420 protein-coding genes, 2 tRNA genes and 3 pseudogenes (2 of these 425 running past the window's edge) are annotated in these 450,428 nt (G+C 60.6%); 244 read left to right on the forward strand and 181 right to left on the reverse strand.

From position 1 onward, the window contains the following. Positions 1 to 771, forward strand: partial view of a hypothetical protein gene (locus tag C4J91_RS05450; RefSeq protein WP_124361401.1) — the 3' end only. 1,209 nt of this gene lie to the left of the window's left edge; the window shows 771 of its 1,980 coding nt (coding positions 1,210-1,980); its start codon lies beyond the left edge, outside the window; its stop codon occupies positions 769 to 771. A gap of 98 nt (positions 772 to 869) precedes the next feature. Beyond that, positions 870 to 5,744: an RHS repeat domain-containing protein gene (locus C4J91_RS05455; protein WP_124361402.1), complete on the forward strand. Its 4,875-nt coding sequence runs from the start codon at positions 870 to 872 to the stop codon at positions 5,742 to 5,744. Positions 5,745 to 5,860: 116 nt separating this feature from the next. On the opposite strand, the gene rhlB is transcribed toward C4J91_RS05455, so the two are convergent. Both rhlB and C4J91_RS05465 read right to left on the reverse strand, forming a co-directional pair. Then, positions 5,861 to 7,327, reverse strand: coding sequence for an ATP-dependent RNA helicase RhlB (rhlB, locus tag C4J91_RS05460; RefSeq protein WP_124361403.1), 1,467 nt, complete (start codon positions 7,325 to 7,327; stop codon positions 5,861 to 5,863). Between the two features lie 95 nt (positions 7,328 to 7,422). Next, positions 7,423 to 8,079 (reverse strand): alpha/beta hydrolase, encoded by a 657-nt coding sequence (locus C4J91_RS05465; protein WP_124361404.1) that lies wholly within the window; start codon positions 8,077 to 8,079, stop codon positions 7,423 to 7,425. Between the two features lie 345 nt (positions 8,080 to 8,424). Here C4J91_RS05465 and C4J91_RS05470 point away from each other — a divergent pair, with 345 nt between their 5' ends. The 4 genes from C4J91_RS05470 (at position 8,425) to C4J91_RS05485 (ending at position 12,594) form a co-directional block, all read left to right on the forward strand. Further along, the gene (locus C4J91_RS05470) at positions 8,425 to 9,456 is read left to right on the forward strand and encodes an amino acid ABC transporter substrate-binding protein (protein WP_048723770.1); all 1,032 of its coding nucleotides are present in this window, start codon (positions 8,425 to 8,427) and stop codon (positions 9,454 to 9,456) included. A 72-nt stretch (positions 9,457 to 9,528) separates the two neighbouring features. Then, positions 9,529 to 10,710 carry an amino acid ABC transporter permease gene (locus C4J91_RS05475; protein WP_124361405.1) on the forward strand — a complete coding sequence of 394 codons (1,182 nt, stop codon included), beginning with the start codon at positions 9,529 to 9,531 and terminating at the stop codon, positions 10,708 to 10,710. A 10-nt stretch (positions 10,711 to 10,720) separates the two neighbouring features. Next, complete coding sequence (locus tag C4J91_RS05480) at positions 10,721 to 11,818, forward strand: amino acid ABC transporter permease (RefSeq protein WP_124361406.1); 1,098 nt, start codon at positions 10,721 to 10,723, stop codon at positions 11,816 to 11,818. An 11-nt stretch (positions 11,819 to 11,829) separates the two neighbouring features. Beyond that, on the forward strand, positions 11,830 to 12,594 hold the full coding sequence (locus C4J91_RS05485; RefSeq protein WP_003171943.1) for an amino acid ABC transporter ATP-binding protein: 765 nt from the start codon (positions 11,830 to 11,832) through the stop codon (positions 12,592 to 12,594). A 60-nt stretch (positions 12,595 to 12,654) separates the two neighbouring features. Here the strand turns inward: C4J91_RS05485 and C4J91_RS05490 are convergent, their stop codons facing one another. Beyond that, positions 12,655 to 13,143, reverse strand: coding sequence for a type II toxin-antitoxin system MqsA family antitoxin (locus C4J91_RS05490; protein ID WP_124361407.1), 489 nt, complete (start codon positions 13,141 to 13,143; stop codon positions 12,655 to 12,657). Between the two features lie 244 nt (positions 13,144 to 13,387). Here C4J91_RS05490 and C4J91_RS05495 point away from each other — a divergent pair, with 244 nt between their 5' ends. From C4J91_RS05495 to dacB, 8 genes are all read left to right on the forward strand, one after another. After that, entirely contained in the window at positions 13,388 to 14,047 is a 660-nt protein-coding gene (locus tag C4J91_RS05495) for a FadR/GntR family transcriptional regulator (RefSeq protein WP_124361408.1), read from the forward strand. After that, a complete protein-coding gene (locus C4J91_RS05500) occupies positions 14,037 to 15,311 on the forward strand; it encodes a CynX/NimT family MFS transporter (RefSeq protein ID WP_124361409.1) in 1,275 nt (424 codons plus the stop codon). Before C4J91_RS05495 ends, C4J91_RS05500 begins: the two co-directional genes overlap by 11 nt. A gap of 308 nt (positions 15,312 to 15,619) precedes the next feature. Beyond that, positions 15,620 to 16,354 (forward strand): response regulator, encoded by a 735-nt coding sequence (locus tag C4J91_RS05505; RefSeq protein ID WP_256681664.1) that lies wholly within the window; start codon positions 15,620 to 15,622, stop codon positions 16,352 to 16,354. A gap of 197 nt (positions 16,355 to 16,551) precedes the next feature. Further along, a complete protein-coding gene (locus C4J91_RS05510; RefSeq protein ID WP_124361411.1) occupies positions 16,552 to 17,187 on the forward strand; it encodes a response regulator transcription factor in 636 nt (211 codons plus the stop codon). Between the two features lie 69 nt (positions 17,188 to 17,256). Continuing rightward, entirely contained in the window at positions 17,257 to 17,727 is a 471-nt protein-coding gene (locus C4J91_RS05515) for a nuclear transport factor 2 family protein (protein WP_124361412.1), read from the forward strand. A 36-nt stretch (positions 17,728 to 17,763) separates the two neighbouring features. Next, positions 17,764 to 18,036 (forward strand): GIY-YIG nuclease family protein, encoded by a 273-nt coding sequence (locus C4J91_RS05520; RefSeq protein WP_124361413.1) that lies wholly within the window; start codon positions 17,764 to 17,766, stop codon positions 18,034 to 18,036. Positions 18,037 to 18,168: 132 nt separating this feature from the next. Continuing rightward, positions 18,169 to 20,583, forward strand: coding sequence for a TonB-dependent receptor (locus C4J91_RS05525; protein WP_124361414.1), 2,415 nt, complete (start codon positions 18,169 to 18,171; stop codon positions 20,581 to 20,583). Positions 20,584 to 20,685: 102 nt separating this feature from the next. Then, on the forward strand, positions 20,686 to 22,143 hold the full coding sequence (gene dacB, locus C4J91_RS05530; RefSeq protein ID WP_124361415.1) for a D-alanyl-D-alanine carboxypeptidase/D-alanyl-D-alanine-endopeptidase: 1,458 nt from the start codon (positions 20,686 to 20,688) through the stop codon (positions 22,141 to 22,143). Between the two features lies 1 nt (position 22,144). Here the strand turns inward: dacB and C4J91_RS05535 are convergent, their stop codons facing one another. Beyond that, positions 22,145 to 22,924: an IclR family transcriptional regulator gene (locus C4J91_RS05535; protein ID WP_124361416.1), complete on the reverse strand. Its 780-nt coding sequence runs from the start codon at positions 22,922 to 22,924 to the stop codon at positions 22,145 to 22,147. 120 nt (positions 22,925 to 23,044) lie between these two features. Here C4J91_RS05535 and hmgA point away from each other — a divergent pair, with 120 nt between their 5' ends. The 4 genes from hmgA (at position 23,045) to C4J91_RS05555 (ending at position 27,774) form a co-directional block, all read left to right on the forward strand. Next, the gene (gene hmgA / locus C4J91_RS05540; protein WP_124361417.1) at positions 23,045 to 24,328 is read left to right on the forward strand and encodes a homogentisate 1,2-dioxygenase; all 1,284 of its coding nucleotides are present in this window, start codon (positions 23,045 to 23,047) and stop codon (positions 24,326 to 24,328) included. A gap of 3 nt (positions 24,329 to 24,331) precedes the next feature. After that, on the forward strand, positions 24,332 to 25,618 hold the full coding sequence (fahA, locus tag C4J91_RS05545; RefSeq protein ID WP_124361418.1) for a fumarylacetoacetase: 1,287 nt from the start codon (positions 24,332 to 24,334) through the stop codon (positions 25,616 to 25,618). A gap of 11 nt (positions 25,619 to 25,629) precedes the next feature. Then, positions 25,630 to 26,262, forward strand: a complete 633-nt coding sequence (maiA, locus tag C4J91_RS05550; protein ID WP_124361419.1) for a maleylacetoacetate isomerase — start codon at positions 25,630 to 25,632, stop codon at positions 26,260 to 26,262. Positions 26,263 to 26,412: 150 nt separating this feature from the next. Continuing rightward, a complete protein-coding gene (locus C4J91_RS05555) occupies positions 26,413 to 27,774 on the forward strand; it encodes an aromatic acid/H+ symport family MFS transporter (protein WP_124361420.1) in 1,362 nt (453 codons plus the stop codon). Here C4J91_RS05555 and C4J91_RS05560 read toward each other — a convergent pair. Next, positions 27,771 to 28,574, reverse strand: coding sequence for a SirB1 family protein (locus C4J91_RS05560; protein ID WP_124361421.1), 804 nt, complete (start codon positions 28,572 to 28,574; stop codon positions 27,771 to 27,773). The genes C4J91_RS05555 and C4J91_RS05560 overlap by 4 nt on opposite strands. A gap of 188 nt (positions 28,575 to 28,762) precedes the next feature. On the opposite strand from C4J91_RS05560, the gene C4J91_RS05565 reads away from it, so the two are divergent. Further along, complete coding sequence (locus tag C4J91_RS05565; protein WP_124361422.1) at positions 28,763 to 29,782, forward strand: Glu/Leu/Phe/Val dehydrogenase dimerization domain-containing protein; 1,020 nt, start codon at positions 28,763 to 28,765, stop codon at positions 29,780 to 29,782. A 54-nt stretch (positions 29,783 to 29,836) separates the two neighbouring features. Here the strand turns inward: C4J91_RS05565 and C4J91_RS05570 are convergent, their stop codons facing one another. Then, a complete protein-coding gene (locus C4J91_RS05570) occupies positions 29,837 to 30,097 on the reverse strand; it encodes a YebG family protein (RefSeq protein WP_124361423.1) in 261 nt (86 codons plus the stop codon). Positions 30,098 to 30,417: 320 nt separating this feature from the next. Between C4J91_RS05570 and C4J91_RS05575 the strand changes: the two genes are divergently transcribed. After that, a complete protein-coding gene (locus C4J91_RS05575) occupies positions 30,418 to 30,906 on the forward strand; it encodes a phosphate-starvation-inducible protein PsiE (RefSeq protein WP_122682378.1) in 489 nt (162 codons plus the stop codon). Here C4J91_RS05575 and C4J91_RS05580 read toward each other — a convergent pair. Continuing rightward, positions 30,903 to 31,220 (reverse strand): DUF3509 domain-containing protein, encoded by a 318-nt coding sequence (locus C4J91_RS05580; RefSeq protein WP_124361424.1) that lies wholly within the window; start codon positions 31,218 to 31,220, stop codon positions 30,903 to 30,905. The two genes, C4J91_RS05575 and C4J91_RS05580, sit on opposite strands and share 4 nt — an antisense overlap. A 325-nt stretch (positions 31,221 to 31,545) precedes the next feature. After that, positions 31,546 to 32,922, reverse strand: a complete 1,377-nt coding sequence (locus C4J91_RS05585) for an L-serine ammonia-lyase (RefSeq protein ID WP_124361425.1) — start codon at positions 32,920 to 32,922, stop codon at positions 31,546 to 31,548. 137 nt (positions 32,923 to 33,059) lie between these two features. Between C4J91_RS05585 and C4J91_RS05590 the strand changes: the two genes are divergently transcribed. Together C4J91_RS05590 and C4J91_RS05595 are read left to right on the forward strand one after the other, a co-directional pair. Beyond that, positions 33,060 to 34,007 (forward strand): LysR substrate-binding domain-containing protein, encoded by a 948-nt coding sequence (locus C4J91_RS05590; RefSeq protein ID WP_124361426.1) that lies wholly within the window; start codon positions 33,060 to 33,062, stop codon positions 34,005 to 34,007. A 213-nt stretch (positions 34,008 to 34,220) separates the two neighbouring features. Continuing rightward, positions 34,221 to 34,631: an HPF/RaiA family ribosome-associated protein gene (locus C4J91_RS05595; protein WP_016978251.1), complete on the forward strand. Its 411-nt coding sequence runs from the start codon at positions 34,221 to 34,223 to the stop codon at positions 34,629 to 34,631. Positions 34,632 to 34,687: 56 nt separating this feature from the next. Here the strand turns inward: C4J91_RS05595 and C4J91_RS05600 are convergent, their stop codons facing one another. Further along, positions 34,688 to 36,199, reverse strand: coding sequence for an MFS transporter (locus tag C4J91_RS05600; RefSeq protein ID WP_124361427.1), 1,512 nt, complete (start codon positions 36,197 to 36,199; stop codon positions 34,688 to 34,690). Between the two features lie 104 nt (positions 36,200 to 36,303). On the opposite strand from C4J91_RS05600, the gene C4J91_RS05605 reads away from it, so the two are divergent. Next, the gene (locus tag C4J91_RS05605) at positions 36,304 to 37,176 is read left to right on the forward strand and encodes a LysR family transcriptional regulator (RefSeq protein ID WP_124361428.1); all 873 of its coding nucleotides are present in this window, start codon (positions 36,304 to 36,306) and stop codon (positions 37,174 to 37,176) included. A gap of 337 nt (positions 37,177 to 37,513) precedes the next feature. Here the strand turns inward: C4J91_RS05605 and fecA are convergent, their stop codons facing one another. The 3 genes from fecA to C4J91_RS05620 all read right to left on the reverse strand — a co-directional run bounded on the left by fecA (position 37,514) and on the right by C4J91_RS05620 (position 41,368). Beyond that, entirely contained in the window at positions 37,514 to 39,850 is a 2,337-nt protein-coding gene (fecA, locus tag C4J91_RS05610) for a TonB-dependent Fe(3+) dicitrate receptor FecA (protein ID WP_124361429.1), read from the reverse strand. Between the two features lie 91 nt (positions 39,851 to 39,941). Further along, the gene (locus C4J91_RS05615; protein WP_124361430.1) at positions 39,942 to 40,883 is read right to left on the reverse strand and encodes a FecR domain-containing protein; all 942 of its coding nucleotides are present in this window, start codon (positions 40,881 to 40,883) and stop codon (positions 39,942 to 39,944) included. Further along, entirely contained in the window at positions 40,880 to 41,368 is a 489-nt protein-coding gene (locus C4J91_RS05620; protein WP_124361431.1) for a sigma-70 family RNA polymerase sigma factor, read from the reverse strand. The genes C4J91_RS05615 and C4J91_RS05620 overlap by 4 nt, the downstream gene beginning before the upstream one ends. A gap of 169 nt (positions 41,369 to 41,537) precedes the next feature. Here C4J91_RS05620 and C4J91_RS05625 point away from each other — a divergent pair, with 169 nt between their 5' ends. Genes C4J91_RS05625 through C4J91_RS05645 form a run of 5 tightly spaced genes read left to right on the forward strand, consistent with a single transcriptional unit; the run spans position 41,538 to position 45,298 of the window. Further along, positions 41,538 to 41,840: a DUF3649 domain-containing protein gene (locus C4J91_RS05625; RefSeq protein ID WP_124361432.1), complete on the forward strand. Its 303-nt coding sequence runs from the start codon at positions 41,538 to 41,540 to the stop codon at positions 41,838 to 41,840. Continuing rightward, positions 41,837 to 43,411, forward strand: coding sequence for a PepSY domain-containing protein (locus C4J91_RS05630; RefSeq protein ID WP_124361433.1), 1,575 nt, complete (start codon positions 41,837 to 41,839; stop codon positions 43,409 to 43,411). Before C4J91_RS05625 ends, C4J91_RS05630 begins: the two co-directional genes overlap by 4 nt. Further along, positions 43,412 to 43,738 (forward strand): DUF3325 domain-containing protein, encoded by a 327-nt coding sequence (locus C4J91_RS05635; protein WP_124361434.1) that lies wholly within the window; start codon positions 43,412 to 43,414, stop codon positions 43,736 to 43,738. Positions 43,739 to 43,745: 7 nt separating this feature from the next. Beyond that, positions 43,746 to 44,324: an RNA polymerase sigma factor gene (locus C4J91_RS05640; RefSeq protein WP_124361435.1), complete on the forward strand. Its 579-nt coding sequence runs from the start codon at positions 43,746 to 43,748 to the stop codon at positions 44,322 to 44,324. Beyond that, on the forward strand, positions 44,321 to 45,298 hold the full coding sequence (locus tag C4J91_RS05645; protein WP_124361436.1) for a FecR family protein: 978 nt from the start codon (positions 44,321 to 44,323) through the stop codon (positions 45,296 to 45,298). Before C4J91_RS05640 ends, C4J91_RS05645 begins: the two co-directional genes overlap by 4 nt. A 122-nt stretch (positions 45,299 to 45,420) precedes the next feature. Here the strand turns inward: C4J91_RS05645 and C4J91_RS05650 are convergent, their stop codons facing one another. Together C4J91_RS05650 and yejK are read right to left on the reverse strand one after the other, a co-directional pair. Then, on the reverse strand, positions 45,421 to 45,771 hold the full coding sequence (locus C4J91_RS05650) for a glutaredoxin family protein (protein ID WP_124361437.1): 351 nt from the start codon (positions 45,769 to 45,771) through the stop codon (positions 45,421 to 45,423). Next, positions 45,771 to 46,775, reverse strand: a complete 1,005-nt coding sequence (gene yejK, locus C4J91_RS05655; protein ID WP_124361438.1) for a nucleoid-associated protein YejK — start codon at positions 46,773 to 46,775, stop codon at positions 45,771 to 45,773. The genes C4J91_RS05650 and yejK overlap by 1 nt, the downstream gene beginning before the upstream one ends. A gap of 395 nt (positions 46,776 to 47,170) precedes the next feature. On the opposite strand from yejK, the gene C4J91_RS05660 reads away from it, so the two are divergent. Continuing rightward, the gene (locus C4J91_RS05660) at positions 47,171 to 47,452 is read left to right on the forward strand and encodes an HU family DNA-binding protein (protein WP_003188840.1); all 282 of its coding nucleotides are present in this window, start codon (positions 47,171 to 47,173) and stop codon (positions 47,450 to 47,452) included. A gap of 169 nt (positions 47,453 to 47,621) precedes the next feature. Here C4J91_RS05660 and rlmF read toward each other — a convergent pair whose 3' ends face one another. The 6 genes from rlmF to C4J91_RS05690 form a co-directional block, all read right to left on the reverse strand. Further along, positions 47,622 to 48,638: a 23S rRNA (adenine(1618)-N(6))-methyltransferase RlmF gene (gene rlmF / locus C4J91_RS05665; protein WP_124361439.1), complete on the reverse strand. Its 1,017-nt coding sequence runs from the start codon at positions 48,636 to 48,638 to the stop codon at positions 47,622 to 47,624. Between the two features lie 213 nt (positions 48,639 to 48,851). Beyond that, on the reverse strand, positions 48,852 to 51,698 hold the full coding sequence (locus tag C4J91_RS05670; protein ID WP_124361440.1) for a valine--tRNA ligase: 2,847 nt from the start codon (positions 51,696 to 51,698) through the stop codon (positions 48,852 to 48,854). 205 nt (positions 51,699 to 51,903) lie between these two features. Further along, positions 51,904 to 53,052 carry a DDE-type integrase/transposase/recombinase gene (locus tag C4J91_RS05675; RefSeq protein ID WP_124361143.1) on the reverse strand — a complete coding sequence of 383 codons (1,149 nt, stop codon included), beginning with the start codon at positions 53,050 to 53,052 and terminating at the stop codon, positions 51,904 to 51,906. A gap of 120 nt (positions 53,053 to 53,172) precedes the next feature. Then, positions 53,173 to 53,547: a DNA polymerase III subunit chi gene (locus tag C4J91_RS05680; protein WP_124361441.1), complete on the reverse strand. Its 375-nt coding sequence runs from the start codon at positions 53,545 to 53,547 to the stop codon at positions 53,173 to 53,175. A 7-nt stretch (positions 53,548 to 53,554) separates the two neighbouring features. Then, positions 53,555 to 53,983, reverse strand: coding sequence for a DNA polymerase III subunit chi (locus C4J91_RS05685; RefSeq protein WP_124365107.1), 429 nt, complete (start codon positions 53,981 to 53,983; stop codon positions 53,555 to 53,557). A gap of 156 nt (positions 53,984 to 54,139) precedes the next feature. Further along, complete coding sequence (locus C4J91_RS05690) at positions 54,140 to 55,630, reverse strand: leucyl aminopeptidase (protein WP_124361442.1); 1,491 nt, start codon at positions 55,628 to 55,630, stop codon at positions 54,140 to 54,142. A 282-nt stretch (positions 55,631 to 55,912) separates the two neighbouring features. On the opposite strand from C4J91_RS05690, the gene lptF reads away from it, so the two are divergent. From lptF to tadA, 10 genes are all read left to right on the forward strand, one after another. Then, positions 55,913 to 57,031, forward strand: coding sequence for an LPS export ABC transporter permease LptF (gene lptF / locus C4J91_RS05695; RefSeq protein ID WP_124361443.1), 1,119 nt, complete (start codon positions 55,913 to 55,915; stop codon positions 57,029 to 57,031). After that, complete coding sequence (gene lptG, locus C4J91_RS05700) at positions 57,024 to 58,103, forward strand: LPS export ABC transporter permease LptG (protein WP_124361444.1); 1,080 nt, start codon at positions 57,024 to 57,026, stop codon at positions 58,101 to 58,103. Before lptF ends, lptG begins: the two co-directional genes overlap by 8 nt. Before the next feature lie 151 nt (positions 58,104 to 58,254). Next, positions 58,255 to 60,054, forward strand: coding sequence for a translation elongation factor 4 (gene lepA / locus C4J91_RS05705; protein WP_003210439.1), 1,800 nt, complete (start codon positions 58,255 to 58,257; stop codon positions 60,052 to 60,054). A 5-nt stretch (positions 60,055 to 60,059) separates the two neighbouring features. Beyond that, complete coding sequence (gene lepB / locus C4J91_RS05710) at positions 60,060 to 60,914, forward strand: signal peptidase I (protein WP_124361445.1); 855 nt, start codon at positions 60,060 to 60,062, stop codon at positions 60,912 to 60,914. 147 nt (positions 60,915 to 61,061) lie between these two features. Next, positions 61,062 to 61,751, forward strand: a complete 690-nt coding sequence (gene rnc / locus C4J91_RS05715; RefSeq protein WP_003188856.1) for a ribonuclease III — start codon at positions 61,062 to 61,064, stop codon at positions 61,749 to 61,751. Beyond that, positions 61,744 to 62,646: a GTPase Era gene (era, locus tag C4J91_RS05720; RefSeq protein ID WP_029297473.1), complete on the forward strand. Its 903-nt coding sequence runs from the start codon at positions 61,744 to 61,746 to the stop codon at positions 62,644 to 62,646. Before rnc ends, era begins: the two co-directional genes overlap by 8 nt. A gap of 143 nt (positions 62,647 to 62,789) precedes the next feature. Further along, positions 62,790 to 63,479: a DNA repair protein RecO gene (gene recO, locus C4J91_RS05725; protein ID WP_124361446.1), complete on the forward strand. Its 690-nt coding sequence runs from the start codon at positions 62,790 to 62,792 to the stop codon at positions 63,477 to 63,479. 51 nt (positions 63,480 to 63,530) lie between these two features. Further along, positions 63,531 to 64,274 carry a pyridoxine 5'-phosphate synthase gene (pdxJ, locus tag C4J91_RS05730; protein ID WP_124361447.1) on the forward strand — a complete coding sequence of 248 codons (744 nt, stop codon included), beginning with the start codon at positions 63,531 to 63,533 and terminating at the stop codon, positions 64,272 to 64,274. A gap of 250 nt (positions 64,275 to 64,524) precedes the next feature. Beyond that, entirely contained in the window at positions 64,525 to 65,907 is a 1,383-nt protein-coding gene (locus C4J91_RS05735; RefSeq protein ID WP_124361448.1) for a multicopper oxidase family protein, read from the forward strand. Further along, positions 65,907 to 66,401: a tRNA adenosine(34) deaminase TadA gene (gene tadA / locus C4J91_RS05740; protein WP_124361449.1), complete on the forward strand. Its 495-nt coding sequence runs from the start codon at positions 65,907 to 65,909 to the stop codon at positions 66,399 to 66,401. Before C4J91_RS05735 ends, tadA begins: the two co-directional genes overlap by 1 nt. A gap of 140 nt (positions 66,402 to 66,541) precedes the next feature. Here tadA and cmoB read toward each other — a convergent pair whose 3' ends face one another. The 6 genes from cmoB to C4J91_RS05770 all read right to left on the reverse strand — a co-directional run bounded on the left by cmoB (position 66,542) and on the right by C4J91_RS05770 (position 73,165). Then, positions 66,542 to 67,498 carry a tRNA 5-methoxyuridine(34)/uridine 5-oxyacetic acid(34) synthase CmoB gene (gene cmoB, locus C4J91_RS05745; RefSeq protein WP_124361450.1) on the reverse strand — a complete coding sequence of 319 codons (957 nt, stop codon included), beginning with the start codon at positions 67,496 to 67,498 and terminating at the stop codon, positions 66,542 to 66,544. Beyond that, positions 67,495 to 68,238: a carboxy-S-adenosyl-L-methionine synthase CmoA gene (gene cmoA, locus C4J91_RS05750; protein ID WP_124361451.1), complete on the reverse strand. Its 744-nt coding sequence runs from the start codon at positions 68,236 to 68,238 to the stop codon at positions 67,495 to 67,497. The genes cmoB and cmoA overlap by 4 nt, the downstream gene beginning before the upstream one ends. Before the next feature lie 160 nt (positions 68,239 to 68,398). Further along, positions 68,399 to 68,809 carry a hypothetical protein gene (locus C4J91_RS05755; RefSeq protein WP_124361452.1) on the reverse strand — a complete coding sequence of 137 codons (411 nt, stop codon included), beginning with the start codon at positions 68,807 to 68,809 and terminating at the stop codon, positions 68,399 to 68,401. 260 nt (positions 68,810 to 69,069) lie between these two features. Continuing rightward, positions 69,070 to 69,459, reverse strand: a complete 390-nt coding sequence (locus tag C4J91_RS05760; protein WP_124361453.1) for a protease inhibitor I42 family protein — start codon at positions 69,457 to 69,459, stop codon at positions 69,070 to 69,072. Positions 69,460 to 69,648: 189 nt separating this feature from the next. Then, entirely contained in the window at positions 69,649 to 72,066 is a 2,418-nt protein-coding gene (gene lon, locus C4J91_RS05765) for an endopeptidase La (RefSeq protein WP_124361454.1), read from the reverse strand. A 109-nt stretch (positions 72,067 to 72,175) separates the two neighbouring features. Then, positions 72,176 to 73,165: a GntR family transcriptional regulator gene (locus C4J91_RS05770; protein WP_124361455.1), complete on the reverse strand. Its 990-nt coding sequence runs from the start codon at positions 73,163 to 73,165 to the stop codon at positions 72,176 to 72,178. Between the two features lie 344 nt (positions 73,166 to 73,509). Here C4J91_RS05770 and C4J91_RS05775 point away from each other — a divergent pair, with 344 nt between their 5' ends. From C4J91_RS05775 to C4J91_RS05810, 8 genes are all read left to right on the forward strand, one after another. Continuing rightward, positions 73,510 to 74,859 carry an amidase gene (locus C4J91_RS05775; protein WP_124361456.1) on the forward strand — a complete coding sequence of 450 codons (1,350 nt, stop codon included), beginning with the start codon at positions 73,510 to 73,512 and terminating at the stop codon, positions 74,857 to 74,859. Continuing rightward, positions 74,852 to 75,730, forward strand: coding sequence for a polysaccharide deacetylase (locus C4J91_RS05780; protein ID WP_003234086.1), 879 nt, complete (start codon positions 74,852 to 74,854; stop codon positions 75,728 to 75,730). The genes C4J91_RS05775 and C4J91_RS05780 overlap by 8 nt, the downstream gene beginning before the upstream one ends. A 162-nt stretch (positions 75,731 to 75,892) precedes the next feature. Beyond that, positions 75,893 to 77,233, forward strand: a complete 1,341-nt coding sequence (locus C4J91_RS05785; RefSeq protein WP_124361457.1) for an MFS transporter — start codon at positions 75,893 to 75,895, stop codon at positions 77,231 to 77,233. 10 nt (positions 77,234 to 77,243) lie between these two features. Beyond that, positions 77,244 to 78,005, forward strand: coding sequence for an SDR family NAD(P)-dependent oxidoreductase (locus tag C4J91_RS05790; protein WP_124361458.1), 762 nt, complete (start codon positions 77,244 to 77,246; stop codon positions 78,003 to 78,005). A gap of 127 nt (positions 78,006 to 78,132) precedes the next feature. Continuing rightward, on the forward strand, positions 78,133 to 78,882 hold the full coding sequence (locus C4J91_RS05795; protein ID WP_124361459.1) for an SDR family NAD(P)-dependent oxidoreductase: 750 nt from the start codon (positions 78,133 to 78,135) through the stop codon (positions 78,880 to 78,882). A gap of 13 nt (positions 78,883 to 78,895) precedes the next feature. Further along, a complete protein-coding gene (locus C4J91_RS05800; RefSeq protein WP_124361460.1) occupies positions 78,896 to 79,198 on the forward strand; it encodes a hypothetical protein in 303 nt (100 codons plus the stop codon). A gap of 111 nt (positions 79,199 to 79,309) precedes the next feature. Continuing rightward, positions 79,310 to 80,284 (forward strand): GTP-binding protein, encoded by a 975-nt coding sequence (locus tag C4J91_RS05805; protein WP_124361461.1) that lies wholly within the window; start codon positions 79,310 to 79,312, stop codon positions 80,282 to 80,284. Beyond that, positions 80,281 to 81,456 (forward strand): PotD/PotF family extracellular solute-binding protein, encoded by a 1,176-nt coding sequence (locus C4J91_RS05810; protein WP_124361462.1) that lies wholly within the window; start codon positions 80,281 to 80,283, stop codon positions 81,454 to 81,456. The genes C4J91_RS05805 and C4J91_RS05810 overlap by 4 nt, the downstream gene beginning before the upstream one ends. 80 nt (positions 81,457 to 81,536) lie before the next feature. Here C4J91_RS05810 and C4J91_RS05815 read toward each other — a convergent pair whose 3' ends face one another. Together C4J91_RS05815 and C4J91_RS05820 are read right to left on the reverse strand one after the other, a co-directional pair. Then, complete coding sequence (locus tag C4J91_RS05815) at positions 81,537 to 83,954, reverse strand: glucose/quinate/shikimate family membrane-bound PQQ-dependent dehydrogenase (RefSeq protein ID WP_124361463.1); 2,418 nt, start codon at positions 83,952 to 83,954, stop codon at positions 81,537 to 81,539. Between the two features lie 478 nt (positions 83,955 to 84,432). Continuing rightward, a complete protein-coding gene (locus C4J91_RS05820) occupies positions 84,433 to 86,451 on the reverse strand; it encodes a TonB-dependent receptor (RefSeq protein ID WP_124361464.1) in 2,019 nt (672 codons plus the stop codon). 169 nt (positions 86,452 to 86,620) lie between these two features. Between C4J91_RS05820 and C4J91_RS05825 the strand changes: the two genes are divergently transcribed. Continuing rightward, positions 86,621 to 86,854 carry a VF530 family DNA-binding protein gene (locus C4J91_RS05825; RefSeq protein ID WP_124361465.1) on the forward strand — a complete coding sequence of 78 codons (234 nt, stop codon included), beginning with the start codon at positions 86,621 to 86,623 and terminating at the stop codon, positions 86,852 to 86,854. Between the two features lie 4 nt (positions 86,855 to 86,858). Continuing rightward, the gene (locus C4J91_RS05830) at positions 86,859 to 87,476 is read left to right on the forward strand and encodes a Pr6Pr family membrane protein (protein ID WP_124361466.1); all 618 of its coding nucleotides are present in this window, start codon (positions 86,859 to 86,861) and stop codon (positions 87,474 to 87,476) included. A 135-nt stretch (positions 87,477 to 87,611) separates the two neighbouring features. On the opposite strand, the gene C4J91_RS05835 is transcribed toward C4J91_RS05830, so the two are convergent. Continuing rightward, complete coding sequence (locus C4J91_RS05835; protein ID WP_124361467.1) at positions 87,612 to 88,379, reverse strand: siderophore-interacting protein; 768 nt, start codon at positions 88,377 to 88,379, stop codon at positions 87,612 to 87,614. Continuing rightward, positions 88,376 to 88,924, reverse strand: coding sequence for a PadR family transcriptional regulator (locus tag C4J91_RS05840; RefSeq protein WP_124361468.1), 549 nt, complete (start codon positions 88,922 to 88,924; stop codon positions 88,376 to 88,378). The genes C4J91_RS05835 and C4J91_RS05840 overlap by 4 nt, the downstream gene beginning before the upstream one ends. Positions 88,925 to 89,440: 516 nt before the next feature. On the opposite strand from C4J91_RS05840, the gene C4J91_RS05845 reads away from it, so the two are divergent. The 7 genes from C4J91_RS05845 (at position 89,441) to C4J91_RS05875 (ending at position 97,112) form a co-directional block, all read left to right on the forward strand. Next, entirely contained in the window at positions 89,441 to 89,932 is a 492-nt protein-coding gene (locus C4J91_RS05845; protein WP_124361469.1) for a CS1 type fimbrial major subunit, read from the forward strand. A gap of 121 nt (positions 89,933 to 90,053) precedes the next feature. Further along, a complete protein-coding gene (locus tag C4J91_RS05850; RefSeq protein WP_124361470.1) occupies positions 90,054 to 92,579 on the forward strand; it encodes a CS1-pili formation C-terminal domain-containing protein in 2,526 nt (841 codons plus the stop codon). Positions 92,580 to 92,605: 26 nt separating this feature from the next. Further along, positions 92,606 to 93,811, forward strand: coding sequence for a hypothetical protein (locus tag C4J91_RS05855; protein WP_256681665.1), 1,206 nt, complete (start codon positions 92,606 to 92,608; stop codon positions 93,809 to 93,811). Positions 93,812 to 94,458: 647 nt separating this feature from the next. Then, the gene (locus C4J91_RS27965) at positions 94,459 to 95,103 is read left to right on the forward strand and encodes a hypothetical protein (RefSeq protein WP_305955267.1); all 645 of its coding nucleotides are present in this window, start codon (positions 94,459 to 94,461) and stop codon (positions 95,101 to 95,103) included. A gap of 8 nt (positions 95,104 to 95,111) precedes the next feature. After that, positions 95,112 to 95,849 (forward strand): molecular chaperone, encoded by a 738-nt coding sequence (locus tag C4J91_RS05865; RefSeq protein ID WP_124365110.1) that lies wholly within the window; start codon positions 95,112 to 95,114, stop codon positions 95,847 to 95,849. Next, a complete protein-coding gene (locus C4J91_RS05870; protein ID WP_256658917.1) occupies positions 95,849 to 96,361 on the forward strand; it encodes a CS1 type fimbrial major subunit in 513 nt (170 codons plus the stop codon). Before C4J91_RS05865 ends, C4J91_RS05870 begins: the two co-directional genes overlap by 1 nt. Positions 96,362 to 96,386: 25 nt before the next feature. After that, positions 96,387 to 97,112 (forward strand): molecular chaperone, encoded by a 726-nt coding sequence (locus C4J91_RS05875; protein WP_124361471.1) that lies wholly within the window; start codon positions 96,387 to 96,389, stop codon positions 97,110 to 97,112. A gap of 44 nt (positions 97,113 to 97,156) precedes the next feature. Here C4J91_RS05875 and C4J91_RS05880 read toward each other — a convergent pair whose 3' ends face one another. Together C4J91_RS05880 and C4J91_RS05885 are read right to left on the reverse strand one after the other, a co-directional pair. Continuing rightward, entirely contained in the window at positions 97,157 to 102,250 is a 5,094-nt protein-coding gene (locus C4J91_RS05880) for an NEL-type E3 ubiquitin ligase domain-containing protein (protein WP_124361472.1), read from the reverse strand. 150 nt (positions 102,251 to 102,400) lie between these two features. Then, positions 102,401 to 105,523, reverse strand: coding sequence for a transglycosylase domain-containing protein (locus tag C4J91_RS05885; RefSeq protein WP_124361473.1), 3,123 nt, complete (start codon positions 105,521 to 105,523; stop codon positions 102,401 to 102,403). A 377-nt stretch (positions 105,524 to 105,900) separates the two neighbouring features. Between C4J91_RS05885 and C4J91_RS05890 the strand changes: the two genes are divergently transcribed. Then, a complete protein-coding gene (locus C4J91_RS05890; RefSeq protein ID WP_124361474.1) occupies positions 105,901 to 107,313 on the forward strand; it encodes an amino acid permease in 1,413 nt (470 codons plus the stop codon). Positions 107,314 to 107,812: 499 nt separating this feature from the next. Here C4J91_RS05890 and C4J91_RS05900 read toward each other — a convergent pair whose 3' ends face one another. Beyond that, positions 107,813 to 108,937 (reverse strand): OpgC family protein, encoded by a 1,125-nt coding sequence (locus C4J91_RS05900; protein WP_124361476.1) that lies wholly within the window; start codon positions 108,935 to 108,937, stop codon positions 107,813 to 107,815. A 174-nt stretch (positions 108,938 to 109,111) separates the two neighbouring features. Next, entirely contained in the window at positions 109,112 to 110,731 is a 1,620-nt protein-coding gene (locus C4J91_RS05905) for an FMN-binding glutamate synthase family protein (protein WP_124361477.1), read from the reverse strand. A gap of 142 nt (positions 110,732 to 110,873) precedes the next feature. Here C4J91_RS05905 and C4J91_RS05910 point away from each other — a divergent pair, with 142 nt between their 5' ends. Further along, a complete protein-coding gene (locus C4J91_RS05910; RefSeq protein ID WP_124361478.1) occupies positions 110,874 to 111,389 on the forward strand; it encodes a hypothetical protein in 516 nt (171 codons plus the stop codon). A gap of 30 nt (positions 111,390 to 111,419) precedes the next feature. Here the strand turns inward: C4J91_RS05910 and C4J91_RS05915 are convergent, their stop codons facing one another. The 4 genes from C4J91_RS05915 to C4J91_RS05930 are packed head-to-tail and all read right to left on the reverse strand — an operon-like array spanning position 111,420 to position 117,486. Further along, positions 111,420 to 112,799: an ATP-binding protein gene (locus C4J91_RS05915; RefSeq protein WP_124361479.1), complete on the reverse strand. Its 1,380-nt coding sequence runs from the start codon at positions 112,797 to 112,799 to the stop codon at positions 111,420 to 111,422. Then, a complete protein-coding gene (locus tag C4J91_RS05920; RefSeq protein WP_124361480.1) occupies positions 112,796 to 114,622 on the reverse strand; it encodes a DAHL domain-containing protein in 1,827 nt (608 codons plus the stop codon). The genes C4J91_RS05915 and C4J91_RS05920 overlap by 4 nt, the downstream gene beginning before the upstream one ends. After that, on the reverse strand, positions 114,619 to 115,587 hold the full coding sequence (locus tag C4J91_RS05925) for a cytochrome-c peroxidase (RefSeq protein ID WP_124361481.1): 969 nt from the start codon (positions 115,585 to 115,587) through the stop codon (positions 114,619 to 114,621). Before C4J91_RS05925 ends, C4J91_RS05920 begins: the two co-directional genes overlap by 4 nt. 24 nt (positions 115,588 to 115,611) lie before the next feature. Further along, on the reverse strand, positions 115,612 to 117,486 hold the full coding sequence (locus C4J91_RS05930; protein ID WP_124361482.1) for a bifunctional diguanylate cyclase/phosphodiesterase: 1,875 nt from the start codon (positions 117,484 to 117,486) through the stop codon (positions 115,612 to 115,614). A 221-nt stretch (positions 117,487 to 117,707) separates the two neighbouring features. Between C4J91_RS05930 and C4J91_RS05935 the strand changes: the two genes are divergently transcribed. The 3 genes from C4J91_RS05935 to C4J91_RS05945 are packed head-to-tail and all read left to right on the forward strand — an operon-like array spanning position 117,708 to position 119,937. Then, a complete protein-coding gene (locus C4J91_RS05935) occupies positions 117,708 to 119,021 on the forward strand; it encodes an HD domain-containing phosphohydrolase (RefSeq protein WP_124361483.1) in 1,314 nt (437 codons plus the stop codon). Continuing rightward, the gene (locus C4J91_RS05940) at positions 119,018 to 119,431 is read left to right on the forward strand and encodes an NUDIX domain-containing protein (protein ID WP_124361484.1); all 414 of its coding nucleotides are present in this window, start codon (positions 119,018 to 119,020) and stop codon (positions 119,429 to 119,431) included. Before C4J91_RS05935 ends, C4J91_RS05940 begins: the two co-directional genes overlap by 4 nt. Beyond that, positions 119,428 to 119,937: a GNAT family N-acetyltransferase gene (locus C4J91_RS05945; protein WP_124361485.1), complete on the forward strand. Its 510-nt coding sequence runs from the start codon at positions 119,428 to 119,430 to the stop codon at positions 119,935 to 119,937. The genes C4J91_RS05940 and C4J91_RS05945 overlap by 4 nt, the downstream gene beginning before the upstream one ends. Before the next feature lie 7 nt (positions 119,938 to 119,944). Here the strand turns inward: C4J91_RS05945 and C4J91_RS05950 are convergent, their stop codons facing one another. Beyond that, positions 119,945 to 124,126 (reverse strand): dermonecrotic toxin domain-containing protein, encoded by a 4,182-nt coding sequence (locus C4J91_RS05950; RefSeq protein ID WP_124361486.1) that lies wholly within the window; start codon positions 124,124 to 124,126, stop codon positions 119,945 to 119,947. A 656-nt stretch (positions 124,127 to 124,782) separates the two neighbouring features. Then, positions 124,783 to 125,700, reverse strand: a complete 918-nt coding sequence (gene metR, locus C4J91_RS05955; protein ID WP_124361487.1) for a transcriptional regulator MetR — start codon at positions 125,698 to 125,700, stop codon at positions 124,783 to 124,785. A 182-nt stretch (positions 125,701 to 125,882) separates the two neighbouring features. Between metR and C4J91_RS05960 the strand changes: the two genes are divergently transcribed. The 5 genes from C4J91_RS05960 (at position 125,883) to C4J91_RS05980 (ending at position 129,526) form a co-directional block, all read left to right on the forward strand. Further along, positions 125,883 to 126,902: an alpha/beta fold hydrolase gene (locus C4J91_RS05960; protein WP_124361488.1), complete on the forward strand. Its 1,020-nt coding sequence runs from the start codon at positions 125,883 to 125,885 to the stop codon at positions 126,900 to 126,902. A gap of 56 nt (positions 126,903 to 126,958) precedes the next feature. Continuing rightward, the gene (locus C4J91_RS05965; protein ID WP_124361489.1) at positions 126,959 to 127,612 is read left to right on the forward strand and encodes a DsbA family oxidoreductase; all 654 of its coding nucleotides are present in this window, start codon (positions 126,959 to 126,961) and stop codon (positions 127,610 to 127,612) included. A gap of 215 nt (positions 127,613 to 127,827) precedes the next feature. Further along, the gene (locus C4J91_RS05970; RefSeq protein WP_124361490.1) at positions 127,828 to 128,748 is read left to right on the forward strand and encodes an arginase; all 921 of its coding nucleotides are present in this window, start codon (positions 127,828 to 127,830) and stop codon (positions 128,746 to 128,748) included. After that, positions 128,745 to 129,125 carry an EamA family transporter gene (locus tag C4J91_RS05975; protein ID WP_124361491.1) on the forward strand — a complete coding sequence of 127 codons (381 nt, stop codon included), beginning with the start codon at positions 128,745 to 128,747 and terminating at the stop codon, positions 129,123 to 129,125. The genes C4J91_RS05970 and C4J91_RS05975 overlap by 4 nt, the downstream gene beginning before the upstream one ends. Then, positions 129,122 to 129,526: an EamA family transporter gene (locus C4J91_RS05980; protein ID WP_124361492.1), complete on the forward strand. Its 405-nt coding sequence runs from the start codon at positions 129,122 to 129,124 to the stop codon at positions 129,524 to 129,526. Before C4J91_RS05975 ends, C4J91_RS05980 begins: the two co-directional genes overlap by 4 nt. A 117-nt stretch (positions 129,527 to 129,643) precedes the next feature. Here the strand turns inward: C4J91_RS05980 and C4J91_RS05985 are convergent, their stop codons facing one another. Beyond that, on the reverse strand, positions 129,644 to 130,399 hold the full coding sequence (locus C4J91_RS05985) for a MipA/OmpV family protein (protein ID WP_124361493.1): 756 nt from the start codon (positions 130,397 to 130,399) through the stop codon (positions 129,644 to 129,646). Between the two features lie 232 nt (positions 130,400 to 130,631). Between C4J91_RS05985 and C4J91_RS05990 the strand changes: the two genes are divergently transcribed. The 6 genes from C4J91_RS05990 to C4J91_RS06015 all read left to right on the forward strand — a co-directional run bounded on the left by C4J91_RS05990 (position 130,632) and on the right by C4J91_RS06015 (position 137,989). Beyond that, entirely contained in the window at positions 130,632 to 131,330 is a 699-nt protein-coding gene (locus C4J91_RS05990; RefSeq protein WP_124361494.1) for an MtnX-like HAD-IB family phosphatase, read from the forward strand. Next, a complete protein-coding gene (locus C4J91_RS05995; protein WP_124361495.1) occupies positions 131,323 to 132,717 on the forward strand; it encodes an aspartate aminotransferase family protein in 1,395 nt (464 codons plus the stop codon). Before C4J91_RS05990 ends, C4J91_RS05995 begins: the two co-directional genes overlap by 8 nt. Further along, the gene (locus tag C4J91_RS06000; RefSeq protein ID WP_124361496.1) at positions 132,714 to 133,562 is read left to right on the forward strand and encodes a carboxylesterase; all 849 of its coding nucleotides are present in this window, start codon (positions 132,714 to 132,716) and stop codon (positions 133,560 to 133,562) included. Before C4J91_RS05995 ends, C4J91_RS06000 begins: the two co-directional genes overlap by 4 nt. 137 nt (positions 133,563 to 133,699) lie before the next feature. After that, a complete protein-coding gene (locus C4J91_RS06005; protein ID WP_124361497.1) occupies positions 133,700 to 134,824 on the forward strand; it encodes a GNAT family N-acetyltransferase in 1,125 nt (374 codons plus the stop codon). Then, positions 134,824 to 136,602: a HAMP domain-containing sensor histidine kinase gene (locus C4J91_RS06010; RefSeq protein WP_124361498.1), complete on the forward strand. Its 1,779-nt coding sequence runs from the start codon at positions 134,824 to 134,826 to the stop codon at positions 136,600 to 136,602. Before C4J91_RS06005 ends, C4J91_RS06010 begins: the two co-directional genes overlap by 1 nt. Further along, entirely contained in the window at positions 136,592 to 137,989 is a 1,398-nt protein-coding gene (locus tag C4J91_RS06015; protein WP_124361499.1) for a sigma-54 dependent transcriptional regulator, read from the forward strand. The genes C4J91_RS06010 and C4J91_RS06015 overlap by 11 nt, the downstream gene beginning before the upstream one ends. A gap of 122 nt (positions 137,990 to 138,111) precedes the next feature. Here the strand turns inward: C4J91_RS06015 and C4J91_RS06020 are convergent, their stop codons facing one another. The 11 genes from C4J91_RS06020 to C4J91_RS06075 form a co-directional block, all read right to left on the reverse strand. Continuing rightward, positions 138,112 to 138,450 carry a GlpM family protein gene (locus tag C4J91_RS06020; RefSeq protein ID WP_124361500.1) on the reverse strand — a complete coding sequence of 113 codons (339 nt, stop codon included), beginning with the start codon at positions 138,448 to 138,450 and terminating at the stop codon, positions 138,112 to 138,114. Next, on the reverse strand, positions 138,450 to 139,730 hold the full coding sequence (locus C4J91_RS06025; protein ID WP_256681685.1) for a sigma-54 dependent transcriptional regulator: 1,281 nt from the start codon (positions 139,728 to 139,730) through the stop codon (positions 138,450 to 138,452). Before C4J91_RS06025 ends, C4J91_RS06020 begins: the two co-directional genes overlap by 1 nt. 53 nt (positions 139,731 to 139,783) lie before the next feature. Continuing rightward, positions 139,784 to 141,685, reverse strand: coding sequence for a sensor histidine kinase (locus C4J91_RS06030; RefSeq protein ID WP_124361502.1), 1,902 nt, complete (start codon positions 141,683 to 141,685; stop codon positions 139,784 to 139,786). 169 nt (positions 141,686 to 141,854) lie between these two features. Further along, complete coding sequence (locus C4J91_RS06035; protein WP_124361503.1) at positions 141,855 to 142,589, reverse strand: amino acid ABC transporter ATP-binding protein; 735 nt, start codon at positions 142,587 to 142,589, stop codon at positions 141,855 to 141,857. Next, entirely contained in the window at positions 142,586 to 143,257 is a 672-nt protein-coding gene (locus C4J91_RS06040; RefSeq protein ID WP_046071144.1) for an amino acid ABC transporter permease, read from the reverse strand. The genes C4J91_RS06035 and C4J91_RS06040 overlap by 4 nt, the downstream gene beginning before the upstream one ends. Next, on the reverse strand, positions 143,257 to 144,003 hold the full coding sequence (locus tag C4J91_RS06045; RefSeq protein WP_024073702.1) for an amino acid ABC transporter permease: 747 nt from the start codon (positions 144,001 to 144,003) through the stop codon (positions 143,257 to 143,259). The genes C4J91_RS06040 and C4J91_RS06045 overlap by 1 nt, the downstream gene beginning before the upstream one ends. 192 nt (positions 144,004 to 144,195) lie before the next feature. Further along, a complete protein-coding gene (locus C4J91_RS06050) occupies positions 144,196 to 145,122 on the reverse strand; it encodes a glutamate/aspartate ABC transporter substrate-binding protein (RefSeq protein ID WP_124361504.1) in 927 nt (308 codons plus the stop codon). Positions 145,123 to 145,500: 378 nt separating this feature from the next. After that, complete coding sequence (glpD, locus tag C4J91_RS06060; protein WP_124365112.1) at positions 145,501 to 147,039, reverse strand: glycerol-3-phosphate dehydrogenase; 1,539 nt, start codon at positions 147,037 to 147,039, stop codon at positions 145,501 to 145,503. Between the two features lie 249 nt (positions 147,040 to 147,288). After that, entirely contained in the window at positions 147,289 to 148,044 is a 756-nt protein-coding gene (locus C4J91_RS06065) for a DeoR/GlpR family transcriptional regulator (RefSeq protein ID WP_124361506.1), read from the reverse strand. 94 nt (positions 148,045 to 148,138) lie between these two features. After that, positions 148,139 to 149,644: a glycerol kinase GlpK gene (gene glpK / locus C4J91_RS06070; RefSeq protein ID WP_124361507.1), complete on the reverse strand. Its 1,506-nt coding sequence runs from the start codon at positions 149,642 to 149,644 to the stop codon at positions 148,139 to 148,141. A 76-nt stretch (positions 149,645 to 149,720) separates the two neighbouring features. After that, complete coding sequence (locus tag C4J91_RS06075; RefSeq protein WP_124361508.1) at positions 149,721 to 150,575, reverse strand: MIP/aquaporin family protein; 855 nt, start codon at positions 150,573 to 150,575, stop codon at positions 149,721 to 149,723. A 325-nt stretch (positions 150,576 to 150,900) separates the two neighbouring features. Between C4J91_RS06075 and ybaK the strand changes: the two genes are divergently transcribed. Beyond that, complete coding sequence (gene ybaK / locus C4J91_RS06080) at positions 150,901 to 151,371, forward strand: Cys-tRNA(Pro) deacylase (RefSeq protein ID WP_124361509.1); 471 nt, start codon at positions 150,901 to 150,903, stop codon at positions 151,369 to 151,371. 140 nt (positions 151,372 to 151,511) lie between these two features. On the opposite strand, the gene C4J91_RS06085 is transcribed toward ybaK, so the two are convergent. Further along, positions 151,512 to 152,555 (reverse strand): ABC transporter ATP-binding protein, encoded by a 1,044-nt coding sequence (locus C4J91_RS06085; RefSeq protein ID WP_124361510.1) that lies wholly within the window; start codon positions 152,553 to 152,555, stop codon positions 151,512 to 151,514. Continuing rightward, the gene (gene argF / locus C4J91_RS06090) at positions 152,552 to 153,472 is read right to left on the reverse strand and encodes an ornithine carbamoyltransferase (RefSeq protein WP_124361511.1); all 921 of its coding nucleotides are present in this window, start codon (positions 153,470 to 153,472) and stop codon (positions 152,552 to 152,554) included. Before argF ends, C4J91_RS06085 begins: the two co-directional genes overlap by 4 nt. 433 nt (positions 153,473 to 153,905) lie before the next feature. On the opposite strand from argF, the gene C4J91_RS06100 reads away from it, so the two are divergent. After that, a complete protein-coding gene (locus C4J91_RS06100; protein ID WP_124361512.1) occupies positions 153,906 to 156,014 on the forward strand; it encodes a molybdopterin oxidoreductase family protein in 2,109 nt (702 codons plus the stop codon). A gap of 99 nt (positions 156,015 to 156,113) precedes the next feature. Next, the gene (grxD, locus tag C4J91_RS06105; protein WP_110624405.1) at positions 156,114 to 156,452 is read left to right on the forward strand and encodes a Grx4 family monothiol glutaredoxin; all 339 of its coding nucleotides are present in this window, start codon (positions 156,114 to 156,116) and stop codon (positions 156,450 to 156,452) included. A 191-nt stretch (positions 156,453 to 156,643) separates the two neighbouring features. Here the strand turns inward: grxD and bfr are convergent, their stop codons facing one another. Next, positions 156,644 to 157,114 (reverse strand): bacterioferritin, encoded by a 471-nt coding sequence (gene bfr / locus C4J91_RS06110; protein ID WP_124361513.1) that lies wholly within the window; start codon positions 157,112 to 157,114, stop codon positions 156,644 to 156,646. Positions 157,115 to 157,314: 200 nt separating this feature from the next. Continuing rightward, entirely contained in the window at positions 157,315 to 157,533 is a 219-nt protein-coding gene (locus C4J91_RS06115) for a bacterioferritin-associated ferredoxin (RefSeq protein WP_124365113.1), read from the reverse strand. 245 nt (positions 157,534 to 157,778) lie between these two features. Between C4J91_RS06115 and C4J91_RS06120 the strand changes: the two genes are divergently transcribed. Then, positions 157,779 to 158,381, forward strand: a complete 603-nt coding sequence (locus C4J91_RS06120; RefSeq protein WP_124361514.1) for a peroxiredoxin — start codon at positions 157,779 to 157,781, stop codon at positions 158,379 to 158,381. 64 nt (positions 158,382 to 158,445) lie between these two features. On the opposite strand, the gene rnt is transcribed toward C4J91_RS06120, so the two are convergent. Together rnt and pyrC are read right to left on the reverse strand one after the other, a co-directional pair. Next, positions 158,446 to 159,120 carry a ribonuclease T gene (gene rnt / locus C4J91_RS06125; protein WP_124361515.1) on the reverse strand — a complete coding sequence of 225 codons (675 nt, stop codon included), beginning with the start codon at positions 159,118 to 159,120 and terminating at the stop codon, positions 158,446 to 158,448. After that, positions 159,117 to 160,163 (reverse strand): dihydroorotase, encoded by a 1,047-nt coding sequence (gene pyrC, locus C4J91_RS06130; protein ID WP_124361516.1) that lies wholly within the window; start codon positions 160,161 to 160,163, stop codon positions 159,117 to 159,119. The genes rnt and pyrC overlap by 4 nt, the downstream gene beginning before the upstream one ends. 156 nt (positions 160,164 to 160,319) lie before the next feature. On the opposite strand from pyrC, the gene C4J91_RS06135 reads away from it, so the two are divergent. The 3 genes from C4J91_RS06135 (at position 160,320) to C4J91_RS06145 (ending at position 163,836) form a co-directional block, all read left to right on the forward strand. Further along, complete coding sequence (locus tag C4J91_RS06135; RefSeq protein WP_124361517.1) at positions 160,320 to 161,228, forward strand: OmpA family protein; 909 nt, start codon at positions 160,320 to 160,322, stop codon at positions 161,226 to 161,228. Positions 161,229 to 161,357: 129 nt separating this feature from the next. Continuing rightward, on the forward strand, positions 161,358 to 162,575 hold the full coding sequence (locus tag C4J91_RS06140; protein WP_065886002.1) for an argininosuccinate synthase: 1,218 nt from the start codon (positions 161,358 to 161,360) through the stop codon (positions 162,573 to 162,575). A gap of 628 nt (positions 162,576 to 163,203) precedes the next feature. Then, positions 163,204 to 163,836 carry a response regulator transcription factor gene (locus C4J91_RS06145; RefSeq protein WP_124361518.1) on the forward strand — a complete coding sequence of 211 codons (633 nt, stop codon included), beginning with the start codon at positions 163,204 to 163,206 and terminating at the stop codon, positions 163,834 to 163,836. An 87-nt stretch (positions 163,837 to 163,923) separates the two neighbouring features. Here the strand turns inward: C4J91_RS06145 and C4J91_RS06150 are convergent, their stop codons facing one another. The 4 genes from C4J91_RS06150 to metG all read right to left on the reverse strand — a co-directional run bounded on the left by C4J91_RS06150 (position 163,924) and on the right by metG (position 168,034). Next, positions 163,924 to 164,106: a PA3496 family putative envelope integrity protein gene (locus C4J91_RS06150; protein WP_124361519.1), complete on the reverse strand. Its 183-nt coding sequence runs from the start codon at positions 164,104 to 164,106 to the stop codon at positions 163,924 to 163,926. A 106-nt stretch (positions 164,107 to 164,212) separates the two neighbouring features. Continuing rightward, complete coding sequence (nth, locus tag C4J91_RS06155; protein WP_124361520.1) at positions 164,213 to 164,851, reverse strand: endonuclease III; 639 nt, start codon at positions 164,849 to 164,851, stop codon at positions 164,213 to 164,215. Positions 164,852 to 164,920: 69 nt separating this feature from the next. Then, positions 164,921 to 165,895, reverse strand: a complete 975-nt coding sequence (gene rsxB / locus C4J91_RS06160) for an electron transport complex subunit RsxB (RefSeq protein WP_124361521.1) — start codon at positions 165,893 to 165,895, stop codon at positions 164,921 to 164,923. Between the two features lie 87 nt (positions 165,896 to 165,982). Then, positions 165,983 to 168,034: a methionine--tRNA ligase gene (gene metG, locus C4J91_RS06165; RefSeq protein WP_124361522.1), complete on the reverse strand. Its 2,052-nt coding sequence runs from the start codon at positions 168,032 to 168,034 to the stop codon at positions 165,983 to 165,985. Positions 168,035 to 168,206: 172 nt separating this feature from the next. Between metG and apbC the strand changes: the two genes are divergently transcribed. Further along, positions 168,207 to 169,301 (forward strand): iron-sulfur cluster carrier protein ApbC, encoded by a 1,095-nt coding sequence (gene apbC, locus C4J91_RS06170; protein ID WP_124361523.1) that lies wholly within the window; start codon positions 168,207 to 168,209, stop codon positions 169,299 to 169,301. Between the two features lie 455 nt (positions 169,302 to 169,756). Here the strand turns inward: apbC and fdxA are convergent, their stop codons facing one another. The 4 genes from fdxA to C4J91_RS06190 all read right to left on the reverse strand — a co-directional run bounded on the left by fdxA (position 169,757) and on the right by C4J91_RS06190 (position 173,849). Further along, on the reverse strand, positions 169,757 to 170,080 hold the full coding sequence (fdxA, locus tag C4J91_RS06175) for a ferredoxin FdxA (protein ID WP_124361524.1): 324 nt from the start codon (positions 170,078 to 170,080) through the stop codon (positions 169,757 to 169,759). A 142-nt stretch (positions 170,081 to 170,222) separates the two neighbouring features. Beyond that, positions 170,223 to 172,814: a DNA mismatch repair protein MutS gene (gene mutS / locus C4J91_RS06180; protein ID WP_124361525.1), complete on the reverse strand. Its 2,592-nt coding sequence runs from the start codon at positions 172,812 to 172,814 to the stop codon at positions 170,223 to 170,225. Positions 172,815 to 172,996: 182 nt separating this feature from the next. Then, positions 172,997 to 173,368 carry a hypothetical protein gene (locus C4J91_RS06185; protein WP_124361526.1) on the reverse strand — a complete coding sequence of 124 codons (372 nt, stop codon included), beginning with the start codon at positions 173,366 to 173,368 and terminating at the stop codon, positions 172,997 to 172,999. Then, on the reverse strand, positions 173,361 to 173,849 hold the full coding sequence (locus tag C4J91_RS06190) for a Panacea domain-containing protein (protein ID WP_124361527.1): 489 nt from the start codon (positions 173,847 to 173,849) through the stop codon (positions 173,361 to 173,363). Before C4J91_RS06190 ends, C4J91_RS06185 begins: the two co-directional genes overlap by 8 nt. Positions 173,850 to 174,112: 263 nt before the next feature. Between C4J91_RS06190 and C4J91_RS06195 the strand changes: the two genes are divergently transcribed. Continuing rightward, positions 174,113 to 174,847 (forward strand): XRE family transcriptional regulator, encoded by a 735-nt coding sequence (locus C4J91_RS06195; protein ID WP_124361528.1) that lies wholly within the window; start codon positions 174,113 to 174,115, stop codon positions 174,845 to 174,847. Between the two features lie 43 nt (positions 174,848 to 174,890). On the opposite strand, the gene C4J91_RS06200 is transcribed toward C4J91_RS06195, so the two are convergent. Continuing rightward, positions 174,891 to 176,222, reverse strand: coding sequence for an IS4 family transposase (locus tag C4J91_RS06200; RefSeq protein ID WP_372238302.1), 1,332 nt, complete (start codon positions 176,220 to 176,222; stop codon positions 174,891 to 174,893). Positions 176,223 to 176,871: 649 nt separating this feature from the next. Between C4J91_RS06200 and C4J91_RS06205 the strand changes: the two genes are divergently transcribed. From C4J91_RS06205 to recX, 22 genes are all read left to right on the forward strand, one after another. After that, entirely contained in the window at positions 176,872 to 177,210 is a 339-nt protein-coding gene (locus tag C4J91_RS06205; protein ID WP_124357270.1) for a phage holin family protein, read from the forward strand. 19 nt (positions 177,211 to 177,229) lie between these two features. Next, positions 177,230 to 177,745, forward strand: coding sequence for a hypothetical protein (locus tag C4J91_RS06210; RefSeq protein WP_124361529.1), 516 nt, complete (start codon positions 177,230 to 177,232; stop codon positions 177,743 to 177,745). A 3-nt stretch (positions 177,746 to 177,748) separates the two neighbouring features. Further along, positions 177,749 to 178,357, forward strand: a complete 609-nt coding sequence (locus C4J91_RS06215; protein WP_124361530.1) for a phage baseplate assembly protein V — start codon at positions 177,749 to 177,751, stop codon at positions 178,355 to 178,357. A gap of 12 nt (positions 178,358 to 178,369) precedes the next feature. Further along, positions 178,370 to 178,702, forward strand: a complete 333-nt coding sequence (locus C4J91_RS06220) for a phage baseplate protein (protein WP_124361531.1) — start codon at positions 178,370 to 178,372, stop codon at positions 178,700 to 178,702. Continuing rightward, positions 178,699 to 179,694: a baseplate J/gp47 family protein gene (locus C4J91_RS06225; RefSeq protein WP_124361532.1), complete on the forward strand. Its 996-nt coding sequence runs from the start codon at positions 178,699 to 178,701 to the stop codon at positions 179,692 to 179,694. The genes C4J91_RS06220 and C4J91_RS06225 overlap by 4 nt, the downstream gene beginning before the upstream one ends. Further along, positions 179,691 to 180,329 (forward strand): phage tail protein I, encoded by a 639-nt coding sequence (locus C4J91_RS06230; protein WP_124361533.1) that lies wholly within the window; start codon positions 179,691 to 179,693, stop codon positions 180,327 to 180,329. Before C4J91_RS06225 ends, C4J91_RS06230 begins: the two co-directional genes overlap by 4 nt. Then, positions 180,326 to 180,856, forward strand: coding sequence for a hypothetical protein (locus tag C4J91_RS06235; protein ID WP_124361534.1), 531 nt, complete (start codon positions 180,326 to 180,328; stop codon positions 180,854 to 180,856). The genes C4J91_RS06230 and C4J91_RS06235 overlap by 4 nt, the downstream gene beginning before the upstream one ends. 53 nt (positions 180,857 to 180,909) lie before the next feature. Beyond that, positions 180,910 to 181,662: a hypothetical protein gene (locus tag C4J91_RS06240; protein ID WP_124361535.1), complete on the forward strand. Its 753-nt coding sequence runs from the start codon at positions 180,910 to 180,912 to the stop codon at positions 181,660 to 181,662. Positions 181,663 to 181,671: 9 nt separating this feature from the next. Next, the gene (locus C4J91_RS06245) at positions 181,672 to 181,908 is read left to right on the forward strand and encodes a tail fiber assembly protein (RefSeq protein WP_124361536.1); all 237 of its coding nucleotides are present in this window, start codon (positions 181,672 to 181,674) and stop codon (positions 181,906 to 181,908) included. 88 nt (positions 181,909 to 181,996) lie between these two features. Further along, positions 181,997 to 182,170: a hypothetical protein gene (locus C4J91_RS27495; RefSeq protein ID WP_164484513.1), complete on the forward strand. Its 174-nt coding sequence runs from the start codon at positions 181,997 to 181,999 to the stop codon at positions 182,168 to 182,170. Between the two features lie 2 nt (positions 182,171 to 182,172). Further along, entirely contained in the window at positions 182,173 to 183,339 is a 1,167-nt protein-coding gene (locus C4J91_RS06250) for a phage tail protein (protein ID WP_124361537.1), read from the forward strand. Continuing rightward, a complete protein-coding gene (locus C4J91_RS06255; RefSeq protein WP_124361538.1) occupies positions 183,339 to 183,845 on the forward strand; it encodes a phage major tail tube protein in 507 nt (168 codons plus the stop codon). Before C4J91_RS06250 ends, C4J91_RS06255 begins: the two co-directional genes overlap by 1 nt. 52 nt (positions 183,846 to 183,897) lie before the next feature. Beyond that, positions 183,898 to 184,479 (forward strand): phage tail assembly protein, encoded by a 582-nt coding sequence (locus C4J91_RS06260; RefSeq protein WP_124361539.1) that lies wholly within the window; start codon positions 183,898 to 183,900, stop codon positions 184,477 to 184,479. Positions 184,480 to 184,607: 128 nt separating this feature from the next. Then, positions 184,608 to 186,827, forward strand: a complete 2,220-nt coding sequence (locus C4J91_RS06265) for a phage tail tape measure protein (protein WP_124361540.1) — start codon at positions 184,608 to 184,610, stop codon at positions 186,825 to 186,827. Continuing rightward, positions 186,827 to 187,210, forward strand: coding sequence for a phage tail protein (locus C4J91_RS06270; protein WP_124361541.1), 384 nt, complete (start codon positions 186,827 to 186,829; stop codon positions 187,208 to 187,210). The genes C4J91_RS06265 and C4J91_RS06270 overlap by 1 nt, the downstream gene beginning before the upstream one ends. Further along, the gene (locus C4J91_RS06275) at positions 187,203 to 187,415 is read left to right on the forward strand and encodes a tail protein X (RefSeq protein WP_124361542.1); all 213 of its coding nucleotides are present in this window, start codon (positions 187,203 to 187,205) and stop codon (positions 187,413 to 187,415) included. Before C4J91_RS06270 ends, C4J91_RS06275 begins: the two co-directional genes overlap by 8 nt. A gap of 9 nt (positions 187,416 to 187,424) precedes the next feature. Further along, positions 187,425 to 188,426 carry a contractile injection system protein, VgrG/Pvc8 family gene (locus tag C4J91_RS06280; RefSeq protein ID WP_124361543.1) on the forward strand — a complete coding sequence of 334 codons (1,002 nt, stop codon included), beginning with the start codon at positions 187,425 to 187,427 and terminating at the stop codon, positions 188,424 to 188,426. 22 nt (positions 188,427 to 188,448) lie between these two features. Next, a complete protein-coding gene (locus C4J91_RS06285) occupies positions 188,449 to 189,006 on the forward strand; it encodes a glycoside hydrolase family 19 protein (protein ID WP_124361544.1) in 558 nt (185 codons plus the stop codon). Next, positions 188,994 to 189,494 (forward strand): lysis system i-spanin subunit Rz, encoded by a 501-nt coding sequence (locus C4J91_RS06290; RefSeq protein WP_124361545.1) that lies wholly within the window; start codon positions 188,994 to 188,996, stop codon positions 189,492 to 189,494. The genes C4J91_RS06285 and C4J91_RS06290 overlap by 13 nt, the downstream gene beginning before the upstream one ends. 81 nt (positions 189,495 to 189,575) lie before the next feature. Beyond that, positions 189,576 to 190,076 carry a CinA family protein gene (locus tag C4J91_RS06295; protein WP_124361546.1) on the forward strand — a complete coding sequence of 167 codons (501 nt, stop codon included), beginning with the start codon at positions 189,576 to 189,578 and terminating at the stop codon, positions 190,074 to 190,076. Between the two features lie 83 nt (positions 190,077 to 190,159). After that, positions 190,160 to 191,218 carry a recombinase RecA gene (gene recA / locus C4J91_RS06300; protein ID WP_005785454.1) on the forward strand — a complete coding sequence of 353 codons (1,059 nt, stop codon included), beginning with the start codon at positions 190,160 to 190,162 and terminating at the stop codon, positions 191,216 to 191,218. Between the two features lie 8 nt (positions 191,219 to 191,226). Further along, complete coding sequence (gene recX, locus C4J91_RS06305) at positions 191,227 to 191,694, forward strand: recombination regulator RecX (protein ID WP_124361547.1); 468 nt, start codon at positions 191,227 to 191,229, stop codon at positions 191,692 to 191,694. Between the two features lie 61 nt (positions 191,695 to 191,755). Here recX and C4J91_RS06310 read toward each other — a convergent pair whose 3' ends face one another. Then, positions 191,756 to 192,868, reverse strand: coding sequence for a TIGR00730 family Rossman fold protein (locus C4J91_RS06310; protein ID WP_124361548.1), 1,113 nt, complete (start codon positions 192,866 to 192,868; stop codon positions 191,756 to 191,758). Between the two features lie 283 nt (positions 192,869 to 193,151). Then, a complete protein-coding gene (locus C4J91_RS06315) occupies positions 193,152 to 193,586 on the reverse strand; it encodes a PA3611 family quorum-sensing-regulated virulence factor (RefSeq protein ID WP_124361549.1) in 435 nt (144 codons plus the stop codon). 178 nt (positions 193,587 to 193,764) lie between these two features. On the opposite strand from C4J91_RS06315, the gene C4J91_RS06320 reads away from it, so the two are divergent. The 3 genes from C4J91_RS06320 (at position 193,765) to C4J91_RS06330 (ending at position 195,825) form a co-directional block, all read left to right on the forward strand. Continuing rightward, positions 193,765 to 194,484: a tRNA-uridine aminocarboxypropyltransferase gene (locus C4J91_RS06320; protein ID WP_124361550.1), complete on the forward strand. Its 720-nt coding sequence runs from the start codon at positions 193,765 to 193,767 to the stop codon at positions 194,482 to 194,484. 252 nt (positions 194,485 to 194,736) lie between these two features. Further along, on the forward strand, positions 194,737 to 195,387 hold the full coding sequence (erdR, locus tag C4J91_RS06325; RefSeq protein ID WP_124361551.1) for a response regulator transcription factor ErdR: 651 nt from the start codon (positions 194,737 to 194,739) through the stop codon (positions 195,385 to 195,387). Positions 195,388 to 195,462: 75 nt separating this feature from the next. Continuing rightward, entirely contained in the window at positions 195,463 to 195,825 is a 363-nt protein-coding gene (locus C4J91_RS06330) for a diacylglycerol kinase (RefSeq protein WP_124361552.1), read from the forward strand. Positions 195,826 to 195,828: 3 nt separating this feature from the next. Here C4J91_RS06330 and C4J91_RS06335 read toward each other — a convergent pair whose 3' ends face one another. Further along, entirely contained in the window at positions 195,829 to 196,755 is a 927-nt protein-coding gene (locus C4J91_RS06335; protein WP_093512263.1) for a LysR family transcriptional regulator, read from the reverse strand. Between the two features lie 124 nt (positions 196,756 to 196,879). Here C4J91_RS06335 and fpr point away from each other — a divergent pair, with 124 nt between their 5' ends. Continuing rightward, entirely contained in the window at positions 196,880 to 197,659 is a 780-nt protein-coding gene (gene fpr, locus C4J91_RS06340; RefSeq protein WP_003189055.1) for a ferredoxin-NADP reductase, read from the forward strand. Between the two features lie 116 nt (positions 197,660 to 197,775). Here the strand turns inward: fpr and tsaA are convergent, their stop codons facing one another. The 5 genes from tsaA to rimO all read right to left on the reverse strand — a co-directional run bounded on the left by tsaA (position 197,776) and on the right by rimO (position 201,739). Then, positions 197,776 to 198,471 carry a tRNA (N6-threonylcarbamoyladenosine(37)-N6)-methyltransferase TrmO gene (gene tsaA / locus C4J91_RS06345; protein ID WP_124361553.1) on the reverse strand — a complete coding sequence of 232 codons (696 nt, stop codon included), beginning with the start codon at positions 198,469 to 198,471 and terminating at the stop codon, positions 197,776 to 197,778. 3 nt (positions 198,472 to 198,474) lie between these two features. Further along, positions 198,475 to 198,936, reverse strand: coding sequence for a DUF1456 family protein (locus C4J91_RS06350; protein WP_124361554.1), 462 nt, complete (start codon positions 198,934 to 198,936; stop codon positions 198,475 to 198,477). A gap of 70 nt (positions 198,937 to 199,006) precedes the next feature. Further along, positions 199,007 to 199,717, reverse strand: coding sequence for an rRNA pseudouridine synthase (locus tag C4J91_RS06355; RefSeq protein ID WP_124361555.1), 711 nt, complete (start codon positions 199,715 to 199,717; stop codon positions 199,007 to 199,009). Between the two features lie 110 nt (positions 199,718 to 199,827). Next, a complete protein-coding gene (locus tag C4J91_RS06360; RefSeq protein WP_124361556.1) occupies positions 199,828 to 200,298 on the reverse strand; it encodes a GNAT family N-acetyltransferase in 471 nt (156 codons plus the stop codon). Positions 200,299 to 200,398: 100 nt separating this feature from the next. Beyond that, positions 200,399 to 201,739 carry a 30S ribosomal protein S12 methylthiotransferase RimO gene (gene rimO / locus C4J91_RS06365; RefSeq protein ID WP_124361557.1) on the reverse strand — a complete coding sequence of 447 codons (1,341 nt, stop codon included), beginning with the start codon at positions 201,737 to 201,739 and terminating at the stop codon, positions 200,399 to 200,401. A 152-nt stretch (positions 201,740 to 201,891) separates the two neighbouring features. On the opposite strand from rimO, the gene C4J91_RS27500 reads away from it, so the two are divergent. Further along, positions 201,892 to 202,047: a hypothetical protein gene (locus C4J91_RS27500; protein ID WP_164484502.1), complete on the forward strand. Its 156-nt coding sequence runs from the start codon at positions 201,892 to 201,894 to the stop codon at positions 202,045 to 202,047. Positions 202,048 to 202,189: 142 nt separating this feature from the next. On the opposite strand, the gene C4J91_RS06375 is transcribed toward C4J91_RS27500, so the two are convergent. Together C4J91_RS06375 and C4J91_RS06380 are read right to left on the reverse strand one after the other, a co-directional pair. Further along, positions 202,190 to 202,699 carry a GNAT family N-acetyltransferase gene (locus C4J91_RS06375; RefSeq protein ID WP_124361559.1) on the reverse strand — a complete coding sequence of 170 codons (510 nt, stop codon included), beginning with the start codon at positions 202,697 to 202,699 and terminating at the stop codon, positions 202,190 to 202,192. A gap of 9 nt (positions 202,700 to 202,708) precedes the next feature. Beyond that, positions 202,709 to 203,116 (reverse strand): hypothetical protein, encoded by a 408-nt coding sequence (locus tag C4J91_RS06380; protein ID WP_124361560.1) that lies wholly within the window; start codon positions 203,114 to 203,116, stop codon positions 202,709 to 202,711. Between the two features lie 403 nt (positions 203,117 to 203,519). Here C4J91_RS06380 and C4J91_RS06385 point away from each other — a divergent pair, with 403 nt between their 5' ends. The 3 genes from C4J91_RS06385 to C4J91_RS06395 all read left to right on the forward strand — a co-directional run bounded on the left by C4J91_RS06385 (position 203,520) and on the right by C4J91_RS06395 (position 207,102). Then, the gene (locus tag C4J91_RS06385; protein ID WP_124361561.1) at positions 203,520 to 205,421 is read left to right on the forward strand and encodes a potassium transporter Kup; all 1,902 of its coding nucleotides are present in this window, start codon (positions 203,520 to 203,522) and stop codon (positions 205,419 to 205,421) included. A 166-nt stretch (positions 205,422 to 205,587) separates the two neighbouring features. Beyond that, positions 205,588 to 206,694, forward strand: coding sequence for an NADH:flavin oxidoreductase/NADH oxidase (locus C4J91_RS06390; protein WP_124361562.1), 1,107 nt, complete (start codon positions 205,588 to 205,590; stop codon positions 206,692 to 206,694). Positions 206,695 to 206,916: 222 nt separating this feature from the next. Beyond that, positions 206,917 to 207,102 (forward strand): hypothetical protein, encoded by a 186-nt coding sequence (locus C4J91_RS06395; RefSeq protein WP_124361563.1) that lies wholly within the window; start codon positions 206,917 to 206,919, stop codon positions 207,100 to 207,102. A gap of 50 nt (positions 207,103 to 207,152) precedes the next feature. Here C4J91_RS06395 and C4J91_RS28055 read toward each other — a convergent pair. Together C4J91_RS28055 and C4J91_RS06400 are read right to left on the reverse strand one after the other, a co-directional pair. After that, positions 207,153 to 207,248 (reverse strand): annotated as a pseudogene (locus C4J91_RS28055) (N-acetyltransferase); the annotation flags it as partial. 5 nt (positions 207,249 to 207,253) lie between these two features. Further along, positions 207,254 to 208,879: a glucan biosynthesis protein D gene (locus C4J91_RS06400; protein WP_124361564.1), complete on the reverse strand. Its 1,626-nt coding sequence runs from the start codon at positions 208,877 to 208,879 to the stop codon at positions 207,254 to 207,256. A 302-nt stretch (positions 208,880 to 209,181) separates the two neighbouring features. Here C4J91_RS06400 and C4J91_RS06405 point away from each other — a divergent pair, with 302 nt between their 5' ends. The 8 genes from C4J91_RS06405 (at position 209,182) to C4J91_RS06440 (ending at position 218,494) form a co-directional block, all read left to right on the forward strand. Next, positions 209,182 to 209,889 (forward strand): tellurite resistance TerB family protein, encoded by a 708-nt coding sequence (locus C4J91_RS06405; RefSeq protein WP_124361565.1) that lies wholly within the window; start codon positions 209,182 to 209,184, stop codon positions 209,887 to 209,889. Between the two features lie 191 nt (positions 209,890 to 210,080). Continuing rightward, positions 210,081 to 211,703 (forward strand): methyl-accepting chemotaxis protein, encoded by a 1,623-nt coding sequence (locus C4J91_RS06410; RefSeq protein ID WP_124361566.1) that lies wholly within the window; start codon positions 210,081 to 210,083, stop codon positions 211,701 to 211,703. After that, positions 211,703 to 212,215 (forward strand): chemotaxis protein CheW, encoded by a 513-nt coding sequence (locus C4J91_RS06415; RefSeq protein ID WP_124361567.1) that lies wholly within the window; start codon positions 211,703 to 211,705, stop codon positions 212,213 to 212,215. The genes C4J91_RS06410 and C4J91_RS06415 overlap by 1 nt, the downstream gene beginning before the upstream one ends. Then, entirely contained in the window at positions 212,212 to 213,471 is a 1,260-nt protein-coding gene (locus C4J91_RS06420) for a protein-glutamate O-methyltransferase CheR (RefSeq protein WP_124361568.1), read from the forward strand. Before C4J91_RS06415 ends, C4J91_RS06420 begins: the two co-directional genes overlap by 4 nt. Continuing rightward, entirely contained in the window at positions 213,468 to 214,169 is a 702-nt protein-coding gene (locus C4J91_RS06425; protein ID WP_124361569.1) for a chemotaxis protein CheW, read from the forward strand. Before C4J91_RS06420 ends, C4J91_RS06425 begins: the two co-directional genes overlap by 4 nt. After that, entirely contained in the window at positions 214,166 to 216,433 is a 2,268-nt protein-coding gene (locus C4J91_RS06430; protein WP_124361570.1) for a hybrid sensor histidine kinase/response regulator, read from the forward strand. Before C4J91_RS06425 ends, C4J91_RS06430 begins: the two co-directional genes overlap by 4 nt. Then, on the forward strand, positions 216,430 to 217,440 hold the full coding sequence (locus C4J91_RS06435) for a chemotaxis response regulator protein-glutamate methylesterase (RefSeq protein WP_124361571.1): 1,011 nt from the start codon (positions 216,430 to 216,432) through the stop codon (positions 217,438 to 217,440). Before C4J91_RS06430 ends, C4J91_RS06435 begins: the two co-directional genes overlap by 4 nt. 52 nt (positions 217,441 to 217,492) lie before the next feature. Next, positions 217,493 to 218,494 (forward strand): PleD family two-component system response regulator, encoded by a 1,002-nt coding sequence (locus tag C4J91_RS06440; protein WP_124361572.1) that lies wholly within the window; start codon positions 217,493 to 217,495, stop codon positions 218,492 to 218,494. Positions 218,495 to 218,885: 391 nt separating this feature from the next. Here C4J91_RS06440 and C4J91_RS06445 read toward each other — a convergent pair whose 3' ends face one another. After that, positions 218,886 to 220,187 (reverse strand): IS4 family transposase, encoded by a 1,302-nt coding sequence (locus C4J91_RS06445; RefSeq protein WP_124365115.1) that lies wholly within the window; start codon positions 220,185 to 220,187, stop codon positions 218,886 to 218,888. Between the two features lie 352 nt (positions 220,188 to 220,539). Between C4J91_RS06445 and prfB the strand changes: the two genes are divergently transcribed. The 8 genes from prfB to C4J91_RS06485 all read left to right on the forward strand — a co-directional run bounded on the left by prfB (position 220,540) and on the right by C4J91_RS06485 (position 227,525). After that, positions 220,540 to 221,635, forward strand: a protein-coding gene (gene prfB / locus C4J91_RS06450) for a peptide chain release factor 2 (RefSeq protein WP_100226016.1) whose coding sequence is annotated in 2 segments (ribosomal slippage) — positions 220,540 to 220,611 and positions 220,613 to 221,635 — 1,095 coding nt in all. Because the reading frame shifts where the segments join, the coding sequence is not laid out codon by codon here. A gap of 96 nt (positions 221,636 to 221,731) precedes the next feature. After that, positions 221,732 to 223,234, forward strand: a complete 1,503-nt coding sequence (lysS, locus tag C4J91_RS06455) for a lysine--tRNA ligase (protein WP_124361573.1) — start codon at positions 221,732 to 221,734, stop codon at positions 223,232 to 223,234. 106 nt (positions 223,235 to 223,340) lie between these two features. Beyond that, positions 223,341 to 224,057, forward strand: a complete 717-nt coding sequence (locus C4J91_RS06460) for a TetR/AcrR family transcriptional regulator (protein WP_124361574.1) — start codon at positions 223,341 to 223,343, stop codon at positions 224,055 to 224,057. A 35-nt stretch (positions 224,058 to 224,092) separates the two neighbouring features. After that, positions 224,093 to 225,370, forward strand: a complete 1,278-nt coding sequence (locus C4J91_RS06465) for a flavohemoglobin expression-modulating QEGLA motif protein (RefSeq protein ID WP_124361575.1) — start codon at positions 224,093 to 224,095, stop codon at positions 225,368 to 225,370. Positions 225,371 to 225,411: 41 nt separating this feature from the next. Further along, on the forward strand, positions 225,412 to 226,317 hold the full coding sequence (locus C4J91_RS06470; protein ID WP_124361576.1) for an alpha/beta hydrolase: 906 nt from the start codon (positions 225,412 to 225,414) through the stop codon (positions 226,315 to 226,317). Then, positions 226,314 to 226,640 (forward strand): hypothetical protein, encoded by a 327-nt coding sequence (locus C4J91_RS06475; RefSeq protein ID WP_124361577.1) that lies wholly within the window; start codon positions 226,314 to 226,316, stop codon positions 226,638 to 226,640. The genes C4J91_RS06470 and C4J91_RS06475 overlap by 4 nt, the downstream gene beginning before the upstream one ends. Before the next feature lie 168 nt (positions 226,641 to 226,808). After that, on the forward strand, positions 226,809 to 227,174 hold the full coding sequence (locus tag C4J91_RS06480; RefSeq protein ID WP_177412821.1) for a hypothetical protein: 366 nt from the start codon (positions 226,809 to 226,811) through the stop codon (positions 227,172 to 227,174). Positions 227,175 to 227,318: 144 nt separating this feature from the next. Continuing rightward, positions 227,319 to 227,525 carry a hypothetical protein gene (locus C4J91_RS06485; protein WP_124361578.1) on the forward strand — a complete coding sequence of 69 codons (207 nt, stop codon included), beginning with the start codon at positions 227,319 to 227,321 and terminating at the stop codon, positions 227,523 to 227,525. A 29-nt stretch (positions 227,526 to 227,554) separates the two neighbouring features. Here C4J91_RS06485 and C4J91_RS06490 read toward each other — a convergent pair whose 3' ends face one another. The 3 genes from C4J91_RS06490 to C4J91_RS06500 all read right to left on the reverse strand — a co-directional run bounded on the left by C4J91_RS06490 (position 227,555) and on the right by C4J91_RS06500 (position 229,439). Beyond that, positions 227,555 to 228,340, reverse strand: coding sequence for an OmpA family protein (locus C4J91_RS06490; RefSeq protein WP_104501912.1), 786 nt, complete (start codon positions 228,338 to 228,340; stop codon positions 227,555 to 227,557). 56 nt (positions 228,341 to 228,396) lie between these two features. Beyond that, positions 228,397 to 228,822 carry a DUF4398 domain-containing protein gene (locus tag C4J91_RS06495; RefSeq protein ID WP_124361579.1) on the reverse strand — a complete coding sequence of 142 codons (426 nt, stop codon included), beginning with the start codon at positions 228,820 to 228,822 and terminating at the stop codon, positions 228,397 to 228,399. 272 nt (positions 228,823 to 229,094) lie between these two features. Then, entirely contained in the window at positions 229,095 to 229,439 is a 345-nt protein-coding gene (locus tag C4J91_RS06500; protein WP_124361580.1) for a pilin assembly protein, read from the reverse strand. 163 nt (positions 229,440 to 229,602) lie between these two features. Here C4J91_RS06500 and ppc point away from each other — a divergent pair, with 163 nt between their 5' ends. The 7 genes from ppc (at position 229,603) to C4J91_RS06535 (ending at position 236,790) form a co-directional block, all read left to right on the forward strand. After that, the gene (gene ppc / locus C4J91_RS06505; RefSeq protein ID WP_124361581.1) at positions 229,603 to 232,230 is read left to right on the forward strand and encodes a phosphoenolpyruvate carboxylase; all 2,628 of its coding nucleotides are present in this window, start codon (positions 229,603 to 229,605) and stop codon (positions 232,228 to 232,230) included. A 269-nt stretch (positions 232,231 to 232,499) separates the two neighbouring features. Continuing rightward, entirely contained in the window at positions 232,500 to 233,147 is a 648-nt protein-coding gene (gene adk, locus C4J91_RS06510) for an adenylate kinase (RefSeq protein WP_124361582.1), read from the forward strand. A gap of 90 nt (positions 233,148 to 233,237) precedes the next feature. Further along, positions 233,238 to 233,924 carry a tRNA (adenosine(37)-N6)-threonylcarbamoyltransferase complex dimerization subunit type 1 TsaB gene (tsaB, locus tag C4J91_RS06515; RefSeq protein ID WP_124361583.1) on the forward strand — a complete coding sequence of 229 codons (687 nt, stop codon included), beginning with the start codon at positions 233,238 to 233,240 and terminating at the stop codon, positions 233,922 to 233,924. A 159-nt stretch (positions 233,925 to 234,083) separates the two neighbouring features. After that, the gene (locus C4J91_RS06520) at positions 234,084 to 234,374 is read left to right on the forward strand and encodes a hypothetical protein (protein ID WP_124361584.1); all 291 of its coding nucleotides are present in this window, start codon (positions 234,084 to 234,086) and stop codon (positions 234,372 to 234,374) included. Next, positions 234,374 to 235,234 (forward strand): DUF72 domain-containing protein, encoded by an 861-nt coding sequence (locus C4J91_RS06525; RefSeq protein WP_124361585.1) that lies wholly within the window; start codon positions 234,374 to 234,376, stop codon positions 235,232 to 235,234. The genes C4J91_RS06520 and C4J91_RS06525 overlap by 1 nt, the downstream gene beginning before the upstream one ends. Positions 235,235 to 235,260: 26 nt before the next feature. Further along, on the forward strand, positions 235,261 to 236,088 hold the full coding sequence (locus tag C4J91_RS06530; RefSeq protein WP_124361586.1) for an oxaloacetate decarboxylase: 828 nt from the start codon (positions 235,261 to 235,263) through the stop codon (positions 236,086 to 236,088). 21 nt (positions 236,089 to 236,109) lie between these two features. Then, positions 236,110 to 236,790 (forward strand): extensin family protein, encoded by a 681-nt coding sequence (locus C4J91_RS06535; protein ID WP_124365117.1) that lies wholly within the window; start codon positions 236,110 to 236,112, stop codon positions 236,788 to 236,790. A 3-nt stretch (positions 236,791 to 236,793) separates the two neighbouring features. On the opposite strand, the gene C4J91_RS06540 is transcribed toward C4J91_RS06535, so the two are convergent. Continuing rightward, complete coding sequence (locus tag C4J91_RS06540; protein WP_124361587.1) at positions 236,794 to 237,414, reverse strand: energy transducer TonB; 621 nt, start codon at positions 237,412 to 237,414, stop codon at positions 236,794 to 236,796. 96 nt (positions 237,415 to 237,510) lie between these two features. Between C4J91_RS06540 and C4J91_RS06545 the strand changes: the two genes are divergently transcribed. After that, complete coding sequence (locus C4J91_RS06545; RefSeq protein WP_124361588.1) at positions 237,511 to 238,293, forward strand: class I SAM-dependent methyltransferase; 783 nt, start codon at positions 237,511 to 237,513, stop codon at positions 238,291 to 238,293. Between the two features lie 65 nt (positions 238,294 to 238,358). Here C4J91_RS06545 and C4J91_RS06550 read toward each other — a convergent pair whose 3' ends face one another. After that, positions 238,359 to 239,012 (reverse strand): TetR/AcrR family transcriptional regulator, encoded by a 654-nt coding sequence (locus C4J91_RS06550; RefSeq protein ID WP_124361589.1) that lies wholly within the window; start codon positions 239,010 to 239,012, stop codon positions 238,359 to 238,361. A gap of 93 nt (positions 239,013 to 239,105) precedes the next feature. On the opposite strand from C4J91_RS06550, the gene C4J91_RS06555 reads away from it, so the two are divergent. From C4J91_RS06555 to C4J91_RS06565, 3 genes are all read left to right on the forward strand, one after another. Beyond that, complete coding sequence (locus C4J91_RS06555; RefSeq protein WP_124361590.1) at positions 239,106 to 240,206, forward strand: efflux RND transporter periplasmic adaptor subunit; 1,101 nt, start codon at positions 239,106 to 239,108, stop codon at positions 240,204 to 240,206. A gap of 6 nt (positions 240,207 to 240,212) precedes the next feature. Next, complete coding sequence (locus C4J91_RS06560; RefSeq protein ID WP_124361591.1) at positions 240,213 to 243,272, forward strand: efflux RND transporter permease subunit; 3,060 nt, start codon at positions 240,213 to 240,215, stop codon at positions 243,270 to 243,272. 128 nt (positions 243,273 to 243,400) lie between these two features. Beyond that, positions 243,401 to 243,622, forward strand: coding sequence for a hypothetical protein (locus C4J91_RS06565; protein WP_124361592.1), 222 nt, complete (start codon positions 243,401 to 243,403; stop codon positions 243,620 to 243,622). A gap of 61 nt (positions 243,623 to 243,683) precedes the next feature. Here the strand turns inward: C4J91_RS06565 and C4J91_RS06570 are convergent, their stop codons facing one another. Genes C4J91_RS06570 through plsB form a run of 3 tightly spaced genes read right to left on the reverse strand, consistent with a single transcriptional unit; the run spans position 243,684 to position 247,354 of the window. Further along, on the reverse strand, positions 243,684 to 244,373 hold the full coding sequence (locus tag C4J91_RS06570) for a DUF4197 domain-containing protein (RefSeq protein WP_124361593.1): 690 nt from the start codon (positions 244,371 to 244,373) through the stop codon (positions 243,684 to 243,686). 22 nt (positions 244,374 to 244,395) lie between these two features. Further along, on the reverse strand, positions 244,396 to 244,797 hold the full coding sequence (locus tag C4J91_RS06575; protein ID WP_124361594.1) for a YbaY family lipoprotein: 402 nt from the start codon (positions 244,795 to 244,797) through the stop codon (positions 244,396 to 244,398). A 46-nt stretch (positions 244,798 to 244,843) separates the two neighbouring features. Continuing rightward, a complete protein-coding gene (plsB, locus tag C4J91_RS06580) occupies positions 244,844 to 247,354 on the reverse strand; it encodes a glycerol-3-phosphate 1-O-acyltransferase PlsB (protein ID WP_124361595.1) in 2,511 nt (836 codons plus the stop codon). Between the two features lie 179 nt (positions 247,355 to 247,533). On the opposite strand from plsB, the gene C4J91_RS06585 reads away from it, so the two are divergent. After that, entirely contained in the window at positions 247,534 to 247,743 is a 210-nt protein-coding gene (locus C4J91_RS06585) for a cold-shock protein (protein WP_057723216.1), read from the forward strand. 132 nt (positions 247,744 to 247,875) lie between these two features. On the opposite strand, the gene C4J91_RS06590 is transcribed toward C4J91_RS06585, so the two are convergent. The 4 genes from C4J91_RS06590 to C4J91_RS06605 form a co-directional block, all read right to left on the reverse strand. Continuing rightward, entirely contained in the window at positions 247,876 to 248,253 is a 378-nt protein-coding gene (locus C4J91_RS06590) for a hypothetical protein (protein ID WP_065932867.1), read from the reverse strand. Between the two features lie 54 nt (positions 248,254 to 248,307). Continuing rightward, a complete protein-coding gene (locus C4J91_RS06595) occupies positions 248,308 to 249,117 on the reverse strand; it encodes a putative RNA methyltransferase (protein WP_124361596.1) in 810 nt (269 codons plus the stop codon). Beyond that, positions 249,117 to 250,268, reverse strand: coding sequence for a succinyl-diaminopimelate desuccinylase (gene dapE / locus C4J91_RS06600; protein WP_124361597.1), 1,152 nt, complete (start codon positions 250,266 to 250,268; stop codon positions 249,117 to 249,119). Before dapE ends, C4J91_RS06595 begins: the two co-directional genes overlap by 1 nt. Positions 250,269 to 250,490: 222 nt before the next feature. Next, the gene (locus tag C4J91_RS06605; protein ID WP_124361598.1) at positions 250,491 to 253,082 is read right to left on the reverse strand and encodes a glycosyltransferase; all 2,592 of its coding nucleotides are present in this window, start codon (positions 253,080 to 253,082) and stop codon (positions 250,491 to 250,493) included. A 217-nt stretch (positions 253,083 to 253,299) separates the two neighbouring features. On the opposite strand from C4J91_RS06605, the gene tcdA reads away from it, so the two are divergent. Continuing rightward, positions 253,300 to 254,109 carry a tRNA cyclic N6-threonylcarbamoyladenosine(37) synthase TcdA gene (gene tcdA, locus C4J91_RS06610; RefSeq protein ID WP_372237484.1) on the forward strand — a complete coding sequence of 270 codons (810 nt, stop codon included), beginning with the start codon at positions 253,300 to 253,302 and terminating at the stop codon, positions 254,107 to 254,109. 100 nt (positions 254,110 to 254,209) lie between these two features. Here tcdA and C4J91_RS06615 read toward each other — a convergent pair whose 3' ends face one another. The 4 genes from C4J91_RS06615 to C4J91_RS06630 form a co-directional block, all read right to left on the reverse strand. Further along, positions 254,210 to 254,617 carry a SufE family protein gene (locus tag C4J91_RS06615; protein WP_124361600.1) on the reverse strand — a complete coding sequence of 136 codons (408 nt, stop codon included), beginning with the start codon at positions 254,615 to 254,617 and terminating at the stop codon, positions 254,210 to 254,212. Continuing rightward, positions 254,614 to 255,819, reverse strand: coding sequence for an aminotransferase class V-fold PLP-dependent enzyme (locus tag C4J91_RS06620; RefSeq protein ID WP_124361601.1), 1,206 nt, complete (start codon positions 255,817 to 255,819; stop codon positions 254,614 to 254,616). The genes C4J91_RS06615 and C4J91_RS06620 overlap by 4 nt, the downstream gene beginning before the upstream one ends. A 68-nt stretch (positions 255,820 to 255,887) precedes the next feature. Further along, positions 255,888 to 256,922, reverse strand: coding sequence for a 2,3,4,5-tetrahydropyridine-2,6-dicarboxylate N-succinyltransferase (dapD, locus tag C4J91_RS06625; RefSeq protein WP_124361602.1), 1,035 nt, complete (start codon positions 256,920 to 256,922; stop codon positions 255,888 to 255,890). Positions 256,923 to 256,953: 31 nt separating this feature from the next. Continuing rightward, positions 256,954 to 257,262, reverse strand: a complete 309-nt coding sequence (locus C4J91_RS06630; RefSeq protein WP_238785995.1) for an arsenate reductase — start codon at positions 257,260 to 257,262, stop codon at positions 256,954 to 256,956. Positions 257,263 to 257,527: 265 nt separating this feature from the next. Between C4J91_RS06630 and C4J91_RS06635 the strand changes: the two genes are divergently transcribed. Further along, positions 257,528 to 259,171 (forward strand): Na+/H+ antiporter, encoded by a 1,644-nt coding sequence (locus tag C4J91_RS06635; RefSeq protein ID WP_124361603.1) that lies wholly within the window; start codon positions 257,528 to 257,530, stop codon positions 259,169 to 259,171. On the opposite strand, the gene C4J91_RS06640 is transcribed toward C4J91_RS06635, so the two are convergent. The 4 genes from C4J91_RS06640 to map form a co-directional block, all read right to left on the reverse strand. Beyond that, the gene (locus C4J91_RS06640) at positions 259,164 to 259,904 is read right to left on the reverse strand and encodes a M12 family metallopeptidase (protein ID WP_124361604.1); all 741 of its coding nucleotides are present in this window, start codon (positions 259,902 to 259,904) and stop codon (positions 259,164 to 259,166) included. The two genes, C4J91_RS06635 and C4J91_RS06640, sit on opposite strands and share 8 nt — an antisense overlap. A gap of 115 nt (positions 259,905 to 260,019) precedes the next feature. Further along, positions 260,020 to 261,219 carry a succinyldiaminopimelate transaminase gene (dapC, locus tag C4J91_RS06645; RefSeq protein ID WP_124361605.1) on the reverse strand — a complete coding sequence of 400 codons (1,200 nt, stop codon included), beginning with the start codon at positions 261,217 to 261,219 and terminating at the stop codon, positions 260,020 to 260,022. A gap of 156 nt (positions 261,220 to 261,375) precedes the next feature. After that, positions 261,376 to 264,078, reverse strand: a complete 2,703-nt coding sequence (locus tag C4J91_RS06650) for a [protein-PII] uridylyltransferase (protein WP_124361606.1) — start codon at positions 264,076 to 264,078, stop codon at positions 261,376 to 261,378. A 64-nt stretch (positions 264,079 to 264,142) separates the two neighbouring features. Next, positions 264,143 to 264,937 (reverse strand): type I methionyl aminopeptidase, encoded by a 795-nt coding sequence (gene map, locus C4J91_RS06655; RefSeq protein ID WP_124361607.1) that lies wholly within the window; start codon positions 264,935 to 264,937, stop codon positions 264,143 to 264,145. 376 nt (positions 264,938 to 265,313) lie between these two features. Between map and rpsB the strand changes: the two genes are divergently transcribed. The 23 genes from rpsB (at position 265,314) to ispD (ending at position 291,494) form a co-directional block, all read left to right on the forward strand. Beyond that, positions 265,314 to 266,051, forward strand: coding sequence for a 30S ribosomal protein S2 (gene rpsB / locus C4J91_RS06660; RefSeq protein ID WP_048719953.1), 738 nt, complete (start codon positions 265,314 to 265,316; stop codon positions 266,049 to 266,051). 203 nt (positions 266,052 to 266,254) lie between these two features. Then, positions 266,255 to 267,118 (forward strand): translation elongation factor Ts, encoded by an 864-nt coding sequence (gene tsf, locus C4J91_RS06665; RefSeq protein WP_124361608.1) that lies wholly within the window; start codon positions 266,255 to 266,257, stop codon positions 267,116 to 267,118. Positions 267,119 to 267,329: 211 nt separating this feature from the next. Further along, complete coding sequence (gene pyrH, locus C4J91_RS06670) at positions 267,330 to 268,073, forward strand: UMP kinase (RefSeq protein WP_003172271.1); 744 nt, start codon at positions 267,330 to 267,332, stop codon at positions 268,071 to 268,073. Continuing rightward, entirely contained in the window at positions 268,070 to 268,627 is a 558-nt protein-coding gene (gene frr / locus C4J91_RS06675; RefSeq protein WP_124361609.1) for a ribosome recycling factor, read from the forward strand. Before pyrH ends, frr begins: the two co-directional genes overlap by 4 nt. Positions 268,628 to 268,644: 17 nt before the next feature. Next, a complete protein-coding gene (gene uppS / locus C4J91_RS06680; protein ID WP_057723202.1) occupies positions 268,645 to 269,400 on the forward strand; it encodes a polyprenyl diphosphate synthase in 756 nt (251 codons plus the stop codon). After that, positions 269,401 to 270,207 carry a phosphatidate cytidylyltransferase gene (locus C4J91_RS06685; protein ID WP_124361610.1) on the forward strand — a complete coding sequence of 269 codons (807 nt, stop codon included), beginning with the start codon at positions 269,401 to 269,403 and terminating at the stop codon, positions 270,205 to 270,207. Further along, entirely contained in the window at positions 270,204 to 271,409 is a 1,206-nt protein-coding gene (gene ispC, locus C4J91_RS06690) for a 1-deoxy-D-xylulose-5-phosphate reductoisomerase (protein ID WP_124361611.1), read from the forward strand. Before C4J91_RS06685 ends, ispC begins: the two co-directional genes overlap by 4 nt. Positions 271,410 to 271,447: 38 nt before the next feature. Then, positions 271,448 to 272,800 carry a sigma E protease regulator RseP gene (gene rseP, locus C4J91_RS06695; RefSeq protein ID WP_124361612.1) on the forward strand — a complete coding sequence of 451 codons (1,353 nt, stop codon included), beginning with the start codon at positions 271,448 to 271,450 and terminating at the stop codon, positions 272,798 to 272,800. Positions 272,801 to 272,874: 74 nt separating this feature from the next. Next, a complete protein-coding gene (bamA, locus tag C4J91_RS06700; protein ID WP_124361613.1) occupies positions 272,875 to 275,262 on the forward strand; it encodes an outer membrane protein assembly factor BamA in 2,388 nt (795 codons plus the stop codon). A gap of 45 nt (positions 275,263 to 275,307) precedes the next feature. After that, entirely contained in the window at positions 275,308 to 275,811 is a 504-nt protein-coding gene (locus C4J91_RS06705) for an OmpH family outer membrane protein (RefSeq protein ID WP_003172279.1), read from the forward strand. A gap of 3 nt (positions 275,812 to 275,814) precedes the next feature. Continuing rightward, entirely contained in the window at positions 275,815 to 276,870 is a 1,056-nt protein-coding gene (gene lpxD, locus C4J91_RS06710) for a UDP-3-O-(3-hydroxymyristoyl)glucosamine N-acyltransferase (protein ID WP_124361614.1), read from the forward strand. Between the two features lie 111 nt (positions 276,871 to 276,981). Then, complete coding sequence (gene fabZ / locus C4J91_RS06715) at positions 276,982 to 277,422, forward strand: 3-hydroxyacyl-ACP dehydratase FabZ (RefSeq protein WP_003172281.1); 441 nt, start codon at positions 276,982 to 276,984, stop codon at positions 277,420 to 277,422. Next, on the forward strand, positions 277,419 to 278,195 hold the full coding sequence (gene lpxA / locus C4J91_RS06720; protein WP_124361615.1) for an acyl-ACP--UDP-N-acetylglucosamine O-acyltransferase: 777 nt from the start codon (positions 277,419 to 277,421) through the stop codon (positions 278,193 to 278,195). Before fabZ ends, lpxA begins: the two co-directional genes overlap by 4 nt. A gap of 2 nt (positions 278,196 to 278,197) precedes the next feature. Next, entirely contained in the window at positions 278,198 to 279,337 is a 1,140-nt protein-coding gene (gene lpxB / locus C4J91_RS06725; RefSeq protein ID WP_124361616.1) for a lipid-A-disaccharide synthase, read from the forward strand. Then, a complete protein-coding gene (gene rnhB, locus C4J91_RS06730) occupies positions 279,334 to 279,966 on the forward strand; it encodes a ribonuclease HII (protein WP_124361617.1) in 633 nt (210 codons plus the stop codon). Before lpxB ends, rnhB begins: the two co-directional genes overlap by 4 nt. Positions 279,967 to 280,043: 77 nt before the next feature. Continuing rightward, a complete protein-coding gene (gene dnaE, locus C4J91_RS06735) occupies positions 280,044 to 283,565 on the forward strand; it encodes a DNA polymerase III subunit alpha (protein ID WP_124361618.1) in 3,522 nt (1,173 codons plus the stop codon). Positions 283,566 to 283,717: 152 nt separating this feature from the next. Next, positions 283,718 to 284,665, forward strand: coding sequence for an acetyl-CoA carboxylase carboxyltransferase subunit alpha (locus tag C4J91_RS06740; protein ID WP_016976871.1), 948 nt, complete (start codon positions 283,718 to 283,720; stop codon positions 284,663 to 284,665). Positions 284,666 to 284,827: 162 nt separating this feature from the next. Beyond that, positions 284,828 to 286,138 carry a tRNA lysidine(34) synthetase TilS gene (tilS, locus tag C4J91_RS06745; protein WP_124361619.1) on the forward strand — a complete coding sequence of 437 codons (1,311 nt, stop codon included), beginning with the start codon at positions 284,828 to 284,830 and terminating at the stop codon, positions 286,136 to 286,138. A 273-nt stretch (positions 286,139 to 286,411) separates the two neighbouring features. Beyond that, complete coding sequence (locus C4J91_RS06750) at positions 286,412 to 288,043, forward strand: CTP synthase (RefSeq protein WP_124361620.1); 1,632 nt, start codon at positions 286,412 to 286,414, stop codon at positions 288,041 to 288,043. A 5-nt stretch (positions 288,044 to 288,048) separates the two neighbouring features. After that, entirely contained in the window at positions 288,049 to 288,894 is an 846-nt protein-coding gene (gene kdsA, locus C4J91_RS06755; protein WP_124361621.1) for a 3-deoxy-8-phosphooctulonate synthase, read from the forward strand. 156 nt (positions 288,895 to 289,050) lie between these two features. After that, positions 289,051 to 290,340 (forward strand): phosphopyruvate hydratase, encoded by a 1,290-nt coding sequence (eno, locus tag C4J91_RS06760; protein WP_017844757.1) that lies wholly within the window; start codon positions 289,051 to 289,053, stop codon positions 290,338 to 290,340. Between the two features lie 171 nt (positions 290,341 to 290,511). Next, the gene (gene ftsB / locus C4J91_RS06765; protein ID WP_057723188.1) at positions 290,512 to 290,790 is read left to right on the forward strand and encodes a cell division protein FtsB; all 279 of its coding nucleotides are present in this window, start codon (positions 290,512 to 290,514) and stop codon (positions 290,788 to 290,790) included. After that, positions 290,787 to 291,494 (forward strand): 2-C-methyl-D-erythritol 4-phosphate cytidylyltransferase, encoded by a 708-nt coding sequence (gene ispD, locus C4J91_RS06770; RefSeq protein ID WP_124361622.1) that lies wholly within the window; start codon positions 290,787 to 290,789, stop codon positions 291,492 to 291,494. Before ftsB ends, ispD begins: the two co-directional genes overlap by 4 nt. Before the next feature lie 125 nt (positions 291,495 to 291,619). Here ispD and C4J91_RS06775 read toward each other — a convergent pair whose 3' ends face one another. Then, the gene (locus tag C4J91_RS06775) at positions 291,620 to 292,516 is read right to left on the reverse strand and encodes a LysR substrate-binding domain-containing protein (RefSeq protein ID WP_124361623.1); all 897 of its coding nucleotides are present in this window, start codon (positions 292,514 to 292,516) and stop codon (positions 291,620 to 291,622) included. A 110-nt stretch (positions 292,517 to 292,626) separates the two neighbouring features. Between C4J91_RS06775 and C4J91_RS06780 the strand changes: the two genes are divergently transcribed. The 8 genes from C4J91_RS06780 to rpoS all read left to right on the forward strand — a co-directional run bounded on the left by C4J91_RS06780 (position 292,627) and on the right by rpoS (position 299,831). Beyond that, a complete protein-coding gene (locus tag C4J91_RS06780; protein WP_065880066.1) occupies positions 292,627 to 293,739 on the forward strand; it encodes an S-(hydroxymethyl)glutathione dehydrogenase/class III alcohol dehydrogenase in 1,113 nt (370 codons plus the stop codon). A gap of 90 nt (positions 293,740 to 293,829) precedes the next feature. After that, positions 293,830 to 294,675: an S-formylglutathione hydrolase gene (fghA, locus tag C4J91_RS06785; RefSeq protein WP_124361624.1), complete on the forward strand. Its 846-nt coding sequence runs from the start codon at positions 293,830 to 293,832 to the stop codon at positions 294,673 to 294,675. 54 nt (positions 294,676 to 294,729) lie between these two features. Then, positions 294,730 to 295,203, forward strand: coding sequence for a 2-C-methyl-D-erythritol 2,4-cyclodiphosphate synthase (gene ispF, locus C4J91_RS06790; protein ID WP_012722614.1), 474 nt, complete (start codon positions 294,730 to 294,732; stop codon positions 295,201 to 295,203). After that, positions 295,200 to 296,258 (forward strand): tRNA pseudouridine(13) synthase TruD, encoded by a 1,059-nt coding sequence (gene truD / locus C4J91_RS06795; protein ID WP_124361625.1) that lies wholly within the window; start codon positions 295,200 to 295,202, stop codon positions 296,256 to 296,258. The genes ispF and truD overlap by 4 nt, the downstream gene beginning before the upstream one ends. After that, positions 296,246 to 296,995, forward strand: a complete 750-nt coding sequence (gene surE, locus C4J91_RS06800) for a 5'/3'-nucleotidase SurE (protein WP_124361626.1) — start codon at positions 296,246 to 296,248, stop codon at positions 296,993 to 296,995. The genes truD and surE overlap by 13 nt, the downstream gene beginning before the upstream one ends. A gap of 41 nt (positions 296,996 to 297,036) precedes the next feature. After that, the gene (locus C4J91_RS06805; protein ID WP_170827533.1) at positions 297,037 to 297,672 is read left to right on the forward strand and encodes a protein-L-isoaspartate(D-aspartate) O-methyltransferase; all 636 of its coding nucleotides are present in this window, start codon (positions 297,037 to 297,039) and stop codon (positions 297,670 to 297,672) included. 209 nt (positions 297,673 to 297,881) lie between these two features. Then, a complete protein-coding gene (locus C4J91_RS06810) occupies positions 297,882 to 298,718 on the forward strand; it encodes a peptidoglycan DD-metalloendopeptidase family protein (RefSeq protein ID WP_124361627.1) in 837 nt (278 codons plus the stop codon). 105 nt (positions 298,719 to 298,823) lie between these two features. Beyond that, positions 298,824 to 299,831 carry an RNA polymerase sigma factor RpoS gene (gene rpoS / locus C4J91_RS06815; RefSeq protein ID WP_124361628.1) on the forward strand — a complete coding sequence of 336 codons (1,008 nt, stop codon included), beginning with the start codon at positions 298,824 to 298,826 and terminating at the stop codon, positions 299,829 to 299,831. A gap of 238 nt (positions 299,832 to 300,069) precedes the next feature. On the opposite strand, the gene C4J91_RS06820 is transcribed toward rpoS, so the two are convergent. Next, a complete protein-coding gene (locus C4J91_RS06820) occupies positions 300,070 to 300,279 on the reverse strand; it encodes a cold-shock protein (protein ID WP_002554837.1) in 210 nt (69 codons plus the stop codon). Positions 300,280 to 300,666: 387 nt separating this feature from the next. On the opposite strand from C4J91_RS06820, the gene dcd reads away from it, so the two are divergent. Continuing rightward, positions 300,667 to 301,233, forward strand: coding sequence for a dCTP deaminase (gene dcd / locus C4J91_RS06825; RefSeq protein WP_048719838.1), 567 nt, complete (start codon positions 300,667 to 300,669; stop codon positions 301,231 to 301,233). A gap of 108 nt (positions 301,234 to 301,341) precedes the next feature. After that, a complete protein-coding gene (locus C4J91_RS06830) occupies positions 301,342 to 301,539 on the forward strand; it encodes a hypothetical protein (protein ID WP_065886112.1) in 198 nt (65 codons plus the stop codon). A gap of 21 nt (positions 301,540 to 301,560) precedes the next feature. Here C4J91_RS06830 and pdeM read toward each other — a convergent pair whose 3' ends face one another. The 14 genes from pdeM to C4J91_RS06900 all read right to left on the reverse strand — a co-directional run bounded on the left by pdeM (position 301,561) and on the right by C4J91_RS06900 (position 316,517). After that, positions 301,561 to 302,211, reverse strand: a complete 651-nt coding sequence (gene pdeM, locus C4J91_RS06835) for a ligase-associated DNA damage response endonuclease PdeM (RefSeq protein WP_124361629.1) — start codon at positions 302,209 to 302,211, stop codon at positions 301,561 to 301,563. Further along, positions 302,211 to 304,691 carry a ligase-associated DNA damage response DEXH box helicase gene (locus C4J91_RS06840; protein WP_124361630.1) on the reverse strand — a complete coding sequence of 827 codons (2,481 nt, stop codon included), beginning with the start codon at positions 304,689 to 304,691 and terminating at the stop codon, positions 302,211 to 302,213. Before C4J91_RS06840 ends, pdeM begins: the two co-directional genes overlap by 1 nt. 57 nt (positions 304,692 to 304,748) lie before the next feature. Continuing rightward, a complete protein-coding gene (locus C4J91_RS06845) occupies positions 304,749 to 305,513 on the reverse strand; it encodes an ABC transporter ATP-binding protein (protein ID WP_065951958.1) in 765 nt (254 codons plus the stop codon). A gap of 13 nt (positions 305,514 to 305,526) precedes the next feature. Then, a complete protein-coding gene (locus tag C4J91_RS06850; RefSeq protein WP_124361631.1) occupies positions 305,527 to 306,645 on the reverse strand; it encodes a succinylglutamate desuccinylase/aspartoacylase family protein in 1,119 nt (372 codons plus the stop codon). Positions 306,646 to 306,654: 9 nt separating this feature from the next. Beyond that, a complete protein-coding gene (locus tag C4J91_RS06855) occupies positions 306,655 to 307,365 on the reverse strand; it encodes an ABC transporter permease (protein ID WP_124361632.1) in 711 nt (236 codons plus the stop codon). Further along, entirely contained in the window at positions 307,362 to 308,090 is a 729-nt protein-coding gene (locus C4J91_RS06860; protein ID WP_124361633.1) for an ABC transporter permease, read from the reverse strand. Before C4J91_RS06860 ends, C4J91_RS06855 begins: the two co-directional genes overlap by 4 nt. A gap of 57 nt (positions 308,091 to 308,147) precedes the next feature. Continuing rightward, positions 308,148 to 308,927 (reverse strand): transporter substrate-binding domain-containing protein, encoded by a 780-nt coding sequence (locus tag C4J91_RS06865; RefSeq protein WP_122683522.1) that lies wholly within the window; start codon positions 308,925 to 308,927, stop codon positions 308,148 to 308,150. Between the two features lie 310 nt (positions 308,928 to 309,237). Continuing rightward, a complete protein-coding gene (locus C4J91_RS06870) occupies positions 309,238 to 310,872 on the reverse strand; it encodes an ATP-dependent DNA ligase (protein ID WP_124361634.1) in 1,635 nt (544 codons plus the stop codon). Then, the gene (locus C4J91_RS06875) at positions 310,869 to 311,873 is read right to left on the reverse strand and encodes a ligase-associated DNA damage response exonuclease (RefSeq protein ID WP_124361635.1); all 1,005 of its coding nucleotides are present in this window, start codon (positions 311,871 to 311,873) and stop codon (positions 310,869 to 310,871) included. Before C4J91_RS06875 ends, C4J91_RS06870 begins: the two co-directional genes overlap by 4 nt. Before the next feature lie 299 nt (positions 311,874 to 312,172). After that, on the reverse strand, positions 312,173 to 314,614 hold the full coding sequence (locus C4J91_RS06880) for a penicillin acylase family protein (RefSeq protein WP_124361636.1): 2,442 nt from the start codon (positions 314,612 to 314,614) through the stop codon (positions 312,173 to 312,175). 222 nt (positions 314,615 to 314,836) lie between these two features. Continuing rightward, complete coding sequence (locus tag C4J91_RS06885; protein WP_124361637.1) at positions 314,837 to 315,043, reverse strand: SEC-C metal-binding domain-containing protein; 207 nt, start codon at positions 315,041 to 315,043, stop codon at positions 314,837 to 314,839. Then, on the reverse strand, positions 315,040 to 315,522 hold the full coding sequence (locus C4J91_RS06890; protein WP_124361638.1) for an LEA type 2 family protein: 483 nt from the start codon (positions 315,520 to 315,522) through the stop codon (positions 315,040 to 315,042). Before C4J91_RS06890 ends, C4J91_RS06885 begins: the two co-directional genes overlap by 4 nt. A 22-nt stretch (positions 315,523 to 315,544) precedes the next feature. Further along, a complete protein-coding gene (locus tag C4J91_RS06895) occupies positions 315,545 to 316,015 on the reverse strand; it encodes a YchJ family protein (RefSeq protein WP_124361639.1) in 471 nt (156 codons plus the stop codon). A gap of 4 nt (positions 316,016 to 316,019) precedes the next feature. Next, on the reverse strand, positions 316,020 to 316,517 hold the full coding sequence (locus tag C4J91_RS06900; protein WP_124361640.1) for a DUF6231 family protein: 498 nt from the start codon (positions 316,515 to 316,517) through the stop codon (positions 316,020 to 316,022). Between the two features lie 174 nt (positions 316,518 to 316,691). Here C4J91_RS06900 and C4J91_RS06905 point away from each other — a divergent pair, with 174 nt between their 5' ends. After that, positions 316,692 to 317,450, forward strand: coding sequence for a collagen-like protein (locus tag C4J91_RS06905; RefSeq protein ID WP_124361641.1), 759 nt, complete (start codon positions 316,692 to 316,694; stop codon positions 317,448 to 317,450). 86 nt (positions 317,451 to 317,536) lie between these two features. Here the strand turns inward: C4J91_RS06905 and C4J91_RS06910 are convergent, their stop codons facing one another. Beyond that, a complete protein-coding gene (locus tag C4J91_RS06910; protein WP_124361642.1) occupies positions 317,537 to 318,001 on the reverse strand; it encodes a CopD family protein in 465 nt (154 codons plus the stop codon). Between the two features lie 98 nt (positions 318,002 to 318,099). On the opposite strand from C4J91_RS06910, the gene dinG reads away from it, so the two are divergent. The 6 genes from dinG to C4J91_RS06940 all read left to right on the forward strand — a co-directional run bounded on the left by dinG (position 318,100) and on the right by C4J91_RS06940 (position 326,566). Continuing rightward, positions 318,100 to 320,244 (forward strand): ATP-dependent DNA helicase DinG, encoded by a 2,145-nt coding sequence (gene dinG / locus C4J91_RS06915; RefSeq protein WP_124361643.1) that lies wholly within the window; start codon positions 318,100 to 318,102, stop codon positions 320,242 to 320,244. 89 nt (positions 320,245 to 320,333) lie between these two features. Then, positions 320,334 to 322,643, forward strand: coding sequence for a beta-galactosidase (locus C4J91_RS06920; RefSeq protein ID WP_124361644.1), 2,310 nt, complete (start codon positions 320,334 to 320,336; stop codon positions 322,641 to 322,643). A gap of 82 nt (positions 322,644 to 322,725) precedes the next feature. After that, positions 322,726 to 323,871, forward strand: coding sequence for a serine hydrolase domain-containing protein (locus C4J91_RS06925; protein ID WP_124365118.1), 1,146 nt, complete (start codon positions 322,726 to 322,728; stop codon positions 323,869 to 323,871). A gap of 144 nt (positions 323,872 to 324,015) precedes the next feature. Next, on the forward strand, positions 324,016 to 325,170 hold the full coding sequence (locus tag C4J91_RS06930; protein WP_124361645.1) for an OmpA family protein: 1,155 nt from the start codon (positions 324,016 to 324,018) through the stop codon (positions 325,168 to 325,170). Positions 325,171 to 325,197: 27 nt separating this feature from the next. Further along, positions 325,198 to 325,845, forward strand: a complete 648-nt coding sequence (gene pdxH / locus C4J91_RS06935) for a pyridoxamine 5'-phosphate oxidase (RefSeq protein ID WP_124361646.1) — start codon at positions 325,198 to 325,200, stop codon at positions 325,843 to 325,845. A 256-nt stretch (positions 325,846 to 326,101) separates the two neighbouring features. After that, on the forward strand, positions 326,102 to 326,566 hold the full coding sequence (locus tag C4J91_RS06940; RefSeq protein WP_065886131.1) for a glycine zipper 2TM domain-containing protein: 465 nt from the start codon (positions 326,102 to 326,104) through the stop codon (positions 326,564 to 326,566). A gap of 712 nt (positions 326,567 to 327,278) precedes the next feature. On the opposite strand, the gene nhaA is transcribed toward C4J91_RS06940, so the two are convergent. After that, complete coding sequence (gene nhaA, locus C4J91_RS06945; RefSeq protein ID WP_124361647.1) at positions 327,279 to 328,463, reverse strand: Na+/H+ antiporter NhaA; 1,185 nt, start codon at positions 328,461 to 328,463, stop codon at positions 327,279 to 327,281. A 217-nt stretch (positions 328,464 to 328,680) separates the two neighbouring features. On the opposite strand from nhaA, the gene C4J91_RS06950 reads away from it, so the two are divergent. Next, positions 328,681 to 329,775 carry a PLP-dependent cysteine synthase family protein gene (locus C4J91_RS06950; RefSeq protein ID WP_124361648.1) on the forward strand — a complete coding sequence of 365 codons (1,095 nt, stop codon included), beginning with the start codon at positions 328,681 to 328,683 and terminating at the stop codon, positions 329,773 to 329,775. Between the two features lie 620 nt (positions 329,776 to 330,395). On the opposite strand, the gene C4J91_RS06960 is transcribed toward C4J91_RS06950, so the two are convergent. The 3 genes from C4J91_RS06960 to C4J91_RS06970 form a co-directional block, all read right to left on the reverse strand. After that, entirely contained in the window at positions 330,396 to 332,009 is a 1,614-nt protein-coding gene (locus C4J91_RS06960) for an NAD(P)/FAD-dependent oxidoreductase (protein ID WP_124361649.1), read from the reverse strand. A gap of 108 nt (positions 332,010 to 332,117) precedes the next feature. Beyond that, positions 332,118 to 332,789, reverse strand: a complete 672-nt coding sequence (locus C4J91_RS06965; protein ID WP_124361650.1) for a COG3650 family protein — start codon at positions 332,787 to 332,789, stop codon at positions 332,118 to 332,120. A 95-nt stretch (positions 332,790 to 332,884) separates the two neighbouring features. After that, positions 332,885 to 333,484, reverse strand: coding sequence for a short chain dehydrogenase (locus C4J91_RS06970; RefSeq protein ID WP_124361651.1), 600 nt, complete (start codon positions 333,482 to 333,484; stop codon positions 332,885 to 332,887). Between the two features lie 104 nt (positions 333,485 to 333,588). Between C4J91_RS06970 and C4J91_RS06975 the strand changes: the two genes are divergently transcribed. Continuing rightward, a complete protein-coding gene (locus tag C4J91_RS06975) occupies positions 333,589 to 334,506 on the forward strand; it encodes a LysR family transcriptional regulator (protein WP_124361652.1) in 918 nt (305 codons plus the stop codon). Here C4J91_RS06975 and C4J91_RS06980 read toward each other — a convergent pair. From C4J91_RS06980 to C4J91_RS07020, 9 genes are all read right to left on the reverse strand, one after another. Further along, the gene (locus tag C4J91_RS06980) at positions 334,494 to 334,979 is read right to left on the reverse strand and encodes a DoxX family protein (RefSeq protein WP_124361653.1); all 486 of its coding nucleotides are present in this window, start codon (positions 334,977 to 334,979) and stop codon (positions 334,494 to 334,496) included. The two genes, C4J91_RS06975 and C4J91_RS06980, sit on opposite strands and share 13 nt — an antisense overlap. After that, positions 334,976 to 335,752 (reverse strand): DNA-binding domain-containing protein, encoded by a 777-nt coding sequence (locus C4J91_RS06985; RefSeq protein ID WP_124361654.1) that lies wholly within the window; start codon positions 335,750 to 335,752, stop codon positions 334,976 to 334,978. The genes C4J91_RS06980 and C4J91_RS06985 overlap by 4 nt, the downstream gene beginning before the upstream one ends. Continuing rightward, a complete protein-coding gene (locus tag C4J91_RS06990; protein ID WP_124361655.1) occupies positions 335,749 to 336,627 on the reverse strand; it encodes a DUF692 domain-containing protein in 879 nt (292 codons plus the stop codon). The genes C4J91_RS06985 and C4J91_RS06990 overlap by 4 nt, the downstream gene beginning before the upstream one ends. A gap of 23 nt (positions 336,628 to 336,650) precedes the next feature. Then, positions 336,651 to 336,947 (reverse strand): DUF2282 domain-containing protein, encoded by a 297-nt coding sequence (locus tag C4J91_RS06995; protein WP_124361656.1) that lies wholly within the window; start codon positions 336,945 to 336,947, stop codon positions 336,651 to 336,653. A 254-nt stretch (positions 336,948 to 337,201) separates the two neighbouring features. After that, complete coding sequence (locus C4J91_RS07000; protein ID WP_065932826.1) at positions 337,202 to 337,903, reverse strand: ABC transporter ATP-binding protein; 702 nt, start codon at positions 337,901 to 337,903, stop codon at positions 337,202 to 337,204. Between the two features lies 1 nt (position 337,904). Beyond that, on the reverse strand, positions 337,905 to 338,672 hold the full coding sequence (livG, locus tag C4J91_RS07005; protein WP_027604424.1) for a high-affinity branched-chain amino acid ABC transporter ATP-binding protein LivG: 768 nt from the start codon (positions 338,670 to 338,672) through the stop codon (positions 337,905 to 337,907). Next, positions 338,669 to 339,922, reverse strand: coding sequence for a high-affinity branched-chain amino acid ABC transporter permease LivM (locus tag C4J91_RS07010; protein ID WP_124361657.1), 1,254 nt, complete (start codon positions 339,920 to 339,922; stop codon positions 338,669 to 338,671). Before C4J91_RS07010 ends, livG begins: the two co-directional genes overlap by 4 nt. After that, a complete protein-coding gene (gene livH / locus C4J91_RS07015) occupies positions 339,919 to 340,842 on the reverse strand; it encodes a high-affinity branched-chain amino acid ABC transporter permease LivH (protein ID WP_003231100.1) in 924 nt (307 codons plus the stop codon). Before livH ends, C4J91_RS07010 begins: the two co-directional genes overlap by 4 nt. Positions 340,843 to 341,071: 229 nt before the next feature. Next, positions 341,072 to 342,199: a branched-chain amino acid ABC transporter substrate-binding protein gene (locus C4J91_RS07020; protein WP_124361658.1), complete on the reverse strand. Its 1,128-nt coding sequence runs from the start codon at positions 342,197 to 342,199 to the stop codon at positions 341,072 to 341,074. A gap of 340 nt (positions 342,200 to 342,539) precedes the next feature. Here C4J91_RS07020 and C4J91_RS07030 point away from each other — a divergent pair, with 340 nt between their 5' ends. Further along, the gene (locus tag C4J91_RS07030; protein ID WP_124361659.1) at positions 342,540 to 342,842 is read left to right on the forward strand and encodes a DUF2288 domain-containing protein; all 303 of its coding nucleotides are present in this window, start codon (positions 342,540 to 342,542) and stop codon (positions 342,840 to 342,842) included. Positions 342,843 to 343,046: 204 nt separating this feature from the next. Here the strand turns inward: C4J91_RS07030 and C4J91_RS07035 are convergent, their stop codons facing one another. Together C4J91_RS07035 and C4J91_RS07040 are read right to left on the reverse strand one after the other, a co-directional pair. Then, positions 343,047 to 345,311 carry a bifunctional diguanylate cyclase/phosphodiesterase gene (locus C4J91_RS07035; protein ID WP_124361660.1) on the reverse strand — a complete coding sequence of 755 codons (2,265 nt, stop codon included), beginning with the start codon at positions 345,309 to 345,311 and terminating at the stop codon, positions 343,047 to 343,049. A 137-nt stretch (positions 345,312 to 345,448) separates the two neighbouring features. Next, entirely contained in the window at positions 345,449 to 345,817 is a 369-nt protein-coding gene (locus C4J91_RS07040) for a YkgJ family cysteine cluster protein (RefSeq protein ID WP_124361661.1), read from the reverse strand. Between the two features lie 252 nt (positions 345,818 to 346,069). On the opposite strand from C4J91_RS07040, the gene C4J91_RS07045 reads away from it, so the two are divergent. Beyond that, positions 346,070 to 347,413 (forward strand): MFS transporter, encoded by a 1,344-nt coding sequence (locus tag C4J91_RS07045; protein WP_124361662.1) that lies wholly within the window; start codon positions 346,070 to 346,072, stop codon positions 347,411 to 347,413. 165 nt (positions 347,414 to 347,578) lie between these two features. Here C4J91_RS07045 and rapA read toward each other — a convergent pair whose 3' ends face one another. Then, positions 347,579 to 350,425 carry an RNA polymerase-associated protein RapA gene (rapA, locus tag C4J91_RS07050; protein ID WP_124361663.1) on the reverse strand — a complete coding sequence of 949 codons (2,847 nt, stop codon included), beginning with the start codon at positions 350,423 to 350,425 and terminating at the stop codon, positions 347,579 to 347,581. 249 nt (positions 350,426 to 350,674) lie between these two features. Between rapA and C4J91_RS07055 the strand changes: the two genes are divergently transcribed. The 3 genes from C4J91_RS07055 to ccoM all read left to right on the forward strand — a co-directional run bounded on the left by C4J91_RS07055 (position 350,675) and on the right by ccoM (position 351,511). After that, positions 350,675 to 351,016: an aspartate-semialdehyde dehydrogenase gene (locus C4J91_RS07055; protein ID WP_124361664.1), complete on the forward strand. Its 342-nt coding sequence runs from the start codon at positions 350,675 to 350,677 to the stop codon at positions 351,014 to 351,016. A gap of 73 nt (positions 351,017 to 351,089) precedes the next feature. Further along, on the forward strand, positions 351,090 to 351,251 hold the full coding sequence (locus C4J91_RS27505; protein ID WP_090408332.1) for a hypothetical protein: 162 nt from the start codon (positions 351,090 to 351,092) through the stop codon (positions 351,249 to 351,251). A gap of 143 nt (positions 351,252 to 351,394) precedes the next feature. After that, positions 351,395 to 351,511 (forward strand): cytochrome c oxidase subunit CcoM, encoded by a 117-nt coding sequence (ccoM, locus tag C4J91_RS27970; protein ID WP_034096309.1) that lies wholly within the window; start codon positions 351,395 to 351,397, stop codon positions 351,509 to 351,511. Positions 351,512 to 351,758: 247 nt separating this feature from the next. Here the strand turns inward: ccoM and C4J91_RS07065 are convergent, their stop codons facing one another. Together C4J91_RS07065 and C4J91_RS07070 are read right to left on the reverse strand one after the other, a co-directional pair. Beyond that, a complete protein-coding gene (locus C4J91_RS07065; protein ID WP_124361665.1) occupies positions 351,759 to 353,234 on the reverse strand; it encodes an inorganic phosphate transporter in 1,476 nt (491 codons plus the stop codon). 333 nt (positions 353,235 to 353,567) lie between these two features. Continuing rightward, complete coding sequence (locus C4J91_RS07070; protein WP_003189295.1) at positions 353,568 to 353,768, reverse strand: hypothetical protein; 201 nt, start codon at positions 353,766 to 353,768, stop codon at positions 353,568 to 353,570. 514 nt (positions 353,769 to 354,282) lie between these two features. Here C4J91_RS07070 and pcaR point away from each other — a divergent pair. From pcaR to pcaC, 11 genes are all read left to right on the forward strand, one after another. Further along, positions 354,283 to 355,125 carry a pca regulon transcriptional regulator PcaR gene (gene pcaR, locus C4J91_RS07075; RefSeq protein WP_124361666.1) on the forward strand — a complete coding sequence of 281 codons (843 nt, stop codon included), beginning with the start codon at positions 354,283 to 354,285 and terminating at the stop codon, positions 355,123 to 355,125. A 142-nt stretch (positions 355,126 to 355,267) separates the two neighbouring features. Then, positions 355,268 to 356,608 (forward strand): MFS transporter, encoded by a 1,341-nt coding sequence (locus C4J91_RS07080; RefSeq protein WP_124361667.1) that lies wholly within the window; start codon positions 355,268 to 355,270, stop codon positions 356,606 to 356,608. Between the two features lie 267 nt (positions 356,609 to 356,875). After that, positions 356,876 to 357,733: a CoA transferase subunit A gene (locus C4J91_RS07085; protein WP_124361668.1), complete on the forward strand. Its 858-nt coding sequence runs from the start codon at positions 356,876 to 356,878 to the stop codon at positions 357,731 to 357,733. Beyond that, on the forward strand, positions 357,730 to 358,512 hold the full coding sequence (locus C4J91_RS07090) for a CoA-transferase subunit beta (RefSeq protein WP_177412742.1): 783 nt from the start codon (positions 357,730 to 357,732) through the stop codon (positions 358,510 to 358,512). The genes C4J91_RS07085 and C4J91_RS07090 overlap by 4 nt, the downstream gene beginning before the upstream one ends. Further along, positions 358,509 to 359,711 (forward strand): 3-oxoadipyl-CoA thiolase, encoded by a 1,203-nt coding sequence (gene pcaF / locus C4J91_RS07095; protein ID WP_177412847.1) that lies wholly within the window; start codon positions 358,509 to 358,511, stop codon positions 359,709 to 359,711. The genes C4J91_RS07090 and pcaF overlap by 4 nt, the downstream gene beginning before the upstream one ends. 17 nt (positions 359,712 to 359,728) lie before the next feature. Further along, the gene (pcaH, locus tag C4J91_RS07100) at positions 359,729 to 360,433 is read left to right on the forward strand and encodes a protocatechuate 3,4-dioxygenase subunit beta (protein ID WP_124361671.1); all 705 of its coding nucleotides are present in this window, start codon (positions 359,729 to 359,731) and stop codon (positions 360,431 to 360,433) included. A 1-nt stretch (position 360,434) separates the two neighbouring features. After that, positions 360,435 to 361,001: a protocatechuate 3,4-dioxygenase subunit alpha gene (gene pcaG, locus C4J91_RS07105; protein WP_124361672.1), complete on the forward strand. Its 567-nt coding sequence runs from the start codon at positions 360,435 to 360,437 to the stop codon at positions 360,999 to 361,001. Positions 361,002 to 361,186: 185 nt separating this feature from the next. After that, a complete protein-coding gene (locus C4J91_RS07110; RefSeq protein WP_065886164.1) occupies positions 361,187 to 362,482 on the forward strand; it encodes an MFS family transporter in 1,296 nt (431 codons plus the stop codon). A gap of 10 nt (positions 362,483 to 362,492) precedes the next feature. Further along, positions 362,493 to 363,857: a 3-carboxy-cis,cis-muconate cycloisomerase gene (locus tag C4J91_RS07115; protein WP_124361673.1), complete on the forward strand. Its 1,365-nt coding sequence runs from the start codon at positions 362,493 to 362,495 to the stop codon at positions 363,855 to 363,857. 10 nt (positions 363,858 to 363,867) lie between these two features. Then, entirely contained in the window at positions 363,868 to 364,659 is a 792-nt protein-coding gene (pcaD, locus tag C4J91_RS07120; protein ID WP_124361674.1) for a 3-oxoadipate enol-lactonase, read from the forward strand. 10 nt (positions 364,660 to 364,669) lie between these two features. Then, positions 364,670 to 365,065 (forward strand): 4-carboxymuconolactone decarboxylase, encoded by a 396-nt coding sequence (pcaC, locus tag C4J91_RS07125; protein WP_124361675.1) that lies wholly within the window; start codon positions 364,670 to 364,672, stop codon positions 365,063 to 365,065. Between the two features lie 115 nt (positions 365,066 to 365,180). On the opposite strand, the gene C4J91_RS07130 is transcribed toward pcaC, so the two are convergent. From C4J91_RS07130 to C4J91_RS07160, 7 genes are all read right to left on the reverse strand, one after another. Beyond that, positions 365,181 to 366,080 carry a polysaccharide deacetylase family protein gene (locus tag C4J91_RS07130; RefSeq protein ID WP_124361676.1) on the reverse strand — a complete coding sequence of 300 codons (900 nt, stop codon included), beginning with the start codon at positions 366,078 to 366,080 and terminating at the stop codon, positions 365,181 to 365,183. An 84-nt stretch (positions 366,081 to 366,164) separates the two neighbouring features. After that, on the reverse strand, positions 366,165 to 367,415 hold the full coding sequence (locus C4J91_RS07135; protein WP_124361677.1) for an OprD family porin: 1,251 nt from the start codon (positions 367,413 to 367,415) through the stop codon (positions 366,165 to 366,167). Between the two features lie 152 nt (positions 367,416 to 367,567). Then, positions 367,568 to 369,184 (reverse strand): J domain-containing protein, encoded by a 1,617-nt coding sequence (locus C4J91_RS07140; protein ID WP_124361678.1) that lies wholly within the window; start codon positions 369,182 to 369,184, stop codon positions 367,568 to 367,570. An 11-nt stretch (positions 369,185 to 369,195) separates the two neighbouring features. After that, positions 369,196 to 370,893 carry a molecular chaperone HscC gene (locus C4J91_RS07145; RefSeq protein WP_124361679.1) on the reverse strand — a complete coding sequence of 566 codons (1,698 nt, stop codon included), beginning with the start codon at positions 370,891 to 370,893 and terminating at the stop codon, positions 369,196 to 369,198. Positions 370,894 to 371,052: 159 nt separating this feature from the next. Further along, positions 371,053 to 372,510, reverse strand: coding sequence for an AdeC/AdeK/OprM family multidrug efflux complex outer membrane factor (gene adeC / locus C4J91_RS07150; RefSeq protein ID WP_124361680.1), 1,458 nt, complete (start codon positions 372,508 to 372,510; stop codon positions 371,053 to 371,055). Then, positions 372,507 to 375,668, reverse strand: a complete 3,162-nt coding sequence (locus tag C4J91_RS07155; RefSeq protein WP_124361681.1) for an efflux RND transporter permease subunit — start codon at positions 375,666 to 375,668, stop codon at positions 372,507 to 372,509. The genes adeC and C4J91_RS07155 overlap by 4 nt, the downstream gene beginning before the upstream one ends. 3 nt (positions 375,669 to 375,671) lie before the next feature. Continuing rightward, complete coding sequence (locus tag C4J91_RS07160; protein WP_124361682.1) at positions 375,672 to 376,820, reverse strand: efflux RND transporter periplasmic adaptor subunit; 1,149 nt, start codon at positions 376,818 to 376,820, stop codon at positions 375,672 to 375,674. A gap of 286 nt (positions 376,821 to 377,106) precedes the next feature. Here C4J91_RS07160 and C4J91_RS07165 point away from each other — a divergent pair, with 286 nt between their 5' ends. Then, on the forward strand, positions 377,107 to 377,739 hold the full coding sequence (locus C4J91_RS07165; protein ID WP_124361683.1) for a TetR family transcriptional regulator: 633 nt from the start codon (positions 377,107 to 377,109) through the stop codon (positions 377,737 to 377,739). A gap of 318 nt (positions 377,740 to 378,057) precedes the next feature. Here the strand turns inward: C4J91_RS07165 and C4J91_RS07170 are convergent, their stop codons facing one another. Both C4J91_RS07170 and C4J91_RS07175 read right to left on the reverse strand, forming a co-directional pair. Then, positions 378,058 to 379,113, reverse strand: a complete 1,056-nt coding sequence (locus C4J91_RS07170) for an alkene reductase (protein WP_124361684.1) — start codon at positions 379,111 to 379,113, stop codon at positions 378,058 to 378,060. A 26-nt stretch (positions 379,114 to 379,139) separates the two neighbouring features. Continuing rightward, positions 379,140 to 379,481, reverse strand: a complete 342-nt coding sequence (locus C4J91_RS07175) for a helix-turn-helix transcriptional regulator (protein ID WP_124361685.1) — start codon at positions 379,479 to 379,481, stop codon at positions 379,140 to 379,142. Between the two features lie 154 nt (positions 379,482 to 379,635). Here C4J91_RS07175 and C4J91_RS07180 point away from each other — a divergent pair, with 154 nt between their 5' ends. Next, positions 379,636 to 380,220: an ACP phosphodiesterase gene (locus C4J91_RS07180; RefSeq protein ID WP_124361686.1), complete on the forward strand. Its 585-nt coding sequence runs from the start codon at positions 379,636 to 379,638 to the stop codon at positions 380,218 to 380,220. A gap of 107 nt (positions 380,221 to 380,327) precedes the next feature. Here C4J91_RS07180 and C4J91_RS07185 read toward each other — a convergent pair whose 3' ends face one another. Beyond that, positions 380,328 to 381,119 carry a 1-acyl-sn-glycerol-3-phosphate acyltransferase gene (locus C4J91_RS07185; RefSeq protein WP_124361687.1) on the reverse strand — a complete coding sequence of 264 codons (792 nt, stop codon included), beginning with the start codon at positions 381,117 to 381,119 and terminating at the stop codon, positions 380,328 to 380,330. Continuing rightward, the gene (olsB, locus tag C4J91_RS07190) at positions 381,119 to 381,874 is read right to left on the reverse strand and encodes an L-ornithine N(alpha)-acyltransferase (RefSeq protein WP_124361688.1); all 756 of its coding nucleotides are present in this window, start codon (positions 381,872 to 381,874) and stop codon (positions 381,119 to 381,121) included. Before olsB ends, C4J91_RS07185 begins: the two co-directional genes overlap by 1 nt. A gap of 185 nt (positions 381,875 to 382,059) precedes the next feature. On the opposite strand from olsB, the gene C4J91_RS07195 reads away from it, so the two are divergent. From C4J91_RS07195 to C4J91_RS07210, 4 genes are all read left to right on the forward strand, one after another. Further along, on the forward strand, positions 382,060 to 383,133 hold the full coding sequence (locus C4J91_RS07195; RefSeq protein WP_124365119.1) for a serine hydrolase: 1,074 nt from the start codon (positions 382,060 to 382,062) through the stop codon (positions 383,131 to 383,133). Further along, the gene (locus C4J91_RS07200) at positions 383,130 to 383,444 is read left to right on the forward strand and encodes an amidase (RefSeq protein WP_124361689.1); all 315 of its coding nucleotides are present in this window, start codon (positions 383,130 to 383,132) and stop codon (positions 383,442 to 383,444) included. Before C4J91_RS07195 ends, C4J91_RS07200 begins: the two co-directional genes overlap by 4 nt. A gap of 90 nt (positions 383,445 to 383,534) precedes the next feature. Next, on the forward strand, positions 383,535 to 384,116 hold the full coding sequence (locus tag C4J91_RS07205) for a YceI family protein (protein WP_124361690.1): 582 nt from the start codon (positions 383,535 to 383,537) through the stop codon (positions 384,114 to 384,116). 1 nt (position 384,117) lies between these two features. After that, positions 384,118 to 385,275 carry a phosphatidylserine/phosphatidylglycerophosphate/cardiolipin synthase family protein gene (locus C4J91_RS07210; protein ID WP_124361691.1) on the forward strand — a complete coding sequence of 386 codons (1,158 nt, stop codon included), beginning with the start codon at positions 384,118 to 384,120 and terminating at the stop codon, positions 385,273 to 385,275. A 110-nt stretch (positions 385,276 to 385,385) separates the two neighbouring features. Here C4J91_RS07210 and bglX read toward each other — a convergent pair whose 3' ends face one another. Next, complete coding sequence (bglX, locus tag C4J91_RS07220; protein ID WP_124361692.1) at positions 385,386 to 387,677, reverse strand: beta-glucosidase BglX; 2,292 nt, start codon at positions 387,675 to 387,677, stop codon at positions 385,386 to 385,388. 237 nt (positions 387,678 to 387,914) lie between these two features. On the opposite strand from bglX, the gene C4J91_RS07225 reads away from it, so the two are divergent. From C4J91_RS07225 to C4J91_RS07240, 4 genes are all read left to right on the forward strand, one after another. Beyond that, positions 387,915 to 388,526 (forward strand): LemA family protein, encoded by a 612-nt coding sequence (locus tag C4J91_RS07225; RefSeq protein ID WP_124361693.1) that lies wholly within the window; start codon positions 387,915 to 387,917, stop codon positions 388,524 to 388,526. 18 nt (positions 388,527 to 388,544) lie between these two features. Beyond that, a complete protein-coding gene (locus tag C4J91_RS07230; protein WP_124361694.1) occupies positions 388,545 to 389,306 on the forward strand; it encodes a YgcG family protein in 762 nt (253 codons plus the stop codon). A gap of 31 nt (positions 389,307 to 389,337) precedes the next feature. After that, positions 389,338 to 389,955: a TPM domain-containing protein gene (locus C4J91_RS07235; RefSeq protein WP_124361695.1), complete on the forward strand. Its 618-nt coding sequence runs from the start codon at positions 389,338 to 389,340 to the stop codon at positions 389,953 to 389,955. Between the two features lie 220 nt (positions 389,956 to 390,175). After that, complete coding sequence (locus C4J91_RS07240; protein ID WP_124361696.1) at positions 390,176 to 391,393, forward strand: SAM-dependent methyltransferase; 1,218 nt, start codon at positions 390,176 to 390,178, stop codon at positions 391,391 to 391,393. Positions 391,394 to 391,518: 125 nt separating this feature from the next. Here the strand turns inward: C4J91_RS07240 and C4J91_RS07250 are convergent, their stop codons facing one another. Further along, entirely contained in the window at positions 391,519 to 392,535 is a 1,017-nt protein-coding gene (locus C4J91_RS07250; RefSeq protein ID WP_124361698.1) for a DUF4917 family protein, read from the reverse strand. A gap of 123 nt (positions 392,536 to 392,658) precedes the next feature. On the opposite strand from C4J91_RS07250, the gene yiaY reads away from it, so the two are divergent. The 6 genes from yiaY to C4J91_RS07280 all read left to right on the forward strand — a co-directional run bounded on the left by yiaY (position 392,659) and on the right by C4J91_RS07280 (position 399,126). Further along, positions 392,659 to 393,807: an L-threonine dehydrogenase gene (gene yiaY, locus C4J91_RS07255; protein WP_124361699.1), complete on the forward strand. Its 1,149-nt coding sequence runs from the start codon at positions 392,659 to 392,661 to the stop codon at positions 393,805 to 393,807. Positions 393,808 to 393,898: 91 nt separating this feature from the next. Beyond that, positions 393,899 to 394,573: an NAD-dependent epimerase/dehydratase family protein gene (locus C4J91_RS07260; protein WP_124361700.1), complete on the forward strand. Its 675-nt coding sequence runs from the start codon at positions 393,899 to 393,901 to the stop codon at positions 394,571 to 394,573. Continuing rightward, positions 394,573 to 395,493 (forward strand): LysR family transcriptional regulator, encoded by a 921-nt coding sequence (locus C4J91_RS07265; RefSeq protein ID WP_124361701.1) that lies wholly within the window; start codon positions 394,573 to 394,575, stop codon positions 395,491 to 395,493. Before C4J91_RS07260 ends, C4J91_RS07265 begins: the two co-directional genes overlap by 1 nt. Before the next feature lie 111 nt (positions 395,494 to 395,604). Next, positions 395,605 to 396,798: a CaiB/BaiF CoA-transferase family protein gene (locus C4J91_RS07270; RefSeq protein ID WP_124361702.1), complete on the forward strand. Its 1,194-nt coding sequence runs from the start codon at positions 395,605 to 395,607 to the stop codon at positions 396,796 to 396,798. Further along, positions 396,795 to 397,736, forward strand: coding sequence for a hydroxymethylglutaryl-CoA lyase (locus C4J91_RS07275; protein ID WP_124361703.1), 942 nt, complete (start codon positions 396,795 to 396,797; stop codon positions 397,734 to 397,736). The genes C4J91_RS07270 and C4J91_RS07275 overlap by 4 nt, the downstream gene beginning before the upstream one ends. Before the next feature lie 58 nt (positions 397,737 to 397,794). After that, the gene (locus C4J91_RS07280) at positions 397,795 to 399,126 is read left to right on the forward strand and encodes an MFS transporter (RefSeq protein WP_124361704.1); all 1,332 of its coding nucleotides are present in this window, start codon (positions 397,795 to 397,797) and stop codon (positions 399,124 to 399,126) included. Here C4J91_RS07280 and C4J91_RS07285 read toward each other — a convergent pair whose 3' ends face one another. Beyond that, positions 399,127 to 399,615 (reverse strand): DMT family transporter, encoded by a 489-nt coding sequence (locus C4J91_RS07285; protein WP_124361705.1) that lies wholly within the window; start codon positions 399,613 to 399,615, stop codon positions 399,127 to 399,129. It abuts the gene before it with no gap. A 68-nt stretch (positions 399,616 to 399,683) separates the two neighbouring features. Here C4J91_RS07285 and C4J91_RS07290 point away from each other — a divergent pair, with 68 nt between their 5' ends. Next, positions 399,684 to 400,601, forward strand: a complete 918-nt coding sequence (locus C4J91_RS07290) for a LysR family transcriptional regulator (protein ID WP_124361706.1) — start codon at positions 399,684 to 399,686, stop codon at positions 400,599 to 400,601. A 7-nt stretch (positions 400,602 to 400,608) separates the two neighbouring features. Here the strand turns inward: C4J91_RS07290 and C4J91_RS07295 are convergent, their stop codons facing one another. Both C4J91_RS07295 and C4J91_RS07300 read right to left on the reverse strand, forming a co-directional pair. Then, a complete protein-coding gene (locus tag C4J91_RS07295; protein WP_124361707.1) occupies positions 400,609 to 400,893 on the reverse strand; it encodes a type II toxin-antitoxin system RelE/ParE family toxin in 285 nt (94 codons plus the stop codon). Beyond that, complete coding sequence (locus C4J91_RS07300; protein WP_124361708.1) at positions 400,883 to 401,122, reverse strand: CopG family ribbon-helix-helix protein; 240 nt, start codon at positions 401,120 to 401,122, stop codon at positions 400,883 to 400,885. Before C4J91_RS07300 ends, C4J91_RS07295 begins: the two co-directional genes overlap by 11 nt. Positions 401,123 to 401,222: 100 nt before the next feature. Here C4J91_RS07300 and fos point away from each other — a divergent pair, with 100 nt between their 5' ends. The 3 genes from fos to C4J91_RS07315 all read left to right on the forward strand — a co-directional run bounded on the left by fos (position 401,223) and on the right by C4J91_RS07315 (position 402,976). Continuing rightward, positions 401,223 to 401,657: a fosfomycin resistance glutathione transferase gene (fos, locus tag C4J91_RS07305; RefSeq protein WP_124361709.1), complete on the forward strand. Its 435-nt coding sequence runs from the start codon at positions 401,223 to 401,225 to the stop codon at positions 401,655 to 401,657. Positions 401,658 to 401,686: 29 nt separating this feature from the next. Then, positions 401,687 to 402,328 (forward strand): LysE family translocator, encoded by a 642-nt coding sequence (locus C4J91_RS07310; RefSeq protein WP_124361710.1) that lies wholly within the window; start codon positions 401,687 to 401,689, stop codon positions 402,326 to 402,328. Positions 402,329 to 402,448: 120 nt separating this feature from the next. Further along, positions 402,449 to 402,976, forward strand: a complete 528-nt coding sequence (locus C4J91_RS07315; RefSeq protein WP_124361711.1) for a DUF4142 domain-containing protein — start codon at positions 402,449 to 402,451, stop codon at positions 402,974 to 402,976. Between the two features lie 54 nt (positions 402,977 to 403,030). On the opposite strand, the gene C4J91_RS07320 is transcribed toward C4J91_RS07315, so the two are convergent. Next, positions 403,031 to 403,456, reverse strand: a complete 426-nt coding sequence (locus C4J91_RS07320) for a low affinity iron permease family protein (RefSeq protein ID WP_124361712.1) — start codon at positions 403,454 to 403,456, stop codon at positions 403,031 to 403,033. A gap of 176 nt (positions 403,457 to 403,632) precedes the next feature. Between C4J91_RS07320 and C4J91_RS07325 the strand changes: the two genes are divergently transcribed. Further along, complete coding sequence (locus tag C4J91_RS07325; RefSeq protein WP_124361713.1) at positions 403,633 to 404,415, forward strand: GNAT family N-acetyltransferase; 783 nt, start codon at positions 403,633 to 403,635, stop codon at positions 404,413 to 404,415. On the opposite strand, the gene C4J91_RS07330 is transcribed toward C4J91_RS07325, so the two are convergent. The 5 genes from C4J91_RS07330 to C4J91_RS07350 all read right to left on the reverse strand — a co-directional run bounded on the left by C4J91_RS07330 (position 404,416) and on the right by C4J91_RS07350 (position 407,415). Next, entirely contained in the window at positions 404,416 to 404,916 is a 501-nt protein-coding gene (locus C4J91_RS07330) for a methylated-DNA--[protein]-cysteine S-methyltransferase (RefSeq protein ID WP_124361714.1), read from the reverse strand. A gap of 207 nt (positions 404,917 to 405,123) precedes the next feature. Beyond that, positions 405,124 to 405,197: transfer RNA gene (locus C4J91_RS07335), tRNA-Gly, on the reverse strand. Between the two features lie 134 nt (positions 405,198 to 405,331). Beyond that, positions 405,332 to 406,216: an alpha/beta fold hydrolase gene (locus C4J91_RS07340; protein WP_124361715.1), complete on the reverse strand. Its 885-nt coding sequence runs from the start codon at positions 406,214 to 406,216 to the stop codon at positions 405,332 to 405,334. Positions 406,217 to 406,520: 304 nt separating this feature from the next. Continuing rightward, a complete protein-coding gene (locus C4J91_RS07345; RefSeq protein WP_124361716.1) occupies positions 406,521 to 407,213 on the reverse strand; it encodes a pseudouridine synthase in 693 nt (230 codons plus the stop codon). Then, positions 407,203 to 407,415, reverse strand: coding sequence for a cysteine-rich CWC family protein (locus C4J91_RS07350; RefSeq protein ID WP_124361717.1), 213 nt, complete (start codon positions 407,413 to 407,415; stop codon positions 407,203 to 407,205). Before C4J91_RS07350 ends, C4J91_RS07345 begins: the two co-directional genes overlap by 11 nt. 293 nt (positions 407,416 to 407,708) lie before the next feature. Here C4J91_RS07350 and C4J91_RS27720 point away from each other — a divergent pair, with 293 nt between their 5' ends. Then, a complete protein-coding gene (locus C4J91_RS27720) occupies positions 407,709 to 408,062 on the forward strand; it encodes a hypothetical protein (protein ID WP_124361718.1) in 354 nt (117 codons plus the stop codon). A gap of 145 nt (positions 408,063 to 408,207) precedes the next feature. After that, entirely contained in the window at positions 408,208 to 408,642 is a 435-nt protein-coding gene (locus C4J91_RS07360; protein ID WP_124361719.1) for a DUF3757 domain-containing protein, read from the forward strand. 4 nt (positions 408,643 to 408,646) lie between these two features. Here C4J91_RS07360 and C4J91_RS07365 read toward each other — a convergent pair whose 3' ends face one another. Next, entirely contained in the window at positions 408,647 to 409,759 is a 1,113-nt protein-coding gene (locus C4J91_RS07365; protein ID WP_124361720.1) for an enoyl-CoA hydratase/isomerase family protein, read from the reverse strand. Between the two features lie 136 nt (positions 409,760 to 409,895). Here C4J91_RS07365 and ung point away from each other — a divergent pair, with 136 nt between their 5' ends. Then, a complete protein-coding gene (ung, locus tag C4J91_RS07370) occupies positions 409,896 to 410,588 on the forward strand; it encodes a uracil-DNA glycosylase (protein WP_124361721.1) in 693 nt (230 codons plus the stop codon). 10 nt (positions 410,589 to 410,598) lie between these two features. Here ung and C4J91_RS27725 read toward each other — a convergent pair whose 3' ends face one another. The 6 genes and pseudogenes from C4J91_RS27725 to C4J91_RS07400 all read right to left on the reverse strand — a co-directional run bounded on the left by C4J91_RS27725 (position 410,599) and on the right by C4J91_RS07400 (position 415,703). Continuing rightward, on the reverse strand, positions 410,599 to 411,027 hold the full coding sequence (locus C4J91_RS27725) for a YncE family protein (RefSeq protein ID WP_256681666.1): 429 nt from the start codon (positions 411,025 to 411,027) through the stop codon (positions 410,599 to 410,601). A gap of 52 nt (positions 411,028 to 411,079) precedes the next feature. After that, a pseudogene (locus C4J91_RS28060) lies at positions 411,080 to 411,514 on the reverse strand (YncE family protein); the annotation flags it as partial. 138 nt (positions 411,515 to 411,652) lie between these two features. Beyond that, positions 411,653 to 412,687, reverse strand: a complete 1,035-nt coding sequence (locus C4J91_RS07385) for an AbrB family transcriptional regulator (RefSeq protein ID WP_124361724.1) — start codon at positions 412,685 to 412,687, stop codon at positions 411,653 to 411,655. Next, positions 412,680 to 414,193: pseudogene (locus C4J91_RS07390) on the reverse strand (tripartite tricarboxylate transporter permease). The gene C4J91_RS07385 and the pseudogene C4J91_RS07390 overlap by 8 nt, the downstream one beginning before the upstream one ends. 1 nt (position 414,194) lies before the next feature. Next, positions 414,195 to 414,653 carry a tripartite tricarboxylate transporter TctB family protein gene (locus C4J91_RS07395; protein WP_124361725.1) on the reverse strand — a complete coding sequence of 153 codons (459 nt, stop codon included), beginning with the start codon at positions 414,651 to 414,653 and terminating at the stop codon, positions 414,195 to 414,197. A 60-nt stretch (positions 414,654 to 414,713) separates the two neighbouring features. Next, positions 414,714 to 415,703 (reverse strand): tripartite tricarboxylate transporter substrate binding protein, encoded by a 990-nt coding sequence (locus C4J91_RS07400; protein WP_164484579.1) that lies wholly within the window; start codon positions 415,701 to 415,703, stop codon positions 414,714 to 414,716. Between the two features lie 393 nt (positions 415,704 to 416,096). Here C4J91_RS07400 and C4J91_RS07405 point away from each other — a divergent pair, with 393 nt between their 5' ends. Together C4J91_RS07405 and C4J91_RS07410 are read left to right on the forward strand one after the other, a co-directional pair. Then, positions 416,097 to 416,768, forward strand: coding sequence for a response regulator (locus C4J91_RS07405; protein ID WP_124361727.1), 672 nt, complete (start codon positions 416,097 to 416,099; stop codon positions 416,766 to 416,768). Then, positions 416,761 to 418,152, forward strand: coding sequence for a sensor histidine kinase (locus tag C4J91_RS07410; protein ID WP_124361728.1), 1,392 nt, complete (start codon positions 416,761 to 416,763; stop codon positions 418,150 to 418,152). Before C4J91_RS07405 ends, C4J91_RS07410 begins: the two co-directional genes overlap by 8 nt. On the opposite strand, the gene C4J91_RS07415 is transcribed toward C4J91_RS07410, so the two are convergent. Further along, positions 418,146 to 418,967 (reverse strand): HDOD domain-containing protein, encoded by an 822-nt coding sequence (locus C4J91_RS07415; RefSeq protein ID WP_124361729.1) that lies wholly within the window; start codon positions 418,965 to 418,967, stop codon positions 418,146 to 418,148. The two genes, C4J91_RS07410 and C4J91_RS07415, sit on opposite strands and share 7 nt — an antisense overlap. A gap of 37 nt (positions 418,968 to 419,004) precedes the next feature. After that, a complete protein-coding gene (locus tag C4J91_RS07420) occupies positions 419,005 to 419,946 on the reverse strand; it encodes a folate-binding protein YgfZ (protein ID WP_124361730.1) in 942 nt (313 codons plus the stop codon). Between the two features lie 140 nt (positions 419,947 to 420,086). Between C4J91_RS07420 and C4J91_RS07425 the strand changes: the two genes are divergently transcribed. Beyond that, positions 420,087 to 420,341 (forward strand): succinate dehydrogenase assembly factor 2, encoded by a 255-nt coding sequence (locus C4J91_RS07425; protein WP_049709510.1) that lies wholly within the window; start codon positions 420,087 to 420,089, stop codon positions 420,339 to 420,341. After that, on the forward strand, positions 420,325 to 420,771 hold the full coding sequence (locus C4J91_RS07430) for a protein YgfX (protein ID WP_124361731.1): 447 nt from the start codon (positions 420,325 to 420,327) through the stop codon (positions 420,769 to 420,771). Before C4J91_RS07425 ends, C4J91_RS07430 begins: the two co-directional genes overlap by 17 nt. Here the strand turns inward: C4J91_RS07430 and nadB are convergent. After that, positions 420,740 to 422,356, reverse strand: a complete 1,617-nt coding sequence (gene nadB, locus C4J91_RS07435) for an L-aspartate oxidase (protein ID WP_124361732.1) — start codon at positions 422,354 to 422,356, stop codon at positions 420,740 to 420,742. The two genes, C4J91_RS07430 and nadB, sit on opposite strands and share 32 nt — an antisense overlap. 463 nt (positions 422,357 to 422,819) lie before the next feature. On the opposite strand from nadB, the gene rpoE reads away from it, so the two are divergent. The 4 genes from rpoE to C4J91_RS07455 all read left to right on the forward strand — a co-directional run bounded on the left by rpoE (position 422,820) and on the right by C4J91_RS07455 (position 426,672). Continuing rightward, a complete protein-coding gene (gene rpoE / locus C4J91_RS07440) occupies positions 422,820 to 423,401 on the forward strand; it encodes an RNA polymerase sigma factor RpoE (RefSeq protein WP_003172477.1) in 582 nt (193 codons plus the stop codon). A 32-nt stretch (positions 423,402 to 423,433) separates the two neighbouring features. Further along, positions 423,434 to 424,021, forward strand: coding sequence for a sigma-E factor negative regulatory protein (locus C4J91_RS07445; RefSeq protein WP_057723059.1), 588 nt, complete (start codon positions 423,434 to 423,436; stop codon positions 424,019 to 424,021). Positions 424,022 to 424,037: 16 nt separating this feature from the next. Further along, positions 424,038 to 424,997 (forward strand): MucB/RseB C-terminal domain-containing protein, encoded by a 960-nt coding sequence (locus C4J91_RS07450; protein ID WP_124361733.1) that lies wholly within the window; start codon positions 424,038 to 424,040, stop codon positions 424,995 to 424,997. Positions 424,998 to 425,232: 235 nt separating this feature from the next. After that, on the forward strand, positions 425,233 to 426,672 hold the full coding sequence (locus C4J91_RS07455; protein WP_124361734.1) for a DegQ family serine endoprotease: 1,440 nt from the start codon (positions 425,233 to 425,235) through the stop codon (positions 426,670 to 426,672). 67 nt (positions 426,673 to 426,739) lie between these two features. Here the strand turns inward: C4J91_RS07455 and C4J91_RS07460 are convergent, their stop codons facing one another. Beyond that, positions 426,740 to 428,173, reverse strand: coding sequence for a M48 family metalloprotease (locus C4J91_RS07460; RefSeq protein ID WP_124361735.1), 1,434 nt, complete (start codon positions 428,171 to 428,173; stop codon positions 426,740 to 426,742). A gap of 95 nt (positions 428,174 to 428,268) precedes the next feature. Here C4J91_RS07460 and C4J91_RS07465 point away from each other — a divergent pair, with 95 nt between their 5' ends. Continuing rightward, positions 428,269 to 428,508, forward strand: a complete 240-nt coding sequence (locus tag C4J91_RS07465) for a sulfurtransferase TusA family protein (RefSeq protein WP_124361736.1) — start codon at positions 428,269 to 428,271, stop codon at positions 428,506 to 428,508. A gap of 19 nt (positions 428,509 to 428,527) precedes the next feature. On the opposite strand, the gene C4J91_RS07470 is transcribed toward C4J91_RS07465, so the two are convergent. Both C4J91_RS07470 and C4J91_RS07475 read right to left on the reverse strand, forming a co-directional pair. Further along, positions 428,528 to 429,001, reverse strand: coding sequence for a peroxiredoxin (locus tag C4J91_RS07470; protein WP_124361737.1), 474 nt, complete (start codon positions 428,999 to 429,001; stop codon positions 428,528 to 428,530). Between the two features lie 10 nt (positions 429,002 to 429,011). Next, complete coding sequence (locus C4J91_RS07475) at positions 429,012 to 429,572, reverse strand: glycine cleavage system protein R (RefSeq protein ID WP_003189463.1); 561 nt, start codon at positions 429,570 to 429,572, stop codon at positions 429,012 to 429,014. Between the two features lie 262 nt (positions 429,573 to 429,834). On the opposite strand from C4J91_RS07475, the gene dapA reads away from it, so the two are divergent. From dapA to C4J91_RS07510, 7 genes are all read left to right on the forward strand, one after another. Continuing rightward, on the forward strand, positions 429,835 to 430,713 hold the full coding sequence (gene dapA / locus C4J91_RS07480) for a 4-hydroxy-tetrahydrodipicolinate synthase (RefSeq protein WP_124361738.1): 879 nt from the start codon (positions 429,835 to 429,837) through the stop codon (positions 430,711 to 430,713). Positions 430,714 to 430,730: 17 nt separating this feature from the next. After that, a complete protein-coding gene (bamC, locus tag C4J91_RS07485; protein WP_124361739.1) occupies positions 430,731 to 431,846 on the forward strand; it encodes an outer membrane protein assembly factor BamC in 1,116 nt (371 codons plus the stop codon). A gap of 4 nt (positions 431,847 to 431,850) precedes the next feature. Then, the gene (locus tag C4J91_RS07490) at positions 431,851 to 432,609 is read left to right on the forward strand and encodes an MBL fold metallo-hydrolase (RefSeq protein ID WP_124361740.1); all 759 of its coding nucleotides are present in this window, start codon (positions 431,851 to 431,853) and stop codon (positions 432,607 to 432,609) included. A gap of 27 nt (positions 432,610 to 432,636) precedes the next feature. Beyond that, positions 432,637 to 433,350: a phosphoribosylaminoimidazolesuccinocarboxamide synthase gene (gene purC, locus C4J91_RS07495; protein ID WP_048726015.1), complete on the forward strand. Its 714-nt coding sequence runs from the start codon at positions 432,637 to 432,639 to the stop codon at positions 433,348 to 433,350. 83 nt (positions 433,351 to 433,433) lie between these two features. Beyond that, a tRNA-Ser gene (locus C4J91_RS07500) sits at positions 433,434 to 433,523 on the forward strand. Positions 433,524 to 433,644: 121 nt separating this feature from the next. Next, positions 433,645 to 434,040 (forward strand): nucleotidyltransferase domain-containing protein, encoded by a 396-nt coding sequence (locus C4J91_RS07505; RefSeq protein ID WP_124361741.1) that lies wholly within the window; start codon positions 433,645 to 433,647, stop codon positions 434,038 to 434,040. Continuing rightward, positions 434,030 to 434,473: a DUF86 domain-containing protein gene (locus C4J91_RS07510; protein ID WP_124361742.1), complete on the forward strand. Its 444-nt coding sequence runs from the start codon at positions 434,030 to 434,032 to the stop codon at positions 434,471 to 434,473. Before C4J91_RS07505 ends, C4J91_RS07510 begins: the two co-directional genes overlap by 11 nt. Before the next feature lie 425 nt (positions 434,474 to 434,898). On the opposite strand, the gene C4J91_RS07520 is transcribed toward C4J91_RS07510, so the two are convergent. From C4J91_RS07520 to C4J91_RS07530, 3 genes are all read right to left on the reverse strand, one after another. Beyond that, on the reverse strand, positions 434,899 to 436,125 hold the full coding sequence (locus C4J91_RS07520; protein ID WP_124361743.1) for an MFS transporter: 1,227 nt from the start codon (positions 436,123 to 436,125) through the stop codon (positions 434,899 to 434,901). A 218-nt stretch (positions 436,126 to 436,343) separates the two neighbouring features. Further along, complete coding sequence (locus C4J91_RS07525) at positions 436,344 to 436,661, reverse strand: type II toxin-antitoxin system RelE/ParE family toxin (RefSeq protein ID WP_124361744.1); 318 nt, start codon at positions 436,659 to 436,661, stop codon at positions 436,344 to 436,346. Next, positions 436,658 to 436,939 carry a type II toxin-antitoxin system ParD family antitoxin gene (locus C4J91_RS07530; protein WP_177412848.1) on the reverse strand — a complete coding sequence of 94 codons (282 nt, stop codon included), beginning with the start codon at positions 436,937 to 436,939 and terminating at the stop codon, positions 436,658 to 436,660. The genes C4J91_RS07525 and C4J91_RS07530 overlap by 4 nt, the downstream gene beginning before the upstream one ends. 332 nt (positions 436,940 to 437,271) lie before the next feature. Between C4J91_RS07530 and C4J91_RS07535 the strand changes: the two genes are divergently transcribed. Further along, positions 437,272 to 438,174 (forward strand): LysR family transcriptional regulator, encoded by a 903-nt coding sequence (locus tag C4J91_RS07535; RefSeq protein ID WP_065886461.1) that lies wholly within the window; start codon positions 437,272 to 437,274, stop codon positions 438,172 to 438,174. Here C4J91_RS07535 and C4J91_RS07540 read toward each other — a convergent pair. Beyond that, complete coding sequence (locus tag C4J91_RS07540; protein WP_124361746.1) at positions 438,166 to 438,924, reverse strand: substrate-binding domain-containing protein; 759 nt, start codon at positions 438,922 to 438,924, stop codon at positions 438,166 to 438,168. The genes C4J91_RS07535 and C4J91_RS07540 overlap by 9 nt on opposite strands. Next, entirely contained in the window at positions 438,921 to 440,228 is a 1,308-nt protein-coding gene (locus C4J91_RS07545) for an MFS transporter (RefSeq protein WP_124361747.1), read from the reverse strand. The genes C4J91_RS07540 and C4J91_RS07545 overlap by 4 nt, the downstream gene beginning before the upstream one ends. 455 nt (positions 440,229 to 440,683) lie before the next feature. On the opposite strand from C4J91_RS07545, the gene C4J91_RS07550 reads away from it, so the two are divergent. Then, a complete protein-coding gene (locus C4J91_RS07550) occupies positions 440,684 to 441,607 on the forward strand; it encodes a LysR substrate-binding domain-containing protein (RefSeq protein WP_124361748.1) in 924 nt (307 codons plus the stop codon). Positions 441,608 to 441,689: 82 nt separating this feature from the next. Here the strand turns inward: C4J91_RS07550 and C4J91_RS07555 are convergent, their stop codons facing one another. The 5 genes from C4J91_RS07555 to C4J91_RS07575 form a co-directional block, all read right to left on the reverse strand. After that, positions 441,690 to 442,631 carry a LysR family transcriptional regulator gene (locus C4J91_RS07555; RefSeq protein WP_124361749.1) on the reverse strand — a complete coding sequence of 314 codons (942 nt, stop codon included), beginning with the start codon at positions 442,629 to 442,631 and terminating at the stop codon, positions 441,690 to 441,692. Between the two features lie 138 nt (positions 442,632 to 442,769). Beyond that, entirely contained in the window at positions 442,770 to 443,957 is a 1,188-nt protein-coding gene (locus C4J91_RS07560) for a cyanate transporter (RefSeq protein WP_124361750.1), read from the reverse strand. A gap of 91 nt (positions 443,958 to 444,048) precedes the next feature. Further along, entirely contained in the window at positions 444,049 to 445,455 is a 1,407-nt protein-coding gene (locus C4J91_RS07565) for a saccharopine dehydrogenase NADP-binding domain-containing protein (RefSeq protein ID WP_124361751.1), read from the reverse strand. A gap of 241 nt (positions 445,456 to 445,696) precedes the next feature. Next, positions 445,697 to 446,311 carry an NAD(P)-dependent oxidoreductase gene (locus C4J91_RS07570; RefSeq protein WP_124361752.1) on the reverse strand — a complete coding sequence of 205 codons (615 nt, stop codon included), beginning with the start codon at positions 446,309 to 446,311 and terminating at the stop codon, positions 445,697 to 445,699. Between the two features lie 34 nt (positions 446,312 to 446,345). Then, positions 446,346 to 447,212 (reverse strand): MBL fold metallo-hydrolase, encoded by an 867-nt coding sequence (locus C4J91_RS07575; RefSeq protein ID WP_124361753.1) that lies wholly within the window; start codon positions 447,210 to 447,212, stop codon positions 446,346 to 446,348. Positions 447,213 to 447,317: 105 nt separating this feature from the next. Between C4J91_RS07575 and C4J91_RS07580 the strand changes: the two genes are divergently transcribed. Both C4J91_RS07580 and C4J91_RS27515 read left to right on the forward strand, forming a co-directional pair. Further along, positions 447,318 to 448,223, forward strand: coding sequence for a LysR family transcriptional regulator (locus C4J91_RS07580; RefSeq protein WP_124361754.1), 906 nt, complete (start codon positions 447,318 to 447,320; stop codon positions 448,221 to 448,223). Between the two features lie 98 nt (positions 448,224 to 448,321). Next, positions 448,322 to 448,498, forward strand: a complete 177-nt coding sequence (locus C4J91_RS27515) for a hypothetical protein (RefSeq protein ID WP_164484515.1) — start codon at positions 448,322 to 448,324, stop codon at positions 448,496 to 448,498. 28 nt (positions 448,499 to 448,526) lie between these two features. Here C4J91_RS27515 and C4J91_RS07585 read toward each other — a convergent pair whose 3' ends face one another. Beyond that, the gene (locus tag C4J91_RS07585) at positions 448,527 to 449,405 is read right to left on the reverse strand and encodes a helix-turn-helix domain-containing protein (protein WP_124361755.1); all 879 of its coding nucleotides are present in this window, start codon (positions 449,403 to 449,405) and stop codon (positions 448,527 to 448,529) included. A 187-nt stretch (positions 449,406 to 449,592) separates the two neighbouring features. On the opposite strand from C4J91_RS07585, the gene pobA reads away from it, so the two are divergent. Continuing rightward, positions 449,593 to 450,428, forward strand: partial view of a 4-hydroxybenzoate 3-monooxygenase gene (gene pobA, locus C4J91_RS07590; protein WP_177412849.1) — the 5' portion only. It continues 349 nt past the right edge of the window; only the first 836 of its 1,185 coding nucleotides appear in the window; it begins with the start codon at positions 449,593 to 449,595; its stop codon lies off the right edge, out of view.

Consider the following 450,428-nt stretch of genomic DNA (forward strand, 5'->3'; position numbering starts at 1 on the left):
CTTCCGTCGGGTTGGAGCTGTGATACGTCAAAGAATATTTATGATTCGGGTCTTTGGACCCGAGGTTCGGAAAAAAACGATCCTGAGAAACTTGCCGGCATGGATTACGCAGGGCCTGGGCCTCTGGTTGAAATAATTGATCGATATATGCGCGTCGATCCAAGTCGTCCGATTGAACCGATGCGGTTTATGGCACGGATAGTCGTCGATGGAAAGGTCTATACAACGTACCACTCCAGTGGCGGAGAGTATGTGACTATTACCCCTACAAGGCCCTATACAGTAAAAGCTGCTGAGTTGATTTCATTTCCCGATCTGGATGCTTACAATGATGAAATTGCTGATTGTGATATTTACTACTGGTTGTTGCCATCCACGTTGCGGTTCCTTGTCAATAAAGGTCTTGATAGACCTTTATCAATGGATAACGAGGGTGATTACTTTACAACGTGTTGGTCGACATATCATAGTGCTGTAAAACGCTACCTTAAGGCAGGAGTTCTGGTCACTAAAGATAGTCCTGAGCTGAGGATCCGAATGAAGGATGTTCATAGGCATATTTATGGGGGCGGAGATGGAACAAACCCATATATACCGTTTAACAAACACAATACGATGATGCGTGCTGTACGACTGCAGGTGAAAAATACTACATTTACTACTGGTGATACACATACTCCTTGGCGTCTATGGGATAACCATGGGTGTGAGCATGTGTATCGACTCGAGATGCACGAAAACGGGACGCGTATTTTATTGAAAGATTTTTGATCTGCGATGCCGGTGATGCGCTCTCAGGTTAAGCTGGCTCTTTCTAGGTACATGACTTAAGTCAGTGCGCTGAGTTTATTAAGCGTGAGAGGTGTTTTATGAACGTCTACTCTAATGCCTTTAATTTCCAATCCTATTTAGCAGGCTCGGTTGATCCACGTACTGGCCAGTACACTTGTCAGATTCGACTGGCGACGTTATCGCCACAGGGACCCTTGGAGGTGAGCCGGGACGTCAGTCTATTGTTCTCCATGCTCAACTCCGAAAGCGGGCGTTATGGCACGGGTTGGCATATGAGTAATACCGAGTTTGATGTCAACCGTTCCAGGCTCTCGTTGCTTGATGGCGAACAGTTTCAAACCCAGAGCCTGCCTCCCGTGGGCGAGACATTGGTGATCAAGGATTACAAACTCAAAGACCTGGTGGTCAAGCGACCGGACGCCGAAACGCTTCATGTGATCTACAAAGATGGCACGATTGAGATTTTGAAGCGTCATGCCAGCAACGTGCCCTATCGCATCAATACCATACAATTTGAAAACGGCGAGAGCTTGCGTTTTTGTTACGACTTGGGTGAATTCCTTGAGCGTATTCTGGATCAAAATGGCAATGAGTTGCTGATATTGACCTACTCGAGTAACAGATTGTCGATGGTCGATACCCGGGTCGATGGTGGTCGTTATGCACGCGTCCGGTTTACGTATGACAATGATCGTCTGACGGAGGTTACAGCGCCCTATGATCGCAATGGTACTGTCGGTAGCGCGAGTTTTGCGTTTATCTACACTGTATTTCGCAATGGCCTGATGGCCATGAACAATGTGCGCTCACCGATGGGAGGCGAGGAGCGGATTACCTATGCCGAGAACGGGCACGCCTACAGTAACAGCCAATATATTCCAAGGGTTGAACAGTGGGAGCACATACCCGCCAGCAACCAGCCGATGATGACCCGCACTTATGACTACAGCCCCAGCACGAATTTTACCGGTTATCCTTTTTCTGGTGGCTTTCGCGAAGGAGAAGACAATTTATACCTGGTGAGTGGTGCCTATTCATACTGGACAGACGAAACCTGTATTGATGCTGCATCCAACAATGCGGTACTGAGCGTTACCCGCACCACCTACAACAAATTTCACTTGATGACCGAAGAGCGGGTCCTGCGCGAAGGGACTCGAACCACCCAGACCATTGCTTATAACGAAGTACCTGGCCTGTTTCCCGCACAGCCGCCCAATCTCCAGCTACCCAAGTCCATTACCACGCGTTACGAACTGGTGGCAGGTGGTACCGCAAGGGAGGTGACGGTAGCCATCCAGACCGACGACTACGGTAATGAGCTAAGCCGTACCGAGGCGTCCGGGGTTCGCGTCGACTACACCTATTACCCCATGGCTGGCGAAAGCGGCAAATGCCCTGCCGACCCGCGTGGATTGTTTGTGCGCTACGTCAAGCAAGAGCGTCTTGTCCCGGAGGGTGGCACGCCGGCAGCACGGCTCACGGAGTACACCCATACCCGTGTGCCGCCGACAGGCAGTAGCTACTTCGTTCTCCAACAGTCAAGCAACCAGGCCGGTGTGTTTGCGATGCAGCAAAGCTACTACGACACGCCTGTCGCTTTGGCTGGCCGTCTTAAGAGCAGCACCAGTACGATTGGCGGGCAGGCGTTGGTCAGTGATTTCAGTTACACCGTCTCAGGTGACAACCTTGTGGAAACCCGGCGCCTGAAGGGGCGCGAGGGGCAATGGCTTGAGGCGAAGAGGACGCTTTCGCTGGTTAATCGGCGGTTGCTGTCGATGACGCGGGATGGCGGCAGCACCTTGGACCTGGCGTTTGATGTCAGTGGCCGGTTGACGGAAGAAACGGTTTCCCGTGGAAAACCGCAGCAAGCCAGTCGAGGTTACGCCTATCATTTTGCGACGCAGACCAAACGTGCCCATCTGATCACCACGGATGCACAAGGTAATAAGGCCATTACCTACTATGACGGCGCTGGCCGCCAAGTGTCCGAAGCCCAACTGATTGGCCCGAACCAGGACCAGGAACGGGCCACCGGAACGTGGTGGTATGACGCGCTTGGGCAAACCGTGGAAGTGGTCAATATCGACTACCTGGGCGACGGACAACGCGTGTTTCGCAGTGTCCACTCCTACAGCAAGTGGGGCAACGCCAGCCGTGTCACCCACGCCGATGGCCGTGTAGTCATCGACGAGTATGACCCGCGGCTCAATCTTACGGAGGAAGGCGTTGTTGGCGGTGAGCGCCTATTGACCTATTTCAATACGCATAACCAACCGATGAAGGTGGAGCGCCTGGATGCCAACAATAATAAAGTGGAAGTGGCGTCGTATACCTACGATGGCTTGGGTCGCTGCCTGACGGTAGTGGACGTCAATAAAACGTCCACCGACTTGACCTATGACGAATTTGATCGGGTACTGACGACCCTCCAAAAACCGACAGATGGCACTCCTCATCGGCTGCGTAAAACTGATTACACCCGGGGCACCAGCAGTGAATTGGCCAGTGCTTTTACGGTCGATAGCAAGCGGTTGGGGGCCCGCACTTACGATAGTCTCGGCCGGATGACCAGTCAGACGCGTGGAACAGGGCAAGCCACAACCTGGGAGTACGAGCCTGAGTGGATAGAGCCGAACGCCATGGTTTCCCCCCGTGGGGTTCGCCAAACCCTCACGTACGACAAAGAGTTGGATGTGCCGACTCGGATTGAGATGCCGGGCCATCCGGTGAGCACCTACCGGCATGACCCGGTTACCGGTGCAATGACACGTTCCGAGACCAATGGCTTGATCCATGAGTTCGTTGTGGATGCCCACGGCCATCCTGAAAAGGATATTCAAACCGCCAATGGCAACGTGCTGACCTCGCAGTATGGTTATTCCCCAGGCGGGCGCCTGCTGCATCAAACTGCCGCCGATGGCCAGCACAGCCAGCTTCAGTACGATGTGTTCGGACGGTTCTCCAAGATGACCACTGGCGCCATGGTCATTGAGCAGACCTACGATACATTGGGCCGGCCGAATGTCCTGACCACCGCTTATGAAAGCACGCAAGTCATTACCAAAGTGTCCTATGACTCACTGGGCCGGGAAGCCGAGCGTCGCTTTGAGCAGAACGGTGCGCTGTTCCAGGTTATGTCCAGCACGTATCACCTCAACGGTATGTTGGCGACACGGGAACTCAAGGACGCTGGCTCACGCCTGGTGATCGGCGAGACCTTCACCTATGACGCCTACCTGCGGCTCAAGACCTATTGCTGCACGGGGCCTGAACATCCCAAGGATCATCTGGGCCGTGGCATTGTCGGGCAGGATTTCAGCTTTGACAGCCTCAATAACATTACTCAGGTCATTACGACGTTTGCCGACAACACACGAGACACCTGCGAGCGTTATTTCACCGGTTCCGATCCCACTCAACTGACGCGTCTGACCCGTACACACCCGGCGCAGGATGTCACCCTGAGGTATGATGCGGCGGGCAACTTGCAGGCAAGTCCGGCGGGTCAGGCCTATACCTACAATGGCTTTGAGCAGTTGACCGCCGTGCAGGCCGATACCCTCGAGTACAGCTACCAATACGATGCCGAGGCTCGTCAGGTACTGGCGTCCCGGGGCAGTGAATCGCCGGTAATGCTGGCATACGCCGGCGACCGTCTAGAGACTCTGGTTGAAGGCAACAAAAAGATCCGCTACGTCGACGGCGCAGATGAAGTGATGGCACGCAGCGGTGGTGTCGACGGGCCGCAACTGCATATGAATGATGCCAGCGGTAGCGTGCGCGGTGTATCGGCCCCAGGTCAGGCCCATGTGCGGCGACACTACACGCCCTATGGCGATACGAAGGTCCCGCTGGATGATGGCAAGGTCCGTAGCATGGCTGATCTGCAACTGCCGGCGTTCAATGCTCAACGGCTGGATGCAGGGATCCATCTCTACCATCTGGGCAACGGCCTGCGTGTCTACTCTCCTGACCTGATGATTTTCTTGCAACCTGACCCACTGAGCCCGTTTGATGAGGGGGGGATCAATAGCTATGCCTACTGTGCCTGCAACCCGATCAACATGCTCGATCCCAGTGGGATGTGGCCTGGTTGGTTGAAGTGGGCGTTGACCGGGGTAGCACTGGTGCTGTCGGTGGTAACGTTAGGGTTTGGGGCTGTCGGCCTTGCAGCAGCGCTAGCGGGGCCAGTGGCAATGTCAGTTTCTGCGGGGCTAGCCACGGCAGCAGTGGCGTCGGCGGTGATGGTGCCAACCGCTGCAGCAGCTTTGGGCGGGATGGCAGCAGCTGCCACTGCCGCTGCCGCTGCCGTTGTTGCTGCCGCTGCCGCAACAGGGTGGGTCATCGCCTCCAAGTCAGCGGTCACCATCGGAGCGGGACTCGGTCTTGTCAGCGGGACGTTGGGTGTCGCGGGGCTGGCTATTGCCGAGGTCGATAAAGCAATGGGCTGGGACCGTTCGCACCACATCCGTAATCTAGGATGGGCGTCCCTCGTGTTCTCAATTGCCTCGTTGGTCGTGAGCGTCGGGGGGGCTTATACCTCGGCGCACATGGCCTATAACTCTGCTGCTGCAAAGTTTTCCGGTGTTGGCAACCTGAAGCAGACTCCCATCGGCAGTGCGTTATTCGCGGCGCGCCAGCGCATGCTGGGCTTGAGCTACAAGTTCACTGATAAAGGGGGCGTCACCCCATTTAGTCAGATGTTTGGGAGTACCCGGGCGGTATTGAGATTTACCAACCTTGGCCGATCGATCGAAAGTAGAAGCAAGTCGCCAGCCACACCCCGACCGGAGGCGAGCAGTGGGGGCGCTTCGGCCCAGCCCCAAGCGCAAGCCACGTTTAGCCGGGTGGTCGATATGCCAAGCAGCAGTGCTGGCTACTACCAGGCATTCAGAGACGAGGCATCGCGCATTCGCGAGCCTATCATTGGGGCGTTGTATCAGGGTTAACCCAGCAGTGCGTCATGCGCGCAATCAATCCAGGTGCCGGGGCGACAACATCGCCTCGGTCAAGCCCGCACGCTGCAAGGTAACCCGCGCTCCCACATGGTTTACCGCATTTGAGCTTAAGGGCGCTTGCGCTCCACTGCCCGCAGCAGGTGCGTCGGCGGCGTCTCGCAGCTGATCTTGCGCCCCAGCAACGCCTCGATCGACGGCAGTTGATACGAATCATCTTCCCCGGCAAAGCTGATCGACACACCGGCAGCGCCTGCACGACCGGTCCGGCCAATGCGGTGCACATAGTCGTCCGGCATTTCCGGCAAGGTGAAGTTGATCACGTGGCTGATGCCGTCGATGTGGATCCCGCGGCCCGCCACATCGGTGGCCACCAGCACGCGGATCTTGCCTTCGCGAAAGCCTTCCAGGGTCTTGATGCGCTTGTGCTGCGGCACGTCGCCCGACAGTTGCGCGGCGTTGACGCCATCACGCACCAGGCGCTCTTCGATGCGGCGCACTTCGTCCTTGCGGTTGGCAAATACCATCACCCGCTCCCAACCGTTGTCGTTGATCAGGTTATAGAGCAGCTTGTACTTGTCGGCACCGGCGACGGCGTAGATGTGTTGCTCGACGTTTTCGCTGGCGACGTTGAGTGCTTCGATCTCGACGATGGACGGGTCGGTGGTCCACTGCTTGGCGAGGTTCATCACGTCTTCGGTGAAGGTCGCGGAGAACAGCAGGGTCTGGCGCTCGGCCTTTGGCGGGGTCTGGCGAATGATCTGACGCACCTGTGGGATGAAACCCATGTCGAGCATGCGGTCGGCTTCGTCCAGCACCATCACTTCGACCATGTCCAGGTGCACGTCGCCGCGCTGGTTGAAGTCGAGCAGGCGGCCTGGCGTCGCGACGAGGATGTCGCAATGACGGGCCTCAAGGTGCTTGAGCTGTTTGTCGAAGTCCATGCCGCCGACAAACGTCATCACGTTGAGGCCGGTGTACTTGGTCAAGTCGGCAGCGTCTTTGGCGATCTGCACCACCAGCTCCCGGGTAGGGGCGATGATCAGCGCGCGCGGCTCGCCCATGTAGCGCTCTTTCGGCGGCGGCGTCTGCAACAGTTGGGTGATGATCGAGATCAGGAACGCGGCAGTCTTGCCGGTGCCGGTCTGGGCACGGCCGATAGCGTCTTTGCCGGCGAGGGTGAAGCCCAGCACCTGCGCCTGGATCGGCGTGCAGTACGGGAAGCCCAGGTCCTGGATGGCGTGCATCAGTTCCGGGGCCAGGTTGAAGTCATGGAAGCGGGTTTTACCTTCCTGGGGCTCGACGACGAAGTCTTCGAGTTTCCACGGCGTCACGGGCGGCTTGGGCGCGCGTTCGCGGCGTGGTTTGGCGACAGGCGCGGCGAGGATTTCTGCGGGCTCGGCCTGTTCGGGCGGTGTCACCGAGGCTGTTTTCGGTGCGGCGGCAGGTGCGATCCGCTCGGGCTGCCTAGCATCATTGCGGTTGCCGGGCTTGGGAGCGGGAGCACTGGGAACAGGCGCGAGCGGCTCAGCCTCGCTTTTGCCGAACATCTTCTTGAGTGCTTTGAGCACGGTCATCTCATTAATTGGTTAAGGAATGTACGCCGGCCAGTGTAATGCAAGAATCGGGCGCGGCGTAGTGCGTCTGTCATACAACTACATCAACGCGGGTTTCAGCTTAGGCGCTCGGTCAGCCAGGTGCCGATATCGCGTATCTCTTCGGGTAACACTTCGTGGCCCATTGGGTATTCCTGCCATGTCACGGTGACACTACGGTGCTTTAAATGCTCGTAGGCGCTGCGGCCCATGGCGTTTTGCACCACCTCGTCATACTGGCCGTGCAGACACAGGACAGGGATGCGTTGCTGGCTGGCGGATAATTCCAGCTCATCGTCGAAGGTCGGCGCATAAGTGGAGAGGGCGATCACGCCACCCAGCGGGCCCTGCCATTGTTTAAACGCAGTGTGGAAAACCACTGCGCCGCCCTGGGAAAAGCCCGCCAGGAAAACCCGCGAAGCGTCTATCCCGGTTCTCTTCTGCGCCTCGATCAAATCCGTGACCATTGTGGTCGACGCTTCCAGTTCTTCCAGGCTGATGGAGCGGGCTGGGCTCATGGCCCTGATGTCGTACCAACTCGGCATCTCGTAGCCACCATTGATCGTCACCGCACGGGTAGGCGCCTGGGGCAAAACGAAGCGGGTGGTCAGTAAAGTTTGCTGCAGCATTTCGGCTACCGGCAGGAAGTCGTAGCGATCGGCGCCCAGGCCATGCAGCCAGATAACACAGGCATCTGCGGGTTTGGCGGGCTCAAGTATCAAGGGTTCGGTCATGTCTGCTCCATAGCTGTGCGGGCGCTCCGATTGAGTGCGTCGGAACGGTGCGCGACAGGTTGATCTGTTAAGAGAATGTCGCAAGGGTGAATCTTTTGCCATTGAACATCGCCATCAGCGGCTCAGCCAGCACTCTGGTACGGGCCTTGCTATGTGTAGGTCGATGTCAGAACTCTCCTAGGGCGGTAACACTATCAGTGACTGCCGCTTGTGGGAAAGCAACTGGAATTACCGCAAAAATCTCATGCTGCTCGACCCCAAAAAAAGCCAACACGGGTCGATATCGCCTCATAAGGGTGCGCTGAGGTTGGAGCTCCGACACAACAAGAGCAACTGGAGGTTTGAATGAAGGTATTGAAATCCACCCTGGCCATCGTGACCGCGGCCGCTGTATTGGGTGTCAGTGGTTTTGCCCAAGCTGGCGCCACCCTGGATGCCGTGCAGAAGAAAGGCTTCGTGCAATGTGGCGTGAGTGACGGCCTGCCGGGTTTCTCGGTGCCGGATGCCAGCGGCAAGATCCTCGGGATCGACGCTGACGTGTGCCGCGCCGTGGCCGCCGCCGTTTTCGGTGACGCAACCAAGGTCAAGTTCAGCCAGTTGAACGCCAAGGAGCGTTTCACCGCGCTTCAATCGGGCGAAGTCGATATCCTGTCGCGCAACACCACCATGACCAGCTCCCGCGATGCGGGCATGGGCCTGAAATTCCCGGGCTTCATCACCTACTACGACGGCATTGGCTTCCTGGTTAACAACAAGCTGGGCGTGAAAAGCGCCAAGGAACTGGACGGTGCAACCATTTGCATCCAGGCCGGTACCACCACCGAGCTGAACGTTTCCGACTACTTCCGTGGCAACAACCTCAAATACACTCCGATCACCTTCGACACCTCCGATGAAAGCGCCAAGTCGCTGGAATCCGGGCGTTGCGACGTACTGACCTCCGACAAGTCCCAACTGTTCGCCCAGCGCAGCAAGCTGGCCGCGCCGAAGGACTACGTGGTTCTGCCGGAAACCATTTCCAAGGAACCGCTGGGCCCGGTCGTGCGTAATGGCGACGACGAGTGGCTGGCCATCGTGCGCTGGGTTGGCTACGCCATGCTCAACGCTGAAGAAGCCGGCATCACGTCGAAAAACGTCGAAGCTGAAGCCAAGTCCACCAAGAATCCGGACGTCGCGCGTCTGCTCGGTGCTGACGGCGAATACGGCAAAGACCTGAAAGTGAAGAAAGACTGGGTCGTACAGATCGTCAAGCAAGTCGGTAACTACGGCGAAGTGTTCGAGCGCAACCTGGGCAAGAGCACCCCGCTGGAAATCGACCGTGGCCTGAACGCCCTGTGGAACGCCGGCGGCATTCAATACGCACCTCCTGTGCGCTGATCGCTGATGGTTCTGTCACCCGGTGGGCCAACCGCCGGGTGATGTTCTGTTCCATTCTTTGCGGGGCACTTCATGCAAAATCAAATCGGCGCACCCAAGCAGAAGCTCAGCTTCAGCGATCCCAAAGTGCGTGCGTGGCTCTTCCAGATCATCACGATAGTGGCGGTGGTCTCGCTGGGCTGGTACCTCTTCAATAACACCCAGACCAACCTGCAGCACCGGGGTATTACCTCGGGTTTCGACTTCCTTGAGCGCAGTGCCGGCTTTGGCATCGCGCAGCATTTGATCGACTACACCGAATCGGACAGCTATGCCCGGGTGTTTGTGATCGGTTTGCTCAACACCCTGCTGGTGACCTTTATCGGCGTGATCCTGGCGACCCTGCTCGGGTTCGTCATTGGCGTGGCGCGGCTGTCGCCGAACTGGATGATCAACAAGCTGGCGACGGTGTATGTGGAAGTGTTCCGCAACATCCCGCCGCTGCTGCAGATCCTGTTCTGGTACTTCGCGGTGTTCCTGACCATGCCGGGGCCGCGTAACAGCCATAACTTCGGCGATACCTTTTTTGTCAGCAGTCGTGGCCTGAATATGCCCGCAGCGCTTGCCGCTGACGGTTTCTGGCCGTTTGTGGTCAGCGTCGTGGTGGCGATTGCGGCAATCGTGCTGATGGCGCGCTGGGCCAACAAGCGCTTTGAAGCGACCGGCGTACCTTTCCATAAATTCTGGGTGGGCCTGGCGTTGTTCATCGTGATCCCGGCGTTATGTGCGTTGATCTTCGGCGCGCCGCTGCACTGGGAAATGCCGGAGCTCAAAGGCTTCAACTTTGTCGGCGGCTGGGTGTTGATTCCCGAACTGCTGGCACTGACCCTGGCGCTGACGGTTTATACCGCGGCGTTTATCGCGGAGATCGTGCGCTCGGGCATCAAGTCCGTCAGCCACGGCCAGACCGAAGCGGCGCGTTCCCTGGGCCTGCGCCCCGGGCCGACGTTGCGCAAAGTCATCATCCCGCAAGCGTTGCGCGTGATCATTCCGCCGTTGACCAGCCAATACCTGAACCTGGCGAAAAACTCGTCGCTGGCCGCCGGTATCGGTTACCCGGAAATGGTTTCGCTGTTTGCCGGCACGGTGCTCAACCAGACCGGCCAGGCCATCGAAGTCATTGCCATCACCATGAGCGTGTACCTGGCGATCAGCATCAGCATTTCCCTGCTGATGAACTGGTACAACAAGCGCATTGCGCTGATCGAGCGGTGAGGAAACCTGCATGAGTTCGCATACGTTCAAACCTGATATGCCGCCGCCGAGCAAAGTCTTCGGGCCGATGGCATGGATGCGCGCCAACCTGTTTTCCAGTTGGCTCAATACCCTGCTGACCTTGTTGGCGTTCTACCTGATCTACCTGGTGGTGCCGCCGATTCTGAGCTGGGCGATCATTGACGCCAACTGGGTCGGCACCACGCGCGCCGATTGCACCAAGGAGGGCGCCTGCTGGGTGTTCATCCAACAGCGCTTCGGGCAGTTCATGTACGGCTACTACCCCGGCGACCTGCGCTGGCGCGTGGACCTCACCGTATGGCTGGCCATCGTCGGCGTGGCGCCGTTGTTCATCTCGCGTTTTCAACGCAAGGCGGTCTACGGCCTGAGCTTTCTGGTGCTGTACCCGATCATCGCGTTCTTCCTGCTGCATGGCGGGATCTTCGGCCTGACCAACGTGGCGACCAGCCAATGGGGCGGCCTGATGCTGACCCTGGTGATCGCCACCGTCGGCATCGCCGGCGCCTTGCCCCTGGGCATCATGTTGGCGCTGGGACGGCGTTCGAACATGCCGGCCATTCGTGTGGTCTGCGTGACCTTCATCGAATTCTGGCGCGGCGTGCCGTTGATCACCGTGCTGTTCATGTCCTCGGTGATGCTGCCGTTGTTCCTGCCCGAAGGCATGGGCATCGACAAGCTGCTGCGGGCGTTGATCGGCGTGATCCTGTTCCAGTCGGCCTATGTGGCTGAGGTGGTGCGCGGTGGTTTGCAGGCGATTCCCAAGGGCCAGTACGAAGCGGCCGCAGCGATGGGCCTGGGTTACTGGCGTTCGATGGGCCTGGTGATCCTGCCGCAAGCCTTGAAGATGGTAATCCCCGGCATCGTCAACACGTTTATCGCGTTGTTCAAGGACACGAGCCTTGTGATCATTATCGGCCTCTTCGACCTGCTCAACAGCGTCAAGCAAGCCGCCGCCGACCCCAAATGGCTGGGCATGGCCACTGAAGGCTATGTGTTCGCCGCCCTGGTGTTCTGGATTTTCTGTTTTGGTATGTCGCGCTATTCCATTCATTTGGAACACAAGCTCGACACAGGCCACAAGCGTTAGGAGTTGATGTGATGAGCGAAGCGATCAAACAGCCTGTGAGCCCTGAAGGCATTATCCAGATGCAGGGCGTCAACAAATGGTACGGCCAGTTCCATGTGTTGAAAGACATCAACCTCAACGTCAAGCAGGGCGAGCGTATCGTGCTGTGCGGCCCGTCGGGTTCGGGCAAGTCCACCACCATCCGCTGCCTCAACCGTCTGGAAGAGCACCAGCAGGGCCGCATCGTGGTCGATGGCGTGGAATTGACCAACGACCTCAAGCAGATCGAGGCGATCCGCCGTGAAGTCGGCATGGTGTTCCAGCACTTCAACCTGTTCCCGCACCTGACCATCTTGCAGAACTGCACGCTGGCGCCGATGTGGGTGCGCAAGATGCCCAAGCGCAAGGCCGAAGAAATCGCCATGCACTACCTTGAGCGCGTGCGCATTCCGGAGCAGGCGCACAAGTTTCCGGGGCAACTGTCCGGCGGCCAGCAACAGCGCGTGGCGATTGCACGCGCGCTGTGCATGAAGCCGAAAATCATGCTGTTTGATGAGCCGACCTCGGCCCTCGATCCGGAAATGGTGAAAGAGGTGCTGGACACCATGATCGGCCTCGCCGAAGACGGCATGACCATGTTGTGCGTGACCCACGAAATGGGTTTTGCCCGCACCGTGGCCAATCGCGTGATCTTCATGGACAAGGGTGAGATTGTGGAACAGGCGGCGCCGAACGACTTCTTCGATAACCCGCAGAATGATCGGACCAAGTTGTTCTTGAGCCAGATTCTGCATTGATGGATGGATGATGCTTAAACACTAAACCCGGCCTTGGTGCCGGGTTTATTGTTTGGAGGATCAAGAGGCTTTGAGGGCTTCTGGCGTTTCGTTATTGAGGGTGTAGGTAAAGGCGTTGCGCAGGTCTGCGCCCTCGGCCAGTTCCTTGGCGTCGGTGAGCAAGTGCGGGTAACGATCCAGTAGACGCATCAACACCATCAGTGGTTTTGGCGGTGTGATTTCGCCGCGTTCGTAGCGTGAAAAAGCGTTGTGCCCACCGCCGGACAGCCATTGCACGGTTTCTTTTTGCGTGAGATGCAGCTTGCGGCGAATACGCTTCAGTTCGACGCCCATCAGTCGCCGGGCGGCGTGGAGCAGGTCATCACCTGCCTTGGCATGGCGTTCGCTGCTGTCGGGGTCGTACATGCCGTCCTCGCAAACTTGGCATTCCCAGCCCGAAAGATCATCAATGCGCCGCTCCATGCCTTTTATGCGCAGAGTTTCGCTGCGGCCTTCAAAGCGTGTCATGGCGTCTGGGGCACCGCAAATACAGCATTGTTGGGTTTTCATGGGTTCATCCCTTTGAAGGAGATCACCGGTGGGTTACTGCCAGAGCAGTAAGTGACCTTGAGTAATGAGGTGTGTACTTTTCCATAAGACACCTGAGTCCAATAATTACCCTCTGAGGGTAATTTTACCAATCGAAAATTCTGTTCTTTTTCCTGCCTGAAAATCCTAGTGCGTTGCCTTTGTAGGCAACTCCGAATAGGCTGTAGGAAAATTCATCCTATGATTGGACGAAAGCGTAAAGCTCATGACAGACATCGCCCCGTTGATCAAACGCTCCCTGGTGGACCAGGCCCTGGAGCAGTTGCGCTGGCGCATCACCGAAGGAAAATGGGCCATCGGCGAACGCCTGCCCACCGAACCGGAGCTGTCTGCCGAGCTGGGCATCAGCCGCAACACCGTACGAGAGGCCATGCGTGTATTGGCGTTTTCCGGCTTGATCGAAATCCGCCAGGGCGATGGCAGCTATTTGCGTTCGATGACCGACCCGCTGGGGGCGATGCGTGCGTTGTCCCATTGCTCGCTGGAACAGGCGCAGGAAACGCGGCAGATCCTCGAAGTGGAAGCCATCGGGCTCGCGGCGCTGCGCCGTAGCGATGACGACCTCGTCGCGCTACGCCAAGCCCTCCAGGCCAGCGCCGCGTTGTATCACGGTGAACTGGAGGCCTACATCAGCGCCGACCTGGTGTTCCACCAACGCTTGGTGGACGCGGCGCACAACCCGGCCCTGAGCGAGCTGTACCTTTATTTTTCGAGCATCGTCGGCGCCCAACTGCGCCAAATCCTAAACTCCTCGCCGCGTCGCCAGGCCGTGTTCGACCTGCATATCGCCCTGCTCGACGCCGTGGAACACCAAGACCCGGAACGCGCCAAATCCCTCTGCCGGCAGTTGATCAATGAACCTTGAAACCCCAAACAAGCAACGTGCAACCGAACTGGAAGAGCTGCTGATCGATGCCGAAGCCGACGACGAGCTGGTCCAGCAGCACGAGCCGGTGGTCAGCCGGCCGTGGCTGTTGCTGCTCGGCCTGGTCCTGGTGGCGTTGAACCTGCGCCCGGCGTTGTCGAGCCTGTCGCCGCTGCTCAGCGAAGTGTCCGCCAGCCTGGGTTTGTCGGGGGCCAGGGCCGGTTTGCTGACCACCTTGCCGGTGCTGTGCCTGGGGCTGTTCGCGCCGCTGGCGCCGATCCTGGCCCGGCGTTTTGGCGCCGAGCGCGTGGTCCTGGGGATTCTGCTGACACTCGCCGGCGGCATCATCCTGCGCAGTTCTCTCGGAGAATTCGGGCTGTTCGCCGGTAGCCTGCTGGCCGGTGCGAGCATCGGCATCATCGGTGTGTTGCTGCCGGGCATCGTCAAGCGTGATTTCGCCAGGCAGGCCGGCGCCATGACCGGTGTCTACTCCATGGCCCTGTGCCTGGGCGCGGCCCTGGCTGCTGGCGCGACCGTGCCCTTGAGCCATTATTTCGCGGGCAGTTGGGCCATCGGCCTGGGCTTCTGGATGGTCCCGGCCCTGGTGGCGGCGCTGTTCTGGTTGCCTCAGGTGAGCCAGAAACACAGCGCCCATCAGGCGGCTTACCGGGTCAAGGGCTTGCTGCGCGACCCGCTGGCCTGGCAGGTCACCGTGTACATGGGCCTGCAATCCTCCCTGGCCTACATCGTGTTCGGCTGGTTGCCATCGATTCTGATCGGTCGCGGCCTGAGCGCCACCGAGGCCGGGCTGGCGCTGTCGGGCTCGATCATCCTGCAGTTGTTCAGTTCCCTGGCCGCGCCGTGGCTGGCCACACGCGGCAAGGACCAGCGCCTGGCAATCGTGGTGGTGATGCTGCTGACGCTCGGCGGTCTGTTCGGTTGCCTGTATGCGCCACTCGATGGCCTGTGGGGCTGGGCGATTCTGCTGGGCCTGGGGCAGGGCGGCACCTTCAGCCTGGCGCTGACCCTGATCGTGCTGCGCTCCCGGGATTCCCATGTCGCCGCCAACCTGTCAGGCATGGCCCAGGGCATTGGCTACACCCTCGCGTCGATGGGCCCGTTTGCGGTCGGCCTGGTGCATGACTGGACTGGCGGTTGGGCGGCGATCGGTTGGATCTTCGCCGTGATCGGACTCGGCGCGATTATCGCGGGCCTTGGCGCCGGTCGTGCACGCTACGTAAACGTCACCAGCGAGAAAGTCTAAAGGCAGACACTTTCGACAGTGCCTGCATGGCCCGCCACTCCAATGCGCTGCCAGTGGATGGTGGCTTTTTCGTAGTTGTTGTATCGGCTTTCAATCACTCAAAAGGTTATCTGTTTCCGGCCGATAACGCCCAACAGGATTAGGCAATCATTCCTGCACTGGGCCCTCATGGCGATTGCATCAGTGTCACAGGTTGCCGCTGGATCAATAGCTATGAAGAGGTAGTGATGGTTTCGCCGCAAGGTTCAAGCGCGGGAGCGAACCGCACACCAGATCCGCCGGTTGTCCCCCCGCTTCATTGGCAGCACATGAATATCCTGGTGGTGGAGGATCATTCAGCCTACCGGCTGCTGTTGGGCTGGATGTTGCAAAAGCTGGGCCTGGGGTACGAGTTGGCCGCCGATGGGTTCATGGGGCTGGAGGCGTTTACCCGCCGGCCCTTTGATTTGGTGATCTGCGATTGCCAGATGCCGTTTATGGATGGTTACAGCATGGCCAGCGCCATTCGCCAGCATGAGCACGACGACGGATTGAGGCGAGTGCCGATCATTGCTTTGACCGCCAATCTGCAAAGCGATACCCCCCGGCGCTGTCGCGAAGCGGGCATGGACGCCTGGCTGCTCAAGCCACTGACCCTGGAACAACTGCACGCCGTGCTGCTGCACTGGCTGCCTGGCAGTGATGGTCCGCAAGCTAGCCAGGAGACTGCCCCAGCCCCTGGCTGGCCAACCCGCGACACGCTTGTCGCGACGTTTGGCAGCGACGCGATCGTCGATCAACTGCTCGAAGGCCTGCTGGTGGAAGCCTGGGAAGACTATCGCGTCTTGCGCCACGCCCGTTCAACGCTGAACGCCTCACTGGCTGCCGAGCGCCTGCATCGCCTGGTGGGTAGCCTGGTATTTCTGGGCGGCAGCGACCTCGAGTCCACTGCCACGCAATTGATCGAGCAGGTCCAGTCCGGCGATGTTGCTTCCCACTCGGTGCAACTGGAGCTGTTCGAGGCACGTTTGTGCGTTTATCTCGAATACTTGTCCCGTCTCTGAATTCGCGCCTGCAAGGGCTTTTCGTTTCCGAGTGAGCTGGTTTTGACTGTAGGTGTTTTCCTGTTGTTTTGTAGGCAAAAACTTAGCTGGTACAGAACATTGGGTGTGGCTGCAAGTGACGCTTTGTTAGCTGTTGTTGATGAATGCCGGCGGAGGTATTTTGCGCTGATTCAAGTTGCAATCATTCGTGGGTACCTATGCTTCGAGTAATTATTGCTGACGATCACCCTATTGTTCGCGTCGGGCAAAGGGTCGTGATCGAGGCGAATGGAAGATGCACAGTGGTCGGTGAGGCCGACGGTCCTGATCAGTTGCTTGACGTGTTGAGCACAACCCCGTGCGACGTGCTGGTCACGGATTTCGCCATGCCAGGCGGCCAGCAGGCTGATGGCTACGGTTTGTTGGGCCTGCTGCACCGCCAGTATCCGCAGGTGCCGGTGATTGTGGTGACGATGTTCGCCAGCATCGCCATCTTGCGTGCAGCTTTTTCCCATGGTGTGCGCGGCGTGGTCGCCAAGAGTGCTTCGGCCAAGGAGTTGCCCCAGGCGATCAAGGCCGTGTGTGCGGGCCAGACCTTCACCAGCGAATCCCTGCGCTTGCAGTTGGTGGAGTCGGGAGTGGGCGACCAGTCCGGGCAGCCTAAATTGTCCGACAAGGAGCGCGAGGTGGTGCGAATGTTGGCCAGCGGCATGACCGTCAGCCAGATTGCGGCGCAGGTCAACCGCAGTATTTCCACCATCAGCAAGCAGAAAAGCACGGCCATGCAACGTTTGAGTATTTCGACGGATGTCGATTTGTTTGCTTATGCGCGCGATACGGGAATGGTGCCGTAGAAAGCAATGGCATTCTGGTGTTACGCGGACTATCGTTCGGCATCCCTGTTCATCCTGCGAAAACTGCCCATGAGTGATGCCCATAACGCCCTGATCACCGAGTTCTATAGCGCCTTTCAGCGCCTGGATGCCGAAGCCATGGCCGCCTGTTATACCCAGGACGTGGTGTTCAGCGATCCGGCCTTCGGCGAACTGCGCGGGCAGGACGCCGGCGACATGTGGCGCATGCTCACCACTCGGGCCAAGGATTTTTCCCTGACCTTTGACAACGTGCGCAGCGAGGGCAACGCGGGCAGCGCGCACTGGGTGGCGACCTACCTGTTCAGCGCGACCGGCAATACGGTGGTCAACGATATTCAGGCGCGCTTCGTGTTTCGTGACGGCAGGATTTGCGAGCATCACGACCATTTCGACCTGTGGCGCTGGTCGCGCCAGGCGTTGGGCACCAAGGGCCTGCTACTGGGCTGGACGCCCTTGGTGAAAAACGCCGTACGCGCCCAGGCGCGCAAAGGTTTGAAGGCATTCCAGGCCGGTCGTTGATAAGCTGGGTGCTTCTGTACATTGCCGAATCCCGTCGTGAACACGCCTGAATCCAAACCCTGGTTCGTCTACCTGGTGCGCGCCGCCAATGGCTCGCTGTATTGCGGCATCAGCAATGACCCGGTGCGCCGGTTCGCCACCCATCAAAGCGGCAAGGGCGCGCGGTTTTTCCTCTCCAGCCCCGCCGTTGCGCTGGTGTACACCGAGCAATGTGCGAGCAAAGGCGAAGCACTGCGCCAGGAACGCTTGATCAAGAAATTGAAGAAGAGCGCCAAGGAGTGCCTGGCGACCAGTGCTTCATCAGGCTGACTGACAGTTTCCATCAGGCGCAATAACAAAATATTTGCAAACAAGGGTGAGGTAAACCGCTCGCCCATCCGTGTAGTGCTTGAAACTGCGATCAATTCGCATTAACAGCGTTTTTACACGGATGCTCACAGCATGAAATCGACGGCGGGCGGTAGGGTCAAACAGTGGCTGGGAGCCTCGGTATTTTCAGTCTCGGCGCTGGCGTTGCTGCCCCTGGCCGTGGCACAGGCACAGGAGCAGCAAAGCGCCCAGTTCACCTTTGCTCTGGCGGCCAAACCACTGCCCCAGGCGCTGAGTGATTTCAGCCGGGTCACCGGGATCAGCGTGATCTATACCGATGAAGCGCCTTACGGCCTCAACGCCCCGGCGCTCAACGGGCAGATGAGCGCGACCCAGGCGCTGCAACGCCTGCTGGGCAACTCCGGCTTCACCTTCCGCCAGATCGACGCCCGTACCCTGGCGCTGGAACCGCTGCCCGCCGACGGCGCGGTCAATCTCGGCGCCACCACCATCAGCGCTGCCAGCCCTGGCCAGGACAGCACCAGCTACCAGCCGCCGCCGACCAGCTCGGTGATGCGCTCTCAGAGCCTGCTGTTGGAAACCCCGCAAACCGTCAACGTGGTACCCGCCCAGGTCTTGCGCGATCAACAACCGCGCAACCTGGATGACGCGCTGGGCAATATCAGCGGCATCACCCAGTCCAACACCCTCGGCAGCACCCAGGACGCGGTGATGCTGCGCGGCTTCGGCGACAACCGCAACGGCTCGATCATGAAGGACGGCATGCCGGTGGTGCAGGGCCGTGCGTTGAACGCCACCGCCGAGCGCGTGGAAGTGCTCAAGGGGCCATCGTCGTTGCTGTACGGCATCCAGGACCCGGGCGGCGTGGTCAACATCGTCAGCAAAAAGCCCGAATTGGTGCAGTCCACGTCCTTGACCGCGCGCGGCTCGACCTTCGGCAGCGGCAAGAATGGCAGTGGCGGCAGCCTGGACACCACCGGCCCGATTGGCGACAGCGGCCTGGCCTATCGCCTGATCGTCGACCATGAAGACGAAGACTACTGGCGCAACTACGGCACCCACCGTGAAACCCTGGTGGCGCCGTCGCTGGGTTGGTATGGCGACGCGACCCAAGTGGTGTTCGCCTATGAGCACCGCGAGTTTCTGTCGCCGTTCGACCGTGGCACGGCCATCGATCCAAAAACCAATCACCCGCTGAACATCCCCGCGACCCGCCGCCTGGATGAGCCGTTCAACGATATGGAAGGCCGCTCCGACCTGTACCGCCTGACCGTCGACCACGACCTGAACGCCGACTGGAAAGCCCACTTCGGCTACAGCTGGAACCGTGAAACCTATGACGCCAGCCAGGTGCGCGTGGTCAAGGTCAACACCAACGGCACCCTCACCCGCAGCATGGACGGCACCCAGGGCGCGCTGACCACTGACCGCTTCGCTACCGCCAGCCTTGAAGGCAAGGTCGACGTGGCCGGCATGCGGCACGACCTGGTGTTCGGGCTGGACGATGAATACCGCAAAATCCACCGCGCCGAGCTGATTCGCCAGGCGCCACGTGGCAGCTTCAACTTCAACGATCCGGTCTACGGCAACGAAGTGGCGGGCTCCAACGTCAGTGCGCCGGACAGCAACCAGACCGATCTGCTGCGCAGCGATTCGCTGTTCTTCCAGGATGCCCTGCACCTGAACGACCAGTGGATCCTGGTGGGCGGCGCGCGCTACCAGATGTACGACCAATACGCCGGCAAGGGCGTGCCGTTCACCGCCAACACCGACGGCAACGGCCAGAAGTGGGTGCCGCGTGCCGGGCTGGTGTACCGCTACACCGACGAACTGTCGTTCTACGGCAGCTACACCGAGTCGTTCAAACCCAACTCCACCATCGCGCCGTTGGCCAACAAAACGGTGCTGGAGGGCAGCCTGCAGCCGGAAGAATCCAAGGCCTGGGAGCTGGGTACCAAGTTCGACCTCCCGGGGCGCATCACCGCGAGCGCGGCGCTGTTCACCATCGATAAGCGCAACGTGCTGGTGCAGGTGGGCGAGGGGCTGACCTCGGTCTACAGCGTGGCGGGCAAGGTGCGTTCCCGTGGCCTGGAGCTGGATGCCAGCGGCCAGCTGAGCGATAAGTGGAGCCTGATCGGCAGTTATGCCTACACCGATGCCGAGGTCACCGACGACCCGACGCTCAAAGGCAATCGCCTGCAAAACGTGGCGAAAAATACCGCGTCGTTGTCGGCCGTGTATGACTTCGGCAGCCTGCTGGGTGGCGATCAACTGCGCGTCGGTGCCGGTGCGCGCTACGTCGGCGAGCGGGCAGGGGATGCGGCCAACAGCTTCGAATTGCCGAGCTATACAGTGGCCGATGCGTTCGCCAGCTATGACACCAAAATCGACGGGCAGAAGGTCAAGTTCCAGCTCAATGTGAAAAACCTTTTCGACCGCACCTACTACACCTCTTCGGTGAACACACAGTTCGTGTCCATCGGTGATGCGCGGCAGGTGTCGGTGTCCAGCACCCTTACCTTCTGACCGGATTTGCTTTTTTGTGGGAGGAGGGGGATTGCACCCTCCCACATTGACACCTGAGCTGTTAGCGTTGCCGGCATTCGATGCCTACGGAAAACGCTACTGATGCACTTAGGAAGATGGCTACACACCAGCGCCCTGCTGATCGGCTTGAGCTTTTTGCTGGGCGGCTGCGCCAGCGTTTCGCCCACCTCCACCCCCGCGACGCTCGACAAGGTGCTGGCCGACCCGGCGTTGCACGGTGCCACCGTCTCGCTGATGGTGCGCGACGCCCGCAGCGGCAGCACGCTCTACCAGCACAACCCACGCACACGGTTGGTGCCGGCTTCCAACCTCAAGCTGCTGACTACCGCGGCGGCGATGGATGTGCTGGGCGCGCAATACCGCTTCGCCACGCAACTGTTGAGCGATGGTGTCCGCCAGGGCGATCGCCTGACGGGTAATCTTTACCTGCGCGGCCTGGGCGACCCGACCATCCAGTACGCCGACTATCAAGCGCTGGCGGCGCAACTGGCCAGCCAGGGCGTTCGCCAGGTGCAGGGCGACCTGGTGTTCGACGATACCTGGTTCGACGCCGAACGCCTGGGCGTCGATTGGTCTCACGATGATGAAACCACCTACTACGGCGCGCAGATTTCCGCGCTGACGGTGTCGCCCAATGCTGATTTTGACGCAGGCAGCGTATTGGTCACCGCCAAGGCGCCGGTGCGGGCCGGTTTGCCGGTGAGTGTCGACCTCTACCCGCCCAGCGATTACTTGCAATTGAGCAACCGCGCCGTCAGTGGGCCGGGCAACAGCTATGGGATCAACCGCCGGCATGGCACCAACCTGTTGCAGCTCAGCGGGACCGTTGCGCCGGGCAGGCAGAGCGAGCAATTGGTCAGCGTGTGGGAGCCCACGCAGTGGGTGGCCAACCTGTTTGAACAGGCGCTGGCGCAACAGGGCATCAGGGTGCAGGGCCGTCGCATCATGGGCGGTGCAAGTCCGGCCACGGCGATATTGCTGGCGGAGCATCAATCGGCGCCCTTGCAGGAATTGATCACGCCGCTGCTCAAGCTCTCCAACAACAACATGTCCGAAGCCTTGCTCAAAGCCATGGGCCGGCAGACCGCCAATAGCGGCACGGCGGCGGCGGGCGTGGCGGCGGTGGCCGGGTTTCTCAAGCGACAGGGGGTGGATACGAGTACCTTGAGCCAGGTGGACGGCTCGGGCCTGTCACGGCGTAACCTGCTGTCGTCGCAAACCCTGACCGACCTGCTGCTGGCCGCAAGCAAACAGCCGTGGTTCGATGCCTGGTACAACGCATTGCCAATTGCCGGCAACAGCGATCGTATGACCGGCGGCAGCTTGCGCTATCGGCTGCGCGCCACGGCCGCCGAGAACAACCTGCACGGCAAGACCGGTTCCATGAGCGGGGTGTCGTCCCTGAGCGGTTACCTCACAGATGCCCAAGGACGGCGACTGGTGTTTGCGATGATCAGCAATAACTACCTGATCGACACCGCCAGCATCCATGCTCTGGAAAACCGCCTGGCCGTGGCCCTCGCGCAGTGGCACGACTGACTCAGGGCTGATAACCCATGCGCCAACTCACGGCCCGGGTCGCCGCCAGCAAGCGCTGCGCCGCCGGGCCGTCTTCATCGGCATGGAACAGCGAGGTGGGGCCGACCACGGTCATCACCGCCGCCACTTGCCCGACCGCGTTGAACACCGGCGCCGACAACGCATCCACCCCCGGCATCAGCAAACCATGCACAAAGTGCAGGCCACGGTGGCGGATCTGCTCGCAGGTGATGGCGTAGGCCTGGTCATCCGCCAGGGCATGGGCGGTGCCGGCCTGGATTTCGCGCTCACGCAACTCCACGGTTTCCCGCGTCGGTAAATAGGCACTGAACACCAGCCCGGTGGACGAACTGAGCAGCGGCAAGACCGAACCCAGTTGGGTCACCACCGTCACCGCGCGCACCGCCGGTTCGATCTGCACCACGGTCGCGCCCTGGTTGCCCCAGACCGCCAGGAAGCAGGTTTCATTCAGCTCATCGCGCAGTTCCGCCAGGGGCATCGCACCGACCTTCAACACATCCATGCTGCCCAGCGCAGCCAAGCCTACGCGCAAGGCTTCGCGCCCCAGGCCATAGTGGTTGGTGGCGGCGTTCTGTTCAGCAAAGCCCGAGGCGATCAGCGCCTGCAGGTAACGATGGACCTTGCTCGCCGGCATCTGCACATGCTCGGCCAGGCGCGACAGTGAAGTGGCCGGCGACAGTTCGGCCAGGGCCTTGAGGATATCGGTGCCCACTTCGGCCGAGCGGACTTTCTGTTTACCGGTGTCGCGGGGCTTTTCCATGGGGGTGCGAGAATCCGAGAGATGAGTGGGCGTCTTTATAGCTTGACGGTCCACGGCGATCAAATTACGTTAAGCGTAACTGGATTACGATAAAAACAACTGACCCCCAGAGGATGCTCCATGAACCTCGAATACCTGTCGGGCTTCGGCAATGAATTCGCCAGCGAAGCCCTGCCCGGCGCGCTGCCCGTCGGCCAGAACTCGCCGCAGAAAGCGCCCTACGGGCTGTATACCGAACTGTTCTCCGGCACCGCGTTCACTATGGCGCGCAGCGAAGCCCGGCGTACCTGGCTGTACCGCATCCAGCCATCGGCCAATCACCCGGCCTTCAGCAAATTGGAGCGGCAGTTGGCCGGCGGACCTCTGGGCGCGGTGACGCCGAACCGGCTGCGCTGGAACCCGCTGGACATTCCAGGCGAGCCGACTGACTTTATCGACGGGCTCGTAGGCATGGTCGCCAACGCCGGGTCGCAAAAACCGTCAGGCATCAGCATCCACACTTACCGCGCCAACCGCTCGATGGAGCGCGTGTTCTTCAATGCCGACGGCGAACTGTTGATCGTGCCCGAACAGGGCCGTTTGCGGATCGCCACGGAGCTCGGCGTGTTGGAGGTCGAGCCACTGGAGATTGTGGTACTGCCACGCGGGCTCAAGTTCCGCGTCGAACTGCTCGACGCCCAAGCTCGTGGCTACGTCGCCGAAAACCATGGCGCACCGTTGCGCCTGCCGGACCTGGGCCCTATCGGCAGCAATGGCCTGGCCAATCCGCGCGACTTCCTCAGCCCGGTCGCCCACTACGAAGACCTCAAGCAGCCGACCACGCTGGTGCAGAAATTCCTCGGCGAACTCTGGGCCTGCGAGCTCGACCATTCGCCGCTTAACGTAGTCGCCTGGCACGGCAATAACGTGCCGTACAAATACGACCTGCGTCGCTTCAACACCCTCGGCACGGTGAGTTTCGATCACCCGGACCCGTCGATTTTCACCGTATTGACCTCGCCCACCAGCGTGCATGGCTTGGCCAACCTCGACTTCGTGATCTTCCCGCCGCGCTGGATGGTGGCCGAGAACACCTTCCGCCCGCCGTGGTTCCACCGCAACCTGATGAACGAATACATGGGCCTGATCCAGGGCGCCTACGACGCCAAGGCCGAGGGCTTCCTGCCCGGCGGCGCGTCGCTGCACAGCTGTATGAGCGCCCATGGCCCGGACGGCGAGACCTGTACCAAGGCGATCAATGCCGAGCTGGCGCCGCACAAGATCGATAACACCATGGCATTCATGTTCGAAACCAGCCAGGTGCTGCGCCCCACCCAGTTCGCCCTGGAATGCCCGCAACTGCAACCCGCTTATGACGCGTGCTGGGCTTCGCTGCCCGCCACCTTCAACCCGAATCGGAGATAACCCATGACTCAACCCACACAGACCCGCAGCTGGGTAGCCTGCGCCAACGGTCACGCGGATTTCCCCCTGCAGAACCTGCCGCTGGGGGTGTTCAGCATCAACGGCTCGGCGCCGCGCAGTGGCGTGGCGATTGGCGACGCGATCCTCGACCTGCACGCCGCCCTGGATGAATTTGACGGTGAAGCGCGGCGTGCGGTTGAGGCGACTGCAGGCGGCCAGTTGAACGCCTTTTTCGAACTCGGCCGCGGCCCACGCGTGGCCTTGCGCGAGCGCCTGCTGGAACTGCTCGCCGAAGGCAGCAAGCTGCAAACCCGCGAGGCGCAGGTGTTGCACCGTGCTGCCGATTGCCAGATGCACCTGCCGGCCAAAATCAATGATTACACCGACTTCTATGTTGGCATCGAACACGCGCAGAACGTCGGCAAACTGTTCCGTCCCGACAACCCGCTGTTGCCCAACTACAAGTACGTGCCTATTGGCTATCACGGCCGTGCCTCGACCATTCGTCCCTCGGGTACGGATGTGCGCCGCCCCAAGGGCCAGACACTGCCGGCCGGCCAGGCCGAGCCCACCTTCGGCCCCTGCGCCCGCCTGGACTATGAACTGGAACTGGGCATCTGGATCGGCCAGGGCAATGCCATGGGTGACGCGATTGCCATCGGCGATGCGGCCGAACATATCGCCGGTTTCTGCCTGCTCAACGACTGGTCGGCACGCGATATCCAAGCCTGGGAATACCAGCCGCTCGGGCCGTTCCTGTCCAAGAGCTTCATCACCAGCATCTCGCCCTGGGTAGTCACGGCCGAAGCGTTGGAGCCGTTCCGCAAGGCGCAACCGCCGCGACCCGAAGGCGATCCGCAGCCGTTGCCCTACCTGCTGGACGCTCGCGATCAAAAGGCGGGCGCCTTCGATATCGAACTGGAAGTGCTGCTGACCACCGCTTCGATGCGTGAACAGAACCTGCCGGCCCATCGCCTGACCCTGAGCAACACCGAACATATGTACTGGACCGTGGCGCAAATGGTTGCGCACCACAGCGTCAACGGTTGCCAGTTGCAAGCCGGTGACCTGTTTGGTTCGGGCACGTTGTCGGGGCCGCAGCCGGGGCAGTTCGGCAGCCTGCTGGAGATCACCGAAGGCGGCAAAAAACCGATTGAACTGGCCTCCGGCGAGGTGCGCAAATTTCTCGAAGACGGCGATGAAATCATCCTGCGTGCGCGCTGCAACCGCGAAGGCTTTGCCTCCATCGGTTTCGGCGAATGCCGTGGCACTGTGGTCGGCGCACGCTGAGGGGCAGGGCTATGGAACTCTATACGTACTATCGTTCTACCGCGTCCTACCGGGTGCGCATCGCCCTGGCGCTCAAGGGCCTGGATTTCACGGCGGTGCCGGTCAACCTGCTGGTGCCAGCAGGCGGAGCCAATCACCAGCCCGAGTACCTGGCGATCAACCCGCAAGGGCGTGTGCCGGCCTTGCGCAGCGACGGTGAACTGTTGATTCAGTCCCAGGCGATCGTCGAATACCTGGAGGAACGTTATCCCCAGGTACCGCTGCTCTCCAAAGACCTGGCGGCGCGTGCCCACGAACGCGCCGTGGCATCGATCATCGCGTGTGATATCCACCCGTTGCACAACTCCAGCACCCAGAACCTGCTGCGCCAGTGGGGCCATGATGAGGCGCAATTGCTCGAGTGGATCGCGCATTGGATCAGCCAGGGTCTCGGTGCGGTGGAGCAGTTGATTGGCGATCACGGGTTCTGCTTTGGCGAGCAGCCGGGCATGGCCGATGCATTCCTGATTCCGCAGCTGTATGCAGCCGAGCGTTTCAAGGTGCCGTTGGCGGCCTACCCGCGTATCGGCAGGGTCGCGGCACTGGCGGCGCAGCATCCGGCGTTCATACAGGCGCACCCTGCCAATCAACCCGATACCCCCTGAAACACGCAAATCAATGTGGGAGGGGGCTTGCTCCCGATAGCGGTGTGTCAGCTATGAATATGTCGACTGACACACCGCCATCGGGAGCAAGCCCCCTCCCGCAGTTTTTGATCAGCGCCAGCCAATAAAAATAATGAAAGGTACCTTGCGATGCACAATCAGATTGCCAGCTTTCGCGCGGCACTCGACGCCCGTCCGGTGTCGCGCTATCAGTGGTTGATTCTTCTGCTACTGGCATTGCTACTGGTGACCGATGGCTACGACGCCCAGGTGCTCGGCTATGTCGTGCCGGCGCTGGCCAAGGACTGGGGCCTTGAAAAAGCCGCGTTCGGCCCGGTGTTCAGCGCCAACCTGCTCGGCCTCACAGTGGGCTCGCTGCTGGTGACGCCACTGGCGGACCGGTTCGGTGTGCGGCGCATTCTGCTGGGCTGTGTGCTGATCTACGCCAGCCTCACGGTATTGATGGTGTTCGCCAACTCCCTGACCACGCTGATGGCCGCACGCTTTATCTGCGGCATCGGCATGGGCGGCGCGATGCCCAGCGCCATGGCCTTGATGTCGGAATATTCGCCGCCACGCATGCGCACCCTGATGGTGACCCTGGCAGCCTGTGGCTTCTCATTCGGCGGCGCGGCGGGTGGGTTTGTGGCGGCGGGGTTTATCGATGGCTTTGGTTGGCAGGCGGTGTTTCTGGCGGGCGGTGTTACGCCGCTGCTGTTGTTTCCGTTCCTGGTGTGGCGGTTGCCCGAATCCCTGCCGCGCCTGCTACGCGATGCGCCGCCCTATGCGCGCTTGCACAAGGTCACGGCACGCATGTTGCCCGATTGGCGGGCGCCCCTGGCGAGCGAGGCGCAGAATCGCCAGGAGCAGGGCAGCCGGTTGACCGTGGTGGAGCTGTTCCGTAACGGCTACGCGCGCCCCACGGTGCTGATCTGGGCGACCTTTTTCGTCAGCCTGATCCTGCTGTATTTCATGATCAGCTGGCTGCCGTCGCTGTTGCTCGAAAGCGGGCTGGCGCTGAACCAGGCCAACCTGGTGACCTCGATGTTCCTGTTTGCCGGCACATTGGGCGCCATCGGCATGGCCTGGTTCGCCGATCGGCTGAAAAGCAAAGTGCGCCTGTTGTCCGCTGTGCTGGCAGCAGCGGCGGTTTGCACGGTGCTGCTGGGCCTGAACCATGACAATCCGCTTTACCTGGTGGCGTGCGTGTTTGCCGCCGGGTTCTGCATCATCGGCGGGCAACTGACCCTCAATGCGTTCGCCAGTAATTTCTACCCGGCGCACGTGCGCGCCACCGGTACGGGCTGGGCATTGGGGGTGGGACGATTCGGCTCGATCCTGGGGCCGTTGTTCGGCAGCCTGCTGCTGGCGATGCATATTCCGGTGCAGCAGATTTTCTTTTTCTGTGCGATTCCGGCGGTGATTGCGGCGCTGTTGATTATTCAGGTGCGCTCGCCAGGCGTGAGCGAAGCCATGAAGCCGTTGCCGGGCGACCTGCTCAAGACGCCCTAATGCACCACGGAATTGGGCGGCAGATGCCCCAGCCGCTCGGTCAGGCGCAGGCGCTGGATAGGGTCTTCGCTGAGCATCAACGCGTGTTCCAGGTCAAAGCGTTCGGCGCTCGGGCAGTCCAGGCGCTGATACAGGCTGGCCCGCGCCAGGTAGTCGGCGGCGCTGGCATTGCCCAGCTCGAGCACACGCTCGGCATCGACCAGGGCGGCCAGTGGTTCGTCGTTGGCCAGGTACAGCTGGCGCAGGTTACGTGACAGCCGTTGCAGGATCGCGCGCGGATCGGCGCTGTGCAGGTGCTCGGCTTGTAGTTTGAGATTGGCTCCGTACTGGCGGTGCAGCAGTTCGCGACAGTCGTTGGGGTACAGCCGCCGACCGCCGCAGGGGTCCAGCAGGTGATCGGCGCCGGGTACTCGCAGCAGGAAGTGGCCGGGGAAATTCACCCCGACCAAGGGAATCTCCAGGCGCCGCGCCAGCTCCAGCGCGATCAGGCCCAGGGCCAGGGGTTGTCCGCGCTTACGTTGCAACACCTTGTCCAGCAGCGCGGCGGCGGGGCGCAGCGGGGTGAAGTCATCCTGGGCAAAGCCCAGGTCGTTCATGCAGCGCAGCAGCGGCTGGCCCAGTTCATCGGCCGGCAACGTGGGCATGCCCAGGTTGACCTGTTGTTGCAGCAGGCCGAGCGCCTGCAGGATCAGTTGTGGCTGTACGCCAGCATCATGCTCGGCAGCAATCCACAGCGCGGCTTCGAACAGCGCAGGGGGTGAACGGTCCAGGCAGGCGAAAAAGGCTGTGCGGGGATTCATTGCATTCTCCGGCGGATGCCCTCGTTTTAGCCTTGCTGCGAATTTTCGTCCAGCATCTTAAGTAAATATCCCACGCTCTTATGCCACGGGTCCCACGAAACGGGGACGCTTATTCCAGTGCAATCGAGCAGTTTGCTGTTGTCAGCCTATACTTGGGCCACTACCAGAAGTGATTCGGGAGCACGACGATGTTTGCGCTCATGCACAGCACCCGCCTGGAATCGCTGCACCTGAGCGTCGACCCGGTGAGCGGGCTGAAGGCGATCATCGCCATTCATAACAGCCGCCTGGGCCCGGCCTTGGGCGGCTGCCGCTATCTTGCCTACCCCGATGATGAAAGTGCCGTGGCGGATGCCGCGCGCCTGGCTCAAGGCATGAGCTACAAGGCCGCTTTGGCGGGCTTGCCGGTGGGCGGCGGCACGGCGGTGATCCTGCGCCCCGCCCATGTGGAGAGCCGCGCCAGCCTGTTCGAAGCCTTCGGTCGCTGCGTGGAACAACTCAGCGGGCGCTACATTACCGCCATCGACAGCGGCACCTCGGTCGCCGACATGGATTGCATCGCCCAACACACCCGGTTCGTCACCAGCACCACGGCCGCCGGCGACCCTGCACCGCATGCGGCCATGGGGGTGTTCACCGGCATCCGCGCCACCGCCATGGCCCGCCTGGGCAGCGACAACCTCGAAGGCCTGCGCGTGGCGGTGCAGGGCCTGGGCAATGTCGGTTACGCCCTGGCCGAACAACTGCACGCGGCGGGCGCCGAACTGCTGGTCAGCGACATCGACCACGGCAAGGTGCAACTGGCCATGGAGCAACTGGGTGCCCACCCCATCGCCAACGACGCCTTGCTCAGCACCCCCTGCGACATCCTCGCGCCTTGCGGCCTGGGTGGGGTGTTCAATCGCCAGAGCGTCGGCCAACTGCGCTGCGCCGCCGTGGCCGGCTCCGCCAGCGCGCAGTTGACCAACCTGCAAGTGGCCGACCAACTGGAAGGGCGCGGCATCCTCTACGCCCCGGACTACGTAATCAATTCCGGCGGCCTGATCTACGTCGCGCTCAAACACAGCGGCGCCGAGCTGGCGAGCATCACCGCGCACCTGTCCAACATCGGCAAGCGCCTGACCGAAGTCTACGCCCATGCCCAAGCCGAAAAACGCTCCCCGGCACGGGTCGCGGACGAACTCGCCGAGCGCCTGCTGTACCAATGACCAGGCATTAAAAAGGCCCTGAATCCATGATTCAGGGCCTGTTCAATTCGGGCTTTATTCCGCCGCCGCGTTCAGCAACTCGGACAACGCGTCCGGTTGGCTCTTGAACGCCTTGGCAAATATATCGCGGTTCTTCGCCATGTAGATCCCGGCTTCCTCCACCTGCTGCTCGCTCAAGGACGGCACGGCTTTTTGCAACACTTCTGCCAGCAACTCAGCGAGTTCAAGCATCTTGTCATGACGGTCAGCTTCGGCTTTATCCATGAACAAACGCTCCAGATCTCGGCTGCTGCGGTATACCACTTCGACGGCCATTCACCACCTCACATGCCTTCACGATAGTTGTCTTTTGCGACTACTGTATTTATATACAGCGAAAAGCATAAGCCAAACGCGGGGGTTTGGATAGTAGGTTTTTAATGTAGTTGGGAAATGGGGGTTTGCTACAGCGCAAATGCTCATTGTGGCGAGCACGCTCGCCCCTTTGCCCTAGGTCAGGTGAACGCCCCGATTAATCTGTGCCTCATGCCACCGAGCCATCATCTTATGCACGTGCTGGCCTTTTTTCTGCATGCAGAACAACCGTCACGTCCCTCCCGCATTATCCGGTCGAGCCGACCTAAGGAAACATCATCGTGAAAATCAACTGGGCCGAAAAGCTGCGCCAGCAAGTCCATGGGCTGGCCGAGTCGCTGGGCAATCTGTTTGTGGAGTCGTTTCACTACCTGGCGCTGTTCGCCATCGGGGCGGTCACTGCCTGGGCGGCGGTGATGGAGTTTCTCGGGATGCTGGAGAACGGGCATATCAAGATCGATGACATCTTGCTGCTGTTCATCTACCTGGAATTGGGCGCCATGGTCGGGATCTATTTCAAGACCAACCATATGCCGGTACGCTTCCTGATCTACGTGGCAATCACCGCGCTGACGCGTCTGCTGATCTCCAACGTGTCCCATCACAACCCGCCGGACGTGGGCATTATCTACCTGTGCGGTGGGATCCTGCTGCTGGCCTTCGCGATCCTGGTGGTGCGCTACGCGTCGTCGGCCTTTCCGTCGGTGAAGGTCGAAGGCCCGCGTCGCAAGGGCGAGGCGAGCCAGGAAACCGAGAAGGGCGAGCTTTAAAGCCCGACGCTGAATGGCAGGCTACGGGTGGGCGGTGGCTGCAAGAGCTTGTGATTGTCGCCATCGGTCATCACCGCGAGGATTTCCATAGCGCTGTGACCCTGCTCGATGGCGATGCCGAACTGGATGCTCTGCACCAGGCGCTTGAGCCGTTGCGGGTCGTTGCGTTGTTCGGCGCTGATCATGCGTTTGGCCACTACGCCGCTGTCATCGGAGAGCGTGAGCATGATGCTGCCGTCCAGCCGCTGGATGCTCAGGTTGACGCGGTATTGGGGGCTGAAGGTGTCGGTGATGATCTGAAAAGGGTTGTCCATGGTGCGTTACCGCCTGATAAGAACATGCAGTCATTGACGACCGGTGTCGGGAATAGTTCGTGGTGCCTGACCACCGGCCAAAGTCCGTTTTCCTCAGAGGCTGTACAGCAAGGGCCGTGCCGTACAGCTCACTGCCAGACGATCAGCAACCCATGTGGGAGGGGGCTTGCCCCCGATAGTGGTCTTCCAGCCGAGCATTTATTGGCTGACACACCGCTATCGGGGGCAAGCCCCCTCCCACATTTGATACAGGTTGTGCCTGGGAACGGTGATCCGTTTCAGGGCAGTACGCAAAAAACGACCGCTGACGGCGCAGTCATCCCGGTCAGCACTCCACCCAGCTGACCGCCAGGCCGCCCCGTGACGTTTCTTTGTATTTGTCATGCATGTCGGCGCCGGTATCGCGCATGGTGCGGATCACCCGGTCGAGGGAAATAAAGTGCTTGCCGTCGCCGCGCAGGGCCATTTGGGTGGCATTGATCGCTTTGACCGCCGCGATGGCGTTGCGCTCGATGCAGGGCACCTGCACGAGGCCGCCAACCGGGTCGCAGGTCAGGCCGAGGTTGTGTTCCAGGCCGATTTCGGCGGCGTTTTCCAGTTGCTCAGGTGTAGCGCCGAGGATCTCTGCCAGCCCGGCGGCGGCCATGGCGCAGGCCGAGCCGACTTCGCCCTGGCAGCCGACTTCGGCACCGGAGATCGAGGCGTTCTTCTTGCAGAGGATGCCGACGGCGGCGGCAGCCAGAAAGAAATTGACGACGTCGTCATCGCACGCGTCGGCGTTGAACTTCATGTAGTAATGCAGCACCGCCGGGATGATCCCTGCCGCGCCATTGGTCGGTGCGGTGACCATGCGCCCGCCTGCGGCATTTTCTTCGTTGACGGCGAGGGCGAACAGGTTGACCCACTCCATGGCTGACAAGGTCGAAGTGATCACGTTGGGCTTACCGATTTCCAACAGGCTGCGGTGCAATTTCGCAGCGCGACGCGGTACATCCAGGCCGCCGGGCAGAATGCCTTCATCGCGCAGGCCTTGTTCCACGCACTCGCGCATCACCGACCAGATATGCAGAAGGCCGCTGCGGATGTCTGCGTCGCTGCGCCACGCCCGTTCGTTGGCCATCATCAACTCCGAAACCCGCAGGCCGTGCTGGTTGCACAAGGCCAACAGCTCGACGGCGCTGGAAAAGTCGTAGGGCAATTGCACATCACTGGTCGGCGCAATGCCCGATGCGGCTTCGGCAGCTTCGATGATGAAACCACCGCCCACCGAATAATAGGTTTGCTCGCTTAGCAGGCCGCTGTCGCCATAGGCGTGCAGGGACATGGCGTTGGGGTGGTAGGGCAGGCTTTCGTCGAGCAGCAGCAGGTCGGTATGCCAGTCGAAGGCAATGTTCTGCTGGCCGGCGAGGAGCAGTTGACCGGACTCGCGCAGTTGCTGGATGCGTGCGTTGATCGAGGTGGGGTCGATGCGATCCGGCCATTCGCCCATCAAGCCCATCACACAGGCGCGGTCGGTGGCGTGGCCGACGCCGGTAGCTGACAGCGAACCGTATAAACGCACTTCGACGCGGCGGGTTTCACTGAGCAACCGTTGGTCGGTCAATGCCTGGGCAAAGGTCGCCGCAGCGCGCATCGGGCCGACGGTATGGGAGCTGGACGGGCCAATGCCCACCTTGAATAGATCGAAAACACTGATAGCCATGCTAAAGCCTTACAAGCAATGGAGTGGAAATCGCTGCCATGTTTTGTAGAGCAGGCGGAATTGACGCGATACTGAGCCTCTGGATCGGCACTGACCAACGAATTATCCTAAGACACTCTTTAGCAGGACTAAACACTATGACCCGCCCCCTTCATGGCCAGACGTATGTCTGGCTGCATGTGTTTTCATGCGCTGCACGGCATTTGTCGTTCACCCGTTGCGCCGAAGAACTGCACATCACGCCGGGGGCGGTGAGCCAGCAGATTCGCCAGTTGGAGGAGCGCCTGGGCTTTCGACTGTTTCATCGCCGGGCCAGGGGCGTGGAGCTCAGCGCAGAAGGGCAACGCCTGGCGGCGGTGGTGGGGGAGGCCTATGGCAGCATTGACGCCGAATTACAGCGTCTGGACGCTGGGATGATCAGCGGCACCTTGCGCCTGCGCTCGATCCCGTCGTTTCTTGGCAAGTGGCTGACCCCGCGTCTGCCACGCTTGCAGCAGCGTTTTCCAGACATCCAATTGCGCCTGGTCGCCGAAGACAGCAGCATCGCCCTGCACGAGGGCGACTTCGACCTGGCCGTCGACCTGAATGACGGTAGCTACCCAGGCTTGTTATCCACAGCGTTGCTGGACGAACAGATCTTTCCGGTCTGCGCCCCCAGCCTGCTACGCGGGCGCCCGCCGCTGCATGGGCCGGCGGACCTGGTGCATTTCCCGCTGTTGCACGACATCACCGCCTGGCGTGGGAGTTATGAGTATGCCGAGTGGGAGTTTTACCTGAATGCCATTGGTTACCATGACGCCGATGTGCGCCGCGGGCACACCTTCAACCGCAACCACCTGACCATCGAAGCCGCCATTGCCGGTATGGGCGTTGCGATTGCGCGGCGCACGTTGCTCAACGATGAACTGGAGCGTGGCAGCCTGATCGTGCCGTTCGGCCTGGCCGTGCCCAACCACAAACGCTACGTGCTGCTGTACGCGCCAGGCGCCTTGAACCATCCGGGCGTGCGCGCGGTGCATGATTGGCTGGTGGAGGAGGCGGGGGTTTTCCGGGCATTGCACCCAATGGGAGCGGGGCAATTGTGAGGATCTTCAGGCGTAAGAAGATGTAACTAACTCCCCACCCTAACAGCGTTTTTGCTTGTCGTCAGGGTTAATTTGTATTGTGGGATTTATCTTTGCAAAGGGGTTGAATTGTTTCAGCGAGTGCTCAATTGTGTAATCAGGAGGTCATGGTTTCACCACCCCGGTGTTGCAGTTTGTGATCTCTGGCGAGCTAGCTGAAATAAGGGAAGAACTATGCAAATCCAAGTCAATAGCGATAACCATATTGAAAGCAGCATCCGACTGGAGGAGTGGGTACGTACTACCATTGAGAGCACGCTCGAACGTTATGAAGAAGACCTGACCCGTGTCGAGGTCTACCTGCGGGATGAGAACGGCGACAAGCCCGGTCCCCACGATTTAAGTTGCCGTCTGGAGGCCCGGCCAAAAGGCCACCAGCCGCTTTCGGTGCTACACAAGGCCGATACGCTGGAACAAGCGATTGATGGCGCGGCCACCAAGCTCGACCACGCGCTGGAACATCTATTCGGCAAACTGCAAGGCAAGCCCCGCGCTGCCGGTAAAAACCAGCCGACCACCAAAGTCAATGAAGATGAGCTTGAACAGGAGTTTCTGGAAAAAGAACGGGCCGTATTCAACGGCTGATGGTTTTTTTCACTCCCCATTGAAAACGGGCCTGCGCATGCAGGCCCGTTTTTCGTTCAACGGCGCTGTTTGAAGAAATACCCGCTAAGCATCGCCAGCCCGCAAGCACCCAACCCTGCAAAGAGCATGGCCCAGCCGGCGCCGTTGCGCAGCGCCGCCTGGGCCTCGTTGAACCCCAATCCCGGCGCGTCCAGCTTGCCCGCCGCGATGTGCTGGCTGAGGGCCGGCCAATCTATTGCCGTGCTTGGCGGCATGACCTCGGCCAGGTAATGGCCGATCCCCAGCAACAGCACCAGGCCCATCAACGCGATGTTGAGCGCCAAGGTGATCAGCCGTGCGCTGAAGTCGATACCCGAGGCCATGCCCGCCCGGTCAGCCGAGACGGCGCCTGTGGTGGTGTTGGTGGTGGGCGAGTTGGTCAGCGCCAGGCCGATGCCGGCGATCACGCAACTGAGCAGCACCAGCAGCGTGCTTGGCTGCGCGACGCCATTGGCGGCGGCCATTGACAGAAATCCCGCACCCATAGTCGCCAGGCCCACCGGGATGATGCGTTCGGCACCGTAGCGCAGGGCCAGGCGCTCGGCCAGCGGTGGCACCAGCAAGGTGGGCAAGGTGTAGGCGAGCAGGGCGCCGCCGGTGGTCAGGGTGTCGTAGCCCAGGCCGGCCTGGAAATACAGCGGCAGGTAGATCATGAAGGGCCAGAAGCTGAAGTTCATGCCGATCGAGCCCATCAGTGCACCGGTGAAGCGCTGGATGCGCAACACCGAAAAATCGAACATCGGATGGGCGCTGCGCTTTTCAACCACGATGAACAGCAGCAACGCCACCAGCGCCAAGCCCGCCCAGCCGAGCATTTGCGGTGTGGCGAAGCCATGCTCGGTGCCCTGGGTGATGAAGTACACCAGGGCGAACACCGCCAGCGTCAAGGTCAGCATGCCGGCGATATCGAGGCGATGGCCGGCCGGGTCGCGGGATTCCTGCACGCTGATGCGCAACAGCACCAAGGTGAACAGGGTGAGCGGCACATGCACGAGAAACACCCAGCGCCAGTCCGCGACTGCCAGGATCAGTGCACCGACCATCGGCCCGAACCCCAGGCCCACTCCGGCAATCACGCCCCAGATCGCAAATGCCCGGGCGCGTGCCGCCGGTTCCCGAAACAAGTGCGACAGTATCGCGAACTGGCAGATCATCATCGCGCCGGCGCCGATGCCCTGGACGAAACGCGCCACGATCAGCGTCGGTGCGTCGTTGGCCAAGCCGCAGGCCAGCGAGGCCAGGCCGAAGACCCACAGGCACAGCACCAGCATGCGTCGACGGCCAAAGCGATCGGCCAGGGTGCCCGCTGCCATCAGCACGCTGGTGCAGGCCAGGGTGTAGGCATTCATGATCCATTGGGCATCTTGAAACCCCGTGCCCAGTTCGCGTTCCAGGGTGGGCAGGATGACCGGCACGCTGGAAATTTCCAGGCCGAACATCAGGGCCACAAGGCACACGGCGGTGAGCGCCAGGCCGTTTCTGGCGACATGCGGTGGGCTGAGGGCCGATAGCGTGGCGACGGGTGGCATGCGATGTTCCTTTCGAGAGTGGGAGAGATTATTCTCTCGGGAATCTGATTCTTCATTTGCGATGATTTTTCCATGAATAAGGGAATGCAGGGCGACAAATTAGTATGACCACCCCACGTTTCGATGGCGTCGAACTGTTCGTGCAGATCGTCGAGAGCGGCAGCCTGAGCGCAGCCGCCGAGCGCCTGAATCTCACCCGTTCGGCAGTGGGCAAGGGCCTGGCGCGGTTGGAAGCGCGGCTGGGCACTTGCCTGTTGCAACGCTCTACGCGGCGCCAGCGTCTGACCGAGGATGGGCAGGCGTACTACGAACACTGTCTGCGCGCGCTGGCAGAGCTGGAGGCGGCCGAGTCGGTGCTGGAAAGCGGCCGCCAGCAGCCACGCGGGCGCTTGCGGGCGAGTTTGCCGCTGGCGTTTGGTCACCACTATGCCGCGCCTGCGTTGTGGGGCTTGATGGACCGCTATCCGCAATTGGAGATCGAGATCAGTTTCTCCGACCGCATGACCGATCTGGTGCAGGAAGGCTTCGATATCGCCGTGCGCATCGGCCCGCTGCCGGATACCGACCGCTTGAGTGCGCGGCGCCTGGGCGAGCAGGTCATGGGCTTGGCGGCGTCGCCCGTGTATTTGCAGCGCAGGGGGCCCATCGCCTGTATCGAAGACTTGTCGGCTCATCGTGGTATTGCTTACCGCAGCAACAGCGCCCATCGCTCGCGGTTGGTCACGCCCTTGGTGCTGGACGACCTCCAGGCCGTGGCCGATGCGGCCATCGCAGGCGTGGGGCTGGCCTGGTTGCCGAGTTGGTTGATCGCCCACTATGCGCTGCGCGGGCAACTGGCGGCGGTGCTGGCCGATTTCCGCGAACAGCCGGCCCCCATCCATGTGATCTGGCCGACGGCGCCGCACATGCCGGCCAAGACCCGATGCGCCATCGACGCCCTGGTCGCGGCCACCCCCAGTTGCCTGGCGGGTAGTTAGAACCCGAAATCCCGGACACACCGAGACTCAAATGTGGGAGGGGGCTTGCTCCCGATAGCGGAGTGTCAGTCAGTATATTTTTAACTGACCCACCGCCATCGGGGGCAAGCCCCCTCCCACATTTGACCGAGTACCGCTTAGAGATTCGGTCTGGCCATCGAGCTGAAGTCGATGAACCAGTCCGGGGCTTGAATAACACCACAGATACAATGTGGGAGGGGGCTTGCCCCCGATTGCGGTGGGTCAGCTGTAGATAAGCCGACTGACCCACCGCCATCGGGAGCAAGCCCCCTCCCACATTTGGATGTGTTATGGCCTGCAAATTGAAGGCATGCCGTTAGAACGCGATAGACGTCTGCACGTACACCGTGCGCGGTTCACCCACGTACTTGCCCTTGTTGTTATCGTCGAACGAGCGCGTGTAGTACTGCTTGTTGAAGATATTCTTCACGCCGACCGCCAGGTTCAAATCCGACAGCTGTGGGCCGAAGTCATACGCTGCGCGGCTGCTGAACAGCATGTAGCCGGGGATGCGTCCATTCGCGCCGTCGGCGCTTTCGGCCTGGGTGTTGGCGTTGTCGGCGAATTGGCTGCTCTGGTAGCTGCTGTCCAGGTTGAGCTTCCACGGGCCTTCGGTGTAACCCACGCCGAGGGTGCCTTTTTGCCGGGACGAGAAGGGCACGCGGTTGCCTTTGTTCGGGCCGTCTTCGCGGATGGTCGCGTCGACATACGCATAGGTGGCGTACACATCGAAGCCGGCCAGCGCAGGATTCAAGCCGTCGAGGGCATAGTTGATGCTCGACTCGATGCCCTGGTGCCGCGTTTCACCGCGTGCGATCACGGTGTCATTGGTCTGGTTGCTGTCGTACTGGTTGTCGAAATTGATCAGGAACGCACCGATCTCCGCGCGCAGGCTGCCGTTGTCATAGCGCGTACCGAGCTCCCAGGTGCGGGCTTTTTCCGGTTTCACTTCGCCGCTGCTCACGCGGTTGGGCATCTGGCTGTACTGCACGCTGCCGAACGAGCCTTCAGTGTTGGCGTAGAGGTTCCAGTCATCGGTGAGGTGGTAGAGCACGTTCAACGCCGGCAGCGCAGTGTTGTAGTCGCCTTTGTAGTTGACGTTGCTCAGGTTGTTGGTCTGCTGGGACTTGATCATCTCGTAGCGAATGCCCGGCGTGAGGGTCCACTTGCCGATATCGATGCGGTCGTCGATGAAGAACGCGTTGGCCTCGGTGCCGCCGCGCGTGTCGCGGTCGTTGCGGCTGTCGGTGGTCGGGATTTGCTGGTTGGCCGCAATCGGCGTGCGGTAGCGCAGCTCGTGGCCGGCTTCATTGATGTAGCGGTAGCCGACGCCGACTTCGTGTGTGGTGGGGCCGAGGTCGAAGCCTTGGGCGAAGCGGGTTTCCAGGCCGCGTACCCAGTACTCGCGCGGTGACAGCGAGAGGAAGTTTCCCTGGTCGAGGTAACCGCTGCGCAGGGTCTTGGTGAAGAAGCTGTTGACCGTGAACTCACGGCGGTCCTGCTCGTAGCGGTAGCCCAAGTTGAACAGCGTACGGCGTCCCCAGAACTTATCGTAGGGGCGGGTCGACTGGTACGGGTCAGCCTTGTAGTCCTTGACGTTCAAGCCGCCGGGCATATCGGCCTGGCCTTCGTAGTACTGCGCCATGGCGTTGAAGCTGTTGGCGTCGTCCAGTTGGTATTTGCCCTTGAGGATCAAGTCGTCGATGCGCGTGTCACTGTTTTCGCGCCAGTCGCCGCCACGGGTGCCGGAGTACAGGAGCGCGCCGCCCAGGCCATTGTCGGCGGTGCCACCGGCCAGCAGGTTGCCGGTGGTTTTGAAGCCGTCGTGGCTGGAGGACGGGCTGGTTTCGGTTTGCAGGCCGCCTTTGACGGTGGGCGCATCCGGGATCGCACGGGTCACGAAGTTGACGATGCCGCCGACGTTTTGCGGGCCGTAGCGCACCGCGCCGCCGCCGCGGACCACGTCGACCGCGTCCATGTTGCCCATGCTGATCGGTGCGAATGACAGTTGCGGCTGGCCATACGGTGCGAAGGGCACGGGAATGCCGTCCATCAACACCGTGGAGCGCGACGCCAGACGTGGGTTCAGCCCGCGAATACCGAAGTTCAGCGCCATGTCATGGCTGCCGGTGCCGTTGTTGTCCGGGGCGTTGACGCCGGGAATGCGGTTGAGTACGTCGCGGGCCTGGGTCGCGCCCTGGCGTTCGAAGGCTTCGCGGCGGATCACATCGCGCGCGCCAGGGTGTTCGAACACGTTGGTCTGCGCTGCATCGCCGAGCCAGTCGCCGACCACGTTGGAGGTCTGCAGTTCGAGGGTAACCGGGGCGCTGGCCGGTTGCAGGCTGTAGGCGTTGTCGCCCTCGGCACGAGCTTGCAGGCCACTGCCTTCCAACAGTTTATTCAGGCCTTCGGCGGTGCTGTAGGTGCCCGACAAGCCCGGGCTTTGCAGGCCGGCGGTGACCTCGGAGCCGAAAGACACCAGCACCGAGGCTTCACGGCCGAACTGGTTCAGGGCCGCTTCCAGACTCGTCGGTGCGATGTGATAGGCCTTGGCTTCGGCCGCCATCACTGGGGGCAGCGCGGTCAGGCTGAGGCTGGCGCCGAGGAGGAATTGGCGCAGGGTACGGGCAAGAAGCGTCGGTTGCAGGGGCATGAAGGGCGGTCCTGAGAAGGAAGGATCAAGGTGGCTTTCCTTCTCTGTCACGCGAGGACGGGAAAACGGCTCACTGTCTTTCTGAATAATTTCAGGCGCGGGCCTGAACCGTCACCCAGTAGCGGGTAAAGCGTCGCACGGTGACCGGCAGGCTGACTTCCAGCAGGTCGAGGATGCGTTCGCTGTCATCCAGTGGATAGCTGCCCGACAGCAACAGGTTTGCCACCTGCGGATCGCAATTGAGCTGGCCGCGACGGTAGCGCCCCAGTTCGCCGAGGAAATCCTCCAGGCGCATATGCGCAGCCACCAGCATGCCGTCTGCCCAGGCACCGCTGTTGGCGTCAGCGGGGCGAGGGCTGTCCCAGCCTTTGCGGGTGTAACTGACCTGATGCGCAGCCTCGACGGTCAGCGGCAGGCCGCTGTAGTGGTTGGGCATCACGTCGACCTGGCCGTCGAGCACCGCCAGTTGAGTATGGTCACTGAACTGCCGCACGTTCAGGCGCGCCGCCTGGCTGCTGAGCAGACCCTGGCTGGTGAGTACGCGCAGCGGCGTGGCACCGGCGCGGGCGGTCAGCAGGATTTCACCTTCGAGCAGGCGGATCAGTCGCTGCTGGCTATCGACATGCACATCCACTGCGCTGCCGGTGTTGAGCTGCAACTGGCTGCCGTCGGCCAACTGCACGCTGCGGCGCTGGCCGACGGGGCTGCGGTAGTCGGCGGTCAGCGGCGGCAGAATACGCTGCTGGCGCAGGCTCCAGGCTGCCGCCGAACCGGCGCCGAGGACCAACAGCAGCTTGAGCGCCTGGCGCCGGCTGTTGGACGTCGGTGCATTCAACGCCGCGTGCGCCAGGGGCGAGGGCACGCCGCGCAGGCGCTGGTTGACGCGCTGGATGTGGTCCCACGCGCGCTGGTGCTCGCTGTGCGCATCCAGCCATTGCTGCCAGGCGGCCTGTTGGCGCGGGTCGAGCGTGCCTTGCTGCATTTTCAGCAACCAGTGCACGGCTTGTTCGGCGACGGGGGGCGAGATATTCATAGGGCGAAGTAGCAGCGCAGGGCGGCTTTATGCAGATGGCGTTTGACCGTGGCAATGGAAATGCCCAACTGCGCACCGATTTGCGCATAGGTAAGGCCATCGAGCTGGGCCAGCAGGAAGGCGCGTTTGACCTGGACCGGCAAGCCGTCGAGCAATTGGTCCAGCTCCACCAGGGTTTGCAGGATGATGGCGCGGTCTTCCTCAGACGGCGTCACCTGCTCCGGCAATTGTGCCAGGGCATCGAGGTAGGCGCGTTCCAGGTCCTGGCGACGGTAAAAGTTGAACAGCACGCGCTTGGCAACCGTGGTGAGAAAGGCGCGGGGTTCGTTCAGCGTTGGCGCTTCCCGTGCGCTGAGTACACGGATGAAGGTGTCCTGGGCCAGGTCGGCGGCGCTTTCCGGGCAGCCGAGCTTGCGTCGCAACCAGCCGGTAAGCCAGTGATGATGGTCGTTGTACAGAACTTCGACAGCGTTGGACGGTGGCAACGGGATCACTCCATCAGCATCGGCATGCTTTAGAGAACAAGAATTGTTCGCATTGTAGGGGCGGGGACGAGGTTCGGCAATCCGCGAAGCCGGTGATTCATCCGTTCTCTTTTGCTTATGAGAATATTTATCATTAATATTGCGCGCTGATGAACTTGGCGCCTGTCGCATGAACAGCAAAACCCCACTGCCCGCGTCCTATCGCCTTGCCGTCACCTCCCGGGTGCTGGCGGCGGTGGTCGGCGGTTATCTGATGGCCTCCCTGGCCGCTATCTGCCTCGCACTGTGGCTGCCCACGTCCCGCGCCGATGCGGTGATCACCGGCATGATGAGTTCGTTCGTGTTCTACCTGCTGGCGGTGCTCTGGTGTTTTGCCTGTCGCACGGCATGGCGTGCCTGGGCGGGCGTTATGTTGCCGAGCGCGCTGTTCGCCACCCTGGCGGGCATCGGTTTGTGGGTGGCGCGCACATGAAGGAAGGCTTTCGCCAAGCCATGGCCTGGCTGCACACCTGGGCGGGGTTGATCTTCGGCTGGCTGCTGTTCGCGATTTTCCTGACCGGCACCCTGGCTTATTTCAAGGACGAAATAACCCACTGGATGCAGCCCGAAGTGCAGGCCCACCCACTGGACGACGCGCGCAGCCTCGCCGTGGCGCAGCGCTATCTGCAGCAACAGGCGCCCACTGCCGCGCACTGGTTCATTACCTTGCCCACCCGCCGCGACCCCGGCCTGTCGGTGATGTGGCAAGACAAGGTCGACCCCGGCAAGCGCGGCAACTTCACCCAGAAAACCCTCGACCCGGTCAGCGGCCAAGCGGTGCAAGCCCGCGAAAGCATGGGCGGCGAATTCTTCTACCGTTTCCACTTCCAGCTGCAAATGCCTTACCCGTGGGGCCGCTGGTTGTCGACCATCGCCGCCATGGTGATGTTCGTCGCGCTGATCACCGGCATCATCACCCACAAGAAAATTTTCAAGGACTTCTTCACCTTCCGCCCGCGCAAAGGCCAGCGTTCCTGGCTGGACGGGCACAACGCGGTGGGCGTGCTGGTGTTGCCGTTCCACCTGATGATCACCTACAGCAGCCTGGTGATTTTCATGAACATGGTGATGCCGGCGCCGATCATGGCCTCGTATGGCAACGACAGCCGTGCATTCTTCAATGAGGTGTTCCCCAGTTCCGATAATGCGCCGGCGCTCGGCCAGCCGGGCACCTTGCTGGCATTGTGGCCGATGTACCAGCAGGCGCAGCACCAGTGGGCGGGTGGGCATGTCGGACGCTTGGCGGTGAATAATCCGAGTGACGTCAACGCCTCGGTGAATGTGTTCCGCGCCGGGTCCGACAGCGTGGTGCAGGATTTCGGCAGCAGCCTATCGTTCAGCGGCACCACGGGCGAGCTGTTGCGGGCCAGTGGCGAGCCGTCGTTGCCGGCGGTCATCGGCGGCGGTTTCTACGGTTTGCACATGGGCCATTTCGCCGGCCCGGTGCTGCGCTGGCTGTACTTTGTCTGTGGCCTGGCCGGCACGGCGATGATCGGCACCGGGCTGGTGATCTGGCTGGGCAAGCGCCAGCTCAAGCACGCCAAAACCGGCGTGATGCCTTTTGAGCTGCGGCTGGTGGAAGTGCTGAATGTCGCCAGCATGTCCGGCCTGGTGATCGCCATCGCAATGTTCTTCTGGGCAAACCGGTTGTTGCCGGTGAGCTTCGCCGAGCGTTCCGACTGGGAAGTGCGCGCCTTCTTTATCGCCTGGGCCCTGAGCCTGCTGCACGCGCTGTTGCGGCGCGGTCGCCCGGCGTGGGTCGAGCAATTGAGCGTGGGGGCGCTGCTGTTGGTGGCCATCCCGTTGGTCAATGCACTGACCACCTCCCACCATTTGGGCGTTTCCCTGGTGAGTGGCGACTGGGCCATGGCCGGCTTCGACCTGACGTGCCTGGCCTGCGGCCTGTTTCTGGGCTGGGCCGCCTGGAAGATGCAGCGCCGCACGGCAACGCAGCCCAAGGCGCCGCGCGCAGGTGCATTGACGTTCAGACAGGAGGCCAACTGAATGCTGCTCGCGCTGCTCATGTGCTACGCCGGGTTTACCGCGCTGTGCCTGTCGACCGACCGTCATCACGGCGAGTTGCTGCGCAGCAAGCCTTCGCCTTTACGGCGTCTGGGGTTGCGTGCGGCCGGTTGGTTGCTGCTGGCGCTGTCGCCCTGGCCGGCGGTGGGCGCCATGGGCTGGGGCCAGGGGTTGGTGGAGTGGTGCGCGGTGTTGATGCTCAGCGCCTTGCTGCTGGTGCTGCTGTTGCCGTATCGGCCACGGCTGGCGTTGAGCCTCGCGGGCGTAGGCCTGCTGGCCAGCCCGGTCGCGGCGTTCGGTCTGTTCTGAGTTGCCCATGATGATCAGCCCTGCGCCGAAACCTCAAGACCGTTCGCACCCGGACGCCGCCGGTGGGCGGGCGCATTTCCTGCAGGTGTTCCTGTCCCAGCGTTCGCAGATGGAGGCGCTGGTCAGCCGCCGTGTCGGTTGCCGCGCCACGGCGGCGGATCTGGTGCAAGACCTGTTCCTGCGCTTCTGGCGTCGCCCGCTGGTGCAGGTCGAAGAGCTCAGCACCTACCTGCTGCGCTGCGCCAGCAATATCGCCATCGACCATTTACGCAGCGAAGGCGCCCGCGTGCGCAGTAATGAAGGCTGGCTGCCGGAACAGCAGGGCAACCAGGGCTGCGAACCCCAGGCGGCCCTCGAAGCGGGCAATGATTTGCGGCATGTCGAAGCCGCCTTGCGCAGTTTGCCCGAGCGCACCCGCCAGATTTTCCTGCTCAACCGCATCCACGGCCGCAAATATGCGCAAATCGCCAAGGCGATGGGCGTGTCCCAAAGCGCTGTGGAAAAACACATGATGCGTGCCCTCCAAGCCTGCAAGGCGAGCCTGGGCGAACCGTCGCCCCCACGCACGCCAGGAAAAGCACCGTGAACGTGACGCCCACGCCCGCCCAGGAACAGGCCGCGCTCGCCTGGCTGAGCCTGCTGCACGACCAGCCCAGCAGTGGCGATCAAGCCAGCTTCAGCCAATGGCTGCGGGCCGATCCCGCCCATGTCCAAGCCTATGCCCAGGCCCAGGTGCTGTGGGAGTTGAGCGAAGTACCGGCACGCGCGTTGGCCGACGAAGACGCGCAGGCGTTGCAGGGCTACCTCAATGCGATGAACCGTTCCACGCGGTCGCGCACGTTGCGCTGGTCTGGCGCCTTGGCCACGGCCGCCTGTGTGTTGTTGATGGTGGCGATGGGCGCCGGTTGGCAACCGTCGCGCTGGGTGGATGACTTCGGCGCCGATTACGTGACGGCGCCAGGGGAGGTGCGGACCGTGACCCTGGCCGATCAGTCCCAGGTTACCCTCGACGCCGACAGCGCCATTGCCGTGGATTTCAGCCACGGCGAGCGGCATGTCCAGTTGCGCCGAGGGGCCGGTTTTTTTCAGGTTGTCCACACCGGCCAGCCCTTTACGGTCGAGGCGGGCAGTGGAGAAACGGCAGTGCTGGGCACGCAGTTCGAAGTGCGCCTGCAACCGGCGGGGGCACAGGTGACCGTGTTGTCCGGCCGGGTTGGGGTGACGCCCTCCAAACAGGCGCCGCAGCAAATTCTGACGGCAGGCCAGCAAGTAGCCTACGCCGAGGGTGTAGCCGAGCCGCTGCACGCGGTAGACAGCGAAGCACGCCTGGCCTGGCGCGATGGATGGCTCAATTACTACAAGGCGCCGCTGGCCGAGGTGATCGAGGATTTGGCGCGCTATTATCCCGGCCGCATCCTGGTGCTCAATGACGAGATGGGCGCCAAGCGCGTCAGCGGCAGCTTTCCAAGCAAGGACCCGGTAGCGGTGCTCAATGCCCTGCAAGCGGTGCTGGGCTTTGAGCAGAGCACAGTGCTGGGCCGGATGATTGTGTTGCGCTAAGCCCTCACCACAAAACCAATGTGGGAGGGGGCTTGCCCCCGATTGCGGTGGGTCAGCTACCCATAGGCTGGCTGACAGACTGCTATCGGGGGCAAGCCCCCTCCCACATTTGATCTGCGGTGTTACTTCAACGCGGCCATGATCGCATCCGGGTTGTAGTCGCGGATCAACGTGCCATTGACGTCGACAAACGGAATCCCGCCCCCGCCCAATGCTTCATACGCCTTGCGCGCCTGGGCGTCCTTCTCGATATCGAACGCCTGGTAAGGAATGCCTTTCTGGTCCAGGAAACGCCGGATCTGCTTGCAGTAGCCGCACCACTCGGTGGCATAGAGCACCACGCGCGCCGAGGCGCGTACCTGCTCCGAAACCGCTTGCGAGGGGTTGAACAGCCGCTCGATCTTGCCCCAGTTCTGAATCACCACGACCACCAGCAGCACCAGCAGGACTTTCTTGAGCACGCCGCCAAGCATCAGTTACGGCGCTTGAGCTGATCGGTCAGTTGGGTCGGCAGGCCCTTGATGATCAAGGTGCCAGCGGCTTCGTCGTACTCGATCTTGTCGCCCAGCAGGTGCGCTTCAAAGCTGATGGACAAGCCTTCGGCGCGGCCGGTGAAACGGCGGAACTGGTTGAGGGTGCGTTTGTCGGCAGGGATCTCCGGCGACAGGCCGTAGTCCTTGTTGCGAATGTGGTCGTAGAACGCCTTGGGCCGATCTTCATCGATCAAACCGGACAGTTCTTCCAGGCCCATGGGCTCGCCGAGCTTGGCCTGGCTGCTGGCGTAATCCACCAGGGTCTTGGTTTTCTCGCGGGCCGATTCGTCCGGCAGGTCTTCACTTTCAACGAAGTCGCTGAACGCCTTGAGCAGGGTGCGGGTTTCGCCCGGGCCGTCGACACCTTCCTGGCAGCCGATAAAGTCGCGGAAATACTCCGAGACCTTCTTGCCGTTCTTGCCTTTGATAAAGGAGATGTATTGCTTGGACTGCTTGTTGTTCTGCCACTCGGAGACGTTGATCCGCGCCGCCAGGTGCAGTTGGCCGAGGTCCAGATGGCGCGAGGGGGTCACGTCCAGCTCATCGGTCACCGCGACGCCTTCGCTGTGGTGCAGCAGGGCGATGGCCAGGTAGTCGGTCATGCCTTGCTGGTAGTGGGCAAACAACACATGGCCGCCAGTGGACAGGTTGGACTCTTCCATCAGCTTCTGCAGATGCTCCACAGCCGTACGGCTGAAAGCGGTGAAATCCTGGCCGCCGTCAAAGTAGTCCTTCAACCAGCCGCTGAACGGGTGCGCGCCGGACTCGGCATGGAAGAAACCCCAGGCCTTGCCTTGTTTGGCGTTGTAGCTCTCGTTGAGGTCGGCGAGCATGTTCTCGATGGCGGCGGATTCGGACAGCTCCGAGTCACGGGCATGCAGAACTGCGGGTGTGCCGTCGGGTTTTTTGTCGATCAGGTGGACGATGCAATGACGGATCGGCATAGGCTTCTCGGCTGGTTGAAGGGGAGCGGTGAGCCTCCCCAAAAAGTTGCCCAGTGTACCGCACCCATTGGTCAAGACGCGCCTGGAAGGGCGTTTTGGACGGTGTCCGACCGGCTATATGCCTTTTTTTCACGGTTTAGAGCGATAAAGCTGACCAAATGGGTATGTTGAGGCGGATATTTCCCCGTCTCTGTGCTAGTTTTGCCCGGTCTTACGCCAAGTCTCGGCGTTAAGCGTGCATTCAGCATTTGTCAGGTCGAACCAATCCCCGTTTCAAGCATCTATAACCCCGTTCTCCGAGGTTATAGCCGGGGTGCCAGGCCAAGAAGGTCGGGCTCGACGGCTGACACTGCACTCTGCAATCCATATGAATTTGATAGGGAAGGAACACCACAATGGCTATTACTAAAGACCAACTGATCGCCGACCTGGCTGAAGCAGTAGACGCACCGAAAACTACCGTGCGCGCTCTGCTGGACCAACTGAGCCAGGTTGTTGCTGATCAGCTGGAAAACGGCGGCGAAATCACTCTGCCAGGCGTTGGCAAACTGAAAGTGACCGAGCGTCCTGCCCGTACTGGCCGTAACCCTTCGACTGGCGCTGCCATCGAAATCGCTGCCAAGAAAGTTATCAAGCTGGTTGTGGCCAAAGGCCTGACCGACGCTGTTAACAAGTAAGACGCAGTAAAAAAAACCGTGCACCGGAGCGATCCGGGCACGGTTTTTTGTTGCCTGCGATTTGTAGGAGCGAGCTTGCTCGCGAAGGTCGTTAACGATGACGCGCCCGTCTTGGATGAACGTGAAGTCTTGGCGTTTTTCGCGAGCAAGCTCGCTCCTACAGGTGGCGCTATCGAACCCAGCGCTGGCGCCAGAGCTGCTGTTCGTTCTTGGTCTGGAAGGTCCAGGCGACGAACCGGCTTTGCTTCTGCCCCTGGGACATTTCCACCACCTGGCTTTCCAACACGCCGGCTTTTTTCAGCGCGGTCTCGATCGCCGGCAGGTTTGACGCTTTTGACACCAGGGTGCTGAACCACAATACCTTGTGGGCAAAGTGCGCACTTTCAGCGATCAATTGCGTGACGAAACGCGCTTCACCGCCTTCGCACCACAGCTCGGCCGATTGGCCGCCGAAGTTCAACACCGGCAACTTGCGCTTGGGATCGGCTTTACCCAAGGCGCGCCATTTACGCTCGCTGCCCTTGGTCGCTTCATCCATCGAGGCATGGAACGGCGGGTTGCACATGGTCAGGTCAAAGCGCTCGGCAGGCTCCAGCAGGCCCAGCAGGATGTGCTTGGGATTGGGCTGCAGGCGCAGCTGGATGACTTTGCTCAGGTCGTTGGACTGCACGATGGCCTTGGCGGCGGCCACGGCGATAGGATCGACCTCCGAGCCCAGGAAGTTCCAGCGGTACTCCATATAGCCAATCAGCGGGTAGACGCAATTGGCGCCCATGCCGATGTCCAGCACCTTGACGATGGAGCCGCGCGGAATCTTGCCGTCGTTGACGCTGGCCAGCAAGTCGGCCAGGCAGTGCACGTAGTCGGCACGCCCCGGCACCGGCGGGCATAGGTAATCGGCCGGGATGTCCCAGTGCTGGATGCCATAGAAAGCCTTGAGCAGCGCCCGGTTGAACACCCGCACCGCGTCCGGGTTGGCGAAGTCGATGCTTTCCTTGCCGTAGGGGTTGATGATCACGAATTGCGCCAGTTCCGGCGTGGTCTTGATCAGCGCCGGGAAGTCGTAACGGCCGGTGTGGCGGTTGCGCGGGTGCAGGGTAGCCTCTTTGCGCGGCGCGACGGGTTTGGCCGTGGCTGCGGTTTTAGGCTTCTTGCGTGGAGGTTTTGGCGTAGTGGGGGCGGTCATGATGATTCTGGTGTTGGCTCAAAGTGGTGGGCATTGTCACACATCCTGAGCCCAACTCGGGCAAATGTGGGAGGGGGCTTGCTCCCGATAGCGGTGGATCAGCCAGTTTATAGGCAGCTGACCCACCGCCATCGGGGGCAAGCCCCCTCCCACAATGACCGCATGCACAAAAAAAGAGACCCGAAGGTCTCTTTTTTTCACACGGTTTGGCCCTTACAGGCTGGAAATCCGCGCATGTTGCTCCGCTAGCTTGCCCAAGGCCTGTTCAGCCTCGGCCAGTTTGGCGCGTTCTTTGTCGATCACTTCCGCCGGGGCCTTGTCGACGAAGGCCGCGTTGGACAGCTTGCCGCCCACTCGCTGCACTTCGCCTTGCAGGCGGGCGATTTCCTTGTCGAGTCGGGCCAGTTCCGCGCCCTTGTCGATCAGGCCGGCCATCGGCACCAGCACTTCCATGTCGCCGACCAGCGCAGTGGCGGACAGCGGTGCTTCTGCGCCGTCGGCCAAGACGGTGATTGACTCCAGTTTCGCCAGCTTCTTGAGCAGCGCATCGTTCTCAGTGAGACGACGCTGATCTTCGGCGCTGGCGTTCTTCACGAACACCGCCAGCGGCTTGCCCGGACCGATATTCATCTCGGCGCGGATGTTGCGCGTGCCGAGCATCAGGGTCTTGAGCCATTCGATATCGCTTTCGGCGGCCTCATCGATACGTGCTTCGTTGGCCACAGGCCAAGGTTGCAGCATGATGGTCTTGCCTTCGATACCGGCCAGCGGCGCCAGGCGCTGCCAGATTTCTTCGGTGATGAACGGCATGAACGGATGCGCCAGGCGCAATGCCACTTCCAGTACGCGCACCAGGGTGCGACGGGTGCCGCGCTGGCGCTCGACCGGCGCGTTTTCGTCCCACAGCACTGGCTTGGACAGTTCCAGGTACCAGTCGCAATACTGGTTCCAGATGAACTCGTACAAGGCTTGTGCGGCCAGGTCGAAACGGAACTGATCGAGTTGGCGGGTCACTTCGGCTTCGGTGCGTTGCAGTTGCGAGATGATCCAGCGGTCAGCCAGGCTCAGCTCATAGGCTTCGCCGTTCTGCCCGCAGTCTTCGCCTTTATCCAGTACGTAGCGCGCCGCGTTCCAGATCTTGTTGCAGAAGTTGCGATAGCCTTCGACGCGGCCCATGTCGAACTTGATGTCGCGACCGGTAGACGCCAGCGAGCAGAACGTGAAGCGCAGGGCGTCGGTGCCGTAGCTGGCGATGCCGTCGGCGAACTCGTCGCGGGTCTGCTTTTCGATCTTTTTCGCCAGCTTGGGCTGCATCAGGCCCGAGGTGCGTTTCTGCACCAGAGTTTCCAGGTCGATACCGTCGATGATGTCCAAGGGGTCCAGGACGTTGCCCTTGGACTTGGACATCTTCTGGCCCTGGCCATCGCGCACCAGGCCGTGCACATAGACGGTCTTGAACGGTACCTGTGGGGTGCCGTCTTCGTTCTTCACCAAATGCATGGTGAGCATGATCATCCGGGCAACCCAGAAGAAAATGATGTCGAAGCCGGTGACCAGCACGTCGGTGGAGTGGAATTTCTTCAGGAATTCGGTCTGTTGCGGCCAGCCCAGGGTGGAGAAGGTCCACAGGCCGGAGCTGAACCAGGTGTCCAGTACGTCGTTGTCTTGTTGCAGCGCGATGTCGGCGCCGAGGTGGTGCTTGGCACGCACTTCGGCTTCGTCGCGGCCTACGTAGACCTTGCCCGACTCGTCATACCAGGCCGGAATGCGGTGGCCCCACCACAGCTGACGGCTGATGCACCAATCCTGGATGTCGCGCATCCACGAGAAGTACATGTTCTCGTACTGTTTGGGCACGAACTGGATGCGACCGTCTTCAACGGCGGCAATCGCAGGCTCGGCCAGCGGCTTGGTCGACACGTACCACTGGTCGGTCAACCACGGCTCGATCACCGTGCCGGAACGGTCGCCCTTGGGCACTTTCAGGCCGTGGTCGTCCACGCTCACCAGCAAACCGGCGGCGTCGAAGGCGGCAACGATCTGCTTGCGCGCTTCAAAACGGTCTAGTCCGGCGTATTCGGCCGGGATCTTGCCGTCGATGCTCTCGTTCAGCGTACCGTCCAGGTTGAATACCTGGCAGGCCGGCAATACGGCGGCGTTCTTGTCGAAGATATTGAGCAGCGGCAGGTTGTGGCGCTTGCCGACTTCGTAGTCGTTGAAATCGTGGGCCGGGGTGATTTTCACACAGCCGGTGCCGAATTCAGGGTCGCAGTAGTCGTCCGCGATGATCGGGATGCGGCGGCCAACCAGTGGCAACTCGACGAACTTGCCGATCAGCGCCTGGTAGCGCGCGTCGTTCGGGTTAACCGCGACAGCGGCGTCGCCGAGCATGGTTTCCGGACGGGTGGTGGCGACGATCAGGTAAGCGTTGCCTTCAGCGGTCTTGGCGCCGTCAGCCAGCGGATACTTGAGGTTCCACAGGAAGCCTTTCTCGTCGTGGTTTTCCACTTCGAGGTCGGAAATCGCCGTGTGCAACTTGGTGTCCCAGTTGACCAGGCGCTTGCCGCGGTAGATCAGGCCGTCTTCATGCAAGCGCACGAAGGCTTCCTTCACCGCTTCCGACAGGCCGTCGTCCATGGTGAAACGCTCGCGGCTCCAGTCTACTGACGAACCCAGGCGACGGATCTGACGGCTGATATTGCCGCCGGACTGGTCTTTCCATTCCCAGATTTTCTCCAGGAATTTCTCTCGGCCCAGGTCGTGACGGCTTTGGCCGGTGGCTTCCAGTTGGCGTTCCACCAGCATCTGGGTGGCGATGCCGGCGTGGTCGGTGCCCGGCTGCCACAGCGTGTTACGGCCTTGCATGCGGCGGAAACGGATCAACGCATCCATGATCGCATTGTTGAAGCCATGGCCCATGTGCAGGCTGCCAGTGACATTCGGCGGTGGGATCATGATGGTGTACGAGTCGCCTGCACCTTGTGGGGCGAAATAGTTCTCGGACTCCCAGGTGTTGTACCAGGAAGTTTCGATAGCGTGGGGCTGATAGGTCTTATCCATGCGCGGCGGGACCCTAGTTGGCATTTATTCAGGAAAGCCGGCAAGTATAACGGGGCAGGGCGAGGAGGGCGAGTTGGCGTAAAGCAAATGTGGGAGGGGGCTTGCCCCCGATAGCGGTGGATCAGTCACAACATCACTGACTGACACACCGCCATCGGGGTGTAGAACCGTAGACATCGTTTACATCTGAAACCGGGGACATCGTTTACACATTTGAGGCTTGGACGCGGGTCATACCTCGCCCAAGCCTTCCCAGGGGATAATCACACAAGTACAAATCCCAAACATCATCCTCAGCCTCTTTAAGCCCTATCTGCTCCCCTGACAGCGCCTCGCTGATAAATACCAACTTGCCGTTCCACTTGATCGACCCGTCCTGTCTGACGCTTCGAACCTTCATTTCGGACGGATACTCCACATCCGGCAAGCATCCTGGGTAAATCCGCGTAGACGGCACATACACGTCCCCTGGACGCTTCATACCGAGCGCTTCATGAGGGCGCACGTAATTGAACTCATGCCTGAAATGCTCCAGCAAAAGCTGCTGCTCGATTAAGTTTTCTCCTAAGGGCAGCTCCAGTTTCAAGCTACGGTGCATCCGCTCATGGCGACCATTTTGGGCCGGTCTTCCTGGCATGGTGCGCTCCGGATAGATGCCCAGACGTATCCACCAAACTGCCAGCGTGGATATTCTTGCCAGGCCAGGAGAGGCAAACGGAACACCGTTGTCCGACCGAATAACTTCGGGCATGCCGTACTCCTGAAACAGTCTCTCAAAGGCTTGTTTAACAGGTTCAGTCTTGATCTTTGAATGAGCCCTGCACGCCAAAATCATCCGGGAAGCGTGGTCTGTGATGGTCAAAGGGAAGCACATCTGCGCGTTATGCATTTTGAATTGCCCTTTGTAGTCGGCGCACCACGTCTGGTTAGGTTCGTTGGCCTCGCGCATTACTACAGGGGAATTACCGTGTCTGCGCTTGAAGCGCCGCTTTTGGACGAGCCCAAGTCGATCAAGCCATTGGCCTGCTGTACTTGGGGAAGGCCAGGCGATGGAGGGATCTTCAAGTCGCAATAGCTCGAGAAGCTTCTTCGGACCCCATTTATCGTGCGCCTCCTTCATCGCCACCACACGGGCCAGGATTTCATCGTCGGTTTTATTGGGGCTGTTGTGAGGGCGTCGGGACAGTTCGGCTAACGACTTTAAATCGCCATTGTGCCGGCCGATCCATTTGTCGACGGTAGGCCGACTTACGTTAAAGCGGCGCGCCAGCTGGCTTTTGGTGTAATTACCAGAAAGCCAGTCAGCGACCAGTCTGATTCGTTGATTCATCGGAGACTCTTGGTTCCAGGGCATGATCAGTTACCTCCTGATCATGCGTATTAACCTGTAAACCATGTCCCCGGTTAGAAATGTAAACGATGTCCCCGGTTTGTACCGGGGCAAGCCCCCTCCCACATTGGATCTTTGTGTGGCTTAAGACTGGTACTGGCTGAGCAACCGCTCCATCCGCGCATCCATCCGCCGCTTGATCTCGGCTTCGATATGCGGGGCAAAATCGGCGATCACGTCTTGCATGATCAGTTGCGCGGCGGCGCGCAGTTCGTTGTCCAGGTGCAGCAGCAATGCGTCGGGCGCTTTTTCTGTTGCGGGAGCGGGCGGCGCGGCCACAGGCTTGGGTGCAGCAGGCTGGTTGTCGACCATGTCGGACAACAGTGGAATCTGTACCCCGGCCTCGACCGATTCGGTCAACAGCGGCGGTTGCAGGTCATCATCACCGAGCAACTGACGGATCGACTCGAGGTCGTCCAGCAAGTGGTCGTCTTTTTTCATCGGGTTGGGCGTGTCCATCATGTACTCAAAGTCGTTGTAGCCGGTGATCCTGCAGAGAATAGCCCTGTTCGCGATAGAAACGGAAACTCTCCCGCGCGGCCTGACGAATAGCCGGGTCCTCCACCACCACTTCCGCCACACGGGCGAATGCCTTGGCGAAGGCCGGCACTTTCAGGTCGAGGTTGACCAGCAGGTCTTGGTGATCGCCGCAACTGTCCCCCAGGCCCAGCACTACCAAGCCGTCGGGTTCGGATTCAGCGGGGCCGTGGGGCACGAAGCTTTCGCCCTTGAAGCGCCAGAGGCGTGCATCGAGGTCCTCGCGTTGGGCGACATCGCTGCAATGCAGGTAGATGCGGTGGCCCATGCGCCAGGCTTTTTCGGTGAGCTTGCAGGCAAAGTCCAGCCGCGCTGAAGGATCGGCGCTGGGCAGGATGTAGAAATCGACTTGGGTCATTGCGGTTCCTGGGCTGCCGCCGTGAACTGTAGGAGCGAGCTTGCTCGCGAAGAACCTGAGAACAATGCGTTCATCCAGGATGAACGCGTTATCGTTGGCGCTCTTCGCGAGCAAGCTCGCTCCTACAGTTGACGGTGGCAGGCAGTGGGCAGGTGTTTAGGCCTTGGCGCGGTCCAGCAAGTATTGGGTCAGCAAGGGGACCGGACGGCCAGTGGCGCCCTTGTCCTTGCCGCCGCTGGTCCATGCCGTACCGGCGATGTCCAGGTGCGCCCAGTTGAAGTTCTTGGCAAACCGCGACAGGAAGCACGCGGCGGTGATGGTGCCGGCTTTCGGCCCGCCAATGTTGGCGATGTCGGCGAACGGGCTGTCCAGTTGCTCCTGGTACTCATCGAACAGCGGCAGTTGCCAGGCGCGGTCGTCGGCGGCCTTGCCGGCGCTGAGCAATTGCTCGATCAGCTCGTCGTTATTGCCCAGCAGGCCCGATGTGTGGGCGCCCAGGGCAACCACGCAGGCACCGGTCAGGGTGGCGATGTCGATCACCGCTTGCGGCTTGAAGCGTTCGGCGTAGGTCAGCGCGTCGCACAGCACCAGGCGGCCTTCGGCGTCGGTGTTGAGGATTTCCACGGTCTGGCCGCTCATGGTCGTGACGATATCGCCTGGGCGGGCAGCACCGCCGCTCGGCATGTTCTCGGCGCAGGCCAGGATGCACACCAGGTTAATCGGCAGCTTGAGTTCCAGCACGGCGCGCAGGGTGCCGAACACGCTGGCGGCGCCGCCCATGTCGTATTTCATCTCATCCATGCCGGCGCCCGGTTTGAGGCTGATGCCGCCGGTGTCGAAGGTGATGCCCTTGCCGACCAGCGCATACGGCTTCTCGGACTTCTTGCCGCCGTTGTACTGCATCACGATCAGGCGTGGCGGCTGGTCGCTGCCCTGGCCCACGGCATAGAACGAACCCATGCCCAGGTCCTTGATCTTTTTCTCATCAAGCACTTCGACCTTGAGGGCTTTGAACTCTTTGCCCAACGCCTTGGCTTGCTCGCCCAGATAAGTCGGGTGGCAGATGTTCGGCGGCAGGTTGCCCAGGTCGCGGGTGAACGACATGCCGTTGGCGATAGCCGTTGCATGAGTGACGGCGCGCTCGACTTCAGCCTGGGCAGCCTTGATGGTCAGCAGGGTGATTTTTTTCAGCGCGCGCGGTTCGGCCTTCTGGCTCTTGAACTGGTCGAAAACGTAGCCGCCGTCCACCAGACTTTCGGCCAGCAGACGGGTCTTGCCGTAGCTGTCACGGCCTTTTACGACGATTTCATCGAGTGCCAGTGCCGCATCGCTGCCGCCCAGGCCTTTAAGGGTGGTGAGTACGGCGCTGATGATCTTGCGGAATGGACGGTCGCCCAGCTCGGCGTCTTTGCCCACGCCCACCAGCAATACGCGCTCAGCCTTGAGGTTCGGCAGGCTCTGCAGCAGCAGGCTCTGGCCGACTTTGCCGGCCAGGTCGCCGCGCTTGAGCACGGCGCTGATGGCGCCGCCGCTCAGTTCATCGAGTTGCTTGGCGGCAACGCCGAGTTTGCGGCCTTCGCCGACAGCGACCACGAGGGTGGCGGTTTTCAACGTTTCGGGGCTAACGCTTTTTACAACCAATTCCATTTTCGGGTCCCTTATACGGTCGGTGAGCCTGGCATGTGTACCCAGGCTTTAAAGCGTGGCAGCCTTGTAAACCGCCAGCGACAAAGGCCGCAGTTTGAACCTCGCCGGCGGAGCCTGACAACCCTCGAAGCACGCTTTGTGCGTGCGCATGAGGTTGCGCAGTGACAGGCGCGGTCAATCACAGGATAATGCGCCATCTTTTTAGCCGGCCCGCGCAAACGGGTCGACTCGGTATGCTTGCTTGTTTGGCCGCCTTAGCCTGACAACCCTGGAGTGTCTGGTTTGATCGTCTTCCGTTATCTATCCCGCGAAGTCCTGTTGACCCTGAGTGCCGTGAGTGCGGTATTGCTGGTCATCATCATGAGTGGTCGTTTCGTCAAATTCCTTGCGCAGGCCGCCTCGGGCGCCCTGGATCCGGGCTCTTTGTTCCTGATCATGGGCTTTCGCCTGCCGGGCTTCTTGCAACTGATCCTGCCGCTCGGCCTGTTCCTTGGCATCCTGCTGGCATATGGCCGGCTATATCTCGAAAGCGAGATGACCGTGCTGTCGGCCACCGGCATGAGCCAGCAGCGCCTGCTGGCCATGACCATGGTGCCGGCCGCCGGCGTTGCCCTGTTGGTGGCTTGGTTGAGCCTGAGCCTGGCGCCTCAGGGGGCCATGCAGTTCCAGCTGTTGCTGAACAAGCAGGACGCGATGACCGAGTTCGACACCCTCGAGCCCGGGCGCTTCCAGGCGCTCAACGACGGCACGCGCGTGACCTATACCGAAGAAATGACCGAAGACCGTTCCAACCTGAGCGGCGTGTTCATTTCCCAGAAAAACCTCGGCAAGGACCAGAAAGACCGTGGCATCTCGATCCTGGTGGCCGACGGCGGCCGCCAGGAAGTGCGCCCCGACGGCAGCCGCTACCTGATCCTGGACAACGGCTATCGCTACGATGGCAGCCCGGGGTTGGCCGATTACCGTGTGATCAAGTACGACACCTACGGCGTCATGCTGCCCAAACCCGAGATCAGCGACGAGGTCACCGACCGCGATGCGCTCCCGACCGCATCACTGTTCGGTAGCCAGGAGCTGCGCTCGATCGCCGAGCTGCAATGGCGCCTGTCGCTGCCGCTGCTGGTATTCATCGTGACCTTGATGGCCGTGCCGCTGTCGCGCGTCAACCCGCGTCAGGGCCGTTTCCTCAAGCTGCTGCCGGCGATCCTGTTGTATATGGCGTACCTGACCATCCTGATTTCCGCCCGTGGCTCCCTGGAAAAGGGCAAGATTGCGCCCGCCCTGGGCCTGTGGTGGGTCCACGGGATTTTCCTGGTGATCGGCCTGGGGCTTCTCTACTGGGAGCCTATCCGTTTGAAAATGAAGAGCCGTCGTGGCCTGAAGGAGTTGGCTCGTGGCTAAGCTCGATCGCTACATTGGTAGCAGCGTACTGATCGCCATCCTGGCGGTATTGGGCATTATCCTGGGCCTGGCCTCGCTGTTTGCGTTCATCGATGAAGTGGGCAACGTCACCGATACCTATACGGTCACCGACGTACTGAGCTTCGTAGCGCTGACCGCGCCGCGTCGTCTCTACGACATGATGCCGATGGCCGGCCTGATCGGCTGCCTGATCGGCCTGGGCACCCTGGCCAGCAACAGCGAATTGACCATCATGCGCGCGGCGGGCGTGTCCATCGGGCGTATCGTCTGGGCTGTGATGAAGCCAATGCTGCTGCTGATGGCGTGCAGCGTGCTGATCGGCGAATACGTCGCGCCACCGTCCGAAGCCACCGCCCAGGCCAATCGCGCCCTGGCCCAGGGTTCGGGCGATGCGCAAAGTTCCAAGCACGGCCTGTGGCACCGCCAGGGTGACCAGTTCATCCACATCAACGCCGTGCAGCCAGGCGGGCTGTTGATCGGCGTGACGCGCTACACGTTCGACAAGGAGCGGCACATGCTCAGCTCCAGTTTCGCCAAGCGCGCGCAGTATGACGGTGAAAAATGGCAACTGAGCGACGTCACCACCACGCTCTTCCATAACGTGGGCCAGGGCATCAAGGCCAGTACCGAAGTGGTCAATGAGCCCACCCAGGCATGGGACATCGCGCTCAAGCCGGAACTGCTCAATACCGTGATCATGGTCCCGGAAACCCTGCCGATCTCGGGGCTGTGGAGCTATATCCACTACCTCAAGGACCAGGGCCTGAACAATGGTCGCTACTGGCTGGCGTTCTGGGTCAAGGTGCTGCAGCCGGTGGTCACCGCCGCGCTGGTATTGATGGCGATCTCCTTTATCTTCGGCCCGTTGCGTTCCGTGACCCTCGGCCAGCGGGTATTCACCGGCGTGCTGGTGGGCTTCACCTTCCGCATCGCCCAGGACCTGCTGGGGCCGTCGAGCCTGGTATTTGGCTTCTCGCCGCTGTTTGCGGTGCTGGTGCCGACGTTTATCTGCGCCGTGGCCGGGTTCTGGTTGTTGCGCCGAGCCGGTTGATTGCGCGCTTATGCATAAAAAATGCCCCGCTTATCCCAGCGGGGCATTTTTGTTCTGGTCAGCAAAGATGACGTCTGGCCTGAGCATCAGGTACAATTCCCGGCTATTTTTCAGCGGGCAATCTGCCTGCAGCCTTTTTGAGTGTTGATCCGTGAGTGATTTGAGTCATATCCGCAATTTCTCCATCATCGCCCACATTGACCATGGCAAGTCGACGCTGGCCGATCGATTCATCCAGATGTGCGGCGGCCTTGCCGAGCGTGAAATGGAAGCCCAGGTCCTGGACTCCATGGACCTCGAGCGTGAACGCGGGATCACCATCAAGGCCCATAGCGTCACCCTGTACTACACCGCCAAAGACGGTATCAAGTACCAGCTGAACTTCATTGACACCCCCGGCCACGTTGACTTCACCTACGAAGTCAGCCGCTCGCTGGCGGCCTGTGAAGGTGCCTTGCTGGTGGTCGACGCCGGCCAGGGCGTCGAGGCTCAGTCCGTGGCCAACTGCTATACCGCCATCGAGCAGGGCCTTGAGGTCATGCCGGTGCTGAACAAGATCGACCTGCCCCAGGCCGATCCGGACCGCGTAAAAGAAGAAATCGAAAAAATCATCGGCATTGACGCCACCGACGCCGTCGAGTGCAGCGCCAAGACCGGCCTTGGCGTCGACGAAGTGCTCGAGCGCCTGGTCAAGACCATCCCGGCCCCTACCGGTAACTACGAAGATCCGCTGCAGGCGTTGATCATCGATTCCTGGTTCGACAACTACCTGGGCGTCGTGTCCCTGGTGCGCGTACGCCACGGCCGCGTGAAGAAAGGCGACAAGATCCTGGTCAAATCCACCGGCAAGATCCACCTGGTGGACAGCGTCGGTGTGTTCAACCCCAAGCACACCGCCACCACGGACCTGAAAGCCGGTGAAGTGGGCTTCATCATCGCCGGTATCAAGGACATTCACGGGGCGCCGGTAGGCGACACCCTGACCTTGAGTTCCACCCCCGATGTCGACGTGCTGCCGGGCTTCAAACGCATCCAGCCGCAGGTCTACGCCGGCCTGTTCCCGGTCAGCTCCGACGACTTCGAAGACTTCCGCGAAGCCCTGCAGAAGCTGACCCTCAACGACTCGTCCCTGCAGTACACCCCGGAAAGTTCCGACGCCCTGGGCTTCGGCTTCCGTTGCGGGTTCCTGGGCATGCTGCACATGGAGATCATCCAGGAGCGCCTGGAGCGCGAATACGACCTGGACCTGATCACCACCGCGCCGACGGTTATTTTTGAGTTGGCGCTGAAAACCGGTGAAACGATTTACGTCGACAACCCGTCCAAGCTTCCGGATCTGTCTTCCATCGAAGACATGCGTGAGCCGATCGTGCGGGCCAATATCCTGGTTCCGCAGGAGCACCTGGGCAACGTCATCACTCTGTGTATCGAAAAACGTGGCGTGCAGCACGACATGTTGTTCCTCGGTACCCAGGTGCAAGTGACCTACGATTTGCCGATGAACGAAGTGGTCCTGGACTTCTTCGACCGTCTCAAATCCACCAGCCGCGGCTATGCTTCGCTGGATTACCATTTCGATCGTTACCAATCGGCTAATCTGGTGAAACTGGATGTGCTGATCAACGGCGACAAGGTCGATGCCCTGGCACTGATCGTGCACAAGGACAATGCGCACTACAAAGGTCGCCAGTTGACCGAGAAGATGAAAGAACTGATTCCGCGCCAGATGTTCGACGTCGCGATCCAGGCCGCCATCGGCGGGCAGATCATTGCGCGGACCTCCGTCAAGGCACTCAGAAAGAACGTACTGGCCAAATGCTACGGCGGTGACGTAAGCCGTAAGCGCAAGCTGCTTGAGAAGCAAAAGGCCGGTAAAAAACGCATGAAGCAAGTGGGCAACGTGGAAATTCCACAAGAAGCCTTCCTTGCGGTGCTCAGGTTGGATAGTTAGGTCCTATGTCACTAAATTTCCCGCTGTTGCTGGTCATCGCCGTCGCCGTTTGCGGCCTCCTGGCGTTGCTCGATCTGGTGTTCTTCGCCCCGCGTCGGCGGGCGGCTATCGCCTCCTATCAGGGCAGCGTCAGCCAGCCTGATGCGGTGGTGGTCGAGAAGCTGAACAAGGAGCCCTTGCTGGTTGAATACGGCAAGTCGTTCTTCCCGGTGTTGTTCATCGTGCTGGTGCTGCGTTCGTTCCTGGTGGAGCCGTTCCAGATCCCGTCGGGGTCGATGAAACCTACCCTGGACGTGGGCGACTTCATCCTGGTGAACAAGTTTTCCTATGGGATCCGCTTGCCGGTGATCGACAAGAAGGTCATCGAAGTCGGTGACCCCCAGCGCGGTGATGTGATGGTGTTCCGCTACCCAAGCGACCCGAACGTCAACTACATCAAGCGGGTGGTCGGCCTGCCGGGCGACGTGATCCGCTACACCAGTGACAAGCGCCTGTTCGTCAACGGTGAGTCAGTGGCCGAGAAACTGCTGGGCGCCGAGCCGAATACCTTGGGCAGCGCCGAGCTGTACCAAGAAAAACTCGGTACGGTAGAGCACCAGATCCGCAAGGAAATGAGCCGCTACCGCGCGATGCCCGATGGCCAGTGGAAAGTGCCTGCCGGGCACTATTTCATGATGGGCGACAACCGCGACAACTCCAATGACAGCCGCTACTGGGACGACCCCACTATTCCCAAGGACCTGCTGGGCATGGTGCCCGACGAGAATATTGTCGGCAAAGCCTTCGCGGTCTGGATGAGTTGGCCGGAACCCAAGCTCAGCCACCTGCCGAACTTCTCGCGGGTAGGGCTGATCAAGTAATACAAGCGGCGCTGTGAACACAGCGCCGAATGCTTTTCTGGGGCTTGGACATTTTCCGATGCCCCGCAGCACCCATCAGGATTTGAATTTGAACACTGCGTCAATCGTCGATGGCCGCCGGTGCCACCAACTAGATATGGATAAACCGTGACCGTTTCTCTCAGTCGTCTCGAGCGTCAGCTCGGCTACACCTTCAAGGACCAGGAATTGATGGTCCTTGCCCTCACACACCGCAGCTTTGCAGGGCGCAATAACGAGCGCCTGGAATTCCTCGGTGACGCCATCCTCAACTTCGCCGCCGGTGAGGCGCTCTTCGAGCGTTTTCCCCAGGCCCGTGAAGGCCAGCTTTCGCGCCTGCGTGCACGCCTTGTGAAAGGCGAAACCCTGGCCGTGCTGGCCCGAGGTTTCGGCCTGGGCGAGTACCTGCGGCTGGGCTCCGGTGAATTGAAAAGCGGCGGTTTCCGGCGCGAGTCGATCCTGGCTGATGCCCTGGAAGCATTGATCGGTGCGATCTACCTCGATGCCGGGATGGAAACGGCCAAGGAGCGCGTGGTCGCCTGGTTGGCGTCGGAAATCGAGAGCCTGACGCTGGTCGACACCAACAAAGATCCCAAGACCCGCCTGCAGGAATACCTGCAATCGCGCGGTTGCGAACTGCCACGCTACGAAGTGGTGGATATCCAGGGTGAGCCGCATTGCCGCGTGTTCTTCGTGGAATGTGAAATCACCTTATTGAACGAAAAAAGCCGAGGTCAGGGTGTGAGCCGTCGTATTGCCGAACAGGTAGCGGCCGCTGCAGCACTGATTGCCCTGGGCGTGGAGAATGGCCATGACTGATTCAACCGCAACACGCTGTGGCTATGTTGCCATCGTCGGCCGCCCGAACGTGGGCAAGTCCACGCTGCTGAACCACATCCTCGGCCAGAAGCTCGCGATCACCTCGCGCAAGCCGCAGACCACCCGCCACAACATGCTGGGCATCAAGACCGAAGGCAACGTGCAAGCGGTCTATGTGGATACCCCTGGCATGCACAAAGGCGGCGAAAAAGCGCTTAACCGCTACATGAACAAGACCGCTTCGGCGGCGTTGAAAGACGTCGACGTGGTGATCTTCGTGGTTGACCGCACCAAGTGGACCGACGAAGACCAGATGGTCCTCGAGCGTGTGCAGTACGTCACCGGCCCCTTGATCGTCGCGCTGAACAAGACCGACCGCATCGAAGACAAGGCCGAGCTGATGCCGCACCTGAGCTGGCTGCAGGAGCAACTGCCAAACGCCCAGATCATGCCGATCTCAGCGCAGCACGGCCACAACCTCGAAGCCCTGGAACGCGTGATCGCCGGCTACCTGCCGGAGAACGAGCATTTCTTCCCGGAAGATCAGATCACCGACCGCAGCAGCCGCTTCCTCGCCGCCGAACTGGTGCGCGAGAAAATCATGCGCCAGATGGGCGCCGAGCTGCCGTACCAGATCACCGTTGAAATCGAAGAGTTCAAGCAGCAGGGCAAAACCCTGCACATTCATGCCTTGATCCTCGTTGAGCGTGACGGCCAGAAGAAAATCATCATTGGCGACAAGGGCGAGCGCATCAAGCGCATCGGCACCGAAGCGCGCAAGGACATGGAATTGCTGTTCGACTCCAAGATCATGCTTAACCTGTGGGTAAAGGTTAAGGGTGGCTGGTCCGATGATGAGCGTGCGTTGCGCTCCCTCGGCTACGGCGACCTGTAAGCACACCGCAGGGCTGAAAATGTGGGAGGGGGCTTGCTCCCGATAGCGGTGGGTCAGTTAACAAATAAGTGACTGACAGACTGCCATCGGGGGGCAAGCCCCCTCCCACATTAGGTTTATGTTGTTTTCAAGATCGAGAACCCATGTCCCCAACCCCACCCCCCAGCCAACTCGCCTACGTCCTGCATAGCCGCGCCTACCGTGAGACCAGCGCGCTGGTGGACTTCCTCACGCCTCAAGGTCGCCTGCGCGCGGTTTTGCGCAGTGCGCGGGGCAAGGCCGGTACGTTGGCGCGGCCCTTCGTGGCGCTGGACGTGGAGTTTCGTGGCAAGGGCGAGTTGAAGAACGTGGGCCGCCTGGAAAGCGTTGGCACCTCTGCCTGGCTCAATGGCGATGCGCTGTTCAGCGGGCTCTATCTCAATGAGCTGCTGATCCGCCTGTTGCCCGCCGAAGACCCGCACCCGGCGGTCTTCGATCACTACGCCGCCACCTTGCTCGCCCTCGCTGAAGGCCGCCCCTTGGAGCCGCTGTTGCGCGCCTTTGAATGGCGCCTGCTGGATGACCTGGGCTACGGTTTTGAACTGCACAACGACCTGCACGGTGATCCCGTCGCCGCCGACGGCATGTACCGCCTGCAAGTAGACGCAGGCCTTGAGCGTGTGTACTTGTTGCAACCCGGTCTGTTCCAGGGCACCGAACTGCTGGCGATGAGCGAAGCGGACTGGACTGCCCCCGGCGCCTTGTCCGCCGCCAAGCGCCTGATGCGCCAGGCCCTGGCCGTGCACCTGGGCGGACGGCCGCTGGTCAGTCGCGAGTTGTTTCGAAAGCCCTGACATCCCCGTGTATGCTGTGCACCGATTCTTTCCCTTTTCAGGAGCGCTTCCGTGAGCACCAGCAATCGCATTCTTCTTGGCGTCAACATCGACCACGTCGCCACCCTGCGCCAGGCCCGGGGCACCCGTTACCCTGACCCGGTCAAGGCTGCGCTGGACGCCGAAGAAGCGGGCGCCGACGGCATCACTGTGCACCTGCGCGAAGACCGCCGCCACATCCAGGAGCGCGACGTGTTGCTGCTCAAGGACGTGCTGCAGACCCGCATGAACTTCGAAATGGGCGTCACCGAGGAAATGATGGCGTTCGCCGAGCGCATCCGCCCGACGCACATTTGCCTGGTGCCGGAAACCCGCCAGGAACTCACCACCGAGGGCGGCCTTGACGTCGCGGGCCAGGAAGCGCGAATCAAGGCTGCCGTGGAGCGCCTGTCGAAGATCGGCAGCGAAGTGTCATTGTTCATCGATGCTGACGAGCGCCAGATCGAAGCCTCGCGCCGCGTCGGCGCGCCGGCGATCGAGCTGCACACCGGCCGCTACGCCGATGCCACCACGCCGACCGAAGTGGCCGAGGAGCTGCAACGCATCATCGACGGTGTGAACTGCGGCCTCACTGAAGGCCTGATCGTCAACGCCGGCCATGGCCTGCACTACCACAACGTCGAAGCTGTAGCCGCGATCAAGGGCATCAACGAACTGAACATCGGGCATGCGCTGGTGGCTCACGCGCTGTTCGTCGGGTTCAAAGGCGCCGTGGCCGAGATGAAGGCGCTGATTCTGGCGGCTGCCAGGACCTGAGCGAACACGTTATAGAACCCAATGCAGATCAAAAATGTGGGAGGGGGCTTGCTCCCGATAGCAGGGTGTCAGTCAGTACATATATTGACTGATCCACCGCTATCGGGAGCAAGCCCCCTCCCACATTGGGACCCCAGTGAATTGTAGAATTGCACCATGCGGCAATGCGAACCCTTACTGTTTAGCCCGCGCAGGTGTATCGTATCTGCCCTTTGCGGGCCCTGGCCTGCGACCGATACGTGAGGTTGTTGTGTCCCAATCGTTTTCCCGTCGACAGATCCTCGGTGGCCTTGCCGGCCTGGCCGTCGTAGGTGTGGGCGCCGGTGGCGCCTACCGCTACTGGCTGGGCAAGGTTGCCGATGCCAACGCAGGAAGCGACTACCAACTGATCGCCGCGCCGCTCGATGTGGAACTGGTGCCGGGCCACACCACCCAAGCCTGGGCGTTCGGCCCTTCTGCACCGGGCACCGAGCTGCGCGTACGCCAGGGCGAATGGCTGCGGGTGCGCTTTATCAACCACCTGCCGGTCGCCACCACCATCCACTGGCATGGCATCCGCCTGCCGCTGGAAATGGACGGCGTGCCCTACGTCTCGCAATTGCCGGTATTGCCAGGGGAATACTTCGATTACAAGTTCCGCGTGCCCGACGCCGGCAGCTACTGGTACCACCCCCATGTGAACAGCAGCGAAGAACTCGGCCGTGGCCTGGTCGGGCCGTTGATCATCGAAGAGCGCGAGCCCACCGGTTTCAAGCACGAACGCACCCTCAGCCTGAAAAGCTGGCACGTGGATGAAGAGGGCGCCTTCGTGGCGTTCAGTATTCCCCGCGAAGCGGCGCGCGGCGGTACGGCGGGGCGTTTGTCCACCATCAACGGCGTGGCTCAGGCGGTGATCGACCTGCCGGCCGGGCAGATCACCCGCGTGCGCCTGCTCAACCTGGACAACACCCTGACTTATCGCCTCAACATCCCGGATGTCGAAGCGCAGATCTACGCGCTGGACGGCAACCCCATCGAGCCGCGCCCGCTGGGCAAGGAATACTGGCTGGGCCCTGGGATGCGTATTTGCCTGGCCATCAAGGCGCCGCCAGCGGGCGAAGAGCTGTCGATCCGCAATGGCCCGGTGCGTCTGGGTACGTTCCGCTCGGTGGCCAATACCGACGCGCCGACCGAATGGCCGCCCGCATTGCCGGCCAATCCGGTTGCCGAACCGGACTTGGCCAATGCGGAAAAACTCAACTTCAATTTCGAGTGGGTCGGCTCGGTGTCGGTCAACGTCGACAACGGCAAGCCACCGAGCTTGTGGCAAATCAACGGCCAGGCCTGGGACATTACCGACAAAACCTGCGCCGACCGCCCGATCGCCAAGTTGGAGAAGGGCAAAAGCTATATTTTCGAATTGAAGAACATGACCCAGTACCAGCACCCGATCCACCTGCACGGCATGAGCTTCAAGGTAATTGCCTCGAACCGCCACAAGGTCATCCCGTATTTCACCGACACCTATCTGCTGGGCAAGAACGAACGCGCCCGCGTGGCGTTGGTGGCGGATAACCCGGGCGTGTGGATGTTCCACTGCCATGTGATCGATCATATGGAAACCGGCCTGATGGCCGCCATCGAGGTGGCGTGATGCGCCAGATTCGCCCGGCGATCATCGACCGCAGCCGCGACCAGGATTTCATGCGCGAAGCCTTGGCACTCGCCGCCCAGGGCGCGGCGCTGGGTGAAGTGCCGGTGGGCGCGGTCCTGGTGCAAAACGGTGAGATCATCGGCCGTGGTTTCAACTGCCCGATCAGCGGCAATGACCCCAGCGCGCATGCCGAGATGGTCGCCATCCGCGCCGCTGCGCAAGCGATCAGCAACTATCGCCTGGTTGGCAGCACGTTGTATGTGACGTTGGAGCCGTGCAGCATGTGCGCCGGCCTGATCGTGCATTCGCGCGTGGCGCGGGTGGTGTATGGCGCGCTGGAGCCCAAGGCCGGGATTGTGCAGAGCCAGGGCCAGTTTTTTACCCAGGGGTTTCTCAACCATAAGGTGCTGTTTGAAGGCGGCGTGCTGGCCGAGGAGTGCGGCACGGTCTTGAGTGAGTTCTTCAAAGCCCGCCGGGCCAAGCCACCACTCTAAAGAACACTGAGGATAAAAATGTGGGAGGGGGCTTGCCCCCGATAGCGGTGTATCAGCCATAAATGTGGTGGCTGACACTCTGCTATCGGGGGCAAGCCCCCTCCCACATTTTGCCCTCTGTTTATTCAGGAAGAGCGGGACTATTTCTTGGCGATGATCACCGCCCGCATCGGCGCCGGCAGCCCTTCAATCGTCTTGCTGTGATCTTCCGGATCCAGGAAGTCGCTGAGGGATTGGTATTTCATCCACCCGGTCCCACGCTGTTCCTCCACCGTGGTCACGCTCACATCCACGCAGCGCACGTCGCTGAAACCGGCACGGCGCAGCCATAGCATCAACGCCGGGACCGAGGGCAGGAACCATACGTTACGCATCTGCGCGTAGCGGTCTTCGGGTACCAGCACTTGTTGCTGGTCGCCTTCCACCACCAGGGTTTCCAGCACCAGTTCGCCGCCCTTGACCAGGGTGTCCTTCAGCGCCAGCAGATGTTCGATCGGCGAACGACGGTGATAGAACACGCCCATGGAAAACACCGTGTCGAAGCCTTCAAGGTTCGCCGGCAAGTCTTCGAACGGGAATGGCAGGTGCCAGGCCCTGGGTGCTGACAGGTACCGCTGCACCGCCTGGAACTGGCAGAAGAACAGCCAGTTCGGGTCGACGCCAATCACGCTGTCGGCGCCGGCGCCGAGCATGCGCCACATGTAGTAGCCGTTGCCGCAGCCCACGTCGAGGATGCGCTTGCCGTTCAAATCCAGGTGCGGCGCCACCCGCGACCACTTCCAGTCCGAGCGCCACTCGGTGTCCACATGCACGCCGAACAGGTGGAACGGCCCCTTGCGCCACGGGCTCAGGCCCATCAGCGCGGTGTGCATTTGCGCACGGGTGGCGTCATCGCATTCAGTGTCCAACACCAGGCCCGTGAGCAGGTCGACTTGGCTGGGCTGGATCTTCGGCAGCGCGTCCAATGCACTTTGCCAGCGCTCCAGGTCGCCATGGCCTTTTTCCATTTTGCTATCGAGCTGCGCTTGCAGGCCCTGGGCCCACACGGCCAAGGGAGTGCCGACCAGATGGCGGGCGAGGGGAGACAAATCAATCATGGCAAGGCAATCAACGAGGCAAAGTTAAGACACTGGAACCACGGCACGACTTTCGAGAACCCGGCCGCCAGCAGGCGTTCGCGGTGTTCTTCGAGGCTGTCGGGCTTCATGACGTTTTCGATGGCGCTGCGCTTCTGGGCGATTTCCAGCTCGCTGTAGCCGTTGGCGCGTTTGAACGCGATATGCAGGTCGGTGAGCAACGCCTGTTCCTGGGCATCGTTGAAGCGCAGCTTTTCCGAGAGGATCAGTGCACCGCCCGGCAGCAGCGACTGACGGATGCGCCCGAGCAACGCCAGGCGTTCATCGGGAGCGATGAATTGCAGGGTGAAGTTCAGCGCGACTACCGAGGCCGGCTGGAAGTGCAGGGCGAGGATATCGCCCTCGATCACCTCCACCGGCAGCAATTCCTGGAACATCGAATCCTGGCCATTGAGGTATTCGCGGCAGCGTTCGACCATCGCCGTCGAGTTATCCACCGCGATCACCCGGCAACCGTCGGTACGCACATGGCGGCGCAGGGCCTGGGTCACGGCGCCTAAAGACGAGCCCAGGTCATACAGCACGCTGCCCGGCTGGGCGAACTGGGCGGCGAGCACGCCGAGGTTTTCAACGATGGTCGGGTAACCGGGCACCGAGCGCTTGATCATGTCCGGGAACACCCGCACCACGTCTTCGTTAAAGGCGAAGTCCTGCACCTGGGGCAGGGGCTGGGCGAATAGGCGATCGGGTTCTTTGCTCACGGTTGTTCCGGCGACGAGGAAGGAAAGGCCGGCATTTTAGCTAAGTTGAACGGGGCGTGCGCGATTTGTCTGAAAACCATCACCGGTACAAAAAAGGACTGCACTCGCTCGTGATGCCGGCACAGTCTTTATAATCAGTGATGACTGGCATTGGTTAAAATTATTCTTTGAGATGGAATGTGGCCTCCATTTGGTACGTGTTCGAACCATTATTCCTTGCGGTTAGAGAAAGCGTGCCTTGATAGTGTCGATTTGTATGGTCCGGTTTTATCTCAAGGGTGCCCGAGTAGTTTTGAAGAATATCAGTGTTTGCGGGAACTATCACAGCGCTTCTGAAACTGGAGAAAGTACCTATATTATGTTTGCCGGTGGGAATGTCCGGGGCGAGTTTTAACGTTATTGACTTCCAACCTACGCCGGGAATCTCTTCGCCTGAGTAGATCTCGAGTTCGCTACCGTCACGAAATATGAAGTGCTCTTTACCATTGAACGCTGTCGGCTGACCATTCATAGCAATGGTGCCCGAGAAGTGTCCATTTGCTTTTTGTCCGTTAAGTTTAGCGTGACTCATGATTCAAACCTCCAGATCCGGTGAGTGAGGTTATCCGTGCCGGATTGCTAGGTAGGCTATTCTTGATTGGGAAGCGGGAATACTGTCAACAATGACAGTTTGCTAGGCGGTTTAGATATATAAATTGCCTATGCGTGATCTAAATATGTTTTTTCTTGGGCGCATTCTTGAGTGTCTAGGAGCGTTCGGCACGTCACTGGTCAGCCGTGCCAGCGCACGCCAGAGCATCGCCCATCAACGAAAGAATCAGCCATGACCTATCAGTTCACCGTAATGGCGCAGTCGAACGTCTGGGCGGGTTCGGCCTCCGGCTCCCACGGTTGCTGGGAGGTCAGGCGCAAACGGCCTTGCCCGGCGGCAAATGCCTGGAAGCGCCAGGTGGACTGGCCGCCGCCACCGATCACGCCGGATTCGCTGCTGCTGTACACCTCCGGGCTCAGCGCCCGCAACACGCCGCCGGCGGAGTCCTGGATGGCCCAGCGGTAGCCGGTGGTGGGGTTGCTGGGCAGGGTGAGGATCAGGTTCTGACCGGAAGTGAGCTGGAGCGGGCAGGCGCTCTGGTCATCCACGCTGATGTTTTGCTTCGGCGCGCTGGCGCATGCGGCCAGCAGGGCAAGGCTCAAGGGGAGAAACAGGCGGGCAACGGTCATGGGGGCTCCGGTTGTACACGACGAAGGGCGAGCATAACCGAAGATGAGACAAGGTGTGACAGGAGGGGGTTGTGTGGCAGGGCTGGCCTCATCGGGAGCAAACCCCCTCCCACACTTGAAGGCATTCACAAATCAAAGTGTGGGAGGGGGCTTGCCCCCGATAGCGCCAGTTCAGGCACTACATAACGGTCAGAAAAGCACCTTCGCCACATCCGCAAAACGCTTGGCAAAATGCACCGTCATGCCTTCCTTCAGGTACTCCGGCAGCTCTTCAAAGCTGCCACGGTTGGGCTCCGGCAGGATCAACTCGTGAATCTTCTGGCGCCGCGCCGCAATCACCTTCTCACGCACGCCGCCAATCGGTAGCACATGCCCGGTCAACGTCAGTTCACCGGTCATGGCCACGCCTTTTTTCGGCGGCTGGTTGCGTGCCAGGGACAGCAGCGCGCTGGCCATGGTCACGCCGGCACTCGGGCCGTCTTTTGGCGTGGCGCCTTCCGGTACGTGCAAATGGACGAAGGCTTCATCGAAGAACTTCGGATCACCGCCAAACGACTTCAGGTTGGAGCTGATGAAGCTGTAGGCGATTTCTGCGGATTCCTTCATCACGTCACCCAGTTGCCCGGTGAGCTTGAAGCCGCGATTGAGCGTGTGGATGCGCGTCGCTTCGATCGGCAAGGTCGCGCCACCCATGCTGGTCCAGGCCAGGCCGGTAATCACGCCGGTGCCCGACAGCACTTGTTCATTGCGAAACACCGGCATGCCCAGGGAGGCTTCCAGGTCCTTGTTAGCGATCTTGATCACCGAATTCGGCTCATCCAGCAGCTTGACCACCGCCTTGCGCACCAGTTTGCCCAGTTGTTTCTCCAACTGACGCACGCCGGCTTCCCGCGCATAGCCATCGATCAACGCGCGCAGGGCGCCGTCGCTGATGCTCAGGCTGGTTTTTGCCACGCCGGCTTTTTCCAGCTGCTTGGGCCACAGGTGGCGCTTGGCGATGGCGACTTTTTCTTCGGTGATGTAGCCCGACAGGCGAATCACTTCCATGCGGTCGAGCAACGGGCCGGGGATCGAGTCCAGGGTGTTGGCGGTGCACACGAACAGCACCTTGGACAGGTCCAGGCGCAGGTCCAGGTAGTGGTCGAGGAATTCGACGTTCTGCTCGGGATCGAGGGTTTCAAGCAGCGCCGAGGCCGGGTCGCCCTGGAAGCTCTGGCCCATCTTGTCGATCTCGTCGAGCATGATCACCGGGTTCATCACTTCCACATCCTTGAGCGCCTGCACCAGCTTGCCCGGCAGCGCGCCGATGTAGGTGCGGCGATGGCCCTTGATCTCGGCCTCGTCGCGCATGCCGCCGACACTGAAGCGGTAGAACGGCCGCCCCAGGGATTCGGCGATGGATTTACCGACGCTGGTCTTGCCTACGCCAGGCGGGCCCACCAGCAGCACGATGGAACCGGCGACTTCACCTTTATAGGCGCCTACCGCGAGGAACTCGAGGATGCGGCTCTTGATGTCGTCCAGGCCCGCATGGTGTTTATCCAACACCTTGCGCGCATGTTTCAGATCGAGTTTGTCTTCGCCATACACGCCCCACGGTACTGAGGTGGCCCAGTCCAGGTAGTTACGTGTGACGGCGTATTCCGGCGAGCCGGTTTCGAGGATCGACAGCTTGTTGAGTTCTTCATCGATACGTTTCTGCGCCTGGGCCGGCAGCGTCTTGCCCACCAGTCGCTGCTCGAATTGTTCGACATCGGCGCTGCGGTCGTCCTTGGTCAGGCCCAGCTCTTGTTGGATGACCTTGAGCTGTTCCTTGAGGAAGAACTCGCGCTGATGTTCGCCGATCTTGCGGTTCACTTCGGCGGAGAGTTCTTTCTGCAGGCGTGCGACTTCGACCTCTTTGCGCAGCATCGGCAAAACTTTTTCCATGCGCTTGAGCATGGGCACGCAATCGAGCACTTCCTGCAACTCGTTACCGGTGGCCGAGGTCAGCGCGGCGGCGAAGTCGGTGAGCGGCGACGGGTCGTTGGGGCTGAAGCGGTTGAGGTAGTTCTTCAACTCTTCGCTGTACAGCGGGTTGAGCGGCAGCAGTTCCTTGATCGCATTGATCAGCGCCATGCCGTAGGCCTTGACCTCGTCGGTCGGCTCGCTCGGCTGGTGCGGGTATTCGACCTCCACCAGGTACGGTGGGCGGTGGTGCTTGAGCCAGGTCTTGATGCGCACGCGCGTCAGGCCTTGGGCCACGAATTGCAGCTTGCCGTTTTCGCGGCTGGCGTGGTGCACCTTGACCAGGGTGCCGTACAGCGGCAGGGCAGAGGTGTCGAAGTGGCGCGGGTCTTCGGGCGGTGTATCCATGAAAAACAGGGCGAGGGAATGGTGATCGGATTTGCTCACCAGTTCCAGGGTTTCGGCCCAGGGTTCTTCATTGACGATGACCGGCAACACCTGCGCCGGAAAAAACGGCCGGTTGTGGATCGGGATGATGTAGACCTTGTCCGGCAGGTTTTGCCCAGGCAGGGCCAGGCCGGTGTTGGACGAAGTTTCGGCGTTTTCGGGGTCGGCGTAGTCGTTCAGGTCGTAATCAGGGACGTCTTGCTGGTCGCTCATGGGGCACCTGCATAAGGAAGTATGCAGCTTAGATGGGGCAGGGCAGCGGTGGTTTCAATGGTAGGGGTGAGATAGCAACATATTACATAAAGTAACTGCAGCGACGCGGTCAGCTGATTTTGTGGAGGTAGGCCGGCAATGGCTGCTCGGGCAGTACCGAGAGCACCTTCAAGCGCTGCAACATTCGCTGCCGCGCCCGTTGCAGGTGCTCGCGCAGGTTCAGCGCGGCCGCATCGAAAGCGCCATGGAGCAAAAGCTCCAGGATCAGGCGATGTTCGGCGAGCATGGCCGGATCGGCGCCGATTCCCAGCAATCGATGGAAAATCCGACTGATGATCATCGGGCTCTGGCCCTGGCGGATCAGCGCGGCGATCTTGCGGTTCTGCAGGCCGGCCAGGCAGCGCTGGTGCAAGTCCTCTTCGATCTGCTCGATGGCTTCCAGGCTGCATTGCGGGTTCTGCTGGGCCGCCGTGACCCGCTGCAACATGGCTTCGAGGAGTTCCCGGTCGAGGCCCGGCGCGCTCTGGCGCAAGGCCTCGGGTTCCAGGCAGGCGCGCAGTTCGTAGTCTTCGGTGACTTCCCGCGCGGTCAACGGCCCGGCCAACCATTGGGAGTAGGGCTCTTTCTCCACCAGGCCACGGTCGCGCAGGCGCATCAGCGCTTCGCGGACCACGGCGCGGCTGACGCCGTAGTGGTCGGCGGCGGCTTGTTCGTCCAGGCGGTAATGGCCAAAGGCGATGCAGGTGGACAGCGCCGCACCGATTTCCTCGACGATCCGCTCGCCCAGGGGCCGGGTGTCCACCAGCTCGTCGTTGCCGTTGAGGCCCAGGTGTGCGTGGCTCAGGGGCAGGCGCAGCGGCTCCACGGCCAGGCCTTCGGGATTGATCAGGTAGCCACGGCCGTTGAAGCGGCAGATCAGGCCCTCATCGTGCAGCAGGTCCAGCGCCTTGCGCACCGGCACGCGGCTGGTGCCGAACAGCTCAGCCAGCGGCGCCTCCAGCAGCACAAGCCCGTGGCGCGCGGTGCCGTTGACGATTGCGTCACGCATCACCTTGTGAATCATCGCGTAACGGGATGCCGGGGCGGACACTGGTTTCATCTGCTTCTCTGGGTCATGAGTGCTAGGGCGTGACGATGGCCGGGGATTCTCTCATAGATGGCCTGTCACTCCGCGCCACGTCGGTGGCACTTTTTTGGGGCCTTTGGCGCAAGACTGTTACTTTTTTGCACCAAAATGTATGTATTAATTAAAAATACGTTATTTCATTGAAGGGCAGGCCCATCGTTGACCTGCAAATATTTTGCTTCTTACAAAAGCCTCTATCCCGTGGCTATGGACGAAAAGCCGAAATCATAAGCTCGAACACACAAAGAGACTGGCACGAAAGCTGCCTCTATAAAACGTACATTTTATAAATATATACGTTTTATGAGGTGATCTTCATGTCAGACGCCACGTCAATGGCCGAAGCGTTCGCCACCGGTCGCAGCGACCCGGTGCAAGTGCTCGAACAAGCGCTTGCCCGCGCGAGCACGGCGCCCAGCGTGTTCATCTCGCTGTGCACCGAGCGTGCCTTGCGTGAGGCGCAAGCGTCCGCCGCGCGCTGGCGTGCCGGCCAGCCGCTGAGCGTGTTCGACGGCGTGCCCCTGGCCTGGAAGGACTTGTTTGACGTGGCCGGTAGCATCACCACCGCAGGCGCCGCTTATCGCCGCGAGGCGCCGGCCGCTTTGCTTGATGCGCCAAGCGTGGGGCTGTTGTGCCGCGCCGGGATGGTCAACGTGGGCAAGACCAACCTCAGTGAGCTGGCGTATTCGGGCCTGGGCCTGAACCCGCATTTCGGCACGCCTCACAACCCCAACAGCAGCGACCAGCCGCGGATTCCCGGCGGTTCTTCATCGGGTTCGGCCGTGGCCGTGGCGGCTGGGATTGTGCCGATTGCCATGGGCACCGACACCGCTGGCTCGATCCGCATTCCCGCCGCCCTGAATGGCGTGGTGGGCTACCGCAGTAGCTGCCGCCGCTACAGCCGCGACGGCGTGTTTCCATTGGCGCGCAGCCTTGACAGCCTCGGCCCGCTGGCCCGCAGCGTGCGTGATGCCCTGGTCATCGACGACCTGCTCCACGGCCGCGCACAAACCCATATCGCTCGCAGCCTGAAGGGCCAGCGTTTCGTGCTCGAGCAAGGCGCGCTGGAAGGCATTGAACCGGCGGTGCGCGATAACCTGCTGCGCACGGTGGACCAACTCAAGGCTGCCGGTGCGTTGATCGACCTGCGCCCCTGCGCCGCCTTCCAGGCCGCCCTCGACCTGATCCGGCAACACGGCTGGCTCGGCGCTTTCGAAGCCTTCGCCCTGCACCAGGCCCTGCTCGACAGCCCTGACGCCGAGCAACTCGACCCTCGCGTACGCCGCCGCCTCGAAGCCGCGCGCGGCTTGCCAGCCAGCCAACTGATCCACCTGACTGACGCCCGCAGGCGTCTGCAGAACCAACTGAGCGACGACCTCGACGGCGCTCTGCTGATCACCCCGACCGTCGCCCACGTCGCCCCGGCGTTGGCGCCGCTGGAGGCCGACGACGAATTGTTCGTCAGCACCAACCTGGCGACCCTGCGCCTGACCATGCCCGGCAGCCTGCTCGACATGCCGGGCGTCAGCCTGCCCAGCGGCTGCGATGCCCTGGGCCTGCCCACCGCGCTGCTGCTCAGCGCCCCAAGTGGCGAAGACGCGCGCCTGCTCAGGGCCGCGCTGTCGGTCGAAACCGCCCTCAACCCTAAGGAGACACACCATGGCTAAAGACATTCTCTGTGCATTTGGCGTCGACGTTGACGCCGTCGCCGGCTGGCTCGGTTCCTACGGCGGTGAAGACTCGCCGGACGACATCTCCCGCGGCCTGTTCGCCGGTGAAATCGGCGCGCCGCGCCTGCTCAAATTGTTCGAGCGCTACGGCCTGCGCACCACCTGGTTTATCCCCGGCCACTCGATGGAAACCTTTCCCGAGCAGATGAAGGCCGTGGCCGACGCCGGCCACGAAATCGGTGTGCACGGCTACAGTCACGAAAACCCCATCGCGATGACCGCCGAGCAGGAAGAAATCGTCCTCGATAAATCCATCGAACTGATCACCCAGGTCACCGGCAAGCGCCCCACCGGGTACGTCGCGCCGTGGTGGGAGTTCAGCAAAGTCACCAACGAGCTGCTGCTGAAAAAAGGCATCAAGTACGACCACAGCCTGATGCACAACGACTTTCACCCCTACTACGTGCGCAAGGGCGACAGCTGGACCAAGATCGACTACAGCCAGCACCCCGACACCTGGATGAAGCCCCTGGTGCGCGGCGAGGAAACCGACCTGGTGGAAATCCCGGCCAACTGGTACCTCGACGACCTGCCGCCAATGATGTTCATCAAGAAAGCCCCCAACAGCCACGGCTTCGTCAACCCGCGCCACCTGGAAGAAATGTGGCGCGACCAGTTCGACTGGGTCTACCGCGAACATGAACACGCGGTGTTCACCATGACCATCCACCCCGACGTGTCCGGCCGCCCGCAAGTGCTGCTGATGCTTGAGCGTCTGATCGAACACATCCAGAGCCATGCCGGCGTGCGCTTCGTCACGTTCGATGAAATCGCCGACGACTTTATCCGCCGTCAACCCCGCACCTGACCCAAACCCTGAACCCTGTAGGAGCGAGCTTGCTCGCGAAGAACCCATGAGCGCCGCGTGCATCCAGACTGCCCGCGTCGTCATTGACGATTTTCGCGAGCAAGGGCTAGCCGCCCGCCTCGCTCCTACAGAAAGCCCACTCCACCTCCCGAGGCGCGCTCCATGTCTATCTACAACAAGCTTGACCTGACTGGCTGGAAACCCCGGCAACTGACGTCCCAGGAAGTGCGCTTCGCCACCTGGATCGCGTTCTTTGCCTGGGTGTTCGCGGTGTATGACTTCATCTTGTTCGGCACCTTGCTGCCGGAGATCGGCCGGCACTTTGGCTGGGGTGAAGTGGAGCAGGCGCAAATCGCGACCTGGGTGGCGGTGGGCACGGCGGTGGTCGCGTTCGCCATTGGTCCCGTCGTCGATAAACTGGGGCGCCGCCAGGGGATTATTCTGACCGTGGCCGGCTCCGCACTGTGCTCGGCGCTCACCGCGATTGGCGGGGCGTGGGGCAAGTCGCCGCTGATCCTGATTCGCTCGCTGGGTGGCTTGGGGTATGCTGAGGAAACCGTCAATGCGACGTATCTGAGTGAGCTGTACGGCGCCTCGCAAGACCCGAAACTGACCAAGCGTCGCGGCTTCATCTACAGCCTGGTACAAGGCGGCTGGCCGGTCGGGGCCTTGATCGCGGCGGGGTTGACCGCGCTGCTGCTGCCGATTATCGGCTGGCAGGGCTGCTTCGTCTTCGCCGCGATCCCGGCCATCGTGATTGCGATCATGGCGCGCAAGCTTAAGGAGAGCCCGCAGTTCCAGATTCACCAGCGCATCAGCCAACTGCGTAAACGCGGTGCGGTGAGCGAGGCGCAGAACGTCGCCGTGACCTACGGCGTGGATTATGACGAACACAGCAAGGCCGGCCTCAAGGCTGCATTCCGGGGCCCGGCGCGGCGCGCCACCCTGGTGATCGGCGCCGCGCTGTTGCTCAACTGGGCGGCGATCCAGGTGTTCAGCGTGCTGGGCACCTCGGTGATCGTCAGCGTGCACCACATCTCGTTCGAGAACTCGCTGATCATCCTCGTGCTGTCGAACCTGGTGGGCTATTGCGGGTACCTCAGCCATGGTTGGATGGGCGACAAGATCGGGCGGCGCAACGTGATCGGCCTGGGCTGGATGCTCGGCGGCCTGGCATTCGCCGGGATGCTGTTCGGCCCGAGCAACATGCCGATGGTGGTCGGGCTGTACAGCCTGGGCCTGTTCTTCCTGATCGGGCCTTACTCGGCGGCGCTGTTCTTCATCAGCGAAAGCTTCCCCACCAGCATCCGCGCCACCGGTGGCGCGATCATCCATGCCATGGGCCCGATCGGCGCCGTGTTGGCCGGGTTTGGCGCCACCCAGGTGTTGTCCGCCGGCAGCGACTGGCAGACCGCCGCGCTGTGGTTCGGCGCGCTGCCGTGCTTCTTGTCCGGCGCGTTGATGTTTGCCGCGCGCCATGTGCGTCCGGAAACCGTTCAGTAAGGAGTTCTTGATGAACCGTAAAGTTGCCTTGATTACCGGTGCTGCCAGCGGCATCGGCCAAGCCCTTGCCGTGGCCTACGGGCGCAGCGGCGTGGCGGTGGTGGGCGGGTATTACCCGGCCGATCCCCATGACCCGCAACGCACGGTTGCCCTGGTGGAAGCAGCCGGCGGCGAATGCCTGATGCTGGCGCTGGACGTGGGCGACAGCGCCTCGGTGGATGCCATGGCCGAGCAAGCGGTGCAGCATTTTGGGCGCCTCGATTACGCGGTGGCCAATGCCGGCTTGTTGCGTCGCGCGCCGCTGCTGGAAATGAGCGATGCGTTGTGGGATGAGATGCTCAATATCGACCTCACGGGGGTGATGCGCACCTTCCGCGCGGCGACCCGGCATATGCACGAAGGCGGCGCGCTGGTAGCGATTTCCTCGATTGCCGGCGGCGTGTATGGCTGGCAGGAACACAGCCATTACGCGGCGGCCAAGGCCGGGGTGCCGGGGTTGTGTCGTTCGCTGGCGGTGGAATTGGCGGCCAAGGGCATTCGGTGCAATGCGGTGATCCCGGGGTTGATCGAGACACCGCAGTCATTGGATGCGAAGAATTCGCTGGGGCCTGAAGGGTTGGCCAAGGCTGCCAAGGCAATCCCGCTGGGCCGGGTAGGGCGGGCGGATGAAGTGGCGTCGCTGGTGCAGTTCTTGACCAGTGATGCATCGAGTTATTTGACCGGGCAAAGCATCATCATCGACGGCGGCCTGACCGTGCGATGGCCTGACTGACCACGCTCGTTCCCACGCTCCGCGTGGGAATGCATCAGCGTGACGCTTCGCGTCACAACAGCGGACGCAGAGCGTCCAAGGCGGCATTCCCACGCAGAGCGTGGAAACGATCAATGAGGAAATAAAAATGAGCCTGTTGAATAACCGCCGCGCCGTCATCACCGGGGCCGGCAGCGGCATCGGTGCCGCCATTGCCCAGGCTTACGCGGTCGAGGGCGCTCGCCTGGTGTTGGCCGACCGCAACGCCGCGAGCCTGGCCGAAGTCGCGATCACCTGTCGCAACCTGGGCGCCGAGGTGTTCGAATGCCTGGCCGATGTCGGTACCGTCGAAGGCGCCCAGGCCAGTGTCGACCGTTGCGTCGAGCACTTCGGCGGGATCGACATCCTGGTCAACAATGCCGGCATGCTGACCCAGGCGCGTTGCGTCGATCTCTCCCTCGAGATGTGGAACGACATGTTGCGGGTCGACCTCACCAGCGTGTTCATCGCCAGCCAACGCGCCTTGCCGCATATGCTCGCGCAGCGCTGGGGGCGGATCATCAACGTTGCCTCGCAACTGGGCATCAAGGGCGGTGCCGAGCTGAGTCACTACGCGGCGGCCAAGGCCGGGGTGATCGGCTTCACCAAGTCCCTGGCCCTGGAAGTGGCCAAGGACAATGTGCTGGTCAACGCCATCGCCCCAGGCCCGATCGAAACCCCGTTGGTGGGCGGCATCAGCGACAGCTGGAAACGCGCCAAGGCCGCCGAACTGCCCCTGGGCCGGTTCGGCCTGGCGGACGAAGTCGCGCCCACCGCCGTGCTGCTGGCCAGCACACCGGGCGGTAACCTGTTCGTCGGCCAGACCCTCGGCCCGAACGCCGGCGATGTCATGCCATGAGCGGGGCTTAACCATGTGCGGACTCTGCGGCTTGCTCGGCGAAGACTTGCATTGGAGCGACCCCCTGGGCGATGCACTGCCCAGGCGCCGCGAGCGCCTGCGCCGGATCGCGGCGATCAACCAGGTGCTGGCGGTGTTTCGGCTCAAGGTCGAGGATTTCCAGGGCGCTTCGTACCTGTTGCTCGGCGCGACCGGCAAACAGGCCCTGGCCAGCGGCCTGGATCAACTCTGGCAGGCGGCCGAAACCATGCTCGGCCGCCCGCTGGATCCCCTTGACCCGCGTCTACTTGACCACCTTGAAAACACCCCACTGTAGGAGCGAGCTTGCTCGCGAAAAACGTCAACGCTAACGCGTGTTGTCTGGATGTACGTGGCGCTCTCGGGTTTTTCGCGAGCAAGCTCGCTCCTACAGGAGGCGGAGGTAAATATGAGCATTGCTCTAAATGTGATCACCGGTTTCCTCGGCAGCGGCAAAACCACCTTGCTCAAGCGCCTGTTGCAGGGCGAAAGCCTGGGCGACACCGCGTTGCTGATCAATGAGTTCGGCGATGTCGGCATCGACCATCTGTTGGTGGAGGAAGTCGCGCCAGACACCGTCCTGCTGCCCAGCGGCTGTGTGTGCTGCTCGATTCGCGGCGAGTTGAAAGACGCACTGCTCGGCCTGTTGCAACGCCGTGAACGCGGGGAAATTCCGGCCTTCAAACGGGTGATCCTGGAAACCACCGGCCTGGCCGATCCGGCGCCGATCCTCGCCACGCTGAACAATGACGTGCAACTGCGCGGGCGTTTTCATATCGGCCTGGTGATCACCCTGGTCGATGCCAGCCATGCCGCCTTGCAGGAACGCCTGCACCCGGAGTGGCTGGCCCAGGTGGCGGCGGCGGACCGGCTGTTGCTGAGCAAGACTGACCTGGTCGACGATTGCGCCGCGCTGCGCGAGCATCTGCACGCCCTCAACGGCGGTACGTTGATCCTCGATACCCAGGCGATTCACAGCGGCGATCAGCTGCTGCTCGGCGAGGGCGTGCGCGGCACCGAGCCCGCCGTCGAGGTCAGTCGCTGGCAACTGCATCAACCCGCCACGGCCAACCACGGCGCGGCGCAGGTGTGCTGCCTGAGCTTCGAACAACCGCTGGACTGGGTCGGGTTCGGGGTGTGGTTGTCGATGCTGCTAAGATGCCACGGCGAACGAATCCTTCGCGTCAAAGGACTGCTCAACGTGAACGCAAGCTCGGCCCCCATCGTCATCCATGGTGTGCAGCACTGCCTGCATGCCCCGGTGCATTTGTCTGCCTGGCCAGGCACTGAGCGCCAGTCGCGCCTGGTGTTCATCCTGCGCGGCCTCGACCCCGCGCTGTTGCGCCGTTCCTTCGACGTGTTCGCGCGGCGGTTCGCGGCATGATCACACTGCGCGTTCTCGGTACCTCCGTGACCTTGCTCGAGTGCCTGCGCGTGCGGGCCGAGCAGGAGCTGGGCATTCGCCTGGTGTACCAGGTGCATGATGTGGAGCAAGCCCAGCGTATCGCGGTGATGCAGCCGGACAGCTACGACCTGTACGACCAGTGGTTCCACAACGTCGACTTCGTGTGGCCGGCGCGGGCGATCCAGCCGATCGACACGCGGCGCATCGCGCTGTGGCATGAGATCAACGACCTGCCCAAGCGCGGTCGACTGTCGCCCAACGACCGCCTGGGCAGTGGCAGCGTGCCGAGTGAGCGGCTGTTCGTGCAGCACGACGGCAGCCTCGGCAGCAGCGCAACCGAGCGCATCAGCATGCTGCCGCTGACCCACAACGCCGACAGTTTTGCCTATCGCCCCGAGCGTTTGCCCGAAGGTTTCTGCCACGGCAACGAAAGCTGGGGCTGGCTGCTCGACCCGGCGTGGCGCGCGCGCACCGCCCTGCAGAGCGACGCCGCCATCGGTGCCCTGGATGCCGCGCTCGCCGTGCAGGGTGCGGGGCTGGCGCAGTTCCGGGACATCGGCAACATGAGCATCGAGGAGATCGACGTGCTGGCCGAGATCCTGGTGCGCAAGCAGAAGGAGGGGCACTTTGCGGCGTTCTGGTCGGACGATGAAGAAGCCGCGCAATTGATGCTCAGCCCGAGCATCGACATCCAGAGCCTGTGGTCGCCGACCTTGATGCGCCTGCACCGTGCCGGGGTGAAATATCGGCTCGCCGTGCCGCGCGAAGGCTATCGCGCCTGGTTCGGCGGCTTGTCGTTGTCGCGCCATGCCCAGGGGCCGGTGCTGGATGCGGCCTATGCCTACCTGAACTGGTGGTTGTCCGGCTGGCCGGGGGCGGTGATGGCGCGCCAGGGTTACTACATCGGTAACCCGGCGCGTACCCGCGATCATCTGAGCAGCGCCGAGTGGGATTACTGGTACGCCGGCAAGTCTGCGCGTGAAGAGCTGTCGGGCAGCGATGGCTTGCCATTGATCGACATCGGCGAGGTGCGCGACGGCGGCTCCTATGAGCAGCGCATGGGGCACATTGCGGTGTGGAACTCGGTGATGGACGAGCACAACTACCTGGTGCGCCGTTGGGGCGATTTCATGCGCGCACGTTGCCTGTAAGCCCCGCGAGCGCCTATCAGGCGTGCACAAAAAAGGCGGCTACCCATCGGGTAGCCGCCTTTATTTTACCGCCGGGTTACTTAATCCGGCAGTTTGAACGCCATCACGTAGTCACCCTGCTTGGTGCCCAGGGAACCGTGACCGCCGGCCATGACCAGCACGTATTGCTTGCCGTCCTTGCCGGTGTAGGTCATCGGCGTGGTTTGCGCGCCTGCAGGCAGACGGCCTTCCCACAGTTGCTTACCGTTTTTCACGTCGTAGGCACGCAGGTACTGGTCGAGGGTGCCGCTCAGGAACGCTACGCCACCTGCAGTGGTGAAGGTACCGCCCAGGCTTGGCACGCCCATGGTCAGCGGGATCGGAACCGGCGAGCTGTCACGCACGGTGCCGTTCTTGTGCATCCAGATGGTTTGGTGGGTGGTCAGGTCGACCGCCGCCACGTAACCCCAGGCTGGTGCCTGGCATGGCAGGCCCAGCGGCGAAAGCAGCGCTTCGAGGATCACACCATACGGCGCGCCTTTGTTCGGCTGTACGCCTTCAGTTTCGCTGACACGTGGGCCTTGCTTGGCGATGTCGGCGGCCGGAATCAGCTTCGATTTGAACGCCATGTAGCTGGGGTTCACGAAAGCGATCTGGCGGACCGGGTCAACCGAGATGCCGCCCCAGTCGAACACGCCGAAGTTGCCTGGGTACACGATCGAGCCTTGCAGCGACGGCGGCGTGAACGGGCCATCGTAGCGCATCGACTTGAAGTCGATCCGGCACAGCATCTGGTCGAACGGTGTCACGCCCCACATATCGCGTTCTTTCAACGGCGGTGGCATGAAGTTCAGGTCGGACTTGGGCTGGGTAGGGGAGGTGCGATCGCCGGCAACGGCGCCCTGTGGTACCGGAATTTCATTGACTGGCACCACCGGTTGGCCGGTGGCACGGTCCAGCACGTAGATGCTGCCTTGCTTGGTCGATGCCATTACCGCTTGCTTGACGCCGTCAGCGGTCTTGATGTCGATCAGCGAAGGCTGGCCGCCCACGTCCATGTCCCACAGGTCGTGGTGGGTGAACTGGAAGGTCCACTTCACGTGGCCGCTGTCGATGTCCAGGGCGGTCAGGCCGGCAGCGTATTTTTCGGAGTCATCGGTACGGTCGCCGCCGTACTGGTCGGGCATCTGGTTGCCCATCGGCAGGTAGAGCATGCCGAGTTTTTCATCCACGGCGAACATGGACCACATGTTCGGCGAGTTGCGGGTGTAGGTCTTGCCCTCGGCCAACGGGGTGGTGTCGTCCGGGTTGCCGCTGTCCCAGTTCCACACCAGCTTGCCGGTGTGCACGTCGAACGCACGGATCACGCCGCTTGGCTCGTCGGTGGAGACGTTGTCGGTCACGTGACCGCCGATCACCACCAGGTTTTTGGTCACGGCCGGTGGCGAAGTGGAGTAGTAACCGCCTGGGGCGAAGGTGCCGATATTGGCACGCAGGTCGACCTGGCCTTTGTCACCGAAGTCTTCGCACATCTTGCCGGTGTCGGCATTCAGGGCGATCAGGCGGGTGTCGGCAGTCGGCACGAAGATGCGTTTCGGGCAGGCGGTCGGTGCGGCGGCCGGGCTGGCGCTACCGGTCGGGCTCTGCTCGGAGGCATAGGCGGCGTCATCGTGATACGACACGCCACGGCAGGTCATGTGCGCCCAACCCTTGAAGTTCTCGGCACCCTGGGTGGTGATCTTCGGGTCGAAACGCCAGATTTCCTTGCCGGTGTCCGGGTCCAGGGCAATCACTTGGCTGTGCGGGGTACACACGTACAGCATGCCGTTGACTTTCAGCGGGGTGTTTTCCGCAGTAGTTTCACCGGGATCGCCTGCGCCCGGAATGTCACCGGTACGGAAGGTCCAGGCCGGCACCAGTTTGTGCGCGTTTTCCGGAGTGATCTGGGCCAGTGGTGAGTAACGGTCACCAAAGGCCGAACGGCCGTAGGAGTTCCAGTCGCCATCGGCTTGGGCAGGTGCAGCGCTGGCCATGCCAGGCACAGCATCGCGGTCCAGTTGGCCGGTCTTGACCATTTCGCCGGGGTTGGTGAATTGGCTGGCCAGGGCGGCAGCACCCGCCAGCACCACGGCCACGCTCAGCGCGCCGGTGCCCAGCGGCGCGGCTTGACCACGCAGCAATGGACGGCGAAACCATGGCAACAACATGACGATGCCCAAGGCGAACAGCAGGGCCAGGCGCGGCACCAACTGCCACCAGTCCAAGCCGACTTCCCATAGCGCCCACACCGTGCTGGCGAACAGCACCAGTGCGTACAGGCCCAGCGCAGCGCGGCGGGTGGCCAGCAGCAAAACGCCGGTCAAGGTGATGCCGATACCGGCCAGCAGGTAATACAGCGAGCCGCCGAGCATGCTCAGCTTGACCCCACCGGCCAGCAAGGCCAGCCCCATGATCAGCAGCAAGACGCCTAGCAACCTGGGCAGCAGGCGGCTTGGGCTTGAGGCACCATCAGTGCTCATAGTGTGTTTCTCCGTTACGTTGGAATTATGTAAGCCCGTGCTTCACTCACTGTAGATGACGATTCGGCGCGGGCTTGGTTCAGCGTTATTTTTGGTTTTTTCTGTGGATAACTCGGTTATCCACAGGCGGGCAATAAACCCCCAGGCGCAGCTCGATTTAAGACAGCGCTGTCTTTGCGTGAAGGAAAGGTTCGGCAAAGGGGGTAGAACCTGGAGGTGAAGCGTTTCAGATTGTTGCGAAGGATAATGCGGCGGGGCGTTTAGAGAAAGGGTGAATCGCAAGATGCATCATTTCAGATTTGGTAACAGTGACAGATAGTCGCTGCAAAAAACTGTGGGAGGGGGCTGATCGTTCCTACGCTCTGCGTGGGAATGCCTCCGGCGACGCTCCGCGTCGCGCCAACGCCTGGGCACACGTGACGCAGAGCGCCACGGGCTGCGTTACCACGCGGAGCGTGGGAACGATCGTTCGGGTGGGTTAGAAGGTGGTGCGGATGCCGACTTGCACACTGCGCCCCGGCGCTGGCGCAATATCGCGCAGGATCGAGCTGGCGTAGCGCACGGTCTGGTTGGTCAGGTTTTCGCCATTGACGAACGCCAGCCACTGGCTGCCGCCGACATTGAAGTGATAACCGGCGCTCGCGCCTAGGGTTGTATAGCCATCGGTGCCGCTTTCGTTATCCGGCACGCGGCCTTGGCCGGCGGCATGTTCTACGTCGATACGCGCCTGCCAGCGATCCAGCTCCCACAGCAAACCGCTGTTCAAGCGCAGCGGCGCAATGCGCGGCAGGGCTTCGCCGGTGTCCAGGTTGGTTGCACGCGTGTAGTCGCCCGACAGCTCCAGGGCGAACTTGCCGTAGGCGCCTTCGCCGAGTTTCCAGTGATCCTGGGCTTCGAAGCCGGCGAAACGTGCGCGTACCCCGGAATAGCCGTACTCGGGAATACCGCCTGCGTCCTCTTCACCTTCGTCGTTCAATGTACGGCCGGTGCCGAGTAAACCGATGTAGTTGGAGAAGCGGCTGTAGAACACGCCAAAGCTGCCCTTGTGGGTGCCATTGTCAAAGCGCAGGGCCAGGTCGCTGGACACGGCTTTTTCCTTCGACAGGTTGGCGTCGCCCAATTCATAAGTGCCGGTGGCGACGTGCGCGCCATTGGCGTACAGCTCGTAGAACGTCGGGGCGCGCTCGGTGTAGCCCAGGGTGGCGGCCAACGACCAGATCGGCGTCAGGCTGTAGACCGCGCCAGACGACAGGCTGCCTGCGGTGAAGGCATTGGCCTTGTCGGCATTGGCGAAGCGCGCGTTGCCCTTGGCATCCGGGTCGACGCTGGTATGTTCCAGGCGCCCGCCGAGGCTGAGGGTGAGGCGCTCGGTGGCGTGCATTTGCTCAAGAATGAACAGCGCGCCGGCGTTGGTATCGGTCTGGGGCACGAAGGCTTCTTCGCCTAGGGCCGAAAACTCGTTGCGGGTCACTTGCGCGCCGACCACGCCGTCGAATGGCCCGATGGGCTGGTGGCGGGCTTCCACGCGGGCTTCATAGCCTTTGTTCTTGAAGGTGGTGCCGGTCTCGCCCCCTTCGATTTCGCGGTGCTGGTAGTCGGTGTAGCCTGCGTCGATTTTCACCGAGGTAAACGGGCCTTGCAGGTTGCGGATTTCGGAGGCGAACGCGTAATGCTCCTGTTGCATGCGGATGCGCACGTCCTGCTCGGCGGGCGAGCCGTAGTTGCTGTCGTAGTTGCTGTAGGACAGGCCCGCGTAGCCATCGTCCCAGGTGTAGGAACCGCCCACCGCGCCGCCATCCTGGCGCCCGTCGCTGTTGCCCAGGCGACCGTTTTTGCCGGGGCCTGCGTCGGTTTCGGGTGCATGACGGCTGCGCGCATCACCTGGAATTTTCAGGTCGTTGAACTCCCGCGCGTTGGCATCCAGGTGTAAGGCGAAGGTGCCGTCGCCGGCTTCCAGCTTGCCCGCGCTGCTGCGGGTGGTGTCGGCACCGCCGTAGCGCAGTTCACCGGCACCGTGGATGCCCTCGATGGCTGCGGTGGGGATGCGGTTGTCGAAGGTATTAACCACGCCGCCGATGGCGCTGCCGCCGTACAACAGGGCCGCCGGGCCGCGCACGATTTCAATACGCTCGACGTTGATCGGGTCCAGCGGCACGGCGTGGTCATAGGACAGTGACGACGCATCCAGCGCGCCCACGCCGTTGCGCAGGATGCGAATACGGTCACCGTCCTGGCCGCGAATGATCGGCCGGCTGGCACCGGGGCCGAAGTACGAAGACGACACGCCCGGCTGCTTGTTCAGGGTTTCGCCCAGGCTGCCTTTTTGTTGCAGGGTCAGCTCGTCGCCCTCCAGCACGGTGGTGGGCGAGGCGAGTTGCGCGCTGCCCAGGGGATTGCCAGTGATGATCTGCGATGGCAGTTCCAGGGCGTGGGCTTCGGAGCAGATCAGCAGGGCGGCGGCGAGGGGCGACAGGCGCCAGAGACAGGAGAGCGACATCGGACATTCCTTGGCAGGATCTTTGATAAGTATCGTTACAATATAACATCTCTTTTTCGCTGAAAAGGGGAACTTTTACCGACGGGCTATATTCAATCCAGTGCTTCCACCGGTACGCCCCGTCCGCTAAGGTGCGCGGCTGTGTTTCCTCTCTCGCAAAAGGCCCGGCATGACCGCGACAAGCAACGACCCACTCCACGGCGTGACCCTGCAACACGTCCTCACCACCCTGGTGGAACACTACGAATGGGCAGGCCTGGCCGAACGCATTGATATCCGCTGCTTCAGGAGCGACCCCAGCATCAAGTCGAGCCTGACCTTTCTGCGCAAAACCCCATGGGCGCGGGAAAAAGTCGAAGGCTTGTACGTCAAACTGATGCGCACCAAACGCCCGCTGGACTGAGCCCGTGAAGCGTTTTGTGGCGGCGGCCGCGTTGGCCGGTTGGGTGGGGCTGGCGATTCAGCAATACCTGATTCTGTATTCGCGCTGGTCCAGCGGCGCCAGCCTGCTGGGCGGATTGATCAGTTTCTTCAGTTTCTTCACGGTGCTGACCAATACCCTGGTCGTGGTAGTGCTGAGCTATTGGCTGGTCGAGCGCGAGTCGGCCGGCAAGCGGTTTTTCCTCGCGCCGGGTATCAGCAGCGGTATCGCCACGAGCATCGTTTTGGTAAGCCTGGCCTACAACCTGCTGCTGCGGCACTTATGGAGCCCCGAGGGCTTTCAATTCATTGCCGATGAATTACTGCACGACGTGATGCCGGTGCTGTTTCTGATCTATTGGTGGCGGTGCGTGCCCAAGGGCACCTTGCGCCTCAAGCACATCGCCGGCTGGGTGGTTTACCCCTTGGTGTACTTCGCGTATGTACTGCTGCGCGGGCATTCGCTTGGGCAGTATCAGTACCCGTTCATGGATGTGGACAGCCTGGGTTATCCGCAAGTGTTCCTGAATGCCGGGGGGATTTTGCTGGGGTTCATCGTGATTGCGCTGGCGGTAGTGGGGCTGGATAACCGCCTGAAAAGGTGACCCACGATCTAAAGTGGGCACAATCAATGTGGGAGGGGGCTTGCCCCCGATGGCGGTGTATCAGTTAACACAACTCTATCTGACACATCGCTATCGGGGGCAAGCCCCCTCCCACATTTTTTGATCGCGTCGGTCTCATTGCTCTTCGCTGCCTTCCGCACGCCAGTAACCCACGGCCTTGAGGTAATCCTCATTGACCTTGTGCGTATCCAGCAACACCCGCCGCACCTGGCGCGACAGCTTGGTTTCGGTCGCGACAAAGCTATACAACTTTCCGCCGGGCAGCGTGAGGTTGCGCACGACCTCGAGCAGGTCTGCCTCGCCGCGCACCACCCAGATAATCTCGACATCCGCCGCGCTCTCCAGCACTTGCTGCTCTGCCGCATCGGCAATTTCGATCACCGCCAGCACCTTGCGTCCGGCGGGCAGTTCTTCCAGGCGCCGGCCGATGGCGGGCAGGGCGGTTTCATCGCCGATCAGCAGGTAGCTGTCGAAGATATCCGGCACGATCATCGAACCCCGTGGCCCACCGATATACAGGTGCTGGCCGACTTGCGCCTGCTCGGCCCAGGTGGACGCAGGGCCATCGCCGTGCAGCACGAAGTCGATAACCAGTTCGCCACTGTTCAGGTCGTAACGCCGTGGCGTGTAATCGCGCATCGCCGGTTGCGGGCCGTCGCCCTTGATGGTGAACGTCGGGCTTTCCAGGGCCGCTTGTTCGGCGGGGTTCTGCGGGAACAGCAGCTTGATGTGATCATCGCTGCCCAGGCTGACAAAGCCCGCCAGTTCCGGGCCGCCCAACGTAATGCGGCGCATGCGCGGGGTGATGTCCACCACCCGCAGTACCTGCAGGCGGCGGCGTTTGACTTCGTGGGTCACGCGGTGAATGGCTTGTGTGTTCATTGGTCTTTCCCGTCGGCAATGGCTTGTGCGGTGCGGTTGAGCAGCGCCGCGACACGCGTGATTTCGTCCGGGCTCCAGCGCCCGTGATGCGAATGCAAGGCATGGCGCAGGTTGTGCACCGCCTCGTGGATTTCCGGTGGCCGGTCCTGGCCGCGCAGCGAGCGTTTGCTTACGTCCATGCGCATGCGAATGCCTTCGAGGGCAACCGCCTGTTCGCTCAATAAGAGACGACCGGCATCGGTGATTGTGTAGCGTTTTTTTCCGCCCTCGGCGTCGCCCGTAATCAATTCGCTTTCTTCGAGAAAGGTCAGCGTGGGGTAGATCACCCCGGGGCTGGGGCTGTAGGCGCCGTCGAACAGGGTTTCGATCCGGCGGATCAGGTCGTAGCCGTGGCAGGGCATTTCGGCGATCAGCGCCGGTAGCAGCAATTTCAGATCACCCGGCGCAAAGACGCGCGGGCCACGCTCGGCCCGTTCGCGGCTGGGGCGTTTGTCAAAGATGTCGCGGCCGCTACCGGTTGCGCGGTGGGAATGAGGGTCTTTCATCGTCGTGCTCTCTGAAAAATCAAGATACAACTTAAGATATATCTTATCCTGCGTAAAGGCCTTCTCCGATGAGCGGTTCGGCGGCTGCCAAAGGCGATGGCGGACTGGTTATAACGAAATACCGAGTTATTAAAAAACTAAGCTAGGATTAAAAGATTGAGTTAATACTCTAATTGAATGTTTGATTAAGCCGCGTTGTGTCGGTATGTCATACGTTTCTTACAGTCCGAGTTTTTAACGCGTGTAGGCCGTAAGTTTATAGTCTCTTTGTAGGATGTGTATTACAGGTGCTGATGGCATTATTTGTATTTTTTGTTTTTGTCTCACTAGTTATATGGCCTATGGCTACATGCTTTAGAGAAGGCTCTGGCTTACTTTGTTTTTGATTCAGTGGAAGATATGCCTGCGTCCTAAGACACAGCCAGATATTGAAAAGATGTGCTCTTTAAACGCGTGAGAAAGTTGCAAGCTGATCGGGCTTTCAACTCAATTAATGCGATATACAGGTACCTAATAATGCTCAAGAAAACTGCTTTCGTACTGCCACTGGTTATGTTGGCCTTCGGTTCTTCCAGCGTCTTTGCCGCCGGTGAAGCCACCAGCGTCATCAACATCAAGGCAACCATTCCTACCAAACAGTTCCATGCACAACCGCTCAACCCGGACTTCGGTCGCGATGAGACCATGACCTACAACACCGTGACCGGTAACCTGAGCAGCCTGCGCGAAACCTACGCGGTAAAAAATACCGACGGTTCGATCAAGGCTTACATCGAAGGCGGTCCAGCTTCCCTGAGCAACGGCACTGCGTCCATTGCCCTGACCACCTCGTTCAACGGCGTCACCCTGACCGGCTCGCCGCTGGAAGTTGTCGATGATGCCAGCTCCACTCCAGGCACCCAGGCGGATCTGGTTATTGTTCCAGCCAAACCAGCTGACACGGATGCAGGTCTCTTCACTACCAACTTCACCGTGGTGTTCGACCACGAGCCTCGCGTCACCCTGTGAGGGTGAGAAGTTGACCCGTAAACATCGCTTTATTGGGTAGCGGTTACCGATCAACAGGCGGTTCTTCGTCGGTTGATCGGTTCTCAATAGTTTGATTTTCCGTATTCAGAGTATTCCGTTCATGTTCCCGATGACTCCCATCGCGGCAGCGCTTGCCCTGTCGTTTTGTGCGGGCGCGTTAGCTGCTCCAGTGGCCGATGGCACAACACCGCGCAGTTTGCTGGCTCAGAGCAAGGGTTTGCCGGCGGACTTTGAAGAGCACTTTTTCGATGTGCCCCTGGCCGTTCGAGTTGAGCGTGACCAAGAGTTCGTAGGGGAGGCAATGATTGTCTTGTCTCGTGAAGACACCCTGACACTGATTTCGTTTAACGACCATGAAGGAAGCCCGGTCAAGGACGATGAACGTGAGCGCTGGGCCGAGTACCTCAAGCAGCAAGTGCCACTGGGCACCTGCGAGAGTAATTGCCCCGACCAGTTGCTGGCCGTGCACTACAACCTGGAAAAATCCCTGGTCTCACTGCTGACCGAGAACGCCGAGCGCGACACCGAAAGCCGGCGTTATCACGAGCTTCCCCATGAGGGCAGCGCAGGCCTGATTGTGCGTAACCAACTGAACCTTAACGGCGGCCAGGGCCAGGACACGGGCGGGCGCTTTGGGATTGACGCCAGCAGCAGCCTGGGCAATTGGAGCCAGGTGTTGAACGCGCAGTTCTCGCGCCTCGGCGGCCCGGACGACGACGCCCTCAACCATGCGGTGTACTCGCTCTACACCCAGCGCGAACTGGAAGGCCAGTTTTTGCGCCTGGGTTATTTCACACCCAATGCCGAAGGTCTCACCCGGCAACTGCGCACGTTCGGCGCCAGCCCCGACACCGCCATCGGCGTGATGTACGGCAGCTCCGACACCTTGATGATCAACAACCCCAAGGCCAGCATCTATCCGATTGCCATTACCGCCAACCGCCAGGGTTCGGTGGAGATTTATCGCAATGGCCTGTTGATCAACACCCAGCCTGTCACCAGTGGCCTGCAGAACCTGGACACACGTCCGTTGCCCGGCGGGATCTATGAGGTCGAGGTGCGCCTGATAGAAGACGGCCAGGTCACTAACACCACCCAGGAGTTGGTCTACAAGCCCAACAACTGGCGCAACAACGATGACCGCTGGCGCTATAACGTATTTGCCGGCCGGGAAAGCAAGTTGCTCAGCAACTGGGATGAACAGTCCAGTGGCGACACGACCGCCGGCGTCTCCCTCAACTACCTGGCCCACCCGCGCGTGGTGTTGGGCGTTTCGGGGCGCCAGGTCAAAGACAGCATGCAATACGGCACCTCCATCGACTGGACGCTTGCCAGCTCCGCCAGCGTGTACGCCAACGTCTACCAGACCGACAACTACGGCACCGGTGTCGACCTCAACGGGCTCTACAACTATGGTGCCGGCACGGTGGTGTTTAACCACACTCGCAGCTGGCTGGACACCCGTAATACCTACGAATACCTGCCCGATGGCACGCGTATTCGCCAGGTGAATGTGTTTGTCGGCCAGACCAGTAACTCATCGATTTCCCTGAATCACCGGCTCAGTAACCTGCGTTCGGTGAGTGCCAGACTGTCCCACACCGAAGGTAACGTAGAAGGTGTTGGCCTGGACCTGGGCTGGAGCGAGCGCACCCATCTGTTTGGCAGCGACGCCAACTGGCGCTTGTCCCTGTTCGACCGGCCGGGCAGCGCCAGCACTGGCGACAAACGTAATCGCGGCGTCGATCTGAGTGTCAGCGTGGCCCTTGGCGGCCCGGGTGAACAGTGGTCCGCCAGCCTCGGTACGCGCACCGCCCGGGACGGGTCGCGTGATAACAACGCTTCTGTGACCTATCGCAAAGACCTGCAAGACCACCTGCTGCAAAGCGTCTCGGCCACGGCAACTACCGACACCTACGGCATCGGCATGTCAGGCATGGCCAGCTTTGACACCGAAGCCCTGCAGGGCGATGCGTTTGTGCAGCAATCGTCGTTCAACAATGAGCTGAGCGGTGGCTTGAACCTGGAGAGCACCCTCGCCCTCGGCGGCCAGAAGATGGTCCTCACCAGCCAGTATTCCGGTACCGGCGCAGGAATGATTGTCGACGTCGAGACCGATATCGACGACATCGCCCTGCGCGCCGATGACTTCAGTGGCGGCAGCACCGCGTTGCGGATTGGGCGCAACTTTATCCCGATCACGGCCTACAAGGGTGGCTCGGTGACGTTCGACTTTGAGGGCAACCACGCGCCTTCGGCCTCGATCCAGCCGCACCGTGTCAGTTACCACCTGAACAAGGGCGGGGTGGAATACCTCAAGGTCAACGTGATGCAAACCGTGACCGTCCTCGGGCGCCTGGTCGACCCACAGGGCAAACCGCTCAAGGGCCATCACGTCATCAACCACGCCACCCGTGGGGTGAGTGAAGTGGATGGTTTCTTCTCCCTGGAGATGAACGCCAGCTCGCCGACCCTGGAAGTGCGCCACAACAATCAGTTGCTGTGCCAGTTCCGTCTTGATCCGTCCAAAGCGCCCAGCGAAAACAATGTGCTGATGATTGGTGATTTGCGCTGCACGCCGGACACCTTGGCCGATTCCACCCTTAACGCTCAGACCGCTGGTTGAATGTCATGACGAGGTCATCCATCAGCATGAAAACCATGAGCGCACTGTTTAGTCAGGTTGTGGCCGTGGCAGCGGCCCTGTTGTTCAGCTCGTCGGCGCCAGGCGTTACTGAAGAGATCACGGCAGTGTTCCGTCCGGATCCCGGCAACCCGATGGCGAACCAGTTTGAGAACACCACGCCGCCTGGAGGGTATTGCCGTGATCACCCGGCGTATTGTCAAAATGGGGTGTTCAGCATCAATTTTCCGATCAACTTCAACGCCGTCGTTCCGATTCAGCCTTTGGACGAGATACGTAACGGGCCGATGTTCCAAGTCCCTTCTTCGTTAACGGCAGTGACTGTCAGGCATCGGGAGATAGGGCATACAGAACAGGTTCTCCTGCGGGTCAGCGGTATAGGCGGAGCCCATGAGCAGACGCAGCCACTGCATGAGGGTACATGGGAGGGGAGCAACTGGGTCAATGCTCCATCCCCGTGTCAATATGGCGGCGTAGGGTATGGCAACGCTTACTATTACGGGTTTTTCTGGCGGGTACCTCCAGGCGCCGGTGTTTGCTTCAAGCGCCCTACGCACATCCTCCCTGACTTCAAATACTCGAACTTGAGTATTTCCTATGAACTGATCACACCGAACCCTCTGGGTATGTTATCGGGCACTTATGAGGGGACTCATAATTTTCTGATCGGCCCTGGCCAGGACTTCGACATGGGTGACGTCATGTTGCCCGACGACAACCTATTAACGCTCAACTTCGTTCTGGACGTGGAGCACGCCCTTAAGGTCGAGCTTCCTCCGGGCGGTAATCGTATTGAGTTGGTCCCTCAGGGCGGCTGGCAAGCCTGGTTGAACCAGGGCCGCAAACCCGCGCGGTTGTTCCGCGATCAGACTTTCCACATCTTCGTGTCGTCGCGTTTCAAGATGCAGTTGGAGTGCGAGCGTGTAATCGGCGACACCTGCGCCTTGAAAAGCGGTGACGGCCACGAGGTCCCCCTGGATATCAGCGTAAGCCTTCCCCACGGCCTGACTCGTCCCGATGGCTCCGGCGTTGACCGGCAACCTTTGCTCTTGAGCGGTGCTGGTACCGAGGAGTTCCAGCCAGGGTTCTACGTCAATCACCGCCCGGGAACGCTGCATTTTGAGGTCAAGAAAGAACACGTCGACACGATGGTGGCCCAGGGCGGTACCACCTATTCGGGCCAGGTAACGGCCATTTGGGAGTCGGAACTCTAAACGTGTCATTACCGGAGCTTGGAGATTTTTATTAAATGAAAAGTATATGGCTGAAACGTCAGATTCAGCGCGGTTCATTGGGCCTGTTGTTTTTCGGGTGGGGAAGCTGTGTGTTCAGTTCGTCGGCACTAGGCAGTACTGAAGAGATCACGGCAGTTTTCCGACCAGACCCCAGCAACCCCATGGTGAACAAGTTCGAGAACACCACGCCCATCAGTTCGATTTGCTCAGCCCATATTCCGGCCCGTTGCAAGGCACTGAACATTTTCAGCCTGCGAGACAACAACTTTACCGCGGCCTCCATTGCACCGATTGTGGCTAATCATGAGGATGAGCGGCAGGGGTTCATGGTCAAGGTGCCGTCCGATTGGCGTGACTTGACCGTAACGCACATGGCCACCGGAGAAACCGAGACCGTACAGCTGCGTATCGCCGGTATTGGGGGGTTATGGACCGTTCCCCGGCCTCCAGGCGTCTCAGCGTGGGGGCAGCCCGGGATTGCGTGGACGACCCAATGGCGGAGAGCTCCGAGTCCCTGCCAAAGTACCAACCACCTTGCAGCCGGTGTCACCACCGCTTCGTATTTTTGGCTGACACCTGAAGGGGCGGGGGCCTGCAGCCGGCAACCCTCAAAAGACCTGGCGACCTTGCGTTTTAATACCATGGAGTATGCCTACGAACTCAGGGCTCCCAACCCCTTGGGAATGTCCGGTGGTCAGTACAGGGGAGGTATCACTTACACCATGGGGCCGGGTGGGGACTACGACTTCGGTGACGTGATGATCCCCTCCAAAAACAGCATCACGTTTAACTTCACCTTGAGCGTGGAGCACGATCTCAATGTCGAGGTCCCAGCGGGGGGTAACCGTATCGAGCTGGTACCTCAGGGCGGCTGGCAAGCCTGGCTGAACCAGGGCCGAAAACCTGCACGCCTATTCCGCGACCAGACCTTCAATATCTCCGCGTCTTCGCGTTTCAAGATGCAGTTGGAGTGCGAGCGTGTAATCGGCGACACCTGCGCCTTGAAAAACGGTGACGACCATGAAGTGCCCCTGGATATCAGCGTAAGCCTGCCCCATGGATTGACCCGCCCGGACGGCGGCGCCGTGAATCGCCAGCCATTGCTCTTGAGTGGTGCTGGCACCGAAGTATTCCAGCCAGGCTTTTACGTCAACCGTCGCCCCGGAACGTTGCACTTCGAGGTCAAGAAAGAACACGCCGACACGATGGTGACCCAAGGCGGCACCACCTATTCGGGCCAGGCAACGGTCATCTGGGATTCGGAACTTTAATCATGCGTATGAAGTATCTATTTGCGCTGTCCGCGCTTTGTTGGTCGTCGCTGTCACAGGCCGCCCCCAACATCAATGTCGGGGTGTTCTACGACTACCTCGACGGCGATAAATCCACCTACCTCAAGCGTGTCTTCAATGGCGGCGACAGCACGGCGTTTATCAAGGTCGCGGTGATGGAAATTATCTACAACGCTGACGGCTCGTCTGAGGAAGTGGAGCTTAAGAGCAACGCCGACAACACCGCCCGCGACGGTCTGATGGCCACCCCGGCGCGCATGATCGTACCGGCCAATGGCATGCAGGGCACACGCTTGCTTTACCTGGGCGAGCGCGAAAGCGAGCGCTATTTTCGCCTGCGCTTCGTGCCGGTAATGCCCGAAAAAGACGATGAGTTTGGCGTTTCCAGCGACGATCGAGAGGCCTACAAAAACAGCCTGTCGGCAGGCGTCACGGTGTTGGCGGGATTCGGCACGGTGTTTTTCGTGCGCCCCAAAACCACCCGGTTTGACACGCGCACCGAAGACCGTGAGGGCGAGTACGGGTTGCGCAACGCGGGCAACAGCGTGGTGGTGGTCGATGAGTTCAAGGACTGCTCCACCGCTGAACCCCAGGACTGCCAGCCCACCACCAAGAGCCACATCCTGCCCGGTCGCGATTTCAGCTTTACCAAGCAGGCCGGTCGCACTTATCGCTTTACCCTGATCGAGGGCGGCGAGAAAAACACACATGAGGTCAAAGGCTGATGGTCATTGAGAGAGCTCATGCGGGCAAATTCCGCAAAGTCGTCCTGGGGATGTTGCTGTTGGTGATCGGGGTGTTGCTCAGTGCCCAGGCCTTGGCCATTCGCGAAGTGCAGGTCTTCGACGTGTCGGTGACCATTCCCACCCGCGACTTTTATGTACTGCCGATCAACCCCGGATTCCTGGAGCGTGAGCAGGAAATGGCCTGGCACCTGGTGCCGGGCACCCTCAAACCGCTACGTGAACACTTCGATGTGAAGAACAGCGGCGGCGGCATTGCGGCGCGCCTGAACCAGGCGCCCGTCCTGTCCAACGGCCCTCGTTCGATTGCGTTGAACGTCACCTTCAACGGCCAGGTGTTAAGCCTGGACGAAACCCTGGTGGTGCCGGAAGCCGAAGCCCGTTTCGGTAAACGGGTGTTGTTGGAGATTGCCGCGGTAGAGCCTGAGGGCGGTTATACGCCGGGTGAATACTTTGGCAGCGTACATCTGCTGTTTGATGCGGTGAGGCCGTGATGTCGAACGATTTAGCGAGGTGCTTATGAAATATCTATCTGCTGTGTTGGTGTTCTGCCTGTGGTCCGTCAATGTCCAGGCCGGGCCGGCCATTCATGTCGGGGATTTTTACGACTACTTGAGTGGTGATAAAAACAACTACCTCAAGCGCATATTCAATGGCGGCACCAGTACCGCCTTCGTCAAGATCAGCGTGACCGAGATGCTCTACAAGCCTGACGGCACGTATGACGAAGTCCCGGTCAAGAACCAGTTGGACGCCCTGATCGCCAGCCCGGCGCGGCTGATCGTGCCGGCCACCGGTATGCAGAACACGCGTTTTGTATTCATGGGCGAACGTGACCGCGAGCGGTACTTCCGGGTGCGCTACCTGCCCGTGGCGCCGGAGAAGGATGACGAGTTCCGGGCCACGGAAGAGGAGCGCAAGGCTTATGAGGACAAGGTCGCGGGTGGCGTGCGGGTGATGGCCGGCTACGGCACGGTATTTTTCGTGCGGCCCAAGGACAGCCGTTATGACACTCGGATCGAAAACGGCGGCCGCAACTACACCTTGCGCAATGCCGGCAACACGGTGGTGGTGGTGGATGAGTTCAAGGACTGTTCGGCCAGCAATCGAACCGATTGTGCACCCACTACCAAGAACCACATCTTCCCGGGGCGGGTGTTCAGTTTCGAGAAACAGCCCGGTCGCGTGTATCGCTTTCAGGTGGTGGAAGGCGGGACTGACAGGGTTGTGGAAGTAAACGGCTGAAACGTCTCGGCCCAGTACCTGTACGTCGCTTGTGACGCGTTCGGTTATTCGTACGCATCCAGCAGCGCTTGTCGCGTCAAACGGCGCGCCAACTCGTTGTAGTCATCCTGGATGTCACTGTAAAGCCGTCGCACGGTGGCATCGGAGAAGGGTTCTTCGGCCAGCACCACGGTATGGGGGATCGTCAGTTCATTGGCCAGCGTGATGATCTGTTCGCGCAAACGTGCCTTGCGCTCAGGCGTCACCTCGGCGCCGATCCATTCCGCGTGGGCATCCCGTAAATCCTCCAGTTGGCTGCCGGCGTGTGTGCGTTTCTCGGCTTGAGCCTTGAACGCTTCCAGATGGGCGTCATGCAGGTAGTCGGCCCAGAACGGTTGCTCAAGAATGCCATTGACCAGGCCGTCGCCCTGTGACAGCTCGATAACCTGGCGCACCGCAGTATCCAGATGTTCTTGAGTCAGCCCGGCCGTGTTGCGGTAGACCATGTGTTCGGACAGCCACGGCAGGTCGAGACGGCGTTTGAGCCCGGTTTGGTAGGCGAGGTACACCTGCACATCATCGACCTGGTTTTCACCGCTGCCAAACGCCTGGCCCAATCCGCCCTCGCTTTCTGGCGCGACGCGATGCTGGATTTCCTTGTGGGCGATTTGGTTGATCTGCTCCAGGCGCCAGGTCTGCTTGGCCAGTGTCACCAGGTGGCGTTCGAGGTGAGGGCTGCTGTCATTGCGGATGATTTCCAGCAGGGTTTCCACGCCGATACGGTTGAACGTATGGGCCCCTGCATCTGCGCACAGGGCCGGTGGGCCGGCCAAACTGAATACCCGCTCGCGAAACCCGGTGCTCTCATAGGCACGAAACACCACCTGCCAGATTCGCTGGGAGAGGTCCTCGCGACCTTGTTCAAACAAATGCGCATCGATTTCGGTTTGAAAACCTGCAGGCGGCTGCAACAGTCTGAACACCTCGAACAAACCCTGGGAGCCGTGTTCCGCTTCCACCTCGTCCCACACCTTCTGTGCCGTGTTGCGCTGTTCAGGTGTCAGGCCAACCATCCAGAATTGGCTGTCGGTTTTACCGCCGCGAGGCGTGGTGCGGTAAGGGTCGATCCCCTGGGCCCGGCGATAACTGACGAAGCGTTGTTCATCCTCGAATTCAAGCCTGGTCATATCCAGCCAACTGTTGGCCACAATCCTGGCGGCGGGAGTTTCTGGCGCAAACACGGGGACGGTGTTGATCGCCGTGTTTCTCAGGTCCAGTTTCAGCAGGGCGGGCCTCGGGCTTTCCAGCCCTTGCGGCCATTGAGTGATACCGGCTCTATTGAGTACCAGCAGGCGCAGCTCCGGCATTTGGCTGACATCCGGTGGGGTTTCCAGGCGGGTATTACCTTCCAGATTCAAGGCGCGCAACTGTGGGCATTGTTTAAGCGTGGCGTGGTCGGAGGGCGACCATGCAATAGGGTTGTCACCCAGGTTCAGGACGGTCAGGCCGTTCATGGGCAATATCTGCGACGGCACCTTGTCGAGACGATTGGCCGACAGGTCCAGGTCGCGCAGGTTGTGGAAATTATCGAGAAAGGGTAATTCGCGATCGCCCAGCGCTGAGCCGCTGAGATTCAAGCGGGTGACATGACTGAAGTCTGCTCGCAGTGGCCCCAGGCGTTCCAGGTGAAGACCCAGGGCCAGCCCGTTCAAGTCCAGCAGGGCACCGCGGGTTTTCGCTTCCATCGGTTGCATGCGCAGGTAGGCACCGTCTTCCCAGCAGGCAGTCAACCCATGGATGACCTGGCGTCGAGTGTGTATTTCAAGCAGGGCTTGATCGGTGCTTGCCATAGGGTCTACGAGTGGTTTTTTGCGGAACTTGTTCAGGTCTTCGTGCAGCGTCGCATGGTCAGCTTCAAGTGTGCCGAGCAGTTGCTCGCCTTGCAGAGTGCTCAGGTGGGGCAGCACTTTCTGGATCTGTTCCTCAGTCAAACGTGGGCACAGCTTCATCAGCGTTTCCCGAGGGGTCGGCGGCTGTGGGGGTTGCCTCAGGACCCATCGGAGGAAAGCCCCCCACATGGGTTTTTGCAGTAAGTGTTGTGTGGTGCGCTGCTCGGCCGGGGCTAGCGGGCTGTCCGCTATCACGTTGCGGCGTTCGGCCGGTGGCGCCAGTTGCGCTTTGAGCCATTCCTTGAAGTTCGCGCCTTGACCTGGCCGGTAGTCAAGCGTGTCCGTGGGGACCGCGCGCAACAACGCTTCATAAAAGGTGTACTGCGGCGGCGGGGTGGAAAGCGACGCAGCGTGCAACTGGTAACGGCCCTGGCCCTTGTACAGGAGTATTTTTTTCGTGCCCGCGTCGGCCGGCCCCACCTGGCAACGCAGGCTGCCGCTGGGCGTCTGATCGTGAATGGCAATGTTCAAGTCGCCCAGGGCATCGGTGTGCAGGCGCACGATATTGAGGGCCATGCGCTCGGTGTCCGGGGTCAGCAAGGCATCGTGGTAGAGGCCTTCACTGGCATGGCTGGCGCGGACTTCATTGGTCAGTTCCCGGGCCAGGTTTTTCAGGCGCAAGGGGATGCGCCGTTCACGGCTCATCACGCTCGACTCTTGTGGCGAGGTGCGCAGCAGCAACGTGGTCACCAGGTCTTTGGGCAATAGCGCAAACTGCTGTTGAATCAGTCGGCCCTGCGGGGTATTGAGCGCTTCATGGGTGCTGTAAAGGTGGTTGAACACGCTGGTGTTCTGCTGCACCAACTCATTGGCCAGGCGCTCACGCAGCGCCATAACGGGTTCGGGCAGGGTTTGCGCGTCGGGCGCTGCAAGCAAGGCCATCCGCTCGGTGTCGCTCAGGAACGCGATGACCTGTTCGAACCACTGGCCGGCTTCCACAGCCTGATAGCTGAGGCGCAGGGTGTTGGCAGCGGTGACGTCGTTGGCGCCGTAGACGATGGAGTGGCCGGTCAAGTCGCTGTTGATGAACACCTGGATGGCTTTGTTTGCCGGCCAACCCTGGAGTTCGGTGGTGGTTTGCACCGTCCAGTTGGGCGGCAGATCCGCACTGGCCCCGGTGCGAACCTGCTGCGGGGCAATTTCGAGTTGCTGGCGCAGCTTTATCCGTTTGAGGCTGTCGGCCAATAGCGGCGGTGGGGTGTTGCGTTGGGCGTACATCATGCGCAAGGCGTCGTCGTGGGTGCCGCTGGTCTGGCAGGCCTGTGCAAGTTGGGCGGGGCTGAGGTCCTCCACCGCAGGCCCGAGGCGCCGACGCAGCGTCTCGCTGTCCCAGGTGTTGGGGGCCTCGCCTTCATGGATCCACGCGCCACTGGCGTGATGCTCGATGCTGGGTGAATAGGCGCCGGGACGGGTGGGATGCTTGATGCGATGGGTGTGGTGGGTGGCGTCGTATTCGATGACGTAGTGCCGGTTATCCAGCGGCAGGACTTTCTGGTTCTGGTGCGTATGCAGGCCCAGTTCATCGGGCTGAGAGTCGCTCGCCAGCTGCAGGTTGTCGTGGGCGTAACGCGCCAGGTCCGGGTTCCACAGGCGCTGTTGCCCGCCGACTTCAACCGCGCGCAAATTGTCGACGAAGAGCGAACGTTTGAACGCGCTCGCGACTTCTCCACCGATGGCGAAAAGTGCCAGTTGGATCGTATCGGTGGCGACCGTGACGAGGTGTTCGGCGGCTTCTATAAACTGCCCTTCGGCCAGGTCTACCACGCTTTCGATCACATCGCTGGCCAGTTGGTAGGCGGTGTATGCCAGCATCAGCTCGCCGAGGAACGGCACGAACGGAGTGATGACCAGCAGCGCGACATTGAAAATATCCGAGAGGATTTTTGTGAAGTTGTCCCACCAGGCCCAGCGCTCTGCTCTGTCGGCGTCGGCCGTAGGCACCGCGATGCTGCGTGCGTCGTTGAATATCTTGTTGAAGGATTGCTGGTAGCGGTATTCCCATAGATCGCCCTCGATGGCGGGCGAGGAGAAGTGCAGGTTGGGATTGTCCAGCGGCGCTTCCCGCCATTGAGGGCGCGGCTCCAGTGGTTGCGCCGGGTGCCACCGAACGTTGGGCAGCCGCTGATTGAGTCCGGCAAAGAAATGCCCGCGTTGGTTATGGTCGACAAACTGGCTGAAGAACTGTTGATAGGTTTGCCCCTGGCGAGACGGTATCGATGCATTGGTTTGCAGCTTGCGGGTCAGGTCGAGCATGAACGCAAGGCTGGAGGTGTACTCCTTGACGGGACTCTCGGGGTCATGGGGGATGTAGGCGATCAGTTTCGAGACGCTGGAAACCCGATCCAGGTCAGCGGCGATCAGCAGGATACCGCTCAGTGAAGCATCGAGGATGTGCAGTTGATAGAACCGCATCACGCCACGTTCGCCGCGCAACGCGCGCATCAACACGTGGTAGGCCGCGGCACTCAGGTCCGCGACCTGTTGGCCGTCGGTGGGCAGGTAAGCCAGGTGTGCCGCCGCCTTGAGCGCGGCTTTCTGGCTGGCGATGACCTGGTTTTTCAAGGTGGTGCGTGCGTCGAGATCCGTTGGCAGCAAGTAGTTGTTCAGGTGTTGTTGATAGCGTGCGCCGAGGTCCAGTCCACGGCACAAGGCCTTGAACTGTGGGATGGACATCGTGTCGCTCAACGCCAGGGGCTGGAAGTGGCCACGGTAGTCGGGACGGGTGATATAGCTGGAGTCGCTTTCGAAGGATTCCCCGACGGCAAAGTTCTGCAAGGCCGCGTCGAGCAATGACACCTTACGGCTGGTCACGCCCTTGAAAAAACTGTGGACGTACTTAGGCAGTTTCTTGGCGATATACAGGTGCAGAAACGTTGATTTGACGTTCAGGTCAAGGTGGTACTTGTCCAGAATGGCTTGTTTCAGCAGGGGTTCGGCAAAGGCATACACGTCCTGTATGTCGCGCAGTTGTCGGTCCACGGCATTTTGCGTCCGCCAGCCTTCAGCATTGGCCGTTTGCAGGTCTTGATGCTGTGCGGGGAGGGCGCGGGTGTAAGCGGGCAGTCGAGAAAGGTCGGCGGCGCTCATCTGATGGGCCCGGGCCAGGGAGGCGGTGGCAAGCCAGTCCGGAATTGTCTGTTTGATCAAGTCATAGTGAGGGCCTTTATAGGCGCGCGCAGGCGTGCTGGAAGGCAGTGAACGTATAGGCATCAAGTTGAACTCGTTAAGTGGCTCGAGTGCCTAGCCTATCCGTCGAAATCAAGAACAAACGTTCAATATATTGCAGCTAAGTTGGGACTGAAGTGTGCGGGTTGTTGTGGGGAATGCAGAATTTATATTCTCAAAGTGAGTTTTAACCCTTTAAATCGGTAAGTTATTTAACTTTGAAAGAGCTTGCTCCCCTGGCTGGCACTGCGTCCGGCTGCCGGGTTGCAGATAAGGGCTGAGCAGCGGCGCCATGCCCTTGAGCACTTGCACCGGCAATGCCGAGGTGAAGGTGAAGCCTTGGGCCGAGGCGCCGGGGACGAATGCGGTCAGCGTGCCGAAATGGCGGTCGCCGATATAGAACACAAAGGTGGCGGTGCGGTTGATCGCCTTGGAGCTGAGTAGGCGCCCGCCGGCACCGATTGCTTCGATGCGGTTGTCGCCGGTGCCGGTCTTGCCGCCCATGGCCAGAGGTGTGCCATCAGCCAGTTTGAAGCTGCCGGCCACACGTTTTGCGGTACCGGCATCCACCACCTGGGACAACGCCTCGCGCAAGGCGTTGGCGACTTCACTGGGCATGACCCGCTTGCCTCGGTCCGGGTTGTTGACCAAGCGGGTTTCATACGGGGTGCCGGCGGCAAAGTGCAGGCTGTCGATACGCACGGTCGGCTCGCGCACACCGTCATTGAGAATGATCCCGACCAGCTCCGCCAGGGCCGCCGGGCGATCTCCCGAGCTGCCAATGGCGGTGGCCAGGGACGGCACCAAGTGATCGAACGGGTAGCCCACAGCCTGCCAGCGTTGATGAATATCCAGGAATGCTTCGATCTCCAGCATGGTGCGGATGCGACTGTCGCGGGCGCTCTTGTGGCGGCTCTTGAACAGCCAGCCGTAGACTTCCTGGCGTTCGTGCTCACTGGCGGCGACGGCCTGGGTGAAGGTGGCGTCGGGGTGGTTCAGCAGGTAACCGAGCAGCCACAAATCCAGTGGATGGACCTTGGCGATATAGCCTTGGTCCGGCAGGTCGTAGGCGCCGGGACCGTAATCCTTGTAGAGCTTGGCCAGGCGTTCATCGGTGAGTTTTTCCGGGGCCTTGGTGGGCAGGTGCGCGCGCACGAAACGGTTGAAGCTGTCCTGGTTGGCCTGGGGCAGCAGATAACGGTGCACTGCGGCCAGGCGCATGGCGGTGGGGTGCATGCTGTCGAGAAAAGTGTCGAGCCGGGCCTGGGTGTCTTTGTTGCGGTAGCGCTTCCAGAAGCGCAGCAGGAAGGTGGTGCCCTCGCGGTCGGCGAATTGCGCCAGGTACTCCTGGCGGCGTGGGTCGCTGTCGTCCTTGAGCAACTCGGCGCTGCTGTTGGGGCCCTGATAGGTGCTGTAGCGCACCAGGTCGCGCATCAGGCGAATGAACGGCAGGTTGATCGACTCACGCAGGGCCTCGCGCAGCGTGGGGTTACGCCCGTTGTCTTCGTTGCGAAAGTTATTGAAGTGATGCAGGCCGCCACCGGTGAAAAAGCGTTCGCCGGGGCTGGCCGAATATTGCCGCTCGAGCGCCGCGTCGAGCATCTTCGGCAGGCTCCGGTCGCGGTTTTGCGCCAGGTAATCCACGGCCCAGCGCGACAGGCGATCCTGCTCGTCGACGCTGATCTTTTTCAGCTCGGCGGGGGGCTGGTCGGCATAACGATCGTGCAGTTCGCTGATGATTTGCAGGTAGGTGGTCAGCACCCGCAGCTTGGCGGTGGAGCCCAGTTCCAGCTTGCTGCTCTCGTTGATATCGAAAGGTTGGTCGGTGTTGTCGGTCTGTACCCGCACCCGTGCGCCATCGGCGGTCATCTCATAGAGCGTGAAGCTGTAGCGCACTTGCGCGGTGCTGGCGGGCGTCAACAGGCGCGGGCCGAGCAAGCCGATTTGCCCGGCGAAGGCGGGGTCGGCCAGGTGCTTGAGGTAGGTGGTGGCTTGGGTTTGCAAGTCATCCTGCAAGGTGCTGGTGGCGGACAGGTCCAGGCGGTCGAGTTCGTACAGCGGGCGATTGAGCAGGGCGGCCAGGCGGCTGCGGGCAACACTGATGCCTTTGTTGGTTTCAATCGGTTGAATCGTCGGCTGTTGCAGCCAATCGCGATAGCTCACCTTGCTGGCCAGGGCGGCCTGTGCCAGGGCCGGGTCGATGACCGCGTTCTGCGCGAGCAGGCGAATGTGGCTGTCGGTCAGGTTCGCCAGTTCGGCGTGGCCCTTGGACAGGTAGTGCGAGGGCCGGCGCTGGGCGATCATCAATGACAACACTTCACGCAGGGCCAGGCCTTTTTGCCCGAGGTTTTGCGTGCTGCTGTCGGCGAGCAGGGCGTTGGTGCGGTTGAAGTCGGCGCCGTACCACACCCGCAACCCTTCGGCCAGGCCATGCACTTCACCGTGACCGGGCACGGCGGACAACGGCACGCTGTTGAGGTAGTCGCGCACGATATTGCGGCGTGCCTGCAAGGTCTGCGGACCATCCTGGTAGGCGCGTACGCTGGCGGAAAACATCTGCCGCAGTTTCTCGCCGCCCGACAGGGTCAGGCCGTCGGGGGAGTGACGGTACTTTTCCAGCTGGGTCGCGAGGGTGCTGCCACCGGCGGTCTGCCCGGGCAAATGCAGGAGCCTGGCCACTTGTGACCAGGCCGCTTTGGCGAAGCGCGGCCAGTCCACCGCCGGGTTGGCTTCGGGCTGAGCCGGGTCGAGCAGGTCGCGGTTCTCGATGAACAGCAGGCTGTTGACCACCACCGGCGGGATCGCAGCGAAGTTTTCGTACAGTTGTTGCGGATAGTTGTATTGGTAGAGCGGCACGGCGCGGCAGTCGGTGATGGACAACCCGGCCTGGATTTTTTCCGCGTAGGGCACGAACAGGCCCTTGGTGCTGTAGTCCATCAATTCGGCCGAAAAGCGCGCCTGGGTTTCAATCACATAACCGCGTTTGAGCAAGCGTGGCAGGAACGTGCCGAGGTCGCTGTAACCGAGACGCCGGTCGAAGGGCCCGGCGCCGGGATAGGCGATTGCCGGGCTGGGGCCGGGCTCCAACCGATAGGTCAGGTCACGGGCCAGGCGGCTCAGTTCCTGGGCCTGCAGGCGTGAGGTGCGCAGCTCCTTGGCGACGGCAAACCCCAGGGCCGCCAGCGCCATCAACACAATCAACCAGAACAGGCGCCGTGCGTAACGAGGCCTGGGTTTATTTTTGGATAAAGGCGCTGGGTCCGAACTGCCATGTACTTTCGCAGCCTTGCTCGATTCGGTTTGCCACAGTGCGCCCATAGTCGATTGATCCCTTCACGCAGATAGATCGGACTTGCCTGAAGTTTAGTCGCTGATGGCTGGGTGTGAGGGAATTGTGTTTTGAGTGTAGGAATTTTCCGGCGGATCTACAGCGGCGCCTCCGCGACGTTTTGTCGCCCGATGCAGGTCAGATGCTCCTGTAAAATTGCATTTTGACCAACGCTTCCCCTAAATTGCCTCGTTTTTATAGTGAAAGGCCCTACTCCGGGCTTTTTATACTGCACGCCCCGTTGATCTTGCCTGGCAAGACGGGCCCGTCCATGAGGCGGCCCCGGTTTCAACAAGGGCGCAGGCTTACCGGCTTGCACCGTGGAAACTCGACGGACAATCCAATAACAAGATGAGGTTGTATCCCTATGCCAGTCGGCAACCAACTGCCCCATGGCGAGACCGCTTCAGGCGGCCCGCTCAAACGCGAATTGGGTGAACGGCATATCCGCCTGATGGCCCTCGGTGCCTGTATCGGTGTCGGCCTGTTCCTCGGCTCGGCCAAGGCCATCGAAATGGCCGGCCCGGCCATCATGCTGTCCTACATCATCGGTGGCCTGGCCATCCTGGTGATCATGCGTGCCCTCGGCGAGATGGCCGTACACAACCCGGTCGCCGGTTCCTTCAGCCGTTATGCACAGGACTACCTCGGCCCGTTGGCCGGTTTCCTGACCGGCTGGAACTACTGGTTCCTGTGGTTGGTGACCTGCATCGCGGAAATCACCGCCGTGGCGGTGTACATGGGCGTCTGGTTTCCCGACACCCCGCGCTGGATCTGGGCCCTGGCGGCGCTGATCAGCATGGGCACCATCAACCTGATCGCGGTCAAGGCCTTCGGTGAGTTCGAATTCTGGTTTGCCCTGATCAAGATCGTCACCATCATTGCCATGGTGATCGGCGGCGTCGGCATCATCGCTTTCGGTTTTGGCAATGACGGCGTGGCGCTGGGCATCTCCAACCTGTGGACCCATGGCGGCTTCATGCCCAACGGCGTGCAAGGCGTATTGATGTCGTTGCAGATGGTGATGTTCGCCTACCTGGGCGTGGAGATGATCGGCCTCACCGCCGGTGAAGCGCGCAACCCGCAGAAGACCATCCCCAGCGCCATCGGCTCGGTGTTCTGGCGCATCCTGCTGTTCTATGTGGGCGCGTTGTTCGTCATCCTGTCGATCTACCCGTGGAATGAAATCGGCACCCAGGGCAGCCCGTTCGTGATGACGTTCGAGCGCCTGGGTATCAAGACCGCAGCGGGCATCATCAACTTCGTGGTGATCACCGCCGCGCTGTCGTCGTGCAACGGCGGCATCTTCAGCACCGGGCGCATGCTCTATAGCCTGGCGCAGAACGGCCAGGCGCCCGCGACGTTCGGCACCACCTCAAGCAATGGCGTGCCACGTAAGGCGCTGCTGCTGTCGATCTTTGCCTTGCTGCTGGGCGTGTTGCTCAACTACCTGGTGCCGGACCAGGTGTTCGTGTGGGTCACCTCCATCGCAACCTTCGGCGCGATCTGGACCTGGCTGATGATCCTGCTGGCCCAGCTCAAATTCCGCAAAGGCCTGAGCCCGGCCGAGCAGGCGGGCCTCAAGTACCGCATGTGGCTGTACCCGGTCAGCTCCTACCTGGCGCTGGCGTTCCTGGTGCTGGTGGTGGGCCTGATGGCTTACTTCCCGGACACCCGCGTGGCGCTGTATGTCGGGCCTGCGTTTCTGGTGTTGTTGACGGTGTTGTTCTACGTGTTCAAGTTGCAGCCGACCAATGGGGCGGTGCGTTCTGTAGCCTGAGGGCGCCGCAAAATCAATGTGGGAGGGGGCTTGCTCCCGATAGCAGTGTGTCAGCCAGCCAATGTGCAACTGACATACCGCCATCGGGAGCAAGCCCCCTCCCACATTTTTAGATCTCCAACGGCACTGCGATGTGTGTCGGCGGGAATGATGGGCGCAGAGAGGTTGCAGCCTTGTCCTGATTGAACAAGCAACGCAAAACCAATGTGGGAGGGGGCTTGCCCCCGATAGCAATGTGTCAGCCAGCCAATGTGCAACTGACATACCGCCATCGGGAGCAAGCCCCCTCCCACATTTTTAGATCTCCAACGGCACTGCGATGTGTGTCGGCGGGAATGATGGGCGCAGAGAGGTTGCAGCCTTGTCCTGATTGAACAAGCAACGCAAAACCAATGTGGGAGGGGGCTTGCCCCCGATGGCAGTATGTCAGCCAGCTAACATGCAGCTGATACACCGCCATCGGGAGCAAGCCCCCTCCCACATGTCAATCAGCCGGGCACTAACCAGGCGCGGCGACAGCGGCTCTGCGCTGGTCCAATTGCTTGTTGAATTCCAGCCATGCGGCAAACAGCATCATCACTGCGGCCCCCACCAGCGCGGTGAATATCCGCATGGCAATGGTGTCACCGGTCAGGGCGTTGGCCATGTCCGCCAACGGCGCCAACACCACACCCAGGCAAAAGACTTCCAGGGAGTAGCGCCCCATCCGCGCCAGTTGCCGGGCCAACCTGTGTTGCGTCCAGCCGACACCGGGGAGCAATTTGGCGGTGACATAGGCCAGGGCCAAAAAGTGCAGCAAGCGCACCGGTGACAGGTCGGTCTTGCTGATGGGGTACAGCCATTCGCCGATCAGGCTTGGCATCCAGGCGTCGTGCACCTCGGGCCAGCGCCACGACAGGGTGATCACGCAGCTCGTCAGCACATAAGCCGCAGCCGCCAGGAACAATGGTTGGCGCAGCACAGGCCGCGGGTCAGCCGAGGGTGCTGAACGCAAGGCCGCCGCGCCACCGAGGATAAACAGGCACTGCCAGGTCACCGGGTTGAAGTACCAGACCCCGCCGTTGCTGGCCGGCAGGTTCCAGCCCTGCCAGGGCGCCAGCAGGTACACCGCCACAGAAACGCCCACCGCGATCCTCGGCACACGCAACAGCAACGGCAGCGTGAGGGGCAGGCTCAGAATCAGCACGATATACAACGGCAAAGGGTCGGTCAGGTTGGGCTTGAACCGCAGCAGCAATTCATCGACCAGGGCCTGCTGGGTATTGTTGAGGAAATACTCCAGGCCCATCTCTTGCACCAAGTCGCGGGTTTCGATATGGCTGTTGGCGAATATCACGATGCCCATCAACAGCGCCAGCAGGAAAATATGCACCACGTAGAGCGTCCACACCCGGCGCAGGATCTTTAAACAGGCGATGAAATAACCATCACGCTGCAGGATCTTGCCGTACGCCAGTACCGCCGCGTAGCCGGCCAGGAATACGAAGATTTCGGCGGCGTCACTGAACCCGATGTTCTGCACGGTGACATGGGCCAGGGGATTGTGGGGAACGTGATCCCAGAAAATGAAGATCAACGCCAAGCCCCGAAAAAAATCGATGCGTGGGTCGCGTCCGTTCAGCATGGCAGCGGGCTCTTGAACAAGTTGTTGAGTGAAGAGTGGCGAGCGCGCGCGTTGTCGTACGCCGCACGCCGGGCGGGCGCAGGTTGGCGGTATTTGTAAGCAATTGCAAAGGCTGGGTATTACCGAATGTCTCAATGGCCTGCCCGAAGGCCGGGCAGGCTTCAACCGTGTGAATCAGGCGGCGGCTACTTCATGCGGTTCAAAACTGTCCGCCCGCGCCATCTGCCACATACGGGAATAGAACTCGCCATTCACCTCGCCGGTGAGCAGCTCGCCCGGTTTGAGGAACACATGCAACTGCGAGAACAGCTTGATCTCGGTCGCCGACATGCGTCGCACCAAGTGCTTGGCCGACAGCTGCGAAGGATGCTCCAGCCCGGCGGCGGCGAGCATTTCCGCCAGGGCATGGAGGGTGTTGCGGTGGAAGTTGAACACGCGCTGGGCCTTGTCCGGCACCACCAGCGCACGTTGGCGCAGTGGGTCCTGAGTGGCGACGCCGGTCGGGCATTTATTGGTGTGACAGCTCTGCGACTGAATGCAGCCGATGGCGAACATAAAGCCGCGCGCCGAGTTGGCCCAGTCGGCGCCGATGGCGAGCACACTGGCGATGTCGAAGGCACTGACGATCTTGCCGCTGGCGCCGAGCTTGATCTTGTCGCGCAGGTTCAGGCCCACCAGGGTGTTGTGCACGAACAGCAGGCCCTCGCGCAGCGGCACGCCGATGTGGTCGGTGAATTCCACCGGTGCCGCGCCGGTGCCGCCTTCCTTGCCGTCGACCACGATAAAGTCCGGAAGGATGCCGGTTTCGAGCATGGCTTTGGCGATGCCCATGAACTCCCAGGGGTGGCCCAGGCAGAACTTGAACCCCACCGGTTTACCGCCGGACAACTCGCGCAGTTGGGCGATGAACTGCATCAGTTCGATCGGCGTGGAAAATGCGCTGTGGCGTGACGGCGAGATGCAGTCCTCACCCATCAGGATGCCGCGGGTGTCGGCGATTTCCCGGGTGACTTTATGTTTGGGCAGGATCCCGCCATGACCGGGTTTGGCGCCCTGGCTCATCTTGATCTCGATCATGCGCACTTGCGGGTTTTGCGCTTGGGTGGCAAAGCGTTCCGGGTCAAAGCGGCCGTCACTGGTACGGCAGCCGAAGTAACCGCTACCCAGCTCCCAAGTGAGGTCGCCGCCGTTTTCGCGGTGGTAGGGGCTGATGCTGCCTTCGCCGGTGTCGTGGGCGAAGTTGCCGAGTTTGGCGCCCTGGTTCAGCGCGCGAATGGCGTTGGCGCTCAGTGAGCCGAAACTCATCGCCGAAATATTGAACACCGACGCCGAGTACGGCTGAGTGCACTGCGGGCCGCCGACCATCACGCGGAACGCGCTGGGGTCGCTCAACGGCGCGGGCCGCATGGAGTGGCCGATGAATTCAAAGCCCGACTGATAGACGTCGATCAAGGTACCGAAGGGCTTGTCGGCGGTTTCGTTCTTGGCGCGCGAATACACCAGCGAACGTTGGGCCCTGGAGAAGGGCAGGGCATCGCTGTCGGATTCGAGCAGGTACTGGCGGATTTCCGGGCGGATGGCTTCCACCAGGTAACGGATATTGCCCAGGATCGGGTAGTTGCGGCGCACGGCGTGGGGGCTTTGCAGCAGGTCGAAAATGCCGATCAAACTGAGCAGGCCGGTGACTATGGTGATGGGCCACAGCCATTCATGTTCGATGAAGGGCAGGCTGGCCAGGGTGAATATGACGCATGCGGCAAAGAACGCGTAACGGCTTAGTAACGACAGGCTCATACGGTTTTCCTTGGTTCGGACTCTTGAGGTCGATCCGCCATTCTGCGCCCGTACTGAAACAGTGAACAAGGATCGAAGGCCCTGGGGCGGTATTTGCACAGGCGCGGGCCATGGAACCGTTCGGCGAAAGGCGGCCACTATTGTGCAGGACGCCCTTTCTCTCATGCATTTGGAGTCATCGCTCATGTCGAACATATCTGCCGCTTTCGGCCCTTCCATTATTCATCAGGGCGCGTCCGCCGCGATCGACCGTGAGCAGCGGATGCAATCCGCTCAGCATCAGCACACTTCCCACGCGTTGCGCGACGGCACCCCACCGGGAAAATTCCAGCGGTTTGCCGCTGACGCGGCCAAGAGCCTGTGGTTTATCCCAGGCATGAGCAACGTGCTGCAGGGAATTGCAAAGGCTAAGCCAGGCCTTGATGGCGCCATCAGCGGGGCGCTGGACGGGTTTCGTAAAACCCGCGAAGACGGTTTTGACAAGGCGCTTCTCGGCGCGGTTACCGGAGACTACAAGGCGATGGCGGAGGGTTACGTTGGCGCGGTGGTAAAGAACGAAGCCACGCCTGAGTCCGTCAAAAAAGGGCTGCGCGAAGGTTCAGGCTTGTTAGACCTGGCCGCGACGCTGCGCCAGCAAAAAATAGCGCTGCAGGCTTGATGGGTCACTGGCCGTACCCGGCGGCGGGCCCTACGCCGCCGTCTGCCGAATCGGCAGCACCACCCGAAACGTGGTGCCTTTGCCCAGCTCACTGCTGACCGAAATATGCCCCCGGTGTTTCTTGACGATGCCGTAGGACAATGACAGCCCCAACCCGGTGCCTTCGCCCACCGGCTTGGTGGTGAAGAACGGGTCGAAAATCTTCTGCACGGTGTCGGGCGCGATGCCGCAGCCGTTGTCCGCCACTTCCAACCAGATGGTGTCGCCGTCCACGCCGTTGCTGATGGTGATGGTGCCGCGCTCCGGCCCCATGGCCTGGGCGGCGTTGATCACCAGGTTCATTACCACTTGGTTGAGCTGCGAGGCCAGGCATTCGATGTCCGGCAGGGGCGTGTAGTGCTTGACCACATCGGCCTTGTACTTGAGTTCGCTGGCGACGATGTTCAGCGTCGAATCGATGCCCTGTTGCAGGTTGGCGAACTGCCAGGTCTGGTCGTTATCCACCCGCGAGAAGTTCTTCAGGTCCTTGACGATCTGTACCACGCGGCCAATGCCGTCCTTGGACTCGCGGATCAGCACCGGAATGTCTTCCTTGAGAAACTCCAGTTCCAGTTCTGTGCGCAACGCCTTGAGCCGGTCACGCTGGTCCTGCGCCGGGATCAGCGCTTCGCTGTGTTGATATGCCTCCAGCATCTGTTGCAGCTGGTTGAAGTAGCTGTCGAGGGTGCTGAGGTTGGATGAGATAAAGCCCACCGGGTTGTTGATCTCATGGGCGACGCCGGCCGCGAGTTGCCCCAGTGAGGCCAGCTTCTCCGATTGCACCAGCTGGCTTTCCAGGTGCTTGCGTTCGTTGATTTCCAACTGCAACGCCTGGGTGCGTTGTTCCACCAGCTTTTCCAAGTGCAAGGTTTGCAGGGACGCGCGCCGGGCCATGTCCCATTTATTGGCCAGGGTGTTGGCCATTTGCTGGACTTCGATGTTGTCGAACGGCTTCTTCAGGATCAGCAAGCGGTCATAGGCGTTCAGGCGCGACAACAGGTCATCCCAGGAATAATCCGAGTACGCGGTGCATACCACCACTTGCAGGTCGGGTGCGACCTTCCACAGTTGCTCGATGGTCTTCGCGCCGTCCCAGCCATGGGGCATGCGCATGTCAACGAAGGCCAGCGCGTAAGGGCGTTGTTCGGCCATGGCGGTGCTCAGCAAGGCCAGGCCTTCTTCGCCGCCATAGGCGCAGTGCAGCTCGAACGCCTGGGCTTGCGGCGTGGCGGTATCGCCAAACAGCGCCGACTCCATCTCGTCCAGCGCCAGGTTGGATTCTGCGCTCGGCATCAGGATTTTGCGGAAATCCTCATGGATGGACGGGGTGTCATCGATCAGCAGGATGCGCCGGTTGGGAGGCTGGTTCATGCGGTACTTCCGACAAGGGTCAAGGGAATCGTCAAGGTAAACACCGCGCCAAGGCCCGGTCCGTCGCTGTGAGCCGTGAGCTGGCCGTGCATTTCCACGGCGGCCAGGGCACAGCTGTGCAGGCCGAAGCCGTGGCCTTCCTTACGGGTGGTAAAGCCGTGGGTGAAGATCCGCGTCATGTTTTCGACCGGTATGCCTTCGCCATCGTCCTTCACACTGATTTTAAGGGTCTGGTCACCTACCTGTTCGACCCTCAGGGTGATTTGCCGTGGTCGCTCGGAAAGACCGGTCATGGCGTACTTGGCGTTGCTGATCAGGTTGACCATGATCAGCAGCAACCGGTGTTTGTCCCCCAGAATCTGCGGCACCGGCGCGTATTCCTTGACCACCGTGACGTGGTGACGCGTCAACGCGCCGGCGTTCATGCGCAAGGCATCGTCCATCAAGCCACCAATGTCCACCGGCTCCAGCAGTGTGGAGGCGCCGGCATAGGATTGCTGGGTCGAGACGATGTCCTTGATGTGGTCGACGCTTTTGCTCAGCTGCGCCAGCTCATCGCTCATGCCTTGCTGCTCGATGGCTATCGCGTCCACCAGTTGGTTCAGGTAGCCCGGCAGCAATTTGCCTTTTTCATCCTCGGTGAGAAAGCTGCCCAGGTCGCCCTGATGCGCGTTGATCAGTTGCATGGCCTTGCCCAGGCCCAGGGCCTTGCTGCTGCGCAGTTTGCGGCTGACCAGGTCGGCGGAAATATTCACGCTGTTGAGCACGTTGCCGACGTTGTGCAGCACGTTGGTGGCGATCTCTGCCATGCCTGCCTGGCGGGCGCTGTCGAGCAGCTCGCTCTGGGCGTCCTTGAGTTGTTGCGTGCGCCGTTCCACCCGTTGTTCCAGGGTTTCGTTGGCCGATTGCAAGGCGCGGTTGACGCGGTTGATCTCGGCGAAACTGCGCAGCAGGCGCACGGCCAGGTAGAGCAGCAGCACCACCAGCAACGTCGAGAACACCAGCAGGTAGCGGTGGTATTGATGTTCGATGAGATCGGCGGCCTGCTGGTCCTGATCGAGGTGGGTGGTCAGCGCGTCGAGGTGCTCGGCCACGGGCACGGCGGCAATCCGTTCGAGCAGGCTGTTGACCACAGGCTGTTCGCGCAGGATCAGCGAAATATGATTGCTGAGGATATCCACCGGCGCCTGGAACTCGACGGGCAGGCTCTGTTTGTTGATCGCCAGTTTGCCCAGGCCCACCAGGATATCGGCGGCGCGCTCGTCGCTGGTGACCTGGGCGAACTCCAGGCTGCTGAGCAGCAGGTCGTAGGTGTCGGTGGCCACGCTTTGCATTTGCAGGCGGCCTTCGTCGTCAATGCTGTTGAATTGGGCCTGGATGTCATCTTCGGCGGTCGGCAGAAACGCCAGCGAATTACGCAACACCGCATTGTGGGATTTGAACTGGTCCACCAGCCGGGCTTTGTCCTGGATGGCCGCCTGATAGGCCGCCTGGCTGGCTTGCCAACCCGGCAGGTCGGCAGCGCTGTGGTAGGCGCCGCGGCTCGCAAGTTCAGCGCCGATCCGGGTCATTTCCGTCAGGGGCATGACCAGCGGGTCGTAGTTATGGGTCAGCGCGATCCGCGCCTTGAGCACTTCGCTGTCCCACTGGGCATTGAGCTGCTGGAGCTGGCGGATCAGGTCGCGCGACTGGGTATAAGTGGCCGTCTGGTCGCGGGAAGACTTGAGGTACAAAAACACCAGCGTGGAGGCCAGGAACAGAGTCATCAGGCCAAGCAACACCTGGCTGGCGCGGCGGCGATACAGGCGTGACAAGCGTCTCATAGGGGCTTGCCCGCCCAGTTACCGGTCAGGGTCTTGAGAAATTGAATAATCAGGTCCTTGTCTTCCTGGGTCGGGTTACGCCCCAGTTGGTACTTGAACATCACATCGACTGCTTCTTCCAGGGTCTTGGCCGAAGCGTCGTGAAAATACGGCGCGGTGACGGCGACATTGCGCAGGCTGGGCACCTTGAACACATAGCGGTCCTCTTCGTCCTTTGTCAGCAGGTAGCGCCCCAGGTCCGACTCCTGCGGGTTGCCGCGTGCCTGGAAGTAATCGCCCATCACTCCGAATTTCTGGAACATATTGCCGCCGATGTTCACGCCCTGGTGGCAGGCGATGCAGCCGTACTCCTTGAAGCGCTGGTAGCCGTACTTTTCCTGGGTGGTCAGTATCGCGGTGTTGCCCTGCAGATACTGATCGAAGCGCGAGTCGGGCGTGAGCAGCGTGCGCTCATAGGTAGCCAGTGCGTTTTGCACGTTGGCGGCGCTGAGGCCATCGGGGTAAGACTGGGCGAAGGCGCGTTGGTAGACGGGCAGGGCCGCCAGGTTCTGCACCACGGTGTTCCAGTCGCTGCCCATTTCCACGGGGCTGGTGACCACCTGATCAACCTGTGCTTCCAGCGTGTCTACCCGACCATTCCAGAACTGCTTGAAGTTCAGGCTGGCGTTGAACACCGAAGGCGTGTTGAGCACCACAGGTTTACCGTCAACGCCGATCGAGAACGGCTTGTTGTCGGCGCCGCCGGACTCCAGGCGGTGGCAGCTGGCGCAGGACAGCGTGTTATTCGCCGACAGACGCGGCTCGTTGAACAACTGGCGGCCCAGCTCAACCTTGGCCGGGTCCAGCGCCGGTATCGCCGGCATGGGCTTGAGCGCCTCGTTCAGCGGTGCGGCGGCCAGCGGTGCGCCGCTGCCCAGGCACAACGCGAGAATGAAGCCGGTACGGACAGTTGAAACATGGCTCAAGCGAGCACTCCTTGCGGCCTGGGGCTATTGATCGGGCATCAGTGTCGCGCTACCCACCTGCAGCAACTGGACGAAATCCTTCGGCGCCAACGCTTTGCTGAAGAGAAAACCCTGGCCCTCCTCACAGCGCTGGGCTTTGAGGAAATTCAGTTGGTCGAGGGTTTCCACGCCTTCGGCAATGATGTCCAGTTTCAGGCTTTTACCCATGCCGATGATAGCGCTGATCAGTTGTTCGTCCTGACTATTAATGCTCAGGCCGCGCACGAAGGATTGGTCGATCTTCAGCACATCGATGGGAAAGCGCCGCAGGTAGCTGAGGCTGGAGTAGCCCGTGCCGAAATCATCCAGGGCCAGGCGCACCCCCAGCGCCTTGATCCTTTGCAGGATCGCCACGGTTTCGTCGACGTTCTGCATCAGCACGCTTTCGGTAATTTCCAGCTCCAGCAGGGCGGGCGGCAGGCCGGTTTGTTCGAGGATGGCAGCCAGGTTGTCGACGAAGTTGCGTTGGCGAAAGTCGATCGCCGAAATATTCACCGACATGCGCAGCGGCGCCAGGCCCATGTGCCGCCAGGCTTGGGCTTGTGCGCAGGCCTGGCGCAGTACCCACTGGGTCAGGCGCACGATCAGGCCGCTGTCTTCGGCGATCGGAATGAACTCGGCCGGGCTGATCCAGCCGGACCTCGGATGAAACCAGCGTGTCAGCGCCTCCGCGCCGACGATCCGCCCGGACTCCAGTTCCAGCTTGGGTTGGTAGTGCAGCACCAACTCATCGCGCTCAAGCGCCTGGCGCAGCGCGCTCTCCAGGTGTTGCTGGTGCCGGGCGCGCAGGTTCATGTCTTCGGTATAAAAACTGAAGTCGTTCGGGCCGTGCTCCTTGCTGGTGTGCATGGCAGTTTCAGCCTGCTTGATCAACCCCACCGCGTCGGCGCTGTCGTTGGGGTAAACGCTGATCCCAAGGCTCGCGGTCACGCTCAGGTCCTGCCCGGCGACGTGCCGCGTCGCGCTGATGGCATTCAGCACTTTTTGCGCAATGTGCTGGGTTTGCTGGGGGTGCTGGATATCGTTGAGCAGGATCACGAACTCATCGGCGCCGTAGCGAAACACCGAATCCGACGCCCGTACCGTTGCCACCAGGTTCTGGCTGACCTGCTCGAGCACTTCATCGCCCACCGGGTAGCCCAGGGCATTATTGATGCGCTTGAAGCGGTCGAGCCCGATAAACATCACCGCCAGTTGCGTGTCATGTCGCCGGCCCAGGGCGATGGCCTGGGTCAGTCGGTCGCCCAGCAACGTACTATTGGGCAGCCCGGTGAGGGCGTCGTATTGCAACAGGTGCGAGACCTTGAGCAGTTCCTGCACGCGTTCTTCGATGGTGCGCTCCAGGCTGATCACCTTGAGCGCCGCGTCCTGGGCCAGTTGCCATTTCCACGTCAGGGCGCTGGCCATCTGGCGGATTTCCAGGTGATCGAACGGCTTTTTCAGGATCAGCAACTGATCGTTGTACTTCAAGCGCGCTTCAATCGCCTCGAAGGAGTAATCGGAATAGGCCGTGCACAGGGCAATTTGCAGGTTGGGGTCGACGTCCCACAGCTGTTCGATGGTTTGCAGCCCGTCCCAACCGGGGGGCATGCGCATGTCGATAAACACCAGCGCATAGGGCGCCTGGGCCTGCAGGGCTTTGTTCACCAGCGCCAGCGCTTCCTGGCCCTGGTAGGCGGAGTCCAACTCAAATGCCTGGCGTACCGGCGCGGCGGTGCCGAAAAGGGCCGACTCCAAGGTGTCCAGCGAGGGCTCGCCGTGCTCGTCGGCGCAGAGGATCTTGCGAAAATCCTGGTGGATCGAAGCCGTGTCATCGACGATCAGGATGCGACGGTTGGCCCGCCCTGATTCCGGGGTCATGGTGCCCTGCGCCTGTGCAGAAGACTCGACGGCATAACGATTCCTTCCCTGGTTTTACAAGCAAAGGGGTGTGAACATGCAGTGACAGCATAGCTGAGCTCCCTTGATATCGACGGCCAGTTGGCGTCAAATCAACAGCATTTTCGCGCTGCTGGCCTGGATCGGCACGGCGCACCGGTTCAATTGAGCTTCACATCGTTTAATTTGAAGGCAGAGTCGCCATGGATGAACAACTCGCTACGAAGTCCGCTGTGCTGCTGGTCGACGATGAAGAGTCGATCCTCAACAGCCTGCGCCGCCTGTTGCGCAGCCAGCCTTACGAGGTGGTGTTGGCCACCAGCGGCGCCCAGGCGCTGGAGATCATGGCAACCCGGCCCATCGACCTGGTGATGAGCGATGCGCGCATGCCCGGTATGGACGGGGCCACGCTGTTGGCGCAGGTTCACCGCCTGTACCCAGCCACCGGCCGCATCCTGCTCACCGGTTACGCCGACCTGACCACCATCGTCAAGGCGATCAACGACGGGCAGATTCACCGCTACATCAGCAAACCCTGGAATGACGAAGAGTTGCAGCTGGTCTTGCAGCAAACCCTCGAACATCAGCGGCTTGAACGCCTTGCGCGGGAGCAGAACGATCAGCTCAAAGCGCTGAACGCCACGCTGGAAAAGCGTGTGACGGCGCGTACCGCCGAACTGCAACAGACCGCCGACATGCTCGACCTGGCCTACGACGAGCTCAAGCGCAGCTACGTGACCGGTACCGAAGTGTTTTCGTTGCTGGCCAACCTGCGGTTGCCCAAGGACAAGCAGACCAACCGCGCGTTGATCGAATTGATCCGCGTGTACTGCGCCGCCCAGGTCATGGATGAAGCCAGCACCCGCGACCTGACCATGGCTGCGGCGCTGTACAACATCGGCAAACTGAGCTGGACCGACAGCATGATGGTTGCGCCGTCCGACAAGCTGCACAGCACTCACCGCGCGCTGTATCGCGAATACCCGACCCAGAGCGAGTCGCTGTTGATGACCCTGGAGCCGATGAAGGACGCGGCGCGGATCATTCGTCATCACCAGGAGCGTTGGGATGGCTCGGGGTTTCCCGACCACCTCAAGGGCGAGGCGATCCCGGCGGGTTCGCGGCTGCTGAAACTGGCCGTGGACTTCATCGAGCTGCAAAAAGGCCTGATCCTGGAGCGGCACCTGAACAGCGACGAAGCGTTGCTGTATATCCGCAAGTACGCCGGGCGCCTTTACGACCCGGAATTGGTCGAGGATTTCGTGCAGGCCTGCGCCACCTTCCTCAGCGATGTGACCCTGGGCGACCCTACGGTCAGAGTCCTCACCACCCGCGAACTTGAGGACGGCATGGTCCTGGCGCGCAACCTCAACGCCGACAACGGTATGCTCCTGCTCAACGCCGGCAAGGTGCTGAACCTGCCGCTGGTGGACAAGCTGATCGCGTTCGAGTCGATGGAGGGCGCAAAATACAGCGTATTTATCAAACAACCCGACGAGATAACGATTCCCACATGAACTCTTCAATTATCCGCATCGCTGCAGCGGTCCTGATCGACAAGCACGGCCAGACCTTGCTGGTGCGCAAACGCGGGACCCTGGCGTTCATGCAGCCCGGCGGCAAGATCGACGCTGGCGAACAACCGGTCGAGGCGCTGGCCCGCGAGCTGCAGGAAGAACTGAACCTGCGTATCGATCCGGCACAAGCTGTGTACCTCGGCCAGTTCTCGGGGCCCGCGGCCAACGAGCCGGGCTTCACCGTGCAGGCCGACATGTTCCAGCTGCACATCGACGTGGCGGTCACCCCGGCCGCTGAAATTGAAGAAATACGCTGGATCGACCCCATGGGCGACGGCGGCCTGCCATTGGCGCCGCTGAGCCGTGACCAGATCCTGCCGCTCTACCGCGCGTCGCTGATCGGCGCATGACGATTCGCCCACTCAATCCCTGCGATGCCGAGGCCTATCGGGCATTGATGCTCGAGGCCTATGATGCTTATCCCCAGGCGTTCACCTCCAGCGTCGCCGAGCGCGCAGCGATGCCGTTGAGTTGGTGGCAAAAGCGCCTGGACGGTGCGTTGGACCGTTTGCTCGGCGCATATGCCGGCGACGCACTGGTCGGCATCGTCGGCCTGGCGTTCGAGCCTCGGGAGAAAGCGCGGCACAAGGTGACGTTATTCGGCATGTACGTGACTCAAGCCCATCAACGCAACGGCCTGGGCCGCCGGTTGGTGCAGGCGGCACTCGACCAGGCGCGCGAGCACCCGCGCCTCAAGGTGGTCCAACTGACCGTCACCGCCGGCAATGACGCCGCCTTTGCGTTGTACCGGCGCTGCGGCTTTATCCAGTACGGCCTGGAACCGTTGGCGGTGCGGGTGGGCCTGGACTATTTCGACAAGATCCACATGTGGCGTGAGCTGCGCGGCGAGGGTTAAGGGGGCATTACATTCCCCAGGCGACCGGCCTGGCACCGTGATAATCAAAGATACCTCGGAGTACGAAGACATCTTTGCCATCCTCTTTTGCGGTGCGCTCAATGGCCACCCGCCATCGACCACGGCCCGCGCCTGCCTCTACCTGGGGTAAATCAATATAGGTGTAGTTGCCGATTTTTTTGCGGCTGACACGACCTGCCTGAATGTCCTCGGTGATCTGCTCAAGTTTGTTTCTCGCACTGTCTGATAGCAGCGGGATCTGCGCTTCTAACAACTCGTCCTGCTTCACGATGTTGACTACGGGGGCTCGGGCCGTTGGGGGGGCCGGGGAAGGTGTCGGTGTGGGGGATGGTTTTTCAATTTTTTTGGTGGGTACACGGGCGACGTCAAACTCTAAAGGCTCTGAAAACCGAGGGAGGTTCTTTTCAAATTTCGTGACGGCGACACTGTCGATCATTCTTACGCCAGACTCACCGCTCTTGTATGTACCGCTAGACATGGCGATATAGGGAATGCCGGATTTTTTAAAGTCCTCGGCGTAGGAGTCCACGCCAAGTTCCTTGAGCTTTTCCTTGAATTTTTCTGTCCTGAACAGGGTTAAGGATTCTCGTACTTTAGGGTCCGACAAATGCGATTCCAGCGCCATTGCGAGCGAAATTTTTTTATCGGTGGCTATTTTGGTAAGCATTTGTTGGCGTCCTTTTTCGTTCAGAAACGCGTTAAACGAATCCGTTGGCCAGGTTGAAAGTTGATATTTTTCATCAAATTTATCCATGCTCCTCATCTGCTTGGATGTGAACGCATAACCTACAAACTGTGCGTTTGTGTCGGGGTCCTGAATTGTAATGGAGGCTCGGATTTCTTTTGAAAAGTTATCGTTTTTGCCAATTAGTCTTTTTATTTTTTTAAATAATTTATCTTTGTCCAACGGGAGCAGGGGAGGGACCAGGTTCGAGGTTGATCTGTTTATGTGGACGTAAATCTCCGCCTCCGAATGCAGCCTCAACAATGCGTCACGTAATTCATTTTTGGCGCGTGGGCCTAAATTCTGTTGCCCCGAGACGCTGCGACGAAAGGTGGCTTCGTCGATATTGCCCATCTGCTGTCGTGCGTTCGCCAGCAGTGTTCGCTTCTGTAACTCGGTCATTTCTTTAATGAGGGGTTCGAAATACCTTAACTGCTCATCTGTTGAGTAAATACTAAGCGCCGCGATCAGGTCGGCATCGACTTGCTGTTCAGGCGTGAGCCCGCGCAGCCTGCCCATCACCGTGCCGCCGCCCGCTGTCGTGCGTTCGAAACGTGTCTTCCAGCTTTTAGCGTTGCCCGGCACCACCATAAAGTTCGCACTGTTTCCTGCCGGGTCTTTTACATAGCGCGCACCGTCTTCGACAAAAGACTGATACAGGTGATAACGCCCGCCTTGATCCCTCATCGCGATCAGTTGGTTATTGTATTTGTCAAAAAAACACGGGGCGTTGCCCGTTGTGCGCGACAGCGTGTAGTGGTTCGCCTGGGCAAATTCTTCCACGTCAAAGAATGCGTCGATCTGTTTGGGCAACCGATACGCGGCAACATCGACCCAGGCCGGCTCCAATGGCCGGATCGAGGCCGTTGTGAGCGCGATGCGGATCTTGTGGCGGGGGCCGATTTTTCGGACCAGCCCCGGCACACGGCGGCCCAGTTGTCTGACCAGGCTTAGGCCTTTATCGATGCCACTGCGCACCAACATCCGTGCGGCTTTGAAGGGCATCAGGTCGATAAAAAAATCGGCCACTTCAATGCCGAACATAACGGCGTTTACGGTGGACTCGCGGGAAATCTGCGCATTGCTGCGTGAATGGAAAGCGGTATACGAGAGTTGAAACCCGAGCTGCGCCAGATACAAATACGCGTGAAAATTGCCGGTTATTGTTATTAAGGCATAGCGGTGCACGCCGCGTGTATCGCTGAAGATTCGTGAGCGCTCCTGCGCATCGTTGGTGGCCATGCGCTCGCTGAAATAGGCTCGCCATTGCGGTTTTGCGTTCAGCACGTCCAGCTCCCCCAGGCCGTTGGGCAGTTCCCTGAAGGGCGCGTCATCCGGGGCATCCGGCGTATACAGCACGCAGACGCCGTCAGGCTTGGTGCGTTTTCGCTGAATGATCAACACGCCGTTGATCACGTGCCCCCCTCGGCCTCCTTCCAGTACGCTGCCCATCACCAACAGGTTCACGTCGATCTCGAACTCGCTGACCCGGGGGCGTTTTGTGGAATCGGGGTACTCGAGCACCGCCTTTATCCAGTCAAATCCGCTTCCGGGCGTCTTGAATATAAACAGCTTGTGAATATCGGGATTCAACCGGCTCTCCAGGGCGTCCTTGTGCATTTTCGCCGCGTTGGCGCGCTGCCAGGCGGTGGCGAAGCTGTTGCCTTCGCTGCCCTGCGAAAAGGTTGACCTCAGGTATTCGGCGTATTTTCCTCCAATGTCGGCTTCTTGGGCGAGCGCGCGTAAATCCGAATCGCCCAGCGTGCCCTTGCTGTTGCCGTCGGTATCGACGAGGGTGGCGGTGGCGCTGATGGTTCTGTTGAAGTCATGCGCGGACCATGGATCGACATTGCGCTGGGCGTAACTGCCCAGTGTGCGCAGGTCTATGACGACCTGGCTCTTCCAGGTGCCACGGGTCAGTGTCTGGCCTTCCAGAAACCGTGGGATGCTTATCTTTTCATCGGCGGTGATGTAAACGACCGAGGTGTTCTCGTCGCGATACCCCGTCAACTCGACCGGCAGGAGGAAGGACAGACGCAGACGAACCAGGCTTTTATACGGGGCAATATCCACGTCGGCATAGGCCGGTTTCTGTTTTTTCAGGACCTTGTCTGTTTGTTCGAGTGAAAACGCTTCCAGTGTCTGAACCTTTTCAAGAAAAGGCATGAGCGCCGCATTGCTGTCACTCATCGCCTGTTCCAGTTGCCTGTAGCGGTGCTGGTCGTGCGCGTCGGCAGTTTTCAGCCACTCGGGTTCGCTTACGTCTATCAGGCGCAGATTACGTGTGACAAAGGCATCGGCGATGTCCAGATACTGGGTGATGTCCGCCGCCAGATCGAGTTCGCCGGCCACCGGCAATGTTTCCTTGCGCAGGGCTTGTCGCACAGCAAAATATTGTCGAATTCGTACTGAGCGAACACTGTACGCCACGATATCTGCCTCTATCGTTGGCGGGCTTGCGGCCAGCACGGGCAAACCGGACAGCCCTGCGCGGGCCGTTTTCGACAGGCTTGCGAGCAGGCGCTTGCCGGCCGGGCCGCCTTCGCGTAGGCGTGCCGCCACGGCCTGATTCAAACGGCCCAGGTTTTCATATTCCTCAAACTCCTCGCCCGGGCTGTACAGCATCAGGCTGCCCGTAGGCGGAGTCTTGCCCGTGGCGTTGAGGATGAATGCGGCGGCGAACTCACTGCCGTCCTCCAGCATCAGCCGGTATACCGCAGGCCTGACGTCGATGGCGAAGGTCTTTTCCCGCGCCGCCGCAGTGGGGTACTTGAGCACATTGTCGGCCAATGTCCGCCCGGCCGCCGACAACGTGCCATCCAGCGTGCGCAGCGCCAGTTGATGGGCCAGCACCTGGCGACGCAAGGCAATCAGTTGTTCCTCCGAGTCGGGTTGGCCATCCTCGGCGGTGCCCCAGAACGCGTTCAGACTTTGGATGACGGCGATTTCCGTCGAGCCGGCCAATTGCGCCGCCGTGCCGTTTGAAGACAGGTGCTTGTCCGCGTCCAACGTGTTGGGTTCCCGGTAGAAGGCACCGCTCTGTTGGGTCAAATAGGTGCCGCCGTCTGGCGCGCGCAACCGGATGAGTACCGACCCCAACGGTTCGCTGGACAAGAGTTGCCGTTGCCCCTCCTGATCCTCCCGGAAACGGCTGTAAAAGATCTGGTTGGGATTGATGGGCCGGGGCAAATGGGGAAATGCTTCAGTCAATTTATGCTGATACACCCTGCCCAGGCTTGGCTGTGACTGCATCAAGTCGTCGGTTTTGACGTTGAGTTTGGCGAGCTCGCCGATAAGGTGATCCTGCTGCTTCTCGGTCGAAGACGCCGGGGGTACCACAGGCAACGTCACAGGCTGAAAAGTGACGAGGGGCGTGTATTTGGCCTGGATCGGTTGTGGATCGTCACCCTGTTGGGCTGGGGAAGAAGGCAATGAAGTGTGCATGCGCGAACCCTTACAAAAGGGCGCAAGTTGAGCGAAGGTGCTGTGCGCCCGGATGAATGTGAGGGTCGAGTGTAGGTGCGGCGCCAAGGGGCTCAGCGGTGCATGTGTCTCGGACAGCCGAGCACTATGCTGGGTTGGTCTCAGGTAACGCATAGGTATCACGATGCGAAGCGAGCCGCTCTTGATCTTGCTTTTGATCTTAGGCGCCCCGTTAAACCACGCTGGCCGTAATTCGACAGTGATTTGGGGGGTAAACCGGCAGGGATGCCGGTTTAGCCGCCCCGCGCCATGGATGGCGCGTGGCGGCGGCCCCCAAATCACTGTCGGATTACGGGCACACCGAGCCGGGGCGAGGTGCCGAGTGGTGGGGCAAGAGCGTTTTGCTTACTTTTGCGCTTTTCAAAAGTGAGACGCCGTAAGGGCGGAACCCTAAGCCGCCGTTACCGCAGCAACGGATATGTACTCGCCTTGATCCAGCATCCTGGTCGGCTGTCAGGCCGCCATCGGGAGCAAGTCGAATCGTCGCACCGCCCCTCCCACATTTAGGTCGCGGGGTATCAGTTAGAGAGGCTTCGGCTCCTGAGCCGTCACAGGTTCAGAGCCGTGCCAAAGTTGTGTAGATACCCATGCAGGTAACGGGGAGCCTGTCGCGGGCCTCAACGCACCGCACTCACGCCATCGAGCGTCGAAAATGACGTGTCTTTGGCCGTCAGCAAGAAGTCACGCATGTACGGCGCATCGAGCATGTCCGCCCGAATCCCCGCATACAGCGTGGCGAACAAACCTTTCTCGCCCAGCCGCTTGGCCTTCACATAACCGCGTGAGCTGTACTCGTGCAGCGCCCAGTGGGGCATGCCGCACACGCCACGGCCGCTGGCCACCAGTTGCATCATCATCACCGTGAGCTCCGAGGTGCGCACCTGGGCGGGTTCCACGTCGGCAGGCTCCAGGAAGCGGGTGAAGATGTCCAGGCGATCACGCTCCACCGGGTAGGTGATCAGGGTTTCCGTCAGCAGGTCCTGCGGCACGATGTAGGATTTATTCGCCAGCGGGTGCTGATTGGCCACGGCGAGCATGGCTTCGTAGGTGAACAGCGGCACATAGGTGATGCCCGGCAGCTCCAGCGGGTCGGAGGTCACCACCAGGTCGAGGTCGCCACGGGCCAGGGCCGGCAGCGGCGCGAAGGCAAAGCCCGAGGCCAGGTCGAGCTCGACTTCGGGCCAGGCATCGCGGAACTGGTCGATGGTCGGCATCAGCCACTGGAAGCAGCTGTGGCATTCGATGGCCATGTGCAGGCGCCCGGCGGTGCCGCCGGCCAGGCGTGCGATGTCGCGCTCGGCGCCGCGCAGCAGGGGCAGGGTGGCGTCCGCCAGTTGCAGCAGGCGCAGGCCGGCGCTGGTGAAACGCACCGGTTTGGTCTTGCGCACGAACAGCGGCATGCCCAGGCGTTCTTCGAGTTCCTTGAATTGGTGAGACAGCGCGGACTGGGTCAGGTGCAGGCGCTCGGCCGCCTCCACCAGGCTGTCGGCTTCGCGCAGGGCGTGCAGGGTCTTGAGGTGACGGATCTCGAGCACGGGCTCTCCATGAAGACAATTTGTGATGAAGTGGGATGGCGTGAGTTTGTCTCATGTTGCCGCGCATGTCGACCAGGACCGCCTGGCACTCTTCATCAAACTGTCATCGAACTGTGGCAGCGCGCTTGAACAAACTTCATCAGACTCGCGCTCTACTGGGGTTCTGCGTTTCGGTGTTTTTCATGCGCGTGTTGCTTTTACTGGCCGCTCTGTTGTTCGGCCTGCCGTCTTTTGCGGCTTCTCGATGTGACGTCAATGTCCCGACCCAAACGGTCGACCTGGCTCAGGTAAGCATCGCCTACCAGAGTATCGGGCGTGCGTCCGACCCTGCCTTGCTGCTGGTGATGGGCCTGGGCGGGCAGTTGATCCACTGGCCTGACGAAGTGGTCGTCGCCCTGTGCCAGCAAGGTTTTCGGGTGATTCGCTACGACAACCGCGATGTTGGCCTGTCCACCTGGCGCCAGGCACCGGCCAGCGCCAACCTGACTTTCGAGGTGCTGCGCTACAAGCTCGGCCTGCCGGTGGCGGCGCCCTACACGCTGACCGACATGGCCGACGATGCCTTGGGTTTGATGGACGCATTGCAGGTCCGGCAATTTCATGTGCTGGGGGCGAGCATGGGCGGCATGATCGCCCAGCACCTGGCGGCGATGGCGCCGCAGCGGGTGGAAAGCCTGACCCTGATCATGACCAGCTCCGGCGCCGAAGGCCTGCCGGCCCCGAACGCGGCGTTGGTGCAGTTGCTGTCGCGACGCAGCGCGCCCAATCGCGAAGTCGCCCTGGAACAGCAAGCCGATCTGCTCGCCGCGCTGGGCAGCCCGAATGTGCAGGATGATCGCCAGGCATTGCTGCATCAGGCGGCGCTGTCCTATGACCGTGCCTTCAACCCCGAAGGCGTGAAGCGCCAGATCATGGCGATCCTCGCCGAGCCGAGCCGCGTGCCGTTGCTCAACCAGCTGCGGGTGCCGACCCTGGTGGTTCATGGCACCGCCGACCCGTTGCTGCCGGTGATGCACGGCGTTCATCTGGCCGCGCATATCCAGGGCAGCCAGTTGAAATTGATTCCAGGCCTGGCCCACCGTTTCCAGGAGGCGTTCAAGGCGCCATTGCTGGCGGCGGTGCTGCCTTACCTGCAAGCCCATCGCGAAGATACCGCGCACTGGGCGCAGATCGACCTGGGCGAGCCTTCGAAGCTGCTGTGAAGGTGGTGTATCGTGTCGCTTTTGCGGCGCATTAATGCCAGCGAGGTGGCCTGCCCATGAGTACTCCCCTGAAAATCGATTTCATCAGCGACGTGTCTTGCCCCTGGTGCATCATCGGCCTGCGCGGCTTGACCGAGGCCCTTGATCAGCTTGGCGCCGAGGTGCAGGCCGAGATTCATTTCCAGCCGTTCGAATTGAACCCGAACATGCCCGCGGACGGGCAAAACATCGTTGAGCACATCACCGAAAAATACGGCTCCAGCGCCGAAGAGTCCCAGGCCAACCGCGAGCGCATTCGCGACATGGGCGCCGCGTTGGGCTTTGCCTTTCGCACCGATGGCCAGAGCCGCATCTACAACACCTTCGATGCGCACCGCCTGTTGCATTGGGCCGGTACTGAAGGCTTGCAATACAACCTCAAGGAGGCGCTGTTCAAGGCCTATTTCACCGACGGCCAGGACCCCTCCGACCACGCGACCCTGGCGATCATCGCCGAAAGCGTCGGCCTGGACCTCAAGCGCGCCGCCGAGATTCTCGCCAGCGACGAATACGCCGCCGAGGTGCGTGAGCAGGAGAAGCTGTGGATCACCCGTGGCGTGACCTCGGTGCCGACCATCGTGTTCAACGACCAGTACGCCGTCAGCGGCGGGCAGCCGGCAGAAGCCTTTGTTGGGGCGATTCGCCAGATCATTAGTGAGTCCAAAAACTAAAGCCAGACACCGATCAAAATGTGGGAGGGGGCTTGCCCCCGATTACGGTGTGTCAGTCACCAATAGTTGGCTGACACACTGCTATCGGGGGCAAGCCCCCTCCCACATTTTGATCTGCGCTGGTCTGAATATCTCCCTGGCCCATCCCTTGCATTGACCCCCTAAAGCCCACCCGGTCTGCGGTTGGGCGCTGCCATTAGGGATGAAACACTGCCTTGAACATTCTTGACCTCGACCACAGCCTCACCGCTCAGGCGCCGATTGCCCAGCGGTTGGCCAGCGGCCGGGCCACGCGCCTGGATCTGCTGGACCTGGGCCCGAAGCTGCGCCTGTGGTCCACCGAAAAAACCTGGAAACGTTTCGTCGAGCGCCTGGCCCAGCGGCCACGGCCCAGGGATGCGCGCCCGGAAATCCTGTTCGTCGGCTCCGGCGACTATCACCACCTCACGCCGGCGTTTCTCGCCGACCTGAAAGAACCCATCAGCCTGATCCACTTCGACAACCACCCCGACTGGGTGCGCTTTGCGCCCAAGCGCCACTGTGGTTCGTGGGTCAACCGCGCGCTGAAGATGCCGGCGATCAAACGCATCGTCACCCTGGGCCCTTGCAGCGACGACCTGCATAACCCGCAGTTGCGCGGCGCTAACCTCGGCGCCCTCAAGCGCGGGCAGTTGCAGCTGTTCCCCTGGCAGCACCCGCCCTCGAAAGTCTGGGGCCGGGTTGGCGATGGCGCCGGGCACCGGCAGCAGGAAAATCACCTGCACTGGCGCAACCTGGCGGAGCTGGACTGGGCCACGTTCCTGGATCAGATGATCGCCAGCCTGCCCACCGAAGCGGTCTGGATCACCCTCGACAAAGACGTGCTCGCCAGTGAAGACGCCGCCACCAATTGGGACCAGGGCGGCATGCGCCTGAGCCACTTGCTCCAGGCCCTGCGGGCGTTGGCCGCGCATAAACGCATCATTGGTATCGACGTGTGCGGCGAGTTCGCCGCGCCTGCCTTCAGCAATGCGTTCAAGCGCTGGGAAGCCAAGTCCGACCAGCCCCCGCCCGAGCGCTGGAGCGCGCAGGATTTGCAGCGCAATGCCGCGACCAATGCGGCGCTGATCGATCTGTTCGAGGAGTTGTTCCCGTGAGCCTGACCGTCATGATGTTGCTGGCGCTTTCCATTGTGCTCGATGTGATCGGCCAGCTGTGTTTCAAACTGGGCGTGGACCGTTTGCCGCAACTCGATGGCGGTTTCCGTCTGCGCGCGTTCTGGGGCCAGGTGTTCAATGCGCCGCTGCTCTGGGCCGGCATCGGCGCCTATGTGATCGAGTTTTTCGTCTGGCTCGAAGCCTTGTCCCGTGCGCCATTGAGCCTGCTGTTTCCGCTTGCGGCGTTGGCCTATTGCCTGGTGGTGCTGGCAGGCAGGGTAGTGCTCAAGGAAACCGTCAGCCGACGCCGTTGGCTGGGCACGCTGGTGATTACCTTCGGCGTGATGTTGGTGGCGATTGCGGGGGGCCAGGCATGAGTACGCAAACCGTCGACGCGGGCTGGTTGCATGGGCGGCTTGGCACGCTGGTGCTGTGGGCGCTGTTGATCGCCACTGAAAGTGCCGGGCAGCTGTTTACCAAGGTGGCCGGTGATCAATTGGGGCAGATGGATTTCACCTGGCAGTGGCTGGCGGATGTCGCGCGCAACCCGGGGATTCTGGCGGCGATTGCCAGTTATATCAGCGCGTTTTTCGTTTGGATGCTGATCCTGCGGCGCAGCAGTTTGTCGTTGGCCTTTCCGTTGAGTTCGCTGGTGTTTGTGGCGGTGCTGCTGGGGTCTTGGCTGGGGTTGGGGGAGCACATCAGCCCGCTGCACTGGGTGGGAGTTGCGGTGATTATTGCAGGCATCGCGTTGCTGGCCGAGGGCGAAGAAAACTGAAATACGATCCCATGTGGGAGGGGGCTTGCCCCCGATTGCGGTGTACCAGTCAGCCATTTTTTAACTGACAGACCGCCATCGGGAGCAAGCCCCCTCCCACATTTTGACCGAGGTGAATCAATCGAAGGTGTAGCTGATCGCCGTCTGCACCTGGCCCTGGTTCACCTCACCGGCTTGCCTGACGATGCTGCTGTTGGCCGCCGAGCCGACCAGGTGCGCCCAACTCGCACTGGTCAGCAATGACCAGTTGCGCGCCAGGGGGAACTGGAAGCTCTGGCTCAAGGTGACGTTCTGGAAACCGCCACTGGCGTTGTAGGCCTTGAACCCCGTGGCGGCCGCCTCGTTGTTGTCCACCCCGAAAAACGTCTGGTTCTGGCGCGCGTCGGCAAAGCGCGCCACCAGGCCGCTGCTGCCGATGATTCCACCGCCCAGCGGGTAACCGAGTTCACCGCCGACCTTGCCCAATACGCCGCTCTGGGAATGCCCACCGCCCACGGCCTGGCCCAGCTGCGCGTAGACCCGCCAGAAATCGGCCGGCGCGTACTGGACGAAACCGCCGACCTCGGCCATGTCCGACACATTGCGCAGGCCTTGCAGCGCGCCGTTGGAGGTACGGCCCGACAGGTAATTGATGTACGGGCCGGCGGTGAGGCCGTGGGCGTTCAATGCGCTCCAGGTCAAGCCGTCATCGGTGCTCAGGCTGACGTCGCCCCAGTCCAGGTCCAGGTAGGGCACGGGGCGGGTTTCATAGCGGCTGCCGGTCGGGTCGTGGGGTTGGTAGCTGACGCCTGCGCCGACGTCTCCGGTAATGCCTTCGGCCTGCGCGCTCAGGCTCAGCAGCCCGACGAGTGCAGCGCATGTGATCCTCAACATGGTCACAGTTCCTGGGTGAGTGAACAGGCGCGCATGAACGCGCAAACCCTGGCGCCTGCGCAAGCACTCATCTTGTTTGTAGCAAGCTACAAAAATTGTAGCTTGCGGCGCACCTGTCGCCCGGAATATCCAGCAAAGCCCCAGCCCCGCTGGGCTTTGGCCAATTGGCACGCTCCCTGCTCTACCGGTAAGGCAAGCGCATACAGCGCGCCTCTTTCCAAAGGTAGACGCAATGATCCAATGGCATATCGTGTGTGACTTCGACGGGACCATCACCCCCACCGATGTCATCGACAACGTCCTCCAACGCTTCGCCGGCCCCGAATGGGAAACCATCGAACAGGAATGGCTGGACGGGCATATCGGCTCACGCGAATGCCTGAGCCGCCAACTGGCGCTGATCAAGGCGACCCCGAGCGAATTGCTGGCCTATTTCGACAGTGTCGAGATCGACCCGGACTTCCCGGATTTCGTCGATCACGTCATGGGCCTGGGCGCGACCATCGAAGTGGTCAGCGACGGCATCGAGCAGGGCATCGCGCGCATTCTGTCGCGCAACTATGTGACCTTGCTGCCGATCCTCGCCAACCGCCTGCGCCAGGTCGACCAGAACAGCTGGCGCATCGACTTCCCGTATGCCAGCGACGCCTGCCGCGCCGCTTCCGGCAACTGCAAATGCAAATCCACGCCGCGCAACAAGCGCGTGCTGGTGATCGGCGACGGCAAATCCGATATGTGCGTGGCTTCCACCGCCGACTTTGTGTTCGCCAAAGGCAGCCTCGCCGAGTATTGCGTCGCCCACCAGATTCCCCATGCGCGCTTCGACAGCTTTGCCGAAGTGCCTGCATTGCTGGCGCAACTGCCACAAGGCATCGCCGCCAACGCCACCTCCTTTACTGCCGACACTCAGGAAATTTTCCATCATGTCTGATATCCGTATCGCTACCACCGAAGACCAGATTCTTCTGGATAAAGAAGCCAAGTACTGCTCCTACGGCGACACCGTGCATTACATCGAGCCGCCGCGTATTTTCAGCCGTTGCGAAGGTTCCTACGTGTGGGACACCGAAGACCAGGCTTACCTCGACCTGCAGATGTGGTACTCGGCCGTCAACTTCGGCTACGCCAACCCGCGCCTGAACAACGCATTGAAGCAACAGATCGACACCCTGCCGCAGATTGCCAGCCAGTACCTGCACAAGGGCAAGATCGAGCTGTCGGAAATGATCGCGGTGGACGCCAAGAACAAGTTCGGCCTCGACGGTCGCGTGCACTTCAACGTCGGTGGTTCGCAGTCGATTGAAGACTCGTTGAAAGTGGTGCGTAACGCGTCCAACGGCAAGAGCCTGATGTTCGCTTTCGAAGGCGGCTACCACGGGCGCACCCTCGGCGCCTCGTCGATCACCTCCAGCTTCCGCTACCGTCGCCGCTATGGCCACTTTGGCGAGCGCGCCAACTTCATCCCGTTCCCTTATCACTTCCGTGGCCCGAAGGGCATGACCAAGGAAGAGTACGGCAGCCACTGTGTGCAGCAATTTGCGCGGTTGTTCGAGACTGAATACAACGGCGTCTGGGACCCGAAAACCAACCAGTGCGAATACGCGGCGTTCTACGTCGAGCCGATCCAGGGCACCGGCGGCTACGTGATCCCGCCGATGAACTTCTACCGCGAGCTCAAGCATGTGCTGGACCAGCACGGCATCCTGATGGTCAGCGACGAAATCCAGATGGGTTTCTACCGCACCGGCAAACTGTGGTCGATCGAGCACTTCGACGTGCAGCCGGACGTGATCGTGTTCGGCAAGGCGCTGACCAACGGCCTCAACCCGCTGGGCGGCATCTGGGCCCGTGAAGAGTTGATCAACCCGAAAATCTTCCCGCCAGGCTCCACCCACTCCACCTTCGCCTCCAACCCTTTGGGCACCGCGGTCGGCCTGGAAATGTTCAAGATGACCAGCGAAGTCGACTACGGCGCGATGGTCATGGCCAAGGGCAAATACTTCCTTGAAGGCCTGCAGGACTTGCAGAAACGTTTTCCGATCATCGGCGACGTCGACGGCCTGGGCCTGGCGCTGCGCTGCGAAATCTGCGGCCCGGACGGTTTCACCCCAGACAAGGCAACCCTGGACTACATGGTCGAGGAGGGCATGAAAGGCGACATGCTGGTGGATGGCCAGAAGCTCGGTCTGATCCTCGATGTGGGCGGCTACTACAAGAACGTGATCACCCTGGCGCCGTCCCTGGAAATCAGCTACCCGGAAATCGACCTGGGCCTGAAGCTGCTCGAGCAACTGCTGGTGCGAGCGACCACACGGTGAGTGTCGGCGAGATCGACCTCGGTGAAGGTGATGCCGGCTTCGTTCTCGGTGCTGGTCCGGTCGGGATCCTGTTGATTCACGGCCTGACCGGCACCCCGACGGAATTGCGCCAGGTCGCCAGGGGGCTGGTCAAGGCGGGCAACTGCACGGTGTACGTGCCCACCCTGGCCGGGCACTGCGGTGATAACAGCGACTTGCAGGCCACCGGCTGGCGCGACTGGTACGAAGGGGTGCGCAAGACCTTCGCACAGATCGAGCGGCGTCACGCGCAAGTGTTCGTTGGCGGCTTGTCCATGGGCGCGGTGATGTCGATGTATGTGGCTGCCGAACACCCTGGGCGAGTCGCCGGGCTGCTGATGTATTCCACTACCTTGAAGTACGACGGCTGGAGCATCAATAAACTGGCGTTTCTCACGCCGTTGCTGATGAAGATTCCGTTCGGCGTGCACCTGTGCAGCTTCGAAGAAAAGCCGCCCTACGGCATCAAGAACGAACGCCTGCGGGCCGTCGTCGAGCGGCAGATGAAGCAAGGCGAAAGCAGCGAGGCGGGGTTGTTGACCATGGAAGGTATCACCGTGCGCGAGTTGCACCGCCTGAACGCCGTGGTCAGGAAACGCATGCCCGAGGTCAAGGTACCGACGCTGGTGCTGCACTCCATCGAGGACGACATCACCAGCCGCTGGAACGCCGATTACGTGGAGCGCCACCTCGGTGGCCCGGTGACCAAGATCCTGCTGGATAACTGTTACCACATGATCACCGTCGACCTGCAATACCGCCGGGTCATCGAGTTGAGTGCCGCGTTTGTCGAGCAGCATTCGGTGCAACTCAATCGTGTGGCCTGACCCGCCTACCTGTAGGAGCGAGCTTGCTCGCGAAGGTCGTTAACGATAACGCGTACTGCCAGGCTGAGTACGTTGTCTGGGCGATCTTCGCGAGCAAGCTCGCTCCTACAGGGATGCGGTGTTGATAAGGAAAAACTGTGATTACCACCCAAGCCTTCCCGACCCTCCGGGCCATCCAGCGCGATGCCTGGAATGACTGTTTTCCCGGTGCCCTGGAGGACTGGGACTATTACCTCGCGGTGGAAAACGCCGCGATCGATGACTTTCAGTGGCGTTACCTGGCGGTTTACGAAGAGGGAACGCTGGCGGCAGTGGCTGTCGCGTTCATCACCCATTATCGTCTCGACACGACGCTGTCGGGCGCCGGCAAGCGCTTGACCGAGCGTGTGGCGCGACTGTGGCCGGGTCTGTTGCAACTGGGGTTGTATGCCCTCGGTTCGCCGGTGGCCGAGCGCTGCGACGTTGGTTTTGCCAGTGGCGTGGCGGATGCGCGGCGCCCGCAGTTGCTCAAGCACTTGCTGGAGGTCGCGCGCCGGGATGCCGATGACTTTGGCATCGGCCTGCTGGCAGTCAAGGACGCACCGAGCAACGACCCGCATTGGGCCGAAAGTTGCCGTGCGGCTGGCTTTCAAAGCATGCCGAGCCTGCCCACGGGCGTGTTGCCGCTGCCCTACGGCTCAGTGGACGCTTACCTTGGCTCGCTGGGTAAATCCACCCGCAAAGACCTGCGCCGCAAACTGCGCGCACCGGGGCCGCGGGTGGAGTGGCGGCGCAATATCGATGATGTGCTGCCCGAGGTCATGCGCCTCTATGAAGCCACGCTGATGCGCGCGGACTTGCAGTTCGAACGCCTGCCAGCCGGTTACTTCACGGGGATTCTCGAACAGCTGCAAGCGCGTGCGGTGTGTGTTCTTTACTGGGTGGACGAGCACCTGGTGGCGTTCAACCTGATCCTGCTCGACGAGCATCGGCTGATCGATAAGTTTTTCGGGCATGACATCGCGTTCAGCCGTGAGTACAACCTGTACTTCCGTAGCTGGCTGACCAATGTCGACTACTGTATTCAACACAATATTGCGGTGTACGAGTGCGGCCAGGCCGGGTATGCCAGTAAACTGCGCCTGGGCTGCCAGTTCCAGGGCAACAGCCTGTTCTTCCGCCACCGCAATCGGTGGGTCAACGGCGTGCTCAAGTTAGTCAAAATGTTGTTCCGACCGGATCGTTCCGACCCTGCCATGGCTGCTGCGATAAGCGAAACCTGATGATCACCAAGACCCGCCAGAAAGCCCGCCCCTTTGCCATTTCGCGCTGGAGCGTCCAGCGCAAGCTGGTGCTGGCCTTCTGGCTGGTCAGCGTCATTCCGACCATGATTGCGGCGGAATTGGCCGCCACCACGTTGTCGCAGATTTTCGACAGCAACGTGCGTATCTGGCTGCAGGAGTCGACCAAGATCGTCAAGGACGAGATCGGCGACATCCTTCACGACAACGCGCGCATGGCCAAGCTGTTCCTGCGCTACACCAGCCCACCCTCATCGCGGCAGGCCGAACGGCATGACCGGCTCACCGCCGACATCGCCGATGCCACCGACATCGATGTGGTGGCGCTGATTCGTAGCAGTGATCACAAGGTGGTGTTCAGCACCGCCGCCGACGACATCGTCAAGCAGATCAACCTGACCAGCAACACGGTATTGCAGACCGTACAGGTGGCCGGCGTCAGCACGGGCCTGGTGGTATCGACCTTCGAAACCAACCGTGATGGGGTCGATTATCTGTTGCTGGTGGCCACCTACCTGGACAGCAGCTTCCTTACCAGTGTGGCCGATGTGCATTCCCTCGACCTGCGCCTGTACCTGGCCAATGCCACGGGGTTTTCCGAGATATTTTCCACCCAGCGCTTCGAAAACCACCCGGCGCGCATCCCGAAGAATGTCGAAGCCGAGCTGCGCAGCACCCGGCAGCCGAGCGAGCAGTTCACCAACCAGTACAGCGGCTTGTACTGGCCGATATTCAACGATGCCGGCGAGCTGCAAGGCGTGATCTTCAGCGGCCTGCTGCGCCACACGAGCCTGGTGGGGCTGGTGAATCAGAGCAACTTGTTCGTGTTGATTTTCCTGGTCAGCTCGGCGCTGTCACTGGCGGCAGGGGTGTGGGTGTCGCGGCGCCTGACCCAGCCGCTGCGGGACTTGTCCCAAGGCGTGAACGCGGTGATTTCCGGCAACTACGCGCACCGGGTAGAGGTCAGTGGCGGCGACGAGCTGGCGCAACTGAGCAGCACCTTCAACCACATGACTGAACGCCTGGGGGAATTGCATCACCTGGAAGCCCAACTGCGCCGGCGTGATCGTCTGCACGCCCTGGGTGAAGTCGCCATGGGCCTGGCTCATGAAATCCGCAACCCGTTAGGGATCATCAAGACGGCCACTCAACTGTTGCACCGGCGCGCCGACCTTCCGGACGCCGACAAACGCCACTTGGAGTACGTGATCAGCGAGGTCAGCCGGATCAACGACCTGATCACCGAATTCCTCGACTTCGCCAAGCCCAATCCGCCGATACGCGTACAGCAACCGGCACGCCCGTTGGTGGAAGACATCCTCGGCTTCTGTGGCCCGGAGTTGAGTACTCACAATATCGATGCACAGATTGACGACCAGGCGCCCGACGCTACGCTCTACGCGGATGCCAAGCAGCTCAAGCAGGCCTGCCTGAACCTGATTCTCAACGCCATCGACGCGATGCCTGAAGGCGGGCGCCTCACCCTGGGTATCCGCAGCGTGGGTGACACCACCGTGATCAGCATCGCCGATACCGGCCAGGGCATCCCGGCGGATATGGTCGAGCGCATTTTCACGCCGTTCGTCACCACCAAGGCCTCGGGTACAGGGCTGGGCCTGGCCAAGGTCTATTCGATCATGGAGAGTCACGACGCCAGCATCGAGTGCGTCAGTGAGAAAGATGCCGGCGCCACCTTCAACCTGTACATTCCGGCTAACGGTGAAGACGACGGCGAGGATGAGAACGGGCATGACGCATAACGTATTGGTGGTCGACGACGAGCCCAAGCTCTGTGACCTGTTGTCATCCGCCCTGAGCCAGAACGGCATCCAGGTGTTTACCGCTGGTAATGGCCTGCACGCGCTCAAGGTGCTGGAGCAGGAGGACATCGACCTGGTCATCAGCGACTGGCGCATGCCGGGCATGGACGGGCCGGCGTTGCTGGCGGAAATCAAGCAGCGCTATCCGCAGTTGCCGGTGATCGTGATGACGGCCTACAGCACCGTGAAAAATGCCGTGCAGTCGATGCGCAATGGGGCCTACGACTACATTGCCAAGCCGTTCGATATCGACGAGCTGGACATCACCGTGGCCAAGGCCCTGCAGTTTCGCGACATCATGCGCGATAACGCGCGCCTGCGTGCCGAGCTGGATGAACATGCACAGTTCGACAGCCTGGTGGGTGACAGTCCAGCGTTTCGTAAAGTGTTGCAAGCGGTGGACTCGGTGCGCGACAGCAGCGCAACCATCCTGCTGACCGGCGAAAGCGGCACCGGCAAGGAAATGGTCGCCCGCGCGATCCACAAGCATGGCAGCCGTGCCGACCAACCGTTCGTGGCGGTCAATTGCGCGGCGATTCCTGAGGGGCTGCTGGAAAGCGAAATGTTCGGTCATCGCAAAGGCGCCTTCACCGGCGCCGTGGCCGACCGGGTAGGGCGCTTCATGCAGGCCGACAAGGGCACGCTGTTTCTTGATGAAGTCGGTGATATGCCGCTGGCCTTGCAGGCCAAGATTTTGCGTGCTTTGCAGGAACGGGTCATCGAACCGGTGGGTGATCCCCGCGAGCGCAAGGTGGACGTGCGGGTGATCGCCGCGACCAACAAGAACCTGCTGGACGCGGTGGCCAACAAGGAATTTCGCGAAGACTTGTATTACCGGCTGAATGTCTTCCCGATTCCTTTGCCGGCCCTGCGCGAGCGCGTGGAAGACATCGCACCCCTGGCCCGGCACTTCGCCCGCACCCTCAGTGCAACCGCCGGCAAACGCATCACCGGGTTCAGCCCGGAAGCCTTGCAGGCCATGGCCGCGTACCACTGGCCGGGCAATATCCGTGAGCTGCAAAACTGCGTGGAGCGGGCGACCATCGTGGCGGCTTCGTCGGTGATCGAGGATATCGATTTGCCGGGGTATTTGTTTGCTTCGAAACCGAGCGAGGGCGGGGTGACGGCGATCCTCAGCGACGGGCCGGGTGTGCCACAGGACCTGGATGCGGCGCTGGCGGAAGTGGAGAAAGCCTACATTTTGGCGGCGTTGCAGGAGAGCAATGGCGTGCAGGCTGCGGCGGCAACGAAGATCGGTATCTCGGAGCGCAGCTTCTGGTACCGCCTGAAGAAGCTGGGCATCCAAGTCGACAAAATAGTCCGCTGACACACTGTGGTTAAAACTGTGGGAGGGGGCTTGCTCCCGATAGCGGTGTGTCAGCCACAGATATATTGACTGACCCACCGCAATCGGGGGCAAGCCCCCTCCCACATTTGGACTGTGGTGTGTCAGGTGTGCAGGCGTACCCAGACACTAACCAGCACCGTTGCCGCCATCAACCAGGCCACTGCGGCCACGGCGAGCGATGCCTCCAACCGCATCCGATCCACCATCACATACAACGTCGCCAAGTACACGAAGTACGGAATGATCGACCACATCCCAAACACAATGGTGGTCTTCAGATCCTCGACCGAGCGGCCTTTGCCGACGATGTAATGGGCGATCAGCGCAAAGGTCGGAAACAGCGGCACCAGGCCTGCGATGTAATAGTTTTTGGTCTTGGCCAATGCGGCCAATATAAGCACCACCGCCGCGCCGAGGGCGGCTTTCAAGAATAGATCCATCAGTGACTCAACCCGTATTTTTTGACCTTGTCGAACAGTGTGGTCTTGGCCATCCCCAGTTCCTGGCTGGCCTGGGTCAGGTTGCCGCCGCTGCGTTGCAACGCGTCAACAAGCAGGTTGCGTTCGAAGGCTTCCACCGCCTCGGTAAAGGCCAGGCCGTGGGTGCTGCCGCCCGTGCCGCTTTTCTTGAACGCGGGCAGGCCCAGGGCGAAGCGTTCGGCGACGTTGCGCAGTTCGCGTACGTTGCCCGGCCAGTCGTGGCTCATCAGGCTCGACAGGGTCTGGTTATCCAGCTCCGGGGCGATGCGATCGAAGCGCAGTGAGGATTGCTGCAGGAAGTGTTCGAACAACTGCAGGATATCTTCACGGCGCTCGCGCAGTGGTGGCAGTTCCAGGGTGACCACATTGAGACGGTAGTACAGGTCGCTGCGGAACTGGCTGGCGCGGCTCAGTTCATCGAGGTCGGACTTGGTGGCGGCGATCACCCGGCAATCCACGGCCACGCTCTGGTTCGAACCCAGGCGTTCGAGGGTGCGCTCCTGCAGGACCCGCAGCAGTTTGATCTGCAGATTGATCGGCATGCTTTCCACTTCGTCTAGAAACAGCGTGCCCTCATGGGCGTGCTCGATCTTGCCGATGCGGCGCTTGCCGGCGCCGGTAAACGCGTTGGCTTCGTGGCCGAAAATCTCGCTTTCGAACAGGTTCTCCGGCAGCCCACCGCAGTTCAGGGCGACGAACTGGTGGGCGTGGCGCCGGCTGAAGTCATGCAGGCAGCGCGCGACCAGCTCCTTGCCGGTGCCGGTTTCGCCTTCGATCAGCACGTTGGCCGACGTGTCGGCAACGTTGGCGATCAGTTCGCGCAGGTTTTGCATCGCCTGCGAGCGCCCGATGATGCGGCCCTCCAACGAATCGCGCTCGGCCAGTTGGCGCCGCAGCGACCAGACTTCCCGCGCCAGCCCACGCTGTTCAAGGGCACGACGGGCGACGTCTACCAGGCGCTCGGGGGAGAAGGGTTTTTCCATGAAATCGTATGCGCCGTTGCGCATGGCGCCGACCGCCATGGAGATGTCGCCATGCCCGGTGATCAGCACCACCGGCAGGCTTTTATCCAGCGCCTTGAGGCGAGTGAGCAAGGCCAGGCCATCTATGCCCGGCAGGCGAATATCGCTGATGACAATGCCGGCAAAATTCTCGCCGATATGGGTCAACGCTTCTTCGGCACTGCCCACGCCAACGCTGGGGATGTCTTCCAGCGCCAATGCCTGCTGGCAACCCAGCAGCACGTGGGGGTCATCTTCGACGATCAGGACGGTGAGGTCTTGGGGTTCAATATTCATGTCGACTCAACTTTTTCAGCGCCCGCCAGCGGCAGGTTCAGGACAAACGCGGTACCACCAGCGGCCGGATGTTCCACGGCCAGGCTGCCGCCGGTGGCCGCCGCAAGGCTTGCGGAGAGGGTCAGGCCCAGGCCCAGCCCTTGCTCGCCGGGCTTGGTGGTGAAGAAGGGCTCGAACAGGTGTTTGCGTGCCTCGGGGTCGATGCCGTGGCCATTGTCGCGCACCCGCAGGCGATATTTACCCTCGGCGCTCTGGCCTTCCAGCCACAACTGCGGCGCCGGTTGCGCCTGCATCGCATCGAGGGCGTTGCCGATCAGGTTGACCAGGATCTGCTCCAGGCGCGTCTGATCGATCTGCAACTGGGCATGGGTGAAGTCACGGTGCACGGCCAGGGACAGGTTGTCCAGGCGCGCGCCGAGCACCTGGAACGCGGCGTCCACCGCCTTGGCCAGGTTCGCTTCGCCCTGGTCGTCACCGCGCCGGGCGAACGAGCGCAGGCTGGCGGTGATGCGACCCATGCGATCGATCAGTTCGTTGATGGTCTTGAGGTTGGCGCTGGCGGTGTCCAGGGCGCCACGTTCGAGGAAGCGCACGGTGTTGCCGGACAGGGTGCGCAGCGCGGCCAGGGGTTGGTTCAATTCGTGGGCGATGCTGGTGGACATCTGGCCGATCGCTGCGAGTTTACCGGCCTGCACCAGTTCGTCCTGGGCACGGCGCAAAGTCTCTTCGGCCTGGCGCCGTTCGCGGATCTGGCCTTTGAGGCGTTCATTGCTGGCGCGCAGGTCGGCGGTGCGTTCGGCAATCCGTCGTTCCAGCTGGCTGTTGGCTTCCTGCAAGGCCTCCCGTGCGGCGAGGCGGGTGGCGATGACCTTGCGCCGCTCGTTCCAGGCAATCAGCAAAAACGCGACCAAGCCAAACGCGACGGCGACCAGGATGCCCTGGTTGATCGCGGCGCGGCGTAGTTCATTCAGCGGGGTGAGCAGGGTGAAGTTCCACGGTGTGTCATTCAGTGGCCGGGTTTGCGCCAGGTAACTGACTTCTTGCTTGTCGTTGACCACTTCGCTGTTGGCCGGGAAGGTCAGCTTTTCGCTGCCTTCGTTCAGCCGCTCGCGGGCCAGGGGTTCCAGGGCGTCCAGTGTCGCCCAATAATATTGCAGGCTGTTAGCCAGCCGGTCCCTGGTGTCTTCGCTCAGGGGACGCACGGCCTTGAGGCGGCGGGCCGGGTCACTGGACAGGATGATGATGCCGTTTTCGTCGCTGACAAAAGCTTCGAGGCGCGCGCGTTGCCAGCGCTCTTCAAGCGCCTCCAGGCGGACCTTGACCACGGCAACGCCGATGATTTTGCCATGCTCTTCAAGCCCGTGAGCCAGGTAGTAGCCAGGTTCGCCGTTGGTGCTGCCGATGCCGTAGAAACGACCGGGCTGGCCGCGCACGGCGTTCTGGAAATAGGCGCGAAAGGACAGATCTTCACCCTGGTAACTGTCGGCGTCGCGCCAGTTACTGGTGGCCAGCACCCGGCCGGTGGTATCCATCACGTAGATGGCGCGGCTGCGGCTGCGGCGGTTCAAGCCTTCGAGATAATCGTTGACGGTCGTGCGGGTTTCCTGGTTGGGGTCAGCCAGGAGCAGGGAAACGCTGGATTCCAGCTCAAGGAGGCTGGGCAGGTAGGTGTATTTGCTCAGTTCGCTTTCGACGGTGCGAGCGTGCAACTCCAACTGGCGTTCGCCGTTGTCGCTGAGGGTGCGGATGCCATAGTACTCACTGACCCAGAAGCCGATATAACCCAAGCCGATCATCAGGGCGATGATCAACGGCGGCAGGAACAGTTGACGTATCAGGCGAGGCTTCACGGCAAGTGATGGCGGCGCAGCGCGATAGGGGGTGGGGTCGCATTTCATCACAGATGCCTTGGGTCAACCAGCGCTGCCGGCCTGTGCGGTCAGTGTGGGAGGGGGCTTGCCCCCGATTGCAGTGTGTCAGTCGGTATATCTGTCGCTGATCTACCGCTATCGGGGGCAAGCCCCCTCCCACATTGGTCCGGTTTCTTCAGTGGATGCGCTGTAATACTTAGTGCTGCAGGATTTTCTCAAGGAAGTGCTGCGCACGTTCGGAGCGGGCGCTGATGTCGCCGAAGAACTCTTCTTTCGGGCAGTCTTCGATGATCTTGCCAGCGTCCATGAAGATCACGCGGTCGGCCACTTTGCGGGCGAAGCCCATTTCGTGGGTCACGCACATCATGGTCATGCCTTCGTGGGCCAACTGCACCATCACGTCGAGCACTTCGTTGACCATTTCCGGGTCGAGCGCCGAGGTCGGTTCGTCGAACAGCATGACGATCGGGTCCATGGCCAGGGCGCGGGCAATCGCCACACGTTGTTGCTGGCCACCGGACAGTTGGCCCGGGTGCTTGTGTGCATGGGCCGACAGGCCGACGCGCTCCAGCAGTTGCAGGCCCTTCTTGGTGGCTTCTTCCTTGCTGCGGCCGAGCACCTTGATCTGCGCGATGGTCAGGTTCTCGGTGATGGTCAGGTGCGGGAACAGTTCGAAGTGCTGGAACACCATGCCCACGCGCGAGCGCAGTTTCGGCAGGTTGGTCTTCGGGTCGGCGATGGAAGTACCATCGACGATCACGTCGCCCTTCTGGAACGGCTCCAGCGCATTCACGCACTTGATCAGGGTGGACTTGCCCGAGCCGGACGGCCCGCACACCACGATCACTTCGCCTTTTTTAACCTCGGTGCTGCAGTCGGTCAGCACCTGGAAGTCGCCATACCACTTGTTGATGTTCTTGATAGAGATCATACGGCAAACCTTTTTTGCAGACGCTTGACCAGCAGCGAGGCGGAAAAGCTGATGATGAAGTAGACGACACCGGCGAAGATCAGGAACTCATTGGAGCGGCCGATGATGTCGCCGTTGGAACGGGCAGAGTTGAGGAAGTCCACCAGGCCCACGGTGTAGACCAGCGACGTGTCCTGAAACAGGATGATGCTCTGCTGCAGCAGCAGCGGGGTCATCTTGCGAAACGCCTGGGGCAGGATGATCAGGCGCATGGTCTGCCCGTAGGTCATGCCCATCGCCTGCGCGGCGGCCATCTGGCCCTTGGGGATCGACTGCACGCCGGCCCGCACGATTTCGCAGAAGTACGCGGCTTCGAACATCATGAAGGCCACGACGCAGGAGGTGAACGCGCCGATCGGCGTGTCTTCACCGGTGATCCAGCGCAGCACGAACGGCACCGCCAGGTAGAACCAGGTGATCACCAACAGCAGCGGGATCGAACGGAAGTAGTTCACATAGGCGCCGGCCACACGGGACAGCAGCTTGCTGGACGACAGGCGCATCAGCGCGAGGATCGTACCCAGGATGATGCCGCCGACCACGCCCATGACCATCAACTGCAGGGTCATGACCATGCCGTTCCACAGGCCCGGGATCGCGGGGATGATACCGCTGAAATCGAAGTCCATTATTTACCCCCCACGGAGATCAGGCCGGGCACCGCGACTTTCTTCTCGACCACGCGCATCAGCAGCATCAGGCTCATGTTCAGGGTGAAGTAGATCAGCGTGGCCAGGGTGAAGGCTTCAAACAGGTTGGCCGAAAACTCGGCGGTCTGCTTGGTTTGCGCCAGCAGTTCCATCAGGCCGATCAAGGACGCCACGGAGGAGTTCTTGAACACGTTGAGGAATTCGGAGGTAAGCGGCGGAATAATGATGCGATAGGCCTGGGGCAGCAGCACGTTCCAGTAGATCTGCGGCAGCTTGAAGCCCATGGCGCGCGCGGCGGCTTCCTGGCCACGGGGCAGCGCCTGGATGCCGGTGCGCACTTGTTCACACACACGGGCGGCGGTGAACAGGCCCAGGCACACGACGACGCTCAGGTAGGCCGAGGTGGTCGGGTTCAGGTCTTGTTTGTACCAGTCCTGCAGGTTCTGCGGCAGCAGATCGGGTATCAGGAAATACCAGATGAACAGCTGAACCAGCAGCGGCACGTTACGAAACAGTTCCACGTAGCAGGTCGCGATGCCCGATACGAGGCGGTTTGGCACGGTGCGCATGACCCCCAGAATGGAGCCCAGCAGCAAGGCAATGATCCATGCCACGACAGCGATGGCGATGGTCCAGCCCAGGCCGGCGATGTACCAGTCGAGATAAGTCTCGCTGCCAACGCCGGTGGACTTGAAGAACACGCCCCAGTCCCAGTTGTAATTCATTAGGGTCTCCCCTCGAGATCGATCGATGTACAAGCACCCGCTTGGGACAGTCCGTTCCCTCCTGACGTTGAACGTCAGGCACACGCAATCGGCTCGAAAACCGCCAGGTCGAGTGTTCCAAGTTAAAGCCAGCAGGTAATTACAAACGCCTGAGGGAGTTTGACTCCCTCAGGCGATAAGGTTAGCCAGGTTTTAGATCTTTACTTCCGGAGCCGGTTTGTCGCTCGGGTTCTTGATCAGTTCCTTGACCTTGTCGCTCATCGGGAAGTTGAGGTTCAGGCCTTTTGGTGGAATCGGGCTTTCAAACCACTTGGCGTAGATCTTGTTGATTTCGCCGGACTTGTACAGGCTGGCGATGGCGTCATCCACGGCTTTCTTGAAGTCTGGGTCGCCTTTGCGAACCATGCACGCGTAGGCTTCGAAGGACTGCGGAGTACCGGTGATCACCCAGTCATCCGGCTTCTTGGCCTTGGCTTCTTCGCCGGCCAGCAGGGCGTCGTCCATCATGAAGGCAACCGCGCGGCCGCTTTCGAGCATCTGGAAGGATTCGCCGTGGTCTTTGGCGGAGATGACGTTCATGCCCATCTGCTTGTCGGCGTTCATCGCCTTGATGATGCGCTCGGACGTGGTGCCGGCGGTGGTCACGACGTTCTTGCCTTTCAGGTCGGCAAAGTCAACGTAGGACGGCTTGCCATCCTTGTCTTTCTTGACCAGCAGACGGGTGCCGATTTCGAAGATGTTGGTGGTGAAGTCAACTTGCTGGGCGCGTTCGGCGTTGTTGGTGGTGGAGCCGCATTCCAGGTCTGCGGTGCCGTTCTGGATCAGCGGAATACGGGTCTGCGACGTCACCAGGTTGTATTTGACCTGCAGATCGGGCTTGTTCAGGTCTTTTTTCAGGGCTTCAACGACGGCCAGTTGAATGTCATGGGAATAGCCCACGGGTTTGCCCGAGCCATCCGCAATGTAGGAAAACGGAATAGAGCTGTCGCGGTGAGCGAGAGTGATAGTGCCGGAGTCGTTGATTTTCTTCAGCGTGCCGGTGAGTTCGGCGGCGAAAACTGGAGTGCTGATCAGAGCAGCAGCAATAGCTGCGCCCAGGATATGGGGAACGATGCGCATCAATACTTCCTCGACATTTGTTTTTTTTATAAAGCCAGCTAAACGGCTCTCTTGTACAGCGAATGCCTTGACGGCTGCTGAGGCGTCTCAGGCAATCGTCAGGAAGTGTAGAGCATGAGTCGTGCCATACCCGAAACAAAAGCTTAACTTCATGATTTATATAGTTATTAACTTTGTGTGACGGTAGCGGTTCAGTGCGTGGGTACGGCAAACCGAATGATGGGAGGTATTGCGTTCGGAAAACCGAATGCTACGCCCGCTTGCTGTAGGAGCGAGCTTGCTCGCGAAAAAACGCAAGAACGCCGCGTTTATTCTGAATAAACACGGCGCTCTCGGGTTTTTCGCGAGCAAGCTCGCTCCTACAATCTCGGGATGGCGTCAGGCCGCTTCGATCTTGCTGCGCGTCTGTTCAACCTTGGACAGGTAGCGTTGCAGGTTGTCCTGCTCTGCTGCAGTGGTGAACAGGCCCAGCTTGGTGCGGCGCCACAGCACGTCTTGAGGCTGGGTTACCCATTCTTCGGCGCACAGGTAATCGACTTCGCGGGTGTAAAGCCCACCGCCCAGGTGCTCACCCAGATCAGCCAGGGTTTGCACACCTTCCAGCAGGCGCCAGGTGCGGCTGCCGTAGGTGGTCGACCAGCGACGGGCGATCTCGCTCGGCACCCAGTCGAACTTGTTGCGTATGGCCTCGGCCAGGGCTTCTGGTGTGGTCATGTCTTCGCCGCCCGGCAGGCTGGCCTTGGCGGTCCAGCTTGGGCGCATCTGGGTGAAGTACGGCGCCAGTTGCGCCATGGCCGATTCGGCCAGCTTGCGGTAGGTCGTCAGCTTGCCGCCGAACACCGACAGGATCGGCGCCTCGCCGCTGCCGCCGGACAGCGACAGGGTGTAGTCGCGGGTAATGGCCGATGGGTTGTCCGATTCGTCGTTGCACAGCGGGCGCACGCCCGAATAGGTGTGGACGATATCGTCACGGCTCAGCTGTTTCTTGAAGTGTGCGTTGACCACCTTGAGCATGTAGTCGGTTTCACCTTCGGTGATCGCAACTTTCGCCGGATCGCCGGTGTATTCGCGGTCGGTGGTGCCGATGATGGTCAGGTGATTGAGGTACGGAATCGTGAACACGATGCGCTGGTCTTCGTTCTGCAGAATGTGCGCATGGGCACCTTCGTAGAGTTTCGGCACGATCAGGTGGCTGCCTTGGATCAGGCGAATGCCGTACGGCGAATCCAGCTTCAGGTCGTCCTTGATAAACTTGGCGACCCATGGGCCGGCGGCGTTCACCAGCGCCCGGGCGCGGATCGAGAACAGGCTGCCATCGGCGCGTTGCATGTTCATTTCCCACAAGCCGTTGCTGCGGTGGGCACTGACGCAACGGGTCTGGGTGTGGATATGCGCGCCTTTCTCGCGCGCGGCCATGGCGTTGAGCACCACAAGGCGGGCGTCGTCGACCCAGCAGTCGGAATATTCGAAGCCTTTGGTGATTTCGCTTTTCAGCGGGCTGTCGGCACCGAACTTGAGGCTTTTTGAACCGGCCAGCTTCTCGCGCTTGCCCAAGTGGTCATACAGGAACAGGCCGGCACGGATCATCCAGGCCGGGCGCAGGTGCGGACGGTGCGGCAACACAAAGCGCATCTGCTTGACGATGTGCGGGGCCTTCGCCAGCAGCACTTCACGCTCGGCCAGGGCTTCGCGCACCAGGCGGAACTCGTAGTGTTCCAGGTAGCGCAAGCCACCGTGGATCAGCTTGCTGCTGGCAGACGACGTGTGGCTGGCCAGGTCGTCCTTTTCGCAAAGGAATACCGACAAACCGCGCCCGGCTGCGTCTGCTGCAATGCCGACGCCATTGATCCCGCCACCGATTACGGCAACGTCATAGACTTCGGCAAGCGGTGGAGCAGGCAAGGTAGAAGGGTTCATCGGCTGGCCTCGCGATCTTTTCATATTGGAATTCGAACATTAATGTTCATTTGCGAAAATGGTAGCTGATAAATGCGCGCGCAGCCAGCCAACTTCGATTGAAAAAACTCATCGAAGGGTGGGGAAAGGAAAATTTGTGAACTGATAGTTCCCACGCTCCCGCGTGGGAATTGAGCCCATGACGCTCTGCGTCACAGCGGACGCGGAGCGTCCTGCGGTGCATTCCACGCGGAGCGTGGGAATGAGAAGTCAGACGACTTCCAAACGAACCTTATGCTGATTCAACAACTGCACCAACGCCGGCACCGGCTGCTGATCAGTCACCAGGCAGTCCACCAGACTGATCGGCCCCAGGCGGATCATGGCGTTGCGCCCGAACTTGCTGGAGTCTGCGGCCAGAATCACTTGTCGCGCATTGGCGATGATCGCCTGGGAAACCCGTACTTCCTGATAGTCAAAATCCAGCAGGCTGCCATCCTCATCGATGCCACTGATACCCACCAGCGCAAAGTCGACCTTGAACTGATTGATGAAATCAACACTGGCCTGGCCTACCACGCCGCCGTCACGGCGCACATTGCCGCCGGTCAGCAACACATCGAAGTCGTCCTTGGCACTGAGCATGGTGGCGACGTTGAGGTTGTTGGTGATGATTTTCAGGTGATGGTGATTGAGCAGCGCACGGGCGATGGATTCGGTGGTGGTGCCGATATTGATGAACAACGAGGCGTGATCGGGGATCTGCGCCGCGATGGCTTCGCCGATACGCTGTTTTTCATCGCGCATCTGGTCGGCACGCATGGCGTACGCGGTGTTCTCGACACTGGAGTCATAGGCCGCGCCGCCGTGGTAGCGGCGCAGCAGATTGGCGTCCGCCAGCTGGTTGATATCGCGGCGGATGGTTTGCGGGGTGACAACGAACAACTGCGCCATTTCCTCGATACTGACGTAGCCGCGTTCGCGGACCAGTTCGAGGATTTGTTGTTGGCGGGGAGGCAGATTCATGGGGCGTCCTTTGGGCTGCCATACAAAAGTGGCCCATGATGACGCAGGAATCCGCTCCCTGCCAGTTACAACCGGTGTAGATCCGGCGCTTGGCTTATTCGGCGCCTTCGTGCGGCTCCCAGTCGCGGGTGCGGCTGACTGCTTTTTGCCAGCCCGCGTAGAGTTTCTCTTTAGCCGCCTCATCGAGCTGTGGTTCGAATTCGCGCTCGATCACCGCCTTGCCGCGCAATTCGTCGAGGCTGCCCCAGAAACCACAGGCCAGGCCCGCCAGGTACGCCGCGCCCAATGCCGTGGTCTCACGCATTTGCGGACGCTCGACCTGGGTACCGAGGATATCGGCCTGGAATTGCATCAGGAAGTTGTTGGCCACGGCGCCGCCGTCCACACGCAGGGCTTTAAGGCGTTCGCCCGAGTCCTGTTGCATGGCGTCGAGCACGTCACGGGTCTGGTAGGCGATCGACTCCAGGGCTGCGCGAATAATGTGATCCACGCGTACGCCACGGGTCAGGCCGAACAATGCGCCACGGGCATACGGGTCCCAGTACGGCGCGCCCAGGCCGGTGAAGGCCGGCACCAGGTAAACGCCGTTGCTGTCCTTGACCTTGCCGGCAAAGTATTCGGTGTCGTGGGCGTCGTTGATGATTTTCAACTCGTCACGCAACCACTGCACGGTGGATCCGCCGTTGAAGACTGCGCCTTCCAGTGCGTAGGCCACTTCTCCACGCGGGCCGCAAGCGATGGTGGTGAGCATGCCATGCTTGGATTTCACCGCTTTGTCGCCGGTGTTCATCAGCAGGAAGCAGCCGGTGCCATAGGTGTTTTTGGCCTGGCCGGGTTCGACGCACATCTGGCCGAACAGCGCGGCTTGCTGGTCGCCGGCAATGCCGCCGATGGCGATGCCGCTTTTGGTGCGGCCGTAGATCTCGGACGAAGATTTAACTTCCGGCAGCATTTCCCGTGGAACGTCCAGAATCTCCAGCATCTTCGCATCCCATTCCAGGGTGTGGATGTTGAAGAGCATGGTGCGCGAAGCATTGGTGTAGTCGGTGACGTGGGTCTTGCCGCCGGTAAATTTCCAGATCAGCCAGCTGTCGATGGTGCCGAACAGCAACTCGCCGTTGCGCGCACGCTCGCGGCTGCCTTCGACGTTGTCGAGGATCCACTTAAGTTTGGTGCCGGAGAAGTAGGGGTCGGTGACCAGGCCTGTGGTGTCGCTGATGTATTGCTCGTGGCCGTCGCGCTTGAGCTGCTGGCAGATCTCGGTACTGCGGCGGCACTGCCAGACGATGGCGTTGTAGATCGGGCGGCCGGTGACCTTGTCCCATACCACGGTGGTTTCGCGCTGGTTGGTGATGCCGATGGCGGCGACCTGGTCGTGGTGCAGGCCAGCCTGGGCCAGCGCCTCAACCATCACCGCGCTCTGGGTGGCGAAGATTTCCATCGGGTCATGCTCGACCCAACCCGCCTGCGGGTAATGCTGGACGAACTCGCGCTGGGCGGTGCACACCACGTTGGCGTCACGATCGAAGATGATCGCGCGGGAACTGGTGGTGCCCTGATCGAGGGCAATGATGTAGTTCTTATTCTGAAGGTCGGTCATGTCAATTGCCTTGGACGAAATAAGGAAGTCAGAAATCAGCCGGGGTCACGAAGGGCAGGGACCCTGGCTGGCGCTTTCAGGAAATACGGGTGTTGCCGTTGACAGCCGTGTCAGTTGTTTCAGCTATAGCAGGTGCGGCGCTCGGCAGGTGACGGGCAATCAGCCCGCGATACGCTGCGGCGCCGAGGCATGCGCCCACAATCGGCGCGAAAATCGGTACCAGGAAGTAAGGAATATCGCGACCGCCAGTAAAGGCCATTTCACCCCAGCCGGCGAAAAAGGTCATCAGCTTGGGCCCGAAATCCCGCGCCGGGTTCATCGCAAAGCCGGTCAGCGGGCCCATCGCGCTACCAATCACAGCGATCAACAGGCCGATCAGCAGCGGCGCCAGCGGGCCACGGGGCAGGCCATTGTTGTCGTCGGTCAGGGCCATGATCACACCCATCAGGATCGCGGTGATGACCATTTCCACCAGGAACGCCTGGGCCGTGCTGAGCAATGCATGAGGATAGGTGGAGAACACTGAGGCCAACTCCAGGCTGGCCTGGGAGCCACGTACCATGTGGTGGGTTTGTTCGTAATCGAAAAACAGATTGCTGTAGAGCGTGTACACCAGCGCGGCGGAACAGAAAGCACCAGCGATTTGGGCGAGGATGTAGAAGGGCAGTTTGCGTTTTTCGAAATCGGCGAAAATACACAGGGCGATACTCACCGCCGGATTGAGGTGAGCCCCGGAAATACCGGCACTCAGGTAGATCGCCATGCTCACGCCGACCCCCCAGATAATGCTGATTTCCCACAAGCCAAAGCTCGCACCCGCGACCTTGAGCGCAGCGACGCACCCGGTACCGAAGAAGATCAGCAGCGCAGTGCCGAGGAATTCGGCCATGCATTGGCTCGAAAGTGAAGGCTGTTGAAGAGCAGTTGTCATGGAAAACCTCAGTTGTTGTTCTTGTCTGGCGCAGGCCTCAACGGGCCGTTGCGCGATTTTCACCGAGACGAGGATCCCCATCCTATGTCACGGCTTACTGCTCGAGTACCGAGGGCTATTCCTACAGTATTCGGAAACGAAAAAATATAGACAAGAATGACTGCTGTCAAAGGTCGAAAGTGAACTACCAGTCACTTTCGAACTATAGGTTTGATGAATGATCACGCTCATCACTTTAAATAAGGTTGGCGGATAGGGCGGACTAGAGCGTTTTGTGCGGGGTTGGCCTAGAATCGAGTCTCAGTTTGCTACGTCCGGAGAGGTCATGACCCCCGCATTGGATTTGTTGAAAAAAGTTCGCGCCGAACATCGCATCCATAGTTATGAGCACGATCCCAAGGCGGCTTCGTATGGCCTGGAGGCCGCGGAGAAATTGGCTCTCGACCCGGCGCAGGTGTTCAAGACCTTGCTTGCCAGCAGTGAGAAGGGCGAATTGCTGGTGGCGGTGGTGCCGGTCGTCGGAAGTCTGGATCTGAAAGCCCTGGCTCACGCGGCGGGCGTCAAGAAAGTCGAAATGGCCGACCCGGCGGCGGCGCAGCGCTCCACCGGCTATCTTTTGGGCGGCATCAGCCCTTTGGGGCAAAAGAAGCGCTTGCGCACGTTCATCGATGTGACGGCGCAGCCGTTTGCGACGATTTTCGTCAGTGCCGGTCGGAGAGGGTTGGAAGTAGAGTTGCCAGCCAGTGTGTTGGCTGAGCATACCCAAGCCATCTTCGCGCCGATTGGCCGGGCCTGATTTTCATCCCTGCGCAAATCCAAATGTGGGAGGGGGCTTGCCCCCGATGGCTTTAGGTCAGTCAGCTTATCCATAGCTGACCCACCGCTATCGGGGGCAAGCCCCCTCCCACATTTGATCCGGTTTCGACAGCTGGATGCTTATGCCTGGAACAGCACCAGATGCTCGGCGGCCACTCGAATGCCCACATCCGTGCCCATCTGCTGATCGACGTGGCTGGGGAAAATCGACTCCAGTTGCGCGCCCGTCGCAAGTTGCAGACGGTACAGCGTTGACGCACCGAGGAAGGTCTTGCCAACAATCCGCGCTTTGAGTGCACTGTCCGGCGCATAGACGATGTCATCCGGGCGCAGCAGCACCTTCACCGCGCCACCGGTGGGCCAGGTATAAGCACGGTTGCCACGCAGCTCGCCCAGCTCAGTGCTGACGGACTCGGGCGAGCTCAATTGACCCTGGATGAAATAGCCCTGGCCAATAAAGCTGGCCACATACGGCGTCTGCGGTTCGTGGTAGAGGTTGTAGGGCGTGTCCCACTGCTCAAGACGACCCTCCTTGAACACGCCCACGTGATCGCTGACGGCGAAGGCTTCTTCCTGATCATGGGTGACCAGGATCGCGCTGGTGCCGCGCGCCTTGAGAATGTCGCGTACTTCATGGCTGAGCTTGCGCCGTAATTCGCCATCCAGGTTGGAAAAGGGTTCGTCCAGCAGCAGCAGCTGCGGCTCCGGCGCCAGGGCGCGGGCGAGGGCGACACGTTGCTGCTGGCCACCGGAAAGCTCGTGGGGGAAGCGTTTGCCCAGGTCTTTGAGGTTGACCAGTTCCAGCAATTCGGCCACTACGCGTTCTTTTTGCGGGTGCTTGCGGATGCCGAAGGCGATGTTGTCGGCCACGCTCAGATGAGGAAACAGCGCGTAGTCCTGAAACACCATGCCGATGCGACGTTTCTCGGGTGCCAGCGTGAAACCGGCACTGGAGATCACTTCGCCCGCCAGGCTGATTTCGCCTTCGTGCACCGGCTCGAACCCCGCAATTGCGCGCAGGGTGGTGGTCTTGCCGCAGCCCGAGGAGCCCAGCAGGCAGCCGATGTCTCCAGCGTTGAGGTGCAGATTGAGGTTCTGCACCACCCGTTGATCTTGATAGCCGCATGCCAGATTGCGCAGGTTCAGCAGTAATGGCTGGCTCATGCGTGGTGGTACGACGGCGGAACGAGAAATTCGAGCAGGGCCTTTTGCGCATGCAGGCGGTTTTCGGCCTGGTCCCAGGCGACCGAGCGTGGGTCGTCGAGCAGGTCGAGGCTGATTTCTTCGCCACGGTGGGCAGGCAGGCAGTGCATGAACAGCACGTCCGGCGCGGCCAGGTCGAGCAGCGCGCGGGTCACCTGGAACGGCGCGAAGAGGGCCAGGCGCTTGGCGGTTTCGTCTTCCTGGCCCATGGAGGTCCAGACGTCGGTGCTGACCAGATGGGCGCCGACCACCGCGTCTTTCGGATCGCGCAGCAGTTGCACGCGGCCATCGGCCTTGGCCAGGAACTCGGCGCTGGGTTCGTAACCCTCGGGGCAGGCGATACGCAGGTGGAAGTCGAACTGGATCGCGGCTTCTATATAGCTGTTGCACATATTATTGCCGTCGCCGATCCAGGCCACGGTCTTGCCCTGGATCGAGCCGCGGTGCTCGAGGAAGGTTTGCATGTCGGCCAGCAATTGGCACGGATGCAGGTCATCGGACAGGCCGTTGATCACCGGCACACGCGAGTTGGCGGCAAATTCGGTCAAGGTGCTGTGGGCGAAGGTACGGATCATCACGGCGTCGAGCATGCGCGACATCACGATGGCGCAGTCGCTGATCGGCTCGCCACGGCCCAATTGGGTATCGCGCGGCGACAGGAAGATCGCCTGACCACCCAATTGGATCATGCCGGCTTCGAAGGACAAGCGGGTGCGGGTCGAGGACTTCTCGAAAATCATCCCGAGCACGCGGTTTTTCAGAGGCTCGAACAGTACACCGCGGTTACGCAGGTCTTTAAGCTCAATGCCTCGACGGATCACGCTGACCAGCTCTTCGGGCGTGCAATCCATCAGGGAGAGAAAGTGCCTTGCGCTCATCATTAACTACCTTTTGCAACAGACCGCAGATACTCAAAGCCTTGTTTATTGTGACAACGGGCGAGACCTGCGGCGAAAGCCGCACGGGGCGACGAAATAGGGGAAGGCGCGATATTGACATTAAATGTCGCGTCTTACCAATAGCGCTACGGTTTTTAAGGGTGTTCAAGCAGGGCGCCGAAGCGCGTTTGAAGACGGTTTCCTGACAGCAGCGGCCCATTTGTACACTGGCGCCGAGACCTTTTGCAATGCGCAGGGGCGGCTCCGGGCCTGGTTTTAGCGGTTTCAGGCGCGTGCGGGGAGGTTTCCGAAACATTTGCTCACTCTTGGCCCTGCTTTGGCCTATGGCTGCCGATTCACCGCGCGAACGTTGCTGGCGCACCGAGCGGTCGCGGCCCATAGTTGAACAAAGCCCTTATAAAAGAGACTGGCCATGACCAAGACTCTCCATCACCGTGCCTGCCACCTATGCGAAGCGATCTGCGGCCTCACCCTGGAAACCAGCCAAGGCGACGACGGCAGCCTGGCGATCACCTCGATCAAGGGCGACCCGTTGGACACCTTCAGTCGGGGGCACATCTGCCCGAAAGCGGTGGCGTTGCAGGATATCCAGAATGACCCGGACCGCCTGCACCAGCCTATGTTGCGGGTGGGTAACGAATGGCAACCAATTCCGTGGGAAGAAGCGTTTGCGCTGGTAGCCGAACGCCTTGCGGGCATCCAGGCCCGGCATGGGCAGAATGCGGTGGCGGTGTATCAGGGCAACCCCAGCGTGCATAACTACGGGCTGATGACCCACAGCAACTACTTTCTCGGCCTGTTGAAAACGCGTAACCGGTACTCCGCGACGTCGGTAGACCAACTGCCCCACCACCTCTCCAGCCACCTGATGTACGGCCATGGCTTGTTGCTGCCGATTCCGGACATCGACCACACCGACTTCATGTTGATCCTGGGCGCCAATCCTCTTGCCTCCAACGGCAGCATCATGACCGTGCCCGACGTGGAGAAGCGCCTCAAGGCCATTCAGGCCCGAGGCGGCAGAGTGGTGGTGGTTGACCCGCGCCGCAGCGAGACGGCGGCGATTGCCGATCAGCACCTGTTCGTGCGTCCTGGCGGTGACGCGGCCTTGTTGTTCGGGCTGCTCAACACCCTGTTCGCCGAGGGCTTGACCCGCGACAGCCATTTACCGGTTGAGGGTTTGGAGACCGTGCGCCAGGCGATCGCCGGGTTTACCGCCGAGGCCATGAGCCGTCAGTGTGCGGTGCCTGCCGAGCAGATTCGTCAACTGGCGCGGGACTTCGCGGCGGCGGATAAAGCGGTGTGCTATGGGCGCATGGGCGTCTCCACCCAGGCGTTCGGCACCCTGTGTCATTGGCTGGTGCAACTGATCAACCTGGTGACCGGTAATCTGGATCGGGTAGGCGGCGCCTTGTGCACCACGCCGGCGGTGGATTTGGTTGCCTCGACCGGCGGCGGGCATTTCAATCGCTGGCAGAGCCGCGTGTCCGGGCGGCCCGAGTACGGCGGAGAGCTGCCGGTGTCTGCCTTGGCCGAAGAAATGCTCACCGAAGGCGAAGGGCAAGTCCGCGCCCTGGTGACGGTGGCCGGTAACCCGGTATTGTCGACGCCCAACGGCCGTCAGTTGGAGCAGGCGCTGGATGGGTTGGAGTTCATGGTCAGTATCGACCTCTACATCAACGAGACCACGCGCTATGCCGATCTGATCCTGCCGTCCACGTCGGCACTGGAGAATGATCACTACGACACCACCTTCAATATGTTCGCGGTACGCAACGTCACGCGCTTCAATCGCGCGATCCTGCCCAAGCCTGAAGGTGCGCTGCACGACTGGGAAATCTTCGTCGGCCTGGCCAAGGCGTTCTCGGCCCATACCGGCGTGGTGCTCAAGCCGACGATGCCACCTGCGCAGATGATCGACTTCGGGTTGCGCGCCGGGACTTATGGGGATGCATCTGCGCGCAAGCTGTCGGTGGCGATGCTGGCCGATCATCCCCATGGCATGGACCTGGGGCCGCTCCAGCCAAACCTGGCCGAGCGGCTGAAAACCGCCGATGGCAAGGTGCAGGCGGCGCCGCTAGTGATCCTGGCGGACCTGGCGCGTTTTGCGGCGCAACCGGTGCCCGTGGCTGACGAACTGCTGCTGATCGGTCGTCGCCATGTGCGCAGCAATAATTCCTGGATGCATAACTATCATCGGCTGGTGAAGGGTAAGCCGCGCCATCAACTGCTGATGCATCCTGATGACCTGGCCAGCCGGCAATTGAACGACGGTCAGCGGGTGCGCGTCAGCTCACGCATCGGCATGGTCGAAGTCGAGGTGGTCGCCAGCTTGGACATGATGCCCGGCGTGGTCAGCCTGCCGCATGGCTGGGGGCACGGGCGCCCGGGTGTGCAGATGAGCATCGCCAGCGGCCAGCCGGGGGCAAGTGCGAATGATTTGACCGATGAGCGGCAGTTGGACGAGCTCTCCGGCAATGCGGCGCTCAATGGCGTGCCTGTGAAAGTTGCAGCGGCGTGAGGCTGGCTGTCGGCGCGCCCGAGCATCCTGCAGGTTTTTTGCGTTACAATGCGCCACCGTGCCGACCCGTGAGTCGCAAAGTTCCTGCAGAGGTGTTCCATGGATATCATCGAAACGATCAAAGAGCAGATTGCCAACAACACCATTCTGCTTTACATGAAAGGCGCGCCAAACGCTCCCCAGTGCGGTTTCTCCGCGAAAGCGTCCCAGGCCATCATGGCGTGTGGCGAGAAGTTCGCTTACGTGGATATCCTGCAGAACCCGGAAATCCGCGCCAACCTGCCTAAATATGCCAACTGGCCGACTTTCCCGCAGCTGTGGGTGGCCGGTGAACTGGTTGGCGGTAGCGACATCATCACTGAAATGGCGGCTGATGGCTCGTTGCAAGCGTTGATCAAAGATGCAGCGGAAAAAGCGGCAGCCAAGACTGAAGCTTGATGCTTTGGTAAAAGGCCACGCAATAAAAAGCCCCGCCTCTCGTAAGAGGGCGGGGCTTTTTTTTGGCTTCTCTGTAGGAGCGAGCTTGCTCGCGAAGCACTTAAGGCCCCCGCGTTTATCCAGAATAAACGCGTTGCCTGGGCGTTTTTTCGCGAGCAAGCTCGCTCCTACAGTAAACAAGAACTACGGGGTTATTCGCCCATTTGCGATTGCAGGTAGTTCTCCAGGCTGACTTTGTCGATCAGGCCCAGTTGGGTTTCCAGCCAGTCGATATGCTCTTCCTGGTCTTCAAGAATATCTTCCAGCAACTCGCGGCTGCCGTAGTCGCCAGTGGCTTCGCAGTGAGCGATGGCGGCCTTGAGGTCGCTGTGGCTCTTGCGTTCAAAGCCCAGGTCGCTGCTGATCATTTCCTGGGTGTGCTCGCCGATATTCAGCTTGCCCAGGTCCTGTACATTCGGCAGGCCTTCGAGGAACAGGATGCGTTTGATCAGCGCATCGGCGTCCTTCATGGCCTTGATCGATTCCTTGTATTCGCGTTTGCCCAGCTTTTCCAGGCCCCAATCGTCATACATGCGTGCATGCAGAAAGTACTGATTGATCGCGACCAGTTCATTGGCAAGGATTTTGTTGAGTTGCTGGATGACTGTGATGTCGCCTTTCATGACTGGGGTCCTGCCCTGTAATCGCTGTGTAGGGGCAGAGTTTGAGCGGCGAAAAACCTGGTGTCAAACCTAAGTTATTGAATAATAAATGAAAATTAATCGGAATAAGAATGTTTGTGTTCCGCGTCTTGACGCTAACTAATTGAATTGCAGGCATAAAAAAACCGGACACGGAGTCCGGTTCTTTAAAACACGCCTATTTAAGCGTGTGTAAATTCTGCTGAGTAGGGCACGCCAGCCTGGGCTGTCTGCAACTGCGTGAGCGTTTCCCGTACCACTTGCTTGGCGAGGCATGCGCATTTACCGCACTGGCTGGCAACGCCGGTGGTTTCGCGCACTTCCTTGTAGCTGCAGCAACCTTCATAGATTGCTTCGCGGATTTGTCCGTCGGTGACGCCAGTACAGAGGCACACATACATAAGGGAGAACCGTCGCGGGTTTAGGGCTTGAGTGCGATGGATCTTAATGTTAACGAGAATGATTGTCAAAGTAGTTTCATCAACGATCGCACGCACACTGCCTGCGCGCTGACGAACGGTTTTTTCGGTGTATGATGGTCAGTCTTTACGAAGCGTGACCGCGTCACAGGTTTGTCGCTGACACAAGGCAGACTTCACGCTTGTCCTGTTACTTCAATCGTCACCCCTTCATCAGGAGATATCCAATGAGCGTACTCGTCGGCAAACAAGCCCCGGATTTCGACGTACCCGCCGTTCTCGGCAATGGCGAAATCGTAGACAGCTTCAAACTGTCTGAAGCCATCAAAGGCAAATACGGCCTGGTGTTCTTCTACCCGCTGGACTTCACCTTCGTCTGCCCATCCGAGCTGATCGCTCTGGATCACCGCATGGACGATTTCAAGGCGCGCAATGTTGAAGTGGTCGCCGTTTCCATCGACTCCCACTTCACTCACAATGCCTGGCGCAACACCGCCATCAATGATGGCGGCATCGGCAAAGTCCAATACACCATGGCAGCCGATATGAAGCACGATATCGCCAAGGCCTACGACGTTGAGTCCGAAGGCGGCGTGGCATTCCGTGGCGCGTTCCTGATCGACGACAAGGGCGTTGTGCGCTCGCAGATCATCAACGACCTGCCGCTGGGCCGTAACATGGAAGAGCTGATCCGTCTGGTCGACGCTCTGCAATTCCACGAAGAGCACGGCGAAGTCTGCCCTGCCAACTGGAAAAAAGGCGACAAAGGCATGACCGCTTCCACCGAAGGTGTTGCGGCTTACCTGACCGAGAACGCTGGCAAGCTGTAAGCCAGATTCAAGGTAAAAAAAACCGGCCTGGAAAGGCCGGTTTTTTTATGCGCGGGATTCAACCTCAGTCGTTGAAGTCTTCCCAACCGCCCATCTGTTTCCAGCGATTGACGATGCCACAGAACAGCTCGGCGGTCTTCTCGGTGTCATAGCGAGCCGAGTGCGCCTCGCGACCGTCGAAATCGATACCGGCTGCCTGGCAGGCTTTTGCCAGTACGGTCTGACCATAGGCCAGGCCGGCAAGCGTAGCGGTGTCGAAGCTGGAGAATGGATGGAACGGGTTACGTTTCATGTCCAGGCGCGCCACGGCGGCATTCAGGAAGCCCAGGTCGAAACTGCTGTTGTGCCCGACCAGGATCGCGCGTTTGCAGCCATTGGCCTTCAGCGCCTTGCGTACGCCACGGAAGATGTCGGTCAGCGCCGCTTCTTCACTCACTGCCATGCGCAAGGGGTGATCGAGCTTGATCCCGGTGAACTCCAGGGCTGCCGCTTCGATGTTGGCCCCTACAAACGGCTCGACGCGGAAGAAGTGGGTGTGTTCCGGGTACACGAAGCCTTGCTCGTCCATGCCGATGGTGGTCGCGGCAATTTCCAGCAAGGCATCGGTGGCGCAATTGAAGCCGCCGGTTTCTACGTCGATAACGACAGGCAGGTAGCCGCGAAAACGTTCGGCCATCGGGTGGCGCGAACCGCCCCCACCGGCGTGTTCCTGGTCGTCATCGTAATGGTCTTCACTCACTTGCTTTCCTCCAGCAGGCGCCAGCGCAGTGTTTCACCGGCGCGCAGCGGGATAACGGTCAACTCGCCAAAGGGCAGGCTGGCAGGGGCGGTCCAGTCTTCACGAACCAGGGTGATGCGGTCGGTATTCGCCGGCAGGCCATAGAAGCGCGGGCCATTGAGGCTGGCGAAGCCTTCGAGCTTGTCCAGGGCGTTGCGTTGTTCGAACGCTTCCGCGTACAGCTCGATGGCAGCAAACGCGGTGTAGCACCCCGCGCAACCGCAGGCGGCTTCCTTGGCGTGCTGCGCGTGGGGCGCGGAGTCGGTACCGAGGAAGAACTTCGGGCTGCCGCTGGTGGCGGCATCCAGCAAAGCCACCTGATGGGTGTTGCGCTTGAGGATCGGCAAGCAGTAGAAATGCGGCCGAATCCCGCCCACCAGCATGTGGTTGCGGTTGTACAACAGGTGATGTGCGGTGATGGTCGCGCCGACGTTGGCCGAAGCCTCGGTGACGAACTGCACGGCCTCTGCGGTGGTGATGTGTTCGAACACCACCTTGAGCGTCGGGAACAGCTCGACCACGCGGCGCATGTGCTCGTCGATGAAAATCTTCTCGCGATCGAACACGTCGACATCGCCACGGGTGACTTCACCGTGGATCAACAGCGGCATGCCAACCTCAGCCATGGCTTCGATGGCCGGCAGGATCTTGTCGATGCTGGTGACGCCGGAATCGGAGTTGGTGGTCGCGCCCGCCGGGTACAACTTGGCGGCGTAAACGTAACCGCTGGCCTTGGCCTCACGAATTTCTTCAGGCTGGGTGCGGTCGGTAAGGTAAAGCACCATCAGCGGTTCGAAGCGGCTGCCGGCCGGGCGCACAGCGAGGATTCGCTGGCGATAGGCATCGGCTTCGGCCGCGTTACGCACCGGGGGTACCAGGTTAGGCATGATGATGGCACGGCCAAACGTGCGCGCTACATCGGCCACGGTTTGGGGCAACGCAGCACCATCGCGAAGATGAATATGCCAGTCGTCGGGACGCAGCAGGGTCAGGCGGTCGGACATTGGGGATTCCAGGCGGGTCAATCTGGAGGGAATGCTACCGGAAAAGACTCGTGCAGGCACTCGCTATCAAGTTTTGCAGGATGCGACCGATAGCTCTGGGTATGCCTTAACGATGTATGACGCTTTGAAGTGTTGTAGAAACCAGTGGAGCCTCCCGTGCGCCAGCATTATCTAGCCCTGCTCAGTGTGTTCGCCAGCCTGCCCGCGATGGCCCTCACGTTCCAGACACGTCTGGAGAATATTGAGTGGAAGGTGGAGGGCGATCAGTTCGAGTGCCGACTGACCCAGCCGATCACCGATTTCGGCTCGGGTGAGTTCGTGCGCCGGGCGGGTGAGCAGGCGACATTTCGTCTGAAAGCCTATAACGGTTCGCTTGGTGCCGGCTCTGCCACGTTACTGGCCGCCGCCGCGCCCTGGCAACCGGGCCGCGGCGATATCAACCTCGGTGCGGTACGCGTCGGCAGTGGTGATGTGCTGTTTAACAGCTCCCAGGCCCAGGCCGGGCGGTTGTTCACCGGCTTGCTCGAAGGACGCAGCCCGACCGTGCGACATTACGGTCGCGAGGGTGGTTACTCGGAGATTCGCCTGCTGCCGGTGAAATTCAACAAGGCCTACACCGACTATCAGCTGTGTACTACCAAGCTGTTGCCGATGAATTACGATCAGGTCAAGCAGACGGAAGTCGGCTTCCCCGGTGGTGGCATCGAGCTGGATGCTGCGGCCAAGAAGAAGCTGTCGGTGATTGTCGCGTTCATGAAAGCCGACCCCACCGTCAACCATATCGAGTTGAACGGCCATTCGGATAACAGCGGCAACCGCTTGACCAACCGCGATGTCTCGCGACGCCGCGCCTTGGCGGTGATGGACTACTTCAAGGCCAATGGCATCCAGGAGTCGCAGATCACCCTGCGCTTCCACGGCGAAAGCTACCCCTTGGCGCCCAACACCAATGCCGCGAACCGCGCCCGCAACCGTCGGGTCAACGTGCAGCTCGAGCGCGTGGCAGCGCCCGAGAAACCGGCGCCCCAGGCAACCGCACCCAGTAACCCCGCAGCGACCTCATAACGTGCGACCATCGGTCGCGCGTTCGACATAATCTGTCGCTTTATCTTCATTTGCTGTCGCGCCCCTGTAATTTCACGGTTTTGATCGGTAGAATCGTCGCCTTTCCGTACAACCCCGTGGAGTGATGGCATGGCCGACGTAAACAAGGTCGTTCTCGCGTATTCCGGCGGCCTGGACACTTCGGTGATCCTCAAGTGGCTGCAGGATACTTATAACTGTGAAGTGGTGACCTTCACCGCTGACCTGGGTCAGGGCGAAGAGGTCGAACCTGCACGTGCCAAGGCGCAAGCCATGGGCGTGAAAGAGATCTACATTGACGACCTGCGCGAAGAGTTCGTCCGCGATTTCGTCTACCCGATGTTTCGCGCCAATACTGTCTACGAAGGCGAGTACCTGCTCGGTACCTCCATCGCCCGTCCGCTGATCGCCAAGCGCCTGATCGAAATCGCCAACGAAACCGGCGCTGATGCCATTTCCCACGGCGCCACCGGCAAGGGCAACGACCAGGTGCGTTTCGAACTGGGTGCTTATGCCCTCAAGCCTGGCGTGAAAGTGATCGCACCTTGGCGTGAATGGGACCTGCTGTCCCGTGAAAAGCTGATGGATTACGCTGAAAAGCACGCGATCCCGATCGAGCGTCACGGCAAGAAGAAGTCCCCGTACTCGATGGATGCCAACCTGCTGCACATCTCCTATGAAGGCGGCGTGCTGGAAGACACCTGGACCGAGCACGAAGAAGACATGTGGAAATGGACCGTCTCCCCGGAGAACGCTCCAGACAAGCCGCAGTATCTGGAACTGACCTACCGCAACGGCGATATCGTCGCGCTGGATGGTGTCGAGATGACCCCAGCCACCGTACTGGCAACCTTGAACCGTATCGGTGGTGAACACGGTATCGGCCGTCTCGACATCGTCGAGAACCGTTACGTGGGCATGAAGTCCCGCGGCTGCTATGAAACACCGGGTGGCACTATCATGCTGCGCGCTCACCGCGCCATCGAGTCCATTACCCTGGACCGTGAAGTGGCCCACCTCAAAGATGAGCTGATGCCCAAGTACGCCAGCCTGATCTACACCGGTTACTGGTGGAGCCCTGAGCGTCTGATGCTGCAGCAGATGATCGACGCCTCCCAGGCTCATGTGAACGGTGTCGTGCGCCTGAAGCTGTACAAGGGCAATGTGATCGTGACCGGTCGCAAGTCTGATGAATCACTGTTCGACGCTAACATCGCTACCTTCGAGGAAGATGGCGGTGCCTACAATCAGGCGGATGCAGCGGGCTTCATCAAGTTGAACGCCTTGCGCATGCGCATCGCGGCCAACAAAGGCCGCAAGTTGTTCTGAGTGTTTCGCTTGTCCTGAAAAGGCCCCTTATGCAAGGGGCTTTTTTTTGTCCTGAATATACCCATACGGGCATTAATTGAGGTACGACGTTTACAAACGTTTAGTGTTTGTTTAAGGATTCTGCTTCAAATCCATGCAGATGTTTTTTTAATTTCAGCATTTTACTTCTCCAAGGAAAGGTTTTTTACATCTGAATAGGAACTATGTCTTACAGAATTTTCACTCATGTAGGAGCAATTGATATGTAATTTATGGAATTTTCTGTAGGAAAATGGAGTGTGTAAAAATATGTTAAATGGAACTGAAGCTGGTGCGGTTTTTTTAGCCCTTCGTTTACGTTGCGGCGTCATACAAGGGGCATTTCCTGAAAGACGTGTGCGCCACGTTTACCGCGTACGCACGGGGATGAGGATATTTCACTCAAAATATGTACGAGCAGAGAAAGGTCTGAAAGGCTCCATAAAGCCGAATACCTCAAAGTTGGCGAATTTTTGTAGGTTAATTCCTATCTTGCTGTGGGTTGGGTCTCTGCCTACTGTTGCTCGGGGGGGGACGCTATGCCAACTAGCAGATGACTAGGCTATTGTGCTTTCTCTAAATAATTCGAACAGCGAAATTGGACTTTCTCATGAATAAAGTGCTGATCGTGGATGATCATCCCGTCATTCGGCTTGCTGTGCGCATGCTAATGGAGCGTCATGGTTATGAGGTCGTTGCCGAGACTGATAACGGTGTCGATGCGTTACAACTTGCGCGGGAACATATGCCGGACATTGTCATACTGGATATTGGAATACCCAAGCTCGATGGCCTTGAAGTTATTTGTCGGTTAGCTTCAACCAAGCAAGCCGTATCGTTCAAGGTACTGGTGCTGACGTCCCAGGCACCTGGTCATTTTTCCATGCGCTGCATGCAGGCCGGGGCTGCCGGCTACGTGTGCAAGCAGCAGGACTTGACCGAGTTGCTGAGCGCCATCAAGGCAGTGCTTTCCGGCTACAGCTATTTCCCGAACCAGGCGCTCAATTCGGTACGCTCCACGATGGGCAACACCAGTGAAGCTGACATGGTTGAACGTTTGTCGGGGCGGGAAATGATGGTGCTCCAGCAACTGGCCCGTGGCAAAACCAATAAGGAAATCGCCGATGGCATGTTCCTCAGCAACAAGACCGTCAGCACCTACAAGACGCGCCTGTTATTGAAGCTCAATGCCCGCTCCCTGGTCGACTTGATAGAACTGGCCCAACGCAATGGCTTGGTGTGAGCAGGGCGCTCCGCCGCTCTGACGTTCCTGTAACAACCGGCACAAAAAAGCCTCCGTCAGGGAGGCTTCCGACCGTCTGCCAGAGGGTCAAAGATCGAAGTCGTAATCGGCCAACTGTTTCTGCAAGCGTCGCTCTTCCAGAAGATTGTCGATAGTCCGGCGTTTGCTCAAATTGGTCTTGGCTACCTCTGCGACGGGCGCTGGCGCCTCATCGTCTTCCAGCTCCACCAGGTCGTCATCAACTTCGATTTGTTCTTTGCCAGTGCTCATAGGTTCACTCCAGGCTAAGACTGCCGTTGGCGCCCCTTATAGCGATAATCCACGAACGGGTAAAAAAGATTTTTTCAATCGATGGATAGAGAAAACCCCGGAACCCTCAATCGTCGGATGTCTTGTGCTTGTATTCGCATAAATCTTCGATCCTGCAGCTGCCACATCGAGGCTTGCGCGCCTGGCAAACATAGCGCCCGTGAAGAATCAGCCAATGGTGTGAATCGAGCAGATAAGGCTTGGGCACGAATTTCATCAGTTGTTTTTCGACCTCGACCACATTCTTGCCGCGAGCGATGCCGGTTCGGTTGCTGACGCGAAAAATATGGGTGTCCACCGCCATGGTGAGTTGGCGGAATGCGGTGTTGAGCACCACGTTAGCGGTCTTGCGCCCGACTCCGGGCAGCGCTTCCAGGGCTTCCCGGGTTTGCGGCACTTCGCTGGCGTGTAGCTCCATGAGCAGGCGGCACGTTTCGATCACGTTCTTGGCCTTGCTGTTGTACAAGCCGATGGTCTTGATGTACTCCGATAATCCCTCCACACCCAAGGCATAAATAGCCTCTGGCGTATTGGCCACCGGGAATAGCTTGGCCGTGGCCTTGTTGACGCCAACGTCGGTGGATTGGGCCGACAGGATCACCGCGATCAACAGCTCGAACGGCGAGGAGTACGCCAGCTCAGTCTTAGGTTCCGGATTGTCTTCGTGAAACCTGCGGAAAATTTCCAGGCGTTTTGCAGCGTTCATAGGGGCGGACGTTTCCTTGCAGGCGGTCGACGGGATTGTAGCAATACACAGTGCAGCATCAGCTGTGGGTCAGGTGTTGCCGGTGGCGTCGGCCTCGGCATCATGCAGCGTCTGCTCGGCGGCGTTCAGCGCGGCGCTCAGGCTGGCCAGTTGTTGTTCATCAGCCTGTTGATCCTGGGCCTTTTTCAACTCGGCCCGGCGCATCGCCAGTTGAATCTTGGCGCGTTTGAGCTCAGGGCCCTGGGTGGTCGGCAGCGTTGGCGGGCTGTTGCCTTCCAGCGCGGCAAGCGCCTGCTCCGAGGCTTCGAACTGCCTTTGCAGGACAATCAATTGCGACTGCTGCTCAAAGGTCGGCGGATGCCCAAACGCCTTCAGGGACTTGTGCAGTTGAGCACGGCTCATGGCGAGATTGATTTTGGCTTGCTTGATCGCGGCATCCTGAACGGCCTGGTGGGGATCAGCTTGTGCCGCTGCCACGGGGGCCGTGCGTTTGGCCCGCGCCAGGCGCTCGGCGAGCTTGCAGGCTTCCTCACGTTGCAGGCGCGCGTTGCGCTGTTCGAAACGCCGCCGAGCGCGGTCGCGTTTGAGGCCACGTTCGTGCCGTTCGTGATCGCTGCCCGCCAGGCCGCCTACGATAGGCAAGACGTCAGCGAGTGGGCGCAGCTCGATGCAGTCGACAGGGCAGGGCGCTACACACAGGTCGCAACCGGTGCACTCGTCGATAATTACCGTATGCATCAACTTGGCGGCGCCCACGATGGCGTCCACCGGGCAAGCCTGGATGCATTTGGTGCAACCGATGCATTCGGCCTCACGGATATAGGCGATCTGCGCCGGCGCGTCTCCACGGCTGGTATCCAGGGCCAGCACTGGCACACGCAGCAATTGCGCGAGCCCAGCGATGGTTTCCTGGCCTCCGGGTGGGCACTTGTTGATTGCCTCGCCGTTGGCGATGCCTTCGGCGTAAGGCTTGCAGCCCGGGTGCCCGCACTTGCCGCATTGAGTCTGCGGTAGCAGCGCGTCGATACGTTGAATGAGGTTCATGCTTTGATCATAGCGTTGACGCCAGGCCCACCGGTGCAGGCAGGCTGAAAAGCCCCGGCGCCGAAGCGCCAGGGCATCTTGCAGGGGTTACTTGATGCGTTGACCCGGCTTGGCGCCGCTGTCCGGGCTCAGCAGGTAGATTTCTTCGCCGCCAGGGCCAGCCGCCATCACCATGCCTTCAGATATGCCGAACTTCATTTTCCGTGGCTTGAGGTTGGCGACCATCATGGTCAGGCGGCCATCGAGCTCGGACGGGTCAGGGTAAGCGCTCTTGATGCCGGAGAACACATTGCGTCGCTCGCCGCCCAAATCCAGGGTCAGGCGCAGCAGCTTGTCGGCACCTTCCACGGCTTCGGCCTTGACGATCAGTGCAACGCGCAGGTCCACGGCGGCAAAGGTGTCGAACTCGATTTCATCGGAAATAGGGTCCTTGGCCAGCTCGCCATTACCTGCGGGCGCAGTCGAGCCTGTATCCGTCTGGCTGGCGACCAGGTCTTCTTTCGAAGCGTCGGTCATGGCCTGGACTTTCACCGGGTCGATGCGGGTCATCAGGGGCTTGAACGCGTTCAACTGATGGTTGCTGAGCAGCGTGGCGTGGTCATTCCAGGTCAGTGGCGCGACGTTGAGGAACGCTTCTGCGTCGGCGGCCAGCAGTGGCAGCACCGGCTTGAGGAAGATCACCAACTGACGGAACAGGTTGATGCCGGTGGCGCAGATCGCCTGAACCTCGGCCTCTTTGCCTTCCTGCTTGTTCAGCGACCAGGGTGCCTTGTCCGCAATCCAGGCATTGGCACGGTCAGCCAGGCCCATGATTTCGCGCATTGCACGGGCAAAGTCACGGGCTTCATAGGCGTCGGCGATGCTCGGCGCGGCGGCCAGGAACGCATCGGTCAGTTCCGGAGCGGCATTTTCAGCGACCAGTACCCCCGCATTTCCCTTGTGGATGAACCCGGCACAACGGCTGGCGATATTGACGACCTTGCCGACCAGATCCGAGTTGACCTTCTGGACGAAGTCTTCCAGGTTCAGGTCGAGGTCGTCGACGCCACGGCCCAGCTTGGATGCATAGTAGTAACGCAGATACTCCGGCGACAGGTGGTCCAGATAGGTGCGCGCCTTGATAAAGGTGCCACGGGACTTGGACATCTTCTGCCCATTCACCGTCAGGTAGCCGTGCACGGCAATGCCGGTCGGCTTGCGAAAGCCCGAACCTTCGAGCATCGCCGGCCAGAACAGTGCGTGGAAGTTGACGATGTCCTTGCCGATGAAGTGGTACAGCTCGGCGGTGGAGTCCTTGTCCCAGAACGCATCGAAGTCCAGCTCTGGCGTGCGGTCGCAGAGGTTCTTGAAGCTGGCCATGTAGCCGATCGGCGCATCCAGCCACACGTAGAAGTACTTGCCCGGCTCGCCCGGGATTTCAAAGCCGAAGTACGGCGCATCGCGGGAGATGTCCCACTGCTGCAAGCCGCTGTCGAGCCATTCGGCGAGCTTGTTGGCCACGGCGTCCTGCAGGGTGCCGCTGCGCGTCCAGGTTTGCAGCATCTGCTGGAAATCCGGAAGCTTGAAGAAGAAGTGCTGGGAATCCTTGAGCACCGGGGTGGCGCCGGAGATGGCCGACTTCGGATCCTTCAAGTCAGTCGGGGCATAAGTCGCGCCGCATTTTTCGCAGTTGTCGCCGTACTGGTCTGCGGTGCCGCATTTCGGGCAGGTGCCCTTGATGAAGCGGTCGGCCAGGAACATTTTCTTTTCCGGATCGAAGTACTGGGTGACCGACCGCTGGTCGATGTGCCCGGCTTCCTTCAATCGCAGGTAGATCTGGCTCGAAAGCTCACGATTTTCGTCGGAGTGGGTCGAATGGAAGTTGTCGAAATCCACCAGGAACTCGGCAAAGTCGGCGCTGTGTTCAGCCTGCACATTGGCGATCAGTTGTTCCGGGGTGATGCCTTCCTTTTCGGCGCGCAACATGATGGCCGAACCGTGGGCGTCGTCCGCGCAGACGTAAATGCATTGATTGCCGCGATGCTTCTGGAAGCGCACCCACATATCGGTCTGGATGTACTCAAGCATATGGCCAAGATGGATGGAACCATTGGCATAGGGCAGGGCGCTGGTGACGAGGATCTTGCGTGGCTCGGACATGGGGCTCGGCTACTTGATGAAACGGAGGTCGGCCACTATAAAGCGCCGGGAAATTTATTTCACCCCGTGGTGCTGTTTCAGAATTTTCCATCCCTGCGAAAGCATGCCGCTGGCGGCCTGGAACGGTTAGGATAGCCGCCTGTTTCAGTCAGTCTTTTTTCAGGAGTTGCCCATGAGCGCCGTCAATCGCGCAGCGGTGGAAGCCGTTCTTCGCCAGTACACCGACCCCTATTTGAACCAGGACCCGGTCAGTGCCGGCTGTGTACGGGCTATCGAGGTCCAGGGTGACCAGGTATCGGTCCGGTTGGAACTGGGCTATGCCGCTGGCCTGTTCAAAAGCGGATGGGCGCAGATGTTGCAAATAGCCATCGAAGGCCTCGATGGCGTGCGCTCGGCCAAGGTCGATATCCAGTGCGTGATCGCGCCGCACAAGGCCCAGGCGCAGATCCCTGGCCTGGCCAACGTCAAGAATGTGATCGCCGTGGCGTCGGGCAAGGGCGGTGTGGGCAAATCCACCACCGCCGCCAACCTGGCCCTGGCCCTGGCCCGCGAAGGCGCGCGCGTGGGCATCCTCGACGCCGATATCTATGGTCCGAGCCAGGGTGTGATGTTCGGCATCGCCGAAGGTACACGGCCGAAGGTCAAGGACCAGAAATGGTTTGTGCCGATCGAGTCCCTGGGCGTGGAGGTCATGTCCATGGCTTTTCTGACCGATGACAACACGCCGATGGTCTGGCGCGGGCCGATGGTCTCCGGTGCGTTGCTGCAACTGGTCACCCAGACCGCCTGGGGCGATTTGGACTACCTGGTAATCGACATGCCGCCCGGTACTGGCGATATCCAGCTGACCCTGGCGCAGAAAGTCCCGGTGGCCGGCTCGGTGATCGTCACCACGCCTCAGGACCTGGCACTGCTGGACGCGAAGAAAGGCGTGGAAATGTTCCGCAAGGTCAACATCCCGGTGCTGGGTGTGGTGGAAAACATGGCCGTTCACATCTGCTCCAATTGCGGCCATGCCGAGCATCTGTTCGGTGAGGGTGGTGGCGAGAAGCTGGCGACTCAATACGGCGTCGAACTGCTGGCCTCGTTGCCGCTGTCGATGGCCATTCGTGAACAGGCCGATGGCGGCAAGCCCACTGTGGCTGCCGAGCCCGATGGGCAGATTGCCATGGTCTACCAGGAGTTGGCCCGCCATGTGGGCGCGCGGATAGTGCTGCAGGAAGCGGTTGCTCCAGCGATGCCGACGATCACGGTCAGCGACGACTGAACCTTGCGTAGGAACGTTACCCTGTCAGCTCGTTACGCTTTTTCCGCAGTAACCTGTGTAAGCATTCGCTTACTTTTTTGTAGGTATTCGGTTTTTTTACAGGGTGTGAGCGTCTCGAATCTGTGAGCGATGTTTCTAACTGATTGAAATAAAACAGTTATTAATCCGTAATTGAACGCCTACGCCCTGCAGTTGCCGAGTTGGATCCCGTTGAACTTATTTTTGGATTCTCTAACATCAGCCCTGTGTCCACGGATTGGCACGGCCATCAAGGAATGATGGTTTGAAGGAATGTCGCAGGATGCGACTCATCAGGACGATGAAAAAGGAATACAGGGACTAGGGAAAAAATGTGGGCGGGTCATACCGCCCCTTTTTTCGCCTGTAGAAAAGTGAAACCGGCTACGTAGAAACGCAAAAAGGCCCGCAAGGGGCCTTTTGGGACGGTGACGCTATCAGCGTTCGAGCTGTGCAATCTTACCTTTTTTGCCGTCCCACTCCGCTGCATCGGGCATCGGATCTTTGCGTTCAGTGATGTTCGGCCAAATCTCTGCCAGCTCGACGTTCAACTGAATAAATTCCTGCATCTCTGCCGGGACTTCGTCCTCGGAGAAAATCGCAACGGCCGGGCATTCTGGTTCACACAGGGCGCAGTCAATGCACTCGTCCGGGTGAATGACCAGGAAATTCGGGCCTTCGTAGAAGCAGTCCACCGGACACACTTCTACGCAGTCGGTGTACTTGCACTTGATGCAGTTGTCGGTGACGACGAAGGTCATTTCTAATTTTCTCCTCAGGCGGCGGCAGCGAAACCCTGTGTGGCAGGGCTCGCGAGGTTCGGGAGCGATAGTCTGCAGGCCAGGCTCATAGCCCGCAGCATCCCAAACCGCGCGAGAGTCTACCAGCTTGCAAGCGTCAGCGTTATATCCGAGTCTTCAGTGCATATAACATTTCGAGCGCTTTGCGTGGGGTCAAGTCATCCACGTCGAGCTTAGCCAACTCATCGAGTACCGGATGGGGCAGGCTGGCGAACATATCGCTCTGGTGCGGCACGGCGGATTTCTTGCTGGCCTTGGCTGGGCTGGCGACGACCGTTTCATGGGGCAGGGCCGTGGTTTCGAGGCGGCTGAGGTGCTCGCGGGCACGGGTGATCACATCATTGGGCACACCGGCCAATTGTGCGACCGCCAAACCATAACTCTGGCTCGCCGGGCCCGGCAGCACATGGTGCAGGAACACGATGCGCTCGTTGTGCTCGGTGGCATTGAGGTGCACGTTGGCTACCAGCGGCTCGCTTTCCGGTAACACGGTCAGTTCGAAGTAGTGGGTAGCAAACAACGTATACGCGCGCAAATGAGCCAGGCGTTCGGCCGCCGCCCATGCCAGCGACAGGCCGTCGAACGTGCTGGTGCCGCGCCCGACTTCGTCCATCAGCACCAGGCTACGCTCGGTGGCGTTATGCAGAATGTTGGCGGTCTCGCTCATTTCCACCATGAACGTCGAGCGCCCACCGGCCAGGTCATCACTGGAACCGATCCGGGTGAAAATCCGGTCCACCAGGGACAGCTCGCAACTGGCCGCCGGCACGAAGCTGCCGATGTGGGCCAGCAGCACGATCAATGCGGTCTGGCGCATATAGGTGGATTTACCGCCCATGTTCGGACCGGTAATCACCAGCATGCGGGTGTCGTCGTCCAGCGACAGGTCGTTGGCGACGAACGGCGTGGTCAGAACCTGCTCGACCACCGGATGGCGCCCTTGCACGATACGCATGCACGGTTCGCTGACAAACCGTGGGCAGTTCAGATCCAGGTTCAGCGCACGCTCCGCGAGGTTGCTCAGCACATCCAGCTCCGCCAGGGCGGCTGCGGTGTCTTGTAGCGGTGCCAGGCGGCTGATCAAGTCTTCAAGCAAGGCTTCATAGAGCATTTTTTCCCGCGCCAGGGCGCGGCTTTTGGCTGACAGCGCCTTGTCTTCGAAGGCTTTAAGCTCTGGAGTGATAAACCGCTCGGCGCCCTTGAGGGTCTGGCGACGTTGATAATCGATAGGCGCCGACTCGGCCTGCTTGCTCGGCAACTCGATAAAATAGCCGTGCACCCGGTTGTAACCGACCTTCAGATTAGCCAGTCCGGTGCGGGCTTTTTCGCGCGCCTCCAGGTCAATCAGGAACTGCCCGGCGTTTTCGCTCAGCGATTGCAGCTCATCCAGTTCACTGTCGTAACCCGTCTTCAGAACACCGCCATCCCGGATGATCGCCGGCGGGTTGTCAATAATGGCCTTTTCCAGCAGGGCCGCGAGATCCGGATAAGTGCCAGCGGTGACGGCCAACTGTTGCAGGTGCGCAGTGTCCAGCTCGGTCATCGCCGCCTGCAATTGCGGCAGGGCACCGAGGGCATCGCGCAGGCGCGCCAGGTCACGTGGACGCGCGTTGCGTAGGCCGATTCGCGCCAGGATGCGCTCTATATCGCCAATTTCTTTGAGTTGCGGCTGCAGCTTTTCAAAGCGATAGCCGTCCAGCAGGCAGGTAATGGAAGACTGACGCGCTTGAAGCACGCTCAAATCCCGCAGCGGGCGGTTCAGCCAGCGGGTCAGCAAGCGGCTGCCCATGGCGGTCTGGCAGCGGTCGACCACCGATTGCAGCGTATTGTCACGCCCGCCCGACAAGTTGGTATCCAGTTCCAGGTTGCGACGGCTGGCGCCATCGAGTACCACGGTATCGTCCAGACGCTCATGCCGCAGGCTGCGCAAGTGCGGCAGGGCCGTGCGCTGGGTTTCCTTGGCATAGCTGAGCAGGCAGCCGGCGGCGCCGATGGCCAGGGTCAAGGTTTCGCAACCGAAGCCTTTGAGGTCCTGCACGGAGAATTGCTGACACAGGCTTTTAAGCGCCGAATCTCGCTCGAAATCCCACGGTGCGCGCCGCTTGGTCCCACGGCGCTTCTCCGCCGGCAGGTCCTTGGGCCAATCGTCCGGAATCAACAACTCCACCGGGTTGATACGTTCCAGCTCCGCCAGCAGGTTCTCCCAGCCCTTAATCTCCAGCACACTGAAATTGCCGCTGGTGATATCCAGTACCGACAGGCCGAACAAACGCTCATCACCCAGGACAGCCGCGATCAAGTTATCGCGCCGCTCATCCAGCAGCGCCTCATCACTCACCGTCCCCGGCGTAATAATGCGCACCACCTGGCGTTCCACCGGCCCCTTGCTGGTCGCCGGATCGCCGATCTGCTCACAGATCACCACCGACTCGCCCAGCTTCACCAGCTTGACCAAGTAACCTTCCAACGAATGGTAAGGAATCCCACACATCGGAATCGACTGTCCCGCCGATTGCCCGCGCGCGGTCAGGGTGATATCCAGCAACTTGGCGGCCTTCTTCGCATCCTCATAGAAGATCTCGTAGAAGTCGCCCATGCGATAGAACATCAACTGATCAGGGTGCTGGTTCTTCAGGCGCCAGTACTGCTGCATCATGGGGGTATGGGAGGTTAGATCGGAGGCGTTTTTACTCATTGGGTAATAGGCAAATTCGTTGAAAGTGATGGGGCAAAGGGCGCGCTTGGCCCAGCATTTTTTGCGATGGCGGCAAGGTTAACACGCGAGGTCGGGGGTTCGCAGTTTGCAAAAGGCCAGGTAATACGCGGGAAGAAAAGCGGCGATGCATTAAAGGTGCACGAAGTGCCGTCTGTAGAGCCTTACTTTGCCCTGCGACCGCTGGCAGGAAACAAACCTCTGATAACACCCAGGAAAGCCGCAAATAGATTGATCGAAGTTGCGGTGGTGATGGCCATTAATACGTTATCCGAGAACGGCGCTTTACCGGAGTAATACGTCGACCAGCCATTCCACACGAGGAGGACCGCCCAGAAGATCACGCCGCAGGCAGCAAACCAAAAGGCGCGCCCCGCATATTTCTTGCGCAGCTGCCTTTCGGCTTTCTGGTCTTTCAGATTCTGGTTTCTTTCATCGTCGGTGCCTATGGCTTGCTCGCCACCGGCTTGGGAGTCCTGGTCAGGGCCTGCCACGGGGGGCAGGGTGAGTTCCAGGTTGTCGAGTTCTTCACTCACGGATGCGGCTCTTTGGGTGAATGAGTGCTGCCATGTCTTCCCAGTCAATGGCGGAGCCGTCGGCGCCTTTGAGGGCCCAGGCTGTGCCGTCCTCGTGGGAAAGGTTGGACAGTTGAGTGCCGGACCAGTTGCCGTATTTATTAATGATCCGATCAATCAAACGATGAGTGTAGGTATCGCTCTCAGGAACCCTCGGTGTAACGAAGACAATGTCTTCGGAGTCGGGCTTCAGGTTGCTGAGCAGCGACGTCACCGGGCGATTACCGTAGGATTTCAACTCATGGTAAAGCGATGGAATGACCGGGCCATATTGCCAGCGGGCAAAGTGGTCATCCATAAGCGGTTGATCCCGCTCGCGCAGATGCCAGGACTGGGTATAGAACAGCAGCTTTTGCAGCTTCATCGGCGTCAGGCCTGAAAGCTTGCCTTCCTTCGCGCGTTCAATGAAGGCGTTAGCGACAGCTAGAGCTGAATAAGCCATGAGCACCTCCGTCGTTGCTGGCTAGGTTGTTACAGAGTTTATACATAGGCCCTGAATTGTCGATAAGCAAGGGCGGCTGTCAATCTGCGCCCTTTTTAGATCCGGTCGCCTGCGGGTATATGAAGTCGCACGGAATGATAGAGGCTGTTTGACTGTTCGTATATACAGTATTTTGTTTCAGATTCGCCTAGTCAGCTTGTTTAATGCATAAATATGCAAATTAGCATTTGCCATCCGCAAAAACTCTCGTCACTATTCCGGTTATGCAAAAACGCAACGTTTCTATCGTCTTGAAAGAGCTGCTGGATCGCGACCGAATCTCCCCCACGGAGCTTCATCGGCGCACTGGCGTGCCTCAGTCCACCCTGTCCCGGATCCTCAGCGGCAAGATCGTTGATCCGTCGGACAAACACATCTCACGCATCGCCGAATACTTCCGCGTCAGCACCGACCACCTGCGCGGACGCGCAGCGGTAGGTACCTTGCGTGATGACGGGCGCGACCCGATGCATTCGGAACTCAAGGACATAAGCCTGTGGGACGACGACACCCCCGTTAATGATGACGAGGTGTCGATCCCCTTTCTGCGTGAGGTTGAATTGGCTGCTGGATCAGGAAGATTCGTCATCGAGGAAAGCGAGAAGGCCAGCCTGCGCTTTGGAAAGCGCAGCCTGCGGCATAACGGCGTGCAGTTCGACCAGGCCAAATGCGTGACGGTACGTGGCAACAGCATGTTGCCGGTGCTGCGCGATGGCGCGACGGTGGGGGTGAATGCCGGCAAGAGCGGGATTGGCGACATTGTCGATGGTGACCTGTACGCCATCAATCATAATGGCCAGCTGCGGGTGAAACAGCTCTACCGCCTGCCGTCCGGGATTCGTCTGCGCAGTTTCAATCGTGACGAGCACCCCGACGAGGACTACAGCTTCCAGGATATCCAGGATGAGCAGATCAGCATCCTCGGCCATGTGTTCTGGTGGGGCATGTATGCCCGCTGACCTACTTACGTAAGACAAAGCCCGCCAACGAGCGTAATGCTGTTCACTTAAGCGGAGCAGCCTTACGGTCCACTGGGTACCGGGTTTTGGAAATCTTCACCGTCCTTGGCCTTCCCGGCCTTGGGCGGTGATCCAGAAACATTCCTCCTACTCCTCCCCTCAGCTCGCTTAGCCTCCTTCCTGTTGCCGATACCGGATTAGCGGCTGCCATCACTATCAACTGCACCGCTATGTACTGGCAGGCAGGCTTGAACCGTATATCCGAAGGTGCGCGGCCGAACGCTACAGCGGCTTGGCTGGCCTCTCGACGAATAATGTTATAAGCCAGCAAAAGCCCCCAGACCTCCTGATAAATCAGCTCGACTTTCTTACTGCGCAGCGTTACCGCGTTCTGTTGCATCGAGCTTTTGATATCCCTGAAGCCCAGCTCAATCTCCCATCGCTCCAGGTACAGCTCAGCCACAGCTGCGGTGTCGTAGTCCTCGACAGGCAAAGAGGTAAGCAGCGATCTGACTTTTCCATGGCTTTCATAGCTAACTTCACGCACTTCCCAACTCAGGGGCAACTCAGGATTTCGTTTACGTGCCTGAGGGGAAACCTTCATCCGGACGAGACGGTCGCGCTCGCCGTAGCGCTCTACTTCCTCCATGACCAAATTCTTGCGAGCAGGTGTCAGCCAGTGTCGGTTCGCGCCGCCACCCACCACGCTTAGCAGTAGATCCGCGCCCCAGAAGCCTTTGTCGAACAAGGTGATCGAATTGTCCGGAATTTGCCCCAGAAACGTTTCGGCCAACCGCATTTCACTGCCCCGATAAGGGCTGAGCTGCGCATCGAGGATGACATGCGAACGGACATTCATCAGCGCAACGAGCCGCAGAATCGGAAACGGGGTTTGACGGTCGGTGCCGGTATTACCGGAGCCAAAATGTTCTCTGAGCTCAGGTGAGTCAGCAGTTCGCAGTAGTGCACCGTCCACCGCGAAGACCTGTAGACCGTTCCAGTCATCTCCCTCGTAACGCTCGTTGCCCCAATGTTTACCGGTCTGACGGAACAGCGATTCAACGGGGTCAGCGCCGAGCCTTTTGCGAGCTTCAGTTACCCCGCTTCGGGCCAGCAACTGATCAGAAGCCAAGCCTTGCGCGCAGATATTCAAACGCCTGGCGACCTCATGAACAGGCTCATCGCGGAACAGAGCCATGCCCAAAACTAGCCAAAGAACTTGATCGCTCGGCAAACGGCGCCGTCGTATCGTAGCTTGCGCCGAGAGGTTCAGCGCACTCGCTACCCACTCGATAGGGATGTTCTGAGTGAAGGTGCTAAGGTCAGAAAAATTGAAGAGATCGCCGAGGTCGAGCAACTGCTGCTGAATGGGCATAAAAAAATCCGATGCCAGGGGTCTGACATCGGATTCTCTAGAAAGCCCGGCTTGGACTCAAATGCTTAAGTGAACAGCATTACGCCAACGAGCGGGCTTTTTTTCGTCTGCAGAAAACCGGCAAACCCTCTGCCCGTCAGGCTTTTCATGCATGAGCGCATTCTTCCGGCAAAAATAAATGCATTTATGCATTGACTGTATATGCATACATGCATATTCTCCATCTCAAGCCAGCCAACAAGGCCTGGTGGAGGCAGCAAGGATGCTGCCAAGGAAGACAAGGAAGGCACGTAACACCGGCAAGGACGCCATCGAAGCGATGGCAAGGATGCCAGGCAACATCGGCAAGGATGCCGACGCTCTTTAGTGGTAACGCTTCAAAAACAGGCAGCGATGAACCGGCCTTAACGGTTCAGAGGGTTGGCAACTGACCCGGGTGTGCAGCGTAAAGCACCAGAAGCAGTTATCCGGCAGACAGGGATCGTGGTCGGAAAAACATTGAGGAAAGGACCGTACCGCGCCAGTAGCGCCGAAAGTCCGCAGGCAGCATTACTGAAAAGCCTGGGCAACCGGGCTTTTTGGAATGCCTACCTATCAAAGTATGTGTAAGTGAAAAACGGACTATCAGTGCTCAGCCAGGAGGCGTGACATGACAAACGAACAACAAGCGTTAGCGGAAATGCCTATCTGGCTGGTGATTATCTTGGCGTTGATCGGCGGGGTGTCCGGCGAAATGTGGCGCGCCGACAAGGAGGGCGCCCGTGGCTGGTCGCTGATTCGGCGCCTGGCGCTCCGGTCCGGGGCGTGCATGGTTTGCGGGGTTTCGGCCCTGATGCTGTGCTACGCCGCCGGTATGTCCATCTGGACCGCCGGCGCCATTGGTTGCCTGACCGCCATGGCCGGTGCCGACGTGGCCATCGGCCTTTATGAGCGCTGGGCGGCCAAGCGCATCGGGATCAATGAAGGTTCCCGTCAGGACCCGCAGTAACCGCAAGGACGCTACTCAAATGACCCTTATCGAAAAGCCATCCCAACTCCCCCAGGCTATCGGCGTGGCGCTGCATGCAGCCTTCCCCGACCTCAGGGTCGGCAGCCACCAGGACTTCCAGAGCGACGCAGAAAAAACCGGCGTGATGGTCACCGTTGAAGGCAATGGCCCTGGCATTCGCTCTCGCGAAGGCCGCAAGGCCCATGCCCTGGCCATTTCGCTCACCGTCATGGTTGCCCCTGGCGCCTTGCCGTTCGATGCCTGCGACCTGGCCAGCCAGTTGATGGACCTGGTGCTGGACAACCGTTGGAGCCTGCCCCAGTCCCAGTGCGATTTGCCAACCAATATCGTCGCCGCTCCCTCTGGGCGTGCGACCGCAGCAACGGACTACGACACCTGGACAGTGTCCTTCACTCAAACCCTCTACCTCGGACCCGTGTTGCTCGATGATCCTACAGGCCAACCGCTGTTTGCCTCTACCTGGGACGTCTTGGACATCGATGATCCCGATCAATACAAGCCACTGGCGGAGTAGCCCATGTTCGACGCGCTGTTACGCATGCAACTGGGACCGATTGTCGAGCGCCTGGCGGAAATGGAGGCCCAACTCGAAGACCTTTACCGGCGCGCTGAAAGCTTCTGCCGCATTGGCGTTTGCCAACAGGTCGATGCCGCCAGCAATACCTGCAGGGTCAGCCACGGCGAGTTGCTTACGCCGGCCATCCGCTTTTTCAACCCCAGCGCCGGTGCGCAAACCGAAACCCGTATTCCATCCGTGGGCGAGCAATGCCTGCTGCTCAACTACGGCGGTGGGGAAGGGGGCTCACAGTCTGTGGCGTTGTTCGGCCTCAACAGTAGTCGCTTTCCGCCTGTTTCCACTGTGCCTTCCTTGACCCGGCGGCGCCATCAGGACGGCACACAAAGCGACTATGACGACGCCAGTCATACTTTCAATTGGGTCAACGGGCCGACGATGCTCAGCGCTTCTCGCGAACAGGTCGACGTCAAGGTCGGCGCCGCCAGCCTGACCCTCAGCCCGCAGGGCATCATCCTGCAAATCGGCGGCACCGCACTGTTACTGGATGCCGGCGGCGCTCACTTCAGCGGCCCGGTGATAGACCACCAAGGTCGAGTCATCAGCCCCTGATAAGGACATTCCATGATCGGCATCGATCGCAACACCGGGGCAGCCGTCGATGACTGGCTGCAATTCGTGCAGCGTGCCACCCGAGCGCTGACCACACCTGTCGGCACGCGGCAGAAGCGTCCGCTGTATGGCTCGCTGATCCCGCAACTGCTCGGGCAGAACCTTGGCGATGACCTGCTGCTGCTCGCTCAAAGCCACGCCGCCCAAGCGTTTTACAACGCGCAGAACGGCATCGGCGATTTCCAGCCCGAGGTCATCGTCGCCACCCGCCAGGGCGCCGGGCTGCTACTGCGCTTTGCCGGCACCTGGAAAAACCGCCAACAATCCTTCGAGGTCGTGACATGAGCATGCTGATCCCTGGCCAGAACCAACTGGCCGAGCCGGCGATTATTGCAGTCGATGAGTTCGAGCCGCTGCTCGCCGAATTCAAGGCGTTCGTGGTCGATTACGTCGCCACCCGTGCGCCGCAAAGCGCGGCCAAACTCAAGGTCAGCCTCGACAACGAAAGTGAACTGCTGACGTTGGCGCTCGAGGCCTTTTGCGTGCGCCTGCAAACCCATGAGCGCAAATACAATGCACGCATCAAGCAGATGCTGGCGTGGTGGGCCACCGGCAGCAATCTGGATGCGCGCTTGGCTGACATGGGCCTTGAACGCCAGGTGCTCGATCCCGGTGACCCGGCGGCCTTCCCGCCCATGCCGCCGACCCTGGAAAGCGACGACGATGCTCGCTTGCGCTATTACCTCGCGCCCCATGCCCCGGCCGCCGGCTCGCGGATGCAGTATCGCCGCGAAGTGTTCACCCTTGGCGAGCGACCCACGGTCAAGGTACAGAGCGCCTCGCCGGGCGTGGTGACCGTCAACTACACCTTCGACCCGGACGGCTATGCGGCACAGGTCAAGGACGGCAATGGCCGTCGCACCGCGCCCGGCGAGGTGATGGTCACCGTACTGTCTCGTGAGGGCGACGGTACCCCCTCTGCCGATTTGCTTGACGGTGTACGCCGACATTTCGCACGGCCGGATGTACGGCCGGAAACCGATCTCGTCACCGTCCAGGGCGCACAGATTCAACCCTACAAGATTCGCGTCATCGCCAAGATCAACGCCGGCCCGGACTCGGGCCTGACCCAAGTGGCGGCGCAGCAACTGCTGCAGACTTACGCGGACTCCTGTCATCGCCTGGAAGGGCGCGTCGACCCCAGCTGGATCGACTACGCCATCCACAGTGCAGGGGCGGCGCAACTGCAAATCCTTGAACCGCTTGCGCCGATTGTCAGCAGCGCGTTCCAGGCCCCGTATTGCACGGGTGTCGAGGTGGAGGTGCGTACGCTATGAGTGAACCTGACGCGAGTTTGTTGCCGGCCAACAGTTCACCGCTGGAAAAGGCCCTGGACTTGGGCTTCGGCCAGTTGCTCAAGCGAGTCACGCCGCCGTTTCCTGCGTTGATGAACCCACTGCAAACCCCCAGCGAATTTCTTCCTTACCTGGCCGCCGACCGCGGCGTCAGTGAATGGGATGCCGACGCCAGCGAATCGGAAAAGCGCCTGACCGTGGCCTTGTCCTGGCAGATCCAGCGCCAGGCCGGCACACCCAAGGCGCTGAGCTATGCGGTGGAGTCACTGGGATTCACCCCCAACATCAGCGCCTGGTATCAGCAGCGGCCAATCGGTACGCCCTATACCTTCGACGTGCAGGCGATCATTGGGCGCAGTTGGTCCAGTGGTGACCACAACCGGCTGATCCGCCGCATCAACGCAGCCAAAAGCGAGCGGGATCAGGCGACGATTACGGTTGTTCACGAAACCGAAGGTCGGCTTGCGTTGACGCAGGTCCTTCATGCCCCGCTAAGCGACGGCGAGCTGTGTTTAAACGGCGCGCTGCCGGAGTTTGCATTGGCTGCTCGACTTAACAGTGTCGGCGTTGCCCGGCACTACACCATTAACGACTACGACCTCAGGGCGCAGCCATGACAGATGAAATCACGCGCCTGGTGCGCTTCACCTCCAAGGGTTTGGATGAAGTGCTGCAGGCAAAGAACCAGGGCCTCAAAGGCGAGATCACCCACATCGGCGCCGGTACCGGCCGCTACAACCCTGATGGCACGGAATTGGCCTTGCGCGATGAGCGCCAACGGGTCGCCATTGTGGATTACGAAGACCTGGGCGAGCGCCAACTCAGGATGGCCGCGCTGTTTGACGGCGACGGTGAGTATGAGATTGGCGAGTTCGGTTTTTACCTCGCCAGTGGGACTTTGCTGGCGGTGTATTCCGTGGCAGGGAAGTTGCTGACGTATAAAGCGGCGGCGGCGCGGGTGCTGCAGAAGTTCACGCTGGATATTTCGCCGTTGCCGGCGGATAGCGTGACGATTGTGGTGGGGAATGACAATTTGAATGTGCTATTGACTGATGAAATTGCGGCCTTATCAGCTGCGAGCATAGACAATATGGCACGCGGTGTAGGGGTTCTATTTCGAGTGATGGAAGTCGAAAGAAAATAGAGCGTTTTTAATTGATTTTATATGACGCTTTCCATGCGTTTAGGAGCATTCATTTGAGTACCGAACAGCAACTTGCTGCCGTCGTAAACGCGGCAAATAACTTGACTAACGTCATTACCGGAAAAGTTGGAGAAATTGATAGGGCGATAGTAGATGCCCGCCAAGCGTATGACGCTCAATTGGCGGAGTTGAAAAATAGACTCCCAAGATTGGCGGTCACCAAGAACTTCAATTTGTCCCCGAATGCCGACGGAACACTGATTGAAAATTGGGGGATTCATGCTGAAGTGACGCCCACCAAGCTGCGAACTATCACCTCTGTCTCTCAAGCGGCCGGACGCCCGCAAGCTGATGTGGATTTCTTGCTTCAGGTGCAGGCAGACGTGCGTGAACAATATCCAAACTTTGAAATCAGGGCCAGCGACTATTGGCGCACGTTCGTATACCTGTGGCAAATGAAGTGGTCGGTGTCAGGCGTTAGTCCTTGGCTCGCGTTCCCTTACACTGTCGATATGGCGCTCGCGAATGGCTCTGGCGCAGTACCGCAGAACTCCTACCTGACGGTTGGTGCCTTCGTACGTCTTTTGGAGGGTAACGTGTCTGGGGCATGGAGTAATGGCGTTGAAAAAGGCAAATGGCGCTGGTGTTCCAGTGTTATTTCTCCTACAGAATTGTTTGGAACTTATTACCACCTGCACCCGATGCGCACCTCTTCAACCGGCGTTGTTGAGGTGATGCTCGCAGGGGCATGCACAGGCGTTGTAACCAACCCAGGTGATTGGGGAACGATGTTGGCCCTAGGCTGAGGAGAGAATATGAAACCACTATTTATACCTGCTGAACTTCATCCGATTATCAAGTGGGAAATGATTCGTAAGGCAAGGGATCAAGACTTGTCGGCGAGTGATTATGCAGCAATGCCAGACTATCCGATGCTCGACACCCATAAGCTCTTATTCGCTGAATACCGTCAAAAACTGCGTGATATTCCTGATCAGGGAGAGGATCCAGACGCAGTGCTCTGGCCATCCAAACCCGATTTCCTGAAATAACTGATAACCGCGAAAGCGGTTTTTTTTCGCCCTCCCAAAGCCCCTCCCCGCAGGGGCTTTGGCGTTTCTCACCCGGAGAATCCTACCCATGCCCACCCGCCAAACCTACACCGTCCTCATCCCTTTCCCCATCGGTAACGGCCACTGGTCCACCGCTGGCGAGGAGCTTGAATTGCTGGACGTCGAAGCATCCGCCCTGCGCACCGCCGGCCGCCTGGAACTGACCAGCGTCCTCAACTCCACCCCCAAGAAGGCTGACTAATCATGGCTGAGGTTTTGAACTTCGAGCACAACGGCATCACCGTGAATGCCACCGAATCCCCCGAGGCCATGGGTGGCCTGGGTGATAACGTCATCGGCCTGGTGGGCACCGCCCCCAACGCCCATGCATCGATCCCGAAAAACGCTCCGTTCCGGATCAACAGCTTTACCACCCAGGCGCTGCTGGACCCTACCGGTACCGAGTCGGGCACGCTGTTCCAAGCGGTGTACCAGATCCTCAAAGTGGTGAAGGTGCCGGTCTATGTGGTCATCGTCGAAGAAGGCGCCACGCCGGCCGACACGGTCAACAATGTGATCGGCGGCAACGACCCCGTCACCGGCCGCAAACTCGGCCTGGCGGCCCTGGGCAGCGTGCCTGAAGACCTGACCATCATCGGCGCCCCGGGCTTTACCGGCACCAAGGCTGTGGCCGGTGAGTTCGCCTCCTTCGGCAAGCGCATCAAGGCCCGTGTGGTGCTGGATGGCAAGGACGCTTCGGTCGCCGATCAAGTGACCTACAGCGGCGAACTGGGCGGCGCCGAGCTTGGCTTCGACCGTTGCCTGTTGGTGCACAACATGCCGTCGGTGTATTCCAAGGCTGCGAAAAAGAACGTGTTCCTGTCGCCGTCCTCGTTGGCCATCGCCGCGCTTGCCAAGGTCAAGCAATGGGAAAGCCCAGGTAATCAGGTGACCTTCGCCGAAGACGTTTCCCGCGTCGTCGAGTACAACATCCTCGACACCTCCACCGAAGGCGACCTGCTCAACCGTTATGGCGTGAGCTACTACGCCCGCACGGTGCTCGGCGGTTTCTCGCTGCTGGGTAACCGTTCCATCACCGGCAAGTTCATCAGCTACGTCGGCCTCGAAGACGCGATCAGCCGCAAGCTGGTCAAGGCCGGCCAGAAGGCCATGGCCAAGAACCTCACCAAGTCCTTCATGGACCAGGAGGTCAAGCGCATCAACGACTGGCTGCAAACCCTGGTTGCCGACGAAACCATCCCCGGCGGCAGCGTCTACCTGCACCCGGAGTTGAACAGCGTCGAGAAGTACAAGAACGGCACCTGGTTCATCGTCATTGACTACGGCCGCTACGCGCCGAACGAACACATGGTTTATCAACTCAACGCCCGCGATGAAATCATCGAGCAGTTCCTGGAGGACGTTCTCTAATGTTTACCAACCGAGTCAGACAGGCCATTGCGGCCACCCTTCAAGGCCTGCCGTTGTCGGCCACGGTCGATTCCTTTACGCCGCCGAAGATCGAGTTCGAAATGGACCCGATGACCGGCGGGCGCTTCATCGCCGAAGAGGTGGCCAAAAGCGCCAAGGTGCTGGGCGCAACCCTGGTATTGCAAGGGGTTGGTGCAGAAATTCTGCTGGCGCTTGGCGTCACGCAGGGTGATGACATCCTGTTGAACGTGCGTGAAGCCGGCCAGGACCAGGACGGCAAGACCTACTTCACCTACCACACCGTAGGCGGCAAGTTGAAGTCTCTGGGTGAAACCGCGCTGACGATGAACGCCAAGCCGGTCACCACCCTGGAACTGTCCTGCCGCACCTACAGCCGTCTGGAAAACGGTATTCCGGTGATCGACATCGATGTGCGCACCCAGAAGTTCGTGCTCAACGGCGTCGACATCCTCGGTGACGCGCGCCGCGCCGTGCTGATGCCTTAATCCCCCTGGGGGCGGGTCAGCTCGCCTCCATACCCCATCAAGGAATTGCCCCATGGCCTGGATGCCTCCGTTACACATCCTGCTGTCCCCGATCACCGCCGACACCGGCGTCGTGATCGAGCAGATTCAACTGAAGCCGTTGTTCTACGCGCCACAGAAAGAAGCCCTGGCACGCGCCGGCGACGATGAGGATGACCAGTTTTTTGAACTGGCAAAGCTCGCCACCGGCCTGTCGGAAAAAGAACTCGACCAACTCAAGCGCCCGGACTACGTCAGCATCGCGCAGTACGTACACGAGATGTCGACTCAGCCTGCATCGTTCTTCCTCGATCAAGCCGATGCGCCACGCGAATCGTTGACCTGCGAACAGGTCGCGCTGCTGCTGCCCCTTGAGGCCAGCGGCCGCACGCTCACCCACGTCACCCTGGAAATGCCCGCCCTGCGCGCTACCAAAGTGATGAAAAAGCTGCCCACCAATAAAGAACGTGCCGAGTTCATCACCGCGCATTGCGCCGGCCTGATGATTCCCGATCTCGCCGGACTCACCGTGCCCGACTGGACAGAGTTGCAGGGGCGCATCGACGATTTTTTAAACAAACCGGCGGACTTCTTTCGGAACGCGACATCGAAGTGATCCTCGATGTAGTACCGCTGGTTTACTCGGTAAGCGAAGCGGAAATCCTCGATTGGGAAGCCGGGAAAGCAATGCGCCGCTATGACATCGCGATCAGTCGCCTTGGGCTCAAACAGGAGTAGAGCGGGATGGCAGACAGTAACTATGCGGGCGGGTCGGCCATCGTCAAGGACGGCTGGCTGACTCAAGGCTCACTGGCACAGGGTGGGGGGCAGGCCAGCCTCAACCCGTTCGCGCAAACGCTGACGGGTCCGGCTGAGGCCGTGCCGGGGAGTGCTGCGAACCTGGCATTGGCATTGGCCGATGCCAGCCTGCAGATCAATCATCTGGCCGAAGGCCAGAGCCGGCTTGTGCAGACGCTCGAGCTGTTCAACGTCTCGCTGCTCAAGGTGATGGACGCTCGGCAAGCCGACGCCGAGCTGGCGGGAGCGAGCGATACCACTACCAGCACGACGGCCAATACAGGCACACCGTCGCAGGCACTGGATGCCGCGATGACCGACCTGGGCCAACTGTTGCAATTCGTCGGACGCGAGCGCAAGTCAATGCGTGAAGCCAACCTCGCCATGGCGTCGGAGCCTGTGGTGGCGGCCAGTGGCGCAAGCGCCGTTGACCTTGCGAAGGTCGAGTACGTTGCCGCCAAGTCGGGTATCGGCAGCGACCGAGTTGACGCTTCAGGCAATATCGACCAGGCCGGGCGCCAGGCTGACCTGCAGCAGTTTGCCCGCGACGCCGCGATTATGGCGACGGCATTCAAAATCGATATCAAGCACGCCGGCGACCTCATCGGTGGCTGGCGCGAGTCAATGCATCTGGACCGTGCACAAACCCTGGACTTGGCCGACGCGACAACTGTGCTGGGCAATGTTGTCTCGCTCAAGGCCGAATCGGCGGATATCGCGGCCATCGTGCGACATCAGGGTGCTGCCGCGACGGATGCGGGCATGAGCCCCGCGCAGGCGGCGGCACTGTCGGCGGCGTTGCTGAGTGCCGGTAACGGCAAAGGCGCTGCTGGCCTCGGGCTGGAAAAAATCAGTGCCGCCCTGGCTAAAGGCGACAGCGCTTCCCCTGGGCAGCGTAACGCCTGGGCAGCGCTGAAGCTTGACCCCGAAATGTTGGCCGGCGGAATGAAACAGGATGCTGCGCAGACCCTGGTCACCGTGCTGGAGGCACTCAAAGCGCAACCGGCCGAAAGACAGGCGGCGCTGGCGACGCAACTGTTCGACGGTAACCAGGCGATTCTGAGCCTGGTGCCGATGATCGACACTGTGAAGCTGGCCTTTTCGCAAGTGGCCGACACATCCAGCTACGCCACATCGGCGCTGGGGGATCATGGCGCTCTCCTGCGCTCGGCAGCGGTTCGCGCCGATTCCACCCAGGCCCGTCGGCAGGCCTACGAGGCCAGTACTACACGTTTGCAAACCGCTTCCGACACCGCCCTGGCGCCTGTTGTGGATACCTCGCTGACGGCGATGACCGGTTTGGTCAATCGCGTGAGTTGGTTGGCCGAAGCCCTGCCTCAGGCCACTGCCGCTGTCACGTTGGCGGGGGCTGCGCTGGTGCCGGTGATTTCCGGCGTCTTTGATGCGGTGAAGGACAAAGTCTTTGAAAAGGTCGCCGGGAAAATTCTTGGCGAAGGCGGCGCCACCGACTCATCCGCCCGCCCGCAGCAATCTCAGAGTAACGAAACACCTGCAGGCAAACGTCCGCCGGGTTCGGCGCCGGGCGCTGGTGGGTCGCGCAGAACGGCGAAGGCCAGCAAAGCCGCCAAGGGGGCTGCATTGGGGCTGGTGCTGGCGAACGCCGGAGTCGATGTCACCAAGGGCGCGCTGTCGGGGAATCTGGGTGAAGCGGTTGGCACCAGCGTGGGCTCGGTCGGCGGCGGGGTCGCCGGTGGTTTTGCCGGTGAGTTCGCCGGCATGGCGCTTGGCCGAGCTGTCGGTACGCTGGCGGGGGCGGTGATCGGTTCGGTTGTGCCGGGTGCCGGCACGCTGCTGGGTGGCGTCATGGGCGGCGTTGCCGGTGGTGCCATCGGCAAGGTGGTCGGCGGTGCCGTCGGGACGTTCGTCGGCAGCGACGTTGGCGCCTGGCTGGCTGAAAAAGTGATGGGGTCCGAGGATCGCTTGCCGCCCCCTTCGGAGGTCAGCCACAACCTCAACAACCCTCAAGCCGATAACCGCCAAATCAACTTTGCCCCGCAAATCACTATCAACGCGCCGGAACAAGCCAGCTATCAGCAATTGGCGACACTCGTGGTGCAACAGATCGAAGCGCAATTTACCCCGCTGTCGATGGACAACCTGCTGGCGACGCGACGTGGCGCAGCACTCACCGATGGAGCTGTGTGATGCGACAACAGATGGTGTTGGGCACTTTTATTTTCGGGCTGTCGCGCGGGTTCGCCTACGACACCCTGGATCGTGGAAGCAGTGGTGGCTGGGTCAGCCTGAACATCATTGCTGGCAAACCCAAGTCGAGCCAAGTGGGGCAGGGTCTGGAAACACTGGCCTTTGGTGGCAAGGCAGCGCGTGCCAAGGGCATGCAGCGCCTGGATGAGTTGCGCGCCTTGCAAGACCTGCGGGCACCGTTGCCGTTGGTGGACGGCCTAGGGCGTAACTGGGGTTTGTGGACCATCAAGTCGATCAGCGAAAAACAAACCAGCGTGATCGACGACGGTACGGCGATGGCGATCGGTTGGTCGCTGGTATTGGAGGAGTTCGTCAATGCGTAGGGTTCGAAGTATCGCTGGCGACTCGGTGAACCTGCTGCTCTACCGAGAGCTGGGGCGTTGTGATGATGCCGCAGAAGAAGCGCTGTGGCGCTTGAATCCGGAGCTGGGGGAAAAGGGCGCGGTATTGCCGGCAGGCGTCAGCGTGCTGGTGCCCGAATTGGATGCGCAACCTGCTGCGAGCCGGCCGGTTTCAGCCTGGGATTAAGGAGCGATCATGGCACTTGGATTCACACCTGTAGTGGAGCTGTATGGCGCCAATTCCGCGCTGTTCAACGAGCGGCTATTGGAATGGGAGCATGTCGACGCAGCGGGCTTTGTATCCGACCAGCTCACGTTGACCCTGGATATCGAGGGCCTTGAAGGGTTGCCCGAGCTGGGCGGGAAGATCGGCTTGCGCGTGGGGTACCTTGAGTCCGGCCTGGTGGATAAGGGCGTATTCAAGATCACTCAGCGTACACCGTCGCTGTTCCCGATGCGCTTGGCGCTGGTGGCTACGGCAGCGCCGTTCGATCAGCACGAATTCAAGCAGCGCCGTACCGCCAGTCATGGGCCGATAACCTTGGGCGCACTGTTTCGCCAATTGACCAGCCGCTACGGTTTTTCGCCGCGTGTGGCGCCTGAACTCGAGCGCGAGCAGATCGCGCACATCGATCAGACCAATGAAAGCGACATGGCCTTTCTGACCAGGCTGGCCAAACGCTTCGATGCGGTGGCCAAGCCTGTCGACGAGCTGTATGTGCTGGGGCGTAAAGGCCAGATCAAGTCGTTGTCGGGCAAGGCACTGCCGGATGTGCAGTTGTCCGTTACCCGTAACAATCGCCCGGGTGACCAGGCCTTTATCAGCGCCAGCTTCACCGAAGCCTGCCGTGCCAAATACAACGGCGCGCAAACGTCCTGGTGGGATGCGGCGGCCGGCAAAAAGCATGTCGTAGAGGTGGGCATCGCGCCGTTCAAGGTGGTGACGCAACGCTACCAGAGCGAGGACGAAGCGCGCTCAGCGGCGCAGGGAGAGATGCGGCGTGTGGGACGGGAAGGGTTGCAGATCAATGTGGTTTGCCCCGGTAATCCGTCGTTGGCCGCTGAAGGCTTGTTGCTGCTGGACGAGTCGTGGCCAAGCTTTATGCAGGGGCGCTGGTCGATCAAGAAGGTAACGGCCAGCGGTAAACGAGCAGACGGCTATCGGTGCACGATCCAGGCCAGCGGTTTGTCGGTGTAGACACTTTTTCAGAGTAAAACCAATGCTGATGACACTTGCCCAGCTTCTGGGTGTGATGCCTGGGGCCCGCCTTCGAGCGGGCATTTTTTTGTCCCCTTTAAATGCAGCCTTCGTTCGGTATGAGATTAGCAGTGCCAAACGCATCGCCGCTTTCCTCGCCCAGATCGGCCACGAATCCGCCGAATTGCGCTACGTGCGCGAGCTGGGCAGCGATCACTACCTCAGCAAGTACGACACCGGCACCCTGTCCGCCCGCTTGGGCAACACCCCGGAGGCGGATGGTGATGGGCAGAAGTACCGGGGCAGGGGGCTGATTCAGGTCACGGGACGGCGCAACTACCTGGCGTGCAGCCAGGCACTGTTTGGCGATGATCGCCTGCTGCAGCAACCGCAGCTGCTCGAACAACCCCAATGGGCCTGCGAATCCGCCGCCTGGTTCTGGCAAACCAACGGCCTCAACGAATTGGCCGACAAGGACCAGTTCACCACGATTACCCGGCGTATCAACGGCGGCCTGAACGGCCTGCAGGACCGTGTGCAATTGTGGGAACGGGCGAAGGCGGTGCTATGCGTTTCCTAGGCTGGTTGCGCTGGGTCGGCATTTGCCTGCTGCTTGCGCTGGTGTGGCAAGTGCAGGCCTGGCGCTATGGTGCGCAGCTTGAGCAGCAGGCGGCGGGTCATGCGCTGGCGCTCAGCCAGCAACGCCAGGCCGCGTTCGAACAGCAACAGGCAGAACAACAAAAGCGCCTGGCTCTGGAGCAACAGCTCAACGCCAGTGATCAACAACACACCCAGGAGTTGAGCGATGCCCAACGTAACCAAGCTGCTCTGCGCGACCGCCTGGCCACTGCTGATGTGCGGTTGTCAGTCCTTCTCGACGCCACCGAACCCGCCGGCGGCGCGCCTGTGCCCGCCTGCGCCACCCCCGGCGGCGTGGTTCATGCAGCCCCACGAGCCCGACTTGACCCGGCGCATGCTCAGCGAATTATCCGCATCACCGACGACGGCGATAACGCCCTGATCGCCTTGCGTGCCTGCCAGGCCTATGTGCGAGCCGTCGCGCGTTAGTCTTTTGATGCACTCTGCAACTTGCATGACCGATGGGCTGCTGTAGGGTAGGCGAACCACCGCCCATTCCTGGAGACGACCGTGAAGGAAATCACTCAACTGGCTGCTGAACTGGGGCGCCGTTTGCAGGTGCTCAATGCCCATGTCACCACCGCCGAGTCCTGCACCGGCGGCGGTATCGCCGAAGCCATCACGCGCATACCGGGCAGTTCGGCGTGGTTCGAGGCGGGCTATATCACCTATTCCAACCGGCAGAAAACCCGGCAATTGAACGTGCCGGAAAAGCTGTTTTCCAAAGTCGGCGCCGTCAGCCAGGAAGTGGTCGAAGCGATGGTGCGAGGGGCACAGGAAAAAAGCCTGGCGCGGTTTGCCGTGGCAGTCAGCGGCGTGGCGGGCCCGGACGGTGGTACGCCGGGCAAGCCGGTGGGCACGGTCTGGCTGGCGTTCGGCGTGGGCGATGAGGTCACGGCCGAGCTTGCGCACTTCCCCGGCAACCGCGATGAGGTCCGGCGACAAACGGTAAAAGCCGCGCTGGAGGGCTTGTTGCGACGAGCTGCAGCAGAAATAGACAATCAGGGGTAGGCGATCTTCGATCTTTGTGGAACAATACTGTCTACTTATACAGGTGTTGGCCGTCAGGCCTTATTGATTACGTGAGGACTTTAATGGACGACAACAAGAAGAAAGCCTTGGCTGCGGCCCTGGGTCAGATCGAACGTCAATTCGGCAAGGGTGCCGTAATGCGTATGGGCGATCACGACCGTCAGGCGATCCCGGCTATCTCCACTGGCTCTCTGGGTCTGGATATCGCGCTCGGCATTGGCGGCCTGCCAAAAGGCCGTATCGTTGAGATCTACGGTCCTGAATCTTCCGGTAAAACCACCCTGACCCTGTCGGTGATCGCCCAGGCTCAGAAAATGGGCGCCACCTGCGCATTCGTCGATGCCGAGCACGCCCTGGATCCTGAATACGCCGGCAAGCTGGGCGTCAACGTCGACGACCTGCTGGTTTCCCAGCCAGACACCGGTGAGCAAGCCCTGGAAATCACCGACATGCTGGTGCGCTCCAACGCCATCGACGTGATCGTGGTCGACTCCGTGGCTGCCCTGGTACCCAAGGCAGAAATCGAAGGCGAAATGGGCGACATGCACGTGGGCCTGCAAGCCCGCCTGATGTCCCAGGCGCTGCGTAAAATCACCGGTAACATCAAGAACGCCAACTGCCTGGTGATCTTCATCAACCAGATCCGTATGAAAATCGGTGTGATGTTCGGCAGCCCGGAAACCACCACCGGTGGTAACGCGCTGAAGTTCTACGCTTCGGTTCGTCTGGATATCCGTCGTACCGGCGCGGTGAAAGAAGGTGACGAGGTTGTCGGTAGCGAAACCCGCGTCAAAGTCGTGAAGAACAAAGTAGCCCCGCCTTTCCGTCAGGCAGAGTTCCAGATTCTTTATGGCAAAGGCATCTACCTGAACGGCGAGATGATCGACCTGGGCGTGCTGCACGGTTTCGTCGAGAAGTCCGGTGCCTGGTATGCCTACAACGGCAGCAAGATCGGTCAGGGCAAGGCCAACTCGGCCAAGTTCCTGGCAGACAACCCGGATATTGCCGCCACGCTTGAGAAGCAGATTCGCGACAAGCTGCTGACCCCTGCGCCAGACGTCAAGGCCGCCGCCAACCGTGAGCCGGTCGACGAAATGGAAGAAGCCGACACTGACATCTGAAGCAAGCGATGACTGTTGTACTGGATACACTCGTTGCTGTTCGGCGCACTGCAATGGACCTGCTCGCACGGCGCGAGCATGGTCGAGTCGAGCTGACGCGCAAATTGCGTCAGCGCGGCGCAGAGCCCGAAATGATTGAAACGGCCCTCGACCGCTTGACGGAAGAAGGGCTGCTATCGGAAGCCCGATACCTCGAAAGCTTTGTGTCCTACCGCGCGCGCTCCGGTTATGGCCCTGCGCGGATTCGCGAAGAGTTGAGCCAGCGCGGCCTGCAACGTACCGATATCGACCTCGCCCTGCGTGAGTGCGGTATCAGTTGGCAGTCGCAGCTGGAAGAGACTTGGCGTCGCAAGTTTTCAGGGCATCTGCCAATTGATGCCAGGGAGCGTGCGAAGCAAGGCCGCTTCCTGAGCTATCGTGGGTTTTCGATGGACATGATCGGCCGCTTGTTAAGCGGTCGGGATATGGACGACTGAACGCCACAAAACGAAAGGCCCACTATGAAAATAGTGGGCCTTTTTTTTTGCCTGCAGAAAATCACGCAGGCTCTGGCGCCACCCGCTGCTGCGCCTCACCTTGAGCCTGGACCCAATTTTCCGGCAGGTTGATGTAATCCACCAATTCGCGCAATCGCCCCTGGTCACGGCCATTGAAGTTGAAGACCAGTCGCGTCAAATGACTGAACCTTGACTCGTCATGGTCTTCGCCTGTGTAGGCAAGCTGCTGGAACGCTCCGCTCAGCCGCAGGCTGGCAAACTCATCCTGCAAATGAGCCAGGGCGCGGTCACTGAGCGGATGATTCATGCGCACTACAAACTCACGCTTCAGCCAGCGCGTTGAATGGAAGTTGGCATAAAACCGATTGATCTCGTCCACGGCTTCTTCTGCGCTGTATACCAGGCGTATGAGCTTGAGGTCGGTCGGCAGGATATAGCGATTAGCCTCCAGCTGGCTGCGGATAAAATCCAAGGCGCCTTGCCAGAAGCCGCCGCCGGGTGCGTCCAGCAGTACCACCGGCACCAGCGGGCTTTTGCCGGTCTGGATCAGGGTCAGCACTTCCAGGGCTTCGTCCAAAGTGCCGAAACCACCTGGGCACAGGATCAGTGCGTCGGCTTCCTTGACGAAAAACAGTTTGCGGGTAAAGAAGAAGTGGAAGGACAGCAGGTTGTCGGTGCCGTCGATGGTCGGATTGGCATGCTGTTCAAACGGCAGGGTGATGTTGAACCCCAGGCTGTGCTCCAGGCCCGCGCCCTCATGCGCCGCAGCCATGATGCCGCCGCCGCCGCCGGTGATGACCATCAGGTCGGAACGCGCCAACGTCGCGCCTACCTCTCGAGCCAATGCATACAGGGGGCTTTCCACCGGAGTACGTGCCGAGCCGAACACCGTGACCTTGCGCCGCCCCTTGAACTGTTCGAGCACACGGAAGGCGTGGTCCAACTCATGTATGGCGCGCAAGGTGATCTTGGCGTTCCAACGGTCGCGGTCGTCCTGGGCCATGCGCAGAACGGTGAGGATCATGTCGCGATACAAGGGGATATTTGCACTGTTGGGGGCGATCAGCTGGAGTTGCGCGTCCACCTGTTGCGTGAGGTCGGTGCCATTTTGTTCAAAAAGCTGGAGCAGGGAGTCATTCGATTCATAAGGCATTCAACTTCTCCTTTTTCACAGGGCCTGGATCGCCGACGAGCGTCGGCAGGGGCCACGACACTGCATGTGTCGTTGCTTGCCGCAGGAGGGCAGGCCTCTTTTGCCCTGAAAAAACGTTGCAGAACAGCAGTGAATGCTGCTGCGGGCGGGCGGATGGAATGATGCGATCATGGGCCGAAAAACCCTTGGCTGGCAACCGCTTATTGGTCACTCGTCATGGCGTTAGTCGTTGAGGCGGGGAGTGCGCGTCGCCAGGCGGCCACGCGCGAAAGGCAAGCCGGGGTTACTTTTTCTTCTTGGTCGGAGCCGGGCAGTCGGCTTCGGCGAACTTTACCGAGGCTACAGGGCGGTTGGTCTTGTTCTCGGTGATTTCGTAGCGCATAACCGCGCCCTTCGCCATCAGCTCGCGGTAGCCTGGGTTGGTGCAGACACTGCGGCCCAGTTGGAAATACACCGCCTTGGGATTGGCACGCATCTGTTCGGCGCGGTCAGGCTGCACGCTCAGATGATCGATCAGTTGCGTGCCTTCAACGGTGTAGGCCACCTCCAGGGTTTTCTCATCGATTTCCCGGGGCAGGTCCTTGTTGCTTTCGGTCGCGACGCTTTGCAGCTTCCGGTTCATTTGAGCCTCCAGCAGCGAGGCTGCATGGGCGCCCACAGGCAAGGCCAGCGCAATAGCGACGGATGGGGCAACGAGGCGCAGCATGGAACGCAGCATCAAACTCTCCTGATTCGGTTACTGGTGCATAGACCAGCCACTGCGCTGTGCGTTCAGTGGCGCGCAATTATAGGTGAGCGCTTGCCACTACAGCCAGGCGTATCGCTGGTAAACTGCGCGCACTTCAATTGCTCTTGAGTGACCCTGTGTCGATTTACCCGTCTGTATGGCGCATCCGATGAGCCACGCCGTCTCCCGCTTGCGTACCGAGCGCCTGGCCCGAGCCGTCAGGCCTTTCCTTAATCGGGGATCGCGTGCCGAGCGGTGCACCGGTTGCCGAGTGATTCCCGAGTATTGCCTGTGCGCATGGCGACCAACGGTTCAGGCCAACGCTGCCATGTGCCTGTTGATGCACGACGTCGAACCGATGAAGCCCAGTAACACCGGCTGGCTGATCGCCGACGTTATCGACGACACCACGGCGTTCGCCTGGTCGCGCACCGAAGTCGATCCGGGCCTGCTCACCTTGCTGGCCGATCCGCAGTGGCAGCCGTACATCGTGTTCCCCGGCGAATTCGTGGCGCCCGAGCGGGTGGTCAGCGCGGTGAATACCCAGGCGGGCAAGCGCCCACTGTTCATCCTGCTGGACGGCACATGGAGCGAAGCGCGCAAGATGTTTCGCAAAAGCCCCTACCTGGAGCATTTGCCTGTGCTGAGTCTGGCGCCGGAGCAGCTGTCACGCTACAAGTTGCGCCGCTCCAAGCGTGATGATCATTTCTGCACCGCCGAGGTTGCCGCGCTGTGTCTGGAGTTGGCCGATGATCAGCTCGCCAGCGAAGTCCTGGACGCCTACCTCGATGTATTCAGTACGCACTACCTGGCCGCCAAGTTTCAATTGCCTCTGGATGCGACGGACAGTGTTCACACGCGTTTGGCGCCTTATATCCCGGCGGCCTGACCCCTCGACGTTCGCATGATGGCACCTTAATCGCGTAACCCGCTAAAATCCCCATGGGCGTAGCGCTTGACCCCCCAGGCTGCGCTGGGCATGCTGGGCGCCGATTGGGGCGCTAGCTTGGTTTTTCGACGTTGTTTCGCATGTTTTTGACGTTGAGCGTGCTCCGTGGCGATGGCTGCCTGGCTGTTGCCTTGTGTACTGGCGGACCCTGAACCCATCAGGGCTCCCCTAAAAAACAGGATCATTTAATCAATGGCCACATACGAAATCCTGATAGCCGATGACCACCCGCTGTTTCGCAGTGCGCTGCATCAGGCCGTAACCCTGGGCCTTGGCCCGGACGTGCGACTGGTCGAAGTCGCCAGCATTGCCGAGCTGGAAGCCCGCCTGACTGAAAAATCCGACTGGGACCTGGTGCTGCTCGACCTGAACATGCCCGGCGCCTATGGTTTTTCGGGGTTGGTGCTGCTGCGCGGGCAATATCCGCAGATTCCCGTGGTGATGGTCTCGGCCCAGGAAGACGCCGATGTGGTGGTGCGCTCCAAGGAGTTCGGTGCCAGCGGCTTCATTCCCAAGTCCAGCGCGATGGAAGATATCCAAAAGGCTGTGCGTGCCGTACTGGACGGCGATGTGTCCTGGCCACCGCAAGCGTTTGAAGAAATCAACGTGTCCGAGGAAGCCAAGGCGGCCCGTGATGGCTTGGCCAGTTTGACGCCCCAGCAGTTCCGGGTGTTGACCATGGTCTGCGAGGGTTTGTTGAACAAGCAGATTGCCTACGAGCTGAGCGTGTCGGAAGCGACCATCAAGGCCCACGTCACGGCGATTTTCCGTAAGTTGGGGGTGCGAACGCGCACCCAGGCGGCGTTGCTCTTGCAACAACTTGAGTCAATTTCGCAGCATTAAGTTACAACCGGTTCACGCTTTTTTGACTTTGCGTGATCTAGCTTCCCCACTTCTTTGGTTCAGTTGCCTACATCTATGTCGCCTTTCAAGGGTCAAACCGGTATCAAACGTATCTTCAACGCAGGGGGCTATTCCCTGGATGGCCTGCGCGCGGCTTTCACCGGCGAGGCGGCGTTCCGCCAGTTGGTACTGCTGAACGTCATCCTGATTCCGTTGAGTTTTTTCCTGCAGGTCAGCCGCGTCGAACGGGCGTTGCTGATTGCCGTGTGCCTGCTGGCGCTGATCGTCGAATTGCTCAATTCTGCGGTGGAAGCGGCGATCGACCGCATTTCCCTGGACCGCCACCCGCTGTCGAAAAACGCCAAGGACATGGGCAGCGCCGCGCAGTTCGTGGCCTTGACCATGATCGCGCTGGTGTGGGCGGTCATTCTGATCTAACGATCAGGCGATGCTCGGCAGTACGATTTCGTCGCTGCGCTGAACCCCGGCGGTAAAAGCGCGGCATAGTTCCAGGAACTCGCGCATCGCCGAGGTCTGGTACTTCTGCTTATGCCAGATAAAGTAGAACTGCCGGGCCAGGTCCAGGTCCGGGGTCTCTACCGGCACCAGGCTGCCACGCCGGAATGCATCGCGCAGTGCCAGTCGCGAAATGCAACCAATCCCCAAACCCGACTCCACTGCGCGTTTGATCGCCTCGGTGTGTTCCAGCTCCAGGCGGATATTCAGTGCGCTGCGATGATGGCGCATAGCCTGGTCAAATGTCAGGCGCGTGCCTGAGCCTTGTTCCCGCAGGATCCACGCCTCATGGGTCAGCTCATCCATGCTGGCCATGCCACGCTTGGCCAAGTGATGCTGGGGCGCGCAGAACACCACCAGTTCATCCTCCACCCAGGTCTGCACTTCGATGTCGGGATGGCTGCAATCGCCTTCAATCAGACCCAGGTCAATTTCGTAATGCGCCACCTGATGCACGATATGCGCAGTGTTTTGTACATGCAGTTTCACCTGACTCTCGGGGTGCTGCTGCATGAAGCTGCCGATCAGCAGGGTGGCCAGGTAATTGCCGATGGTCAGGGTGGCGCCCACGGCCAGTGAGCCAAAGCCGGACTTGCCGTTGAGCAGGTCCTCGATCTCCTTGGCCTGGTCCAGCAGGGCCACCGCTTGAGGCAGCAATTGATGCCCGAGCGCATTGAGGCTCAGGCGTTTGCCGGCGCGGTCGAATAATTGGCAGCTGGATTGACGCTCCAGCTCGGTAATCGACGTGCTGGCGGCGGATTGGGATAAGGCCAGAAGGCCAGCAGCGCGGGAGACGCTTTCCTGCTGGGCGACGGCGACGAAGACTTGCAGTTGACGGAGAGTGAATCGCATATCGATATAACCGATAACCCTTATCTTAATAATCCAGTTAACAGATATTGTCGCCGCCATTAGAATGCTGTGCAATTGCGCACTTCACCTGTGGCGCAGGCCCATTTCCAGGAGTCCCCCGTACATGAGCAACATGAACCACGAGCGTGTCCTCAGTGTTCATCACTGGAACGACACTCTGTTCAGCTTCAAGTGCACCCGCGATCCGGGTTTGCGCTTCGAGAACGGTCAGTTCGTGATGATCGGCCTGCAACAGCCCAACGGCCGCCCGCTCATGCGCGCCTACTCCATTGCCAGCCCGAACTGGGAAGAGCATCTGGAATTCTTCAGCATCAAGGTGCCGGATGGCCCGCTGACCTCCCAGTTGCAGCATTTGAAGGAAGGCGACGAGATCATCATCAGCAAAAAACCGACAGGCACCCTGGTGCTTGACGATTTGAAGCCGGGTAAACACCTGTACCTGCTCAGCACCGGCACGGGCCTCGCGCCATTCATGAGCGTGATCCAGGACCCGGAGACCTACGAGCGTTTCGAAAAAGTGATCCTGTGCCACGGCGTGCGTTACGTCAACGAAGTCGCCTACCGCGAATTCATCACCGAGCACCTGCCGCAGAACGAATTCTTCGGCGAGGCCCTGCGTGACAAGTTGATCTACTACCCGACCGTGACCCGCGAGCCGTTCGAAAACGAGGGCCGCCTGACCGACCTGATGCGCAGCGGCAAGCTGTTCAGCGACATCGGCCTGCCACCGATCAACCCCGAAGACGACCGCGCCATGCTATGCGGTAGCCCAAGCATGTTGGACGAGACCAGCGAAGTGCTGAACAGCTTCGGTCTGAAAGTTTCGCCGCGCATGCGTGAGCCGGGTGATTACCTGATCGAGCGTGCGTTCGTCGAAAAATAAAACGCGATCAAAAAATGTGAGAGGGGGCTTGCCCCCGATTGCGGTGGATCAGTCATAGATGAGTTGACTGACACACTGCTATCGGGAGCAAGCCCCCTCCCATATTTGTTTCCGGTTTATTTGGCCGGCACCACTTCCAGCACACAAATCAGCCCCGCCTCGGGATAGTGCCAACGCACATCCACATCCCAGAACTGCACGCCGTATTCACGTTCAGGCCCGGGCGTCTGGTAGGCAGGGCGCGGGTCCTGCGCCAGGCACTGATCGATCAACTCCACCAACGGCTCGCCAAGACGCTGCGCATGGCCCTGGGCCTGTTGCAGTGCAGTCTTGAGCCACTGCACGCCAATCAGTTGCGGCGCACCGCTGGCGATGCCGTTGGTGGCGGTCTCAACGCTGTCGGCATAGGGCACATACGGCTTGATATCCAGCACCGGCGTGCCATCGAGCAAATCGATCCCGGAAATCCACAGGCGCCCCGGTTCTACCTTGTCCAGCTTTACCACCGACTGGCCGATGCCATTGGGCCGATGGGTCGCGCGGGTGGCGAATACGCCCATGGCGGTGTTGCCGCCCAGGCGTGGCGGGCGCACTTTAAGGCGTGGCTTGTCTTCCAGCGCCTGGTGGAACAGAAACAGCAGCCACACATGGCTGACCTGTTCCAGGCCCTGCACGGCTTCGCCGCCATCGAACGGCGCCACCAGCTCCAGCACACCACGGGCGGCCGGCGCCAGTTGCGGCTGGCGCGGGATAGCGAACTTCTCCTTGAAGCAGGAGCGTACGAAGCCGACGGGCGCGACCTGATAACTCATGGCTTACGCGCGAACCCGCAGCGTCAGCCCCTTGAGGAAGTTGCGCAGCAACTGGTCACCACAGGTGCGGTAGTTGGTGTGACCGAACTTGCGGAACAGCGCGCTCAGCTCCGGCTTGGACACTGGGAACTCGGCAGCCTTGAGGATGGCGTGCATGTCGTCTTCCTTCAATTCGAAGGCCACGCGCAGTTTTTTCAGGATGATGTTGTTGGTCACCGGGGTTTCGATCGGCTGCGGCGGACGGCTTTCGTCCTTGCCGCGCTTGAACATGACCAAGCCATCGAGGAAATGCGCCATCACCTCATCCGGGCAGAACACGAAGCCTTCTTCCTCATCTTTCTTGAGGTAAGTCAGCACGTCTTCCTTGGTTACGTCCATGCCGCCGAGCTTGATGATCTCGACCATCTTGTTGTCGCTGATGTCGAGCATGTAGCGCACGCTGCGCAGTACGTCGTTGTGAATCATGGTGGGCAATCCTGGTTTTCAACGGGGTAGACACTGCCCAATCAGGCAGTGTCGGGAAAAGGGCACCGGCTTAGAACTTCTCTTTGCCGGACAGGTAACGCCATTGGCCCACGGGCACCTTGCCAATGGAGACGCCACCGATGCGAATGCGACGGATGGCGACGACTTTCAAGCCAACGGCTTCGCAAAACAGCGCGATCACCCCCGGCTGCGGGTTTTTCAGCGCAAACCGCAGGCGGTTCTCGTTCTGCCAGCTGGCTTTCACGGCCGGCAGCTCCTTGCCTTTGTAGGTCAGGCCGTGGTTCAGGCGGTTGAGGCCGTGGGCGGCCATGTCGCCCTCGACTTCCACCACGTATTCCTGCTCGATCTTGGCGGCATCGGCGGTCAACTTGCGCAGAATCTTCCAATCCTGGGTGAAGACCAGCAGGCCGCTGGCCTTGGCTTGCAGGTCGGCACTGGCGGTCAGGCGCAGGAAGTGACCCTTGAGCGGGCGCTTGCTGAAGCGGTGCTCTTCCGACAGCGTCTCGGCGCTGATCGACGCCATGGCCGTCTCGGCGTCCATGCCCGCCGGAGCGTGCAGCAGGATGGTCACCGGCTCAGGCACGGTGGCTTTGGCTTGCGGGTCCAGCTCGACCTTTTGGGTGGTGACCTTGAACTGCGGTTCGTCGATCACTTCACCGTCCACCGAGACCCAGCCGCCTTCGATAAACAGCTCAGCCTCCCGACGGGAGCAACCGACCAGTTCGATAAGGCGTTTGGAGAGGCGTATGGGGTCAGTCATGACAAGGGCCGTAACAAAAGGGGGCGGCTATTGTACCTGTGTGGGGCCGGTTAATCCCGGCCCCATTTCAGCGCGGTGCTTTATTGATAAAGCCCGATCAACAGGTGGGGTCAGCCACTGCCTAAGTGCTGTTGCTGGCGCAGGCGCATATGCAGCAACGGATAAGGCTGGCCCAGGCCGTCGTGTTCCGTGCGTCCGATCACTTCAAAGCCTTGCTTGAAGTAGAACCCCAGCGCTTGCGGATTCTGCTCGTTCACGTCCAGCTCATCGGCATTCATGCACTCGATCGCATAGCGCAGCAATTGCCGGCCCAGGCCCTGGCCTCGAAAGGGTGGGTCGATAAACAGCATTTCGACCTTGCCCGAAGCCACTCCGGCGAACCCGGTGATGCGTTGGCGCGCGTCCTTGGTGCAGATCAGCATCACGGCGTCCAGATAGCGAGTCAGCACCTGATTTTTCAGGCGCAGGATGTAGCTGTCCGGCAAGAAGTCGTGGGTAGCCCGCACCGAAGCCTCCCAAATGCGTGTCAACTCTGGGTAGTCGCAGGTGTTAGGTGTGTGGATGACCGAATGCTGACGCATGCCCGCGACCCTTTGCCTTAATGGGACTGATGGGCAAAACGATAGACGTAAAAAAGCCCCGCATCCTGTTCAGGAGCGGGGCTTTTTCATTTTTTTACAATCAATCGCGCTTTTCAGCCCACAAGTCGTACTCGTCGGCGTCAGTCACCGTGCACCACACCTTGTCGCCTGGTTTCAAGCCGCTGGCATCGTCGATAAACACGTTACCGTCGATTTCCGGTGCATCGAAGAAGCAACGGCCAACCGCGCCTTGCTCGTCGACTTCGTCGATCAGCACTTCGATCTCCTTGCCGATGCGCAATTGCAGGCGCGCCGAGCTGATCGCCTGCTGGTGCGCCATGAAGCGCTCCCAACGGTCTTGCTTGACGTCGTCCGGCACCACGGCCAGGTCCAGCAGGTTGGCCGGAGCGCCTTCAACCGGCGAGTACTGGAAGCAGCCGACGCGGTCCAACTGGGCCTCGGTCAGCCAGTCCAGCAGGTACTGGAAGTCTTCTTCGGTTTCGCCAGGAAAGCCGACGATAAAGGTCGAGCGGATGATCAGTTCCGGGCAGATTTCGCGCCAGTTCTTGATGCGCGCCAGGGTCTTGTCTTCGAAGGCCGGGCGTTTCATGGCCTTGAGCACCTTGGGGCTCGCGTGCTGGAACGGGATGTCCAGGTAAGGCAGGATCTTGCCGGCGGCCATCAATGGGATCAGCTCGTCAACGTGCGGGTACGGGTAAACGTAATGCAGGCGCACCCACACGCCCAGGCTGCTCAAGGCTTCGCAGAGTTCGGTCATGCGAGTTTTCACCGGCGCGCCATTCCAGAAACCGGTGCGGTATTTGACGTCGACGCCATAGGCGCTGGTGTCCTGGGAAATCACCAGCAGCTCTTTCACGCCGGATTTGACCAGGCGCTGGGCTTCGTCCAGCACGTCGCCGACCGGACGACTGACCAGCTTGCCGCGCATCGACGGAATGATACAGAAGCTGCAGCTGTGGTTGCAGCCTTCGGAAATCTTCAGGTAAGCGTAGTGACGCGGGGTCAGCTTGATGCCTTGCGGCGGCACCAGGTCGATCAGCGGGTTGTGGTCCTGGCGCGGCGGCACCACGGCGTGTACGGCGTTGACCACCTGCTCGTATTGCTGCGGGCCGGTCACGGCAAGCACGCTTGGGTGGACGTTGCGGATATTGCCTTCTTCCACGCCCATGCAGCCGGTCACGATGACCTTGCCGTTTTCCTTGATGGCTTCGCCGATCACTTCCAGGGATTCAGCCTTGGCCGAGTCGATAAAGCCGCAGGTGTTGACCACCACCACGTCGGCGTCCTGGTAAGTGGACACGACGTCATAGCCTTCCATACGCAGTTGCGTGAGGATGCGCTCGGAGTCAACCAGAGCCTTCGGGCAACCCAGGGATACAAAGCCGACCTTGGGGTTGGCTTTTGCGATGGTGGTGGACATGTCTAACCTCGGTATTGAATGACGCCGCCAGTCGGGCACGACACGGCGGTACACGGGCGTTTGTGACGCCTCTGATCAAAAAGTGCGCAATTCTAGCGGCGGGCCACGCACTTGACCAGCTTTATGCAGGGAAATGCGACGAGTGCTGCGCTATGCTTCGCGCCGTTCTGGTCGAGATCAGGCAGCACACCGGATTGCGCTTTCGCGTCCTGGATCAACTTTATGTCGGCGTAAAAGCGCCGTTCTTCTACAGCCTGGTCGCTGGTTACCAAGACATGGCAGCGTCGTTCTGCGCAAAGGCGCTCTAAGTCAAAGCTTGGTAGATGGCTTGGGAGAAGGAAGGCCATGGTTTACGTGGGCTATGGCCAAGTCTTTCAGGTTCACCGGTTTGCACAAGTGTGCACACTGCTGCCCTGTGGATGACCAGGTACGAGCTATGTCTGCGGGAGGTTAGTTTCGTGCATCTAACATCTGGATGAAGGTTGCGGTAGAAAGTACCAAGCGAAGGGGGCTATTCGTGGATGGCACAAACCCTAACTTACGTTGGTAGTAATCCGCAGCATCTTGGTCTTTTGCATCGACGATCACAAAAGCTACACCAGACTGCTTGGAAACCGTGTACACGCGACGGAAGAAGTCAGACATCAATCTCTGGCCGAGCCCCTTGCTTTGAGCACCCTTGTCGATCGCCAGACGACTCAAAAGCACTGCCGGCATAGGATACCGAGGCATTTTCTTTTTTTGGTCATCGCTTAGCGCTTCAAGGGCTACAGAGGCATTCGCTAGGGTGTAATAGCCCAGCAGCGTCCCATCTTCGACGTACATGAATGTGCGGGAGACGTTTCGCTTTTGGTCTTGCCCTGCGTGCTGGGCAATGTACGTGTTCAAGGCTGGGTGCGCCCCGCAATCAAATGCAGAACGATCAATCGACTTGTCGAAGTCGACGGTGATGAAGTCCATTAACAGCCCTTAGCGCAAGGCAAGCAGGTTGCGAAGTGTGTCAGTGGGCTCAGGGGGATTATCTAGCAGTTGGTACGCTGTGTTGGCGTCAAGCACGGTTATGCCCTCAACATCAAAATCAGCAGCCTTCTCTTCATGCGCAACAGAGCGCACGGCCAGTGCCGCAACAACCTTCTTCAGTTCTTCCAGATCGCGTTCAAGGCCCGAGAGATGGGGCGCACGCATTGGACGATGCGTTAGGTCTTTTTGACTCAACACGCTGCTCGAGAGGCTTTTCGTGACATGCCGCTCAACCACATCGTCCGCGCTTGAAAGGAGAGCCTTGAAGCTTCCGTTTTTCCGGCCACGAATGGTCACGGACACCATTTTGCCGTACGTAATTCGGGTATGTTTTTTTTGCTGAGCTGCTTTGTTCACGCTTTATTCCTCCGTCAGCCTTCATTCTATCTCATTTTTGCTAACCGCCTATGGCCTTGCCTTTAAGGGGTTATTACTAAAGATCAAGGTGTAGAGTAAAGATCTTAGGGGCAACCCAGGGATCCAAAGCCGACCTTGGGGTTGGCTTTTGCGATGGCGTTGGATATGTCTAACCTCGGTATTGAATGACGCCGCCAGCCGGGCACGACACGGCGGGCCACGCACTTGACCAGCTTTATGCGGGGAAATGCGACGAGTGCTGCGCTATGCTTCGCGCCGTTGCGCGTAGGTAAAATCCTAAGGTCAACAAAACGTCTGTTACGTGAAGTAAAACAGCGCATGCTAGGGGCCGTTTGGGCACGTTGTTTATAAAAGACCTCAGGTCAAAGGGCAGGAGTGGTTGATGGGTCAGGCAAGTAGTCAGGCAGCGGGTGCCGAGCATTCAAACGCCAAGCCGATTGGCATGCTGGTGGCAGCGGTCGGGGTGGTGTACGGCGATATCGGCACCAGCCCGCTCTACACCCTTAAAGAGGTGTTCAACGGCGGTTATGGGGTGCAGGTCAACCATGACGGCGTATTGGGGATCCTGGCGCTGATCTTCTGGTCGCTGATCTGGGTCGTGTCGATCAAGTACATGCTGTTTGTGCTGCGCGCCGATAACCAGGGCGAAGGCGGCATCATGGCACTGACCGCCCTGGCACGCCGGGCGGCGGGGGAGCGCAGGAAGTTGCGCAGCTTCCTGGTGGTGTGCGGCTTGTGCGGCGCAGCGCTTTTCTACGGCGATAGCATGATCACCCCGGCGATTTCGGTGTTGTCGGCCGTCGAGGGCCTGGAACTGGCTTTCGATGGCCTGGAACGGTGGGTAGTCCCTATCGCGCTGGTGGTACTGGTGGCGCTGTTCCTGATCCAGAAACACGGCACAGACCGCATCGGCAAGCTGTTCGGCCCGGTGATGGTGACCTGGTTTCTGGTGCTTGGCGGCCTCGGCGTGTATGGCATCACCCTGCACCCTGAGGTGCTCAGTGCCATGAACCCGATGTGGGCCGTGCGCTTCTTCGAGGCGCACCCCGGAATTGGCGTGGCCATCCTCGGCGCAGTGGTGCTGGCCCTGACCGGGGCGGAAGCGCTGTATGCCGACATGGGCCACTTCGGCCGCAAACCCATCGCCCGCGCCTGGTTCATCCTGGTGCTGCCGGCGCTGGTGCTTAACTATTTCGGCCAGGGCGCCATGCTGCTGGGCGATCCGGAAGCGGCCCGCAACCCGTTCTACTTGCTGGCGCCGAGCTGGGCGCTGGTCCCGCTGGTGGTGCTGTCGACCCTGGCCACGGTGATTGCCTCCCAGGCGGTGATTTCCGGTGCGTTCTCGTTGACGCGCCAGGCGATCCAGTTGGGCTATATCCCGCGCATGCACATTCAACATACCTCCAGCGCCGAACAGGGCCAGATCTATATCGGCGCGGTGAACTGGTCGCTGATGGTCGGCGTGATCCTGCTGGTACTGGGCTTCGAGTCTTCCGGTGCGCTGGCGTCGGCCTATGGCGTAGCGGTGACTGGCACCATGCTGATGACCACGATCCTGGTGTCTGCGGTGATGCTGCTGCTGTGGAAATGGCCACCGGTGCTGGCCGTGCCGGTGTTGCTCTGCTGCCTGTTGGTGGACGGGCTGTACTTTGCCGCCAACGTGCCGAAGATCATCCAGGGCGGCGCCTTCCCGGTATTGGCCGGGATCGTGCTGTTCGTGCTGATGACCACCTGGAAGCGCGGCAAGCAATTACTCGTCGAGCGCCTCGACGAAGGCGGCCTGCCGCTGCCGATATTCATCAGCAGTATCCGCGTGCAGCCGCCCCATCGCGTCCAGGGCACGGCGGTGTTCCTCACGGCTCGGCCCGACGCCGTGCCCCACGCGCTGTTGCACAACCTGCTGCATAACCAGGTGCTGCACGAGCAGGTGGTGCTGCTGACCGTGGTCTACGAAGACATCCCGCGTGTGCCTGCGACGCGGCGTTTCGAAGTGGACGCTTATGGCGAAGGGTTCTTCCGGGTGATCCTGCACTTCGGCTTTACCGATGAGCCGGATGTGCCCGAGGCGCTGAAGCTGTGCCATTTGGACGAACTGGATTTCAGCCCGATGCGCACCACCTACTTCCTCAGCCGTGAAACCGTGATCGCCTCGCGCATCAAGGGCATGGCGCGTTGGCGCGAAGCGTTGTTCGCGTTCATGCTGAAGAATGCCAACGGCAACCTGCGCTTCTTCAAACTCCCGGTCAACCGGGTGATCGAACTGGGCACCCAGGTCGAAATGTAAGGCGCTGCCCTGCGGGAGCCGGCAATCGGCTCCCGGTTTACTCCTGAACCGTTTACCTCTGAACCGTTTACCTCTGAACCCTGTGCGATCCGTCGTTGTCGACTAGGCTCTAAGCACCATGAAAGAGAGCCTTGGAGCTTGCCCACAGAACCCGAAGAGGTGCGCCATGAGTCAGCTGCTCGAACCCTATACCCTGCGACAACTCACCCTGTTGAACCGCATCGCGGTCTCACCGATGTGCCAATACTCAAGTGAGGATGGCCTGGCCAACGACTGGCACCTGGTGCACCTGGGCAGCCGCGCCGTCGGTGGCGCCGGGCTGATTTTTACCGAAGCCACCGCCGTGACCGCCGATGGCCGCATCACCGCCCAGGACCTGGGCCTGTGGAAAGACGAACAGATCGAACCCCTGCAACGTATTACGCGCTTCATTGCGGCTCAAGGCGCGGTGGCGGGTATTCAGTTGGCGCACGCCGGGCGCAAGGCCAGCACGTATCGGCCCTGGATTGGCAAGCATGGCAGCGTCAAGCCAGCAGACGGTGGCTGGGTGCCGGTCGGCCCATCGCCCATCGCGTTCGACCCCCAGCACACGCAACCCACGCCGCTGGACGAAGGACAGATCCAACAGGTGATCGCCGATTTTGTCGCCGCCGCCAAGCGTGCCTTGACTGCCGGCTTCGAAGTGGTAGAGATCCATGCCGCCCACGGTTACCTGCTGCATCAGTTCCTGTCGCCCATCAGCAACCAGCGTCAGGACCAGTACGGCGGCTCGTTCGAAAACCGCATCCGCCTGGTCCTTGAGGTCACCCGCGCGGTGCGCGACGTGTGGCCCCAGGACTTGCCGCTGTTCGTGCGCGTGTCGGCCACCGATTGGGTGGAGGACGGCTGGAACCCCGATGAAACCGTCGAACTGGCGCGCCGCCTGAAAGACCTGGGCGTGGACTTGATCGACGTGTCCTCCGGCGGCACCGCCGCCAACGCCGAAATCCCCACCGGTCCCGGCTACCAGACGCGCTTTGCCGAACGTGTGCGCAAAGAGTCGGGTATCGCCACCGGCACGGTGGGCATGATCACCGAACCGGCCCAGGCCGAGCACATCCTGCGCACCTGCCAGGCCGACCTCATCTTCCTCGCCCGCGAATTGTTGCGCGACCCGTACTGGCCGCTGCATGCCGACGACGACCTGGGAGGGCGCAAGGCGACCTGGCCTGCGCAATATCAGCGGGCGACGCACCGCGACCAGCCGATTCATGAGTCCGATCTCAGGGATTGATCCTTAGCGTATGCCTACAGAGCCCACCCTGATCCGGTGGGCTTTTTTTTGCTCGCTTATAGGAAGAAGGCGGATTCAAGCAACGAATGCATGGGAATCGACTGTAGGTATTTATTACCGATCTAATTATTTAAGTTAATACTCTAAAAAAATCCCACACGTAACTGGATTCTTTCTAAGCTTAAGGCAGGAGTATTGGATCGATATCAGGAGAAGCAGTCCATGGCCAAGTCCTATGGTGTAGCGGGTGTGGTGATGTCTTTTCTGACCCGCAGGCTGTCCTTGCGTGGCCGCAGATTGAGTTCGGATGAAGTTGAATTGCTGGCGCATTATCGCACCTTGACCGAGAACGACCAGGTAGCGATGCGCTATCTGATTGGGGCGATGAAAACCGTGTCGCGGTTCTGAATGACGAAACGGGCTCGCCACGATGCCCTTCAGGCAAGGCGAACACGGTACCTGTGGCGAGGGAGCTTGCTCCCGCTGGACTGCGCAGCAGTCCCATCGTTTGGGGCCGCTTCGCGGCCCAGCGGGAGCAAGCTCCCTCGCCACAGATGGTTCAGGTGTATTTGCGCTTGTCCGGCGCGGGCGGGAAGTACTGATACAGCCAGGTTTCACTCAAGGTGCGGTCCTGGGTGCGGATAAACAAGCGCAGCTCTACCGGCTCCACGCTGTCGCTGGTGGGGTACCAGTCGAACAGAATGCGATAGCCCTTGATGTTATCGAGCACCAGCACGCTGAAATCTTTCACCTCGCCGTGAGAGCAGGTGACCACCGGCTCGATGCCCGTGCCGGGTGGCAAACGGTCCAGGCCGCCGCCCTTGAAGTCCACGGCAAAGCGGCGTGCCCACACCTCAGGGTAATGCTCGCCCGGGGCCCAACCTTCGGTGAATCCCCCCATGCCTGAACGGGTCGCGTCGACCTGGGCCAGCGGTGTGCTCACCGGCGGCAGGGCGCTCCAATAGAGTTTGTAGCCGTAGTTGAGCGAATCACCGGCCGCCACCGGCTTTTTCGGGGTCCAGAAGGCCACGATGTTATCGAGGGTTTCGCCGGTGGTCGGGATTTCCAGCAGGTCGATCGAGCCCTCACCCCAAGCGGTGGTGGGTTCCACCCACAGGCTGGGGCGCTTGCTGTACCAGTCCACCGTGTCCTGGTAACTGGCGAATTCGTGGTCGGTTTGGACCAGGCCAAAACCTTTGGGATTAGTGTCGGCGAATGCGTTGAATTGCAGCTTGGCCGGGTTGTTCAGCGGGCGGCAGATCCACTCGCCGTTGCCGCGCCACATGGCCAGTCGGTCCGAGTCGTGAATTTGCGGGTGGATGGTGTCGCACATCCGCCGTTCGTGTGTGCCGCAACTGAACATGCTGGTCATTGGCGCAATCCCCAGCTGTTCGATGGCGGTGCGCGCATTGATATGTGCGTCGATGGCCATCACCACTTGATTGGCCTGGCAGTCGATATCGAAGCGATAGGCGCCGGTAGCGCTGGGCGAATCGAGCAGGGCGTAGACCACGAAGCGGGTGGCGTTCTTGTCCGGGGTTTCGAACCAGAACTGCGTGAAGTCAGGGAATTCCTCACGTTTCTTCGCGTAGGTGTCAATGGCCAGGCCGCGCGCCGACAGGCCGTACTGGCCGGTGGAGTCCACGGCACGGAAGTAGCTGGCCCCGAGGAACGACAGCACGTCATGCCGGTCCAGCTCCGGCGCCTTGAACAGCTTGAAGCCGGAGAAACCCAGATCGCCGGTCAGCTGTTTAGTGTCGACCGTGGTTTTTTCATAGTTGAACAGCGAAGGGCGGAAATGCACTTCGCGGGCCTCGCGGGTCGTGGGGTCGACGCTGTGCATGCGCACCGGCGTCTTGAAACCCATGCCGACGTGGAAAAACTGCACGTCCAGCTGCCCCTTCAGTTCCTTCCACAACGAATGGTTGGCGTCATAGCCGATGGCGTTGAAATTCTGTGGCGTCATGGTCGCCAAGGTGGGCGGCAGCACCTGCCGAGTATCTTTATACGCGCTGCCAGCGAGCTGCTTGGCCTGGGCTTTGAGCGTTTCAAAATCGAATGCCACGGCCTTGCCATCGGCGGCACGGTTGCCGGCCCAGGCCTGCGCGGCCAACAGGCCACTGGCCGACAAACCGGTGTAGGCCGCAATGGCCATGGACGCTTTGAGCAAATTCCTGCGGTGCATAGAGACAACCTGTCGTGAGCGAATCCCGCGCCGTTCCTGGCACGTAACGGATCAGAAATAACGGTTCGGACATGCCTTCGGCCAAACGCAACGGACAATAAACAGACGCCGGATAGCTTAAGCGGTTCGATGGTGAAGGAAAAATCATTGATGGCGGGATGATGGCGCCGCTGTGCAACAAGACATTTCTGATATCAGGGTGAGCGTTACATCTGGAAGCACTCTAGATCGGGGCTTTTTTGCACTTAGTTTTACGCTGGGGGCCTATTGGTCCTACGAACCCAAGTGTCTGGAGGCTACGCATGAATACCCGTGGATTGCTCGATCAGTTGCTCAAGTCTGGTCAGGACATGTTGCAGAACAAGGCTGGCGGCCAGCGCCCATCAGCCGACAAAGGCGCCCTCGGTGGGCTGCTTGGCGGCGGCGGGCTCGGCAGTTTGCTCGGTGGCGCCGGCGGTGGCGCACTGGCGGCCGGCGCCATGGGCTTGCTGCTGGGCAACAAAAAGGCCCGCAAATTCGGCGGCAAGGCCCTGACCTACGGAGGCCTGGCCGCCTTGGGGGTCATCGCCTACAAAGCCTATGGCAATTGGCAGGCGCAGCAGGCCAGCGCGCCCCAGGGTGAGCCGCAAACCATCGACCGCCTGCCGCCGGCCCAGGTCGAGCAGCACAGTCAGGGCATTCTCAAGGCGCTGGTTGCCGCCGCCAAGGCCGACGGCCACGTGGATGAGCGTGAACGCGCGTTGATCGAAGGCGAGTTCACCAAACTCGACAACGACCGCGAGCTGCAAACCTGGCTGCACGCGGAGCTGAACAAACCCCTCGACCCGGCCGACGTCGCCCGCGCCGCCAGCACCCCGGAGATGGCCGCCGAAATGTACATCGCCAGCGTGATGCTGGTGGACGAGGAAAATTTCATGGAGAAGGCCTACCTGGACGAACTGGCGCGCCAACTCAAACTTGAGCCGGGTTTGAAGGCAGAGCTGGAGAAACAGGTACGCCTCAACACATAAGCAGCGCCGTGCATCCATTTAAGTGTGGAGGGGGCAAGCCTCTCCCACATTTAAATAGAGTCTGGCTGAGTCGCCGCAATGGCGCAGCCCAATACCGGCACTGTTGCTCAAACCCCCGAAAACCATTGATTAGTAGACGCCTTCGCTCAGCTATACTCCCCTCCATTTGAATGGCCCTGCGAGGAATTACTGTGAAGAACTGGACCCTGCGCCAACGGATTTTGGCGAGCTTTGCGGTAATCATTGCGATCATGCTGCTGATGGTCGTGCTCTCGTATTCGCGGCTGCTGAAAATCGAATCCAGCGAAACCCTGGTCCGGGACGACGCCGTGCCTGGAGTGTTTTTAAGCTCGATGATTCGCAGCGCCTGGGTCGACAGCTACCTGCAAACCCAGGAGTTGGTGGGGATCCACAAGAACCAGGGCGTTTCCGAGGACGACAAGCAGGATTACAAATCTTTCGAGGCGCGCCTTGAGAAGTACATGGCCGATTACGCGAAAACGATCAACTTCACTCGGGACCGCAACGAGTTCGATGCCTTCGAAAAATTCCACCAGAGCTACAACCAGACCCTCGCCAAGGTGCTCGAGGCGCAGCAGAACAACAACGGCGCCGAGGCACTCAAGCTGTTCAACGAACAACTGACGCCCGCCTGGGTCGCCGGCCGCATGAAACTCAATGACATCATCCTCGCGAACAAACAGGTCGCCGACGACGCCACCGACGCCATCGACAGTGCCGTCGAGGCCGCGAAAATCAGCATGGGCGTCTCGCTGCTGCTGGCGATTCTTGCCGCCGCGCTGTGTGGCCTGCTGCTGATGCGCGCAATCATGGCGCCGATGCAGCGCATCGTCGATATCCTCGAAACCATGCGCACCGGCGACCTGAGCAAGCGCCTGAACCTGGAGCGTAAGGACGAGTTCAACGTGGTTGAAACCGGCTTCAACGACATGATGACCGAACTGACCGCTCTGGTTTCCCAGGCACAGCGCTCGTCGGTGCAGGTCACGACCTCGGTGACCGAGATCGCCGCCACCTCCAAGCAGCAACAGGCGACCGCCACCGAAACCGCCGCCACCACCACTGAAATCGGCGCCACTTCCCGTGAAATCGCCGCGACCTCCAAGGACCTGGTGCGCACCATGATCGAAGTGTCCACCGCCGCCGACCAGGCCTCGGTCGCCGCCGGTTCCGGTCAGCAGGGCCTGGCGCGCATGGAAGAAACCATGCACTCGGTGATGGGCGCCGCCGACCTGGTCAATGCCAAGCTGGCGATCCTCAATGAAAAGGCCGGCAACATCAACCAAGTGGTAGTGACCATCGTCAAAGTGGCGGACCAGACCAACCTGCTGTCCCTCAACGCCGCCATCGAGGCCGAGAAAGCCGGTGAGTACGGGCGCGGTTTTGCGGTGGTCGCCACCGAAGTGCGCCGCCTGGCCGACCAGACCGCCGTCGCGACGTACGACATCGAGCAGATGGTGCGTGAGATCCAGTCGGCGGTGTCGGCCGGCGTGATGGGCATGGACAAGTTCTCCGAAGAGGTGCGCCGAGGCATGTTCGAAGTGCAGCAGGTAGGTGAGCAATTGTCGCAAATCATCCATCAGGTGCAGGCCCTCGCGCCGCGAGTGCTGATGGTCAATGAAGGCATGCAGGCCCAGGCCACCGGTGCCGAGCAGATCAACCACGCGCTGGTGCAACTGGGCGATGCCAGCAGCCAGACCGTCGAGTCCCTGCGCCAGGCCAGTTTTGCCATCGATGAACTGAGCCAGGTTGCGGTCGGTCTGCGCAGCGGCGTGTCGCGTTTCAAAGTCTGATGAGCGACCTCGCGGCTAAACGCGGCGCCGTCCCGGCAGCGAAAAAGGCGTTGTTCCTGGTGTTCCACATCGGCAGTGAACGCTTTGCCCTCAAGGCGACGGAAGTGGTCGAGGTGCTGCCGCGCCTGCCGCTCAAACCCATCGCTCATGCACCGGTGTGGGTGGCGGGCATCTTTGCCCATCGCGGCGCGCTGGTGCCGGTCATCGACCTGAGCGCCTTGACGTTCGGCGTTGCGGCCCAAGCGCGTACCAGCACGCGGCTGGTGCTGGTCAATTATCAGCCACAGCCCTGGAGCGAAGCGCGTTGGCTGGGGCTGATTCTGGAGCAGGCTACCGACACCTTGCGTTGCGACCCCGCCGAATTCCAGCCCTATGGCCTGGATAACCGCCAGGCGCCTTACCTGGGGCCGGTGCGCGAAGATGCGCTGGGCTTGATGCAATGGATTGGCGTCGCCGAGCTGTTGACCGATGACGTGCGCGCCTTGCTGTTTTCCAGCGAGTTGAGCCTATGAGCAGTGACACGCGCTTCTGGGCCTTCCTTAAAGAACGCATAGGCCTGGACGTCGCCTCGGTGGGTGAGGCGATTATCGAGCGCGCGGTGCGCCAGCGTTGCCAGTTGTCCCAGGCGCAGACGGCAGAAGCGTACTGGCAACTCCTGCACAGCTCCCATGATGAGCAGCAGGCGCTGATCGAAGCGGTGATCGTCCCCGAAACCTGGTTCTTCCGCTACCCCGAGTCCTTTGCAACCTTGGCTCGCCTGGCCCACGCACGGTTGGCCGAAATCAAGCAGATGCGCGCTTTGCGCATTCTCAGCCTGCCATGCTCCACCGGCGAAGAACCCTATTCGATCGCTATGGCCCTGCTTGACGCGGGCCTGGCACCGCACCAATTCAAAGTCCAGGGCATGGACGTCAGCCCGCTGTCGGTGGAGCGTGCGCGCCGCGGCGTGTACGGCAAAAACTCGTTTCGCGGCGGCGACCTTGAGTTTCGCGACCGTCACTTCACTGAAGACGGCGGTGCCTATCGCATTGCCGACCGGGTTCGCGAACAAGTACGCCTGCAAGTCGGCAACTTGCTCGACCCGGCCCTGCTGGCCAACGAGCCCACCTACGACTTTGTGTTCTGTCGCAACCTGCTGATCTACTTCGACCAGCCCACCCAGAAGCAAGTTTTCGACGTGCTCAAGGAACTGACCCACATAGACGGCGTGCTGTTTATCGGCCCGGCCGAAGGCGGCCTGCTGGGGCGCCATGGCATGCGCTCGATTGGCGTGCCGCAGTCGTTTGCGTTCAGTCGGCATGTGGAGCCGGCTGCACCCGCCCCGGTGTTTGTACCGATGCCGGCGCCCACGTCGCAGCGCAGTCCGGCGCCGATCGCGCTCAAGCCGCGCCCGTTCAGTACGGCCGGCACCCAGGCGGTACCGGTCAAAGCGCCGCCCCCGGAGGCTGGCGAGATGCTCAACCAGATCGCCACCTTGGCCAACCAAGGCAAAAGTGCCGAGGCCCGTGCTGCCTGCGAACGTTATTTGAACAGCCATCCGCCGGCCGCCGCCGTGTTCTACTGGCTGGGCCTGCTCAGCGATGTCGCCGGCAGCGCCGTGGAGGCGCAGAGTTATTACCGCAAAGCCTTGTACCTGGAACCGCAGCATCCGCAGGCCTTGATGCACCTGGCCGCGTTGCTCGAGTCCCAGGGCGACAGTGCGGGGGCGCGCCGTTTACAGGCGCGCGCCGCGCGTAGCGAGCGAGCTGACAGTGAGTCCAAACGATGAGTAGCCCTGACGCGCTCGGCACCGCAGGCCTGGACCTGACCCTGGCCGACACCCAAGCCATTGATGACTGCTGGAACCGCATCGGCATTCATGGCGATAAATCCTGCCCCTTGCTGGCAGAGCACATCCATTGTCGCAACTGCTCGGTGTATTCCGCCGCCGCCACGCGCCTGCTCGACCGCTATGCGCTGCAGCAGGACGACCGGCCTGCGCAGGCGGCTGGCGAGCTCGATCACCAGATGGTCACCCGCTCCTTGCTGATGTTCCGCCTCGGCGAAGAGTGGCTGGGCATCGCCACCCGTTGCCTGGTGGAAGTGGCGCCGTTGCAACCGATCCACTCGTTGCCCCACCAGCGTTCCCGGGCCTTGCTGGGTGTGGCCAACGTGCGCGGGGCATTGGTGGCCTGCCTGTCGCTGGTGGAATTGCTCGGCCTGGACAGCAGCAGTACCGGCGCTACCGGCGGGCGCATCATGCCGCGCATGCTGATCATTGCCGCGCAGGATGGCCCGGTGGTCGTACCGGTGGACGAAGTGGATGGCATCCATGCCATCGATGAGCGCACCTTGAACGCCGCGTCGACCTCCGGCACCCAGGCCAGCGCGCGCTTCACCCAGGGTGTCGTGCAGTGGAAAGGTCGCAGCCTGCGCTGGCTGGACGAAGCCCAATTGCTGTCCGCCGTGACCCGGAGCCTCGCATGACCCCCGACCAGATGCGCGATGCCTCGCTGTTGGAATTGTTCAGCCTGGAAGCCGATGCGCAAACCCAGGTGCTCAGCGCAGGCCTGCTGGCCCTGGAGCGCAACCCGACCCAGGCCGACCAGCTCGAGGCCTGCATGCGCGCCGCGCATTCGCTCAAGGGGGCGGCGCGGATTGTCGGCGTCGAGGCTGGCGTCAGCGTGGCCCATGTCATGGAGGATTGTCTGGTCAGTGCCCAGGAAGGCCGCTTGTACCTGCAGCCCGAACATATCGACGCGTTGCTGCAGGGTACGGATTTACTGATGCGCATCGCCACCCCGGGCAATGACGTCGGGCCTGCGGATATTGCAGCCTATGTGGCGCTGATGGAGCGCTTGCTGGACCCGTCGCAACCCAGCGCCATGCTCGCGCCGAAACCTGCGCCGGTGCCCGCGCCGGTGATCGAAGCGTCGGAACCTGAGCCGGCGCCAGCCGTGCCGAGCGAGCCGCCGCGTCAGAGCAAACCTATGACCGAAGGTGGCGAGCGCGTGCTGCGGGTCACGGCCGAGCGCTTGAACAGCCTGCTGGACCTGTCCAGCAAGTCGCTGGTGGAAACCCAGCGACTCAAGCCTTACCTCGCCAGCCTGCAGCGCCTCAAACGCATTCAAAGCAACAGCCTGCGCGCCCTGGATGTTCTGGACGGTCACCTCAAGGTCGTCGATTTGAACCTCGAGGCCCAGGAAGCCCTGGCCGATACCCGCCGTTTGTTGAGCGAAGCCCAGGCGCTGCTGGCGGAAAAAAATGCCGAGCTGGACGAGTACGTCTGGCAGGCCGGCCAGCGGGCCCAGGTGCTCTACGACACTGCGTTGGCCTGTCGCATGCGCCCGTTTGCCGATGTGCTGGCCGGCCAGGCGCGCATGGTGCGCGACCTCGGTCGCAGCCTGGGCAAGCAAGTGCGCCTGGAGATCGAAGGGGAAAAAACCCAGGTCGACCGCGACGTGCTGGAAAAGCTCGAGGCGCCCCTGACGCATTTATTGCGCAATGCTGTCGATCATGGCATCGAAATGCCCGAGCAGCGGCTGCTGGCAGGCAAGCCGGCGGAAGGCTTGATTCGCCTGCGCGCGTCGCATCAAGCCGGGCTGCTGGTGCTGGAGTTGAGCGATGACGGTAACGGCGTCGACCTTGAGCGCCTGCGCGGCACCATTGTCGACCGGCACTTGTCCCCCGTGGAAACCGCGTTGCGCCTGAGCGAGGAGGAACTGCTGACGTTCCTGTTCCTGCCGGGGTTCAGCTTGCGCGACAAGGTCACCGAAGTCTCCGGTCGCGGCGTAGGCCTGGATGCGGTGCAGCATATGGTGCGTCAACTGCGCGGTGCGGTGGTGCTGGAGCAGGCGGCAGGGCAGGGCAGCCGTTTTCATCTGGAGGTGCCGTTGACCTTGTCGGTGGTGCGCAGCCTGGTGGTGGAAGTCGGCGAAGAGGCGTATGCCTTCCCGCTGGCGCACATCGAACGCATGTGCGACCTGGCCCCCGAGGACATTGTGCAGCTGGAAGGTCGCCAGCATTTCTGGCACGAGGGCCGGCATGTCGGCCTGGTCGCCGCCAGTCAGCTGTTGCAGCGTCCACCGGGGCAGACCCCTTCGGAAACCTTGAAAGTGGTGGTGATCCGCGAGCGTGATGCCGTGTATGGAATTGCCGTGGAACGTTTCATCGGCGAGCGCACCCTGGTGGTGTTGCCGCTGGATGCTCGCCTGGGCAAGGTCCAGGATATTTCCGCTGGAGCCTTGCTCGACGATGGCTCGGTGGTCTTGATCGTCGACGTGGAAGACATGCTGCGTTCGGTGGACAAGTTGCTCAACACCGGCCGCCTGGAGCGCATCGCAAGGCGCAGCCAGCAGGCCAGCGAAGCGCCGCGCAAGCGCGTGCTGGTGGTGGACGACTCGCTGACCGTGCGTGAGCTGCAACGCAAGTTATTACTCAATCGCGGTTATGAAGTGGCCGTCGCGGTCGATGGCATGGATGGCTGGAACGCATTGCGCTCCGAGGATTTCGACCTGCTTATCACAGATATTGATATGCCACGCATGGACGGTATTGAATTGGTCACACTCTTGCGCCGTGACAGTCGCCTGCAATCGTTGCCGGTGATGGTGGTTTCCTACAAGGATCGTGAAGAAGACCGACGCCGTGGCCTCGACGCCGGCGCCGACTATTATTTAGCCAAAGCCAGCTTCCACGACGACGCCCTGCTCGATGCCGTGGTTGAATTGATTGGAGGCGCCCGGGCATGAGGATTGCAATCGTCAATGACATGCCGTTGGCCGTCGAGGCGTTGCGTCGCGCCTTGAGTTTCGAGCCTGCCCATGAAGTGGTGTGGGTCGCCAGCAATGGCCTGGAAGCGGTGCAGCGTTGCGCTGAGGTGATCCCGGATTTGATCCTGATGGACTTGATCATGCCGGTGATGGACGGCGTGGAAGCGACCCGCCAGATCATGGCCGACACGCCATGCCCGATCGTGATCGTCACCGTGGACCGCCAGGCCAACGTCAGCCGGGTCTTTGAAGCCATGGGCCACGGCGCATTGGATGTGGTGGACACGCCAGCGCTGGGGGTGGGCAACCCCAAGGATGCGGCGGCGCCGTTGTTGCGCAAGATCCTCAATATTGGCTGGCTGATCGGCCAGCGCGGCAGCCGCGTGCGCGCTGAAAGCGCGCCGCAGCGCAGCACCGGCAAGCGCCAAAGCCTGGTGGCCATTGGTTCGTCGGCAGGTGGCCCGGCGGCCCTGGAAGTGCTGCTCAAGGGGTTGCCGCGTGACTTTTCTGCCGCGATCGTGCTGGTGCAGCATGTGGATCAGGTGTTCGCCGCCGGAATGGCCGAGTGGTTGAGCAGTGCGTCCGGCCTGCCGGTGCGCCTGGCCCGTGAAGGGGAGCCGCCCCAAAGCGGGGTGGTCTTGCTGGCCGGTACCAACCACCATATTCGCTTGTTGAAAAATGGCACGCTAGCCTATACCGCAGAGCCGGTGAACGAAATTTACCGGCCTTCCATCGACGTGTTTTTTGAAAGTGTCGCCAGCCATTGGAACGGTGACGCCGTCGGCGTACTGCTGACCGGCATGGGGCGCGACGGGGCCCAGGGCCTCAAGTTGATGCGAGAACAAGGATATTTGACCATCGCCCAGGACCAGCACAGTTCGGCGGTGTATGGCATGCCCAAAGCGGCAGCGGCGATTGACGCCGCTGTTGAAATTCGCCCACTGGATAGAATTGCGCCCCGACTGCTGGAGGTCTTCGCAAAATGATCGAACATCTCCCGCTGTGCAGGTTTGCAGGCAGTAATTCAGGTGACTGCACATGATTGATTTACAGCTCGACGACTTCAAGACCGACGAAAACGCCGCCATGGTGCTGCTGGTCGACGACCAGGCCATGATTGGCGAAGCCGTGCGGCGCGGCCTGGCCCATGAAGAAAACATCGACTTCCACTTTTGCGCCGACCCGCACCAGGCGATCTCCCAGGCGATTCGCATCAAGCCGACGGTGATTCTGCAAGACCTGGTCATGCCCGGCCTCGACGGCCTGACCCTGGTGCGCGAATACCGCAATCACCCGGCCACGGCGAATATCCCCATCATCGTGCTTTCCACCAAAGAGGACCCGCTGATCAAGAGCGCAGCGTTTGCGGCGGGCGCCAACGATTACCTGGTCAAGCTGCCGGACAATATCGAACTGGTGGCGCGCATCCGTTATCACTCGCGCTCCTATATGACCCTATTGCAGCGGGACGCGGCTTACCGCGCGCTGCGGGTCAGCCAGCAACAGTTGCTGGACACCAACCTGGTGCTGCAACGGCTGATGAACTCCGACGGTTTGACCGGACTGTCCAATCGCCGTCACTTCGACGAATACCTGGAACTGGAATGGCGCCGTGCCATGCGCGACCAGACCCAACTCTCCTTGTTGATGATCGACGTGGACTTCTTCAAGACCTACAACGACAGCTTCGGTCACGTCGAAGGCGACGAAGCCCTGCGCAAAGTCGCCGAAGCCATCCGCGACGCCAGCAGCCGCCCTTCGGACTTGCCGGCGCGCTACGGCGGTGAAGAGTTCGCCCTGGTGCTGCCCAACACCTCGCCGGGCGGTGCGCGGCTGGTCGCGGAAAAACTGCGCATGGCGGTGGCCGCGCTGAACATCCCGCATATCGCGCCGGCGGAAGGTTCGAGCCTGACCATCAGCATTGGCTTGTCGACCCTGACCCCGGTGCAAGGTACGGATTGCCGCCAGTTGATCATGGCGGCGGACAAGGGGTTGTACATGGCAAAGAATAATGGGCGCAATCAGGTCGGCATCGAATAACTCTAGGCCGACTCAAAGCCAAATGTGGGAGGGGGCTTGCCCCCGATGGCGGTGTGTCAGCTCAGGATAAACTGACAGACAGACTGCATCGGGGCACAGGTATCTACACAATTTTGCAGCAGCCTCCGGTAACCACGATGCGAAGCGAGCCGCTCTTGATCTTGATCTTAAGCGCCCCGTTAAACCACGCTGGCCGGAATTCGGCATTGATTTGGAGGGTAAACCGGCAGGGATGCCGGTTTAGCCGCCCCGCGTGGCGGCGGCCCTCCAAATCAATGTCGGATTACGGGCACACCGAGCCTAGGCGAGGTGCCGAGTGGTGGGGCAAGAGCCCTTTTGGTTACTTTTGGGGCTCTTTTCCAAAAGTGACCCGCCGTAAGGGCCAGCCCTTTCAAGGTCTTTTGATTTTAGCGGCCTTGAGCACCCGATCCGTCGACACATGGGCATTCGCGGCTTTGCCTTCCAGCCATTCCTTGGGTTTAGGCACCTTCGGCCCCCTTTTGCTCTTGACGACCGCTTTGGGCTGGATATTTCGAGCAAGTGCAAGCAGGTATTGAGCCAGCCCCGCTGCGGGGATAGGGATGGATAAATATTCTGGCAAGGCTATTTGCATCCCCTCGTAACCGCTGCGTACCTGCACCGTCAGGTGAAAAATCGATGCTTCCCAATCGTCGGGCAGAGTTTGGCGATGAGCCTGTTCGACGCTGCGTTTGAGCACGGCCAGAACGTTGTAAGCCAACACGGCCGATGCAAATCCCAACAGGGCTGCCTTAGGGTTGCCCAAGGTTTCGATTTCACTGTCCAACACCGCTTCCAGGCGCTGGAACATCCCTTCGATGCTCCAACGACGGCGGTACAAATCGGCGATTTGCTCAGCACTGATAGAGTCGGGCAAGTTGCTCCAGAACAGCAGCGTGGTGTCGCCGGATTCGGTGGGGTTTTGCAGGTTCAATTCGACTCGCCGCCACTGGCGTCCACCTTTTACTTCGATGATTTGCTCACGCACGCTGCCTGCCGCGACTGCGACAGGCACCTGCCAGTCGCTTTCCTTAAGCAGGCGCGGATGTTTGCTCTGTTCGCGAATGATGAACGAGGCCCCGGTATCTTCGCAGGCCTCCATGACTGGGAGCGTGCAGTAGAGTCGATCAGCCATCCACAGTTGCCCCGCGTTGGCCTTTTCCAGCAACGGCAGCACGCTGACGCGTTCGCTGGCATAGGCATCTTCACAAGGCTGAAGATCAACGACCTGGTCCAGATCGGGGTCGTAAACCACAACGGAAAAACCAGGCCGGGCGGCGCCTCGTTCACGGCGCAAAGCGCCCAGACGCTTTTCGCTGGAAGGCAGGTGGTTACCGTCAACGACCCGTAGTTGCCAACCAGGCAAAATGGCTGTGTGCCCCAGTTCTTTTATCGTCGGTGCCAAACGCTCTGCGCTACCGGTGACCAAGGCGCGCAGTAGCGCAGGCTCTGTACGACTGACCTTGTCATACAGCGCCGCCAAGCTGACAGGAAGATCTTCCATCTGTCGCGCGGCGGCATGCAGCGAAGGTCGCAAACCCAATGAAACAAGGGACATCAGTTCAACGATGGTTGAAAACAAAAGCTCTCGTGGGTACTGCCGCTGACGGTGCTCTTCGAATATCTGGTCGACCCATTCAGCAGGAACAGCCTGCTCCAATATCACTCTGGTCATGACACTGGCCGGTGCTTTTTTCTCAAACCGCGCTAGAACCTCTGCCCACATCGCTTTCGTCGCCCTGATTGGAGTTTTGCGGGATTTTATCAAAGACCTTGAAAGGGCTGGCCGTAAGGGCGGAACCCTAAGCCGCCGTTACCGCAGCAACGGATATGTACTCGCTCTGATCCAACATAATGGTCTGCTGCCAGGCCGCCATCGGGGGCAAGCCCCCTCCCACATTTAGATCTTCATTGGCCTTGGGATTGTGTACAAATCCGAGCCTTTTCGGCTAGGCGGGCTGCCGTTTCCAGGCGTTTGCCGTTATACTCGCCGGCTTTCAAAAGTTCGCCAACGAGTGCTGCCCGCCATGGAAATCAACCCGATCCTGAACACCATCAAGGACCTGTCCGAGCGCTCCGAAACTATTCGGGGGTATCTTTGACTACGATCAAAAGCATGAGCGCCTGACCGAAGTCAATCGCGAGCTTGAAGATCCGAGTGTCTGGAACAAACCTGAATATGCCCAGGAACTGGGCCGCGAGCGCGCTGCGCTGGCGCAGATCGTCGATACGCTCGACGAACTGAATACCGGCCTGGCCGACTGCCGTGACCTGCTGGACATGGCCGTTGAAGAAGATGACGAAGGCGCAGTGGGCGATGTCGTCGCCGAGCTGGCCCGTCTCGAGGAAAACCTCGCCAAGCTTGAATTCCGCCGCATGTTCAGCCACGAAATGGACCCGAACAACGCCTACCTGGACATCCAGGCCGGTTCCGGCGGCACCGAGGCCCAGGACTGGGCCAACATCCTGCTGCGCATGTACCTGCGCTGGGCCGACAAGCGCGGTTTCGACGCGACCATCATGGAACTGTCCGCCGGTGAAGTGGCGGGCATCAAGGGCGCCACCGTGCACATCAAGGGTGAATACGCCTTTGGCTGGCTGCGTACCGAGATCGGCGTGCACCGCCTTGTGCGCAAGAGCCCGTTCGACTCCGGCAACCGTCGCCATACCTCGTTTTCCGCTGTTTTCGTCTCGCCAGAGATCGATGACAAGGTGGAAATCGAGATCAACCCGGCCGACCTGCGTATCGACACCTACCGCTCCTCCGGTGCCGGTGGCCAGCACGTAAACACCACCGACTCGGCCGTCCGTATCACCCACGTACCGACCAACACCGTGGTCAGTTGCCAGAACGAGCGTTCCCAGCACGCGAACAAGGACACCGCCATGAAAATGTTGCGGGCCAAGTTGTACGAGCAGGAAATGCAGAAGCGCAACGCCGCTTCTCAAGCACTGGAAGACACCAAGTCGGACATCGGTTGGGGTCACCAGATCCGCTCCTATGTGCTCGATGCGTCGCGGATCAAGGATTTGCGCACTAACATCGAACGCAGCGACTGCGACAAGGTGCTCGACGGTGATATCGACGAATACCTGGAAGCCAGCCTGAAATCGGGCCTCTAAAGAACCCTGTAGGAGCGGGGGGGACGCCTAGTCCTTGCCTCGCGATCCCCAGCCGAAGGCTGGGGAAAACGTATTTGTGATGGAATTTCAAAAGACATGAGCGACCAACAACTCGACCCGCAAGCCCTGCAACAGGAAGAAAACTCCCTGATCGCCCTGCGCAAGGAAAAGCTTGCTGCCGAGCGCGCCAAGGGTAACGCCTTCCCCAACGACTTCCGCCGCGAAAACTACTGCGATGCGTTGCAGAAGCAGTACGCGGACAAGACCAAGGAAGAGCTGGCAGAAGCGGCGATCCCGGTCAAGGTGGCGGGTCGCATCATGCTCAACCGTGGCTCGTTCATGGTGATCCAGGACATGACCGGGCGTATCCAGGTCTACGTCAACCGCAAGACCCTTTCCGAAGAAACCCTGGCCTCGGTGAAAACCTGGGACATGGGCGACATCATCGCAGCCGAAGGTACCCTGGCCCGTTCCGGCAAGGGCGACCTGTATGTCGAAATGACCAGCGTCCGCCTGCTGACCAAGTCGCTGCGCCCGCTGCCGGACAAGCACCACGGCCTGACCGACACCGAGCAGCGCTACCGCCAGCGCTACGTTGACCTGATCGTCAACGAAGACGTGCGCCAGACCTTCCGCGTGCGTTCGCAAGTCATCGCCCACATCCGCAGCTTCCTGATGCAGCGTGACTTCCTCGAAGTGGAAACGCCGATGCTGCAGACCATCCCCGGTGGTGCCGCAGCCAAGCCGTTCGAAACCCACCACAATGCGCTGGACCTGCCAATGTTCCTGCGTATCGCGCCGGAGCTGTACCTCAAGCGCCTGGTGGTTGGCGGTTTCGAAAAAGTCTTCGAAATCAACCGCAACTTCCGTAACGAAGGCGTCTCGACCCGGCACAACCCTGAATTCACCATGTTGGAGTTCTACCAGGCTTACGCCGACTACGAAGACAACATGGACCTCACCGAAGAACTGTTCCGCGAGCTGGCGCAGCTGGTGCTGGGCAGTACCGACGTTCCGTACGGCGACAAGGTCTTCCACTTCGGCGAGCCGTTCGTGCGCCTGTCGGTGTTCGACTCGATCCTCAAGTACAACCCTGAGCTGACCGCCGATGACCTGAACGACATCGACAAGGCCCGTGCCATTGCCAAGAAAGCCGGCGCCAAGGTGCTGGGCTTCGAAGGCCTGGGCAAACTGCAGGTGATGATTTTCGAAGAGCTGGTGGAGCACAAGCTGGAACAGCCGCACTTCATTACCCAGTACCCGTTCGAAGTGTCGCCGCTGGCCCGTCGCAACGATGACAACCCGAACGTCACCGACCGTTTCGAGCTGTTCATCGGTGGCCGCGAAATCGCCAACGCCTATTCCGAGCTGAACGACGCGGAAGATCAGGCCGAGCGCTTCATGGCCCAGGTGGCCGACAAGGACGCCGGCGACGACGAAGCCATGCACTACGACGCCGACTTCGTACGTGCCCTGGAATATGGCATGCCGCCAACCGCCGGTGAAGGTATCGGCATCGACCGCCTGGTGATGCTGTTGACCAACTCGCCGTCGATCCGCGATGTGATCCTGTTCCCGCACATGCGGCCACAAGCGTAACCGTAGCGAAATCCGAAGCCGCCTTTTATAAGGCGGCTTTTTTATGTGGCGTGTACTCGCGTCAAGCAAACAGCGCCAGGTTTTGTTCTATTCAAGGATGTGTGTGGTGAACCGCGTAATGGCTCAAGAAGGCGCCGCCGGCATTGCCGCTGCCGTGGCTGAAAGCGTCCAGTACCAAGGCCGCAAGGCCAGCCGCCGGGGCAGTGAACAACGCCGGCAAGACATTCTCGATGCGGCCATGCGCATCGTGGTCCGCGATGGGGTCCGTGCCGTGCGCCACCGGGCCGTGGCGGCGGAGGCCGGCGTACCGTTGTCGGCGACCACGTACTATTTCAAAGACATCGATGACCTGCTCACCGACACCTTCGCCCAATACGTCGAGCGCAGCGCTGCCTTCATGGGCAAGCTGTGGGTGCGCAACGAAGGCCTGCTGCGCGAGATGGTCGCCTACGGCGATGGCAGCCCGGCATCGCGCTCGCAGCTCGCCGATGACATTGCGCGGCTGACCGCCGACTACGTGCAGCGTCAACTGGCCAACCGCCGTGAATACCTGATGGCCGAGCAGGCCTTCCGCCAGGAAGCCTTGTTGAATCCGCGCCTGGCCGAACTGGTACGCTCCCACCAGCAGATCCTGTTGCAGGGTACCGGGCAGTTTTTCCAGGTATTGGGCTCGCGCGAGCCGCAACAGGATGCCAAGGTGTTGACGGCGATTATCAGTCGGATGGAATATCAGGGCCTGTTGGGCGGCGCAGAGCCTCTGACCGGTGACGAGATGCTGGAGATACTCAAGCGTTACATGCACCTGGTATTGGCTTCGGTCTGATACCAGCAAGGCCACGTTTAAAGAGGAAGCACCGGGTGGACGATTACCAGCAGACGATACGCACCTTGTCCGATCGCATTGTGCTGGCGCAAACGCCGATCCGCGTCCTCGACGCCGTGAAGTGGGACGAGAATATTCGCCAGGGCTTTCTCAAGGCCAAGGGCAAGGCCATGCCCGCCGTGGATCGCGATTACTACCTGAACCGCCCGTTGTCGTTCGACTCCAGTGCGGTCAAGCTGGAATTCCAGAACATCGAGCGCGACATCACCCGCCGCCTCGGCCAGTTCAGCCCGGTAGGGCAGATCATGCGCCGTATGTGCCGGGAGTACCGCATGGTCGTGCGTATGCTCGAAGCCCGTGGCACCGAGGATTTCGGCCTGATTTCCCAGGAACTCTACGGCGCCGCGTCCGACGCCTTCCACGCCGGTGACCCGACCCTGGCCGATCTGGGCCTGATGCTCTCGGACTACCTGAACAATATCGACGGCCGTGGCGACCTCAAGGACGAAGCCAAGACCTTGACCGCCAAGGACGCCGTCGCCTTGCTGCAAACGCGCTTGAACAAAGTGTTCGGCGAGGCCGAAGAAACCATCCGCGTGTTCGAATCCGATGGCATCGTCGCCGACGCGGCGGCGGGCGCCGACTACATCAAGATCCGCGCCGACGCGATGTTCAACGACCGTGACGTGCGCGCCCTGGAAGTGCACGAAGGCCTGGTGCATGTGGGCACCACCCTCAACGGCCAGAACCAGCCGATCTGCACGTTCCTGTCCAAGGGCCCACCCTCATCCACCGTGACCCAGGAAGGCCTGGCGATCCTGATGGAGATCATCACGTTCGCCTCCTACCCCAGCCGGCTGCGCAAACTGACCAACCGCACCCGCGCCATTCATATGGTGGAGGAGGGCGCCGACTTCCTGCAGGTGTTCGAATTCTTCCGCGAGCAAGGCTTTGAAATGGCTGAAAGCTACGGCAACGCCAGTCGCGTGTTCCGTGGCTCGGTGCCCACTGGCTTGCCGTTTACCAAGGATCTGTCCTACCTCAAGGGCTTTATCATGGTCTACAACTACATCCAGCTGGCCGTGCGCAAGGGCAAGTTGGAACAAGTGCCGTTGTTGTTCTGCGGCAAGACCACGCTTGAAGATATGCGCACCTTGCGCCAACTGGTCGATGAAGGCCTGGTAGTGCCGCCCAAATACCTGCCCGAACAGTTCCGCGACATGAACGCACTGGCGGCGTGGATGTGCTTCTCCAACTTCCTCAACCATTTGAGCCTGGACCGCATCGAGGCGGACTACTCCAATATCCTGTAAGGATGCTGGCTATTTTCAACTCACCCACGAGGCTTCAACGGATGAGAATCCTCGGCATTCTTTGCCTGCTACTCACATTGAACGGCTGCAGCTCCCTGCTGTTCTACCCGGAGCCCGGCCTGCCGTTCACGCCGCAAAAAGCCCACCTTGCGTACCGCGACGTCACCCTCACCACCGCCGACGGCGTAAATCTGCACGCCTGGTGGCTACCCGCCAAGCCCGGTGTGCCACTCAAAGGCACGGTGCTGCACCTGCACGGCAATGGCGGCAATCTGGCCTGGCACCTGGGCGGGAGTTGGTGGTTGCCGGAGCAGGGCTACCAAGTGCTGTTGCTCGACTATCGCGGCTATGGGCTCTCCGAAGGCAAGCCGTCATTGCCGGCGATTTATCAGGATGTGGACGCCGCGTTCAGTTGGCTCGATCAGGCGCCCGAAGTCCGCGGCCAGCCGCTGATCGTCCTTGGCCAGAGCCTGGGCGGTGCGTTGGCCGTGCATTATCTTGCGGCCCACCCCGAGCGCCAGTCCCGGCTCAAGGCCCTGGTATTGGATGGCGTGCCCGCCAGTTATCGTGACGTAGGACAATTCGCCCTGAGCACGTCCTGGTTAACATGGCCGTTCCAGTTACCCCTGTCTTGGCTGGTGCCCGACGCCGACAGCGCGATCAACGCCATGCCCCAACTGGCCGGCGTGCCCAAGCTGCTGTTTCACAGCCTGGATGATCCGATCGTGCCCTTGTCCAACGGTATCCGCCTGTACCAGGCGGCGCCTGCACCCAGGGTGCTGCAACTGACGCGAGGTGGGCATGTGCAGACATTTGCCGACAAGACCTGGCAAACCGTGATGCTGCGTTACCTGGATGACCCGCTGCACTTCAACGGCCTGCGTCGTCTCGGCGAAATCCCGAATTATCCCCTACCTGAAGCTGACCCATCAGAGAGCCCGCAATGAGTGAAGAGCGCAACATGATCCCGCTGATTCTCACTGGTATCGGCACCATCATCGGTACTGTCGGTTGCCTGTGGTACTACGGCTACCTGCACTTCGCCAAGCCGGAGGATGCGCTGTTGCTCAGCGATTTCACGATGCTCAAGACCGTGCCGGGTGAGGACTATAAAGTCTCGTTGACCCCTGCCGCTCAAGTGGCGCAGTGCATTGATGGCGTATTGGTGATGTTCGACACCGACCAGAAAGGCCTGAGTGGCGTGCTGGTGAATAACAAGAAGCAGGCAGTGCGTTGCATGGGGCAGGAAACCCCACAACTGCAGCAGTGACAGCCGGCTTCCCCGCCGTGGGAAAGTGCCGTTATCTCTACAGATTATGGATTTGTCACCTGTCAGTCCGCCCCGCTGAGCGGAACCATCCTGACGCTCCCACCACAGATATGGACTGATTGGCGCTGCTGATCAGCCTATTTTATTCATTGGTTGGAGTGAGCGTTTATGGCGGGAATCAACGGCGTATCGGGTGGTGCAAACATGGGTGGCCTGGGCGGTGTCGGCAATACCGGCAATCGCCAGGGGGGCTCGCAGCAGGGGCTCGACCAACAGATTCAAGATGTAAAGAATCAGCTCCAGGAGCTTAAATCCAAAGGTTCTCAGGAAAACCAGGGAAGTGGCGGTGCGGGTGGCGAAGGCTCTCCCACGGCATTGGAGGAGCTACTGAAGAAACTACTCGCCCAGAAAGCTGGCGGTGCGCAGGGTGGTCAAGGCGCACAAGATGGCCAAAGCGGAGGACAAAGCGACGGCCAAGGCCAGGGCCAGATCCAGTCTCCGCCATCGCAAGGTACAGGCTCCGTCGACTACTGATGGGTGTCTCTGGAAAACCGCCTTCATTGGCGGTTTTTCAGGTTGCATCAAGCGACCGGTTTCGTTGTTGACGCGAATACCTGGAACCGTATCGCGTCAGATGCCACAGACAGCGATGAAACTACACAAAGCGGGGCCTAGAATGTGGCGATAACCATTGCTGCAATACGCAACATGTTGGACATGGCCAGGGAGCATCAGAAGCTGGAGCGGCGAGACGCTGAGGACGATGAACTCAAGCAACTGATGGATAAGCTGTCGCAAAATGCTTATGGCCCCAAAATCGAAATGCCTGCCGACGATACTCACCGCACCATCCAGTTTGACGAACCCAAAAAAAACCCACCGTAAGGTGGGTTTTTTCATGCCGCTTAAACCAATCAGTTAGCGACGGAAGAACGTGGCTTGACCGGTTGGTTGTCGTTGGAGATGGTCACTTCAACGCGGCGGTTCATTGCACGGCCCGATACGCTGCCGTTGTCGGCAACCGGGTATTCCTTGCCGTAGCCCTGGGTCACGATGCGCGAGATATCCACGCCTTGCTGTGCCAGTGCACGTTGCACGGAAGCCGCACGGCGCTCGGACAGGCTCTGGTTGTACGAGTCGGAACCGGTGCTGTCGGTGTAGCCTTCGACGATCACTTTACGGTCCGGATTGTCGCGCAGGAACTGAGCCAGCTTGGTGATATTCACCAGGCCGCTGGACTTAAGGTCGGACTTGTTGGTGGCGAACAGTACGTCACCAAAGGTCACCAGGGTGCCGCGATCGGTTTGCTTGGCGTTCAAGCTGTCTTGCAATTGCTTGATCTGCGCGTCACGAGCGTCCAGCAGGGCGCGGGCACGTTCGTCGCCAGCGTTTTTCAGCTTGGCTTCGGACTCACGCAGAGAAATGGTGTCTTTGGCCACTTCTACACGCTGGTTGGTCAGGTAAGCCAACTGGTCGACTTTCTTCTCGTCTTCCTTGTCGCGGTAGGCCTTGTCTGCCTTGTCCAGCCACTCGCTGGCGTCTTTGGTTTCCAGCGCTGCGAGCTTGGTAGCCTGCGGGTTGGTTTGCAGGGCCGTGAAATTGGTCCGTGCGTTTTCCAGATTTGCGTTCGGCGGGGTGGAGCAGGCTGCCAAGGCAACGCTCATCGCCAACAGGGCAGGGATCATCAATTGTTTACGCATAGTCGTGTCGTCCTTTCAATTCGATATCAGGTGCGATGCAGTCAAGGGGCAGCGGCTTACTTCTGCTGGATAGCAGCCGGGCGCATGCCTTCCTTACGCAACTCGTCAACTGCTTTCTGGGAGTCCTTCACCGCTTGCTCAGCCTTGGCAGCCTGGGCTTTACGCTCAGCAACGCGAGCGTCCCACTCGGCTTGTTCAGCCAACTGACGCGCTTTGTCGTAGTTCTTGTCGTGCATGGCGATTTCGGCTTCTTTGAGCTTGTCCTGGGCCGACTTCATTTCCACGGCTGCAAACTCGGTACCGCCAGCGCTGACCGCGCTGTTGACCGCAGATTGGGTCACTGCGTATTGCTCGGTCGGCGGGTTACCGGCACAGCCAGCCAGAACGAAGCTGGTGCCGATTGCCAGCGCGGCCAATTTGAGCCCGCGCAGGTGGTTAAACGAGGATTTGGCAGTGCTGGTCTTCATCGTCTTCAACTCCATTGGATAACTCCTGAAAAATCCATCTTGGCGTTCGTTTGCGGGCCCGGCGGTTAAGCACATGACGCCAGTTCAAACGAGCGTTCCAAGTGATGGCTTACTGGCTGTGACCGGATGCTTTTTTCAAAAGTTCAGCGGAGATGGCGATTTGCCTAAAAAAATATCTGACTGAATGGTCAGCATCAGAAAATTGGAACTTTCACCCCGCGCAGCGGTACGCCGGGCCGCTGAAAGGCCCGGAATACAGGGGTTGAATCGGTTTAAATAAGGGAGGATCAGTGCTGCTGTTCGTCAGCACTCGCTGACAAATCATGCAGATAGCGGCGCGACAACGTCAGAAAGCGCGGTGTGGGCCCAACGTCTTCATACAGCGGATCGCCTTCCTCATCGGTGGCAATCACCTGCTGGCCCTTGACGTAGGGAAAGCTGGCTTCCAGCTCTTCGAGGGCGGCGCCGATCAGTTCGCCAAGCAGTTCTTCGGTGTGGCGCTTGGGGTACATTTCGGCGAGGGCAGCCAGCCGCGCGGCGGCTTCTACGTCCAGATGAATCGCGTATTGGGTTTGGGTCAGTCGACCCTTGGCGGTTTCTTCCCAATGCTGGGGCAGGTCTCGAATTTTCATGGCAACCTCAATAATGAGTGACCAGCCACCGGTATGAATAACCCGGCGACTTAACCTTGAGACTAGCTGCAAGCCGCAAGGTTTAAAGTGTCTTGTCAGAAAGCGCCGCCGACGGCACTCTGGAACACCTGCGCGTCCCGGATTTCTGGCTGGAGATTGGCTGATGAGTGATATCGATGCACGCTTGCGTGAGGATGTTCACCTGCTGGGTGAACTGTTGGGCAACACCATTCGAGAGCAATATGGCGATGCGTTTCTCGACAAGATCGAGCAGATCCGTAAAGGCGCCAAGGCTGACCGGCGCGGCGCGGGCGCTGAGCTCAGCGCGAGCCTGAATCAGCTGCAGGAAGATGAACTGCTGCCTGTAGCGCGGGCCTTCAACCAGTTCCTCAACCTGGCCAACATTGCCGAGCAGTATCAGTTGATTCATCGGCGCGATGAATCGCAGCCGGCGCCCTTCGAGTCCCGTGTGCTGCCGGAGTTGCTGGCCCGTCTGCAAAGCGAAGGCCACAGTGACGAATCCCTGGCCCGCCAATTGGCGCGGCTGGAGATCGAGTTGGTCCTCACCGCCCACCCCACCGAAGTCGCGCGCCGCACGCTGATCCAGAAATATGACGCGATTGCCGCGCAACTGGCGCTGCAGGACCACCGTGACCTCACCAGCGCCGAGCGCGAGCAAATCCGTGAACGCTTGCAACGCCTGATCGCCGAGGCCTGGCACACCGAAGAAATCCGCCGCATCCGGCCCACGCCGGTGGATGAAGCCAAATGGGGCTTTGCGGTCATCGAGCATTCGTTGTGGCAGGCCATTCCCAATTATCTGCGCAAGGCCGATCAGGCCTTGCACGCCGCCACCGGTTTGCGTCTGCCGCTTGAGGCCGCGCCGATTCGATTTGCCTCGTGGATGGGCGGCGACCGTGACGGCAACCCGAATGTCACGGCGCCGGTCACTCGCGAAGTGCTGTTGCTGGCGCGCTGGATGGCCGCGGATTTGTATCTGCGCGATATCGATCAGCTCGCCTCCGAGCTGTCCATGCAACAGGCCAGCCCGGCGTTGCTGGCTCAGGTGGGGGACAGCGTCGAGCCTTACCGTGCCTTGCTCAAGCAACTGCGCGAACGCCTGCGCGCCACGCGCCAGTGGGCTCATGCCGCGTTGAGTGGCCCTGCACCGGCACCGGCGCAGGTGTTGCAGGACAATCGCGACCTGCTCGGCCCGCTGGAGCTGTGCTATCAGTCGCTGCATGAGTGCGGCATGGGCGTGATTGCCGATGGTCCGTTGCTCGACTGCCTGCGCCGCGCTGTCACGTTCGGCCTGTTCCTGGTCCGCCTGGATGTGCGCCAGGATTCCACGCGTCACTCGTCGGCCATGACCGAAATCACCGACTATCTGGGCCTGGGTCGCTATGAAGACTGGGATGAAGACACGCGCATCAACTTCCTGAGCAAAGAACTGACCAATCGCCGACCGCTGCTGCCGGGTTATTTCAAACCGTCGGCGGACACCGCTGAGGTGTTGAACACCTGCCGCGAAATCGCCGCTGCACCGGCCGCATCGCTGGGCTCCTATGTGATTTCCATGGCCGGCGCCGCATCGGATGTGCTGGCGGTGCAGTTGCTGCTCAAAGAGTCGGGCGTACAGCGGCCCATGCGCGTCGTGCCGCTGTTCGAGACCCTGGCCGACCTGGATAACGCCGGGCCGGTGATGGAGCGACTGTTGCAACTGCCGGGCTATCGCGCGCGGTTGCATGGCCCGCAGGAAGTGATGATCGGCTATTCGGACTCGGCCAAGGACGCCGGCACCACCGCCGCCGCTTGGGCGCAGTACCGGGCACAGGAACGGCTGGTGGATATCTGCCGCGAGCAACAAGTGGAATTGCTGTTGTTCCACGGTCGCGGTGGCACCGTCGGCCGTGGCGGTGGCCCGGCGCATGCGGCGATCCTGTCGCAGCCACCGGGCTCGGTGGCGGGGCGGTTCCGCACCACCGAACAGGGCGAGATGATCCGCTTCAAGTTTGGCCTGCCGGATATTGCCGAACAGAACCTCAACCTCTACTTGGCGGCGGTACTCGAAGCCACGCTGTTGCCACCGCCGCCACCGGAGCCGGCCTGGCGTCATCTGATGGACGAATTGGCCGCCGACGGCGTCAGCGCCTACCGCGCGGTGGTGCGGGAAAATCCGCAATTCGTCGAGTATTTCCGCCAGTCCACGCCGGAGCAGGAATTGGGGCGTTTGCCGCTCGGCAGTCGCCCCGCGAAGCGGCGCGCCGGCGGTATTGAAAGCCTGCGCGCGATTCCCTGGATCTTCGGCTGGACCCAGACTCGCCTGATGCTGCCCGCCTGGCTCGGCTGGGAAGCGGCATTGAGCAAAGCCCTGGAGCGCGGCGAGGGTGAGTTGCTGGGGCAGATGCGCGAGCAGTGGCCGTTCTTCCGCACGCGCATTGATATGCTGGAAATGGTGCTGGCCAAGGCCGACGCCGATATCGCCCGCCTCTATGATGAGCGCCTGGTGCAGCCCGACTTGCTGCCATTGGGTGCGCACTTACGCGACCTATTGTCGCAGGCGTGTGACGTGGTGCTGGGCCTGACTGGCCAGTCGCAGCTGTTGGCCCACAGTCCGGACACCCTGGAGTTCATCCGCCTGCGTAACACCTACCTCGACCCGTTGCACCTGCTGCAGGCCGAATTGCTTGCCCGCTCGCGCCAACGCGAAGCGGCGCAAGACAGCCCTCTGGAACAGGCGCTGCTGGTGTCCGTCGCCGGTATTGCCGCCGGTTTGCGCAACACCGGTTGAGGTTTTTCGCCTGTTCTCAATGGCTTGCGAATCAACCGCGACGACCGCCCTGAAACGGGCGGTCGTTGTTTGAGGGGCACGGTTGCGCCTTTGGCTGACGCATGCCTGGCGCGGGTTTCTCCTACTTTTGGCGGCTTGTGTGGTAAGGGCCTGCTGTGTATCTTGATCAGCCTTTGGCCGTTTGATCGGCCTGGAACCACATTTTTACGAGATTGGCCCCACGCGGCGAATCCGAGCGTCATCTCTATAAAAAATTGAGGAGCACATCGATGCGCGTCATTCTGCTGGGAGCTCCCGGGGCCGGTAAAGGTACTCAGGCAAAGTTCATCACTGAAAAATTCGGCATTCCACAAATCTCCACCGGCGACATGCTGCGCGCGGCCGTCAAGGCCGGCACCGAGCTGGGCCTGATCGCCAAGAGCGTGATGGACAGCGGCGGCTTGGTCTCCGATGACCTGATCATCAACCTGGTCAAGGAACGCATCAGCCAGGAAGACTGCAAGAACGGTTTCCTGTTCGACGGCTTCCCGCGCACCATTCCCCAGGCTGAAGCGCTGGTGAAAGCGGGCGTCGAGTTGGACGCGGTGGTCGAGATCGCCGTTGAAGACGAAGAAATCGTCCAGCGTATCGCCGGTCGGCGCGTTCACGAAGGCTCGGGCCGCGTGTATCACATCGTCTACAACCCGCCGAAAGTGGCCGGCAAGGACGATGTCACCGGTGAAGACCTGGTGCAGCGTAAAGACGACACCGAAGAAACCGTACGTCATCGCCTGTCGGTCTACCATTCCCAGACCAAGCCGCTGGTGGACTTCTACCAGCAGCTGTCCGCTAAACAGGGCAAGCCGAAATACAGCCATATTCCTGGCGTCGGCTCCGTGGAAGCGATCACTGCCAAGGTGCTGCAAGCACTGAGCTGATGCGTTGATCGGCTGCATTCACAACGGCCCGCTTGCGGGCCGTTGTTGTTTATACTGGCGCACTTTTTTTCGACTTGGACACCCACACCCATGAGCACCCTGCTGGCCCTGGACACCGCGACTGAAGCTTGCTCCGTTGCCTTGCTGCACGACGGCAAGGTAACGAGCCACTACGAGGTGATCCCGCGGCTGCACGCGCAGAAGCTGCTGCCCATGATCAAGCAACTGCTGGAAGACGCCGGTACCAGCCTGGCCGCCGTGGATGCCATCGCGTTCGGCCGTGGCCCCGGCGCGTTTACTGGCGTGCGGATTGCCATTGGCGTGGTGCAGGGCCTGGCGTTCGCGTTGGAGCGTCCGGTATTGCCGGTCTCCAACCTCGCGGTACTGGCCCAACGTGCGCTGCGTGAGCATGGCGCCACGCAAGTGGCGGCGGCGATTGATGCGCGCATGGATGAAGTCTATTGGGGCTGCTACCGCGAGAGCGCCGGTGAAATGCGCCTGATCGGCGTGGAAGCCGTGCAAGCGCCGGAGTCATCGGTACTGCCCGATGATGCCAGCGGCGACTGGTTCGGTGCCGGGACTGGCTGGGGCTATGGCGAGCGTATGGGAGTGCAGCTTGCGGGTCTGGACGCTGCGATGCTGCCCCATGCCGAAGACCTGCTGACCCTCGCGCGCTTTGCTTTCGAGCGCGGCGAGGCGATTGTGGCGGATCTGGCGGCGCCGGTTTACCTGCGCGATAAAGTCGCACAGACCAAGGCAGAGCGAGGGATTATTTGACGCCAGAATTGCGGTAAACCTACGCAAATATCGCCAATCGTCAGAATTTTCACCGGGTTTTAAACCTTTTTCAAATTATGTGTTCTAGTTATCACCAGAGCATTTGCGCGCTACGGATCGCGCCACTAAAATGCCATTACTGATAGCGAGTTCGCGCCCATGCGTATTGATGGCTTTTCCTCACAGTCGTACCCAATCAAACGTAAGCCGCGTAAGGCTAACGTTACTGTGGACGACTCCGTAGAGGACTCGCCAGACTTCATTGAAGTCCACTCCGACGCGCAGCCCAGCACCCAAGCCCGCATCAGCGGTCTTCCCGCCCGTCAGCAAGACATGGTCTTCCCCCGCTCCATGAGCAAAAGCGTTGCCACTGCCCTGGCCAGCTACCTGACCACCGCCGGCTTTGTCGAATGGGATATGGAAGTGCTGGGTCTCGATATCCACATCTGATGCGTCTGCCTTACTACATCGGCTGCCCGTCCTGGAGTGAAAACGCCTGGCGAGAATATCTGTATCCCGCCGATGCGCGCTCCAATGATTACCTGGCACTCTATTCCCAAATCTTCAACGCGGTTGAAGGCAACACCACGTTTTACGCGCGCCCCTCGGTCGCCACGGTGCAGCGCTGGGCCGAGATCATGCCCGAGCACTTTCGCTTCACCGCCAAATTCCCAGGTGATATCAGCCATGCCGGTGACTTGCGCGAGCAATTGCCAGCGGCGGAAAGCTTCGTCGGCTTGATGAGCCCCTTGGGCGAGCGCGTTTCGCCGCTGTGGCTGCAACTGTCGAAGGCTTTTACCCCGCAGCGCCTCGGTGAGCTGGCCGGATTCCTCGATGGCATCGATCGCCCACTGGCCGTTGAAGTCCGCCACGAGGAGTTCTTCGCCCGAGGCGAGGCCGAGCGCAGGCTTAACCGCCTGCTGCGCGATCGCGGTGTCGAACGCGTCTGCCTCGATCCGCGCGCGCTGTTCAGTTGTACTTCCACCTCGGCGGCCGTCCTGCATGCCCAATCGAAAAAGCCCAGGGTGCCTGTGCGCCCGGCGGCCCTGACGCTGTTTCCGCAAGTGCGCTTTATCGGGCATCCCGAGCTTGAAGCCAACGATCCGTTCCTGATGCCCTGGGTCGAAAAGATCGCCAGCTGGATCGAAGAGGGGCGTACCCCCTATATGTTCCTGCACACCTCGGACAACCGCCTCGCCGCGCAATTGGCCTTGCGTTTCCACGACCAGTTGATGGTGCGATTGCCAGGGCTCGCGCCGCTGCCAACCTTGCATCGAGAACCCGTCGCGGAACAACTGGGGTTACTCTAGGGCTTCTTTCCCGCCAGGAGTCAGTCATGGATGCCCAAACCCTTCGCGCCGAAACCTTCAAAGCCCTGCACGCGCGCGACCGTGCCTTTGTCATGCCCAATCCGTGGGACGCCGGCTCCGCCATCATGCTTGCCAGCCTGGGCTTCGAAGCCTTGGCCACCACCAGCGCGGGTTTTGCGTTCAGCCTGGGACGGCCGGATGCGGAAGGCGCGCTGTCGCTGGAAGACACTCTGGGCAATGCCGGAGCCATTGTCCGGGCGACTTCGCTGCCAGTCGCCGCTGACTTGGAAAACGGCTTCAGCGACACCCCCGAAGGCTGTGCCCAGACCATCCTGCGAGCTGCCGCCACCGGTATCGTCGGCGGCTCCATCGAAGACGCCACCGGGGTTGCCGTCGATCCGATCTACCCCTTCGACCTCGCCGTCGAGCGCATCGAGGCCGCCGTCGCTGCCGCCCGCAGTCTGGGGTTTCCCTTCACGCTGACGGCTCGTGCAGAAAACTTCCTGCATGGTCGCCCAGACTTGCCCGACACCATTCGCCGCCTGCAAGCCTACGCCGAAGCGGGCGCCGATGTGCTGTATGCGCCGGGCCTGCGCAGTGCCGAAGAGGTGCTGGCGGTGGTCAAGGCCGTCGCGCCCAAACCGGTGAATGTATTGATGTCCGGTGGCCTGAACCTCAGCGTCGCGCAGCTGAGCGAACTGGGCGTGCGGCGCATCAGCGTGGGCTCGGCCCTGGCCCTGGCGGCCTATGGCGAGTTCTATCGGGCGGCGCAGGAAATCTACGGGTTGGGCACCTTTACCTTTACCGAGCGCAAGATGCCGTTCGACCAGGCCAATCGATTCTTCAAGGGCTAAGCGGTGCGGTCGATCAGGTGGATGGGCGCGTTGCTGGTGCTCGGCGGCGCGCTGGCCGTGGGCGTATGGCGCGGCTGGGTGCCGTTGCCGCATGAATGGAACCCATGGGCGCCGCTGGATGTGCGCGTCAGTCCGAACCTGTTGACGCGTTACAAACTGGGGCGGCTGCAGGATGATCCCGCGCTGTGCGACCAGGTGCTGAAAACCTCGGGGTTGCGGGTGAGCCATCAGGCCGACTCGCGCGCCGACGCCACTTGCCCCCTGCGCAACACGTTGAGGGTACAGGGCGCAGAGGTTGGCTTGAGCAGCAGCTTCCTGGCCAGTTGCCCACTGGCGGTAGCGTTTGCCCTGTTCGAGCGCCACAGCTTGCAACCGGCGGCTCAGGCGATATACGGCCAAGCGGTGACGCGGGTCGATCACCTGGGCAGTTTTGCCTGTCGCAATGTCTACAACCGCGCCGAAGGCCGACTCAGCCAGCACGCGTCGGCCAATGCATTGGATATCGCCGGGTTTCGCCTGGCTGATGGGCGCCGTATCAGTGTGCTCAAGGACTGGCCGGGGGAGGGTGCTGACGCGCGATTTTTACGTCAGGTGCGTGACGGCGCGTGCCACGCTTTCAATGGGGTGTTGAGCCCCGACTATAACGCCGCGCACCGTAACCACTTCCATCTGGATATGGGCCGCTGGTGGATGTGTCGCTAAGCGTCAGGCGGCCAGGCGCAGGTTGTTGGCGATCAGCGGGCGTGCCCAGTGGTAGTCAAAATCCAGGGCTTTCTGTTGTTCTGCCAGAGCCTGCTCGGTGAACGGAGTCGCGGCCGGTGGCAACAAGTCCAGCTCGAACTCGGCAATCGGCAAGTGCAGCGGCCGGGGTTGCGGCGCCGGGCCCGGCTCAGCGACGGGTTGACCTGCGCTCAGGACAATCGGGCGTACCCAGCCGCTTTCGAAATTCTGCTGGCGTTGCTGGGCGATGATGTCTTCATCAGGAAAGGGTGGCGCTGCGGGTGGCAGCAACTCGGTTTCGAATTCGGCAATCGGCAGGAATAGCGGCTCAGGCGGGGCGATCACGGTGTCTTTCACGTCGCACTCACGCTGGGTGAGGATCTGCGCGAGCAGGTCGGCGCCTTCGCCGGGTTCCACCGCCGGGTCTTTCGGTGCAGTCGCCATAGCGGCCAGCGCGCCTGGGGTGGCGCCGAGCTGCTCGGCCAGGGCGCGGGCGAAGAAGTCCTGCCACACATGGCTCACCCCGGCCAGCGCTTGAGTATTGCGCAGGCCGTAGTGGTTGTGGGTCGGCAGTACACCGATAGTTAGGGGAAGAATGTCTGACATTTTTTTCGGTCGACGCTCAGCTCTGGCAAAATACCTGACTGTTGTTTTTATCGGCCGGTGTTTGCCGATCCTTAATATTTTTGAGCGTAGCGATTGATGAGCGAACAACCAGCGGCCAGCCGCATTCGAGTCGAGGCTTTGGCCGAAGTATTCCAGGCCCGCGCCGAGCAGTGGGCGGCGCTGCTTGGCTTGCCTGTGCAACTCGATGATGCGGATTTTTCCCTGCAAGTCGGGGAACAAGGCCTGCAGTTGCAACAGCTCGGGCCTGACGCGCCGGGGCCGGTGCGGGTCGACTTTATCGAAGGCGGCGCAGCGCACCGGCGGCTGTACGGCGGCGGCAGCGGGCAGATGATCGCCAAGGCCGTGGGCATCGCCCAAGGCGTTCGCCCGCGCGTGCTCGACGCCACGGCGGGCCTGGGCAAGGATGCTTTCGTGCTGGCCAGCCTGGGCTGCGAGATGAGCCTGGTCGAGCGCCAGCCGTTGATCGGCGCCTTGCTTGAAGATGGCCTGGCACGCGCTGCGCAGGATCTTGAAGTGGCGCCGATCGTGGCGCGGATGCAGCTGCTCAAGGGCAACTCCATCGAGGTGATGTGCAATTGGGAGGGTGAGCCGCCTCAGGTGATCTACCTTGACCCGATGTTCCCGCATCGTGAGAAAACCGCCCTGGTGAAGAAGGAAATGCGTCTGTTCCGGCCACTGGTCGGCGATGACCCGGACGCACCGGCCTTGCTCGCAGCGGCGTTGGCCCTGGCCAGCCACCGTGTGGTGGTCAAGCGCCCGCGCAAGGCACCGTGCATTGAGGGGCCCAAGCCGAGCCATGCGCTGGAGGGTAAATCCAGTCGGTACGATATTTATCCTAAAAAAGCGCTCAAGCCTTAAGCCTTAAGCCTTAAGCCTTAAGCTGCAAGCTGCAAGCAGAAGCGCGCTCAACTTGCCGCTTGCAGCTAACCACTTGCCGCTGCCCCTCGCCCATATGCCCGCATAAACAACCCCACCACCTCCTGCACATGCGCCTCGGCGTCCGCCTCGCTCAGCTGTCCGCCACAGCCATACAGCAGACGGAAGTTCGCGGTGCCTTTGAGCAGGCAAAAGAAGTGCTCGGCCGCCTTGAAGGGTTTGTCGATGCTCAGGGCGCCACTCTCGTCGATTCGACTGAGCAGACGCTCCATGCCCTGCAACATGCGCATGGGGCCTGCTTCGAAGAAGATCTGTGAGAGTTTCACGTCCTGATTGCCGGTCGTCATCATCAGGCGATGCAGGTTCACCGATTCCTCGCTGTTGATCAGCCGATGAAACCCGCGCGCGATGTTCAGCAGCACTGTTTGCACCGGCATGGCGTCGGGCAGTTCGAAATACATCACCGGCAGTTGTTCCTCGCACTTGGCGACGACAGCGGCAGTGAACAAGGTTTCTTTGTCGGTGAAGTGGCTGTAGACGGTCAGTTTCGACACCCCCGCTTCAAGCGCCACAGCGTCCATGCTGGTACTGGCATAGCCATTGCCCAAAAACAGAACTTTGGCGGCTTCGAGGATTGCCTGGCGTTTTGCCATGTCCTTGGGGCGCCCGGGACTGTTGGTGTTTATAGGATTGTCGGACATTTTCACCTTTAATACTGGACTGGTGAGTTTGGTATTAATAACATACCGGCCAGTATAATTATTCCTAGCTTCATTTGCGAAAGGTCCTACAGCATGCGCAGTACTTTCCTGCCCCTTGCGTTGCCTGTCAGCTTGGTCTTCCTGTTAGCCGCCTGCGGCCACGAAGACGCGGTCCAAACCACTATTCGCCCGGCCATGGTGGTGCAACCCCAGCCTTCGGCGCAGGCGATGGACAGCTATCCAGGTGAAGTGCGCGCCCGCTATGAACCGGATATGGCCTTTCGCATCGGTGGCAAAGTCAGCAAGCGCCTGGTGGAAGAGGGTGAGCGGGTCAAGGCCAACCAGCCCCTGGCAGAGCTCGACCCCCAGGATGTGCGTCTGCAACTGGAAGCCTCCCGTGCCCAAGTGGCGGCTGCCCAAGCCAACCTGAGCCTGGTGCGCGCCGAGCGTGACCGCTACAAGACCCTGATGGACCGTCAGATGGTTAGCCGGTCCCAGTACGACAATTCTGAAAATCTTTATCGAGCCGGTGAGGCACGCCTCAAGCAGATCAACGCTGAATTCGACGTGTCCAGCAACCAGGCCGGCTATGCGGTGCTGCGTGCGCCCCAGGACGGTGTCGTCGCCAGGCGCGCGGTTGAAGTCGGCCAGGTCGTCTCCGCTGGCCAAACCGTTTTCACCCTGGCCACCGATGGCGAGCGTGAAGTGTTGATCAGCCTGCCTGAGCAAGGCTTCGGCCGTTTCAAGATCGGCCAGCCGGTGTCGGTTGAGCTGTGGAGCCAGCCGGATCAACGGTTTGCCGGGCGCATTCGCGAGTTGTCGCCCGCCGCCGACCCGAAGTCGCGCACCTTCGCTGCGCGGGTGGCGTTCACGGGCGGTAAAGTCCCGGCGGAACTCGGCCAGAGTGCCCGCGTATTCATACAGGTCGACGGTGTGGTTCCACTGTCGGTGCCGCTGTCTGCCCTGAGTGCGGAGAACGGCGCGTCGTACGTCTGGCGTGTGCAACCGGATAACACCCTCAAGCGCACACCCGTGCGCATCGGCGCGTTTGGAGAGAAGACCGTGCCGGTACTCGAAGGCCTGACGCCCACCGACTGGGTGATTGCGGCGGGTGTGCATGTGCTCCATGAGGGGCAGCAAGTGCGCCCGGTGGATCGCGCCAACCGTGTGGTGAATCTGGCGGCCAAGGAGTAGTCCCCGATGGGTTTCAATCTTTCCGAGTGGGCGTTGCGTAATCGCCAGATCGTACTGTTCCTGATGATCCTGCTGGCGGTAGTCGGCACCTTGTCCTACACCAAGCTGGGGCAAAGCGAAGACCCTCCCTTCACCTTCAAGGCCATGGTGATCAAAACCAACTGGCCTGGGGCCACGGCCCAGGAAGTTTCACGCCAGGTCACCGAGCGCATCGAAAAAAAACTGATGGAAACTGGCGAGTACGAGCGCATTGTTTCGTTCTCGCGCCCCGGCGAATCCCAAGTCACCTTCATCGCGCGCGATTCCATGCACTCGGCGCAGATTCCCGAGCTGTGGTATCAGGTGCGCAAAAAGATCAGCGATATCCGCCAGACCTTGCCGCCGGATATTCAGGGACCGTTTTTCAACGATGAGTTCGGCACCACGTTCGGCAATATCTACGCCTTGACCGGTGACGGTTTCGACTACGCCGTGCTCAAGGACTACGCCGACCGCATCCAGATTCAGCTGCAACGGGTGCCGGACGTGGGCAAGGTTGAGCTGCTTGGCCTGCAGGACGAAAAGGTCTGGATCGAGCTGTCCAACCTCAAGCTCGCTACCCTCGGCCTGCCAATGGCCGCTGTGCAGCAGGCGCTGCAGGAGCAGAACGCGGTCTCCACCGCAGGCTTCTTTGAAACCCCGACCGAACGGGTGCAGTTGCGGGTGTCGGGTAACTTCAAGAGCGTGGAAGAGATCCGCAACTTTCCGATTCGGGTGGGCGAGCGAACCTTCCGGATCGGTGATGTGGCCGATATTCACCGTGGTTTCAATGACCCACCGGCACCGCGCATGCGCTACATGGGCGCCGACGCCATCGGCCTGGCCGTGGCCATGCGTGACGGCGGCGACATTCTGGTGCTGGGCAAGGCCCTGGAGCGTGAATTCGCACGATTGCAGAAGAATCTTCCGGCGGGCATGGAGTTGCGCAAGGTCTCCGATCAACCGGCAGCGGTGAAAACCAGTGTCGGCGAATTCGTCCAGGTGCTGGCTGAAGCGTTGGCCATTGTGTTGCTGGTGAGCTTCTTTTCCTTGGGGGTGCGCACCGGCATGGTGGTGGCGTTGGCGATTCCGTTGGTACTGGCGATGACTTTCGCCGCCATGTACTACCTCGGCATCGGCCTGCACAAAATCTCCTTGGGCGCCCTGGTATTAGCCTTGGGTTTGCTGGTGGATGACGCAATCATCGCTGTGGAAATGATGGCGATCAAAATGGAGCAGGGCTACGACCGGCTCAAGGCCGCGAGTTTCGCCTGGACCAGCACCGCGTTCCCGATGCTCACCGGTACTTTGATCACGGCGGCGGGCTTCCTGCCGATTGCCACCGCGCAATCGAGCACTGGCGAATACACCCGCTCGATCTTCCAGGTGGTGACCATCGCTTTGCTGGCGTCCTGGGTTGCCGCCGTGGTGTTCGTACCGTATCTGGGCGAAAGGCTCCTGCCGGACCTGGCGAAGATTCATGCGGCTAAACACGGCACCAACGGTCCTGATCCTTACGGCACGCCGTTCTACCAGCGCGTAAGACGATTGGTGGAGTGGTGCGTACGTCGGCGCAAGACGGTGATCGTCCTGACGCTGCTGTTGTTTATCGGCTCGGTTGCCTTGTTCCGTTTCGTGCCGCAACAGTTCTTCCCGGCCTCCGGTCGCCTGGAACTGATGGTCGACCTGAAACTGGCCGAAGGTGCCTCCCTGAGCAACACTGCCGAGCAAGTCAAACGCCTCGAAGCCTTGCTCAAGGAACACGCTGGCATCGGCAATTACGTGGCCTACGTGGGCACCGGTTCACCGCGCTTCTACCTGCCACTCGACCAGCAACTGCCGGCGGCCAGCTTCGCGCAATTCGTGGTGCTGGCCAACACCATCGAAGAGCGCGAAAGCCTGCGCACCTGGCTGATCGAAACCCTGAATGAACAGTTTCCCGAACTGCGTTCACGCGTCACCCGGCTGGAGAATGGCCCGCCGGTGGGCTACCCCGTGCAGTTTCGCGTGACCGGCGAGCACATCGAAGAAGTCCGCGCCCTGGCGCGCAAAGTGGCGACCAAGGTTCGCGAGAACACCCACGTGGTCAATGTGCACCTGGACTGGGAAGAACCGAGCAAAATCGTCTACCTGAATATCGACCAGGACCGCGCCCGCGCGCTGGGCGTGAGCACTGCCAACCTGTCCAGGTTCCTGCAGAGCTCCCTGACCGGCAGCACCGTCAGCCAGTACCGGGAGGATAACGAGTTGATCGAAATCCTCCTGCGCGGCACCGTTCACGAACGCACTGAGTTGTCGCTGCTGCCCAGCCTGGCCGTACCCACCGACAACGGTAAAAGTGTGGCCTTGGCGCAGATTGCAACCCTTGAGTATGGCTTTGAGGAAGGCATCATCTGGCACCGTAACCGTTTGCCTACGGTGACCGTGCGCGCCGATATCTATGGCAAGGAACAACCGGCGACGCTGGTCCAGCAGATCCTGCCGACCCTTGAAGGCGTGCGTGCCGAGTTGCCTGACGGCTATTTGCTGGAGGTCGGTGGCACCGTGGAGGACTCTGCGCGCGGACAGAACTCGGTGAAGGCCGGCGTGCCGTTGTTTATCGTGGTGGTGCTGACCTTGCTGATGCTGCAACTGCGCAGCTTCTCACGCACCGCGATGGTGTTTCTGACTGCTCCCTTGGGCCTGATCGGCGTCACCCTGTTCCTGCTGGTGTTTCGTCAACCGTTTGGTTTCGTGGCGATGCTCGGCACCATCGCCCTGTCGGGGATGATCATGCGCAACTCGGTGATATTGGTCGACCAGATCGAACAGGACATCAAGGCGGGACTGGCGCCCTGGCAGGCGATCATTGAAGCCACGGTCCGACGCTTCCGGCCGATCGTGCTGACCGCACTCGCTGCGGTACTGGCGATGATTCCACTGTCGCGTAGTGTGTTCTTCGGGCCGATGGCGGTGGCAATCATGGGCGGGTTGATCGTGGCGACGGCGTTGACGCTGCTGTTTCTACCGGCGCTTTACGCCGCCTGGTTCAGGGTCAAGCGGCAATGACAGGGGGCATCGCAAGGAACGTTTCTTAAGGTTTCGCCACTCATGGACTACCTGATTACAGGTATTCGGTCCGACGGATTTCATACCGGCGGGCCGGATCTCACATCTGATGATTCAAGGAGTGTCCAATGGGATTTTTCATCGGCAAATCGTTGAGCGTTTCTGTCAGCAGCAGCTTCGGCGGCGGTAACTGCGCAAAGCCCAAGCCACCTGCAAATGACTGTAATGACAAGTGCAAACCCAAACCCAAACCCGACTGCCATGGCGGTGGTGGTTCGATCAAGTTCGGCGTAGGCGTGATGCCGCTGGGTGCGGTGATCTTTGGCGGGCTGGCCGGCAAGTTGTTTTGACGGTGCAGTGAGCGGCTCCCGAGCAGGTGATCTTCCCCGCCTGCTCGGGTGCATACACTGTCTACAGGGCGCCGAACACTTTCTTGGCAAGGCTGGTGGCGGCAGCTGCCGGATTCTTGCGAATCGTTTCTTCCTGCTGCGCGATCATCTTGAACAAGCCGTCCAGCGCCTGTTCGGTCACGTAGTTTTCAACATTGGCGCTTTTGGCGTCCACCGCGCCAAACGCGGCGGCCTTGCCGGCGAGAGCGTTGTACTGCTGGGCCACGCCGACCTTGTCGGTGGCAGCCTTGACGATGGGCAGGAACTTGGCGCGGATTTGGTCGCGACTGCTCTTGTTCAGGTACTGGGTAGCTGAGTCCTGGCCGCCACTGAGGATGCCTTTGGCATCGGTCACACTCATGTTTTTCACGGCATTGACCAGAATCGGCTGAGCCTGGGTAACGGCGGTTTCCGCCGCTTTGTTCATGCTGGTTTCGAGCTGGGTGACCTGATCGCCCATGCCGAACATCTTCAACTTGTCAGCGACCTTGCCCAGCTTGCCTGGCAAGCCGATCTTCACGTCGGGGTTATTGCTGAAACCACCGGGCGTGCCCAGTTGTTTCACGGCGATCTGCGCGCCTTGGGTCAAGGCGTCCTTGAGGCCGCCGCTGGCGTCGCCCTGGGACAGGCTGCCAAGGTCCAGTGCCATGGCGCTGGTGCCCAGCAGCAGGCCGGTGAGCAGGGCCGTGAGGCGAAGAGGGTTACGGAGCATGGGCGCTTCCTTGTGGTTGAATTCAGTGGGCTGCAGCATCGACGCGCACGCGCAGCGGCTGTTGATCCTGGCCGTCGAGCTGTACGGCGTGCCGTTCAGTGGTGATGAACAGTAGCTTGCCATCTACCTCGATGCGAGCGCTGACCGAGTAGCGATGGCCAGGCTTGACCTGCGCCGGGTCATAACTTAAGTGAAACGGCAGCGGCACCTGGCCTTTGATCGGGCCTTTCTGTTCGGCGAGCACCACGGCCGGGGCGTCCATCAGCGACACGTCTTGCAGGCTGACGCTCAAGGTGGCGGTGGGCGGCAGCGCGATGCGTTGCAGGTAGAACACTTCGCCGTCGAGGCTGGCCTTGGGGGTGGGAGACATGGATTGGCAGGCTCCGAGCAGGGCCGTGAGGCCCAGGAGGATGATCTTCTTCATGGTGCAGCTCCTTATCAACGGCGCCGGAAACCGCCCGGCGCCTTGTTCAATCTAGTGGGGATTGCGCCGGTTCCACCGGTTGCTCGGCCGCGCCATCGACGCGATGCAACGCCACTTGGCGGATCGACAAACGAATGTCCGCCGGCAGTACACGCTTGGCCGCGCCTTCGGCCAGCTCGCCGAGCAGGTCGTGATAGCTCAGCTTGCCGGCTTCATCGCGGCGCAGCACATCTTGCTCCAGCAAGGTCTGGATGAAATGTCGGAAAAGGCTCTTGTCGAAGAACTCCGGAGCATTGAGACCATGCAGGATCGACAGCCGCTGGGCCATGATCGTGCACAGGTCTTCCAGCTCCTCGGCGCTGATGCTGTTCTGGCCGCTGTTGAGCAGCAGCGAGATCGCCATGTAGAAGCGTTGCAGGGTCTGGGCGATGCTCTTGGACAGCAGTGTCAATAGCACAAAATGTCGCGAACTCGGCGCCGGGCGCAGGTACACGTTGTTTTCGAAGCGCAGCAGGCCCTGTTCGACGAACGCATCCAGCCATTGGTCGACCACCGCATCCAGCTCCTCCAGAGACCAGCGGATGAACAGCTCCGATTGCAGGTACGGATAAAGCGCATGGGTGTAGCGCAGGATCTGCTCGCGGCTCATCCGCGAACTGCTCTGGAAGAAGCTCGCCAGCAGCGCCGGCAGGGCGAAGATGTGCAGCACGTTGTTGCGGTAATAGGTCATCAGGACGGCGTTCTGCTCATCCAGATAGACGATTTTGCCCAGGGCATCGCTCTGTTCCGACAGCAGCTTCATGTCCTTGACGTGCTTGATCAGCGCCAGGCCGTCGCCTTCCGGCAGGGTGGTATGTGGTGAATAGGGCACGCGGCGCAGCAGCGCCAGGTACAGGTCCAACTGGCGGGCCATGGCCTGCTCATCCAGCGCCAGGCGGGTGGTAGACAGCAGCGCCAAGGCCACCAGGTTCACCGGGTTCACCGCAGCGGCTTCGTTCAGATGGCGGGCCACCTGCTCGCCGAGGCGGTGGGTGGTTTCATTCAGCCAGGCCGGCTTGTAGTTCGGGCCCAGTTCCTGGGAGCGCCAATCCGGTTGCTCGTGGTCGAGAAACTCCGCCAGCTTGATCGGCTCGCCGAAGTTGACCGCGACCTGGCCGAAGCGCTGCTTGAGCGCGCCTGCCACTTTGAAAATATCGAAAATCGACTCTTTCTTCTTGCTCGCACCGCGCAGCTCGCCCAGGTAGGTACGGCCTTCCAGCACCCGTTCGTAGCCGATATACACCGGCACGAACACGATGGGCATGCGCGAAGAGCGCAGGAAACTGCGCAAGGTGATCGCCAGCATCCCGGTTTTCGGCTGCAGCATGCGCCCGGTGCGCGAACGGCCGCCTTCGACGAAGTACTCCACCGGGAAACCCTTGGTGAACAGGGTGTGCAGGTATTCGTTGAATACCGAGGTGTACAGCGGGTTGCCCTTGAAGGTGCGGCGCATGAAAAACGCACCGCCACGGCGCAGCAGGCTGCCGATCACGGGCATGTTCAGGTTGATGCCAGCGGCAATGTGCGGCGGGGTCAGGCCATTCTTGAACAGCAGGTAGGACAGCAGCAGGTAGTCGATATGGCTGCGGTGGCAAGGCACGTAGATTACTTCGTAGCCTTGGGCAACCTGTTGCACGCCCTCGATGTTATTGACCTTGATGCCGTCGTAGATTTTGTTCCAGAACCAGCTCAGCACCACTTCCAGGAAGCGGATCGCCGTGTAGGTGTAGTCCGAGGCGATTTCGTTGCCATAGCGCAGCGCCAGCGCCTTGGCTTTTTCCGGCGAGATTTTCTCGCGCTCGGCTTCGTCGGCAATGGCCTGGCGCACCAGCGGCATATTGACCAGGCCCTTCACCAGGTTGCGACGGTGGGACAGGTCGGGGCCGATCACCGCGGTCTTCAGGTTACGAAAGTGCACGCGCAGGATGCGTTGGGCCATGCGCACGGTGCGTTCGTGCCCTTTATTGTGCTCGATCAATTCACGCAGGTTGATGGGCGCGGAGAATTGCACCCGGGTCTTGCGACCCAGGATCAGAATGCTCAACAACCGGCGCAAACGCCCGGTGACCGCCCAGCTGTCGGCGAACAACAGTTTCCAGGGGCTGGACTCACTTTCGGGGGATTGGCCCCAGAACACGCTGACCGGAATGATTTGTGCATTCTCTTCGGCATGTTCTGTCAGGGTGTTGACCAGGCGCGTCAGGGTGGGCGGTGTGCCGCGCTTGTCCTGGCGGCCGAGCCAATCCGGGTCCGGCGTGAGGTAAAAGAACGCTGCGGGTTCCATCAACGGGCCTACCGAAACCGGCAGCACCGGGCGCGGCAGGCCGGCCTTGGTGCACTCGGTATCGACCACGGCCAATTCGGTCAGGGAGGGCGATTGCAGGACGTAGAACACCGGCCGGCTGCGGTCCAGGTTAAGGGTGAGGGACGACTGGTTGATCGTCTCCGAGCGAACCCAGAGGTACAGCAGTCGACGCAAGGTGCCAAACACCAGACGACGGAACGGGGAGCGGGTCATAGGCGAACTGCTTCAAGTGGAAAAAACCGAGCAGGCGCTCGGGCGGGTAGTGTGCCGTATTCATCGAAAATCGGCAAAAAAGCGGCGATGTAAAGTTGGGTTGATGGTTTTTGAACGTGTCTTATACTCGGCAGTTCAACGCCAGCGACTCAATAATAAAAACCAGTGGGAGTGAACAGATGACAACGCGTGAAACCGGCAGTGTGAAGTGGTTCAACGACGCCAAGGGCTATGGCTTTATCCAGCGTGAAGACGGCAAGGATGTGTTCGTGCACTACCGCGCCATTCGCGGTGACGGCCACCGCTCGCTGGCCGAGGGCCAGCAGGTGGAATACGCCGTGGTGACCGGCGAGAAGGGGTTGCAGGCGGAGGATGTGGTCGGCCTTTAAGACCACTGCTGGACCCCTGTGGGAGGGGGCTTGCCCCCGATAGCGGTGGGTCAGTCACTGTATCTGGTGACTGACACTCAGTCATCGGGGGCAAGCCCCCCTCCCACATTTGACTGGGTTTGCAACTCGGAATCAGGCGGTTTTCCAGGTGATTTCTTCTTCACCATCGGCACTGATGCGCATCCAGCGGTCGGCGCTTTCCTCACCCTCTTCCTCGACCCAAGTCCCCGGCGCGCAGCGCACTTCAACATTCAATGCGGCAAACGCGGCGCGGGCGCAGGCGATGTCGTCGTCCCACGGCGTCTGATCGCTTTCCAGGTACAGGCTGTTCCATTTGCCGACGGCTTTTGGCAGCCAGGTCACCGGCACGTTGCCGGCTTTGCACTTGTAGGTCTGGCCCTTCTGGACCCAGTCGGTGCACGGGCCCAAAGCGGCGCCCAGCCAGGCGGCGATGGCCTTGTAGTCGACGTCGGCGTCCTTCAGGTAAATCTCAATATCGGGTTGGCGCATGGATGTTCCTCGTTGCGGGATTCGAAAATCCATTCGCGGGTGCTGAAAAGTCGGTTATTGAAGCACGAAATAATCGTAGCGCATCGACACGGTCACCTGCAGCGGCTCGGCGGCTTCGATCACCTCGCTGCGGCGCTCGGCGCTCGCACGCCAGCCGTGAGGGGTCATGGCCAGCAGGTTGGCGCGGTCCCCGGGCTCGGTCAGGCGCAGTGTGAACTCAAGGGTTTCACTGTGCGCCAGGCCCATGCCATCCGGCACCAGTGCCAGGTGTTTGTCGTCGGTGTATTCGCGCACTTCGTCGTACAAGCGTTCGCGCAGCTCCATCAGGTGGCCGCGGGTGGGGCCCACCTTCATCAAGCCGCCGCCAGGGCTGAGCAGGCGCTTGGCTTCCTGCCAGTCCAACGGGCTGAACACGCTGGCGAGAAACTGGCAACTGGCATCGGCCAATGGCACGCGGGCCATGCTGGCGATCAACCAGGTCAGCGCCGGGTTGCGCTTGCACGCGCGCTTGACCGCTTCCTTGGAAATATCCAGGGCGTAGCCGTCGGCTTGGGGCAGGGCATCGGCGATTTGCGCGGTGTAGTAGCCCTCGCCACAACCGATGTCCACCCAGCGTTGTGGCGCGCGTTCGGCGGCCAGCTCGGCCAGTCGCTTGGCCACAGGGGCGTAGTGCCCGGCATTGAGGAAGTCGCGGCGCGCCTCGACCATCGCTAAGTTGTCGCCCGGGTCGCGGCTGTTCTTGTGCTGCACTGGCAACAGGTTCAGGTAACCCTGGCGCGCGCGGTCGAAACGGTGCCCGGCGGGGCACGCCACACCGTTGTCCACCGTAGTGAGCGGGGCGCTGCAAAGAGGGCAGGCAAGCATCAGGCGAGCAACTTGATCAGGGTCTGGTAGTAGATTTCGGTCAACACATCGAGGTCGCTGGCGAGGACGCGCTCGTTGACCTGATGGATCGTCGCATTCACCGGGCCCAATTCGACCACCTGGGTACCCAGGGTCGCAATGAAACGGCCATCGGAGGTACCGCCACTGGTGGATGCCTTGGTTTCACGCCCGGTGATCGCCTTGATGCTGGCCGATACCGCGTCGAGCAATGCGCCCGGCTCGGTGAGGAACGGCAGACCCGACAGCGCCCAGTCCACATGCCAGTCCAGGCCGTGTTTATCCAGGATCGCTGCGACCCGCTGCTGCAACCCTTCCACGGTGGATTCGGTGGAGAAACGGAAGTTGAACACCGCTGTCAGGTCGCCGGGAATGACGTTGGTGGCGCCGGTGCCGGAATTAAGGTTGGAGATCTGGAAACTGGTCGGTGGGAAGAAGGTGTTGCCGTCATCCCAATGCTCGGCGGCGAGTTCGGCCAATGCCGGTGCGGCCAGATGGATCGGGTTCTTCGCCAGGTGCGGATACGCCACGTGGCCCTGTACACCGCGCACGGTCAGGGTGGCGCCGAGGGAGCCCCGACGGCCGTTCTTGACCACATCGCCCACCAGCGTCGTGCTCGATGGCTCGCCGACGATGCACCAGTCAAGGCGCTCATTGCGTGCGGCCAGGCGCTCGACCACGGCCTTGGTGCCATGGTGCGCCGGGCCTTCTTCATCGCTGGTAATCAGGAAGGCAACCGAGCCTTTATGGTCTGGGTAGTCAGCGACAAAACGCTCCGCCGCCACCAGCATCGCCGCCAGGCTGCCTTTCATATCCGCCGCGCCACGGCCGCAGAGCATACCGTGTTCGTCGATCAGCGCGTCGAACGGGTCGTTCTGCCAGGCCTGCACCGGGCCGGTCGGCACCACGTCGGTGTGGCCGGCGAAGCACAGCACCGGGCCTTCCTGGTTGCCATGGGTGGCCCAGAAGTTATCCACATCGAAGATGCGCATCGGCTCGAGCGCAAAACCGGCGTCGCCCAGGCGCTGCATCATCAGCTTCTGGCAATCGGCATCGATCGGCGTGACCGACGGGCGACGGATCAGGTCGATGGCGAGTTGAAGGGTCGGCGAAAGGTCGGCATGGACCGTCATGGGAGAACTCCGGAAATCGAGACAGCGACGTTCTAATTGTAGGAGCGAGCTTGCTCGCGAAAAACGCAAGGGCTCCGCGTGCATTCAGGGTGCCCGCTTCATCGTTAACGATTTTCGCGAGCAAGCTCGCTCCTACAGTGATGTGTGCAAGGCGTGTAAAACGGCCGTTATCTTATAGCAAAACGGCGGCCAGAGGCCGCCGTTTAGTGCATTGCGCAAGTTTTACACGGCGGTAACAGGCTCTGCCTTCGGCGCCGGTTTCGGCAGCGACGACAAAAACGCCATGATCAGCGCCGCCAAGTACGGCAGCGACTGCACCAGCAACATTACCACCCAGAAGCGCATGTCATTGCTCGGCAGGCCTTGCACCAGGTAAATCCCCAAGGCGGCGCCCCACAACAGCAGCATGATGAACATTTCTTCGCGGGCTTCGGAAATCGCCACCCAGAAGCCGTGGTTATCCGCGTTTTTCGGTGTACGAAAGAACGGAATGCTGGTGGTGAAGAAGCCGTACAGCACCGCTTTGGCGATGGTGTGCGACAACGCCAGGCCGGCCAGGGCCGCGCAGAAGGCATCCTTGAGGTTTACCCCGACCGCACGGCGGTAGAGGAAGATGATCTTGCCCACCTTGAACACGAACAACGCCAACGGCGGGATCGCGAAGATCAGCAACGGCGGATCGACGCGGGTCGGCACGATGATCATCGCCGCCGACCACAGCAGCGCGCCCACGGTGAAGAAGATGTTCATGCCATCAGCCACCCACGGCAGCCAGCCCGCGAGGAAGTGATAGCGCTGGCCACGGGTCAGCTCGGTGCCTTTGCCGCGCAGCAGGCTGGCGGTGTGGCGCTTGATGATCTGAATCGCACCGTAGGCCCAGCGGAAACGCTGTTTCTTGAAGTCGATAAAGGTGTCTGGCATCAGGCCCTTGCCGTAGCTGTCGTGGTAATACGCCGCCGACAGGCCTTTTTCGAACACGCGCAAGCCCAGTTCGGCGTCTTCACAGATGCACCAGTCGGCCCAGCCGAGTTCTTCGAGCACCGAGCGACGGGTCATGGTCATGGTGCCGTGCTGGATGATCGCGTCGCGGTCGTTGCGGGTGACCATGCCGATATGGAAGAAGCCTTTATATTCCGCATAGCAGAGCTTCTTGAAGGTGCTTTCGTTCTGGTCGCGGTAATCCTGGGGCGACTGCACTACGGCGATTTTCGGGTCGGCGAAATGCGGCACCATGTGCTTGAGCCAGTTGGGCGACACGCAGTAGTCCGAGTCGATCACCGCGATCACTTCGGCGTCCTTGGCGGTGTGCGGGATCAGGTAGTTCAGCGCGCCACCCTTGAAACCGGCCAGGGGCGCGACATGGAAGAACTTGAAGCGCGGGCCCAGGGTTTCGCAGTAGTCGCGCACCGGTTCCCATACCGCCGGGTCCTTGGTGTTGTTGTCGATGATCAGGACTTCGTAGTCCGGGTAATCGAGTGCGGCCAGGGCGTCGAGGGTCTGTTTGACCATCTCCGGCGGCTCGTTGTAGCACGGCACATGGATCGACACTTTCGGGCGGTAGTCCGATTCCCCTTCGACCGGCAGGAATTCACGTCGGCGTTTGTGGGTCCACACCGCTTCCGCCAGTTCGTGGGCTTCGGTCAACAGCACGATAAACACACCCAGGGCACCGAGGGCCAGGAGAATGCCCACGGTCACGCTGAACCAGGTGCTGTATTGCTGGCTGTAGTCGTAGCCGATCCACACCAGCACCGAACCGCACAGGAACGCGATAAACGTCAGGAAGGTACGACCGCGCTGGCGCAGGGCCGAGCCGTCGATCATCAGCAGGGTCAGGGACAGCAGCGCCAGCACCACCGAACCGATGGCCAGCACGCGCCACTGCGGAATTGCTACCACCGGGCCTTCAAAGTTGAATTTCTGCTGACGCGCGGCGTTGAATACGCCCCAATAAGCGCCCGCCGAGCCTTCGTCGCTGACTTTCCAAGGCTGATCGAACGCCTCGATGACAAAGTAGTTGTAGCCCTGGCGATTGAGTTTGTTCACCAGCGTGCGCAGGTAAACCGCCTGGTCGGCAGGTGAGGCTTCATTACCGCCGCGCATGCGTCCGTTACTCGGCCAGCCAATTTCCGACAGCAGCAGCGGCTTTTTCGGGAACAGTTTTTTCAGGTCCCGCGCACGGTCGAGTACATACTGGCCGGCCTTGTCCATCGGGATAAACTCCCAGAACGGCAGGATGTGCGCGGCGATCAGGTCGACGTGCTTGGCCAGTTCCGGGTTTTTTTCCCAAATGTGCCACTGCTCGGAAGTCGTCACCGGAACCTTGACCGCTGCACGCACACGGTCCAGCAGCACGATCAGGTCCTGCGGGGTGATTTCTTCACGGAACAACGCTTCGTTACCGACCACCACGCGCACGACGCTGCGCGAGCTGTTGGCGATTTCGATGGCGCGCTGGATTTCGCGTTCGTTGCGCTCAAGGTCCGGGCTGATCCAGATCCCCAGTGTCACCCGCAGGCCGAACTCTTCGGCCAGCTTGGGAATGTCGCCCAGGGTGCCGTCGACCGAGTAGGTACGGATGTTGTCCGTCAGCTTGCTCATGATCGCCAGGTCCTGGCGCATCTGGTCGTCAGACGGGTACTGGTTTTTCTGAGGATACTGGCCTTGCTGGAACGGCGAGTAAGAGAACCCGGAGATCTGTTCGGGCCAGTTGGGAGCGGTGACCGGGCGGTTGATCAGCGCCCAGAAGCCAGTGAACAGCGCGGCGATTGCCAGCACGATCACCAGGTTGAGTCCAAATTTACGCGATGCCATGGTTATTTCGGGTTCCAAAGGGTGTGGAACGAAAAGAGGTGTCGGCCTGCACCGAACGGCGCGCATCCTACACCGGCCTTTCCCTGAGCGTACAGCAGACAGAGAAAAGCCGGACGTTAGTCCGCGAATGTTCACCTAAGTTCTTTACTTGTAGCTGGAAGCTTCGAACTTGTCGCGGCGTAGTCCATAATGCGCGCCGGTTTTTAGGGTAATGGTCATGAGCACAGAAGATCCGCGGTTTGCAGGCGTCGCCCGCTTGTATGGCATTGAGGGCCTGGAACGCTTGAAAGCGGCCCATGTGGCGATCGTCGGCGTCGGCGGCGTGGGCTCGTGGGCGGCGGAAGCGATAGCCCGTTGCGGGGTGGGCGAGATTTCGCTGTTTGACCTGGATGACGTTTGCGTCAGCAACAGCAACCGCCAGCTGCATGCGCTGGACAGCACCGTGGGCAAACCCAAAGTCCAGGTGATGGCCGAACGCCTGCGCGGTATCAACCCGGATTGCACCGTGCATGCGGTGGCGGACTTCGTTACCCGCGACACCATGGCCGAGTACATCACCCCGAACATCGATTGCGTGATCGACTGCATCGACGCGGTCAACGCCAAGGCGGCACTGATTGCCTGGTGCAAGCGCCGCAAGATCCAGATCATCACCACCGGTGGCGCTGGCGGGCAGATCGACCCGACGCTGATCCAGGTGTGCGACCTGAACCGCACCTTCAACGACCCGCTGGCCTCGAAAGTACGCTCCACTCTTCGTCGTGACTATGGCTTCTCACGCACGGTAACCCGCCATTACAGCGTGCCCTGCGTGTTTTCCACCGAGCAGCTGCGCTATCCCAAGCCGGACGGCAGCATCTGTTTGCAGAAGAGTTTTGTCGGCGACGGCGTGAAGCTGGACTGCGCGGGAGGGTTTGGCGCGGTAATGATGGTGACCGCTACGTTCGGCATGGTGGCGGCGACCAAGGCGGTGGACAAGATTGTGGCTGGGGTTCGCCGGCCGTCGGAGCGGGTCAAGCCTGCCTGAAAATGTGGGAGGGGGCTTGCTCCCGATAGCTTAGTGTCAGTCACTGAATAAGTTGACTGATCCACCGCAATCGGGGGCAAGCCCCCTCCCACATTTGGTTTTATGTATGGCTGAGTTCGCGCATGCGCTGCAGGACTGCATTCAAGCCGTTGCTGCGTGACGGTGACAATTGTCGCGACAATCCGAGTTGAGCAAACCATCCGGGCAGATCAACCGCCTGCAACTCAGCCGCCGACAACCCATTCACCCGCGCCAGCAACAACGCCACCAGTCCACGAATCATCCGCGCCTCGCTGCTGGCGGCAAACTGCCAGTGGCCATTGTGCAAATGCCCCACCAACCACACCAGGCTCTCACAGCCCTGTACGAGGTTGGCATCGACCTTGTCCTCATCCGCCAAGGCGGGCAGGCGTTCACCCCATTGCATCAGCATTCGGGCGCGTTGTTCCCAACTGCCGACTGACTGAAAGGCTTCCAGCGCAGCCACCGCATCCACCGGCAAGCTCATCGCAGCATCTCCAGCGCCTGGTCCAGCGCTTCAAAAAAGCGTTCCAAGTCATCGGAGTCGTTGTACAGCGCGAGGGACACGCGAATCGCCCCCGACAGTTGCAGCATCTTGAGCAGCGGCATCGCACAGTGATGACCGGCACGCACGGCGATCCCCTGCTCGGTCAGCAGGTGCGCGAGGTCGGCGTTATGCACGCCCTCGACCACAAAGCTGACCAGCGCCACCTGCGGCGCGCCGAGTATGCGCACGCCATTGCGCGCTTTTAAGCCGCGCAGCAAATAATCGTGCAGTGCCGCTTCATGCCTGACCACCGCCTGTGGATCCAGCGAAGTCAGGTAATCCAGGGTCGCACCCAGGCCGATCACGCCAGCTATCGGTGGCGTTCCCGCCTCAAGACCCAGGGGGGCAGGGCGGAAGCTGGCGCTGTGGTAATCCGCCTGTTGCACCATTTCTCCGCCAAACTGCCAGTGACGCAGGTGATGCAAGGCCTCGTGGCGGCCATAGAGCACGCCGACCCCGTCTGGGCCGTACAGTTTGTGACTGGAAAATACATAAAAGTCGCAGCCCAGAGCCTGCACGTCGTGGCGGCCATGGACGATGCCTTGGGCACCGTCGACTACGGTCAGCGCGCCGTGGCTGCGGGCCAGCTCGAGCAAGGCGTCGAGCGGCTGCCAGGTGCCGAGTACGTTGGATAACTGGCTGACCGCCAACAACCGCGTGCGCGGGCCGATCAGCCGTTCGGCGGCGTCAAGGTCGATCACGCCGTCAGCGTCCAGGGGCAGTATCACCAGCGTCAGTGCGCGACGTCTGGCCAGTTGCTGCCAGGGCAACAGGTTGGCGTGGTGCTCCAGGGCGCTGATGGCAATCTCATCGCCCGCATCGAATAAGTGCTCGAGGCCGTAGGCCAGGAGGTTCAGCGCAGAGGTTGCGCCGTGGGTAAACACCACCTGCCCGCTGTCGCCCGCATTCAACCACTGCGCAACCTTGCTGCGACTGTCTTCAAACGCCTGGGTCGCATGGGCTCCCGGCAAATGCTGGGCACGGTGCACATTGGCTGCGCCATTGGCGTAGTAATGGCTGATTGCATCCAGCAGGGCTTGGGGCTTTTGCGTGGTGGCGGCGTTGTCCAGGTAGGTCTGGTCTTGCCGTTGCAGGGTGGCGATGGCTGGAAAGTCCGCACGCCAAGGGGAGGGCACAAGCATGATGTTCAAGACTCGTATAAGCGGGCCGCAACCCGAAGGTGCGGCCCACTGGGGCATCGAGTGGCTGCTTAGTTGTGAGCGTGCAGCGCTTCGTTCAGTTCGATGGCCGATTTGTGGGTTTTGCACTCCACGGCACCGGTCTCGGAGTTGCGACGGAAGAGCAGGTCCGGCTGGCCGGCCAGTTCACGCGCCTTGACCACTTTGACCAGTTGGTTCTTCTCGTCCAACAGCGCAACTTTGGTCCCGGCGGTCACGTACAGGCCGGACTCCACGGTGTTGCGGTCGCCCAGCGGGATACCGATACCGGCATTGGCGCCGATCAGGCAGCCTTCGCCGACCTTGATCACGATGTTGCCGCCGCCCGACAGGGTACCCATGGTCGAGCAGCCGCCGCCCAGGTCGGAACCCTTGCCGACGAACACGCCAGCCGATACACGGCCTTCGATCATGCCCGGGCCTTCGGTGCCGGCGTTGAAGTTGACGAAACCTTCGTGCATGACGGTGGTGCCTTCGCCCACGTAGGCGCCCAGGCGCAGGCGGGCGGCATCAGCGATACGCACACCGCTCGGTACGACGTAGTCGGTCATTTTCGGGAATTTGTCTACCGAGAACACTTCCAGCAGCTCGCCGCGCAGGCGCGCTTCCAACTGGCGTTCGGCCAGTTCGGCGATGTCGATGGCGCCCTGGCTGGTCCAGGCCACGTTCGGCAGTTGCGGGAACACGCCGGCCAGGTTCAGGCCGTGGGGTTTGACCAGGCGGTGGGACAGCAGGTGCAGCTTGAGGTAGGCCTCAGGCGTGGAGGTCAGGGCGGCGTCTTCGGCCAGCAAGGTCGCAACCAGCGGCGTATGGCTTTCAGCCAGGCGGCTCAGCAGCGCGGCCTGGGCGGTATCGACGCCTTTGAGCGCGTCGGCCAGTTGCAGGGCCTGGGTGACGGTGAAGGTAATCGCCTGGTTGCCTTCGGTGTAGCCGAGGATCGGCGCGATGGCCGCGACGATGTCAGCCGATGGGTTGAGCAAGGGCTGTGCGTAAAACACTTCCAGCCAAGCACCTTGGCGGTTCTGAGTGCCGACGCCGAAGCCCAGGCTGAACAGGGAATTGGACATGCTGTTACCTCTACAAAAATGGAAGGCTGGCCTACTTGAGGGCCGCCGAATAACTATCTGGCTTGAAGCCAATCAGGGTTCTGTCACCGAGATCAAGCACCGGGCGCTTGATCATCGAGGGTTGCGCGAGCATCAATTCAATGGCTTTCGACTGATCGAGATCGGCTTTGCGTTCGTCTTCGAGTTTGCGAAAGGTGGTGCCCGCACGGTTCAAAACCACCTGCCAACCGTGCTCGTCGCACCATTGGGTCAAGTGTTCGCGGTCGATACCGGCCGTTTTGTAATCATGGAACTCATAGCTCACAGCGTGCTCATCAAGCCAGGTGCGCGCCTTTTTCATGGTGTCGCAGGCTTTGATGCCGAAAAGGTGCAAGGTTTTGCTTGAAGCGGTCAAGGAATTGCCCCCTTTGGATGAATGAAAAATGAAAGATCGCGGATTATGCCACGCCCAGCGCGTTTCGGCGCCGTTCGTCAGCGCTGTGCGACGTTTGTGCAAAAGGCAGTGCGCCGCATAGCCGGTTACCATAGCCGGGTAATATGGCACTTCAACGGCCAGTTGTTGCCTCATGTGTCGTTGCAAGTCGATTGTCTGGGAAACCCGCGTTATGCAAACCGCCTACACCGTTCTTATCCTACTGATGCTGGTCAGCGTGTCGCGTCTGATCGGGCGCATCATTCCCCTGCCGCTGCCGCTGGTACAGATTGCCGCCGGGGCCCTGCTGGCCTGGCCCACGTTGGGGCTGCATGTGGCGCTGGACCCGGAGCTGTTCCTGTTTCTGTTCTTGCCGCCGCTGCTGTTTTCCGATGGCTGGCGCATGCCCAAGCGTGAGCTGTGGCGCCTGCGCGGGCCGATCCTGACGTTGGCGGTGGGGTTGGTGCTGTTCACGGTGGTCGGTGCGGGTTATTTCATTCACTGGATTCTGCCGACGATTCCGTTGCCGGTAGCCTTTGCCCTGGCGGCCGTGTTGTCGCCGACGGATGCCGTGGCGGTGTCGGCCATTGCCCAGAACCGCCTGCCCACCCCCTTGATGCATATGCTCCAGGGTGAGGCCTTGATGAATGATGCGTCGGGCCTGGTGACCTTCAAGTTTGCCCTGGCGGCCGCGTTGACCGGGGTGTTTTCCCTGGCCGATGCCAGCCTGACCTTTGTCTTGGTCGCCGTGGGTGGGCTGGCAGTCGGTGTGGCGTTGAGCTGGCTGGTCGGTCGCCTGCGCGCCTGGATGATTGCACGGGGCTGGGATGACCCGGCCACCCACGTGGTGTTCATGTTGCTGCTGCCCTTCGCGGCCTACGTACTGGCGGAACGCTTGGGCGCGTCGGGCATTTTGTCGGCCGTGGCGGCGGGCATGATGCAGAGCTGGCTGGACCTGCTGCCGCGTCAAACCAGTACACGCCTGCTCAATCGCAGTGTCTGGTCGCTGCTGGAGTTTGCCTTCAACGGCCTGATCTTTCTGCTGTTGGGCCTGCAACTGCCGGACATTATCAAGGCAGTGGTGAGCCATGAGCCGACGTTGTGGCCGACCTTGATGTACCGCTGCCTGGACGTGATTGCGATCTTCGTGGTGCTGGTGGTGTTGCGCTTTATCTGGGTTCAGAGCATTTGGCGGCTGTCAGGCTTGCTGCGTCGCGTGCGTGGCAAAAGCGAGCTGACCCTGGTGCCCACGGCGCGATCCTGTTGGCTGCTGACGGTGGGCGGCGTACGCGGTGCGGTGACACTGGCGGGCGTGATGTCGGTGCCATTGCTGCTGGCGCCGGGCCAGGCTTTTCCGGAGCGCGACCTGCTGATCTTTATCGCGGCCGGCGTCATTCTGTTGTCGCTGGTCGCCGCCTGTATCGCGCTGCCGTTGCTGCTTCGCGGTATCGAAAAGAGTCCCGATGAAAAGCGTCACCGAGAGGTTCGCGAGGCCTGGAAAAAAACCGCCGTGGCAGCGATCCATGCGCTGGAAGCTGAAGAGCCTGATGAAACCGCAGTGTCGGATGCGGCTCAAGCGGCATTGGCCACTGAGCTCAAGGCGCGATTGATGTCGGAATATCGCCACCAGCTTGAGGTATTCAACGATTCCGCCGAAGCCCAGGCCCTGGCGCTGCAGATGGACCAGCTGGAACGCAAGCTGCGGCTCAAGGGGCTGCGTGCGCAGCGGTTGGAGTTGTATCGTTTGAGTCGCCAACATCAAATTGGCGATGATGTATTGCGCGAAGTCCTGGCGGATCTGGATATGAGTGAAGCGAACTTGGGCAGCATCAAGTAGTTTGGGCGTTGATCATTACGCGGATGCCGGTACTGAGCAGTTTGCCGAGCAGTGTTTTATCCTCCGGGTACAGTGTCTGCACAAAACTTTTATCGCCTTCAGATAGTTTGAAGTTGCGCGGGATGGGTTTTCCACTGTTCAGTCGTGAGGCGTGAACCTCATAGTGCATGATGGATTTGTCATCATAGTTTGAAGTTTTTACCTGTCTGCGCGAAAAGGGGCGGAGGATATCGTTGTGGGCCTTAGACGAGGGTTCTCCTCTCGATGCATATTCGTCATGGATGTTCTGTCTGTTCAGGTCCAACGTCCGATCAGGGTGCTGATGCTCATGCTTGAGGCCGAGGGCGTGGCCGAATTCATGCTGGATCGTTGCGGCGACGCTGTCTGGCGAGCGGGTGAAGTCAATGCCCATGGTCGGTTTGGATAAAGGCACCTTCTTTGCGCCGGTGCCCACGTTTGACCATCCCGATCCGTTGTCAGCGTCCGTAGTGATGCGGATGTCGCCATTGGGGCTGTTGGTGAACTTGAAGTAGAGATTGGTATGCGGCGCCCATGCGTTGATGTTGTGCTTTACAAACGCTTTTTGTTCTGGGGTCATGTTCAGCAGGGAGATAGTCAGCACCGAATGCTGAGGCCATAGTTTGTCGGGCATGGCGACGCCGCGCTTACTTCTATTGAGCGGCGCGGTGACGCAATGAGCAGAAGGCGAAGTGGGCGAAATCGTGAGAGTCATGGGGTTCACCTAAGTGTTTATATAAACTTAGGTGTAAGGTTTGCGTGTTTCTGTTCCCTCTCAATGATTGCAAGAAACAACGCTGGAGGCCGCCCCGTTGGGAGCGGCTTGTGTCTCAACCGCGGCGCTGGATGAAATCGCGAATCCGCCCAGCCGCTTCGACACATTCGGCCAGCGGTGCAACCAATGCCAGGCGCACACGCCCGGCGCCTGGGTTGAAGCCATCCACTTCGCGGGACAGGTAAGAGCCCGGTACCACCGTCACATGTTCCTCCACGAACAAATCACGGCAGAAAGCAGCATCGTCCCCGTTCACATTCGGCCACAAATAAAAGCCACCGTCCGGGCTTTGCACGTCCAGCACCGGTTTGAGGATCGCCAGCACTGCGTCGAACTTCTCGCGATACAGGTCACGGTTGGCCTGTACGTGCGCTTCGTCCTGCCAGGCGGCGATGCTGGCCAGTTGGGTTTGCACCGGCATTGCGCAGCCGTGATAGGTGCGATACAGCAGGAAAGCCTTGAGAATCTCAGCATCGCCAGCGACAAAGCCCGAACGCAGGCCCGGCAGGTTGGAGCGCTTGGACAGGCTGTGGAACACCACGCAACGCTTGAAGTCCTGGCGACCCAGTTCGACACAGGCGCTCAGCAGGCCTGGCGGCGGGGTTTGCTCATCGAAGTACAGCTCGCTGTAGCACTCGTCGGCGGCGATCACGAAATCGTATTCATCGGCCAGGGCGATCAGCTTTTTCAGGGTGTCTACCGGAATCAGCGCGCCGGTCGGGTTGCCCGGGGAGCACAGGAACAGGATCTGGCAACGTTTCCAGATGTCCGGCGACACGGCATCGAAGTCCGGGTTGAACCCATTGGTGTCCAGGCACGCCAGGTAATGCGGCTTGGCACCGGCGAGGAACGCGGCGCCTTCGTAGATCTGGTAGAACGGGTTCGGGCTCACCACCAGCGCGTCGTCACCGCGATTGACCACGGTCTGGGTAAAGGCGAACAGCGCCTCGCGTGTGCCGTTGACCGGCAGGATATTGCGCGCCGGGTCCAGCCAGCCTGCAGGTACGTTGAAGCGGCGCTCGCACCAGGCGCCAATGGCCTCGCGTAATGCGGGGATGCCCAGTGTGGTCGGGTACACCGCCATCTGGTCCAGGTTGTTGCTCAGCGCCTCGGCCACGAAACTCGGTGATTTGTGCTTGGGCTCGCCAATCGACAGGGCAATCGGGCGTTTGGCCGGGTTGGGGGTGACACTGCCGAGCAGGGCGCGCAGTTTCTCGAATGGGTAAGGCTGCAGCTGGTTCAGGGCGTTGTTCATCGCAAGTCTCGTCAATTCAGTTGTCGGCACGCGGTCTGGTTGCCGGCGGAAATTCAATGTGGGAGGGGGCTTGCTCCCGATTGCGTTGTGTCAGTCAGCTGATCTTTATCTGATCCAATGCTATCGGGAGTAAGCCCCTCCCACATACGCCGGTGTTCATAGGGTCAGGCGCGTCAGCGCGACGCCGGGTTCCTGGGTCACGCTCAATTGCTCCACGATCGCATCCTGCAAACGGCGGCACAGCTCAGGGTCGGACAGCGGCTGGTTATCGGCGTCGGTGATGAAGAACACGTCTTCCACGCGCTCGCCGAGGGTCGCAATCTTGGCGTTCTGCAGCGACAGGTCGAACTCCAGGAAAATCCCGCCGATGCGTGCCAGCAGACCTGGCCGATCCGGCGCGCTGAGCTCCAGCACGGTTACCGGGCGCTGGGCGTCGTTGGAGATCGTCACCTGCGGCGCAAAGGCAAAGTGCTTGAGCTGGCGCGGTACCCGGCGCTGGATGATGGTCGGGTAATCATCCGGGTTGCGCAGGGCTTCGGTCAGGCCTTCGCGGATCTTCTTCACACGCACCGGATTGTCGCCAATCGAGTCGCCTTCGGTGTCGAGCACAATATAGGTGTCGAGGGTGAACTGGCTGCTGGAGGTGATCACCCGCGCGTCATGAATGTTCAGGTTGAGCTGGTCCATGGCCGCCACGGTTACGGCGAAGAAGTCATGTTGGTCCGGCGCGTAGATAAAAATCTGCGTGCCGCCTTCGAATTCGCGCTGGGTGGTTTCCTTGATCAGGACCAGCGGGCCGCCATCGGCCGGCTGTTGAAGGATGGCGTCGGTGTGCCAGGCGACATCGCCGGCGGTGTGGCGCAGGAAATAATCGTCACCCAGTTGCGACCACAGTTGTTCGACATCGTCCGGGTCGTTGCCGCCGCGCACCAGGATATCCAGGGCCGCGCTTTGGGTGCGGCGGATCTGCTCTTCGCGGTCTACCGGGTTTTCCAGGCCGCGGCGCAGGGCGCGCTTGGTCTCGGTGTACAACTGGCGCAACAGGCTGGCGCGCCAGGAGTTCCATAACGTCGGGTTGGTGGCGTTGATGTCGGAGACGGTCAGCACGTAGAGGTAGTCGAGGCGGGTTTCATCGCCGACGATCTGCGCGAAGTCGTGGATCACTTGCGGGTCGGACAAGTCCTTGCGCTGGGCGGTGGTCGACATCACCAGGTGGTTCTGCACCAGCCAGACGATCAGGCGGCTGTCCCACAACGGCAATTGGTGGCGTTGGCAGAACGCTTCGGCATCCACCGCGCCGATCTCCGAATGGTCGCCATGCCGGCCCTTGCCGATGTCGTGGTACAGGCCGGCCAGGTAGATCAGCTCTGGCTTGGGCAGCTTGGCCATGAGCTTGCTGGCCAGTGGGAATTTCTCTGACACCTGGGTGTACTGCAACTTACGCAAGTGCTTGATCAGGTTCAGGGTGTGGGCGTCCACGGTATAGATGTGGAACAGGTCGTGCTGCATCTGCCCGACGATAAAGCCGAACTCCGGCAGGTAGCGCCCGAGGATGCCGTAGCGGTTCATGCGCCGCAGGTTGCGGTGGATGCCGATCTTGCACTTGAACAGTTCGATAAACAGGCTGGTGTTGCGGATGTCATGACGAAACTCATCGTCGATCAGATGACGGTTTTCCCGCAGCAGGCGAATGGTATCGGCGCGCACGCCTTTGATTTCCGGCTGCTGGGCCATCAGCACGAAGATTTCCAGCATGGCGAACGGCGTGCGGCGGAATACGTTGTCGTTGCGCGCCTCGATGTAACCGTCGTGCAGCTGGAAGCGCGAATTGATCGGTTGTGGCGGCGCTTCGTCTTCGGGGGCCAGGATCACTTCTTCGAAGTGCTGGATGATCAGGTCGCTGAGCTGGGCAATGCTCATCACTACCCGGTAGTACTGCTGCATGAAGCTTTCGATGCTGGTCTTCGCGTCTTCGCCTTCAAAACCCAACAGGGTCGCGATGGAGCGCTGGTGGTCGAACAGCAGGCGGTCTTCCGAGCGCCCGGCAAGCATGTGCAGAGCGTAGCGCACTTTCCACAGGAACTCCTGGGACGAGGCCAGCAGCGCGTTTTCGCTCTCCACCAGAAAGCCTTCGCCGGCGAGGGCGCGCAGGTTCAGGGTGCCGTACTGGCGACGGGCTACCCACAAAATCGTCTGGATATCGCGCAGCCCGCCTGGCGAGCCTTTGACGTTGGGTTCCAGGTTGTATTCGGTGTCGTTGTATTTGTGGTGCCGCGCCTTTTGCTCGGCACGCTTGGCCAGGAAAAAATCCTTGCTCGGCCACATGTGTGCGGTGTTGGTGACTTCGAGCATGCGTTGGCGCAGGCGCTCGGGGCCGGCGATGGTGCGGCTTTCCATCAGGTTGGTGATGACGGTCAGGTCGGCGCGAGCCTCTTCGGCGCATTCGTCCACCGAGCGTACGCTCTGGCCGACTTCCAGGCCGATGTCCCACAACAGCGTCAGAAACCGCTCGATGGAATCGCGAAAAATCTCATGGTCGGCGCTGTCCAGGAGAATCAGCAGGTCGATGTCGGAGTAGGGGTGCAACTCACCACGGCCGTAGCCGCCGACCGCGACCAGGGCGATATCCGCCTCGCTGCTCCAGCTGAACTGTTCCCAGGCTTTTTGCAGGATATTGTCGACGAACCAGGCGCGGTCCTCGATCAGCCGGCGTATGTCGCGGCCGCTGCGAAAGCGCTCATCGAGCACCTCGCGGGCCTGGCGGATCGCCTTCTTGAACGCGGCGATAGGGCTTGCCTTCAGCGCCAGTTCGGCCTGGAACTGGCCACGGTCGAAGAGTTCGGGATCCACCTGGGGCATCGATCGGCTTTCCTTTCTATCTATCAGTCATTCACAAAACAGTGGGGGAAAACCTGAGTAATCCCTAAGCCGAAGCAGCATCCGATGTGCGTGGAATCGTGTCGTCGGCGCGCAGGGTGAAAATCTCGTAGCCGGTTTCGGTGACCAGCAGGGTGTGCTCCCACTGGGCCGAGAGTTTGCGGTCCTTGGTGATGGCGGTCCAGCCGTCGCCCAGCACCTTGGTATCGGCCTTGCCTTGGTTGATCATCGGTTCGATGGTAAAGGTCATGCCGGCCTTGAGTTCCATGCCGGTGCCGGCGCGGCCGTAGTGCAGGATCTGCGGCTCTTCATGGAACACGGTACCGATGCCATGGCCGCAGAACTCGCGCACCACCGAGAAGCCATTCTTTTCGGCGTGCTTCTGGATCACTTCACCGATATCGCCCAGGCGGCAGCCTGGCTTGACGATCTCGATGGCCTTGTACATGCATTCCTGGGTCACCTGGGACAGGCGCTCGGCCCAGACCGGCACGTTGCCGACGTGGAACATGCGGCTGGTGTCGCCGAAGTAGCGGTCCTTGATCACGGTGACGTCGATGTTCAGGGTGTCGCCGTCCTTCAACGGCTTGTCACCCGGGATCCCGTGGCACACGACGTGGTTGACCGAGGTGCAGATCGACTTGGGAAAGCCTTTGTAGTTCAGTGGGGCTGGGATGGCCTTTTGCACATTGACGATATAGTCATGGCAGATCTGGTTCAGTTCTTCGGTGGTGACGCCGGGCTTGACGTGTTCGGCGATCATTTCCAGCACGTCGGCGGCCAGTTTGCCGGCGATGCGCATGCCGGCGATGTCTTCGGCGGTTTTCAAACTAACGGTCATACAGGCTCTCTCTAGCGCGACGCGCTGAAATCAATACGGTTCACGGGCGTGCGACACTTCGCACACGCCACAAAAAAACGCGATTCTAACAGACGCGGGCGACAAACCATGAGCCCCTGACGATCGCTTCTCTCTATAGAGTGGGGGTATGTCGGCGCCATTCAAAGGGTTGGAACAGGGAAGCTTGCGGCAAATGTGATTGCGGGTTCCGTTTTCGCCCTTGCTGTGGTATAAAATGCGCCGCTTTCCGGGGATGCCCCGCAGAGCTTAAATCCACACACGTGTCGACACGATGACCTGGGTGCCGGAGGCCTTGAAGCCGCTGGTTGGTCATTGGGATACGTGGAGGCCAAACCCGACTTATTAAGGAACTATCATGTCCCAAGTCAACATGCGCGATATGCTGAAGGCCGGTGTGCACTTCGGTCACCAGACCCGTTACTGGAACCCGAAAATGGGCAAATACATTTTCGGCGCGCGTAACAAGATCCACATTATCAACCTTGAAAAAACCCTGCCAATGTTCAACGAAGCTTTGACTTTCGTAGAGCGCCTGGCCCAGGGCAAAAACAAGATCCTGTTCGTCGGCACCAAGCGTTCCGCTGGCAAGATCGTTGCTGAAGAAGCAGCACGTTGCGGTTCGCCGTACGTCGATCACCGCTGGTTGGGCGGCATGCTGACCAACTTCAAAACCATCCGTGCTTCCATCAAGCGTCTGCGTGACCTTGAAGTGCAAGCCGAAGACGGTACTTTCGCCAAGCTGACCAAGAAAGAGGCGCTGATGCGCACTCGCGACCTGGAAAAGCTCGATCGTTCCCTGGGTGGTATCAAGGACATGGGCGGTCTGCCTGACGCACTGTTCGTTATCGACGTTGATCACGAGCGCATCGCGATCACCGAAGCCAACAAGCTGGGCATCCCTGTTATCGGCGTAGTCGATACCAACAGCAGCCCGGATGGCGTTGACTACATCATCCCAGGCAACGATGACGCAATCCGCGCTATCCAGCTGTACATGGGTTCGATGGCTGACGCTGTAATCCGTGGTCGCAACCACGTTGCTGGCGGTACCGAGCAGTTCGTTGAAGAAGCTCCGGTAGCCGCAGCTGAGTAATTGACGCCCTGGCGTTGACTCAGTAAGCAAAAAGGGGGCTTGGCCCCCTTTTTGCCACCTCGAAAACCATTTGTTGGCGCCCACTTGTGGCGGCGCATCGTTGCTCTGTAACGTGCAGCAGCCTACAACGGATATTCGGGAAGAATTGATCCCCCGTTCGATCGGGTGGAATGGTTGAAAACCTATCCAAGAGGAATTTGAAAATGGCAGCAATTACTGCAGCGTTGGTTAAAGAACTGCGTGAGCGTACCGGCGAAGGCATGATGGATTGCAAGAAGGCCCTGGAAAAGGCCGACGGCGACATCGAAAAAGCCATTGACGACATGCGTGCTTCCGGCGCCATCAAGGCCGCCAAGAAAGCAGGCAACGTGGCTGCTGAAGGCGCCATCGCTCTGAAAGAAGACGGCAAGTCCGCGGTACTGCTGGAAGTGAACTCGCAGACCGACTTCCTGGCTCTGCAGGACGACTTCAAGGCATTTGTTGCCGCCAGCGTTGAAAAAGCGTTCGCCGACAAACTGACTGACGCCGCTCCGCTGATCGAAGCTCAAGAAGCAGATCGCCTGGTACTGGTCGGCAAGGTTGGCGAAAACGTCAACATCCGTCGCCTGGTGCGCGTTGAAGGTGACGTGGTAGGTGGTTACCTGCACGGCAACAAGATCGGTGTTGCAGTTGTCCTGAAAGGCGGCAACGTTGAACTGGCCAAAGACATCGCTATGCACGTAGCGGCCAGCAACCCTGAGTTCCTGTTGCCTTCGGAAGTTTCTGCCGAAGCGATCGAGCGTGAAAAAGCTGTGTTCCTGCAGCTGAACGAAGAAAAAATCAAAGGCAAGCCAGAAAACATTGTTGAGAACATGGTCAAAGGCCGTATCAGCAAGTTCCTGGCTGAAGCAAGCCTGGTTGAGCAGGCGTTCGTCAAGAACCCTGAAATCAAGGTTGGCGAACTGGCCAAGAAAGCCGGTGCTGAAATCGTTTCCTTCACTTACTTCAAAGTAGGCGACGGTATCGAGAAGCCGGTCGACAACTTCGCTGAAGAAGTTGCTGCCCAGCTGGCTGCCGCCAAGCAATAAGACAGTTTTCAACTGTCGCCCGAAAGAGGCTGCCCGCTCACGCGCGCAGCCTCTTTTCAAATGGGAAGGCGAATTTATTTGGCTTCCCCTCGGAACTGGCTTACAAAGCCGTGTTCCGATGGCGCTGTGATGGCGTCCAGCTAGAGTGAACGCAAGCCGTAAACGGCTCGCCAAGAATTTTTTAAAAAATACGCCGCAGGAGAGATTCGCAATGGCTCAGCAGGGCAGTGGTTATCAGGCTCGCTATAAACGCATTCTACTCAAGCTCAGCGGCGAGGCCCTGATGGGCTCGGAAGAGTTCGGGATCGACCCCAAGGTACTTGACCGCATGGCGCTCGAAGTCGGCCAACTGGTCGGTATCGGTGTTCAGGTGGGCCTGGTGATCGGTGGTGGCAACCTGTTCCGCGGCGCGGCACTGAGTGCTGCCGGCATGGATCGGGTCACTGGCGACCACATGGGCATGCTGGCCACTGTGATGAACGCCCTGGCCATGCGTGACGCCCTGGAGCGTGCCAATATCTCGGCCATCGTGATGTCGGCTATTTCCATGGTCGGTGTGACCGATCACTACGATCGCCGCAAAGCCATGCGCCACCTGAACGCCAAGGAAGTGGTGATCTTTGCCGCGGGCACCGGTAACCCATTCTTCACCACCGATTCGGCCGCATGCCTGCGTGCTATCGAAATCGACGCAGACGTGGTGTTGAAGGCGACCAAGGTGGATGGCGTATACACTGCAGATCCATTCAAAGACCCGCATGCCGAGAAGTTCGATCATCTGACCTACGATGAAGTGCTGGATCGCAAGCTGGGTGTGATGGACCTGACGGCTATCTGTCTGTGCCGCGACCACAAGATGCCGCTGCGCGTATTTAACATGAACAAGCCCGGCGCCCTGCTGAATATCGTACACGGCGGCGCAGAAGGGACTCTGATCGAGGAAGGCCAACAATGATCAACGAAATCAAGAAAGACGCCCAAGCGCGTATGCACAAATCCCTGGAATCGCTGAACCATGCATTTGGTCAGATTCGCACGGGCAAGGCTCACCCAAGCATCCTGGGCAGCGTGATGGTGCCCTACTACGGTACGGACACCTCCATTACCCAGGTGGCCAACATCACCGTAAAAGACTCGCGCACCCTGCAGGTCGTGGCCTTCGAGCGCAACATGCTCGGGGCGGTCGACAAAGCTATCCAGAGTGCCGGCTTGAACCTCAACCCGACCAACTTGGGCGAGTTGTTGTTGATTTCCATGCCTGCCCTGACCGAAGAGACCCGCAAGGGCTTCACCAAGCAGGCGCGCAGCGCGGCTGAAGATGCACGGGTTGCCGTGCGCAACATCCGTCGCGATGCCTTGGGTGACCTGAAGAAGCTGGTCAAGGACAAGGAAATCAGCGAAGACGAAGAGCGCCGTGCCGTTGCCGATATCGATAAGCTGACCAAGGATGCGGAGGCCCAGATCACCAAGGCCACCGAAGAAAAAGAAAAGGACCTGATGGCCGTATAAGGGGTCAGGACGCCTTCATGGAAAAGACCAAGCAGACTGTGCCCTCTGTGGTGCCGCGCCATGTCGCGATCATCATGGATGGGAATAATCGCTGGGCGAAAAAACGCTTTATGCCCGGTGTTGCCGGGCATAAAGCGGGTGTCGATGCGGTGCGCGCTGTCATCGAAGTGTGCGCCGAGGCCAAGGTCGAAGTGCTGACGCTGTTTGCCTTTTCCAGCGAGAACTGGCAGCGGCCCGCCGAAGAAGTGAGTGCCTTGATGGACCTGTTCTTCAAGGCGCTGCGGCGCGAGGCCAAGCGCCTCAATGACAACGGCATCAGCCTGCGCATCATTGGTGACCGTTCCCGGTTCCATCCGGAGCTGCAGGCAGCCATGCGTGAAGCCGAGGCTATCACGGCCGGCAGCAACCGTTTCGTGCTGCAAATCGCGGCCAACTACGGCGGCCAATGGGATATCGCCCAGGCTGCGCAACGGCTGGCCCGCGAAGTGCAGGCCGGTCATCTGCGGCCCGACGACATCACGCCCGAACTGCTGCAAACCTGCCTGGTGACCGGCGACCTGCCGTTGCCAGACTTGTGCATCCGTACCGGTGGTGAGCACCGCATCAGCAATTTCCTGCTGTGGCAGCTAGCCTATACCGAGTTGTATTTCTCCGACCTGTTCTGGCCGGACTTCAAACACGATGCCATGCGCAATGCGCTGGCCGATTTCGCTTCCCGTCAGCGTCGCTTCGGTAAAACGAGCGAGCAGATCGAAGCTGGAGCCCGGGTTTAAATGCTTAAACAACGAATCATCACAGCACTGATACTGCTGCCGATTGCCTTGTGTGGTTTTTTCCTGCTCGAGGGTTCCGGCTTTGCACTGTTCATCGGCCTGGTGGTAACCCTCGGCGCATGGGAATGGGCACGTCTGGCGGGCTTCAGCGACCAATTGCCACGCGTGGCGTACGCCGCGATCGTCGCGCTGTTGCTGTTCCTGATGTACATCCTGCCCGATATCGCGCCCTGGGTGCTGGGGGCGTCGGTACTGTGGTGGGCATTGGCGACGTTCCTGGTGCTGACCTATCCACGCACCAGCGGTCAATGGTCCAGTGTGGCCTGCAAGTTGGTGATTGGCTTGCTGATCCTGCTGCCGGCCTGGCAAGGCTTGGTGGAAATCAAGCGTTTCCCGAATGGCAACGAATTGATCCTGGCGGTCATGGTGCTGGTCTGGGGCGCTGACATTGGTGCCTACTTTTCAGGCCGTGCCTTTGGCAAGCGCAAGCTGGCGCCGGCCGTCAGCCCAGGCAAGAGCTGGGAAGGCGTATACGGCGGGCTGGCCTTGACGCTGCTGATTGCGCTGGCGGTCGGTGTGTGGCGCGACTGGTCGGTGAAAGAGATTGTCCTCGCCCTGTTGGGGACCGCCGTGGTGGTATTCATTTCGGTGGTGGGCGACCTCACCGAGAGCATGTTCAAGCGCCAGGCCGGGATCAAGGACAGCAGCAATCTGCTGCCAGGTCACGGTGGTGTGCTGGACCGTATCGACAGCCTCACCGCCGCGTTGCCGATCTTTGCCGTGTTGCTGTGGATGATCGCTTCGTGAGCCGTCTGCAGCAGGTCACCGTGCTTGGAGCGACGGGCTCGGTCGGGCTGAGCAGCCTGGATGTCATCGCCCGTCACCCCGATCGTTACCAGGTTTTCGCCCTGACTGGCTTTACACGCATGAATGAACTGCTGGCGTTATGCGTGCGTCATTCGCCGCGCTTTGCCGTGGTGCCGCAGGCCGCTGCCGCGCGAAGCCTGCAGGATGATCTGCGGGCCGCCGGCCTTGCCACCCAGGTGCTGGTGGGCGAGGAGGGGCTGTGCCAGGTGTCTGCGGACGCCGAAGTGGATACGGTCGTGGCAGCTATTGTCGGCGCAGCGGGTTTGCGCCCCACACTGGCTGCCGTCGATGCGGGCAAGAAAATCCTGCTGGCCAATAAAGAAGCCCTGGTCATGTCCGGCGCGCTCTTTATGCAGGCCGTGCGCAAGAGTGGGGCGGTCCTGTTGCCCCTGGACAGCGAGCACAACGCGATCTTCCAGTGCATGCCCGCTGATTTTGCCCGCGGCCTGGGCCAGGTCGGCGTGCGCCGGATTTTACTGACGGCGTCCGGTGGTCCCTTCCGGCAGACTCCGGTGGATGAGCTGGAGCATGTGTCGCCCGACCAGGCGTGCGCGCACCCGAACTGGTCCATGGGGCGCAAAATCTCCGTGGATTCGGCGAGCATGATGAATAAAGGGCTGGAACTGATCGAGGCGTGCTGGTTGTTCGATGCGCGGCCTGATCAGGTGGAGGTGGTGATTCACCCGCAAAGTGTGATTCATTCCCTGGTGGATTACGTGGACGGCTCGGTACTGGCGCAATTGGGCAACCCGGATATGCGCACGCCGATCGCCAATGCCCTGGCTTGGCCGGAGCGGATTGATTCCGGTGTGGCGCCATTGGACCTGTTTGCCATCGCGCGCCTGGATTTCCAGGCGCCGGACGAACAGCGCTTCCCGTGCCTGCGTCTGGCCCGGCAAGCAGCTGAGGCGGGCAACAGTGCGCCAGCCATGCTCAATGCAGCCAATGAAGTGGCCGTGGCGGCGTTTCTCGAACGGCGCATCCGCTTTCCGCAGATCGCGAGTATCATCGAGGACGTTCTGGATTCTGAGCCGGTTGTGGCTGTGGATGACCTGGGGGCCGTGTTCGAGGCGGATACAAAGGCTCGGGCCCTGGCCGAGCAATGGCTGGGCCGCAACGCGCGTCAGGCTGTAAGCGGGTAAGCGCCTTCAGGCATTGGATTGAAATGCGGAGAAATTAGATGAGTGCGCTCTACATGATTGTCGGCACCCTGGTTGCTCTGGGTGTGCTGGTTACCTTCCACGAATTCGGCCACTTCTGGGTGGCGCGTCGTTGCGGCGTCAAGGTATTGCGCTTTTCCGTCGGTTTCGGCATGCCGCTGGTTCGCTGGCATGATCGTCAGGGTACCGAGTTCGTGATTGCAGCCATCCCGCTGGGTGGCTATGTGAAGATGCTCGATGAGCGCGAAGGCGAAGTCCCTGCGGACCAGTTGGATCAATCCTTCAACCGCAAGACCGTTCGTCAGCGCATCGCCATCGTCGCTGCCGGCCCGATTGCCAATTTCCTGTTGGCGATGGTGTTCTTCTGGGTCCTTGCCATGCTGGGCAGCCAGCAAGTGCGTCCGGTCATCGGCGCGGTCGAGACGGGCAGTATGGCGGCCAAGGCCGGGCTGGTGGCAGGCCAGGAAATTGTTTCCATTGATGGCGAGCCCACCACGGGTTGGGGCGCGGTCAATTTGCAGTTGGTGCGGCGGCTGGGTGAGAGCGGCAGCGTCAATGTGGTGGTGCGTGAGCCGGACTCCAGTGCCGAAAGCCCGCGTGAGCTGGCTTTGGACCATTGGCTTCAAGGCGCTGACGAGCCGGATCCGATCAAGTCCCTGGGTATTCGTCCATGGCGTCCGGCGTTGCCGCCGGTACTCGCCGAACTGGACCCTAAAGGCCCGGCCCAGGCCGCAGGCCTGAAAACCGGCGACCGGTTGTTGGCCCTTGACGGCCAGGCGCTGGGCGACTGGCAGCAAGTGGTCGACCTGGTACGTGTACGCCCTGATACGAAAATTGTGCTGAAAGTTGAGCGCGAAGGTGCTCAAATCGACGTCCCTGTGACCTTGTCGGTGCGTGGTGAGGCCAAGGCTGCCGGGGGTTACCTGGGTGCCGGGGTCAAAGGTGTCGAGTGGCCGCCATCGATGGTGCGAGAGATCAGCTTCGGGCCGTTGGCAGCGATTGGCGAGGGTGCTAAACGCACTTGGACCATGAGCGTGCTGACCCTCGAATCCCTGAAGAAAATGTTGTTCGGCGAGCTCTCGGTAAAAAACTTGAGTGGACCGATAACCATTGCTAAAGTGGCGGGCGCTTCTGCCCAGTCGGGTGTCGCGGATTTCCTGAATTTCCTGGCTTATCTGAGTATCAGCCTTGGAGTTCTGAATTTGCTGCCCATTCCAGTGTTGGATGGGGGGCATCTGCTGTTTTATCTGGTCGAGTGGGTGCGTGGTCGCCCCTTGTCGGATCGGGTGCAGGGTTGGGGGATACAGATCGGTATCAGTTTGGTGGTCGGAGTGATGTTGTTAGCTCTGGTCAACGATCTGGGACGACTGTAACGCTTCGCTGAATTGCGAATCTGCCGCATTTTGCGGCAGTTTGTTTATTGCCAGTTGGAATAAGAAAGGACTTCATGAAACGTCTGCTGCTAACTGCGGTTCTCACCGTATTGATGATCGCCGAAGTTCACGCCGAGTCCTTCACCATCTCCGATATTCGCGTCAACGGCCTCCAGCGGGTTTCCGCGGGTAGCGTCTTTGGTGCCTTGCCGTTGAACGTCGGGGAACAGGCTGATGATCGTCGCCTGGTGGAATCCACTCGTGCGCTGTTCAAAACCGGGTTCTTTCAAGATATCCAACTGGGTCGCGAAGGCAACGTCCTGGTTATCACCGTCGTCGAGCGGCCTTCCGTCGCGAGCATCACGATCGAAGGTAACAAGGCTATCTCCACTGAAGACCTGATGAAGGGGTTGAAGCAGTCGGGCCTGGCCGAGGGCGAGATCTTCCAGCGCGCCACCCTTGAAGGTGTGCGTAACGAGCTGCAACGCCAGTACGTTGCCCAGGGCCGCTACTCGGCAAGCGTGGAGACGGAAGTCATCCCACAGCCGCGTAACCGCGTAGGCCTGAAGGTCAATATCAACGAAGGCACCGTGGCGGCCATCCAGCACATCAACGTGGTGGGCAATACCAAGTTCGCGGATGAGGACCTGATCGACCTGTTCGAACTCAAGACCACCAACTGGTTGTCGTTCTTCAAGAACGATGACAAGTACGCCCGTGAAAAACTGTCCGGTGACCTGGAACGCCTGCGCTCCTACTACCTGGACCGTGGCTACATCAACATGGACATCGCTTCGACCCAGGTGTCCATCACCCCGGACAAGAAGCACGTCTACATTACTGTCAACGTCAACGAAGGCGAGAAGTACAAGGTTCGTGACGTCAAGCTCAGCGGTGACTTGAAAGTGCCTGAAGACCAGGTCAAGTCCCTGTTGCTGGTCCAGAAAGACCAGGTGTTCTCGCGCAAGCTGATGACCACCACCTCGGAGCTGATCACCCGTCGCCTGGGTAACGAAGGCTATACCTTTGCCAACGTCAACGGCGTGCCGACCCCGAACGATGAAGACCACACCGTGGACATCACCTTCGTCGTCGATCCGGGCAAGCGTGCCTACGTCAACCGCATCAACTTCCGTGGCAACACCAAGTCCTCGGACGAAGTGCTGCGCCGTGAAATGCGCCAGATGGAAGGCGGTTGGGCGTCGACTTACCTGATCGACCAATCCAAGACCCGTCTTGAGCGCCTGGGCTTCTTCAAGGAAGTCAACGTCGAAACCCCGGCCGTACCGGGTGTGGATGACCAGGTCGACGTGAACTACGCCGTTGAAGAGCAAGCCTCGGGTTCGATCACCGCCAGTGTCGGTTTCGCACAGAGCGCGGGTTTGATCCTGGGCGGTTCCATCACCCAGAACAACTTCCTCGGTACCGGTAACCGTGTGTCCATCGGCCTGACCCGAAGCGAATACCAGAGCCGATACAACTTCGGCTACACCGACCCCTACTGGACTGCAGACGGTGTGAGCCTGGGCTACAACGCCTTCTACCGCACCACCGACTACAAAGACCTCGACGTCGACGTTGCAAGCTATGCGATCGACAGCCTCGGTGCCGGCGTCAACGTGGGTTATCCGATCAGTGAGACCTCGCGCCTGACCTTCGGCCTGACCGCGCAGCAGGATGAGATCAAGACCGGTGTCTACACCGTGGATGAAATTTTCGACTTCACCCGTCGTGAAGGCGACAAGTTCCTGAACTTCAAGGCGTCTGCCGGCTGGTCCGAGTCGACCCTGAACAAAGGCGTACTGGCAACCCGTGGCCATTCCCAGAGCCTGACTGCGGAAGTCACTACGCCGGGCAGCGACCTGTCGTTCTTCAAGCTCGACTACCGTGGCCAGTTGTTCCAGCCGTTGAGCGATAACTACACCATGCGCCTGCACACCGAGCTGGGCTATGGCGACGGTTATGGTTCGACCAATGGCTTGCCGTTCTATGAGAACTACTATGCGGGCGGTTTCAACTCGGTACGTGGCTTCAAGGACAGCACCTTGGGTCCTCGTGGTACGCCGAGTCGTGGTCAAGCGTTTACTGGTAACCAGGGCACGGAACCTGACTCGGACAACGACCCGCTTCCGTTCGGTGGTAACGTGCTGATCCAGGGTGGTGCGGAGATTCTGTTCCCGCTGCCGTTCATCAAGGACCAGCGTTCCCTGCGCACCTCGGTCTTCTGGGACGTGGGTAACGTGTTCGACTCCAAGTGCGAGCAGATCAAGAACCCAAGTGGCTTGAAGTCCAACACCCAGTGCAACGACGTGAGCCTGAGCAATATGGCCAGCTCCGTGGGCGTGGGTGTGACCTGGGTGACTGCGTTGGGCCCGTTGAGCTTTGCTCTGGCCATGCCGATCAAGAAACCGGATAACGCTGAAACCCAGATTTTCCAATTCTCCCTTGGCCAGACGTTCTAAGCGTCTGACCTAAGATAACGACAACGGATTCTGTAGGAGTACATCGTGCGTAAGTTGACTCAATTGGTCCTGCTGGCCACTGTGCTGGTAACCACCCCGGCCTTCGCCGAAATGAAAATCGCCGTGCTGAACTATCAGATGGCCCTGCTGGAATCTGACGCGGCCAAGAAGTACGCCGTGGATGCAGAAAAGAAATTCGGTCCGCAACTGACCAAGCTCAAAACTCTGGAAAGCAGTGCCAAAGGCATCCAGGACCGTCTCGTTGCCGGTGGTGACAAGATGCAGCAAGGCGAGCGCGAGCGTCTGGAGCTTGAATTCAAGCAAAAGGCCCGTGACTACCAGTTCCAATCCAAGGAACTGAACGAAGCCAAAGCAGTTGCTGACCGCGAAATGCTCAAGCAGCTCAAGCCGAAACTCGACAGCGCTGTGGAAGAAGTCATCAAGAAGGGTGCCTTTGACCTAGTGTTCGAGCGTGGCGCCGTGATTGACGTCAAGCCTCAATACGACATCACCCGCCAGGTGATCGAGCGCATGAATCAGCTGAAGTAAACCATGACCGCGACCATCAAGCTCGGCGAGTTGGCCGAGTTCCTGGGGGCCACCTTGCGTGGTTCCCCGGAGAGAGACATTACTGGGCTAGCCACCTTGCAGGAGGCTGGCCCAGCTCAGTTGAGCTTCCTCGCAAATCCTCAATACCGTAAATACCTGGTCGATTGCCAAGCCGCAGCCGTGTTGCTGAAGGCCGCGGACGCCGAAGGGTTTATCGGGGATGCGCTGGTAGTGGACGACCCCTACCTGTGCTACGCGAAAGCATCGCACCTGTTCGATCCCAAGCCTAAGGCGGCTGGCGGTATTCACCCGACAGCAGTGATCGCCGAGGATGCCCAGGTCGACCCTGCGGCCAGCATTGGCGCCTTTGCCGTGATCGAGAGTGGCGCCCGTATTGGTGCTGGCGTCACCGTCGGCGCGCATTGCTTTATCGGCGCGCGTTGCGTAATCGGTGCCGATGGCTGGCTGGCTCCTCGCGTTACCCTTTACCACGATGTGCGTATTGGGCAGCGGGTGGTCATTCAGTCGGGCGCGGTAATTGGCGGTGAGGGCTTCGGCTTTGCCAATGCCAAGGGTGTCTGGCACAAGATCGCCCAGGTGGGCGGCGTGTTGATCGGCGACGACGTAGAGATCGGTGTCAACACTGCTGTCGATCGCGGGGCCCTGGCCGATACCGTGATTGGCAACGGCGTGAAGCTCGACAACCAGATTCAGATCGCCCACAACGTGCAGATTGGCGATCACACCGCCATGGCTGCCTGCGTGGGGATTTCCGGCAGCACCAAAATCGGCAAGCATTGCATGCTCGCCGGTGGCGTGGGGCTGGTGGGGCATATCGATATTTGCGACAACGTCTTCATCACCGGCATGACCATGGTCACTCACTCGATTACCGAGCCAGGGGCTTATTCATCCGGTACCGCCATGCAGCCAGCGGCTGAATGGCGCAAGAGCGCAGCACGTCTGAGGCAGCTCGACGACATGGCGCGACGTCTCAAACAGCTGGAAAAGCGTGTTGCAGACGTGACCCCTGGCGGTAATGCTTCATCAGAAGGCTGATACCATTTCCATATCAAGTGTGCACAGCCGCTAGACTGCCTCCTTGATTTGCTAGCGGGGCGTGCTTTTAGTCCGCCCGCCCCCAATCTTTATTACAGGCTTCCCCCCGAAATGATGGACATCAACGAGATTCGCGAATACCTGCCTCACCGTTACCCGTTCCTGCTGGTGGACCGTGTAGTGGACCTCAATGTTGAGGAAAAGCGCATTCGTGCCTACAAGAATGTCAGCATCAACGAACCGTTTTTCAATGGTCACTTTCCTGCGCATCCCATCATGCCGGGCGTGTTGATCATTGAAGCAATGGCCCAGGCTGCCGGTATCCTTGGTTTCAAAATGCTCGACCTCAAGCCTGCCGACGGCACGCTTTACTATTTCGTGGGCTCCGACAAGTTGCGTTTTCGCAATCCGGTCACCCCGGGTGACCAGTTGATCCTGGAAGCCAAGTTCATCAGTTGCAAGCGCCAGATCTGGAAGTTCGAATGCCAGGCCTCGGTGGATGGCAAGCCGGTGTGCTCTGCCGAGATCATCTGCGCGGAACGCAAACTATGAGTTTGATTGACCCTCGCGCAATCATCGATCCGTCGGCCGTACTGGCCGCCGACGTTGAGGTCGGCCCTTGGTCGATTGTCGGCGCAGGTGTGGAAATCGGCGAGGGGACTGTCATCGGGCCGCACGTGATCCTTAAGGGTCCGACCCGCATTGGCAAACACAATCGCATCTACCAGTTTTCCTCGGTAGGCGAAGACACGCCGGACATGAAGTACAAGGGTGAAGAAACGCGCCTGGTAATCGGTGACCACAACATCATCCGTGAAGGCGTGACCATCCACCGTGGCACGGTGCAGGATCGGGCCGAGACCACGCTGGGGGATCACAACCTGGTGATGGCCTATGCCCATATCGGCCACGATAGCGTGATCGGTAACCACTGCATCCTGGTCAACAACACCGCCTTGGCTGGGCATGTGCATGTGGACGACTGGGCGATCCTGTCCGGTTTTACCTTGGTGCACCAATATTGCCATATCGGCGCCCACAGCTTTTCCGGCATGGGCACCGCCATTGGCAAGGATGTCCCTGCATTCGTCACGGTGTTCGGCAACCCCGCTGAAGCCCGCAGCATGAATTTTGAAGGGATGCGCCGTCGCGGCTTCAGCGACGACGCGATCCAAGCCCTGCGCCGCGCCTACAAGACGGTTTACCGTCAAGGGCTGACGGTTGAGCAGGCCCTGACCGAACTGGCCGAGCCGGCAGCGTCGTTCCCGGAAGTCGCGGTGTTTCGTGACTCGATCCAGGCGTCGACTCGCGGCATCACCCGCTGACCATGGCCAAGTTGCGTATCGCACTGGTCGCCGGCGAAGCTTCCGGCGATATTCTCGGTGCCGGCCTGATGCGGGCCCTCAAGGTCCAGCACCCTGCCATTGAATTCATCGGCGTCGGCGGCCCATTGATGCAGGCCGAAGGCCTCACCTCCTACTTTCCGATGGAGCGCTTGTCGGTCATGGGTTTGGTAGAAGTACTGGGGCGCCTGCGTGAGTTGCTCGCGCGTCGCAAGCTACTGATCAAGACGTTGATCGAAGAAAAGCCCGACGTCTTTATCGGTATCGATGCCCCGGACTTCACCCTCAACATTGAACTTAAGTTGCGCCAGGCCGGGATCAAGACGGTGCACTATGTCAGCCCGTCCGTGTGGGCGTGGCGGCAAAAGCGCGTGCTCAAGATTCGTGAAGGCTGCGACTTGATGCTGACCCTGCTGCCGTTCGAAGCGCGGTTCTACGAAGAGAAGGGCGTGCCGGTGCGGTTTGTCGGGCATACCCTGGCCGATGCCATTCCTTTGCAGGCCGACCGTGCCGCAGCGCGTGCCGAACTGGGGTTGCCCGACGGCCCGCTGGTCGCGCTGATGCCGGGTAGCCGGGGCGGTGAAGTCGGGCGCCTGGGCGGCCTGTTTTTTGATGCCGCTGAACGTCTGCAAGCGCTCAAGCCGGGGATTCGTTTTGTGCTGCCGTGCGCGAGCCCGCAGCGTCGCGCACAAATCGAAACACTGCTTGAGGGGCGCAACCTGCCGTTGACCCTGCTCGACGGTCAGTCGCACCTGGCCCTGGCCGCATGCGATGCCGTACTGATCGCCTCGGGCACCGCCACCCTGGAAGCCTTGCTGTACAAGCGTCCCATGGTTGTGGCCTATCGCCTGGCGCCGCTGACCTTCTGGATTCTCAAGCGGATGGTCAAGAGCCCGTATATTTCTTTGCCCAATCTGCTGGCTCAACGGTTGTTGGTGCCGGAGTTGTTGCAGGACGATGCTACGCCCCAGGCACTTGCACAGACGCTGCTACCCTTGATTGACGGTGGCGAAGAGCAGACCCGTGGTTTCGATGCTATTCACCGCACTCTGCGGCGTGATGCCTCGAACCAGGCGGCTGATGCCGTGTTGAACTTGATCGGCCATAGACAGGAAGCCTTATGAGTACGCAGATGGGCCTGGATTTCAGCCTGGTTGCACAGGCCCACGAACTGGTCGCCGGTGTCGACGAAGTCGGGCGCGGCCCGCTGTGCGGTGCGGTCGTAACGGCGGCAGTGATTCTCGACCCGAGCCGTCCGATCCTTGGTCTCAATGACTCGAAAAAGCTCACCGAAGCCCGCCGTGAAAAACTCTATGACGAGATCTGTGAGAAAGCCCTGAGTTGGCATATCGCCCGGGCGGAAGTGGAAGAAATCGATACGCTGAACATCCTGCACGCCACCATGCTTGCCATGCAACGTGCGGTTGAAGGGCTGCATATCACGCCCAGGCTGGCGATGATCGACGGCAATCGTTGCCCCCAGCTGGCGATGCGCGCTGAGGCCGTGGTCCAGGGCGACAGCAAGGTGCCGGCGATTGCGGCGGCGTCGATTTTGGCCAAGGTCAGCCGCGACCGCGAAATGGCGGCGTTCGACTTGATTTACCCCGGCTACGGCATGGGCGGTCACAAAGGCTACCCGACGCCCGTTCATCTGGAAGCCTTGGCGCGACTCGGCCCTACGCCGATCCATCGCCGCTCGTTCGCCCCGGTGCGCCAGGCTTATGAGCTGCGCGAGAGCCTCAGCGAGGTGTAGTCGCGAGGCTGATGTTTTGCTCAAGGCCCGGTACAATCCCGGGCCTTGTTGTTTCCACGTTACTGCACAGGATCACTATGCCGGCTTCATTCGTTCATCTACGCCTGCACACTGAATACTCCCTGGTCGACGGCCTCGTACGGATCAAACCGCTGGTCAAGACCCTAGTGGGCATGAACATGCCAGCGGTAGCGGTTACCGACCAGAACAACATGTGTTCCCTGGTCAAATTCTACAAAAACGCCATGGGCGCAGGTATCAAGCCGATCTGCGGCGCCGACCTGTGGCTGTCCAACAAGGATCCGGATAACCCCCTGAGCCGCATCAGCCTGCTGGCGATGAACGGCGTGGGTTATCGCAACCTGACCGAACTGATTTCCCGTGGCTTCATCGATGGTCAGCGCAACGGCTCGATCATCATCGAGCGCGAGTGGGTCGCACAAGCCAGCGAAGGCTTGATCATGCTCTCGGCCGCCAAAGAGGGCGAGATCGGTATCGCGCTGCTCGGCGGCAACCCGCAGGAAGCCGAAGTGCTCGCCCGCGAGTGGATGCAGGTGTTCCCTGACCGCTTCTACCTGGAAGTGCAGCGCACCAATCGCCCCAACGATGAAGAGCACCTGCACGCCGCCGTGGCCCTGGCCGACAAGCTGGGCGCGCCGCTGGTGGCAACCAACGATGTGCGTTTTATCAAGAAGGAAGATTTCGAGGCCCACGAGACCCGCGTGTGCATCGGCGAGGGCCGGGCCCTGGATGACCCGCGTCGCTCCAAGAACTACAGCGAAGAGCAGTACCTCAAAAGCGCCGAGGAAATGGCCGAGCTGTTCAGCGACTTGCCCGAGGCCTTGGAAAACTCCGTCGAGATCGCCAAGCGCTGCAATATCGAAGTGAAGCTGGGCAAGCACTTCCTGCCCAACTTCCCGATACCCGATGGCATGACCATCGACGAGTACTTCCGCAAGGTGTCGTTCGACGGCCTGGAAGAGCGGCTCAGCGTGCTGCTGCCTAAGGACACCACCGAAGACTACGAAGCCAAGCGCCAGGTCTACGTCGACCGGCTGAATTTCGAGCTGGATATCATCATTCAGATGGGGTTCCCCGGTTACTTCCTGATCGTGATGGACTTTATCCAGTGGGCCAAGAGCAACGGCGTACCGGTCGGTCCGGGCCGGGGGTCAGGTGCTGGCTCGCTGGTGGCGTACGTGCAGAAGATCACCGACCTCGACCCGTTGGAATATGACCTGCTGTTCGAACGTTTCCTCAACCCGGAACGGGTTTCCATGCCCGACTTCGACGTCGACTTTTGCATGGACGGTCGCGACCGCGTGATCGAATACGTGGCCGAAAAATACGGTCGCAATGCGGTCAGCCAGATCATCACCTTCGGTTCCATGGCGGCCAAGGCAGTTATCCGCGACGTGGCACGGGTGCAGGGCAAATCTTACGGCCTGGCCGACCGCCTGTCGAAGATGATCCCGTTCGAAGTGGGCATGACCCTGGAAAAAGCCTACGAACAGGAAGAGATTCTGCGCGACTTTATCAAAGTCGATGAAGAAGCCGCCGAAATCTGGGACATGGCACGCAAGCTCGAAGGCGTGGTGCGTAACGTCGGTAAACACGCCGGTGGCGTGGTGATCGCGCCTACCAAGCTGACCGACTTCTCGCCGATCTACTGCGATGAAGAGGGCGGCGGCCTGGTGACCCAGTTCGACAAGGATGACGTGGAGGCGGCGGGCCTGGTGAAGTTCGACTTCCTCGGCCTGCGCACCCTGACGATCATCGACTGGGCGCTCAAGACCATCAACCGCGACCGCGCCAAGGTCGGCGAGGAACCGCTGGATATCGCCTTTATCCCGCTGGACGACAAGCCGACCTACAGCCTGCTGCAAAAAGCCGAAACCACTGCAGTGTTCCAGCTTGAGTCGCGCGGCATGAAGGAGCTGATCAAAAAGCTCAAGCCAGACTGCCTGGAAGACTTGATCGCATTGGTGGCCCTGTTCCGTCCTGGGCCGCTGCAATCGGGCATGGTGGATGACTTTATCAACCGTAAGCACGGCCGCGCCGAACTGGCGTACCCGCATTCCGATTACCAGTACGAAGGCCTCAAGCCGGTACTGGCGCCCACCTACGGCATCATCCTGTATCAGGAACAGGTAATGCAGATCGCCCAGGTGATGGCGGGTTACACCCTCGGCGGTGCGGACATGCTGCGTCGCGCCATGGGTAAAAAGAAACCCGAAGAAATGGCCAAGCAACGCGGCGGTTTCATCGAGGGCTGCGCCACCAACAATATTGACGCGGACCTGGCCGGTAACATCTTCGACCTGGTGGAGAAGTTCGCCGGTTACGGCTTCAACAAATCCCACTCCGCCGCGTACGGCCTGGTTTCGTACCAGACCGCCTGGTTGAAAGCCCACTATCCGGCGCCGTTCATGGCCGCGGTACTCTCGGCGGATATGCACAACACCGACAAGGTCGTGACCTTGATCGAGGAAGTGCGCACCATGAAGCTGCGCCTCGACGCGCCGGACGTGAACGCCTCGGAGTTCAAGTTCACGGTGAACGACGAAGGCCGCATCATTTATGGCCTCGGTGCGATCAAAGGCGTAGGTGAGGGGCCGGTGGAAGCCATCACCGAAGCGCGTCAGGACGGGCCTTTCAAGGATCTGTTCGACTTCTGCGCGCGGGTTGACCTCAAGCGTATCAACAAGCGCACCCTCGATGGCTTGATCCGCAGCGGTGCGCTGGACCGTCTCGGCCCGTATTTCCATGATGAGCCGAAGGCTTACCAGGCCAATATCGACCGCAACCGCGCGGTGTTGCTCACCGCCATGGAAGAAGCGATCAAGGCCGCCGAACAGACTGCCCGTACCCATGACAGCGGCCACGCCGACCTGTTTGGCGGACTGTTCGTCGAAGAAGATGCGGATGTGTATGCCAACCACCGCAAGGCCAAGGAGTTGACTCTCAAGGAACGTCTCAAGGGTGAGAAAGACACCTTGGGCCTGTACCTCACGGGTCACCCGATTGACGAGTACGAGGGTGAGATTCGCCGTTTCGCCCGTCAGCGCATCATCGACCTGAAGCCGGCCCGAGATACCCAGACGGTTGCCGGCATGATCATCGCCTTGCGGGTGATGAAAAATAAGAAGGGCGACAAGATGGGTTTTATCACCCTCGACGACCGCTCGGGCCGGATCGAAGCGTCACTGTTTGCCGACGCGTTCCACTCCGCCCAGTCGCTGCTGCAGACCGATGCCATGGTGGTGGTGGAAGGGGAGGTCAGCAACGACGACTTCTCCGGCGGCCTGCGCCTGCGCATCAAGCGCGTGATGAGCATGGAAGATGCGCGTACCAACCTGGCCGAAAGCCTGCGCCTGAAGGTCAAGACCGAAGCACTCAAGGGCGATCAGCTACGCTGGTTGGGTGACCTGCTCAAGCGTCACCGTGGTGCATGCCCGGTAACCATGGAGTACACCGGCAACGACGCCAAGGCCATGCTGCAGTTTGGCGAGACCTGGCGAATTGATCCCGCTGACGGCTTGATTCAGGCATTGCGTGACCAGTTCGGCCGTGACAACGTCTTTCTCCAATACCGCTGATGGCCAGGCGCGTGCTTTTCCTTGAAGAGTATTCGCCTGATCTCGGCCAAACATTTAATCTCGACCTAAACGCGCCTCTCCCTTAAGGTAGGGCGCGAATAGACAACCGGCTGGCCAGGCACCCCTTGGCCGTCGACCCAAGACGGACGCTTATGAACCCGAATTTTCTTGATTTCGAACAGCCGATCGCTGACCTGCAAGCCAAGATCGAAGAGCTGCGCCTGGTCGGCAATGACAATTCGCTGAATATCGGCGATGAGATCGCCCGCCTGCAAGACAAGAGCAGCACGCTCACCGAAGACATTTTCGGCAAGCTGACCAGCTGGCAGATCGCGCGCCTGGCTCGCCACCCGCGCCGTCCGTACACCCTGGACTACATTCAGCACATCTTCACCGAGTTCGACGAGCTGCATGGCGACCGCCATTTCTCCGACGACGCGGCCATCGTGGGCGGTATCGCTCGGCTGGACGACCAACCGGTGATGGTGATCGGCCATCAGAAAGGCCGTGAAGTGCGCGAAAAAGTGCGTCGCAACTTCGGCATGCCGCGTCCGGAAGGCTACCGCAAGGCTTGCCGCCTGATGGAAATGGCCGAACGCTTCAAGATGCCAATCCTGACCTTCATCGACACCCCGGGTGCCTACCCAGGTATCGATGCCGAAGAGCGCAACCAGAGCGAAGCGATTGCCTGGAATCTGCGCGTCATGGCGCGCCTGAAAACCCCTATCATCGCGACTGTGATCGGTGAAGGCGGTTCCGGCGGCGCATTGGCCATTGGCGTCTGCGACCAACTGAACATGTTGCAGTATTCGACCTACGCGGTGATTTCGCCGGAAGGTTGCGCCTCCATTCTGTGGAAAACCGCCGAAAAGGCGCCGGACGCTGCTGAGGCCATGGGCATCACCGCTGATCGCCTCAAGGGCCTGGGGATCGTTGATAAAGTCATCGCCGAGCCACTGGGCGGCGCGCATCGTGATCCGGCTGCGGCTGCGGCGACTATCCGTGCCGAACTGGGTTCGCAACTGGCGATGCTCAAGAAGCTGGATAACGAAGCGCTGCTGGCCCGTCGTTACGAGCGCCTGATGAGCTACGGTCTCTAAGCTGACGCCGTAACTCCATGTGGGAGGGGGCTTGCCCCCGATTGCTGAGTGTCAGTCACCGCATCTGGTGGCTGGTCCACCGCCATCGGGGGCAAGCCCCCTCCCACATTTGCTTTGCATGTGTTCGGCCAACGTATTCCAGGGTTGCGGCGGTACTATCTGATGAAGCCACTTTTATCCGCCAAACTCCTGAAAATCCTGGCCCCCTGGCGCAACGCTCCGGCCTGGCATGTCGCTTTTTCGGGTGGCCTCGATTCCACCGTCCTGTTGCATCTCTTGGCCTCTCTGGCAAACATTCCTCCTCTGCGTGCTGTGCATGTTCACCATGGTCTGCAAACTGCCGCTGACGCCTGGCCCGGCCATTGTCAGCGAGTGTGTGACGGCTTGAACGTGCCCTTGCGGGTGGTGCGCGTGCAGGTACAGCCCGGCGCCAGCCTTGAGCGCGCGGCCCGTGACGCGCGTTATCTGGCCTTTGCCGAGGTGACCGGGGCAGGGGAGGTGCTGCTCACCGGCCAGCATCGCGACGATCAGGCTGAAACCCTGTTGTTCCGCCTGCTGCGCGGCGCCGGGGTGCGTGGGCTTGCGGCAATGCCCGAGCATCGCGCTTTGGCGCAAGGTCATCTGGTGCGCCCGCTGCTGGATGTCCCCCGTGTCGAGCTGGAAGCCTACGCCCAGGCACATCATTTACAGTGGATCGAAGACCCTTCGAACGCTGACCCACGTTTCTCCCGTAATTATCTGCGGCACCACGTCTTCCCGGTGCTGGCGCAGCGCTGGCCTCAAGTGGTGTCAAGCCTGGCCCGCACGGCTGAACATCTGGAGCAAGCCCAAGGCTTGCTCGATGAGCTGGCCGCCATGGACCTGCAGCGCGCCGATCAACCTTCGTTGTTTCCCTGGTTGCCTTTGCGCTCCCTGGCTATTACGCCCTTGCGCGAGCTTTCCGATGCACGCCAGCGCAACGCACTGCGCCATTGGCTGGCTCCACTCACCCGCCTGCCCGACAGCGACCACTGGGCTGGCTGGTATTCCATGCGCGATGCCAAGGGCGATGCACAGCCCCTATGGCGTCTGGCTGACGGCGAGTTGCACCGCAGCGGCGAGCGCATCTGGTGGCTGCCCTCTACATGGTCGGAATTTTCCGACGCATCGGTGAGCTGGCCCAATCCGCAAAAACCATTGGAGTTACCCGGTAATGGTCAGTTGAAACTGATTGGCGAGGCGCCTGAAGGTCCGCTGGAAATCCGCTACCGCCAGGGCGGTGAAATCATCGAAGTGCCAGGTCGTGGCCGGCGCGACCTCAAGCGCCTGCTCAATGAGTGCGGCATGCCCGGGTTCGTCCGTGGCAGATTGCCGCTGCTGTATCGGGGCGAGCGGTTGCTGGCTGTCCCAACGCTTGCGGGGCTATGGGCCAGTACGCCGAACGACTGGCAATTGCATTGGTTGCCACAGACCTGCGATCAAGGTTTGAGCTGATAGAGCCTTTCCGGTAGACTACGCTCCCTTCTTGATACAACTTCTGTGGATTCGCCTGAATCGCAGCAGTTGCCGATTACCAAGCAGTCTTTGCTGGGCGATTCCAAAAAATGTGTAGCGATCAACGTACCGGTGTTCCATTGCTGGTCTGTCACAACGCGGCGGTTTTTTTGAAAGGTGCACTGTGATTAATGCAGGTGATCGGGGGCTTCGGCCTCTCTTCGCTTTCCCCGGCGGCTCGTACCGCTTTAACGCAGACTTCTAGGGTTTTTCATGACGCGCTACATATTCGTCACGGGCGGTGTTGTTTCTTCATTGGGGAAAGGCATTGCCTCCGCTTCATTGGCGGCCATCCTGGAGGCGCGGGGGCTTAAAGTCACCATGCTCAAGCTGGACCCGTACATCAACGTCGACCCGGGCACCATGAGCCCGTTCCAGCACGGTGAAGTGTTCGTCACCCATGACGGCGCCGAGACCGACCTGGACCTGGGCCACTACGAGCGGTTCATCCGCACGACCATGACCCAGAACAACAACTTCACCACCGGCCGTGTCTACGAGCACGTGCTGCGCAAGGAGCGCCGTGGTGATTACCTGGGTGCAACCATCCAGGTGATCCCGCACATCACCGACGAAATCAAGCGCCGCATCATCAAGGGTGCAGGCGATGCCGACGTGGCGATGGTCGAGATCGGTGGCACCGTGGGTGACATTGAATCCCAACCGTTCCTCGAAGCCATTCGCCAGTTGCGTTTCGAAGTCGGCGCCAAGCGCGCGATGCTGATGCACCTCACCCTGGTGCCGTACATCGCCACTGCCGGCGAAACCAAAACCAAGCCAACCCAGCACTCGGTCAAGGAACTGCGTTCCATTGGCCTGCAGCCGGACGTGCTGGTTTGCCGCTCCGATCACCCGATCGATATTTCCTCGCGTCGCAAGATCGCGCAGTTCACCAACGTTGAAGAACGTGCGGTGATCGCCCTGGAAGACGCCGACACCATCTACAAGATCCCGGGCATCCTGCATTCCCAGGGCCTGGATGATTTTGTGGTCGAGCGTTTCGGCCTGCAGTGCAACGGCGCGGACCTGTCCGAGTGGGAAGCCGTGGTCGACGCCAAGCTCAACCCTGAGCATGAAGTCACCATCGCCATGGTCGGCAAGTACATGGAACTGCTCGACGCGTACAAATCCCTGATCGAAGCGATGAGTCACGCCGGCATCAGCAACCGTACCAAGGTCAACCTGCGCTACATCGATTCCGAAGACATCGAGAACCAGGGCACCGCGCTGCTTGAAGGCGTGGACGCGATCCTCGTTCCCGGCGGTTTCGGCCTGCGTGGCGTGGAAGGCAAGATCACCGCCGTGCAATACGCTCGCGAGAACAAGGTGCCCTACCTGGGTATCTGCCTGGGCATGCAGGTGGCCGTCATCGAGTTCGCCCGTAACGTGCTGGGCTGGAAAGACGCCAACTCCACCGAGTTCGATCACACCAGCGGCCACCCGGTCGTGGGCCTGATCACCGAGTGGGAAGACGCCACCGGTGCCGTCGAAACCCGTACCGAAGCCTCCGACCTGGGCGGCACCATGCGCCTTGGCGCACAGGACTGCCTGCTGGAAGCCGGTTCGCTGGTACACGACTGCTACGGCAAGGATGTGATCGTCGAGCGTCACCGTCACCGCTACGAAGTGAACAACAACCTGCTGCCACAGATCAAAGAAGCGGGCCTGAAGATTTCCGGCCGCTCCGGTGACGGCAAGCTGGTTGAAGTGGTCGAGGCACCGGATCATCCGTGGTTCGTGGCCTGCCAGTTCCACCCTGAGTTCACCTCGACGCCGCGCGACGGTCACCCCCTGTTCAGCGGTTTCGTCAAAGCGGCACTGACGCAACATCAGAAGAAGGCATAACCCTGATGGCCCAGAAGATCATTCGCGTAGGCGACATCGAGATTGCCAACGACAAGCCCATGGTGCTGTTCGGCGGCATGAACGTACTGGAAAGCCGCGACATGGCGATGCAGGTCTGTGAAGAGTACGTGCGGGTTACCCAGAAGTTGGGGATCCCCTATGTATTCAAGGCCAGCTTCGACAAGGCCAACCGTTCGTCCGTGACCTCCTATCGCGGCCCGGGCCTTGACGAAGGCATGCGGATCTTCCAGGACATCAAGCAAGCTTTCGGCGTGCCGATCATCACCGACGTCCACGAGCCCGAGCAGGCTGCCGTGGTCGCCGAGGTGTGCGACATCATTCAGCTGCCGGCCTTCCTGTCGCGCCAGACCGACCTCGTGGTCGCCATGGCCAAGACTGGTGCGGTGATCAATATCAAGAAAGCCCAGTTCCTCGCGCCTCAGGAAATGAAACATATCCTGAGCAAATGCGTGGAAGCGGGTAACGACCAGTTGATCCTGTGCGAGCGTGGTTCGAGCTTCGGCTATAACAACCTCGTGGTGGACATGCTCGGTTTCGGCATCATGAAACAGTTCGAATACCCGGTGTTCTTCGACGTGACCCACGCGTTGCAAATGCCCGGTGGTCGCGCCGATTCCGCCGGCGGTCGCCGTGCCCAGGTGCTGGACCTGGCCAAGGCGGGCATCAGCCAGTCCCTGGCCGGCCTGTTCCTGGAAGCCCACCCGGACCCGGACAACGCCAAGTGCGACGGCCCCTGTGCCCTGCGCCTGGACAAGCTGGAGCCGTTCCTGGCCCAGCTCAAGCAGTTGGACGAACTGGTCAAGAGTTTTCCGACGGTAGAGACCGCGTAAGCGTCGTTTCTCCGGTAGAATTTCCCACGCTTTATGCTCAGGCCCCAGGCCTGAGCCTTGTCGTCTGCAAGCCTGCCCTGTTGTTCCACCCTTGCGGTCGGTCAAAAGATTTCCTTCAGCTGCGTCGTTTTCGTCAACTTTGGAGTGTTTACAACAATGGCAAAAATCGTCGACATCAAAGGTCGTGAAGTTCTCGACTCCCGTGGCAACCCCACCGTCGAAGCCGACGTGCTTCTCGATAACGGCATCATCGGCAGCGCCTGCGCGCCGTCCGGTGCTTCCACAGGTTCGCGCGAAGCGCTGGAACTGCGTGATGGCGACAAGAGCCGTTACCTGGGCAAGGGTGTACTCAAGGCGGTAGCCAATATCAATGGCCCGATCCGTGACCTGTTGCTGGGCAAGGACCCGCTGGACCAGAAAGCCCTGGACCACGCGATGATCAAGCTCGACGGCACCGAAAACAAAGGCAGCCTGGGCGCCAACGCGATCCTCGCCGTGTCCCTGGCCGCCGCCAAGGCCGCCGCGCAGGACCAGGACCTGCCGCTGTACGCGCACATCGCCAACCTGAACGGTACGCCGGGCGTGTACTCGATGCCGGTGCCGATGATGAACATCATCAACGGTGGCGAGCACGCCGATAACAACGTCGACATCCAGGAGTTCATGGTGCAGCCGGTTGGCGCCAAGACCTTCTCCGAAGGCCTGCGCATGGGCACCGAGATTTTCCATCACCTCAAGGCTGTGCTGAAGGCCCGAGGCCTGAGCACTGCAGTGGGTGACGAAGGTGGTTTCGCACCAAACCTGGCGTCCAACGAAGATGCACTCAAAGTGATCTCCGAAGCTGTGGCCAACGCCGGCTACACACTGGGCACCGACGTGACCCTGGCCCTGGACTGCGCTGCCAGCGAATTCTATGAAGATGGCAAGTACAACCTGTCCGGCGAAGGCCAGGTGTTCAATTCCGAAGGCTTTGCCGAATACCTGAAGGGCCTGACCCAGCGCTACCCGATCATTTCGATCGAAGACGGCCTGGATGAGTCCGACTGGGACGGCTGGAAAATTCTCACCGACAAGATCGGCGAAAAAATCCAGTTGGTGGGCGACGACCTGTTCGTGACCAACACCAAGATCCTGAAAGAAGGCATCGACAAGAAGATCGCCAACTCGATCCTGATCAAGTTCAACCAGATCGGCACCCTGACTGAAACTCTGGAAGCCATCCAGATGGCCAAGGCTGCGGGCTACACCGCCGTGATCTCGCACCGCTCCGGCGAAACCGAAGATTCGACCATTGCCGACCTGGCCGTGGGCACCTCGGCGGGCCAGATCAAGACCGGTTCCCTGTGCCGTTCCGACCGCGTGTCCAAGTACAACCAATTGCTGCGCATCGAAGAGCAATTGGCGGGTAAAGCCAAGTACAACGGTCGCAGCGAGTTTCGCGGCTGAGCAGTAAATGGTAAAAAGTCGGCCGATTGCGTCGGAAATCTCACGACAGTGGGCATTTCGGCGCTAATCTGCTGACTGACAAGCACAAGCCTGGTTTATCCAGGCTTCGTGCTATCAGTTGCTGCAAAAGGTTTGCATGACTGTCTTTTTTCACTGGATACCCGGATTTCGATGCGCAGTCCCAATTGGTTGTTCCTCGTCTTGCTCTTGTTGCTGGCTGGCCTGCAGTACCGCCTATGGGTCGGTAACGGCAGCTTTGCGCAGGTGGAAGAGCTGACCCAGCAAATTGCCGACCAGCACGCCGAAAACGAACGTCTGCTGGAGCGCAACCGCGTGCTTGATGCCGAAGTGCTTGAGCTGAAAAAAGGCACGGAGACCGTTGAAGAGCGGGCCCGTCATGAACTGGGCATGGTCAAGGAGGGCGAAACCCTCTACCAGTTGGCCCAATGAACACCGAGTTGCCGGCCTTCTGGGCCGTGATTCCGGCCGCGGGTATTGGTGCCCGTATGGCCGCCGACCGTCCCAAGCAGTATCTGCAACTGGGCGGGCGCACCATTCTTGAACACAGCCTTGGCTGTTTCCTTGACCACCCTGCGCTGCAAGGGCTGGTGGTCAGCCTTGCGGTTGATGATCCCTACTGGCCCACCCTGGCATGTGCTGCCGACCCGCGTATTCAACGTGCGGATGGCGGATCGGAGCGTTCGGGGTCAGTGCTCAATGCGTTGTTGCACCTCAACGCTCTCGGTGCCAGTGATGACGACTGGGTGCTGGTGCATGATGCGGCGCGGCCCAATCTGAGCCGTGATGATCTCGACAAGCTACTGGGTGAACTGGCTGACGACCCCGTGGGTGGCCTGCTGGCCGTGCCGGCCCGTGACACCCTCAAGCGCGTCGACAAACGCGGCCGTGTTGTCGAAACGGTTGATCGCAGCCTGATCTGGCAAGCCTTCACCCCCCAGATGTTCCGCCTGGGCGCCTTGCACCGTGCGTTGGCTGATAGCCTGGTGGCCGATGCGGTGATCACCGATGAAGCCTCGGCCATGGAATGGTCCGGCCAGGCGCCACGCCTGATCGAAGGGCGTTCGGACAACATCAAGGTGACGCGGCCGGAAGACCTGGAGTGGCTGCGGTTGCGCTGGGCCAACCGCAGGTAGTCGGTCGTACCGTGTCGACTTCATCGCAGGCAAGCCAGCTCCCACCTTTGATTGGGTTCACAGATCAAAATGTGGGAGGGGGCTTGCCCCCGATGGCGGCCTGACAGTTGACTGGGATGTTGGAATCATCCGCTGTACTCCGGTCGCTCAGCCAACCCCTCCTTCAAGAAATCCACCAACTTCCTGATCTTCGGCGATAAATGCCGCTGCTGCGGATACAACGCCCACACCGCCGTATTCGGCGGCTGATGCGCTTCCAACAGCGACACCAGCGCGCCACTGTGCAGATGTTCCAGCACGTAATAGTCCGGCAACTGGCACAGCCCCATGCCTTGCAGCGCGGCATCCAGCACCGCCTGCCCACTGTTGCAGCGCCAGTTGCCCTGCACCCGCTGGGAAAATTCGCGGCCATCCTGGGCCAGTTGCCAGATGTCCGAACTGCCGATCAGGCAGTTGTGCCGACTCAATTCCGACAAACTGTGTGGCCGACCATACCGGGCCAGGTAGGAAGGTGACGCACACAAATACATGCGGCGCGCAGCCAGGCGGCTGGCAACCATGCGTGAGTCTTGCAGGCGCCCGAGGCGAATCGCCAGGTCGAGGCCTTCATGCACCAAGTCCAACGGGCGGTTGCTCAGCTCGATATCGACACGCAACTGCGGATAGAGCGCCATGAACGCTGTTACCAGCGGCACGATGAAGCGCTCTCCATAGGCCACGGCGCAGGTCATGCGCAACATGCCTTTAGGTTCGCTGGTCAGGTCGCCCACGGCGCGCAGGGCTTCTTCGCGACCGTCCTGCAAGCGCTGGCAGTGTTGCAGGAAAGTCTGGCCCGCTTCGGTCAGCGTCACCTTACGTGTACTGCGATACAACAGGCGGGTTTGCAGTCGTTCTTCCAGGCGCGCCACCTGACGGCTGATATGGGACGACGAGACCCCCAGGCGCTCGGCGGCCGCCGTAAATTGGCTGCATTCGGCCACGGCAACGAACTCATCGATGCCTTCCCAGCGATTCTCCAGCATGGCGATTGTCCCTATACAGCAATAATGTTTTGCTTTTGCTTGGATTATTAATCAATAAGCCATGTTTTACACTGGTCCAATCAATTTTTTACTCCATGGAGAAACCCCGGATGATCAAGTCCCGCGCCGCCGTAGCCTTCGAAGCCAAGAAACCCCTTGAGATTGTGGAAGTCGATGTCGCCATGCCCAAGGCGGGCGAAGTGCTGTTGCGCGTGGTCGCGTCCGGTGTGTGTCATACCGATGCCTACACGCTTTCAGGCGCAGACCCGGAAGGGATTTTCCCGTCGATCCTTGGTCATGAAGGCGGTGCAGTGGTCGAGGCCATTGGCGAAGGCGTAACCTCGGTGGCCGTCGGCGACCATGTGATCCCGCTGTACACCCCGGAATGCGGTCAATGCAAATTCTGCCTGTCCGGCAAGACCAACCTGTGCCAGGCCATCCGTTCCACCCAGGGCAAAGGCTTGATGCCTGACGGCACTACGCGTTTCTCCTACAAGGGCCAGCCGATTTTCCACTACATGGGGACCTCGACGTTCTCCGAGTACACCGTGCTGCCGGAAATTTCCGTCGCCAAGATTCCTAAAGAAGCGCCGCTGGAAAAGGTCTGCCTGCTGGGCTGTGGCGTGACCACCGGTATCGGCGCGGTGATCAATACCGCCAAGGTCAAGCCGGGTGACACCGTGGCCATCTTCGGTCTGGGTGGTATCGGTCTGTCGGCGGTGATTGGTGCGGTGAAAGCCAAGGCCGGCCGCATCATTGCCATCGACATCAACCCGGCCAAGTTTGAAATCGCCAAGCAACTGGGCGCGACCGACTGCATCAACCCGAAAGACTATGACCGCCCGATCCAGGACGTGATTGTCGATTTGACCGATGGCGGCGTGGACTTTTCCTTCGAGTGCATCGGCAATGTCCAACTGATGCGTGCGGCCCTGGAGTGCTGCCATAAAGGCTGGGGCGAGTCGGTGATCATTGGCGTGGCCGGTGCCGGCCAGGAAATCGCCACCCGTCCGTTCCAACTGGTGACCGGTCGCGTCTGGCGCGGCTCGGCCTTCGGCGGCGTTCGCGGGCGTACCGAATTGCCAAGCTACGTGGAAATGGCCCAGACCGGCGAGATCCCGCTGGACACCTTTATCACCCACACCATGGGCCTGGAAGACATCAACAAAGCGTTTGACCTGATGCATGAAGGCAAAAGCATTCGTACCGTCATCCATTTTTGAAGCAGCGGCAAGCTACAAGCTGAAAGCTGCAAGTCGGGTGTGCGCCTTCTTGTCGCTTGAAGCTTGCAACTTGTAGCTGGGAGCACTCCTATGTCCCTGGAAAATATTTCCTGCCAGAAAAGCTTCGGCGGCTGGCATAAACGCTATAAGCATCATTCCGCTGTGCTTGATTGCGACATGACCTTCGCCGTCTACCTGCCGCCGCAGGCGGAGCAGGGCGGCAAGCTGCCGGTGCTGTATTGGCTGTCCGGCCTGACCTGCACCGACGAGAACTTCATGCAAAAGGCCGGTGCCCATCGTATGGCCGCCGAGCTGGGCTTGATCATCGTGGCGCCGGATACCAGCCCGCGCGGCCCCGGTGTGCCGGATGACCCGGATAACGCCTGGGACTTTGGTCTGGGCGCCGGGTTCTATCTGAACGCCACCCAGGAACCCTGGGCCAGGCATTATCGGATGCATGACTATGTGGTGCAGGAATTGCCGGAGTTGGTGGAGGCGCATTTCCCTGCGTCAGACAAGCGGGGCATCAGCGGCCACTCGATGGGCGGCCACGGTGCGTTGGTCTGCGCGCTGCGCAACCCTGGGCGTTACCAGAGCGTGTCGGCGTTTTCGCCGATCAACAATCCGATGGACTGCCCCTGGGGCCAGAAAGCCTTCTCCCGTTACCTGGGAGAAGAGCGCTCGAAGTGGCGCGAATGGGATGCCTGCGTGCTGATCAGCGAAGCGTCGGAACAATTGCCGCTGTTGGTGGACCAGGGCGATCGCGACGATTTCCTCGCCGTGCAGCTCAAGCCCGAGGCCTTGCAGCAAGCCGCCAAGGCGGCCGGTCATCCGCTGGAACTGCGGCTGCAACCCGGCTACGACCACAGCTACTTCTTTATCGCCAGCTTCATCGATGACCATTTGCGCCATCATGGGCGTGCTTTGCTCGGTTAATGTGAGGCAAAAGTAGGTAGAATCACGCCCTGAATTAAATCGGGGCGTTTTTTTATGCGTATTGGCCACGGCTACGATGTGCACCGTTTCGCTGAAGGCGATTTCATCACTTTGGGCGGCGTGCGTATCGCGCACCACCATGGGCTGCTGGCTCATTCTGACGGCGACGTTGTGTTGCACGCCTTGAGCGATGCGTTGCTCGGCGCAGCGGCGTTGGGTGATATCGGCAAGCACTTTCCGGACACCGATCCAACCTTCAAGGGTGCCGACAGCCGTGTGTTGCTGCGCCATGTCGTCGGCTTGATCCACGCCAAAGGCTGGAAGGTCGGCAACGTCGATAACACCATCGTGGCCCAGGCGCCGAAAATGGCCCCGCATATCGAATCGATGCGCGCCCTGATTGCCGCCGACCTGCAAATAGAATTGGACCAAGTCAACGTGAAAGCCACCACCACCGAAAAGCTCGGGTTTACCGGTCGTGAAGAGGGCATCGCCGTGCACTCCGTCGCCTTGTTGCTGCGCGCATGAACGAACTTGAGTTGCTGGGCCCGCGTGCCTATGGCAAAGCGTTGGGCAGCGCGGTCCTGAAGGCCACTGCCGAAGATTTTCAGGTGGACGAAGTGCTCGACATCCCTCTGACCGGCGAAGGCGAGCACCTGTGGTTGTGGGTGGAGAAGCGCGGCCTGAATACCGAGGAAGCAGCGCGGCGTATCGCCAAGGCGGCTGGCGTGCCCTTGCGCACCGTCAGCTATGCCGGGCTCAAGGATCGCCAGGCATTGACCCGCCAGTGGTTCAGCGTGCAGTTGCCCGGCAAGGCCGACCCAAACATGAGTGCCGCCGAGAACGACACCCTGAGGATCCTGAAAACTGCGCGGCACAAACGCAAGCTGCAGCGCGGCGCCCATGCGGCCAACGGCTTTACCTTGCGCCTGACCCAGTTGAACGGTGATACCGCCGCCATCGACGCGCGTCTGAAACAGATTGCCCAGCACGGTATTCCCAACTATTTCGGTGCCCAGCGCTTTGGCCATAATGGCGGCAATGTCGTCGATGCCCGTGACTGGGCGGCTCGCAAGGCCCTGCCGGAGCAGCGCAATGTACGTTCGCGGTTGCTGTCCACCGCCCGTAGCTTGCTGTTCAACAAAGTGTTGGCGGCGCGTGTCGCCGACGGCTCCTGGCAGCGCGCCCAAGTCGGCGACTTGCTGGCCTTCACCGACAGCCGCAGCTTTTTCCCGGCCGGTGAGGCTGAATGCAGCGATCCGCGCCTGGCGATCCTCGACTTGCATCCCACCGGCCCGCAGTGGGGGGAGGGCGAGTCTCCGGCGAAAGGTCTTACCTATGAATTGGAACAATCTGTCGCCGCCGCAGAAGCTGATCTGCGTGATTGGCTGGTGAATGCGGGAATGAGCCAAGAACGTCGCATTCTGCGGCTGCCCATTGGCGGGTTGACGTGGCATTATCCCGGGCCTGACATTCTGCAATTGGAATTCGTCCTGCCGGCTGGATGCTTCGCCACTGTATTGGTGCGCGAACTCGTTGATCTAGTGCCGGTGGGGCCGACGGACAACCCATGCGTATTCTGATATCAAACGATGACGGTGCCACCGCACCCGGCCTCGCCGCGCTTCATGCTGCGCTGGCGGATTACGCCGAATGCGTGGTGGTGGCCCCCGACCAGGACAAGAGCGGCGCCAGCAGTTCGCTGACGCTCGACCGTCCGTTGCACCCCAAGGTGCTGGCCAATGGCTTTATCAGCGTGAACGGCACCCCCACCGACTGCGTGCACCTGGCGATCAACAGCTTGTTGGAGCACGCGCCGGACCTAGTGGTGTCGGGCATCAACCTGGGCGCGAACCTGGGCGATGACGTGCTGTATTCCGGCACCGTGGCGGCCGCCCTTGAAGGGCGCTTTCTCGGCGGTATCGGGTTCGCCTTTTCCTTCGCCTCACGGCAACTGGATAACCTGGCGACGGCGGCGTACTACGCGCGCAAGTTGGTGCAAGCGCACGCGTCCCTGAACCTGCCGCCGCGCACTGTGCTTAACGTCAATATCCCCAACCTGCCTCTTGACCATATTCGCGGTATCCAACTGACGCGGCTGGGGCACCGTGCCCGTGCGGCGGCGCCTTTGAAGGTGGTCGACCCGCGTGGCAAGGAAGGCTATTGGATCGCCGCGGCCGGCGACGCCGAGGATGGTGGCGAGGGCACGGACTTTCATGCGGTGATGCAAGGCTATGTATCGATTACCCCGTTGCAATTCGATCGCACCTTCAGTGATGCCTTCAGTGGACTTGATGGCTGGCTGGAGGGACTGCGCTGATGGCTCGTGAACAAGACGACTTGCTGCGCCGTGGCATCGGGATGACTTCCCAGCGCACGCGCGAGCGTTTGATCCAGCGTCTGTACGAAGAAGGCTTGTCCAACGCGCAGGTGCTGGAAGTGATCCGGCGCACGCCTCGGCACCTGTTTGTCGACGAAGCCCTGGCGCACCGCGCCTACGAAGACACGGCGTTGCCGATCGGCCACAACCAGACCATCTCCCAGCCCTATATGGTCGCCCGCATGAGTGAGCTGTTGCTGGCCGCCGGGCCGTTGGACAAGGTGCTGGAAATCGGCACCGGCTCCGGCTATCAGACCGCCGTGTTGTCTCAGCTGGTCGAACGGGTGTTCTCGGTTGAGCGCATCAAGGTGCTGCAGGACCGCGCCAAGGAGCGCCTGGTCGAGCTGAACCTGCGTAACGTTGTGTTTCGTTGGGGAGATGGCTGGGAAGGCTGGCCGGCATTGGCGCCCTATAACGGCATCATTGTCACTGCGGTGGCCACCGATGTGCCGCAAGCGCTGCTCGATCAACTGGCGCCCGGCGGTCGGCTGGTCATCCCGGTGGGCTCCGGCGAAGTGCAACAATTGATGCTCATTATTCGCGAGGACGATGGCTTTTCCCGGCATGTGCTCGGGGCTGTGCGCTTCGTGCCGCTGCTCAACGGCCCGCTGGCCTGATCATTTATTTTCAGACAATGAATTCCACAGGCGCAGATGTGTCTTACAGCGGGGTCTATAGATTCAACGGGGGAAGGCGCCGGAGTTAAACATGATGAAGTTTTCGTTTCACTCGTGTGCCGGTAAAAAGCCAATGCCCAGTTATACTTGCGTCATCTTTCAAGCCTGATACAGGCGTTAACGTTCAGCCACCACAAAGGGAGCGGCGGGTGAGTCTCACAGGTCCTGCGCAGCGAATGAGTAAAACAAGCTTTCAGCGACTGGTGCTTGGCCTTGTCTTGAGTTCCTTACTGGCAGCCTGCTCGAGCACGCCATCCGGCGGTGCGCGGGTGGTTGACCGCACCAATGCGGCACCGCAGAAGCCGACGGTGACCACCGGCCAATACGTCGTGCGCAAGGGCGATACGTTGTTCTCGATCGCCTTCCGTTATGGTTGGGATTACAAGGCGCTCGCAGCTCGTAACAACATTCCCGTGCCCTATACGATTCATCCGGGGCAGACAATTCGTTTCGATGGCCGCGCCGGTTCGGCGCCCACGGCAGTTGTGACAAAGTCGGGATCTTCGGCTTCTTCTTCGAGCAAAACCACGGTTATCACCAGGCCTGCAGGTACCGCCGCACCTTCGGTGGCGAGCAAGCCGGCACCCGCGCCGTTGCCACCTGCAGGGCCGGCGCCGACCGGTTGGGGATGGCCTTCAAACGGCGTGTTAATTGGAAAATTCTCTTCAAACGGCAGTTTGAATAAAGGCATTGATATCGCCGGGGATTTGGGACAGCCTGTTTTGGCTGCGTCTGATGGGACAGTGGTGTACGCCGGGAGTGGTCTACGGGGCTACGGCGAGCTGGTCATCATCAAACACAGCGATACCTACGTCAGTGCCTACGGTCATAACCGCAGGTTGTTGGTTCGGGAGGGGCAGCAGGTCAAGGTCGGACAGACAATTGCCGAAATGGGTTCAACGGGTACAGACCGGGTGAAACTGCACTTTGAGATTCGCCGTCAAGGGAAACCTGTAGACCCACTGCAATTCCTACCCCGTCGTTGATGTGTTGCCAGCCTGTTCCCTCACGTAGAAGGAACAGGCTCCAGCGTTGCCAAGGATAAAGGCGTCGCTTGAGCTTGAGGTCGAACTCACCAAAGGACTATAACAATGGCTCTCAGTAAAGAAGCGCCGGAGTTTGACATCGACGATGAGGTTCTCCTTATGGAGACCGGTATCGCTACGGAACCGATGTCAGATAATGAGGGGGCATCACCACCCTCAGTTCGCACCAAATCCAAAAACTCCTCCGCGTTAAAGCAACACAAGTATATTGATTACACACGGGCGCTCGACGCGACCCAGTTGTACCTCAATGAAATCGGCTTTTCCCCTCTGCTCACTCCCGAAGAAGAAGTTCATTTTGCGCGTCTGTCGCAAAAGGGCGATCCGGCTGGGCGCAAGCGCATGATTGAAAGCAACCTGCGCCTGGTGGTTAAAATCGCCCGACGCTACGTCAATCGCGGATTGTCGCTGCTGGACTTGATCGAGGAGGGCAACCTGGGCTTGATCCGGGCGGTGGAGAAGTTCGACCCTGAGCGGGGCTTTCGCTTCTCGACTTATGCCACCTGGTGGATTCGCCAGACCATCGAACGGGCGATCATGAATCAGACCCGCACGATCCGGTTGCCGATCCATGTGGTCAAGGAGCTCAACGTGTACCTGCGGGCAGCGCGTGAGCTGACACAAAAACTCGATCATGAACCTTCGCCCGAAGAAATCGCCAACCTGCTGGAGAAACCTGTAGGGGAGGTCAAGCGCATGCTTGGCTTGAATGAGCGGGTGTCTTCGGTCGATGTCTCGCTGGGTCCGGATTCGGATAAAACCCTGCTGGACACCCTGACAGATGATCGCCCGACAGATCCGTGCGAGCTGTTGCAGGATGATGATCTGTCTCAAAGTATCGACCAGTGGCTGTCGGAGCTTACCGATAAGCAGCGTGAGGTGGTGATTCGCCGCTTCGGCCTGCGCGGCCATGAGAGCAGCACCCTGGAGGACGTAGGCCTGGAGATCGGCCTGACCCGTGAGCGGGTGCGGCAGATTCAGGTAGAGGGGCTCAAGCGCTTGCGCGAGATCCTCGAGAAGAATGGCTTGTCGAGTGAGTCGTTGTTTCAATAAACGACGCTGCTTGAATGCCGAATGTGGGAGGGGGTATAAGCCCCCTCCCACATTTTTTATGCCGATCGTTTGCTGATCGTTCCCACGCTCTGCGTGGGAATGCAGCACCAGGACGCTCTGCGTCCCAGGGCGTGACGCAGAGCGTCACAAGAGTCATTCCCCCGCAGAGCGTGGGAACGATCGGCATAAAAAAACCCCGCTTTTGAGGGCGGGGTCTTTTCGACTAAGTCAGTACAAGTTAGATAACTTGAACTTCTTCAGCTTGCATGCCTTTCTGACCGCGGGTAGCGATGAAAGAAACCTGTTGGCCTTCTTTCAGGCTTTTGAAGCCGTCGGATTGGATAGCTTTGAAGTGAACGAACAGGTCGTCACCGGATTGTGGAGTGATGAAGCCGAAGCCTTTTTCATCGTTGAACCACTTAACGGTACCAGTTTGGCGATTAGACATGGTGTAACTCCTTGAACAAAGTTAACTGCGACTCAGGAAAAGCCCTGGCCGAGACTGAGTGCAAAGAGCAGGAAAAATTCTTGGAGATGGTTGGATCGAAATTCAACATATCGTGTAGAGATTCTCAGTGACACAAGCAACACAGTGACGCCACCTTAACCCTTTTTCCGGAACGTGCCAATGGTATTTCCGAAGGTTTCTCTATTTTCGTGACTGGCGGTGGTATTTATCGTCGCCGAAAGTCGCGCCAGGAGCCCCGGCCCCGTTGGCTGCGGGTAATGGAGGCGGGTGCATTCGTCATTAAAAGTCCTGCGCCCTTTGAACCCCACAGCCGGCCCCGGTAAGATGCCCCACAGAATTTTTTCACCTCGCATTCAGGACACCGCCATGAGCATCAAATCGGACAAGTGGATTCGCCGCATGGCGCAGGAACACGGCATGATCGAACCGTTCGTCGAGCGCCAGATCCGTGGCGAAGGCGACGCGCGCGTGATTTCGTACGGAGTTTCCAGCTATGGCTACGACGTGCGTTGCGCCGATGAATTCAAGGTGTTCACCAATATCAACTCGGCGATTGTCGATCCGAAGAACTTCGACGAAAAAAGCTTCGTCGACGTCAAGAGCGATGTCTGCATCATCCCGCCAAACTCCTTCGCCCTGGCCCGCACCGTGGAGTTCTTCCGCATCCCGCGTGACGTATTGACCATCTGCCTGGGTAAAAGCACCTACGCCCGTTGCGGCATCATCGTCAACGTGACTCCGCTGGAACCCGAGTGGGAAGGCCATGTGACCCTGGAGTTCTCCAACACCACCACCTTGCCGGCGAAAATCTACGCCAACGAAGGCGTGGCGCAAATGCTCTTCCTGCAGTCGGACGAGGCGTGTGAAGTGTCCTATAAGGACCGTGCCGGCAAGTATCAGGGCCAGCGTGGCGTCACGCTCCCACGCGCTTGATCGAAAGCTCCTACGCTCCAAGGGAATTAGTCTGCGGAAAGTGACTCTATCTAGGTGTACTGCCTCGGCGCGTGTGAAACGCGTCGAGCCACGCTTGAGGAGTGCCCTATGAAGATCAACCCGCGAATCAGCGCAGAACTTGCCCGGCTTGAACCCAACCAGATTGGTGTTCTGGCCTGGTCCTTGATGGCCGACCCTGCTTATGCGGGCGGCATCCCCGGCCAACCTGAACCGGACTATCCGCAGCCTACCGAACCGGGTGAGCCAACCCTGCCGGATGAGCCGCCTCCCGCACCTGTTGCCTGACCCAGCACGCACGCCTGTGCGTCACTGAACCGGCCAGACCTCATGATCGCCGATCACAAAGATTCGGCGCTCATCGTCCAGCTCCACGGCGTAACCGCCGGTAAAGGCGCCAAACGCCGGCAGCAGGCTGACGCGCTTGCCAATCTGGAAACACGGCAGGCGCAGGCTCTGGCGGCCCTTGCCGCGCAAGCGATACACCGGATGGACATGCCCCGCCAGCACATGATGGTCGGGGTGGGTGTCCGGTTCGTGCTGTAGCGCGAATGGCCCTATCAATAGTGGCTCCGTCACTACCTCGATGTTCAGATCGGCAGGCGGATCGCCTGCGCGTTGATCGTGATTGCCGCGAATCAACGTGATCGGCAACTCAGTGTGGCGCGCTCGCCAGGCCCTGAGTGCGCCCAGGGTGCCGCTGGCGTGGGAGCCTGGGCCGTGGAGGAAATCTCCGAGGAAGATCACCCGAGCGCAGGCAAAGGCCGCCAGCAACCGATCCAGGCGCTGCAGGTTTTCGCTCGTAGTGCCCTGGGGCACGGGTTGCCCGAGGCTGCGATAGGCCGAGGCCTTGCCGAAGTGAGCGTCGGCGATCAGCAGGTATTGGCGCGCCGGCCAGTACACCGCCTTGTCCGCCAGCAGCCACAATTGCTCACCCTCAAGCGTTACCGAACACACCATCAAGCGTTCCCTCTGTCCGCGACTTTTTCCAGGTCCTTGACCATCCGCGCAATGCGCTCCGAGAGTTTTTCCGAACTCAGGCTTTCGCGCATCCGCTCCACCAGCAGCGGAAAGGCCAGGGGGGTTGGCCGCTGGATCATATGCAGGTCCAGTTGCAGCGCCGACAAGCGAAGCAATGTCTCTTCCAGGCGCTGAATGTCCAGTTCGTTGCGCAGGACTTCTTCCCCTGCCTGGGTCAGCAGCAGATTGTGCGGATCATATTGTTTGAACACTTCGAAGAACAGGCCACTGGAGGCCTGCACCTGCCGGGTGCTTTTCGGTGCACCGGGGTAACCGGCGAACACCAGCCCGGCGATGCGTGCGATTTCGCGAAAGCGCCGCAACGCCAGCTCACCGGCGTTGAGGCTGGCTGCCACGTCCGTGAGTAAATCCTGTGAGCTGAGCAGCGCCTCGTTCAACAACTCGGGCCAGTGCACCTCGGTGGCGCTCAGCAACTCCAACCCATAATCGTTGACTGCAATGGAAAAGGTCACGGGTTGCTGCCGGCTGACTCGCCACGCCAGCAGACTCGCCAGCCCCAGATGCACCTGACGCCCGGCGAAGGGGTAGAGAAACAGGTGCCAGCCTTCGCGCGACTTGAGAAACTCCGCCAGCAAGTGATCACGGGTCGGCAGGCCGGACCAACGCAGTTGTGTCAGCAGCAATGGCTGCACCGCCTGCATCTCCGGGCCGTCGAAGCGCCCCTGGGCCGCTGCGTCGAAGCGCTCGATCACCGCCTGCGCCAGCTCGTTGGAAAGTGGCATGCGCCCGCCATTCCAGCGCGGCACGGCGGCTTTTTTCGCGGTGCTGCGGCGCACGTACGCGGTCATGTTTTCCACGCGCACCAACTCGAGCAGGCGTCCGGCGAACAGAAAGCCGTCGCCCGGCTTGAGTCGCGCAATAAAACCTTCCTCGACACTGCCGAGGTTTTTGCCGCCACCGCCCTTGCTCCAGTACTTCAGGTGCATACTCGCATCGCTGACAATGGTGCCCACGCTCATGCGATGGCGGCGCGCCAGTCGCGCATCGGGAACGCGCCAGATGCCCTGTTCGTCGGGTTCTACGCGGCGGTAATCCGGGTAAGCGGTGAGCGACAGTCCGCCATGGCGCACAAAGGCCAGGGCCCAGGTCCAATCGGCGTCGGTAAGATCGCGGTAGGCCCAGGCCCCGCGGACCTCCGCCAGCAGCGCATCCGGAGTAAACCCGCCGCCCAGGGCCATGCTGACCAGATGTTGCACCAGCACATCCAAGGGTTTGTGGGGCGATTCGCGGGCTTCGATGCGTCGCTGGGCAATCGCATCCTTTGCGGCGGCGGCTTCCACCAGCTCCAGGCTGTGGGTTGGCACCAGGGTCACCCGTGATGGCCGCCCCGGTGCATGCCCCGAGCGGCCGGCGCGTTGCATCAGGCGCGCCACACCTTTGGCCGAGCCGATCTGCAACACCCGCTCCACCGGCAGGAAATCCACGCCCAGGTCCAGGCTGGAGGTGCACACCACCGCCTTGAGTTGGCCGTCTTTGAGCGCACGTTCCACCCAGTCCCGGGTCTCGCGCGACAGCGAACCGTGATGCAGCGCAATCAGGCCGGCCCATTCCGGCCTGGCCTCCAGCAGCGCCTGGTACCAGATTTCCGACTGCGCCCGGGTATTGGTGAACACCAGGCAACTGCTGCTGGCGTCTACTTCGGCCACCACTTGCGGGAGCATTTTCAAACCGATATGGCCGGCCCAGGGAAAGCGTTCGGCGATGGGCGGCAGCAGTGTGTCAACCAGCAACTGTTTGGGCGATTGCCCCTGCACGTTGACGCCGCCACCCTGTGGGACCAATACATCCAGCGCGTGGGCCTGATTGCCCAAGGTCGCGGAAATGCCCCAGACCAGCAAGTCGGGATGCCAGCGTCGCAGCCGTGCCAACGCCAGTTGCAGTTGCACACCGCGCTTATTGCCGATCAGTTCATGCCATTCGTCCACTACCACCATGCGCAGATGCGCCAGGCTGACCTCACTGTCGGCGCGCGTAAGCATCAGCGTCAGGCTTTCCGGGGTGGTAATCAGCGCTGTGGGCTGGCGGCGGGTCTGACGGGCGCGTTCGCCGCTGCTGGTGTCGCCCGTGCGCAGGCCAACGCTCCAGGGGATCTGCAAGGCCGCCAGCGGCGCCTCAAGCGCGCGTGCGGTGTCGGCGGCCAAGGCGCGCATCGGTGTGATCCACAATACGGTCAGGGGTTCGGCCGGCGCCTTGCGCTTGCCGGTTGCGGGCGGGCGCGTGATGGCGAAACGATTGAGGGCGGCGAACCACAGCGCGTAGGTTTTACCCGCGCCGGTATTGGCATGCAGCAAGCCGGATTGACCGTCCTTGACGGCCTTCCACACTTCTTTCTGGAATGCGAACGCACGCCAGCCACGGGTGGCAAACCATTGTTTTGCGAATTCGACGGGTTTTGCCATGCGGCAGCTGACGCTCTGGAGGCTCTATTGCACAGACCCTCCAGGCGTCACAAAGGTTTACTTCAAGTTGCCGCTCAAAAACTGCTGCAGGCGCTCGCTCTTCGGATTGCCCAGCACGTCCGCCGGCGCACCTTGCTCTTCCACCCGGCCTTGGTGCAGGAACAGCACCTGGCTGGAAACCTTGCGCGCAAAGCTCATTTCGTGGGTCACCATGATCATGGTGCGGCCTTCCTCAGCCAGGCCCTGGATGACCTTCAATACTTCACCGACCAACTCCGGGTCCAGTGCCGAGGTGGGTTCGTCGAACAGCATCACCTCGGGCTCCATCGCCAACGCGCGGGCAATCGCTACCCGTTGCTGCTGGCCGCCGGACAGGAACGCCGGGTATTGATCGGCCACCCGCGCGGGCAGGCCGACTTTGTCCAGGTAGCGCCGAGCGCGGTCTTCGGCGTCTTTCTTGCTGCACCCCAGCACCCGGCGCGGCGCCATGGTGATGTTTTCCAGCACGCTCATATGGCTCCACAGGTTGAAGTGCTGGAAGACCATCGCCAGTCGCGTGCGCAAGCGCTGCAACTCGGCATCGTCGGCCACGCGCATGCCGTGGCGGTCGCTGACCATGCGGATGGTTTGACCGTCCAGGGTCATGGCGCCGTCGTTGGGCGTTTCCAGGAAGTTGATGCAGCGCAGGAAGGTGCTCTTGCCCGAGCCGCTGGCGCCGATCAGGCTGATCACGTCACCGGTCCTGGCCTTGAGCGAGACACCTTTGAGCACCTCATTGTCGCCATAGCTTTTATGCAGGCCTTCAACGGTCAATTTGTACATGGGGCGTGCATCCTCAAGGCGAAAGTAAGTAGCCGCTACGGTAGGCCTCAGTGCCGGCGACATGGCTGATCACCATCCCGGCAGTGGCCATGCGGCGTAGCGAGCGGGCGTAAAGCAGGCCGGCATGTTGGCAGTGCACGGGCGTTACGCGGTCAGTGATGGGGTCGATGATTTCTGCGATCAGTTGCCCGGCTTCCAGGTATTCCCCCGGCAAGGCACTGAACACCAGCAAGCCGCCCACCGGTGTGGTCACCGGCTCCACCCCCGCCAATGGCGTGGCCGGGTAGGGCAGCGGGGGCAGGGGCGCCGCGTCGCCTTCAATCGCACCGAAGTGAATCAGGTAATCGATGATCGCCTGGCAGTCCAGGGCCGCGAGGCCGTGGTTGACGTCGCCTTGGCCGCGCAACTCGACGGTCACGGAAAAGCTGCCCAGGGGGATCGGGAAGCGCGCGCCGAAGCGTTGCCGCAACTGCCACCACACCAGGGTGAAACATTCATCAAAGGACTGCCCGCCGGAGTCGGTGGCCAGCAGGTTGGCCTCCGAGCCCAGGTAACGCGCCAACGGTTCCACCTGTGGCCAGGCCTCAGGCGTGGTGTAGAGGTGCGCCACGGCTTCGAAATCGCAATGCAGGTCCAGCACCATGTCGGCATCGCACGCCAGGCGTTGCAGCACCAGGCGTTGGGATTGCAATTGCGTCGACGCGGTTTGCCTGGCGAGGGCGTCGGATAACGCGGTGCGGATCAATCGGGCGTTGTGCTGGGGGTCATCGCTCAGCGAGTCTTCAACCTGATCACCGACTGCGTCGCTGAGGTCGACGAACAGGCGATTGAAATTCTGCCCGCTTTCCAGCTCGTAGCGGCCCAGAGGGATGTCCATCAGCACCTGTTCCAGCCCCACCGGATTGGCGACCGGCACCAGGGCGATTTCGCTGCGCAAGCGCCCGGCGGCAGCCAATTGGGCCAGGCGCGCCTTCAGGTGCCAGGCCACCAGCATGCCCGGCAGTTCATCGGCATGCAGGGACGATTGGATGTAAATCTTGCGGTCGGCCTGTTCCGGGCCGAAATGGAAACTGTGAATCTGCCGCGCTGTGCCAGGCACCGGCGCAATCAGGTCATGTTGCTGATGACGCATGAAAGCTCCTTAATGGCTCGGCCCGAGGAAGGCCAGCCAGCGGCGTTCGGCCAATCGGAACAGGCCGACCAGAGCGAAGGTCACGGCCAGGTAGATCAAGGCGGCGATGCCGAACGATTGAAAGGTCATGAAGGTGGCCGAGTTGGCGTCCCTGGCGACTTTGAGGATGTCCGGGATGGTGGCGGTGAACGCCACGGTGGTCGAATGCAGCATCAGGATCACTTCGTTGCTGTAGTAGGGCAACGAACGGCGCAGCGCCGACGGCATGATCACATAGGCATACAACTTCCAACCGCTCAACCCGTAGGCCTTGGCCGCTTCGACTTCGCCGTGGGCCATGCTGCGGATTGCCCCGGCGAAAATTTCTGTGGTGTAGGCGCAGGTGTTGAGGGCGAAGGCCAGGATCGTGCAGTTCATCGCATCGCGAAAGAACGCATCGAGCACCGGTTGCGCACGCACGGCGGCGATGCTGTAGATGCCGGTGTAGCAAATCAGCAACTGAATGTAGAGCGGCGTGCCGCGAAACAGGTAGGTGTAGAACTGCACCGGCCAGCGCACCAGGCGCCTGCGCGAGACACGGGCGATAGACAGTGGAATCGACACCACAAACCCAATCACCAGGGCCGCGCTGAGCAGCCACATAGTCATGGCCAGGCCGGTGATGTGCTGGCCGTCGCTATAAAGGAAGGGGCGCCAGTATTCCTGCAAAAGCTCGATCATCGCACGGCCTCCCGTGAGCCTGCGGAGTAGCGCCGTTCAAGACGACGCAGGACGAAGTTGGACGCGCTGGTGATCAACAGGTAGATCAGCGCGGCGAGTACCAGGAAGTAGAACAGTTGGTAGGTGCTCTTGCCGGCATCCTGGGCGGCTTTCACCAGGTCGGCCAGGCCGATGATCGACACCAGGGCGGTGGCCTTGAGCATCACCATCCAGTTATTGCCGATGCCCGGCAGGGCAAAGCGCATCATCTGCGGGAAGGTCACGTAGCGAAACCGTTGCCCGCGCTTGAGCCCGTAGGCGGTGGCAGCTTCCAGCTGGCCGCGGGGCACGGCGAGAATCGCGCCGCGAAAAGTCTCGGTGAAATAGGCACCGTAGATAAAACCCAGGGTGATGACCCCGGCGCTGAATGGGTCGATCTCGATGTACTCCCATTCCATAACGTCGGTCAGGCCGGTCAGCCAGGTTTGCAGGCTGTAGAAAATCAGCAGCATCAACACCAGGTCGGGTACGCCGCGAATCAAGGTGGTGTAGAGCTGGGCGGGGATACGCAGGAAGGGCAGGCTGGACAGTTTCGCGCTGGCGCCGAGCAGGCCCAGTAACACGCTGACGGCCAGGGACAGCACCGACAATTTAAGGGTCATCCAGGTGCCTTGCAGCAACAGCGGGCCGAAACCCTTCAAGCTGAACGCGCTCAGCCCGAGGGTTTGCAACAGATCTTCGAACATAAATCAGGACCTATGGCGATAAAAAAGCGCCCCTTCAAAAAAGGGGCGCCCCAGGCATTATTTGCCGCTGTACAGGTTCAGATCGCCAAAGTGTTTCTTCTGAATAGTGGCGTAGGTGCCATCATCGTGTAACGCTTTGATACCTTTATCCAAAAGAGCCTTGAGCTCAGTGTTACCTTTTTTGATACCGATCGCGGTTTTCGACGGCAGCAGCGGGTCATCGATTGCTGCGCTGACTTCGTATCCAGCACCGGCTGGGGACTTCAGAAAACCCAGTTCAGCCTGCAGCATATCCTGCACGGAGGCATCGAGACGGCCGGACGTCAGGTCCGCATACACCTGATCCTGGTTGGCGTAGGCCTTGGTGGTCACGCCGGCCTTGTCCAGCACAGCCTTGGCGTAGGCTTCCTGGATGGTGCCTTGCTCGTAGCCCACGGTTTTGCCCTTGAGCGACTCCGGCGTCGAGTACCCGGCGCCTTTCTTGAACACCAGCGAGGTTGGCCCCGAGAACAGCTCGTTGGAGAAGTCGATCGCCTTCTCACGTACCGGGGTCACGGTCATGGACGAAATCACACCGTCGAACTTGTTGGCTTTCAGGCCGGGAATCATGCCGTCGAAATCGCTTTCAACCCATTTGCATTTGACCTTCAGCTCTGCACAAATGGCATTGCCCAGGTCGATGTCGAAGCCCACCAGGCTGCCGTCGGCGGCTTTGGATTCGAACGGCGCGTAGGACGGATCGACACCGAAACGCAATTCCTTGTATTCCTTGGCGGTTGCAACACCTGCAGCCATGCACAGAGCCAGTGCAGAAAGGGTCAGCAATGCTTTTTTCATTATGTATTCCCTGGAAACCAAGATAAGCGCTTGTGGCGCATTTAGGACTGTTACTGAACGGTGTCAGACGGATCCCAAGTAGCAATTTCTGCACCATAGTTCCGAATGATCGTTTTAAAAGGTGGGATGAGGGATTTCTGAGCGTAGGAAATGCCCATTAGCGGGCACTGATAGAGTAGTGCACCATTTAGGATCGAACGGAAATCCAAATGTGGGAGGGGGCTTGCCCCCGATGGCGGTGTGTCAGTCACAGCATCTGCGTCTGACCCACTGCTATCGGGAGCAAGCCCCCTCCCACATTTGAACTGGGTCAGGCCAGTAAGTCCTGCAGCGTGGCGAGATTGTCGGCTTCCTCCACCGGTTTGTCCTGGCGCCAACGCAACATCCGTGGGAACCGCACCGCAATTCCGCTTTTATGCCGCTTGGACAGGGCGATGCCTTCGAAACCCAACTCAAACACCATGCTCGGCGTAACGCTGCTGACCGGGCCGAATTTTTCCACCGTGGTTTTGCGCACAATCGCGTCGACCTTGCGCATTTCTTCGTCAGTCAGCCCGGAATAGGCCTTGGCGAACGGCACCAGGGTGCGCTCGCTGCCCGGCGGGCCGTCCCACACCGCGAAGGTGTAATCGCTGTACAGGCTGGCGCGCCGACCGTGGCCGCGCTGAGCGTAGATCAACACCGCGTCGACGCTGAACGGGTCGACCTTCCACTTCCACCACAGGCCCATATCCTTGGTGCGGCCCACGCCGTAGAGGCCTTTGCGGTCCTTGAGCATCATGCCTTCCACACCCAGGCTGCGGGAGGCTTCGCGCTGCTCGGCCAACGCCTGCCAGGTTGGCCCCTCAAGCAGCGGCGAGGGCAATAACACCGGTTGGTTACACGCTGCGATCACGCTTTCGAGCTGCGCACGCCGTTCAGCCAGAGTGTGGTTGCGCCAGTCGTCGCCTTGAAACTCCAGCAGGTCATAGGCAAGCACCGCCACCGGCGCATCCTCCAGTACCTTTTTACTCAGGGTTTTGCGGCCGATCCGTTGCTGCAGCAGGGCGAAGGGTTGCACCGCGTCCTTCCAGACCACGATCTCACCGTCGATCACCGTGCCATCCGGCAAGCCACTGACCAGGCTGTGCAGCTCGGGGAAACGCTCGGTCACCAGCTCTTCGCCGCGCGACCACACCCACAGGCGCCCCTCACGCTTGACCAGTTGCGCGCGAATGCCATCAAACTTCCATTCCACCTGCCAGTCGGCGGGGGAGCCGAGCAGGGCATCGAACTGCTCCAGCGGTTGCGCCAAGCCGTGGGCGAGAAAAAACGGATAGGGCTGACCGCCACGTTGCGCATGTTCGTCGGACGATTCGGCGGCGATCAACTTGAGGTAGCCCGCAGCCGTAGGGCGATTGGACAAATCGGTGTAGCCCACCAGCCGTTGCGCCACGCGCTTGCTGTCGAGCCCGGCCATGGCGGCAAGCGCGCGGGTCACCAGCAGCTTGGACACGCCCACGCGAAAGCTGCCGGTGATCAACTTGATGCACACCATCAGGCTCGGTTGATCCAGCTGCGCCCACAGCGCAGGCAGGCGTTCGGCCAGTTCAGCAGGCGCAAGGCCGCGCAGCGGCAGCAGTTTTTCTTCCAGCCACACCGCCAGGCCGTCTTCGGAGGTGTAGGTCGATTCGGGTAGCAGCAGGGAAATCGTCTCGGCCAGGTCGCCGACGGACTGGTAACTCTCTTCGAACAACCACGGCTCGATGCTCGCCGCTTGCGTCGCCATATCCCTCAGCAGACGGGTCGGTACCAGTTGCCGCGGCCGCCCCCCGGAGAGGAAGTACACCGCCCATGCCGCATCCTGCGGCGGTGCCTGCTGAAAATAGTCTTGCAGCGCCGCGAGCTTGGCGTTGCTGGAGGTCGTCGCGTCGAGGTTGGCGTACAGCTCGGCGAAGGCTTTCATGCGCTGGCCTCCTCTTCGTCATCGCCATATTCGGTGCTGAAACCCTGGGCATCCAGGCCTTTTTCGCGCAGATGGCGCACCAGTACGCCGACCGAGCCGTGGGTGACCATCACCCGTTCGGCGCCGGTCTGTTCGATGGCCCACAACAGTCCGGGCCAATCGGCGTGGTCCGACAGCACAAAGCCACGGTCGACCCCGCGCCGCCGCCGAGTCCCGCGCAGGCGCATCCAGCCGCTGGCGAACGCGTCGCTGTAATCGCCAAAGCGGCGTATCCAAGTGCTGCCGCTGGTGGAGGGCGGGGCGATGATCAAGGCCTGGCGCAGCAGCGGGTCGTTTTTTTTGAAGTCGCCGGCGTACAGCGTTTCCGGAATGTACACCCCGGCTTCGCGGTACACCCGGTTCAACGGCTCGACGGCGCCATGGCTGAGGATCGGGCCGATGCTGGCATCGATGCCATGCAGAATGCGCTGGGCCTTGCCGAAGGAATAGCAGAACAGCACGCTGGCTTTGCCGGCGGCGATATTGGCCTGCCACCAGTCATTAATGCCGGCAAAAATCTGCGCCTGCGGCTGCCAGCGGTAGATCGGCAGGCCAAAGGTTGATTCGGTAATGAAGGTGTGGCAGCGCACCGGTTCGAACGGCGCGCACGTGCCGTCGGGTTCAACCTTGTAGTCGCCGGACGCGACCCAGACTTCGCCCTGGTATTCCAGGCGCACCTGGGCTGAGCCCAACACATGCCCGGCCGGATGAAAACTCAAGGTCACACCGTGGTGCACCAACTGTTCGCCGTAGGCCAGGGTTTGCAGGTTGATGTTCTGGCCCAGGCGCGAACGCAGGATGCCTTCGCCGGGGGCGGCGGCCAGGTAATGTTGATTGCCGGTGCGGGCGTGGTCGCCGTGGGCATGGGTGATGACGGAGCGTTCCACCGGGCGCCAGGGGTCGATGTAGAAATCCCCGGCGGGACAATAGAGGCCTTCGGGTCGGGCAATGACAAGGTCCATGGGGTGACCGAGGAGGTGGGCTTATCATTTAGGAGGATATGACGGTGGGAGAAGTTCTATCTGAATGCATGGGGTCCAAATGTGGGAGGGGGCTTGCTCCCGATGGCAGGATGTCAGCCACTGATGTAGTGGCTGATCTATCGCTTTCAAGGATCGTTCCCACGCTCCCGCGTGGGAGTGCAACCCGTGACGCTCTGCGTCACCTGTGCACTGTAGCTGAAACTTAGCTCGGTTCGCGCGACGCGGAGCGTCGCAAAAGGCATTCCCACGCAGAGCGTGGGAACGATCAGAGCGCCGGGTTACTTGCCAGGTGTCAGGGTCAACCTGGTCTTGCCATACACCTTGTCAAAGTTCTGCGGCTGCATCGGGAAACTCAGGTATTGCGCCTTGAGCGACGGGTCGATGCCGTTGGCATAGTTCGGGCTGGCCGGGTTGCCGGACTGGCCGGTGCCGCCCTGGCCCATCATCGGTTCCGGCTGGCCGAAGTCGACAATCATGCGCAACGCCGACGTCTGGGCCGCGTTGAAGTCCTGCCCCCAGCGGTACGGTGCCGGGTTCAGGGTGTTGTGGTCGCCACCACTGGCCAACGGGCCACGGATCACCTGGCCGCTGGTGGTTTTCCAGGTGGTGGTGTGCAGCTTGCCCCATTGCCAGGCCTTGTGATCAGCGCCCAGCAAGCTGTCGCCGGTGCTGATCGTGGCGGCCAGAGTGCGTGCGAGGATCGCCGGCTTGTCTTCTTTGTGCGGCGTGCGCGTGTCATCCCACAGCGGGCTGTCTTCACGGCCCAGCAAATGGTCTGCGGTGGCTGAGTAGGACAGGCTGGCGTTGCTGACAAAGGCTTTCCAGCTGGCGCTCTGCTCCGGACCGAGTTTGTCGAGGAAGATCTGTCTGGCGCTCTCTTGCAGGAACAGCTCGTAGAGCGTCGCGTCGGCGGACGTTGGCGCAAGGCGACCATCGAAGGCCATCAGGCGGCCCAGTGCTTCGCGCGCCTTGGCCTGTTCGGCCGCAGGCAGCGCATCGATTGCCTGTTTCAGCGGCTGAGCCATGCCCGGCGCCTGGAACATGCCTTTGAGTTTGGCGGCAAAGAGGGTGGTCTGGTCGTATTGCATGGCGATCAGACTGCGGCTGTCATGCTTGCCAGCATTGGCCAGTTGCGCCAGGCGCTCGCTGCGCTCCGGCGCATCCCAGGAATTGGACAGCTGCATGCCATAGCCACGCGGTGCGGTGCGCTGGTTGGCGGTGCCGATCCAGCCTTGCGCCGGGTCCTGGTCATAGGGATGCAGCATGGCGTCGGCGTAACCGTCCCAGTCAAAGCGCGTGTCCCAGCCCGGCGAGGGCAGCAGGCCTTCACCTTCGCGGCGGTTGGGGAAGCGGCCGGTGACTTGCCAGCCGATGTTGCTGGCGTCGGCGAAGATCATATTCAACGCAATGGCGCGAATTTCTCGGGTCGCGTCCGAGGCCTTACCGGCGTTTTGCGCGCGGGACAGGTCGAAGAACGCATCCAGGCTCTTGTCGTCCTTCAAATCAGCGGTTTGCAGGGCCAGGCCATAACCGCTGGTGAGGGCCTGGCTGCTGTTGAGCAAGGCGCCGTGGCGGGTTTCGTACACCACGTCGCGAATCGAGCGTTGACCTTTGATGAAGAAGGTCTCGTTACGCACACCGGCCGGTAGCCATTTTCCGTTGTTCTCGTAGTACAACGCGCTGCCCTGGCGTTTGACCTTCTCCAGGAACAGGTCTTGGGTATCTCCCTTGACCGCGCTCATGCTCCACGCGACCTTGCCGTTGAAGCCCGACAGCAGGGTCGGCAGGCCGGCAATCGACGCGCCGGCCGCCTGATATTTCGGGGCACGGATCTGCACATAGCTCCAAGGTGACGGCGCTTGCGGCTGGGCGGCGAGGTCGTTGGCCAGCAGGCTTTTGCCGCTGCGGCTGCGTTGCGGCCCGATGGCCCAGTTGCTGGACGTGGTCACGCCCAGGGCGTTGAGGCTGTTGAGTTGCTGGCTGACCGTGTCCAACCCGGCGAGGCCGGTGATCTGGCTCAGGTTCACGCCCTTGAACTTATCGGCTTCGGCCAGCGGGATCGCCTCGTCCGGCGCGCTTGGGATAAGCCAGGCGAGCTTGTCGACACCGACTTTCTGCGCCAGCACCAGCGACGAAATTTCTTCCTGCAGGTTGCTCGACTCGCTGAAATTCAGCAGGCAGAACAGCAGCGCCGAATCTTCCGGTTTCCAGTACTCAGGCTTGTAGCCGGTCTGGGCCAGGTCTGTCGGCAGCTTGTCGCGGTAGCGGAATAGGTAGGCGTTAACGCCTCGTGCGTAGACTTCAAAGAACCGCTTGAGCCGTGGCGATGAGGCGTTGTACAGCTCGCCGGCGCTCTTTTTAAGGTTGACCGCTCGCATGAAACGGTCGACATCGAGTACCTCAGGGCCGGACATTTCCGCCAGACGGCCCTGGGCCAGCAGCCGCAGGGTGACCATCTGGGTGATCCGGTCGCTGGCGTGCACATAACCGAGGCTGAACAGCGCGTCGTGGAAGGTGTTGCTTTCAATCAGCGGCATGCCCTGGGCATTACGGCGTATCGACACGTTTTGCGCCAAGCCCTTGATCGGCTGTACGCCGGCGGCGGGGGGCAGGGTGTCCTGGGTGCTCTGGAGCTGGCAACCGGCCAGGCTTAACGCACTGGCCACTGCCGCGGCAACGCCGAACCGGGGAAGAAAATGTGTAAGGGCTGGCGAGGCCATGGCAAAGCTCCTGCGGGGGGTAGCGTCATTAAAGGCGCTACGTTAGTGAGCGCGGCGAAACGACGCAAGCGGGAGTTTTGTAATTACGTGAGTACTCAGGCTTATGCGCAAATCAATGTGGGAGGGGGCTTGCTCCCGATAGCGGTGTATCAGTCGACATAGGCATCGACTGGATGACCGCTATCGGGAGCAAGCCCCCTCCCACATTGGATATTGGGTAGCTTAAGCGCCGTGGCACTTCTTGAATTTTTTCTCGCTGCCGCAGGGGCAAGGGTCGTTGCGACCAACATCTTTCAAGGCGTTGCGCACCGGCTCCTGGTGAGCGTGGCCGCAGTTCGGGCCGTGGACATGGCCGTGGTCGTGATCATGGTGATCGTGACCATGATCGTGGTTGCAGTCAGGACCATGGACATGGGGTTGCTGAGTCATCGATGTCGCTCCGGAATAAAATCGCCGGGGATTATCTCGCCATTGTGGGCCACCTGCACGTCATTACCGATGAATAATCCGGTTTTCAGCTCGCCTTCCAGGCGATAGGGCACGGGGCGGTCGGGATTTTTCAGCATCTGCACTACATCGCGTATGCGTGGCCACAGGTTGGTGCGCACCGACACCCGGAAGAATTTATGACTGCGCGGCGGCACGGTCAGCCATTCGTTGGACTCACCTTCGGTCAGCACCAGATCGCCAAGGGTGACCTTGTAGATCAGGCCACGCACGGTCAGGTCAGCGTCGTCGCGGTTGTCCACGCGAAAGTAGAGCTTGAACTTCTGCTCCAGCAGCTTGGCCCGCACCACTTCGACATTCACCAGGGAGACGTGGGGCGGCGGCGAATCGTCTTCGAACCACGAGGCGCAGCCGGTCAGGCCCAGGGTTAACGCCAGCATCAAGCTGAAGGTGCGAAGCATTGGCGTTATCCCTGTCAGGTCGTTAAAAGTAGCTGGAACAGCACTTCTTGAATTTCTGTCCGCTGCCACACAAACATACATCATTACGCCCGGCCTTCACCTCCACCGTCGGATCGATGAAGTACCAGTGCCCCTCGTTCTGTACGAAAGAAGAGCGTTCACGGTGGCTGTGTTCACCAGCACTGTCGTGCCAGCGCGCCGTGAACGTGACGAAGGCGTGCTCCGGCTGGCCACCGAACACCTCTGAGCTTTCCACCTCAAGGCCGAGCCAGGTGCTTTGAGCGCTCCAGGCGGCAATCGCGTTGCGATCGAGGCCCGCTTGTTGCGCCGGCAGGGTGGTGCTCACCAGATAGTCCACCAGGCCCAGCACGTAGGCGCTGTAACGCGAACGCATCAGCGCCTCGGCAGAGGGCGCCGGGTGGCCGGCGTGGTAATGGCCGCAGCAGGCGTCCAGCAGATTGCCACTGCCGCAGGGGCAAATGGATGTACTCATCGTGTTACCACCAATACTTTCCAAAATTTTCCGGATTGGCCCAGAAGCGGGCGTTGAGCCAGTCCGGCACTTGTTTATAGTCAAGCAGATCGTAGGTAAACAGCGTCAGCACTTGCTCATCACGCTGGAAACGCTCACTGGCTTGCAACGCCAGGGAGAAAAAGTCGGTTTCCTTCCAGGCGCAGGCATCCATGTCCACCAGCACCGCGATGCGGCTGGCATTGAGGTTACGGATACCGCCCAATAACCTCAGACCCAGGGGTTTGGGCAGGTATTCAAGGCAATCGACCACCAGCGCCAGGTCAAAACGCTGCGCCGCCAGGTCGGCAGGCAGTGGCCCGGGCTGCGCAACACTGACGAGCACATCGGGGTGCGCTGTTTTAAACGCATCCAGTGCCGGGAAGTGGCTGGCGCCCAACAGCAGCAGGCGTTTGGGAGCGTGCAGGTCCAACAGCGCAGCCAACGCTTGCTGGGGCGTACGGGCAGAAATTCCAGCGGTCATCGCAGATCCTCACATCAAGACCGTAGAGACTAGCGCGCCTGGGCGTGCGGGCCTAGAGCATCAGGGCAATACCGCTGGCGTTGCGAAGTTTTTTGATCCTTCACTGGCAAAGCGCCTGCAGAAGTCGTTACTGTGCGTCCAAAGAAAAATTTGAAAACACTCGGGAGCCCCATGATGCGTAAGGTTTTTCTGCTGGCCCTGTTGGTCAGCCCCGTTGCCCTGGCCCAGAGTGTCAGTGTCGAAACCAACTCGTTGATGCGCCTGCCCAGCAGCACCAGCGTGTTGCAACTGGAGCGCCTGGACGTGGCGGACTACGGCACCCTGCTGATTCCAGCCACCATCAGTCAGATCGCGGTGGAAGAACTGCATCTGGGGCGTGACGCGCGCATTGCGATTGTCCCCGGCAATACCGCGCTGCAGTTGCAGGTGCGCCAGGCTCAACTGGAGCACGGCAGCCAGATCACCTCCCGCGGCGCACCCGGCACTCATGAAAAACCGGCCAAAGCCGGGCGTGACCTGACCTTGCGTATTAATTCGCTGACGGCTGAAGAACTGTCGGTGGACGCCCGTGGTGGCGCCGGCGCCCAAGGGTACGCGGGCCTGGATGGTGCCAATGGCGTCGACCCGGGTTGCACCTGGGGTTCGGCCGGACGCGGGTTCAATGGCGATAACGGCGGCGATGGGTTGCCGGGGGCGTCGGGGGCGGCGGTGCGTATTGAGCTGGCTCAGGATTTCCCGGGTGACAAGATCAAGGTCTTGGTGGACGGCGGCGCCGGTGGTTTGGCCGGTGTAGCGGGCAAACCTGGCAAGGGCGGGCAGTCCAAGGGCTGCCTGGTGTACCGCGCCGATGGCGGCGACAAAGGCCGGCCTGGGTTGGAAGGGCAGCCGGGGCCGGCTGGGCCTGCGGGGTCTGTGACCATTCAACGGCTCTGAAGCGCCGTAGCTTCAAGCTTCAAGCTTCAAGTTTAAAGCTGCAAGTTCAAAGCTTGCAGCTTCAGGCTTGAAGCTTGGCGCTGTGCTTAGAACATTGGCCGAGCCGAAGCAATCGCCACCACCACCAACCCCACAATCAAGTTAACGCCCACTAGTTTGCGAATCTGCCCCAGCGCCGCCGCGCCCGCCGGCCAGTCCTCAGCCGCCACCGCCGCCTTCAGCGCCGGAAACTTCAATGCCTGGATGCGAACAAACAGCGCCGTCATCACCAGGTACAAGCCCATCATCACTTGCACATAACGCGGTGCGGTTTCAAAGCCGTTGAAGCGCAGGTGCAGCAGGCCGACGCCGCTGATCGGCAAAATCAGCACCGCCACCCACACCCATACAAAAAAACGTTGAAACACATTTGCCCACAGCTTCAGCCGGGCAGGGCCCTCAAGGGCCGCCATGGCGGCGGGGCGCAGGATCATCCAGGCGAAAAACATACCGCCGACCCAGATCAGGGCGGCCAATACATGCAGGGTGTAAGCGAGGCTAAACGCGGTCATTGTGGTACTCCGTTCTGCGCGGGATTAATTAGCGGGGTATGATAGCGGCCGATCCGAACCACTGAAAATTTATCCAGCGTTTTTGCGCCCGACTATCCATGATCAGCACTGAACTCAAAACTACGATCCAGGGCGCCTATACGCGTTTTCTCGAAGCCAAGAGCTTGAAACCGCGCTACGGCCAACGCCTGATGATCGCCGAAGTGGCGAAAGTCCTCGGGGATATCGACACTGACGACGAGGGGCGCCGTGCGGGCGAACCGGCGGTCGTGGCCGTCGAGGCCGGCACCGGCACCGGCAAGACCGTGGCCTACAGCCTGGCTGCGATCCCCACCGCCAAGGCCGCAGGCAAGCGCCTGGTGATCGCTACGGCGACCGTCGCACTGCAGGAGCAGATTGTCTACAAAGACCTGCCTGACCTGATGCGCAATAGCGGCTTGAGTTTTACCTTTGCCCTGGCCAAGGGGCGTGGCCGCTACATGTGCCTGTCCAAGCTCGATGTTTTGCTGCAGGAAGGCCACGCGCAGACCGCTACGGCCTCGCTGTTCGAAGAAGAAGGCTTCAAGATCGAGGTCGATGAGGCCAGCCAGAAGCTGTTCACCAGCATGATCGAGAAACTCGCGGGCAATAAATGGGACGGTGATCGCGACAGCTGGCCCACCGCCCTGGAGGATTCCGACTGGGCGCGCCTGACCACCGACCACAGCCAGTGCACCAACCGCCATTGCCCCAACTTCGGCCAGTGCGCCTTCTACAAGGCCCGCGAAGGTATGGGCAAGGTTGATGTGATCGTCACCAACCACGATATGGTGCTGGCCGACCTGGCCCTGGGCGGCGGCGCCGTACTGCCGGACCCGCGCGACACCCTGTACGTGTTCGACGAAGGCCATCACCTGCCGGACAAGGCCATCGGCCACTTCGCCCATTACACGCGCCTGCGCTCTACCGCCGACTGGCTGGAAACCACCGCCAAGAACCTCACCAAGCTGCTGGCCCAGCATCCGCTGCCCGGTGACCTGGGCAAGCTGATCGAACAGGTGCCCGAGCTGGCTCGGGAGATCAAGACCCAGCAGCAGTTCATGTTCAGCGCCTGCGAGCAGGTGGCCGATTTCAAGCCCGGCGAAGACGTGGAAGGCCGTGAGCGGCCGCGTCACCGGTTTGTTGGCGGGATGATTCCCGAGCATATGCGCGAAATGGGCATTGAACTGAAAAAAGGCTTTTCACGCCTGACCGACCTGTTCACCCGTCTTACGGACTTGCTCAAGGAAGGTATGGATGGCGAGGTCAATATCGGCATCGCCAGCAACCAGGCCGAAGAGTGGTACCCGCTGTTCGGTAGCCTGCTGTCCCGCGCCCAGGGCAACTGGGAGTTGTGGACCGCCTTTACCGTCGAAGACCCGGAAGACAACCCGCCCATGGCGCGTTGGCTGACCTTGTCGGAAAGCGGTGCACTGTTCGATATCGAGGTCAACGCCAGCCCGATCCTGGCCGCCGAAATGCTGCGCCGCAACCTGTGGAACGTGGCCTACGGCTGTCTGGTGACGTCGGCCACGCTGACCGCCCTTGGCACCTTCGACCGCTTCCGCATGCGCGCCGGCCTGCCGAAAAAGGCCGTCACTGCGGTGGTGCCGAGCCCGTTCCACCACGCCGACGCCGGCGTGCTGCGGGTGCCCGACCTCAAGGCCGACCCAAGGGACGCGCCGGCGCACACGGCGGCGATCATCCGCGACCTGCCCGGATTGGTGGAAGGCTCGCGGGGCACCCTGGTGCTGTTTTCGTCGCGCAAGCAGATGCAGGACGTGTTTGACGGCCTTGATCGCGACTGGCGTAAACAGGTGTTTATCCAGGGCAACCTGTCCAAGCAGGAAACCTTGAACAAGCACAAGGCGCGGGTCGATGGCGGTGATTCCAGCGTGTTGTTCGGCCTGGCGAGCTTTGCCGAGGGCGTGGACTTGCCCGGCGCCTACTGCGAACACGTGGTGATCGCCAAGATCCCGTTCTCGGTGCCGGACGATCCGGTCGAAGCCGCGCTGGCCGAATGGATCGAGGCCCGAGGCGGCAACCCGTTCATGGAAATCTCGGTGCCCGACGCTTCCCTGAAGCTGGTGCAGGCCTGCGGGCGCTTGCTGCGCACCGAGCAGGACCGGGGCACCATCACTTTGCTCGATCGCCGCCTGGTCACCCAGCGCTATGGCAAGGCCATCCTGAATGCCTTGCCGCCGTTCAGGCGCGAAATTTCTTAAGCCACCGTGGGCGAATTCGTCCACTGCGTGGTCTATCTCACTGTATGTCATCAGGCCAGCCATCGGCCGTTTGGGAGAACCTTGTTCGTATGATTCGCACGCTGCCCGCTCTTTTTGCCCTGCTGTTCGCTGCGCCCTTGATGGCCGCACCGGCCGGGCAACAAACTCTGTTCAACTTCGTCCGGCCCGCCGATGTGGTCAAGGTGGCGACCCAGGACGCCAGCCTGCCGCAATACAACGCCGAACAAACCCCCGAAGGCGAGGTGCTGCGCCGCATCACCTTCAACCCGGCGGCCGAGCCGAGCCTGGTGCTCAGCCCGCAAACGGGCGTGTGGGACTGGTCGCAATCGGGCGCCATGAGCCTGCGTATCCAGAGCGCCATGAACTGGGCGTTGACCCTCTACGTAAAGGTACAAAGTGCCGACGGTAAAACCCTGTTCAGCCGCATCGACTTGCCGGCCGGCCCGGCCCAGACCTTGCTGGTGCCGCTGCAAGCCCACTCGCCGCTGAGCCAGGGCATGAAGGCCGGCCCGCCGATGCCGATGACGGTGGACGGCCAGCGTGTGTTGCTGGCTGCCAGCGCCGGGGACATCGACCGCAGCCAGGTGGTGTCGGTGACGCTGTCGATGATCAAACCGAATGCCGCCCAAAGCATCCTGCTGGAGCGCTTTGGCGTGCAGGACAGCGAGCCGGTGATGAAAGCTGCCTACAGCGAACTGGTGGACGCTTACGGCCAGTCCACCCGCGCGCGCTGGCCGGAAAAAGTCAGCAACGACGAGCAGCTCAAGGCTGCGGCGGCCAAGGAGCAACAACAACTGAAGGTGTGGCTTGCCGAGCGGGACAAATCCTCCCTGGATCAGTACGGCGGCTGGAACAAGGGCCCGGCGTTCGACGCCAGCGGCTTCTTCCGCACTGAAAAGCGCGACGGTCGCTGGTATCTGGTCACACCGCAAGGCCATCCGTTCTACTCGCTGGGTGTCAACACCGTGGCCCCGGACAACAGCCAGACCTACGTGGCCGGGCGTGAGTGGATGTTTGCGGCGCTGCCCAAGGCCGGCGAGCCCTTCGACAAGTATTACGGCAGCGGCGATAACCGCACCGGCAACGGCGCGGGCGAGGGGCGTGGTTTTGGCGCAGGGCGTTGGTATGATTTTTATGGCGCCAATCTGCAGCGCACCTATGGCACTGAAACCGGCACCGACGGTTTCGACCAGAAGCGCTGGGTGACCCACACCCTTGATCGCCTGCAAGCCTGGGGCTTCAACACCGTCGGCAACTGGAGCGATCCGGACCTGGCCACGGCCGACCGCGTGCCCTACACCTTGCCGCTGTCGATTGTGGGTGACTACGCCAGCATCAGCACCGGCACCGACTGGTGGGGCGGCATGCCTGACCCGTTCGACCCACGTTTTGCCATGGCCACTGAACGCGCCGTGGCCATTGCCGCTCGCGATCATCGCGACGACCCGTGGCTGATCGGCTTCTTTGCCGACAACGAACTGGCCTGGGCCGGCCCTGGCGGCGATGCAAAATCCCGTTACGCCCTGGCCTACGGCACCCTGCGCATGACCACCGACGTACCGGCCAAGCGTGCCTTCCTCAAGCAACTGCGCGACAAATACCGCAATGAAGAAGGCCTGTCGAAAGCCTGGGGCATCCACCTGGCCGGCTGGGAACTGATGGAAGACCCTGGCTTCGAGCCGCCGATGCCTGACCCGGAGCATCCCGAAATCGAGGCTGACTTCAAGTATTTCCAGAAGACCTTCGCCGACGCCTACTTCAAGACCATCTCCGATTCGCTGAAATGGCACGCGCCCAACCAGTTGCTGCTGGGTGGGCGTTATGCGGTGAGCACCCCCGAAGCCGTGGCAGCCTGTGCCCAGTACTGCGATGTGCTGAGCTTCAACATGTACACCCTCAAGCCCCAGGACGGTTATGACTTCGCCGCCCTGCGTGCACTCGACAAGCCGGTACTGATCACCGAATTCAATTTTGGCTCGACCGACCGTGGCCCGTTCTGGGGCGGCGTCACCCAATTGGCCGCCGAAGAAGAGCGTGGCGCGGCGTACGCGGCCTTCCTCAAGCAAGCCATGGCGGAGCCGTCGATTGTCGGCGTGCACTGGTTCCAGTACCTGGACCAGCCGGTGACCGGGCGTTTGCTGGACGGTGAAAACGGCCACTTCGGCCTCGTTGGCATTACCGACGTGCCCTTTCAGGGCTTTGTCGACAGCGTGCGCAAAAGCAATCTCGCGGCGGTCGACCAGTTGGGTAAGGCGGCCGAAAAGGCCAAGGCGGCCGGCGCGGCACGCGAGAGCGAGGGCGGCCGGGCAGGCCAGGCCGGCAAAGACGCAGGCCAGGGCGCCGGGCACGCCGGCGGGCACTCCGCAAATGGGCATTGATTCGTCGTTGATGGGTTCACAAAACCCCTAATGGCTGGAACAATGTCGGCCACTTTTCATGATGTTTTTCGAGGTCGCTCAGGTGCAGATTCAGGGTCATTACGAGCTCCAGTTCGAAGCGGTACGTGAAGCGTTCGCCGCATTGTTCGATGACCCTCAGGAGCGCGGTGCCGGGCTTTGCATCCAAGTCGGCGGCGAGACGGTCGTCGACCTGTGGGCCGGCACCGCCGACAAGGACGGCGCCGAAGCCTGGCACAGCGACACGATCGTCAACCTGTTCTCTTGCACCAAGACCTTTACTGCGGTCGCTGCGCTGCAACTGGTGGCCGAAGGCAAGCTGAAGCTGGACGCGCCCGTGGCCGAGTACTGGCCGGAATTCGCGGCGGCGGGCAAGGAATCCATCACCCTGCGCCAGTTGCTCTGCCACCAGGCCGGGTTGCCGGCGATCCGCGAGATGCTGCCCGCCGAAGCCCTGTACGACTGGCAACTGATGGTCGATACCCTGGCGGCCGAAGCGCCGTGGTGGACACCCGGCCAGGGTCACGGCTACGAGGCGATCACTTATGGCTGGCTGGTCGGTGAGCTGCTGCGCCGTGCTGACGGGCGCGGGCCCGGAGAGTCCATTGTGGCTCGGGTGGCGCGGCCATTGGGATTGGATTTTCACGTCGGCCTGGCGGACGAAGAATTTTATCGTGTCGCCCATATAGCTCGCAGCAAAGGCAATATGGGCGATGCCGCGGCACAACGGTTACTTCAAGTAATGATGCGTGAACCCACGGCCATGACTACCCGTGCATTTGCCAACCCACCGTCTATTCTGACCAGCACTAATAAACCCGAGTGGCGGCGTATGCAGCAACCGGCGGCAAATGGTCACGGGAATGCACGGAGCCTGGCCGGGTTTTATAGCGGTTTATTGGACGGTAGTTTGCTCGAAAGCGACATGCTCGAACAATTGACCCGTGAACACAGTATTGGCCCGGATAAAACCTTATTGACCCAAACCCGTTTCGGCCTGGGTTGCATGTTGGACCAACCGCAGTTGCCCAATGCGACATTCGGCCTTGGCCCGCACGCCTTTGGGCATCCCGGGGCAGGGGGCTCGGTAGGATTTGCCGACCCTGAGCATGATGTAGCGTTCGGTTTCGTGACTAATACCCTGGGGCCCTATGTACTTATGGACCCACGTGCGCAGAAGTTGGTCGGAATATTGGCCGGTTGTCTATAAACCCCTTGCTGTTTCACAATTTTTTGTTACAAAGACACGTATAAGAAGACGCTGAACGCAATGATGTAACTTCAATGTTCTTTAAGCGTCGGTTTAACGGGGCACCTGGCCCCCCTGGTTTTTTTCTCATTTTGTGGATATCTCATGTTATCGAACAAGTCCTTGGCACTGGCGCTGTGCCTCACTATTACCGGCTGTGCACAAACACCACAGAATGATGCCGAAGGTGGGCACTGGTGGTCATTTGGGACCGATAAGGCTGCTACCAAGGACGCAGTGACCCAAACCGACGCCAAGCCGGACGCCAAGCCCGCTGCCGGCGCCAAGGATGCCGCGCCTGTTGCCGCTGCCGCAGCGCCTGCTCCGGCAGCCAAGGCTGACACAGGCTCCAGCTGGTGGCCATTCTCCACCAAGAGCGCCGACGAAAAGGCCGCCGAGGCCAAGGCCGACCTGAAAGCCGACCTCAAGGCCGCAACCCCGGCTCCGGACGGTGCTCCGGTCGTGGCCAAGACCGATACCGAAGCCCACTGGTGGTGGCCGTTCGATACCAAGCCAAAGCCGCTGGCCAAGGTCGATGTGACCAACGTGCCGATGCCTGATCCGAAAATCACCCAGGCCTGGTTGGACGATTACGAGCCGCGCCTGCGTGCCGCCATCAAGGACAGCAACCTGCAATTGGAACGTCGTGACAACGTGCTGGTAGTGATTGCCCCGGTGGACGGCTCCTACAACCCGAAACGTCCAGCGATGCTGCTGCCGGTGACCCTGGGCCCGTTCACTCGCGTCGCCAAGGCCGTCGAAGCGGATCCAAAGACCGCCGTACTGGTGCTGGGCCACGTCGATGCCACCGGTAGCGCGCCGGCCAGCCAGGCGCTGAGCAAGGAACGTGCGCAGTCGATTGCCTCGATTTTCAGCCTCAGCGGTTTGAAGCAGGATCGCCTGATGCTGCGTGGCATGGGCGACCTGATGCCGCGTGCCGCCAACGACAGTTCCCAGGGCCGTGCGCTGAATCGTCGCATGGAAATCATGTTCACTCAGCGTACAACTATGTTGGCGCTGCTGAACAAGTACAACTCGGGCAAGACCCCGCCTGTGGCGGAAATGGTTGCCGTGCAGGATGTTCCCGCACCGGCCCCGGCGGTAAAAGCCCCTGCGAAGAAAGCGCCAGCCAAGAAGGCCGCCGCCAAGCCAGCTGCTAAAGCCGCAAAAAAAGCCCCGGCCAAACCGGCTGCAAAGAAACCGGCTCCGGCCAAGGCCAAGGCTGCTGCACCGGCGAGTAACGACCAGGCGAAAAACTGATCCGTTGAACCAGAAGGATAACGCCGCATGACCCAGGCACTGGCCGATATGCGCCGTGACTACACACGGGACGGTTTGAGCGAGGCCCAGGCCCCGGACGAGCCGTTTGCCTTGTTCCACCAATGGTTCGCCGATGCGGTGAAAACCGAGCAGGCACCGGTGGAGGCCAACGCCATGACCCTGGCCACGGTCGACCAGGAGGGTCGGCCGCACTGTCGCATCCTGTTGCTCAAGGGCCTGGATGCGCAGGGCTTTACCTTCTTTACCAACTATCAGAGCGCCAAAGGTGAACAACTGGCGGCGCGGCCATTCGCGGCAATGACCTTTTTCTGGCCGACCCTCGAGCGTCAGGTGCGCATTGAAGGTCGCGTGGTCAAGGTCACGCCTGAAGAATCGGATGCGTATTATCAGGTACGACCGCTGGGCAGCCGCCTGGGGGCGTGGGCATCGCCGCAGAGCAAGGTCATTGGTGATCGCGAAGAACTGCAGGCGCTGCTCAAGGCGACCGAACAGCGTTTCAGCGACACCCAGCCCGACTGCCCCGAGCATTGGGGGGGCTATCGTTTGTTACCCGAGCGCATCGAGTTCTGGCAAGGCCGCGCCAGCCGCCTGCATGATCGTCTTAACTATCGGCTGCAAGCGGGCCAATGGACGCGCGAGCGTCTGGCGCCCTGAGCGTCCCCTTTCGTCATCTAATTTGAATCATGCCCTTTGCGCCGAAGTCTTTATGCAGGAGACTTCGGCGTTTTCGGCTGTATGGCTACACTGACTAACCACGCTATGGCATGTTTTGGTTAAGCTACCGTTCGTCGAGCTGTGTGGTGCCGACAGCCTGTACTCAGGCTGAATGAAAGCACTTTTCTGCCTGGCTCGCCGTGACAGGCGCCAGGCTGCAGCGTTTAATGAATACCTGTCCTTTGGAGTTGATGCTATGCGTAAGTCCGTTTTACTAGTTGCCTGCTTTACCACCCTGTCCTTGCTGTTGGGTGGCTGCGCCTCGAGTCTGACCGGCGACTCGTACTCCCGTGACGAGGCGCGTCGTGTACAGACCGTCCGCATGGGTACCATCGAATCCCTGCGTCCGGTCAAAATCGAAGGCACCAAGACCCCAATCGGCGGTGCTGCGGGTGCGGTCATCGGCGGCGTTGGCGGCAGCGCCATCGGCGGCGGCCGTGGCAGCATCGTTACCGCTGTGATCGGCGCGGTAGCCGGTGGCCTGCTGGGCTCGGCCACCGAAGAAGGCCTGACCCGTACTCAAGGCGTGGAAATTACCGTTCGTGAAGACGACGGCAGCATGCGTTCCTACGTACAAGCCGTGCAGGAAAATGAAATTTTCCGCATTGGCGACCGTGTGCGCATCATGACGGTCGACGGTACCAGCCGCGTTACTCGCTAAACGCGTAGGCAACAGGCAAAGAAAAACCCCAACCGGGTGACTGGTTGGGGTTTTTCTTTGCCTGGTGGCCGGATCTTCCAAAAATGCATAAGTGGCAGGTAATAAAAAACCGCCTTAGTAGGGCGGTTTTTTATCGCAAGGCCATATGAAGCTCGGCTTGCATGCTCACAGAACGCAATGACATGTCGGAATACTACTGTCGGTTGACGTTTCACGCAAGATGCGGTTCTGAGAGGGACTGTTGCTTCTGCTACTTTTTTTGTCAGAAAAAAATGGCAATAAATATTCCGGGCCACTCTGCGCTTAGTCACACCTTCAACGGGCCGCTCAGCTAGTATCGAGGCCGTTCTACGTTCGTCACTCTGAGTCGACGGGGTCAGCAAAAACAAGTTTTCTGGACCAGCCGCCACGGGCTAGTAATCCGTGCCGGATTGATGCGGAGGGCCCGTCAACCCTGCCGCCTCATGGAACGCAATGACAGCATTCGAAGGCTCACGTGTTCCGGTAAGTGCGCTGGAGGTAGGCCCAACTCTAGGAGGGCCGAGTATGTCTAAGTTTGCACGACGTACGTGGAACGTCGTGGTGAATGCCCTGCGTTTTTATCACGTATGGGTATTCCTGCGGGACAGCTTTGATGACCTGTAAGGTCTGAGAAGTGGAGCCGCCTCGATTCAGGTCGAGGCGGCTTTTTGGTGTTTGGATGGCACCTCAACTATGAAATAACGGCTTTCTTGCGACTTGCTATTGCCGTCACCGCATAACCAATAAACGCCGCCACTATCGACCCGGTCAGAATCCCCATGCGATCTTCGCCGGCGAACTCGCTGACCCCCGGTACAAATGCCAGTGAGCCGACAAACAGGCTCATGGTAAAGCCGATGCCGCACAGGATCGCCACGCCCATCACCTGGCCCCAGTTCGCACCGCTGGGCAGTGAGGCGATGCCGGTCTTGATGGCCAGCCAGGTAAGGCCGAACACACCGATGGTCTTGCCGATCAACAGGCCGGCGGCGATGCCCATGGGCACGTGGTGGGTGAAACTCTCAAGGCTGACGCCGGTGAGGGACACCCCGGCGTTGGCGAAAGCGAACAGCGGCAGGATGGCGTAGGCCACCCAAGGATGCAGCGCATGCTCCAGGGTCAGCAGGGGCGAGGTTTCGGCATTTTTGGTGCGCAGTGGAATGCAGAACGCCAGGGTCACCCCAGCGAGGGTGGCGTGGACGCCGCTCTTGAGTACGCACACCCACAGGATCAGGCCGATGATCAGGTACGGCCCGAGCTTGACCACACCCAGGCGGTTCATCGCGATCAGGGCGACCAGGCAGGCCGCTGCACCCGCCAGGGATGCGCCGGACAGGTCAGCGGAATAGAACAGCGCAATGACGATGATGGCACCCAGGTCGTCAATGATTGCCAGGGTCATCAGGAACAGTTTCAGCGACACCGGCACGCGCTTGCCCAGCAGCGCCAGGACGCCGAGCGCAAAGGCGATATCCGTGGCCATCGGGATCGCCCAGCCGGCGAGGGCTGCAGGGTTATCCTTGTTCAGCGCCCAGTAGATGAGCGCGGGGACGACCATGCCGCCGATAGCCGCCGCGCCGGGAAGGACGACCTGGGACGGTTTGGACAGGTGACCATCGAGCAGCTCGCGTTTGACTTCGAGGCCGATCAGCAGGAAGAACAGGGCCATCAGGCCGTCGTTGATCCACAGCAAGGCGGGCTTGGCGATTTGCAGCGCGCCAACCTGTGCCACCACCGGGGTGTCGAGAAAGGCGCCATACAGGTGCGACAAAGGTGAGTTGTTGATAATCAGCGCCAACGCGGCAGCAGCAATCAACAACAGACCGCTGGCGGCTTCCAGCTGGAAAAAACGGGTGAAAGTGCTTCGCAGAGGCAAGGGATGCTCTCCAATCCAGGTTCAATAGGTGGGTACCCTAACCCGTACCGTTAGTTGTTAAAACAAAAGTTATATTCTTATTTGTTATAAGCGTCGGTCAGAGCGGGCGCTGTTTCTGAGCCTAGCAATTGTGTGTCCAATTGAGTTCTCACTGTATCTGTGTGCAGTGTAGGAAACCCCCTAATATCGGGGCTGAAATTCTTAGAGAAACCTCCTCATGAGCGATCACCGTCCCTGGGCCCGCGAAGCCATTCGTATCATTGAAGCGGATTTCCAGCGCAGCGCAGACACCCATCTGATCCCTTTGCCATTGCCGGGTTTGCCGGGTATCGAGTTGTATTTCAAGGACGAATCCAGCCACCCGACCGGCAGCCTGAAACATCGGCTGGCGCGCTCGCTGTTCCTGTACGCGTTGTGCAATGGCTGGCTGAAGCCGCACGCCCCAGTGATCGAGGCCTCCAGCGGTTCGACGGCGATCTCCGAAGCCTATTTTGCGCGCCTGCTCGGCCTGCCGTTTATCGCCGTGATGCCCGCCACCACTTCCCAGGAGAAGATCGCCCAAATCGCCTTTTATGGTGGTAAGAGCCATCTGGTGCAGGATCCCACGCAGATCTACGCCGAATCCGAACGCCTGGCCCAGGAAAGCGGCGGCCACTTCATGGACCAGTTCACCTACGCCGAGCGCGCCACCGACTGGCGCGCAAACAACAACATCGCCGAGTCGATCTTCCAGCAGTTGCGTTTCGAGCAGCACCCGGAGCCGAGCTGGTTGATTTCCAGCCCCGGAACTGGCGGCACTACTGCGACCCTGGGGCGCTATGTGCGTTATCGCCAGCATTGCACGCGAGTGCTATGTGCCGATGCCGAACGTTCGGTGTTTTTCGATTATTACCTGAGCGGCGACGCCAGCCTGCGTCTGGACTGCGGCTCACGGATCGAAGGGATTGGCCGGCCACGGGTCGAAGCCTCGTTTTTGCCCGCTGTGATCGATGCGATGGTCAAGGTGCCGGATGCGCTGTCTCTGGCAGCCATGCATTATCTGGCCGAGCGGTTGGGGCGGCGCGTGGGCGGTTCCAGCGGGACCAACCTGATCGGTGCCCTGGTAGCTGCGCAGCAGATGAAAGCGGCGGGGGAGTCGGGGTCGATCGTGGCGATCTTGTGTGATGGTGGCGAGCGCTATGCCACGACTTATTATGATCAGGCGTGGCTGGCGGCGCAGGGCTATGCGTTGCAAGGGTTGATTGCGGCCGTTGCGGCGAGTGTCGAGCAGGGTGAGCCACTGCCGGCCAGCATCCTGCGTGCCAATATCTGATACCCCGCAAACCCAATGTGGGAGGGGCGGTGCGACGATCCGACTTGCGGTGTGTCAGTCAAAAAATTCAGATTGAACCACTGCTATCGGGGCATAGGTATCTACACAGCTTTAGCATGGCCCTGAACCTGTGACGGCTCTGGAGCCGAAGCCTCTCTAACTGACGTCTCGCGTTCCAAATGTGGGAGGGGGCTTGCCCCCGATGGCGGCCTGACAGCCGACCAGGGTGTTGGATCAGAGCGAGTACATATCCGTTGCTGCGGTAACGGCGGCTGGCGGTTCCGCTCTTGCAGCGGGTCACTTTTGGAAGGACCCAAAAGTAACCAAAAGGTCCTCGCCCCACCACTCGGCACCTCGCCCAGGCTCGGTGTGCCCGTAATCCGACAGTGATTTGGGGGGCCGCCGCCACGCGCCATCCATGGCGCGGGGCGGCTAAAGCGGCATCCCTGCCGGTTTACCCCCCAAATCACTATCGGATTCCGGCCAGCGTGGTTTAACGGGGCGACTGAGATCAAGATCAAAAGCAAGAGCGGCTCGCTTCGCATCGTGGTTACCGTAGGCTGCTACAAAGTTGTGTAGATACCTATGACCATCGGGAGCAAGCCCCCTCCCACATGTTTTCAGGCCTCGATGCCCAGCATATCCCGCGCCAACGCCTCGGCAATCCGGATCCCGTCAACGCCTGCCGACAGGATCCCGCCGGCATAACCCGCGCCTTCACCGGCCGGGAACAAGCCTTTCACGTTGAGGCTCTGCATCGACTCGTTGCGGGTAATGCGCAGCGGCGATGAGGTGCGCGTCTCGATACCGGTCAAGACCGCATCGTGTAGCGAGTAGCCTTTGATCTGCTTTTCGAACGCCGGCAAGGCTTCGCGGATGGCTTCGATGGCGAAATCCGGCAGGGCCAGGGCCAGGTCACCCAGGGCTACCCCAGGCTTGTAGGACGGTTCTACGCTGCCGATGGCCGTGGACGGCCGGCCTGCGATGAAATCGCCGACCAACTGTGCCGGGGCCTCGTAATTACTGCCGCCGAGCACGTAGGCATGGGACTCCAGACGCTCCTGCAGTTCGATACCGGCGAGCGGGCCGCCTGGGTAGTCCACCTCAGGCGTGATGCCGACCACGATGCCTGAGTTGGCGTTGCGCTCATTGCGCGAATACTGGCTCATGCCGTTGGTCACGACGCGATTGGGCTCCGACGTCGCGGCCACCACGGTGCCGCCAGGGCACATGCAAAAGCTGTAGACCGAGCGACCGTTCTTGGCGTGGTGCACCAACTTGTAATCGGCGGCGCCGAGTTTCGGGTGCCCGGCGTATTTGCCCAGGCGCGCGGCGTCGATCAGCGACTGTGGGTGCTCGATACGGAAGCCCACCGAGAACGGCTTGGCCTCCATGTACACGCCACGGCCGTGAAGCATGCGAAAGGTGTCGCGGGCGCTGTGGCCCAGGGCGAGGATCACATGCCTGGAGAGGATTTGCTCGGCGCCGTCGATGACCACGCCCTTCAACTGGCCCTCTTCGATCAGGACGTCGGTGACCCGTTGTTCGAAGCGCACTTCACCGCCCAGGGCAATGATTTGCTGGCGCATGTTTTCCACCACGCCGGTCAGACGGAACGTGCCGATATGCGGCTTGCTGACGTAGAGAATCTCTTCCGGGGCGCCGGCCTTGACGAACTCATGCAGCACCTTGCGCCCGTGGAATTTCGGGTCCTTGATCTGGCTGTACAGCTTGCCGTCGGAGAAGGTCCCGGCGCCGCCTTCGCCGAACTGCACGTTGGACTCAGGGTTGAGTACGCTTTTGCGCCACAGGCCCCAGGTGTCCTTGGTGCGCTGGCGTACTTCCTTGCCACGCTCAAGGATGATCGGCTTGAAGCCCATCTGTGCCAGCAGCAGCCCGGCGAAGATGCCGCATGGGCCGAAACCGACCACCACCGGCCGTTCGACCAAGCCTTCCGGCGCCTGCCCTACCACGTGGTAACTGACATCCGGCGCCGGATTGACGTTGCGATCATCGGCGAACTTGAGCAGCAGGGCGGCTTCGCCCTTTACATTCAAGTCGACGGTGTAGATGAAGCACAGCTCCGAGGACTTCTTGCGGGCATCATAGCTGCGCTTGAACAGGGTGAAATCGAGCAGGTCATCACTGGCGATGCCCAGGCGCTGCACGATGGCGGGCCGCAGGTCTTCTTCGGGATGGTCGATGGGCAGCTTGAGTTCGGTGATTCGTAACATGACAGGATCCGGTAGGCGGCGGGCAAGAAGGCCGGCTGTTTTGCAAACCGGCGATTATAAGCCCCAATGGCGTCTTTCCGTCAGGTTAAAAAACAGCGCAGGGCGCAATCAGTCGTCCCGCGAGCCGCCAAAGGCTGCGCAACCACGCTGGACCTGGCCGTTGACACGCAATTGGGCGGTCATGTGCTGCAGGCTGCCGCTCACGCTGTCGACGCATCGCTGCGGGGCGACCCACAATTCGATGTGCTGGTTATTGGCGTCGGTCATCAGATTGAAGCGCCCGTCACCCAGTTGCTCTTCGACATAAGGCACTGCCAGGGGCGGTTGGCCTTCGCGCTCCAGCACCATGCCCTTGGCCGTGACGCTCATCGCCCAGGCCGGCTTATGGCCGTTTGCCCGCAGGATCATGCGCTTGAAGTCCGGGTCGCCACAGGCTGAGGTCGAGCGCTCGACGCGATACAGCTGTTGCAGGTCCACCGAACCCTGGGTGCCGCTGGCAACGCCGGAAAACTTGCCACGCAAATCTGCAAACAACGCGCCCTGCTGACCGGCCAGCGAGGCGGCTTCCTGCAGGATGCTGGTGCCACCGGTGTCGTTGACCACGTAGTTGCGCTGGTCGTTGCAGGGCTGGAACAACAGCTTGCCGTCCACCGCCGTCAATTCACCCTGCATGCGGGTCAGCCCGGCGGTAGACAGCTTGGCGGGCTCGCTGTCGAACATCTGGCAAGCGGCGAAGAAGGGGAACAGGGCTAGCAACGTTAGGGTCGAGGCGGCACGCATTTTCGGTCTCCAGACAAGTGCCGCCACGTTACGCAGGCTCGCGCCGCATCACAAGCCCGCGGCCCAGCTTCAGGCGATTCTTACAGACCTGCAACTCAGCCCACGACAAAGGTCTGACCGGTCTGTAAGCCTTCGACACTTTTTGCATAGGCCAAGGCCACTTCAGCGCCAGCAACCGGTTTGAATCCACGGAAATACGGCGCATAGCTGCCCATGGCTTCCACCAGCACCGTCGGGCTCACGCAATTAATGCGCAAGCCGCGTGGCAGTTCAATTGCCGCTGCTTTGACAAAGGCGTCCAGCGCGCCGTTGACCAGCGCAGCAGAGGCGCCGGTGCGAATCGGATCACGGTTCAAAATGCCGCTGGTAAAGGTAAACGACGCGCCGTCATTAGCGAACTCCCGGCCGATCAGCAGCAGGTTGACTTGGCCCATCAGCTTGTCCCGCAGTCCCAGTTCGAAGTCGGTTTCGTTCATGTCGCCCAGCGCCACGAAGTTCACGCTGCCCGCCGCGCAAACCAGCGCGTCGAACGTGCCGGTCTGCTCGAACAGTGTGCGAATCGAGGCGCTGTCGCTGATATCGACGTGGAAGTCGCCGCTGTGGCGGCCGATGGCGATCACCTCGTGACGCTTCGCCAGCTCTGCCTTGACCGCTGAACCGATCGTGCCGTTGGCACCAATTAAAAGAATTTTCATCGTGCTGCTCCTTCAGGGGGTGGGTGAAGGTTGAGTCTAGGGTGGCTTTTTCAGCGGATAAACCTGCTAATAGGCAACCTTTGGTTTTCAGTTGGAAACAATCCATGAGCGAAATGGATGACTTGGCGGCCTTCGCGGTGTTGATCGAAGCCGGCAGTTTCACCGTGGCGTCGGAGCAACTGGGGTGCAGCAAGGGCCAATTGTCCAAGCGAATCAGCCAGCTCGAAGCGCAGTACGCCGTGGTGCTGTTGCATCGCACCACGCGCAAGCTGAGCCTGACCGCCGCAGGCGCGGCCTTGCTGCCCCAGGCACAGGCGCTGGTGGTGCAAGTGGAGCGTGCGCGTCAGGCTTTGGCCCGACTCAAGGATGATTTGGCCGGGCCAGTACGTATGACGGTTCCGGTGTCATTGGGAGAAACCTTCTTCGATGGCTTGTTGCTGGAATTTTCCAAGCACTACCCACAGGTGCAGATCGAGCTGGAGCTCAACAATAGCTATCGGGATCTGGCGCGGGATGGCTTCGATCTGGGCGTACGCTCGGGGGCCATCGAGAATGAGCGCCTGGTGATCAAGCCGCTGCTGGCCTGGCACGAGATGACCTGCGCCAGTCCGGCCTATCTGGAACAGCACGGTGAACCGCTGCACCCGGCGGAGCTGGCGGGCCATACCTGTTTGCTCAACAGTCACTACAGCGGCCGCGAGGAGTGGCTGTACCACCAGCAGCATGAGCTGTTGCGTGTGCGGGTCAGTGGCACTTTCGCGTCCAACCACTACAACCTCTTGAAGAAAGCCGCATTGGTGGGCGCCGGTATCGCGCGCCTGCCGTCCTACCTGCTACCGACGGAATTGGCGGAGGGTCGATTGCGCTGGCTGCTGCGCGATTATCAAACGCGCAGCCAGCCGATGTACCTGGTGCATCCCTATCAAGGTGGCCTGCCGCGGCGCACCCAGGTACTGGCCGACTATTTGGTGGACTGGTTCAAGCGCAGCGGCGCCGCCCTGGACCGTCTTCAGCGGGAGTGACGGGCGATCCAGTGGTCGATGGACAGCCGGCCCGGGCCCTTGGCCACCAGCAGCAGTAACAGCGCGATCCAGGTGCCATGGGTCGGGTAGGCGTCCGGATAGACAAACAACTGGATAGTCAGGGTCATGCCGATCAAGGCAAGGGCCGAGAATCGCGTGGCGAATCCCAGCAGGATCAGCACCGGGAAAAAGTGCTCGGCAAACGCTGCCAGGTGCGCGGCGACTTCGGGTGACAACAGCGGCACATGGTATTCGCTGCGAAATAACGGCAAGGTCGAGGCGGCCAGTTTGGGGGCGCCGAGTTGGAAGGTGCCGCTGATCAGATCAATGGCAAACCCTTCGACTTTGGTTTGTCCGGATTTCCAGAACACCGCCGCGATAGAGAAGCGCGCGATAAAGGCGATCAGGCTGTAGGGAATTTTTTCAAAAAGTGCGATGGCCTGTTTCAGCAGGCTGGCGGCGGAATTGTTCATGGCGATACCTTGGGTTCCAGGTGTAAATGAGTAATGGCGTCGTGGCTGATCAACAGCGTCAGGCACCGATGCAGATCGAATTCGGAGGAGGCCTGCAAGGCATGCTCCACCGCCATCTCCAGTCTCGCGCCCTGGTTCAGGCAGTTGATAAAGGCCACCGAGCCGCTGTCGATGACGAAGACCTTGACCGCCAACCCGTGGCGCAACACCAACGCGTTCTGGGCAGGCCATCCGGCCACGCCAGCGAGGTCGCCGTCCGCCTGGTGCGCGGCCCATACCGTCACGACCGCGTAAGCAGAGCTCAAGGTGGCGAGCGATGGATGCAGCGTCAGGCTCAACCGCGCTACGCCTGATTGACCTTGCAGATGCTGGAGAACAGCGTGCTGGCACAGCGCCGGAATGTCGGTCGCGTGATAAGCACGCACCCGCAGGCGCTCCAGCCGCGCGACATCCGCCAGGTAGGGCACGCTGGCGGCCGGTGCGAATGCCTGGATAAAGTCGGCCAATGTGCTGCCGTACGCGTTGATCAGCGGGCTGGTGGGCGGGTTGGCCTGGACGAAAACGCCAGCCATGGCGCGGAAAAACTCATCGCCCACCAGCTGTAGCGTCACGGGATAACTGGCCGCCAGCGCATTGATCAACGAACTGTGGACGTTATTGCGATACACCGCAAAGCGGCTGGCGGGGTCGGCGCCGTTACTGCTGAACACCCCCTCCGGGCAGGAACCGTGCGCCGCGAGCAGGGCGTGGGTGAACGCGTCCTGAAGGCTCATGACATCACCTGCGACAGATACCATTCGGCGTGCCTGGCCTCGGCGTGCAGCGTGCTGAAGCTCGGCACCTGGTTATCCCGTTCGATCAGCGTGGCGACCGGCCCCGTGCGTTTGAGCAACTGTTCGTATAGCTGCCACACCGCAGCATCGATCGGCGCACCGTGATCATCGATAAGCAGCCTGTCGCCCAGGCTGTCGGTGTCTTCGGCAAACCCGGCCAGATGTATCTCGCCGACGGCATGCAACGGTAAGGCATCGATGTAGGCCAGCGGATCGCGCTGATGATTGATGCACGACACGTAGACGTTATTCACGTCCAGCAGCAAACCGCAGCCGGTGCGCCGAATGACTTCGTTGATGAAGTCCGCTTCGTCCAGGGTGGAGCGTTGAAATTGCACATAGGTCGACGGGTTCTCCAATAGCATCGGCCGCTTGAGCGCGCTTTGCACTTGGTCTATGTGCTCGGCTACGCGCGCCAGGGTTTGTGCATCGTAGGCCAGGGGCAGCAGGTCATTGAGAAACACCGCGCCGTGGCTGGACCAGGCTAGGTGTTCGGAAAATGAGTGAGGTTGATAGCGTTCGATCAGCCCGGCCAACCGTGCCAGGTGCTCAGGGTTGAGCGGACCTTCGCCACCGATGGAGAGGCCCACGCCGTGCAACGACAGTGGGTAGCGTTCGCGGATCAACCCCAGGTAATGGTGAAAAGGGCCGCCGGCGACCATGTAGTTTTCGGCATGCACTTCAAAGAAACCAATGTCTGGTGAAGAGCCGAGCACTTCAGTGAAGTGCTCGGTCTTCAGTCCCAATCCGGCCCGACGCGGCAGGCCGGATGCCTGAGCCTGGGAGACGGCTTGCAGGGATGAAAGGGTCATCATCAGTACTCAGGTCGCGTTGGGCTTCAGGACTTTGCGGTGAAAGCAGCTTCCTGGCCGAAACCGGTCGGCGAGGTAGTGCTTGGGGTTTTCAGGCAGGTACCGGCTGGGACCAGTTTCCAGGCGTTGGCCTGGTCCTTGGTTTTGGACGTACCGGCGCACGAGGTGCCAGCGCCGGCGGCGCAGTCGTTCTTGCCGGCCTCGGCGATGCCGAAGCATTTCTGCATGTCGTCGGCAGCATGGGCGGTGGTGGTCAGGGCGGACAGGCTCAGGGTCGAACCGAGGGCCAGGAGGAGGGCGGCAGCGGACAGTTTGGTGGTCATGGGGTATCTCCAGCAGTGGGTTTATGTGGCAGGCTTGATTGCCTGCTTGCACCACTAGAGAGAGGGGGACGAACTTCGTTACAAGCCAGCCGGAAAAAATTTAGAAAACGCGAGTTTAAGGATCACACAAAGCAAATGTGGGAGGGGGCTTGCCCCCGATGGCTGAGTGTCAGTCAATATAGTTATCAACTGACCCACCGCTATCGGGGGCAAGCCCCCTCCCACATTGAGTACCGGTTCATCCAGCAACCGTTTTAACCGCCCAGGTAGGCCTCACGCACCTTAGGATCGGTCAGCAATTGCTCGCCAGTGCCCTGCATCACCACCCGGCCGTTTTCCAGCACGTAGGCCCGGTCGGCAATTTTCAGGGCCTGGTTGGCGTTCTGTTCCACCAAAAACACCGTTACCCCGTCCTTGCGCAGTTGCTCAATGATGTCGAAGATCTGCTGGATGATGATCGGTGCCAGGCCCAGGGACGGCTCGTCCAACAGCAACAGCTTGGGCTTGCTCATCAACGCCCGCCCGATGGCGAGCATTTGCTGCTCGCCGCCGGACATGGTGCCGCCGCGCTGGCTGAAGCGCTCCTTGAGCCGAGGGAACAGGTGCAGCACCTTGTCCATCTGTTCCTGGTAATCGCCCTTGTCGGTAAAGAACCCGCCCATGGCCAGGTTCTCTTCCACGGTCAGGCGCGAAAACACGCGACGGCCTTCCGGTACCACCGCAATGCTCTTGCGCATGATTTCGGCGGAGTGCTTGCCCACCAGCTCTTCACCCATGTAGCGGATGCTGCCGCTGTGGGCCTGGGGCGAGCCGCACAGGGTCATCAGCAACGTCGACTTGCCAGCGCCGTTGGCGCCGATCAGGGTCACGATCTCGCCCTGACGCACTTCCACGTTGACGCTGTGCAGGGCCTGGATCTTGCCGTAGAAAGTGGAAACGTTTTCGAATTGCAGCATTTTACGCTTCCCCCAGGTAGGCTTTGATCACTTCGGGATTGTCGCGGATCTGCTCCGGCGTCCCGTCGGCGAGCGGCGTGCCCTGGTTGATCACCACGATATGGTCGGAAATGCTCATGACCAGTTTCATATCGTGTTCGATCAACAGCACGGTGGCATTGTTTTCCTCACGCAACACGCCGATAAGCGCCTTGAGGTCTTCGGTTTCCTTGGGGTTCAAGCCCGCCGCCGGTTCGTCGAGCATCAGGATCCGTGGACGGGTCATCATGCAACGGGCGATTTCCAGGCGACGTTGCTGACCATAGGCCAGGGTGCCGGCCGGGCGGTTGGCGAACTCGGTGAGATTGACCTTGTCCAGCCAATACGCCGCGTACTCCATGGCTTCGCGCTCGCTCTTGCGGAACGCCGGGGTCTTGAACAGGCCTGCGAAGAAGTTGGTGTTCAGGTGACGGTGTTGGGCGATCAACAAGTTCTCGACCGCTGTCATGTCCTTGAACAAGCGCACGTTCTGGAACGTGCGCACCACGCCCTTGCGGGCGATCTCGTGACCGGCCAGGCCCTGGATCGGCTGGCCGTCCAGCAGGATACTGCCGCCGCTCGGCTTGTAGAAACCGGTGAGGCAGTTGAACACCGTGGTCTTGCCGGCGCCATTGGGGCCGATCAGCGCGACGACCTGCTTCTCTTTGACGGTCAGGGCGACGCCGTTGACCGCGAGCAAGCCGCCAAAGCGCATGCTCAGATTTTCGACTTTCAGGATCTCGCGGCTCATTTGCGCAGCTCCATGTGTGGACGTTGCATGGGCAGCAGGCCTTGGGGGCGCCAGATCATCATCAGCACCATCATGGCGCCGAACATCAACATGCGGTACTCGCTGAACTCTCGCATCATTTCCGGCAGCAGGATCATCACGATCGCGGCCAGAATCACACCCAGCTGCGAGCCCATGCCACCCAGTACCACGATGGCGAGGATGATCGCCGACTCGATGAACGTGAACGACTCCGGGGTCACCAGGCCTTGGCGTGCGGCGAAGAAGCTGCCAGCGAAACCGGCGAAGGTTGCCCCAAGGGTGAAGGCCGAAAGTTTGATGACTGTCGGGTTCATGCCCAGTGCACGGCAGGCGATTTCATCTTCGCGCAGCGCTTCCCACGCGCGGCCAATCGGCATGCGCAGCAGGCGGTTGATCACGAACAGTGCCGCCAGTGCCAGCAATAGGGCAACCAGGTACAGGAACACCACTTTGCTCACCGGGTTGTAGGCAATCCCGAAGTACTCGTGGAAAGTCTGCATGCCCTCTGCGGCGGTGCGGTCGAACGACAGCCCGAAGAACGTCGGCTTGGGGATGCTGCTGATGCCGTTGGGGCCGCCGGTGATATCGGTGAGGTTACGCAGGAACAGACGGATGATTTCACCGAAGCCCAGGGTCACGATCGCCAGGTAGTCACCGCGCAAACGCAACACCGGGAAGCCCAGCAGGAAGCCGAACGTGGCCGCCATCAGACCGGCGAGTGGCAGGCAGACCCAGAAGCTCCAACCCAGGTAGTGCGACAGCAGCGCGTAGGTGTAGGCACCCACCGCATAGAAGCCCACATAACCCAGGTCGAGCAGGCCGGCCAGGCCCACCACGATGTTCAGGCCCAGGCCCAGCAACACGTAGATCAGGATCAGGGTGGCGATGTCGACTGCACCGCGCGAGCCGAAGAACGGCCAGATCAACGCGGCCACGATCAGGCCGATGATGATGTAGCGCTGGGTGCGCGGCAGGGTCAGGAATTGGCTGACCTTGGGCGACACCAACGGCGCACGGTTGCCCTTGAACAGGGCGCCGACCTGCTGGGTGAACAGCACGCGCAGGAACATCAGCACCGAGCACAGGGCGATGATGGTCAGGGTCACGGGGCCGGTGCCATGCACTTCCAGGTTGATGCCGACAATGCTCAGCTTGAGGCCGAGTACCGGGAAGGCCACGGCCCACACCAGCAAGGCGCTGAAAAACGCCGATTTAAGATATCTGCTCATACTTTCTCAACCTCCGGACGGCCCAGGATGCCGGTCGGACGGAACAACAACACCAGGACCAACAAGCCGAACGCCACGACGTCCTTGTACTGGTCACCGAAGATATCGGCGCCAAAGGCTTCGGCCACGCCCAGCACCAGCCCACCGAGCATGGCGCCCGGAATACTGCCGATGCCGCCCAGTACCGCTGCGGTAAAGGCCTTGAGCCCCACCAGGAAACCAGCGTTGGGGTTGATCACGCCGTACTGCATGCTCAGCAACACGGCGGCGACTGCGGCCAGCGCGGCACCGATCACGAAGGTCAGGGCAATAATGTTATTGGTGTTGATGCCCAACAGATTGGCCATCTTGATGTCTTCGGCGCAGGCCCGGCAGGCGCGTCCCAGACGAGAGCGGGAAATGAACAGCGTGAGGCCGAGCATCGCCACCAGGGTGACGACAAAGACCAGGATCTGCATGTAGGAAATCAGCACTTCTTGCGCACCACCTGGGCCGAAGGAGAAGCTCCCTGGGATCAGGTTGGGAATGGACTTGTCCTTGGAGTCCTGGGACAGCAATACGGTGTTCTGCAGGAAAATCGACATGCCGATGGCGGAAATCAGCGGGATCAACCGGTTGCTGCCGCGCAAGGGGCGGTAGGCAACGCGCTCGATACTGTAGCCATAGGCACTGGTCACGACGATCGATGCCAGGAACGCAGCGGTCATCAACAGCGGCAGGGAGTGGATACCCATCATGGCCAGCCCGGCAAGGGCGATGAAGGCCACGTAGGAACCAATCATGTACACCTCGCCATGGGCGAAGTTGATCATTCCAATGATGCCGTAAACCATTGTGTAGCCAATGGCTATCAAGGCGTAGGTGCTGCCAATGGTCAGGCCATTAACCAGCTGTTGGAAAAAATGATAGATCTCAGGCATTACAGCGCTCCTAAAAACCCGATACGCATTTCACTGGTGGAGTCATGTTCCGGCCCTGCGCTGTGTTCTGCGAGCACATTTGCACAAAGCGTTTGCCAGCGAACCGCTGGTGACGGTTTTAAGATTTTCAGGTGAGCCAGCGCCCGGATCGCGGGTGACATGGCCCATAAACCTCGTAAAACAAAGCCCACTGCTCTCACAGTGGGCTTGTTGACCAGTAACGCCTGGCTTACTGAGGGGAAACTTCGGTTTTTGGTTTGCCGAAGTGCCATTCATAGACCACGAATTTGAAGTCCTTCAGGTCGCCCTTGGCGTCGAAGCTCAGCTCGCCGGTCGGGGTCTTGAAGGTACCCGCGTGGATGGCCTCGGCCACCTTGGCGGTGTCTTCGCTCTTGGCAGCCTTGATGCCGCCGGCGATCACTTCGATGGCCGAGTAGGCCGGGAACACGAACGGACCGGTTGGGTCCTGCTTGTTCTTGGCGAACTCTTCAACGATGGCTTTGTTGGCTGGGTCGGTGTCGAAGGATTTAGGCAGGGTCACCAGCAGGCCTTCGGAAGCGCCCTGGGCGATTTGCGAGATGGAGTCGTTGCCGACGCCCTCTGGGCCCATGAACTTGGCGTTCAGGCCTTTTTCCTTGGCTTGGCGCAGGATCAGGCCCAGCTCAGGGTGGTAGCCGCCGTAGTAGACGAAGTCGACGTTGGCTTGCTTGAGTTTCTGGATGACCGAGGAGAAGTCCTTGTCACCGGCGTTCAGGCCTTCGAAGACGGCAACCTTGGTGCCTTTCTTCTCGAGGGTTTGCTTGACGGCGGTGGCGATGCCTTCACCGTATTGCTGCTTGTCGTGCAGTACGGCAACGATCTTCGGCTTGACGTGGTCGGCGATGTAGTTGCCGGCCGCCGGGCCCTGGGCGCTGTCCAGGCCGATGGTGCGGAAGATCAGCTTGTAGCCACGGGCGGTGATTTCCGGGCTGGTGGCCGCCGGGGTAATCATGATGACGCCTTCGTCTTCATAGATATCGGAGGCTGGCTGAGTGGAGCTGGAGCAAAGGTGACCGACCACGAACTTGACGCCGTCGTTGACCACTTTGTTGGCGACGGCAACGGCTTGCTTCGGATCGCACGCGTCGTCGTATTCCTTGGCTTCAAGCATTTTGCCGTCGACGCCGCCCTTGGCGTTGATGTCGGCGATGGCCTGCTTGGCACCCATGAATTGCATGTCGCCATATTGCGTTACAGGCCCGGTCTTGGGGCCGGCGATGCCGATCTTGATGGTGTCGGCTGCGAACGAATGGCCGGCAACCCCAGCCAGGACCATAGCGGCAAACAGTTTGGAAATCTGCTTAGTAGCCTTATTCATAGTGCTCCACTCTTACTGTTGTATTTTTTATAGTTCTAGCGGCCTTGTGAGCTGCAGAACCGGATCAGATATCTCGGATATCCCCCGGCGATGCCCTGGCAACTGTACCGGTACAGTGTAGAGCGCCGGTTGATCGCTTGGAAAGCTGGCTGCTGGGGGCAAAACCGAGTTGTGTCGCTTAAATGAAAGAAAAAGACAGAATTGCGGCTGGGTAATGCCAGCCTTTCGAGCATTCCTTGGCTTTTCCGACACTTTCAATCGCCAGCTTATTTGCTACTGGGTTTTTCCAACTGAGACACGACGTTATGATTGCGCCGATTTTTTACTCAGGTGAACTCCCATGACGCAAGAACCTAGCACCCTCTATGCCAAGCTGCTCGGTGAAACCGCCGAAATTTCCTGGAAGGAGCTTGAACCGTTCTTTGCCAAGGGTGCCCTATTGTGGGTCGACGCCGGCCTGGATTTGATCGAAGCGGCCGAAGCGATGGCCGAAGACAATCGCGAGAAAGTCGCTGCCTGGCTGGCTGCGGGGAGTCTTGGCGAAGTGTCTGCGACGCGGGCGGTGGACTTGGTCACGCGTGACCCGAGCCTGTGGGCGGTGGTGGTCTCGCCGTGGATTTTGATCCAGGAAAGGGCAGCGTAAGAAATCAGTGAGCCAAATAGGTGCACGGCTCGCGCCTGCGCAAGTGTGTAGCGGAGTAACCGCTTCCGCCGTGATGGCACGTTGCCGTAGAGAAAGGTCACAGGTGACGGTGACGTTAACGTCACGGGAACAGTTGGAGCGCTGGCGTAACGGCTGGGAAATTGTTTCAAGGTATTGGCGCCTGACTACTGGCAGCCTGCCACGTCAGCGGATGGGCCTGACAACTGAAGGCGGGCTGATGCACGCCGGGGCAGGTTCTTTTGGCGGCGGCGCCTCTTTATTACCGTCTGCGCTGAATGTGTGGAGTGGGTTGCGTATCTGCATGCCTTGCATGACGCCAATGATGTCGCTGAGGGCCACCGCCGGGCTCAGCAAATAACCCTGAATGAAATCGCAGCCATGCTGCTGCAACAGCTCGAATTGCGCCTGGGTTTCCACCCCTTCGGTCACCACCTCCAGGTGCAACGTATGAGCCATGGCAATGATGGCCTGGACAATTTCGCTGTCGGCGGTGGACCTGGGTATGTCCTGGATAAACGACCGGTCGATCTTCAAGGTGTTGAGCGGCAGGCGCTTGAGGTAGGCCAGGGATGAATAGCCGGTGCCGAAGTCATCGATCGCCAGGGATACACCCAAGGCGCGGATTTGCCGCAACAGGGCCAGGGTGCTGCTGATATTGCCCATCAACGCGTTTTCGGTGACTTCCAGCTCCAGGCGATTGGCAGCAATGCCGGCAAAGCGCAGGGCCGCTTCGATTTCATCCGCCAGTTCATCACGGGCCAGGTTCAGGGCCGAGCAATTCACGGCCATGGTCAACTCGCTATAGCCGCGATCAGACAACAGGCTCAAGTCATGACAGGCCTGGCGCAATACCCAGTGGTCCAGTTCGGCAATCAAGCCGTTATTCTCGGCAATCCCGATAAACCGGTCCGGCGCCAGCAACCCATGTTGTGGGTGCTGCCAACGCACCAGGGCCTCCAGGCGCGTGACCTTGCCGAGCTTCATGTCGAAGATCGGCTGATAAAACAACACCAACTCATTGCGCCCGCGCAGGGCCGCGCGCAGTTGCTCTTCAAGTTGCAGCTCAAGGAAAGCGCGGGTTTTGAGGTTGGAGCTGAAGAAGTGCAGGCTATTGCGGCCAGCATCCTTGGACTGGTAAAGCGCCAAGTCGGCGGTTTTCAGCAGTTCTTCACAGGTTTGGCCATCGTCGGGAAACAGGCTGATACCGATGCTGGTAGTCATGACCATGCGCCGGCCTGCCAACTCGATGGGTTCTTTCATTTTTTGCATGATGCGCTGGGCCATGTGCCGCGCTTCGTCGCGATGATGGATATTGATCAGAATGCAGAATTCATCCCCGCCAAAACGCGCGACCACATCGGCATGGCTGCGTACCGAGCCTTTGATATGGCTGGCCAGCACGGAGAGCAACTGGTCACCGGCATCATGCCCAAGGCTGTCGTTGATGCGCTTGAAATGATCGATGTCGAGGAAGATCACCGCCATCATGCCGCGGGTCGCGGTTTTTTCCGCGACCTTTTCCGCGAAGATCTGGTTGAAGCCACGCCGGTTGAGCAAGCTGGTCAGCGCGTCGTAATGGGCCACCTGTTGCAACGAGGCTCGGGCCTGGTCCAGCTCGCTGAGCAGTGCGTTGACCCGGCGCAAATCGCGTTCCTTGTGCTGCAGCTTTTTGTCGGCCAACGCTGCGCTGATGCTGCTGCCGATAACCAGCAAGGTGATCGTCGCCACCGACAGGCTCAGTTGCAGCGGATTGTTATCGACGGGCAACGACAGATCCGCCCCGTCCGGTATCAGCATTTGCATGGCCGCCATGCCGGTGAAATGCATGCTCAGGATGCCGGCGCCCAGCACCAGGCTGGCGGCGTACTTGAGCAATTGATGAAACACGCCGGTACCGTCGCGCAGGTAGCTCGACAGCAACAACGCTGCCAGGCTCGCGCCGATGGCAATCGCGACCGAGGCCATGAGCAGCCCGGAGTCGAAGTAGGCCTGGGCCTGGGAGCGCATGGCTGACATGCCGACGTAGTGCATCAGCGCGATACCCAGTCCCATCCACACCGAGGCCAGCAGGTATTGATGGAGCCGCAGGTGCGCATGACTGAGGGTTTGCATGGCGAACAGCGAAGCGATCAGGGCAATCACCAACGAGGCGAAGGTCATCAGCAATTCGTAATGAATGGCGACGGGGGCCTGGAATGCCAGCATGCTGATGAAGTGGGTCGACCAGATACCGCCCGCCAGGCAACCGGCGCCCAACCAACACCAGCGACGGCGGGCGGTGGGGTCTTCGACATGACCGACGCGCTCGGCCATGTCCAGCGTGCCAAAGCCGGCCGCGCAGGCGACCAGGTACGCCAGCAGCACCAGAAAGGGGTTATGACTGCAATTGAGTAATAAGTGCCCGTTGTCTGGAAGGTCGGTGAAAAAGTGCAGTCCCAGCCATTCCATAGCGTGTCCCGTCATAGTGTCGCGTCATTGCCTCAGGCGATGACCTATGAGGTCGAGTATAGAAGCCTCGCGGGATTTGCCAGGAATAATGGCACTTTGATACAACTCTTTTTGCATGCCAGTCATAGCGTTTGATGCTAAGCGCTGATGGGCAAATCCAGCTCAAAAAGCGGCTCGTCGAGCGGCGCCAGGCCGAAGGCGGCACGGGCAGCATCGCAATCGGCGTTCTGCACGCCCTGGCTCCAGGAGGCGTCGAACTCGCGGCAGGGGCTTGAGCGCTGTTCATAAATTGAACAGCGCGTGCCTTTGCCCACTTCACCCTCGAGGCTGCAGCAGCGTGCGGGCTTCTGGTCGGTGCCGATCATCGCCACGCGGGTGGGGTTGATTTGCACTACCAGGTCATCGGGTACGGTGCCACCCGATGAGGCGCACTCGCCCCAGAAGAAAGACACACGAAAGTATGAACAGCAGGCACCGCAATTCAGACACGGACTGGCTTCGGACATGGGCGTCATCGATTAAGGATAGGTAAGGGGGGACTGCGGGAAGGCTCGCCATTCTATCCGGGCGCTGGCCATTGGGAAGGGGGGCGCACACATATATTTTTGTAGGGAAAGCCCCGTAATGCCGGGTGAAATCACGTCCTATCAGCTTTACGAATCATTACAGACAAGCGCCGCCAGCCTGACTATGTTGCAGATACCTGAGCAGGATGCAGTGGGCATCGCAGCTCTCATAACAATAAAAGAGACGGACCCATGCAGAACTCGACCCAAGCGGCGAATGCCTGGCGCATTCTGTTCCTGCTGTTCCTCGCCAACCTGTTCAACTTCTTCGACCGAACCATTCCCGCGATCATCATCGAGCCGATCCGCATGGAATGGCACCTGAGCGACTTTCAGCTCGGCATCATCGGCACCTCTTTCACCATCGTCTATGCCATCGCCGGGCTACCGCTGGGGCGCCTGGCCGACACCGGCTCGCGCAGCAAATTGATGGGCTGGGGCTTGTTTGCCTGGAGCGGGCTGACAGCGCTCAATGGCCTGGCCGGCAGTTTCTGGAGCTTCCTGGTGGTGCGCATGGGCATTGGCATCGGGGAAGCCAGCTATGCCCCCGCCGCCAATTCATTGATTGGCGATCTGTTTCCCGCCCACCGCCGCGCGCGCGCCATGGGCATTTTCATGCTGGGCCTGCCGTTGGGCTTGTTGCTGGCGTTCTTCACCATCGGCTGGATGGTCAAGGCGTTCGACAGCTGGCGGGCGCCGTTCTTCATCGCCGCCGTACCGGGGCTGATCCTCGCGGTATTCATGTTCTACATCAAGGAGCCCAAACGCGGCGCGGCGGAAACGGTGCAAGTGCCCCAGGAACGCGTCGACCGCCCGATCCGCCGCGTACTTGCGGTGCCGACCTTCCTGTGGCTGGTGCTGGCCGGGCTGTGCTTCAACTTCGCCACCTATGCGTGCAACTCGTTCCTGGTGCCGATGCTGCAGCGTTACTTCCTGATGCCGTTGCAGGACGCAGCGGTGGCCACCGGTGTCATCGTCGGTGTGACCGGCCTGGTGGGCCTGACCTTGGGCGGCTGGATTGCCGACAAGATCCATCAGCGGGTCGCCAATGGCCGGCTGCTGTTTGCCGCGTGCAGTCTGATCATCTCCACGCTCACCACCGCCTGGGCATTGCATGCCGGGCGGATCGAGATCGGCGTGTTCGTCGCGCTGTTCAGTGTGGGCTGGTTATTTGCCTATAACTTTTATACCTGCGTGTACACAGCGATCCAGGACGTGGTTGAACCGCGCCTGCGGGCCACGGCGATGGCGTTATTCTTTGCCGGCTTGTATCTGCTGGGCGGTGGCATGGGGCCGATTGTGGTGGGCGGGCTGTCTGATCACTTTGCCCATGCGGCGATGTATGCGGCGGGGGCCGAGCAGATGACCGAGGCATACAAGGCTGTAGGTTTGCACGACGCCATGTACCTGATTCCGGTGGCGTTGTTCCTGACCATGCTGTTTCTATTCCAGGCGTCGCGCAGTTTTGTGCGCGATGCCAAACGGATGAAAGAGGGGTTGAGTGCGGTGGAGGTGCCGGCGTTGGCTGCGGCTTGAGACCGAGTTGACGCTATCGGGGGCAAGCCCCCTCCCACATTTGAACTGTGAATACATCCGAGTGTGGGAGGGGGCTTGCCCCCGATGAGGCCCTTACAGCCACAGCCATTTGCCACTCAATAAAAAAGGCCCGCATTGCGCGGGCCTTTCACGTTTCAGCGGTTATCAGCCCGCGACCAACACCCGAATCGCTTCCAGTCGCAACGCCGCCTTGTCGAGCATGGCCAGGCCTTGCTCGCGCTGGTTGCGCAGGGCGACCAGCTCGCTGTCGCGTACGGTCGGGTTGACCGCTTGCAGCGCCGTCAAGCGCGCCAGCTCTTCGTCAGTGTCTGCCGCCAGGCGACGCTTGGCCTCGGCCACACGTTCGGCGTGACGCGGGGCGATTTTCTCTTCGCCGGCATTGATGCGCGGCGTCAATTGGTCGCGCTGGGCCTGCACGAATTTGTTGGCGCTGGCCCGGGGCACGCTTTCCAACTGCTCGTTCAAGGTCACGAACGACACGCGGCCGGACAGGTCATTGCCGTTGGCATCCAGCAGGCAGCGCAGCGCTGCCGGTGGCAGGTAGCGACCCAGTTGCAGCGAGCGCGGGGCAACCACTTCGCTGACATACAGCAGTTCGAGCAATACGGTGCCCGGCTTGAGCGCCTTGTTCTTGATCAGCGCCACGGCAGTGTTGCCCATGGAACCGGACAGCACCAGGTCCATGCCGCCTTGCACCATCGGGTGTTCCCAGGTGATGAACTGCATGTCTTCACGGGACAGCGCCTGGTTACGGTCGTAGGTGATGGTCACACCTTCGTCGTCGCCCAGGGGGAAGCTGGCGTCGAGCATCTTCTCGCTGGGCTTGAGGATCAGCGCGTTTTCCGAATGGTCTTCGCTGTCGATGCCGAAAGCGTCGAACAGGGTTTCCATATAGATCGGCAGGGCGAACTGGTCGTCTTGCTCGAGGATGTCTTCGACCAGCGCATCGCCTTCACCGGCGCCGCCGGAGTTGAGCTCCAGCAAACGATCGCGCCCGGTGTGCAGCTCCTGCTCCAGGCGCTCGCGCTCGGCACGGGCTTCGTCGATCAGGGCCTGCCATTCGCCGTCGTCGGCGTTTTCCAGCAGCGGCAGCAGGCGCGGGCCGAACTGATGCTGCAAGGCGTTGCCGGTCGGGCAGGTGTTGAGGAACGCGTTCAGCGCTTCGTGGTACCACTGGAACAGGCGCTCTTGCGGGCTGGTTTCCAGGTATGGCACGTGCAGTTCGATCACGTGTTTCTGGCCGATCCGGTCCAGGCGGCCGATGCGCTGTTCCAGCAGGTCGGGGTGCGACGGCAGGTCGAACAGCACCAGGTGGTGGGAGAACTGGAAGTTACGGCCTTCACTGCCGATTTCCGAACAGATCAACACCTGGGCGCCGAACTCTTCATCCGCGAAGTAGGCCGCGGCGCGGTCGCGCTCGAGGATATTCATGCCTTCGTGGAACACCGTGGCCGGAATGCCGGAGCGTACGCGCAGCGCGTCTTCCAGGTCCATGGCGGTTTCGGCGTGGGCGCAGATCACCAGGACCTTGGTGCGCTTGAGCATTTTCAGCTGGTCGATCAGCCACTCGACGCGCGGGTCGAAGCGCCACCAGCGGTTGTCTTCCTCGATGTCCGGCTGCGACTGGAAGCTGACTTCCGGATACAGCTCGGCATGTTCGCCCAGGGGCAACTCCATGTATTCATCTGGGTTAGGCAGCGGGTAGGCGTGCAGTTTACGCTCGGGGAACCCCTGCACGGCGGCGCGGGTGTTGCGAAACAGCACGCGGCCGGTGCCGTGGCGGTCGAGCAGTTCACGCACCAGGCGCGCGCTGGCCTCGCTGTCGCCATCGTTGACGGCGGTAAGCAAGGCTTCACCTTCATTGCCGAGGAAACCCTGGATGGTTTTGTGCGCGGCGGGCGACAAGCGGCCCTTGTCCAGCAGCTCCTGCACGGCTTCGGCCACCGGGCGGTAGTTCTCGCTCTCGGCGCGGAAGGCGTGCAGGTCGTGGAAACGGTTCGGGTCGAGCAGGCGCAGGCGCGCGAAGTGGCTGTCCTGGCCCAGTTGTTCCGGCGTAGCGGTGAGCAGCAACACGCCGGGAATCACTTCGGCGAGTTGCTCGACCAGCGAGTACTCGGCGCTGGCTTTTTCTTCGTGCCACACCAGGTGGTGGGCTTCGTCGACCACCAGCAGGTCCCAACCCGCGGCGAACAGCGCGTCCTGGGCCTTCTCGTCGTCCACCAGCCATTCCAGGGCGACCAGCGCCAGCTGAGTGTCTTCGAACGGGTTGGTGGCGTCGCTTTCGATAAAGCGCTCTTCGTCGAACAGCGCAACCTGCAGGTTGAAGCGCCGGCGCATTTCCACCAGCCACTGGTGCTGCAGGTTTTCCGGGACCAGGATCAGCACGCGGCTGGCACGGCCCGACAGCAGCTGGCGATGGATCACCAGGCCGGCTTCGATGGTCTTGCCCAGGCCCACTTCGTCGGCGAGCAATACCCGTGGCGCGATACGGTCAGCGACTTCACGGGCGATGTGCAGTTGGTGGGCAATCGGTTGCGCACGCACGCCGCCCAGGCCCCACAGTGCGGACTGCAATTGGCGGCTGGTGTGTTCCAGGGTGTGGTAGCGCAGCGAGAACCAGGCCAGCGGGTCGATCTGCCCGGCGAACAGGCGGTCGCTGGCGAGGCGGAACTGGATGAAGTTGGACAGTTGGGTTTCCGGCAGGGTGACCTGTTCGTTCTGCCCGTTGAGGCCGTGGTACACCAGCAGGCCGTCGACGTCGTCGACTTCCTGCACGGTCATCTTCCAGCCTTCGAAATGGGTGATGCTATCGCCCGGCGAAAACCTCACGCGGGTGAGGGGCGCATTCCGTAGCGCATACTGGCGGGTGTCGCCAGTGGCCGGATAGAGCACGGTCAACAAGCGGCCGTCCTGTGCCAGAACGGTGCCTAACCCCAGCTCTGCTTCGCTGTCACTAATCCAGCGTTGCCCCGGTTGATACTGCTGCGCCATGCTGCCTGACTCCCGCCGTGAAAAAGCCGACTATCTTAACGGAACAAGGCTCCACGCCCAAGGACTCCGACAAAAAGTACTCTGACAAAAAGTACTCTGACAAAAACTACTGCGTCAGCGTCCAGGCCCGCAGGCCGAATCGACGGGTGGCGGGCACTCATAAGTGTCGACTGGGTCACAGCTTGGCCAGCCAATGTTCAAGTCGCCCTGGGGCGCGCCGACAGCCTGTTGACCAGGAGAATCAAGATTATGTTGCCACCCATGCTGCCCGTCAGCGTTGTGCCGGTCACGTCACAACTCGATCCGGTACGCCAGAAGCCGGATATTCCGCCTGTGGTGCCGGTTCAACAAGGCTCCAACGAGAGCACCATCGACCTGAAAAAAGGCGATGCCGAGCAATCGACCTTTTTGCTGCGCGAAGAACAGCGCCGTCAGCAAGAGCAGCAAAAGCGTCAGCGTGAAGCCAGCGAGGATCCCGAGCAGCACCTGCCGATCCCCGGCGATCTGCTCAATGCCGACAATACTGTCCCCGTGGCGCCGCTGATTGAAGACGCGCCGCGCCAGGGCCTGTGGGTGGATATCGAGGTTTGATCGCCAGCTGATTTGCGGTCGAGCGGAGGAGGCCGCATTATTGCGACATTCCCGCCATAACGTAAGCCAAGCCATGAGTGATGATGACAAGCTGATCGACCTGAATGCCGAGCGCGCCAAGCGTGTGCATGATCTCAATGACAAACGCCTGAATGAAGTGCGCCAGGCGTTTGAACAGGCCATGCCCCTGGGTAAAGCCAAGAAGAAATCGAAGAACAAGCCGAAAAAACGTTGAATCAACTGGCCTCCGTTGATGCAGGTCAGTTATTGCCTTTCTTTACGCCCCGTCGAGGGCGACATTGATCCCCGTCAATTTTCCAATCCGCCTTCTCGATTAACTTAGCCCTATCGCAACAGGGCAAGTGCAGGAGGCCGGTCATGTTTATCGATAATGTGGTATTTGCCGGAGTGCTGACCGTAAGCCTCATGGTGCTGTTTTTTGTAGGGTTTGGCATTTTTATCTGGAAAGACGCACACAAGCGTAAAAAACCATAAGTCTTTCCGGGTTACAGGGCACGCAAGGCATTTTGGGCGACTTCGGTCGCCTTTTTTTTTGGCCGATCGTTCCCACGCTCTGCGTGGGAATGCCGCCTCGGACGCTCCGCGTCCGCTGTTGAGGCCTGCGCATGGGTGACGCGGAGCGTCACGGGGCGTATTCCCACGCAGAGCGTGGGAACGATCATCAGGGCCATAAAAAAGGTGCGATTCTCGCGAATCGCACCTTGTTCATTGCAGGCCGCTATCAGCTGCCCAGCGCCTTGGACGCCAGCCAGAACAACCCGGCCGAGAGGCCTACGGTTGCCGGCAGGGTCAGCACCCACGCCATCAGGATGGTCTTGACCGTGCCGCCTTGCAGGCCGCTTTTGTTGGCGACCATGGTCCCGGCCACGCCAGAAGACAACACGTGGGTGGTCGACACCGGCAGGGCGAAGATATTGGCAAAGCCGATCATGGTGGCGGTGGTGATCTGCGCCGACATGCCCTGGGCATAGGTCATGCCTTGCTTGCCGATCTTCTCACCGATGGTCAGTACCACGCGTTTCCAGCCCACCATGGTGCCCAGGCCCAGGGCCAGTGCGACCGCGAGGATCACCCAGAACGGCGCGTATTCGGTCGTGGCGGTCAGGTCTTTGCGCAGCTTGTCGAGGTCGGATTTCTCACGCGCATCCAGGCCAGGCAGCTTGCCGACTTTCTTCGCGGTATCGTCCAGGCAGAGCAGATAGCGACGCACTTCAATGCGCTGGTCGGCATTCAACGAGTGGTAGTCGGACACACCTTTGAGCGTGTCAACGAGCGCGTTGATGGTCGGCTCGGTCTGCTGCGGGTTGCACTGGAACTTGCCCGGCAGGTCGTCCTTCACGCTTTTGCCCAGTGCCAGGAACTCGCCGAGGGTGGCGTTATTGCGCTGGTAGAACTGGCTCAGATGCACAGTGGCGTCGCGGGTCCGTTCGATCTGGTAGGTGGTGCTGCCCAGGTCGAGCACGAACTGCGCCGGCACGATACCGATCAGCACCAGCATGATCAGGCCGATACCTTTCTGCCCATCGTTGGAGCCGTGTACGAAGCTCACGGCCATGGCGGAAATCACCAGGACCAGGCGGTTCCAGAACGGCGGGTGCTTCTTGTCATCAAGCTTGCGGCGTTGGTCCGGGGTCTTGTGCATCTTCGACAGCGGGCGCCACCACTTCAGGCCGATCAGCACCAGGGCTGCGACCAGGAAACCGGCCATCGGCGAGAACACCAGGGACGCACCGATATCGATCGCTTTCTGCCAGTTCACACCGTCAGCCAGGGGAATATCGTTGATCAGGGCGTTGGCCAGGCCCACGCCGAGGATCGAGCCGATCAGGGTGTGGGAGCTGGAGGCCGGGATCCCGAAGTACCAGGTGCCCAGGTTCCAGGTGATTGCCGCCGCCAACAACGAGAAGACCATCGCCAGACCATGGCCGGTGTTCACATTGATCAGCAACTCCACCGGCAGCAAATGCACGATGGCGTAGGCGACACCCACACCACCGAGCAGCACGCCGAGGAAATTGAACACCCCGGAGAAGAACACCGCCAGGTGTGGCGGCATGGCTTTGGTATAGATGACTGTGGCCACCGCGTTAGCGGTGTCATGAAAGCCATTGATGAACTCGAAGGCGAGGACAAAGGCCAGGGCGAGCAACAGGCTCACTAGAACCCAAGCATCCAGTCCGCTGAATAAATCGATCATGAAGGTTTTCTGACCCGGTCGTAAGGGGGCGCGATTATGCCAGAAAACCTCAGTAATCGATGCATTAGCTGCTCATCGGTAACAATCTACTTGGAAAAAAACCGCTGGAAACGGGCGTATCCCAGGGTTTTCGGGGCTTTGGCAAGTCTTTGATTTTTAACGCCGGGGCGCGAAAAGACACGGTTTCGTCACGAAAACGTCATGTGTGAAACATTTGTATGAAAATTCGTTGGCGGCAGTAGGGCGCCGACCAGCGGCGGCTAATGCGTGCTGCCCTCGTCCGGTGGCGGGCCGGCAGACGCAGCAAAACCCTGGGACCAACCCAAAGAGCACTCAGGGCTCTTCGGTCTTGAGTTCCTGCTCGATTTTCTGAATTTCCTGGGCGAATGCCTGGTCCAGCAGGCTGGCGCGCTTGCGCCATGGCTTACGTTCCGGCTCAGGCTGGGCGGCGTAGGTGGTGACTTCCCCGCCGTAAACATCCTTGTAACGTTGCTCCTGGCGCTCAAGTTCCGCGCGCAGTTCATCTTTCGTCACAGTTATACCTAATTGAGTTGAGTTTAATAAAAGTGCAACGTCATGCCAAAAGGCCGCCTTGGGGTGTACGAACTTGAACAGACGGACTGTCCAAGTTTGAAGTGGGGACCCGAGGTCGCTTTTTCAATCCGATACTTTAATCGACCCTGCGCTCGAGTATGCGGCGCCGGGCGAGCTCTGATCCCAACAGGTAAATTGGGCTGACCTCTGCACAGGCTGCATTATAGCGATGCATGTGAATAACGCTATCGGCATAAAGTTAAAAAGCATCAACTTCATATGCGGGTTTTGTTACATCACAACGTAAGTGTTGGCTGAACATATCTATCCATGGTCATCTGGTTTTTCTTCCATAAGGCTTTGAAACAGGCTTGGCCGCTGAAAATTGCGATAATCGAATGATCGTCCGATAATCGCCCAATGTTGCCGGCCCCGTCTTGTACATCTCTACTGGCGCGGCTAGAAATGACAGCCAGCCCTTCTGTGGTTGAAAACAAGAAAAAGGATCCCTGCAATGAACGATCAATTGCGCAATTCTTTCGCGTCCGTGGCGCCGCCGATCGTGGCCTCACCCGCCAAGCGCATCCAGGCCTTCACGGGTGATCCGGACTTCATGACCTCCCTGGCCCGTGGCCTGGCCGTGGTGCAGGCGTTTCAGGAGCGCAAGCGTCACCTGACGATCGCCCAGATCAGCCACCGCACCGAAATCCCCCGCGCTGCCGTGCGCCGTTGCCTGCACACCTTGATCAAGCTCGGTTACGCCACCACCGATGGCCGTACCTACTCGTTGCTGCCCAAGGTGCTGACGCTTGGCCATGCGTATCTGTCATCGACGCCCTTGGCCGTGTCGGCCCAGCCTTATCTGGACCGCATGAGCGAACAACTTCACGAAGCCTGCAACATGGCGACCCTCGAAGGCGATGACATTCTGTACATCGCCCGTTCCGCCACCACTCAGCGCCTGATTTCCGTGGACCTTTCCGTGGGTGGCCGCTTGCCGGCGTACTGCACCTCCATGGGCCGTATCCTGCTGGCCGCCCTGGACGATGCCTCGCTGCAGGATTATCTCGACCACGCCGACCTGCAAACCAAGACCAGTCGCACCTTGACCACGCCCGAGGCTTTGTTCGAATGCCTGCAACAGGTTCGTCAGCAAGGCTGGTGCATCGTCGATCAGGAACTGGAGCAGGGCCTGCGCTCCATCGCCGTACCGGTGTACGACGCGTCCGGCCAGGTGTTGGCCGCACTCAATGTGAGTACTCATGCCGGGCGGGTCAGCCGCAGCGAGCTGGAGCAGCGCTTCCTGCCGAGCATGCTCAGCGCCAGCCGCGAGCTGAGTACGCAACTGTTTGCCTAAGTGTTCGGTGACCGCACAGATCCCGGCTTGATCGATTGACGCTGTTTCCCCTGGCTCATTAATGTGCGGCAGCGCTCCCAAGCGCTCCAATAATAACGGCGACCCCCGGTCGCTGACCCGCCATCGGTGTGGAATAAAAATAATGAATCAGCCCTCTGTCGGTACCACCTTGGACGTGCAGTCCTTCATCAACGCCCAGCCGTTGTCGCGTTATCAATGGCGTGTGGTGATCCTGTGTTTCCTGATTGTCTTTCTCGACGGCCTCGACACCGCCGCCATGGGCTTTATCGCGCCCGCGCTGTCCCAGGACTGGGGCATCGACCGCGCCAGCCTCGGTCCGGTGATGAGCGCCGCATTGATCGGCATGGTGTTCGGCGCGCTGGGTTCCGGCCCGCTGGCCGACCGCTTTGGGCGCAAAGGCGTGCTGGTGGGCGCGGTGCTGGTGTTTGGCGCTTTCAGCCTGGCATCGGCCTACAGCAGCAATGTCGACCAACTGCTGGTGTTGCGTTTCCTGACGGGCCTGGGCCTGGGCGCCGGCATGCCCAACGCCACCACGCTGCTTTCTGAATACACGCCCGAGCGGCACAAGTCGCTGCTGGTGACCAGCATGTTCTGCGGCTTCAACCTGGGCATGGCCGGTGGCGGGTTTATCTCGGCCAAGTTGATCCCGGCGTTCGGCTGGCACAGCCTGTTGCTGATCGGCGGCATACTGCCGTTGATCCTGGCCGCCGTGCTGCTGGTGTGGTTGCCGGAATCGGCGCGTTATCTGGTGGTGCGTAACCGTGGCACCGACAAGGTGCGCAAAACCCTGTCTCCTATTGAGCCCGCTATCGTTGCCCAGGCCAGCGCCTTCAGCGTGCCGGAGCAGAAGACCGTCAAGACACGCAACGTGCTCGCGGTGATTTTCTCTGGCACCTACAGCGCCGGCACCTTGTTGCTGTGGCTCACCTACTTCATGGGCCTGGTGATCGTTTATCTGCTCACCAGTTGGCTGCCAACCCTGATGCGCGACAGTGGCGCCAGCATGGAACAGGCCGCGTTCATCGGCGCGTTGTTCCAGTTTGGCGGCGTATTGAGCGCAGTGGGCGTGGGCTGGGCGATGGACCGGTTCAACCCGCACAAGGTGATCGGCACCTTCTATCTGCTGGCCGGGGTGTTTGCCTACGCGGTAGGGCAGAGCCTGGGCAATATCACCTTACTGGCCACCCTGGTGCTGATGGCCGGGATGTGCGTCAACGGTGCGCAATCGGCGATGCCCTCCCTGGCCGCGCGTTTCTACCCGACCCAAGGCCGCGCCACCGGTGTGTCGTGGATGCTCGGTATTGGCCGTTTCGGTGCAATTCTGGGGGCGTGGATGGGGGCTACCTTGCTGGGCCTGGGCTGGAATTTCGAGCAGGTGCTGACGGCATTGGTAATTCCGGCTGCGCTGGCCACCGCTGCCGTGGTGATCAAAGGCATGGTCAGCCATGCCGACGCGACCTGACGTCTGGCGCGGTTAACTGTGGGAGGGGGCTTGCTCCCGATAGCGGTGGGTCAGTTGACTAATTCCTGACTGATATATCGCTATCAGGGGCAAGCCCCCTCCCACATTGGATCGTGTTCGTTGAGGAGATTAGGTAGGCAACAATTCGTTCGATAATCGAACACTGAGTCGATTATCGGATTGTTCCACCCATTTCCCCGGCTTAATCTTCAAGCACTTCGGCGTCACCTCAGCGCCTTTTTCGATCAACACCGGGAGCCCAACCCCATGGCTGAAATTCTCACCCTGCGTGATGCGGTCAAGCGTTTCGTGAGCGACGGCGATACCGTCGCGCTCGAAGGCTTTACTCACCTGATCCCTACAGCCGCAGGTCATGAAATCATTCGTCAGGGCAAAAAAGACCTGACGCTGGTGCGCATGACGCCTGATCTGATCTACGACCAGTTAATCGGTGCCGGCTGCGCGCGCAAGTTGATTTTTTCCTGGGGCGGCAACCCTGGCGTGGGTTCCCTGCATCGCCTGCGCGACGCCGTGGAAAAACACTGGCCGCAGCCACTGGAGATCGAAGAACACAGCCATGCCGACCTGGCCAATGCCTACGTTGCCGGCGCCTCCGGCCTGCCGTTTGCGGTGTTGCGTGCCTACGCCGGTTCCGACTTGCCCAAGGTCAACCCGCTGATCAAGACGGTCACTTGCCCATTCACCGGCGAGGTGCTGGCGGCAGTCCCGTCGGTACGCCCGGATGTCACGGTGATCCATGCGCAGAAGGCCGACCGCAAGGGCAACGTGCTGCTCTGGGGCATCCTCGGCGTGCAGAAAGAGGCGGCCCTGGCGGCCCAGCGCTGCATCGTCACAGTCGAAGAGATCGTCGATGACCTGAACGCGCCGATGAACAGCTGCGTATTGCCGACCTGGGCCCTGACCGCCGTGTGCCACGTGCCCGGTGGCGCGCATCCGTCCTACGCCCACGGCTACAACGAGCGGGACAACCGTTTCTACCAGGCGTGGGACCCGATTGCCCGCGACCGTGGGACCTTTACCGCCTGGATCGACGAATACATCCACGGCACCGCCGACTTCAGTGAATTCCAGGCCAAGCTGGCTGCTGCGCAGGAGGCCAAGTGATGGCTTACTCCACCAATGAAATGATGACCGTCGCCGCCGCGCGCCGCCTCAAGAACGGCTCGGTGTGCTTTGTCGGCATCGGCCTGCCGTCCAAGGCGGCCAACCTGGCGCGCCTGACTTCCTCGCCCGACGTGGTATTGATCTACGAGTCCGGCCCGATTGGCGCCAAGCCATCGGTGCTGCCGCTGTCCATCGGCGACGGTGAGCTGGCGGAAACCGCCGATACGGTGGTGCCTACCGGTGAGATCTTCCGCTACTGGCTGCAAGGCGGGCGCATTGACGTGGGCTTTCTTGGCGCGGCTCAGGTTGACCGGTTCGGCAACATCAACACCACCGTGGTCGGCGATTATCACCAGCCCAAGGTGCGTTTGCCGGGGGCCGGCGGCGCGCCGGAGATCGCCGGTTCCGCCAAGAGCGTGTTGATCATCCTTAAACAGTCGTCCCGCTCGTTTGTCGACAAACTGGACTTCATCACCTCGGTCGGCCACGGCGAAGGCGGCGATTCGCGTAAACGCCTGGGCCTGCCGGGCGCCGGTCCCGTCGGCATCATTACCGACCTGTGCATCATGGAGCCGGAGGAGGGCACCCATGAGTTCGTGGTCACCGCGTTGCACCCGGGCGTGACCCGTGAGCAGGTGACAGCGGCGACCGGCTGGGCCATTCGTTTTGCCGAGCAGGTCGAGACCACCGCCGAGCCGACCGAGGTTGAACTGAGCGCGTTGCGTGACCTTGAGGCCCGCACCGCAGCCGCCCATGGCCAAGCGCCGGGAGAAGCCTGATGCGTGATGTCTTTATCTGTGACGCTATCCGAACCCCCATCGGCCGCTTCGGCGGTGGCCTGTCCACGGTGCGTGCCGATGACCTGGCGGCCTTGCCGATCAAGGCACTGATGGAGCGCAACCCGACGGTGGACTGGAATGCCGTTGATGAAGTTTTCCTCGGCTGCGCCAACCAGGCCGGCGAAGACAACCGCAACGTGGCACGCATGGCACTGCTGCTGGCGGGCCTGCCGGAAACTACCCCAGGCGTGACCCTCAACCGCCTGTGCGCCTCGGGCATGGACGCCATCGGCACGGCCTTTCGCGCGATTGCCAGCGGCGAAATGGAGCTGGCGATTGCCGGTGGCGTCGAGTCGATGTCCCGCGCGCCGTTCGTGATGGGCAAGGCCGACGCGGCGTTTTCGCGCAGCATGAAACTGGAAGACACCACCATTGGCTGGCGCTTTATCAACCCGTTGATGAAGGCCCAGTACGGCGTGGATGCAATGCCGCAGACCGCCGATAACGTCGCCGACGACTACAGCATTTCCCGCGCCGACCAGGACGCGTTCGCCCTGCGCAGCCAGCAACGTACCGCCGCCGCGCAGGCTGCCGGCTTCTTCGCCGAAGAAATCGTACCGGTGCGGGTCGCCCATAAAAAAGGCGAAACCCTGGTGGAGCACGATGAGCATCCCAGGGACACCACCCTGGAGGCGCTGGCCAAACTCAAACCGGTGAATGGCCCCGACAAAACCGTGACCGCCGGCAATGCCTCAGGTGTCAACGATGGCGCTGCCGCGCTGATCCTGGCCTCTGGCGAGGCGGTGAAAAAACACGGGCTCACCGCCCGCGCCCGGGTACTGGGTATGGCCAGCGCCGGCGTCGCCCCGCGTGTGATGGGCATCGGCCCGGTGCCGGCGGTGCGCAAGCTGGTGGAGCGCCTGGGGTTGGCGATCACCGATTTTGACGTGATCGAGCTCAACGAAGCCTTCGCCAGCCAAGGCCTGGCAGTGCTGCGCGAGCTGGGCCTCGCCGACGATGCGCCGCAGGTCAACCCCAACGGAGGCGCCATCGCCCTGGGCCATCCCCTGGGCATGAGCGGCGCGCGGTTGGTACTGACCGCCCTGCATCAGCTGGAAAAAACCGGCGGCCATAAAGGCCTGGCGACTATGTGTGTGGGCGTCGGCCAAGGCCTGGCCCTGGCGATTGAACGCATCTAACAAGAGAGGATTGCTCCATGAGTGACAAGCCCGGTTACCGGCGCCCGCAAGCGGGCACTCAACCTGATTACCTGCACCCGGCCTATCAGTCGACGAACCTGCGTTCGCCGTCCCAGCCGTTGGTGTTCCTGCCCCATTCCTTGTCGGAAATCACCGGCCCGACCATCGGTGCCGAGCGCATCGATGCCAAGGACAACGACCTCACCGCCCAGCATGAAGGCGAGCCCCAGGGCGAGCGCATCATCATTCATGGGCGTGTGCTGGACGAGAACGGCCTGCCGGTGCCGGGCATCCTCGTGGAGATCTGGCAAGCCAACGCCGCCGGTCGCTACAACCACAAGCGCGACCTGCACGATGCGCCGCTGGACCCGAATTTCACCGGCACCGGGCGCACCGTCACCGACGCCGACGGCTGGTACCAGTTCCAGACCATCAAGCCCGGCGCCTACCCGTGGGGCAACCACCACAACGCCTGGCGCCCGGCGCATATCCACTTTTCGCTGTTCGGCCCGAGTGTGCTGACGCGCCTGGTCACGCAAATGTATTTCCCCGGTGACCCGCTGCTGGAATACGACCCGATCTACAACTGTGTGCCGGACACCCGCGCCAAGCAGCGCTTGATCGCCAGTTTCGACCTGGAAAAAACCATTCCTTCCTATGCCCTCGGCTACCGCTGGGACATCGTCCTGCGCGGCCGCGACGCCACGCCGATGGAGAAATGAGATGAGCCTTTACGCAACCACGTCCCACACCGTCGGGCCGTATTACCACATCGGCCTGACCTGGCTTAACCGCGAAGACCTGACCGTCGCCGCCACCCTCGGCGAGCGCGTGGCGATCAGCGGGCAGGTGCTGGACGGTAACGGTGAGGTGGTCAACGACGCCATGCTTGAGGTGTGGCAGGCGAACGCCGCCGGCAAGTACGACCACCCGGAAGACGAGCAGGACAAGGCGGTAGACCCAAACTTTGAAGGCTTCGGCCGCGTGCCGGTGGATGCCGAAGGGCGCTTTCGCTTTACCACGATCAAGCCTGGCAGCGTGCCGGGACTCAAGGGCACGACCCAGGCGCCGCATCTGGTCGTGCTGGTGTTTGCCCGTGGTTTGGTGAAGCACCTGCTGACGCGGATTTATTTTGACGGTGAAGCGTTGAATGGTGATGACCCGCTGCTGGCGTGTGTACCGGCCGAGCGGCGCGGCACTTTGATTGCCAAGCCGGATGCGGCGGGTGTGCATCAGTGGAATGTGATTTTGCAAGGGACAGATAAGGAAACGGTGTTCTTCGATTACTGAGTTGGCTGGAGGGCCTCATCGGGGGCAAGCCCCCTCCCACATTTTGACCGCGCCGCCTATCAAGTGTGGGAGGGGGCTTGCCCCCGATAGGGCCCTCCAGGCAACACTGGCCGAAAAGTCTGCTTGCGGAACATGGTTGTTGCAAAGTATGTCTAGGCTATAACCGTTCCCATTGAGTAAAAACCATGACAACAAAAACCAGTCACTACACCGGAGAAGAACGCAGCAAACGGATTTTTGCGATTGTCGGTGCTTCCTCCGGCAACCTGGTCGAATGGTTCGACTTCTACGTCTATGCCTTCTGCGCCATCTACTTCGCCCCGGCGTTTTTTCCGTCGGACGACCCCACCGTTCAACTGCTCAACACCGCGGGCGTATTCGCCGCCGGGTTCCTGATGCGCCCCATCGGCGGCTGGCTGTTCGGCCGGGTGGCCGACAAGCATGGCCGCAAGAACTCAATGATGATCTCGGTGCTGATGATGTGCGCCGGCTCCCTGGTCATCGCCTTCCTGCCCACTTACAAGGATATCGGCGCCTGGGCCCCGGCGCTGCTGTTGGTGGCGCGGCTGTTCCAGGGGTTGTCGGTGGGTGGCGAATACGGCACCACGGCCACCTACATGAGCGAAGTGGCGCTCAAGGGGCAGCGCGGTTTCTTCGCCTCGTTCCAGTACGTGACCCTGATCGGCGGGCAGTTGCTGGCGGTGCTGGTGGTGGTGATCCTGCAACAGATCCTCACCGAAGAAGAGTTGCGCGCCTGGGGCTGGCGGATTCCGTTCGTGATCGGCGCCATTGCGGCGGTGATCTCCCTGCTGCTGCGTCGCACCCTCAAGGAAACCACCAGCAAGGAAATGCGTGAAGACAAGGACGCCGGCAGTATCGTCGCGCTGTTCCGTGACCACGGCAAAGCGTTCATCACGGTGCTGGGCTACACCGCCGGCGGCTCGCTGATTTTCTATACCTTTACCACCTACATGCAGAAGTACCTGGTGAACACCGTCGGTATGCACGCCAAGACGTCCAGCTACATCATGACCGGTGCGCTGTTTCTCTACATGTGCATGCAGCCACTGTTCGGCATGCTGGCCGACAAGATCGGCCGGCGCAATTCCATGCTCTGGTTCGCCGGCCTCGGCACGCTGTTTACGGTGCCGATCCTGCTGACCCTGAAAACCGTCACCAGCCCGTTCCTGGCCTTTGTCCTGATTACCCTGGCCCTGGCGATTGTCAGCTTCTACACCTCCATCAGCGGCCTGGTCAAAGCCGAGATGTTCCCGCCCCAGGTACGCGCCTTGGGCGTGGGCCTGGCGTACGCCGTGGCCAACGCGGTGTTCGGCGGTTCGGCGGAAGTGGTCGCATTGAGCCTGAAGTCCATCGGTATGGAAAACACCTTCTACTGGTACGTCACCGCGATGATGGCGGTGGCGTTCCTGTTCAGTTTGCGTCTGCCCAAACAGGCCGCTTATTTGCACCATGATTTGTAAGGGATGAGTTATGACACTGCGCACGAGCAACCAACTGTTCGACGCTTACTTCACCGCTGACAGCATGGCCGAGGTGTTCTGCGACCAGGGCCGCCTGCAGGGCATGCTGGATTTCGAGGCCGCGCTGGCCCGGGCCGAGGCCCAGGTCGGGCTGATCCCGCAGGCCGCCGTGGCACCGATTGCCCAGGCCTGCCTGGCCTCGTTGTATGACGTAGACGCGCTCAGCTTGGCGATTGCCACGGCGGGTAACTCGGCGATTCCATTGGTCAAGGCGCTGGGCAAGCTGATTGCCGAGGCAGATGCCGGGGCCGAGCGCTATGTGCACTTGGGCGCCACCAGCCAGGATGTGATGGACACCGGCCTGGTGCTGCAACTGCGCCGCGCGCTGGGGTTGATCGAAGCGGACTTGGCGCGCCTGGGCGATGTGCTGGCCGCCCAGGCGCAGCGGCATGCGTCGACACCCTTGGCTGGCCGCACCTGGCTGCAACACGCCACGCCCGTCACCCTGGGGATGAAAATCGCCGGCTGGCTGGGTGCGGTAACGCGCAATCGCCAGCGGCTGGTGGAATTGAAACCGCGTTTGCTGGTGCTGCAATTTGGCGGGGCCTCGGGCACCCTGGCCGCGCTCGGCGAGCAGGCCATGCCGGTGGCGCAAGCCTTGGCCGCAGAGCTGCAACTGAGCTTGCCCGAGCAGCCCTGGCATACGCAGCGTGATCGCCTGGTGGAGTTTGCCAGCGTGCTGGGCCTGATCGCCGGCAGCCTTGGCAAGCTGGGCCGCGATATCAGCCTGTTGATGCAAACCGAAGCGGCGGAAGTGTTCGAGCCCTCGGCGCCGGGCAAGGGCGGTTCGTCAACCATGCCCCATAAGCGCAACCCCGTCGGCGCCGCCGTGCTGATCAGCGCCGCGACCCGCGTGCCCGGTCTGGTCGCGACGATGTTCAGTGCCATGCCCCAGGAGCACGAACGCAGCCTGGGACTGTGGCACGCCGAATGGGAAACCTTGCCCGAGATCTGCCGATTGGTATCGGGTGCGCTGCAACAGGCGCTGCTGCTCAGCGAAGGCCTGGAGGTGGATGCCGCGCGCATGGCCCGCAACCTCGACCTGACCCAGGGCCTGGTGCTGGCCGAAGCCGTCAGCATCGTGCTGGCCCAACGCCTGGGCCGTGAAACCGCGCATCACCTGCTGGAGCAGTGCTGCAAGCGCGCCGTCGCCGAGCAGCGCCATTTACGTGCTGTGCTGGCGGACGAGGCGCAGATCAGCGCCGAGTTGTCGTCGGCCGAACTGGACCGTTTGCTCGACCCGGCCCACTACTTGGGCCAGGCTCAGACCTGGGTTAGCCGCGCCGTGACCGAACACTTTGGATTGACTGCGTAAGGAGACCGCTGTGGCTTTCGTACAACTCGCCGAGGGCGAACTGCATTACCAACTCGATGGGCCCATTGATGCGCCGGTATTGGTGCTGTCCAATTCCCTGGGCACCGACCTGCATATGTGGGACATCCAGATCCCGGCGTTCACCGAGCATTTTCGTGTGCTGCGCTTCGACACCCGTGGCCATGGCAAGTCCCTGGTCACCGCAGGGCCCTACAGCATCGAACAACTGGGCCAGGATGTGCTCGCGTTGCTGGATGCGCTGGATATTCAGCGCGCGCATTTTTGCGGGTTGTCCATGGGCGGGCTGATCGGCCAGTGGCTGGGCATCAACGCAGGAAAGCGGCTGCACCGCCTGGTGCTGTGCAACACCGCCGCCAAGATCGGCACGCCAGAGGTGTGGAACCCGCGCATCGACATGGTCTTGCGCGATGGCGCGGCGGCGATGGTCGCGCTGCGCGATGCCTCGATTGCACGCTGGTTCACCGCCGATTTTGCCGCCGCCCATCCCCACCAGGCCAAGCAGATCACCGACATGCTCGCGGCCACCTCGCCCGAGGGCTATGCCGCCAACTGCGCGGCGGTGCGTGATGCCGATTTCCGTGAGCAGTTGGCGTCGATCAAGGTACCGACCCTGGCGATTGCCGGCACGGAAGACGCGGTAACACCGCCGGCCGGCAGCCACTTTATCCAGAACCATGTGCAGCGCGCCGAATACGCCGAGTTCTATGCGGCGCACCTGTCCAATGTCCAGGCCGGCGCTGCCTTCAGCGACCGCGTCATTGAATTTCTGCTGGGCCGCTGAGGAGCTTTTCGTGGACGAGAAACAACGTTATGCCGAAGGTCTGCAAGTGCGCCGCGACGTGCTGGGCGACGCCCATGTCGAGCGCAGCCTCAACGCGCTGACCGAATTCAACAGCGAGTTCCAGGAAATGATCACCCGCCATGCCTGGGGCGACATCTGGACCCGTCCTGGCTTGCCCCGGCACACCCGCAGCCTGATCACCATTGCCATGCTGATCGGCATGAACCGCACAGAAGAGTTGAAGCTGCATCTACGTGCCGCCGCGAGCAACGGCGTGACCCGCGCCGAAATCAAGGAAGTGCTGATGCAGAGCGCGATCTACTGCGGCATACCGGCGGCGAATGCGACGTTTCATCTGGCCGAGTCGGTGTGGGATGAGTTGGGTGTCGAATCACGCAAGGCCTGACTCTGGAACACAGGCAAATGTGGGAGGGGGCTTGCTCCCGATGACGGTGGATCAGTGAGCTGATTGGTGACTGACCCACCGCTATCGGGAGCAAGCCCCCTCCCACATTCAGGCATCAGCGCATATCGGCATCCCACACCCAATTCCACACCCCCGGCAGATGCACCGGCTCGTTCACATCCTTGACCGTGCGTGCCAGCGCCGCGCGTTGCAGCGCAGCGGTGTCGGTGTAGAACGGCTCGGCGGCGGTAGTCATCCCGTTGATGCGTGCACTGTCCATCAGGATCTGCAGGTACTCCTGCATATGCCGCGCGGTGTAGCGGTTGATGTCGTGGAAGGTCACCACCACCGGTATCACGCCGTCCACCGTTGGCAACTCGCCCAAGGCTATGCGTTCACGCACCACTGACAGCTGCCGGTACAGGTTGGCGCGGCGGCGCGGGCTGGCGTTGAAGCCCCAGATTTTGCCGTCATTGGCACTCAGGTCGGTCAGCAATACCTGCATGCCGTGGCGCTGGTAGGCGGCGAAGGTGCGGCGGTCGTAGTTCCAGAATGGTGGTCGCACCAGCCGGGGCGGCGTGCCGGTGATGGCGGCAATGTGCGCGGCGCCTTCGGTGAGTGTGCGTTCCAGCTCGGCATCGTTCAGCCAGCGGTGGTTGGTGTGAAACGCCGTCGCCGTATGGAAGGCCAGGACATGGCCGGCGGCATACTCACGCTCCATGGTCTTGCGCCCTCGGGCGCTGCCGCCGGAGCGTGCCGCTTCGGTCTGCAGGAAGAACACCGCCTTGATCCCTGGCAGCACCGGGTTGTGCGCCAGGTCGGCCATCACCGAACGGCTCGGGTTGTTGTACCCCGAGGCGCTGGGGCCATCATCGAAGGTCAGCAGAAAACGGATCGGCGCCTGCGCTTGCAGGCGCTGTTCGGTCTGCGGCGTCAGGGCGATGGGCGAACCAATACAGCCCCCCAGGCTCAGGGCCAGGGCAAACACTGCGAGTGCTGTAGCGAAGGTTTTCATGCTGTGCGCGGGCCCGAATAAAAGGCCACTGCTGGGGCGATCAGCAGCGGCAGGCGCGCACCATACAGTAACTGCGGCGCCGGTTTACAGCAGACTTATCGGGTAGCTGACGATCAACCGGTTTTCATCGAACTCATTGTTGCTGTAGTCGCGACGCATGCTGGAGTTGCGCCAGCGCAGGGTGAGGTTTTTCAGGCTGCCGCTTTGCACGGTGTAGCCCAATTCGCTTTCGCGGCCCCATTCCTTGCCGTCGGTCACCGTGCCGGTGTGCACGTTGCTGCCGCTGATATAACGGTTCATCAAGGTCAGGCCGGGTACGCCAAGGGCGGCGAAGTTGTAGTCGTGGCGCACTTGCCAGGATTTTTCCTCGGCGTTGTCGTAGCTCGAGTTATAGCTGTCGTTGGCCAGGGTGCCGCCGCTGGTGCCGTTGACCCGCATCCAGGCGCTGTTGCCGGTGAGCTTTTGCAGGCCGACGTAGAAAGTGTTGCCACCGTGGCGGGCCGATAACAAACCGGACCAGGTCTTGTTGTCCAGGCTGCCGGCGCGGGCGCTGCCGTCGTCCTTGCCGTAGAAGAACCCCAGGTTGGCGCCCAGGGTCCAGTCGCCCACCGGCTGGCTGTGGATCAGATTGACAAATTGCTGGCTGTAAATGTCCTTGAGCTGGGCATTCCATACCCCGACTTGCGTGCGTTTGTCGTTGAAGGCGTATTCGGCGCCCTGGAAGTTGAAGCGGTCGGAGGTGAACGCAGGTTTGCCGGTCATCGACATGTCGCCCATGCTGCTGTCGTCGCGCGGGCTATTGGCACGGAACTGACCGCCATACAGGGTCAGGCCCTCGATTTCCTTGGACGTGATCTGCCCGCCGCGCAGGGTTTGCGGCAGTGAGCGGCCATCGTCCGCGCGCAGGATCGGCAGCACCGGCATCCATTCGCCGACTTTCACCTCCGTCTTCGAAAAACGCGCCTTGAACGCCACGCCCAGGCGCCCGAACTCATCGGCCGGTCGGCCGTCGTGGTCCAGCGGCAATAACTGAGTGCCGCCGGTGCCGCGCCCGCCATCGAGCTTGAGCGAGTACAGGCCCAGCACGTCCACCCCGAAGCCGACCGTGCCCTGGGTGAACCCGGACTTGGCGTCGAAGATGAAACTTTGCGTCCACTCCTGCGCGCCGCCCTGGGTTTTGGTCGGGTTGGTGTAGTTGCGATTGAAGAAGAAATTGCGCAGGTTGAGGTTGGCGCTGGCATCTTCGAGAAAGCCGTGTTCTTCGGCGACCACGGGGAGGGCAAGACTGGCGACCGCAGTTGCCAGCAACAGCCGGCGCGGGTGGAAAGTGCTCATGGTTTCGGACCTGTTGTTATTGGGTTTATGCAGGTGGCGGCCATGGTGCGCGGCGGTGCGGGGGCGATGAAAGTGGGGGAGAGCGGGTTGTGGGCGATGATCGAACGCAAGTTACCGAGCCTGAGCGTTGCACCCAGGCCCGGCTGGCGAGGTCAGCGTAGCGGCAGGTTGAGGTGGGTCCAGGGCACGGCCGGCAGGTAATACTGGGCGGCGAGGATTGCCGCCACCATCCCTATCAGGAACACCGCTTGCTGCGGGCTCCAGAATGCCCAGTGCAAGCCGTTCACCCACGGGTACTGGCTGGCTTTGGCGCTCATCTGGCCGATGCGCCTTGTGTGCAGCAGGTTGATCAGCACCATCCCGCCGTAGGTCACCATACCCAGTACGCCCAGTATCGCCCCGCAGGCCAGCAGCATGCACAGCTGGGGGACGCCATGGCGTAGCACCAGCCAGTATCCGTTGGGATTGAGTCGCTTGGGGATCAGGCGCTGGCTCAGCCACAGGTCTTGAACAATAAGAGACCAGCTCGTGGCGACCCACATCTGGGTGAGGCGAAAACTGATCGCCGCCGGTACGATCGACAACGCCAGCATTATCACCGCCGCGCTAGCATCCAGCTTTGCGGATTCGTCGTGGATCAGGTTCAGGCCCGTCCCCAATGCGAAGATTGCCCACAGTCGGATAAACGCCTGGATGTAGATCGGTCGGGCCATGAATTTGCGCCAGAAAAACGCGTCGGCCTCAGGCAGTCGCTCCAGCAGTTGCGGGTAGCGCCACGTCAAGGTTTCGCCGAGTTGCTGACACGCGTTCCAGTGGGCCTCGCTGAAGCCCTTGATCAGGCGCAGTTGTTCTTTCGCAGACATCGGTGTCAGCAGCAAGCGCGCGGCCTGGGCGTCGACGGACATGCGGCGGGTGTCCTGGGCCTTTTCCTGAAGGTTGGTGTAGAAGCTTTCCTGCTCGCAGCGCGACACCAGCTCGCGCCATAGCCAGGCGGGCTCCGGGTGGATGCCTTGCTGGTCGTCCCAGCCAAACGCTTGGCACACGCGCTCGAACAGCGGCACGCTCCATTGGGTGTCGTGCAGCAGGCGCAGAATGCTCTGCTGCCATTGTTGCTGCAGGTCGAATATTCGCAGCCAGGGCTGGCTGTTGTACTGGGTCAACGCGGTGATGAACTCGCGCTCGGCTTTTTGCTCCAGCAGTGTTTGCAGATGATGATGATATTCCTGCAGCAATTGGCTGACGAGTGCCTGGTGTTGCCACGGCAGCATGCTCACGCGTTGCCAGGGCGTCAGCCATTCCAGGTGTTGCATCGCCCAATGGACGATGGCGCTGCGCTCGCCAGGTGCTTCGAAGCAATGGCGCAACAGCCCGGCCTGAAAGGCGTCGCCACAACCCAGCTGCTGGGCCTGGGCCCAACGTTCATCGAGATTTTGCGGATCAACGCCCTGGAGCAGGGCGTGTGCCGGGTCCGGTTCGCGGGCGTCAAGAGGCGCCGGACGCAGCGTGCTCACGTCCATCAATTCGGCCAGGTCGTTGAAGTGGCCATGGCTTTGTTCGACGACGTCAGCCTGGCGCTCCTCTTCTTCCTCCTGCTGATGCTCGGCTTGCCAGCGCGAAGAGCTCAGCGCTTGCTCATAGGCTTCGCGCAAGCGCTGGAAACCCTCGGCATCTTCGTCCGGGCGACAGCTTTTGATCAGCCGCGCGTAAGTGCGTTTGATCGTACGTTCGTCGGCATCATCGGCCAGTTGCAATACTGTCCAGCAGTCCATGTCGTTAAGCCTCAGCGCCAGAACCCGTTATCGAGTTGCTCAAGTTGTCGGGTCAGTTCGCTGCGGGCCTCGCGGATGCGGCGTTCGTCCTGGGTATCGAGCACTTGCTGGAATTGCGCGGCCCAGTGGCCCAGTTGCTGGCGCAAGTCGCCCAGGCTTTCCTGGTAGAGGCGTTCGAGGCGGGCGGTCAGCACCGTGTTGACCTGCTGGTCGCGCGGATGAATCTTCAACAGTGCCAGGGCTTGCAGGCGTTGCTGGATCTCCTGCGGGCTGAGCACGCCCGGATTGTTCTCAATCACCAGCGAATGCTGCTCGCCCGTCAGTGGGATGCTCACCTGGGCTTCGAGCAGACCGTTGTTGTCGTAGGTGAAGCGCACGTCCAGCGAGACCTCGCCGGCCTTGCGCTTGGGTACCGGGATTTCCAGTTGGCCCAGCTCGATGTTGTCTTTCACCAGGCGGCTTTCGCCCTGATAGATTTTCAGCAGCACCCGCGACTGATCGTCGGAAAGGGTGACCACGCTTTTAACCCGGCTCACCGGTACGCTGCTATTGCGTTCGATCAGCGGCAGGTAATGGCCGCTTTCGATGTGGCTGCCGTACTGGTTGGCGGTTTCGATACCCAGGGTGTACGGGCATACGTCAGTCAACACGACTTCTTCCAGCGCCGCGGATCGGGCCTTGAGCGCCGCCTGAATCGCCGCGCCATGGGCGACTACCTGGTCTGGATCAAGGCTGATGGACGGGAAGCGCCCGAACAGACTGGCGGCGAGTTTGCGCACCAGCGGCATGCGCGTGGTGCCGCCCACCAGCAGGATTTCATCAAGATCGCCTACACGAATGCGCGCATCGCGTAGCGCCCGTTCAATCGGCGCACGCAGGCGTTCGAGCAGGGGCGTATAGAGCTTGGCTAGTTCCTGTTGGGTGATGGTTTTCACCCATTGCTGGCCGTCGACACGCAAGGCGAAGTCGGCGCTGTCGTCCTGGCCCAATGCCTTGCGCACGCGCTCGGCTTCGCGGCGCAGGGCCTGCAGTACACTGCTGGTGGGTGGGAAACCCTGGGTGTTGCGCTGGCTGTCGACGAAGTGTTCCAGCAACAGCGTGTCGAAGTCTTCGCCGCCGAGGAAGTTGTCCCCCGCGCTGGCGCGCACTTCCATTACCCCGTCGAACAGCTCGATGATCGACACGTCGAACGTACCGCCACCCAGGTCGAACACGAGGAATGACGTTTCCTTGTCACGCTGATGCAGGCCGTAGGCGAGGGCGGCGGCGGTGGGTTCGTTGATCAGTTTTTCAACCGTGAGCCCGGCCAGTTCACCGGCGATACGCGTGGCCTTGCGCTGGCCGTCGCTGAAATACGCGGGCACGCTGATCACGGCTTCGGTGACGGTATGCCCGTAGGTGCGCTCGATGTCTTCCTTCAGGCTTTTGAGCACCAGTGCCGAGAGTTCTTCCGGGCGGAACGAGCGGTCACCCAGACGGACTTCGGTGGCACTGCCCATATAGCGCTTGAACAGCGAGGTGGTCAGATGCGGGTGGGTATGCAGGCGCTCTTTGGCAGCCTGGCCTACCAGGACACGGCCCTGATCATCCAGCCCGACCACACTGGGGGTCAGCAACTGGCCAAGGGCATTGGGCACCAATTCTGCGGCATCACCGCGCCAGACGGCGGCCAGACTGTTGGTGGTCCCCAAGTCGATTCCTACGATCATTACGACAAGCTCCCTTTGTGGTCTGTAAGAATCTGTTACCAATTTTACCCTGAACGGTTCAAGAAAAAGCAAGCCCAGCTCCCACAGGGGGCCGACGTTGTTAATTCAAGGGCATAAAAAAACCGCTTCCGGTAAGGGAAGCGGTTTTTTGCCGCGCTATTAGAACAACTTCAGCGGCGGTGCCTCTTCTTTCACTGGCTCGTTCTTCGCGGTCTGCTCGTTCCAGCCACCGCCGAGGGCCTTGTACAGGTTGACCTCGCTGGTCAGCTGCGCCAGGCGGTCGGTGATCAGCGATTGCTGGGCACTGAACAGTTGGCGCTGGGCATCGAGGAAGGTCAGGTTGCTGTCCACACCGATGCGGTAGCGACGCTCGGCCAGGCGGTAGTAGTCCTGGTTGGCGGCGACGAAGCCACGTTGTGCATCCAGTTGCTGCTTGTAGGTCGCACGCGCGGCGAGGCCGTCGGAGACTTCCTGGAAGCCGGTCTGGATGGCTTTCTCGTAGTTGGCCACGTTGATCTCTTTCTGGATCTTCGAGTAGTCCAGGCTTGCGCGCAGGCTACCGGCGTTGAAGATCGGGATGTTGATCTGCGGCGCGAAGGACCAGGTGCCCGAGCCGCCCTTGAACAGGCCGCCCAGGTTCGGGCTGGCGGTACCGGCGCTGGCGGTCAGGCTGATGCTCGGGAAGAACGCCGCGCGGGCCGCACCGATGTTCGCGTTGGCGGCCTTGAGGTTGTACTCGGCCTGAACGATGTCGGGACGCCGTTGCAGCAGGTCCGACGGCAAGCCAGCGGGGACTTCGCTGAGCAGGTCATCCGACAGTGGCTTGCTGGCGATATTCGCCGGCAGGCCAGTGCCCAGCAGCAGGGTCAGGCTGTTTTCGTCCTGGGCCACCTGGCGCGTATAGCGGGCCAGCTGCACGCGGGCGTTTTCCACCGAGGTGCGCGCCTGGCTGAGGTCGAGGGCCGAGGCCACGCCGACTTCGTTGCTGCGCGAGGTGAGCTTGAAGCTCTGCTCGAACGCGCCGAGAGTGTCCTGGGTCAGCTTGAGCAGTTCCTTGTCGGCCTGCCAGGTCAGGTAGGCATTCGCCACACTGGCCACCAGGCTGATCTGGGTGCTGCGCCGCGCTTCTTCGGTGGCGAAGTATCTCTGCAGCGCTTCTTCACTCAGGCTGCGCACGCGACCGAACAGGTCCAGCTCATAAGAGCTGATCCCCAGGCCTGCCGAATACTGGCTGGCGATGGTCGATTCGCCGGTCTGCGACAGGCGCGCCGGAGTACGCGAACGGCTGCCGCTGCCAGTGGCCGAGACGGCCGGGAACAGGTCGGCACGCTGGATCTGGTACTGCGCCGCATACGCGTCGATGTTCAGGGCCGCGACGCGCAGGTCACGGTTGTTCACCAGCGCAGTCTGGATCAGCTGTTGCAGGGCAGGGTCATGGAAAAACTGCTTCCAGCCTTGCTCGGCGGCAGCCTGGCCCGGCGCCTGGGCCGACGAATACGCCGGCCCCTGCGGGAACTGCGCCGCTACCGGCGCTTCGGGGCGCTGGTAGTCAGGGATCAGCGAGCAGCCACTGAGCACGAATGCGGTGACGGCTAAGGAAAGTAGCGACTTGCTCATTGGCCAGCCTCTTTAGGAGTTTGCTTGGTTTCAGTCTTTTTACGCTCGCCAGCGGAGGACACGGTTGCGTAGAACAATGGCACCCAGAAGATTGCCAGCACCGTGGCCGTGATCATACCGCCGATAACGCCGGTACCGATCGCGTGCTGGCTGCCTGAGCCGGCGCCGGTGGAAATCGCCAGCGGCAATACGCCGAGCACGAACGCCATGGACGTCATGATGATCGGGCGCAGACGCATGCGGGACGCCTCGATGGCCGCCTCGACGATGCCCTTGCCCTGCTCGTGGAGTTCTTTGGCGAACTCCACGATCAGGATGGCGTTTTTCGCCGCCAGGCCCACCGTCACCAGCAAGCCCACCTGGAAGAACACGTCGTTGGACAAGCCGCGCATGCTGGTGGCGATCAGCGCACCGATCACACCCAGTGGCACCACCAGGATTACCGCGATCGGAATCGACCAGCTTTCGTACAAGGCCGCAAGGCACAGGAACACCACCAGCAGCGACAAGGCGTACAGCGCAGGCGCCTGGGAGCCGGACAGACGTTCTTCGTACGACAGGCCTGTCCACGCGTAACCGATGCCGGCCGGCAGTTCCTTGGCAATGCGCTCGACTTCCGCCATCGCGTCACCGGTACTGTAGCCAGGCGCCGGCGTGCCGAGGATTTCCATCGCCGCTACACCGTTATAACGCGAGAGCTTCGGCGAGCCGTAGATCCACTTGCCCGACGAAATGGCCGACAGTGGCACCATTTTCCCGGAGTCGGCGCGCACGTACCATTTGTCCAGGTCTTCCGGTGACATACGGCTGGCCGCGTCACCCTGCACATACACCTTCTTCACACGACCACGGTCGATGAAGTCGTTGATGTAGCTACCGCCCAAGGCGATGGCCAGGGTCTGCTGGATGTCCGAGAGGCTGATGCCCTGGGCGCTGGCTTTCTCGTCATCGACGGTCAGTTCGTACTGCGGCTCATCGTTCACGCCGTTGGGCCGCACGCCCGCCAGTATCTTGCTTTGGGCTGCCGCACCGAGGAACTGGTTACGGGCTGCCATCAGCTTGTCATGGCCGACACCACCCTGGTCTTGCAGGAACACGTCGAAGCCGGTGGCGTTACCCAATTCCAGAACCGACGGCGGCACGATGGCAAAAACCATGGCGTCCTTGAAGGTCTGCATGAAGTAGCCCTGGGCGCGCTTGGCAATCTCGAATACCGACGTGGACGAATCACGCTCGTCCCACGGCTTGAGCATCACGAAGGCCAGACCCGAGCTTTGACCACGACCGGCAAAGTTGAAGCCGTTCACGGTGAACACCGATTTCACGCCCTTGCCTTCGCCTGGCTCGCCTTCCTTGTCATGCAGCAGGAAGGCCCGCATGTCGTCGATGACTTTTTGCGTGCGTTCCGCCGAGGAGCCTACCGGTGTCTGCACCTGGGCAAAGATCACGCCCTGGTCTTCTTCAGGCAGGAACGCGCTTGGAATACGGGTGAACATCCAGATCATGCCGGCCAGGATCAGCACATACACCAGGAAGGCCGGGATTTTGTGCTTGATCATCGCGCCCACGCCGCGCTCGTACTTGAGTACGCCGCTGTCGAAGGTGCGGTTGAACCAGCCAAAGAAGCCGCGCTTGGGTTGGCCGTGTTTTTCCGGGTCGATCGCCTTGAGCATGGTGGCGCACAGGGCTGGGGTGAAGATCAGGGCAACCAGTACCGACAACGCCATCGCCGACACGATCGTGATGGAGAACTGGCGGTAGATCACACCGGTGGAGCCGCCGAAGAAGGCCATCGGCAGCAGTACCGCCGACAGTACCAGAGCAATACCTACCAGGGCGCCCTGGATCTGGCCCATGGACTTGATCGTCGCTTCCTTGGGCGACAGGTGTTCCTCGGCCATCACCCGTTCGACGTTTTCCACCACGACGATGGCATCGTCCACCAGCAAGCCGATGGCCAGGATCATGCCGAACATGGTCAGGGTGTTGATGGTGAAGCCGAACGCCGCCAGGATCCCGAAGGTACCCAGCAATACCACCGGTACGGTCATGGTGGTGATGATGGTGGCGCGGAAGTTCTGCAGGAACAGGAACATCACCAGGAACACCAGCACGATCGCTTCGACCAGGGTGTGCACCACACCGGAGATCGATTCGGTCACCACCGGGGTTGTGTCGTACGGCACCACGGCTTTCATGCCAGGCGGGAAGAACGGTTCCAGGGACGCCACGGTAGCGCGGATCGCTTTACCGGTGTCCAGGGCGTTCGCACCGGCTGCCAGCTTGATCGCCATACCGGAGGCCGGCTTGCCGTTGAACTGTGCACTGATGCTGTAGTTCTGGCCACCCAGTTCGATACGCGCAACGTCGCCCAAACGCACTTGGGAACCGTCGGCGTTCACCTTCATCAGGATCTTGGCGAACTCTTCAGCGCTTTGCAGACGGGTCTTGCCAATGATGGTGGCGTTCAACTGCGTGCCGGGCAGGGCAGGCAGGCCGCCCAGTTGGCCGGTGGCCACCTGCACGTTCTGGGCCTTGATGGCGTTGCTGACATCCACCGGGGTCAGCTGGAAGTTGTTCAGCTTGGCCGGGTCGAGCCAGATACGCATGGCGTACTGCGAACCGAACACCTGGAAGTCACCCACACCCGAAGTACGGGAGATCGGGTCCTGGATGTTGGACACGATGTAGTTGGAAAGGTCGTCCTTGGTCATGCTGCCGTCTTCCGACACCAGACCGATCACCATCAGGAAGTTCTTCACCGACTTGGTCACGCGGATACCCTGCTGCTGCACTTCTTGCGGCAGCAGTGGGGTCGCCAGGTTCAGCTTGTTCTGCACCTGGACCTGGGCGATGTCCGGGTTGGTACCCTGGTTGAACGTCGCGGTGATGGTCATGCTGCCATCGGAGTTACTGTCCGAGGCCACATAGCGCAGGTTGTCGATACCGTTGAGCTGTTGCTCGATGACCTGCACCACGGTGTCCTGCACGGTTTGTGCGGACGCGCCTGGGTAGGTCACCTGGATATCAATAGCGGTTGGCGCAATGGCCGGGTATTGGTTGATGGGCAACTTCAGGATCGACAGTGCCCCGACCAGCATGATCACCAGGGCAATTACCCAGGCAAAAATGGGACGGTCGATAAAAAATTTCGACATGGATTACTCCCCTTGACCAGCAGCGGCAGCAGGCGCTGCAGCAGTACCGGCGGGTTTGGCGTTGTCGGCGTCCTTGACCTTGACTTCAATGCCCGGCTTGATGAATTGCAGGCCCTCGGTGATCACGCGGTCGCCGGCGTCCAGGCCTTTTTCCACCAGCCAGTAGGCGCCGGAAGTCCGATTGGCAACCAGTACGCGTTGCTCGACCTTGTTGTCCTTGTTCACGATCAGTGCGGTCGGAATGCCCTTCAGGTCACGGGTCACGCCTTGTTGCGGCGCGAGAATGGCCTTGCTGTTCACACCGGCTTGCAGTTGGGCGTGCACGAACATGCCGGGCAGCAGCACATGGTCAGGGTTAGGGAACACGGCGCGCAGGGTCACGGAACCGGTGGTCTGGTCGACCGACACCTCAGAGAATTCCAGCTTGCCTGGGTGGCCGTAGTCGCTGCCGTCTTCCAGGGTCAGCTTGACCATGGCGGCGTTGTCGCCGGCTTTTTGCAATTGGCCGCTTTCCAGGTCGCGGCGCAGTTTGAGCATTTCTGCCGAAGACTGGGTGACGTCGACGTAGATCGGGTCCAACTGCTGGATTACAGCCATGGCATCGGCCTGGCCGTTGCTGACCAGCGCGCCTTCGGTCACCGAAGAACGGCCAATGCGCCCGGAAATCGGCGCGAACACCTTGGTGTAGCGCACATTGATCTGCGCGCTCTGCAGGTCGGCCTCGGCGGTCATGCGGTCGGCGACGGCAGTGTCGTATTCCTGGCGGCTGACGGCTTGCTCATCGACCAATTGCTTGTAGCGATCGGTGATCGACTTGGTCTGGGTCAGCTTGGCCTGGGCGCTCTTGAGCGTGGCCTCATACACCGACGGATCGATCTGGTAGAGCTGCTGCCCTTCCTTCACGTCGGCGCCTTCCTTGAACAGGCGCTTGAGAATGATGCCGTTCACCTGCGGGCGCACTTCGGCAATGCGGTAGGCCGTGGTACGGCCTGGCAGCTCGGTGGTCAGGGTAAAGGCTTGCGGTTGAATGGTGACCACGCCGACCTGAGGGGTTTGAGCGGGCGGTGCCGCTTCTTCCTTTTTACATCCGCTGAGCAGCGATGCCAGGGCGACGGCAGTGACCAGAGCGGTAACAGCTGGCTTAAGTTGCATGAAGATCCTCGGGTCAGGCGCGCAGGGTGCGCACAAGAAGTGTGGAAGGGTAAAAAACAAGCTGTGAGTAGATAAGTAGCTTGCTACGCAATATACTTACGTTCATGGTTGTTTGTAAACTCTTGACAGGCAGGGCGGAATGTAGACAAAGCACCGCCCAAAGCCTCGATTTTAGTACGTTCGGCGCCCATGACGGTGTCGTCCCACAATTATTCTGATGATCGTTCGCGTCTATTAACGTTGCGTTAACGATAGTCCCAAGTGTTCTGATTGAGGTTTTACTGCCATGGTTCGTCGCACCAAAGAGGAAGCTCAGGAAACGCGCAGCCAGATCCTCCAAGCCGCCGAGCAAGCCTTTTATGAACGGGGCGTTGCGCGGACCACGCTGGCGGATATCGCCGCCCTGGCCGGCGTGACGCGCGGTGCCATCTACTGGCATTTCAGTAACAAATCCGACTTGCTGCAGGCGCTGCTCGACACGCTGCACGAACCCTTGGACGAATTGGCCCGGGCGAGTGAAAGCGAGGATGAAGTCGACCCGTTGGGATGCATGCGCAAGCTGCTGATTCATCTTTATCATCAAGTGGCTCTGGACCCGAAAACCCGGCGCATCAACGAGATCTTGTTCCATAAGTGCGAATTCACCGATGAAATGTGTGACATGCGCCGCCAGCGCCAGGCCCATAGCCTGGAGTGCAACCTGCGCATCGGCCTGACGTTGCGTAATGCGGTGCATCGCGGGCAATTACCGGCAAATCTTGATACCACCCGTGCAGCGGTGTGCATTCATGCCTACATCCACGGCCTGATCGGCCAGTGGCTATTGGTGCCTGACAGCTTTCAGTTGCATCAAGACGCCGAACGCTGGGTGGATGCAGGGCTGGACATGCTGCGCCTGAGCCCCAGCCTGCGCAATTGAGACAAAATGCGTAATTACGTCCAGTTGTGTCAACAGTAAAGCCTAAGGATGGTCAATCGTCCTTCTGCCTGATTGAAGGGATGACTTTATATACGGGCTGGTGGGCGGTTGATAGGTAGCGGCCTAAGTATTTTGTAGCGATTTTGTTGCGGTTCTGTGAAGCGATGTTTCCAAGGGACTACACACAGGCAAAATGTGGGAGGGGGCTTGCTCCCGATAGCAGTGGTTCAGTCAACACTTCATTGACTGACAAACCGCCATCGGGGGCAAGTCGAATCGTCGCACCGCCCCTCCCACATTGTTCCATGTTTCAATCAGTTAGATCGGCAGCGTTGGGTAGTCGATATAGCCAACTGGCCCTTTACCGTAGAAGGTTTCCGGGTGCGGCTCGTTCAGTGGCGCATCGGCCTTCAAGCGTGCCGGCAGGTCCGGGTTGGCAATGAACGGTATGCCGAAGGCCACCGCATCGGCCTTGCCGGCGGCCAGCCAGGCGTTGGCGCTGTCTTTGGTGAAGCGTTCGTTGGCGATGTAGACGCCGCCGAAGGCTTTTTTCAGTTGGGGGCCAAGGCTGTCTGCGCCTTCTTTTTCACGGGCGCAGATAAAGGCGATGCCGCGCTTGCCCAGTTCGCTGGCCACGTAGGTGAAGGTTTCCGCCAGGTTGGCGTCACCCATGTCGTGAGCGTCAGCGCGCGGTGCCAGGTGCACGCCCACGCGGCCGGCGCCCCAGACTTCGATGGCGGCGTCGGTCACTTCCAGCAGCAGGCGCGCTCGGTTTTCCAGGGAACCGCCGTACTGGTCGGTGCGCTGGTTGGTGCTGCTTTGCAGGAACTGGTCGAGCAGGTAGCCGTTGGCACCGTGGATTTCCACGCCGTCGAAACCGGCGGCCTTGGCGTTTTCGGCGCCGGTGCGGTAAGCGTCGACGATATCGGCGATTTCAGCGGTTTCCAGGGCGCGTGGGGTCGGGTAGTCGGCCAGTGGGCGCACCAGGCTGACGTGGCCTTTGGGCTGGACCGCGCTCGGCGCCACCGGGGTTTCGCCGTTCAGGTACGACTCATGGGAGATGCGCCCGACGTGCCACAGTTGCAGGAAGATCTTGCCGCCCGCGCCGTGGATCGCCTTGGTCACATTGGACCAGCCGCGAACCTGGTCGTTGGACCAGATGCCCGGCGTGTCGGGGTAGCCCACGCCCATGGGCGTTACGGAGGTGGCTTCGCTGAGGATCAGCCCGGCGGACGCACGCTGCACGTAGTACTCGGCCATCAGCGCATTGGGCACGCGGCCGGCGTCCGCACGGCAGCGGGTCAGCGGCGCCATGATGATGCGGTTTTTCAGTTCCAGGTCGCCCAGTTTGATGGGATCGAAAATAGTCGGCATGGGAAAGCACCTTTGTCTCAAGTTGATCAGTGGGTCGTGGGGGCCAGCTCGGCATCGCCGGGGGCGCTGAGTTCGGTGAAGAGCGCAGTGAGGAAAGCTTGGATCACGTCCTCATTGCGTTTGAAAAAATGCCACTGCCCGGCCTTCTGGCTGGTGATCAAGCCCGCCCGTTGCAAAGTGGCCAAGTGGGCCGACACGGTCGACTGGGACAAGCCGCAGCGCTGGTCGATCTGCCCGGCGCAGATGCCGTATTCGTGATTGTGCAGTTGCTCGGGAAATTGCACTTTCGGGTCTTTCAGCCAGGTGAGAATGTCTCGTCGTACTGGGTGCGCCAGGGCTTTTATTATGTCGTCGAGGTCGAAGGGCATGGCAGAGGCTCGGTGTCGTAAAACGTTATATCGCGATGAGGCGAACCTTAAATCGTTATATCCCGATATACCAATATGATTTTGCTCTGAGGTCAGTCGAATTGGGTATATCGGGTTATAACGATACGTTGGCGGCAGTGGTAGACTGCGCGCCATGAATTATCTCGCACACTTGCACCTGGGCGGCCAACTGCCTGCGCAACTGCTGGGCAGCCTGTATGGCGACTTCGTCAAAGGCCGCTTGCAGGGTCAGTTCAGTCCCTCGATCGAAGCGGCGATCCAATTGCACCGTGCCATCGACCGCTTCACCGACAGCCACCCGTTGGTAGCGGAGGCGTTGTCGCGCTTCAGTCTGACCCGCAGGCGCTATGCCGGGATCGTGCTCGATGTGTTTTTCGACCATTGCCTGGCGCGGGACTGGGCGCGGTATGCCGACCAGCCGCTGGAGCACTTCACCGCGCAGGTGTACCGCGTGCTGGCGGCCGAACCGCAGTTGCCGGGGCGGCTGGCGCAGATTGCGCCATATATGGCGGCGGATGACTGGTTGGGCTCGTATCGTGAGTTCGCGGTGATGGAGCAGGTATTGCGCGGGATTTCGCGGCGGCTGACCCAGCCTGAGGAGTTGGGATATGCGATGCAGGAGTTGCGTGTGTTGTATGAGCCGCTGAGCGAAGACTTCCGACTGTTCTACCCCGAGTTGCAGAAATTCGCCCAATCCCAACTGACAACGCAAAACTAAATGTGGGAGGGGGCTTGCTCCCGATAGCACTGTGTCAGTCACTGTATATATTGACTAAACCACTGCTATCGGGAGCAAGCCCCCTCCCACATTTGACCGTGCCCGCTTCAGGCCGCATAGGCGGGGCGAGTGTCTTCCAATTCGGCTTCCGGCAACGGCCCAAACAACGCCCTCTGCACCGCCTGTTGCGCCTGATACGCCAGCGCCGCGCGTTCCTGCCCGGTGCAGGCAATCGGCTTGAGCAGGTGAATCTCCACATCGCCCTGGTCATGGGCAAACAGCCGCATCAGATGCGACAGCAGATCATCATCGCCGATGAACGGTGCCAGTGCGTCCACCTCGCCGTTGCGCAGATAACGAATCGCCACCGGCTGCAGCGACACATCCGCATCGATCGCACTGGCCAACAACCGCCCGTGAAACGTGCGCAGGCTGCGACCGTCAGTGGTGGTGCCTTCCGGGAACATCAACAGCGGGTGCTGTTGCTCCAGATGGCGGGTCATTTGTTTGCGAATCAACTGGCTGTCACCCGCGCCGCGGCGGATGAACAGGCTGCCGGCCTTCGCCGCCAACCAGCCGGCCACCGGCCAGGTGCGCACCTCGGCTTTGGACAGGAACGACAGCGGCGTCACCATGCCCAGCAGCGGAATATCCGTCCAGGACACATGATTGCTGACCCACAGCATCGGCGTTTGCGGCAACTGGCCGTGCACCGTCACGCGAAAGGGCAGGGCGTGGGTCAACCGCGCCATGAAGAACCGCGACCAACGCTGGCGCCGCACCATCGAATTGGCCACGCCCAAACGCTCGAACAGGCCAAACACACTGGCCATGGTCAAGCCCAGCGCCACCACCAGCAGCACCCGGGCGATGCGCCCGTACACGCGCAGGCGGCCCATCACATGGCTGCCTTGAAGTGACGCGCATAGCGCGGGCACAGCTCATCGCGCTTGAGCAGGATGAACACGTCGGCCACCTGGAAGTCTTCATCCCAGCACGGCTCGCCGCAAATCTTTGCCCCCAGGCGCATATAAGCCTTGAGCAGCGGTGGCATTTCGGCGATGACGTTGGACGGCAGGTCCATCGCCGGCAGGGGCTTTTTCGGCTCGGCGCGCAGGTGTTCATTGCACAGGTAGCGCTCGCGCAGACGCTGCATGATCGCGTGGGCCTGGATGCCGCCGTCGTGCATCGGGATGCTCGCGCACCCCATCAGGTAGCTGTAGCCGCCCTCGTTGAGCACCTCGGCCAACTCGCCCCAGAGCACCGCGATGGTGCCGCCGTTGCGGTAGGCCGGGTCGACGCAGGTACGGCCGATTTCCAGGATCGGGCCCTGCAAGTGCAGCAGCCCGTGCAGGCTGAATTCCTCTTCGCTGTAGAACCGGCCCAAGGTGCTGGCGGCCTGGTGATCGAGCAAACGGGTGGTGGCCACCAGTCGACCGCTGTTTAAGTCACGCACGCCGATGTGGCTGCAGTGAACATCATAGTCATCCATGTCCAGACCCAGTTCCGCGCCTTTCAGCTTGGCGTTGAACTCGCCGCTGAACACGTTGAACCGCAGGGCCTGGGCTTCCTGCAAGGCCGCGGCGCCAATCAGGCGTTCGGCTTGCAGGCGGCGTTCATTGCCGGTGTCGCTGATGCGGGCGAGCTGAGTCATAGCGAGTCTCCGAGTGCCGGCCAGGTTGTGCGGCCAGTCGACTTTGTTGTCCAAACTCAGGCTATGTAGGCTCGGTGTCATCTCCATGAAGTTACGGTGACGGTTGGATGACAGGCCAGTTGTCGTCAATCTGTCATCGGCCTGGATTAGGCTCGCGGGCTTGAATGCCCCTTGAGTTTGCGCCCATGGTCAAAGGCCTGCTGTGCGTTGTCTTGTTATTCATCACCGTGAGTGCGCGTGCTGAAACCTGGCCTGGCCATGACTGGGTGACGGGCAGGTTGATCGAAGGTCCTGCTGTCGACGCGCTGAATGCCTACGCTTTCCCGCCCCGTGACGACAACACTCGCCAAGGTATTCGTACCGACGCGCTGTTAGTGATCCGCGACGGCCAGATCATCTATGAACGCTACGCAGCACCCACTAGCGCCAGCACGCCGCACCTGACCTGGTCGGTCAGCAAAAGCCTGATGGCGACCTTACTGGGGGTGGCCTACGGCGAAAACCGCTTCAAATTGAACGACCCCGCCGCACGCTTTTACCCACCAATGAAACAGCACCCCAAGGTGACGATGGCCGACCTGCTGCACTGGGCCTCGGGCCTGGACTGGCAGGAAGACTATGAATACGCGCCGCTCAAATCCTCGGTAGTGGCGATGCTCTACACCCGTGGCCGCGCCGATATGGCGCAATTCGCGGCCGAGACCGAGGCCGTCGACCCACCCGGCCAGGCTTTTCGTTACTCCAGCGGCGACAGCAATATTCTGTCCGCCGCTCTCAAAGGCATGCTCGGGCACAAGGCTTATATGAGCTACCCGTGGGAGGCGTTGTTCAAGCCATTGGGCATTCGCACTGCAACCTGGGAAACCGATGCCGACGAAACCTTCGTCGCCTCGTCCTACGCCTACCTCACCGCCCGCGATCTGGCGCGGGTCGGGCTGTTGATGGCGCGGGACGGGCGTTGGGGCGAACGACAATTGCTGCCCAAGGAGTGGGTCGCGTTCAATCGCCAACCCTTCGCCAATTACAAAGCGGGCCAGGATGAAGCCGTGCCAGGCGGGCAATGGTGGCTCAACCAGGGCACCCCCGCACCCTGGCCCGACGCACCGGCCGACACCTTCGCCGCATTGGGGCACTGGGGCCAGGCGCTGTTCGTACTGCCCGACGAGCACTTGGTCATCGTGCGCTACGGCGATGACCGCGACGGCAGCTACCGGCATAACGAACTGCTCAAACGCGTGCTGGCGGCGGTGCGATCATGATTCGGCGCCATCCGCTTATCAGCGTTTTGCTGGTGCTGTTGCTCGTGTTGTTGGGCTGGGTGTGGCATGAGCGCATCAACCTGCAAGCCTTTCCCGACATCATCGCGGCGTACACGGCCAAGGAGTATTGCTCGTGTCGCTACGTGGAAAACCAACCGGCCATTTACTGCCGTGGCTATGTGAAGCAATACGTGCCGACCAGTGCCTTCAGTGATAACCCCGAGCGCAGTGAAGTGACGGCGAGCGGGTTGGGGCGCACGCATACGGCGCGGTGGCTGGGCGACCGTCAGGGCTGTCGGCTGAATCCCTGAAGCCCACACATCACCCCTCCCACATTGGATTTGCGCCGGTCGGGACATTGCGCTTACTGTTCGTGCAGATTTTTTCGCCCCTGAGTCCTTATGTTCAATGTCAAACCCCTTGTCTTCGCATTGCTGGCCTGCGCCGCCGTGCCTGCCAGTGCCGACTGGTACCTGGATAACGAGTCTTCACGCCTGTCGTTCGTCACCACCAAAAACACCGAAATCGCCGAAGTGCAGCGCTTCCTCGTGCTGCACGGCAAGGTCGACAGCAATGGCGCGGCCCAGGTGCAGGTAGAGCTGGAGTCGATCAACAGTGGTGTCCCGCTGCGTGACGAGCGCATGCGCAAAGAGTTGTTCGAGATCAAGCAGTTTCCCGAAGCGTTGGTCAGCGCTCAGATCAACCTGCAACCGATCAATGACTTGGCCTCTGGCGCGCAACTGGAGTTGCGCCTGCCGCTGAGCATCACCTTGCATGGCAAGACCCAGACCTACACGGCCGAGCTATTGGCCACGCGCCTGGATGACCGGCGCTTCCAGGTGGTGACCCTGGAGCCGGTGGTGGTGCATGCCGAGGATTTTGACCTCGCGCCAGGCGTGGCCGCGCTGCGCAAGGTCGCAGGTCTTAAATCGATCAGTTTGTCGGTGCCGGTGGGTGCGGTGCTGATCTTTACGGCGCGCTGACGTGGGCGGCGCGGTGTTCCCGTGGCGCAGCGCCAACCGTTTCGAGTTGCTGATCGACGGGCCGAGTTTCTTCCCGCAGATGTTGGTCGGGATTGCGCGGGCTGAGCAGCAAGTCGATCTGGAGTTGTACCTGGTGGAAGCCGGCGCCTGTGCCGAGGCGATGGTGCAGGCATTGGTACTCGCCGCCGAGCGGGGGGTGCGGGTGCGTTGCCTGTTCGATGATTACGGCAGCCTGGCGTTTACCCTTGGGCTGCGCAAGCGGTTGACCGACGCGGGTGTGGAGCTGCGGTTCTACAACCGCCTGAGCTGGCGGCGCTGGATGCGCAACCTGTACCGTGACCACCGCAAGGTGTTGTTGGTCGACCAAGGTATCGCGGTGATTGGCGGCACCGGTGTGACGGATGAGTTCTGGACGCCGGGCCAGGACACCGCCGACTGGCATGAAGTGATGGTGCAGATCAGCGGTCCGCTGGTGCTGGATTGGCAGGCGCTGTTCGATCGTCAATGGCACGCCAACGCCGCCCGCCGGGAGTGGAAACCCGCGACGCATTTCGGCCTGCCGCGGTTGCCCAAGGTGCCGGCGACCGGGCCTGGCCTGGGCCGGGTGGCCTATGCCGACGCCCGGCAGCACCGGGATATTTTGCAATCGCTGATCCGTGCCTTGAACAGCAGCAAGACGCGTATCTGGCTGGCCACGCCGTACTTCCTGCCCACCTGGAGCGTGCGCCGTGCCTTGCGCCGCGCGGCCGGGCGCGGGGTGGATGTGCGCTTGCTGCTCACCGGCCCGCGCACCGATCATCCGTCGGTGCGCTACGCCGGGCACCGTTATTACCCGCGTTTGCTGCGTTCGGGGGTGCAGATCTTCGAGTATCAGCCGTGCTTCCTGCACTTGAAGATGGTGCTGGTGGATGATTGGATCAGCATTGGCTCGTGCAACTTCGACCACTGGAATCTGCGCTTCAACCTGGAGGCCAACCTGGAGGCGTTGGACCCGGCATTGACGGCGGCGGTGGCGGGCAGTTTCGAGCGTGATTTTGCCCAGAGCCTGGCGGTCAGCCTGGAAGCGTGGAAGGCCCGGCCGTTATGGCGGCGGGTGAAGCAGCGGGTGTGGGGGTGGATTGATCGGTTGGTGGTCAATCTGCTGAATCGGCGCGGCTAACGATCGTTCCCACGCTCTGCGTGGGAACGCCGCCCTGGACGCTCTGCGTCCGCTTTTGTGACGCAGAGCGTCACGGTATGCATTCCCACGCAGAGCGTGGGAACGATCAGTTACAGCAGTTCAAAGCTCTGCTGCTGCACATCCTGGGAATCCAGCCCGATCTGCACATTGAACTCACCCGGTTCCGCAGCGAATTTGAGCTGGCTGTTGTAGAACTTCAAATCTTCCTCGGTAATGGTGAAGTGCAGCGTGCGCTCCTCTCCAGCCTTGAGCATGACCTTCTGGAAGTTCTTCAGCTCTTTCACCGGGCGGATCATCGAGCCGGCCACGTCCTGGATGTACAACTGCACCACGGTTTCGCCCTCCACCTTACCGGTGTTTTTCAACGTGACGCTGGCGTCGAGCTTGCCGGTCTTGTTAAGGGTGGTGGACGACAGCGCCATGTCCGACAGGTCGAACGTGGTGTAGCTCAGGCCATAGCCAAATGGGAACAGGGGACCTGTGGTGTCATCGAAGTACTGCGAGGTGTAGTTGCCCGGTTTGCCCGGCGTGAACGGCCGGCCGATGCTCAGGTGGTTGTAGTAGGTGGGAATCTGCCCCACGGAGCGTGGGAAGGTGATTGGCAGCTTGCCCGACGGGTTGTAGTCACCGAACAGCACGTCGGCGATGGCGTTGCCGCCTTCGGTCCCGGAGAACCAGGTTTCCAGAATCGCGTCAGCCTGTTGGTTCTCTTCGAGAATCGACAGCGGCCGGCCATTCATCAGCACCAGTACCAGCGGTTTGCCAGTGGCCTTGAGGGCCTTGATCAGGTCGCGCTGGCTTTGCGGAATGTTCAGGTCGGTGCGGCTGGAGGACTCGTGGGACATGCCACGGGACTCGCCTACGGCCGCGACGATGACATCGGCGCTCTGCGCAGCCTTCACCGCTTCATCGATCAATACCTGCGGCGCACGCTTGTCATCCACCACTTCCGGGGCATCGAAGTTGAGGAAGTTGAGGTAGTCGAGCACCGCCTTGTCGCCGGTGATGTTGGCGCCACGGGCATAGATCACTTTGCCCTTTTCGCCGATCACCGCGTTCATGCCGTCAAGCAGGGTCACCGACTGTTCCGGCTTACCGGCGGCGGCCCAGCTGCCCATCATGTCGATCGGCGCCTTGGCCAGCGGGCCGACCAGCGCGATGGTCGCGGATTTTTTCAGCGGCAGCGTCTGGTTCTGGTTTTTCAGCAACACCAGGCTGCGGCGCGCGATGTCGCGGGCGTCGGCACGGTGCAGGCGGCTGTCGGCATAGGTATCGGCCGGGTCATCCTCGGCCTTGCCGATGCGCAGGTACGGGTCCTTGAACAGGCCCATGTCGTACTTGGCGCCGAGCACTTCGCGCACGGCGTTGTCGATGTCGCTCTGTTCGATCTCGCCGGACTTGAGCAGCCCCGGCAGTTCCTTGCCGTACAGCGTGTCGTTCATGCTCATGTCGATGCCGGCCTTGATCGCCAGTTTGGCGGCTTCACGCCCGTCCTTGGCCACGCCGTGCTTGATCAGTTCGAAGATCGCACCGTGGTCGCTCACGGCCAGGCCCTTGAAGCCCCAGTCCCTGCGCAGCAGGTCGTTCATCAACCAGGTGTTGGCGGTGGCGGGCACGCCGTTGATCGAGTTGAGCGCCACCATCACGCCGCCGGAACCGGCCTTGATCGCCGCGTGGTACGGCGGCAGGTAGTCCTGGTACATCTTGACCGGGCTCATGTCGACCACGTTGTAGTCGCGCCCGCCTTCCACCGCGCCGTACAGGGCGAAGTGCTTGACGCTGGCCATGATGCTGTCGGCATTCGCGGCGCTGGCGCCCTGGAACGCCTTGACCATGACTTCGGCAATGCGCGACACCAGGTACGTGTCTTCGCCGAAGCCTTCGGAGGTGCGGCCCCAGCGCGGGTCACGGGAGATGTCGACCATCGGCGCGAAGGTGATGTCGAGGCTGTCGGCGGCGGCTTCCTGGGCGGCGATGCGCCCGGAGCGGCCGATGGCGTCCATGTCCCAGCTGGAGGCCAGGGCCAGGCTGATCGGGAAAATCGTGCGGTGGCCGTGGATCACGTCGTAGGCGAAGAACATCGGGATCTTCAACCGGCTGCGCATGGCCGCGTCCTGCATGGGACGGTTTTCCGGGCGAGTGATGGAGTTGAACGTGCCCCCGATGCGGCCGGCGGCGATTTCCTTGCGAATCAGCTCGCGGGGCATCTCGGGGCCGATGCTGATCAGGCGCAATTGGCCGATCTTTTCATCGAGGGTCATCTGTTTGAGTAGGGCGCTGACGAAGGCGTCCTTGTCGTCAAGCGCAGCAGGCTTTGTTTCTGCCCATGCGGGGTGGCTGGCCAGAGTGGCAACAAGGCCGAGCAAACACAGCTTCTTCATGAATATCCTTTTTCGGCTCACTGCACAGCGGTCAGGCTGATCGGCCAAAATGTGGGGAGCGTCTATTGTTGTTCGGGTGTTGTTCAGATAAATGCAGCACACTCTGAACTCTTTTTCGCGCTGGGCATCTTTGTAGCTGATTGGCTCGAAGCATTCCAGTGGTGGCGGATTATGCCCCAAGCGCGTGGTTTATAGGGTTAGTCATCACATTCCATCCAGATTGGCAGGAGATACACCATGCAAGCAGCACAAGGTTACCGCTGGGGCTTGAAAGCCGCGGCGCTGTTATTGATCAGCAGCGTATTGAGCGGTTGCGGCATCAACAACATTCCGACTCTGGACGAACAGGCCAAGGCGGCCTGGGGCCAGGTGCAGAACCAGTACCAACGCCGTGCCGACCTGATCCCCAACCTGGTGGAAACGGTGAAGGCCTATGCCGCCCATGAGCAGGACACCCTGACCGCCGTGATTGAAGCGCGGGCCAAGGCCACCTCGATCCAGGTCGATGCCAGCACCCTCGACAACCCGGAAAAACTCAAGCAGTTCCAGCAAGCCCAGGACGGCCTCAGCGGCGCACTCAGCCGTTTGATGGTGGTGTCCGAACGCTATCCGGACCTGAAAGCCAACCAGAACTTCCTGGCCCTGCAATCGCAACTCGAAGGGACTGAAAACCGTATCGCCGTGGCCCGTCGCGATTTCATTCAGACCGTGCAGGCCTACAACACCGAAATCCGCACCTTCCCAGGCCGCCTGTGGCACAGCGTGATGTACAGCGACTTGCCGATCCGCGCCACGTTTGAAGCCACCAGTGCCGATGCCGATAAGGCGCCGCAGGTGAAGTTCAAATAACGCTGCCTTGAGGTGTCGATGCGTTTATTACGGATAGGCCTGGCGCTGTGGCTGCTGGCCTGCGTGGGCATGGCCCAGGCGGCCCTGACCTTCCCGGCGTTGACCGGGCGGGTGGTGGACAACGCCCAGATGATCGACCCGGCGGTGCGCCAGCAACTGACGCAGCAATTGCAGGCGCTGGAACAGACCTCCGGTGACCAGATCGTGGTGGTCACCGTGCCCGACCTGCAGGGCGTGCCGATTGAAGACTACGGTTATCAATTGGGCCGCCAGTGGGGGATCGGCCAGAAAGGCAAGGATAACGGCGCGCTGTTGATCGTGGCCCGTGACGAGCGCAAGTTGCGCATCGAAGTCGGCTACGGCCTGGAAGGTGTGCTGACGGATGCGCAGTCCTGGGTGATCATCAACCAAGTGATCGCGCCCAAGTTCAAGGCCGGCAATTTCAGCCAGGGCATCAGCGACGGTGTCGCGGCGATGATCCAGGTGGTGGGCGGTGAACCGCTGGCCGTGCCGGCCCGTGTGGCGGATCCGTGGTCCGCCCCGAAGGACAATCCCGCGCTTTCCATCGGTTTCTTCATCCTGCTGATCGGCGTGTTGTGGCTGTGTCATCGCATGGGCCTGCCGGTGGGCACTATCCTGCTGGTTATCCTCAGCCTTATCGGGCGTGGCGGTGGCGGCGGTGGTGGCGGCGGTGGCGGCGGTAGTGGGGGCGGCGGTGGAGGAGGTTTTCGCGGCGGCGGTGGTGGTTTCGGCGGTGGCGGGGCGTCGGGCGGCTGGTAATGACAATAACGAGAAAAGAGCATCTACAACCATGGCATTACTGACTGAACACGAGCAGCGCCAAGTGGCCGAAGCGATCGCCCGGGTCGAGCAACAGACCGACGCCGAGCTGGTCACGGTGCTGGCTGCACGCGCCGATGACTACGCCTACATTCCGTTGCTGTGGGCCAGCCTGATCGCATTGGTGGTACCCGGGGTGGTGCATTACCTGTCGGGCTACCTGACCATGTACACCTTGTTGTTGGCGCAGTGGGCGACCTTCATTGTGTTGTGCCTGCTGTTTCGTCTGCCCAAGGTCACCACCCGTTTGATCCCGCGCTCGGTCCGCCACTGGCGCGCCTCGAACCTGGCACGCCGCCAGTTCCTCGAGCAGAACCTGCACCACACGCTGGGCAGCACCGGTGTGCTGATTTTTGTCAGCGAGGCGGAGCGTTATGTGGAAATCCTGGTGGATGAAGGCATCTCCAAGCGCCTGGACGACAGCTGCTGGGATGGCATCGTCAAGGCATTCACCCAGCAGGTGAAGCAGGGGCAGACGTTGGCGGGGTTTATCGCGTGCATCGAGGCCTGTGGTGAAGTGCTCAAGGTGCATGTGCCAGTGACGCAGACGCGTAATGAACTGCCGAACCGTCTGGTCGTACTGGAATAGCCCAGTCAACGAAATTCCAAATGTGGGAGGGGGCTTGCTCCCGATAGCTATGGTTCAGTTAGAACATCTCTGACTGACACACTGTAATCGGGAGCAAGCCCCCTCCCACATTTGGAACTACTTTGGCTGTTGGAACGTACCATTGGTCAAATAACTCCGTGCCCTGGCCAGTTATCCCCCCTAAAATGCCCGGCATTCTTTGCCCGAGGCGTTTTTGTTCATGTCCGTCACCGCTCAACCTGCCAGCCCTGCGCCGGATCATCACGCCCAGTTCATCGAACTGCTGAGCGCAAGCCTGGCGCAGAACGCCTTCATCAAGCTGGTGCTGGCCAAGTACGTGGGCGCGGAGGCCGAACTGCAGCGGCTGATCATCAAGCCCGTGACGGTCAAGGAGCAGCCCTGCCTGTCCTTCGTCTACCGCTACAAGACCCGCGACATCACCAAGAACTTCCCACTGGCGGACGGCGTGGCGGCGATTGCCGAGCTGCTGCCAGCCTCGTTCAAGAACGCACACTTGTTGTCGCTTATGGACGAAGCCCAGCTGGAATACAGCAAGAAGAACAAAAGCTCGCTGTTCAAAAGCAAGCCGCAACAATTGCGTGAGGCGCCATCGGCCGAGCATAACCGCGAAAAAAATCGCTTCCTCGACCTGAGCCGGCCGTTCCTTGCCGACCTGGGCGTGACCGACGCCAGCCAAGCGCTGATCCCGTCGATGTCGCGCAAGTGGAAGCAGATCAACAAGTTCATCGAAGTGTTCAGCCATGCGCTGACAGCCTCGCCGTTGCAGCTGGACCAACCCGTGCGCGTCGCCGATTTCGGCTCGGGCAAGGGCTACCTCACGTTTGCCATCCACGACTACCTGCGCAACACCCTCAAGGCCGAAGGCGAAGTGACCGGTGTCGAGCTGCGTCAAGACCTGGTGACCCTGTGCAACGCCGCCGCCGCACGCTTGGAACACCCCGGGTTGGTATTCAAGTGCGGCGACGTGCGCAGCGTCGCGCCGAGCGAGCTGGACGTGATGATCGCCCTGCATGCCTGCGATATCGCCACCGATTACGCGATTCACACCGGCATCCGTTCCGGCGCGTCGATCATCATGTGCTCGCCGTGCTGCCACAAACAGATTCGCCTGCAGATCCAGAGCCCGGTGCTGCTCAAGCCAATGCTGCAATACGGCCTGCACCTGGGCCAACAGGCAGAAATGGTCACCGACAGCTTGCGCGCCTTGTATCTCGAAGCCTGTGGCTATGAAACCAAAGTGTTTGAGTTCATCTCGCTGGAGCACACCAACAAGAACAAGATGATCCTGGCGATCAAGCGCGCGCAGCCGTTGGACAACGCGCAACTGCTGGGGAAAATTCAGGAGCTGAAGGCGTTCTACCACATCACCGAACATTGCCTGGAAACCCTGCTGCGCGCCGATGGTTTCTTGAACTAGGCGCGGGGCCCATGTGGGAGGGGGCTTGCTCCCGATGGCGGTGTGTCAGCCGACACATTCATTGGCTGGTCCACCGTTATCGGGAGCAAGCCCCCTCCCACATTTGGTCTTCTTCGTTCACTGGATCAGTGTTCGACTGGCACCGACAGCGCCGGATTACCCAGTGGATGAGTACGCGCGGCAAAGAATTTCAGTTCCATGCCGGTGCCTTGGAATAACTGCGAATACCGCTGCTTCTGCTGGCGAATGAACCCGTCGCTGCGCCCCGATACCGAAATCGCCAGGGTGGTGATGCTGGCCTGGCGGATGGCGTCCACCAAGTGTTTATCCTGCGGCCCCAGGCCATGGCCGAAGATGCACAGCGCGCCTTCGTGGGTGAGCAACTGTTCATAACAGAACGACAGATAATCCGAGCTGCGGATGGTCTTGAGCTTCTCGTGCACCGGGCCTTCACTGACGAACAGCGGCACGTCGTCCAGGGTCTTGATCGTGTTGTTGATCGCGAAACTGCTGAGCAACGTGCTGTCGGTGGACGGCAGTTTGCGCGCGGTGCCGTCGAGGTTGCGCACCAGGTGCAGGCCGCCGTGCAGGTACAAAATACGTGTGGCGTCGGTGCGGGTATCGCGCAGGTCGAAGCTTGAGTCGGCGCTGCGGAACAGGTCGTCGATACCCGGCGTGTGCAGGATCGCCCAGTAGTTGAGCAGGTCGTAGTTGCTGGTGAAGACCGTAGCGTAGCGGGCCAGTTCGGTGTTGAGCGTCGCCAGGGTCGAGGGCTGCACCAGGCGCCAGGGGATGTGCACGGCGTGGATCGTATTGATCAGCGCTTCCTTGATCGCATAGTAGCGATTGCGTGGCGCCGCCGAGCTGACCGCCAGGGCCTTGTTGACGCGGCTGGTGGTTTTCAGCGCGCCAAGGGCCTGCTCGAAGCTGCGGGTTTGCAGCGCGTCGAATACGCTGAGTTCGGATTGGCCCAGGGGTTTTTCTTCCACTGTGCGGGCGTTTTCAAACAGTGAGTCGTAGGCAAAGTCTTCCCAAATCGTGCGGCTTGCGCCGTTGCCGATCAGAATCCCGTTGAAGTCGATGGCGCCACGCAGTGCGCTCCAGTCTTCAAGGTGGGCGTCAATATCCTGGAAATCCTTCATTGCGGCGGGTCTACTCGAAATCGGCTGGACGGTGACTTTATCACGAGCCGGCGTTGATCCTGGTCAAGATGCGGCAAGTGGTACCGGTGGATTCTGTGGGTATAAAGCCCCTGAGGATCGACCATGAGCAGCACGTTCTTTATTCCCGCCGTCAATATCATGGGCATCGGCTGCCTGGACGAAGCCATGATTGCCATGCGCAACTACGGCTTTCGCAAGGCGTTGATCGTCACTGACCAGGGCCTGTGCAAAGCCGGCGTGGCCAGCATGGTCGCCGAAAAGCTGGCTCTGCAGGACATCGATTCGGTGGTCTACGATGGCGCCAGGCCCAACCCCACGGTGGAAAACGTCGAGAAAGGCCTGGCGCTGCTGCAACAGAGCGCCTGCGATTTTGTAGTGTCCCTGGGCGGCGGCTCGCCCCATGACTGCGCCAAGGGGATCGCCCTGTGCGCCACCAACGGCGGGCGTATCGGCGACTATGAGGGGGTCGATCAATCAAGCAAGCCGCAACTGCCGCTGGTGGCGATCAACACCACCGCCGGCACGGCCAGTGAGATGACCCGTTTCTGCATCATCACCGACGAAACCCGCCACGTGAAAATGGCCATCGTCGACCGCAATGTCACGCCGCTGCTGTCGGTCAACGACCCGGCGTTGATGGTTGCAATGCCCAAGGGCCTCACCGCCGCTACCGGTATGGACGCCTTGACGCATGCCATCGAAGCCTATGTGTCCACCGCCGCCACACCGATCACCGACGCCTGTGCAATCAAGGCGATCGAACTGATCAGCGCCAACCTGCGCCTGGCCGTGCGCGATGGCAGCGACATAGCCGCGCGGGAAAACATGGCGTATGCGCAGTTCCTCGCGGGCATGGCGTTCAACAACGCGTCGCTGGGATTTGTGCACGCCATGGCGCATCAGCTCGGCGGCCTGTACGACCTGCCCCATGGCGTGTGCAATGCGGTGCTGCTGCCCCACGTGCAGAGTTTCAATGCCAGTGTCAGCGCCGAGCGTTTGAGTGACGTGGCGCGCGCGTTGGGGGCCGATATCAAGGGCGTTACCCCGGAAGAGGGCGCGCAGGCCGCTATCGTCGCGATTCGCGCCCTGTCCCAGGACGTAGAAATCCCCGCCGGCCTGCGCGAACTTGGCGCCAAATTGCAGGATATTCCGCTGCTGGCGAGTAATGCGCTGAAGGATGCATGCGGCCTGACCAACCCACGACGGGCGGATCAGCGTCAGATCGAGGAGATTTTTCGCAGCGCGTTTTGATAGGGGGCAGCTTTGGGCTGCAAGCGTTAAGCTAAAGGTTGAACGCGTTCAACTTGAGCTTGAAGCTTGCGGCTTGCCGCTGAGGTCCCCCATGAGAGTTCTATTATTCGGCGCCACCGGCATGGTCGGTCAGGGCGTACTGCGCGAGTGCCTGCTGGCGCCCGACGTGCAGGAAGTCGTTGCCGTCGGCCGCACGTCGTTGACCCAGGAGCACGGCAAACTGCATCAGGTGTTGCACAGCGACATGCTGGATTTCCAACCCTTGGAAAACCTGCTGCAAGGCTTTGATGCGTGTTTCTTCTGCCTGGGCGTTTCCTCGGCGGGCATGAATGAAATCAACTACACCCACCTCACTTATGACCTGACTTTAGTCGCCGCCAGCACCCTGGCGCGGCTCAATCCGCAGATGACGTTTATCTATGTCTCCGGCGCCGGCACTGACAGTTCCGAGACGGGCAAGTCGATGTGGGCGCGGGTCAAGGGCAAGACCGAGAACGCCTTGCTGCGCTTGCCGTTCAGGGCGGTCTATCTATTCCGGCCGGGGATCATCCAGCCGTTGCACGGTGTGCGTTCGAAGACGCCGCTGTACCAGGCGTTCTATAGCGTGCTCGGGCCGTTGCTCTCTTTTGTACGTCGGATAAAGCCGAGCTGGGTCGTCAGCACCGAGACCGTCGGCCGTGCGATGTTGCAGGCGGTGAGCCATGGCGCGCCGCAGCCTGTGGTGGAGCAGGCCGAGATCAATCGCTTGGCGGCCGAGCGTCGCTGATGCTGCACAAAAGCCTGGTGCGCCGCCTCGACTTGATCACCCTGCAACTGTTTGTCGCGGTGTTCGAGGAGGGCACCTTGACCCGTGCCGCCGCCCGTGAGGCTATCGCGGTGTCGGCAGCCAGCAAGCGCTTGATGGAGCTGGAGCAAGTGCTCGGCGTCAGCCTGTTTGTGCGCCGCGCCAAGGGTATGGCACTGACGGCGGCCGGCGAAACCCTGCTGCACCATGCGCGGCAGATGCTGTTCAATGTCGAGAAAATGGGCTTGGAACTGAGTGAACACAGCCATGGCGTGCGCGGCTATGTGCGGATGTTGGCCAACCTCTCGGCCATCATTCAGTTTCTTCCCGAAGACTTGCGCGACTTTTGCGCGTTGCACCCGCAAATACAAACCGACCTTGAGGAACGCCCCAGCAACGGCGTGGTGCAAGGCGTGCTGGACGGTGTGGCAGACCTGGGCATCTGCTCCAGTGATACCGACACCAAAGGCTTGCCCAGCGTGACCTATCGCCATGACAAACTGGTGGTGCTGATGCCGGCCGGGCACCCGCTGGCGTCGCGTGAGGCGCTGGCTTTCAGTGAGACCCTGGGCAGCGATTATGTCGGCCTGCACGCCGCCAGCTCGATCAATATGCGCACCCATGCCGCCGCGCGCGAGGCCGGCCAGATGCTGCGCCTGCGTATTCACGTGCCGGGGTTCGATGCGATGTGCCGGATGGTCCAGGCGAATATGGGCATCGGCATCCTGCCGCAAAAAGCCTATGAATTGTTCGGCCGTGCGCTGGGTTTGCATGCGGTGCCGCTGACGGATGCCTGGTCGAACCGCAGCCTGATCCTGGTGGTGCGCGATGAGGCGCAGTTGTCGCCGGTCAGCCGGTTGCTCTTTGATTACCTGAGTAGCGCGGCGGATTCCTACAGATAATGCTTTGTTCGTTCGCGTTTCGCGAACGCTCCTTGCCAACTGACGGTTGGATTTCTTCTACGGCTGTCCTCTAGCCTTGGCGACACATTCCAAGAACAAGAGGTACACCCGATGACGGCTCCCCTGAACGGTATCAAGGTGATCGAGATCGGCACCCTGATTGCCGCGCCGTTCGCGGCGCGGATATTGGCCGAGTTTGGTGCCGAGGTGATCAAGATCGAAGCCATGGGGCAGGGCGATCCGCTTCGCAAATGGCGAAAGCTGCACGAAGGCACGTCGCTGTGGTGGTACCTGCAGTCGCGCAACAAGCAGTCCCTGGCCTTGGACCTCAAGTCGGCAGAAGGCTTGAGCCTGATCAAGCAACTGCTCGGCGACGCCGACGTGCTGATCGAAAACCTGCGCCCCGGTGGCCTGGAAAAACTCGGCCTGGGTTGGGATGTGTTGCATGCCCTCAACCCCAAGCTGACCCTGGTGCGCATCTCCGGCTATGGCCAGACCGGGCCCTATCGCGACCGCCCGGGTTTCGGTGCGATCGGCGAGGCCATGGGCGGCATTCGCTACACCACCGGCAACCCGGATTCGCCACCGGCGCGGGTCGGCGTGAGCCTGGGGGATTCGCTTGCGTCATTGCACGGTGTGATCGGCGCGCTGATGTCGCTGCTGCGGGTCAAGACCGGCCAGGGTGACGGGCAAATCGTCGACGTGTCCCTGGCGGAAAGCGTGTTCAACCTGATGGAAAGCCTGGTGCCCGAATACGACATGCTCGGCCATGTACGTGAGCGCAGCGGCGGTGCCTTGCCCGGTATCGCGCCGTCCAATACGTACCTGACCGCCGACGGCGCCTACGTGGTGATCGCCGGCAACAGCGACCCGATCTACAAGCGCCTGATGACCGCCATCGGCCGCGCCGACCTGGCCGCTGCGCCTGAGTTCGCCCACAACGATGGCCGTGCGGCACAGAGTGGTTTGCTCGACGCGGCAATCACCCACTGGACCAGCAGCCTGCCCATCGAGCAGGTGCTCAGCGCCCTGGAGGCCGCTGAAGTGCCGGCCGGGCGCATCTACTCCGTGGCGGACATTGTCAGCGACCCGCACTACCAGGCGCGGGATATGTTGCTCGATGCCGATTTGCCCGGTGGTGTGTCGGTAAAGATGCCCGGCATCGTACCCAAACTGTCGGAAACGCCCGGCGCGGTGAACTGGCAAGGTCCTGCGCTGGGCCAGCACACCGATGACATCCTCGCAAAGCTGGGCCTGACAGACGCTGACATTCAACGCCTGAAGGCTTCGGGAGTGGTGCAATGATCAGCAATTATTCCGACTCGCTGATCGTGCAGGAAGTCTCCCCGCGCGACGGCCTGCAGATCGAGCCGACCTGGGTCGAAACCGCCGACAAGATCGCGCTGATCAACCAGCTTTCCCTCGCCGGTTTTTCGCGCATTGAAGCGGGTTCGTTCGTCTCGCCCAAGGCCATTCCGGCATTGCGCGATGGCGAGCAGGTATTCCAAGGTATCGAGCGCAAGCCCGGCGTGATCTACGTGGCGCTGATCCCCAATCTCAAAGGCGCCCAACGCGCCATCGAGTCCAGCGCCGATGAGTTGAACCTGGTGATGTCTGCCAGCCAGACCCACAACCTGGCGAACATGCGCATGCGCTGCGAGGCGTCCCTGGCAGCCTTCGGCGATATCGCAAGCTTTGCCGCCGACCACCCGGTGCGCCTCAACGGCAGCGTCGCCACCGCCTTCGGTTGCCCGTTCGAAGGCCGCATCGATGAAGACCGGGTGTTGCGGATTGTCGAGGCGTATCGCGAGTTGGGCATCCAGGGCATCACCCTGGCGGACACCACTGGCATGGCCAATCCGCGGCAGGTCGAACGCCTGGTCAAGCGCGTGTTGGCACATATACCCGCGTGCGACCTGACCCTGCATTTTCACAACACCCGCGGCCTGGGTTTATGCAATGTGCTGGCCGCTTACGAAGCCGGGGCCCGACGTTTCGACGCGGCGCTGGGCGGCCTGGGTGGTTGCCCGTTTGCACCGGGTGCGTCGGGCAATATCTGCACCGAAGACCTGGTCAACCTGTGCGAAGAGGTCGGCATTCACACCGGTATCGACCTGCCGCACTTGCTGCACATGTCGCGGCGCCTGCCAGCGTTGCTGGGCCATGAACTGCCCGGCCAGGTGGCCAAGGCCGGGCGCAACAGCGACCTGCACCCACCGCCTGAATACATCGCCGGTTTGTAATTTCGCACCAGACAACAAAAACAATCGGACGCCTGTGAGCAGTCCGCTGGAGAGACACATGAGCACTAATACGTTAGAGGCCGGCGCGCGCCCGGCCGCCGAGATCGACGCGGAAAAAGCCCTGGTCAGCAAGGTCGCCTGGCGGCTGATGCCGCTGATCATGGTCTGCTATCTGTTTGCGTTTTTTGACCGCATCAACATCAGCTTCGCCAAGTTCCAGTTACAAGCCGATCTGAGCCTGAGTGACACCGCCTACGGGCTGGGCGCAGGGTTATTTGTGGTGGGTTATGTCATCTTCGAAGTGCCCAGCAACATGATGCTGTACAAGGTCGGCGCGCGGCGCTGGATTGCGCGGATCATGATGTCCTGGGGCCTGGCCACGGCGGCTATGGTGTTTGTCACAGCCGAGTGGCAGTTCTATGGTTTGCGCTTCATCATCGGCGCGATGGAAGCCGGGTTTGCGCCGGGGGTGTTGTATTACCTGACGCTATGGTTCCCGCAACACTTTCGGGGGCGCATCACGTCGATGCTGTTCCTGGCGTCGGCGTTTGCAGGCCTGGTGGGCGCACCGTTCTCCGGGCTGGTGCTGGAACATCTCGACGGCGTGCTGCACATGCGCGGCTGGCATTGGTTGTTCCTGCTCGGTGGCTTGCCGTGCATCGGCCTGGGCTTGCTGGTGTTAATGCTGCTCAAGGATCGTATTGAAGACGCCCATTGGCTGACGTCGGCGGAGAAGGTTTTGCTGTCGAGCCGGATCGCCAAACATGAGCCCAATCAACATGGCGGTTCGCTGTGGTCGGCGATCCGTATTCCTGGTTTTCTGATGCTCGGCTTCATCTACTTTCTGATCCAGGTGGCGTCCTACGGCCTGAACTTCTGGGCCCCGCAATTGATCCGCAGCGCCGGCACGCAGAGCCCGGTGATGATTGGTCTGCTCACTGCGATTCCTTATATATGCGGGGCGATCAGCATGGTGGTGATCGGACGTCTATCGGATGCGACCGGTGAGCGCCGCAAGTTTGTCTGCGGGCTAGTGGTCCTGGGCGCGGTGGGCTTCTTCAGTGCCGGCATCTTCGCTGACCACACCACCTTCTTGATCATCGCCTTGGGCATGCTCGGCGCGGGCATCATCGCTTCGATCCCGACCTTCTGGACCCTGCCGCCCAAACTGCTCGCCGGTGCTGGCGCGGGTGCGGCGGGTGGGATTGCGGTGATCAATACCCTCGGCCAGTTCGGCGGCATCGTCAGCCCGGTGATGGTGGGACGCATCAAGGACCTTACCGGCAGCACCACGCCGGCGCTTTATGTGATCGGCGTGTGTGCGTTGCTGGCGGCCGCGTTACTGCTGTGGGGGTTGCCACACAAGTTGCGCACATTGGATAAAGGCTGATCAGCCAGCCGTTGCCAATGCACGGGCCGGCGGCGCGCTGAACTGAATCAGCGCGACGCCGCCGATCAACAGCAACGCCCCCACCACGCGGGGCGTTGTGAGTTGGCGCTCCACCAGGCCGAACAGGCCGAAATGGTCGAGCAGCAACGACGCGAGAATCTGCCCGGCCATCGCCAGGGCAACGAAGCCTGATGCGCCCAGCGTGGGCATCAGCACCAATGCCAGCGAGATAAAGCACACCCCGAACGCGCCACCGGCCCACATCCACAGCGGCGCCTGGGTGATAAAGGCCAGGCTCGGCAAGGGCAGCCGTAGGGCGATGATCACCGGCAGCAACACAATGATGCTCACCAACAGCGAAGCCAGCGTCGCCCACAACGGGTGACCGAGGCCGCGACCCAGGTTGGCGTTGATCGCACTTTGAAACGGCACCACGGCACCAGCGATCACCGCCAGCAGCAATACACCCAGCCAATGCAATGTCGTCATGTCGAATCTCCCAAAGGTTTTGCTGGACTCTAGGTTATTCGTCGCGCAAATTTAAATTCCAAGTTCTTATGGCGAGCATGCAGCTGATGAATGATCTAAGGCGCATCGACCTCAACCTGTTGGTGATCCTCGACGTGTTGCTCAGCGAACAACACGTCACCCGCGCCGCCGAACGCCTGCACCTGAGCCAACCGGCGGTCAGCCACGCGCTGGCGCGCTTGCGTGACCTGCTGGGCGACCCGTTGCTGGTGCGTCAGGGCGGCTCATTGATACCAACGGCGCGTGCGCTGGAGTTGGCTACGCCGTTGGCGGAGGCGCTGGCCCAGGTGCAAGCGCTGCTGGCGCCGAACCGCTTTGACCCGGCGTCGGCCAAACGCCGCTTTCGCGTGGCAATGTCGGACTACAGTGCAGCGATTTTCCTGCCGGGATTGGTGCGTTTGTTGCGCCGTGAAGCGCCGGGAATCGACCTGCAAATCATCCAGGCCAGCCGCGAAGGCATGGTCGACGGCGTGCTCAATGGTGATCTCGACCTGGCCGCCGGGGTTTTCCCTGACATGCCTGCCGAACTGCGGACTACGCCCTTATTCGAAGAGCATTACACCTGCCTGGTCGACCGCGACAGCCTGCCGACGACGGGTGTGCTGGACCTGCCTACCTACCTGTCACGCCCCCATGTCTTGCTGGAAATGCGCGGCAGCGGCACGCCGGAAATCGAGCGTGCGCTGACCGCGATTCGTCAGCGCCGGCATGTGGCCGTCAGCCTGCCGCACTGGGGCGTGGCACCGCAGTTGATTCAGGGCACGGACCTGATCCTGACCGTCTCCTCCCGAGGCTTGTTGAATATCGATCATGCCCAACTGATCGCCGTGCCACCGCCGTTTCGTATTCCTTCGTTTGCGTTCGAGCTGGCATGGCATGCGCGACGGGGTGGGGATGCGGGGTTGCAGTGGTTGAGTGGGCGGGTGCAGGGTGTGCTAAAGGGCTGATCAGCCGCTACCAGGAGGTCGGTGGTTGGCGGCGGGTATGAAAAATTCGCATCACCTGTAGTCGCCCTTCACGAATACGGTAAGGGACAATGTAGGGCCACCGGGGCACCACCCATTCACGCGTCCCTGGGACGCGCCCGGTTTTTCCCAGCGCGGGAAATTGCGCAATGTGTTCAAGCCCGGCCAAAATCGCCTGGACGAACTCGTAGGCGGCTTTGGGGTTTTCTTCAGCAATAAAGGCCGCTTCATCATCCAGGTTTCTGAGGGCTGTCCTCAGCCACTCAACCTGCATTGTTGCGCCATTTGTCAGCGACGGCTTTTACCTCGGCAGCCGTCGCGAAATCCCCCGCATCAGCTTCTTTCAGCGCCTTTTGAATTTCTTCGATTTGCCATGCTTCACGCGTCAAGTATTCACGTAGCGCGTCAACAGCGAGGAACGATTTGCTGCGACCGGTCGCTTTGGCCAGACTGGCAAGCGTATCGGCGACATCGTCCGGTATCCGCAGGGACATAACAGACATACGAACCTCAATGTAGTGATAGGTAGTGCAACATACTACAGCGTCATCTCATTGATCGATTGTCCCGTTCGTCAGAGGCATTCCGAACAAGGAAAAACTTATGTTATCCGGGCTGAATCACCTGACCCTGGCCGTCACCGATCTGCAGCGCAGCATCCGTTTCTACCATGAGCTCCTGCAGCTTCGGCTTGACGCCACCTGGGATAACGGCGCCTACCTTTCGTTGCCTGGGCTGTGGTTATGTTTGTCGCTGGATCCGTTGCGTAACCCGATCCCGGCCGCCGATTACACGCATTACGCGTTGACCGTCGAAGCGCACGATTTCACTCCCCTGGTCGCACGCTTGCGAGCCGCTGGCGTGGGGGAGTGGCGCGACAATCGCAGTGAAGGCGCCTCGTTCTATTTTCTCGACCCCGATGGTCACAAGCTCGAAGCCCATGTCGGCGATCTCGCCTCGCGGTTGCAAGCCTGTCGCGCCAAGCCTTATGCCGGAATGAAGTTTTACCCCCTGCCCGAGAACGTGCAGAATCCCTGAACCTTTCAACTGCTATCAGAGCCACGCCCATGACCCCATCTTTGTTGCTCGCGGTCCTTGCGTCCGGGTTTATCTACGGTATTACGCCCGGTCCCGGCGTGTTGGCCGTGTTCGGTATCGGCGCCGCCCGTGGCCGGCGTGCCGGGGCAGGCTTTTTGGCTGGGCATTTGCTTGGCGACGTGGTGTGGTGCAGCACCGCATTGATTGCGATTGTGGGCGCTCGGGAAGTCGGCAGCAGTGCGTTTGATGCACTGGGCGTGCTCAGCGGGCTGTATCTGTTCTGGCTCGGCTGGCGTGCGATTCGCACCCAGCGGCGTAGCAGCGAGGCCCCTCAGGGAGCGGCGCGGCATCCGTTCTGGCACGGGATTCTGTTCGGCCTGACCAACCCCAAGGCGTACCCGGTGGCTGTTGCGACATTCACTGCATTGCTCTCCAGTCGTGCCGAATTGCTGACGTGGTCGATGCTGCCATGGCTGATTGTCCTGAGCTTCATCGGGGGCCTGTTGGCCTATGCGATCCTGATCGGCGTGGTCGGTGCCCAACGTGTGCGCACGCTGTATCAGCGTCATGAAATCCTTATCACGAGACTGTGCGGCGTGATGTTTATCGGGTTCGCCATCAACGCGTTGGCGCATGCGTTGCCGGGTCTGTTTGCCAGCAAGCCCGCCTGACTCAACAACGACCGTTCGTCGCACTGGAAAGTTTTTTCTAAACCTTTGCCGTGAGCAAAATTCGAATCCAGGGCGAGGCGCTGTTTCCTCGCACCTATTTTTGCCCTGGAGGAACCCATCATGAGCCGCATGGCTATCCGGTTACGCACCGCCAGTTTCGCGATGCTGCTGGGCCTCGGCGCCAGCAATGCTTTCGCCCAGTCACCTGCCGAATTCATCGAGCAGGCTTCGGCCAAAGGCATGGCCGATATCGAAACCAGTCGCATGGCCCACGCCAGAACCTCGTCCCAGGAGATCAAGGATTACACCATCGAGGTGATCAATGAGCGCACCCTGGCCAACCAGCATCTGGCGGCTATCGCCAAAAAGCTCGACTTGCCGGTAGCCCCACGTGAGAAGATCGTCGACAAGGCCGAAACCCTGATGCCCGAACTCAAGGACGGCGACTCCTTCGACGCCGCCTACACCGCGCAGCAGGTCAAGGAAACCGAAGACGCCATCGCCCTGTTCAAGCAGGAAGGCGCAGCGTCGCAGGTGCCAGAGATAAAAGCGTTGGTGGATGAGACGCTGCCCAAGCTGCAGGAGCGTCTGGAAAAGGCCCGCGCCCTGGCCTCGACCTACGGCAAGGGGCACCAAGGCGACGGTTGAAGCTCCCTTTGAAAATAAAAACGGCGGTTGGATCATCTCCAACCGCCGTTTTTTTCAGGCCTGGTTCAAATTTGTTTTCGGCGCCGCCGCGTCGTCGGCGGCAGGCCCGCAGCTGCTGTTGAGGTTCAAGCTGCCGGCTTTGCCGATATCGCGATATTCCTGGCGTAGCTTTTCAAGCTCCTTACGGTCCAGACCGTCCAGGCTCAGCACCGCGTTCTGCGCATCCTTGGACACACGCAACAGCTCGTCGATCTTGATATGCAGGATGTCATTGTCGCGGTTCTGTGTGTTCTGGATCAGGAACACCATCAGGAACGTGATGATGGTGGTCGAGGTATTGATGATCAATTGCCAGGTGTCGTTGTAATGAAAGTATGGCCCGCTCAGGCTCCACGCCAGGATCAGCGCCACCGCCGTGTAGAACGTCCGGGGGCTGCCGGCCCAGCGCGACAGGGTTTGGGAGACTGCAGAGAAGTTCATGACCGTTTTCCTCAAAAAGGGTGATGAAACTACTGACAGCAGTCGCTCGCTGAAATTTCTTTTTACAACTTAACAGGCGGACAAAAGTAGAGGTTTTTCTGCCGAGCTTTTAGGAGCGGGCCTACGGCGCGGTGAAACCGTGAGCACAAGACTGGGTTTTTGCCTGGTTATTGCTTATGCACGCTAAAAACGCCCATGACCTATTCGCACGCTATGACTTGACCGAAGCGCATTTTTTTGCGGCAACCTGCGCGATGTATTGTCGGCATAGCGCCGGTATCAGCACCTACTTTGCTGAGGAACATTGCGCGCCGTGGAATATGTTGTTTATTCGTCTGGGCAGCGACCCGCTGTGCGAAGCGACGGAGTTACCCCTGGAACTGATCCGCCGTACCTTTATCCCCATTCGTATCGTGATTCCTCAGGAACAGGTCGATGGCTTGCGCGACGTGCTCGCGCAGCTCGGCTTTCAGCCGGCTGAAGAGACCACGGCGATGGTCCTGTCATTGGCGCGCCTTGCGCCATTGATAAACGAGGAAGGTGTGCAGATCAGTCTGACTCGGAACCTGAACGAATGGGCGACTCCGCTCGACAGTGCATTCCTGATAGCGCCCAAGGCGGTCGCGCATTACCAGGCTCGGCACCAGCGATCCCTGGACGTCGGTGAAGCCCTATATCACTTCACATTGTCTGTGGAGGGGCAGGTGAGCTGTTCGTTGACCTTGTCGTTATGTGAGGGGGAGGCCCGGCTGAGTGATGTCGGCACGCGGGTCGGCTTTCGTGGAAGAGGCTACGCCACTCGATTGATTCAAGCGGCTCTGCTTCACGCCTCGGGCCTGGGGGCTCGCCGGTGTTTTCTCGAGGCCTCGACGGCCGCCGTTGCACTGTATGGAAAGCTCGGTTTCCAACGCTTGTTCGATTGCGCATCCTTTATTCGCGCAGCTGCCCCACAGCCATGATCAGAACGCCAGTTTCGCCTGGCCGCGATTCTCCAGCGTCAACAGATATTGCTTGGCCTCAAGCCCTCCCGCAAACCCGGTCAGCCCGCCCGAAGCACCCACCACTCGGTGACAGGGCGCAATGATCGAAATCGGATTACGCCCATTCGCCGCCCCGACTGCACGCACGGCTTTCGGGTTGCCGATCTGCTGGGCTATCTGGCTGTAGCTGCGCGTTTCGCCAAAAGGAATGGTCAGCAGGGCCTGCCAGACTTGTTTCTGAAAGTCGGTGCCGGCGAAGTCCAACTCCAGCTCGAACTGGCTGCGTGTTCCCGCGAAGTATTCGTTTAGCTGGCGCTGGGCTTCCAATAACACCAGGCTGTCGTTGGCCTCGATCAATTCACCCAGGCGTACGCGGTTGGCGCGCTCTGTTTGCCACAGGATGGCGCCAAGTTTGCCATGGCGCGCCACCAAGGTGAGTTCGCCGACAGGGGAGGGCATGAGTGTGTATTCACAGGGCATGGGTGGGCTCCTCGAAGGGATGCTGAAGCGTAAGGCGCCAGTGTAGGTCCATCAGGGTATTGGCAAACTACGTTTCTTGCGCTCGAATTCTTCGTAGAAGGCGAGCGTTATAGCCACCTGAACGTCAGCCAAAAAAAACCGGCCCCCAGGAGCCGGTTTTTTATGCATTTCGTGTCAGCGATGGCATGACATGAAAGCCAATTTGAGTGGAGCGGGTAGAGGGAATCGAACCCTCAACTAAAGCTTGGGAAGCTTTCGTTTTGCCACTAAACTATACCCGCTCAAAGCGGCTGACTTTGTACCAGATGTTCACCCGGATTTGAAGTTTTTCTTCGAAAAAATCGCATGTTGCGCGCGCACCGTACGCAGACAAGCGGCGCCACTGCAGGAACCCGCGCCTACAGTGGGCCTCACTTCAGACCGCAAATGCATGGTGCGTCTGACCCTGCTGATACCGTAACCGACCCACCGGCCGCTGCCCTTTCAAAAAGCCTACCACCGCCTCCCGGCTGTCCCGGCATGCCGCTTTATGCTCCATATCCAGGAAATGCCCCGTGGCCTGGACAGTGCTGAAGCTGCTGTGGGTTATATGTTGCCCAAACAGCCTGGCATCCTGCGCGCTGGTGTATTCGTCCCATTCGCCGTTCAGGAATAGCACCGGAATGTCGATCTGCCTGGCTGCGTTGAGGTAACACAAGCGGTCGCTGTAAAGCACTTGGCTGATGTGGAAGTGCATCTGCCCGTATTCATGCTCGGCCAGGCTGCTTACGTGCTTGTAGTTGAAGCGCTTGAACAGCGACGGCAGGTGCTTGCCGATGGTGCTGTTGACCAGATGGCCGACGCGGTCGCGGTCGAGGTTGCCGAGGTAGTCGACGCCGCGCTCAAGGTAGTCGCGCATGGGCGGGTTGATCACCGGGGAGAATGAGCTGATCACCGCCTTTTCAATGCGTCGCGGGCGTTGGGCGAGGGCGAACAGGGCGGCAGTACCGCCCCACGAGAACGAGAGCACGTGTTCGGCGGCGAAGCGCTCGATCAGCTCCAGCAGGATCTGGCCTTCGACTTCCTTCGTCAGCATCTGCTCGTGGCGGTTGTGGATTTTGGAACGACCGGCGTAGGGCTGGTCGTACAACACCACATTGAATTGGGGGTAAAGGCTTTTCACGGTTTGGGCGAAAGAGGCCGTGGTGGCCATCGAGCCGTTGACCAGAATGATGGTCTTTTCAGCGGCATCCGCGCGATAGAACTCCGTGTAAACCCGGTACTGACCCTGTATATCCAACACAGCGATTTCTGGCCTCATGTCGTAAGACTCCTGGCAAGCGGGTAGGGCGCGCAAATGACTTTGCACGAGCTTTATGACAGGTAGGCATACGCCTGGAAGATGAGCGCCCCTGTCGGTCCGATTGCGGTTGGCCGACAGCGGTTGTCAGGGCGGGATGTTTGCCGGGACGGCCCGTTAATCCAGCACGGGCGGGGCAAGGTGTTTCTTGGAGGTTATAGGTGACTCGCCAGTCATATTTCAACGGGTGAACTTGATTCAAGCACAGACTCGGCAGGTCGCAAGCCGCCTGGCTGGTTTTTTGCCACCAGCGGCTGAACGGTCGTCAGACTTGTCGGATTTCATCGTCAGTCAGGGCTCGGTATTCCCCCGGCGCAAGGGACGGATCCAGCTGCAGCGGGCCCATGCGCTCACGGTGCAGCGCGATCACCTTGTTATTGAAGTGCCCGAACATGCGTTTCACCTGGTGATAACGGCCTTCGATGATGCTCAAGCGCGCCGTGGTCGGTCCGAGTAATTCCAGCTCGGCGGGTTGGGTGGTGAGGTCTTCGAAAGCGAAGTACAGGCCCGCCTTGAATGTCACCGCGTATTCGGGACCGATTTCCTGCGCTGTTTCCACGCGGTACACCTTGGGCAACTTGGTCGTCGGTTGTGTCAGGCGCCGCGACCACTGGCCGTCGTTGGTGATCAACATCAGGCCGGTCGTGTTGTAGTCCAGGCGCCCGGCAATATGCAGCGTGCCTTTGTCCGGCTCATTCAGCAGATCGAGCACGGTAGGGTGTTGCGGATCCGCCGTGGCACTCACGCACCCTTGGGGTTTGTGCAGCATGAAATAGCGCGCCGGTTTGCCCGCCTGCAGCACCTCACCATCAACGCACACCTGGCTGAACTCGCGTACCTCATGGTGAGGATCACTGACCGTTACGCCATCAACGCTGACGCGGCGTTCCACCAACAGCAGTCTTACTTGCCTGCGATTGAAGCGCGGCAGGTTGCTGAGGAACCGATCAACGCGCATCAGGGGTGCGCAACTGTTCATCCACTTGGGCGCAACGCGGGCACAGGCAGGCTTTATTGCGCAGTTCGTCAGGTAGCGCGAGGACTACCGCTGGGTCAATGGTGACATTGAAGCACCAGCACGCCTGGTCAACCGTGCGTGGGTCTGCCAGGGCGCAGTCGTTGACGGCTCCGCAGGCGGGGCAAAGCGTGGGTGTGGTCATGGCAGGGTCAGGCTGTATAGGCAGGTGTGCTCGGCCTTGCACAATACAGCTCGGACCCGCAGCAGGACAATGCCGTCATCGAGAGCGACATGGTATCTGCGTGAAAGTGACTGAAACGATATAGCTTGGGCTCCCGTTGGTTGCCCCTACAGGAGTTGCGTGTTGATGTATCAAGTTGTTACTGAAACGCACCAGATGTTGTTTTTGATGTCAGATATTGTGTCATTCGGCGCAAGCTGGATGCCGCTCTCCAGCGTCGCTGGAGGTGCTCTTCCGCGGTCCAGGAGGCCGCCATGTATCGACGACTGCTGCTCACTGCATTACTCGGCCTGACCTTGTCAGCTTGTGTGCCCTACTACGATGGAGGCGCCACTTACTATCGCTCCGAGGTGTATACCGCACCGGCGCCTGCCTATTATTACGGTGGCCCTCGCTATGACAGGGGCAGCTACTACGCGCCGGCTCCACGTTACTATCCGGCCCCGCGCTATTACTCGGCGCCGCGTTATTACCAACCCGCGCCACGTTATTATCCGAGGTCTGCCTACCGGGCGTATCCGAACCAGGGCTGGGGAGGAAATCGTTGGGGAAACGGCGGTCACGGACGGGGTGGTGAGCATGGCGGTGGGCGCGGTGGTCACCGCTGAAGAAAGGCTTTGAACGAAGCGGCGCATGATGCGCCGCTTTTTTTTGCCTGCCATTCGTCGGCACTGTCAGATTTAACAGCTATCTTTGAGGCTCAAGATCTAATTCACTGCGGGGAACGCTGTGTGCTTGTGAAGGAAAGCCTCTATGTTCAAACAACTGATGTGCGTGCTTTTACTAGTCGGCTGCGTCATGGGCCCGGCGGGGGCAAAGCAGTTTTGTCCGGATAAATCGATGATCCGAAACGTCAAAGGCTACTTTCAATACCAGCAGGATGGCGTGCTCTGGCAAGGTCCCAAGGTTGAGCCTAACGAATATATACATAGCTTTCTTGGCGCTTTATTCACGCCTGAAAAGGGCACTGACCGAAAAAACGGCTACGTGGAAAAGTGCGTTTATGAAAACCAGCGTGAAGAGCTGGTCGTTATGCGTCCTTGCATTTCGGGCGCTGCCAACACCATGTCGCTGACCGACAGCTTGCATTGGGAGCTTGGCAAGATTCCCTTCGATCAACAGGTTTACGTCTGCCGTGACAATCAACCCGATAATTGCGCATTCACGATAAATGACTCGCAACGATAGGCTGTCAATAATCGGATAAATCTGCCAGAGGATTCCTACCCTCCCAGGCTTTTTCAAAATGCGCCTGCACCACCGCCTCTGGAATTGTGTTGATATCCGGCCAGTGCCAGTGCGGCGCCTGGTCCTTATCGATCAACCGCGCCCGCACCCCTTCGGCGAATTCCGGATGACGGCAGCAGTTGAGACTCACCGTGTACTCCATCTGGAACACTTGGGCCAACGACAAATGCCGAGCCCGGCGGATTTGCTCCCACACCAGATGGGCGGTCAGCGGGCAGCCTTCGCTCAGCGTCTTGCCGGCGCGAGCCAGCAGCGGATCAGCGTGATCACGCAACTGGCTCAACGCGCGCCAGGCGCAGCGTATGTCACCCACATCCAGCCATTCGTCGATCTGCCCACGGCGCGGCAACCACTGCGCTTTGGGTTGCTCGTCGACGGCTTCCTGGGCGAGGGCCTTGAGCAGGCTGTTGAGCTGCATCGCGCTCTGTTCCTGCCAGTTCAGTTGCAGCAGGCCTTCGAGCAGTTCCTCTTGCTGGTCATCGCGCAGGAAACGGTCGGCCAGGCCCAGGTCCAAGGCATCGCGGCCATTGATATGGCCGCCGGTAAGGCCCAGGAACAACCCGAGTTTGCCGGGCAGGCGCGACAAGAACCTGCTGGCACCGACATCCGGGTACAGGCCGATACTGATTTCCGGCATGGCCAGACGGCTGGTGGGCGTCACGACACGCACGGACGCGCTTTGCAGCAGCCCCATGCCGCCGCCCAGCACATAGCCGTGGCCCCAACAGATCAGCGGCTTGGGATAGGTGTGCAGGCGATAATCGAGGCGGTACTCCGCAGCGAAAAACTGCGCGGCCAGGGCGGGCACTTCGCCGGGTTGTTCGCGACAGGCCTGCGCCAGGCTGCGCACTTCGCCACCGGCGCAAAAGGCCTTGGGGCCATTGCCGCGCAGCAATACGCAGACGATGTTCGGGTCCTTGGCCCAGGCATCCAGGCGATCACCCAAGGCCAAAATCATCGGCAGGGACAGGGCGTTGAGGGTCTTTTCCGCGTCCAGGCTGGCGATGCCGATGCGGGCGCCGTCGCTGCCGGTCAGTTCTTCGAAGTGCAGGTTCATCGTGACCTCAATCGAGAAGGTGAAGGATGAGTATGATCCCTTCGTGGGAAAGCGCCGGTGGTGTGTCAGATCAATTGACAAGCGGGGTCGGCTTTCCTAGGGTTCGCCTCATTCTTTTTTACAAGACAATTCAACTATGACCGATGGCGACCGTATCAAACTCGAACCCAGCTGGAAACACGCCCTGCGCGATGAGTTCGAGAAGCCCTACATGGCCCAATTGCGCGAGTTCCTGCGCCAGGAACATGCGGCCGGCAAAGAGATCTACCCGCCCGGCCCGCTGATTTTCAATGCCCTCAACTCGACTCCGCTGGACAAGGTCAAGGTAGTGATCCTCGGCCAGGACCCGTACCACGGCCCCGGCCAGGCCCACGGCCTGTGCTTTTCGGTGCAACCGGGCGTGCCGGCGCCGCCGTCCCTGGTCAATATCTATAAAGAACTCAAGCGTGACCTGAACATCGACATCCCCAACCACGGCTACCTGCAAAGCTGGGCCGACCAGGGCGTGCTGATGCTCAACACCACCATGACTGTGGAACGCGCCAATGCCAATGCCCATGCGGGCAAGGGTTGGCAGTTCTTTACCGACCGGATCATCGAGGTGGTCAGCGAGCATCAGCCGCATCTGGTGTTTTTGTTGTGGGGCGCCCACGCCCAGAGCAAGCAAAAGCTGATCGATGCCACCAAGCACCTGGTGCTGACCTCGGTGCACCCGTCACCGTTGTCGGCGTATCGCGGATTTCTGGGCTGCGGGCATTTCAGTCGCGCCAACAAGTTTCTGGAGCAGAATGGCGAGGCGCCGATCGAGTGGCGGTTGCCGCCAGCCTGATCATGCGGTGCTATAACCTCACCCGGCAGACTATTGTCTTTCCGATATCGGCGACATAGGCGTTGCGGCCATCCGGGGAGATGACGATACCCCGCGGCTTTTCAAATCCTCCAATCGTGCCAGTGATGAGATTCAGGCGGGTGTCAGTGATGCTGATCTGGCCCCCGTCTGTTTCAGTGATATACGCCGTTTCGCTGAGCCGATTGAAGGCAATTTGCCAAGGCCCCCTGAGGCCGCGAATCTCCTTGCTGACGTCAGGAACCAAGGCGTCGCCTACGGTCACTCGTCCACTAGCGCGATGGGCGATATAAACGCGAGGGTAGCGTGGGCTGTGGCTGATCGATGTGGGGATACCTAGCGCGGCTTTGATATCTGCAACGACCGTGTGGTTCGTGAGCTCGACGATGGTCCAGCCAAGCGCGAGTGTTATCGGGTGCAATTACAACATCTCTAGGCCGACCCACCGTCGTCTCAGCTGTTCGCTGGTAGTTGCTGGTGTCTATCGCGACCAGCTTCGAAGCCCCATGGTCAGCGACGTACAGCCTCGTGCCCGTTGAGTTCAGGGCGATGCCATTAACCGTGGTGAACCCATCAATACGTCCAATGACGGTGTGATTAAGGGTTTCAATGACGTTAAGCGGGGTTCCCGTCGCGACACTGTTGTCAGTTACATAGAGGCATGACGCAACGTCGTTGATTGCGACCCATAGAGGAGAGCCCAAACCTCCTATGGTCTCGATCACGCGTAGCGGCTGCGTACCCAGGACGGTAACGCTTCCCGATCCGGTGGCACTTGTCACATACAGGCGTGTGCCTGCACGGTTCATTAGCAGCTTATTGGGCGAGCCCGTAACAGCGACAGTTTCCACGATCGCTGCAGCTGCGGTGCCGGAGTTCGACGGGGTCAAGTTATTACGTCTCGCCATGTGAAGGATTGCTCGTAGACCAAGTGGAGGCAGGTATCGTGGTTATCAGAAATTGAGCGCTCGGCGGCGGGGGTTGCCTACTGTGAGAAATAACAGTTCAGATGAGTGGTCATGGCTCTAGGATGAACCATGAGCAAATCACTGCTCAGGTTGGCGGTTCCATCGCCTGAATAACGGCTCCGCCAAAAACAACACAAACAACAATCGCATCACCTGCATCGCCGTCACCAGCGGCACCGATAGCTGCAGGGTTTCGGCGGTTAGGCTCATCTCCGCAATACCGCCGGGCATCATGCCCAGGGTCAGCGAGCGCAGGTCCAGGTGGGTCAGGGCACTCAGGCCCACAGCCGCCAGGGTCGCCAGTGCCATGGTCAAGGCGGTGCCGATCAACGTGCGACCCATAAAGGATGGAGCCCTGCGAAAGAACTGTCGGTTGAAGTGGCAGCCCAACCCGCTGCCGATCAACCACTGGCCAATCTGACTGCCACCGTCGGGCAAACCAATATGTAGGTCCCACACAACACTGGCAGTCGCACTCACCAGCAACGGGCCGAACAGCCAAGGGTTCGGCTGGTGCAAGCGCTGCCAGCCCCAGGCCACCAGAGCCCCCATCGGAAACAGCAACGCCAGCCACAGCCAACTAACGGGTGCCGGATGAAACTGCGGCGCGCCACCGTCCAGCAAATACTTGAAGATCGCCGGCACGCACAGTACCACTACCAGCACGCGCAAACTCTGCCCCGCCGCAACCCGGCTGAGCACCGCACCATTGCGCGCGCCGAGGTTGACCATCTCCCCGGAGCCACCCGGCATGCTGGAGAAAAACGCGGTGGCGCGATCTTCGCCACTGCGGCGCATCAACCACACCCCGACCACGCTCGACAGGCTAGTGACCAATGCGCCGAAAAAAATCAGCCCGAAGTGGCTCATCACCTGTTCGATCACTACCGGCGTGAAGTGCAGTCCGATGCCGATGCCCACTACCCATTGGCCGCATTTGCGCCCGCCGGGAATTTCCGCCAATTGCCAGGGCGTGAGGCAGCGCACCAGGATGATCGCCAGCAACGAGCCGACCATATAGGGCAAAGGCCAGCCGACGAGGCTGGCCAGGTAACCGCCGGCCAGGCCGACCAGCGGTGTTCCCCACCATTGCTTGAAAGTGACCTCAGACATCGGCCACGGCACGACGCTGCAAGGCACGTTTGCGGTAGATGCGCACCAGCGGGAACATCAGCATCAGCGCGGTCAGTACCCAGACGCCGAAGGTAATCGGGCTCGACCACAGGATGTCCAGCGCACCGTTGGAGATCGACAGCGCGCGGCGCAGGTTCTGCTCCATCAGGCCGCCGAGGATAAAGCCCAGCAATACCGGCGACAGCGGAAAGTCGAGCTTGCGCAGGATGTAGCCGAAGATGCCGATACCGACCATCAGGAACAGGTCGAACGTGGTGGCATGCACCGCGTACACGCCAATTGCGGTGATGATGGCGATCACCGGCACCAGCGCCCAGTTCGGCACGGCGAGGATACGGGTGAAGATGCGGATCATCGGGATGTTGAGGATCACCAGCATGATGTTGGCGATAAACAACGAGGCGATCAGGCCCCAGACAATGTCCGGTTGCTGTTGGAACAGCAGCGGGCCGGGCGTGATGTTGTAAAGCGACAGGGCGCCGATCATCACGGCCGTGGTGCCCGAGCCGGGCACGCCCAGGGTCAGCATCGGCACCAGGGCGCCGCAGGCGGACGCGCCGATTGCGGTTTCCGGAGCGGCCAGGCCACGCATGTCGCCCTGGCCGAATGTGCCGTTGGCGCCGGCCAGGCGTTTTTCGGTCATGTAGGCCACGGCAGACGCCAGGGTTGCACCGGCACCCGGCAACACGCCCATGATGAAACCGAGTAAGCCGCAGCGGATGTTAACCACGAAGACCGCACTGGCTTCCTTGAGGTTGAACATCATCCGTCCGGTGGCTTTGACCGCTTCCTGGCCACGGTGGGTTTTCTCCAGCAGCAGCAGGATCTCGCTGATGGAAAACAGGCCCAGCACCAACACCACGAACTGAATACCATCGGTGAGGTGGATGTTGTCGCCGGTAAAGCGGTACACGCCGCTGTTGGCATCGATGCCTACCGCCGAGAGGAACAGGCCGATCAGCGCCGCCACAAAGGTCTTCAACGGCTTGTCGCCGGCCATGCCGCCCAGGCACACAATCGCGAACACCATCAGTACGAAATATTCCGCCGGGCCGAAGGCAATCGCCCATTTGGCCAGCAGCGGGGCAAACAGCACCATGCCGCAGGTGGCGATAAAGGCACCGATGAACGAACTCCACGCCGACAACGACAGCGCTACGCCGGCCAGGCCTTTGCGGGCCATTGGGTAGCCGTCGAGGGTGGTCATCACGGTGGAGGCTTCGCCCGGAATATTGAGCAGGATCGAGCTGATACGGCCGCCGTATTCGCAGCCCAGGTACACCGCTGCGAGCAGGATCAACGCCGATTCGGGGGCAGGCCCAGAGCAAATGCGATGGGGATCAACAACGCCACGCCATTGATCGGCCCCAGGCCCGGCAACAGGCCGACCACAGTGCCGATCAGCGTGCCGCACAAGGCGGTCACTAGGTTGTACGGGCTCAGCGCGACGCCGAATCCCTGGCCCAAATAGCCAAAAGTATCCATATCAGTTCTCCAGTACGTCGAGCAGGCCGAGGGGCAGCGGCACATCCATGGCTTTGTCGAACAGCAGGTACAAGCCGATGGCCATCAGGCCGACGATCACTACGCTGGGTATCCAGCGCCCGCCATACAGGCGTGCCATCGGGATGCCGATCAACAGGCTGCTGAGGATGAAACCCAACGATTCGAAGGTGGCGGCGAACACGATCAACAGCGCTACGCAAATGCCGATCTTGACCAGTGTGTCGCGGTCCAGCGCCGGGTCTTCTTCGGTGTGTTGGGTGGGTTGCGGGCGAAACAGCATGTAGATCAGCGCCAGGCTCATCAGCCCGAGCATCAGCAGCGGAAAGGCGCGAGGCCCGACCGGCTCGTAGGAAAACGCCGCCTGATACGGCCAGGCCATCAGGGCGAGGCCGGCGCAGGCCAGCAACAGTACGGCGGCGAAAATGCGTTGTAAGAGCATGGTGAACTCCTGGGCCACACCGCGTATTTAAACGGGCGTGGCCGCGCGAAAGCGGGGCGTTTACTGGATCAGGCCGAACTCTTTTGCCAGCACTTTGTAGTCAGCCACCTGTTTCTTCACGTAGGTGTCCAGTTCCGGGCCTGTCATGGCGAACGGGAACAGCTCGCGCTGGTCACGCAGCTTGGCGAACTCGTCGGAAGCCAGCAGTTTGTCGAAGGCATCCTTCCACCAGGCGTAGTCGGCATCGCTGACTTTTGGCCCGAGGTAGAAGCCGCGCACCACTGGCCAGACGATGTCATAGCCTTGCTCCTTGGCGGTCGGAATGTTCTTCATTTCCGGCTCGTCCAGGCGCTGCTCGGAGAACACCGCCAGCAGGCGCATGTCACCGCTGAGGATGTGTGGCATGGAGTCGGAAATATCGGTGCTGCCCACCTGAATGTGGCCACCGAGCAACGCGGTAGCGATTTCGCCGCCGCCTTCCAGCGCGACGTAACGCAGCTCGCGCGGATTGATCCCGGCGGCCTTGGCGATCAGCGCGGTTTGCATCCAGTCCTGGCTGCCCACTGTGCCGCCGGAACCTATCACTACGCTGCCTGGATCTTTTTTCAAGGCTTTTACGAGATCGTCGAGGGTCTTGTAGGGCGAATCACTTTTCACCGCGATGGCGCCGTAGCTGGTGCCCACCGCTGCGAGCCAGCGCACGGCGCTTTCATCGAAGCGACCGAACTTGCCCTGGGCCAGGTTCAGCAATGAACCGCTGGACCAGGCTACCAGGGTACCTCCATCCGCAGGGCGCTGAGCGACCACCGCGTTGTAGGCCACTGCGCCCACGCCGCCTGGCATGTAGGTCACGCGCATCGGCTTGCTCAGCAGTTTCTGGTTGACCAGCGCGCTTTGTGCCAGCTTGCAGGTCAGGTCAAAACCACCGCCCGGGGAAGCCGGGGCGATGCATTCAGGGCGCTTGGGTTCGTCGGCGGCCAGCAGTTGGCCGGCAAACAGCATGCAGCCGGCGGTAATGGCAACTTTACGCAGTGAAAGGGTCATGGTGATCTCCGTCTTTTTGTTATGAGTGGCTTAGCCGCGTGCGATGCTGTGCCTGGCGTTGCGCGAACGCACGTCCACCGTCTTCGAAGACGGCAAGGGCAGAGTGGTGTGAGTAAGGCGGGAATTTCTTGCAGGCGGGCGAGCCTGGGACTGTCTCGACAGCATCGTGGTGCACTCCGTTATTGTTCTTATTTTGGCGAAAACGCTTCGAGGCGTTTTTCGGGCGCTACGGGTGAGGTAGCTCGGCGGGCGTAACCACCGTAACTGGATGCTAAAGGGCGAAGCTTTCACTAACCTTTCAGTTGCCTTTCAATGTTTTCGGGCTTCACAGGGCAGGTTGCGCCTGTAAACTGCCCGCCAAAGCGTGGCGTCGACCACGTCTGCACGAGGTAAAAATTCATGCGTGTCCTTCTGGTTGAAGACCATTTGCAACTCGCCGAAAGTGTCGCCCAAGCGCTCAAGAGCATAGGGTTGACCGTCGACGTGTTGCATGATGGCGTGGCTGCGGACTTGGCGTTGAGCAGCGAGGAATACGCGGCGGCGATCCTTGATGTGGGGCTGCCGCGCATGGATGGTTTCGAAGTGTTGGCACGCTTGCGCGCCCGTGGAAAAAATTTGCCGGTGTTGATGCTCACGGCACGCAGCGATGTAAAAGACCGCGTGCATGGCTTGAACCTGGGCGCCGACGATTACCTCGCCAAACCGTTTGAACTGACGGAACTGGAAGCGCGGGTCAAGGCGCTGCTACGACGCAGTGTATTGGGCGGCGAGCGCCAGCAGGCGTGCGGCGTGCTGGTGTATGACCTCGATACTCGGCGTTTCACGGTCGGTGGCGAACTGCTGACGCTGACCTCGCGCGAGCAAGCGGTGCTCGAGGCGCTCATCGCCCGGCCTGGCCGCGTGATGAGCAAGGAGCAACTGGCCTCCCAGGTGTTCGGTCTCGACGAAGAAGCCAGCCCGGACGCTATCGAGATTTATGTGCACCGCCTGCGCAAGAAACTCGACGGCCAGCCTATCGCCATTGTCACCTTCCGTGGCCTTGGCTACCTGCTGGAAGCCCGCGATGCATAAGCCCAGCAGCCTGCGCTGGCGCCTGCTGTGGAACCTCGCGCTGTTGCTGGTGCTGCTGATGTTCGCCAGCGGCATGAGTGCCTACTGGAACGGGCGTGAAGCGGCCGACACCGCCTATGACCGCACGCTGCTGGCCTCGGCGCGCACCATTGCCGCCGGCTTGACCCAGGTGGACGGCACGCTCAGTGCCAACGTGCCCTACGTGGCTCTGGACACCTTTGCCTACGACAGCGCCGGGCGTATCTATTACCAGGTCAACGACATCAACCAGAAGCTGATATCGGGTTATGAAAACCTTCCCGGCCCGCCGCCCGGCACCCCGCGTACTGACGATTACCCGGCCTTGGCGCGGTTCTACGACGCCGTGTATCAGGGCCAGCCGGTGCGCGTGGTGAGCCTGCTCAAGGCTGTCTCCGAGCCGAACATGAATGGCATGGCGGAGATCCGTGTCGCAGAAACTGACGAAGCCCGGGTCGCCATGGCCCGCAGCCTGATGGCCGACACCTTGTTGCGCCTGGGCATGCTGGCTATTGGCGCGCTGTTGCTGGTGTGGTTTGCCGTCAGCGCGGCGCTGCGCCCGCTGGAGCGCCTGCGCACGGCGGTGGAAGAACGCCAGCCCGATGACCTGCGGCCCTTGCCGCTGGTAGAGGTGCAGGATGAGTTCGGCCCGCTGGTGCGTTCCCTCAACCATTTCACCGAACGCTTGCGCGGCCAGTTCGAACGCCAGGCGCAGTTCATTGCCGACGCCGCCCACGAGTTGCGTACGCCGCTGGCCGCGCTCAAGGCCCGCCTGGAACTGGGCCTGCGCGCCGAAGACCCGGCCACGTGGCGCACCACCCTGGAAACTGCCGCCCAGGGCACCGACCGTCTCACGCACCTGGCTAATCAGTTGCTGTCCCTGGCACGCATCGAAAATGGTGCCAGGGCCATTGCCGAAGGCGGCGCGCAGTTGCTAGACCTCAGCCAATTGGCCCGAGAGCTGGGCATGGCCATGGCGCCATTGGCCCACGCGCGAGGCGTTGCCTTGGCGCTGGAAGCAGACGAGCCGGTGTGGCTGCGCGGCGAACCGACGCTGCTCAATGAGTTGCTGAGCAACCTGGTGGACAATGCGCTGGCGCACACACCACCGGGCGGCAACGTGATTTTGCGGGTGACGGCGCCAGCAGTGCTCGAAGTCGAAGACGACGGCCCCGGTATCCCGCTGGATGAGCGGGATCGGGTGTTCGAGCGATTTTATCGGCGCAGCCAGCAGGGTATGGGGTCGGGCCTGGGGCTGGCGATTGTCGGGGAGATCTGCCGTGCGCACCTGGCGCAGATCAGCCTGCACGATGGCGAATCGGCGGGGTTGAAAGTGCGCGTGAGTTTTATCGCCGGGGATCAGTAGAACATCGAACGTGCTTCATCCAGTTCGGTGCGCAACGTCTCGCTGTAGGGGTCAATCCGCAGCTTCTTCACCGCCGGTACGTCGGCCATATCGACGTTTGCCATTGGGTGTCCGGTGTGGCGGTGACAGTAGAGCACGGCGACCTGCACCACATCGATGTAATCGAGCTGGGCGCAGTCGCGTTCCAGGTTCAGATACTGGCCGGGCAGTTTTGCCAGCATTTCGGGGAAGTCCCAGCCGCTGAGCAGCTTGTCGCCCAATACCGGATGGATGCTGTCGATCACGTGGTTGAGGCTGACCGGGTCGGACAGCAGCTCGTAATGGTCTTCGGCGTAGGTGAGGATCGGCAGCACGCCGATCTGGTGCACCAGGCCGCCGAGGGCCGCCTGGTCGGGCTTGAGTTGGCTATGCCGGCGACACAAGGCATAGCTGACGCCCGCGACCTCCAGGCTGCGGCGCCACACTTCGCGCATTTTCTGTTCGACCACCTCGGAGCGGGCGTGAAAGATCTGCTCCATGACCAGGCCGATGGCCAGGTTGCTGCTGTAATTGGTGCCGAGCCGCGTGATGGCGGTGTGCAGGTCGGTAACTTCCTGAGTTGCTCTGAGCAACGGGCTATTGACCACTTTGATCAGGCGCGCCGACAGGGCGGTATCGCGACTGATCACTTTACTCAAGTGGCTGATGCTGATCTCCGGGTCTTCGGCGGCCTGACGAATTTTCAGGGCCACCTCCGGTAATGTCGGCAGAACCAGGTCATCGTTGTCGATGGCCTTCATCAAAGCCTGTTGGACTTTTTCCGCCAGCTCGTTCATTCATACTCTCTAGGGTGTTGCAAAAAAAGTACGGCGGTTAACGCTGGATCTCACGATCGCGGTCCAGCGCGTAGGGCAGGTCAAGCAGTCGCAGGCCCGGGCCTTCCAGGCTGCCTAAGCGTACGTCGCCGTTATCGGCAGCTTCGGCTTGCAGCACGGCAAGAAGTTCAATGGACTGACCCGCTTTTGCCGCGATGACCACTTCGCCGATCGAACTGTTATGGCTCGGGGAAAACAGTGCGGTGCCTGGCTCGGGTAATTCGGTCGCAGCCAGACTCAGGCGGTACAGGCGGCGTTTGAGTTTGCCCAGGTACTGCATGCGCGCGACGATTTCCTGGCCGGTGTAGCAACCTTTCTTGAAGCTGACGCCGCCCACCGCTTGCAGGTTGAGCATCTGCGGGATGAACAGTTCGCGGGTCTGCGGCATCACCTGGCCGATGCCGGCGCGGACCTGGCCCAGCAGCCATTCATTCAGCTCGGCTTGCGGCAGGCTTGCCGCCAACTGGCTGCGCAGGCTTTCGGCGTGTTCGGCGGGTGCCCAGAGTTCAGCGCGGCCAGGCGACACGCGGATGGCGATCAACGTCTCGGTGCGCGTCACGCTGTCGGTCTCGACCGGCAACGCCAGGCCCAGCGCGGCCAGCGCCTGGTCGGCATGCGCCAGGCCGAAACGCACCCAGGCGGCGCTTTCATCGGTGAGTTTGGATTTGGAGAACACTGCGTATTTCTTCAGGTCTGCCAATTGCGGCTCGAGCAGTTCGCTGGCCATGGCCAGGAGCACGCCGTCACTTTGTAGCAGGATGCGAAAACTTGACTGCATCCGGCCTTTTTGCGTGCAGCGCGCGCCCAGGCTGGCCTGGGTGTCACTCAGGTAATTGAGGTTGCAGGTCAGTTGGCCCTGCAGGAATTTGGCAGCGTCCGCGCCGCGGACGGCGAGAACGCCTTCGTGGGACAGCGAGCAGAAGAAAGCAGAGTCGGCCATGGGTCATCGCAGGTCAAAAAGTCATGGGTGCATCATAGAGGGGCGCCCGGCAAATGCATAGTTTCCATGGGGCGCGACCAAAGCCGGCTGTCCCGGTGCCGTCGGGCCTGTATACTTGCGCTCTATTTGAGGAGCGTTCCATGGTCGAAGATGTAGAAATCAATCGCCTCTACTGGCACAGCCGTCGCGGCATGCTGGAACTGGACGTGTTGCTGGTGCCTTTCACCAAAGAAGTCTACGCGACGCTCAACAAGGTAGATCGCGACCTTTACGTACGGCTGCTGGAATGCGAAGACCAGGACATGTTTGGCTGGTTCATGGAGCGCGCCGAATCGGAAGATCCGGAACTGCAACGCATGGTTCGGATGATCCTGGACCGTGTCCAGCCCAAGTAACCGTTTTGAGTGCCGCTGGCAGGCCTCACGGCTGTTGCTGGCGGCGTATCTGATTGCGCAACTGTTTGCATTGGGTGCCTGTCTGGTAGTCGATCTGCCGCTTGCATCCCTTGGCATGCTGGCGTGCCTGGCCCACGCCGCCTGGGTGTTGCCGCGGCATGTGTTGCTGACTCACCGCTCGTCGATTCGGGGCCTGCGCCGCGATGAGGATGGCTGGCAATTGTTCAGCGCCGAGCGCGGCTGGCACAGCGTGCAGTTACGGCCCGACAGCCTGGCGCTGCCGCTGGTCGTGGTGCTGCGCTATCGGGTGCAAGGTGAACGATGGGTGCGCTCGACGTGCGTGCCTCACGACGCGCAGGCTGCGGATATGCATCGGCGCCTGCGCGTACGCTTGAAGTTCAGTCGCCGTAGGTGGCTGGCACCAGAATAGTGTCGCGGGCCTCAGGCAACATCTGCGGGTAGTCGAGGGTGTAATGCAGCCCTCGGCTTTCCTTGCGCGCCATGGCCGAGCGGATCATCAACTCGGCGACTTGGGCCAGGTTGCGTAATTCGATCAGGTCGCGGCTGACTTTATAGTTGCTGTAGAACTCGTCGATTTCATCCAGCAGCAATCGCACCCGGTGCTGTGCCCGTTGCAGGCGCTTGTTGGTGCGCACGATCCCCACGTAGTCCCACATGAAGCGCCGCAGCTCGTCCCAGTTGTGCGCGATGATCACGTCTTCGTCCGAATCCGTCACCTGGCTGGCATCCCAGCGCGGCAGGGCGGCCGGCACCGCGATGCGCGGCAGTTGTTCGAGGATGTCCGCCGCCGCCGAGCGCGCATACACAAAGCATTCGAGCAGCGAGTTGCTGGCCATGCGGTTGGCGCCGTGCAGGCCGGTGAAACTGGTTTCGCCAATGGCGTACAGGCCGGGCACGTCGGTGCGGCCATGCTGGTCGACCATTACGCCGCCGCAGGTGTAATGCGCGGCAGGCACGACCGGGATCGGGCCTTTGGTGATGTCGATGTTGAAGGTCAGGCAGCGTTCATAGACGGTGGGGAAGTGCGTCTTGATGAAGGCTTCGGGTTTGTGGCTGATGTCCAGGTAGACGCAGTCGATGCCCAGGCGCTTCATCTCATGGTCGATGGCGCGGGCGACGATGTCGCGCGGTGCCAGCTCGGCGCGCGGGTCGAAGCGTTGCATGAAGCGTTCGCCATTGGGCAGCTTCAAGTGTGCACCTTCCCCGCGCAGCGCCTCGGTGATCAGGAAACTCTTGGCCTGGGGGTGGTACAGGCAAGTGGGGTGGAACTGGTTGAATTCCAGGTTCGCCACCCGGCAGCCCGAGCGCCAGGCCATAGCGATGCCGTCGCCGCAGGCCCCGTCGGGGTTGCTGGTATAGAGGTAGACCTTGGCCGCGCCACCTGAGGCAAGGATGGTGAAGCGCGCGCCGTAGGTGTCGACTTCGCCGCTGGTGCGGTTGAGCACATAGGCGCCGAGGCAGCGCTCGCCGGGAAGGCCCAGGCGTTTTTCGGTGATCAGGTCGACGGCGACTCGCTGCTCCAGTAATTCGATGTTGGGGCGTTGGCGAGCCTGGTCGAGCAAGGTCCTGAAAATGGCGGCGCCGGTGGCGTCGGCGGCATGGATGATGCGGCGGTGGCTGTGGCCGCCCTCACGGGTCAGATGGAACTCGAAGCCGCCGTCATCGCTGCCCGCGTGTTCATCGCGGGTAAAGGGCACACCCTGGTCGATCAGCCATTGGATCGCCTCGCGACTATGCTCGACGGTGAAGCGCACCGCGTCTTCATTGCACAGGCCGCCGCCGGCATTGAGGGTGTCTTCGACATGGGACTGTACGGTGTCGGTGTCGTCCAGTACGGCAGCGACGCCGCCCTGTGCCCAGAATGTCGAACCGTTGGCCAAGTCGCCTTTGCTCAGTACGGCTATACGCAGATGGCTTGGGAGGGTCAGTGCCAGGCTCAGGCCGGCGGCGCCGCTGCCGATCACCAGGACATCGTGTTGAAACTGTTGGCTCATTGAATGGATTCCGCAAAAAGCGATCCGAAGAGGAGGCGCAAGCAGGACGCCTGGATCGGCGAATCAAAGGGGCACACGGACCACTAGTATATAGAGGGGTGGAGCGGCACAATAGCCAGGCATTCGTGGCATTGTGAGATTACGGTGCACAGCACCCGGTTAAACAGCCAGTCAGCGAGCGGGAACTTTTTGCATAAGCCCCGACTCAATAGCAGGTTGCCCGAAAGCTGGGAAAAACGTTGTGTTTATTGGCCCGTCGGGAGCATTGGACGCGTCAGAAAACCGACGAAAAGATTATTCGCGCAGCCGGCGTTGCCTGAGCTGCGTTTTTCGTGTGTGCCAAATCAGTGCGTGCCGGAAACTTGCTTGAAGGGGGAGAACTTTTGCGAAAAGCCCGAGTCTATGTTTACAAGCCTGATCGTTTAGTTATGCAAGCCTCCTTCGAGTACAACGAGGAGTGTTCATGCTAACCCAGGAAGAGGATCAGCAGCTGGTCGAGCGCGTACAACGCGGCGACAAGCGCGCATTTGATCTGCTAGTGCTGAAATATCAGCACAAAATTCTCGGGTTGATCGTGCGGTTTGTGCACGACACCCATGAAGCGCAGGACGTTGCACAGGAAGCCTTTATCAAGGCGTACCGTGCACTGGGCAATTTCCGCGGTGATAGTGCGTTTTACACGTGGCTATATCGCATCGCCATTAACACGGCGAAGAACTATCTGGTGTCTCGCGGCCGCCGCCCACCAGACAGTGATGTCAGTTCAGAAGATGCTGAATTCTATGATGGTGATCACGGCCTCAAAGATCTCGAGTCGCCGGAGCGTGCGTTGCTGCGCGACGAAATCGAGGGAACCGTTCATCGAACAATTCAGCAACTGCCAGAAGATTTGCGTACGGCGTTAACTTTACGTGAATTCGATGGTCTGAGTTACGAAGACATTGCGAGCGTCATGCAATGTCCGGTGGGGACTGTAAGGTCACGGATTTTCCGGGCCCGGGAAGCCATCGACAAAGCCTTGCAACCGTTGTTGCAGGAAAACTAAAGACAGCGGCGACAGCCAAGAGAGGAACCGCCATGAGTCGTGATGCCCTGCAGGAATCGCTGTCCGCAGTGATGGATAACGAAGCGGATGAACTGGAACTTCGTCGAGTGCTCAACGCATTTGATGATGCCCAAACCCGTGATACCTGGTCTCGTTACCAAGTCGCTCGGGCGGTGATGCACAAGGATCTTCTAATCCCTCGTCTGGATATTGCTGCGGCCGTTTCTGCCGCGTTGGCCGATGAAGCCGTTCCGGCAAAAGCTGCTCGTGGTCCATGGCGTAGCCTGGGTCGTCTGGCAGTCGCTGCTTCGGTGACCGTCGCCGTACTGGCCGGTGTTCGTCTATACAACCAAGACGAAATCGCTGGTGCCGAACTGGCCCAGCAGACTCAGCAACCGGTCATGGCCGGTCCGCAAGTCAAAGGCCCGGCTGTACTGGCTGGCTACAAGGAAAGCTCTGATACCGCCGGCCCTATGGCTAACGGTGTGCTTCAGGGGCAATCCGGCTGGCAGGACCAGCGTCTCCCAGGCTACCTGCGTCAACATGCACAGGAAGCGGCTGGCAAGAACGCTGAAAGTGCTCTGCCATACGCTCGCGCAGCAAGCCTGGAAAACCGCTGAACCGCTAAGGAGCCCTATGCGCGCCATACCGCTCCTTACGCTCTTGTTCAGTAGTTGGTTTGCACTATCCGCCCATGCCGATGAAGCCCAAGACTGGCTGACTCGACTTGGGCGTGCGGAGCAGCAGCAAAGCTTTCAAGGTACGTTCATCTATGAGCGTAACGGCAGTTTTTCTACCTACGATATCTGGCACCTTGTCCAGGACGGTCAGGTCAGGGAGCGGCTTTTGCAGCTCGATGGTTCTGCCCAAGAAGTCGTGCGGGTAGAAGGTCACACTCAGTGCGTCAGCGGCACCCTTGTCGCCGGCCTGGGTAATTCCCGTGACAGTGCGTCACGTTCGCTGAACCCGCAAAAACTCAATCAATTCTACGAGCTGGCCGTTATCGGCAAATCTCGCGTGGCCGGTCGTAATGCAATTATTGTTTCGATCACCCCGCGCGACCCTTACCGCTATGGTTTCGAGTTGCACCTGGATCGTGAAACCGCGTTACCCCTCAAGTCGTTGCTACTCAGCGAGCAGGGGCGACTGCTGGAGCGCTTTCAGTTTGTTCGATTGAATACGTCTGCCTCTCCCGTTGATCGAGACTTGCAGCCCAGCAGCGAATGCACGCCTGTTGCGATTGGCCGCAGCGAGACATCGCAAACGCCCGCCTCCAACGCGTGGCACCTGGACTGGTTGCCGCCTGGCTTTGAGCTGAGTAGCACTACATCGCGCAGAGACCCGCAGACAAAATCCACCCTCGACAGCTTGATGTACGATGATGGGCTTGCACGTTTCTCGGTATTTCTTGAACCCACCGACGGCGCGAGTGTGTCGGAAACCCGCACTCAGCTTGGGCCTACGGTTGCGGTGTCGCGGCATGTGAATACGGTGGACGGGCAGATGATGGTGACGGTTGTCGGAGAAATCCCAATCGGCACCGCTGAGCGCATCGCGTTGTCGGTTCGCGGTGAAAAGGCCGCAGCCAATCCGTGAGTCGTTAATCCAGTGTTCATCCTGATCTTTCACCCTGCTGCCATGCTAGGGTGCCTGTCGAGAGCATGAAATGTCTGGATCAGCATTTTCACTTGCAAAAAATCCTTATGTTTTTTATAGGTCAGGGCTTCTCGGCCCTTGCCTTGTTTTGTTCGCGGAACAAAAAATGCCGGGCGCGGTTTCCGGCTTTTTTTGAACCCTGTCGCTCAACCCTGCTCGTCGTAACGGGAGCTGTATGTCGATACCACGTTTGAAATCTTACTTATCCATAGTCGCCACGGTGCTGGTGCTGGGTCAGGCCGTGCCCGCACAAGCGGTCGAGCTGCCTGATTTCACCCAACTGGTGGAGCAGGCCTCGCCTGCGGTGGTGAACATCAGTACCACGCAGAAATTGCCGGATCGCAAAGTTTCGAACCAGCAGATGCCCGACTTGGAAGGCTTGCCGCCGATGCTGCGCGAGTTTTTCGAGCGAGGCATGCCGCAACCACGCACCCCGCGCGGTGGTGGCGGTGGCCAGCGCGAAGCGCAGTCCCTGGGCTCCGGTTTCATCATTTCGCCCGACGGCTATATCCTCACCAATAACCACGTGATTGCCGATGCTGACGAGATCCTCGTGCGCCTGGCCGACCGCAGTGAGTTGAAAGCCAAGCTGGTCGGCACCGACCCGCGTTCCGACGTGGCCTTGCTGAAAATCGAAGGCAAAGACTTGCCGGTGCTTAAACTGGGTAAATCCCAGGACCTGAAAGCAGGCCAGTGGGTGGTGGCGATCGGTTCGCCGTTCGGTTTTGACCACACCGTCACCCAGGGCATTGTCAGCGCCATCGGCCGCAGCCTGCCCAATGAAAACTATGTGCCGTTCATCCAGACCGACGTGCCGATCAACCCAGGCAACTCCGGCGGGCCGCTGTTCAACCTGGCCGGCGAAGTAGTCGGGATCAACTCGCAGATCTACACCCGCTCCGGTGGTTTCATGGGCGTGTCTTTCGCGATTCCGATCGACGTGGCGATGGACGTTTCCAATCAGTTGAAGGCCGGTGGCAAAGTGAGTCGCGGTTGGCTGGGCGTGGTGATCCAGGAAGTGAACAAGGACCTCGCTGAGTCTTTCGGTCTCGATAAGCCGGCGGGTGCACTGGTCGCGCAGATCCAGGACGACGGCCCGGCTGCCAAAGGCGGCCTGCGGGTTGGCGACGTGATCCTGAGCATGAACGGCCAACCGATCATCATGTCGGCTGACTTGCCGCATCTGGTCGGCGCACTCAAGGCGGGCAGCAAAGCCAAGCTGGAAGTGATTCGTGACGGCAAGCGCCAGAATGTCGAGCTCACCGTGGGGGCAATCCCGGAAGAGGGCGCGACCCTGGATGCTCTGGGTAACGCCAAGCCAGGCGCCGAGCGCAGCAGCAACCGCTTGGGCATTGCGGTAGTTGAGCTGACTGCCGAGCAGAAGAAAACCTTCGATCTCAAGAGCGGTGTCGTGATCAAGGAAGTGCTGGACGGCCCAGCCGCCTTGATCGGCCTGCAACCGGGCGATGTGATCACCCACCTGAACAATCAGGCGATCGATACCACCAAGGAATTCGCCGACATCGCCAAGGCGTTGCCGAAGAATCGTTCGGTGTCGATGCGCGTGCTGCGTCAGGGGCGTGCCAGCTTCATCACCTTCAAGCTGGCCGAGTAGCCTTCCAGCCCAATAAAAAGCCCCGCCATCGGTGAATGATGGCGGGGCTTTTTTGTGGGCGATGGGTTTAGCTCATCATCCCTTTCACCAGGCGCTCCTGTTCGATCAACTCGCGCTGGCGTGCATCGATGCGCGAGGACAGTGGGAAATTATTGCCTGCGCGGCGCTTGGCAAAGTCCAGTTGCTGGATGGCTTGCTGGAAGTCGCCCACCAGCGCGAAATATTCGGCGCGTGCCTGGTGCAGGCCGATGATATTGCCCGACAACCCACGGGTCTCGGCGACCTGATACCACACGTCCGGATCATCCGGGCGGGACTTGAGCAAGCCATTAAGGGCTTTCTCTGCATCAGCGGTGCGATTCTGCTTGAGCAGCAGATCTACGCGTACCTGGTTCAGCGGGTAGTTGCTGGGGTACTGGGCAAGCATGCGGTCAGTGCGTTGTTGTGCGTCTGGCATGCGATTGCTGGTGATGTCCAGCTCGATCTGCGCCAGGTTGTAGGTGATGTCGTTGGGCGCTTTGGCCAGCAGCGGTGCCAGGCTCTCCCGTGCTTCCTTGAGCTGGGTGCCCTTGATCTGGGCGATGGCCAGGCCATAACGCGCCACATCGTTCTTCGGGTTCTCGTCCAACTGCGCCTGGAAGCGCTTGGCGGCGAGGCCTGGCGTGTCTTCGTACTTCAATTGCACCCGAGCGCGGATTAACTGATAGCGCAGGCTGTCTTCCTTTCCGCCGGGTTTGGCCTGCTCGGCGCGGTTGCGGGTGTCGGCGATCCGCGATTCCGTCACCGGGTGCGTCAACAGGAATTCCGGCGGCTTGGCGTCGAAGCGGTACTGGCGCATCAGGCGCTCGAACATGGTAGGCATGGAGCGCGGGTCGTAGCCGGCTTTCTCCAGGTTGAGGATGCCGATACGGTCGGCCTCCTGTTCATTCTGCCGAGAAAATCGACGCTGCTCCTGGATCGCGGCGGCCTGGGAGCCGGCAATCGCGGCAATGCCTGCATCGCCAGCGCCGGCTGCGGCAGCAATGATGCCGCCGAGCAGGGCAGCCATCATCGGGATCTGCATGCGCGACTGCGCTTCCACGCCTCGAGCAAAGTGGCGCTGGGACAAATGCGCCAATTCGTGGGCCAGCACCGATGCGTATTCACCTTCGGTCTGGGCATTGAGGAACAAGCCGCCATTGACCCCGACGATCCCGCCGGGTGCGGCGAAGGCGTTGAGTTGTGGGCTGTTGATCAGGATGAATTCCAGGCGCCGGTCATTGACCTGGCTGGTCTCCACCAGCTTGTACACGCTGGTTTCGACGTAGTCCTTGAGCTGCGGGTCGTTGAGTTGCGAGACCTGGCCGCGCAGGTAGGCCAGCCAGGCGCGGCCCAGTTGATATTCCTGTTGCGGCGAGACAATGGCAGAACTGGCGTCGCCAAGTGAGGGCAGCTCGTCAGCGAAGGCCGGGGAGGCCAGCAGGCAGGCCAGCGTCAGCAGGGTAGGGCGCAGGAAAGTCATGCACAAAGCCTTTCGACAAAGAGCTTACTGTAGCCGGACACTGAGCTTCGGACCAGATATTCTAAGCAGCTCAAATGTTTGCCTGGAGTAACACCATGACCGACGCTGTAGCCTTTGACGCCGAACTCGACGCCAGCGGCCTCAACTGTCCGCTGCCCTTGCTCAAGGCCAAGCTGGAGCTCAATCGACTGGCCAGCGGGGCTGTACTCAAAGTGACCGCCACGGACGCAGGCTCCCAGCGCGACTTCCGCACCTTTGCCAAGCTGGCGGGCCACACGCTGGTCCAGGAAGAAGAAGCGGCAGGTGTGTACCGTTATTGGTTGCGCAAAGCCTGATGGCTTTATGGGCTGAAGATCAGCCCTTGTTCAGCGCCTGCGCCGCCGCTAAGACCGCGTCCACATGCCCTGGCACTTTCACGCCGCGCCATTCCTGACGGAGCACACCTTCGCTGTCGATCAGAAAGGTGCTGCGATCCACGCCCAGGTACTCCTTGCCGTACAGCTTCTTCAGTTTGATCACATCAAACAGCTGGCACACCGCTTCGTCTTTGTCGCTGATCAGCTCGAACGGAAACGCCTGCTTACTCTTGAAGTTCTCATGGGACTTCACGCTGTCGCGCGACACGCCAAACACTTCGGTATTGGCGGCCTGGAACGCGGCGTATTGGTCGCGAAAACCCTGGCCCTGGGTGGTGCAGCCTGGGGTGCTGTCTTTCGGGTAGAAATAGAGCACCACTTGCTTGCCCTTGAGGGCCGCAAGGCTGAAGGTCTGGCCGCTGGTGGCCTGGGCTTCGAAATCGGCTACGGGTGTGTCGATGGCTATCGGCATGGGCAAGTCCTTACATGGGGTTCTGTGGGCGCCAAGGCTCGATCAGGGCGTCAAGGTTCAGGGCGTCGGCGAAATCCAGGAACTGGTCGCGTAGCCAACTGATCTGCACGCCGGCCGGCAAGGTCACGGTGAAGGTGGCGTTGAGCATGGTGCCGCCGGTTTGTGGCGCCTGATAGGTGTCGCAGGTCAGGTTCTCCAACTCGACGTTGTGGTCGATAAAGAACTGGCACAGCTCGTTGACAATGTCCGAGCGGTAGGCCGAGCTGACATACGCCACATAAGGCAGGGCCTGTGGACGATTTTCCAGGGCTGCGCTGCGCACCACGTTAACGGTGAAGTCGTGCTTCTTGGCCAGGCCAGGCAGGCCGGTCTCCAGGCGCGCCAAGGCGTCCCAACTGCCGGAAATCTGCAGCACCAGCGCACTGCACTCGCCATGGCGGGTCAGGCGCGAGGTCACAACGGCGCAGCGGTTTTCATGGCTGGCGCGGCACAGGACGTTGGTCAGCTCCATGGGGTTGGCGCCGAGGGCACTGATAACAAGGAATTGTTCGCGAACTGTGGGGGTGGACATGCAGCCTTCCTAAAGCGATGAGCGGTCGATACCGTCAGAGCTGTATCGATCAAAGGATGAAGGGTAGCGAAAACCATCGCCAAGGGCTAGGAGGTGGCGTTTTCATTACGTGAACGGCGTGCTTCACGCGGTGCTTTGGTCCAATGATGGCATTGCCCGTCGTTTAGTTACGCCAGAACGCATCCTCGCACGGTACTTCGCTTGTACAAGCATCTTGGCGCCAGTACCATTACGGCTCTCTTTTTCCGGCAGGAGCGGTTGCATGATTGCGGGCAGTATGGTGGCACTGGTCACACCCATGGATGCACAAGGTCATCTCGACTGGGACAGCCTGGGCAAACTGGTGGACTTCCACCTGCAAGAAGGCACCAACGCCATCGTAGCGGTCGGCACCACAGGTGAATCGGCCACCCTCGATGTGGAAGAGCACATCCAGGTGATCGAGTTCGTGGTCAAGCGCGTTGCGGGCCGCATCGCCGTGATCGCCGGTACCGGCGCCAACTCGACGCGTGAAGCGATCGAGCTGACCAAAAACGCCAAGAAGGCCGGCGCCGATGCGTGCCTGCTGGTGACTCCGTATTACAACAAGCCGACTCAGGAAGGCCTGTACCAGCACTTTCGCACCATTGCCGAAGCTGTCGACATCCCGCAGATCCTCTACAACGTACCCGGCCGCACTGCGTGCGATATGAAAGCCGAGACGGTGATCCGCCTGTCCACCGTGCCGAACATCATCGGTATCAAGGAAGCCACCGGCGACCTGCAGCGCGCCAAGGACATCCTTGCCGGCGTGAGCAGCGATTTCCTGGTGTATTCCGGTGACGACGCCACCGCGGTCGAGCTGATGCTGCTGGGCGGCAAGGGCAACATTTCCGTGACCGCCAACGTCGCCCCGCGCGCCATGAGCGAAATGTGCGCCGCCGCCATTGCCGGTGACGCCACGACCGCACGTGCGATCCACGAGAAGCTGATGCCGCTCAACAAGACACTGTTTATCGAATCCAACCCTATTCCCGTGAAGTGGGCGCTGTTTGAGATGGGCCTGATGCCGGACGGTATCCGTCTGCCGCTCACCCGGCTCAGCGAAGCCTGTCACGAACCGCTGCGACAGGCCCTGCGCCAGTCCGGCGTCCTGGTTTAATTGAGGAAGCACTACGCATGAAGCGATTGGCCGGACTTTCCGCACTTGCCTTGATTATCTCCAGCACCAGTGGCTGCGGTTGGGTATGGGGCCCGGAAGGCTACTTCCGTGACCGCGGTAGCGATTACCTGGAAGCGCAAGCAACCAAACCGATGCAACTGCCGCCTGACGTGAGCGTCGCCAAGCGCCTCGACCCGCTGCTGCCTATTCCGCGCAATGTCGCCGATGACACCGTCAAGGGCGAATACGTGGTGCCACGCCCGCAACCGATCACGGCGGTGGCCGATGCCAGCGACTACAGCCTGCAGAAGAGTGGCGACAACCGCTGGATCGTGGCTCAGCGCCCACCCGCCGAAGTCTGGCCGGTGGCCGTGCAGTTCTTCCAGGACAACGGTTTCCGTCTCGACCAACAGCGTCCGCAGACCGGTGAGTTCACGACGGCCTGGCAGCGCGGCAGCGAACTGTCCGCCAACATGGCCCAGCGTCTGCAGGCCAGTGGTGTAGCCGCCGATAATGAAGCCCGTGTGCGAGTGCGCATCGAGCCAGGCGTGCAGCGCAATACCAGTGAAGTCTATGTGGTCAGCGCCGAGCGTCCTGCCGGCAGCACCGCCAACGTCGATTTCACCAACCGCTCGGTCAATACCGGTGTCGACGCCGCGCTGGTCGACGAGATGCTGGCCAGCATGAGCCGTATCTCCGAGAAGGGCGGCTCGGTTTCCCTGCTCGCCGCACGCGATTACGACACACCGAGCCGCGTCAGCCTTACCGAAGATGGCAGCGGCAACGTGGTGCTGAACCTGGGTGAAGACCTGGATCGTGCCTGGGCCAGCGTCGGTCGCGCGCTGGAGCAGGGTCCTTGGCGCGTTGAAGACATCAACCGCAGCCTGGGCCTGTACTACATCAACGTGGCTGAAAAGGCCGAGAAAAAAGACGACGAGCCAGGTTTCTTCGGCAAATTGTTCGGCAGCCAGCCGACCAAGGAAGAAGTCGAGACCCGCGCCGAGCGTTACCAGGTTCGTTTGAGCAAGGTTGGCGAGAGCGTGCAAGTCACGGTCGAGAAGAACATCAACACCGTCGCGCCAGCTGAAACAGCGCGCAAAGTGTTGGGCGTGATTCAGGACAACCTGGGCTGATCCGATGCGTTTTGCTGTTCTCGGTAGCGGTAGCCAAGGGAACGGCACGCTGGTCGCCCACGACGACACGTACGTACTGGTGGATTGTGGTTTCTCGTTAAGAGAAACCGAGCGGCGCCTGCTGCGCCTGGGGGTTCACCCCGCGCAGCTGAGCGCGATTCTGGTGACCCACGAACATGCCGATCACGTGCATGGCGTGGGTTTGCTGTCTCGGCGCTACAATCTTCCGGTGTATATGAGTCGCGGCACGTTGCGCGGGATGCGCAAACCCGTTGAACCCGCAGGTTTCCTGGCGGGAGGCGAGCAACTGCAGATCGGTGCCCTGAGCATCAGTGTTGTCGCGGTCGCTCACGATGCTCAGGAACCCACGCAATATGTATTCAGTGACGGCGAGCGGCGCTTCGGTGTGCTCACCGACCTGGGTTCCTACTGCGCCAAGGTGCTGGACGGTTACCGCGACCTCGATGCCTTGATGATCGAGTCCAATCACTGCCGGGACCTGCTGGCTCGCGGTCATTACCCCTACTTTCTCAAGCAGCGGGTGGGCGGCGAACTGGGACATTTGAACAACCATCAGGCGGCGTACCTGGTGTATGAGTTGGGCTGGCAAGACCTGCAACACCTGGTCCTGGCCCACCTGAGCAGCAAGAACAACCTGCCGACGCTTGCCCGGCAATGTTTTGTCGACACCCTCGGGTGCGACCCGGACTGGCTGCAACTGGCCGATCAAGATTCAGGGCTCGACTGGCGACATATCGCCTAGCCCACCTCACTCAAAGCGGAGCCCATCATGGAAAAACGTGAAGAACTCTACCGCGGCAAAGCCAAGTCGGTATACAAGACCGACGACGCCAACCGCCTGATCCTGCTGTTTCGCAACGACACCTCGGCGTTCGACGGTAAGCGCATCGAGCAGCTTGATCGCAAGGGTATGGTGAACAACAAGTTCAACGCTTTCATCATGCAGAAACTCGAAGAGGCCGGTATTCCGACCCAATTCGACAAACTGCTGGGCGACAATGAGTGCCTGGTCAAGAAGCTCGACATGATTCCCGTCGAATGCGTCGTGCGTAATTACGCTGCCGGCAGCCTGGTCAAGCGCCTGGGCGTGGAAGAGGGCCTCAAGCTCAATCCCTACACCTTCGAACTGTTCCTGAAGGACGACGCCAAGGGCGACCCGTTCATCAACGAATCCCACGTCGTGGCCTTCGGCTGGGGCACTGCTGAACAATTGGCGCGCATGAAAGAGTTGTCCCTCAAGGTCAACGACGTGCTGAGCAAACTGTTCGACGACGCCGGCCTCTTGCTGGTGGACTTCAAACTCGAATTCGGCGTGTTCCACGACGGCTCCATCGTCCTGGGCGACGAATTCAGCCCTGACGGCTGCCGCCTGTGGGACAAGGACACGAAGAAGAAGATGGACAAAGACCGCTTCCGCCAGGGCCTCGGTGACGTCATCGAAGCCTACGAAGAAGTCGCCAAGCGTCTCGGCGTACCGCTGTAATCGACGCAAGCATCTGATAGCACGGAAAAAAATCTCAACAGAGCTTTGCTTCCACGAAACAGGCTGTTATGATGCGCGCCGTTGGAGAGATGCCAGAGTGGCCGAATGGGACGGATTCGAAATCCGTTGTACCTTCACCGGTACCTAGGGTTCGAATCCCTATCTCTCCGCCATTATTTATAAACGAAAACCCCCAATAACTTTGATGTTGTTGGGGGTTTTTGTTTTTGTAGCAGAAATGCTCAGATGAATTCTGCTACGGTCATCACCACCTGATGACAATGTGGGTCGATCATGAATTTTGAAAAAGTGCTCACACATTTACAGGCTAATCTTCCAGGCCTGTTGGCGGTGTACGTCTTTGGTAGCCAGGTGACGGGGGAGGCCAATGCTGACAGCGATCTTGACTTGGCTGCGCTGATTGAGGGGAGCATTGACCCACTGCACTTGTGGCGTCTATCCGGAGAGTTGGCGGATATCGTCAAAGTCCCTGTTGATTTGCTGGACTTGCGTGCGGCTTCGACGGTCATGCAATACCAAGTCATAACGACTGGGCGTCGACTCTGGAGTAGGGACAGTCAGGCTGGTATTTTTGAAAGCTATATTCTCAGCGAGAAAACCGCGTTGGATTCTGCCAGGGCTGAGCTGCTAGTCGACATTCATAAGGACGGGACGGTATATGGTCGATGATGTACTCATTAACAAGGCTGCCAGCATCGAGCGTTGTGTTGCTCGAGCTCGCGAGGAATACGAAAAAGATCCTGCCAGTTTCGCCACCGATTTTACCCGTCAGGATGCGGCCATTCTCAATATTCAGCGCGCCTGCGAGGCCGCGCTGGACATGGGGCAGCATCTGATCCGTCGTGAGCGCCTGGGCGTTCCCCAGGGCGCTCGTGATGTGTTCGAATTGCTGGCACAGGGCGGATGGGTGAATCCTTCTTTGTTGACCAACCTGAAAAATATGGTCGGTTTCCGCAACATCGCAGTGCATGAGTATCAGACGCTTCAGTTGCCGATCACGGTTGCCATCATTACTAAACACCTGGGCGATTTTCTGGCATTCAGTTCATATGTTTTAACCAGGGATTCGGGCCAGCCGCCCGCTTCGAAAGACGCTCCATAATGCGTTTCCGCGCCCGTGTAGCCGGCAGCTAATCCTCAGTCACCAGATCGGGCGTGGAAGGCAATCGCCTCCGTTCGTCTACAAAGTGCGGCGCCTGAAGCTTCGGCTTTTTACCCTTTGATTCTGCTGACGACTTTTTATCGGTTTCCCGCACCGTTTCCCGTGGCCTCTTCTTCGCCTCGTCCGCAGTTACATATTCCCCTGTGACGGCATCTCGATATCTTGTTGGCATATAAGCTCCCTGAAAGTATGTCGCCACACCAGCGACCTTCTCAGGCTAGTCCAAGGAATTACGCACGCCCGTCTTGCGCTGGGAATTCTCATTACCAGGCTTTTCAATAAGCATGTTCAATAATCATCCACGCTCAAAATGAAAAAGCCTGCTGAACTCACGCTCAGCAGGCTTTTTCGCGGTCTCAACCCGGTCAGGCCGGCTGCGCCACCAAGCTATTACTCACTTTGCGTCCCAGCACCAATACCGTCGCAAAACCACATCCTACCAACACCGTCGCCAGGCTCAACAACACCGAGCTACCCATCTGATCGACAATTCGCCCACCAAAGAACGAGCCCAGGGCAATGATCACCTGAAACAGCGCGACAAACAGTGGCATGCCGCGCTCCACGTCCTTGGGGGCCACGACAAACATCCAGATGCTGGCGCAGGCCGGGAAAGCACCGAAGGCGAAGCCCCAAAGGGCTATCAGCATCGCGGCGCCGGTCATGCCGGTGGCGAAGTAGGGGAAGAGCGCGGTGCTGGTACCGATCATCAGCGCGACCAACAGCAGGGTGTTGCGGACGCTGCGGTTGGCGGCGAAGCCAGCGAAGACATTACCCATCACGCCAGCCACGCCATACAGCAGCAACAGTGAGCCAATCGTCGGGCCGTCAAAGCCTGAACTGTGTTTGAAAAACGGCGCGACATAGGTGTACGCGGCAAAGTGTGCCAGGCCGATCAGCAGTACGGCGATCAACCCGACCCGAGCTTGTGGGTTGATGAACAAGGCCGGCAGGTCGCGGATCTGAATGGCTTTTTCCGGGGTGAGTCGGGGCAGCAGGAAAACCTGCGCCAGCAACACCGGAATGCCCACCAGTGCGGTGACCAGGAAGGTCATGCGCCAGCCCATCAGGCCGCTGAGCCAGGTGCCGACAGGCACGCCCAATACGGTGGCCAGGGTCACGCCCATCATGATGATCGAGGTGGCTTTCGCCACGCCCACGCCCTTGGGCGCCAGCCTCCCGCTGAGCGCAATGGCCGTGGCCCAGAAGCCGCCAATACTGATGCCGAGCAGTACACGACCGAACAGCAATAGGTTGAAATCACTGGCGAAGGCCACCACCGAGTTGGCGATGATCATCACCAACGTCAGGCCGATCAGCAGATAGCGACGGTCCATGGTGCCGATGCTGACCGACAGAAACGGCGCGGCAAGCGCGGCCATGATGCCGGGCAGGGTCACCATCAGCCCGGCGTGACCGGCGCTGATACCCAGGTCGCTGGCGACATCGTTGAGCACGCCCACCGGGAGAAATTCGCTGGTGACCAGGGCGAAAGCGCCCACGGCGACCGAGAGAATCGCCAGCCACTGCTGTTTGACACTTTGTTGGTTATGTTCGGGAAGCCCGCTAGGGGCCTGGCTCGCGCTTGGCATGAATTGGGTTCCAAGAGGAATGTCGCCTGAAGCCAGGCGGGGGAGGGAATTTGGAAGGGATTATAGAAAGCAGTGTGGGCAATCGGGCAGGCGCTCGTTTCGATAGTAATCATCAGTGTCATCGATGTGACGAGGCGTGCACTTATTCAATCCGCGAGAAGAAATACTAAAAGCCTGCGGGCCCGTTTTCAGCAGGCTGTTTTATCCAGTGTTGGACGTTAACTCTCATCTCCCTGCAACAGCGCCGTGTAGTCTTGCCCGCCGTAAAATATCCCCACTATCGATACCGTTTCGCAGCCAGCCCTCACCCTGAAAGCAATGAGGGTGGTGCGACGATAATGGGTGATGCGCAAGCCTGTCAGCAGGTCGTCACGGCGCAGGCCACGCAAGGGAAACAGGGCAAGGTTTTCACAGTAGCTGACGAGATTGTCGACAAAACGCGCAGCCACAGTCGGGGAGCCGACATCGCTGATGTAGTCTTCGAGGGCATCGAGTTGCGCCAGGGCTTCAGGCGAAAAGACTACCGAGTAGCTCACGCTTTCCCTGTGCCTTTGCGCTGACGTTTGACTGCCATGTGTTCGCGGACCTGTTCAGCGGATAGCCCGAGCTCAGGCTCAGCCTCGAGGGCGGTCGCTGCAGGAATGACTTCATCCCTCAGCCAATCGTCCATGGCACGGTCACGTGCCAGCAGCACGCGCAGTCCATCGCGAATCACTTCACTTTCGCTGGCATATTCGCCGGCAGCCACCTTGGCTTTGACCAGGGCAGCCATTTCAATTGGCAACGTGATGCTCATTTGCTGGGTTGAGCGCATTTGGATGTCCGCCAGAGGTGAGTAGGATTCAATCCTACTCGACCATTGACGCGATGCAAGAAGCAGCTGATCGATGCCGATATCCGGCGTCTCGTCGTCCATCCAGAAGTGATAGGTTTCCATGCGGTGTTGCCTCTCCCGTTGTGTAGGTCAGGCCGCAAGTATTGACCCGTTTTGGCGATTGCGTGGTCTGGGGACGCTGATAAGCTGCTGATATGTATGACTTCATATGTGTAACAGCGTTATCCCGGCCAGCCCGCCCGGCACGCATGGCATCCCACCGGCTCCCATACGATAATGCCCGCCACCCCGACCACTTTGGCCTGCCTCCCGTGATCATCAACTTCGACCTAAACGACCTCCAAGCCTTCCGCGCCGTGGTAGACAAGGGCAGTTTTCGCGGCGCTGCCGAGGCCATCCGAATCTCGCAACCCGCGCTCAGCCGGCGCATCGAAAAGCTTGAGTCAGCCCTGGATGTAAAACTGTTCGAACGCACCACGCGGCGGGTCAGCCTGACCATGGTCGGGCGGGCGTTCCTGCCCCAGGTCGAACGCATGCTCGACGACCTCGACATCGCCTTGATGGGCATCAGTAACGTCGCGTCCACGCGCATGGGCAACGTCACCATCGCCTGTGTGCCGTCCACCGCGTACTACTTCATGCCTCATGTCATCTCCGAATTCCACAAGCTGTATCCGAAGATTCGCCTGCGGGTGCTGGATGCCAGTGCCGGTGAGGTATGCAATGCGGTGGAGAGTGGCGAGGCGGATTTTGGCGTGAGTTTCAGCGGCAGCCTGGCCGATGAAGTGGAGTTCGAGTTGTTGCTGCAGGAGCGCTATGTGCTGGCCTGTCGTCGTGACCATCCGTTGGCCGCGCGTGAGAGCGTGACGTGGACCGAAGCCTACGAGCATGACTACATCACGGTGGACAAAACCTCGGGCAACCGCTTCCTGCTGGACCAGGCCCTGCGCGGCGTGCGTGTGAAAAAGCCGAGTATCTGCGAGACCCACCACGTGACTACCATGATCGGGTTGGTGGAGGCGGGGTTGGGCGTGGCGATGGTGCCGTCAATTGCGATGCCGGCGTGCGAACACCCGATCCTGGTGAGTGTGCCGCTGGTGGAACCGCAGGTGATGCGCAATGTGGGCTTGATCAAGCGCCGCGGGCGGACATTGCCGCCGGCGGCGCTGGAGTTGGAGCGGTTGGTGCGGGAGATGCCGTTTCGGTCAGCGTGACACCGAGTCCAGTCCGGTGGACTGCACCACCGGTTGGGCTTCGGGCGACGCCATGAACTGCAGCAGCGCCTTGGCCTCTTGCGGATGTTCGGCGTTTACCGGAATGCCCGCTGCAAAACGCGTAACGGACTGCACGTCCTCCGGGATTTTACCTACAAACGTCACGCCCTTGACCGGCAATAGTTCCGCCACCTGCTGCAAGCCGACTTCGTAGTCACCCTTGGCGACCTGTTCGCCCACCGGCACGCGTTCGATCATAGTGCCCTTGGCGGGCATGCCGAGCTTTTGGAACAGCTCCTTCTCGACATACACACCGCTGGCGCTGTCCGAATACGCCACTGACTTGGCCTTGCTCAGCACGGCCTTGAGTTCGGCATCGGTGCCGATCGATGGTTTGACCGCGCCTTCCTTCACCACCAAGCCAATCCGCGAATCCGCCAGTTCCACGCGGGAGGCGGGGTCGACCTTGCCTTGTTTGATCAGCTCATCCAGGGCGTAGCCGACCATGATCACCACATCGGCGTGTTCGCCACGGGCCAGGCGGTTGGGAATCGCTTCTGGCGCCTTGCCCATGGACGGGCCGAGGATGGTGTCGAGGGTGTCACCGCTGTGCTTGGCATATTGCGGGCCGAGCAATTTATACGCGGCAGTGAAACCACCGGAGGTCATCACCTTGAGTTCCTCAGCCTGGGCTGACAGCGCCAGGGCGCCGAGGACCAAGGCCGTGAGGGTTTTGAACAGCGGCTTCATTGTGCGGCCCCCTGCATGACCTGGCCACGGGCATTGGCGCGGCGATACAGCGCCAGGGTAGAACACAGGGCACACAGCGCAGCGAATATCATCCAGTAAGCCGGCGACGCTTTATCTCCGGTGATGTGAATGAACCAGGTGGAGATCGCGGGCGTGAAGCCACCGAACACCGCAGTTGCCAGGCTGTAGGCCAGGGAGAAACCTGCGACGCGCACTTCTACCGGCATGATTTCAGTCAGCGCCGGGATCATTGCGCCGTTGTACATGCCGTAGAGGAAGGAGAACCACAGCAGGGTCTCCAACATATGCGCAAAGCTTGGCGCGTTGACCACGTAGGACAACGCCGGATAAGCCGTAAGAACGGTCAGCACCGTCATGGCGACCAGCACCGGCTTGCGGCCGAAGCGATCGCTCAGGGTGCCGCCGATCGGCAGCCAGACAAAGTTCGACACCGCCACCAGCAACGTCACCAGCAGCGCGTCGGAGGTGCTCAGCTGCAGCACGGTCTTGCCGAAGGTCGGTGCATACACGGTGATCAGGTAGAACGCGGTCGTGGTCATGGCCACCATCAGCATGCCGCCAATCACCACGGTCCAGTTTTTCACCAGGGTGGCCATCACTTCACGCATGGTCGGGCGGTGCTTGCGGTTGGCGAACTCTTCGGTCTCCTGCAGGTTGCGCCGCAGCACGAAGATAAACGGAATGATCACACAACCGACGGCGAACGGAATGCGCCAGCCCCAGTCGGCGACGACGGCCGGCTCCATCCATACGTTCAAGCCATAGCCCAGTGCGGCGGCGACCACAATCGAGATCTGCTGGCTGCCCGACTGCCAGCTGGTATAGAAGCCCTTGCGGCCCGGGGTGGCCATCTCGGAAAGGTACACCGACACACCGCCCAATTCCGCGCCGGCCGAGAAGCCCTGCAGCAAACGACCCAGCAGCACCAGCAACGGTGCCCACAGGCCAATGGTGTGATAACCGGGCACCAGCACGATCAACAGCGTGCCGCTGGCCATGATCGACAGGGTCACGATCAAGCCTTTGCGCCGACCCACGTCATCGATATAGGCACCCAGGATGATCGCGCCCAACGGCCGCATCAGGAAGCCTGCACCGAACACGGCGAAGGTCATCATTAATGATGCAAATTCATTGGCGGCGGGGAAGAAGGCAGCGGCGATGTAGGTGGCGTAGAAACCGAACAGAAAGAAATCGAACTGTTCGAGAAAGTTGCCCGAAGTAACGCGCAGTACGGCGCCTACTTTCGAGGAAGCAGCCGCAGGCCGGGAAGGGCTAGTCATGGTTTTGTGTCTCCAGCGTTCTTTTTAAAGTGCTTGTTTCGCTTAAGACTTGGGATAGTGGCTGACACATTTAGAAATGATAAGTGACAAATTTGGATAGATTGATGCGTCTTGGCTATCAATCGAAAGAGCCGTCGGAATTGTCGGTCCTGTTCTACGCTTGAAGCTGGGTTCAATGCTTATGAATGGGAGGTGGCTATGGTTGACGAACACAAACAGCACAATGAGTCGGAGCGTGAACAGCCTCGGCAACGACCTGAGGAAGAAAAACCGCAAACCTGGAAGCATCCCGACGATGGGACTGAGCTTTCAGAGCGGGATCAGGAATTTCCTTTGAAACCTTGATGTCGGGGACGACGCGAGCCAACTCTGGAAACCCGATGCGTCGACCGACATAGACGCCGCCCCGTTGCCTTTCTAAACTGCGGCTTGTCTTGGGGAAGGGGCAGGCGCCGATGAATCGCAATGAATTACGCAAGGCCGATATCAACCTGATGGTGGTCTTCGAAGCGCTGATGCTCGAGCGCAACGTGACCCGGGTGGCGGAGAAGCTGTTTCTCGGCCAGCCGACCATCAGCTCGGCCCTCAATCGTCTGCGCACTTTGTTCAATGACCCGTTGTTCATTCGCGTCGGCCACCGCATGGAGCCCACCGCACGCGCCGAAGAAATCATCCAGCACTTGTCACCGGCCTTGGATTCGCTGTCGTCGGCCCTGAGCCTGACCCATGATTTCGACCCGTCCATCAGCACCATGACCTTTCGTATCGGCCTGTCCGATGACGTTGAATTCGGCCTGCTGCCGCCGTTGCTGCGGGCTCTGCGGCAGGAGGCGCCGCAGGTGGTGTTCGTGGTACAGCATGTGGATTACTGGCGCATTCCCGACCTGCTGGCCTCCGGCGATATCACCGTCGGCATCACCCAGACCCGCGGCCTGCCGGCGAATGCCAAGCGTAAACTGTTGCGGCATATCCGGCCTTGCCTGTTGCGCGCCGATGCATCCGACACACCGCTGACCCTCGACGAATATTGCGCACGGCCCCATGTGCTGGTGTCCCACACCGCCAACGTGGCCGGGTTTGCCGATGAATGGCTGGCGGAGATCGGCCGCAAGCGGCACGTGGTGCTGTCGGTGCCGCAATACAGCTCGCTACCGGCGCTGCTCGCCGGCACCGATATGATCGCCAGCCTGCCGGACTACACGGCCCAGGCCATGGCCGCCGGCGGGAACCTGTTCTGCGAGGCGTTTCCATTTGAAACGCCGACCCTGGACTTGTCGATGGTCTGGCTCAGCCACGTCGACACCGACCCGGCAGAACGCTGGATGCGCTCGCGGCTGGAGGCGTTCATGAGTGATCGAGGGCTCGGCGTCCAAGTCTGATTCACCGTTTCGCAAAGAAGCCGCAGGGAGTGACAAGCTGCAAGCGCCAAGCTGACAGCCACCCCGGCACCTCTTGCCGCTTTTAACTTGCCGCTTGTAGCTGCTCCTCACACACCTTCACCACTTGCTCGCGAAACCAGGTATTGGCGTTGTCCTGTTCGCTGGTTTCATTCCACTGCATATCCAGGGTGAAGCCCGGCAGACCATTCGGCGCTTCGCAAAACCCGTACGCCGGGGTTGACGCCAGCAGCTTTTGCACGCGGCGGGGCAGGGTCACGATGAAGTCGGTGCCGCTGATCATCTTCAACGCCGCGCTGTAGCTGTTGGCCCGCGCGATCACCTGGCGTTTGTGGGCCTGGCGCGCCAGCCAGCCGTCGATCATGTTGGTGTCGGACGTCCAGGGCGTGGGAAATACGTGGCGCCGCTCGACGAAGGCCTGCAGGCCGAATGCCGGTTCCCGGGGCGCCGCGCGTTTATCGAAGACGCATACCAGGTCATCTTCGAGCAGCATTTGGGTCTTGAAGTCTTTATGCGCACGGTGAAAATTCGGGCCGAAACAGATCACCAGGTCGAGGCGGCCTTCGCGCAAGTCGTCGGCGGGAATCTCGGCTTCCAGCTTGCGCACGTTGACGATCACCGGCAGGTCGGCGCGGTCGAAGTTTTTCAGCAGGCGCGGCAGGATCAGCTGTTCGAAGTATTCCGGGGCGCACACATTGAAGGTCACGGCCTTGCGGGTCGGGTCGAAGGCCTGGCCCCCGGCGTGGCACAGGTTGATGCTTTCGAGGATTTTCTGCACATGGCCGTACATCGTGGTGGCCTTGAATGTCGGACGCATGCCCGCGCGGGTGTTGATAAACAGCTCGTCTTCGAAACTGGTGCGCAGTTTCTTCAGGCTGTAGCTCACAGTGGATTGGCTGACGAACAGCGTTTCGGACACGTCGGTAACGCTGCTCTGGTCGTAGACAGCGATAAACACCATCAAGTCCTGCATATCGAGCTTTCTGAGCAAGTTACTGTTTAGCATCGGTTCCGTCCGTAAAACCCTTTGTACCGAACTCAGTACAAGACTGCGCAAAATGTTAACGGAACGCTCGTACCAATAGAAAGCTCTGTAGGACTCTTCTATGTTTTGGGTGGGACAAAAAGTGTTTACAACACGACCTCAGCGGATATGCCGCGCGTAATGCGCGGGATTGAAGCGCATGACCATCAGCAGCATCACCACCACCACGGCCGTCAATGACCACCAGGCCCATTCGAAGCTGCCCAATTGGTCGCGGATCATCCCGGCGATCAGCGGCGAGAGGCCGGCGATCAGGTAGCCGACGCCCTGCACGAACGCGGTCAGGCCACCGGCACGGCGCGGATTGTCGAGGTGGTCGAGGGACAGGATCAGACTCATCGGAAACAGGCCGCCGATTCCCAGGCCGAGCAGGCACGGCCACACCAGGCTCAGGTGCTGCGGGCTGAGGATCAGGCCGCAGAAACCGATGATGATCAGCACCAGCAAGACCGCGACCACGCCGCGTTTATCCCGGCGGCGATTGGCGATGGCGGGGGTCGCCAGGCCGGAGACGACCTCCATGGCGGTCAGCAGACCCAGCAGCAAACCGGCCTGCTGTTCGCTCCAGCCCTGCTCGACGTAATACGGTGCCAGCCACGCCAGCACACAGGTGTAGCACGCCGTGCCGAGGCCGAAAAACAGCGCCAGCAACCAGGCCCGGCGATTGCCGAAAAACGACGCCTGCGAGCCGCTGTCAACGTGAGGCATAGGCGGCAACGCCGAGCGCTGGGCGTACCAGAACACCAGCCCCAGCAGCGCCAGCCCTGCCCATATCGCAAGACCCATGCGCCAACTGCCGGTGTGCACTTGCACAAAGGGCGCAAACGAGGCGGCCAGTGCCGCGCCGCCCATGATCGCGGTGACATACAGGCCCATGAACAACGAAACGTCAGCGCTGAAGCGCGACTTGATCAGCGCCGGCATCAATGCCTGGATCAGCGCGATCCCGATGCCTGCAGCAATGGCGCTGACAATCAGCTCCAGCGCCGAATCCAGCCACAGCCGCGACACTGTCGCCACGCCGATCACCAGCAACGACACCACGATACTGCGGTGTTCGCCAAAGCGCCTGGCCAGGCCCATGCCAAAGAACATCGCCAGGCCCATGCCCATCACCGGCAGCATGGTCAGCAAGGCCGCGCTGCTGAAATTCAGCGGCACCTCAGCGCGAATCGACGACAACAAAGGCCCCACGGCCGCCATCGACGGGCGCAGGTTGAGGGCGACCAGCACCACACTGATCATCAGCCACACGGCGGTGGTGGGTTTTGCCTGAACGTTTTCCATGGGCCTGCCTTGAATGAACCAGGGCGAATCAGGCCACGGGTGGGCGAGGGCAGGCAAATGAGAAAGTCGTTGGGGCTATTGAAAAAATGCTTTATGCCCCAGCGAATTGCGCAAATTGCCACGGGTATTGAATGTCGTCGCGTTTGTCCTGTGCGCTCGTATGGGTCGGCCGCCAGTCGGTTCGCTGCGCAACCACACGCCCGAGGTAGGGGGCGGCCGTGTCGAGGATAGGCGTATGGTCCATATCCTCGGCCTCGACGATACCCCGGTCAGGATTGCGCACCGCCCAGACCATTCCTGCGAACACCCCTGCGGCGACCTGCAGGCTGGTGGCCGTATTGAACGGCACTAGAACCCGCGCCTGGTCAACCGACAGCATCGAGCCAAACCAATAGGCATTCAAGGCATGTCCCATGAGCAATACCCCGAGCGCATCGATCCCGCCGTCGGCAACTTCACTCCCCATCACCCGTTTGCTGCGCGGAGGCGCCCAGTCGTTACCGATCAACTCGTTGATCGACAACAGTGCGTCGTCGCAGCAGCGGTAGGCATAGTGCAGCGTGGGGCGATAAATCACCTCGTCGTGTTCGCGTAGCGTCAGGTAATCGGCCAATGAGCAGGTTTCATGGTGGGTAATCAGCAGGCCCAGGCAGCTGCCCGCCACGGGTGTCCAGGTTCTGACGGGCACGGTGGCGCTGGGGTGATCCAGATAGATCGCGTTTTTCGCCCCGGTACGATGGCGTCGTGCGTCTTTGCGCCAGTGTCGTTCATGGGTGCCCCACGCCAACTCTGCTGGCTGCCCGGCCTCGCTGATAAAACCGTCGACCGACCAGGTATTGATGAACTCTCCAGCTTGTCTGGGCTGGGTGGAGCGTTGCGTATCGTGCTCGGCGATATGCACCACCTTGACCCCCATCTGCATCGCCAGGCGCGCCCACTGCACTTGGCCGTCAGCGAGGGGCGCCGGGTGCTTCAACTCGTCAGCCAATCGCATCAGGCCGGCCTTGAGCAAGTGTGAAATCAAGCCCGGGTTGGCGCCATGGGCGACCACCGCCGTAGGCCCCTTGCCGAGCCTGTTGCGCAGCGTGAGCATTTGCTGGCGCAAGGCGTAGTTGGTGCGTTGGGCGCTGGACAGTGCCGGGTCGATATAACCGCCAGCCCAGGGTTCGATACAGGTGTCGAGGTACAACACGCCTGCATGGGCGGCGTAAGTCATCAGGGCGATGGAGCTGACGTCCACGGATAAATTGAGCAGGAAGTCGCCGCGGTCGACATATCGGTCAAGCAAGGCTTCGTAGTTGTCTTCGTCCAGGTGCGCTTGGATAAAGATGATGTTGTTGGCTTCAAACCATGAAGTTTGCTCAAGCACGGGCGCAATCACAGTGATGGTGCGCAGGATCAGCGTTTCTTGTTGTAGCAAAAGCGGCAACGTGGCTTTGGCGATCGAGCCAAAGCCAATCACCACGAGATTGCCGGAAAATATCGATAACTTAGCCATGCAGCCTCCTTGTGCATCAACACGGTGCATGGCTTGAATGTTACGGCGTTGTACCCAGGCGTCTACTGGCAGAATTAACAGGCTGGTTGAAGTGGTCCACAGCTCAAAATAGTCTCCTGCATCCACAGCCGCTGATGGATTGGCTGCACACATGCGGGAGGTGGCTTGCCCTAATGCCACTGTAGGAGCGAGGCGCCCGCCTCGCTCCTACATTGGACTACTTTCGCTTAATTGACGGGTGTCAGTAGCCAACGGTGAAGCGTTTGCGCGAGTGCTTGGGGGTTTCCACTTCATCGAGCATGGCAATGGCGTAGTCGGCGAAACTGATCGAGCTTGTCCCGTCAGTGTTGACCAGCAGATCATCCTGGCCCAGGCGGAATTTACCGGTGCGCTCGGTTCCATCGAACAGGGCCGACGGCGACAGGAAGGTCCAATCCAATTCCTTTTCCTGACGCAGCGCTTCCAGGAACTCAGCCCCCGCACTGGCTTCAGTTTTGTATTCTGCCGGGAAGCCCGGGCTGTCGATCACCCGGCTGCCGTCCGGCAGCAGCAGCGAGCCGGCGCCACCCACCACCAACAGGCGTTTGACCCCGGCCTTCTTGACCGGGCCGATCACGGCGCTGGCAGGCAAGGTGGCAAAGTGCGCCGCACTGATCACCACATCGCTGCCGCTTACGGCCTGTTGCAGGGCATCGGCGTCCAGGGCATCGACGCGTTTGACCGTGATGCCAGGGCGTACGGCCAGTTTGTCGGTATTGCGCGCGATGGCAGTGACGGTATGGCCACGGCGCAGCGCTTCTTCCAGCAGTTGGCTACCGGCACGGCCGGTGGCACCAATGATTGCGATCTTGCTCATGACGTTCTCCAGTCAGGTCAGGGTTTAAAACCAATTACCACTTCATTTCGCCCTTGGCGACTTTGGCGCTCAACTGCAGCGAGCTTTCGTCGGCGAGGGTCGGGTAGCGCTTTTTCATCGCCGCGATCAGGGCGGCAGAATCCTTGGCCTTGGCGGTTTCGATGTCGAAGGCCTTGATGTAGTCGGCGGTGAAGGTGACTGAGGCAGGCGATGGAGTACCCAGGTAGTGGCCCGGAATCACGGTGGTCGGCTTCAAGTCTTCAATACGTTGCAGAGTGGCCAGCCAATCCTTGTGGGACTGCGGGGTCTGGGTGTCAGCCATCCACAGGTGAATGTTTTGCGCGACCACCACGCCGCCGACCACGGCCTTGATCGACGGAATCCACACAAAACTGCGATCCGGCTGCGGGCCGTCCAGGCCGATGACTTCCAGTGACTGGCCTTCCAATGTCAGGCTGTGGCCTTCGAGCACCTGTGGCACGAGGGTCTTGGCCGGTTTGTCGGCGCCCATTTTCGGGCCCCAGAACGCCAGTTTGGCGGCGACGGTGGCGTTGATATGGTCGACCACCGGTTGGGGCGCCAGCACTTTCGCCTCGGGGAATGCGGCGGTGAGCGTGTCGAGGCCGAAGTAGTAGTCCGGGTCGCCGTGGCTGATGTAGATGGTGGTCAGGTGTTTGCCGCTGGCGCGGATGTTCTGCACCAGTTGCTCGGCCTGGCCCTTGCCGAATTGTGCGTCCACTAGGATCGCGTCCTTGGCACCGCTGACCAGCACCGAGCTGACCGGGAAAATCGCGGCTTCGCCGGGGTTGTATACCTCGAGTTTCAACTCTGCCGCCAGTGCGTGGGCGCTGAAGGCCAGGGCGGCGGTCGCCAGGGTCAAGCGTTTGAAGGTCGAGAACATCGGGCAGCTCCTGCCATCGGTAAGGGATGCGCAGAGCTTAGTTGCATAAAACATCACAAAAAATGCGATGCTGAGACATAGTTTGTTTCTGAAATCGGGCAAATCATGGATCGTTTTCAAGCAATGCGCGTGTTTGTCAGCGTGGTGGACCTGGGCAGTCAATCTGCCGCCGCCGATCATCTGGACCTGTCGCGCCCAGTGGTCTCGCGCTATCTGGCCGAGCTGGAAGATTGGGTCGGCGCGCGCCTGCTGCACCGCACCACGCGCAAGCTCAGTCTCACGGCTGCCGGCAGTGAAACCCTGCCGCGTTGTCGGCAATTGCTGGAACTGTGCGCTGATATGCAGGCCGCCGTCAGCGAGCCCGATGAGACCCCGCGGGGCCTGCTGCGCTTGAGTGTCAGCACCTCGTTCGGCCAGGCGCAGTTGGGCGCGGCCATTGCCGAGTACGTCAAACGCTACCCGTTGGTGACGGTCGACCTGCAGATGCTGGATCGCACGGTGAACCTGGTGGATGAGCGCATCGACCTGGCGATCCGCACCAGCAACGACCTGGACCCGAACCTGATCGCCCGGCGCCTGACCGTATGCCGCTCGGTTGTGTGCGCCACGCCGGCTTATCTGCAGGTGCATCCGGCGCCGCAGAAAGTCGAAGACCTGGCCCGGCACAACTGCCTGACCCACTCCTACTTCGGCAAGAACCTGTGGCATTTCGAGGAAAACGGCGAGCATGTGTCGGTGCCCGTACACGGCAATATCACCGCCAACGAGGCCAGTACGTTATTGCGTGTCACGCTGGCTGGGGCTGGGGTGGCGATGCTTCCCAGCTATCAGGCCGGCGACCTGATCCGCAGTGGTGAACTGGTGCGCTTGCTGCCGGAGGCTGAGCCACGGCAGATGAATATCTATGCGGTGTACGCCTCGCGCAAGCACATGCCCTCGGCGTTGCGCAGCCTGCTGGATTTTCTGGTGTTGCGGTTTCCCGAGGCGCCTGCTTGGGATGTCGGTCTCTGAGGCGACATAAACGGGCTGAATGGCCTGCAATCATGGCAACTTGCCCGGACTGACCTATGCTTTAAACAGCACCGTATAGATCTGTTCAGAGGTGTGTCATGAGTATTAAAACCAGAAAGTACCTGATGATTTTCAGCCTGTGCGCATTGGCTACCGCGCTGTACGGGACGGCCGCGTATCGCGTGGAACAGACGCGGATGCAGCCCACCTTTGCAATCAGTTGCCATCAGGACATGTGTGTGCCCCGCAGCGGCAGTTTCAGTGCCTTGCGTTGATGCCGGACACGCTGCACGCCGCCGATGTTTAATGCTGCGGGCTATCGGCCTTCAGCTGCTCGCGAAACGCTTTGGGTGAGAATCCGACCCTGCGGCGGAACAAGCGTGAGAAGTTGGTCGGGTCGGAAAACCCCAGCACTTCCGACATTTCATTGATCGTCATGCTGGTGTAAGTGAGCAGGCGCTTGGCCTCCAGCAACTGGCGGTCATGCATGATCTGCAAGGCTGGCTGCCCGCCCAACTCCCGACACGTCCCATTCAAGTGTGAGACCGAGATGCCCAACTTGTGGGCCAGGTCTTCAATCTTGGGGTGTTCGCGGTAATGCTGTTCGACCAACTGGGTGAAGCGTCGGAAATATTCACGGCTGCGTGGCACCCTGGGGTGGCGGCGCTGGATCGCCTGGCGGCTGACCCACACCAGCAGCACGCTGACCAGGGCGTGCATCATCATGTCGCGTGCCGGTTGATCGTCGGCGTACTCGTCCTGCAAACGGGTGAACAGGTTGTTGAGGTAATCACTGTCCTTGCCCGCCGGGTAGTTGCCCAGGGCGTGCAGGCCATCGACCGTGCTGCCCAGTTGCGCCTGCAAGTGGCTGACCAGGGGCGCCGACAGGGTCACCACGTAACCTTCGACATCTTCGGAAAAACGAAAACCGTGCACACACAGCGGCGGCAGTACCTGCAGGCTCGCTTCGTTGAGGGTGGTGCGCTGGCCTTCGATTTCCAGGTGTGCCTGGCCTTTGTGCACGTACAGCAGCTGGCAGAGATCCGCGTGCCGGTGGGGTTGGATTTCCCACTGGTATTCCCGACTGCGCCGGGAAATGGTTTCGCAGTGCAACAAATCGGGGGTCGGCCACTGTTGGCTTTCCCCGTAAAGCTTGAAGACCGGAATCGCGGTGTTGGTCATGGTTTCAATCCGATACTCAGGAAGTGGTCGGTAATCGCCCCGATTGGCAAAAAGCGCAGGCTTTGAAACAGTTTTCACCTTCTTATGCTGCTCGCTCAAGTGAAAAATGTCAGCCACACGTCCACTGACAACTCTTTCACTCGTTCGGTTCGGGTGAAGCCTGCAGGCCATAAGAATAATGAAAACGCTGAAAACCCAAGTCGCTATTATTGGCGCCGGTCCTTCCGGACTGCTGCTCGGCCAGTTGCTGCACAATGCTGGCATCCAGACCCTGATCCTAGAGCGCCAGGCCGCCGATTACGTGCAAGGCCGCATCCGCGCCGGGGTGCTGGAGCAAGGCATGGTCGACCTGCTGCGCGAGGCCGGTGTCAGCCGACGTATGGACGCCGAGGGCCTGGTGCATGACGGTTTCGCCTTGGCGCGCGATGGCCGACTCACCCACATCGACCTCAAGACCCTGACCGGCGGCCAGTCGGTGATGATCTACGGCCAGACCGAAGTCACCCGCGACCTCATGGCCGCCCGTGCAGCAGCCGGCGCCATGACCTTGTATGAAGCCTCGAACGTACAACCCCATGACCTGAAAAGTGAGCGTCCCTGGCTGACCTTCGAGCATCAGGGCCAGGCCTTTCGTCTGGAGTGCGATTACATCGCCGGTTGTGATGGCTTTCACGGCGTGGCCCGTCAGTCGATTCCGCCCGAAGCGCTGCAGGTGTTCGAGCGCGTCTACCCGTTCGGCTGGCTGGGCATGCTTGTTGATACGCCGCCGGTGCACCCGGAGCTGGTGTACGCCAAGCACCCCCGTGGCTTTGCGCTGTGCAGCATGCGTTCGCCGACCCGCAGCCGTTACTACTTGCAAGTGCCCGCGCAGGAGCCTTTGGCCGACTGGTCGGACGAGCGCTTCTGGGATGAGCTGAAAACCCGCCTGCCCGCCGACCTGGCTGAACGATTGGTCACCGGGCCGTCCCTTGAAAAAAGCATCGCACCGCTGCGCAGCTTCGTGGTGGAGCCGATGCAGTACGG

This window comes from Pseudomonas sp. R3-52-08, from assembly GCF_003851745.1.
Lineage (GTDB): Bacteria > Pseudomonadota > Gammaproteobacteria > Pseudomonadales > Pseudomonadaceae > Aquipseudomonas.

What these genes read in the sequence shown, in the direction of transcription:
- C4J91_RS06045 (WP_024073702.1), bottom strand. Translation starts at nt 144,003, where the DNA reads ATGAATTACAACTGGGACTGGGGCGTGTTCTTCAAGTCCACCGGCGTT.
- C4J91_RS07135 (WP_124361677.1), bottom strand. Translation starts at nt 367,415, where the DNA reads ATGAGCACTTTCCACCCGCGCCGGCTGTTGCTGGCAACTGCGGTCGCC.
- C4J91_RS05935 (WP_124361483.1), top strand. Translation starts at nt 117,708, where the DNA reads ATGGATGAACAACTCGCTACGAAGTCCGCTGTGCTGCTGGTCGACGAT.
- C4J91_RS07575 (WP_124361753.1), bottom strand. Translation starts at nt 447,212, where the DNA reads ATGTTCTCGACCTTCAAACGCTTGACCCTGGCGACCGCCGCCCTGGCC.
- C4J91_RS05690 (WP_124361442.1), bottom strand. Translation starts at nt 55,630, where the DNA reads ATGGAATTGGTTGTAAAAAGCGTTAGCCCCGAAACGTTGAAAACCGCC.
- C4J91_RS05775 (WP_124361456.1), top strand. Translation starts at nt 73,510, where the DNA reads ATGTCAGACGCCACGTCAATGGCCGAAGCGTTCGCCACCGGTCGCAGC.
- C4J91_RS06565 (WP_124361592.1), top strand. Translation starts at nt 243,401, where the DNA reads ATGGGATTTTTCATCGGCAAATCGTTGAGCGTTTCTGTCAGCAGCAGC.
- C4J91_RS07285 (WP_124361705.1), bottom strand. Translation starts at nt 399,615, where the DNA reads ATGACGACATTGCATTGGCTGGGTGTATTGCTGCTGGCGGTGATCGCT.
- C4J91_RS06385 (WP_124361561.1), top strand. Translation starts at nt 203,520, where the DNA reads ATGGGTCAGGCAAGTAGTCAGGCAGCGGGTGCCGAGCATTCAAACGCC.
- glpD (WP_124365112.1), bottom strand. Translation starts at nt 147,039, where the DNA reads ATGAACCCTTCTACCTTGCCTGCTCCACCGCTTGCCGAAGTCTATGAC.
- C4J91_RS07080 (WP_124361667.1), top strand. Translation starts at nt 355,268, where the DNA reads ATGAATCAGCCCTCTGTCGGTACCACCTTGGACGTGCAGTCCTTCATC.
- C4J91_RS05810 (WP_124361462.1), top strand. Translation starts at nt 80,281, where the DNA reads ATGATCACACTGCGCGTTCTCGGTACCTCCGTGACCTTGCTCGAGTGC.
- nth (WP_124361520.1), bottom strand. Translation starts at nt 164,851, where the DNA reads ATGAACGCTGCAAAACGCCTGGAAATTTTCCGCAGGTTTCACGAAGAC.
- C4J91_RS07300 (WP_124361708.1), bottom strand. Translation starts at nt 401,122, where the DNA reads ATGTCTGTTATGTCCCTGCGGATACCGGACGATGTCGCCGATACGCTT.
- C4J91_RS05940 (WP_124361484.1), top strand. Translation starts at nt 119,018, where the DNA reads ATGAACTCTTCAATTATCCGCATCGCTGCAGCGGTCCTGATCGACAAG.
- C4J91_RS05880 (WP_124361472.1), bottom strand. Translation starts at nt 102,250, where the DNA reads ATGCCTATACGTTCACTGCCTTCCAGCACGCCTGCGCGCGCCTATAAA.
- C4J91_RS05605 (WP_124361428.1), top strand. Translation starts at nt 36,304, where the DNA reads ATGACCACCCCACGTTTCGATGGCGTCGAACTGTTCGTGCAGATCGTC.
- C4J91_RS05640 (WP_124361435.1), top strand. Translation starts at nt 43,746, where the DNA reads ATGATGATCAGCCCTGCGCCGAAACCTCAAGACCGTTCGCACCCGGAC.
- C4J91_RS05995 (WP_124361495.1), top strand. Translation starts at nt 131,323, where the DNA reads ATGTCTGATATCCGTATCGCTACCACCGAAGACCAGATTCTTCTGGAT.
- C4J91_RS07585 (WP_124361755.1), bottom strand. Translation starts at nt 449,405, where the DNA reads ATGACCAACACCGCGATTCCGGTCTTCAAGCTTTACGGGGAAAGCCAA.
- bamC (WP_124361739.1), top strand. Translation starts at nt 430,731, where the DNA reads ATGAAGCGATTGGCCGGACTTTCCGCACTTGCCTTGATTATCTCCAGC.
- ppc (WP_124361581.1), top strand. Translation starts at nt 229,603, where the DNA reads ATGAGTGATATCGATGCACGCTTGCGTGAGGATGTTCACCTGCTGGGT.
- C4J91_RS05525 (WP_124361414.1), top strand. Translation starts at nt 18,169, where the DNA reads ATGAAATCGACGGCGGGCGGTAGGGTCAAACAGTGGCTGGGAGCCTCG.
- C4J91_RS07240 (WP_124361696.1), top strand. Translation starts at nt 390,176, where the DNA reads ATGTCCGTCACCGCTCAACCTGCCAGCCCTGCGCCGGATCATCACGCC.
- pcaG (WP_124361672.1), top strand. Translation starts at nt 360,435, where the DNA reads ATGAGCCTTTACGCAACCACGTCCCACACCGTCGGGCCGTATTACCAC.
- C4J91_RS06200 (WP_372238302.1), bottom strand. Translation starts at nt 176,222, where the DNA reads ATGCCCATTCAGCAGCAGTTGCTCGACCTCGGCGATCTCTTCAATTTT.
- C4J91_RS06145 (WP_124361518.1), top strand. Translation starts at nt 163,204, where the DNA reads ATGAATAAAGTGCTGATCGTGGATGATCATCCCGTCATTCGGCTTGCT.
- C4J91_RS07265 (WP_124361701.1), top strand. Translation starts at nt 394,573, where the DNA reads ATGCTGCACAAAAGCCTGGTGCGCCGCCTCGACTTGATCACCCTGCAA.
- surE (WP_124361626.1), top strand. Translation starts at nt 296,246, where the DNA reads ATGCGTATTCTGATATCAAACGATGACGGTGCCACCGCACCCGGCCTC.
- C4J91_RS06395 (WP_124361563.1), top strand. Translation starts at nt 206,917, where the DNA reads ATGGCCAAGTCCTATGGTGTAGCGGGTGTGGTGATGTCTTTTCTGACC.
- C4J91_RS06065 (WP_124361506.1), bottom strand. Translation starts at nt 148,044, where the DNA reads ATGAATCTGCCTCCCCGCCAACAACAAATCCTCGAACTGGTCCGCGAA.
- C4J91_RS06635 (WP_124361603.1), top strand. Translation starts at nt 257,528, where the DNA reads ATGCAAACCGCCTACACCGTTCTTATCCTACTGATGCTGGTCAGCGTG.
- C4J91_RS06405 (WP_124361565.1), top strand. Translation starts at nt 209,182, where the DNA reads ATGAATACCCGTGGATTGCTCGATCAGTTGCTCAAGTCTGGTCAGGAC.
- C4J91_RS07115 (WP_124361673.1), top strand. Translation starts at nt 362,493, where the DNA reads ATGACACTGCGCACGAGCAACCAACTGTTCGACGCTTACTTCACCGCT.
- C4J91_RS06820 (WP_002554837.1), bottom strand. Translation starts at nt 300,279, where the DNA reads ATGTCTAATCGCCAAACTGGTACCGTTAAGTGGTTCAACGATGAAAAA.
- C4J91_RS07455 (WP_124361734.1), top strand. Translation starts at nt 425,233, where the DNA reads ATGTCGATACCACGTTTGAAATCTTACTTATCCATAGTCGCCACGGTG.
- fos (WP_124361709.1), top strand. Translation starts at nt 401,223, where the DNA reads ATGTTATCCGGGCTGAATCACCTGACCCTGGCCGTCACCGATCTGCAG.
- C4J91_RS06855 (WP_124361632.1), bottom strand. Translation starts at nt 307,365, where the DNA reads ATGATCGAGCTTTTGCAGGAATACTGGCGCCCCTTCCTTTATAGCGAC.
- tcdA (WP_372237484.1), top strand. Translation starts at nt 253,300, where the DNA reads ATGAGCACAGAAGATCCGCGGTTTGCAGGCGTCGCCCGCTTGTATGGC.
- C4J91_RS07530 (WP_177412848.1), bottom strand. Translation starts at nt 436,939, where the DNA reads ATGCGCTCAACCCAGCAAATGAGCATCACGTTGCCAATTGAAATGGCT.
- C4J91_RS06850 (WP_124361631.1), bottom strand. Translation starts at nt 306,645, where the DNA reads ATGCGTCATCAGCAACATGACCTGATTGCGCCGGTGCCTGGCACAGCG.
- C4J91_RS06940 (WP_065886131.1), top strand. Translation starts at nt 326,102, where the DNA reads ATGCGTAAGTCCGTTTTACTAGTTGCCTGCTTTACCACCCTGTCCTTG.
- C4J91_RS07460 (WP_124361735.1), bottom strand. Translation starts at nt 428,173, where the DNA reads ATGACTTTCCTGCGCCCTACCCTGCTGACGCTGGCCTGCCTGCTGGCC.
- C4J91_RS05905 (WP_124361477.1), bottom strand. Translation starts at nt 110,731, where the DNA reads ATGAGCCTGTCGTTACTAAGCCGTTACGCGTTCTTTGCCGCATGCGTC.
- apbC (WP_124361523.1), top strand. Translation starts at nt 168,207, where the DNA reads ATGAGCGCCGTCAATCGCGCAGCGGTGGAAGCCGTTCTTCGCCAGTAC.
- pcaR (WP_124361666.1), top strand. Translation starts at nt 354,283, where the DNA reads ATGAACGATCAATTGCGCAATTCTTTCGCGTCCGTGGCGCCGCCGATC.
- C4J91_RS07055 (WP_124361664.1), top strand. Translation starts at nt 350,675, where the DNA reads ATGTTGCCACCCATGCTGCCCGTCAGCGTTGTGCCGGTCACGTCACAA.
- C4J91_RS06225 (WP_124361532.1), top strand. Translation starts at nt 178,699, where the DNA reads ATGAGCATGCTGATCCCTGGCCAGAACCAACTGGCCGAGCCGGCGATT.
- olsB (WP_124361688.1), bottom strand. Translation starts at nt 381,874, where the DNA reads ATGACTCAGCTCGCCCGCATCAGCGACACCGGCAATGAACGCCGCCTG.
- tadA (WP_124361449.1), top strand. Translation starts at nt 65,907, where the DNA reads ATGCGCCAGATTCGCCCGGCGATCATCGACCGCAGCCGCGACCAGGAT.
- C4J91_RS06650 (WP_124361606.1), bottom strand. Translation starts at nt 264,078, where the DNA reads ATGCCCCAGGTGGATCCCGAACTCTTCGACCGTGGCCAGTTCCAGGCC.
- pdeM (WP_124361629.1), bottom strand. Translation starts at nt 302,211, where the DNA reads ATGGTGTGTTCGGTAACGCTTGAGGGTGAGCAATTGTGGCTGCTGGCG.
- C4J91_RS07065 (WP_124361665.1), bottom strand. Translation starts at nt 353,234, where the DNA reads ATGATCGATTTATTCAGCGGACTGGATGCTTGGGTTCTAGTGAGCCTG.
- rpoE (WP_003172477.1), top strand. Translation starts at nt 422,820, where the DNA reads ATGCTAACCCAGGAAGAGGATCAGCAGCTGGTCGAGCGCGTACAACGC.
- C4J91_RS06315 (WP_124361549.1), bottom strand. Translation starts at nt 193,586, where the DNA reads ATGCTGCGTTCCATGCTGCGCCTCGTTGCCCCATCCGTCGCTATTGCG.
- dapC (WP_124361605.1), bottom strand. Translation starts at nt 261,219, where the DNA reads ATGAACAACGCCCTGAACCAGCTGCAGCCTTACCCATTCGAGAAACTG.
- bglX (WP_124361692.1), bottom strand. Translation starts at nt 387,677, where the DNA reads ATGAAGAAGCTGTGTTTGCTCGGCCTTGTTGCCACTCTGGCCAGCCAC.
- C4J91_RS05780 (WP_003234086.1), top strand. Translation starts at nt 74,852, where the DNA reads ATGGCTAAAGACATTCTCTGTGCATTTGGCGTCGACGTTGACGCCGTC.
- C4J91_RS27515 (WP_164484515.1), top strand. Translation starts at nt 448,322, where the DNA reads ATGAGTATTAAAACCAGAAAGTACCTGATGATTTTCAGCCTGTGCGCA.
- C4J91_RS06840 (WP_124361630.1), bottom strand. Translation starts at nt 304,691, where the DNA reads ATGGCAAAACCCGTCGAATTCGCAAAACAATGGTTTGCCACCCGTGGC.
- C4J91_RS07020 (WP_124361658.1), bottom strand. Translation starts at nt 342,199, where the DNA reads ATGAATAAGGCTACTAAGCAGATTTCCAAACTGTTTGCCGCTATGGTC.
- rpoS (WP_124361628.1), top strand. Translation starts at nt 298,824, where the DNA reads ATGGCTCTCAGTAAAGAAGCGCCGGAGTTTGACATCGACGATGAGGTT.
- dinG (WP_124361643.1), top strand. Translation starts at nt 318,100, where the DNA reads ATGATCAGCACTGAACTCAAAACTACGATCCAGGGCGCCTATACGCGT.
- C4J91_RS05495 (WP_124361408.1), top strand. Translation starts at nt 13,388, where the DNA reads ATGACAGACATCGCCCCGTTGATCAAACGCTCCCTGGTGGACCAGGCC.
- C4J91_RS07395 (WP_124361725.1), bottom strand. Translation starts at nt 414,653, where the DNA reads ATGCTCTTACAACGCATTTTCGCCGCCGTACTGTTGCTGGCCTGCGCC.
- rseP (WP_124361612.1), top strand. Translation starts at nt 271,448, where the DNA reads ATGAGTGCGCTCTACATGATTGTCGGCACCCTGGTTGCTCTGGGTGTG.
- C4J91_RS07540 (WP_124361746.1), bottom strand. Translation starts at nt 438,924, where the DNA reads ATGAAGCCGCTGTTCAAAACCCTCACGGCCTTGGTCCTCGGCGCCCTG.
- truD (WP_124361625.1), top strand. Translation starts at nt 295,200, where the DNA reads ATGAACGAACTTGAGTTGCTGGGCCCGCGTGCCTATGGCAAAGCGTTG.
- ispF (WP_012722614.1), top strand. Translation starts at nt 294,730, where the DNA reads ATGCGTATTGGCCACGGCTACGATGTGCACCGTTTCGCTGAAGGCGAT.
- C4J91_RS06310 (WP_124361548.1), bottom strand. Translation starts at nt 192,868, where the DNA reads ATGCCTTATGAATCGAATGACTCCCTGCTCCAGCTTTTTGAACAAAAT.
- C4J91_RS07340 (WP_124361715.1), bottom strand. Translation starts at nt 406,216, where the DNA reads ATGAGGCCAGAAATCGCTGTGTTGGATATACAGGGTCAGTACCGGGTT.
- purC (WP_048726015.1), top strand. Translation starts at nt 432,637, where the DNA reads ATGGAAAAACGTGAAGAACTCTACCGCGGCAAAGCCAAGTCGGTATAC.
- C4J91_RS05900 (WP_124361476.1), bottom strand. Translation starts at nt 108,937, where the DNA reads ATGCTGAACGGACGCGACCCACGCATCGATTTTTTTCGGGGCTTGGCG.
- C4J91_RS05615 (WP_124361430.1), bottom strand. Translation starts at nt 40,883, where the DNA reads ATGAATATCTCGCCCCCCGTCGCCGAACAAGCCGTGCACTGGTTGCTG.
- C4J91_RS05920 (WP_124361480.1), bottom strand. Translation starts at nt 114,622, where the DNA reads ATGAGACGCTTGTCACGCCTGTATCGCCGCCGCGCCAGCCAGGTGTTG.
- pyrH (WP_003172271.1), top strand. Translation starts at nt 267,330, where the DNA reads ATGGCTCAGCAGGGCAGTGGTTATCAGGCTCGCTATAAACGCATTCTA.
- C4J91_RS07410 (WP_124361728.1), top strand. Translation starts at nt 416,761, where the DNA reads ATGCATAAGCCCAGCAGCCTGCGCTGGCGCCTGCTGTGGAACCTCGCG.
- C4J91_RS05635 (WP_124361434.1), top strand. Translation starts at nt 43,412, where the DNA reads ATGCTGCTCGCGCTGCTCATGTGCTACGCCGGGTTTACCGCGCTGTGC.
- C4J91_RS05820 (WP_124361464.1), bottom strand. Translation starts at nt 86,451, where the DNA reads ATGTCGCTCTCCTGTCTCTGGCGCCTGTCGCCCCTCGCCGCCGCCCTG.
- C4J91_RS06780 (WP_065880066.1), top strand. Translation starts at nt 292,627, where the DNA reads ATGATCAAGTCCCGCGCCGCCGTAGCCTTCGAAGCCAAGAAACCCCTT.
- C4J91_RS06275 (WP_124361542.1), top strand. Translation starts at nt 187,203, where the DNA reads ATGCGTAGGGTTCGAAGTATCGCTGGCGACTCGGTGAACCTGCTGCTC.
- C4J91_RS05760 (WP_124361453.1), bottom strand. Translation starts at nt 69,459, where the DNA reads ATGACCGTTGCCCGCCTGTTTCTCCCCTTGAGCCTTGCCCTGCTGGCC.
- C4J91_RS06555 (WP_124361590.1), top strand. Translation starts at nt 239,106, where the DNA reads ATGCGCAGTACTTTCCTGCCCCTTGCGTTGCCTGTCAGCTTGGTCTTC.
- C4J91_RS07565 (WP_124361751.1), bottom strand. Translation starts at nt 445,455, where the DNA reads ATGGCTAAGTTATCGATATTTTCCGGCAATCTCGTGGTGATTGGCTTT.
- C4J91_RS05680 (WP_124361441.1), bottom strand. Translation starts at nt 53,547, where the DNA reads ATGGACACGCCCAACCCGATGAAAAAAGACGACCACTTGCTGGACGAC.
- C4J91_RS06115 (WP_124365113.1), bottom strand. Translation starts at nt 157,533, where the DNA reads ATGTATGTGTGCCTCTGTACTGGCGTCACCGACGGACAAATCCGCGAA.
- tsaB (WP_124361583.1), top strand. Translation starts at nt 233,238, where the DNA reads ATGAGCACCCTGCTGGCCCTGGACACCGCGACTGAAGCTTGCTCCGTT.
- C4J91_RS06960 (WP_124361649.1), bottom strand. Translation starts at nt 332,009, where the DNA reads ATGTTACGAATCACCGAACTCAAGCTGCCCATCGACCATCCCGAAGAA.
- C4J91_RS07180 (WP_124361686.1), top strand. Translation starts at nt 379,636, where the DNA reads ATGAATTATCTCGCACACTTGCACCTGGGCGGCCAACTGCCTGCGCAA.
- C4J91_RS05850 (WP_124361470.1), top strand. Translation starts at nt 90,054, where the DNA reads ATGTTCCCGATGACTCCCATCGCGGCAGCGCTTGCCCTGTCGTTTTGT.
- C4J91_RS06870 (WP_124361634.1), bottom strand. Translation starts at nt 310,872, where the DNA reads ATGAAAGCCTTCGCCGAGCTGTACGCCAACCTCGACGCGACGACCTCC.
- C4J91_RS06895 (WP_124361639.1), bottom strand. Translation starts at nt 316,015, where the DNA reads ATGAGTACATCCATTTGCCCCTGCGGCAGTGGCAATCTGCTGGACGCC.
- C4J91_RS06590 (WP_065932867.1), bottom strand. Translation starts at nt 248,253, where the DNA reads ATGCGCCAACCCGATATTGAGATTTACCTGAAGGACGCCGACGTCGAC.
- C4J91_RS05815 (WP_124361463.1), bottom strand. Translation starts at nt 83,954, where the DNA reads ATGAGCACTGATGGTGCCTCAAGCCCAAGCCGCCTGCTGCCCAGGTTG.
- C4J91_RS05845 (WP_124361469.1), top strand. Translation starts at nt 89,441, where the DNA reads ATGCTCAAGAAAACTGCTTTCGTACTGCCACTGGTTATGTTGGCCTTC.
- C4J91_RS06970 (WP_124361651.1), bottom strand. Translation starts at nt 333,484, where the DNA reads ATGAAAATTCTTTTAATTGGTGCCAACGGCACGATCGGTTCAGCGGTC.
- C4J91_RS06520 (WP_124361584.1), top strand. Translation starts at nt 234,084, where the DNA reads ATGCGTATTGATGGCTTTTCCTCACAGTCGTACCCAATCAAACGTAAG.
- C4J91_RS07205 (WP_124361690.1), top strand. Translation starts at nt 383,535, where the DNA reads ATGTTCAATGTCAAACCCCTTGTCTTCGCATTGCTGGCCTGCGCCGCC.
- tsf (WP_124361608.1), top strand. Translation starts at nt 266,255, where the DNA reads ATGGCAGCAATTACTGCAGCGTTGGTTAAAGAACTGCGTGAGCGTACC.
- C4J91_RS05785 (WP_124361457.1), top strand. Translation starts at nt 75,893, where the DNA reads ATGTCTATCTACAACAAGCTTGACCTGACTGGCTGGAAACCCCGGCAA.
- C4J91_RS06845 (WP_065951958.1), bottom strand. Translation starts at nt 305,513, where the DNA reads ATGTACAAATTGACCGTTGAAGGCCTGCATAAAAGCTATGGCGACAAT.
- plsB (WP_124361595.1), bottom strand. Translation starts at nt 247,354, where the DNA reads ATGACCCGCTCCCCGTTCCGTCGTCTGGTGTTTGGCACCTTGCGTCGA.
- frr (WP_124361609.1), top strand. Translation starts at nt 268,070, where the DNA reads ATGATCAACGAAATCAAGAAAGACGCCCAAGCGCGTATGCACAAATCC.
- C4J91_RS06375 (WP_124361559.1), bottom strand. Translation starts at nt 202,699, where the DNA reads ATGGACTTCATCACCGTCGACTTCGACAAGTCGATTGATCGTTCTGCA.
- C4J91_RS07560 (WP_124361750.1), bottom strand. Translation starts at nt 443,957, where the DNA reads ATGGAAAACGTTCAGGCAAAACCCACCACCGCCGTGTGGCTGATGATC.
- C4J91_RS06550 (WP_124361589.1), bottom strand. Translation starts at nt 239,012, where the DNA reads ATGTCCGACAATCCTATAAACACCAACAGTCCCGGGCGCCCCAAGGAC.
- C4J91_RS07510 (WP_124361742.1), top strand. Translation starts at nt 434,030, where the DNA reads ATGGTCGATGATGTACTCATTAACAAGGCTGCCAGCATCGAGCGTTGT.
- C4J91_RS06390 (WP_124361562.1), top strand. Translation starts at nt 205,588, where the DNA reads ATGAGTCAGCTGCTCGAACCCTATACCCTGCGACAACTCACCCTGTTG.
- ung (WP_124361721.1), top strand. Translation starts at nt 409,896, where the DNA reads ATGACCGATGGCGACCGTATCAAACTCGAACCCAGCTGGAAACACGCC.
- C4J91_RS06190 (WP_124361527.1), bottom strand. Translation starts at nt 173,849, where the DNA reads ATGGCTTATTCAGCTCTAGCTGTCGCTAACGCCTTCATTGAACGCGCG.
- fecA (WP_124361429.1), bottom strand. Translation starts at nt 39,850, where the DNA reads ATGCCCCTGCAACCGACGCTTCTTGCCCGTACCCTGCGCCAATTCCTC.
- C4J91_RS06965 (WP_124361650.1), bottom strand. Translation starts at nt 332,789, where the DNA reads ATGCGTGCCGCCTCGACCCTAACGTTGCTAGCCCTGTTCCCCTTCTTC.
- C4J91_RS06100 (WP_124361512.1), top strand. Translation starts at nt 153,906, where the DNA reads ATGACCAAGACTCTCCATCACCGTGCCTGCCACCTATGCGAAGCGATC.
- C4J91_RS06560 (WP_124361591.1), top strand. Translation starts at nt 240,213, where the DNA reads ATGGGTTTCAATCTTTCCGAGTGGGCGTTGCGTAATCGCCAGATCGTA.
- C4J91_RS06265 (WP_124361540.1), top strand. Translation starts at nt 184,608, where the DNA reads ATGGCAGACAGTAACTATGCGGGCGGGTCGGCCATCGTCAAGGACGGC.
- C4J91_RS07195 (WP_124365119.1), top strand. Translation starts at nt 382,060, where the DNA reads ATGGTCAAAGGCCTGCTGTGCGTTGTCTTGTTATTCATCACCGTGAGT.
- maiA (WP_124361419.1), top strand. Translation starts at nt 25,630, where the DNA reads ATGGAACTCTATACGTACTATCGTTCTACCGCGTCCTACCGGGTGCGC.
- rnhB (WP_124361617.1), top strand. Translation starts at nt 279,334, where the DNA reads ATGAGTACGCAGATGGGCCTGGATTTCAGCCTGGTTGCACAGGCCCAC.
- C4J91_RS06875 (WP_124361635.1), bottom strand. Translation starts at nt 311,873, where the DNA reads ATGGACCTTGTCATTGCCCGACCCGAAGGCCTCTATTGTCCCGCCGGG.
- kdsA (WP_124361621.1), top strand. Translation starts at nt 288,049, where the DNA reads ATGGCCCAGAAGATCATTCGCGTAGGCGACATCGAGATTGCCAACGAC.
- C4J91_RS06545 (WP_124361588.1), top strand. Translation starts at nt 237,511, where the DNA reads ATGAGCGAACAACCAGCGGCCAGCCGCATTCGAGTCGAGGCTTTGGCC.
- C4J91_RS06215 (WP_124361530.1), top strand. Translation starts at nt 177,749, where the DNA reads ATGTTCGACGCGCTGTTACGCATGCAACTGGGACCGATTGTCGAGCGC.
- C4J91_RS27495 (WP_164484513.1), top strand. Translation starts at nt 181,997, where the DNA reads ATGCCCACCCGCCAAACCTACACCGTCCTCATCCCTTTCCCCATCGGT.
- C4J91_RS27505 (WP_090408332.1), top strand. Translation starts at nt 351,090, where the DNA reads ATGAGTGATGATGACAAGCTGATCGACCTGAATGCCGAGCGCGCCAAG.
- ybaK (WP_124361509.1), top strand. Translation starts at nt 150,901, where the DNA reads ATGACCCCCGCATTGGATTTGTTGAAAAAAGTTCGCGCCGAACATCGC.
- cmoB (WP_124361450.1), bottom strand. Translation starts at nt 67,498, where the DNA reads ATGATTGATTTGTCTCCCCTCGCCCGCCATCTGGTCGGCACTCCCTTG.
- C4J91_RS07425 (WP_049709510.1), top strand. Translation starts at nt 420,087, where the DNA reads ATGGTCGAAGATGTAGAAATCAATCGCCTCTACTGGCACAGCCGTCGC.
- C4J91_RS06320 (WP_124361550.1), top strand. Translation starts at nt 193,765, where the DNA reads ATGAGCCACGCCGTCTCCCGCTTGCGTACCGAGCGCCTGGCCCGAGCC.
- C4J91_RS06335 (WP_093512263.1), bottom strand. Translation starts at nt 196,755, where the DNA reads ATGCGATTCACTCTCCGTCAACTGCAAGTCTTCGTCGCCGTCGCCCAG.
- C4J91_RS05825 (WP_124361465.1), top strand. Translation starts at nt 86,621, where the DNA reads ATGACCGCGACAAGCAACGACCCACTCCACGGCGTGACCCTGCAACAC.
- C4J91_RS05580 (WP_124361424.1), bottom strand. Translation starts at nt 31,220, where the DNA reads ATGGACAACCCTTTTCAGATCATCACCGACACCTTCAGCCCCCAATAC.
- C4J91_RS05990 (WP_124361494.1), top strand. Translation starts at nt 130,632, where the DNA reads ATGATCCAATGGCATATCGTGTGTGACTTCGACGGGACCATCACCCCC.
- argF (WP_124361511.1), bottom strand. Translation starts at nt 153,472, where the DNA reads ATGAGCGCAAGGCACTTTCTCTCCCTGATGGATTGCACGCCCGAAGAG.
- C4J91_RS06525 (WP_124361585.1), top strand. Translation starts at nt 234,374, where the DNA reads ATGCGTCTGCCTTACTACATCGGCTGCCCGTCCTGGAGTGAAAACGCC.
- C4J91_RS06530 (WP_124361586.1), top strand. Translation starts at nt 235,261, where the DNA reads ATGGATGCCCAAACCCTTCGCGCCGAAACCTTCAAAGCCCTGCACGCG.
- C4J91_RS06605 (WP_124361598.1), bottom strand. Translation starts at nt 253,082, where the DNA reads ATGGCATCGCGTAAATTTGGACTCAACCTGGTGATCGTGCTGGCAATC.
- C4J91_RS06035 (WP_124361503.1), bottom strand. Translation starts at nt 142,589, where the DNA reads ATGATCTCTATCAAGAACATCAACAAGTGGTATGGCGACTTCCAGGTG.
- C4J91_RS05965 (WP_124361489.1), top strand. Translation starts at nt 126,959, where the DNA reads ATGAGTACTCCCCTGAAAATCGATTTCATCAGCGACGTGTCTTGCCCC.
- C4J91_RS05870 (WP_256658917.1), top strand. Translation starts at nt 95,849, where the DNA reads ATGGTCATTGAGAGAGCTCATGCGGGCAAATTCCGCAAAGTCGTCCTG.
- C4J91_RS07315 (WP_124361711.1), top strand. Translation starts at nt 402,449, where the DNA reads ATGAGCCGCATGGCTATCCGGTTACGCACCGCCAGTTTCGCGATGCTG.
- nadB (WP_124361732.1), bottom strand. Translation starts at nt 422,356, where the DNA reads ATGAGCCAACAGTTTCAACACGATGTCCTGGTGATCGGCAGCGGCGCC.
- C4J91_RS07290 (WP_124361706.1), top strand. Translation starts at nt 399,684, where the DNA reads ATGGCGAGCATGCAGCTGATGAATGATCTAAGGCGCATCGACCTCAAC.
- C4J91_RS05835 (WP_124361467.1), bottom strand. Translation starts at nt 88,379, where the DNA reads ATGAACACACAAGCCATTCACCGCGTGACCCACGAAGTCAAACGCCGC.
- C4J91_RS06830 (WP_065886112.1), top strand. Translation starts at nt 301,342, where the DNA reads ATGAAGATCAACCCGCGAATCAGCGCAGAACTTGCCCGGCTTGAACCC.
- C4J91_RS07170 (WP_124361684.1), bottom strand. Translation starts at nt 379,113, where the DNA reads ATGCCGACTATTTTCGATCCCATCAAACTGGGCGACCTGGAACTGAAA.
- bamA (WP_124361613.1), top strand. Translation starts at nt 272,875, where the DNA reads ATGAAACGTCTGCTGCTAACTGCGGTTCTCACCGTATTGATGATCGCC.
- C4J91_RS07145 (WP_124361679.1), bottom strand. Translation starts at nt 370,893, where the DNA reads ATGATCGTAGGAATCGACTTGGGGACCACCAACAGTCTGGCCGCCGTC.
- C4J91_RS05985 (WP_124361493.1), bottom strand. Translation starts at nt 130,399, where the DNA reads ATGTTGAGGATCACATGCGCTGCACTCGTCGGGCTGCTGAGCCTGAGC.
- C4J91_RS07280 (WP_124361704.1), top strand. Translation starts at nt 397,795, where the DNA reads ATGAGCACTAATACGTTAGAGGCCGGCGCGCGCCCGGCCGCCGAGATC.
- lpxB (WP_124361616.1), top strand. Translation starts at nt 278,198, where the DNA reads ATGGCCAAGTTGCGTATCGCACTGGTCGCCGGCGAAGCTTCCGGCGAT.
- C4J91_RS07450 (WP_124361733.1), top strand. Translation starts at nt 424,038, where the DNA reads ATGCGCGCCATACCGCTCCTTACGCTCTTGTTCAGTAGTTGGTTTGCA.
- C4J91_RS07445 (WP_057723059.1), top strand. Translation starts at nt 423,434, where the DNA reads ATGAGTCGTGATGCCCTGCAGGAATCGCTGTCCGCAGTGATGGATAAC.
- C4J91_RS06805 (WP_170827533.1), top strand. Translation starts at nt 297,037, where the DNA reads ATGACTTCCCAGCGCACGCGCGAGCGTTTGATCCAGCGTCTGTACGAA.
- recO (WP_124361446.1), top strand. Translation starts at nt 62,790, where the DNA reads ATGTCCCCAACCCCACCCCCCAGCCAACTCGCCTACGTCCTGCATAGC.
- C4J91_RS07230 (WP_124361694.1), top strand. Translation starts at nt 388,545, where the DNA reads ATGCGTTTATTACGGATAGGCCTGGCGCTGTGGCTGCTGGCCTGCGTG.
- C4J91_RS07520 (WP_124361743.1), bottom strand. Translation starts at nt 436,125, where the DNA reads ATGCCAAGCGCGAGCCAGGCCCCTAGCGGGCTTCCCGAACATAACCAA.
- ccoM (WP_034096309.1), top strand. Translation starts at nt 351,395, where the DNA reads ATGTTTATCGATAATGTGGTATTTGCCGGAGTGCTGACCGTAAGCCTC.
- lon (WP_124361454.1), bottom strand. Translation starts at nt 72,066, where the DNA reads ATGAGCGACCAGCAAGACGTCCCTGATTACGACCTGAACGACTACGCC.
- C4J91_RS05485 (WP_003171943.1), top strand. Translation starts at nt 11,830, where the DNA reads ATGAGCGAAGCGATCAAACAGCCTGTGAGCCCTGAAGGCATTATCCAG.
- C4J91_RS05875 (WP_124361471.1), top strand. Translation starts at nt 96,387, where the DNA reads ATGAAATATCTATCTGCTGTGTTGGTGTTCTGCCTGTGGTCCGTCAAT.
- erdR (WP_124361551.1), top strand. Translation starts at nt 194,737, where the DNA reads ATGGCCACATACGAAATCCTGATAGCCGATGACCACCCGCTGTTTCGC.
- C4J91_RS07110 (WP_065886164.1), top strand. Translation starts at nt 361,187, where the DNA reads ATGACAACAAAAACCAGTCACTACACCGGAGAAGAACGCAGCAAACGG.
- dacB (WP_124361415.1), top strand. Translation starts at nt 20,686, where the DNA reads ATGCACTTAGGAAGATGGCTACACACCAGCGCCCTGCTGATCGGCTTG.
- C4J91_RS06620 (WP_124361601.1), bottom strand. Translation starts at nt 255,819, where the DNA reads ATGCTTGTGCCCTCCCCTTGGCGTGCGGACTTTCCAGCCATCGCCACC.
- C4J91_RS05865 (WP_124365110.1), top strand. Translation starts at nt 95,112, where the DNA reads ATGAAGTATCTATTTGCGCTGTCCGCGCTTTGTTGGTCGTCGCTGTCA.
- C4J91_RS06975 (WP_124361652.1), top strand. Translation starts at nt 333,589, where the DNA reads ATGAGCGAAATGGATGACTTGGCGGCCTTCGCGGTGTTGATCGAAGCC.
- C4J91_RS05980 (WP_124361492.1), top strand. Translation starts at nt 129,122, where the DNA reads ATGAGTACGCAAACCGTCGACGCGGGCTGGTTGCATGGGCGGCTTGGC.
- C4J91_RS27500 (WP_164484502.1), top strand. Translation starts at nt 201,892, where the DNA reads ATGCTTCGCGCCGTTCTGGTCGAGATCAGGCAGCACACCGGATTGCGC.
- lysS (WP_124361573.1), top strand. Translation starts at nt 221,732, where the DNA reads ATGAGCGACCAACAACTCGACCCGCAAGCCCTGCAACAGGAAGAAAAC.
- C4J91_RS06570 (WP_124361593.1), bottom strand. Translation starts at nt 244,373, where the DNA reads ATGCTCCGTAACCCTCTTCGCCTCACGGCCCTGCTCACCGGCCTGCTG.
- metG (WP_124361522.1), bottom strand. Translation starts at nt 168,034, where the DNA reads ATGTCCGAGCCACGCAAGATCCTCGTCACCAGCGCCCTGCCCTATGCC.
- C4J91_RS06980 (WP_124361653.1), bottom strand. Translation starts at nt 334,979, where the DNA reads ATGAACAATTCCGCCGCCAGCCTGCTGAAACAGGCCATCGCACTTTTT.
- C4J91_RS05630 (WP_124361433.1), top strand. Translation starts at nt 41,837, where the DNA reads ATGAAGGAAGGCTTTCGCCAAGCCATGGCCTGGCTGCACACCTGGGCG.
- C4J91_RS05475 (WP_124361405.1), top strand. Translation starts at nt 9,529, where the DNA reads ATGCAAAATCAAATCGGCGCACCCAAGCAGAAGCTCAGCTTCAGCGAT.
- C4J91_RS07260 (WP_124361700.1), top strand. Translation starts at nt 393,899, where the DNA reads ATGAGAGTTCTATTATTCGGCGCCACCGGCATGGTCGGTCAGGGCGTA.
- C4J91_RS07580 (WP_124361754.1), top strand. Translation starts at nt 447,318, where the DNA reads ATGGATCGTTTTCAAGCAATGCGCGTGTTTGTCAGCGTGGTGGACCTG.
- C4J91_RS05790 (WP_124361458.1), top strand. Translation starts at nt 77,244, where the DNA reads ATGAACCGTAAAGTTGCCTTGATTACCGGTGCTGCCAGCGGCATCGGC.
- pyrC (WP_124361516.1), bottom strand. Translation starts at nt 160,163, where the DNA reads ATGTCCGACCGCCTGACCCTGCTGCGTCCCGACGACTGGCATATTCAT.
- C4J91_RS07200 (WP_124361689.1), top strand. Translation starts at nt 383,130, where the DNA reads ATGATTCGGCGCCATCCGCTTATCAGCGTTTTGCTGGTGCTGTTGCTC.
- C4J91_RS07545 (WP_124361747.1), bottom strand. Translation starts at nt 440,228, where the DNA reads ATGACTAGCCCTTCCCGGCCTGCGGCTGCTTCCTCGAAAGTAGGCGCC.
- C4J91_RS05455 (WP_124361402.1), top strand. Translation starts at nt 870, where the DNA reads ATGAACGTCTACTCTAATGCCTTTAATTTCCAATCCTATTTAGCAGGC.
- C4J91_RS05560 (WP_124361421.1), bottom strand. Translation starts at nt 28,574, where the DNA reads ATGAATCCCCGCACAGCCTTTTTCGCCTGCCTGGACCGTTCACCCCCT.
- C4J91_RS07550 (WP_124361748.1), top strand. Translation starts at nt 440,684, where the DNA reads ATGAATCGCAATGAATTACGCAAGGCCGATATCAACCTGATGGTGGTC.
- recX (WP_124361547.1), top strand. Translation starts at nt 191,227, where the DNA reads ATGACTGTTGTACTGGATACACTCGTTGCTGTTCGGCGCACTGCAATG.
- C4J91_RS07185 (WP_124361687.1), bottom strand. Translation starts at nt 381,119, where the DNA reads ATGGGCCGCCTGCGCGTGTACGGGCGCATCGCCCGGGTGCTGCTGGTG.
- C4J91_RS06470 (WP_124361576.1), top strand. Translation starts at nt 225,412, where the DNA reads ATGAGAATCCTCGGCATTCTTTGCCTGCTACTCACATTGAACGGCTGC.
- livH (WP_003231100.1), bottom strand. Translation starts at nt 340,842, where the DNA reads ATGCCTGAGATCTATCATTTTTTCCAACAGCTGGTTAATGGCCTGACC.
- C4J91_RS05595 (WP_016978251.1), top strand. Translation starts at nt 34,221, where the DNA reads ATGCAAATCCAAGTCAATAGCGATAACCATATTGAAAGCAGCATCCGA.
- C4J91_RS06900 (WP_124361640.1), bottom strand. Translation starts at nt 316,517, where the DNA reads ATGACCGCTGGAATTTCTGCCCGTACGCCCCAGCAAGCGTTGGCTGCG.
- C4J91_RS07010 (WP_124361657.1), bottom strand. Translation starts at nt 339,922, where the DNA reads ATGAGCAGATATCTTAAATCGGCGTTTTTCAGCGCCTTGCTGGTGTGG.
- C4J91_RS05660 (WP_003188840.1), top strand. Translation starts at nt 47,171, where the DNA reads ATGGCTATTACTAAAGACCAACTGATCGCCGACCTGGCTGAAGCAGTA.
- glpK (WP_124361507.1), bottom strand. Translation starts at nt 149,644, where the DNA reads ATGACCGACCTTCAGAATAAGAACTACATCATTGCCCTCGATCAGGGC.
- C4J91_RS06750 (WP_124361620.1), top strand. Translation starts at nt 286,412, where the DNA reads ATGACGCGCTACATATTCGTCACGGGCGGTGTTGTTTCTTCATTGGGG.
- C4J91_RS07320 (WP_124361712.1), bottom strand. Translation starts at nt 403,456, where the DNA reads ATGAACTTCTCTGCAGTCTCCCAAACCCTGTCGCGCTGGGCCGGCAGC.
- C4J91_RS06920 (WP_124361644.1), top strand. Translation starts at nt 320,334, where the DNA reads ATGATTCGCACGCTGCCCGCTCTTTTTGCCCTGCTGTTCGCTGCGCCC.
- C4J91_RS05960 (WP_124361488.1), top strand. Translation starts at nt 125,883, where the DNA reads ATGCGCGTGTTGCTTTTACTGGCCGCTCTGTTGTTCGGCCTGCCGTCT.
- C4J91_RS05685 (WP_124365107.1), bottom strand. Translation starts at nt 53,983, where the DNA reads ATGACCCAAGTCGATTTCTACATCCTGCCCAGCGCCGATCCTTCAGCG.
- C4J91_RS07030 (WP_124361659.1), top strand. Translation starts at nt 342,540, where the DNA reads ATGACGCAAGAACCTAGCACCCTCTATGCCAAGCTGCTCGGTGAAACC.
- C4J91_RS06040 (WP_046071144.1), bottom strand. Translation starts at nt 143,257, where the DNA reads ATGGACTTCGATTTCAGCGGTATCATCCCCGCGATCCCGGGCCTGTGG.
- C4J91_RS06500 (WP_124361580.1), bottom strand. Translation starts at nt 229,439, where the DNA reads ATGAAAATTCGAGACCTGCCCCAGCATTGGGAAGAAACCGCCAAGGGT.
- C4J91_RS07000 (WP_065932826.1), bottom strand. Translation starts at nt 337,903, where the DNA reads ATGCTGCAATTCGAAAACGTTTCCACTTTCTACGGCAAGATCCAGGCC.
- C4J91_RS06050 (WP_124361504.1), bottom strand. Translation starts at nt 145,122, where the DNA reads ATGCGCATCGTTCCCCATATCCTGGGCGCAGCTATTGCTGCTGCTCTG.
- lepB (WP_124361445.1), top strand. Translation starts at nt 60,060, where the DNA reads ATGTCACTAAATTTCCCGCTGTTGCTGGTCATCGCCGTCGCCGTTTGC.
- C4J91_RS05855 (WP_256681665.1), top strand. Translation starts at nt 92,606, where the DNA reads ATGAAAACCATGAGCGCACTGTTTAGTCAGGTTGTGGCCGTGGCAGCG.
- C4J91_RS07310 (WP_124361710.1), top strand. Translation starts at nt 401,687, where the DNA reads ATGACCCCATCTTTGTTGCTCGCGGTCCTTGCGTCCGGGTTTATCTAC.
- hmgA (WP_124361417.1), top strand. Translation starts at nt 23,045, where the DNA reads ATGAACCTCGAATACCTGTCGGGCTTCGGCAATGAATTCGCCAGCGAA.
- C4J91_RS05510 (WP_124361411.1), top strand. Translation starts at nt 16,552, where the DNA reads ATGCTTCGAGTAATTATTGCTGACGATCACCCTATTGTTCGCGTCGGG.
- uppS (WP_057723202.1), top strand. Translation starts at nt 268,645, where the DNA reads ATGGAAAAGACCAAGCAGACTGTGCCCTCTGTGGTGCCGCGCCATGTC.
- C4J91_RS06990 (WP_124361655.1), bottom strand. Translation starts at nt 336,627, where the DNA reads ATGATGACCCTTTCATCCCTGCAAGCCGTCTCCCAGGCTCAGGCATCC.
- C4J91_RS07365 (WP_124361720.1), bottom strand. Translation starts at nt 409,759, where the DNA reads ATGAACCTGCACTTCGAAGAACTGACCGGCAGCGACGGCGCCCGCATC.
- C4J91_RS05555 (WP_124361420.1), top strand. Translation starts at nt 26,413, where the DNA reads ATGCACAATCAGATTGCCAGCTTTCGCGCGGCACTCGACGCCCGTCCG.
- C4J91_RS06480 (WP_177412821.1), top strand. Translation starts at nt 226,809, where the DNA reads ATGGCGGGAATCAACGGCGTATCGGGTGGTGCAAACATGGGTGGCCTG.
- dnaE (WP_124361618.1), top strand. Translation starts at nt 280,044, where the DNA reads ATGCCGGCTTCATTCGTTCATCTACGCCTGCACACTGAATACTCCCTG.
- C4J91_RS05505 (WP_256681664.1), top strand. Translation starts at nt 15,620, where the DNA reads ATGAATATCCTGGTGGTGGAGGATCATTCAGCCTACCGGCTGCTGTTG.
- C4J91_RS06425 (WP_124361569.1), top strand. Translation starts at nt 213,468, where the DNA reads ATGAGTAGCCCTGACGCGCTCGGCACCGCAGGCCTGGACCTGACCCTG.
- C4J91_RS06535 (WP_124365117.1), top strand. Translation starts at nt 236,110, where the DNA reads ATGGGCGCGTTGCTGGTGCTCGGCGGCGCGCTGGCCGTGGGCGTATGG.
- C4J91_RS06260 (WP_124361539.1), top strand. Translation starts at nt 183,898, where the DNA reads ATGGCCTGGATGCCTCCGTTACACATCCTGCTGTCCCCGATCACCGCC.
- C4J91_RS06270 (WP_124361541.1), top strand. Translation starts at nt 186,827, where the DNA reads ATGCGACAACAGATGGTGTTGGGCACTTTTATTTTCGGGCTGTCGCGC.
- dapE (WP_124361597.1), bottom strand. Translation starts at nt 250,268, where the DNA reads ATGACGGTCCATGCCGACCTTTCGCCGACCCTTCAACTCGCCATCGAC.
- C4J91_RS06360 (WP_124361556.1), bottom strand. Translation starts at nt 200,298, where the DNA reads ATGCGTCAGCATTCGGTCATCCACACACCTAACACCTGCGACTACCCA.
- C4J91_RS06885 (WP_124361637.1), bottom strand. Translation starts at nt 315,043, where the DNA reads ATGACTCAGCAACCCCATGTCCATGGTCCTGACTGCAACCACGATCAT.
- C4J91_RS07350 (WP_124361717.1), bottom strand. Translation starts at nt 407,415, where the DNA reads ATGACCACACCCACGCTTTGCCCCGCCTGCGGAGCCGTCAACGACTGC.
- C4J91_RS06475 (WP_124361577.1), top strand. Translation starts at nt 226,314, where the DNA reads ATGAGTGAAGAGCGCAACATGATCCCGCTGATTCTCACTGGTATCGGC.
- C4J91_RS06230 (WP_124361533.1), top strand. Translation starts at nt 179,691, where the DNA reads ATGAGTGAACCTGACGCGAGTTTGTTGCCGGCCAACAGTTCACCGCTG.
- C4J91_RS07045 (WP_124361662.1), top strand. Translation starts at nt 346,070, where the DNA reads ATGCAGAACTCGACCCAAGCGGCGAATGCCTGGCGCATTCTGTTCCTG.
- C4J91_RS07270 (WP_124361702.1), top strand. Translation starts at nt 395,605, where the DNA reads ATGACGGCTCCCCTGAACGGTATCAAGGTGATCGAGATCGGCACCCTG.
- C4J91_RS05570 (WP_124361423.1), bottom strand. Translation starts at nt 30,097, where the DNA reads ATGGCCGTCGAAGTGGTATACCGCAGCAGCCGAGATCTGGAGCGTTTG.
- tilS (WP_124361619.1), top strand. Translation starts at nt 284,828, where the DNA reads ATGAAGCCACTTTTATCCGCCAAACTCCTGAAAATCCTGGCCCCCTGG.
- yejK (WP_124361438.1), bottom strand. Translation starts at nt 46,775, where the DNA reads ATGCCGATCCGTCATTGCATCGTCCACCTGATCGACAAAAAACCCGAC.
- rsxB (WP_124361521.1), bottom strand. Translation starts at nt 165,895, where the DNA reads ATGAACCTCATTCAACGTATCGACGCGCTGCTACCGCAGACTCAATGC.
- C4J91_RS07130 (WP_124361676.1), bottom strand. Translation starts at nt 366,080, where the DNA reads ATGAAAACCTTCGCTACAGCACTCGCAGTGTTTGCCCTGGCCCTGAGC.
- C4J91_RS06285 (WP_124361544.1), top strand. Translation starts at nt 188,449, where the DNA reads ATGCTGATGACACTTGCCCAGCTTCTGGGTGTGATGCCTGGGGCCCGC.
- C4J91_RS06195 (WP_124361528.1), top strand. Translation starts at nt 174,113, where the DNA reads ATGCAAAAACGCAACGTTTCTATCGTCTTGAAAGAGCTGCTGGATCGC.
- C4J91_RS07325 (WP_124361713.1), top strand. Translation starts at nt 403,633, where the DNA reads ATGCACGCTAAAAACGCCCATGACCTATTCGCACGCTATGACTTGACC.
- rpsB (WP_048719953.1), top strand. Translation starts at nt 265,314, where the DNA reads ATGTCCCAAGTCAACATGCGCGATATGCTGAAGGCCGGTGTGCACTTC.
- C4J91_RS06575 (WP_124361594.1), bottom strand. Translation starts at nt 244,797, where the DNA reads ATGAAGAAGATCATCCTCCTGGGCCTCACGGCCCTGCTCGGAGCCTGC.
- C4J91_RS06890 (WP_124361638.1), bottom strand. Translation starts at nt 315,522, where the DNA reads ATGCTTCGCACCTTCAGCTTGATGCTGGCGTTAACCCTGGGCCTGACC.
- ftsB (WP_057723188.1), top strand. Translation starts at nt 290,512, where the DNA reads ATGCGCAGTCCCAATTGGTTGTTCCTCGTCTTGCTCTTGTTGCTGGCT.
- C4J91_RS06880 (WP_124361636.1), bottom strand. Translation starts at nt 314,614, where the DNA reads ATGGCCTCGCCAGCCCTTACACATTTTCTTCCCCGGTTCGGCGTTGCC.
- rlmF (WP_124361439.1), bottom strand. Translation starts at nt 48,638, where the DNA reads ATGACCGCCCCCACTACGCCAAAACCTCCACGCAAGAAGCCTAAAACC.
- C4J91_RS07275 (WP_124361703.1), top strand. Translation starts at nt 396,795, where the DNA reads ATGATCAGCAATTATTCCGACTCGCTGATCGTGCAGGAAGTCTCCCCG.
- C4J91_RS06950 (WP_124361648.1), top strand. Translation starts at nt 328,681, where the DNA reads ATGAGCGATCACCGTCCCTGGGCCCGCGAAGCCATTCGTATCATTGAA.
- C4J91_RS05480 (WP_124361406.1), top strand. Translation starts at nt 10,721, where the DNA reads ATGAGTTCGCATACGTTCAAACCTGATATGCCGCCGCCGAGCAAAGTC.
- C4J91_RS07140 (WP_124361678.1), bottom strand. Translation starts at nt 369,184, where the DNA reads ATGGACTGCTGGACAGTATTGCAACTGGCCGATGATGCCGACGAACGT.
- C4J91_RS06420 (WP_124361568.1), top strand. Translation starts at nt 212,212, where the DNA reads ATGAGCAGTGACACGCGCTTCTGGGCCTTCCTTAAAGAACGCATAGGC.
- C4J91_RS05675 (WP_124361143.1), bottom strand. Translation starts at nt 53,052, where the DNA reads ATGCCCTGGAACCAAGAGTCTCCGATGAATCAACGAATCAGACTGGTC.
- C4J91_RS06255 (WP_124361538.1), top strand. Translation starts at nt 183,339, where the DNA reads ATGTTTACCAACCGAGTCAGACAGGCCATTGCGGCCACCCTTCAAGGC.
- C4J91_RS07160 (WP_124361682.1), bottom strand. Translation starts at nt 376,820, where the DNA reads ATGCAACTTAAGCCAGCTGTTACCGCTCTGGTCACTGCCGTCGCCCTG.
- C4J91_RS06435 (WP_124361571.1), top strand. Translation starts at nt 216,430, where the DNA reads ATGAGGATTGCAATCGTCAATGACATGCCGTTGGCCGTCGAGGCGTTG.
- mutS (WP_124361525.1), bottom strand. Translation starts at nt 172,814, where the DNA reads ATGAGTAAAAACGCCTCCGATCTAACCTCCCATACCCCCATGATGCAG.
- C4J91_RS05600 (WP_124361427.1), bottom strand. Translation starts at nt 36,199, where the DNA reads ATGCCACCCGTCGCCACGCTATCGGCCCTCAGCCCACCGCATGTCGCC.
- eno (WP_017844757.1), top strand. Translation starts at nt 289,051, where the DNA reads ATGGCAAAAATCGTCGACATCAAAGGTCGTGAAGTTCTCGACTCCCGT.
- rimO (WP_124361557.1), bottom strand. Translation starts at nt 201,739, where the DNA reads ATGTCCACCACCATCGCAAAAGCCAACCCCAAGGTCGGCTTTGTATCC.
- C4J91_RS06740 (WP_016976871.1), top strand. Translation starts at nt 283,718, where the DNA reads ATGAACCCGAATTTTCTTGATTTCGAACAGCCGATCGCTGACCTGCAA.
- C4J91_RS07420 (WP_124361730.1), bottom strand. Translation starts at nt 419,946, where the DNA reads ATGGCCGACTCTGCTTTCTTCTGCTCGCTGTCCCACGAAGGCGTTCTC.
- C4J91_RS06205 (WP_124357270.1), top strand. Translation starts at nt 176,872, where the DNA reads ATGACAAACGAACAACAAGCGTTAGCGGAAATGCCTATCTGGCTGGTG.
- C4J91_RS07475 (WP_003189463.1), bottom strand. Translation starts at nt 429,572, where the DNA reads ATGTCCACCCCCACAGTTCGCGAACAATTCCTTGTTATCAGTGCCCTC.
- dapD (WP_124361602.1), bottom strand. Translation starts at nt 256,922, where the DNA reads ATGTCCAATTCCCTGTTCAGCCTGGGCTTCGGCGTCGGCACTCAGAAC.
- C4J91_RS05770 (WP_124361455.1), bottom strand. Translation starts at nt 73,165, where the DNA reads ATGAAACCAGTGTCCGCCCCGGCATCCCGTTACGCGATGATTCACAAG.
- yiaY (WP_124361699.1), top strand. Translation starts at nt 392,659, where the DNA reads ATGAGCAGCACGTTCTTTATTCCCGCCGTCAATATCATGGGCATCGGC.
- C4J91_RS07035 (WP_124361660.1), bottom strand. Translation starts at nt 345,311, where the DNA reads ATGGAATGGCTGGGACTGCACTTTTTCACCGACCTTCCAGACAACGGG.
- C4J91_RS06445 (WP_124365115.1), bottom strand. Translation starts at nt 220,187, where the DNA reads ATGACCAGAGTGATATTGGAGCAGGCTGTTCCTGCTGAATGGGTCGAC.
- C4J91_RS06440 (WP_124361572.1), top strand. Translation starts at nt 217,493, where the DNA reads ATGATTGATTTACAGCTCGACGACTTCAAGACCGACGAAAACGCCGCC.
- fpr (WP_003189055.1), top strand. Translation starts at nt 196,880, where the DNA reads ATGAGCAACATGAACCACGAGCGTGTCCTCAGTGTTCATCACTGGAAC.
- C4J91_RS06150 (WP_124361519.1), bottom strand. Translation starts at nt 164,106, where the DNA reads ATGAGCACTGGCAAAGAACAAATCGAAGTTGATGACGACCTGGTGGAG.
- C4J91_RS07040 (WP_124361661.1), bottom strand. Translation starts at nt 345,817, where the DNA reads ATGTCCGAAGCCAGTCCGTGTCTGAATTGCGGTGCCTGCTGTTCATAC.
- C4J91_RS07555 (WP_124361749.1), bottom strand. Translation starts at nt 442,631, where the DNA reads ATGCTAAACAGTAACTTGCTCAGAAAGCTCGATATGCAGGACTTGATG.
- dcd (WP_048719838.1), top strand. Translation starts at nt 300,667, where the DNA reads ATGAGCATCAAATCGGACAAGTGGATTCGCCGCATGGCGCAGGAACAC.
- C4J91_RS06235 (WP_124361534.1), top strand. Translation starts at nt 180,326, where the DNA reads ATGACAGATGAAATCACGCGCCTGGTGCGCTTCACCTCCAAGGGTTTG.
- C4J91_RS06685 (WP_124361610.1), top strand. Translation starts at nt 269,401, where the DNA reads ATGCTTAAACAACGAATCATCACAGCACTGATACTGCTGCCGATTGCC.
- C4J91_RS07155 (WP_124361681.1), bottom strand. Translation starts at nt 375,668, where the DNA reads ATGTCGAAATTTTTTATCGACCGTCCCATTTTTGCCTGGGTAATTGCC.
- C4J91_RS06595 (WP_124361596.1), bottom strand. Translation starts at nt 249,117, where the DNA reads ATGCTTGCCTGCCCTCTTTGCAGCGCCCCGCTCACTACGGTGGACAAC.
- C4J91_RS07225 (WP_124361693.1), top strand. Translation starts at nt 387,915, where the DNA reads ATGCAAGCAGCACAAGGTTACCGCTGGGGCTTGAAAGCCGCGGCGCTG.
- C4J91_RS05535 (WP_124361416.1), bottom strand. Translation starts at nt 22,924, where the DNA reads ATGGAAAAGCCCCGCGACACCGGTAAACAGAAAGTCCGCTCGGCCGAA.
- C4J91_RS06630 (WP_238785995.1), bottom strand. Translation starts at nt 257,262, where the DNA reads ATGAAAAAGGCGCGCACCTGGCTTGATGAGCACGCTGTGAGCTATGAG.
- C4J91_RS05470 (WP_048723770.1), top strand. Translation starts at nt 8,425, where the DNA reads ATGAAGGTATTGAAATCCACCCTGGCCATCGTGACCGCGGCCGCTGTA.
- C4J91_RS07295 (WP_124361707.1), bottom strand. Translation starts at nt 400,893, where the DNA reads ATGCAGGTTGAGTGGCTGAGGACAGCCCTCAGAAACCTGGATGATGAA.
- C4J91_RS07360 (WP_124361719.1), top strand. Translation starts at nt 408,208, where the DNA reads ATGTTCAAACAACTGATGTGCGTGCTTTTACTAGTCGGCTGCGTCATG.
- C4J91_RS05565 (WP_124361422.1), top strand. Translation starts at nt 28,763, where the DNA reads ATGTTTGCGCTCATGCACAGCACCCGCCTGGAATCGCTGCACCTGAGC.
- C4J91_RS07385 (WP_124361724.1), bottom strand. Translation starts at nt 412,687, where the DNA reads ATGTCTGAGGTCACTTTCAAGCAATGGTGGGGAACACCGCTGGTCGGC.
- C4J91_RS05885 (WP_124361473.1), bottom strand. Translation starts at nt 105,523, where the DNA reads ATGGGCGCACTGTGGCAAACCGAATCGAGCAAGGCTGCGAAAGTACAT.
- C4J91_RS05950 (WP_124361486.1), bottom strand. Translation starts at nt 124,126, where the DNA reads ATGCACACTTCATTGCCTTCTTCCCCAGCCCAACAGGGTGACGATCCA.
- C4J91_RS05755 (WP_124361452.1), bottom strand. Translation starts at nt 68,809, where the DNA reads ATGAGTCACGCTAAACTTAACGGACAAAAAGCAAATGGACACTTCTCG.
- C4J91_RS07330 (WP_124361714.1), bottom strand. Translation starts at nt 404,916, where the DNA reads ATGCCCTGTGAATACACACTCATGCCCTCCCCTGTCGGCGAACTCACC.
- livG (WP_027604424.1), bottom strand. Translation starts at nt 338,672, where the DNA reads ATGAGCCGCGAGATCCTGAAAGTCGAAAATCTGAGCATGCGCTTTGGC.
- C4J91_RS05585 (WP_124361425.1), bottom strand. Translation starts at nt 32,922, where the DNA reads ATGGCTATCAGTGTTTTCGATCTATTCAAGGTGGGCATTGGCCCGTCC.
- C4J91_RS05590 (WP_124361426.1), top strand. Translation starts at nt 33,060, where the DNA reads ATGACCCGCCCCCTTCATGGCCAGACGTATGTCTGGCTGCATGTGTTT.
- C4J91_RS06640 (WP_124361604.1), bottom strand. Translation starts at nt 259,904, where the DNA reads ATGACTCTCACGATTTCGCCCACTTCGCCTTCTGCTCATTGCGTCACC.
- C4J91_RS06400 (WP_124361564.1), bottom strand. Translation starts at nt 208,879, where the DNA reads ATGCACCGCAGGAATTTGCTCAAAGCGTCCATGGCCATTGCGGCCTAC.
- C4J91_RS06210 (WP_124361529.1), top strand. Translation starts at nt 177,230, where the DNA reads ATGACCCTTATCGAAAAGCCATCCCAACTCCCCCAGGCTATCGGCGTG.
- fahA (WP_124361418.1), top strand. Translation starts at nt 24,332, where the DNA reads ATGACTCAACCCACACAGACCCGCAGCTGGGTAGCCTGCGCCAACGGT.
- C4J91_RS06415 (WP_124361567.1), top strand. Translation starts at nt 211,703, where the DNA reads ATGAGCGACCTCGCGGCTAAACGCGGCGCCGTCCCGGCAGCGAAAAAG.
- C4J91_RS05670 (WP_124361440.1), bottom strand. Translation starts at nt 51,698, where the DNA reads ATGGATAAGACCTATCAGCCCCACGCTATCGAAACTTCCTGGTACAAC.
- C4J91_RS06490 (WP_104501912.1), bottom strand. Translation starts at nt 228,340, where the DNA reads ATGCGTAAACAATTGATGATCCCTGCCCTGTTGGCGATGAGCGTTGCC.
- C4J91_RS06350 (WP_124361554.1), bottom strand. Translation starts at nt 198,936, where the DNA reads ATGATTCACAACGACGTACTGCGCAGCGTGCGCTACATGCTCGACATC.
- C4J91_RS06330 (WP_124361552.1), top strand. Translation starts at nt 195,463, where the DNA reads ATGTCGCCTTTCAAGGGTCAAACCGGTATCAAACGTATCTTCAACGCA.
- C4J91_RS07415 (WP_124361729.1), bottom strand. Translation starts at nt 418,967, where the DNA reads ATGAACGAGCTGGCGGAAAAAGTCCAACAGGCTTTGATGAAGGCCATC.
- C4J91_RS06120 (WP_124361514.1), top strand. Translation starts at nt 157,779, where the DNA reads ATGAGCGTACTCGTCGGCAAACAAGCCCCGGATTTCGACGTACCCGCC.
- C4J91_RS05795 (WP_124361459.1), top strand. Translation starts at nt 78,133, where the DNA reads ATGAGCCTGTTGAATAACCGCCGCGCCGTCATCACCGGGGCCGGCAGC.
- C4J91_RS05930 (WP_124361482.1), bottom strand. Translation starts at nt 117,486, where the DNA reads ATGACCCCGGAATCAGGGCGGGCCAACCGTCGCATCCTGATCGTCGAT.
- era (WP_029297473.1), top strand. Translation starts at nt 61,744, where the DNA reads ATGACTGATTCAACCGCAACACGCTGTGGCTATGTTGCCATCGTCGGC.
- fghA (WP_124361624.1), top strand. Translation starts at nt 293,830, where the DNA reads ATGTCCCTGGAAAATATTTCCTGCCAGAAAAGCTTCGGCGGCTGGCAT.
- C4J91_RS06775 (WP_124361623.1), bottom strand. Translation starts at nt 292,516, where the DNA reads ATGCTGGAGAATCGCTGGGAAGGCATCGATGAGTTCGTTGCCGTGGCC.
- C4J91_RS06860 (WP_124361633.1), bottom strand. Translation starts at nt 308,090, where the DNA reads ATGTTCGAAGATCTGTTGCAAACCCTCGGGCTGAGCGCGTTCAGCTTG.
- C4J91_RS06250 (WP_124361537.1), top strand. Translation starts at nt 182,173, where the DNA reads ATGGCTGAGGTTTTGAACTTCGAGCACAACGGCATCACCGTGAATGCC.
- tsaA (WP_124361553.1), bottom strand. Translation starts at nt 198,471, where the DNA reads ATGAGTTATCAGGTCGCGCCCGTCGGCTTCGTACGCTCCTGCTTCAAG.
- C4J91_RS07405 (WP_124361727.1), top strand. Translation starts at nt 416,097, where the DNA reads ATGCGTGTCCTTCTGGTTGAAGACCATTTGCAACTCGCCGAAAGTGTC.
- fabZ (WP_003172281.1), top strand. Translation starts at nt 276,982, where the DNA reads ATGATGGACATCAACGAGATTCGCGAATACCTGCCTCACCGTTACCCG.
- C4J91_RS06140 (WP_065886002.1), top strand. Translation starts at nt 161,358, where the DNA reads ATGGCCGACGTAAACAAGGTCGTTCTCGCGTATTCCGGCGGCCTGGAC.
- C4J91_RS06290 (WP_124361545.1), top strand. Translation starts at nt 188,994, where the DNA reads ATGCGTTTCCTAGGCTGGTTGCGCTGGGTCGGCATTTGCCTGCTGCTT.
- rapA (WP_124361663.1), bottom strand. Translation starts at nt 350,425, where the DNA reads ATGGCGCAGCAGTATCAACCGGGGCAACGCTGGATTAGTGACAGCGAA.
- adeC (WP_124361680.1), bottom strand. Translation starts at nt 372,510, where the DNA reads ATGAGCAAGTCGCTACTTTCCTTAGCCGTCACCGCATTCGTGCTCAGT.
- C4J91_RS05515 (WP_124361412.1), top strand. Translation starts at nt 17,257, where the DNA reads ATGAGTGATGCCCATAACGCCCTGATCACCGAGTTCTATAGCGCCTTT.
- C4J91_RS07470 (WP_124361737.1), bottom strand. Translation starts at nt 429,001, where the DNA reads ATGCCGATAGCCATCGACACACCCGTAGCCGATTTCGAAGCCCAGGCC.
- C4J91_RS06905 (WP_124361641.1), top strand. Translation starts at nt 316,692, where the DNA reads ATGCGTAAGGTTTTTCTGCTGGCCCTGTTGGTCAGCCCCGTTGCCCTG.
- C4J91_RS06085 (WP_124361510.1), bottom strand. Translation starts at nt 152,555, where the DNA reads ATGAGCCAGCCATTACTGCTGAACCTGCGCAATCTGGCATGCGGCTAT.
- grxD (WP_110624405.1), top strand. Translation starts at nt 156,114, where the DNA reads ATGGATATCATCGAAACGATCAAAGAGCAGATTGCCAACAACACCATT.
- C4J91_RS06930 (WP_124361645.1), top strand. Translation starts at nt 324,016, where the DNA reads ATGTTATCGAACAAGTCCTTGGCACTGGCGCTGTGCCTCACTATTACC.
- pdxH (WP_124361646.1), top strand. Translation starts at nt 325,198, where the DNA reads ATGACCCAGGCACTGGCCGATATGCGCCGTGACTACACACGGGACGGT.
- C4J91_RS06985 (WP_124361654.1), bottom strand. Translation starts at nt 335,752, where the DNA reads ATGAGCCTTCAGGACGCGTTCACCCACGCCCTGCTCGCGGCGCACGGT.
- lpxA (WP_124361615.1), top strand. Translation starts at nt 277,419, where the DNA reads ATGAGTTTGATTGACCCTCGCGCAATCATCGATCCGTCGGCCGTACTG.
- C4J91_RS06220 (WP_124361531.1), top strand. Translation starts at nt 178,370, where the DNA reads ATGATCGGCATCGATCGCAACACCGGGGCAGCCGTCGATGACTGGCTG.
- C4J91_RS06030 (WP_124361502.1), bottom strand. Translation starts at nt 141,685, where the DNA reads ATGAAATGCGACCCCACCCCCTATCGCGCTGCGCCGCCATCACTTGCC.
- C4J91_RS06495 (WP_124361579.1), bottom strand. Translation starts at nt 228,822, where the DNA reads ATGGAGTTGAAGACGATGAAGACCAGCACTGCCAAATCCTCGTTTAAC.
- adk (WP_124361582.1), top strand. Translation starts at nt 232,500, where the DNA reads ATGCGCGTCATTCTGCTGGGAGCTCCCGGGGCCGGTAAAGGTACTCAG.
- C4J91_RS05805 (WP_124361461.1), top strand. Translation starts at nt 79,310, where the DNA reads ATGAGCATTGCTCTAAATGTGATCACCGGTTTCCTCGGCAGCGGCAAA.
- C4J91_RS06355 (WP_124361555.1), bottom strand. Translation starts at nt 199,717, where the DNA reads ATGACTGACCCCATACGCCTCTCCAAACGCCTTATCGAACTGGTCGGT.
- C4J91_RS06865 (WP_122683522.1), bottom strand. Translation starts at nt 308,927, where the DNA reads ATGAAAAAAGCATTGCTGACCCTTTCTGCACTGGCTCTGTGCATGGCT.
- C4J91_RS06280 (WP_124361543.1), top strand. Translation starts at nt 187,425, where the DNA reads ATGGCACTTGGATTCACACCTGTAGTGGAGCTGTATGGCGCCAATTCC.
- C4J91_RS05945 (WP_124361485.1), top strand. Translation starts at nt 119,428, where the DNA reads ATGACGATTCGCCCACTCAATCCCTGCGATGCCGAGGCCTATCGGGCA.
- C4J91_RS06995 (WP_124361656.1), bottom strand. Translation starts at nt 336,947, where the DNA reads ATGACCACCAAACTGTCCGCTGCCGCCCTCCTCCTGGCCCTCGGTTCG.
- C4J91_RS07490 (WP_124361740.1), top strand. Translation starts at nt 431,851, where the DNA reads ATGCGTTTTGCTGTTCTCGGTAGCGGTAGCCAAGGGAACGGCACGCTG.
- rhlB (WP_124361403.1), bottom strand. Translation starts at nt 7,327, where the DNA reads ATGACCGTGCTCAAAGCACTCAAGAAGATGTTCGGCAAAAGCGAGGCT.
- C4J91_RS05840 (WP_124361468.1), bottom strand. Translation starts at nt 88,924, where the DNA reads ATGAAAGACCCTCATTCCCACCGCGCAACCGGTAGCGGCCGCGACATC.
- C4J91_RS07175 (WP_124361685.1), bottom strand. Translation starts at nt 379,481, where the DNA reads ATGCCCTTCGACCTCGACGACATAATAAAAGCCCTGGCGCACCCAGTA.
- C4J91_RS06015 (WP_124361499.1), top strand. Translation starts at nt 136,592, where the DNA reads ATGACGCATAACGTATTGGTGGTCGACGACGAGCCCAAGCTCTGTGAC.
- dapA (WP_124361738.1), top strand. Translation starts at nt 429,835, where the DNA reads ATGATTGCGGGCAGTATGGTGGCACTGGTCACACCCATGGATGCACAA.
- C4J91_RS07235 (WP_124361695.1), top strand. Translation starts at nt 389,338, where the DNA reads ATGGCATTACTGACTGAACACGAGCAGCGCCAAGTGGCCGAAGCGATC.
- C4J91_RS06585 (WP_057723216.1), top strand. Translation starts at nt 247,534, where the DNA reads ATGACAACGCGTGAAACCGGCAGTGTGAAGTGGTTCAACGACGCCAAG.
- fdxA (WP_124361524.1), bottom strand. Translation starts at nt 170,080, where the DNA reads ATGACCTTCGTCGTCACCGACAACTGCATCAAGTGCAAGTACACCGAC.
- C4J91_RS06540 (WP_124361587.1), bottom strand. Translation starts at nt 237,414, where the DNA reads ATGTCAGACATTCTTCCCCTAACTATCGGTGTACTGCCGACCCACAAC.
- C4J91_RS06075 (WP_124361508.1), bottom strand. Translation starts at nt 150,575, where the DNA reads ATGACAACTGCTCTTCAACAGCCTTCACTTTCGAGCCAATGCATGGCC.
- C4J91_RS07570 (WP_124361752.1), bottom strand. Translation starts at nt 446,311, where the DNA reads ATGAGCAAGATCGCAATCATTGGTGCCACCGGCCGTGCCGGTAGCCAA.
- C4J91_RS06615 (WP_124361600.1), bottom strand. Translation starts at nt 254,617, where the DNA reads ATGAGCTTGCCGGTGGATGCGGTGGCTGCGCTGGAAGCCTTTCAGTCA.
- C4J91_RS07085 (WP_124361668.1), top strand. Translation starts at nt 356,876, where the DNA reads ATGGCTGAAATTCTCACCCTGCGTGATGCGGTCAAGCGTTTCGTGAGC.
- C4J91_RS06910 (WP_124361642.1), bottom strand. Translation starts at nt 318,001, where the DNA reads ATGACCGCGTTTAGCCTCGCTTACACCCTGCATGTATTGGCCGCCCTG.
- C4J91_RS06245 (WP_124361536.1), top strand. Translation starts at nt 181,672, where the DNA reads ATGAAACCACTATTTATACCTGCTGAACTTCATCCGATTATCAAGTGG.
- C4J91_RS06020 (WP_124361500.1), bottom strand. Translation starts at nt 138,450, where the DNA reads ATGGATCTATTCTTGAAAGCCGCCCTCGGCGCGGCGGTGGTGCTTATA.
- C4J91_RS05890 (WP_124361474.1), top strand. Translation starts at nt 105,901, where the DNA reads ATGCCAGTCGGCAACCAACTGCCCCATGGCGAGACCGCTTCAGGCGGC.
- C4J91_RS05490 (WP_124361407.1), bottom strand. Translation starts at nt 13,143, where the DNA reads ATGAAAACCCAACAATGCTGTATTTGCGGTGCCCCAGACGCCATGACA.
- pcaH (WP_124361671.1), top strand. Translation starts at nt 359,729, where the DNA reads ATGAGTGACAAGCCCGGTTACCGGCGCCCGCAAGCGGGCACTCAACCT.
- C4J91_RS27720 (WP_124361718.1), top strand. Translation starts at nt 407,709, where the DNA reads ATGTATCGACGACTGCTGCTCACTGCATTACTCGGCCTGACCTTGTCA.
- recA (WP_005785454.1), top strand. Translation starts at nt 190,160, where the DNA reads ATGGACGACAACAAGAAGAAAGCCTTGGCTGCGGCCCTGGGTCAGATC.
- bfr (WP_124361513.1), bottom strand. Translation starts at nt 157,114, where the DNA reads ATGAAAGGCGACATCACAGTCATCCAGCAACTCAACAAAATCCTTGCC.
- lpxD (WP_124361614.1), top strand. Translation starts at nt 275,815, where the DNA reads ATGACCGCGACCATCAAGCTCGGCGAGTTGGCCGAGTTCCTGGGGGCC.
- C4J91_RS06430 (WP_124361570.1), top strand. Translation starts at nt 214,166, where the DNA reads ATGACCCCCGACCAGATGCGCGATGCCTCGCTGTTGGAATTGTTCAGC.
- C4J91_RS05465 (WP_124361404.1), bottom strand. Translation starts at nt 8,079, where the DNA reads ATGACCGAACCCTTGATACTTGAGCCCGCCAAACCCGCAGATGCCTGT.
- C4J91_RS07250 (WP_124361698.1), bottom strand. Translation starts at nt 392,535, where the DNA reads ATGAAGGATTTCCAGGATATTGACGCCCACCTTGAAGACTGGAGCGCA.
- C4J91_RS05650 (WP_124361437.1), bottom strand. Translation starts at nt 45,771, where the DNA reads ATGCTTGGCGGCGTGCTCAAGAAAGTCCTGCTGGTGCTGCTGGTGGTC.
- C4J91_RS07465 (WP_124361736.1), top strand. Translation starts at nt 428,269, where the DNA reads ATGACCGACGCTGTAGCCTTTGACGCCGAACTCGACGCCAGCGGCCTC.
- C4J91_RS05915 (WP_124361479.1), bottom strand. Translation starts at nt 112,799, where the DNA reads ATGAACCAGCCTCCCAACCGGCGCATCCTGCTGATCGATGACACCCCG.
- ispD (WP_124361622.1), top strand. Translation starts at nt 290,787, where the DNA reads ATGAACACCGAGTTGCCGGCCTTCTGGGCCGTGATTCCGGCCGCGGGT.
- C4J91_RS05800 (WP_124361460.1), top strand. Translation starts at nt 78,896, where the DNA reads ATGTGCGGACTCTGCGGCTTGCTCGGCGAAGACTTGCATTGGAGCGAC.
- C4J91_RS05500 (WP_124361409.1), top strand. Translation starts at nt 14,037, where the DNA reads ATGAACCTTGAAACCCCAAACAAGCAACGTGCAACCGAACTGGAAGAG.
- C4J91_RS05625 (WP_124361432.1), top strand. Translation starts at nt 41,538, where the DNA reads ATGAACAGCAAAACCCCACTGCCCGCGTCCTATCGCCTTGCCGTCACC.
- C4J91_RS07165 (WP_124361683.1), top strand. Translation starts at nt 377,107, where the DNA reads ATGGTTCGTCGCACCAAAGAGGAAGCTCAGGAAACGCGCAGCCAGATC.
- C4J91_RS07505 (WP_124361741.1), top strand. Translation starts at nt 433,645, where the DNA reads ATGAATTTTGAAAAAGTGCTCACACATTTACAGGCTAATCTTCCAGGC.
- C4J91_RS06010 (WP_124361498.1), top strand. Translation starts at nt 134,824, where the DNA reads ATGATCACCAAGACCCGCCAGAAAGCCCGCCCCTTTGCCATTTCGCGC.
- map (WP_124361607.1), bottom strand. Translation starts at nt 264,937, where the DNA reads ATGACCGTTAGTTTGAAAACCGCCGAAGACATCGCCGGCATGCGCATC.
- C4J91_RS07345 (WP_124361716.1), bottom strand. Translation starts at nt 407,213, where the DNA reads ATGCGCGTTGATCGGTTCCTCAGCAACCTGCCGCGCTTCAATCGCAGG.